Raw genomic sequence first — 461,373 nt, forward strand, 5'->3', positions numbered from 1 at the left:
AGTGACAGCGTCAGTACCGTGCCCCCTTCGTTCAGCATGCTGCCGGGTTCGACCGCACGGGTGAGTAACGTGCCGTCAGACGGCGAGGTCAGCGTGGTGTCATGCAAATTAAGCTCTGCCTGGGCCAGCTCGGCCTGAGCTTGTTCGAGCGTGGCTTTCGCCTGCTCGATGTCCTGCACACGATTACCGCTGCGGTATTGGCTGAGTTTATCCTGTGCGGATTTCAGAGAGGCCAGCGCCTGATCGCGTGATGAACGGGCGTTTTCCAGATCGTTGGCGGAGATAGTGCGGCTTTTCCACAATCCTACCTGCCGATTGTAAAAGTTTTGCGCGTAATCATAGGCTGCCTGCGCCTGTTTGACTGCCGCTGCGGTTTGCGCGATCTCTTCTTCACGATACCCTGCCAGCATCAGATCGTATTGCGCCTGCGCGGCGGCAACATTCGCTTTTGCCTGCATTAATGCGTTTTCATACGGTGCACGGTCCAGTTCGCCCAGCACCTGACCGGCGGTAATGGCATCGCCTTCGTCAACCGCCAGCGAGGCCAGCCTGCCGCCGACGCGAAAACTCAGGTTGACGCTACGGATATCGACATTGCCGTACAGCGTCAGACCGTTATCTTGCCGACTTTGATACCACCACGTTCCACCGGCAATCACGGCAACGAGGGCCGCGATGACCAGCCCGAGAACGACAGGTTTTTTCATGACTCCAGACTCCTTTGCGTTAAACCTTGCAGAATAAGATCGATGTGACAGGTGATCGTTTGGTCAATCAGCGCGGTTTTATCCTCATCAAATTGTGACCAGCCCGTACGCAACAGAATGGTTTCTTTCCCCAGACGAAAGGCCAGTACCTCGCCGAGTAGGGCGTGGGTGTGCAGGATCATTTGGGTATCGTTGGCATCGCCGCCGGTATAGGCAGCAATCAGGCGCGTCAGGTGAGTATGTAGCGGATTGATAACCTGGTCGTGCACCAGTTGATAAGCCGCGGTGGGGGAAAGCTGTTCGCGCGAAATAAATTTGCTCAGGTTAACGGTATCGTCCTGGGTTAACAGCATGATCATATTTTTGCAGGCGCGGAGGATCAGTTCGCGCATCGCGCCACGATCCGGTTCCGGCTGAGCAAACAGACGCTCGGCTTCTTCAGCGTGCGGGCGAAACTGTGAGCCGATAAAATCCGCAATCCACTGGGCGCAGGCGAGATATAAATCCTCTTTTGAGCCAAAATAGTAGGTGATGGCAGCAATATTTTGCCCGGCCTGCGCGGCGATATCGCGAGTAGTGGCGTGCAGACCATACTCGCCAAACTGCGCCAGCGCGGCGGCAATGAGCTGATTTTTCGCCTGTTCACCTTTGGTTGTCATGGTGGGTGTATTCATAGCACGACTCAGATCTTAATCAATCGATTGATTAAGATTATGACTGATGTGTAACCTTGTCCAGTCCGGACCGTTATTTTTCAGCGCAGGGATAATTTATGCGGCACATCACAAAAACTGCTACACTCCGCCCCTTCATGACATTGTGGTTTTTGTCATCTTTATTATATGTATCTCCCTGAAAACGACACCGGTAACGGTCAGGGTGGTTCGGAGTTGTTATGTCTTTTGATTCCCTTGGTTTAAACCCTGATATTTTACGTGCCGTTGCCGAGCAGGGTTACCGTGAACCTACCCCTATTCAGCAGCAGGCGATCCCTGCCGTGCTGGAGGGCCGCGATCTGATGGCCAGCGCCCAGACCGGTACGGGGAAAACGGCAGGTTTTACCCTGCCGCTGTTGCAGCACCTGATTACCCATCAGCCGCATGGCAAAAGCCGTCGTCCGGTGCGTGCGCTGATCCTCACGCCAACCCGCGAACTGGCGGCCCAGATTGGCGAAAACGTACGTGATTACAGTAAGTATCTGAATATTCGCTCGCTGGTGGTCTTCGGCGGCGTGAGCATTAACCCGCAGATGATGAAGCTGCGCGGCGGTGTGGATGTGCTGATCGCCACGCCTGGTCGTTTGCTCGATCTGGAACACCAGAATGCGGTGAAACTGGATCAGGTTGAGATTCTGGTACTGGATGAAGCTGACCGCATGCTGGATATGGGCTTTATTCATGATATCCGTCGCGTTCTGGCGAAACTGCCGGCGAAACGCCAGAACCTGCTGTTCTCAGCAACGTTCTCTGATGATATTAAGTCGCTGGCCGAAAAGCTGCTGCACAATCCGCTGGAAATCGAAGTGGCGCGCCGTAATACCGCGTCAGAGCAGGTGACTCAGCACGTTCATTTTGTTGATAAAAAGCGTAAACGTGAACTGTTGTCGCAGATGATCGGTCAGGGCAACTGGCAGCAGGTGCTGGTGTTTACCCGAACCAAACATGGTGCGAACCATCTGGCGGAACAGCTGAATAAAGACGGCATTCGCAGCGCGGCGATCCACGGTAATAAATCTCAGGGGGCGCGTACGCGTGCGCTGGCTGATTTTAAATCCGGTGATATTCGTGTGCTGGTGGCGACCGATATTGCCGCGCGCGGTCTGGATATTGAAGAGCTGCCGCACGTGGTGAACTACGAGCTGCCAAATGTCCCGGAAGATTACGTGCACCGTATTGGTCGTACCGGTCGTGCGGCCGCTACCGGCGAAGCGTTGTCTCTGGTGTGCGTCGATGAACACAAGCTGCTGCGTGACATCGAGAAGCTGCTGAAAAAAGAGATCCCGCGAATTGCGATGCCAGGCTACGAGCCAGACCCGTCCATCAAAGCCGAGCCGATCCAGAATGGTCGCCAGCAGCGTGGCGGCGGTGGTCGCGGTCAGGGTGGAGCTGGGCGTGGTCAGCAGCCGCGTCGTCAGGATGGCGGTGCGCCAAAAGCGAAACCGCGTAGCGGCGAAGGCAAACCGGCGGGCGATAAGCCTCGTCCACCGCGCCGTCCGCGCAAACCGTCTACAGCGCAGTAATTGCGAGCCCGGCCGAAAGGTCGGGCTTTTCTTTTTGCGACACGTATCAGAAAGTGCCACAATAGTGGCTGTTTATACAGTATTTCAGGTTTTCTCATGGCACTAACGGCTGCGCTAAAAGCGCAAATTGCCGCCTGGTATAAGGCGCTTCAGGAACAGATCCCCGACTTTATTCCCCGTGCGCCGCAGCGGCAGATGATTGCTGACGTCGCGAAAACGCTCACTGGGGAAGAAGGGCGGCATCTGGCAATTGAAGCGCCGACCGGGGTGGGGAAAACGCTGTCGTACCTGATTCCCGGTATTGCCATCGCGCGTGAAGAACAAAAAACGCTGGTGGTCAGTACCGCCAACGTTGCTTTACAGGATCAGATCTACAGCAAAGATTTACCGCTGCTGCGCAAAATTATCCCCGACCTGCGTTTTACCGCCGCGTTTGGTCGCGGGCGTTATGTCTGCCCGCGTAATTTAGCGGCGCTGGCCAGTAGCGAACCCAATCAGCAGGATCTGTTGGCCTTTCTCGACGATGACCTGACGCCCAACAACCAGGAAGAACAAAAGCGCTGCGCCAGGCTAAAAGGCGATCTCGACAGCTACAAGTGGGACGGGCTGCGCGATCACACGGATATCGCTATCGACGACGGACTCTGGCAGCGCCTGAGCACTGATAAAGCCAGCTGTTTGAATCGTAACTGTCACTACTATCGTGAATGCCCCTTTTTTGTCGCCCGCCGTGAGATTCAGGAAGCCGAAGTGGTGGTGGCTAACCACGCGCTGGTGATGGCGGCCATGGAAAGCGAAGCTGTTTTGCCTGAGCCGAAGAACCTGCTGCTGGTCCTTGATGAAGGTCACCATTTGCCGGACGTCGCGCGCGATGCGCTGGAGATGAGCGCAGAAATCAGCGCCCCTTGGTATCGACTGCAGTTGGATCTGTTTTGCAAATTAGTGGCCACCTGCCTGGAACAGTTTCGTCCAAAAACCACGCCGCCGCTGGCGAATGCCGAGCGTCTGAACGGTCACTGTGAGGAACTGTATGAGCTGATTTCATCGCTCAATAACATTCTTAATCTGTATATGCCTGCGACCCAGGAGGCGGAACACCGCTTCGCGATGGGCGAACTGCCTGCGGAAGTGATGGAGATTTGTCAGCGTCTGGCGAAGCTAACAGAAATGCTGCGCGGTCTGGCGGAACTGTTCCTCAACGATCTCAGCGAAAAAACCGGCACCCACGATATTGTGCGTCTGCATAGGGTTATTTTGCAGATGAATCGGGCTTTGGGCATGTTTGAGGCGCAAAGCAAACTGTGGCGGCTGGCTTCGCTCGCGCAGTCGTCAGGCGCGCCGGTGAGTAAATGGGCGACGCGCGAAGTGCGTGACGGGCAGATCCACGTCTGGTTCCACTGTGTGGGGATCCGTGTGAGCGATCAGCTTGAACGACTGCTGTGGCGCAGCGTACCGCATATTATCGTGACCTCCGCCACGCTGCGTTCGCTCAACAGCTTCTCGCGTTTGCAGGAGATGAGCGGGCTGAAAGAAAAAGCAGGGGACCGGTTTATCGCGCTGGATTCACCGTTTAATCACGTTGAGCAAGGCAAAATCGTCATTCCGCAGATGCGCTACGAACCGTCAATTGATAACGAAGAGCAGCATATCGCGGAAATGGCCGCCTATTTCCGCGAACAGCTGGAAAGTAAAAAGCATCAGGGCATGCTGGTACTCTTTGCCAGCGGTCGGGCAATGCAGCGTTTTCTTGAGCACGTTACCGATCTGCGCCTGCTGTTGCTGGTACAGGGCGACCAGCCGCGCTATCGACTGGTGGAGCTGCACCGCAAGCGGGTGACCAACGGCGAGCGTAGCGTACTGATTGGGCTGCAATCTTTTGCCGAAGGTCTGGATTTGAAAGGCGACTTGCTGACCCAGGTGCATATTCACAAAATTGCTTTTCCGCCTATCGACAGCCCGGTGGTGATCACCGAGGGCGAGTGGCTGAAAAGCCTGAACCGCTACCCCTTTGAGGTGCAGAGCTTGCCCGCGGCGTCATTCAATTTGATCCAGCAGGTTGGGCGACTCATTCGTAGCCACGGCTGCTGGGGAGAAGTGGTTATTTATGACAAGCGTTTATTGACCAAAAGCTATGGCAAGCGTTTACTGAACGCATTACCCATATTTCCGATAGAGCAACCTGCTGTGCCAGACGTTATAGTAAAACCAAAAGAAAAAGCGAAACCCACGCGTCGCCGTCGGCGTTAACGATGCGAGCAACAGGCAAGGAGTTATCGATGGATTACCGCAAAATCATCAAAGAGATTGGGCGAGGAAAAAATCACGCGCGTGACCTGGATAAGGATACTGCTCGCGGACTGTATACCCATATGATGAACGGCGAGGTGCCCGATCTTGAGATGGGCGGTGTACTGATTGCGCTGCGCATTAAAGGCGAAGGCGAAGCGGAGATGCTGGGCTTTTACGAAGCGATGCAGAACCACACCATTCGCCTGACTCCGCCAGTGGCCAAACCCATGCCGATTGTCATTCCCAGCTACAATGGCGCGCGCAAGCAGGCAAATTTGACTCCGCTGCTGGCGATTTTACTGCATAAACTTGGCTTCCCGGTGGTGGTGCACGGTGTCAGCGAGGATCCAACCCGCGTGCTGACTGAAACCATTTTCGAACTGATGGGGATTGCGCCGACGCTGCATGCCGGGCAGGCGCAGGCAAAGCTGGATGGTCATGAGCCGGTGTTTATCCCGGTGAGTGCGCTGTGTCCTCCGCTGGAAAAACAGCTGGCGATGCGCTGGCGAATGGGCGTGCGTAACAGTGCGCATACGCTGGCTAAATTAGCCACGCCGTTTGCCGAAGATGCCGCGCTGCGTCTTTCCAGCGTTTCCCACCCGGAATACGTATCGCGCGTGGCGAAATTTTTCGGCGATATCGGTGGGCGTGCCCTGTTGATGCACGGTACCGAGGGTGAAGTGTACGCCAACCCGCAGCGCTGCCCGCAGATAAGCCTGATAGATTCGTCCGGCGTGCGAGTGCTACAGGACCGGCAGAGCGAGATGCCCGATGAGCCGGTCCCACTGCCGGTGGCTAAAGACCCGGAAACTACCGCGCGCTGGATTGAGCGTTGTCTGGCGGGCAGTGAGCCGGTTCCGGCATCGCTGAAAATCCAGATGGCCTGCTGCCTGGTAGCAACCGGTGAATCCGCGACGCTGGCTGAAGGACTTGACCGCGTCGAGCAAAGCTTCTGATTTTTCTTTCTCCCGACGGGTCATTTGCCAGTCCCGTCGGTTCACGCTTTCCGGCAACGTGAAATTTCTGCACGTTTATTGATCTCCTGAGCGCTGTGGCGCAGCATAGTTTGTTGAAAAATAAGAACCACAATCAACACGCGACACAACAGGAGATAACAATGAACACTGGACATCGCTTCCATGTGCCAACGCTGCACGCCTTTATCCAGGCCGTTTTTCACCAGATGGGAAGCAATGAGCTGGAGGCGCGGCTGGTGGCCGATCATCTGATAGCCTCTAACCTCGCCGGCCACGACTCCCACGGTATCGGCATGATCCCAAGCTATATTCGCTCATTTTCGCAGGGACACCTGCAGATCAACCGTCATGCCAAAGTGGTCAACGATGCGGGAGCGGTGATTACGCTTGACGGCGACTGCGCATTTGGTCAGGTGGCGGCCCACGAGGCAATTACGCTTGGGATCGAAAAAGCGCGCCAGTACGGTATCGCTGCCGTGGCATTACATAATTCGCACCATATTGGACGCATTGGCTACTGGGCAGAGCAATGTGCGGCGGCGGGTTTTGTTTCGGTGCACTTTGTGAATGTGGTAGGGATCCCGATGGTCGCACCGTTTCATGGCCGCGATAGTCGATTTGGCACCAACCCCTTCTGCGTGGTGTTCCCGCGTAAAAATACGTTCCCGTTGTTGCTGGACTATGCAACCAGCGCCATCGCGTTTGGCAAAACCCGCGTGGCATGGCACAAGGGCGAGCCGGTGGCTCCGGGATGCCTGATTGATGCTAATGGGGTACCCACAACCGATCCCGCCGTAATGCAGGTCTCTCCGCTGGGGTCGTTGCTGACCTTCGCCCAACACAAGGGTTATGCGCTGGCGGCAATGTGCGAAATTATGGGGGGAGCGCTTTCTGGTGGTAAAACCACACATGAAGAGAGCCTGCAGACCAGCGCGGATGCCATCATTAACTGTATGACGACCATCATTATGAATCCGGAACTGTTTGGCGCGCCGGACTGCGACAACCAGGTCACGGCCTTTGCTAAGTGGGTGAAAGCGTCCCCCCATGCTGAAGATGCCCCGATCCTGTTGCCAGGGGAGTGGGAGGTGAATACTCGTGAAGAACGGCTGGAGCAAGGTATTCCGCTGGATGCCGGAAGCTGGCAGGCGATTTGCGAGGCGGCGTTGCAAATAGGGATGCCAGACGCCGTGTTGCAGGAATTCCGTCAACGACTGGAACACTAAGCAAAAAAAAAGCCCGTCCAGTGGCGGACGGGCAAACAAAGGGTAACAAACAGGGTCAATGAGGGTTGGAGCATTGGGTCGTACAGGTAATCTTTCGGTTATTTATAGATAACCGCGGTGCCGCTCATTTTGTCTTTGCCGATAGCGGAAGTGATGCTGTAACCCGTTGCGCCAGCAGCAGTCGCTTTTTCAGCCAGTTTTGCTTCCAGGCCGTCCAGCGTGGTGGCGCCGTCAGCAGATACCACACCAATTTTGTTCATGTTTTGCGCCTGAGTAGAGGAAACTGGCTCGGCAGCGAAAACGCCAAATGACAGGGTAGACAGAGCGATGGCGGCAACAGCAAATTTGATATTTTTCATGATTAATTTCTCGCAGGTTTGTTCTGTTAGTCAGTGTTCTTTAAGAAGACGTTGTTTCGTCGATGTGAGAAGTATCACGTTTTTTTATGCGAGATAAAATCGAATAGAATTGACGACATCAATCAAAAAAATTGAATGACAAATAACTTATTGAATATTAATAAATTCGAAAGAGGGATTTACAGTTCTTGTCATTGCGCTTTACAGAGAAACCGACAACGGCACATTTTGCTACACAGAGTGCAAAAAAGCGTGCTCGTAAAGGAAATCGTATGCGCTGAAACTTTCGGTAAAGATAAGTCAACGTAGCTGGCTGTCTTTCGAACCTCTGCGATTATATCCTGAAAATCCTGCGATATGTGAATCTTTATCCTGCTGGCATGTGATGCACAAGCGTACGCCGGGCACGGCCTCCCGTCTGGCCTGAGGGATTGGATTACCACATTCTTCGCATTCATACAGACTTTCCCCCGTCGGTAACTCACCGCGGGCGCGGGCAACAGCATCTTCAATAGTATTGTTGATCTGTTCGTTAACAGCGTCGTCATTTGCCCATCCGGATGCCATATCTACCTCCTGCTGATGTCTACAGAATAAGTATAGCGAATGTGATGGCTGAAAAACGACCACGCGTCAGCGGTATCAGATTTCAGACCATTCGCGCAGCAGGTTATGGTAGAGATTGAGAAGCGACAGGATCTCGCTACTCTCCCCATGACGTGTCTTCAGGGACTGGATGTTTTTATCCAGTTCAAAAAGCATGGCGCGATTTTTATCGTCCCGGATCATCGACTGGATCCACATAAAGGATGCCACCCGAACCCCACGGGTCACTGGCGTAACGCAGTGCAGGCTGCTGGAAGGGTAAAGTACCAGATCGCCTGCCGGAAGTTTTACCGCATGCTGGCCGTAGGTGTCATTGACCAGCAGCTCTCCTCCCTCATAATCGTCGGGATTACTCAGGAATAAGGTGGCGGAAAGATCTGTGCGCATCCAGCCGTTTTGCGGATGACTACGCACCGCGCCGTCAACGTGAAAACCGTAGGTCTCGTTGTCCTGGTAGCGATTGAACAGCGGTGTGGAGAGCGTTTTCGGTAATGCAGCGGCGAAGAATAACGCGCTGTTGTTCACCGCGTTTTGTACCGCCTGTTGTAAAACGCCGTAACGCTCACTTTGCGTATTCACCTGCTGGTTGTTTTTAACCTGCGCGCCCTGAGCGCCGGTGGTTGCGCGGCCATCAACCCAGTCGGCAGCGTCCAGTTGTTCGCGAAACCAAGCGACATCCTGCGCCGACAGAATGCCGGGAATGTGATACATCATCAGTGTTTCTCCTGAAAGTGGGGCTTACGCCCCACGTAAAAGATCAGAAATGCATATTTGCCGTGAGCAGGAAGGTTCTTGGCTCACCCGGATGGTAACGGTATCCGCTCTTGTTAATGGAGGATACATAATCGGTGTCGAACAGGTTATAGACGTTCAACTGGAAATCGAGATTGCGATTCACGCGATACCCCAGTTTCGCGTCGGCGACCCAGTAACCTTCGGTGTAGGATGGCGTACCCACGGCCCCGTCGGAACCGCGATGCATACTGCCCACGTAGCGAGCGCCCGCGCCAACAGAGATATCATCGGTAGCCTGATACTGGTTCCACAGCGTGAACGCATGTTCTGGCGTATACGGCAGGGATGAAGAACCATCCTGAGCAACGTTTTTGCCGCTGTGGATCGTCGCGCGCTGCTGGGTGTAACCCCCAATAACCTGCCATGCGGGAGTGATGTTCCCTGCTACCGAGAGTTCGTAACCTTCAACGCGCTTCTCCCCGTACTGGGAATATGTGCCGTCGTCGTTCTGCTCAACTTCGTTCTCAATATCCGTACGGAAAATCGCGGCAGTTAACAGCAGGCGCTTATCCAGCACCTCCCATTTGGTGCCGATCTCGCTGGTTTTCGCTTTCTGCGGTTTGAAATCGGTACGGTTCGCACTGTTACCGCTTCCGCCCTGAGCGAGGGCAAAGTTGCTGCCGCCCGGCGGTTGCTGAGAAACGGCGTAGTTAATGTAAACGTTACCGTTATCGGTCAGGTGATACAGCGCGCCCGCTTTCCAGTTCACCAGATTGCCTGATTTGGCAGTATCCACGGTGGTGACCGGAGAATCTTTCGCCACGCCTGTCGGACACGCGACCGCGCCGCGACCAGAAGCGCCGCAAGCGGTGGCGCTGTCATATTCCGTGCGGTAATTGTCGAGGCGAATACCACCGTTTAGTTCAAACTCACGGGTAATCTGTAGCGTATCAAAGGCGTATACACCGAAGGTATCGGTTTGCCCGTTAGCATTAGCGCCGTTACGAGACAATCCGCCGATATTCACATTGCTGTCGGGATGATAGATATTTACCGGCGGCCGGGGTGATCGAGTTTACACCATAGTTGGTTTGCGTTTCACGCGTTAGCTCCACGCCGGTGCTGATGTCGTGACCGATGGATCCGGTGTAAAATTTTGAGGTCAGGTTGGTCTGGTTGGTCAGGATCTTATTGCTGACATCTTTGGTATTAGCCAGGCGTGACCAGGTCCAGGTGTCGACGCTGCTGGTGGGTTGAGTGATGTTAGTCGCGCCGCCCATCACCGCCGTCATCAGATAATCCTGCTTAATGCGTGACCAGCGGGTGGTGTTGCGAATAGTGGTGCTGTCGTTCAGGTCATGTTCAAAACGCATCGTTGCGGTATCGGTCGTCGAATCGTCGTAATCAGAGTTGGTACCGTAGAAGTTATGCGTATCCACTTTTCCTGACTGATTCAGTGCAGCAGTCCCCGCGGAAGGCGCGGAATATCCCGGCAGACCGATGGTCGGGACACCTCCATCCGGGGTGTTGTGCTGGGTGACATGCAGATAGTTCAGATACAGTCGGTTCTCAGTGCCTAAGCCAAAGGCGAGCGAGGGGGCCACACCATAACGTTCATTCTTAACGTTATCGCGACCGGCATCATGCGTTTTTTCACCCATCAGGTTTAACCGTGCAGCGGTGGTCTCGCCGATGACCTGGTTAATGTCCAGCGTACCACGGCGGAACCAGGCGCTACCGACGCTGGCCGAGGCATCGATCCCTGAGTCAGTGCGCGGCTGTTTGCTGATCATATTGATGGAGCCCGTTGGCGCGCTACGGCCATAGTCGGTGCCGGAGGGGCCTTTGATCACTTCAACCTGTTCGGTATTGAAAGTGTCGCGCGTAACGCTGCCAATATCTCGGATACCGTCGATATAAATACTGTTCGAGGTATCCGCACCACGCATGTACACCGCGTCACCGGTAGTGGAGTTACCGTTCTCACCGGCGAAAAACGCGCCAACACCCGGTACGTTTTTCAGCGCATCGGTCAGATTGGTTGCACCTTGATCCTTAATCACCTGCTCAGAAATCACTGTCATGGTGCGGGTTGTATCCGCTACCGGGCGGGAGAACTTAGGGTCGGCAGACTGCGTTGGGGCGTATAGAGAAGGTTTGGCCGCTTCAACAACCAGCGTATCTTCTTGTTTTTTATCTTGATCGCCCGCGGCGACAGCCTGAGCTACCGGAGACAGGCCAATACACAGACCAGCAAAAAAAGTCAGTGAATGAAAACTACTGGCAGGCAAATTGCGATTTTTATCCATGTTAGTGAGTGACTTATTATTTTTTGAGTAGACGGTTTCACTCGCGCGAAGGGACATCTCTGTGGATGTTATACCCTGCAGGCCTCGCGGGAGTGAATGTGTAATTGATAATGATTTTGATAAGCATTACTAATCAGTGCGACGTTTTAGCATTCATTAATTCAAAAATAAATACATTTATTTACATTGGATTCAAAATTGCTACACGATGATTACAATTTGAGCGGTGAACGACGTGAACAGCAGGTAGCAAACTGCATTCGGGGTGAATGCAGTTGGGCTAAGGTGAGGGACTACTTATAGATAGTTGCGCTGCCGTACATCTGGTTTTTACCGCCCGCAGAATTGACGACAAAGCCTTTTGCGCCTTGCTCTTTCGCTTTCTCTGCCAGCTTGTCTTCGAGATCGCTCAGGTTAGAAGCTCCGGAAGCGAAAACAGTGCCGGAAGCTTGTAGCTGGCTGGTTTGAGGGCTGGTGTAGGGCTGTGCAGCAAAGGACGCAAATGTCATGCCGGTCAGTACGGTAGCGGCAAGGAATGTGAGGCATTTCTTCATGGTGATATCCTCTGAGAAACAACAGGTCGTGCCTGATAAGTTTAGGCCGTCAGCGGATGACATTTACCGCAAAAAACTGGTGATGAGCCGTCTGTTTTTTGAACAATCCGCAAGCCATCAAATAGGTATAAAAAAAGCAAATTTCCTTGCTGTGTGTTTACCGCGTGGCGTTATGCGGGTATCTTACGCCGCTGTTAAAAGGAGAATGCTATGTCCCCCCAGAAACCGGGATTACACCCACGCAACCGCCACAATGGCCGTTATGATCTTGCGACTTTATGCCAGGTTACACCCGAGTTGACGCAATTTCTCACCCTCACGCCGGGCGGCGAGCAGAGTGTTGATTTCGCGAATCCGCAGGCAGTGAAGGCGCTCAATAAAGCACTGCTGGCGCATTTTTATGCGGTGAAAAACTGGGATATTCCAGACGGTTTTCTGTGCCCGCCGGTTCCTGGTCGCGCTGACTACATTCACCATCTGGCCGACCTGTTAGGTGAAACCAGCGGAACCATTCCGGCAAATGCGAGCGTGCTGGACGTGGGAGTAGGGGCAAACTGTATTTATCCGCTGATCGGCGTGCATGAATACGGCTGGCGATTCACCGGTAGTGAGACCAGTAGCGAAGCGTTTAACAGCGCTCAGGCGATCGTAAACGCCAATCCGGGGTTAACCCGTGCTATTCGTCTGCGTCGCCAGAAAGATGCTACGGCAATCTTCAACGGTATCATTCACAAGAATGAGCAATATGAAGCCACATTGTGTAACCCGCCATTCCATGATTCTGCGGCTTCAGCCCGTGCCGGAAGCGAGCGCAAACGTCGTAATCTGGGGCAGGATAAAGATGATGCGCTGAACTTTGGCGGGCAGCAGCAGGAGCTGTGGTGTGAAGGCGGTGAAGTGGCATTCATCAAAAAAATGATCGCCGAAAGCCAGGCCTTTGGCCGTCAGGTGATGTGGTTCACCACGCTGGTTTCGCGCGGTGAGAATTTGCCTCCGCTGTACCACGCGTTAACGGATGCGGGCGCGGTGAAAGTGGTTAAGAAAGAGATGGCCCAGGGGCAAAAGCAGAGTCGCTTTATTGCCTGGACCTTTATGGATAACGATCAGCGTCGCCGTTTTATGGCGCGTAAACGCTAAAGCGTTGGCTCGGTTGGCGGCAGCGGTTCGCTTGCTGCCGACGCAGGGCCATTCACCGGTGCAGGCAAAACCTGATACGTCTGTACCGGCGCGCGTACGTTGGCCAGATCGAAGTATTTCTTCACCTGGCTGTCGAGCGCGAAACGTACCGTCCACTGTTTCAGCGGTAATGTGGTAAATGAGACCCGTAGCGTGAAGGCCGTATTGGTTAACCCCACAATCCCGGCAAACGATGGCTCGCCAATAATCAGCCCGCGAATATCGTCCTGTTCCATCACTGCAGCCACAGCGTCTTTCAACGCCTGATTCGCTTTATCTGCATCCTCATGGCGGTCTACGTCGTAATTGGCGACGACCGATCCAATCCCGCGCACAAAGTTGGCGAAGGTCGTTATCGATGACCAGGGAATGATATGGTACGCCCCGGTGTCCTGACGGACGCCCACAGAGCGGATGGACATCCGTTCAACCGTACCGGTGAGTGGGCCGATAGTCACCAGGTCACCTGTGTTCATGCCATTTTCGAACTGAATAAAGATCCCGGTAATAATATCTTTTACCAGCGTTTGCGAGCCGAAAGAGATAGCCAGCCCCAGCGCCCCGGCCCCGGCCAGTAAGGGCGCGATATTGACGCCAATTTCGGATAGCACAATCATGATGGTGATCGTGCTGATGATCACCGCCAGCGCGTTGCGAAACAGCGTCAGCAGGGTGCGGGTACGGGCGCTGGGGAGCGGGCGGCCGTGAATATCGGAAGCCAGACGATTTTCAATCAGGCTGGCAAGGATCGTCCAGCCGATGGCGGAGAAGAATAAAATCAGCGCGATACGGATCAGGATATCCACCGTTTTTTCTCCTGCGCCGTAATGCAGCCAGTTCCAGAAGTCGAACAATCCCCAGGCATTCAGTAGCAGCATTACCGCGACGCACACCGTCAGGATCCTGGCCACGCTTAACGCCGTCGACAGCCAGCCATTCAACCGTTTTTGTAGTTCCGGATAGCTGCGCTGGGTGTGTGGCGAAAGGGTAATAGTTTTGGCTATCCAGCGGGAAAACATGCCGGAAACAAAGGCGGCAATTCCAATGATTACCAGACTGCGCAGCGTAGCGCCCATCATGAATTTCAGGCTGTTGCCCGGATCAAACAGCGAGAAGAAAAACAGCACAATGAAGTAGGCGCTGGCCAGCCAATGCCATACCAGCGCAAAGGCGCGGATAAACAGGCTGAAAAACGCTAACGATCTTTCCGCCAGATTCAGCAAATGCTGCGTTATCTCTTTCTTGTTTCTGAAAATCAGGTACAGCGCCCATAGCGTGATACAGAGCATGATGATGACGTTTGCCATCGCGCCGACCTGCACGTTGACTTGATTCGAGATAATGGGAACGGCAACGATAAGTCCGTATCCAATCAGGCTGCTCAATGAACTTAAACGGCGATTCCAGTAGCGCGCACCGGCATCCTGAATGTTAAACGGGCGCAGTTCGGCCACCGTCGGGCAAAATATCAGGCGTAGAATGGCTTTGAAGAACTCAATCAGCGCAAAGGCATTGAGAAACAGACTTTGCTGAAAGGCGATAGTGCGGCTACCGGCGTTCATTCTGTCGCTCAGTATCTGCCCGGCAAACAAAGTCAGCGCCAGCAGAAGCAAATCGATAATGAATGCGCCGACGATCATTGCCGGAAGCTGGAGCCAGTTGCTGCGTTCGCGGTTTTTCCGTCGTGCCCATTGCCCCATTTTGCGATACAGCGGCAGCGCGCACAGGCGAAGCAGCCAGAAAAAACCGAACACTGACGCCGCCAGCATTAAAAAATGGGTCAGGGCATTGGTGAACGTTTGCGGGTTAAAGGTTTTGTGTGGTGCATCGGTAATATTGCGGTAAAGCTGAGCAAAGCGGCTGGAGAGCGCCTCACCGTAGTGGCGGGTGACATCCGTGACGTTTTCCAGCACCGTTTTTTCTTCCGTTAACGTGGGCGGAACAATGGTTGGCACCGGCTCGGCAGGGGGCGCTGTCGCCACTTTGCGTAACTGACCGATCAGTTCCTGGCGCGAGGCGTCATTTTCCAGCACATCAGCCAGTGCGCCGTAGGCCGCTTTCTTCTGTTCAACATCCGGCTCTTTCGCCGGCGCGGTTTGCGCGTTGGTTGACGTTGGCGTAGTGACGCCAGGTATCGTCACCGCCTGAGTCGGGAGACTCACCAGACAAACAAAGATGAACAGGATCCAGCGCATGACTCCTCCCATGAGAAAATAAATTCAAAAGGATAAGTATAGATGTCAGGGCGGGGGAGAAATGAAATGAGAGGATTCTGGTGAAAAACCTCCCTTCAGGCGAAGGGAGGGAGAGCTATCAGGAAACGTGCTGCAAGAATTCCTGTAAACGTTGGCTGGGCGGATTTTCAATCAGGGCCTGCGGATTACCGTCTTCGGCAATACGTCCCTTATCAATGAAAATCAGGCGTGAAGCCACTTTTTCGGCAAAGCCGATTTCGTGGGTCACAATCACCATGGTCATCCCTTCCTCCGCCAGATCCTGCATAACTTTCAGAACTTCGTGGCGCAGTTCCGGGTCCAGCGCTGAGGTTGGCTCATCAAACAGCATCATTTTAGGCTTCACCGCCAGCGCACGGGCGATCGCCACACGCTGCTGTTGACCGCCAGACAGTTCAGAAGGGTAGTGATGCGCACGCTCGGCCAGACCTACTTTCGCCAGCAGCTCTTTAGCCAGTTTCTCGGCCTGTTCTTTATTCGCCCCGCGTACACGCTGCGGTCCGAACATGACGTTTTCCAGCGCCGTCAGATGCGGGAACAGGTAGAACTGCTGAAACACCATCCCGGCTTCCTGGCGGATTAACCGCTCGTCTACCTTTGGATCGTTTACCTTCAGACCGTCGACGATCAGATCGCCAGAGGTTATCTCTTCCAGTTTGTTAATGCAGCGCAGCAGGGTTGATTTGCCGGACCCGGATGGCCCGATAATTACCACCACTTCGCCCTGCTGAATGTTCAGGTCAATATTGTGCAGCACCTGGGTTGGGCCAAAGTGCTTAGAAACGTTTTTAAATTCAATCACAGGATTTTCATCCTTCTTTCCAGACGACGCAGAATGAAGCTCAGCACCAGCGTAATGATCAGATAGAACACCGCAACGGCGCTCCAGATTTCCAGTGCGCGGAAGTTACCGGCAATGATTTCCTGGCCCTGACGGGTCAGTTCAGCGACGCCAATGACAATAAACAGCGAGGTATCTTTAATGCTGATGATCCACTGGTTGCCCAGCGGTGGCAGCATACGACGCAGCGCGAGAGGTAAAATAACGTGGCGGATAGTCTCTGTACGTGAAAGCCCAAGCGCCAGTCCGGCTTCGCTGAATCCTTTATGGATTGAGAGCACCGCGCCGCGGGTGATTTCCGCAATATAGGCGCCGGAGTTGATCATGATGGTGACAACGGCGGCGCTAAAGGGATCAATGCGTAAATCGTTAAATGCCATTGGCAGGGCAAAGTAAATAAACATCACCTGCACAACGATTGGCGTACCGCGAATGACTTCGATAAACACCAGCGCTACGTGGTTGGCTATCCAACCGCCGAAAGTACGCGCAAACCCTGCTGCAAGCCCGATTATCAGACCGCCTGCCAGACCGAGGACCGAGATCCACAGGGTCATTTTGGCGCCTTCAATCAAAAGCGGGATGGCGGGCCAGATGGCACTCCAGTCAAACTGCATATTTCGTTCCTGTTACCGTGGTGAGAAAAGTAATGAGCCATAACGTGATGACTCAAAATTGCAGGCCCGGCGGCGCTGGCGCTACCGGGCGTTACAGAACGTTCTTGTTATTTAGGTTCGGTACCGAACCATTTTTTGTAGATTTCGTTGTATGTGCCGTTCTCTTTCAGCGTTTTCAGCGCGCCGTTCACTTTCTCACGCAGTTCATCGCTGCTTTTCGGGAAGGCGATACCGTACTGCTGGGCTTCCAGGGATTCGCCTACTGCTTTGAACTGACCGTTGCCAGCGGTTTTGATGAAGTAAAGAATGTTTGGCGTGTCGTGCAGCACGGCGTCTGCGCGGTTGGTGCCCAGTTCCATATATGCGTTATCGATATTCGGGAACTGACGCAGATCTTTGGTTTTGATGTTAGCTTTCGCGTAATCAACGGAACCCGTGCCGCTCTTCACAGCGACGACTTTACCATCCAGATCTTTCACGCTTTTCACGTCGTTATTATTCGCTTTGACCATCACTAACAGACCGCTTTTGTAGTAGCCGTCAGAGAAGTCGATCGCTTTTTTACGCTCATCAGTGATGGTGATACCCGCCAGCGCCAGGTCGATATTCTTGGTTTGCAGAGCCGGGATGATGCCGCTGAAATCCATTGGTTTCAGTTCATAATCCAGCTTCAGTTCTTTGGCCACGGCAGCCCACAGATCCACATCAAAACCAACGTATTTGTCACCCTGTTTGAATTCGAACGGTACAAATGCGGTGTCGGTTGCGACAACCAGTTTCTTATCTGCGGCATGGGAGGACACCGCAAAAGCCAGGGTAAGTGCAGCCAGTGAGACTTTTAATACAGACTTCATAGGATTTCCTTTTATATCCACGGGGCGATCCCCTGCGAGAACATATGGCTTAATGAAAAAATCGTGCCAGTTTTGCAACTCATTGTTTTAACAAGAGGGTGTCTCGTTTCTCTGCACAATAAGTAGGGCAAAGTGGGCAATCTGCACTGTTTTGGGGCACTCATTTGGTGCGTACCTGACACAGTGCAAACGGTATGACTATTTAGCGTAAAAATTGTTGATAAAACAATCTTTCGTTAACGATTGTGTGAAGTGATTATTACAAATAATTTACTTTGGAGTGACGAACGATCAATGTCATGCACCATAGATGTGCAAAACCCCCGCCAGGGCGAGGGTTATATAGGTAATTCTTATGTCTGCTGTTATTCAATGTTGGCTTCGATAAACCACAGGAATTTGTCGAGGTCGCGTGAAGCGGCGGTGAAGATATCTGCTGTATCTTCGTCTTTTGCTTCGCTAATGGCTTTACGGACGCTGTTAGCGACGACGGCATAACGATCGGCCAGCTCTTTTAAGTGGTCCTGTACGCTATGGATATCCAGCGGATAGCTTTTCAGAGGCGTTTTGCTGTTAATAACCTGGGTGGTACCCAATGCCACACCGCCTAACTGTACGGCGCGCTCAGCCATGGTATCGAGGTGGTCGGTCAGGGCAGTACGGAAGCCATCGAGCATTTCATGCACAGCAATGAAGTTCGCGCCGCGCATGTTCCAGTGAGCCTGTTTGGTGATCAAAGACAGGTCGATGAACTGGATCACTTGCTGATTCAGCAGCTCTACGGTCGCTTTCTTTTCGCTATCTGTTACATCGTTGCGGGTATAAAGGAGGGCAGATGCTTTTGTTTTTACCAGTTTTGCGGTACTCATATTTTCATATCCTCTTGATAATTATGTCCCAGCTCTTCAACGGGAATAAGTATAGCGTGAATTTTGGATTTATTTTTCTGGTGTTACCTATCACTTTAATAGCGAAGAGAGGGGGTGGGTATGAAATAACTAATAAAATCATATGGATATAGTGGTTATTAATGGAGGTGTGTTATTTTTATGTTAATGTAAAAATTTCAAGAAATATGCAGATGAGAAAATTATATTTATTAGAATAATTATCACGCAGATTTACAATTGAATATTCTGCATGATTATGCAAACCATGCAGAATATTAAGTGGTTAATTCACGTCAACTTGCTTAATTTGTGGTTCTTTGCGAATAGTGAGCGTCGAACCCATTGATGCGACAATAATGGCGCCCAGAGCGAGCGTTTGGACAAGCGTCAGCGTTTCACCGAGGAAGATCATTCCTGAAACCGCAGCCAGTGCGGGTTCCATACTCATCAGAGTACCAAAAGTGCGTGTTGGCAGCCGCGTCAACGCAATCATCTCCAGCGAGTAGGGAAGCGCAGTGGAGAGGACCGCAATGGCCAGGCCTAACGGCAGAATGGACCAGTGCCACAAGGCATCCCCAGCCTGGAGCGCGCCGATGGGTACAAAAATCAGCGCCGCAATTAATGACCCTACCGCAACGGTCGCCGGACCATGTTCCGCGCCGGCACGCTGCCCGGTAAGAATATAGATTGCCCAGCAGGCGCCAGCGCCCAGCGCCAGCGCAGCACCGGTTAAATCCACGTGAGAAACGTCCTGACCTAACGGCAGCAGGAACCAAAGCCCGAGTACAGCCAGTGCAACCCAAATGAAATCCACCGGACGTCGGGATGAAAACAGCGCTACCGCGAGTGGGCCGGTGAATTCCAGCGCTACGGCAATTCCCAGCGGGACGGTCTGGATTGACAGGTAGAAGAGATAGTTCATCCCGCCCAGAGACAGACCATAAAACAGCAGCGGCAGGCGTTGTTCTTTGGCGAATCGCAAACGCCAGGGTTTAAAGAAGGCAATAAGGATGAGGGTGCCCAGCGCAAGGCGCAATGCGGTAACGCCCGGCGCACCGACGAGTGGGAATAGCGATTTTGCCAGAGATGCTCCGCTTTGAATGGAGGACATAGCAATAAGCAAAACCAAAATAGGCAACCAGACTGGCGCTTTACGTGACGACCCCGGCATCCTTTCTCCTGTCAAATGATAAGTACACGCCTTCATCTGCGTGACGTTGCAAATTTGCTACGACACGGATGACGTGATGTATAGAAAAGTAAAACAGCGAGTGTAATGGAAATACGCACCGCTGGTTGAGTATTCGTTGAAAAAAAAATTGCTCAGTTCCGTACAATGGCATGAAAGTGATGGATTAATAATCTGTGTGATTAGGAATATTCTGGATGAATGTGCCGTATTGTGCGCGCAATAATGGCATTTTAGGTTAGAAAAGTGATGTTAATTGAAAGAGATAGCGGGTTTCTGAAACGTTCTGTTACATGAAAGACTCCGTTAGACATCGCGAATCGCAAAGAGTTTCCCATCAATTTTTGGTATATTTAAAACTTAGGATTTACTTGAAGCACATTTGAGGTGGTTATGAAAAAAATTGCATGTCTTTCAGCACTGGCCGCTGTTCTGGCTTTCTCCGCAGGTACTGCTGTAGCTGCGACTTCTACCGTTACCGGTGGTTACGCTCAGAGCGATGCTCAGGGCGCAGCGAACAAAATGAACGGTTTTAACCTGAAGTATCGCTACGAGCAGGACAGCAACCCGCTGGGTGTTATCGGTTCCTTCACTTACACTGAAAAAGATCGTACCGATGCGTCTGGCGACTACAACAAAACCCAGTACTACGGCATCACTGCTGGCCCGGCTTACCGTCTGAACGACTGGGCAAGCATCTACGGTGTAGTGGGTGTTGGCTACGGTAAATTCCAGAACGCAGCATCCCCGGCTGATAACCACACCACCAGTGACTACGGTTTCTCTTACGGTGCTGGTCTGCAGTTCAACCCGATCGAAAACGTTGCTCTGGACTTCTCCTACGAGCAGAGCCGTATTCGTAGCGTTGACGTTGGCACCTGGATCGCTGGCGTGGGTTACCGCTTCTAATCACTTCGGTGATACAAAAAATCCGCCTCTCGGGGCGGATTTTTTTTGTGCGCAACTCAGAGATTAACGAGATTTGGTCTCAAAGATGTCGGTACCCAGATGGTTGTAGTCCACCTTCTGCAATTTGAAGTTGGTGATATACACCGGGCCAGCCTTTTTCTCTGAAATAAAGCGATAGCTGTTGGTGATTTCCTTCGCGCTTATCCCCGTCCACTGCGAGAAAAAGCTGAGGAAATCATTGGCGGAGCGACGGGCTTTAATCACCCGGTGCGCTTTATCATCGCTCGACAGCACCATAAATGGTACCTGGAAATTCTGCTGGAACTGATCGTCATGCGCCAGGTACTGCACCTCTTTCCCCCGCTCTTTAAACGCGAGGCCATGATCGGAGAAATAGACCATCGAGAAGCTGTTACCGCTGTTACGTAACTGATCGTAAAGCTGGCGCAGCAGGTCATCCGTCTGCGTCATGGTGTACAGATAGCAAGATGTCTCTTTTGACTGGACGAAAGTCTCGTATTTACCCTGCGTACGGTCGCAGGCCTGCGGATGCGAGCCCATTAAATGCAGCACGATAAGCTGTGGCTGAGTGCGCTCGGTTGCCAGCACCTGGGCGGTCATCTTCAACAACGCTTCGTCACGGGTATTTTTATCCGCTTCGAAATCACCGCTTTTGAGGAACTGAACTTCATCAGCTCGCTTCGCAATGCTGGCGATGGCCGTATCGTATTCACCAATCTGTCCCTGATTGGAGAACCACCACGTCTGGAATCCCGCGCGGTTGGCCAGAGTGACAAAGTTATCCTGGAACTGGGGTTTATTGTCCACCACCCGATTCAGCGTCAGGCCGAGTGATTTTTGTGTCGAACCGCTTGCCGCGATGTAATCCGCGAAGATGTAGCCGTTAACGGAACTGGCAAACGGGGTGTTATCCCAGTGGCCGCCAAAAGCGCCTAACGCATCGCGGCGGGCGCTTTCGCCGATGACCACCACGTAGGTATGATACTTCGGCTTCACGGCGGTTACCGTCCAGCTGTCTTTCACGCTCGCCAGCTTCGCCATACGCTCTTGTTCGTCGAGCACTTCGTTGTTATTAACGATAACGTCCTTGGCAAAGCGGAAAACCGGATAGCCGGTGTCTTTCAGCTTGAACACGCCGCCCCAGGCCAGGTTTTGCACCGGGGTCACAAAGAACGCGACAACGCTGAACAGCAAACAAATGCTGTCGAACTTGTTCCAGCTACGCTGCGGCACCTCTTTTTTACGGCGTACGGCAATAACACCGAGGGCGAAAATAAACACCCCAACCAGATAACTGTACCAGGGGAAGATGGTCAGAATTTCAGTAGACTCTTCCATATTGGTTGAGTGCAGCGCCAGCAAGGTATTGAAGTTCGGCGAACCGTAAGCCTGGCCAAACGGGAAGTACATTGCCGCTATCAGCGAGCAAATGCCAATCAGCACTTTCTGCGCACGCGGCGCGCTGCGCCACAGCAGCATCAATATACAGGTGAAAGCAACGCTATAGAGCAGGCTAAGCGGATAGCCCAGCGCAAGGTTGATCAGCAGAGACTGTAAGAAATAGAGGCCAGTCCACGGACTAATCGCCCGGCTACGAGCAATGATTGAATCTTTGAGGGTTAAATTCATATGCCACTGTTACAAAAACGCCATGTGCTTACCCTGGCGCTAAGGGTCATTGCCTGCCTGAGAGAGCGAGAAGGGGGATAGGGTCCGCATCCGCGAGCCGCAATATATGCAGGGCTGCGAAAAGATAGAGTGTGTGCAAGAGAAGGTCAACTACTACTAAGAAATTGTTTTGCGAGGGGCGTGGCAAAACTGACAAAAAGAAGGGTTATTGGCACGAAAACGATCACCGTATCCGAGTTACGGCAGGAAAATGAAGCGGCGTGCCGCGACGCCGCATTATTTATCTGCAGGTTTATCCTGCTCTGGTTTGCTGTTAATCATGTCGCACAGCATAGAGATCAGCATTAACCGTACTTTAAAGGGAGAGTGGCTAAACACGCGTATACACCTCTTAAATTCATTCATATAAACCTCCTGACTTCACGATCCCATCAGTCCTTGAGGGATGTCTTTATTATATACAGATATAGCACAGGCTATATTATATAGCTATTGCTAAAACGTTAATTTTTTGTGCCCACGCAACTCTGGTTTACAATGAGCGTTCTCTAATCAGATGCCGTTAACGCGTCACAGTAACGAGGAAGCAGAATGAGTCGTCGCGCAGGTATGCCAACAACAAAAAAAGTGACGCAATTGGTGAATGTCGAAGAACACGTTGAAGGATTTCGTCAGGTCCGGGAGGCACATCGCCGTGAGCTGATTGATGACTACGTAGAGCTGATTTCCGATCTCATTATTGAGGTGGGTGAAGCGCGCCAGGTAGATATGGCAGCACGGCTTGGGGTTTCCCAGCCGACGGTTGCTAAAATGCTTAAGCGTCTTGCTTCAGTTGGGTTGATTGAAATGATCCCCTGGCGGGGCGTGTTTTTAACCGCAGAGGGTGAGCGACTGGCTCAGGAGAGTCGGGAGCGTCACCAGATTGTGGAGAATTTCCTGCTGATGTTAGGTATCAGCCCGGAAATTGCCCGTCGCGACGCGGAGGGAATGGAGCATCACGTCAGTAAGGAAACGCTGGAGGCTTTTAGCCGGTTTACGCAACAGCAAGGTGCTGGCTCTGAATGAGTTTTCCTTTACTACGCGCCTTACAGCGCGATCGCTTTTTTCAGCTGTTAATCATTGTCGGGGTTGTACTGAGCCTGTTCGTGCCATTTACGCCACGGTCGTGGCCGGGGGCGATAGACTGGCACACGATTATTACACTTAGCGGCCTGATGTTACTGACCAAAGGCGTGGAGCTAAGCGGTTACTTCGATGTGTTAGGGCGCAAGATGACCCGGCGCTTTAACACCGAACGTCAATTGGCGATATTTATGGTGCTGGCGGCGGCGCTGCTGTCGACGTTTCTGACCAACGATGTTGCGCTGTTTATTGTTGTTCCGCTGACGATCACCCTGAAAAAATTGTGTGCCATTCCTGTAAATCGCCTGATTATCTTTGAGGCGCTGGCGGTAAACGCCGGATCGTTGCTCACGCCAATTGGTAATCCGCAAAACATTCTGATGTGGGGACGCTCCGGCTTATCGTTTACCGCGTTTACCTGGCAGATGGCGCCGCTTGCGGGGACCATGATGCTGACGCTGGTGGTGCTGTGCTGGTTGAGTTTCCCGCATAAAGCATTGCATTATCATACCGGTACGCGCGCGCCTGACTGGCAACCGCGCCTGGTGTGGAGCTGTCTGGGGCTGTATATCATTTTCCTGGCGGCACTGGAGTTAAAACAAGAGCTGTGGGGCCTGGCGATCGTTGCGGCAGGATTCATGGTGCTGGCTCGCCGCGTGATCCTCAGCGTGGATTGGACACTGCTGTTGGTGTTTATGGCGATGTTCATTGATGTGCACTTGCTGACGCAACTCCCGGCCTTGCAGGAGATTACCCACCAGATTGGCACGCTGTCAGCACCGGGGCTTTGGTTGACGGCCATTGGCCTGTCGCAGTTTATCAGTAATGTTCCCAGCACGATTTTGCTGCTGAACTACGTCCCGCCAACGCTGCTGCTGGCCTGGGCGGTCAATGTGGGCGGTTTTGGGTTGTTGCCGGGATCGCTGGCGAATCTTATTGCTTTACGGATGGCAAACGATCGACGGATCTGGTGGCGTTTTCATTGGTATTCGGTGCCGATGCTGATATGGGCGGCGCTGGTAGGGTATGGTTTATTGCAGGTGATGTGAGGATTGTGCCCGATGGGGCTGGCGCTTATCGGGCCTACAGGTTAAGTAGGCCCGATAAGGCGAAGGGACAGTTTTGATGCTTAGTTCAGACGAACCGGCATACCTGAACGGTTCTGTACCGCCTGCTCAACGACGGCCTGATCGACGTCAGACTGACCGGTGATGCTGGTAATGCTCTTGTTCAGCGTAATCGGTACGATTTCCCCGCCTTCGAACTGTGCTTCAGTGGTGGACAGTGGGTTGTGTACCTCGATGTAACGGCTGCCGTCTGGTTCAGTCGTGGCTTTTACCGGCTCATCGATAAACTGTACGCGGGTGCCGACCGGCACATTTTCAAACAGGAATTTGATGTCGTCGTTACGCAGACGCACGCAACCGTGGCTGACGCGTAAGCCGACGCCGAAGTTAGCATTGGTGCCGTGGATGGCGTACAGGCGACCGATATACAGCGCGTACAGGCCCATCGGGTTATCCGGACCTGCCGGAACAACAGCTGGCAGCGGTTCGCCCGCAGCGCGGTATTCCGCATGCATTTTTGCCGTTGGCGTCCAGGTTGGGCCCGCTTTTTTACGTTCTACTTTGGTGGTCCAGTTGATTGGCGTGTCTTTGCCCAACTGGCCAATACCGATCGGCAGAACAATAACGGTGTTGGTGCCTTTCGGGTAGTAGTACAGACGCATTTCAGCGCTGTTAATAACAATACCTTCATGCACGGTATCCGGCAGGATCAATTGCTGAGGTATGTTCAGGACGGTGCCGCCCTTCGGCAGGAAGGTATCCACGCCCGGGTTGGCTTCCAGCATATTAGACAGACCCATCTGATACTCCGCCGCAAAATACTCCAGCGGTTGGGTGTTGCCTTCAGGAATAGTGATGACCTGGTTTTGGCCGATCAAACGGCTGCCATCGGTAGGCAGCGGGTACGTGACGGCAGAAGCGGTGTTACAAAAACCAACTATTGCGAGTGCCGCCGCGAAAAGCGTTGTTAATTTCATATTCATGTTCATGTATGCGAGATTCAGTGCCAGGCAGGCTAGTGGGTTGAGATTTATGTAGTGTTGGGCACGCATTATATGTGCAATCTGAGCAACAAGGAATTCGGATGTGTACTAAATCACATTTTTTTCCTTTTGCTTTCACTTTATCCCTTCAGCATCAAGGCGCGATCTTATTGCAGACTTATGGCATAATAAGCGGTTCGTCACATATTTCTTTCTCTTTCAGGATACGCCAGTGTTAGTTTCCAGCAACGTCACCATGCAGTTCGGCAGTAAGCCGCTGTTTGAAAATATTTCCGTCAAATTTGGCGGCGGCAACCGTTACGGCCTGATTGGCGCGAACGGTAGCGGTAAATCCACTTTTATGAAAATTCTCGGCGGCGACCTCGAACCGACGCTGGGCAACGTTTCCCTCGATCCGAACGAGCGCATTGGTAAGCTGCGTCAGGATCAGTTCGCCTTTGAAGAGTTCACCGTGCTTGACACCGTGATCATGGGTCACGGTGAACTGTGGGAAGTAAAGCAGGAGCGCGATCGCATTTACGCCCTGGCCGAAATGAGCGAAGAAGACGGCTATAAAGTTGCTGACCTTGAAGTTCAGTATGGCGAAATGGACGGCTACTCTGCGGAAGCGCGTGCGGGTGAACTGCTGCTGGGCGTAGGTATTCCGGTAGAACAGCATTATGGCCCGATGAGCGAAGTCGCCCCCGGCTGGAAGCTGCGTGTGCTTCTGGCACAGGCGCTGTTCTCTAACCCGGACATTCTGCTGCTCGACGAACCAACGAACAACCTGGATATCGACACCATCCGCTGGCTGGAGCAGACGCTGAACGAGCGTGACAGCACCATGATCATCATTTCGCACGACCGTCACTTCCTGAACATGGTCTGTACGCACATGGCGGATCTGGACTACGGCGAACTGCGTGTTTATCCGGGTAACTACGACGAATATATGACGGCGGCAACCCAGGCGCGTGAACGTCTGCTGGCCGATAACGCCAAGAAGAAAGCGCAGATTGCCGATCTGCAATCCTTCGTCAGCCGCTTTAGCGCCAACGCATCTAAATCTCGTCAGGCGACTTCTCGTGCGCGTCAGATTGATAAGATCAAGCTTGACGAAGTGAAGGCGTCCAGCCGTCAGAACCCGTTCATCCGCTTCGAACAGGATAAGAAACTGTTCCGAAACGCGCTGGAAGTGGAAGCGCTGACGAAAGGTTTTGATGAAGGTCCGTTGTTTAAAAACTTTAACCTGCTGCTGGAAGTCGGTGAGAAAATTGCCATTCTGGGTGCCAACGGCGTGGGTAAATCAACCATGCTGAAAACGCTGGTCGGCGAATTACAGCCGGATAACGGTACCGTGAAATGGTCTGAAAACGCCCAGGTTGGTTACTACGCGCAGGATCACGAGTACGAATTCGAAAACGATCTGACGGTCTTCGAGTGGATGAGTCAGTGGAAACAGGAAGGCGATGATGAGCAGGTAGTACGTAGCTTCCTTGGTCGCTTGCTGTTCAGCCAGGACGATATCAAGAAACCTGCTAAAGTGCTGTCCGGTGGTGAAAAAGGACGCATGCTGTTCGGTAAGCTGATGATGCAGAAGCCGAATATCCTGGTAATGGATGAACCGACCAACCACCTGGATATGGAATCTATCGAGTCGCTGAATATGGCGCTGGAAATGTACCAGGGCACGCTGATCTTCGTTTCTCACGACCGTGAGTTCGTCAGTTCATTGGCAACCCGCGTGATTGAAATTACGCCGGAACGCGTAATCGACTTCACCGGTAACTACGAAGATTACCTGCGTAGCAAGGGCGTCGAATAATTTTCCCGTCGTCTTTCGTGTTACAGGTGTGTTGGCTGCACCTGTACACCCCGGTCACTTACTTGTGTAAGCTTGCGGGGATTTACAGGCTGGCCGCCTTCCTGTAACGCGAAATACTTAGGGAAACTTGTGTAAGTTACAGATTAAATAATCCCCAGCGCACGCTTGCCATGGATATTCAAATCATCCAGCGTGAAGCGTCCTTCCCAGTGAGTTTCATAATCCTCGCGTGGGAAATCACCCGGCGATACGCCTTTTTCCAGCGCGGCCTTCACTTTATGGGCGTAGGCCAGATTCTTTTCGCACATCGGTGCGGCAGGGATGTACATCACGTTGCCCCAACCCTGCTGATTTTCTACCGGTGCGACGGAGTGGATCACATCACAATGCCACCATACGGAGTCTCCGGCGTCCAGTTGCGGAATGCTGGTTAACGCTTCAATCAGCAGCGGATGCCATTGCGCAGAAATCGGCAGAACTCTGCCGGGTGCTACGCCGCAAAGTTCATCTTCCGGCACATCGTCAAGCAATGGACGTAACAGTACCCAGGCCATCGCTTCAGGGATAGGGACCACGTGCAACAACCCCTGACCTGGCAGCATATCGGAGAGAGCAGTCCAGCCCTGGAAGGTACGGAATACTGAACATTTGGTGGTGTTATCCACCGTGTACTCTTCTACTTCAGTGCGATGCGCGGCCTGCCACGGGTCGTAATCTTCCAGCTTACCATTGAAAACATTAGCAAAGACCTGCTGATATGCCGGCAGAAGCCAGCGTTCCAGCGCGCCGGAATCCGTATGCGCGCCCAGCCCTTTGGACGTCGTTCCCGGTGGACGACGGCGTATGCGGTCGGGGTAGATAACGCTGACATCCGGGTTAAACCATTGCTTACCTTCGCCTGCAAATGTCCAAAGACGGTTGAGAAATGACTGCGCATTTGCCATTTCTTCACTCTGACGGGCCTGCATCTGCGCCTGGGACCAGTAGATGGGGTAGATTTCAGGTCGCGACGCGCTCAGGGTACCAAAGAAATTATCGCCCGGTCCTTGGTAAACGTCGTCAAAATGGTTGCGGTCCAGATAGTCCAGCATTGACCTATCCCAATCGAGGGCTTGTTCGCGAGAGAAATGGCCTTTAATGACCGCGCATCCGCGACGCTTAATTTCTTCACGCTGCTCAGCGCTCACGCGACCCGCCTTGATATCCGCATAGGACAACACAGGCCATACCGGAGAGCCTTGCGCTTTGAGGGCGTTGATTTCCGCCACGCGATTAGCAATGGCCTCGCTCAACTGATTGAAAATCGACTGAACATCTCCAAGCTGTTCACGCAATTGCTTTTTCATCTGCCGGATTGCCGCTTTGTGATCGGTGGGCAACGTGTCGCTGGTAAAAGTAAAAGCCATATCCACCTCGCATTAACTTTCATTCGAAACTTGTTTAACTTACAGGTGATAATATAAGTTAAAATTTAGTTAACGCAAGTTTAAAATTTGATGGTGTGAGAAACATGTTAAAGCGTGGAAACCGGGGCAAGGGGATACCCCGGTTGGGCAGGATTAGCAATTAAAAGGGGAAGTGTTATCCAGCACCGCCTGAATCACGTTCAGCGCGCCCTGATGGTTATTGTCGTCGGTCTGATAGCGGGCAATCGATTTGATACTCTCTGCCGCGTTGGCCATGGCGAAAGAGTAGCGCGCCATTTTCAGCATTTCTGCGTCATTGCCGCTATCGCCAATGGCGACCACGTTTTGCGGGGACAGGTTCCAGCGCTTTAGCAGACGGCTGATTCCGTTGGCTTTATGCAAACCAGGAATGATCAGGTCGATAAACCCAAAGCCGCTGGTGACGGGCTTCATTATACCGTCAAGGGCAGAATGAAGGTGATCGATCACTAATGGGATTTGTTGATCCTGTAAATTCAGCGAGAACTTGAACAGCACATCATCAATGTCCTGATAATCCTTCACGGGTTTCAGGCGATGGTAGTGTTTTGACATCAATGCGACAAAGGACTCGGGGGCATTTTCGCTAACGTAGGCGCTTTGCAGGCCGCAAGCTACAAAGTTGAGATGCGTATCTTTGAGCAGTTCGCCAATGACAATGCGGGATTCGTGGCGGGTCAGCTCACCGTGAAACTGCTGTTTGCCATGTTCAAAGACTAACGCCCCGTTCTCGGCAACAAAAGAGATCTCATTTTTGAGTTCCGGGAAAAAGGAGATCAGTTGATAATACTGATTGCCGCTGGCCACGACAAATTCAATATCTCGTTTTTTCAGTTCCTGATACTGCGCCATAAAATGTGCATGATCGTATTTTTTGGCGTCGTCGAGAAAAGTTCCGTCCATATCAGTGACGATAACTTTGATGGTCATACTTGCTCCTGGCTCATAACTGCGACCAGAAACATTTTAATAACAATGTGAGCTAAAGCACAAATTTATTTCATTCGAAAGAAGAATACCCGGCAAGCGAAATGCCGCCGGGTAAGGGGGATTACAGCATATGTTCAGTACGTGCGATGATATCGTCCTGCGCATCTGGAGACAGCGCGGTGAAGAAGGCCGAATAACCTGCTACACGGACCACCAGGTCACGATACTGATCCGGGTGCTTTTTGGCTTCCAGCAGCGTTTCACGGGAGACAATGTTGTACTGAATATGCCAGCCTTTGTGCTCTTCAAAGAAGGTACGCAGCAGGATCATCAGCTTCTGCTTATCGGATTCATTCTCCAGCGTGGCCGGGTTCAGCTTCTGGTTTAACAACACGCCGCCGAGGATTGAACCGGTCGGCAGTTTACCCACCGAGCCAATTACCGCTGTTGGGCCGAGATGGTCCGTTCCGGAAGCCGGGCTTGCGCCTTCTGCCAGCGGAGTGTGCGCCTTACGACCATCCGGTGTGGCCATCGTTGCCGCGCCAAACGGTACGTTTGCGGAGATCGATGAGGTACCCGCGTAGTAATTGCCGCCAACCGGGCCACGTCCGTAACGCGGATTATGATACTGTTTCAACTCATTGATATAGGTCTGATAAGCGCGGGCCAGCAGCGTATCAACGCTATCGTCATCGTTGCCGTATTTCGGTGCGCCGTTGATCAGCCGCTGGCGTAATTGTTCGTGGGTCAGACCGTCAAAATCGTCGGCCAGCGCGGCGGCCAGCTGTTGCTGACCGATAGCGCCTTGTTCAAAGACCAGTTTCTTCACCGCAGCCAGGCTGTTGCCGAGGTTGGCAATACCCACCTGCAAACCCGATACCCAGTCGTATTTCGCACCGCCTTGCTTAATGCTTTTCGCGCGTTCAATACAGTCATCTACCAGCGCAGAGCACAGAATATCGTGTACGTTCTCTTCCAGCATGGTGTCGACAACATACTCAATTTCGATAGATTTACGCGTGTAGTAGCGAATCTGCGCATCCCAGGCGTCCATCACTTCGTCGAAATTGTTGAAGTTACCAGCCGAGAGTGCTTTTTCCTGTGGCAGAAATACTTTACCGCTGGTGGCATCGCGACCACCTTCCAGCGCTGCCAGCATCACGCGGGCAAAGTTAATAAAGCTCATACCGGTACAGCGGTAGCCCCATTTGCCGCCAACGGCGGTTTCGATGCAACCAATGGCCGCATAGTCATAGGCGTCCTGCGGTTCAATGCCAAGCTTAATGAATTCAGGTATGACGATTTCGTCGTTATTAAAGGCAGGCATCCCGAAGCCGCAGCGGATCACCTGTACACAGGCATCCAGGAAATCATTACTCATCCCTGCATGATAACGCACGCTCAGGTTTGGCTGAGTAGAACGCAGGCGACCGCAGGATTCCAGAATGGCGTAGGAGAGCGGATTGACGGCATCCATTGCCTGACCGTTGACCAGGTTTTGGCCACCAATGGTCACGTTCTGATACAGCGGGCTACCCGCCGAGGCTTTCGAATGGGAGCCGGAGCGGATTTTGTTCACTTCCAACAGTTTCAGCCAGCAGCTGTGCAGCAGCTCAATGGCGTGCTCACGATCGAGGCTCTGGTTCAGTTCTACGTCAAGACGGTAGAACGGATAGAGGTACTGATCCATGCGACCAAACGACACCGAGTGACCATTTGATTCAATTTGCAGGATCAACTGGATGAAATAGCACAACTGTAGCGCCTGCCAGAACGTTTTTGGCGGCTCATGGGCGATAACATCGCAGTTGTCCGCCATGGTCAGCAGTTCATCACGACGACTGGCGCGAGTTTCCGTGGCCGCCATTTTACGTGCCAGCGTGGCAAAGCGCTCAATGTGCAGACTGACGGCCTCCAGCACGATATCAATCGCTTTCAGAAACTGATCGCCATGGAGGTCTTCCAGACATGTCAGATTGATGCGGGAACGACGTTCATCAACTTTGTGGCGCAGGCCGTCGAGACCTTTTTCCAGCAGCAGCGGGAAGTTTACCGCCAGGTGTGCGTCACCGGAGGTCATGTTACCTTCGGCTTTGATAATGCCGGTTTCCAGCAGCCCTTTCTGCTCGTCAGTAAACATCCCGTAGCAGCGATCCTGCACGGTCTGACCACGCCACCATGGACACACCTCGTGCAATACGCGTTTGTTCTCTTCGCTTACCGCAAAGCCCGCGCCCGGCCTGTCGGCGAGGTCATCGATCTCTTTTTCAATCCACGACACGGTGTATTCCGGGAAGATTGGCGCGGCACGCACTTCGCTTGCCTGGTTACCAATGATCAGTTCGTCATGCTTGATCCAGATGGTGCGTTCCGCCAGATGATGGGCCAGCGCCAGCGCGCGGCGAACCGGGATAGGTTTATCCAGATGCTGTTGATACATCTCGGTATAGTGCTGGGCGCGCTCGGTACAAACCGGCGGCTTCACGATGTGGATCAGGGCCGTTTTATGCGCTTTGATACGGTCGCTGAGTGTGTCCAGTTTCAGAGTGGTCATGGCGATTATCCTCGTAGGGTCGCGGTTAAACCTTTCAGGCTGGCGTACTGCTGGGCAAATTCGAGCAGCGCAGGCGCATCAAGCGGTTTATCCGGTGCGTTGTAGGGTTGACTGAGTAAGTGGTATTTGTTGATGCCCAGCGTGTGGTAGGGCAAAAAATGGATCTCATCGACGTGAAGCTCGTCGGCAGCAAAATCGGTAATGGCCTGAATAGCGGCTTCGTCAGCGTTGAACCCCTGAATCAGGGGGACGCGGATAACCATTTTTTTACCGGCGGCGGCCAGTTTTTTCAGATTTTCCAGTACGCGAGAGGCGCTGCCATCGGTCCACTGTTTAAACGGCGCGTCGGCGACATGTTTTAAATCGGCCAGGAACAGGTCGACGTCAGGTAATGACGGTTCAATATACTTCCACGGGACATGCAGACAGGTTTCAACCGCTGTATGAATACCTGCATCGTGGCTGGCTTTGAGTAGTGCTGCCGCCAGTTCTGGCTGCATAAAGGGTTCACCGCCAGACAGGGTGAGGCCCCCGCCGCTGCGATCGTAAAACGGTTTATCACGCACTACGGTCGCCATGATGTCGTCCACGCTTTTTTCCTCTCCGCAGACGGTCAGCGCCTGGGTTGGACAGCAGTGGGTCAGCGCCGTGAGCGCATCATCGGTCAGTTTTTCGCGATGAATCAGCAATCCACTCAGCGCGCGTTCAATCACCTTCGGTGCGGCCTGAGCACAGAGATCGCAACCGTCGAGGCACAAACGCGCGTCATAGAGCAGATCCTGCGTGCGGGCGCGGCTTTCCGGATTCTGGCACCACCGACAGCCCAGGGAGCATCCCTTAAGGAACACCACGGTACGGATACCGGGACCATCATGTGTGGAATAGCGCTGGATATTGAAAATCATAAGCGGCCTCTCATCTTTCGTATAAAGATTAAATTACTTTCGAATGAAAGTTATATTGACGTACGTCAACTAACCGTGAGGTTTCGCCGTGTTACCTTTTATTCATGCTAATTATTCGTTTGAGGAAAGGTTATGGAACTCTATTTAGATACGTCTGACGTTGACGCGGTAAAAGCTCTGGCGCGGGTTTTTCCGCTAGCAGGGGTGACCACTAACCCAAGCATTGTGGCGGCAGGTAAGCAGACGCTGGACGTGTTACTGCCGCAACTGCAGGAAGCGATGGGAGGGCAAGGACGCCTGTTTGCTCAGGTAATGGCAACCACCGCCGAAGGCATGGTCAGCGATGCGCGTAAGCTGCGGGCAATCATTGCGGATATCGTGGTCAAAGTGCCGGTCACGGCAGAAGGTCTGACGGCCATTAAATTGCTGAAAGAAGAAGGGATCCCGACGTTGGGTACCGCGGTATACGGCGCTGCTCAAGGGCTATTAGCTGCGCTTGCGGGGGCCGAATACGTTGCGCCATATGTTAACCGTGTGGATGCGCAGGGGGGGGACGGCATTCAGACGGTGACCGATCTGCAGACCTTACTGAAAATGCATGCCCCGCACGCCAAAGTACTGGCCGCCAGTTTTAAAACGCCGCGTCAGGCGCTGGATTGCCTGCTGGCAGGCTGCGAGTCCATCACGCTGCCGCTGGATGTCGCTCAGCAGATGATTAGCTCTCCGGCCGTTGATGCTGCCGTAGCGAAGTTCGAGCACGACTGGCAGAGCGCATTTGGACGCACTTCTCTGTAAGTCTGTTTTGCCGGATGGCGGCTGACACCTTATCCGGCCTACACAATGCGCTGTTGTAGGCCTGACAGGAGGCGTTAGCATCGCCCTCTGGCAATAGTGTGGTGCCGACGATTTCTCTGCTAACTCCCGCAGACCTCACAGGTGGGATTGCGCATCAGCTTCATTTCGCGAAACTGGCAGGTCATGGCGTCGTACATGACGATTTTTCCTGACGCCGGTTTACCGTAGTTAGCCAGCAGCTTAATGGCTTCCATCGCCTGTAACGAGCCGATCACGCCGATCAGCGGGGCCATCACTCCGGCCTCTACGCAGGTCAGGGCGTTTTCACCGAACAGACGGCTCAGGCAACGGTAGCAGGGCTCTCCTTCCTGGTAGGTAAATACGGTAATTTGTCCTTCCATGCGAATTGCCGCACCGGAAACCAGCGGAACCCTGGCGGCGAAGCATCCGGCATTCAACTGATTGCGGATGCTGACATTATCCGTACAGTCCAGCACCAAATCGTGTTCGGTAATAAGCGTGTGAATCTCGCTCTCGTCCAGCAGCGCATTCACCGGCGTAATGGCGATATAAGGGTTAATCCGCGCCAGTGCGTCGCGGGCGGATAGCACTTTTGGCTGTCCAACGGTCGCATCGCTGTGCAGCGTCTGGCGCTGGAGGTTCGACACGGAGACTGTGTCAAAGTCGAGCAAGGTTAAATGCCCGACGCCAGCGCCTGCAAGGTACTGAGTTGCTGCGCATCCCAGTCCCCCCACACCAACGACCAGTACCCGCGCCTCCTTGAGCGCTTCCTGACCTTCGAAATCGAAGCCGCGCAGAATGATTTGCCGGTTATAGCGCATCATCTCCTGGTCGCTGAGTTCTGCCATTACAGGCCTCCAAACAGTGCGTTAAACGGCTCGACCTCAACCCATTCGCCGGCTTCGACGTTACCACGATCGCGCTCCAGCACGATAAAACAGTTACCCTGGCTAAAAGAGCTAAAAATATGCGAGCCCTGGTGCCCGGTAGTGGTGACTTCCAGTTCGCCTTCAGCGGTACGCTGCAATACACCGCGCTGAAAATCCAGACGGCCAGGTGTTTTCTTCAGGCGTGAAGCGGTGCGCACGCGCTGGCGAGGCGGTAGTCCACAGGCGGTGTTGCCGCTGAGTTTCGCCAGGAGCGGTTGTACCAGTTGATAGAAGGTGAGGGCCGCAGACACTGGATTACCCGGCAGACCGCAAAACCAGCTGTTGCTCAGTTTGCCAAACGCGAACGGTTTGCCCGGTTTGATGGCCAGCTTCCAGAAGGCAATTTCTCCCAGCTCTTCCAGAATAGTTTTAGTGTAATCCGCTTCGCCTACTGAAACGCCGCCGGAGCTGATGACGACATCGGCCTGGCTGTCGGCTTCGATAAACGCGGCACGCAGCGCGTTGGGATCGTCGCGAATAATCCCCAGGTTGATCACTTCGCAGCCTAACTGTTGCAGCATCAGGTGAACGGTCAGACGGTTAGTGTCATAAATCTGCCCGTCTCCCAGCGGCTGACCTGGCAACTGCAGTTCATCACCGGTGGAGAACAGCGCCACGCGGACTTTGCGCACAACGGGAGCATCGGCAACACCGAGCGAAGCCAGAACGGGAAGCTCGCCGGTTGTCAGGCGAGTCCCGGCGGGAAACACCACCGCGCCGTTTGCAATATCTTCACCGCGCAGACGAATATTTTGCCCGCGGCGGACTTCGGCGGTAAAACGCACCCCGTCGTCAGTTTGTTCGGTTTGCTCCTGCATCACCACCGCTTCACAACCAGCAGGCACCGGGGCGCCGGTCATAATACGGATGCAGGTTCCCGCAGGTCACTCGCCATGGAAAGGCTGACCGGCAAAGGCTTTACCCGCCACAGCAAGCGGCTGATCAGATTGTAAATCGGCTAATCGTACCGCATAGCCATCCATTGCCGAGTTATCGAATCCCGGTACATCAATGGGGGAGACAACGTCGGTGGCCAGAATGCGGCCAAAGCATTGAACCAGCGGCAGCGTTTCGACGGCGGTGAGCGGGGTAATACGCGAAAGCATCTGAGAGAAAGCCGTTTCAAGCGGCATCAGTCCGGCGGTAAATTCCATGAGAAGACTCCTGCGGGGCAAAATCGAATCTGCTCATTATGTCAGAAAATGGACGCGGGCAGTATGCTACCTCAGGCTTAGAATCAGATCTGGTAAAGGTTTTGTGCCAGGGATAGCGCTGCAGGAAGAATGCAGTATAGACTCAATATTTCCGCTCATTTTTCCCTGGGGGCTAAATGGCTAATATTATTCCAGACGCAATTCGACGACAGGTGGAGGCCGCCAGTGCGTGCATCCGTCAGATTTTCGAGGGGAATCTCATTGCCCTTCATTTGTATGGCTCTGCGGTTGAAGGCGGCTTAAAACCCCAAAGCGACATTGATTTATTGGTCACCCTGCGTGAACCAATAAATGCCCGACAAAGAAAAAAACTGATGCAGGATTTGCTGACCATTTCAGCGCCTCCCGGCACCTCCGGGCCATATCGTGCGCTGGAAGTGACCGTGGTTCTGCACTCGCAGATCGTGCCGTGGCGATTCCCACCGGCGAGAGAAATGCAGTTTGGCGAATGGCTGCGTGATGATATTCGCGCTGGCGTGTTTGAACCGGCAATGGTGGATCCTGATCTTTCTATTCTGCTGACCCAGGCCCGGCGCGCCAGCGTACCGCTGTTCGGTGAACCGGCTGAGACGTTATTTAACGTCATTCCGTTTAGCGATGTATTGCAAACATTTCGGCATATCCTTGAGATGTGGCAGAAACCGGCTGATTTAGAGGGGGACGAGCGTAATATCATCCTTGCTCTGGCACGTATCTGGTATAGCGTGGTTACGGGTAATATTGTCGCTAAAGATGAGGCCGCATCCTGGCTTCTGCCGCAATTACCCGCTGAGCATGCTGATTTGCTGCAAGCGGCGCGTGCGGAATATCTGGGGTTAACCAAACATAACTGGGCAGCGTGTATGCCGTCTGTAGAACGCTTTGTGTTTTATGCAAAAAAACAGATTACCGATCGGCTTGAATAATTTAGCACCAACGTCGAGAGATCTCCTTTCCGTTAAACACATCTGAATGACCTGATGAGACGGGGTGTGAGGTGCGGGCCTTTACCTTTACATGACGTCTGCATCTTTCTATATTCAAAAATCGAATCAATAAGTCACCGAAATTCTGATATTTATAACCCCCCGGTACCCGCCACCTAATGGACGAATAAAATGGGTAAAGCAGTCATTGCAATTCACGGCGGCGCAGGGGCTATCACCCGCGCGTTACTGAGCCAGGAGCAAGAATTGCGTTATATACAAGCGCTGTCGGATATCGTTGAAACCGGCCAACGGATGCTTGAAGACGGTCGTAGCGCACTGGATGTGGTCACCGAAGCCGTGCGTTTGTTGGAAGAGTGTCCGTTGTTTAATGCCGGAATTGGCGCGGTGTATACCCGTGATGAAACCCATGAACTGGACGCCTGTGTGATGGACGGTAATACGCTAAACGCGGGAGCCGTCGCCGGGGTTAGCCATCTGCGCAATCCAATTCTCGCGGCTCGCCTGGTGATGGAGCACAGCCCCCACGTCATGATGATAGGTGAAGGGGCTGAAAACTTTGCCATTGCGCAGGGTATGGAGCGCGTTTCGGCGGATATTTTCTCGACGCCAGAACGCTACGCTCAACTGCTGGCAGCGCAATCGGCGGGTGAAACGGTGCTGGATCATAGCGCGACCCCGCTGGATGAAAACAACAAAATGGGTACTGTGGGTGCGGTCGCGCTGGATATGTTTGGCAATCTGGCGGCGGCAACATCGACCGGCGGGATGACCAACAAATTACCGGGGCGGGTAGGTGACAGTCCGCTGGTCGGCGCTGGCTGCTATGCCAATAACGCAAGTGTGGCCGTTTCCTGCACCGGAACCGGTGAAGTCTTTATTCGTGCGCTGGCGGCCTATGACATTGCGGCGTTGATGGACTATGGCGGCCTGAGTTTATCGGAGGCGTGCGAACGCGTAGTAATGGAAAAATTACCGGCGCTCGGCGGTAGCGGCGGTTTAATTGCCGTCGATCACGAGGGCAACGTCGCCTTGCCCTTTAACAGCGAAGGCATGTACCGTGCCTGGGGATATGCAGGCGATACGCCAACCACCGGTATTTATCGGGAAAAAGGAGATACCGTTGCCACACAGTGATGAGCTTGACGCCAGCGACGTGCTGGCAGTCAGCAACCTGAACATTGCCTTTGAGCAGGAGCAGCAGCGCATCAGTGCGGTGCGTAATCTGTCATTTCGCCTGAAGCGTGGTGAAACGCTGGCGATAGTGGGCGAATCCGGTTCAGGAAAGTCGGTAACAGCCTTGTCGCTGATGCGTTTGATTGAACAGTCAGGCGGCGAGGTGAGCTGCGATGAAATGCTCCTTCGACGCCGTAACCGACAGGTTATTGAGCTGGGTGAACAGAGCGCGTCGCGGATGCGTCACGTGCGTGGCGCGGATATCGCCATGATCTTCCAGGAGCCCATGACATCGCTTAATCCGGTATTTACCGTGGGTGAGCAGATTGCTGAGTCAATCCGTTTGCATCAGGGGGCCAGCCACGAAGAGGCGATGGTGGAAGCGAAACGGATGCTCGACCAGGTGCGTATTCCTGAGGCGAAGGCTATTTTATCGCGCTATCCGCACCAGCTTTCTGGCGGCATGCGCCAGCGGGTAATGATCGCCATGGCGCTATCGTGTCGCCCTGCGGTTTTAATTGCCGATGAACCGACCACCGCGCTGGATGTCACTATTCAGGCACAGATCCTGCAACTGATAAAAGTGCTGCAGCAGGATATGTCGATGGGAGTGATCTTTATTACCCACGATATGGGCGTCGTGGCGGATATTGCCGATCGCGTGCTGGTGATGTATCAGGGCGAGGCGGTAGAAACCGGCAGCGTTGAGCAGATTTTTCACGCTCCCCAGCATCCTTACACCAAAGCGCTGCTGGCAGCCGTGCCGCAGCTTGGGGCGATGACCGGACAAGCGTACCCGCTCCGGTTTCCACTCATTTCATTACACGATCCCAGCCATGTAGAACCACAGACTGAACAGGATACCGTGGTTGAAGGCGAGCCTATTTTGCAGGTACGTAATCTGGTGACGCGTTTTCCGCTGCGCAGCGGCATTCTTAATCGGGTGACCCGCGAGGTGCATGCGGTGGAAAACGTCAGCTTTGACCTGTGGCCCGGAGAGACGCTCTCGCTGGTGGGGGAGTCAGGCTGCGGGAAATCCACCACCGGTCGGGCGCTGCTACGTCTGGTCGAGTCTCAACGCGGGGAGATTGTTTTCAACGGACAGCGTATCGATACCCTGGCCGCCAGTAAGCTACAGCCGCTGCGTCGGGATATTCAATTTATCTTCCAGGACCCCTATGCTTCGCTCGATCCGCGTCAGACCGTGGGATATTCCATTTTAGAACCGCTGCGGGTGCATGGGCTACTGCAAGGCGATGCGGCGGCAAAACGGGTTGCATGGCTGCTGGAACGCGTAGGATTGCTCCCTGAGCATGCCTGGCGCTATCCGCATGAGTTTTCCGGTGGGCAGCGTCAGCGGATCTGTATTGCCCGGGCGCTGGCGCTCAATCCCAAGGTGATTATTGCCGATGAGTCAGTCTCGGCGCTGGATGTCTCAATTCGCGGGCAAATTATCAACCTGTTGCTCGACCTCCAACGAGAAATGGGGATTGCGTACCTGTTTATTTCCCACGATATGGCGGTGGTGGAGCGGATCAGTCATCGGGTGGCGGTGATGTACCTTGGGCAAATCGTCGAGATCGGCACCCGACGCGCGGTGTTTGAAAATCCGCAGCATCCGTACACCCGCAAACTGATGGCGGCAGTCCCGGTCGCCGATCCCTCACATCACCGGCCCCAGCGCGTGCTGTTGTCGGATGATATCCCCAGTAATATCCGCAAACGCGGTGAAGAGATTTCCCCCGTTTCACTCCAGCAAGTTGGCCCGGGGCATTATGTTGCGCGTCCGCAACCAGAAAATGCGCTTTCGCGTTTATAACAGGCAGGCAGGGTTTAAGGAGAATAACATGACAAAAATTGTTGCTCGAAAATGGCTGGTTGCTGTGGGAGTGGCCTCTGCGCTGGCCGCCACACCTGGCTGGGCTGCCAAAGATGTAGTAGTGGCGGTAGGATCCAATTTCACCACCCTCGATCCCTACGACGCAAACGACACGTTGTCGCAGGCGGTAGCGAAGTCGTTTTACCAGGGGCTGTTTGGCCTTGATAAAGAGATGAAGCTGAAAAATGTACTGGCGGAGAGTTATACGGTTTCTGATGATGGCCTGACTTATACCCTTAAGCTGCGACAGGGCGTGAAGTTTCAGGACGGCACCGACTTCAACGCCGATGCGGTTAAAGCTAACCTCGACCGGGCCAGCAATCCGGAAAACCATCTGAAACGCTACAACCTGTATAAGAATATCGATAAAACCGAGGTCGTCGATCCGTCGACGGTGAAGATAACGCTGAAGCAGCCGTTCTCTGCATTTATCAATATTCTGGCGCACCCGGCTACGGCGATGATCTCTCCCGCCGCGCTGGAGAAATACGGCAAGGAGATCGGTTTCCATCCCGTGGGGACCGGGCCGTATCAGCTTGAGACCTGGAATCAGACGGATTTTGTAAAGGTTAAGAAGTTCGCGGGTTACTGGCAGCAAGGGCTGCCAAAGCTGGATACGATTACCTGGCGTCCGGTGACCGACAACAACACGCGTGCGGCAATGCTGCAGACCGGGGAAGCGCAGTTTGCCTTCCCGATCCCTTACGAGCAGGCGGCGCTACTGGCGAAGAATAAAAACCTGGAACTGGTGGCCAGTCCGTCTATTATGCAGCGTTACATCAGCATGAACGTCACGCAAAAACCGTTCGATAACCCGAAGGTGCGTGAAGCGCTGAATTATGCCATCAACCGTCAGGCGCTGGTGAAAGTGGCGTTTGCCGGTTACGCGACGCCAGCAACCGGCGTTCTCCCACCGTCGATCGCCTATGCGCAAAGCTATACGCCATGGCCATACGACCCGGCAAAAGCGCGCGAACTGCTGAAAGAAGCGGGTTATCCGAACGGTTTTACCACCACGCTATGGTCTTCTCATAACCATAGTACCGCGCAGAAAGTGCTGCAATTTACCCAGCAGCAACTGGCGCAGGTGGGCGTTAAGGCTCAGGTGACGGCGATGGATGCCGGTCAGCGCGCGGCGCAAGTCGAAGGTAAAGCGCAGAAAGAGAGCGGGGTACGCATGTTCTACACCGGCTGGTCTGCCTCTACGGGTGAAGCAGACTGGGCGCTGTCACCGCTGTTTGCATCTCAAAACTGGCCGCCAACGCTGTTTAATACGGCGTTCTACAGCAATAAGCAGGTGGACAGTGATTTAGCAGCAGCGTTGCAAACCAACGATCCGGCCCAGAAAGCGAAGCTGTACAAGGATGCGCAGGATATTATCTGGAAAGAGTCGCCGTGGATCCCACTGGTAGTGGAACAACTGATTTCGGCGCACAACACCAGATTGACCGGGTTCTGGATCATGCCGGATACCGGATTTAGCTTTGATGATGCGGATTTAAAATAAGCTATTCATCCGGCCCCGCCACGCAGGGGCCGGCGAAGGGAGTGTGATGCTTAACTATGTTTTCAAGCGCCTGCTGGGGTTGATTCCAACTCTGTTGATTGTAGCGGTGCTGGTATTTTTATTTGTTCACCTGCTACCCGGCGATCCGGCCCGGCTGATTGCCGGACCGGAGGCTGACGCTGAGGTTATCGAACTGGTGCGTCAGCAGTTGGGTCTGGACCAGCCGCTGCATATTCAGTTCTGGCATTACATTACTAACGTGTTGCAAGGCGATTTTGGAACCTCAATGGTTTCTCGTCGTCCGGTCTCCGAAGAGATAGCCAGTCGTTTTATGCCATCGCTATGGCTGACCATTGCCAGCATGGCGTGGGCGGTGTTATTCGGCATGACGGCAGGGATTATTGCTGCTGTATGGCGCAATCGTTGGCCGGACAGATTGAGTATGACGCTCGCCGTCACCGGGATCTCTTTCCCGGCGTTTGCGCTCGGCATGCTGCTCATGCAGATATTCTCCGTTGAGCTTGGCTGGTTGCCCACCGTTGGCGCTGATACCTGGCGGCACTATATCCTCCCGTCTATTACCCTGGGTGCGGCGGTGGCTGCGGTGTTAGCCCGGTTTACCCGCGCTTCGTTTGTCGATGTGCTCAGTGAAGACTATATGCGTACCGCGCGGGCCAAAGGGGTGAGTGAAACCTGGGTGGTGTTAAAACATGGTTTGCGCAATGCGATGATCCCGGTGGTCACCATGATGGGGCTACAGTTTGGCTTTTTGCTCGGCGGCTCAATTGTGGTTGAGAAGGTGTTTAACTGGCCAGGGCTTGGGCGGCTGTTGGTGGACTCAGTCGAAATGCGCGACTATCCGGTGATTCAGGCCGAGGTGCTGTTGTTTTCTCTGGAGTTTATTCTTATTAACTTAGTGGTGGATGTGCTCTATGCCGCCATTAATCCGGCTATCAGGTACAAGTAAGGATGCGATTTTTTAACTGGCGCCGACAGGCGATTTTAAATGCGATGCCCCTTGTTAAGCCTGAGCAGATACGCACGCCGTGGCATGAATTCTGGCGTCGTTTCCGTCGCCAGCGCATGGCGATGTTAGCGGGGTTATTTGTCGTGCTGCTGATAATGGTGGCGATTTTTGCTCGCTGGTTAACGCCATTTGATGCCGAGAATTACTTCGATTATGACCGTCTGAATGACGGACCGTCGATGCTGCACTGGTTCGGCGTTGACTCGCTGGGGCGGGATATTTTTAGCCGCGTGCTGGTGGGGGCGCAAATCTCGCTGGCGGCGGGGGTCTTTGCCGTATTTATTGGCGCAGCGATTGGCACCGTGCTGGGTCTGCTGGCGGGATACTACGAAGGCTGGTGGGATCGACTGATTATGCGTATCTGCGATGTGCTGTTCGCCTTTCCGGGTATTTTGCTGGCGATAGCCGTGGTCGCTGTGCTGGGCAGCGGCATTGCAAACGTGATTATTGCCGTGGCCATTTTCTCCATTCCGGCCTTCGCGCGGCTGGTGCGCGCAAATACGCTGGTGCTAAAGCAGCAGACCTTTATTGAATCCGCGCGCAGTATTGGCGCCAGCGATGCGACCATCATCTTCAACCATATCTTGCCGGGTACGGTTTCATCGATCGTGGTCTTTTTTACCATGCGTATTGGCACGTCGATTATCTCTGCCGCGAGCCTGTCATTTCTGGGATTGGGTGCGCAGCCGCCGACCCCGGAGTGGGGGGCAATGCTCAATGAAGCCCGCGCTGATATGGTGATCGCGCCGCACGTGGCGATTTTCCCGGCGGTGGCGATATTCCTGACGGTACTGGCGTTTAACTTACTCGGAGATGGTCTGCGCGACGCGCTGGACCCGAAAATTAAAGGATAAATCACAGGCCGGATAAGACGTAACGCTTATCCGGCCTACAGTTGGGTTGCGCTTATTTAAACGCGGGTGCCCCACAGATCGTATTCATCAGCGTTTTCGACCTTCACGCGGATGATATCGCCAGGTTTCACCTTGGTTTCGCCATTCAGGTATACCGCGCCGTCGATTTCCGGGGCGTCAGCCATGCTGCGGCCAATCGCGCCTTCTTCGTCAACTTCATCAACGATAACCAGAATTTCGCGGCCCACTTTTTCCTGCAAACGTTCAGCGGAGATTTGCTGTTGCAATTGCATAAAGCGGTTCCAGCGTTCCTCTTTCACCTCTTCCGGGATTTGGTCCGGCAGGTCATTGGCGCCAGCGCCTTCTACCGGGCTGTATTTAAAGCAGCCCACGCGGTCCAGACGCGCTTCCTTCAGGAAGTCGAGCAGCATCTGGAAGTCTTCTTCCGTTTCACCCGGGAAACCGACAATGAAGGTTGAGCGCAGCGTCAGTTCAGGGCAGATTTCACGCCACTGCTTGATGCGTGCCAGTTGTCTGTCCACGGAGCCTGGGCGTTTCATCAGCTTAAGAATACGCGGGCTGGCATGTTGCAGCGGGATGTCCAGATACGGCAGGATTTTCCCTTCCGCCATCAGTGGGATCACGTCATCAACGTGCGGATAGGGATAGACGTAATGCAGACGAGTCCAGATCCCCAGTTTTGATAACTGCTCGCACAGATCAACCATGCTGGTTTTGACCGGCTCGCCGTTATGGAAACCGGTGCGATGCTTCACATCCACGCCGTACGCGGAGGTATCCTGAGAAATGACCAGTATCTCTTTCACGCCCGCATCCACCAGACGTTTGGCTTCGCTGAGGACGTCGCCAATCGGACGGCTCACCAGATCGCCACGCATCGACGGAATAATGCAGAACGTGCAGCGGTGGTTGCAGCCTTCAGAAATTTTCAGATAGGCATAATGACGCGGAGTGAGCTTGACGCCCTGTTCAGGAACCAGACTCAGGAACGGGTTGTGCTTTGGTTTGGGCACATAGTGGTGAACGTGCTCCAGAACCTGTTCGTAGCTATGCGGCCCGGTGATTTCCAGCACCTTCGGGTGGACTTCACGGATCTGATCGACTTTCGCGCCCAGACAGCCGGTGACGATCACCTTGCCGTTTTCGTTCAGCGCTTCGCCGATTGCTTCCAGCGACTCCTGAACCGCGCTGTCGATAAAGCCACAGGTGTTAACGATAACCATATCCGCGTCGTCGTAGCTTGGCACAACATCATAGCCTTCGGTACGAAGTTCGGTCAGGATGCGTTCAGAATCGACGAGGTTTTTCGGGCAGCCGAGGGAGACAAAGCCGATTTTCGGCTGGTGGGTTACATTGCTCATAGCGTAAAAATTGTTCAGTTATTGGAATATTCAGGGCACGGATTCTACAGAGTTCTGAATAAAAATTGTATCGCAATCTCATACCATCAGTGGCCACGCCCGGCGTGGAATTAAAGATTATTTGTAAATTGTGTTAATTTTCGGTGATGGATTGATCCTGGACACGACTTTGTTCAAAAAATGACCATACTATTAAGTTGCACCATAGTTGGAAAGAGGAGGAACAAAGTATGGTTGTTGACAGACTGAGAACCGATCTTCTCAACAAATTGATAAACGCCCGTGTCGAACTTGCCGCTTATCTGCTGTTGAGAAAAGCGAAAGGCTACATGTCAGTCAGCGAGAGCGATCGTCTGCGTGATAATTTTTTTGCACTGAATCGCGAATTGCACGAGCAATCACAGCCTCACGGTATGCATCTTGATCAGGAAGAGTGGAATGCCCTTCATCGTGCTGAAGGGGCGTTAGCCGCCGCCGCTGTTTGTCTTATGAGTGGACATCACGATTGTCCAACTTTTATCGCCGTTAACGCAGAGAAACTGGAAAACTGCCTGACAACGCTGACGCTAAGTATCCAGTGTTTGCAATCTTATTCAACGCTGGAACACGTCTGAATCAGGGGGAGGGCGCTCCCCCTTTTCGTTAAGATTATGTAAATGTGGCGGGATAATTCCCCTTGCTGGCTACGCTTTATGCAGAGCCATTAAGGAGGTGTTATGCGTCGACTCTTTCTCTGTGCTGTCCCACTCGCGCTATTTTCCTCTTATCCCGCCGCGGTAGAGGTGGAAGTGCTGCAAACGAAACTCGATCATCCGTGGTCGCTGGCGTTTTTACCCGACAATCGCGGTATGCTCATTACGCTCAAAGGCGGCCAGCTTCGCCTTTGGCAGTCAGGGAAGGGGCTTTCCGACCCGCTGACCGGCGTACCCAAAGTCTGGGCGAATGGTCAGGGGGGATTGCTTGATGTGGCATTAGCACCGGATTTTAAACAATCTCGCCGGGTGTGGCTTAGCTTTGCTGAAGCTGACAGTGAAGGTAACGCCGGGACAGCGGTTGGTTACGGACGACTGAGCGACGATCTCAAACATCTGCAAGGGTTCCAGACCATTTTTCGCCAACAGCCGAAGCTCTCCAGCGGAAACCATTTTGGCGGACGTATGGTTTTTGATGGCAACGGTTATCTGTTTATTGGCCTTGGTGAAAACAATCAACGTTCTACCGCACAGGATCTGGATAAGCTGCAGGGCAAGGTCGTACGACTGACCGATGAGGGAAAAATTCCGCCGGATAATCCGTTTGTGAAGAGGGCTGGAGCGCGGGCAGAGATTTGGTCATATGGTATCCGCAACCCGCAGGGGATGGCGATGAATCCCTGGAGCGATACGCTGTGGCTCAATGAACATGGTCCACGCGGGGGCGATGAAATCAATATCCCGGGGAAAGGGAAAAACTACGGCTGGCCGCTTGCGACCTGGGGCGTTAACTACAGTGGTCTTAAAATTCCCGAAGCAAAAGGCCCAATTGTTGCTGGTACAGAGCAACCCATCTTTTACTGGGAAAAGTCACCGGCGGTCAGCGGAATGGCTTTTTATAATAGCGATACCTTCCCACAGTGGCGGCAGAAGTTGTTCATTGGCGCGTTGAAAGATAAAGAAGTGATCGTGCTGAGCGTCAAAGGGAATGCCGTCACCGAAGAGGGGCGTCTGTTGCAGGAAAGAGGGCAACGGATCCGTGATGTGCGCGTCGGACCAGACGGGTACTTATACGTACTAACCGACGAGTCCGACGGGGAATTACTGAAAGTGAGTCCCTGATTTAGTTAGCTGACCGGGATCATCACGACTTTTTGAAACGCCGGACGTTCGGTCAGTTGCTGATACCAGTGCTCCAGATGTGGGCACGGGGTCCAGCTCAGGCCAACGTTGAACAGGTTATAGATAAACGGCGCAACGGCGATATCGGCAGTGCCAAATTCAGCCCCGGAGAACCATGGCTGGTCCGCCAGCGCGTTATCCAGAATGGCAAACAGGTTATCGCACACCTGACTACCCGCCTCGATTGCCGCCATGTCGCGTTTCTCGGCAGGGGTTCTGACCAGGCCAAACAAGATAACCCGATGCGCAGGGCTCAGCGTCTGGTTTGCCCAGTCCATCCATTTTTCACCGACGGCGCGCGCGGCCGGGGCGTCAATCCACAAACGCTTTTGTCCGTACTGAGCTGCCAGATAGCGGACAATGGTATTGGATTCCCACAGAACAACGTCCGTTTCATCATCACGTAGCAGCGGGACCAGTCCGTTCGGGTTGAGTGCCAGATAGTCGGCATCGCGGTTACCGCCATGCTGTCCGCCCGCCAGAATTTGGTTATACGGCAGTTCAAGTTCCTCGAGCGTCCACAATACTTTTTTTACGTTGGTCGAGTTATTGCGACCCCACAGTGTAATCATAGTAACCCCGCAAATTAATTGAGCAGCTTTATGGCTGCAGATGCCATCTGACTAGCCCACATGGTGGGGTAAACCTAATATTTACGCAACAAAGTCTAAAAAAATCGTGCCAGGAGCAGCGCAGCGCGGTGTTATTGCATAAACTTTAAAAACTTTACCAACTTACGGTTTCTTTAAGCTCGTTAGTGCGTTATTACTCACCGCACTTATTTTACACGTCATCCATCAGACCTTTTCTGCATGGGTTGGCCAGGGTCGCCTGGCTGGTTTTGTGTAAACACGGTGTGGTATGACGTGGTTTTTTGGAATGGATACTCGGGTGGCATTTATGACGCAATACTTCTCTTCACTTCGCAGCTTTGCTGCAGGTTCTGCACTCTTAATCCTTTTGGCGCCGAGCGTACAGGCGGCGGAGCAACCAACGGCCCCACCGAGCGTCGACGCGCGCGCGTGGATCCTAATGGATTACGCCAGCGGTAAGGTTCTGGCGGAAGGTAATGCTGATGAGAAACTGGATCCTGCCAGTCTGACCAAGATCATGACCAGCTATGTAGTCGGTCAGGCGCTGAAGGCCGGGAAAATTAACCTCAACGATATGGTCACCGTGGGCAAAGACGCCTGGGCGACAGGTAATCCGGCCCTGCGCGGTTCGTCGGTTATGTTCCTCAAACCTGGCGATCAGGTTGCAGTGTCCGATCTGAACAAAGGCGTTATCATCCAGTCTGGTAACGATGCCTGTATCGCACTGGCTGATTACGTTGCCGGCAGCCAGGAATCCTTCATTGGTCTGATGAACGGCTACGCGAAAAAACTGGGGCTGACCAATACCACTTTCCAGACCGTGCATGGCCTGGATGCGGCAGGACAGTTCAGTACCGCACGTGATATGGCCCTGCTCGGGAAGGCGCTAATCCACGATGTACCGGAAGAGTACGCTATCCACAAAGAGAAAGAATTTACCTTTAATAAAATCCGCCAGCCGAACCGCAACCGTTTGTTGTGGAGCACCAACCTGAACGTGGACGGTATGAAAACCGGTACCACGGCTGGGGCGGGATACAACCTGGTCGCTTCCGCGACCCAGGGGGATATGCGCTTGATCTCCGTGGTGTTGGGGGCGAAAACCGACCGCATTCGTTTTAATGAGTCAGAAAAGCTGCTGACCTGGGGCTTCCGCTTCTTTGAAACCGTTACGCCGATTAAACCGGATGCCACTTTCGTGACGCAGCGCGTCTGGTTTGGCGATAAGAGTGAAGTTAATTTGGGCGCCGGAGAAGCGGGCTCGGTGACTATCCCGCGTGGTCAGCTCAAAAACCTGAAGGCCAGCTTTACCCTGACCGAACCACAGTTAACCGCGCCGCTGAAGAAAGGCCAGGTTGTGGGGACTATCGACTTCCAGTTGAACGGGAAATCCATCGAGCAGCGTCCACTGATGGTGATGGAGGCCGTGGAAGAGGGGGGATTCTTTAGTCGCATGTGGGACTTTGTGATGATGAAATTCCACCAGTGGTTTGGCGGCTGGTTCTCTTAAGCTTAGCGTTTGCCGGATGACGCTATCGCCATCCGGCAGTATCGCTTAATACATCAGTTTGATACGTTGCGCTTTCGCGTACTCAACAAACGCCTCGTCAGGACGGCTATCGCTGACGATGGTATTAAAGCGTTTTACTTCACCCATCCGCGCAGGACGCACCTTACCAAATTTGCTGTGATCGACCACCAGCACGTGATGCTGCGCCATCGACATCGCCCAGTGTTTCACCGGTAGCTCTTCCAGGTTAAAACAGGTCGCGCCTTTCTCAATATGAACGCCAGCTGCGGAATAAAAAGCGATATCCGGGCACAGGTTGTTCAGCGTTTCCTGGAAATCAAGCGGTTTGAAAATTGCGTTGCTGGCATGGAATTCGCCACCACACAGAATGACGCGGCACTGCGGTTTTTCCTGCAGCACCAGAAACGTATTCAGCGAGTAGCAGATTGCGGTGAAAGGCAATTCATTGTCGATAGCCTCAATGATCCACGGCGTGGTGGTACCACAGTCGAAAAAGATAGTCTGATGTGCCTGCACGAGGCTTGCCGCCATCTGGGCGGCACGGCGCTTTTCATCAACCAGTCGGGATTTTTGATCGCTGATTAAATAGTGATTGGCGCTGCGGGGTTCCAGAACAATATAGCCCCCGAGCAAGACGACGGGAGCATCGTGATTATTCAGGTCGCGACGAATGGTCATCTCAGATACGCCCAGCAGCGTCGCGGCTTCTTTGAGGTGTAATTTATCGCTGCGTTTCAGCGCCTGCAGTAATTGACCAATACGCTCGTCGCGTCGAGTTTCCATAGTTCCCCTGGAGAGTAGAATAAGTGCTCAGTATCGCGCTTAATACTACTCTTTTTACCGTGGGTTAGTCACGCACCCAGCCTTTACGGATGGGCAGAGCGAAGCAGGCGCGATAGCCATTTTGCAAGCCGAGGTACAGGGGCGTGCCAAACCGCTGCCAGATCATCTGGGCGCTCAGGCAGCCAATCAGCCCGACGAGTAATCCTCCCAGCATATCCAGCGGCCAGTGTACGCCAAGGTAGACCCGCGACCAGGCAATCGCCACAGCAACGACCATCAGCAGAGCGCCCGTCCACAGGCGATGCCAGAACAGGAAAGCCAGTGCAAAGGTAAAGATAACCGTACCGTGATCGCTCGGGAAAGAGTCATCCGCCGCATGATGCAGGAAGTTGTAACCGATGTGGTTAACAAACGGACGATCGTGAGGGAACAGATGCCCCATCAGCCATGAAATCGTCAGACCGACGATCAGCGCAATCGCCATTTTTATAACTAACTGGCGCTGGAGAGTAACCTGGGCCCGCGGCCCCCAAAGCCAAAGCACAACGGCTAACAGCGGTACGATGTTAATCAGGTCTTTGGCAATAAAAATGGCAAGCGATATCATCCATTGCGCAGAGTCCGGCGTGGCATTGATGAGATAAAAAAGTGAGTTGTTCAGATTTTCCAGCATAACGTCCAGACTCAGTGTAATCGTTAAAAAGGCCCATGAGGGGAGAGCATAAAATTGCTTTCACGGGATAAAAAGCGGTCTTGTCTTATTTGTCTGTTAAATGACTATTTTTCAGACAATTAATGAGACTTATTGAACATGATAGCGGTCTCAACTTAAATTAACCTTAACGCAAAATGTTCCTGAGCAAATGAGTGTAAAAATGTGCGCAATTTGCTTTCAAATCACATAATTCACTATCACCAGTACGGCGCATTTATTACACTTTGCGCGATTTTTCTATAGTTAAGAGACTGCATGCAGAACCGTTTATCTTCAGGCGCCCGTTTGGGGCGTCAGGCATTACTTTTCCCTCTCTGTCTGGTGCTTTACGAATTCTCTACTTATATCGGCAACGATATGATCCAGCCCGGAATGTTGGCGGTGGTGGAGCAATATAATGCCGGATTAGATTGGGTGCCCACATCCATGACCGCCTATCTGGCTGGCGGCATGTTTTTGCAGTGGTTATTAGGACCGCTGTCGGATCGAATTGGACGTCGCCCGGTGATGTTAACCGGCGTGCTCTGGTTCATTGTGACCTGCCTTGCAACCCTGCTTGCGCAGAATATTGAGCAATTTACCTTCCTGCGTTTTTTACAAGGGATAAGCCTGTGCTTTATTGGCGCGGTGGGTTACGCCGCAATTCAGGAATCCTTTGAAGAAGCGGTGTGCATAAAAATTACCGCGCTGATGGCAAACGTAGCGTTGATTGCGCCCCTGCTGGGGCCGTTGGTCGGTGCAGCCTGGGTACATGTTCTGCCGTGGGAAGGGATGTTTATCCTGTTTGCCGCCCTGGCCGCCATCTCTTTTTTTGGTCTGCAACGCGCGATGCCGGAGACGGCAACCCGGCTTGGTGAAAAGCTGTCGATTAAAGAGCTGGGCAAAGATTATAAGCTGGTGCTGAGGAACGTGCGCTTCGTTGCAGGCGCGCTGGCATTGGGTTTTGTCAGCCTGCCGTTACTGGCGTGGATTGCGCAGTCCCCGATTATTATCATCAGCGGTGAACATCTCAGCAGTTACGAATATGGCCTGTTGCAGGTGCCGATTTTTGGCGCGTTGATTGCCGGTAACCTGGTACTGGCGCGCCTGACCTCGCGAAAAACCGTACGTTCGCTGATTATCATGGGCGGCTGGCCAATCGCCGTCGGGCTGGTGATTGCCGCTGCGGCCACGGTGGTGTCATCCCATGCGTATCTATGGATGACGGCGGGTTTAAGCATCTATGCGTTTGGTATTGGCGTGGCGAATGCTGGACTGGTACGTCTCACGCTGTTTGCCAGTGAAATGAGTAAGGGCACGGTTTCTGCCGCAATGGGTATGTTGCAGATGCTGATTTTTACCGTCGGTATTGAGCTGAGTAAACACGCTTATCTGCTCGGAGGAAACGGCTTGTTCAGCCTGTTCAATCTGGCAAGCGGCGTACTGTGGGTGATTCTGATGGTTATCTTCCTGAAAGATAAACGGGTAGGGGATTCACGGGAAGGTTAAAGCCCGGTTGCCCGGGCCAGGCAAAAACTTAGTGGTGATCGTCAATCTGGTGTTCGATGATCATTCCTTCACCGACGCTTGCAACATGTCGCGCATAAGGATGTGCGCGATAGACTGGGGCCGGGGCAGGCGCCGGAGCAACATACACCGTTTGTGGCGCGGTGGTAACGCTGACCGCTTGCGGAACGCTGACGGAAGAGGGCACTACCACCACCTTATAACCGCTTGGTACATCAACGGTAACGCTTTGCGCAAATGTTTTCCCCGCAAAACCCAGTAACAATGTCGCTATCAGTACACTTTTCTTCATAATCCGCTCGTCTGAATATTCACTGGAGGTAATAATCCAGCGGGTTAATTTGAGGCGGATTATGAATAGATCATGCCATCATTTTGTTGCCGTCTGTGCTGAGACGTTATTGCGTAAACGGTGCTTCATTCTTTAACACGCGGTCGATAATATCCAGCACGCCCTCTTCGTTGTTCGACCCTGCGCGATATTTTGCCGCCTGGATAACCGGCTCATGGGCGTTCGCCATTGCAAAACTAAATCCTGCCTGACGCAGCATCTCAATATCATTGCCGCCATCGCCAAACACAACAACCTCATCGTCGGTAATATTCCAGCGTTGTTGCAGCAGACGCAGACCGTTTGCCTTATGCACACCGGGTATAATTAAATCGATGCTGCCGTAGCCGGTATGTACCGGCACCATAATGTCGCCAATCGCCTCATGGAGGTCAGCCTGCACCCGGGGGATACGATCGTCTGAAATATTTAGCCCGAACTTGAAAAAAACGTCATTGAGGTTGTCAAAATTATCCACAAATTCAAGACGATGATAATACATGGCGGAGACCGTCTTATGCTCATCGCTGTACCGCTTCAGGGTATAGGCGCTGTTTTTACCGCAGGCGATAATATCGATGTCCGTACGGGTCAGCAGATGTTCCACGATGGCCTGGAAATCGTCTTTTGCCAGCTCACCGTTAAAGACATCTTCCCCTTCACTGACCACCCATCCGCCGTTTTCGGCGACAAATGAGATTTCACTGGCCAGTTCAGGGAAAAAGGAGATGAGCTGGTAATACTGGTTGCCGCTGGCGACCACAAAGCGGATCCCTTGTTCTTTCATCTGGCGGTATTGCGCCATAAAGCGCTCACGATTATAGGTTTTTTGGTCGCTTAAAAATGTGCCGTCCATGTCGACTGCAATCAGTTTGATACGCATTAGCTGTTCTCCATCACAGTGGTGTTTTTGAGATCCGGTTTTGCCACCGCTTTCGCGACGATGGCGGCGACAAGCACCAGCGCCAGCACCACCAGCATAGCGCTACGCAGGCCGTAGTGTTCACCCAGGTAGCCCAGCAGCGGTGGTCCAACCAGGAACGCCAGATAGCCGGTAGTGGCGACAACGCTGACGCGGGTTGGCGCATCGGGGCCGGTGTCGCTGGCAGCCGAAATGGTCAGTGGGAAGCCCAGTGATGCGCCGAGTCCCCACAGAATAACGGAAACACCCGCCACCCAAGTGCTGTCGACAAAAATAATCAGGCTAATCCCAAGAGCCCCCATAAGCGCACTGGCGCGTACTACCGCGACGCGGCTGTAGCGGTCGATGAACCAGCCGCCAGTAAATCGTCCAACGGTCATACCCAGCGTAAATCCGGCATAAATCAGCGAGCCTGATGTCGGGCTAAATCCATGTCCGTCCACCATCAGCAGCGGAAGCCAGTCGTTGGCGGAACCTTCAGCAAATGCCATTGCGAGCACCACGACGCCAATCAGCAATAGCTGAATATCGCGATAAAAAGGCAGTCCTTTTTCGCTGGAGTGAGACCCGTCAGCGGCATTTTTACCCGTGCCGTCAGGAATGGCTTTGATGGCGATGAAGATAGGGGTGATAGCCACCATCGCCGCCAGCAAGATATGCGCGGTCGCCGGTACGCTGAAGGCGGTAAGCATCATCCCGACTCCGGCACCCGCCAGCGTTCCCAGGCTGTAAAAACCGTGCATCATCGGCAGTACGGTTTTATTCATTTCGCGCTCAACAGCCGCACCTTCGACGTTGATAGCAACTTCTGCTGCGCCAAAGCTGGCGCCGAACACGCCCAGACCAAATGCGAAAAGCCATGCGGAATGCAGCCAGAGCGCCACGCTGAGGAGTGCCATTCCGAGGACTGCGCAAGACATGGTGGTGCGGATCACTTTACGTGTGCCAAATCGTTTCACCAGCTAGGCCGAACAAAGAATGCCACTCATCGAACCAATTGAGAGTCCAAACAGCACCGCGCCCATTTCGGCGGTTGAGATGGAGAGGATATCTCTGATGGCAGGGGTACGCGTTGCCCAGGAGGCCATTAATAATCCTGGTAAAAAGAAGAACGTGAACAGTGCCCAGGTGCGACGTCTTAAGGCTTTGCGTGATGAGATGCCAGTCATGAATTCGAGCCAAAGAAAAGAGGAAAGAAGACAACCTTAACAAGGTTGTGTACATTTGTACACAAATGCAAGAAGAGGTAATGCAGTGCGACGTGCGAACGATCCGCAGCGGCGGGAAAAAATAGTTCAGGCGACTCTGGATGCGGTAATAGCCCATGGTATTCATGCGGTTACACATCGAAAGATTGCGACAATTGCTCAGGTGCCCTTGGGTTCTATGACCTATTACTTTTCGGGAATTGATGAGCTTTTAATGGAGGCGTTTGACCGTTTTACTGACAGGATGATGCTGCAGTATCAGGCTTTTTTTGCCGACGTTGCGGATGCGTCGCAGGCTTGCCATGCGATTACCGATATGATTTACAGCTCCCAGGTCACGACACCCGATAACATGGAACTCATGTATCAGCTGTATGCCTTCGCCAGCCGTAAACCGGCACTAAAAACGGTGATGCAAAACTGGATGTTACGCAGCCAACAAACGCTGGAGCAGTGGTTTGCTCCGGTTACGGCGCGGGCGCTGGATGCGTTTATTGAAGGGATGACGCTGCATTTTGTCACGGACAAAAAGCCGCTGCGGCGAGAAGATATCTTGCTGATGGTGGAGCGTATTGCGGGGTTGCCCGCAACGGTCAGTTGTGCGTAGCGCCGCCGGTAATATTCACCACCGTTGCGGTGATTGCTCCGGCATGGTCTGAAGCCAGAAAGGTCATTACCTCTGCGATTTGTGCAAGCGTAGGCAGACGCCCAAGCATGGTACTTTGCGCCGCACCAGCTAACCATTGTGCGACGGTAATACCCATTGACTGCGCTTTAGTGGTAAAAATTTCCCCGGTATAGGAACCGGCCTGAACGGCATCCACAATCGCATGCGAGCGCACGCCGACGACCCGAATATTCGCCGGCCCCAGTTCGCTGGCAAGCGCTTTAATAAAGGCCTCTGTTCCCGCACAGCCGACGATGTGTCCCAGATGTCCAGGCATCGCCATCGGGGCCGCGGGCGCAACAACGGTGAGAATGACGCCCGCACGATTGCCGCCCATGTGTGGTGTTATGGCTTTTGCGATATTGAACTGCGCCGAGAGGAAAGGGGTGATACCGCTCATAAACTCAGAAAGGGATAACGCCTCGATGCGTTTGCCTTGTTCATGCCTAAAGCCGGTTGCGTTAACCACCACATCTATTCCACCGGTTTGCTGCGCAAGGTGAGTAACTTGTTTTGAGGTACCGTATTCGTCGAGGACATCGGTGACAAAGGTTTCGACGGCACCGCCCGCGGTTCGAATGCTACTGGCCGCCCAATCCAGCTTTTCCTGACTGCGCGCGCCCAGATACACATGAGCGCCTTCACGCGCCATAGCATGCGCAACTGCACTGCCTATAGCGCCGCTGCCACCGAAAATTACCGCGACTTTGCCTGCGAGTAACATAGCAACCACCTATTACCATTTAGCTCTGACTAAAAGTATGTGTCATAACCAGCATGCTGCAAATGTGACAGAGAGTTTCGGGGGGAGGGAGTCAGCGATCGCAAAATTCAGGCAACAAAAAACCCATCAACCTTGAACCAAAACGGCGGGGTTGATGGGCTCCACAAATTGGGGACATCAAAGAAAAGCAGTGGCAATAGTTATGACTGACGTCTTGAAGAAAAGTTCTGCTTACCTGCAAAAAATTTTCGTTTAAGAGTAAATTTCAGCGCTAACCAAGCCCAGGCCAGACAATGACGATGAGTGTCCCCGCTAATGTCAGCAGTACGTTGGCAATTGCGTAGGTCCCGGCATAGCCTAATGCGGGGATGTTGCTGCGTGCCGTATCGCTGATGATTTCCATTGCCGGAGCGCAGGTACGCGCGCCCATCATGGCGCCAAAAAGCAGGGCGCGGTTCATGCGCAATACGTAAGCACCGAATAAGAAACAGATGACAACCGGCACCAGGCTGACAACCAGGCCGGCAATCAGCATTTGCCCACCCACGGCGCCAAGGCCATTGCCAATGCCGCTGCCCGCGCTTAAACCGACGCCTGCCATAAATACCATCAGGCCAAACTCTTTGACCATGTTCAGCGCCCCCTGTGGGATATAGCCAAACGTTGGATGGTTGGCACGCAGGAAGCCCAGCATGATCCCGGCGAACAGCAGTCCAGCCGCATTCCCGATGCCGAAGCTGAAATTACTGAACTGGAAGGTGATCATCCCGATCATCAGACCGATGATAAAGAAGGCGCAGAAGGCCAGCAGATCGGTCACCTGACTGTGAATGGAAATGAAGCCGATACGATCGGCAATGGTTTTGACGCGGCGAGCATCCCCACTGACCTGCAGCACGTCGCCTTTATTAAGCACGACGTTGTCATCGATAGGCATTTCAATCTGGCTACGGATCACGCGGTTGAGAAAACAGCCGTGATCGGTCAGCTTTAACTGGGCCAGGCGGCGGCCAACGGCATTGTGGTTTTTCACCACAATCTCTTCAGTGACGATGCGCATATCGAGCAGATCGCGATCGAACACCTCTTTACCATTACGGAAACTGGGATCGAGGCGGGCATGCGCATCCGGATAACCCACCAGGGCTATCTCATCACCCATTTGCAGTACCGCGTCGCCATCCGGATTGGCCAGAATGCCGTTGCGACGGATGCGTTCAATGTAACAACCGGTCTGGCGATAGATACCCAGCTCGCGCAGATTTTTGCCATCGGCCCATGCCACCAGTTCCGGGCCAACGCGATAGGCACGAATTACCGGCAGATAAACCTTACGGTTGGCATCAGTGTCCAGACCTCGTTCACGTGCGATTTGTTGGGCGCTGGTTTGCAGATCCTGATGCTGAAGTTTCGGCAGGTAGCGCGCGCCAACAATCAGACTGACCAAACCAATCAAATAGGTGAGCGCATAACCGAGGCTCAGGTTATCGAGGGCGGTTGAAAGCGATGTCCCCGACATTCCGGAATGGCGCAAGGTGTCACCCGCGCCGACCAGCACCGGCGTTGAGGTCATCGAGCCGGCCAGCATACCTGCCGTCAGGCCGATGTCCCAGCCAAATAGCTTACCCAGCCCCAGGGCGATCAGCATGGCGCTGCCGACCATCACCAGAGCAAGCATTAGATAATTTTTCCCATCGCGAAAAAAAATCGAAAAAAAGTTGGGACCGGCTTCGACGCCGACACAAAAAATAAACAGCATAAAGCCGAGATTTAATGCATCGGTGTTAATACTAAAGTGCTGTTGACCTAATAATAGGGACACCACTAAAACGCCAATGGAATTACCGAGTTGGACTGAACCCAGACGTAATTTACCCAGACACAGGCCCAGTGCCAGGACCACAAATAATAACAGGATGTAATTCCCATTTAACAAATCTGCGACGTTTATATTCACGGAGACTAACTTCTTGTTTACTAGTAAGCTATTGAAAGAAATGGCAATTTACGCTAATGTTTTTGCCAGAAATTAAGGGGCGACAACTTCGTACACAGCCCCGAATAATGCAGCATAACAATATATGCGGTTAGTTTAATCTCATTACGTATCAACGGCTATAAGAATCGTGTGAGTGTGTTTTTGGCATGGAATGCCTGGTTACTTTATCTGACTGGACGCCTGCGGGCGAAAAGAGTGTTCGATAGAGAATGTGTCAGGAGGAACAATTGAAACATAAGCAAAGTTGGGCGGGTGCGGTCTGCTGCTTTGTGCTCTTTATTGTGGTGTGTCTTTCATTAACGCTGAACGTGAAAGGGGCATTCAGAGCGGCAGGGCATCCTGAGGTCGGATTGTTGTTTTTTATCCTGCCTGGTGCTGCAGCAAGCTTTTTCTCCCATCGTCGGGAGGTGCTCAAACCCCTTCTTGGTGCCATGTTGGCAGCGCCGTGCTGTCTGTTACTGATGCGGTTCGTTTTTATGCCGACGCGTTCATTGTGGCAAGAGCTGGCGTGGTTGTTTAGTGCGGTGTTTTGGTGCGCGCTTGGCGCATTGTGTTTTTTGTTTATCAGCAACTTGTTCAATCAGCATCATCGACGGAAAAAGAACTGAAGACGCCCTCCAGCGGAGGGCGTAGAAACGGCGATCAGGCGAACAGATTCATGTTCTCTTTTGCCCACGCTTCAAAATCCGTGCAGCCGCCGATGTGTTTTTGATCAACAAAAATCTGCGGAACGGTTTCAACTGGCTTACCTACCGTCTTTTCCAGATCGGCTTTCGTAATACCTTCGGCATGGATATCAATGTAGCGGAAGTTAAAATCGTCATGCTCATTGCTTAATTTTTCTGCTAATTCTTTTGCGCGCACGCAATACGGGCACCCTGGACGACCAAAAATAACGGCAAACATCTCTCTCTCCTCGAACTTATCAGGCCGGATGGCAATACTTGTTATGATGCCGCGATTTGTGACAGATGAAAAGCAGGTTCAGCCTGTTGCTTTGATATCCTCAAGCTATAACTGTTAAACACGACAAGCCGGAACGTTTTATAATGAAAGCCATTTCGCCGGGAGGCCGCTTATGCGCACAATTGGTGCATTACCCAAAAGCGTATTGATGCTGGAAATAATCGGGATGGTTTTGTTATCGCTGGCGCTGCTGTCGCTTAGCGATTACCTCACTTTACCCGCACCGCTTGGCAGTCCGTTAGCCTGCGTGGTGATGATATTTCTGGGTGTGCTGCTGATGCTTCCCGCCGCGGTGGTATTAACGTGGCGTATTGCTCAACTGGTTGCGCCGCAGCTGATGTCACGAACCCCCGGTGATTCTTCACGTTCAGACAGAGAAAAAAGAGATGACGCCAACCATTGATTTACTTCGTAGCCACCGTTCCATTCGCCATTTCACCGATGATGCCATTTCGGATGCGCAGCGGGAGGCGATTATTGCCGCCGCTCAGGGGACCTCAAGCTCCAGTTTTTTACAATGCACAACCATCGTTCGCATAACGGATAACGCCCTGCGTGAATCACTGGCTACTTTATCCGGCGGACAAAAACATGTGGTGCAGGCCGCCGAGTTCTGGGTGTTTTGCGCTGACTTTAATCGCCATTTGCAGATTTGCCCTGACGCGCAACTCGGGCTGGCGGAACAGCTGCTACTGGGCGTTGTTGATACCGCGATGATGGCGCAAAATGCGCTGACGGCGGCAGAGTCTTTGGGGCTTGGCGGCGTGTTTATTGACGGTCTGCGAAATAATATTGAGCCGGTCACTGAACTGCTGAAGCTTCCGCAACATGTTCTGCCGTTGTTTGGGCTGTGCCTCGGCTGGCCTGCTGATAACCCGGATATCAAGCCGCGACTGCCAGCGTCGCTTGTGGTGCACGAAAATCAGTATCAGCCACTCAACAAAGACGTTTTGTCGCAATATGATGAGCAGCTCGCGCAGTACTATCTGACCCGCGGGAGCAATACGCGCCGTGACACCTGGAGCGACCATATTCGCCGCACCATCATTAAAGAAAGTCGTCCCTTTATCCTGGAATATTTGCATAAACAGGGATGGGCTACGCGCTAAAGATTTTAACGCAGTGTATGATACGCCAGCTTTTACCAGGTCATTCAGAGAGGTGCAGGGTGAAAATTGCCATTTTGTCCCGGGACGGAACGCTCTATTCTTGTAAGCGCCTGCGTGAAGCGGCGATGCAGCGTGGTCACCTGGTTGAAATTATCGATCCCCTTTCTTGCTATATGAACATCAGCCCGGCGGCGTCCTCTATTCATTACAAGGGCCGCCAGCTTCCTCATTTCGATGCAGTGATCCCAAGGATTGGTTCAGCGATTACCTTTTACGGTACCGCGGCGTTGCGCCAGTTTGAGATGCTGGGTAGCTATCCGCTGAATGAGTCGGTAGCGATTACGCGTGCGCGCGATAAGCTGCGTTCGCTGCAGCTGCTGGCGCGTCAGGGAATCGATTTACCCATCACCGGGATTGCTCACTCTCCGGACGATACCAGCGACATGATTGACATGGTTGGCGGCGCGCCGCTGGTGGTGAAACTGGTTGAAGGTACGCAGGGGATCGGCGTAGTACTGGCGGAAACGCGCCAGGCCGCAGAAAGCGTGGTGGATGCCTTTCGTGGGTTGAATGCCCATATTCTGGTTCAGGAATATATCAAAGAAGCGAAAGGGCGAGATATTCGCTGTTTCGTGGTAGGTGACGAGGTGGTGGCCGCCATTGAGCGCCGGGCCAAAGAAGGTGATTTTCGTTCTAATCTCCATCGCGGTGGGGTTGCCACTATTGCGAATATCACGCCGCGCGAAAGGGAAATTGCGCTCAAAGCCGCTCAGACAATGGGTCTGGACGTTGCTGGCGTTGATATTCTGCGTGCTGAACGTGGGCCGCTGGTCATGGAGGTCAACGCTTCTCCTGGCCTGGAAGGGGTGGAGAAAACTACCGGAATAGACATTGCCGGCAAGATGATCCAGTGGATTGAGCGTCACGCTACGCCTGAATTTTGCCTTAAAATCGGCGGCTAAGCACAATATCGATTGCGATCGTAGTATGACACGCTCTTTTTGCGTAAGCTGTGCCGGTATTTTTTCATCAATAGAGGTCGCACATTATTATGACATCACTGGTCGTTCCCACTCTGGATACGTTGCGTCAATGGCTCGACGACCTGGGCATGAGTTTTTTTGAATGCGATACCTGTCAGGCGCTGCATTTGCCGCACATGCAGAATTTTGACGGCATCTTTGATGCAAAAGTTGATTTGGTCGATAACGTCATTCTGTTTTCCGCGATGGCAGAAGTCAGACCTTCTGCACTACTGCCGCTGGCCGCTGATCTGTCTGCGATTAACGCCAGTTCACTGACGGTGAAAGCCTTTCTGGATATGCAGGATGATAATCTGCCAAAGCTGGTGGTCTGCCAGTCTTTATCCGTTATCCCGGGCGTGACGTTTGAGCAGTTCGAATATTTTGTTCGCCAGAGTGAAGAGCAAATATCGATGGTGATCCTCGAGGCCGGTGCGCATCAGCTGTTATTTAACGCTGAAGAAGAAGCGCAAAACAGCAACGCCGAAGTTCATTTCCTCCATTAATTCTTCCTGAATCTGGACATATATTGCGCAGCCGCTGCCAAAGCGGTTGCGTATTGCCTGTTTTTATTCTGCATTTAACCGTTCATTAAAGAATTATTCACCTCCATTCAGCGCCTTCCGCTGTATGTCATAGACAATTCATGCATAAAAAATTGATAAAAGACGTTTTTTAATCTGGGCTATATCCACAAATCCTGGCTAAAGTTATTCTTGCGAAGCTTATCAACGTCATCATTCAAACAGCCCCTTGTGGCCTGACCTGTGGCCACAATGCATATTGAATGCATGGGGGGATACCAGCGCGCAATAGCGGCGTGAGGAGAGGCCTCTCTTTTCATGGGTGCCGCTTGAAAGAATATGCACGTTTCTTGCATATCATTAGAGTGTGACATTTTTGTTCGTTTGTTAACGAACTTTCAGAAGGAAAGAGATTATGACCGCCTTAAATAAACGATGGTTACCAGGCCTGGTTGCGGGTGCTCTGATGGCCATCTCTGCTGGCACGCTCGCTGCTGAACAAAAAACGCTGCATATTTATAACTGGTCTGATTATATTGCCCCAGATACGGTGGCTAATTTTGAAAAAGAGACCGGAATTAAAGTTATCTATGACGTATTTGATTCCAATGAAGTGCTGGAAGGTAAGCTCATGGCTGGCAGTACCGGCTTTGACCTTGTCGTTCCATCCGCCAGTTTCCTTGAGCGTCAACTGACCGCGGGCGTCTTCCAGCCGCTGGATAAGAGCAAATTGCCTGGCTGGAAAAACCTCGATCCTGAATTGCTGAAGCTGGTGGGTAAACACGATCCGGACAACAAGTTTGCGATGCCGTATATGTGGGCAACAACCGGTATTGGCTATAACGTGGATAAAGTGAAAGCGGTACTGGGGCCGGATGCGCCGGTTAATAGCTGGGATCTGATCCTCAAGCCAGAAAATCTGGAAAAACTCAAAAGCTGCGGCGTCTCTTTCCTCGATGCGCCCGAAGAAGTGTTTGCCACCGTGCTAAATTATTTGGGTAAAGATCCAAACAGTACCAAAGCGGATGATTACACCGGAGCGGCAACCGATCTGCTGTTGAAACTGCGCCCAAATATTCGCTACTTCCACTCCTCGCAGTACATTAACGACCTGGCAAACGGTGATACCTGCGTGGCGATTGGCTGGGCCGGGGATGTATGGCAGGCGGCAAACCGGGCGAAAGAAGCGAAAAATGGCGTCAATATTTCCTTCTCAATTCCTAAGGAAGGTGCGATGGCCTTCTTTGATGTGTTCGCGATGCCTGCCGATGCGAAAAACAAAGACGAAGCCTATCAGTTCCTCAACTACCTGCTGCGCCCTGATGTAATTGCGCATATTTCTGACCACGTGTTCTATGCCAATGCCAACAAAGAAGCGACAGCACTGGTCAGCCAGGACGTTCGCGACAACCCGGGCATTTACCCGCCTGCCGATGTCCGCGCCAAGCTGTTCACGCTGAAAGTACAGGATCCGAAGATCGACCGTGTACGTACTCGCGCCTGGACGAAGGTAAAAAGCGGGAAATAACCCGATGTACGGGACGTGACCCGGCAGGATTTACGCCTGCCGGGCAGTGTTGAACCCGGACACATATAACCCGGCAATACGCACCACCGTGGTGCGTTATTTGCACCGTTTCTTTGTTTTATGCCGGAGAGCGCCTAATTGAATGATGCAACCCCACGCCCACAAGCGAAAATCCGCAAGGCGCTGACCCCGCTGCTTGAAATTCGCAACCTGACCAAGTCCTTTGACGGTCAGCACGCCGTTGATGACGTCAATCTTACTATCTACAAAGGCGAAATATTTGCTCTGCTCGGTGCGTCCGGCTGCGGTAAATCGACCCTGTTGCGGATGCTGGCGGGATTTGAACAGCCAACAACCGGGCAAATTATGCTTGATGGCGTCGATTTAGCGCATGTCCCGCCTTATCTGCGTCCGATTAATATGATGTTTCAGTCCTATGCACTGTTTCCGCACATGACGGTAGAGCAGAATATTGCCTTTGGCCTCAAGCAGGACAAGCTGCCGAAGACTGAAATCGCCAGCCGGGTGAGTGAGATGCTGGGACTCGTGCATATGCAGGAGTTCGCCAAACGTAAGCCGCATCAGCTTTCTGGCGGTCAGCGTCAGCGCGTGGCGTTGGCGCGTAGCCTGGCGAAACGCCCGAAGCTGCTGCTGCTGGATGAGCCGATGGGGGCGCTGGATAAAAAGCTCCGTGACCGCATGCAACTGGAAGTGGTGGATATCCTTGAACGTGTCGGCGTGACCTGCGTTATGGTGACGCACGATCAGGAAGAAGCCATGACGATGGCGGGCCGCATTGCGATCATGAACCGTGGAAAATTTGTCCAGATCGGCGAGCCTGAAGAGATCTACGAGCATCCGACTACGCGTTACAGTGCAGAATTTATCGGTTCGGTTAACGTCTTTGAGGGGCTGCTGAAAGAACGTCAGGAAGATGGTCTGGTTATTGAGTCTCCAGGACTGGTACATCCGCTGAAAGTGGACGCAGACGCTTCCGTTGTCGATAACGTCCCGGTGTATGTTGCGCTGCGCCCGGAAAAAATCATGCTCTGCGAAGCCCCTCCGCCAGAGGGATATAACTTCGCGGTAGGCGAAGTGGTGCATATTGCCTATCTGGGGGATTTGTCGGTGTACCACGTACGTTTGAAAAGCGGCCAGATGCTGAGCGCTCAGCTACAAAATGAACATCGTTATCGCAAGGGATTACCCACCTGGGGTGACGAAGTCCGTTTATGTTGGGATGCGGACAGCTGTGTGGTGTTGACGGTTTAAGGAGCGAAGATGAGTACACTTGAACCTCCGGCGCGCGTGGATAACGTGGGGCGTTTCACGCTGTTTATGTCGCGGCTGCAAATGAAGCACGGGCGCAAGCTGGTCATCGCGCTGCCGTATGTGTGGCTGATGCTCCTGTTTCTGCTGCCGTTTCTGATCGTCTTCAAAATCAGTTTGGCTGAAATGGCGCGGGCTATTCCGCCGTATACCGACCTCATTTCATGGGCTGACGATCAGTTATCCATCACCCTCAATTTAGGCAATTTCCTGCAACTGACGGACGATCCGCTCTATTTTGATGCGTATCTGCAATCTTTGCAGGTAGCGGGGATTTCGACTGTCTGTTGCCTGCTATTGGGATATCCGCTGGCATGGGCGGTCGCGCACAGCAAACCCTCGACACGCAATATTCTGTTGCTGCTGGTGATCCTGCCGTCCTGGACGTCATTTTTGATTCGCGTATACGCCTGGATGGGGATCCTGAAAAATAACGGTGTCCTGAACAACGTTCTGATGTGGCTGGGCGTTATCGACCAACCGTTGACGATTCTGCACACCAATCTGGCGGTCTATATCGGTATTGTTTACGCCTATTTGCCCTTTATGGTGCTGCCGATTTATACCGCGCTGACGCGTATTGATTACTCGCTGGTGGAAGCTGCACTGGATTTAGGCGCCCGACCGTTGAAAACCTTCTTTAGCGTGATCGTGCCGTTGACCAAGGGCGGGATTATTGCCGGGTCAATGCTGGTGTTTATCCCGGCGGTTGGGGAGTTTGTGATCCCGGAACTGCTGGGCGGCCCGGACAGCATCATGATTGGGCGTGTGCTTTGGCAGGAGTTTTTCAATAACCGTGACTGGCCGGTGGCTTCTGCCGTCGCCATTATTATGCTGCTGTTACTGATTGTGCCGATCATGTGGTTCCATAAATATCAGCAAAAAAGCGTGGGGGAACACGGATGAATAACTTACCGGTCGTTCGCTCACCGTGGCGTATTTTTATCCTGGTACTGGGTTTTACCTTCCTGTACGCGCCGATGCTGATGTTGGTTATCTACTCGTTTAACAGCTCAAAGCTGGTGACGGTCTGGGCGGGGTGGTCAACGCGTTGGTATGGTGAGCTTTTCCACGATAGCGCGATGATAAGCGCCGTCGGCATGAGCTTAACGATTGCCGCCTGCGCTGCGACGATGGCGGCAATTCTCGGTACCATCGCCGCCGTGGTGATGGTGCGCTTTGGTCGTTTTCGTGGATCAAATGGTTTCGCCTTTATGATCACCGCACCGCTGGTGATGCCGGATGTCATTACCGGTTTGTCGCTGCTGCTGCTGTTTGTGGCTTTGGCGCACGCCATCGGCTGGCCAGCGGATCGCGGTATGTTGACCATCTGGCTGGCGCACGTCACATTCTGTACAGCGTACGTGGCGGTAGTGATTTCCTCGCGTTTACGCGAACTGGATCACTCCATTGAGGAAGCGGCGATGGATCTTGGCGCCACGCCGCTGAAGGTCTTTTTCGTCATCACGCTGCCGATGATTATGCCGGCGGTGATCTCAGGGTGGTTACTGGCCTTTACGCTGTCGCTCGATGACCTGGTCATTGCCAGTTTTGTCTCTGGTCCTGGCGCCACAACGTTACCCATGCTGGTGTTCTCCAGCGTACGTATGGGGGTCAATCCGGAGATCAACGCGCTGGCGACGTTGATACTTGGCGTGGTAGGAATTATCGGATTTATCGCGTGGTATCTGATGGCGCGAACAGAAAAACAACGGATTCGCGATATCCAACGTGCAAGACGCGGCTGAAAAAACTAAAATCTGCCAACCTGTCTATACGGCGCAGCTGCGGTGGCTGCGCCGTTTTCATGGAAGACGACGCGTTGGGATTTTTTAAGAAATCATCCACATCACATGCCCGTTTAAACGTCCCTACTTTAGTGCAGGTGGCGGCGCTGGCTATTATCATGATCCGCTGTCTCGATCTGTTGATGATTTTTAATACGCTCGGGTTTCGCGGAACCAGCGAGTTTATTCATCGCAGCGTCCAGACCTGGAATTTGACGCTGGTATTTCTGGGTAGCCTGGTGCTGCTGTTTATCGAAATTTACTGCGCATTTTCGCTGGTTAAAGGTCGGAACTGGGCACGCTGGGTCTATCTACTGACCCAGATTATCGCCAGCGTCTATCTGTGGGCGGCCTCATTGGGCTATGGATATCCGGAACTGTTCAGTATTGCGGGAGAGTCCAGACGTGAAATCCTGCATACGCTGGTAATGCAAAAATTACCGGATATGCTGGTGTTGCTACTGCTGTTTGTTCCTGCGTCCAGCAGGCGGTTCTTCCGCTTGCAATAACGTGTATAATCTTCGCCCCCTGTTAATTTTTAGGTTTTTGTATGCAGTGCGCACTTTATGACGCCGAACGCTGCCGCTCTTGTCAGTGGATAACGCAGCCTGTCGCCGATCAACTCTTCGCCAAAACAGCCGATCTGCAGAATCTGCTGGCCGCTTATCCGGTCGGAGAATGGTGCGCGCCGGTCAGCGGCCCGGAGAGCGCTTTTCGTAATAAAGCCAAAATGGTGGTCAGCGGCAGCGTGGAAAAACCGCTGCTGGGGATGTTGCATCGTGACGGTACGCCGGAGGATTTGTGCGAGTGTCCGCTCTATCCTGAGTCTTTTGCGCCGGTGTTTGCCGCACTAAAACCGTTTATCGCCCGTGCGGGGTTGACGCCCTATAACGTGGCGCGCAAACGCGGGGAGCTGAAATATCTGCTGTTAACGGAAAGCCGGTTTGATGGCGGTATGATGCTGCGTTTTGTTCTGCGCTCCGATGCGAAACTGGCACAACTGCGTACGGCGCTGCCATGGTTACAGGCCCAGCTTCCGCAGTTAAAAGTGATCACCGCCAATATTCAACCTGTGCATATGGCGATTATGGAAGGGGAGAGCGAAATCTACCTGACGGAACAACAGGCGCTGGCTGAACGCTTTAACGATGTGCCATTGTGGATACGCCCACAGAGCTTCTTCCAGACCAACCCCGTGGTGGCTGGGTATTTATATGCCACGGCGCGCGACTGGGTGCGACAGCTTCCGGTTAATCACATGTGGGATCTGTTTTGCGGCGTCGGGGGTTTTGGTTTGCACTGCGCCACGCCGCAGATGAAACTGACGGGTATTGAAATTGCGCCAGAGGCCATTACCTGTGCGAAACAGTCGGCGCAGGAGCTTGGGTTGCAGAATCTGCATTTTCAGGCGCTGGATTCAACCCAGTTTGCTACCGCGCAGGGAGAAGTGCCGGACCTGGTGCTGGTGAATCCGCCTCGTCGGGGGATTGGGAAGCCGCTGTGCGATTTTCTCTCCCGCATGGCGCCGCGTTTTATCGTTTACTCCAGCTGTAATGCACAAACCATGGCGAAGGATATCCACGAGTTGCCTGGATATCGCATTGAACGCGTCCAACTTTTTGATATGTTCCCACATACCGCGCATTACGAAGTGTTAACACTGCTCAGCCGACAATAACCGACATGCCTGATGGCGCTACGCTTATCAGGCTACGCAGAGATGTTGAAATGTAGGCCGGATAAGGCGCATGCGCTGCATCCGGCAAATGCAACATGCGAAAAAAAAGCCCGTACTTGCGTACGAGCTCTTTCTCGAATATGGCGGTGAGGGGGGGATTGACTCGCTTCGCTCGCCCTTCGGGCAGCCTGTTCGCTGCGCTCTCAGTCTGTCCAACTGGCTGCGCCAGTGGTCGAACCCCGGTCGGGGCTTCTCATCCCCCCGCAGGCGTGCAACATGCGAAAAAAAAGCCCGTACTTACGTACGAGCTCTTTCTCGAATATGGCGGTGAGGGGGGGATTGACTCGCTTCGCTCGCCCTTCGGGCAGCCTGTTCGCTGCGCTCTCAGTCTGTCCAACTGGCTGCGCCAGTGGTCGAACCCCGGTCGGGGCTTCTCATCCCCCCGCAGGCGTGCAACATGCGAAAAAAAAGCCCGTACTTACGTACGAGCTCTTTCTCGAATATGGCGGTGAGGGGGGGATTCGAACCCCCGATACGTTGCCGTATACACACTTTCCAGGCGTGCTCCTTCAGCCACTCGGACACCTCACCATATTGTATTGCTGCCTGACCGCTTGGGGGGCAACGGGGCGCTACTATAGGGAGTTGCGCTAAAACGGTCAAGCAGAATTTACGTGTTAACTCTCGTTTGGTTACGCAATGTACATATTCCTCCGCCCGGACAGGCGCGGAGAATATGATTAGCGCTGCGAGTCCAGTTTTTCGCCGTTGGTCACGACTTCCTGGGCCTTGCTATAGCTCTCGATCAGCAACTGATAAGCCGGGAAGATTTTGGTATACACTTCCGCCCATTCAGCGGCATCTTCACGGTTCCATGTCCCCTGAATTTCAGAAGCGACGGCGGCGGTATCCATCGGTATCACGCCAGCCTGAACAACACGTGCCAGGGTGATTTCCTGCGCCATTTTGCTGTAAGTACCGGAAGCATCGATCACTGCGAAGACCTTGTAGCCCTCAGCAACCGCGCTGATGGCCGGGAAAGCCATGCACACGCTGGTGATCGTACCGGCGATAATCAGCGTCTTACGACCCGTAGCTTTGACCGCTTTCACGAAGTCTTCGTTATCCCAGGCGTTGATTTCGCCTTTACGTGCTACGTATTGGGCATGTGGCGCATTGGCATGGATCTCTGGGATCAACGGGCCGTTAGGCCCCTGCGGTACCGATGCCGTGGTAATTACCGGCATCTTCGCCAGGGTTGCGATTTTAGCCAGCGCGGCGGCACGCGCACGCAGTTCCGGCATGGGCATATCGCCGACGGTCTGGAACAGCCCACTCTGATGATCGATAAGCAGCATGACGGAATCATTCACATCGATGACCGGACGTGAACCATTAAAGTTTGCAGGACTGGACATATTCTTCTCCTTCGATTCAGATTTGGCCAAAGCGGCCGGAGTTAAAATCGCGGACGGCTTCAGCGATTTCTTGTTTCGTATTCATCACAAACGGACCGTAACCTACAATCGGCTCGTTCAACGGTTCGCCAGACAGCAGCAGCACGCTGGCGTCGCTGGTGGCTTCAATGTGTAGCGTTTTCCCCTGCTGGCTTAGCACTACCAGTTGTGCTTCGCTGGCAGGCGTGGTGCCGTTTACGGTGATATTCCCTTTTAATACCACCAGAGCGGTGCTCCACCCTTCAGACTGGGACAACGTCAGCGGATGATTACGTTGCAGGCGCATATCCCAGACGTTCAGCGGTGAAAAGGTGTGTGCCGGGCCTTTCGTATCCTGATAACTACCCGCGATCACGCGAACGCTGCCTGCATCATCGGGCAAGGCGACGGTGGGAATAACATCGCTGCTGATGCCCTGATAACCCGGTACGGCCATTTTGTCTTTTGCCGGCAGATTGACCCACAGTTGCACCATTTCCAGTTCACCGCCCTGACGGGTAAATTCCGGGGAGTGGAACTCTTCGTGTAATATTCCTGCACCAGCGGTCATCCACTGCACATCGCCAGGGCCGATAATGCCGCCGCGACCGGTTGAATCACGGTGTTCAACTTCGCCGCTGTAAACGATAGTCACCGTCTCAAAACCGCGGTGAGGGTGTTCACCTACGCCGCGTTTTTCGTTACCCGGCGTGAACGTATGCGGACCCGCGTAATCAAGCAGCAGGAACGGGCTTAATTGCTCAGCATGAGACTGGTAAGAGAACATCGAGCGAACCGGAAATCCATCGCCAACCCAGTGTGGGCGAGGTGCGGTGTAGACGCCTGTTACTTGTTTCATATGTGTCTCCTCAGTGGCGTTGTTTTGATGTGAATAAGCTTATATTCATGACAGCGAGCTGGGTAGTAGCTAAAATAGCTCTCACTGTCTCAAAAATAGGACAATGAAATGACAAGGCCGGATCTCAATGATTTTGCATGGTTTGTGCATGTTGTAGAGGAAGGGGGATTCGCGGCGGCGGGTCGGGCGCTTGATGAACCAAAATCAAAACTGAGCCGACGGATAGCGCAACTTGAAGAGAGGCTGGGGGTACGGCTGATTCAGCGAACCACCCGGCAATTTAACGTGACTGAAGTCGGGCAAACCTTTTACGAACACTGTAAGGCGATGCTGGTGGAGGCGCAGGCGGCGCAGGATGCCATTGCCGCGTTACAGGTTGAACCGCGTGGCGTTGTGAAGCTGACTTGTCCTGTTACGTTGCTGCATGTGCATATCGGGCCAATGCTTGCCCGTTTTATGGCACGTTATCCTGACGTATCAGTACAACTGGAGGCCACTAACCGTCGTGTTGACGTCGTTGGAGAAGGTCTGGATGTGGCGATTCGCGTCAGACCTCGGCCATTTGAGGATAGCGACCTGGTGATGCGCGTCCTGGCGGACAGAGGACATCGCTTGTATGCCAGCCCGCAGTTAATTGAGCAGATGGGGGCGCTACACTCTCCGGCAGAGCTGACCCGTTGGCCAGGTTTGAGTCTGGCCTCTGGTAAACATGTGCATCGTTGGGAGTTATTCGGCCCGCAGGGCGCGCGGGCGGAGGTGCATTTCACGCCGCGTATGATCACCACCGATATGCTGGCGTTACGCGAAGCCGCAGTCGCCGGTGTAGGTGTTGTTCAACTTCCACAGTTAATGGTAAAAGATCAATTAGCTGCGGGTGAGTTGGTGGCGTTGCTCGACGGTTGGGAACCTAAGCGAGAAATTATTCACGCAGTCTTTCCATCACGCAGGGGATTATTACCGTCAGTGCGCGCATTAGTGGATTTCTTAACGGAAGAATATGCGCGGATGATTGAGGATTAAATACCAGGCTTCAGCCCACAAAAAAGGCCGGTTAAACCGACCTTTTATTATCTGGACGCCATTCGGGCGTTAAAAACAATCAGCGACTACGGAAGACAATGCGGCCTTTGCTCAGGTCGTACGGGGTCAGCTCAACAGTCACTTTGTCGCCCGTCAGGATGCGGATATAGTTTTTACGCATTTTACCGGAGATGTGTGCAGTAACCACGTGACCGTTTTCTAACTCTACGCGGAACATGGTATTAGGTAACGTATCGAGAACGGTACCCTGCATTTCAATATTGTCTTCTTTGGCCATCTAATCCTCTGGGGTATCACTACCGTAATTTGAACCGGCAAGATAATGCCGAAGTTCTTTTAATAAGTAAAGATTTGTGCGTTTAAAACACAGCAAATCGGGTTTGGCGCATTACTCTATCCACACACGGCAAAGCCGCACTTAAAGCGCAACGTGTAAGGGAACGAGGAGATAAACGATAGGCGTTGCCTGACGCGAACTGTTCCTTAACGGCGGCGGGGTAATGGGCTAAACCAACTCTGCGCGACAATTATAACACCCCGACAAAAAATGTGCCGAAAACATTCACTCCTGAGGTGAAAATAACATCCTGGGAATCCAGAAATGGTTCGGTAGCCGCTGCTGGCGCAGTCTGCTCAGGTGCTCAAGGTACTCCCGACGCGGTGTTTCGACGGCGCCCAGCGAGGCTGTGTGGCTATTTAATACCTGGCAGTCGATTAATTTTCCGCCCTGACGGATAAATTCAGCGCAAAAAACAAGCAGTGCGGTTTTCGACGCATTTTCCTGACGGCTGAACATCGATTCGCCACAAAACAGCGTACCTTGCGCCACGCCATACATACCGCCCACTAATTCATTTTGTCGCCACACCTCAATTGAGTGGGCATGCCCCAGTTCGTGCAGGCGATGGTAAGCATCCACCACATCATGCGTTATCCAGGTGCCTTCTTCCCGGTCATTCGCGCAGCCTTCAATCACCTGACCAAACGCGTAATTGAGCGTCACGCGATAAGGCGAATTTTTATGAAAGCGTTTCATGCTGCGGCTGAGGTGAAATTTCTCGGGCCAAAGAATGGCGCGCGGATCGGGCGACCACCAAAGGATGGGGTCGCCAGGTGAAAACCATGGGAAAATACCGCGCTGATAGGCCATCAGCAGGCGGGCAGGGCTGAGATCGCCGCCAAGCGCCAATAAACCGTTAGGCTCGCGTAAAGCGCCTTCCGGTGACGGGAAGGCTATGGAATGGCGGGACAGTTGCACCAGGCGCATGACAGCGAAACTCCACTACGCGAGTTTGATCGTTCAATAATAGCTTACAGACGTTGCTTAAACTGGTAATAACGCCCCTGCCTGGCTAACAGATCTGCGTGATTACCTTGCTCAATAATTTGTCCGTTGTCCATTACTATTATTTGATCAAAACGTGACAGCCCACGCAGACGATGTGTAACCATTAATACGGTTTTGTTGCGCATGACATCGCTAATTAATTCAAGCATTTGACTTTCCGTTGTGGCATCCAACCCTTCGGTGGGTTCATCCAGCAGCATCAGCGGAGCATCGTGCAATAAGGCGCGGGCGATAGCCAGACGACGGAGCTCGCCGCCAGAAAGCTGACGACCGCCTTCGCCCAGCCATGCGTTGAGTCCATCATCCTCAAGCAGTTTGTCCAGACCGACGCGGCACAACATCGCGGTTAAGGCGTCATCGCTGGCGTGCGGTGCCGCCAGCAACAGGTTATCGCGAAGCGTAGCGCTGAACAGATGCACGCGCTGTGGCACGACGCTGATACTCTGGCGCAGCGTGGCTTCACTAAGGGTCGCAATCGGCTGTTCGTTAATCAGGATCTCGCCACTCTGCGGATCCCATGCGCGGGTTAGCAATTGCAATAATGTTGACTTACCACAGCCGGTGCGACCGAGAATCGCAATGTGTTCACCGGGGTTGGCCTGCAGGGAAAGTGTATCGAGCGCCTTTTGCGCCTGTCCTGGATAGCTGAATGACATATCGCGTAGCGTAAGGGTTACCTGCTCTGAAACCGAGGAACCCGCATCCGGGAAGGTCACTTCTGGCTGCTGTTCGGTCAGTTCGGTGATGCGCAGCGCAGAGGCAATAACCTGGCCGAGATGCTGAAACGCGCCGGTGACAGGCGCTAGCGCTTCGAACGCGGCTAGTGCACAGAAGACAAACAGCGCGATCAGTGCGCCTGGCTGGGTGTTACCGCCCACGCCGCCTGAGGCCATCCATAGCATCATAATTACCGCCAGCGCGCCAACTAACAGCATGACCGCCTGCGACAACGCCGTTAATTCAGACTGGCGCCTCTGGGCTTCGTGCCATTGCAGCTCGGTGGCTTCCATTTGAGCGCGGTAGCGTTCACTGGCGCCAAAAATGGTCAATTCAGCCTGGCCCTGTAGCCAGGAGGTTAACTGCTGACGATATTGCCCACGCAGATGCGTCAGACTTTGTCCGGTGCTTTTGCCTGCCTGATAAAAGAGTGGGGGCAGAATAAATAAGGTCAGCAGCATAATACCGCCGAGGGTGATAGCCAGCGTGAAATCGAGAACGCTTAGCCCCAGCGTGACCACCATGATGACGACAAAAGCCCCCACCAGCGGGGAGATCACGCGCAAGTACAGATGATCGAGCGTGTCGACATCAGCCACCACGCGGTTAAGTAATTCACCCTGTCCATAACGGGACAGGCCCGCAGGGGAGAGCGGCAGCAGTTTGCTGAAGGTATAAACACGCAAATGCTGCAGCACACGGAATGTTGCGTCATGGCTGACCAGTCGTTCGAAATAACGTCCCGCGGTGCGGGTGATCGCTGCGCCGCGTACGCCTGCGGCAGGGAGCATATAGTTAAAGCTGTAAATCCCGGTGACACCAACCACCGCAGAAGCCGACAGGAACCACCCTGAAAGCGTCAGCAAACCAATACTTGCCAGCAGCGTGACGATCGCCAGAACGATCCCCAGCGTTAACATCCATTTGTGGCGTTTATACAGCGTCAGATAAGGTAGCAAAGCGCGCATTTAGATGTCCTCCTGACGATGAGCCAGTAATGTCGCAAAAGCCCCGTTGGCTGAGCTAAGTTCGGTCCAGGTACCTTGTTCAACGATCTGTCCATCCTGCATCACCCAGATAGCGTCCCAGTCGGCAAGATCTTCCAACTGGTGCGTTACCATCAGCGTGGTCTGGCGGCGAGATGCCGCGTTCAACGCCTGCATCACGCGTTGTTCGCTGTGCGCATCAAGGCTGGCGGCGGGTTCGTCCAGCAGCAGTAACTGACAGGGATTGAGTAAGGCACGAGCAACGGCAACGCGCTGCGCTTGCCCGACGGAAAGTCGGGCCGCCTGATCGCCTACTGGCGTATCCACGCCCTGCGGCAGCAGCGGTAAAAACTCGCTGACCCAGGCGCTGTCGAGTGCGGCTTGTAGCTGTTCTTCGCTGGCATCGGGGCGAGCCAGCAGAACGTTTTCGCGTAACGTGGCGGCAGGAAGCTGCGGATTTTGCCCGACCCATGACAGCTGTTTACGCCAGGAATCAGGTGACAGGTCGCGAAGCTCAAAGCCGTTAATTCGCAGCGATCCCCGATAAGAGAGGAAACCGGACAGGACATTAAGCAGCGAACTTTTACCGGAACCGCTACGTCCAACCAGCACCGCGCGTTGACCGGCTGCCAGGGTAAAGTTGAGCGGGCCGGCCAGCACTTTACCTTCCGGCGAAGTGATAATCAGATCGTGTGCCTCAAGTGAAACGGCGTCTTTCGTCGCCAGCTCAATGTCGCCACGCTCTGGATGAGCCAGCGGGGTTTCCATGAAGTTTTTCAGACTATCAGCTGCACCCACGGCTTGCGCTTTGGCGTGATAAAACGTGCCCAGATCGCGCAGGGGCTGGAAAAACTCCGGCGCCAGAATGAGCGCGAGGAAGCCTGCTGCCAGCGTGACGCCTGTCCCGTAGTGGCCGAAATCGAGTTCTCCGAGGTAGGAAAAACCGAAGTAAACCGCCACCAGCGCAATAGACAGAGAGGTAAAGAACTCAAGGACACCGGATGACAGGAACGCCAGGCGCAGGACTTCCATGGTGCGCTGGCGGAAATCTTGCGACGCAGCGCGGATGCTTTCCGTTTCGGCTTCACCGCGACCAAATATTCTTAGCGTTTCCATGCCCCGCAGACGATCGAGGAAATGACCGCTGAGGCGGGCAAGAGCCTGAAAATTGCGGCGGTTAGCATCGGCAGCGCCCATTCCGACCATTGCCATAAATAACGGGATCAGCGGGGCTGTTCCGAGCAGAATAAGGGCGGCTACCCAGTTTGACGGGAATACCGCCGCCACAATCAATAATGGGACGCATACGGCCAGCGCCATTTGCGGCAGATAACGTGCATAGTAATCATGCATATCGTCAATCTGCTCCAGGATCAGCGTGGCCCAGCTCCCGGCCGGTTTGCCCTGTATCCAGGCCGGACCTGCCTGTTGCAGACGGTCAAGCACCTGGCGGCGAATTTCAAAGCGAATATGTTGCCCTGCGTGAAACCCGACCCGTTCGCGTAACCAGACGACCCATGCCCGCAGGATGAAAATCAATACCAGCACGATGAACGGAAGCAGTAGCGCCTCTCGGGGAATGTTGGCCATGATCATATGGTCCAGAATGCGGGCCATGAGCCAGGCCTGAGCGACGATTAACAGACCACTCACGAACCCCAACAGGCGTGAAATGTTCAGCCATCGTTGGGAAATTACACTTTGCTGTTTTAACCAGCGGGTCAGCTCTTTTTGACGGGTTTTATTCATTGCACGCTTAGCAGGTGAGTTATTGGAATATTTGGGCAGGGCAATGTTACAACGAGGCAAAAATAAAGGCGACTTATAGTCGCCTTTTTTACTTTTGTTACTGATTTGTAAAACTTATTTGCAAGCGTCCGCCAGACCGTCGAGATAACGTTCTGCATCAAGCGCGGCCATACAGCCCGTGCCCGCAGAGGTGATCGCCTGGCGATAAATATGATCCATCACGTCACCGGCTGCGAAGACCCCCGGAATGCTGGTTTGTGTGGCATTACCGTGAATACCGGACTGAACTTTGATGTAGCCGTTTTCCAGTTCAAGCTGACCGTCGAAAATGGCGGTATTCGGGCTGTGACCGATAGCGACAAACAATCCGGCAACGTCAAGTGACTCCACATTGTCAGTGTTTTGCGTATCGCGCAGGCGCAGCCCGGTTACGCCCATTTGATCGCCGGTTACTTCTTCCAGCGTTCGGTGGGTGTGCAGCACGATGTTGCCGTTTTCAACTTTATCCATTAAACGCTTGATGAGAATTTTCTCAGCGCGGAAGCTGTCGCGACGGTGAATCAAATGCACTTCAGATGCGATATTCGCCAGATACAGCGCTTCTTCAACCGCAGTGTTGCCACCGCCAATCACCGCAACTTTTTGGTTACGGTAGAAGAAACCGTCGCAGGTTGCGCAGGCGGAAACGCCGCGGCCTTTGAATGCTTCTTCTGAAGGCAGGCCCAGGTAACGTGCTGAAGCGCCGGTAGCGATGATCAGTGCGTCACAGGTGTACTCTCCGCTATCGCCGGTCAGACGGAAAGGGCGGTTTTGCAGATCAACTTTGCTGATGTGATCAAAAATGATTTCTGTATCAAATTTGGTCGCATGTTCGTGCATACGCTCCATCAGCAGCGGGCCAGTGAGATCGTGCGGATCGCCAGGCCAGTTTTCCACTTCTGTTGTTGTGGTCAGTTGACCACCTTTTTCCATACCGGTAATCAGTACCGGTTGCAGGTTAGCGCGTGCAGCGTAGACCGCAGCGGTATATCCCGCAGGGCCTGAGCCCAGAATAAGAAGTTTACTGTGTTTGGTTGCGCCCATGAGATCCCCATAGTTGTTGGCAGGCAATGAGCAGGATTGTAGGGAATTTACAGGCGTAAAAAAAGAGTATGGCGATTTTGTTAACAATATGTGTAATAGCAGAAACCGATGAGCGGGGGAATAAGTCGTAATACTATAACGATTTCTACTAAAAATCGGTCAGTTATAAGGTGATAAAATGACGATTTTCCATCACTGCGAATGAATAACTGGCATGTTGTACTAAAAATCGATGTTTTGCTTTGACAATCACCTGCTGTTTTGCGAAAACAGTCAAGGAAGAAAAAAAATGTGTCATGTATGTGCTGCATAATCATGCATGTAGATACCATGTTTACCGTGTTAGCGAAATCTACGCATGGTGTGGACAGATGCCATTCGTGATGTCGATAGCCGCCGACAGGCAACGGTCTTCTCACCATAAGCCCAGGCATTACAAACCGAAAATCCCTCTGGGTTGCGGTTTATTTTGATGGGTAGCGACTCTGAACAGTGATGTTGGTAGAGTCAGGCAGGAGTAGGGAAGGAATACAGAGAGACAATAATAATGGTAGATAGTAAGAAGCGCCCTGGCAAAGATCTCGACCGTATCGATCGTAACATTCTTAATGAGCTGCAAAAGGATGGGCGTATTTCTAACGTCGAGCTTTCTAAACGTGTGGGACTTTCACCAACGCCCTGCCTTGAGCGTGTGCGTCGGTTGGAAAGACAGGGTTTTATTCAGGGCTATACAGCGCTGTTAAACCCGCATTATCTGGATGCATCACTTCTGGTTTTTGTTGAGATTACTCTGAATCGTGGCGCCCCGGATGTGTTTGAGCAATTTAACTCTGCAGTACAAAAACTTGAAGAAATTCAAGAGTGTCATTTGGTTTCCGGTGATTTCGACTATTTGTTGAAAACACGCGTACCGGATATGTCGGCGTACCGTAAGCTGTTGGGGGAAACCCTGCTGCGTCTGCCTGGCGTGAATGACACACGTACTTATGTCGTAATGGAAGAAGTCAAACAGAGCAATCGTCTGGTAATTAAGACGCGCTAACACGGAACAGGTGCAAAATCGACGCAGTTTGATTACACTCCTGTTAATCCATACAGCAACAGTGCCGGGGTAACCTGGTGCTGTTGTCCGTTTTAGCATCGGGCAGGAAAAGCCTGAAACCTGGAGAGCCGTTTTTGAGCCAGGAATACACTGAAGACAAAGACGTCACATTGACGAAGTTAAGCAGCGGGCGCCGACTCCTGGAAGCGCTACTGATCCTTATTGCCCTTTTTGCCGTCTGGTTGATGGCTGCCTTACTCAGCTTTAACCCTTCGGATCCCAGTTGGTCGCAAACCGCGTGGCACGAACCTATCCATAATCTGGGGGGAATACCCGGAGCATGGCTGGCAGACACACTGTTCTTTATTTTTGGCGTCATGGCCTACACCATTCCCGTCATCATTGTCGGCGGCTGCTGGTTTGCATGGCGACACCAGGCCAGCGACGAATACGTCGATTATTTTGCCGTTTCGCTGCGTATTATTGGCGTTCTGGCGCTGATCCTTACCTCCTGCGGGCTTGCCGCAATCAATGCCGATGACATCTGGTATTTCGCCTCTGGCGGCGTGATCGGCAGCCTGCTCAGCACCACGTTGCAACCATTACTGCACAGTAGCGGCGGTACGCTGACGCTATTGTGCATTTGGGCTGCGGGATTAACGCTGTTTACCGGCTGGTCATGGGTGAGCATTGCGGAAAAACTGGGCGGCTGGTTACTCAATATCCTGACGTTTGCCAGCAACCGTACCCGCCGCGACGATACCTGGGTCGATGACGAAGAATATGAAGATGAAGATGAGTCTTTCGACACCGCTGATGGCAAACCTCATGAATCGCGTCGGGCGCGTATTCTGCGCGGTGCGTTAGCGCGCCGTAAGCGTCTGGCGGAGAAATTTACCAACCCGCTTGGCCGTCATACTGATGCCGCGCTGTTTTCCGGCAAACGCATGGATGATGAAGACGAAATTGAATACAGCGCTCGTGGCGTTGTTGCCGATCCTAACGATGTGCTGTTCTCCGGTAATCGTGCGACGCTGCCTGAATATGACGAACTTGACCCACTGCTGAATGGTCATTCGGTGACAGAGCCAGTTGCCGCCGCAGCGGCAGCGACAACGGCAGCTCAGGCCTGGAGCGCACCGGTTGATCCGCTGCTGCAAACATCGCCAGTGACCAATACCGTTATGGAACAACCGGCCCCAGCCGTAGCCTGGCAAGCCGTGCCTGGTCCGCAAACCGGTGATGCGGTGATTGCGCCAGCGCCTGAGGGTTATCCTCAGCCAGCCCACTACGCTCAGCCACCGGTGCAGCAGCAGTATGAACCATGGCAGCAGCCGGTAGTGGAGGAGAGTCCGCAGCCGCAGGGATTTACCGCGGAGCACAACTGGCAGCCGGAACCTGCTTATCAGCCGGAGCCCGTGCAGCAACCTGTTTATCAGCCGGAATCAACCTTTCAACAAAACGCCGCGTTCCAGCAGCCTGCGGTTGAACAACCGCCTGTAGTGGAACCTGAGCCGGTGGTTGAAGAGGCTAAACCGACTCGTCCGCCACTCTACTATTTTGAAGAAGTTGAAGAGAAACGTGCACGTGAGCGCGAGCAACTGGCTGCCTGGTATCAGCCGATTCCAGAGCCTGCTCAGGAGCCTGAACGTGTTAAGCCGTCTATGCCGACGGCAGCATCCATACCGCCCGTTGAGTCAGTTGCTGCCGTTGCGCCGCTGGCCGCCGGGGTGAAAAACGCCGCTTTAGGGGCGGGTGCGGCTGCCGCAGCACCTGTCTTTAGTCTTGCGGGTAGCGGTGCGCCGCGTCCACAGGTGAAAGAGGGGATTGGTCCGCAGTTACCGCGTCCGAATCGTGTGCGCGTGCCTACTCGTCGGGAGCTGGCGTCGTATGGCATAAAACTGCCGTCACAACGTATGGCTGAAGAGAAAGCGCGCGAAGAGCATCTTGATACAGATGCGTACAGTGACGAAGAAATTGACGCAATGCAGCAAGATGAGCTGGCGCGTCAGTTCGCCCAGTCGCAGCAGCACCGCTATGGCGACGAGTATCAGGATGATGCCAGTCAGACTGATGATGATTCAGCCGCAGAAGCAGAACTGGCACGCCAGTTTGCCTCTTCCCAGCAGCAGCGCTATTCCGGTGAACAGCCTGCCGGAGCGAATCCGTTCTCGCTTGATGACTTTGAATTTTCGCCAATGAAAACGCTGGTGGATGATGGTCCACATGAGCCGCTATTTACTCCAGGCGTAATGCCGGAGCCTGCGCCGCAGTACCAGCAGCCTGTCGCACCGCAGCAGCATTACCAGCAGCCAGCGCAGCCAGTCGCACCGCAGCAGCATTACCAGCAGCCAGCGCAGCCTGTCGCACCACAGCAGCATTATCAGCAGCCGGCGCAGCCAGTCGCACCGCAGCAGCATTATCAGCAGCCGGCGCAGCCTGTTACACCACCGCCGCAGGATAGTCTGATCCATCCGCTCCTGATGCGTAATGGCGACAGTCGTCCGGCGCACCGTCCAAGTACGCCGCTGCCATCGTTGGATCTGCTCACGCCGCCGCCGAGTGAGGTTGAGCCGATAGATACTTTTGCTCTGGAGCAAATGGCTCGTCTGGTGGAGGCTCGTCTGGCGGACTTCCGCATTAAAGCCGATGTGGTGAACTACTCTCCTGGTCCGGTTATTACTCGCTTTGAGCTTAATCTTGCGCCTGGAGTTAAAGCGGCGCGTATTTCCAACCTGTCGCGAGATCTGGCGCGTTCATTGTCGACCGCAGCGGTACGCGTGGTCGAGGTCATTCCGGGCAAACCGTATGTCGGGCTGGAGTTACCCAACAAAAAACGTCAAACCGTTTATCTGCGCGAAGTGTTGGATAACGCCAAATTCCGTGATAACTCATCTCCGCTGACCGTGGTACTGGGTAAAGATATTGCGGGCGAACCCGTGGTTGCCGATCTGGCGAAAATGCCGCACTTGCTGGTGGCAGGGACAACCGGTTCCGGTAAGTCGGTTGGGGTGAACGCCATGATCCTCAGCATGTTATACAAGGCGCAGCCGGAAGACGTTCGCTTTATCATGATTGACCCGAAAATGCTGGAACTGTCGGTTTATGAAGGCATTCCGCATTTGCTGACTGAAGTTGTGACCGACATGAAAGATGCTGCCAACGCCCTGCGCTGGAGCGTCAATGAAATGGAACGTCGCTACAAGCTGATGTCGGCGCTTGGTGTGCGTAACCTTGCCGGTTATAACGAAAAAATTGCTGAAGCCGCCCGTATGGGGCGTCCGATTCCGGACCCGTACTGGAAGCCGGGCGACAGTATGGATGTTCAGCATCCGGTGCTGGAAAAACTGCCGTATATTGTTGTGCTGGTGGATGAATTCGCCGACCTGATGATGACCGTGGGTAAAAAGGTGGAAGAACTGATTGCTCGTCTGGCGCAAAAAGCGCGTGCGGCGGGGATCCACCTGGTGCTGGCGACCCAGCGACCGTCGGTTGACGTTATCACTGGTCTGATTAAAGCGAACATCCCAACGCGTATCGCCTTTACCGTGTCCAGTAAAATTGACTCGCGTACCATCCTTGACCAGGGCGGCGCGGAATCGCTGTTGGGTATGGGTGACATGCTTTATTCCGCACCAAACTCAACGATCCCAGTGCGAGTACACGGCGCCTTTGTACGCGATGAAGAAGTTCACGCTGTGGTTCAGGACTGGAAAGCGCGCGGTCGTCCACAATACGTTGACGGCATAACGTCTGACAGCGAAAGCGAAGGCGGCGGTGGCGGTTTTGATGGTGGCGAAGAGTTGGATCCGCTGTTCGATCAGGCGGTAAACTTTGTCACCCAGAAACGCAAAGCCTCAATCTCCGGCGTCCAGCGTCAGTTCCGTATCGGTTACAACCGAGCGGCGCGTATCATCGAACAGATGGAAGCGCAGGGAATTGTCAGCGAGCAAGGGCATAATGGTAATCGTGAAGTGCTGGCTCCACCGCCCTTCGAATGATTGCAAAGTTAAGTAATTCAGTATTTTCTACTTTCCTCATGCTGATTTTTGGCCTGAAATGGATAGCAGAGGGATCTCCCCGTTGGGAGTGACGTATTTTGAGGAATAACAATGAAAAGAATCGCAATCACCTGTGCATTATTGTCGAGCTTTGTGGTGAGCAGCGTCTGGGCAGATGCTGCCAGCGACCTGAAAAGCCGCCTGGATAAAGTCAGTAGCTTCCATGCCAGCTTTACTCAGAAGGTCACGGACGGTAGCGGTGCGGCGGTGCAGGAAGGTCAGGGTGACTTATGGGTTAAACGTCCCAATCTGTTTAACTGGCATATGACGCAGCCTGACGAGAGCATCCTGGTTTCCGATGGTAAAACGCTGTGGTTCTTTAACCCGTTTGTTGAGCAGGCGACTGCGACATGGCTGAAAGATGCCACGGGCAACACACCGTTCATGCTGATTGCGCGTAACCAGGCCAGCGACTGGCAGCAGTACAATATTAAGCAAAATGGCGATGATTTCGTGCTGACGCCAAAAACCAGCAGCGGTAACCTTAAGCAGTTTACTATCAATGTTGGGCGTGACGGGACGATCCACCAGTTCAGCGCCGTTGAACAAGACGATCAGCGCAGCAGCTATCAGCTGAAATCTCAGCAGAATGGTGCGATTGAACCCTCTAAATTCACCTTTACCCCGCCGCAAGGTGTAACGGTTGACGATCAACGTAAGTAGAGGCGTGTGAGTGAGCAATCTGTCGCTCGACTTTTCTGATAATACTTTTCAGCCGCTGGCCGCGCGTATGCGGCCAGAAAATTTAGCGCAGTATATCGGCCAGCAGCACCTGCTGGCTGCTGGCAAACCCTTGCCGCGCGCTATCGAGGCCGGGCATCTGCACTCCATGATTTTATGGGGACCGCCGGGGACCGGGAAAACGACGCTTGCCGAAGTTATTGCCCGTTACGCCAACGCCGATGTCGAACGAATTTCGGCAGTGACGTCTGGCGTGAAAGAAATTCGTGAAGCGATTGAGCGTGCGCGTCAGAACCGTAACGCGGGGCGACGCACGATCCTGTTCGTGGACGAAGTTCACCGTTTTAATAAAAGCCAACAGGATGCGTTTTTACCGCATATTGAAGACGGTACCATTACGTTTATTGGTGCTACCACTGAAAACCCCTCGTTTGAGCTCAACTCGGCGCTGTTGTCGCGTGCGCGCGTTTATCTACTGAAATCGTTAACTTCCGACGACATTGAACAGGTGCTGGACCAGGCGATGTCAGACAAAGCGCGTGGTTATGGCGACCAGGATATTGTTCTGCCGCCAGAAACGCGTCGGGCTATTGCCGAACTGGTTAATGGTGACGCGCGGCGGGCGCTGAATACGCTGGAAATGATGGCCGATATGGCCGAAGTTGATGATTCCGGCAAGCGCGTATTGAAACCAGAATTGCTCACCGAAATTGCCGGTGAACGTAGTGCGCGTTTCGATAATAAAGGCGATCGTTTTTACGATCTCATCTCCGCATTACACAAGTCGGTACGTGGAAGCGCCCCAGATGCGGCGCTTTATTGGTATGCGCGAATTATTACCGCTGGTGGCGATCCGCTGTACGTTGCCCGTCGCTGTCTGGCGATTGCCTCAGAAGATGTCGGCAATGCCGATCCCCGCGCCATGCAGGTGGCGATTTCCGCATGGGACTGTTTTACCCGCGTGGGACCCGCGGAAGGCGAACGCGCGATTGCTCAGGCGATTGTTTATCTGGCCTGTGCGCCAAAGAGTAATGCGGTTTATACCGCCTTCAAGGCCGCGTTGTCTGATGCCCGCGAACGTCCGGATTACGACGTGCCGGTTCACCTGCGCAATGCGCCGACTAAGCTGATGAAAGAGATGGGCTACGGTCAGGAGTATCGTTATGCCCATGATGAGCCTAATGCCTATGCCGCCGGAGAAGAGTACTTCCCGCAGGAAATGGCACAAACGCGCTATTATCGCCCCACAAACAGAGGTCTTGAAGGCAAGATTGGCGAAAAGCTCGCCTGGCTCGCCGGACAGGATCAAAATAGCCCTATAAAACGCTACCGTTAGTGTTATCGTTGCGGTAATGTTGTCTCTGTATCCCTGTGACCGCAGGCTGTGGTCACTTTCTCCTATTTTAATTCGATAAGCACAGGATAAGCATGCTCGATCCCAATCTGCTGCGTAATGAGCCAGACGCAGTCGCAGAAAAACTGGCAAGCCGGGGCTTTAAGCTGGATGTAGATAAGCTGCGCGCTCTTGAAGAGCGTCGTAAAGTTCTGCAGGTACAAACTGAAAACCTGCAGGCAGAGCGTAACTCGCGATCGAAATCCATCGGCCAGGCAAAAGCGCGAGGGGAAGATATCGAGTCTTTACGTCTGGAAGTGAACAAACTGGGCGAAGAGCTGGATGCCGCGAAAGCTGAACTTGATACCTTACAGGCCGAGATCCGCGACATTGCGCTGACTATTCCTAACCTGCCAGCGGACGACGTTCCGGTGGGTAAAGATGAAAATGACAACGTCGAAGTCAGCCGCTGGGGTACTCCGCGTGAGTTTGATTTCGAAGTGCGCGATCACGTTACCCTGGGTGAAATGCACACGGGTCTTGATTTCGCCGCTGCGGTTAAGCTGACCGGCTCTCGTTTCGTGGTCATGAAAGGGCAGATTGCGCGTATGCACCGTGCGCTGTCTCAGTTCATGCTGGATCTGCATACTGAGCAGCATGGCTATAGCGAAAACTACGTCCCGTATCTGGTTAACCATGACACGCTGTACGGTACAGGCCAACTGCCGAAATTCGCTGGCGATCTGTTCCATACCCGTCCGCTGGATGAAGAAGCTGACAGCAGCAACTATGCGCTGATCCCAACAGCAGAAGTTCCGCTGACCAACCTGGTGCGCGACGAGATCATTGATGAAGATGCGCTGCCGATCAAAATGACTGCGCATACGCCGTGCTTCCGTTCTGAAGCAGGTTCTTACGGTCGTGACACGCGTGGTCTGATCCGTATGCACCAGTTCGATAAAGTTGAGATGGTGCAGATTGTTCGCCCGGAAGATTCGATGGACGCGCTGGAAGAGATGACCGGCCATGCCGAGAAGGTCCTGCAACTGCTGGGTCTGCCGTATCGCAAAATCATCCTGTGCACTGGCGACATGGGCTTCGGCGCATGCAAAACTTACGATCTGGAAGTGTGGATCCCGGCGCAGAATACCTATCGCGAAATCTCCTCTTGCTCCAACGTGTGGGATTTCCAGGCTCGTCGTATGCAGGCGCGTTGCCGCAGCAAATCCGACAAAAAGACCCGTTTAGTGCATACTCTGAACGGTTCCGGTCTGGCGGTTGGGCGTACGCTGGTTGCGGTAATGGAAAACTATCAGCAGGCTGATGGCCGCATTCAGGTTCCGGAAGTATTACGTCCGTACATGAATGGCCTGGAATTCATCGGTTAAGTTACCTTTCTCTGCTAAAAAAGCGCCTCAGGGCGCTTTTTTTATGCCCGTTTGACGTCGGACAATAACGACTACTCCCATAGGGGTAATACTGACTTCGAATGAAAGTCAGTATTTTTCTCTGTCTTTTAGCAAATTCAGTTTCTACCAGCCCGTATATCGATATTAACGTTATATAAAAAACTATACATCGAATATTTGTATTTTGTTTATTGTGAGCAGCAGAGTGAGCCACTATGAAAACTAAGATCCCCGATGCCGTGCTGGCAGCTGAGGTTACTCGCCGCGGTTTGGTGAAAACGACGGCGATAGGCGGACTGGCGGTGGCCAGTAGCGCGTTTACCCTGCCATTTACCCGTATTGCAAATGCTGCAGAAGCCCTTAATCCGACACCGATTAATGAGAAAGTGATCTGGAGCGCGTGTACGGTAAACTGCGGCAGCCGCTGCCCGCTGCGTATGCATGTGGTCGACGGTGAAATAAAGTATGTCGAAACCGACAACACCGGCGATGACAACTATGACGGTCTGCACCAGGTACGCGCCTGTCTGCGTGGTCGATCCATGCGTCGCCGAGTCTATAATCCCGATCGTCTGAAATACCCGATGAAACGCGTTGGTAAGCGTGGCGAAGGAAAATTTGAGCGCATCAGTTGGGATGAAGCCTACGACATTATTGCCAGCAATATGCAGCGTCTTATCAAAGACTACGGCAATGAGTCTATCTACCTGAACTACGGTACCGGTACGCTGGGTGGCACTATGACGCGCTCGTGGCCGCCGGGTAAAACGCTGGTAGCACGGTTGATGAACTGCTGCGGCGGCTATCTTAATCACTACGGTGACTACTCTTCAGCGCAAATCGCTGCCGGGTTGAACTATACCTACGGCGGCTGGGCTGACGGTAACAGCCCGTCCGACATTGAAAACAGCAAGCTGGTGGTTCTGTTCGGTAATAACCCTGGTGAAACCCGTATGAGCGGGGGTGGGGTAACCTATTACCTTGAACAGGCGCGACAGAAATCCAATGCCCGCATGATCATTATCGATCCCCGTTATACGGATACCGGTGCGGGGCGTGAAGATGAATGGATCCCGATCCGTCCTGGTACTGATGCGGCGCTGGTCAATGGTCTGGCGTATGTCCTGATCACCGAAAACATGGTTGACCAACCGTTCCTCGACAAATACTGCGTGGGTTACGACGAGAAAACCTTACCGGCCGACGCACCGAAGAACGGTCACTATAAGGCGTATATTCTTGGGCAGGGTAAGGATGGCATTGCCAAGACCCCGGAGTGGGCGGCGCAGATTACCGGTATTCCCGCTGAACGTATCGTCAAACTGGCGCGTGAATTAGGTAGTGCTAAACCGGCATACATCAGCCAGGGGTGGGGGCCGCAGCGTCATGCTAACGGTGAAATAGCGACCCGCGCCATTTCTATGCTCGCTATCCTGACCGGTAACGTTGGGATCAACGGCGGCAACAGCGGGGCGCGTGAGGGCTCATACAGTTTGCCGTTTGAGCGTATGCCAACGCTGGAAAACCCTGTTGAAACCAGCATCTCGATGTTAATGTGGACGGACGCGATTGAGCGAGGCCCGGAGATGACGGCCCTGCGTGACGGCGTACGCGGCAAAGACAAGCTCGATGTTCCTATTAAGATGATCTGGAACTATGCCGGTAACTGTCTGATTAACCAACACTCTGATATTAACCGCACGCATGAAATCCTCCAGGACGAGAAGAAGTGCGAGATGATTGTCGTCATCGACTGTCATATGACTTCCTCGGCGAAATACGCGGACATTTTGCTGCCGGACTGCACCGCCTCCGAACAGATGGATTTTGCGCTGGATGCCTCATGCGGGAACATGTCCTATGTGATTTTCACCGATCAGGCGATCAAACCACGCTTCGAATGCAAGACTATCTACCAGATGACCAGCGAACTGGCGAAGCGCCTTGGCGTCGAGCAGCAGTTTACAGAAGGTCGTACTCAGGAAGAGTGGATGCGCCATCTGTATGAGCAGTCGCGCAAAGCGATTCCTGAACTGCCTACGTTTGAAGAATTCCGTCAGCAAGGGATCTTTAAACAGCGCGATCCGCAAGGACATCATGTGGCGTACAAGGCATTCCGTGAGGATCCTAAAGCCAATCCGCTGACCACGCCGTCAGGTAAGATCGAAATTTATTCGCAGCAGCTTGCCGAGATCGCGGCAACCTGGGAACTGCCGGAAGGTGATGTAATCGATCCGCTACCGATTTATACCCCAGGCTTTGAAAGCTTAAACGATCCGCTTGTGGAGAAATTCCCTTTGCAGCTGACCGGCTTCCACTATAAGTCTCGCGTTCACTCGACCTATGGCAACGTCGATGTCCTGAAAGCATCCTGCCGCCAGGAAATGTGGATCAACCCGATGGATGCGCAGCGACGCGGTATTAACAACGGCGACAAGGTACGTATCTTTAACGATCGTGGTGAAGTGCATATTGAGGCGAAAGTGACGCCACGTATGATGCCCGGCGTGGTGGCATTGGGCGAAGGGGCCTGGTATGACCCGGATGCAAAACGTGTGGATCAGGGCGGTTGCATTAACGTCCTGACGAGCCAGCGTCCGTCTCCTCTCGCAAAGGGGAATCCGTCACACACGAACCTTGTTCAGGTTGAAAAGGCGTAAGGAGTAACCGATGACAACCCAGTATGGATTTTTTATTGATTCCAGCCGTTGCACCGGTTGCAAAACCTGCGAACTGGCCTGCAAAGATTTCAAAAATTTAACCCCGGAAGTCAGCTTCCGCCGCATTTATGAATACGCAGGCGGCGACTGGCAGGAGGACAACGGCGTCTGGCATCAGAACGTCTTTGCTTATTACCTCTCCATTGCGTGTAACCACTGTGAAGATCCGGCCTGTACCAAGGTTTGTCCGAGCGGCGCGATGCACAAACGTGAAGATGGTTTTGTCGTTGTCGACGAAGATGTTTGCATTGGCTGCCGGTATTGCCACATGGCCTGTCCTTACGGCGCGCCGCAGTACAATGCTGAAAAAGGGCATATGACTAAATGTGATGGCTGCCATGAGCGCGTCGCTGAAGGCAAGAAACCTATCTGCGTGGAGTCCTGCCCACTGCGTGCGCTGGATTTTGGTCCGATTGAAGAGCTGCGCAAAAAACACGGTACTTTGGCTGCGGTGGCGCCACTGCCGGGCGCGCACTTTACCAAACCAAGTATTGTCATCAAACCTAACGCCAATAGCCGCCCGACCGGGGATACTACAGGTTATCTGGCCAATCCGAAGGAGGTGTAAGATGGGAAGTGGATGGCATGAATGGCCGCTGATGATCTTCACTGTCTTCGGACAGTGTGTAGTTGGTGGCTTTATCGTTCTGGCGCTGGCGTTGATGAAAGGGGACTTACGCCCTGAATCGCAGCAGCGCGTGATTGCCTGCATGTTCGGGCTGTGGGTATTAATGGGCATTGGCTTTATTGCTTCTATGCTCCACCTGGGCTCACCGATGCGCGCCTTTAACTCACTCAATCGTGTAGGGTCTTCTGCGTTGAGTAATGAAATTGCCAGCGGCTCAATCTTCTTTGCCGTTGGCGGCATCGGCTGGCTGCTGGCACCGTTAAAAAAAATGTCGCCCGTATTACGCAATCTGTGGTTAGTTGTCACCATGGTACTGGGCGTGGTTTTTGTCTGGATGATGGTGCGCGTGTATAACACCATCGATACCGTACCGACCTGGTACAGCATCTGGACGCCGCTGGGCTTCTTCCTGACGATGTTTATGGGCGGTCCGATGCTGGGATATCTGTTGCTGAGAATTGCTGGCGTGGACGGTTGGGCGATGCGCCTGTTACCGGCTATTTCAGTGCTTGCTCTGGTCGTGAGCGCCATCATGTCTGTAATGCAGGGGGCTGAACTGGCGACGATCCACAGTTCCATTCAACAGGCGTCTGCGCTGGTTCCGGATTACGGCTCGCTGATGGCGTGGCGGATTGTCGCTCTGGCATTAGCGTTGTGCTGCTGGATTGTACCGCAAGTGAAAGGCTACCAGCCTGCAGTTCCGCTGCTTTCCGTCGCGTTTATTCTGCTGTTAGTCGGCGAGTTGATTGGTCGTGGCGTGTTCTACGGGCTGCATATGACCGTCGGTATGGCGGTTGCCAGCTAAATGACAAACCGGGGCATAGCCCCGGTTTTTTACTTCTGTTTAGTTAACGTGTCGTAGCTGGTCATCAGATTGCGATAATCAGGAATGTGATTAGAGAACAGCGTCGCCAGACCTTCGATATCGTTGCGCCAGTCGCGATGCAACTCACATGCGACACCAAACCACGTCATCAGTTGAGCACCGGCCTGGGACATCCGATCCCATGCTGAATGGCGAGTAATTTCATTAAATGTACCCGACGCATCGGTTACGACAAAGACATCAAAACCTTCTTCAATAGCCGAGAGCGCAGGGAAAGCAACGCAAACTTCCGTCACGACACCGGCAATAATCAGCTGTTTTTTACCGGTCGCTTTCACTGCTTTCACGAAATCTTCGTTATCCCACGCGTTAATGTTTCCGGGGCGAGCAATGTAAGGCGCATCGGGAAATTGAGCTTTCAGTTCCGGTACCAGTGGCCCGTTTGGTCCTGTCTCGAAACTGGTTGTCAGAATGGTTGGGAGTTTGAAGTATTTTGCTAAGTCGCCGAGGGCAAGCACGTTGTTTTTAAATTTATCGGGATCGATATCCCGAACCAGAGAGAGCAGGCCAGCCTGATGGTCGACCAGCAGTACTGCCGCATTATCTTTATCAAGTCTTACGTAAGGTTTAGTCATGATATTTCTCCTGTTCAGCATCAGTGGGGGAAATTTGATGAGTTTAAGTCTACAGAAAGAACGATATATGGATTAGATACCTAAATAAGAACTCACTGTTCTATTTTGAAGACAATGCAGATCTGCATCCCGCATAGAGTTTAGTAAGAAATAAAAGTAAGGGGAGTCCATGAAAATTTTCGACTGAACGCAACGCGAGATTTTTGTTTTAGATCAATAAAAACAAGCAGATGTGTTTTTGTGTTTTTTATCTATTCACATTAAGAATCAGTAATGCAAATCGATCGTCCGGAAAGCGCCTCAGCCCTCTGATTGCGCCGATTGACAATGTTTTTGGCAGTGGCATGATGCGCATGAAATTTGAACTTCCTCACGGTTTTTATTCATGTCCATCTATACCCGTCCCGTCATGCTGTTGCTGTGCGGGCTGCTTCTGCTGACCCTGGCGATCGCCGTGTTAAACACGCTCGTCCCGCTTTGGCTCGCCCATGAAAATCTGCCCACCTGGCAGGTAGGTGTGGTGAGTTCTTCCTACTTTACTGGCAATCTGGTAGGGACGTTGCTGACCGGGTATTTAATAAAACACCTTGGTTTTAATCGCAGCTATTACATTGCCTCGCTTATTTTTGCCGCGGGCTGTATCGGTCTGGGGGTTATGGTGGGATTCTGGAGCTGGATGACCTGGCGTTTTATCGCCGGTGTTGGCTGCGCCATGATTTGGGTGGTAGTGGAAAGTGCGCTGATGTGCAGCGGGAATTCGCGTAATCGCGGACGCTTGCTTGCCGCCTATATGATGATCTATTACGTGGGGACGTTTTTAGGCCAGCTACTGGTTAGTAAAGTATCAACAGAATTGATGAACGTCCTGCCGTGGGTGACGGGTACGATCCTGGCTGGTGTTTTGCCATTGCTCTTTACGCGCATTGCCAATCAGCAGGGTGATGAACAGCAGTCTACTCCTATTACCTCTATGCTGAAGCTGCGTCAGGCGCGTCTGGGCGTTAACGGCTGTATTATTTCCGGGATTGTGCTGGGGTCTTTGTATGGCCTGATGCCGCTGTATCTCAACCATCAAGGGGTGAGCAACGCCAGCATTGGTTTCTGGATGGCGGTTCTGGTTAGCGCCGGTATTCTTGGGCAATGGCCGATTGGCCGCCTGGCAGACAAGCTGGGACGCCTGCTGGTTTTACGCGTCCAGGTCTTCGTGGTTATCGTCGGAAGTATTGCCATGCTGAATCAGGCGGCGATGGCGCCTGCGTTATTTATGTTAGGTGCGGCAGGTTTTACCCTCTATCCGGTGGCGATGGCCTGGGCCTGTGAAAAGGTTGAACATCATCAGCTGGTCGCCATGAATCAGGCATTGTTATTAAGCTATACCGTTGGCAGCCTGCTGGGCCCCTCATTTACCGCGATGCTGATGCAGAATTATTCCGATAACCTGTTATTCATTATGATTGCCAGCGTATCGTTTATTTATCTGCTGATGTTGTTGCGTAGCGCCAGACATACACCGACTCCGGTGGCTCACGTATAAAGCGCGCCAGACGGTATGCAGGCAAAATGTTTGCATACCGTGACTCATTTTCCCATTGCGGGTATGCCGGAAGTTGCGAGGTATTCGCATGCTTTCAGCGTGCAGTGAAGCTGCGCCTGACTGGTCATACTCGTCAGCTGTTGTAAATGCTCCCCTTCATCCAGCCAGCAAACCAGTTTTTGAATCATTTCAATATGTCGGGTGCTGCTGGCAGCCGCCAGGACAATAATTAACCGCACATCTGGATGCCCAGGAAAAGGCACCGCCTCTTTCAGACACAAGAGCGACAAATGTGTCTCACTGCTTATCACTCCTTCTTCCGGACGAGCGTGCGGCAGGGCAAACTCAGGGCTTAAGATGTACCACGGACCCAGTTGTTCTGTTTCACGGATGATTGCCTGTGCGTAGGCGGACGTAATCGCGCCCAGTTCTTCCAGAGGCTGGCAAGCCAGCGTCACGGCCTCCTGCCAGGATCGGCATTGTTCACGAAACTGACAGGCAGAAAATAGCGCAGATGTCATTGTGTTCTCCTTATTTCAGAGCAGCAGACCGCATTGCGGTCTGCCAACCCGAACTATCTCAGGGCTTCAAAGAGTGCGGTCGCCGAAATACCGTATTTCTCTTTCAACTGGCGGCTATTGCCTGATTCCGTAAACGTATCTTGTGTCCCCAGTCGGATTAATCTCGTGGTTAATCCTTCCTCCGCCAATACTTCAGCAACCTGTCCGCCAAGCCCACCGATGATCGTGTGATTTTCAATCGTTGCGATCTGCGGGCAGTTGGCAATCAGTTGCAGAAAGCGCTGGCGGTTAAACGGTTTTAGCATGGCGACGTGAATCAGCTTGCCACGTTTTCCCTGGGCGCACAGCTGCACATAACCTGCGCTTGCCTGCTCCAGAACGGTCCCTTCATAGAGAATGGCGAAGTCATTGCCTGAGTCCTCCACGGCGGCGATATCGGTCACTCGCGGAACGGTAGATTTATCGCGCACGGGCATCGGTTCTCGGGCTACGCGAATATAGACCGGACCGGGAATGTTTACTGCCTGTTCAAATGCGGCCTCAACTTCTTCAGCGTCGGCAGGTGTTAGAATTGTGAGCCCCGGCAGTACGCGCGTCAGGGCCAGATCTTCCAGCGCATGATGCGATGCGCCGTCAGGTCCATCATCCATTCCTGGGTGGCTACCAACTAATTTAATGTTAGCTTTGGCGTAGCACGCCTGGCGCAGTTGAGTCCAGGCGGTGCCTGTCACAAACATCGCAAAGTTAACGTAGAACGGAATATTTCCTTCCAACGCCTGGCCAGTGGCAAAGCTCATTGCCGATCCTTCCGCAATACCCATTTCAAAGAAAGCGTCTGGATAGACGGCCTGGAACTGGTCAGTGCGGGTGGAGCTGGCTAAATCACTATCAATGGCGACAATGGGATAGCCCTTTTTTTTCAGGGCAATGAGTGCGTTACCAATTTCATCACGTGGGGCTTTCATCACTGCAACTCCTCCATAGCCTGCTGATATTGTTCGGTGGTTGGGGTTTTTGAATGCCAGTCACCGTTATTTTCCATATAGCTAACGCCACTGCCTTTGGTGGTATGCGCAATAATGGCGACAGGTTTTCCTTTCAGATGGCGTGAAAGCATCAGCGTGTCGGCAACCTGATGCATATCGTTACCGTTATGGAGTTCGAGTACGTGCCAGCCGAAAAGACGCACTTTGTCGGCCAGAGGTTCCAGATTCACCACTTGATTAACGGGGTCGTGGGAGGAAAAACCGTTGTAGTCGATAATCGCCACCAGGTTATCCATCTTCATATGGCCTGCCTGTTGTAGCGTTTCCCAGATTTGCCCTTCGTGCATTTCGCCATCGCCAATGATGGCGAAAACGCGCTGTGATTCCCCCCGCTGTTTTTTGGCCGCCGCCATACCAAAGGCAATGGATAATCCCTGGCCCAGCAGGCCGGTTGTTGCATCGACTTCGGGCAGAGATTTGATGCTAGGGTGCCCCTGTAAACGTGAGTTAATTTGTCGAAAAGTATTAAATTCGCTGCGCTCAATTTTGCCTTTTTGATGCAGCATGGCGTACTGAGCAGCAACCGCATGACCTTTGCTCATGACCACGCGAGCGCGAGGGGCGCAGGAGAAGTCCACCTCTTGATCGTAAATCCAGGTCAGAATGTCGATGATGGACAATGCACCGCCAGGATGGCCAATGCCTGATTCATAAATCATGGTGATAATATCCCGGCGAGCAGCCAGCGCATGGGATTTCAATTCATCAATAATCATGTTCATTCCTTATCAGGGCAACATTTTGCCGATGTAATAAACCACTAAGCCGAGGGCGACAAAATCTGTCTCCGGGAAGCTAGTACCGGACAAACCCACCGATTCCATGATGGGATAGATGAGTGCCGGGCCAATACCAATTAATATGCCAGTGACAAAGCTACCGGCGATGGCCCCTTTCCAGCCTCCTGACGCATTACCGAAGACGGCGGCGGTAGCACCAATGAAGAAGTAGGGGATGGCGACGGGGATAATGACCGTTTGCCCAATTAATGCGAGTACCCCCATAACCACCAATCCACCCACAAAGGAAGAGATGAAACCTAAAACGGTGGCGGTTGGGGCATACGGAAAGACGACTGGGCAATCCAGTGCGGGTTTGGCGTTCGGGATAAATTTTTCAGAGATGCCCAGAAATGCCGGGACTATTTCTGACAACAGCAAGCGAACGCCGGTGATGATGATATAAAGCGATGCGGTAAACGTGAGTGACTGGAATAGCGGATAAACCAGCCAATGCATTCCACCGGCGGCGGCCGTTACCGCTTCTTTGCCTGCGGCAAGCGCCGCGATGTAATAGAAAATACTGACAGAGATGGACACGGAGACGATGTAGTCTTTAAAAATCCCCAACCATCCGGGAAGATTTAGCTTTTCTGTTGACTGCTTAGGATCGCCCACGTTCGAACCGATCCATCCCGATAGCGCGTAGGCCAGAGTAACGTAATGACCCATCGCGATTTCATCATTACCGGTAATCTTACGCATCCACGGCTGAGCGATAGCTGGATAGACACAGGCCGCAAGCCCCAGCAGTATGGAGCCGACGATAATTGTTGTTACATCGCTGTAGCCAAGCGCCTTAAGCGTAACGGTTAAGAGGGCAGACAGATACAGATTATGTTGACCCGTCAGGAAGATGTATTTGAACGGCGTTACGCGGGCAAAAAACAAGTTCCAGCCGAAACCAACGACCATGATGAGTGAAACGCACATGGCAAACTTGGTTTGTGCCAGCCCAGTTAACGCTTCGGCTAACGGCATCACACCTTTCAGACCGAATCCATCGCTGAATAAGGTCTGAAAATTACCTAAGGATGTCACCGCAATCCCTGCTCCGCCGGCAAATACCAGAAATCCGACGATGGTTTTAAAGGTACCAGAAAGCACTTTTTCGATGGGCTTACGCTGGATAAGCAAACCAATTAGCGCAATAAAGCCAACTAAAAGTGGGGTTACACCCAAAATGTCGAATACAATGAACTTTAGGAGATCCATATTTCCCCCGGAGAGGTTAGTTGTTTTGAACAACGCTGGTGAGCGCAGATTCCATTTCTTCGCTGTTCATCAGATCGGTGATACCGATTGCTCTGAACCCGGCGGCTTCTACCTCATCGGTCAGGTCGCTCATGGTGATCACGAAGTCGATGTTTTGCCAGGTTCGTAGCCCTGACAGGACATCGTGTTCAAGATCGATATCCCAGCCATGTTTATCGATGACTTTTTGGGCTTTGATTTTCAGCATTAGCGAACTGCCCATACCGGTACGACAGACGATCAGACCTTTCATTAGACGTTCTCCTGTTTGTAAAAATAATTATTTTTAATTATCATTGGTGCGATAAAAATTATTATCGCAAAGCCGGGCAAAGTATGTGACAGCATTTGCATTTTGTGCAAAAAGGCGAAAAATGAGTCAGATAGATACTAATTTATTGATTAACATAAGAAATGGGGCTTCAGAGCTGAGTCCAATCCTGGAAAAGGTAGGGCGTTTTATCACTGAAAATCCTGATTTTGTGATGCGGCATACGATAACCGAGCTGGCCGATTCTATTGATACCAGCGAGGGGAGCATCACTCGTTTTTGCCGTGCCTTTGGTTTTAAGGGGTTTTCTGATTTCAGAACGGCTCTTGCTCTGGAGCAAGGAGCTGCACGGCCGAATGATGGAGGAAGTGAGGAGACGGCGGCGGTACTGGCAAGCGTTTGTGACAGCAATGCCATCATCGACAGCAAAGAGTTGCAGGCGGTTGCGACATGGTTAAATCAGCTCAGTAATATTGCAATTTATGCGGTAGGTACTGCGGTGCCGGTGGCGTTATTCCTGCAAATCAATCTGGTGCAGATGGGGAAAATAGCCAGTTATATCGACCGATTTTATCCGGCGGCTATCTCTCCGTTGGCGGACAGCCAAAAAACAGGGATTATTGTTATTCATACAGAACAAATCTCTACCGATATGATGCAGTCGCTGACGCTAGCGAAGGAACAAGGCATAAAAATTCTCTCGTTAACTCGCGGATCGTTTGCTCCATTAAATCGGCTTTCTGACTGGAATTTGCAGGCGGCGGTTGCATTACAGGGGGAAGGTGAGTCTGGTTTTGCTGAAATTGCTGGTGCGATGATGGTGGCGGATCGCATACTCAGTGCTCTGGAAGAGCAGGATGAGCGTTACGTACAGTGTCGTAAAGCACACCAGAAACGTATTTTCTCTATTGAAAGCGTGACCAATAAACTTTCAGAATATTTTATGTCGTAGGCATCGAACGTTGGCGTCGCGCTACTCAAGCAGAGCGCTGCGACGCCGTGGTCGTCATTAGTACATCACTTTATGACCATACTGCTCAAGAATGCCTTTCACGCGCTCCATGGTCTCTTTCTTCGGTGGCTTAACACCGTCAAGTTTGTACTCTTCACCCATTGCCACCCATTTGTGTTTGCCCAGCTCATGGTATGGCAGCAGTTCGATTTTCTCTACGTTGCCCATATCGCGGGTAAACTCGCCCAGGCGGTGCGCGGAGTCGTCATCGTCAGACCAGCCAGGCACAACGACGTAGCGGATCCACACCTTGATGTCTTTATTGGACAGGTAACGTGCGAACTCAAGCGTGCGATGGTTAGATACGCCCACCAGATTCTGATGGATTTCATCATTCATCTGTTTGAGATCGAGCATCACCAGGTCGGTGACTTCCAGCAATTCATCAATCACCGGATCGTAGCGGCGAACAAAACCGTTGGTATCCAGACAGGTATGAATACCTTCTTTTTTACAGGCACGAAACCAGTCGCGTACAAATTCAGCTTGCAGGATAGCTTCGCCACCGGACGCTGTCACACCGCCACCGGAGGCGTTCATAAAGTGGCGGTAGGTCACGACCTCTTTCATTAACTCGTCGACGGTGACTTCTTTGCCGCCGTGCGTATCCCATGTGTCACGGTTATGACAATACAGGCAGCGCATCAGGCAGCCCTGGAAGAAGGTAATAAAACGGATGCCCGGGCCATCAACAGTGCCACAGGATTCAAAGGAGTGAATGCGACCAATAACTGACATTGCGGTGTTTCTCCAGGTGTGGCCCATCCGGGGCCAGTGTTAGTGCACAGTTATTAACTGTGTCGAGTCTGTTTTGGCTGCTATCCATAAGTATAGATAGCTGACAAAGCAGGCTATTAAAAAGGCCCCACTTACGTGGAGCCTTTATTGTACGCTTTTTAAAGTACGATTTCAGTCAAAACCAATTACATGGTCTGAGTGAAGGTACGAGTAATAACGTCCTGCTGCTGTTCTTTAGTCAGGGAGTTAAAACGTACTGCGTAGCCAGAAACACGGATGGTCAGCTGCGGATATTTTTCCGGATGTTCCATCGCATCCAGCAGCATTTCACGGTTCATGACGTTCACGTTCAGGTGCTGACCACCTTCGATGGACGCTTCGTGGTGGAAGTAACCATCCATCAGACCAGCCAGGTTGGTCTTACGAACTTCGTCGTCTTTACCCAGTGCGTTCGGAACGATAGAGAAGGTGTAAGAGATACCATCTTTAGCGTAAGCAAACGGCAGTTTAGCAACGGAAGTCAGAGAGGCAACAGCACCTTTCTGGTCACGACCGTGCATTGGGTTAGCACCCGGTCCGAACGGCGCTCCAGCACGACGACCATCTGGGGTGTTACCGGTTTTCTTACCATAAACCACGTTAGAGGTAATGGTCAGAACAGACTGAGTCGGGATAGCGTTACGATAAGTAGTCAGTTTCTGAATTTTCTTCATGAAACGTTCTACCAGGTCAACCGCCATGTCATCAACGCGAGAGTCGTTGTTACCAAACTGCGGGTATTCGCCTTCGATTTCGAAGTCGACAGCCAGACCGTCTTCGTCACGAATCGGTTTAACTTTCGCATATTTGATTGCAGACAGGGAGTCAGCAGCAACGGACAGACCAGCGATACCACACGCCATGGTGCGGATAACGTCACGGTCGTGCAGCGCCATCAGAGAGGCTTCGTAGCTGTACTTGTCGTGCATGTAGTGGATAACGTTCAGTGCAGTGACGTACTGTTTAGCCAGCCAGTCCATGAAGTGATCCATGCGCTCCATAACTTCGTCGAAGTTCAGAACGTCGCCTTTGATCGGTTCAGATTTAGGACCAACCTGCATTTTCAGTTTTTCATCAACGCCGCCGTTGATTGCGTACAGCATGGTTTTCGCCAGGTTTGCACGCGCACCGAAGAACTGCATTTGTTTACCAACAACCATCGGGCTTACGCAGCAAGCGATAGCGTAGTCGTCGTTGTTGAAGTCCGGACGCATCAGGTCATCGTTCTCGTACTGCAGAGAAGAGGTGTCGATGGACACTTTAGCGGCGAATTTCTTGAAGTTCAGAGGCAGTTTTTCAGACCACAGAACGGTGATGTTCGGCTCCGGAGAAGGACCCATGGTGTACAGGGTGTTCAGGAAGCGGAAGCTGTTTTTGGTAACCAGAGTACGGCCATCAACGCCCATACCACCGATAGATTCAGTTGCCCAAATCGGGTCACCGGAGAACAGTTCATCATATTCAGGGGTACGCAGGAAACGAACCATACGCAGTTTCATGACCAGGTGGTCAATCATTTCCTGAGCGTCTTGCTCGGTGATTTTGCCTGCTTTGATATCACGTTCGATGTAGGCATCCAGGAAGGTGGATACGCGACCGAAGGACATTGCTGCGCCGTTCTGAGATTTAACCGCGGCCAGGTAGCCGAAGTAAGTCCACTGGATAGCTTCCTGAGCGTTGGTTGCCGGACCAGAGATATCGCAGCCATATTTAGCAGCCATTTCTTTGATCTGACCCAGTGCGCGGTGCTGTTCAGCAATTTCTTCACGCAGACGGATAGTGGCTTCCAGGTTTACGCCGTTTTCCAGATCGGACTGCAGAGAGACGAACTGAGCGTATTTGTCTTTCATCAGGTAGTCGATACCGTACAGCGCAACGCGACGGTAGTCACCGATGATACGGCCACGGCCATAGGCATCTGGCAGACCAGTCAGAACACCGGATTTACGGCAGTTCAGAATGTCTTTGGTGTAAACATCGAATACGCCCTGGTTGTGGGTTTTGCGGTATTCGGTGAAGATTTTTTTCAGCATCGGGTCCAGTTCGCGATTGTACGCTTTGCAGGAACCTTCAACCATTTTGATGCCGCCAAACGGAATGATCGCACGTTTCAGCGGAGCTTCAGTCTGCAGACCAACAATTTTCTCGAGCGCTTTGTTGATGTAGCCAGCGTCGTGAGAAGTGATGGTAGAAGCAACGGAGGTGTCAAAGTCAACAGGCGCGTGAGTGCGGTTTTCCTGTTTAACGCCTTCCATCACGCTGTCCCACAGTGCAGTGGTCGCATCAGTTGCGCCAGCCAGGAAGGACTCGTCACCCTCATACGGAGTGTAGTTTTTCTGAATGAAGTCACGGACGTTTACTTCATTCTGCCAATCACCTTTGGTAAAACCTTCCCAGGCTGTGGCTAACTTTTCATTAAGCTCGGACATGTAACACCTACCTTCTTAAGTGGATTTTTTATTTACTGCGTGTAATGGGCATCATCAGATTAATGATGATCGTTACCACGCAGATAAATGACCCAGTATGTCAACCCGACCAACAAACCGCCGCCGATAATGTTGCCGATCGTAACCGGAATCAGGTTATCGGTGATGAAATTCATCACGGTCAGGTGAGAAAAATTCTCCGGAGAAGACCCAACAGCGGTCCAGAATTCCGGGGTGGCGAAATCGCGAATTACAATACCCATAGGGATCATAAACATGTTTGCGATACTGTGCTCAAAACCGCTGGCAACAAACATTGCGACCGGTAATACCATGATAAACGCTTTGTCCATCAGGCTGCGACCCGAATAGCTCATCCATACTGCCAGACACACCATCAGGTTCGCCAGGATGCCAAGACTTACCGCCTCAACAAAAGTATGGTGCACTTTGTGGTCGGCTGTTTGCAGGACGTTGAGACCCCACGCGCCGTTAGCGGTCATATACTCGCCAGAAAGCCACATGAGTAACACGAAGATCAGGGCGCCAATCAGGTTGCCGACATAAACGTTAAGCCAGTTTTTCGCCAATTGGCCCCAGGTGATGCGACCACTGGCTTTCGCTACGACAATCAGTACGGTTGAGGTGAAGAGGTCTGCACCGCAGACAACGCAGAGAATCAGCCCCAGGGAAAAGCAGATACCACCTACTAGCTTCGCCATGCCGAAAGGCATTGTGCCGGTACCGGTTGTGGCGGTGATATAGAAAACAAAGGCAATTGAAATGAATACACCGGCAGTAATTGCCAGATAGAACGTCTTAAGCGGATGTTTCGTTGCTTTATAGACGCCTGCTTCTTCGGCAACTTTGGCCATTGCAGCAGGAAGAATAAGATCAAAAGGGTTGTCAGCTTTCACACTAACTCTCTCTTTATTAAGTCGGCGACGAGATACTAACAAAGCATTATAGATGAGAATTTGATATAGATCATATCTCGCCTGGCTTATAGGCCCGTAAGGCGCATGGTTTTTATGCGATTACGGTGTAACTTGTTGATTATCCAAATAAAAATAAATTTTAAAAATTATAAAGTGAGTTGAATTTTTTCTTTCTGTCTCCTCTGGGGCGGTTAATTAAAATGGAGTAATTGAGATAAAAAACCACATTAATAAGCTAATTTTCTTAATATCAACTACTAATATTTAACCTTGTTTTTACATTTATTTTTTGATTTGACCAAAATAAAAAACAGGGCGCATTAAGCGCCCCGTAATATAGCCCAGACAATACCTTTAGCCTACTCAGCGCAGGCTGATTGTCACTATTTTGACCAATGTGCTGCTTTCGCGCGCTGCAGTTTTTCGTAAGCTTTCAGCAGAGACTGATGCGCCGGGAAAGCCTGCAGATCGTTATCAACAGTTTGAAGCCCGTAGAACGGCGCTTCGCCACTTAATGCTGCACTTGCGGCTTCAACCGCCTCGGCACCGTACATGCGCACAAACGCGTTCAGATATTGTAGCGGCTGACGATCTTCTTCCTGAGATAGCAGCAGCAGCGTTTGCAGACAGCGGTAGTAGTTGGCACGTTCAGCGCTAAAGACAGAGGCGTTGAATTCCATCGTCCATTCTGTCCAGACCAGCGCCTGCTCCAGGTCGCCGCCGGCCAGCGCCAGCATCACTTTAAGCTCGCCAATGCGCAGGGTGTACCAACCGTTATCCGCACCGGTTGCCAGACCGAGCAGCTCGCGTACGCGGGTGAAGTCGTCAAAGCCTTCTTCATCCAGTTGTTCGATCAGATTGAGATAGTCTTCTTTATCCCATTCACTGCCCGGGAGCGAGAGAATAGTGTCACGCAGATGGGCGCCCATGGCGTTGTTGGCTAACCACAGATCTTCAGCCGGATAGATGTCAGACATTCCCGGAACAATAATGCGGCACGCATAAACGCTCAGGTGCTCGTAGTCGGCGATATACACTTCTTTATCTTCAGCATTGAAGATGGCCATCAGGGTGGCGAACTCTTCTTCCGTGGTACCGGAGAAATTCCAGTCAACGAACGGATAGTCAGCATCCTGCTTGAACAGATCCCAGGAGATCAGGCCGCTGGAATCGATGAAGTGAGTTTCAAGGTTAGTGTGTTCAGCCACTTCTTCGTCGTCAAAGGTTGGTGGGGTGAAGACATCAAGATCTTTCAGACCACGGCCCTGCAGCAGTTCAGTGACGGTACGCTCCAGCGCAACGCCGAAATCCGGGTGCGCACCGAAGGAGGCAAAGCAGGTACCATTGGCCGGGTTGAACAGGACAACGCAAATCACCGGATACTTGCCGCCCAGCGAGCCATCGTAGGCGAAAATTGGGAAACCTTCCGCTTCCAGTTTGGCGATGGACTCCACCACTGCCGGGTAGCGCGCCATGACTTCGGCCGGGATTTCCGGCAGGCTGATGCTTTCCGCAATAATACGGTTCTTCACATGACGCTCAAAGACTTCAGACAGGCCCTGAACGCGCGCTTCGTTTCGGGTGTTACCCGCAGACATGCCGTTAGAAACGTACAGGTTGCCAATAATGTTCATCGGAATATAGACGGTCTGGTTATCCGACTGACGGGTAAACGGTAGGCCGCAGACCCCACGTTCTTCATTACCGGATTGCAGATCGATAAGCATGCTGCCAGTCAGTTCGTTGTCTGGATCGTAAAACGCACGCAGACGAGCATCCAGTAGACCTTCAGGTACGTCGTCTTCTTCAGTCAACGGGAACCATTTTTCGTTCGGATAATGCACGAATGGGCCGTTGGCGATGGTTTCACCCAGCCAGAAATCCGCAAAGAAATAGTTAGTCGACAGACGCTCAAAATATTCGCCTAGCGCGGAAGCCAGCGCCGCTTTTTTCGTCGCGCCTTTACCGTTGGTGAAGCACAGCGCGCATTCTTTGTCGCGAATATGTACAGACCAGACGTTAGGGACGGGATTCAACCACGAGGCTTCTTCAATTTGAAAACCAAGGTCGAGCAATTTTTGCTGGAAGCGAGCGATGGAGTCTTCCAGAGCGGCATCTTTGCCGGGGATAAATGTTTGCGTCATGAAAATCACTTTTGTCGTACGGAAAGCGCGCAATGATACGGGTTTTAAATGAATGGCGCTATCGTCGCCGGAGTTCAGACGTAAATAAAAGTATTAGCTATGCTTTCCTACAGCCAACCAAGTTTAGAGCATAATAATGAAAGCTTTCGATTTACACCGAATGGTACTGGATAAGGTGCCCATGGATTTTCTGGGAGAAGTTGCTCTGCGCAGCCTCTATACCTTTATATTGGTTTTTCTGTTTTTAAAAATCACCGGACGTCGCGGCGTACGCCAGATGTCGCTTTTTGAAGTGCTGATTATCCTTACGCTGGGTTCCGCGGCGGGAGACGTGGCATTTTATGATGATGTCCCGATGCTGCCGGTGCTGGTGGTCTTTATTACGCTTGCTGTGCTGTATCGGCTGGTTATGTGGCTGATGGCGCATAGCGAGAAAATGGAGGATTTGCTGGAGGGCAAGCCCGTTGTGATCATTGAGGACGGCGAACTGGCATGGTCGAAGCTCAATAGCGCCAATATGACGGAATTCGAATTCTTTATGGAATTGCGTTTGAACGGCGTGGAGCAATTGGGACAGGTGAGACTGGCCATCCTGGAGACTAATGGGCAAATCAGCGTCTATTTCTTTGCTGATGAAGACGTAAAGCCGGGGCTCAGTATTTTGCCTAAACGCTGCACACAGCGATTTAAAGTGATACCTGAAGCTGGGGACTATGCCTGTATACGGTGTAGTGAAGTGGTGCAAATGAACGCCGGAGATCATCAATTATGTCCACGCTGTGCAAATCCAGAATGGTCGAAGGCCAGTCGGGCAAAACGGGTCACCTGACAGCGAAAATCTCGGTTTTTACCCGTCAATCCGATAGATTCTGTTGTGTGACCAATGACACATTTTTACCCTGGTCAGTTTTACCCATTGCGGCGCGTGTCACTGAATGATAAAACCGATATCCACAGGAATAACTTATACCAATGTCTGTCACCGGATTATCGCCAATGACAGGATGTTGATTGGACAACAACACAACGTGGTGAGGGGAAATGGCTCAGGTCTTCAATTTTAGTTCAGGTCCGGCAATGTTACCGGCAGAAGTACTTAAACTGGCTCAACAGGATCTTCGCGACTGGAACGGTCTTGGCACGTCGGTGATGGAAATTAGCCACCGTGGCAAAGAATTCATCCAGGTCGCAGAGGAAGCGGAGCAGGATTTTCGCGATCTTCTCAGCATCCCCTCCAACTATAAAGTGTTGTTCTGCCATGGCGGTGGGCGCGGGCAGTTTGCGGGTATCCCGTTAAATATTCTGGGTGACAAAACCACGGCGGATTACGTTGATGCCGGTTATTGGGCCGCCAGCGCAATTAAAGAAGCGAAAAAATACTGTACGCCAAACGTTATCGACGCCAAAGTCACCGTTGACGGACTGCGTGCTGTTAAGCCAATGAGCGAATGGCAGCTTTCTGACAACGCGGCGTATTTGCACTATTGCCCGAATGAAACCATTGATGGCATTGCGATCGATGAAACGCCGAATTTTGCCAGCAATGTGGTGGTTACGGCGGATCTGTCCTCTACCATTCTTTCCGCACCGCTTGACGTGAGCCGTTATGGCGTAATTTATGCCGGGGCGCAGAAAAACATCGGCCCGGCCGGGCTGACCATTGTCATCGTACGTGAAGATTTGCTGGGTAAGGCTCATGTGTCATGCCCGTCAATCCTCGACTATACCGTGCTGAATGACAACGACTCCATGTTCAACACGCCGCCAACCTTTGCCTGGTATCTGTCTGGCCTGGTCTTTAAATGGCTGAAAGAGCAGGGCGGTGTTAACGCGATGGATAAAATTAACCAGCAAAAAGCGGAACTGCTGTACGGCGTAATCGATAACAGCGATTTCTACCGTAACGACGTGGCAAAATCGAACCGTTCACGCATGAACGTACCGTTCCAGCTTGCTGACAGCGCCCTGGATAAACTCTTCCTGGAAGAGTCTTTCGCTGCGGGTCTGCACGCGTTGAAAGGGCACCGTGTGGTCGGCGGTATGCGCGCGTCCATCTACAATGCAATGCCGCTAGAAGGTGTAAAAGCGCTGACCGATTTCATGGTCGATTTCGAGCGCCGCCGCGGTTAATCTGCTGTATTTTCATCCCCACAGCCAGTCTGTGGGGTTTTTATGTCTGTTTTTGAGAGTCGAGTTTCATGGAATCCCTGACGTTACAACCCATTGCGCGGGTGGATGGCACCATCAATCTGCCTGGATCCAAAAGTGTTTCTAACCGCGCTTTGCTGCTGGCTGCATTAGCAAATGGCACCACTGTCCTGACCAACCTTCTGGACAGCGATGATGTCCGCCATATGCTTAATGCTCTGAATGCGTTAGGAATTAGCTATACCCTTTCTGCCGACCGTACGCGTTGCGAGATTATCGGCAATGGCGGCGCGCTGCATGCCGAAGGCGCAGTAGAACTGTTCCTTGGCAATGCCGGAACCGCAATGCGCCCACTGGCCGCTGCGCTGTGTCTGGGCAGTAATGACATCGTGTTGACAGGCGAACCGCGCATGAAAGAGCGCCCGATTGGCCATCTGGTTGATGCGTTACGCCAGGGCGGAGCCAACATTGAATACCTGGAGCAGGAAAACTATCCGCCTTTACGTCTGCGCGGTGGCTTTACCGGAGGACAGGTTGAGGTAGACGGCAGCGTATCCAGCCAGTTCCTGACTGCGTTGCTGATGACTGCGCCACTGGCGCCGCAGGATACGACGATCGCCATTAAAGGCGAGCTGGTATCCAAACCTTACATTGATATCACACTGAACCTGATGAAAACGTTTGGTGTTGAAATTGAGAATCAGAACTACCAGCGCTTTATTGTGCAGGGTCAGCAGCAGTATCAGTCACCGGGTGCATATCTGGTTGAAGGTGACGCTTCTTCCGCTTCCTATTTTCTCGCAGCAGGAGCCATTAAAGGCGGTACGGTAAAAGTCACCGGGATTGGCCGAAACAGTATGCAGGGTGATATCCGCTTCGCTGATGTGCTGGAAAAAATGGGCGCGACCATTACCTGGGGCGATGACTTTATTGCCTGTACTCACGGTGAGCTGAACGCGGTAGACATGGATATGAACCATATTCCCGATGCCGCGATGACCATCGCCACGGCAGCGCTGTTTGCTAAAGGCACCACGACCTTACGTAACATCTATAACTGGCGCGTCAAAGAGACCGACCGCCTGTTCGCGATGGCGACCGAGTTGCGTAAAGTGGGTGCGATCGTTGAAGAGGGCGAAGACTATATTCGCGTTACACCACCGGCGACGTTACAGTTTGCGGAGATCGCGACCTACAACGATCACCGCATGGCGATGTGTTTCTCGCTGGTGGCGTTGTCTGACACGCCGGTGACCATTCTGGACCCTAAATGTACCGCCAAAACCTTCCCGGATTATTTCGAACAGCTGGCGCGTATTAGTATACCTGCCTGATCCTCACATCTGACGATCGCGCTCCGCATATTCGTGAGCGCATCGCTGCAGATAAAAAGTAAATCAGTGTCATCTTCCGGGCTGGTTTCTCGCCTGCCCGCTATAATTGCGCAATTCTTCCTCACATCGTTACAGACTAATCGGGTTTTTACACTCTGTGTTAACGATTATTAGCGTTGGCGCGTATAATGCGCGGCGTTCACGTTAACGTATGCCCGTTTAAGGAGAAAAAGATGACGGCAATTGCCCCGGTTATTACCATTGATGGCCCAAGTGGTGCAGGAAAAGGCACCTTGTGCAAGGCAATGGCGGAAGCATTGCAATGGCATCTGTTAGATTCAGGCGCGATCTACCGCGTACTGGCGCTCGCAGCGTTGCATCACCATGTTGATGTCACATCTGAAGATGCTCTGGTACCGCTTGCCTCACACCTGGATGTGCGTTTTATCTCAACGGACGGCAACCTGGAAGTCATTCTGGAAGGTGAAGATGTCAGCGGCGAAATCCGCACCCAGGAAGTAGCGAATGCCGCATCTCAGGTCGCTGCGTTTCCTCGCGTACGCGAAGCGCTGTTACGTCGTCAACGCGCGTTTCGTGAAGCGCCCGGCCTGATTGCCGACGGACGAGACATGGGGACCGTGGTGTTCCCGGATGCACCAGTGAAAATTTTCCTGGACGCCTCCTCGCAAGAACGTGCGCATAGACGTATGCTACAGTTGCAGGAAAAGGGCTTTAGTGTTAACTTTGAACGCCTTTTGGCCGAGATCGAAGAACGCGATTTCCGCGATCGTAATCGTGCTGTAGCGCCGCTGGTTCCCGCTGCTGATGCTTTAGTTTTGGATTCAACCCGATTAAGCATTGAGCAAGTGATTGAAAAAGCGTTACAATACGCGCGCCAAAAACTGGCACTCGCTTAAGTGCGACCGAATTTGCAGTACCCCCGTTGCAATGGATTGACAGCGGGTATGTTAAACAACCCCATCCGGCATGGAGCCAGGTGGACGTTAAATATGAAACCTGAAGATTAAACATGACTGAATCTTTTGCTCAACTGTTTGAAGAATCCTTAAAAGAAATCGAAACCCGTCCGGGTTCCATCGTTCGTGGTGTTGTTGTTGCTATCGACAAAGACGTAGTACTGGTTGACGCTGGTCTGAAATCTGAGTCCGCCATTCCGGCAGAGCAGTTCAAAAACGCCCAGGGTGAGTTGGAAATCCAGGTTGGTGACGAAGTTGACGTTGCTCTGGATGCAGTAGAAGACGGCTTCGGTGAAACCCTGCTGTCCCGTGAAAAAGCTAAACGTCACGAAGCTTGGATCACGCTGGAAAAAGCTTACGAAGAAGCTGCAACCGTTACTGGTGTTATCAATGGCAAAGTCAAGGGTGGCTTCACTGTTGAGCTGAATGGTATTCGCGCGTTCCTGCCGGGTTCCCTGGTAGACGTTCGTCCGGTCCGCGACACGCTGCACCTGGAAGGCAAAGAGCTTGAATTCAAAGTAATCAAGCTGGATCAGAAGCGTAACAACGTTGTTGTTTCCCGTCGTGCCGTTATCGAATCCGAAAACAGCGCAGAACGCGATCAGCTGCTGGAAAACCTGCAGGAAGGCATGGAAGTTAAAGGTATCGTTAAGAACCTCACTGACTACGGTGCATTCGTTGATCTGGGTGGCGTTGACGGCCTGCTGCACATCACCGACATGGCATGGAAACGCGTTAAGCATCCGAGCGAAATCGTAAACGTTGGCGACGAAATCACTGTTAAAGTGCTGAAGTTCGACCGCGAGCGTACTCGTGTATCTCTGGGCCTGAAACAGCTGGGCGAAGATCCATGGGTAGCTATCGCTAAGCGTTATCCGGAAGGTACCAAACTGACTGGTCGCGTGACCAACCTGACCGACTACGGCTGCTTCGTTGAAATCGAAGAAGGCGTTGAAGGCCTGGTTCACGTTTCCGAAATGGATTGGACCAACAAAAACATCCACCCGTCCAAAGTTGTTAACGTTGGCGATGTAGTGGAAGTTATGGTTCTGGATATCGACGAAGAACGTCGTCGTATCTCCCTGGGTCTGAAGCAGTGCAAAAACAACCCATGGCAGCAGTTCGCGGAAACCCACAACAAGGGCGACCGTGTTGAAGGTAAAATCAAGTCTATCACTGACTTCGGTATCTTCATCGGCCTGGACGGCGGCATCGACGGCCTGGTTCACCTGTCTGACATCTCCTGGAACGTTGCAGGCGAAGAAGCAGTTCGTGAATACAAAAAAGGCGACGAAATCGCAGCTGTTGTTCTGCAGGTTGACGCAGAGCGTGAGCGTATCTCTCTGGGCGTTAAACAACTCGCAGAAGATCCGTTCAACAACTGGGTTGCACTGAACAAGAAAGGCGCAATCGTAAACGGTAAAGTCACTGCAGTTGATGCTAAAGGCGCAACCGTAGAACTGGCTGACGGCGTTGAAGGTTACCTGCGCGCTTCTGAAGCTTCCCGCGACCGCGTTGAAGATGCAACTCTGGTTCTGAGCGTAGGCGACGACGTTGAAGCTAAATTCACCGGCGTTGATCGTAAGAACCGCGCAATCAGCCTGTCTGTTCGTGCTAAAGACGAAGCTGATGAGAAAGATGCAATCGCAACTGTTAACAAACAGGAAGATGCTAACTTCTCTAACAACGCAATGGCTGAAGCTTTCAAAGCAGCTAAAGGCGAGTAATATCGAGTGCTCCTAAATCCTTTGTGCTGTTAACAGCACAAAGGGTGACGAGTAGCTTGACAGATTACAGGATTCGTCCTGTAATCAATGACAAAGGGCGGCTAAGGCCGCCCTTAATCAATGCAGCAGCTAATTATGCCTTTAAGGAACCGGAGGAATCATGACCAAGTCAGAATTGATTGAAAGACTTGCAACCCAGCAACCTCATATTCCCGCGAAAGCGGTTGAAGATGCAGTTAAAGAGATGCTGGAACATATGGCCTCGACTCTTGCGCAGGGCGAGCGTATTGAAATCCGCGGTTTCGGCAGTTTCTCTTTGCATTACCGCGCACCGCGCACCGGACGTAATCCGAAGACCGGCGATAAAGTGGACCTGGAAGGAAAATACGTTCCGCACTTTAAACCAGGTAAAGAACTGCGCGATCGCGCCAATATTTACGGTTAAGTTTTTAGCGAGACTTAACGCCGAGAAAAGCACCCGCATGGGTGCTTTTTTCATTTCTGCCAGCCCATCCTGGAATCCCGGTCCCAGTTAATTTGCACGTTACAAGCGCCGCTAAATGTTAGCGGAATGCATACCGTATAACGCTAAATTGGCACCAGACAACCGTCGAACATTACTGCACACTTCCTGCTACAGGGAGGTGACTGATGAAAATAACAACGGTTAGTACGAGTGCATTATTCGGCATTCTCCCGCTTATGCTATTACCTGCGTTACCTGACATGCTGTGCATCGGCGTTATATTTGGTCTGGCAATTCTGCTCTGCCTTATTTCTCACAGCCCTGTACGTTTCGCCGGATTAACCCTGCTATTTTTTCTTTGGGGAGTTCAGGCTGCGAAAGATGCGCTGTGGGCCGGTAATACGCTGCCTGCAAAAAGTCAGCAGGCCATCGTGCGGATAACCGGAACCGATAATATGACAACGCACTACGGCCAGATCACGCATCTGCAGGGGAAGCGGGTATTTCCTGCCATCGGAATTACTCTGTATGGGCAGTACTTACCCGGCAACGTTTGTGCGGGCCAGACATGGGCGATGACGTTGAAGGTTCGTGCTATACACGGTCAATTGAACGAGGGCGGGTTTGATAGCCAGCGTTACGCATTGGCGCAGCACCAGCTGCTGACGGGAAGATTTTTGCAGGCTTCGGTTATCACACAACAATGCAGTTTGCGTTCGCGGTATCTCTCCTCGTTGAAAAGCGCGCTCGCCGACTATCCCTGGCAGCAGGTTATACTGGGCCTGGGAATGGGGGAGCGCTTGTCCGTATCACAAGCGGTGAAAACCATTATGCGTGATACCGGTACGACCCATTTGATGGCTATCTCCGGGCTGCATATTGCATTTGCCGCACTTCTGGCAGCAGGATTAATTCGCGCGGGGCAATTTTTTATGCCAACCAGATGGATTTGCTGGCAGGTTCCGTTAGTTGGCGGGATCGTCTGCGCAACATTCTATGCCTGGTTAACGGGGCTACAGCCCCCGGCATTACGTACGGTTGTTGCGCTACTGGTCTGGGGAGGGCTAAAACTCAGCGGCAGGCAGTGGAGTGGATGGTCGGTGTGGATCTGCTGTCTGGCAGCCATTCTGGTGGTGGATCCTGTCGCCGTTCTTTCACAAAGTCTGTGGTTGTCTGCTTTTGCCGTTGCGGCGCTGCTGTTCTGGTATCAATGGGTTCCGATGCCGGATTGGCCGCTGTCGCGCGTTGGACGCCAATTTCTGGCGCTTGCTCATTTGCAATTGGGAATTATGCTCCTGCTTCTGCCTGTGCAAATCGCGATGTTTCACGGTTTTAGCCTGACCTCATTTCTGGCGAATTTGTTTGCTGTACCGCTGGTTACGTTTATTTCCGTACCATTGATATTAGCAGGCATGATCGTGCATTTAACCGGGCTGGCGATGGTTGAGTCGAACCTATGGTATTTAGCGGATCGCTCCCTCGCGCTATTATTTTGGGGGCTCAGGAGCCTGCCTGAAGGGTGGATCAATATTGATGCACGTTGGCAATGGCTTGCATTTGTACCCGGACTCCTGCTCATCGCATATCGGCTGAACGCGTGGCGAACTATACCGGTAGTTTGCGTCACTGTGCTCCTTTTACTGAGCGCCCCGTTCTGGCGAACGCTACGTACTGATGTCTGGCAAGTGCATATGCTGGACGTCGGGCAGGGACTGGCGATGGTTATTTCGCGCAATGGGAAAGCGATTCTTTACGATACCGGTCTGGCATGGCCTGAAGGCGATAGCGCGCAACAGCTGATTATTCCCTGGCTACGCTGGCACAACCTGGAGCCAGAAGGCGTTATTTTAAGCCATGAGCATATGGATCACCGGGGCGGGTTGCGTTCGCTGCAGCAAGCCTGGCCGTCGCTATGGATAAGAAGCCCATTAGGTTGGGAAGGGCATCTCCCGTGTTTACGCGGGGAGCGCTGGCAATGGCAAGGGTTAACCTTTAGTGCGCATTGGCCCGTGCGTGGAAATAAAGATCTGGGGAATAACCACTCCTGCGTGGTTAAGGTCGATGACGGGCATCAGAGTATTCTGCTGACCGGAGATATTGAGTCTCCCGCTGAACAAAAAATGCTCAGTCACTACTGGCAGCATCTGCAGTCTACGGTGATACAGGTTCCACATCATGGTAGCAATAGCTCATCATCGCAGGCGCTGATTCAGCGGGTCGGCGGGCAGGCCGCGTTAGCCTCCGCATCCCGTTACAATGCCTGGCGTCTCCCGTCCAGGAAAGTGAAGCAACGTTATCGGCAACAAAATTATCAATGGCTGGATACACCCCACCAGGGGCAGATTACGCTGGATTTTTATCAAAAAAACTGGCGAATAAACAGCTTGCGGGATCAGATTTTACCTCGTTGGTATCATCAGTGGTTTGGCGTGTCGGAGGATAACGGGTAGAATATGCGGCTATTCTAACAAATGCTGGTTTTTTGAATGCATAACGATAAAGATCTCTCTACGTGGCAGACGTTTCGCCGACTATGGCCAACCATAGCGCCTTTTAAATCGGGTCTGATCGTGGCGGGTATAGCGTTAATCCTGAACGCGGCCAGCGATACCTTCATGCTATCGCTCCTTAAGCCATTACTGGATGATGGTTTTGGTAAAACGGATCGCTCGGTGCTGCTGTGGATGCCGCTGGTGGTCATTGGACTAATGGTTCTTCGCGGATTCACCAGCTATGTCTCCAGCTACTGCATCTCATGGGTATCAGGCAAAGTGGTCATGACCATGCGTCGCCGCCTGTTTGGCCATATGATGGGCATGCCGGTGTCCTTTTTTGATAAACAGTCTACAGGTACGCTGTTGTCACGTATTACCTATGATTCAGAGCAGGTCGCATCATCGTCCTCCGGCGCGCTGATCACCGTGGTACGTGAAGGGGCTTCAATTATTGGCCTGTTTATCATGATGTTCTATTACAGCTGGCAGCTGTCATTGATCCTGATTGTACTGGCGCCAATTGTTTCAGTGGCGATTCGTATAGTTTCCAAGCGTTTTCGTAGCATCAGTAAAAATATGCAAAACACCATGGGGCAGGTTACGACCAGTGCAGAGCAGATGCTGAAAGGCCACAAAGAAGTTCTGATTTTTGGTGGTCAGGAAGTCGAAACTAAGCGCTTTGATAAAGTCAGCAATAAGATGCGTTTGCAGGGCATGAAGATGGTTTCCGCCTCTTCTATCTCCGATCCTATCATCCAGCTGATTGCGTCTCTGGCTCTGGCCTTCGTGTTGTATGCAGCCAGCTTCCCAAGCGTAATGGAAAACCTGACTGCAGGGACAATTACGGTTGTCTTCTCCTCAATGATCGCGCTGATGCGTCCGTTGAAATCGCTGACCAACGTCAACGCACAGTTCCAGCGCGGTATGGCGGCCTGCCAGACCTTATTTACGATTCTGGATAGCGAGCAGGAAAAAGATGAAGGTACGCGCGAAATCGAACGCGCTACCGGCAATCTCGAGTTCCGCAACGTGACATTCACCTATCCGGGACGTGAAGTACCTGCGCTGCGCAACATCAACATGAATATTCCAGCGGGGAAAACCGTTGCCCTGGTTGGCCGTTCGGGTTCAGGGAAATCCACCATCGCCAGCTTGATCACGCGCTTTTATGATATTGATGAAGGGCAGATTCTAATGGACGGACACGATCTACGTGAATATACCCTGGCATCCTTGCGCGATCAGGTCGCGTTGGTTTCGCAGAATGTGCACCTGTTTAACGATACGGTTGCCAACAACATCGCCTACGCGCGTACCGATTTGTACAGCCGTGAGCAGATCGAAAAAGCGGCGAAAATGGCTTACGCCATGGATTTCATCAATAAGATGGACAATGGCCTGGATACGGTGATTGGCGAAAACGGCGTCCTGCTATCTGGTGGTCAGCGCCAGCGTATCGCTATTGCCCGCGCCTTGTTGCGTGACAGTCCGATTCTGATCCTTGATGAAGCAACGTCGGCACTCGATACCGAGTCTGAACGCGCGATTCAGGCTGCTCTGGATGAGCTTCAGAAAAACCGTACCTCCCTGGTGATTGCTCACCGCCTTTCTACCATTGAACAGGCGGATGAAATCATCGTGGTGGAAGACGGTATTATTGTTGAGCGTGGAACCCATAGCGAGCTGATTGAGCAGCGTGGGGTGTATGCACAATTACATAAAATGCAATTCGGTCAATGATCGCTCGAATCTGGTCTGGTGAGTCGCCGCTGTGGCGACTGTTACTCCCGCTCTCCTGGCTGTATGGCCTGGTGAGTGGGGGGATCCGCTTATGTTACAAGCTTGGGATTAAACGCGCGTGGCGTGCACCAGTCCCGGTTGTGGTGGTCGGAAACCTGACCGCGGGCGGCAATGGCAAAACACCAGTGGTGATTTGGCTGGTTGAACAACTGCGTCAACGTGGGATTCGCGTGGGCGTGGTGTCGCGTGGTTATGGCGGGAAAGCGGCTGCTTACCCGCTGTTACTGACCGCAGACACCACTACGGCAGAAGCGGGTGATGAACCTGTGCTGATCGCCCAACGCACCGGCGTGCCCGTAGCGGTATCCCCGGTAAGATCGGATGCGGTCAAAGCCATTTTGGCCCAACACGATGTGCAGATGATTGTGACGGACGATGGGCTACAGCACTACCGTCTGGCGCGAGATGTTGAAATCGTGGTTATTGACGGAGAACGTCGGTTTGGCAATGGCTGGTGGCTTCCCGCGGGTCCCATGCGGGAACGCGCAGGCCGGCTTAAATCGGTGGATGCGACTATCGTTAACGGTGGCGTTGCGCAGCCAGGGGAAATCCCTATGCGACTTGAACCGGGGCTGGCCGTTAATTTACGTACGGGTGAACGCCGCGATGTGTCGCAGCTGTCCAATATTGTCGCCATGGCGGGCATTGGCCATCCACCGCGTTTTTTTGCCACGCTGGAAGCATGCGGTGCCAGCGTGCAAAAAAGTATTGCGCTGGCAGACCATCAGTCTCTGACCTACAGTGACGTCAGTGCGTTTGCAGACGCCGGGCAAACGCTGGTGATGACGGAAAAAGATGCGGTTAAGTGCCGTGCATTTGCCGATGAAAACTGGTGGTATTTACCTGTTGACGCTCATTTGTCAGGCGATCGGCCTGATATGTTGCTGGATAGCTTAATCTCGCTGACTCGCTAACTGATTCACGCTGCGGCAGCGAATCATTTATGAGGCCATAAATGTCGTTGCCGCGTCTTTCTTTGACGGATGCCCGTCATCTTCACCTTGCCGCTCAAGGGCTGCTGAAAAAAACACGCCGTCGGGCAACCCCAGCAGATATTCTTGCTACCATTTCGCGCATGTCGTTATTGCAAATCGATACCATCAATATTGTGTCGCGCAGCCCTTACCTGGTGCTGTTTAGTCGGTTGGGTGATTATTCGCCCCAGTGGCTGGATGACGCATTGCAGCGGGGCGAACTGATGGAATACTGGGCGCACGAGGCCTGCTTTTTGCCGCGTAGCGACTTTATGCTGATACGTCACCGCATGCTGGCCCCGGAGAAAATGGGCTGGAAATATAAAGCGGAGTGGATGAAAGAACATGCGCATGAGATTGAGCAACTGCTCCAGCACATCCAGCATAACGGACCAGTCCGCTCTGCCGATTTTGAGCATCTGCACAAGGGGGCCAGCGGTTGGTGGGCATGGAAACCGCATAAGCGTCATCTTGAAGGCCTGTTCACCGCCGGGAAAGTGATGGTGGTGGAACGGCGTAATTTCCAGCGAGTGTATGATTTAACCCATCGCGTCATGCCGCACTGGGATGATGAACGCGACCGGCTTTCACAGGAAGAAGCAGAAAGCCTCATGCTGGATAACAGTGCCCGCAGTCTGGGGATTTTTCGCGAACAATGGCTGGCAGACTACTATCGCCTGAAGCGTCCGGCGCTAAAAAACTGGTGCAACGTACGTGCACAGCAGCAACAGATTATTCCTGTCGATGTCGAAGGGTTAGGAACCCTGTGGCTGCATAGCCACCTTCAGCCGCTGCTGGAGCAGGCATTGACGGGTAAATTAACGGCGACGCATAGCGCAGTATTATCACCCTTTGATCCGGTGGTCTGGGATCGTAAACGGGCAGAGCAGCTATTCGATTTTAGCTATCGCCTCGAATGCTACACGCCAGCACCGAAACGTCAGTATGGTTATTTTGTCCTGCCGCTGCTGCATCGCGGGCAGTTAGTTGGGCGGATGGATGCCAAAATGCACCGCAAAACGGGCGTACTGGAAGTGATTTCGCTCTGGTTACAGGATGGCGTCAAACCTGGGGTTACTCTGCAAAAAGGATTGTTTCAGGCGATTGATGATTTTGCCCGCTGGCAGCAGGCAACACGTGTGACGCTGGGACGCTATCCTGAAGGTTTATTTGCTGATGCGCGCCATGGTTGGGAAATAGACCCAGCACGGTAAGCGATTATGTTAATATTTACGGATTCACAATCCGGTCCATCTGGAGGAACTATGGATCATCGTCTGCTTGAAATCATTGCCTGCCCGGTATGCAATGGCAAACTCTGGTTTAACCAGGAAAAACAGGAACTGATTTGTAAACTGGATAACCTTGCTTTCCCACTGCGTGATGGCATTCCCGTGTTACTGGAAACCGAAGCTCGCGTTCTGACTGCTGATGAGAGTAAATCATGAGTTTTGTGGTCATTATTCCTGCGCGTTATGCGTCCACACGTTTGCCGGGCAAGCCGCTGCTGGATATCAATGGCAAGCCGATGATCGTGCATGTGCTGGAGCGTGCGCGTGAATCTGGCGCTGAACGTATTATTGTTGCGACTGATCACGAAGATGTCGCTCGCGCGGTAGAAGCGGTAGGGGGTGAAGTATGCATGACCCGAGCCGATCACCAGTCCGGTACGGAGCGTCTGGCGGAAGTCGTCGAGAAATGTGGCTTTAGCGATGATACCGTTATTGTGAACGTACAGGGTGATGAGCCGATGATCCCGGCGGTCATTATTCGCCAGGTCGCTGAGAATCTGGCACAGCGCCAGGTCGGTATGGCGACCCTTGCTGCCCCGATTCACAGTGCGGAAGAGGCATTTAATCCGAATGCGGTGAAAGTCGTTCTGGACGCCGAAGGTTATGCGCTCTATTTTTCACGCGCGACCATTCCGTGGGATCGCGACCGTTTCGCTAAAAGCCTGGAAACGGTGGGTGACACCTTCCTGCGACATCTGGGTATTTACGGCTATCGCGCCGGTTTTATCCGCCGTTATGTTAACTGGCAGCCCAGCCCGCTTGAGCATATTGAAATGCTGGAGCAGCTACGTGTGCTGTGGTACGGCGAAAAAATTCATGTTGCCGTCGCCAAAGAAGTACCCGGTACCGGCGTAGACACTGCCGAAGATCTTGAGCGCGTTCGCGCCGAAATGCGTTAGTTTTTCTCACGACACTCCCCCTGATGACGCGAATTTTTGGGAGGAGTGTCATATCGTTACGCTTTCCCGCCACTTTTCTTTTCATCAATTGATCTCATCCGGGTGACATCTGTCTGCACGACGCTCATTATGAAAGCAGTAGCATTTATGAGGGCAATCCGAAATGGAACAGTTGCGTGCCGAACTCAGTCATCTGTTGGGTGAAAAACTCAGTCGTATAGAATGCGTGAATGAAAAAGTGGATACGGCCCTGTGGTCACTGTACGACAGCCAGGGAAATCCGATGCCACTGATGGCGAGAAGTTTCACCACGCCGGGTATGGCGCAGCAGTTGGCATGGAAAACCTCCATGCTGGCGCGCAGTGGTACGGTGCGTATGCCCGTCATTTATGGGGTCTTAACCCATGAGGAACATCCCGGTCCTGATGTGCTACTGCTTGAGCGTTTACGTGGAGTGCCGGTGGAAGCGCCTGCCCGAACGCCCGAACGTTGGGAACATTTAAAAGATCAGATCGTAGAAGGTCTGCTGTCATGGCATCGGCAGGATAGTGCTGGCTGCGTGGGAATGGTGGATAACACGCAAGAGAATATCTGGCCATCCTGGTATCGTCAGCGGGTTGAGGTGCTGTGGACCACGTTAAATCAGTTCAACAATACCGGGCTAACGATGCAGGACAAGCGGATCCTGTTTCGCACGCGTGAGTGTTTGCCTGCCTTATTTGAAGGATTCAATGATAACTGCGTGCTGATCCACGGTAATTTCAGTTTACGTAGCATGCTCAAAGACGCCCGTAGCGATCAGCTTCTGGCTATGGTGGGACCGGGGTTGATGCTGTGGGCGCCAAGGGAATATGAACTGTTCCGCTTGATGGATAATGCGCTGGCGGAAAGCCTGCTTTGGCAATACCTACAGCGCGCGCCAGTGGCGGAGTCATTCATCTGGCGGCGCTGGTTGTACGTGTTATGGGATGAAGTGGCGCAACTGGTCAACACCGGACGCTTTAATCGTTCCAACTTTGACCTGGCAACGAAATCATTGCTGCCGTGGCTCGCATGATAAACATGTGAACACCTTATCAGGCAACATTCCTGTCAATGTTCCGATCCCTTCAGCCACTGCCAGATGCGTCCCAGGGTTTCGTAACCAACGCGATCGCTGTGCATCAACCAGACGGGTGAAGGTATAGCGCGCTCCCACGGATTAAGCGGTGAATCAATTGCTAACTGATTGGCTGGCGCTGGCAGCGGATGCAAGCCGGCCTGCTGGAAGAAGATCATCGCCCGCGGTAAGTGGGAGGCAGAGGTTACCAGCAGGAACGGCGCATTGCCGATGGCCTTCTTTACCGCTGCGGCTTCTTCTTCGGTATCTTTGGGGTGATCCAGGGTGATGATTTCATTGGCTGGCACCCCCAGCGACTGCGCTACTCGGGCGCCAGCTTCTGCGGTACTGACGTTATTCGTCTTTGCGGCAGCGCCGGTAAAGATGAGCTTCGATCCCGGGTTTGCGCGCCATAGGCGAATACCTTCATTCAGACGTGGAAGGCTGTTGCTGATCAGATTTGAACTCGGCGCCCACTGCGGATTCCAGGTATACCCTCCGCCCAGCACCACAATATATTCCACTTTTTGCGAACCTTGCCACGTTGGATAACTGTCCTCAATCGGTTTCAACAGGCTGTCGGCGACGGGCTGTAAACTAAGGAGTAACAGTGCCAGCCAACTCAGACTAATACACACTTTCCCTGTTTTTTGAAAGCGACTGAACCAGACCAGCGCCAGGCCAATACCCATCATAATTAGCATCAGTGGCAGCGGCAGCATCATACCGCCAATCACTTTCTTCAGCGTAAAAAGCATCCTTTTTGGTTCCTTTTTTAACCATACAGCAGGGGATCTGAAGGGATATTACACCAGGAAGGTTCATTCTCGGCGTGGGTGTGACAAAATAGCGGTTTTACTTAGTCACCCTAAAGCCAGTATGTGGAGAGCCCGATGCGGGACCGCAATTTTGATGACATTGCAGAGAAGTTTTCCCGTAACATTTACGGCACCACCAAAGGTCAATTAAGACAGGCTATCCTTTGGCAGGATCTGGATCGATTACTGGAAACGTTCGATGAGCAAAAACTGCACATTCTGGATGCCGGTGGTGGTGAAGGGCAAACGGCCATCAAAATGGCGGAACGAGGACATTTCGTCACATTATGCGATCTGTCTGGCGAGATGATCGCCCGAGCGCAACAGGCGGCAGAGGCAAAAGGTGTGAGCGGGAACATGCATTTTATACAATGCGCCGCTCAGGATGTTGCTTCGCATTTGGAAAGCCCGGTTGATCTGATATTGTTTCATGCTGTGCTGGAGTGGGTGACAGATCCGGTCAGCGTGTTGCAGACTCTGTGGTCAGTATTGCGTTCAGGCGGCGCGCTGTCGTTAATGTTCTACAATGCTAACGGTCTGTTGATGCATAACATGGTCGCAGGGAACTTTGACTATGTGCAGGTGGGGATGCCGAAACGTAAAAAGCGCACGCTTTCACCGGACTACCCGCGCGATCCGGGGCAGGTCTACCAGTGGCTGGACGAGATCGGTTGGCAGATAACCGGTAAAACGGGCGTCCGCGTGTTTCATGATTATCTGCGAGATAAACATAAACAACATGACGACTTTGAAATGTTACTTGAGTTAGAAACGCGCTATTGCCGCCAGGAACCGTATATCAGCCTTGGGCGCTATATTCATGTCACCGCGATTAAAAGTTCGGCCCGAGCCGCAGATGCAAGGATAATTTATGAGTGAATTTTCCCAGACAGTCCCCGAACTGGTTGCCTGGGCCAGAAAAAATGACTTCTCCATCTCTCTGCCGGTAGACAGACTTTCGTTCCTGCTGGCGGTCGCGACCCTGAACGGTGAGCGACTTGACGGAGAGATGAGTGAAGGTGAGCTGGTGGATGCGTTCCGCCATGTGAGTGATGCGTTTGAGCAAACCAGCGAAACCATCGGCGTACGCGCCAACAACGCGATCAACGATATGGTGCGTCAACGTCTGCTGAACCGCTTTACCAGCGAGCAGGCGGAAGGCAACGCTATATATCGTTTAACGCCATTGGGAATTGGCATCACGGATTACTACATTCGTCAGCGCGAATTCTCTACGCTGCGTCTTTCAATGCAGCTGTCGATTGTTGCAGGTGAACTAAAGCGCGCGGCGGATGCGGCAGCGGAAGGTGGCGATGAGTTCCACTGGCATCGTAACGTCTACGCGCCATTGAAATACTCGGTGGCGGAGATTTTCGACAGTATCGATCTGACTCAGCGCATCATGGATGAGCAGCAACAGCAGGTAAAAGACGACATCGCACAGTTGCTTAATAAAGACTGGCGGGCGGCGATCTCCAGCTGTGAACTGCTGCTCTCTGAAACGTCTGGTACGCTGCGTGAACTGCAGGATACGCTGGAAGCGGCGGGGGATAAGCTACAGGCTCACCTGTTACACATCCAGGACGCCACGATGACGCATGACGATTTGCATTTCGTCGATCGGCTGGTGTTTGACTTACAAAGTAAGCTCGACCGCATTATCAGTTGGGGTCAGCAGTCCATTGATTTATGGATCGGCTACGATCGTCACGTGCATAAGTTTATCCGTACCGCGATCGATATGGATAAAAACCGCGTCTTTGCCCAGCGTCTGCGCCAGTCCGTGCAGACATACTTTGACGATCCGTGGGCGCTAACCTATGCCAACGCCGATCGTCTGCTGGATATGCGTGACGAAGAGATGGTGTTGCGTGACGAAGAGGTCACCGGCGAGCTTCCGGAAGATCTGGAATATGAAGAATTTAACGAGATCCGTGAACAGTTGGCGGCGATCATCGAAGAACAGCTGGCTATCTACAAATCCAGACAAACACCACTGGATCTCGGTTTGGTCGTGCGCGAGTATCTGGCGCAATACCCACGTGCGCGTCATTTCGACGTCGCGCGCATAGTTATCGATCAGGCGGTACGCCTTGGCGTAGCGCAAGCAGATTTCACCGGACTGCCAGCCAAATGGCAGCCGATTAATGATTACGGAGCCAAGGTACAGGCGCATGTCATTGACAAATATTGAACAAGTGATGCCGGTAAAGCTGGCGCAGGCGCTGGCGAATCCGTTATTTCCGGCGCTGGACAGCGCCTTACGTTCGGGCCGCCATATCGGTCTGGATGAACTGGATAATCATGCCTTTCTGATGGATTTTCAGGAATATTTTGAAGAGTTTTACAGCCGCTATAACGTGGAATTGATCCGTGCGCCGGAAGGGTTCTTCTACCTTCGCCCGCGTTCAACGACGCTCATTCCCCGTTCGGTCCTGTCTGAACTGGACATGATGGTCGGTAAAATTCTTTGCTATCTCTATCTCAGCCCGGAACGCCTGGCGAACGAAGGGATTTTTACCCAGCAAGAGTTGTACGACGAGCTGCTAACGCTGGCTGATGAAGCGAAGCTGCTGAAACTGGTGAACAACCGTTCAACCGGTTCGGATGTTGATCGCCAGAAGCTACAGGAAAAAGTTCGTTCTTCGCTAAACCGTCTGCGCCGTTTAGGCATGGTGTGGTTTATGGGTCACGACAGCAGCAAATTCCGTATTACGGAATCAGTCTTCCGCTTTGGCGCGGACGTGCGCAGCGGTGACGATCCGCGCGAAGCGCAGCGTCGCTTAATTCGTGATGGCGAAGCGATGCCGGTCGAGAACCGCCTGCAGCTCAACGATGAGCCCGAAGAGAATCAGCCGGACAGTGGAGAAGAAGAATAATGATTGAACGCGGTAAATTTCGCTCACTTACGCTGATTAACTGGAATGGTTTTTTTGCCCGTACATTCGACCTTGATGAACTGGTTACCACGCTGTCCGGCGGTAACGGTGCGGGTAAGTCCACCACCATGGCGGCATTTGTTACAGCGCTCATCCCGGACTTAACCCTGCTGCATTTCCGTAACACCACCGAAGCCGGTGCAACCAGTGGTTCACGTGATAAGGGCCTGCACGGTAAGTTGAAAGCGGGCGTCTGTTACTCAATGCTCGACGTCCTCAACTCGCGCCATCAGCGCGTGGTCGTGGGGGTGCGTCTGCAACAGGTTGCCGGTCGCGATCGTAAAGTGGATATCAAACCGTTTGCCATTCAGGGGCTGCCGATGTCGGTGCAGCCAACCCAACTGGTGACGGAAACGCTGAATGAACGCCAGGCGCGCGTGCTGTCCCTCTCTGAGCTGAAAGAGAAGCTTGATGAGATGGAAGGTGTGCAGTTTAAACAGTTCAACTCAATCACCGATTATCACTCACTGATGTTCGATCTGGGCATCATCGCCCGTCGTCTGCGTTCCGCGTCTGACCGTAGTAAATTCTATCGTCTGATTGAAGCCTCGCTGTACGGCGGGATCTCCAGTGCCATTACCCGTTCACTGCGTGACTACCTGCTGCCGGAAAACAGCGGCGTACGTAAAGCCTTCCAGGATATGGAAGCTGCGCTGCGTGAAAACCGCATGACGCTGGAAGCGATTCGCGTAACTCAGTCTGACCGCGATCTGTTTAAGCATTTGATCAGCGAAGCGACCAACTATGTGGCCGCGGATTATATGCGTCACGCCAACGAACGTCGTATCCATCTTGATAAAGCGCTGGAATATCGTCGTGAGCTGCATACTTCACGTAAGCAGCTGGCCGCGGAGCAGTATAAGCACGTGGATATGGCGCGCGAACTGGGCGAGCATAACGGCGCGGAAGGCGATCTGGAAGCTGATTACCAGGCCGCGAGCGATCACCTGAATCTGGTGCAAACCGCTCTGCGTCAGCAGGAAAAAATTGAACGCTACGAAGCGGATCTCGAAGAACTGCAGGTCCGTCTCGAAGAACAAAATGAGGTGGTCGCGGAAGCCGTTGACCGCCAGGATGAAAACGAAGCCCGCGCAGAAGCCGCGGAACTGGAAGTGGATGAGCTGAAAAGCCAGCTTGCCGATTATCAGCAAGCGCTGGACGTCCAGCAAACGCGAGCCATCCAATATACCCAGGCGATCCAGGCGCTGAATCGGGCGAAAGAGCTCTGCCACTTACCGGATCTGACCGCCGACAGCGCTGCTGAATGGCTGGAAACCTTCCAGGCTAAAGAGCAGGAAGCCACTGAAAAACTGCTGACGCTGGAACAAAAAATGAGCGTGGCGCAAACCGCGCACAGCCAGTTCGAACAGGCTTATCAGCTGGTGGCGGCTATCAATGGCCCGCTGGCGCGTGGTGAAGCCTGGAGCGTGGCGCGTGAACTGCTGCGGGAAGGCGTTGAACAGCGCCACCTGGCGGAACAGGTTCAGCCGTTGCGTATGCGACTCAGCGAACTGGAGCAGCGTCTGCGCGAACAGCAAGATGCCGAGCGTCTGCTGGCTGAATTCTGCAAGCGTCAGGGTAAACAGTTCGATATCGATGAGCTGGAAGCGCTGCACCAGGAACTGGAAGCACGCATCGCCGCCTTGTCGGACAGCGTCTCTTCTGCCAGCGAACAGCGTATGACGTTGCGTCAGGAGCAGGAACAGCTGCAGTCTCGTATCCAGCATCTGATGAAACGTGCGCCTGTCTGGCTGGCCGCGCAGAATAGCCTGAATCAGCTTAGCGAGCAGTGTGGCGAAGAGTTTACCTCAAGCCAGGACGTGACCGAGTATCTGCAACAACTGCTGGAGCGCGAGCGTGAAGCCATTGTTGAGCGTGATGAAGTCGGTGCGCGCAAAAATGCAGTTGATGAAGAAATTGAACGTTTAAGTCAGCCGGGCGGGGCGGAAGATCAGCGTCTGAACGCGCTGGCGGAGCGCTTCGGCGGCGTTCTGCTGTCAGAAATCTATGACGACGTTAGCCTTGAAGATGCGCCGTACTTCTCTGCGCTGTACGGTCCTTCGCGTCATGCCATCGTGGTGCCGGATCTGTCGCTGATTACCGAGCAGCTTGAAGGGCTGACGGATTGTCCGGAAGATCTCTATTTCATCGAAGGGGATCCGCAGTCGTTTGATGACAGCGTTTTCAGCGTTGATGAGCTGGAAAAAGCGGTAGTGGTGAAAACCGCCGAGCGTCAGTGGCGTTATTCCCGCTTCCCGACGGTGCCGATTTTTGGCCGTGCAGCGCGCGAAAGCCGTATCGAAACCCTGCATGCTGAGCGTGAAGGGCTGTCTGAACGTTTCGCAACGCTCTCCTTTGACGTCCAGAAAACCCAGCGTCTGCATCAGGCGTTCAGTCGTTTCATTGGCAGTCATTTGTCGGTGGCGTTTGAAGCCGATCCGGAAGCGGAAATTCGCCAACTGAATGGCCGTCGCGTTGAACTGGAACGTGCGCTGAGCAATCATGAAAATGATAATCAGCAAAGCCGTATGCAGTTTGAGCAGGCGAAAGAGGGGGTCTCTGCTCTTAACCGCCTTCTCCCGCGTTTGAATCTGCTGGCGGATGACACGCTGGCCGATCGCGTGGACGAAATTCGTGAGCGCCTGGATGAAGCCCAGGAAGCGGCGCGTTTTGTACAGCAACATGGCAACCAGTTAGCCAAACTGGAACCGATTGTTTCGGTCCTGCAAAATGACCCTGAGCAGTTTGAACAACTGAAGGAAGACTACGCGTATTCCCAACAGATGCAGCGCGATGCACGTCAGCAAGCTTTTGCTCTGACCGAAGTGGTGCAGCGCCGGGCGCACTTTAGCTATTCCGACTCTGCTGAAATGCTTAGCGGCAACAGCGATCTGAACGAAAAACTGCGTGAGCGCCTGGAACAGGCGGAAGCTGAACGTACCCGCGCCCGTGAAGCGCTACGCAGTCACGCTGCACAGTTAAGCCAGTACAACCAGGTCATGGCGTCGCTGAAAAGCTCCTATGACACCAAAAAAGAGCTGCTTAACGATTTACAACGTGAACTGCAGGATATTGGCGTTCGTGCGGACAGCGGTGCCGAAGAGCGCGCGCGTATTCGTCGTGATGAACTGCATGCGCAGCTCAGCAATAACCGTGCGCGCCGTAACCAACTGGAAAAAGCGCTGACCTTCTGCGAAGCGGAGATGGAAAACCTGACCCGCAGGCTGCGCAAGCTGGAACGTGATTATTTTGAGATGCGCGAGCAGGTGGTTACCGCGAAAGCCGGATGGTGTGCGGTGATGCGGATGGTGAAAGATAACGGCGTTGAACGCCGCCTGCACCGTCGGGAGCTGGCGTATCTTTCCGGTGATGAACTGCGCTCGATGTCGGATAAGGCGCTCGGTGCGCTGCGCCTGGCGGTTGCGGATAACGAACACCTGCGCGATGTACTGCGCATGTCTGAAGATCCAAAACGCCCAGAGCGTAAAATTCAGTTCTTTGTCGCGGTTTATCAGCATCTGCGTGAACGTATTCGTCAGGATATCATCCGTACCGACGATCCGGTTGAAGCGATCGAACAGATGGAGATTGAGCTGAGCCGTCTGACGGAAGAATTAACGTCCCGCGAACAGAAACTGGCGATCAGCTCTCGCAGCGTGGCGAATATCATTCGTAAGACCATTCAGCGCGAACAGAACCGTATTCGCATGCTGAACCAGGGGCTGCAAAGCGTGTCGTTTGGCCAGGTAAACAGCGTTCGTCTGAACGTCAACGTACGCGAGACGCATGCTACCTTGCTGGACGTACTTTCCGAACAGCATGAGCAGCACCAGGATCTGTTTAACAGCAATCGTCTGACCTTCTCTGAAGCGCTGGCGAAGTTGTATCAGCGTCTGAATCCGCAGATTGATATGGGGCAACGTACGCCGCAAACCATTGGTGAAGAGCTGCTGGATTACCGTAACTATCTGGAAATGGAAGTTGAAGTTAACCGTGGCTCTGACGGCTGGCTGCGTGCTGAATCTGGCGCGCTGTCAACGGGTGAAGCGATCGGGACCGGGATGTCTATTCTGGTGATGGTTGTGCAAAGCTGGGAAGACGAAGGGCGTAGACTGCGTGGGAAAGATATTTCTCCTTGCCGTCTGCTGTTCCTGGATGAAGCTGCGCGACTTGATGCACGCTCTATCGCGACTCTGTTTGAACTGTGCGAGCGTCTGCAAATGCAACTGATTATCGCAGCCCCAGAAAACATTAGCCCGGAGAAAGGGACCACCTACAAACTGGTGCGTAAAGTATTCCAGAACACCGAACACGTTCACGTGGTAGGTCTGCGCGGGTTTGCGCCTCAGTTACCTGAGCCGCTGCCTGGCACCGAAGATGCCTCCTCGCAGGCAAGCTAAATAAAAGGCGGCTAAATGGCCGCCTTCTTTTTTTTCCGGAAACTCTCAATAACTGGTGTAATTTCTTTAAACTTCTTTACATTAGGTTAGGCAAAAATTTTTTCATGTTTATATACTAAAGGTAAGCCTAACGCGTCACAGGCTTGCTCGTCATACTTCAGCTTGTATTGGCGTTTTACAGGTTCGGCCCCGCCAAAATAAGGGGAAGACATACGGCCTGGCTACTCAAAGTATGATAAAAAAACAGGGGGCAAGGGATGTTGCTTAATAAAATGTGTGGTCGTCGGCTGTCGGCAATTAGTTTGTGCCTGGCCGTAACATTCGCTCCACTGTTCAATGCGCAGGCCGATGAGCCTGAAATGATCCCTGGCGATAGCTCAGCGACCGTCAGTGAACAGCCAACAGCGTTATCGCAGCCGCAGGCTCAATCTTCCGCGACGGCTATCATGGCAGGTATTCAACCACTGCCCGAGGGCGTGTCAGTTGATAAAGCCCGCGCCGAATTACAATCTCAACTTCCAGCGGGCTTCACACCGGTTTATATGAGCCAACTGGAACTGCTGTATGCCGCACGCGAAATGAAACCGATGTGGGAAAATCGTGATGCGGTAAAAGCCTTTCAGCAACAGTTAGCTGAAGTGGCGATTGCCGGCTTTCAGCCGCAGTTCACCACCTGGGTTGCTCTACTGACTGACCCGGCAGTAACCGGTCAGGCGCGAGATATCGTGCTCTCAGATGCGATGATGGGGTATCTGCACTTTATTGCCAACATCCCCGTCAAAGGCAATCGCTGGCTCTATAGCGATAAGCCCTATGCGCTGACGACGCCGCCGATTTCCGTGATCAACCAATGGCAAGTCGCGCTGGATAACGGTCAACTGACTTCGTTTGTCGCCAGCCTGGCACCGCAACATCCGCAGTACGCAGCAATGCATGAATCGCTGCTCAAGCTGGTGGGCGATACGCGGCCCTGGCCGCAACTGACCAGTACCGCGACGCTGCGTCCGGGGGAGTGGAGTAACGACATCCCTGCGCTGCGTGAAATTTTGCGCCGTACCGGGATGCTGGAGTCTGTTGTCAGTACGGCTGCCAAAGAAGGCCGTAGCGCTTACGATCGTGAACTTGTTGACGCAGTTAAGCGGTTTCAGACGTGGCAGGGGCTTGGGGCCGATGGCGCGATTGGCCCTGCCACGCGTGACTGGCTGAACGTGACGCCCGCTCAACGTGCGGGCGTGCTGGCGTTAAATATTCAGCGCTTGCGCCTGCTGCCGGGTACGCTGTCTACCGGTATTATGGTGAATATTCCTGCCTACTCGCTGGTGTATTATCAGAACGGCAATCAGGTGCTGGCCTCGCGCGTTATCGTCGGACGTCCCGATCGTAAAACGCCGATGATGAGCAGTGCGCTGAATAACGTGGTCGTTAACCCGCCGTGGAACGTGCCGCCGACGCTGGCCCGGAAGGATATTCTGCCTAAGGTTTGGAATGACCCGGGGTATCTTGAGCGTCACGGCTATACCGTAATGCGCGGCTGGAACAGCAAAGAGACGATAGATCCGTGGCAGGTTGACTGGGCCACCATCACCGCCTCCAATCTGCCGTTCCGCTTCCAGCAGGCTCCGGGAGCGCGTAACTCGCTCGGACGCTATAAATTCAATATGCCGAGTTCGGATGCTATTTATCTGCACGATACGCCGAACCACACTCTGTTCCAGAAGGATTCGCGGGCGTTAAGCTCCGGCTGCGTGCGCGTGAACAAGGCATCTGAGCTGGCGAATATGCTGCTACAGGATGCGGGGTGGAATGATACGCGCATCTCGGATGCCCTGAAGCAAGGGGATACAAGGTACGTGAATATTCGCCAGAATATCCCCGTTAACCTCTACTATCTGACCGCATTTGTTGGCCCGGATGGTCGCACGCAGTATCGTACAGATATTTACAATTACGATCAGACAGCGCGATCCAGTGCACAAATTGTGTCAAAAGCTGAACAATTAATCAGATAAATGAAGCAGTTCGAGGAAAATAATTGTCGTAAGTTATGCTGGAAACGGGGCGAAATGGCTGCAAGCCCCGTATTTCCTGGGGTTGGGAGCCTTGACGTGGACTACTTAGCCAGATAAGGTTTCCCGCGTGCGCTAGAGCATACATACGATAACATTGACCTTGTAGACCTTAAAACCATGGACAAATTTGACGCTAATCGCCGCAAACTGCTGGCGCTTGGTGGCATTGCCCTCGGCGCTGCCATCCTGCCTACGCCTGCGTTTGCTACACTCTCCACCCCACGTCCGCGCATTTTGACTCTGAATAACCTGCATACCGGTGAGTCAATAAAAGCAGAGTTTTTTGATGGCAGGGGCTATATTCAGGACGAATTAGCTAAACTTAATCACTTTTTCCGTGATTTTCGTGCGAATAAAGTGAAATCCATCGATCCGGGATTGTTCGATCAACTCTTCCGTCTGCAGGGCCTGCTGGGCACGCGTAAACCCGTACAGCTTATTTCTGGTTACCGCTCTATTGATACCAATAATGAATTACGTGCGCACAGCCGCGGTGTGGCAAAGAAAAGCTACCACACGAAAGGGCAGGCCATGGATTTCCATATTGAAGGCATCGCATTAAGTAATATTCGCAAAGCTGCGTTATCTATGCGCGCAGGTGGTGTAGGATACTACCCACGCAGTAACTTTGTGCATATTGACACCGGACCGGCGCGTCATTGGTGATCCATAAGCTTAATGAAACAGGAGCCGTATGAACTATCGTATTATTCCGGTCACTGCATTCGCCCAGAACTGCTCGTTAATCTGGTGTGAGCAAACCCGTCTGGCTGCGCTGGTCGATCCCGGCGGCGATGCTGAGAAAATCAAACAGGAAGTCGATGCCAGTGGCCTGACGCTAATGCAGATCCTGCTCACCCATGGTCATCTTGATCACGTAGGTGCGGCGGCTGAACTGGCACAGCATTATGGTGTACCGGTTATTGGTCCGGAAAAAGAAGATGAGTTCTGGTTACAAGGACTTCCTGCTCAGAGTCGCATGTTTGGCCTGGGCGATTGTGAGCCGCTGACGCCCGATCGCTGGTTGAATGAAGGCGACCGGGTAAGCGTGGGTAACGTGACGTTGCAGGTACTGCATTGCCCGGGTCACACGCCGGGACATGTGGTCTTCTTTGATGAACAATCAAAGCTACTGATTTCTGGTGACGTGATTTTCAAAGGCGGCGTAGGGCGCAGCGATTTTCCTCGCGGAGATCATAGTCAATTGATTGATTCGATTAAACGTAAACTGTTGCCGTTGGGCGATGACGTGACGTTTATTCCGGGTCACGGCCCACTTTCGACGTTGGGCAACGAACGGCTACATAATCCGTTCCTGCAGGATGAAATGCCAGTCTGGTAACACCGCAGATAAATGAAAAAGGCCGCTATTGCGGCCTTTTTAGTACGCGATAGATTACAGTACTGCGACAATCGCTTCGCACAGCGGCGCCATGTTATCTGGCGTCATTCCTGCTACGTTCACACGTCCGGAAGCGACGGCATAGACACCAAACTCTTCACGCAGACGCAGAACCTGCTCTTTGGTCAGGCCGCTGAATGAGAACATGCCGTTCTGTTTGATGATAAAGCTGAAGTCTCGGTTCGCACCTTTCTCCTGCAGCGTATTCACAAACAGCAAACGCATGCGTTGGATGCGTTGACGCATATCAGTCAGTTCCTGCTCCCAGATAGCGCGCAGGGCATCGTTGCTCAGGATGGTTGCCACAACCGACGCACCGTGTGCTGGTGGGTTGGAATAGTTGGCACGAATGACGGATTTCATCTGGCTAAATGCGCGGTCGACGGTTTCAGCATCGGCTGCAACCAGAGTACAGGCGCCTACGCGCTCATTGTACAGACCAAAGTTCTTGGAGTAGGAGCTGGCGACGATCAGCTCTTTGTGCAGCGCAGCGAATGCGCGCAGACCTTCTGCATCTTCTTCCAGACCGCGGGCAAAGCCCTGGTATGCGAAGTCAAACAGCGGCAACCAACCTTTTTCGACAGAAAGCTGAGCCAGCGTTTGCCACTGCTCCAGCGTAGGATCGATACCGGTTGGGTTATGGCAGCAGCCGTGGAATAACACCACGTCGCCAGCCTGCGCTTCGCTGAGGCTTGCCAGCAGCGCATCAAAGTCTAATGAGTGATTCGCGGCATCGTAATAGTTGTATTCACGAACTTCCAGACCGGCAGAGTTAAAGACGCTCTTATGGTTTGGCCAGCTTGGATTGCTCACCCATACGCGTTTAGCTGAGGTGTTTTTTGCCAGGAAATCAGCGGCCACACGCAGTGCGCCAGTGCCGCCAGGGGTCTGTGCTGTACGCGCACGTTTGTCGTTGATAAGCGAACTTTCTTTACCAAACAGTAATTCCTGAGTGCAGCGACCAAACTCTGGAATACCGTCGATGCCAAGGTAATTTTTGGTGGTTTCATTTTCCAGAATATATTGCTCGGCTTTTTTAACGCTGGTCAATACCGGCGTTTTGCCTGTCTCATCTTTATATACACCGATCCCAAGGTTTATTTTTCCTGGGCGGTCATCGGCACGAAACAAATCAGCCAGACCCAAAATGGGGTCGGCAGGAGCGGCAGTAATGTTCTCAAACATGACGAGGTTCCATAGTGATTACAGAAGGGAAGTCCGCTATCAGGTTAACGGTAGATTTACAAAATGCCAACCGTTACTGACGAAAAGCCGAGGTGTTTTTTTAAGACGCAAGAATCCGCTAGCAGAGATAAAAAAACAGGACCGAAGTCCTGTTTTTTAGGCATTTAACAAAGAGGTCTGCTATTAGAACTGGTAAACGATACCCACTGCAACGGTGTCGTCAGAGCCTACGCCCAGTTTGTTGTCAGAATCGATCTGGTTGATGATGTAATCAACATAGGTGGACATGTTTTTGTTGAAGTAGTAAGTCGCACCCACTTCGAAGTAGTTCACCAGATCTACGTCGCCGATTCCTTCGATGTCCTTACCTTTAGATTTGGTATAGGCGAGGGACGGACGCAGGCCGAAGTCGAACTGGTACTGAGCAACCAACAGGACGTCTTCAGTTTTGTTAGCATAACCGTTAGCGATACGGGTTGCGTTACGGGTTTCGCTGTAGTTCGCCGCCAGGTAGATGTTGTTAGCATCGTATTTCAAGCCGGTCGCCCACTGCTCAGCTTTGTCGCCGTGGCCGCGCAGAAGTGGGTTTTGCTGGGCATCGGTACGATCAGCTGCACCATACGCACCTACGATACCAAAACCTTCGAATTCGTAGCTAACAGAGCCGCCAACGCCATCACCGTTAGAGCGACGAACGTCATCACGCTCGTTTTTGCCCAGGTACTGAACAGCGAAGTTCAGGCCTTCAACCAAACCGAAGAAGTTAGAGTTACGGTAAGTTGCGAGACCGCCGTTACGCTGGGAGAAGAACTGGTCGGAAGCAGCAGTGTCACCACCGAATTCTGGCAGCATATCGGTGTAACCCAGTGCATCGTAAACGACGCCGTAGTTACGACCGTAATCGAAGGAGCCTGCATCACCGAATTTCAGACCGGCAAACGCCAGACGGGTTTTGTTGCCATTCTAAGCATCATCACCGCCTTCAGAGTTATTGCCGCTGAACTGGTATTCCCACTGGCCGTAACCGGTCAGTTGGTCGTTAATCTGAGTTTCCCCTTTGAAACCAAGACGGGCGTAAGTCTGATCGCCATTAGGTGCGTAGGCATTGTCACCGTTGTGCTTGGAAAAATAGTGCAGACCTACTGCTTTACCGTACAGGTCTACTTTGTTGCCATCTTTGTTATAGATTTCTGCAGCGTTAGCTGCCCCGGCTACCAGCAGAGCAGGGATAACCACTGCCAGAATATTGCGCTTCATCATTATTTATTACCCTCATCGGTTTTTATATGACACCTGCCACTGCCGCCAATAATTTCCGTCAATAAAAATTTACGGAACTATTGATGAGAGTTTGGTGTCTTTATGTGTCTGACAGGCATCTTTCCATTCAAACTATCGTTTCGCTACCGTCAAAGTGCTACAAATATAAAGATTTGGTTTCAAAAAGAAAAAGTGTGTAACAAAGTGTTATTTTTGTGCAACTTTGTGAACAACTTCAAATTTCAGATGTCCGTGCGCTAAAAATCACCACTTCTATTTCTATTTATATGATTTTCTTATATTTAATTTAGATAAACTCCTTTTTTCTCTGTTCTGCCATAAAGTTCATGGTTTACAGATGGCCATTTCTGGACGTCTGGAATGCCGTGCAAATGGTTAGAAAATGTACTATTTAATCAGAAAATGCTAATCCACAATAAAAATGCTGATTATTTTTTGTTCAAATATGTTGCGATGAAATATTACGTAACAGGAAGGGGGAAGGCGAAGGGTTGTGTTAAACGCGGGAGGGGGTTCCCAAAACGTGAAGCGGTGACAAAAAAAGCCAGCAATGCTGGCTTTTGTATCAAAAATGCAGAGTTAGAACGTGGCGTTACGCGGGGTACGCGGGAACGGAATAACGTCACGGACGTTCTGCACGCCGGTAACGTAAGCGATCAAACGCTCAAAGCCCAAACCGAAACCGGAATGTGGAACGGTACCGTAGCGACGCAGGTCGCGATACCACCAGTAATCTTCTTTGTTCAGACCCATTTCCAGCATACGGGCATCCAGTACGTCCAGACGCTCTTCACGCTGAGAACCACCGATGATTTCACCGATTCCTGGAGCCAGTACGTCCATTGCTGCAACGGTTTTACCGTCTTCGTTAAGGCGCATATAAAACGCTTTGATATCTTTCGGGTAGTTTTTAACGACGACCGGCGCTTTAAAGTGCTCTTCAGCAAGGTATCGTTCGTGCTCAGAAGACAGATCCACACCCCAGTAAACCGGGTTTTCGAACTGTTTGCCGCATTTTTCCAGAATGCTTACCGCGTCGGTGTAATCCACCTGCGCGAAGTCAGCCTCAATGAAACGTTCCAGGCGTGAAATCGCGTCTTTGTCGACACGTTCGGCGAAGAATTTCATATCATCCGCACGCTCAGCCAGTACGGCTTTGAACGCGTACTTCAGCATCGCTTCAGCCAGGCCTGCAACATCGTTCAGATCGGCGAAAGCCACTTCCGGTTCCAGCATCCAGAACTCTGCCAGGTGACGACTGGTATTAGAGTTTTCTGCACGGAACGTCGGGCCAAAGGTATAAATTTTGGACAGAGCACAGGCGTAGGTTTCGCCGTTTAGCTGACCGGAAACGGTCAGGAAGGCTTCTTTACCAAAGAAGTCTTTGTCGAAATCGACTTTGCCCTGATCGTTACGCGGCAGGTTTTCCAGATCCAGCGTAGACACGCGGAACATTTCACCGGCACCTTCCGTATCGGAAGCGGTGATCAGCGGAGTCGATACCCAAAAGAAACCCTGCTCGTGGAAGAAGCGATGCAGCGCTTGCGCCAGCGTATGACGTACACGCGCGACGGCACCAATCATGTTGGTACGTGGGCGCATGTGCGCCACTTCACGCAGATACTCAATGCTGTGACGCTTAGCCGCCATTGGATAGGTATCAGGATCTTCAACCCAGCCGGCTACTTCAACCTCAGTGGCCTGAATTTCAAAGCTCTGTCCTTGTCCAGGAGATGCAACGACTTTACCCGTTACGATAACTGAACAACCCGTCGTCAGGCGCAGTACGTCCTGATTGTAATTGGGCAGAGAATTATTGATGACGGCCTGTACAGGATCAAAGCAGGAACCGTCATAAACGGCGAGGAAGGAGATGCCAGCTTTTGAATCTCGGCGGGTACGCACCCATCCGCGCACGGTGACTTCGCTGTCAACGGCTACGCGGCCCTGGAGTACGTCGGCTACAGGCACAACGCTCATAATATTCTCTCTGTTAATAGTCGGATATATAAACACATGTCCACCCGTAATGGGGGGATACCTATGTTACCTGGCATCTGCAATCAGACAAGCAGAATTCGTAGCTGGAGTGAAAGATTTCGGAAATTAGCGTGAAAAGGGAGCCAAACTGGCTCCCTGGAAGGTTTAACTGGCTTTTTTAATATGCGGCAAATCGAAGGCTTTGCGTAGCGCGCGCACGAACGCTTTATCGTGGCAGATGGTTTTACCCGGGCTATCAGATAACTTCGCCACAGGTTTGCCGTTACATTCCACCAGCTTGATCACAATATTGAGCGGCTTAACCTGGGGAATATCACAGGTTAAACGTGTGCCAATACCAAAACTCAACTGCACACGAGAAGAGAAGTGGCGGTAGAGCTCAATCGCTTTTTTCAAATCGAGGTTATCTGAAAACACCAGCGTTTTGCTCAGCGGATCAATGCCCAGTTTTTGATAATGGGCGATGGCTTTTTCACCCCATTCCACCGGGTCGCCTGAGTCATGGCGTAAACCCTGATAGCGGGTTGCAAACTCGACGCCAAAGTCGCGTAAAAACGCATCCATGGTGATGCAATCGGTCAGCGCAATGCCGAGTTGGTCAGGATATTCATTTAACCAGGCGGCCAGGGCAACGCGCTGGCTGGTGGCAAGCTCAGGGCTGATTTGCTGATGAGCCTGGAACCACTCATGCGCCTGCGTGCCCATTGGGGTTAATGACAGGCGGCGGGCCAGATCGTAGTTACTGGTGCCGACAAACCAGGGCTCTCGCTGCAGGCGTTTAACAATAGCCTGCTGTACTTCACGTGAAAAACGACGACGCGTACCGAAATCCATCAGATGGAAGCGGGACATATCGACATCTTTCGTTAAAGCAGAGAATTCTACTAGTTTGCTTTCCAGCTCATCGAGTGCCTGCGGGACGCCTGATTCGGGCGAACGGTAGCGGTGTACCATCTCGCTGATAACCGCTAGCAGCGGGACTTCCCACATGATCACTTCACGCCACGGCCCGGTTAAGCGGATGTTCAGCTTACCGTTATCATTGGTGACGCAAACCTGTTCCGGGTTATAGCGGAAATCACGTAACCAGGTGAGGTAATCAGCTTTAAAGAAAGGCAGGCCGGAGAGCCACTGGTACTCGTCCTCCTGCAGTCGCAGGTGTTGCATAGCATTCACCTGCTCACGAATAGAATCGGCATAAATACCGAGCAGGTCATCGCCACGGCAACGAAATTCAGCCGCTACTTGTACATCATAGTAGTGGTGAAAAACGGCTTGCTGCATATGCAACTTATAAGCGTCTGTATCCAGCAGCGAGTGCAGAACAGGAGAAGCGAATTGTGTCATAGGTGCGCAGTAGCATCCTCTCACGGGAGCGTTTAGTACAATAAACAACTAAGAAAACCGCTGGAGTATACCTTGTTTAGCGATTTATTGAACCCCGATCACACCATAAGCTGTCTTTCTGGTCGAGGGCAATTCGTGCCGCGTGTTATAAAAATGTAGCAAAAAGGGTGTTTGTGCCTGAAAAGATGAACATTCTGCGTAGCGCGATTTACGCAACAGGAATAGACTGAAGCCGAGACTCTACCAAAGATGCTAAAGGTTTTTTATGACACAACAGCCACAAGCCAAATACCGTCACGACTATCGTGCGCCGGATTACCAGATTACTGATATTGACTTGACCTTTGACCTGGATGCTGAAAAAACCGTGGTCACCGCCGTGAGCCAGGCTGTCCGTCATGGAGCGTCCGATGCGCCCCTGCGCCTGAATGGCGAAGATCTGACCCTGGTGTCGATCCACGTGAACGACGAGCCGTGGGCAGAGTATAAAGAAGAAGAGGGCGCTCTGGTCATCAGTCAACTGCCGGAACGTTTTACGCTGCGTATCGTGAATGAAATTAGCCCGGCGGCCAATACCGCGCTGGAAGGACTGTACAAGTCCGGCGACGCGCTGTGCACCCAGTGTGAAGCGGAAGGGTTCCGCCATATTACCTGGTATCTCGACAGGCCGGATGTCCTGGCGCGTTTTACCACCAAAATTATCGCCGATAAAACCCAATATCCGTTCCTGCTCTCCAATGGTAACCGCGTGGCGCAGGGGGAACTGGAAAATGGTCGTCACTGGGTACAGTGGCAGGATCCGTTCCCGAAACCGTGTTATCTGTTTGCGCTGGTAGCCGGTGATTTCGACGTCCTGCGCGACACCTTTACCACCCGTTCCGGGCGTGAAGTGGCGCTGGAACTGTACGTCGATCGCGGCAACCTGGACCGCGCGCCGTGGGCGATGACCTCGCTGAAAAACTCCATGAAATGGGATGAAGAGCGCTTTGGCCTCGAATATGACCTCGACATTTATATGATTGTCGCGGTCGATTTCTTCAACATGGGGGCGATGGAGAATAAAGGTCTGAACATCTTTAACTCCAAATATGTGCTGGCACGTACCGATACCGCCACCGACAAAGACTACCTCGATATTGAGCGCGTCATCGGTCACGAATATTTCCACAACTGGACCGGCAACCGCGTGACCTGTCGCGACTGGTTCCAGTTGAGCCTGAAAGAGGGGCTAACCGTGTTTCGCGATCAGGAGTTCAGTTCCGATCTCGGCTCACGCGCGGTAAACCGGATCAGCAATGTGCGCACCATGCGCGGCCTGCAGTTTGCCGAAGATGCCAGCCCAATGGCGCATCCTATCCGTCCGGATATGGTTATTGAAATGAACAACTTCTATACCCTGACCGTGTACGAAAAGGGCGCTGAAGTTATTCGTATGATCCACACCCTGCTCGGTGAGGCTAACTTCCAGAAAGGGATGCAGTTGTACTTTGAGCGTCATGACGGCAGCGCTGCAACCTGTGATGATTTCGTGCAGGCGATGGAAGATGCGTCCAACGTCGATCTATCGCATTTCCGCCGCTGGTACAGTCAGTCCGGTACGCCGATTCTGACCGTGCGTGATGACTACAATCCATCCACTGAGCAGTACACGCTGACTATCAGCCAGCGCACGCCGGCCACGCCGGATCAGGCCGAAAAACAGCCGCTGCATATTCCTTTCGCCCTCGAGTTGTATGACAACGAAGGGAAAGTGATCCCGCTGCAAAAAGGCGGGCACCCGGTGAATTCCGTACTCAATGTCACCCAGGCTGAGCAGACGTTTGTCTTTGATAATGTCTACTTCCAGCCGGTTCCGGCACTGCTGTGCGAATTCTCCGCACCGGTAAAACTGGAATACAAATGGAGCGATCAGCAGCTGACTTTCCTGATGCGTCATGCGCGTAACGATTTCTCTCGTTGGGATGCGGCGCAAAGCTTGCTGGCGACCTATATTAAGCTCAACGTAGCCCGCCATCAGCAGGGACAGCCGCTGTCGCTGCCGGTACACGTGGCCGATGCATTCCGGGCGATTTTGCTGGATGAGAAAATCGATCCGGCACTGGCGGCAGAGATTCTGACGCTGCCTTCGGTGAATGAAATTGCTGAACTGTTCGACATCATCGATCCGGTGGCGATAACGGAAGTACGTGAAGCGTTAACTCGCACGCTGGCGGCCGAACTGGCGGATGAATTCCTCGCCATCTATAACGCTAACCATCTTGATGAGTACCGCGTTGAACATGCCGATATTGGCAAGCGTACGCTACGTAATGCCTGCCTGCGTTTCCTGGCCTTTGGCGAAACCCATCTGGCCGACACGCTGGTCAGCAAGCAGTACCGTGAAGCAAACAATATGACCGATGCGCTGGCGGCGCTGTCCGCGGCAGTCGCGGCGCAACTGCCTTGCCGCGACACGCTAATGCAGGAGTATGACGATAAGTGGCATCATGACGGTCTGGTGATGGACAAATGGTTTATCCTGCAATCCACCAGCCCGGCGAGAAACGTGCTGGAAACGGTACGTGGCTTACTGAAGCACCGTTCCTTCAGTATGAGTAACCCGAACCGAATCCGATCTCTGATTGGCGCCTTTGCGGGCAGCAACCCGGCGGCATTCCATGCGGAAGATGGCAGCGGCTATCAGTTCCTGGTCGACATGCTGACTGAACTCAATAGCCGTAACCCGCAGGTGGCGTCACGTCTGATTGAGCCGCTGATTCGCTTAAAACGGTATGATGCAAAACGTCAGACGCAGATGCGCGCGGCGCTGGAACAGTTGAAAGGTCTGGAGAATCTCTCCGGCGATCTGTTCGAGAAGGTAACCAAAGCGTTAGCCTGAAACGTTGACCTGTCGTTTTGTAAGCCGGATTAGGCGGTAACGCCGCTATCCGGCAAAAGGCCCGGTGGCGCTTGCGCTTACTGGGCCTGATTTTTCTGAATGCTTATCCATGCCGGCGGATCAGCTGTTCCGTTTCGCTACGCTGCATTACCCGGTTCAACACTTCTGCTTCCAGCTCTGCCAGACGCACCGAACCAATCCGGCGTGGTCGCGCAATATCCACCGTTAAATCCAGTCCGATTATTCCATCTTCAATAAGCAACACGCGATCGGCCATTGCCACCGCTTCACTGACGTCATGGGTGACCAGCAGTACGGTAAAGCCGTGCTCTTGCCATAAAGAGACAATCAGCTCCTGCATTTCAATGCGGGTTAAGGCATCCAGCGCACCGAGGGGTTCATCGAGCAGCAGCAGACCGGGACGATGAATTAATGCCCGCGCCAGGGCCACGCGCTGTTTTTGTCCACCGGACAGGGCAGCAGGCCATTCCTGAGCACGATTCTCCAGCCCAACTGCGGCCAGCGCGTCCCGGGCCGCATCGCGCCAGTGACCTTTCAGACCCAGACCCACATTATCGATAACAGTCTTCCAGGGTAGCAGACGCGCATCCTGAAACATCATTCGCGTATCCTCCTGAATTTCTGCCAGCGGGGTGGTTCCGGCAAGTAATGCACCTGAGGTGGGAGACTCCAGCCCAGCCAGCAGACGCAGCAACGTGCTTTTACCTCCTCCGCTGCGGCCAACCACGGCAACAAACTGTCCGGCCTGAATGTGCAAATCTAACTGATTGAGCACCGTATTGGCGGCGTATTGTTTCGTCACGGCACTCAGTAAAAGCGGCGTGCCTTGGTTCAGGCGAGCGGTATTCATACGGTAGCCTCCTTCACATGGTAAGCCGGGTTCCAGCGCAGCCAGATCCGCTCCAGCCATTGGGCGCTGACGTCGGCAAGTTTGCCGAGCAGGGCGTAGAGAATAATGGCCACCACGACCACATCGGTTTGCAGAAATTCGCGGGCGTTCATTGCCAGGTAACCAATGCCGGCATTGGCTGAAATGGTTTCCGCGACAATAAGCGTCAACCACATCAGCCCGAGAGCAAAACGCACGCCAACCATAATCGAGGGCAGGGCGCCGGGGAGGATCACATGAATAAATAGTGAAAAACCAGACAGCCCATAGCTGCGAGCCATCTCTACCAGACCGCGATCGATATTGCGGATCCCATGCCAGGTGTTGATGTAAATCGGAAAAAGCGTGCCCAGCGCGACGAGAAAGATCTTGGCGGATTCATCAATGCCGAACCACAAAATCACCAGTGGGATCAGCGCCAGATGCGGCACGTTACGCAGCATCTGCACCGAAGTATCCAGCAGGCGTTCTCCCCACCGCGAAAGACCGCTAATCAGTCCCAGCGTCAGGCCAATCGATCCGCCGATGGAGAAGCCTACCAGCGCGCGCCAGGAGCTGATCGCCAGATGCTGCCAAAGCTCGCCGCTGGCGGAAAGCGTCCAGAAGGCTTCGACAACGCCCTCCGGAGAGGGCAGGATGCGGGTGGACAACCAGCCCATTGATGATGCGAGCTGCCAGAGCGCGACCAACCCAACCGGTAAAAACCAGGGTGCGAGGCGCAGTAACCACCTGTTTTTCGGCGTTGCCATCAGCAGGCTCCTTAGCTTTGCGCGATTTTGCGTGGGATAAATTCGTTTGCCACCGCTTCGCCTTGTTGATGCTGGCGCTGCGGCTGCGGAATTTCTGGTATAGCGACATCCAGATGTGGGAACAGCAGCTCGCCAACCTTGTATGCCTCTTCCAGATGTGGATACCCGGACAACACAAAACTGTCGATTCCCAGTGCGGCATACTCGTTGATACGCGCCGCGACCGTCGGACCATCTCCGACCAGCGCGGTACCCGCGCCACCGCGCACCAGTCCTACTCCTGCCCACAGGTTCGGGCTGATTTCCAGTTTGTCGCGTTTACCGTTGTGCAGTGCAGCCATTCGCTGCTGACCAACCGAATCCGTTCTTGAGAAGGCGGCCTGGGCTTTGGCAATGGTGTCGTCATCCAGATGGGCTATCAGACGATCCGCTGCCTGCCACGCCTCTTGCGTTGTCTCCCGGACGATCACATGCAGACGAATACCAAAGCGGATCTTGCGCCCGAGCGCCGCCGCTTTGGCCCGCACCTGTTCAATCTTCTCTTTCACCTGTTCAGGCGGCTCGCCCCAGGTCAGATAGAGATCAACCTGCTCGGCAGCAAGATCTTGTGCAACATCAGACGAACCGCCGAAATAAAGCGGTGGCCGGGGTTGTTGTACAGGAGGGAAAAACAGTTTCGCGCCGCGGACATGAATGTGTTTGCCGTTGAAATCCACGGTTTCACCTTGCAGCAAACGCCGCCAGACCTGAGTGAATTCAGCAGAGGCTTTATAGCGCTCGGTGTGATCAAGGAACACGCCGTCACCCGCCAGCTCTTGTGGATCGCTGCCGGTTACCAGGTTGAACAACGCCCGGCCGTTAGAGAGTCTGTCGAGCGTCGCGGCCTGGCGGGCGGCGACCGTCGGCGAGGTTACGCTTGGACGAAGCGCGACCAGAAACTTTAATCGCTGGGTGACTGGGATCATCGACGCTGCGACCAGCCAGGCATCTTCACAGGAGCGACCGGTTGGGATCAGAACGCCAGTAAATCCCAGACGATCGGCTGTTTGCGCAATTTGTTGCAAATAACCGTGATCGACCGGGCGCGAACCTTCTTCCGTTCCCAGATAATGACCGTCACCGTGGGTGGGTAAAAACCAGAACATGTTCAGACTCATAATTTTTCTCCTGCCTGCTGAGTGGGTTGCCAGATACGCTGGCGAATATCGATTTTTTTCGGCACCAGACGGTTGTCATAAAACAGATCGGCGGTTTGTTGTTGTAGGGCGGCAACAGAGGCGCTGACGGGCGTAATGGTGGTTGGCGGACGGTGATCCAGATAAGACGCAATTACCGGCTCGGGCAGGCCCATGGTTTTAGCCAGCAGAGTAATGCTTTGCTGGCGTTGGCTGAGAGTTAACGCATCCGCCTGGCTAAAGGTATCCAGTACGCCAAGAACAAAAGCGCTATTTTTTTCGGCATAAGGACGTGCAGCGAGATAAAACGAACCGGTCTGCTTGAGGTCTGAGCCGTCTTTCAGCACGCGCACATCACCTTGCAGTAATGCGGCCGAATAGTAGGGATCCCAGATAGCCCACGCATCGACGTTTCCTTGCTGGAAGGCCGCTCGCGCATCGGCGGGGGTCAGATAAGTCGGTTGAATATCGGTAAATTTCAACCCTGCCTGTTGCAGCGCCCGGAGCAGTAAATTGTGGGCGCTGGAACCTTTCTGGAAGGCGACTTTATGCCCTTTGAGCTGCGCAACGCTCTGGATCGGGCTATTTTTCGGCACCAGAATCACTTCGGCTTTCGGTTTGGGCGGTTCGACGCCCACATAAACCAGATCGGCTCCGGCGGCCTGGGCGAAAATTGGCGGAATGTCACCGGTACTGCCGAGATCGATACTGCCGATATTGAGTGCTTCCAACATTTGCGGTCCAGCCGGGAACTCAATCCACGAGATTTTGGTCTGTGGGTAACGTTTCTCCAGTAGCTGATGACTTTTTGCCAGCACCATGCTGACGCTTCCTTTCTGGTAGCCAATGCGCAGGGCATCTGGAGCCGATTCTGCGGCATGCGCCAAGGATGACAGGGACAGCAGCCCGGTTAATGCCAGCCATGGGGTGTGACGCTTGAGCAGATTAAGCATGGGCGGCACCTCGCAGGGCATTCAGTTGCGGGAGTTGGAGATCGCGACGATGCAACGCCAGCCAGAAAGTGTCGAGCGCACTGTCCAGGCGCTGCTGCAGGTTGGGCGTAAACTGCGGTTTATGCTGATAATCGATGACCTGTGAATCATCGGCAAACACGCCGTGCAGGATCTCCTGAGCCTTTAACGCGCTCAGCACCGGTTTCAGCGCGTAATCGACGGCCAGTAAATGCGCCACACTGCCGCCAGTCGCCAGCGGCAAAACCACTTTTCCTTCCAGCGCCCGCTCGGGGAGCAGATCGAGCAGCGTTTTCAGTGCGCCAGAGTAAGCGGCTTTGTAGACCGGCGTTGCGACAATCAGCCCGTCAGCATCCTGCAGTTGTTCGATAAATGTTTTCAGCGCCGGACTGTCAAAACGGGCATAGATCAGGTCTTCCGGGGCAAAGTTGTGCAGGTTCCAGTGAAAGACTTCGACATCCTGGCCGTTCAATTTTTCTCGGGCATATTCCAGCAACGCGCTGGAGCGAGAGGGAAAGCGTGGGCTTCCCGCCAGAGTGATGACGCGCATAATTTTATTCTCCCCTTATAACCAATTGTTTGCTTTTGATTAACATTGATAACAATTTGTGCAGTCTGGCAGAGAGACTTTCTTTATCGAAATGATTTATACGGGATAGAAAAGTTGAAAAATGAATAAAAAGGAGGAAGCAGGAAAACGATTGCTATTTATTGCCGCAGGTCAATTCCCTTTTTGCTCGCGATCGCACATAATACGCCCCCGGTTTGCACACCGGGAATCCAGGAGAGTTCATGTACTACCCCTTCGTTCGTAAAGCCCTTTTCCAGCTCGATCCAGAGCGCGCTCATGAATTGACATTCCAGCAATTACGTCGCATTACCGGCACGCCGCTCGAAGCGCTTGTCCGCCAGAAAGTACCCGCAAAACCGGTTACCTGTATGGGGCTGACGTTTAAAAATCCACTCGGGCTTGCTGCCGGACTGGATAAAGACGGGGAGTGCATTGATGCGCTCGGCGCGATGGGATTTGGTTCCATTGAGATTGGTACCGTGACGCCGCGTCCTCAGCCGGGTAATGATAAACCACGTCTGTTTCGTCTGGTCGATGCAGAAGGTTTGATCAACCGCATGGGGTTTAATAACCTGGGGGTTGATAACCTGGTTGAGAACGTCAAAAAATCGCATTTTGACGGTATTCTGGGGATTAATATTGGTAAGAATAAAGATACTCCGGTAGAGAACGGCAAAGATGACTATCTGATTTGTATGGAAAAAGTCTATGCTTATGCTGGTTATATCGCGATTAATATCTCTTCACCGAATACGCCGGGATTACGTACGCTGCAATATGGTGAGGCGCTGGATGATCTTCTGACGGCAATTAAAAATAAGCAAAATGATCTGCAAGCGATCCACCATAAATATGTTCCAGTGGCGGTTAAGATCGCCCCGGATCTTTCTGTGGAAGAACTGATCCAGGTTGCTGACAGTTTAGTTCGTCATAATATTGATGGCGTAATTGCGACTAACACCACTCTCGATCGTTCTCTCGTTCAGGGAATGAAAAATTGCGATCAAATGGGCGGCCTCAGCGGTCGACCGTTACAATTAAAAAGTACAGAAATTATTCGCCAGTTGTCTCAGGAATTAAAAGGTCAGCTGCCGATTATTGGGGTTGGTGGTATCGACTCAGTAATCGCCGCGCGTGAGAAAATAGCTGCCGGTGCTTCTTTGGTACAGATTTATTCGGGCTTTATTTTTAAAGGCCCACCGTTGATTAAAGAAATCGTCACCAATATCTGAATGCTACCTTAATCACAATCCAGGGCTTTATTTCTGGCCCTGGTTGTTTTATATTCCTTTACTGTTGCTTATTTAAACATTCTGAGCTTTTATTATTAAGGCAATAAACGAAGCGGCAAAAGGATACTGTCGTAATGGTGATGATTAAGGAAAGGAGAGAAACTGATGCGAATTAAACCCGACGATAACTGGCGCTGGTATTATGATGAAGAGCACGATCGTATGATGCTCGATTTAGCCAATGGCATGTTATTCCGTTCGCGTTTTGCTCGTAAAATGCTCACTCCGGATGCATTTTCTCCGTCGGGTTTTTGTGTTGATGACGCCGCGCTTTATTTTTCCTTTGAAGAAAAATGTCGCTACCTGGATTTAGCCAAAGAGCAAAAGGCGGAACTGGTGCTTAATGCGCTGGTAGCGATTCGTTACCTTAAACCGCAAATGCCAAAAAGCTGGCACTTTGTCGCACACGGTATTAACTGGTCGCCAGTCGTGGGGGATGCTGCTTGTGTGGATTTAAGCGATACCGATGAACAGGTAAACCTGTTAGTGGTTGAACCGGGTGAAAATGCCGCGCTTTGTCTGCTTGCGCAACCTGGTGTGGTTATTGCCGGGCGCACAATGCAGCTTGGCGACGCGATTAAAATAATGAATGACCGACTGAAACCGCAGGTTATTGCCGACAGTTTCAGCCTTGAACAGGCGGTTTAACTCTCCAGCCTGATTGTCGTTTTGGGAACACAACTGCAGCACAGAATCGTCCCGTCATCCCCAATCGCTGATTTTTTCAGCGGACTAACTTCGCCTTCCAACAGTCGAATTCGACAGCATCCGCAAATTCCTGCCCGGCATGAATAGGGCACCCTGATACCCTGGTTTTCCAGCTGTTCAAGCAATACCTGCTGATTATTTCCGCGAAAGGTCTGGCCCTGCCAGTCAATAAGTACCGTGGCATCGGGTTGTTGTTCCTGTGCGGTATCGTCTGGCTCCGCCGCACCGTAAGCTCTGGCGGGACCGGTTGCCAAAATCTCTACCTCATCGCCGACGCGAATAACGCCACTGTTGCGTGCGATAAGATTCTGGCCGAAATCAACGTCGCCGTTATCCACCGCTGTCCGGAAGGTTTGCAGCGTGGCGAGCGGCTCGCCAGACGGATGTTTCTGGCCTTTTTCTGGACTAACGGTAGTGAAAATGCAGCGGCTACAGGGTTTTGCCACATCAAAAATGACGTCGCCAATGCGAATCACTTTCCAGGTGTCTTCTGCCCAGGCATCAGCCCCCGAAACCACCAGATTGGGGCGAAACTGTTCCATTTTGACGCTTGCCGGACAGCGATGTTGCACATCGCGCAGAGATGCTTCGTTGGCCAGCAGGTAGGGATAACCATCGGCAAAGGACAAAGGAACATCAGCGTGGCGCTTCACCCGGCGTGTCAGTTGCGGACCCACCCAGCGCAACTGCACGTCACGGGAGAAAAAGCCGCTCAGCCACAGGTTGATAGCCGCTGGCGCAATACGCGCGGTAAAATGGTTTCCCCACACTTCAGTCGGCGCATCCTGGGTGGCGAAGTCTGCGAATCGCACGAGCGCGCTGCTGCCGTCTGGAGCCGTGAGATGAAGTCCATCGTGGAAAGGGGAAGGGGTAAAGCGGACCATTTGCGGGAACTGTCGGGCGGTAATGAACGTCCCGTCGGGTTCGGTAATCATAAATATACGATCCAAGGCGAGACCGCTCACGTCTGCCAGGGCGTGCGTGAGTCCAATTCCACGCATTGATTTAACCGGATGAATAAAAAGTCGGGTCAACGTTACCACTGCACAGCCCCTTGAACGAAAATAAGCCTTCAACTTTATGACATACAGCCCATATTAGCTATAATGCGCAGCAATTTTCTAGGAGTAAAAGTGACATTATGAATTCTCTGTTTGCCAGTACGGCCCGCGGGCTGGAAGAGCTGTTAAAAACTGAACTGGAAAACCTCGGCGCGCTGGAGTGTCAGGTCGTTCAGGGTGGGGTCCATTTTAAGGGCGACACGCGGCTTGTTTACCAGAGCCTGATGTGGAGCCGCCTGGCCTCGCGCATTATCCTGCCGATGGGAGAGTGCAAGGTCTACAGCGATCTTGATCTGTACCTCGGCGTTCAGGCAATCGACTGGACAGAGATATTTAATCCTGGTGCTACGTTTGCCGTCCATTTTAGCGGCCTGAACGAGACCATTCGTAACAGCCAGTATGGCGCGCTGAAGGTCAAGGATGCGATCGTCGATGCCTTTACCCGCAAAAATCTGCCGCGTCCGAATGTGGATCGTGAATCTCCGGATCTGCGTATCAACGTCTGGTTGAACAAAGATACCGCCAGCATTGCACTTGATCTGAGCGGTGACGGTTTGCATCAGCGCGGTTATCGCGATCGCGCGGGTCAGGCGCCGATTAAAGAGACGCTGGCCGCCGCTATTGTTATGCGTTCTGGCTGGCAGCCGGGCACACCGTTACTTGATCCGATGTGCGGCTCCGGCACGCTGCTGATTGAAGCGGCGATGTGGGCAACCGATCGCGCGCCGGGCCTGCACCGCGGGTACTGGGGCTTTAGCGGTTGGGCACAGCACGATGAAGCCGTCTGGCAAGAGGTTAAAGCCGAAGCTCAGGTGCGTGCGCGTAAGGGGCTTGCTGACTATACTTCGCACTTCTATGGCTCCGACAGCGATGCGCGCGTGATTGAAAAAGCGCGTAGTAACGCCCGCCGCGCAGGTATTGCCGATCTGATGACATTTGACGTTAAAGATGTCGCCAAACTGAGTAATCCACTGCCGAAGGGACCGTATGGTACGGTGATCAGTAACCCGCCCTACGGCGAACGTCTGGATAGCGAACCGGCGCTGATTGCCCTGCATAGCTTGCTGGGCCGTACGATGAAAAACCAGTTTGGCGGCTGGAATTTGTCGCTGTTCAGCGCCTCTCCGGATTTGCTCAGCAGCCTGCAATTACGTGCTGACAAGCAGTTCAAAGCGAAAAACGGTCCGCTGGATTGCGTACAGAAAAACTATCACGTTGCAGAGACTACTGCGGACAGCAAGCCAGCCACGGTCGCGGAAGATTATGCCAACCGCCTGCGCAAGAATATCAAGAAGCTGGAAAAATGGGCGCGTCAGGAAGGAATTGAATGCTATCGCCTGTATGATGCTGACCTGCCGGAATACAACGTGGCAGTGGACCGTTACGGTGAGTGGGTCGTGGTTCAGGAATACGCTCCGCCGAAGACGGTCGATGCGCAAAAAGCACGTCAACGTCTGTTCGATATCATTGCCGCAACGCTGTCGGTCCTGGAAATCGCGCCAAATAAACTGGTGCTGAAAACCCGTGAGCGCCAGAAAGGGAAGAACCAGTATCAGAAGATGAATGAGAAGGGTGAATTCATTGAGGTAAGCGAGTACAACGCGCGCCTGTGGGTCAACCTGACAGACTATCTTGATACCGGTTTGTTCCTCGATCACCGTATTGCGCGCCGCATGCTGGGCCAGATGAGTAAAGGTAAGGATTTCCTTAACCTGTTCTCCTACACCGGCAGTGCCAGCGTTCATGCCGGACTGGGCGGTGCGCGTAGCACCACGACAGTTGATATGTCGCGTACCTACCTGGAGTGGGCTGAGCGTAACCTGCGCTTGAACGGCCTGAGTGGTCGCGCTCACCGTTTAATTCAAGCCGATTGCCTGGGCTGGCTGCGCGATGCCAATGAACAGTTTGATCTGATTTTCATCGATCCGCCGACGTTCTCTAACTCAAAACGTATGGAAGACTCTTTTGATGTACAGCGCGATCATCTGGCGCTGATGAAAGATCTGAAACGTCTGCTGCGTAAAGACGGTACGATCATGTTCTCCAACAACAAGCGTGGGTTCCGTATGGATCTCGACGGTCTGGCTGAACTGGGATTAAAAGCACAAGAAATCACCCAAAAAACGCTTTCCCAGGATTTTGCCCGTAACCGTCAGATCCACAATTGCTGGCTGATTACCGCAGCCTGAAAGGATAAATAAATGTCATTGATCAGTATGCATGGTGCATGGCTGTCGTTCAGCGATGCGCCGCTTCTTGATAATGCAGAACTGCATATCGAAGATAACGAACGCGTCTGTCTGGTTGGCCGTAATGGCGCAGGTAAGTCGACGCTGATGAAGATCCTCAACCGTGAACAGGGTCTTGACGACGGGCGTATTATTTATGAGCAGGACCTGGTTGTGGCGCGTCTGCAGCAGGATCCGCCGCGTAATGTTGAGGGCAGCGTCTATGACTTCGTTGCTGAAGGTATTGAGGAACAGGCTGAATATCTGAAGCGTTATCACGATATTTCGCGCCTGGTGATGACCGATCCCAGCGACAGAAACCTGAATGAAATGGCGCGGGTTCAGGAAATGCTCGATCACCATAATCTGTGGCAGCTCGAAAGCCGCATTAATGAAGTGCTGGCGCAACTGGGACTGGATCCTAACGCCGCGCTTTCTTCGCTTTCGGGCGGCTGGCTGCGTAAGGCGGCGCTGGGCCGCGCGTTAGTGAGCAACCCGCGCGTACTGCTGCTGGATGAACCAACTAACCACCTGGATATTGAAACTATCGACTGGCTGGAAGGGTTCCTGAAATCCTTCAATGGGACAATTATTTTCATTTCCCACGACCGTTCATTTATTCGCAATATGGCGACGCGTATTGTCGATCTCGACCGCGGCAAGCTGGTGACCTATCCGGGGAACTACGATCAGTATCTGCTGGATAAAGAAGAAGCGCTGCGGGTGGAAGATCTCCAAAATGCGGAATTTGATCGCAAGCTGGCTCAGGAAGAAGTCTGGATCCGTCAGGGCATCAAAGCGCGTCGTACCCGTAATGAAGGCCGCGTGCGGGCGCTGAAAGCCATGCGTCGCGAGCGTGGCGAACGTCGCGAAGTGATGGGCACGGCGAAGATGCAGGTCGAAGAGGCGAGCCGCTCTGGCAAGATTGTCTTCGAAATGGAGAATGTTGATTACCAGGTTGATGGAAAGCAATTGGTAAAAGATTTCTCCGCGCAGGTGCAACGTAGCGACAAGATTGCGCTAATTGGACCTAACGGCTGCGGTAAAACAACGCTGCTGAAGCTAATGTTAGGTCAGCTTCAGGCTGATAGCGGACGCATTCACGTCGGCACGAAGCTGGAAGTGGCGTATTTCGATCAGCACCGCGCCGAACTGGATCCGGATAAAACCGTGATGGACAACCTTGCTGAGGGTAAGCAAGAGGTGCTGGTTAACGGTAAACCTCGCCATGTGCTGGGCTATCTCCAGGATTTCCTGTTCCATCCGAAACGGGCGATGACGCCAGTACGTGCGCTCTCTGGTGGGGAACGTAATCGCCTACTGCTGGCGCGTCTTTTTCTCAAACCCAGTAATCTTTTGATTCTCGATGAACCAACGAACGATCTGGACGTCGAAACGCTGGAACTGCTTGAAGAGCTGATTGATAGCTACCAGGGCACCGTGCTGCTGGTGAGCCACGACCGTCAGTTTGTGGATAATACCGTAACCGAATGCTGGATCTTCGAAGGCGGTGGTAAAATTGGTCGTTATGTCGGCGGTTATCATGATGCCCGCAGCCAGCAATCGCAGTATGTGGCGTTTAAACAGCCTGTTGCGAAAAAAACAGAGGAAACCGTTGCTCCTAAAGCAGAAATTGTCAAACGCAGCACGAGCAAACTAAGCTATAAACTGCAGCGCGAACTGGAGCTGCTCCCCGCGCTGCTTGAAGAACTGGAAGCTAAACTGGAAGCATTACAAGCTCAGGTAGCTGACGCCGCTTTTTTCAGTCAGCCGCATGAGCAAACGCAACAGGTATTAGCTAATCTGAACGAAGCTGAACAAGAACTTGAGCAAGCCTTTGAGCGCTGGGAGTATCTTGAGTCTTTGAAGAACGGCGCATAATTTAAAGGAGCACATATGTGCGAACATCACCATGCCGCGAAGCATATTCTGTGCTCGCAGTGTGACATGCTGGTGGCGTTACCTCGCCTTGAGCATGGTCAGAAAGCGGCATGTCCACGATGTGGCACTACGTTAACGGTTGAGTGGGACGCGCCACGGCAGCGTCCTACCGCCTATGTGTTAGCAGCATTATTTATGCTGCTTTTGTCAAACCTCTTTCCCTTTGTGAATATGAATGTTGCGGGGGTGAGCAGCGAAGTGACGCTGCTGCAAATCCCCAGCGTTCTCTTTTCGGAAGATTACGCCAGCCTCGGTACCTTCTTTATCTTATTCGTTCAGTTGGTTCCCGCTTTTTGCTTGTTGACCATTTTGCTGTTGGTGAATCGGGTTCATATGCCTGAGCGGCTTAAAACATGGCTGGCGCGTATTTTGTTTCAGTTAAAAAGCTGGGGAATGGCAGAAATTTTCCTCGCGGGCGTGCTGGTGAGCTTTGTTAAGCTGATGGCCTACGGCGATATCGGCGTGGGCAGCAGCTTCATCCCGTGGTGCATGTTTTGTATGCTCCAGTTGCGGGCTTTCCAGTGTGTGGATCGCCGTTGGCTGTGGGATGATATTGCCCCTATGCCAGCCATTAAGCAGGAATTAAAGCCTGGTGTGCCCGGCATCCGACAAGGATTGCGTTCCTGTTCCTGCTGCACCGCTATTCTTCCTGCAGACGAGCTGGTATGCCCACGCTGTCAGACGAAAGGTTATGTGCGACGTAAAAACAGTCTGCAATGGACATTGGCATTACTGTTTACGTCGATCATGCTTTATCTTCCTGCCAATATTCTGCCGATCATGATCACCGATCTGCTCGGGTCAAGGCTGCCTTCAACGATACTCGAGGGCGTGGTTTTAATCTGGAGCGAAGGCTCTTACCCGGTGGCTGCGGTTATCTTTATCGCCAGTATTATGGTGCCGACGTTGAAAATGATCGCCATTGCCTGGCTGTGTTGGGATGCCAAAGGGCACGGCAAACGCGACAGTGAACGAATGCATTTAATTTACGAGGTTGTAGAATTTGTCGGTCGCTGGTCAATGATCGACGTTTTTGTAATTGCCGTACTCTCTGCGCTGGTGCGCATGGGAGGGTTAATGAACATTTATCCTGCAATGGGTGCTTTGATGTTTGCTTTAGTCGTCATTATGACAATGTTTTCTGCGATGACATTTGATCCCCGTCTGTCGTGGGACCGTGAACCAGATCATGAGGAGTCCTGACAGCATGGAATCTAAAAGTGGGGAAGCCAAAGTGCAAAAGGTAAAAAACTGGTCGCCCGTGTGGATATTCCCTATAGTCACTGCCCTCATTGGCGCGTGGGTCCTGTTTTATCACTACAGTCATCAGGGGCCACAAGTCACGCTGATTACCACCAATGCCGAAGGTATTGAAGGGGGCAAAACGACGATTAAGAGCCGCAGCGTGGATGTCGGTATCGTCGAGAGCGCAACCCTGACTGATGATTTGACCCATGTGGAAATTAAAGCTCGTCTTAACTCCGGAATGGAAAAGCTGCTGCATAAAGATTCTGTCTTTTGGGTGGTGAAGCCGCAGGTTGGGCGTGAAGGTATCAGTGGGCTCGGCACGCTATTGTCCGGGGCTTATATTGAACTGCAGCCTGGCAATAAAGGCAGCAAGCTGGAAAATTACCAACTGCTGGATTCACCGCCGCTGGCGCCGCCAGATGCGAAAGGGATCCGTGTGATTCTGGACAGCAAAAAAGCCGGTCAGCTGAGCCCGGGCGACCCGGTTCTGTTCCGTGGTTATCGTGTAGGTTCGGTTGAAACCAGCACATTTGATGCGCAAAAGCGTACGATTAGCTATCAGCTATTTATCAATGCGCCTAACGATCGTCTGGTGACCAGCAATGTGCGTTTCTGGAAGGACAGTGGGATCGCCGTGGATCTTACTTCGGCAGGTATGCGCGTGGAAATGGGCTCTCTCTCCACGCTGTTTGGCGGTGGCGTAAGTTTTGATGTGCCAGAAGGGCTGGAACAAGGCGAACCGGTCGCACAACAGTCTGCGTTTAATCTCTATGACGACCAAAAAAGTATTCAGGATTCACTGTATACCGATCATATTGATTACCTGATGTTCTTTAAAGATTCAATTCGTGGCCTGCAGCCTGGCGCGCCACTGGAATTCCGTGGCATCCGTTTGGGTACGGTAAGCAAAGTACCTTTCTTCTCACCGAATATGCGTCAGGTCTTCAACAATGATTACCGCATTCCGGTGCTGGTACGTATCGAACCAGAACGTCTGAAGGCACAGCTGGGAGAAGATACTGATGTTGGCGCTCATCTGGCAGAATTGCTTAAACGCGGCTTACGGGCATCGCTGAAAACCGGGAACCTGGTGACTGGCGCTCTGTATGTCGATCTCGACTTCTACCCGAAAGAACCGCCGATTACCGGTGTGCGCGAATTTAACGGTTATCAAATTATTCCGACCGTGAGCGGTGGTCTGGCGCAGATCCAGCAGCGACTGATGGAAGCGCTGGATAAGATTAACAATCTGCCGTTGAACCCGATGATTGAGCAGGCGACCAATACGTTGTCGGAAAGCCAGCGTACGATGAAGCATCTGCAAACCACGCTGGACAACATGAATAAGATCACGTCCAGTCAGTCGATGCAGGATCTTCCGGCGGATATGCAGAACACGCTGCGCGAACTGAACCGTAGTATGCAGGGCTTCCAGCCGGGGTCTGCCGCATACAACAAGATGGTGGCGGATATGCAGCGTCTTGATCAGGTGCTGCGAGAACTGCAACCGGTACTGAAAACGTTGAACGATAAGAGCAATGCGCTGGTATTTGAAGCGAAGGACAAAAAAGATCCAGAGCCGAAGAGGGCGAAACAATGAAAAAGTGGCTAGTGGCGATGATGGCGGTCTGGCTGACGTCATGCAGCTCCAGCGGAGAAAATAAAAGCTATTACCAGCTTCCTATCGCGCAAGGGGGCATACAGAGCTCAGCTAACCAGGGTAACCGTCTGCTGTGGGTTGAACAGATTGCGGTCCCGGACTATCTGGCGGGTAATGGGGTGGTTTACCAGACCAGCGATGTGCAATATGTGATAGCGAATAATAATCTCTGGGCCAGCCCCTTAGATCAGCAATTGCGCAATACCCTGGTTACGAACCTCAGTATGCAGTTGCCTGGCTGGGTTGTCGCTTCGCAGCCGCTGGGAAGCACTCAGGACACGTTGAACGTTACCGTGACCGGCTTCCACGGTCGGTACGATGGTAAGGTCATCGTGAGCGGTGAATGGCTGCTGAATCACCAGGGGCAGTTGATCAAGCGTCCATTCCACATCGAAGCTGTACAGACTAAAGACGGCTACGATGAGATGGTGAAGGTTCTGGCCAACGCCTGGAGCCAGGAAGCGACGGCAATGGCTCAGGAGCTGAAACGCATCCCTTAAGCTTAAATAATTGTAAATTATGCCGCCCCTGGTTCATTGCCCGGGGCGGTTTTTTTTATTTTTTTAGCCGTGGAGATAGCTGTTCTGACAGACTATTTTTGTACAAATGATTTTGCGGGTAGCTCACAAATATGACACTGGCGTGAATTTTGCGCATTGACGAGCCTGATGTTTAGGGGTATTCGTTTTAGTGTGATTGCACACTTAGTAATCACTGTTTTCTTTTCCACCAGACCCAAAGATGAGGGAAACGAGGCATGAAGAGACAAAAACGAGATCGCCTGGAACGGGCACATCAACGTGGATATCAGGCCGGCATTGCCGGACGCTCAAAAGAAATGTGTCCCTATCAGACGCTGAATCAGAGGTCATACTGGCTGGGAGGCTGGCGAGAAGCCATGGGGGATAGGGTTTTAATGGCCTGATTCTGTCTCTTTAGATAAAAGAAACCTCCGCAGAGCGGAGGTTTCGCCTTTTTGCCCACCAGACAAGACGAATAAACGTTAATGTCTGGCTGCTAAGCTGACCTTGATTAGAACGCGGAAGTGTCCTGGAAAAGACCCACTTTCAGATCGTTTGCGGTATAGATCAGACGACCATCAACCAGCACTTCACCATCAGCCAGGCCCATGATCAGGCGACGATTAACGATGCGTTTGAAGTGAATGCGGTAAGTCACTTTCTTCGCAGTCGGCAGAACCTGGCCGGTGAATTTAACTTCGCCTACGCCCAGCGCGCGGCCTTTACCTTCGCCGCCCAGCCAGCCGAGATAGAATCCAACCAGCTGCCACATGGCATCCAGACCCAGGCAGCCCGGCATCACCGGATCGCCGATAAAGTGGCATCCGAAGAACCACAGGTCCGGGTTGATATCCAGTTCAGCTTCAACATAACCTTTGTCAAAGTTGCCGCCGGTTTCGGTCATCTTGATGACACGGTCCATCATCAGCATGCTTGGTGCAGGCAGTTGTGGCCCTTTTGCGCCAAACAGCTCACCGCGACCAGAGGCAAGAAGGTCTTCTTTTGTATAGGATTCGCGTTTATCTACCATGTTCTCTGTAAGCCTTATTTTATTGAAGCACGCAGGATAGCTAACACGTGTACGCTGAACAAGTCCGATCAGTTCGGAATAATCCAGTTCAGCCAACGTAGCGGCCAGGGAAAACGGTGACGACCTTCCTGCTGCGTTGCCGTAGCAATACGCTCCTGGATAGTTTGCATCAGCGTTGTCTGGCCTTCACCATCCCACACCAGATTTAATAACAGTGGCAGCGCATCGGTCACGTCGTCCACCGCCCAGATAGTGAATTTTTCTTCTTCTACGGCCTGTAGCAGAGCGGGCTGCAGGCTCAGGTGTCTGACATTCGCTGAAGGAATGATAACGCCCTGTGTGCCTGTCAGCTCACGCTGCTGACAGATGGCGAAGAAGCCTTCAATTTTCTCGTTCAGACCACCAACAGGTTGTGCCCGACCAAACTGATCGACAGAACCGGTAATGGCGATGCTTTGATTAACAGGAACGTCGGCGAGGGCGCTAATCAATGCGCAAAGTTCTGCCATGGACGCGCTGTCGCCGTCCACTTCGCTGTAGGATTGCTCAAAGGTCAGCGAGGCAGAGAAGGGGATTTGCTGCTCAAGCTGGAGTTCCGACATCAGGAACGCCTGCATAATCATCATACCCTTCGCATGAATATTTCCGCCAAGCTCGGCTTTGCGCTCAATATCCGTAAATTCGCCGTCGCCAATATGAACCACACAACTGATACGAGAAGGCTCACCAAACGCGCGGGGGTGGCCAGGAAATTCAATCACTGACAGGGCGTTGATTTGGCCAATACGCTCGCCTTCCGTCTCGATCAGAATCTGTTCCTGCAGGATCTCATCCTGCATTCGTTCGGCGAGGAAACCTTCCCGCCATTCACGCTGGGTCAGCATCAGGCTGAACTGCTCAGCGTTGCAGGTTTCGCCCTCGCATAACGGGGCCACTTCTTTGAACTGTCGGGTGATCCACAGCGGGTTAAGCGGCAATGTATCCTGTTCGCCGGTATAACGAACGGCTTCACGGATCAGCACTTGCCAGGCATCAGGGGCCGGGTAGGGCAAATTGTTGCGCGTAGCGGTATGTGTTACCCACTGACACCACTGCGTCATGGTTTCGGCATCCACTATCTGCAGATTATCTTCAAACTCGCTATAAATAGCCTGCTCAGCCAGCTCCGGCTCCATGTCCTGGAAGTCTGCCAGTGATTCACGTTCACCGACTAATACCACTTTGAGTTTAAGCGGCATAGGTGGAACGGAGACGGGCAGCGGGCGAGACTCATCAAAAGCTACCCAGTCAAAACGCTCGTGGCTGACAATGGCTTTCAGGCGCATCCACAGCAGCGGTTGGGCCAGTAGCGTGCGCAACGAAATAACCAGCACACCACCGTTGGCCTGATGCACAAGGCCTGGCTGTAGGGTAATTTCGCCGTTGAACTGACGCAGACAGCCAAACAGTTGTTCGGCTTCAACCCAGTCAGCGCAGACTACCTGGGTTAATGTCGCAAAATTGTCTTCTGCTGTCTCAGCTGTACGATAGCGGATAGTGTGACCGGAGATATCATAATGACCTCCGGTGAGACTTCCGGCATCCGAGTGCAGAGGCCGCGCGGCCTGTGCAATAAGGTTGATGTACTCAAGCTCTTCCGGCGCTTTTACCAGCATGAACGAAGACGTCGTCCAGTGCTGAAGAAGCTGCTCCAGCGCAAATTGTAAACGTGGCTGAGTATCACTAAGTAAGGTATCGGTGTCGTCAGTGACGTGCGGCTGTGCAAATACTTCCTGATAACTATCGGTGTCAGGAACCAGATCACGCCATGCAAGTTTCGTAATGGTCAAAGTTGATGTTTTTTAGTCTGTTGTAAAAAACGAGATTATACCGTAACCATCATCACTGCACACGTGGAAAGCGCTGTGAAACGAATGCGATGACGCGCGACAGTTCACAGGCTGGATATTCTTTTCTTCAGATGCCGAAAAAGCTGATATTCTGATAAGAGTTACACGGTAACATTGAGATCGCAATGAAATATCAACAACTTGAAAACCTTGAAAGCGGCTGGAAATGGAAGTATCTGGTGAAGAAGCATCGTGAGGGGGAATTAATCACCCGTTACGTAGAGGCCAGCGCTGCCGAAGAAGCCGTTGATTTGTTGCTAACCCTCGAAAATGAACCGGTTCGGGTCAATACCTGGATTGAAGAACACATGAACTCTGCGCTGCTAAATCGTATGAAACAAACCATACGGGCGAGGCGTAAGCGGCACTTTAACGCGGAGCATCAGCATACGCGAAAGAAATCTATCGATCTGGAATTTATGGTCTGGCAGCGCTTAGCGGGGCTTGCGCAGCGGCGCGGCAAAACGCTTTCTGAAACTATTGTGCAACTGATTGAAGACGCAGAGCATAAAGAGAAGTACGCGAATAAAATGTCGACATTGAAGCAGGATTTACAGGCGCTGCTGGGAAAAGAATAACCACAGAATGGCTAAATGTGTTGTGTACAGGCGTGCTTTGATTGATAAAAAGTGAAAAAAAAACCCCGCAAAGCGGGGTTTTTTCATAAGACGATAACTTAAGCCTGAGGCTGAGTTACAACGTCTTTGATACCTTTAACTTCGATCTCAACACGACGATCCGGAGCCAGGCAGTCGATCAGTGCAGCGCGAGCTTTCACGTTGTCACAGGTGTTGCCAGTAACTGGGTTGGATTCGCCCATGCCACGTGCAGAGATTTTGTCAGAAGGAATACCTTTAGAGATCAGGTAATCAACAACGGACTGAGCACGTTTCTCGGACAGACCCTGGTTGTAAGCGTCAGAACCGATGCGGTCAGTGAAGCCCAGAACCACTACGGAACCGTCTTTCGGATCCAGGTTGCTCAGCTGGCTGTACATCTGATCCAGAGCCTGCTGGCCTTCTGGTTTCAGAGTTGCTTTGTTGAAGTTGAACAGAACGTCAGACTTCAGAGTGAAGTGTTTGGTCTGTACTTCCGGAGCCGGAGCCGGTGCAACAACTACTGGAGCTGCTTCTTCCTGCTGACCGAAACGGTAGGAAACACCAACGCTCAACAGACCGTTATCCGGACGACCGCCAACGGTGTTCGCGTCACCGATGTTGTTGGTCCACTGGTATTCCAGACGGGTAGCGATTTCAGGAGTAATTGCATACTCTACGCCACCTGCGAATACTGGGGAAACACCAGTGTCGTGGTCTTTGAAGCCTTCGTTGTTTTTAGCGTCTGCACGCCAAACCATACCACCCAGACGGGTATAAACGTCCAGATCGTCAGTGATTGGGTAACCCAGTTTAGCGGTCAGCTGAACGCCCTGAGCTTTGAAAGCGCCATTATTGTGGGTAGCATCGGTGGCGCCTTTGTACGGCATACGACCTAACCAGTCGTAACCCATTTCGAAACCAACGTACGGGTTAACCTGGTAACCACCGAATGCACCAGCACCCAGTTGGCTTTCGTGGGTAGGACCGGAGTTGTTGATCTGGTTGTTGCCAATATCATGGTACTGAGACCAGCCCAGTTTAGCACCAGTGTACCAGGTGTTATCTTTCGGAGCGGCCTGCGCCACGGTAGCGAAACCAGCCAGTGCCACTGCAATTGCGATAGCTGTCTTTTTCATTTTTTGCGCCTCGTTATCATCCAAAATTCGCCATGAATATCTCCGAAGAGAGATAACACGGTTAAATCCTTCACCCGGGGACCAGTTCAATAGTTACTCTACCGATATCTGCGGCTTATGCCGAGCACCCCTGGCGATGTAAAGTCTACAACGTAGTTGAAAACTTACAAGTGTGAAGTCCGTCAGGCATATGAAAAAAAAAGGCTTGTGTACACAATATTTAACATTTATAGATGAATAAATGTACTGAAGATTTCCTGAAAACCGCTTCAGACAGGCCTTCAGCCGGAAAACGCGTTACAGCTCAATGGCAAATTAAAACATGAAAAAAAATTCCAGGATAAATCCTAATTTTACTCAATGATACAAATTCGAGTGAATTTTTAGCCCGGAATGCTGTCTCCCCGCAAGTGACTGAGCGCGAACAGGACGCATGATAAACCCCATCGCATTACCTTCATCTGCCGCTTTTACCAGTTCGGCATGTTCATCTTCGGTTAATTCTTCCGTCAACCAGCCGATGACGACGCTGTAGTTACCTGTGCGCAGCGCACGAACCATCGATTCCAGCGTATTGCAGGGGGAGAGCTGGCTGATTTGCATGACTTTGGTCAATGGAAGCCCGGCCGACTGCACCCACTCACGGCTTAATTTTTGCTGAGGCGTCAGCCACAACTGCCAGCGTGATTGTTGCCCTAACTGTTGCAGCAGGGGAAGCAGCAGGAGCTGCGTCATCATGGGCTGGTCCTCGCGATAGACCACTTCACTGATAAGCCCAGCGGTAGCGTTCTCTGCTGAAACGCGCGCAATGCTGCTCGATGCGGAAGAGAACGACGAAGAACGATTTGCATAACCTGAAGTGTACATAATCAATCCAGCCCTGTGAGTTACTGTATGGATATACAGTAACCCCGCCATCAATAAAGATCAACCTAATTTTCGGAAACAGGTTCGCAATTTTTAGTCATCATCACGGGAAAAATAAAATTCATCTTGCCCCATACGCATAAGTTGCCTATTTTCGTCATTAACGGATCTGCTACTGCAAATTATTTGCTTACGTTATGATTTAAAAGGATTTTTATGAAAGAAAAGTCTTATGCAAGAATCTATAAATCACAAGAATATCTGGCTTCTCTGGGAACAATTCACTACCGCTCACTGTTTGGCGGCTATAGTCTGACGGTTGGTGATACGGTCTTTGCCATGGTTGCCAGCGGTGAGTTATATCTTCGCGCCTGTGAGCAGAGCGCCCAGTACTGTGTAAAAAATTCTCCTGTCTGGCTAACATTTATCAAGCGCGGGCGTCCGGTTGTACTCAATTATTACCAGGTGAACGATACCCTGTGGCAAAACCAGCAGCAGTTAGTATCGCTATCACAATTTTCACTCGATGCAGCCGTTAAGGAAAAACAGAGTCGCTTTGCACAACATCGCCTGCGGGAATTACCGAATATGACGTTTCATCTGGAGACCTTGCTAAATGAAGCAGGAATTAAGGATGAGGGGACATTGCGATCGCTGGGAGCTCAGATGTGCTGGTTGAAACTTCGGCAAAATAACCCTGCCTTAACGGTAAAAATACTCTATGCCCTTGAAGGGGCGGTTGACGGGGTGCATGAAGCCGCGCTCCCGGCGACGCGTCGCCAGGAGCTGGTGGAGTGGGTAAGTTCTCTTACGCCGGAACCGGGGTATTAGATGGCAGCACGGCAATTTGTTGCTGTAATCGCCGAATCTCCGGGAGCAGGGCAATCAGTAACCCAACTTGCTGTACGACCAGCGGCTCTTTACTGTCCGGACGTGGCTCGAGATGCTGAATTCGCTGCTTCAGATCTTCCAGCGCCTGGTATACGCGCTGCTCATCAGCAGGTTGATGATGAAGCGCATCATCTACATAGCAGACGGCATCATCCAGCAATGCCAGGACGTCAGGATTGGTTAACTGCTCGCGATGTGCGCCGAGGGCGGAAATATAGCTGGTAAACGTATGGTTAAGACACAGCAAGCGGAACGCCGTTTCGCGTGTTTGGGCCGTGACATCCGGTTCACTCGACATGTTCGACACCACCGAAGCAAGTTCCGCATCACGATTGTGCGCGTCACGGCGGGCGATACGGTATGCCAGACGATTATCACGCCCCTGATGATATTGTTCGAGAATAGCATCAAGATAACGACAGTTAGCGTCAGTGGCCCGTTCAATCACTCGCGGCAGATTCCGAAAACGCCAGTCTGGCCAGACAAAACTGACAGCAGCCCAGGCGATGGCACAGCCGATCAACGTATCGATGACGCGCGGAAGTGCAACTTCAAAACCTTCACCGAGCAGGTTAAAGCACAGCAGCACCAGCAGCGTGATAAACATGGTGGCATGCGCGTACTGGACGTTACGAAAGGCAAAAAACAACACGCCGGTAATCACCAGAAGTATCAATTGCCCTTCGAGAGAAGGTACAAACCACAGGATCGGTAACCCAATGGCGATCCCGACTAATGTGCCGATAATCCTTAGTGCCAGACGATGTCGGGTGGCGTTGTAGTTTGGCTGGCAGACAAACAGACTGGTCAACAGGATCCAGTACCCGTGGTTCATTCCGGTTATCTGGATAATGGCATAGCCGACGCAGAGCACCAGCGACATGCGAACAGCATGACGAAACAGGGCGGACTCAGGCGTGAAATTACGGCTCAGACGCAACCAGATATCACTGAACCCATGCGGGCTGTCATCGGCAAGCTGATTTTCAGACTCATTGCGCGAAAGTACCTGAGCCTGTTCGGACTCAATGGTAGCCAACTGAGCATCGATGGCCCGCAGGTTTGACAGTAAAAATCCCAACGTGTTGAGCAGGTCGGCAGGCTCACCACTCGCGCGCATGCGCTCAAGTGCAGCATCAATATGGGTGAAGACGCGCTCAAAGTGCGGATCGTGCTGATAAGGCGTGCGTAATAAAATACAGCGAGACAGTTGCGAACACGCTTGCCCCTGCATCGACATCAGGCGCTGGAAGCGGAACATCACATCGCTGTGGCGGAAATGGTCGCGAAGCGTTTGGTACTGAATATGCGAGGAGCTTGCGCGTTCGTGAATATCCTGCGCTACAAAATAGTAATGTAGCGTGCGACGTGTTCCTCGCTGTCCGCGGTCGCCGCGCAGGCGGGTCAGCAGCGACACCTTTGTCTGGTTTAGGGTCGCCATCAGTTGCCCATTCGCAAGAGCCAAATCATACAACGGAGCCTGGCTTTCATCTTCTATGTCGGGATCAAAAAGACGCGATTTCAGTTCCAGATAGTGCGCTAACTGTTCATAGCTACGCGCCAGATTGTCCTGCAACGGGCGAATAGGGAACAGAAGATGTCCGGTCAGGGTTAACAGGTTGTACCAAATGGCGCCCGCGAGCAGCAGGATTGGCTGCTGATACCACTGATCGTAAAGCGAGGTGCCGAGCATCGTGTAAATGGCGATCAGCAACGCGCCAAAGGCGATGGTTGCATAGCGCTGCCCTAATCCCCCCAGCAGTATAAAGCCGCTGGTGGAGAGCGTTAACCCAAGGGCAAACAGCCATGGCCATGGGAAGAGCAGTTCGACCGAGGCCGAGGCAATGAAAAAGCACACCAGCGTGATGATCAAATTGCGCAGGCGGCCTGCAAGACGATCGTCCAGGTCAGTAAGCGCGGCAGCGACCATACCCAGCGTGAGCGGGATGGTCAGCTTAACGTCACCCAGCCACCAGGGCAGCGCTGTTGTGCCGCAAAGCGCGATAAAAATCCGCACGTAGTACAGCCAGGTGCTGTTCCAGGTATAGCGTTTGAGCAGAGGACTTAACATAAAGGCCATCGGTCCTGATTATTCGAAGCGACGACGCGCGTTGGCTTCACGCGCTGCGCGTGCAACTTCAACTGACACTACCCGGCGACCCACCGGCCACAGTGCAATCGCCGCGATTTTGAAATTCGCAATGCCAACCGGGATACCAATAATCGTAATGCACTGGGCAATACCTGAGACAATGTGCATCAGGCACAACCACCAGCCGAAGAAAATCAGCCAGAAAATATTGAGCACGGTGCCTCCGGTATTCAACAGGACGTTTTTGCCCGCTGGATTAAGCTCATCGACATGAATCGCTTCGTTACCGTAGGGAAACAGCGAGAGTCGGGTAATTTCCCAGCATGAGCGGGTCAGGGGGAGAGTAAAAATCAGCACAATACTGACCAGCGTAGCCAGTAACCAGGCTAAGGTGGTGGCGAATCCCCCGAGCACAAAATTTAAAATATTCAGAACAGTACGCATAAACCCTCGGTTAACTCTGGTTTTCTGTGAATTCGGCAATTGTAACGTTTTTTTGGGCTGGAGCACGTTTTCTCTGGCGGTTACACTGATAAGCAAACCTCTTCGTGTGGATCCGCTTGAGTCTTATGGAACTGAAAGCAACTTCTCTTGGAAAACGTCTGGCACAACACCCTTACGATCGGGCCGTTATTCTCAATGCCGGGATTAAGGTTTCCGGCGATCGTCACGAGTATCTTATTCCCTTCAATCAGTTACTGGCTATTCATTGTAAACGCGGCCTGGTATGGGGAGAGCTGGAGTTTGTGCTCCCGGATGATAAGGTGGTTCGTCTTCACGGCACTGAATGGGCAGAAACCCAGCGCTTCCATCACCATTTGAATTCGCTCTGGCAGCAGTGGAGTCAGGAAATGAGCGACGTCGCTGCGGGAGTTTTACAGCAGCAGTTGGAGGCGATCGCCACCCGCACCAGTGAGAATAAATGGCTGACGCGCGAGCAGACGTCAGGGCTACAGCAGCAGATCCGCCGCGCCTTTGCCGCATTGCCGCTCCCGATCAACCGGCTGGAAGAATTTGAAAATTGCCGTGAGGCGTTACGTCAATGCCAGGCATGGTTGAAGGACATTGAAGCTTGTCGCTTGCAGCACAACCAGGCGTATACCGATGCCATGCTGGAAGAACATGCCGATTTTTTCCAGCAAATTGAGTCCTCGCCGCTGAATCCGGCCCAGGCGCGGGCGGTGGTGAACGGCGAACAATCATTACTGGTTCTTGCGGGGGCCGGAAGCGGCAAAACATCCGTATTGGTCGCCCGTGCGGGCTGGCTACTTGCGCGAGGGGAAGCGGCGGCCGAACAAATCCTGCTGCTGGCGTTTGGACGCAAAGCGGCCCAGGAGATGGACGATCGCATCCGTGAACGTCTGCATACGGAAGAGATCACCGCGAGGACGTTTCATTCACTGGCGTTGCACATTATTTCGCAGGGGAGCAAAAAAGTCCCGACGGTTAGCAAGCTGGAAAATGATGTTGCCGCGCGCAGCAAACTTTTTATCACGACCTGGCGTCAGCAGTGCAGTGAGAAAAAAGCACAGGCCAAAGGCTGGCGGCAATGGTTAGAAGAAGAGATGCAGTGGTCTGTACCCGAAGGTAACTTCTGGGATGACGAAAAATTACAGCGCCGGCTGGCTTCCCGGCTGGATCGTTGGGTTAGCCTGATGCGTATGCATGGCGGAGCGCAGGCGGAGATGATCGCCAATGCTCCGGAGGAGATTCGCGATCTTTTCAGTAAACGCATTAAGCTGATGTCTCCCCTGCTCAAAGCCTGGAAGGGCGCCCTGAAGGATGAGAATGCCGTCGATTTTTCCGGGTTGATTCATCAGGCCATTGTCATTCTGGAAAAAGGGCGGTTTATCAGTCCGTGGAAACACATTCTGGTCGACGAATTTCAGGACATTTCTCCTCAGCGAGCCGCCCTGTTAGCCGCACTGCGCAAGCAAAACTCACACACTACGCTGTTCGCCGTAGGGGATGACTGGCAGGCAATTTACCGGTTCAGCGGAGCACAGCTTTCGTTGACCACCGCATTCCAGCAAAACTTCGGCGAGGGCGACCGTTGTAATCTGGATACGACTTACCGTTTTAATAGCCGCATTGGTGAAGTCGCAAACCAGTTTATCCAGCAAAACCCTCATCAGCTTACGAAACCGCTCAACAGTTTGATGGCAGGCGATAAAAAAGCCGTCACGTTGCTCGATGAAAGCCAGCTGGATCTGCTACTGGATAAGCTGTCGGGATTTGTGAAGGCAGAAGAGAGAATTCTGGTGCTGGCGCGATACCATCACCTGAAACCTGCCAGTCTGGAGAAAGCTGCCACCCGTTGGCCTAAGCTACAGCTGGATTTCATGACTATCCATGCCAGTAAAGGACAGCAGGCAGATTACGTTATTGTTGTGGGGCTTCATGATGGGAATGATGGTTTTCCCGCCCCGGCCCGCGAGTCGATTATGGAAGAGGCGTTGCTTCCGGCGGTGGAGGATTTCCCGGATGCTGAAGAGAGACGCTTGCTGTATGTGGCGCTAACGCGTGCACGGTATCGGGTATGGCTGCTGTTTAATAAAGAAACACCGTCGTGCTTTGTTGATGAGCTTAAACAACTGGATGTTCCGGTAGCAAGAAAACCCTGAATAGCAGGCGGCAATTGCCGCCTGCCCGGCGTTTATTTGAGGCGCTCTGCCAGATAGCGGGCGTAATCTGGGATCAAAATGTCCGTTGCATCGTTGAAGTTTGGCGACTGGATAATAAAATCGGCGGTCGACACGTTGGTGGCAACCGGAATGTTCCATACCGTCGCCAGACGCAGTAGCGCTTTGACATCAGGATCGTGAGGTACGGCGTTCAGCGGGTCCCAGAAGAAAATCAGCACATCAATTTTCCCTTCTGAAATCAGCGCGCCCACCTGCTGGTCGCCCCCCATCGGACCGCTCAGCATGGCGTTGACGTCCATTCCCGTTGCGCGTTGGATTAAGTTTCCCGTCGTTCCTGTGGCGTACAGAACGTGCTTTTCCAGCAACGGCTGGTGGCGTTCCACCCAGCTCATCAACATCTTTTTACAGTGATCGTGTGCAACCAGCGCAATATGCTTACGCGCTGGCAATGTGCGAGTTGTTAATTCCATAGTACAGCTCCCAAGTTAACCTGGTTACAGAGTACTGGAAGCTCTTGATGCTGCAAGAGAAAGACAAAAAAAATGCGTATGCGAACATAAATGTCATGAAGGAGGCTGTTTCTGAGCCCATTGCAAAAAGTTACTTCGCGTTTGCGCGTCGGCCTGCTGGTACCAATATTTTAAACGCTGTTCGGTCAGCGTTTGCGACTGAGGCGGCACGCGATCCAGTTCAGATACCCCGGAAAGCAGCGAGCTGTCATCGGCCATCATCGTAGCAAACTGCGGTAATGACGCATGTTTAGCCGCTTTGTTATAGCGTTCAGTTTCCATTTCATAATTCACGATTTTTGCTGTGGATGTGATTGACAGAATATCCAGCTTGACGGGGATAGGCATGGAGTCCCCATCCAGCAATTCCACGCGTGGAGCGTCATCAAAATGCGCTGTATCCCGCTCATTGTTCAGACGCGGGAGGTGAAAATTAACCTGGCTGACGAGTTGTGTATCAAAGCTGATGACCAGCGGAGCCGAAATATACAGACGTTCTTCGTGGCTGGACAAGCGAATGGTTTTTTCTACGCGAAATACGAGCTGGTGGCGACCATTTTCCAGCTCGATACTGTCGGCGCCACGCAGTAATGAGCTGGAGACTTTTTTTCCGTCCAGCACCAAAAGGTCAATATCATTAGACAGGCGTAATGAGGTAGCAAAAACGGTAACCGGCAAACACAGGGCAATTAAGGCTGTCACAATGCCGGCTTTCATAGGTTTCTCCTGTCCAGAAAATAGCTGCAAACATGTATCTAAATTTTTCGATAATCACGTTTACTAACATATAGACATATTTTTGAGTTTAGCTCTCATACGCCAGTATGGGATGAATGGTTGCGGGGGCAGGTTTGTCGTACACTTTGTTAAACAGCCTGGAGGAAAACGATGAAAGAGACCGATATTGCTGGCATTTTGACATCTACCCGTACGATTGCACTGGTTGGCGCGAGCGATAAACCCGATCGCCCAAGCTATCGCGTGATGAAGTATTTACTCGATCAGGGCTATCACGTTATTCCCGTTTCACCGAAGGTTGCCGGGAAAATGCTGCTGGGGCAGCAGGGCTATGCAACGCTGGCGGATGTGCCAGAGAAAGTGGATATGGTCGATGTCTTCCGTAATTCTGAAGCGGCGTGGGGCGTCGCTCAGGAGGCTATCGCCATTGGCGCGAAGACGCTATGGATGCAGCTTGGCGTAATTAACGAGCAGGCGGCCGTGCTGGCGCGTGATGCGGGGCTGACGGTGGTGATGGATCGTTGCCCGGCGATTGAGATCCCGCGACTGGGACTGGCGAAGTAAAGTTGGATTGTCGCCGGATGAAACGCACAGGCCCGATAAGCGAAGCGCCATCGGGCCTGTGTTAGTATCAATTACGCAGGCGTGGAGCCTGAAGCTGTTTACGGATTGTGCGCGCCAGTTCATCCATTGACGGTTGCTCCGGATGTTCTTCCTGTAGCTCGCTACTCAGTTGCGCTTCGGCCAGATACGTATGCACTGGCAGACCATTATCGTCTTCCATCACCACGTGATACCAGGGAGCGGCGCGAAGTTCGCTGTTAACCGCCAACTCATCGGCTGACGGCTCATCAAGCGAATATTCCGGGTCGATATCCACGACCACTCCGAGGTAACCTAACAGGGAATGGCGGACCTGCTGGCCGATACCGAATTTGCTGGCAATCATAGTCACCTCCCGGGAAATAGATACCCTCTATGTAAGGGTAATATTCCACTTTTCAAGTTACATGATGCGACAGGCAAACCCTTTCAGATACAGCCCTTCCGGGTAGGTAGCGATCACCGGATGATCGGCGGCCTGACGGAACTGCTCTATAAATTGTACATCACGACCAGCATCTATTGCGGCATCAGCGATGATTTTCTGAAATAAATCGGTCGTCATCAGCCCGGAGCAGGAAAATGTCAGCAGTACGCCGCCTGGGTTCAGCAACTGAATAGCCAGCATATTGATGTCCTTATAACCGCGGCAGGCACCCATCAACTGGCTTTTGTTTTCGACAAATTTCGGCGGATCCATCACGATGACATCAAATTTCTCACCGCGATCGCGATAGGCGCGCAGCAGTTTGAACACATCATCTCGCACGAACTCGGCTTTACTCAGATCCAGCTTGTTCAGTTCCACGTTCTGGCGGGCAATATCGAGTGCTTCCTGAGAGGTGTCGACGCTGACCACCTGACGGCATCCGCCCATTAATGCTGAGACCGCAAAGCCGCCGGTATAGGAGAAACAGTTCAGGACACGCTGGTTTTCCACATAACGACGCGTCGCCAGGCGGCTATCGCGTTGATCGAGGTAATAGCCGGTTTTGTGACCGTGCTGAATATCAACCAGCAGCTTCATCCCGTGTTCTTCGATAGGCAGCAGAGCAGGCGGCAGTTCGCCCGTGACGGGCCCTTGGGTCAGCGCCATACCTTCTTTTTTACGCACGGCCACATCGCTACGGTCATAAATAGCGCAGTCCGGGAAAACAATTTGCAGAGCACTAATCAGCGCGGCGCGTTGGTATTCAGCCCCCGCGCTGAGCAACTGCAATACCAGGAAGTTGCCGAAGCGGTCAATAGTGACACCCGGCAGGCCGTCGGATTCTCCGGCGATCAGACGGTAGCTGTCCAGACCGTCCTTTTTCGCCAGCCAGTCACGCCATGTCAGCGCCTTCTGCAGACGACGGGTAAAGAAATCAATGTCGATGGATTCAGACTTATCGAAGCTCCAGACGCGCGCACGGATCTGCGACGCCGGAGAGAACGCACCGCGCGCTAACCATTTCCCCTGGTGGTCAACAATATCAACGGTTTCACCGAGGTTGGCTTTGCCTTCCATACGTGCGACAGCACCGGAAAATACCCATGGATGGCGGCGAAGTAATGATTTTTCGCGCCCCTTGGCTAACACTAAACGAGGATAATGTGGAATTGTAGATTCAGTCATGCGGAGCAACCTCTCACAAACAGTGACGCGGGTTGGATGAAAGTACCAACCTGAAACCATTAAAATAAAATGGCGCGTAGAGTAGCACAGATGATGAGGTCAATCATCAGCGTCTGGCGCTACTGCATGATGGTATGGCGGGACCTCTGCTTATCGAGCGACGGTTTAATCTCACTGAACAGGTGCGACAACTTATTCTGTTATCCCCTGCTAATCTATGGACAGATCAGGAGATTACCGGTCATCTGTCCATCGGTACCTGTTCTTTCATTTATGTTGATAAGGAGAACCGCAATGTCGAAAGTCTGCATCATCGCCTGGGTCTATGGCCGGGTTCAGGGGGTAGGATTTCGCTACACCACCCAGCATGAAGCGCAACGGCTGGGGTTGACCGGCTATGCGAAGAATATGGATGACGGCAGCGTAGAAGTTGTCGCCTGTGGTGAAAGCGAGCGGGTGGAACAACTGATGAAGTGGTTGAAAGCCGGGGGACCGCGCAGCGCCAGGGTTGATCGGGTTCTCAGCGAACCGCACCGCCCTGGCGACGAGCTAAAGGGATTTAGTATCCGCTATTAAATACATTTCACCGGTTTCGGCAGGCCGGCAATTTTAGTTGCCTGCTTAGCTGGGCCTTTCGGAAACAGGCGATAGAGATAACGGCTGTTGCCTTTTTCTTCGCCAAACTTGTTGGCCATCGCTTTTACCAGCATGCGGATTGCGGGGGAGGTATTAAACTCCAGATAAAACTCGCGAACGAAACGCACCACTTCCCAGTGTTCGGGGGAGAGAACGATACCTTCGTTTTCGGCGATTTTCTCCGCCAGCGGCTCGCTCCATTGCGTGGTGTCTTTCAGATAGCCTTCGCTATCGGTCTCAATTTCATGGCCTGCAAAAATGAACATAGTGCTCTGTCGATAAAGTAAAAACCGCCCTTAGTTTAGCAAATAAGGGGCGGCGTGAGAAACCTCGACCTACAGAAGTAGCTGTAGCAGATTGTTGGCATTAAGCTTCTTCAGCGCGTTGCATTTATACGTCGATACCTGTTTTTCGCTAATCTGCGTCATTTGCGCAACATGTTTTACCGATTGACCGTTAACCAGCCTGTCGAGAACATTGAACTCCATGCCAGTCAGGCAGCAATTCAGACTGCGTACCCGACGGGGCTCTTTAGCAAGCAGATACGCCGCATCCACGACGGCAATTCTGTCATCAATGATATGTAAGGTCAGCGTGGCAAAACGCTTTCGTAAATGCGTGGCCAGTGCCCAGCCTTTTTCATTGCACACCAGATAAACCGTTCCCGCCCAGCGCCTGGCCTCCAGTTGAAGCAGAATGTCGACCAGCGCCAGATGCGTCCTCGCGACGGAAAAGCGGCAACGCACAACGAGGGTGTCGCAGGCCAACAGCGAACGGTGCCACTGTAACGCGCCACTCTCAACTTGAGTGTGAGCGTTACGGCGCAGAAGGGCGTAGCGCAACCCTTCGGCATAAAAACGATTATTATCAAGAATGACGTAATTCACGGCGGCCTCTTTATAACGTACTGGGTGTGTAGATGATGCGTAGCGTGCCGGTGTAATCCCCGGCGTTTTTACTGCTGGCTGCAAACGCTGGAGTTTTCAGAACAATAGGGGCAGGTACGCACAGTACGCTCTCACGTCCGCCGGGCAGGACGACCTGACGCAGATGCTGCGGATCGTTGGTGCCTTGCCAGACCAGGGTTTTACCGTTGGCGATGGTTTCGGTTGCGCCCGTGACGGGATTAGTGACGAAAACCTGATAGTCGAGACGATCCCGCGCATCGGTCTGACTTCCGCCGCGTCGCCGGATTGAAAATGCCTCTTCCGCACGGTCCGTTGAGGGGAGTCCGTCGTCCTCAAACCGAAGATAAGTGCGGGTGCTGGTACTGTTTTTGCCGTCGTACAGGCACATATCCAGCGTGTTTTCACCCTGGATTTCACTGCCACCCGGCCGCCCCGGGAAGTTGGTCAGGTTGAGGTTAACGACAGGCGTTGAGTGCGGAAATGCCGGCAGATAAATCTGCTGATTACCCGGATCGACAACCTCAATGCGTATCGTGGCCTGCCAGCTAGCAATGGCGCGATAGCCTGGACATCCGGTATTGACGTCGTTGAAGTTCCCGCCGCAGTTGGCAGTATCCCATTCACGCAGGTTCTGCTTCAGCGTTGCGGTCCAGATACCCGGCAGAGCGAGCTTTTCCAGCTCGCTTTTCACGATATAGAAATCGAAGTAAGGTTCTCTGTTCCAGTTTGCAACAATATTTGTCCCTCCCGTGACAAAACTGGCATAGGTAAAAACTTTATTATTGATAAACATGTAGTGGTCGCCATAAATCTTAAGATCCACCGTTTTGCTGGTAAGGGCATGCGTAAAACGTAAATTGATGGCATAAGGTGTCCCTGGGTTCGCCGTGAACCAGACCGGGGCGGTCATGCAGGCGCCCACTGCGGAGTCGGTACGGGACAGACACGTCAGGGTATTACGTCCCCATTTTTGCGGATCGGCGACATCATAGCCGCTCGGTTCATGAACCCAGATATCAAAGCGCGCGGGGGGGGCCATGCGATCGAAGCTGATATCGACGCTGGTGTTTCTTCCGGCAGGGGCCGCTGCCTGGGTCTGGCCCGCCCACAGACTTAAAAAAAGTAAAATAATTAAGTGCTTGTTCACATCATTTCCCTTTTGTGACGTTGTTTGCATTCATGGCAGTTGGACCCGTTGGTACCGATCGTCCGGCGAGCATCAGCTGAGCCTGTTGCTGGACAGTATCCGGCAGGGCAGAGAAGGTTAATTCCCGGCAAGGGATCGACCCGACGTAACGCACGACGTCGCGCATACTCTTTACGTTCAGCTCGCACTGATAAAACTGCTGCTGACGCACCAGGTAGAGGTTATGCAGCAGAGCGTCGCTTTGAGCGCTAAACCCGCCGTTGCCAAGGTCGCTCCAGCCGTTAACGTTCAGTGGCACGCCGCCGATAAACGGCGAATGTTGCTCGTCAGTTAACTGGCCGAGCCAGGTGTAGCTTGCCGTGGTTTGCACGTCCCGGCGGAGCAGTTTGCCAGGCACCATAAACAACGTTCTGCTGCCTGAACCTTGTGTGATTTCACTGCTGGCACCCCGCGAGACATCCAGCGATTCGTTAATCGTCAACGTAGTCTGCTGATAGCCCGGCACGGCGAAGAGGGCGCGGCTATTGCCTGGAATGTCTGCACTGCCGCCGTTATCCAGCGACACGGCAATGCTCGGATCCTGGGAATCTTCCGGTGTGGCAACGTTAACCGCGATGGCTGAAGCAGGACGTCCGTCGCTCCAGCGGCCCAGCCACAGACCAGAGCGCGACAGCGCAAGCGTGGAGTTGTAATTGCCGCTGCTGCTCAGGGTATGGCGCCGATCCTGACGATCCCAGGCATCGCTGACTGTCAGGCTCCCGTTGCCATATCGTCCGCCCTGGCGCGTGTAGGCAGAGGTATTGAGTGAATCGCTGTTAATACCTGATGCGCTCAGTCCATACTCATTTTCACCACGTGCGTCGGCATACCAGTTGTGCGCCACGTTATAGCTCAGCTGGTTTTTATCATGCTGCTGGTGCTGCCATGTCGCTCCCAGAGAGGTATAGCTTGTCGCATTGCCCTGACGGTTATGCGCCATTGACAGACTCACACTCAGGTAGCCGCCTTTATCCCTGCCTTCGCGCGAGTCATCGTTACGCATGAAAAGGTTAATACTGCTGTTGATGTTCAGACCGCGCGTGCTGAAAGCCGTACTCAAGCCACCCTGCCAGGCCCGCGTGCGTGAGCGGGTTATATAAACCGACTCCCAGGGCAAGCCTGCATCGTGGCGATCGTCACTATCCGGGAGTTCCCGACGAGAAACGTATCGTCCTTCGTTGCGGTTATCCGAATATCCCAGGCTGGCGTACCAGGTGCCGACAGGGACGGAGAACATCACCGACAGGCTTCGGTAACAGCCATTTACGGCGTCATATCCCGCGCTTCGGGTATTGCAGTTTTCCGCTGATAACGCGTTGCGATAGAAGCTCAGTGAAAAACCGTCGTTATAGCTGATTTGCTGAATATTGCCGCGTTGTCCTTCGCTGCCGTAAAGGTAGCTAAACCGGGTCGAGAGTACGCCATCGATCGGACCCGCATTGAAACCACGACTCCAGTCGAATGCATTTTCCAGAAAACGTTGGTTTTTCTTTATCGCTGCGCCACTGGTGAGTGCCAGCGTTGGAGTGATAGGCAGGCGGACACCCGCTTGCGCGACCGCGCTACGTTCATCGTTTTGATTGTTATTGTCGGTTTCGCCCGCCTGCAGGAACCACTCGACGCGGTCAAACGGCGTAATACCGGTGCGGGTAAACGGTATCTGCTCGGTACGTGTCAGCCGGTTATTTTCATTGACGGACAGCGTCACGGTATAGCTCCCGTCTGGGAACGATCGCGTGTCCAGGGTCTGAGCCCCGGCATTGAGATAAAAACTGGCCAGCAGCTGATTGCCCCGGCGGGCGCCAATACGCGCATCATGGGAAAGCAGCACGGTGATGGGGGTACCCTTTGACTGCTGAACCGGATTGATCCATGCCCTTGTCGAGCCTGTGCGCAGGCCGCGAATTTTGCCCAGCGGCAGTTGGCTGAGGTTGATATTCCCACCAGCATTACTGAACAGATCGCGGGTATCCATCTCGCCTAACTGAATATAATACTGACGCCAGATATCCTGGCGAAACCAGGCATTGTTGACGGTTATTTCTTGTTGCTGCTGGTGCCTTGAACGCTGCCCCAGCCAGGTCCAGTCGAGATTAAAGTAGCCGTCCTGCGTCATGGCCAGCGCGCCATTGCCCTGAACGGTGGCTGACTGGTAATCCCTGTCGGCAACAAAATTGATATTCTGTTGATGGATCAACGCATTCTCAGTGCCCTGCGTAGGCTGATACCACTGGTTTTCTGTGGTCTGTTTAGGCAGAAATTTCTTGTCCAAAAACAGACTAATGCGCGCGTTATTCTCATCATAGATAATGGCCGCACGATGGGTATCAATGTAATCACATCCCGTTGCGGAGCCATTGCTGCTGCACGCCAGGTTGCCGTTACGGGCAAGTGGAACGGCGAGAGCTGCGGACACGGTGGCAACGAGGGCAGGAGCGTCATTAAACTGACGTTTGATAGCCGCGACCACGGTTTCGGGTGCGACAAAACTTACCGATTCAAGTGTGATATCCGTTTCAAAAAGGCCAAGCGATTCGCCATAGAGGTTAACCTCTATCCACAGACGCTGCGTTTTCGCCAGATCTTCGAAACCTGCCGGGACGGCCATCTCGGCGCAGGCGAGTTGGATGGATGCGGGTAATAAAGCAACTAAGAGGAGAGTATTTCTGTGAAACGCCATGACCAAGCCTCGACATCATCCTGACGTCAGAGGGTGGGCACCCTCTGACGTTATCCCTTATGTACTGTGGTGTTACGCACCGCCTTCCGTGGTCGTCGCCTGCGTCAGCATCAGGCTGACAACGCCGCTGTACTGACCGGTTTTCAGAATGCCTTTGGTGGTCTGAGAAATGGTCAGTGGCAGTACCGCTGAACCGTTTTCAATGCTGCCTGGGAACAGTTCAGTTCCGGTAAATTCGGCATCGGTGGTAGACAGTGTTTTATCACCCAGAATCACCGTCATCGGTACAGTCTCGTCGCCATCCATATTGGTGAGCTTAGCTGCGCTAACGAGGCGCACTTTGACATTGCTGGTGGCGGAGTTAGACCACACCTTGGTGTTCAGGCGGTAGCTTTCCAGCCCACGACCTGGCAGGTACTGCATGTCGATGCTGGCCGGCAGTGGCGTGTTATCGGCCTGAGTCATATCCAACTGTGAGTCAACGCTGGCGTTGACGGTAATATCTTTTTGAATCGCCAGCGCGCTAAAGGACGAGGCCATCGCGGCAACAATCATCAGAGGTTTAATATAGTTACGCATTGATATCTCCATATTTACAAATGAGCACCTTGGCTCTTTAAACAAACTACGTGGGTTTTTACTGTGCCGTCGTGTTATTGCACGACGGGTAAATCAGCTTCTTCAGCGGTTTTATTCACCCAGTTGAAGTAGCGGAACTTATATTTCTGACCCTGTTTCATAGTGAGCGTTTTTAATTTCCGTTCAGTGTCCGGATAAATCGTCGCGTCTTCTTTTATCCATTTACACGATGAAACAGCATCACAAATACCAATCTCTCTGAGCGGCACACGCAATGTACCGTTGTTTTTTAACGTTCCCCGGCGAGGGTCAATCGACAGTGAAATTACGCTTTCTTCTGGAGCAATGTGGACTAGTGCGCCCCAGATCACATTGACACCTAATGTCGCCATTGCGGCAGGGGTTTCTGCCTTGCCTGGAATAATGCTGTCAGGTTGTTTTACCCCTTCAAAATAGACACGCCAGGTGGTCTCTTTTTTCGGCGGTATAAGCGATACCAGACGAACAACGCGCATCGCGCCTGCAGCCAGAGCAAATTTCTCGGGCGTAACCACCACGCCACCTTCTTTCCACGAAGCGACGTCAATTTCTTTTTCCTGGGCTGTTCCGGGATTAAGAATTTTCTTTTGCCTCACCCGAATGAACTGAATATCATCCGTTTTTGAAGCCACCTTTATTTGCGCCGCACCGGATCTGTCTACATTCAGCTCCATGGGATACACGCTCATATTGGCCATTGTCATTTCTGAGAAAAATGGCAATGACAGCGCGGCGACATAAAAGGCGGTTGTCATGCTCACTCTTTTTTTCTGTTTCACAATCAGTCTGCCTGCTCTGAGTTTAAAGGCGGCGCGTTAACACCAGGACACCGTCTGCTTTCGTATCGCTTCAGGGCAGGGAAACTTTAACCAGAACAGCGGTTTGTGAAAATTTGTATTAGTTAACTCGTTATATACAGTTTTTTATCCTGCTTTTCTGGCTTTAAGGTTGTATAGTTAAGCGAAAATACCGCGGCCAAGGATGGGAGGAAAATTCCTTCTGATGAAAAAATAAGCAGGTCAGGGGGCGGTTTTCATATCGACGTACCAGGGAATAAAAAGCATGCGGTAACAGCCGAGAATAAAAGATGTTTTTTATATGCAATAATTCGTTGTTATTTGATCCTGAAGCACATGCAATAAGTCTTGTTGGACAACCCGAGTCTGTATTAACACTTTCGGCGCCAGCCGTTCGTCTTTTACAGGAATTCATTAAACACCGAGGACGCGACTTAAGCCGGGAGGAATTGATCGCTCGCGTGTGGGAAGAATTTGGCTTTACGCCATCAGGAAATAATCTCAATAAAGCGGTAAGCGAACTGCGTAAAAGCTTCCAGTCTCTGGGAGAGGGGCACGAATTGATCGTCACTGTCCCGCGCTATGGTTTCCGTTTTGATGCTGATGTGATTTTTCAGCCTGGAGAGAAAATTCAAGCCGTTGATCCGCAACTCCCCTCAGCGCAACAAGACGTTCTGCCCCGGCGAGTATCCCTGAAAAAGTGGTTCAGAATAGGGGCATTGATTGCCGTGCCGTTGGGGGCGATCTTTTACGTTAGCCGCCCGCAGGAGATAACTGTTCCGGCGAAATTAAAGCCGGTCCAGGAAAAAATCGCGCGTTGTAGTATCTGGGTTATCGAAGATCATGGACGGCCGTTAGTGCTATCAAAATTAGCTGAGCGACTGGAGGCCAATGACGTGGCTTGCGAGCGCGAGGAGTATGCTATTTATTTTTTCAGCGCCCGTTTTTCGCTTGCAACTGCTGATGAACTGTTTATCGGGGCCTGCCCGGTCAATAAAACACGTCTGTGCAAGACCATTCGCTATAAAAACGGGGCTGGAAAATGAAAATAAGGCTTCTTTTTGGACTGGGCGGAGCCCTGGTCGGCGGCGCGCTGGCGCTGTTTTACTATTGCGGCGCGACGGGAAAAAGCGATGTGCTGGCCTGCAGCACTGAATTTAACTTTACGCGCAATGAAGGGAAAGCAAGTGAAGTGAAGGTAAATGCCCTTGCTCAGTTCTATTTTCATCGGGACGGTACAGGGTTGACCACCTATAAAGGTGCGGCAAGAGCTGGCGGGCAAAATTTTATCGTTGACAGGGATGTAGACTTTACATGGGAGCAGCGGGACGATGACAACGTCATTGTATTGACCTACACCAAAACCTGGCTTCGCCACAATGACAATACGCCGAATGCCCAATGGGGGAGTTTCGCCTATCCGACCTCACGCTACTACCTGACGATCTCTGAACTTTCACCTGCTGTGTGGCTTATTCAGGACCGGCGCTATCCTACCTATATCTGCCGGGGTCAATAAGGTATAAAAAAAGAGAATGCCATTGGCATTCTCTTTTTTCGTATCAGTGATGCTGCTTAATCGCGGCTGGCGAAGCCCAGAATGCTCAGCAGGCTGACGAAGATGTTGTACAGCGAAACGTACAGGCTGACGGTGGCACGGATGTAGTTGGTCTCACCGCCACGGATGATATTACTGGTTTCAAACAGGATTGCGCCTGAAGAAATCAGAATAAACACCGCGCTGATCGCCAGATGTAAAGCCGGCAACTGCAGGAAGATATTCGCAACCATACCAATCAGCACCACCACGATCCCTGCCATCAGCATACCGCCGAGGAAGGACATATCTTTCCGCGTGGTCAGCACGTAGGCTGAGCAGCTGAAGAAGACCAGCGCCGTACCGCCCAGAGCCATGGCGATAACATCACCCATGCCCGCAGACAGGTATGTGTTCAGGATCGGTCCCAGAATGTAGCCCAGGAAGCCGGTGAAAGCGAAAGCTGACAGAATACCAACCGGTTTATCCGCCGTTTTATAGGTCAGGAACATCAGACCATACATACCCACCAGCGTCAGGATAAGCCCCGGAGAGGGCAACATCAGTACGGTACTGGCAGTCGCAGTGAGCGCCGAAAACGCCAGCGTCAGGCTGAGCAGGAAATAGGTATTGCGCAGCACCTTATGCGTGCTGAGTAGCGATGTACGATCGCGTGAAGAACTAATAATACGATCCATGAGTCACTCTCTTATGACAGATGTAATTAATGATGGAGGATAATGAAATCAAGGGGAATGACACAGCGGTTTTACCCATCTTTACGCATTTTAACCCGCCAGGCTTAAGCATATTATTTCAACAAAAGCTCCCGAATCAGATGTTAGCACTATATGTGTAAAAATGCCTGTTAGATATCTGCCAGGTAACTGAAAAATATTGCGTTATTCCTGTTTCTCTCTGACAGTGACAGCGGTGTCTACATAAAACAGAGCAATAAGGTAAAGGGAATGATTCAACATAAATCGAAGATATTGACGTTTACGCTGTTGACTGTCTGTTTGATGTCTATCAACGGCGCGGCGATGGCGGCAAATGTTCCCGCAGGAACAATTCTTGCAGAAAAACAGGAACTGGTCAGAAACAATGGCAGTGAGCCAGCGTCGCTGGATCCGCATAAAGTCGAAAGCAACGTTGAATTTAATTTAATCAGCGATATGTTCGACGGACTGGTGGCGGTTAAGCCGGATGGGTCTATCGAACCCCGGCTTGCCGCGTCCTGGGAGAACAAAGACAACACCGTCTGGACCTTTCATTTACGTCCGGGCATAACCTGGTCAGATGGGTCTGCCATTACCGCACAGGATGTCGTCTGGAGCTGGCAGCGTCTGGTCTCACCGCAAACAGCTTCACCTTATTCCTCGTATCTGGGCAATATGCACGTAGCAAACGCCCTCGATATTGCCCAAGGGAAAAAAGATCCTGCCGATATCGGGGTCAAAGCCCTGGATGATAGCACGCTGGAAATTACCCTGACGCAGCCAACGGCGGCGTTTCTGGCGATGCTGGCGCACCCGTCACTGGTTCCGCTGGATAAAGTGCTGATCGGCCGTTTTGGTGATAAGTGGACCCGGCCAGAACATTTTGTCTGCAGCGGGGCGTACAAGTTATCGCAGTGGGTAGTCAATGAGCGCATCGTTGCCGTGCGTAACCCGCATTATTGGGACGATCGGCACACCGTCATTGATAAGGTCACTTATTTGCCCATCAGTTCAGAGTCCGCAGACGTTAACCGCTATAAGGCCGGCGAAATCGACATTGTGTATAGCGTCCCGGTCAATCAGTTCGCGCAGTTGAAAAAGACGATGGGCGATGAACTCCATGTCTCACCTCAGCTTTCAACCTATTACTATCAGTTCAATACGACTCGAGCACCGTTTAATGACCCGCGCGTGCGCCGGGCGCTGAATATGGCGTTAGATAAAGACATCATCGCACAAAAGGTGATGGGGCAGGGGCAACGCGCGGCGTGGGTTATCAGCCAGCCGGAAATAGGGGGAGTGCAATTGCATGCGCCGGAATATGCGGCGTGGCCGCTCGAAAAACGCATTGCCGAAGCTAAGAAACTGCTGGCTGAAGCCGGTTATGGCCCTGAGCATCCGCTTAGCCTAAATCTGCTCTATAACACTTTCGAAACGCACCAGCGTATTGCCATTGCCGCATCGTCAATGTGGAAGAAAAACCTCGGCGTAGAGGCGAAGCTGCAAAATCAGGAATGGAAAACCATGCTGGATACCATGCACACCGGTAATTTTGACGTCGTGCGTTACGCATGGATCGCCGATTATGATGATGCCTCAAGTTTCCTCAATATTTTCCGTACCGGCGATAGCGAGAATACCACCAGGTACAGCAATCCCGCTTTTGATGACGCGATGCGCAAGGCGGCGAAAGCATCTTCGCTGGAGGAGCGAGGCAAATACTACCAGCAGGCTGAAGACCTTTTAGGAGAGGATGTGCCAGCGATTCCGGTTTACCACTATGTCCGCACGCATCTTGTGAAGCCGTGGGTGGGAGGATTTGCGCCAGATAACCGGGGAAATTACTACACCAAAGATATGTTCATCAAAAAACATTAAGCGCTGTAGCCAGTATTTGTGCTGAATAAACGGTCAATCTGTTGTTATTTCAGTCGATTAACAATATTTTGGCTGTTTTTCAGGCAAACGAACGCATTGGTGCTTTACAGGTCCGTTCGGGATGTTTATAGTGCGCCTCATTGGAAGCGTGGCCGAGCGGTTGAAGGCACCGGTCTTGAAAACCGGCGACCCGAAAGGGTTCTAGAGTTCGAATCTCTACGCTTCCGCCAAACATAAACCCCGAGCTATTTAATAGCTCGGGGTTTTTTCGTTTTGTGCAGTTTATGTCATGCCATCTTTCTCCAGCCTTAGTCGCGCAAGGGCAACTCAGCGCTGCTGCCCGGCGGAAAGCTGACGAACTGAATCATCTTCATATCTGGCAATGCCTACATGAGCGAACGTCTTTTCATTCGTCGTAATATCCATAGCAGCCCCAGCATAAAGGCCAGGTAGCCCATAACGTAATATCCCTGCTGTCTTCGTTCTGCGAGCGTTGGGTCGGCCGCCCATGCCAGAAAGGCGGTAACATCCCTGGCATATTGCTCCTCCGTTTCAGCTTGTAGCGACGCCGGGCGCCATTGAATCTCTCCGCTGGTCAGCGGTTTCGGCATGTTAATCACGCCACCGGGAAAATAGCGATTAGCCTTCAGTTCGGCATCGGCAGGTTGATAACCGGTTAGCAGTGCGTAGACGTAATCTGCTCCCTGGTCCGTGTAGGGCAGAAAAGCATCCAACAGAAATTGCGGGAATCCGCGATCGTATGAGCGGGCACGCACGATATAGCTCAGGTCAACGGGAGAAGCGCCATTGTTAAGGTATCGTGCTTCCTGCTCGTTTAGATACGGCGAGATGAAGCTGTCATTTAGCGTCCCGTCTCGCTCGCCAATCTGGCCGTCATCCTGAAGCTCAGGAAACTGATAGCCGCTGGCGATACTTCTTGCTTCTTCAGCCGTGAGTTCCGGACCGCCGGGCCTGGTCAACGACCGAAAGCTAAGGTGCTTTATGCCGTGACAAGCGCGACACTTCTCTTCATAAACCTGCAGGCCACGTCGAAGCTGCGCTTTATCATACTGGCCATTGATGCCGCTGAAGCTCCATTCCTGCCGTTCAGGCGTGGCTTCCTGCGCATAAGAGGAACCCAGTCCCAACAGAGAAAAGGACAGAATGCTGATTTTCAATAGTTGTTTCATCATCAGTCCTGTTTTTCCAGAAAACGACGGCAAGGTAATACGATTAAAAACCAGGCAAACCAAATGAGAGTCGAAAGCTGCGATGCGGCACGGATCCAGCCCTCTTCGTTACGGAAACCGTCAATAAGATCGGGGCCAACCAGCGCTTTCGACCCTAACCAGCCTAAAAAGCAGGCATTAATGACCCACAGCCAGAATCCGCATTTAACCAGTTTGCTGTAATGGCGAAAACGAGCCCGGGAAGTATCAAGCCAGGGAAGGAAATAGAAAATCAGTACCGAGCTGCACATTGCGGCTAAGCCAACGAATTCATTTGGGAAGCAACGCAAGATGGAGAAGAAGGGGAGAAAATACCATTCCGGCGCAACAATCGCGGGTGTAACTGTTGGGTCCGCAGGAATAAAGTTATCGGCGCTGCTCAGATAGTGCGGCGCGAAGAATAAGAACCAGGCGAAGATCATCAAAAAAAGGATGATTTTGATGGCATCAAGATCGGTAATTTTGTAATCGAACAGCAGGCTCCTGGACTCTTTCTCGCTAAACCTCTTTTTCATCGCCTGCGCAAACGCCGACTGTACGGTGCGAATATGAAAAACCGTTGCTCCAACAATCACAAAGGGAAGAATAAAGTGGAGAACAAAAAAGCGGCCAAGCATCGGCGTTCCCGGAGTATGGCTGCCGACTAAATATGCGTAAAGGGTATCACCCACCAGCGGAATGGCCTGGGCAAAGCGGGTAATTACCGTGGCCGCCCAGTAGCTTTTTTGCCCCCAGATAAGGCTATAACCAAGAAATGCGGTCATCATCAGCAGGATATATAGCGTCACGCTAATCATCCACATTGTCGTCCAGGGCTTGCGGTAAACGCTGTAGTACATGCCACGAAAAATATGCAGATAACAGGCAAAGAAAAAGAGCGACGCGCCAATAGCATGCATGTTGCGTAACAGTTCTCCATGGCGAACCGCACGCATAATATGAATAATGGAGTCAAATGCCAGCTCGGCCGTCGGCACGTAAAACATTGCCAGCACGATACCCGTAAGGATCTGCACACCGAGTATAACCAGCAGGATGGCGCCGATTGCGAATACCCAGAGTCCGGCAATCGAGCGAGGAAACGGGATACGCCAGCGAAGCGAATAGACGCGCTCACTCCTCATTTCAGGCTTCCTTCGTGCCGATACGCACGGCCTGACCATCCGAATGAATAACGTAGTCCGGGATTGCCAGGTTGGTCGTCGCGGGGCCGCGCGTTACGCGCCCGGAGGTATCAAACTCTGAGCCGTGGCACGGACAGATCCAACCCACCCCTCCTGGTCGGGCGTTGGGTACGCACCCGGCATGTGGACAATACCCTTGAACCACCAGCCATTGAGGATGAGCTGCTGAGACCCGCTCGCTGTCCGGTTGTGGGTCGATAAGCGTATGCCAGTCGGCACTTCTGGCAGTAATAATCTCATTCTGGGTGCGATGGTGAATAAGAATCAGCTTTCCCTGCCATACGCGTCTGACGGTTTGTCCAGCAGCAACCCCCGCAAGAGAGACATCAATCGGTTCATGTTCCGCAAGAGTCTTCTCATCCGGGCCCAGGGCCGAAACCAGCGGCCAGACGGCAGCAGCGACGCCTGCCGCGCCGACGAATTTTGTCAGTTTACACAGGCATTCCCGGCGCTGTTCCTGGATTTCGCCATCTGCAAGTTTATTCTCTGTCACCTCGTATTTCTCCCTGAGTATCGCGGATTAACGTTTGTCGATACGCGCGTAAATTTCCTGAAAGCGTTTATCAGCAATACCCGGTGCTTTGAATGCCCGATAGCTTGCTGGTAACTTGGCATCTCCAACCTTTATCAGCATCACCATGCCCTGAGCGTAATGTGGTGTACATTTGATGCCGTAAAATCCGGCATTGTCATAAGTTACTTCGATCTCTTCATCTATTTTTCCCAAAAAACCGGGATAGTTAGCCGGAGACAATTCAGCGATTGAAGCCGCGTTGTGGCTCTTATGTTTACGGATAAACTTCACCGTATCCCCGGGCTGGATCTCCAGATAATCCGGCTCATAGACCATTGGTCCCGCAGACCCACGATTTTTCATCAAAACGTCGTGAGTTTGTGCGAAGGTTGAAGAGGCGAGGGCGAGTAAACATAAAACTTTCAGACTCTGTTTGAGATATTTCATCGATTCTTCCTTAAAATTCATCAGGTCTTTGATAACGGATAAAACAGTTTTCAGCGCCTGTTTCATGTTCAACAATGGCGTCGATACCAAACCAGGCATGGAGGTTTTCGCGGGTAAACACGGCGCAAGGAGTCCCCTGCATCGCCATATGCCCGGATGTCATGACGATGATGCGATCGCAGAACATCGCGGCATGATTGAGGTCGTGCAGAGCGGCAATGACCGTGAGCTTTTCACGTTTAACCAGACTAAGCAGGCCAATCTGATGTTGAATGTCGAGATGGTTGGTGGGTTCATCCATCAGTAACAACTGCGGCTGCTGCGCCAGCGCCCGGGCGATATGCAGGCGCTGTTTTTCTCCCCCGGAAAAGGTATGCCAGCATCGGTGCTGTAATTCACGGAGATCGACCTTCTCCAGCATAGTTTGCACGATATCGTCATCTTTGGCGGACCAGGGCGAGAGCAGGCTAAGCCAGGGCGTGCGCCCCAGAGAAACGGCTTGTAAAGCGGTAAGACGCTCGCTGGTTTCTGCCTGTTGTTCGACCAATGCCACCCGCTGCGCAAGGTGACGCCGCGAATAATGCTGGAGCGCCTTTTGCTGCAGGGTGATACGCCCGGAAGTTGGCTTCAGCAAACCGGCCAGCAGTGAAATCAGTGACGTTTTTCCCGAGCCGTTGGGACCGATGATGCCGACAAACTCGCCGGGCGTTACGCTGAGTGAAATATCTTCAACAATCGTCTTACCTTTTACCTTCCAGTACAAATTACAGGCTTCAATAACGGCTTGCGCAGAGGTAACGAGTGGCTGTACGAGATTCACCGTCATTTGTTCTGGTTTCCTCTAATCAGAATGATTGAAAACGCAGGAGCGCCAACCAGAGCCGTGATCACGCCTATTGGGAGTACCTGACCGGGTAGTAACGTGCGGGAAATAACATCAGCGATAATGAGGAAAATAGCTCCGGTAAGCGCACTAACCGGCAGCAGTCGATGATGCTGGTTGCCGACCAGCAGACGAGCAGCATGAGGGATCACCAGACCGACAAAACCGATCGCACCCACAATGGAGACCATAATCGCCGTCATGCCGGTGACGGCGGCAATCAGCACTGCACGGGTACGTTTTACCGGAATGCCCAGCGATGCCGCAGACTCCGCGCCAAAGGAGAAAGCATCAAGATGGCGGGCATAACAGAAGCACAGCGCGATACCGACCAGAGCGGTAGGAATGGCTAAGACTACATCGGGCCAGCGTACACCGCTCAAATTGCCCAACAGCCAGAACATAATACCGCGTGCTTGCTCGGCGTTTGCTGAGCGGGTGATGATAAGCGATGTAATCGCATTGAAAAGCTGGGAGCTGGCGATCCCGGCAAGGATGATTTGGGTTGTCACACCCCCACCTTGTCTACCGCCAGCGGCCATCGCCAATAGCGCAACGAACAGAAATGCCGTCAGCGCACCAATGAAAGCGCCCAATGACATACTGATGATGCCAGCCCCAAGTCCAGTGAGAGCAATCAGCACCGCTCCGGTGGACGCTCCGGCAGAAATCCCCAGTAGATAGGGTTCGGCGAGCGCATTGCGTAGCAGCGACTGTAACACTACGCCGGAAACAGCCAGGCACGCGCCGCAACTGGCCGAGACCAGCGCTCGGGTCAGGCGGTAGTTCCAGACGATCCCTGCATCCAGCGCATCGACAGGATAGTGTGTATCAAAAAGATGATTTGCCAGCGTGCTGAGAACATGCTGCCAGGGGATAAGCGTTTCGCCGATGGAAATCCCCGCCAGCAGTACGCCACACATTAGCGCACTGACCCAAACGGCATGTCCACTGACTCTCACCGCAAGCTGACCAACAGCGCGACGCATCCTGCGTGAATCACTCATGATTATCTGCGTTCCTGAGTAACGGAGATGCGCTATACCGTGTGAGGATATAGCGCAAAACGTAGATTAATGAGCAGCCTGCGGATGTGCTAAGCCATATTCAACAAGGGCATCAGCCAGTTTTTCCACACCATCAATAGTTCTGATCCCGGCATTCATGGTCTGTACGTCAATGACCGGTAGATGGTTTTCCTTGACGGCAGGAACCAGTTTGGCGACAGGATCGGACTTGAGGTATTCCATCTTGACCTTCCAGTCATCCGCCGGGAAGCGGCGACGGCTCATTTCACCGAGCACAATGAGTGAAGGATTCGCTTTTGCGATGGTTTCCCAACCCACCGTTGGCCACTCTTCAGCAGAATCAATCACATTCTTCACTCCCAGCGTTTGGGCGATCCATGCCGCCGGACCAAACTTCCCGGCAACGTAAGGGTCAAGCTGGAGGTCGGCGCTTGAGAACCAGAACACGGCGGAAACATTCTCATTCATTCCGGTAATTTTGTTTTTCGCTGCGGCTTCACGTGCTTTAAGGCTGGCAATCAACGCCTCGCCTTTATCCTGAACATCGAAGATTTTCGCCAGATCGGCGACTTCCTGATACACCATGGCAATATCAAACATGCCCTTACGGACACCATCACCACCATCTTCGTTATCTTTCGCACAGTCAGCTGGCGCGGTGTAAACGGGAATTTTAAGTTCACTAAACTGTTCGTAAGAGGCAACCGTGCCAGCAGGGCCGATTTGCCACTCAAACTGACTGGCGATCAGATCCGGTTTTTTCGCCACGATCCCTTCAAAGCTTGGAATATTTTGCGCGATAACGGGGACTTTTTCATTTGCTGTTTTATAAGCCTCCAGTACTGGGCCAAACCACAGCGAAGTACCCACGACGCGATCGGCCAGCCCCAGTGAATAGAGAATCTCGGTACTGTTCTGACCCACCGTCGCCACGCGAGTTGGTGCCTGATTGAAGGTAATATCGCGGCCACAGTTTTTAATCGTCAGAGGATATTCGGTTTTTGCTGCCTCGGAAAAACCGGAAGTAAGCAGGAGAGCAGTCGTGCCAAAAATAGCCAGAAGCGTTTTTTTAGAGAAGTAAAAGGTAGAATTAGCGTGCATTATCATCGTCCCGTTGATGCCAGAATCTAAAGGTCTGGTCATGGCTTATTTCATTCCATATATCGGGAGGAGACATGAAGATAGATGACATTGAATCGTGAAATTTAAGAATGAAGATATGCAAAAAATGCAAATAAGCTTTACTCAGCCAAAATCTTATTCATAAATACACTACCGCTTGCGTCAAATAATTCATCCCATGGACCATCCCGTCCACTCAATGGCATACACCTTTGACAGCAGGTCTCCTGACTCACGGTAATCAGAATATCGGCCTTCCCATAAAGATGAACTTTACAGTGACCTGTGGTTTATGAGCCACACAGGGATATTCTGCATCCGCCTACAGTTGCGGGGGCAGTTATGGAATTGAATTGAATAATTCTCACCATATTCCTATTCATATACAAAAATGTAATGAAATGCTGTCGAAAGCGACTCTAACGGCAATTGTTAACAAGGTCAACCATAGAGGGTAAGAGATAAAAGGTAGTGGTGTAGAAAGAAATGCCCATTTAATACAGTGAGTTATGATTTTGTTGGTTACTGCGGTGTTGTAAATGAAAATAACAACAGGAAGCTAAATGAGAATTGGTTGATATTGATCAAATTACACGCATACTGAAATTTCTGTGTATGAAACATATTGATCACCATCAAAAGTTCCGCATATCAGCGCTTGACTCTTTTTTTTGTGTACTCTCCATATGTACCAATTGCCACTCATCCTGCATATCCATAATCACGTTAAAATTGTTACGCAACCAGAAATAATACCCTCCGGGTAAAAAATGATGTGTATGGAGATACAAAGTCTTATATTGATGTCGCTGACAGAATACCTCAGCTAAAGCAAACAATTGACTTCCGATCCCCTGTCTGCGGTAGCGCTCATCCACGTAGCAACGACAAATTTCCGCCGTTTCAGACAAGTTATAGCGACCACGTAGTTCAGTAATACGATCATCATATTGACATACCGCCAGTGTGGCGATTAATTCCTGGTTTTCACTCCACGCGCAAAGCAATGAATTCCTTTCCTGCAAGATATACTGTTGTTCGAGATCAAAGAGATCTTCTTCGGCAGAAGGCATGGCTCTGCCGGCATTGAAGTATAAATTAAGATGCTCAACAAGAAACGACTGAACAGCAGGAATATCGGCGGGAGTCATCTCACTAAACCTAAATGGGATCATGGCAGCATAACTCAAATTTAGAACGGAAAATGATAATAACAATAAGACCACTTTAAAAACAATATTGAGCAGTAAGAGACAGACTCGCAATTGCATACGGAGCTATTCTCATTACGGGTTATAAATGGGTGTTTGGGCGGCCACCACAGAGTGCAATCAGGCAGAAACACTTAACAAAACTCTTCGCGCAGAAGGTCAGGCTGTCGCGAGAACTAAGGTTTTCAGCGTCTTCTTGGGACAGAAAAAAGAATTGCATCCTATTGGGCTGCCAGGTATTTGCAACTGAGGCTGCATTTTTTTCTTCATTACCTGGATTGCCCTAATAGAAAAGCATCTGACATTTTGTTTTTGAAAACGACGTCTCAAAACATATCTGTATTCATTCTCTAAGCAGAATATTATAGAAACTAAATTATGAGTGGTAAGAGTAAATGTCACAACAAGGTGATTTACAATATGGATTATTTCATACTGTAATAGTTGATTAAGGTTAGGGTTTAGAGTATCTTTAATCTAATCGTAGATTTTCAAATAAAAGCAGACAATAACAGTATGAAAACCAGACTCTATAATTTTTCAGAAGACACAAATGAAATTTTTGTTTTTAGATGGACTCGGAAGCACTATGAATTTTGCATGGATAACGATATCTTTTTGAATCATAGAGGTAAGAAAGTTTATAAAGAAAGAAATTTGTTACTGTTCGCGAAAGGTGACAAAATTAGAATTGAAGCTGATGTTATTGCTGAACAATATTCCACAATGCCAGTAAAAAGTTTTTCTAGCGTTGGTGCGTTTTCATTTCCAACCTGTTATTTTCCGGGTAATGTAAATATCGGAAGATTTTGTAGTATTGCATCAAACGTAAAAATCATGGGAGGAAACCATCCTATGAATCGTTTTACAACTCATATGCTTACTTATAATGGCGAGTTTGATAAATACGCTGCCAACGAGTTCGGACAAAACTGGGTATTGAAACCATTTATTACAAAGCCTAAAAATACAACGATTGGCAATGATGTCTGGATTGGCAATGATGTCGTTTTAAAAGGTGGTATTTCAATTGGTGATGGTGCTGTTGTTGCAGCAAATTCCGTTGTTACTAAAGATGTGCCTCCATATGCTATTGTCGCAGGGGTTCCTGCGAAAATTATCAAATACAGATTTGAGTCAGATATTATTGAACAGTTGTTAAAAATAAAATGGTGGAACTATAATTACACCGATTTACCCGATAATAGCAAGTGTGATGATATTATAAATTTTGTCACTGAAATGAGCACGTTGATATCGAATGGCACTATAAAAGAAAAAGCATATAAAAAATTTAATCTTACCGAAATATTTACAACTCTTTAGTTTAATATGTCATTGTTGGGACTGTTATCCGGCGAAAGCAAAATGAGATAAGGACAACACGATGACAAAAGTTAGCATCTTGCTAGCGATGAGCGTTTTGCCATTGTCAGCATACGCAGCAACGACCGGACTAACCAGACTGGCACCGAGCGTCTGTGTAGAAACGATCGCTATTTCGGGCCAGATGGTAAGCGTAGCGGGAAAGTGAATACTCGTTACACCGCTCTATTGTTCAGACAGAACGATAAATCCTGATAGTCCTGCGCGTTTTCCCTGCCTGCGCGGCGGGGACGCCGTTTTCTGCTTTTCCATCTGCCCGCAACACTAACTCTCAGAAATGAGAGGCCGATCCTCTGAGCAGGACTTTTGTCCTCAATCCTCTGCAATCCTCTGGTTACAATCCCTGCATATCTTCAATACCCATAATTCAGGAATTGTTATGACTGCACATATTAATGCCAAAGCGGGTGATTTTGCGCCAACCGTTATTATGCCGGGCGATCCGCTTCGCGCTAAGTTTATTGCCGAAAATTATCTAATGGATTACCGCGAAGTCACCAATGTACGCAATATGCTGGGCTATACCGGTCTTTATTTTGGGCAACCTGTTTCGGTGATGGGACATGGCATGGGTATTCCGTCAATGACGCTTTATGCTCATGAACTGGTACATGACTTCGGTGTACAGAGAATTATTCGTGTCGGCAGTCTGGGGGCAACACAACATCATGTCAAAATGCGAGATATTATTCTTGCCATCGCCGCCGGAACGGATTCCGTCACTAATTTAAAACGTAGCGCGGGCTACGCGATGGCGACATCTGCCCATTTCTCATTATTGCAGCAGGCGTGGGCATTGGCGCAGAAGGCCGGTATTGACGTTAAAGTCGGCAATGTCTTCAGTGGCGATCTTTATTACGATCCTGACGAAAATTTAATACCTGCACTGGAAAAGTTTGGTGTGCTGGGTGTGGATATGGAAGTGGCAGGGTTATACGCTTTAGCGCATCAGTTTAATATTGAAGCGTTGGCTATATTAACCGTATCCGATCATTGCCTGACAGGAGAAGAAACAACGGCGGAAGAACGGCAGTTAACCTTTAAAAATATGATAGAGCTGGCGCTAAATACAGCTGTTACGGCTTAGCATCAGCATTTAAATGAACCAATCAGAGATGGCATTATATGAAGAATAAAATAGCACTTACGCTGATTAGTTTTCTGGCAAATTTTATTATGGCAGGATTTGCCAGTCAGTTTGGCATGCTGATTGAACCGATTGCAGTACGCTACAGTGCCGATGTGAATACCGTCGCCTCGATATTTTCGTTGCTTAACGGTGGGGCTTTAGCCGGGACCATCGCCGCCTTTTTCCTGATTGAGAAAATCGGCGTTAAGCGTATGACGCTCATTATCTATTCGATAGTGTTCCTCTGCGCTCTCGCAATGCACTTAAGCCCTGGCTTATGGCCGGTGATGGTCGCCATGACCCTGGTGGGTTTCTGCGGCGGGATTGGTCTGTGCGTGGCGGGAACGATCGTGGTTTCGGTTTGGCAGGATCGCATTCAAAGTACGATGCTGGTGGTGCAGGACGCCACCTTTAACGTCGCGGGCGTAGTTTTCCCGCTGATTACCACCTTCGCCCTGACGCACAATATGTCGTGGAGTTACAGCTATCTGAGCGTAGGCATAGTGGCCTTACTCACGCTGGGCGTTGTGGCTCTCACCCGCTTTACCGCCTGTGAAACGGCTCGTGCAGCGGATAGCGCAGACCCGGTGAAATCCGAGTGGAATCCAGGGATTATCAGCGGAGGCATCGGCCTGTTCTTAGGTATGTTGGCGCTGTATACCTTCCTGACCAGGGCACCATTATTTGTGAAGAACAAATTTGGTATTCCCTTCGAAGAAGCAGGTAATATTATTACGCAATACTGGGGTGCTGCGCTGGTCGGCGCGTTAGTCTCAACCGTTATTGTTTCCCGCGTAAAGATACATTATTTCTTGCTTAGCATTATTTTGTTAGCTTGCGTTATTACCACCATCATTGTCACGAAGGAAAATATCTCCGGGCTTGATTATCTGGCCTATAGTTACGGGTTTGTCTGTGCAGCGCTGTATAACTCCTTTATTGCCTACGGGGTTTCTTTCGTGAAGCGCGCGAGTAGCCAGAACGTTTCTTATATTTTAATTAGCGGTAGTGCTGGCGCCATGTTTAGTCCGGCGATCAGTGCGCTAATGGAAAAAACTATGGGGTTGCAGAAAATTATGTACGCAATACCGGTGTTGTATTTAATTATCTTTATTATGTTGATGGGTACATTAAAACTCAAACGTAATTAAACACAGTAATAACGCTTACCTCTTTAATTAGATAGCCCGCCGTCACGCCATTTATCTGGTGGGGCGACACTCAACCTTGCTCAAAGGAATTGAAAATGCTGAAGAAAAATAAATCAATGATGAAAAAAACAGTTCTGGGTGCGGTAATTGCGATGTGCTGTACGCAAGCGCTTGCGGCTGATTATGCTGATGGCAACATCCGCAAAAATGATTTTAACTGGATGCAGATGAACTTAATGCAAAGTGTGGATGCGAAAGTGCCTTATGGTATTCGTAATGACACCTATCTTGAGCTGGAATTTGGCGCACGATCCGGGATTATCGATCTGTATGGCTATGTGGATTTCTTTGATATTTTGGATCGCGAGCAGGACGATCGTCACGGGGGAGATAACTTCTTTGCCAAGATATCTCCACGTTTTTCCCTCGACGCCATTTTTAATAAAGATTTATCCGTAGGGCCATTTAACGAATTCTATATCGCAACGGTAAATAACATTGGTGACCGGGAATTATTTGAGCATTACGTTGGTCTCGGCACGGATGTTAAAGTGCCGTGGTTTGGTCTGGTGGGAATGAACATTTATGCGCACTATGTACGTGAAAATTACGGTGCGGATAACGAAGGCAAGTGGGATGGTTACATGTTCTCGACCAACTGGTCGACGCCGTTCTATACGTTCGCCAACGGCAGTTATTTGAACTATCAGGGTTACTTTGACTACCAGTTCGCCGCGAACAAGATTGCTAACCAGCCGTTATATAGCAATAACGCGATTGAATGGTATAACGGCATCTACTGGCATTCAGAGCATTATGCAGTAGGTTATGGCTTAAAATATTTCCGCAACATGGCATTGATGGAAAAACACGGTGGAGCAGGGCGTACCACCGGGCTGGGTCACTATTTCAACCTCACCTATAAGTTCTGATTGCGCTGAAATGACACACCAATGCTCTGTTTGTCAGGGTTGGTGTGTCAGTCAATGATGTCATTGCCGAGAAATTTACGCAGCCCATCCAGATCCTTAATCTCCAGTCCTTGCTTCGTGCGCGTTACCAGCCCGGCATCCGTCAGCGCTTTCACCGCCCGCCGATAGACCCGGTCGGTGGTGCCAAATCGCTCAGCTTCCTGGTATTTTTTATGAAAACCATCCATTGGCTGCTTGTCCTGATGCTGGCGATACAGGTCATACGCCACGTTATGTACGATAGGGTAGAGCATCCGGTGCAGGAAGATTTCCAGCATATCCTGATAATCAACGGCCATTGCGCTGGCGAAAAATATCGCCAGTCTGGGGTGCTGGTTCAGCGCTTCCTCCAGACGGTCACAGTTGCATACCTCCACGGTCAGCGGTTCTTCGGCTACGATATCAAGCTGGCAACGATACCCGGTAAAAAACTCCATTTCGCCAAACAGTTGCTCATCACATTCCATTGCACCCAGTTGAAAACGGCGACCATTCTCCGCGCTATAACGCAGAGAAATTCTTCCTGACTGCACCATGATCAGTCGATCGACTACCTGTCCCTGGCGGTAAAGATAGTCATCTTCCTGGATAATCTGTGTTTCAGAGAGCAACTCCTGGAATATCTTCTCAATTAAGGCATCATCTTGCTGCCAGATATTGTGAAAACGTCCTTTTGTGAGGGGTTTAAGCTGCATGGCTCAACGTCTTATTGTTTGAGATAATTCTTATCGCTGACTGTATGCCATCTGCTGCGCAATGTCATTAAGAGCGGGTTGCGGATAATAAAAGGGCCAGCACCATGCTGGCCTTGACACATTAAGGATGGCTGATAAAGCGAGACAATCGCTGGCGCAGCAGGCGGTTTTCCTGCCGCAGTTGAGCGTTCTCTTCCAGCAACGTCAGCGCAACGGCAATTCCCGGCCAGTCAAGTTCCAGCTCCTGACGCAGGCGTATCGCGCGACGCATGACGTTCAGCGCATGATCGTCAAAAGTCTCGTCTTCATGAGGTTCTATCACCCCTAAGCCGACAATCTCATGTAGCTCTTCTTCTGACACACCGGTGTACAGACAAAACTCGGTAATGGTAAAGGTGACGGTGACGTTAGCCATTATGCTTTCCCCCACTCTTTGCGCGGATCAAAGGTCTTTTGTGCATCCGCCAACTGCTGCCACAGGGCGGCGCTGGCGTCGTCAGGTTTCGGCGGCATGACGATTTTGATCACCGCATACAAATCGCCGGTATGTTTTTTACTTACCAGACCTTTGCCTTTAATGCGTAACCGCTGCCCGGCCTGGCTGCCCGCAGGAATGGTCAGCAGGATGCTCTCTTTTAACGTCGGAACGGTTACTTTCGCGCCCAGCGCGGCTTCCCACGGCGCCAGGGGAACGACCACTTCCAGATCCTGATTAACGATATCGAACAGCGGATGTGGCGCGATATGAATCACCAGCCACAAATCACCGTTTGGCCCACCGTTTTCACCGGGGGTGCCCTGGCCTTTCAGACGAATACGCTGACCGTTACCGACGCCAGCCGGAATTTTCACATTCAACGTTTTAGGAATTTCACGTTCGACCATGCCGAACGCATTGTAAACTGGCAGGGTGTAACTGATCGTGCGGCTATGCTCAGTAAGCGTTTCTTCGAGGAATACGGCGACTTCAATTTCAATATCGTGCCCGCGGCTGGCATGACGCTGGCGAGACTGTTGCGCATGCTGACCAAAAATGGAGGAGAAGATATCGTCGAAATCTTCGGCGTTATAGCGTTGATTCTCTCCTTGTTGGAATTGACGGTTGAACTGTGGGTCGTTGCGGTGCTGCCACAACTGGTCGTACTCGGCGCGTCGCTGTTCATCACTCAGGACTTCCCAGGCTTCAGCAACCTCTTTAAACCGGGCCTCCGCGTCAGTCTCTTTGCTGACATCAGGATGATATTTACGGGCGAGTCGACGATAGGCGGTCTTGATTGTCTTGAGATCGTCTGTCGGTTTCACGCCCATAATGGCGTAATAATCCTTTAATTCCATAGCGTTCTCTCGTGTAAATCAACACTTGCAGAAGGTGAACCCTGACAACAGGTATCACCGCTAAGTTTAGGGTAATCCTGATAACGGAGAATGCCAACCGGGAAGGGAGGATATTGCTATAAACGATGCGGGCGTTGCACCACCAACAGCGCTTTTTAACGTTATGACGTCTGTTGTGTGGTGCGAATAGTGAGATTAGCTAAACATCAGGATTTAGTGATCAGGAAGCGGACCGTATCAGCATAGTTTTGTACGAACGCGTTAAGGTCATCAGATTTCAGTCCTTTCGGATTGATCATATATTTACCGTTGATAAAAAAGGCGGGCACACCGGTTAAATCTACAGCTTTAGCCATTTCTTGCTGTTTGGCGGTTAGTGATTTCACGGTAAAACTATTCCATGCAGCATCATAATCACTGGCACTGACGCCCGCGCTGATAAATACGTTACGAATATCGTCCGCCGATTTAATGGTTTGTTTTTTCTGCACGGCATCAAAAAGCAACGGTTTAACTTTATCTTGCACGTTCAACAGTATGGCGACGGACCAGGCTTGCGTCATGTCTTGCCCCAGAGGGCCTAAAAAGTCGACGTGGTATTCGGTGAGTTTGACGTCAGCAGGCAAAACTTTTTTCACGTTATCAGTGATTTCAAAAACTTCATCGTACTGATAGCAGGAAGGACAATAGAATGAGAAAAACTTCAGCGCTGCCGGGGCTGAAGCGACGGGTTTTTCCAGTGAGATAAACTCTTTGCCGTCGGTAAATGGTGCTGCCTGAGCGCTAACGGTAAAAAGTAACCCAATCAGGGGTAATAAATATTTTTTCATTTCCATATACTCTAAATAACATTCAATAAACAAATTTTCTGCGAATGAATACGCTCTTCATTGCGTCGGGCTATAATACGATAATCACCTAAAAATGCGCTGCCCCTTACTTTCATTTACGCATCAATACGTAGCGGGACAGTATTTATGTACTGTTCTGCGAATATCCTTTGGTACTCTTCGTAAATAGTGAATGATCACTTCCGTGATATTTTCGTAATTACTTTGGCAATGTTATATTGTAATAAATAAAAACGGAAATATGATTAATTATCATTTGATTTATAAAACGTGAGCCGCAACGCGTTGCGCTATGTTCTGTCAACGCAGCCGTAAGATTTTCTTTTTCTTGTAGCGTTTGAATGAATAGGGTAAGTGTCTGAGATGAGCAACCAAAATGGATATCGCTATGATTGACCACCTGGATCATCTGGTATTGACCTCCAATAATGAAGAGGCATGCGTTCGTTTTTATGTCGAACTTTTAGGGATGAGGCTGGAAACCTTCGCGCAAGGGCGGAAAGCCTTCGTCTTTGGCAATCAGAAAATTAACCTCCACATTCGGGGAAAAGAGTTTGAACCCAAAGCTTACGCGCCAACGCCGGGGGCGCTGGATTTGTGTTTTATCACCACGCGTGCGCTGGAAGAGGTGATAGCCACGTTTCAAACGCACGGGGTCGATATTGTTGAGGGACCGGTTGCACGAACCGGTGCGATGGGACCGATTCGCTCGGTTTATGTCAGAGATCCCGATCTCAATCTGATTGAAATCGCGGTATATCCTGCTGATGACAGGACATAACTTTACAGCGCAAAGGTTGCCAAAACCTGGTGAGTGGTTAAGATAACTCGCATCAATCAGTGAGGGTATAATGGCGAAACGTCAACGGATGGGATGGTGGTTCCTCTGTCTGGCATGTGTTGTGGTGATGGTTTGCACCGCACAACGCATGGCGGGCCTGCACGCGTTGCAGATGGACACCGTTGCCACAAGCGTGGTCGTAAGCGCACAAGCGCAGACCGATGAGGCCTCGTCCGTTACCCCTTGTGAACTGAGCGCGAAGTCATTACTGGCGGCGCCCCCGGTACTGTTCGAAGGCGCTATTCTGGTGCTGTGTCTGCTACTGTCGCTGCTGGCGCCAGTGCGGGCGTTTCGTCTGCCTTTTTTCCCACCGCGAGCCATCTCGCCGCCCACACTAAGGGTACATCTGCGATTTTGCGTCTTCCGTGAATGACAGAACAGCCGTTGCTGACTGTTAGATAATTATTCACGGAGAAAATATATGATGACTGTTTTCAGGCAGGCGCTGCTCTGTCTGTTATTGCTATGGCTGCCCGTATCCTGGGCGGCTGAACCCGGCTGGCTGCGTTCACCCGATAACGATCACGCCAGCGTACGGTTACGCGCTGATACGTCCTCAGGCGGCGAAACTCGTCTGTTGCTGGATGTTAAACTGGAGGACGGCTGGAAAACCTACTGGCGTTCGCCGGGCGAGGGAGGCGTCGCGCCATCTATCGCCTGGCAAGGGGAAATACCTGCGGTCGACTGGTTCTGGCCAACCCCTGCACGCTTTGAGGTCGCTAATATCACGACCCAGGGCTATCACGATAATGTGACGTTCCCGATGGTTGTGCGCGGCAGATCGCCCGCCACGCTTAGCGGTGTTTTGACGCTATCCACCTGTAGCAACGTTTGCCTGTTGACGGATTTTCCTTTTTCCGTGACCTCCACGACCCAGGACCCGACTTTTGCGCATGACTATGCGCAGGCAATGGGGCAGATCCCGCTTGCCAGCGGCCTGACCGATACTTTGCGCGCTGGCGTACGGGCCGGCGAGTTGGTCGTCGAGGCTCACCGCGCGGGAGGCTGGACTGCGCCTGGGCTGTATCTGGACGCCGTTGATGATGCTGATTTTGGCATGCCGCAAATTCACGTCGCAGGTGAGACGTTACGCGCCACGGTGCCCGTTCATGATGGTTGGGGGGAAGGCGCGCCGGATTTACGCGGTAAGTCGGTCACGCTGGTGCTGTCAGATAACGGTGTTGCCCAGGAAAGTCGTCTTGCGATTGGCGAAGCCCCGGTTATTGAGAACGCCTCACTCCCATTGTGGCAGGTGGTGCTAATGGCGCTGCTGGGCGGTTTGATCCTCAACCTGATGCCCTGTGTGTTACCGGTTCTCGGCATGAAACTGGGCTCTATTTTGCTGGTTGAGGAAAAAAGCCGTCGCCAGATCCGCCGTCAGTTCCTCGCATCGGTAGCCGGGATCCTGGTCTCCTTTATGGCCCTGGCGCTATTGATGACGGTGCTACGTTTAACCAATCAGGCGCTGGGCTGGGGGATCCAGTTTCAGAACCCGTGGTTCATTGGAGTCATGGTCGTGGTGATGCTGACGTTCAGCGCCAGCCTGTTCGGGTGGTTTGAATTCCGCCTGCCTTCGGCGATGACCACCACGCTAGCGACTCACGGTGGCAACGGCTTGTCGGGACATTTCTGGCAAGGCGCATTTGCGACCCTGCTCGCCACGCCGTGCAGCGCCCCGTTTCTGGGAACAGCGGTAGCGGTGGCATTGACCGCTTCGTTACCAACGTTGTGGGGACTGTTTATCGCACTTGGCCTGGGGATGAGCTTGCCGTGGCTGCTGGTGGCTCTGCGTCCCGGTCTGGCGCTGCGTTTGCCGCGTCCGGGACGCTGGATGAATATTTTGCGGCGTCTTCTCGGTGTCATGATGCTGGGGTCGGCTATCTGGCTTGCGACGTTGCTGCTCCCACATTTAGGGCTGGCCGGACACGCTAGCGCTAAAGAAAGCGTGAACTGGCAACCGCTTAGCGAGCAGGCGATTGAGGATGCGCTGGCGCAAAATAAGCGAGTGTTCATTGACGTCACTGCCGACTGGTGCATCACTTGTAAGGTCAACAAATACAACGTATTGCATAAAGATGACGTACAGGCCGCTTTGCAACAGCCGGATGTAGTGGCGCTGCGCGGCGACTGGACGCTCCCTTCTGAAGCCATCACCGAATTTCTGAAAAAACGCGGCCAGGTTGCTGTGCCGTATAACCAAATTTATGGCCCCGGTCTGCCGGAAGGCCAGGCGTTACCAACGTTGTTGACCCGCGATGCGGTATTGCAAACGTTGACCGACGCCAAAGGAGTAACCCCATGAAAATAATGATTGTTCTGCTGTTAACCCTGTTTTCTGCCGTCAGCGTAGCGAAAGAGCCTGCACCGTTTACACCGGAACAGGAAAAGCAAATTGAAGCGTTAATCCAGGATGCCCTGTTTAACGATCCCAACAGCCCGCGGATTGGCGCTAAGCAGGCGAAACTGACCCTGATAAACTTCACCGATTACAACTGCCCGTACTGCAAGCAACTGGATCCCATGCTGGAAAAAATTGTGCAGAAATATCCTGACGTGGCGGTAGTGATTAAACCGCTGCCGTTTAAAGGGGAAAGTTCGGAACTGGCGGCGCGGACCGTGCTGACTACCTGGCTTGAGCATCCGCAGCAGTTTCTGGCGCTACATGAAAAACTGATGCAGAAAAAGGGTTACCATACCGACGTCAGTATCAAACAGGCGCAGGAAAAATCGGGAGCCAGTCCGGTGACGTTGGATGCCCAAAGTGCTGAAACGCTAAGCACTAACCTGCAATTGGCGCGACTGGTGGGCGTGCAGGGCACCCCCGCAACGATTATTGGTGATGAGCTTATTCCCGGTGCGGTGCCGTGGGAAACCCTTGAGGAAGTGGTCAAAGAAAAGCTGGCGGCGGCCAATGCTCAGTAAACTGCGCCGCTGGCTGCGCGAAGGACTGATCTTACTGGCGCTGTTGGCAGGGGCGATGCTGCTGATGGATGCCTGGCGTGCGCCGCAGCTCCCTGGCTCTTTTGACAGCACGCCTTTGCAAACGCTGGATGGTGAAACCGTCACGCTGGCGGCGCTCAGCAAAGACGAGCCGGTGCTGCTTTATTTCTGGGCGAGCTGGTGCGGCGTTTGCCGCTTCACGACGCCGGAAGTCGCCAGGCTGCGTTCGGAAGGGGAAAACGTGATGACCATTGCGTTACGCTCCGGCAGTGAAGCTGAGGTGTCTCGTTGGCTGTCGCGTAAAGGCGTGGACTTTCCGGTCATCAATGATGCGAACGGGGCAATCTCCCGCAGTTGGGCGATTAGCGTCACGCCCACGCTGGTGGTAGTGTCACAAGGTCGGGTGGTGTCAACAACCAGCGGCTGGACCAGCTACTGGGGCATGAAGCTTCGGCTGTGGTGGGCAAAAACGTTCTGATAATGTGCCGGGGAAACCCGGCATTTTTATATTATGACCCGTAAGCGGGAAGACATATTTCGTTGCCTGGCGAAGCGAGCATTGCGATTAACGTCCAGAATGGGTCATCTTCTCTTTTTCAGGAAAGTGCAGCATGACGAGTTCGTTAGCGTTTGGGCCCGCTCTGGTGATGATGATTGCCGCCACGTTTGTCCTCGCCGGGATGGTAAAAGGCGTCACTGGTATGGGATTGCCCACCGTGGCTATGGGGATCCTCGGATCGCTTATTTCGCCGGTTGCGGCGGCGGCCATGCTGTTGTTGCCTTCGCTGATTAGCAATCTGTTTCAGTTTGGCGGTGGCGGAAATACGCGTCAATTAGTCAAACGACTGTGGCCAATGTTATTGACGGTGGTGGTGGCGACACTGCTTGCCAGCGCCTGGATTACCGGCGGCGATACCACCCGTACCCAGTTTGCGCTCGGCGTGGCGCTGGTGGCTTACGCTATCTGGACGCTGGCCGGAAAGAAAATTGCAGTGGCTCCGCAGCATGAAAAACCGTACTCCCTCGTCATAGGATTTGTTACTGGCTTATTGACTGGCGGAACCGGTGTATTTGTGATGCCCGCCGTGCCCTGGATCCAGTCATTGGGTTTTGAGAAAGATGAACTGGTTCAGGCGCTCGGGATCTCTTTTACGTTTTCGACATTGGCTTTGGCGCTTGGTCTGTGGTGGCACAACGCGCTGCCCGTACAGTCGTTGAGCTTATCGGCTTTGGCCATTGTTCCTGCGCTGATTGGTCAGTGGTTAGGAACCCGTGTACGACGGGTTATTTCTCCGCTCGTGTTTAAACGCTGTTTTCTGTTTTGTTTGGTCGGGTTGGGTATTGAGATGATGCTGCGTGCGGTGTGACCTGTGCGGTGACTTTAGAACGCATTCATGGCATCGTTAATTCAGACATTCAGTGTCAAAGAGGTCGCTATGGCATCAGTGATGTTAAGTGAGGAAGAGGGCGCTCTGGAGTCACGAATGGCGCTCACCGCGGCGGCGATGGCCGATAAATCGCGCTCGCGAATGTTGTGCGCCCTGATGGATGGCCGCGCCTGGACCGCGACCGAACTCAGCGCAGTGGCGGATGTGTCAGCGTCGACCGCCAGTGCGCATCTGGCGCGTCTGTGCGAACAACGTTTTGTTGTGGCGCTCGCGCAGGGCAGGCATCGTTATTTTCGCCTTGCAGGCTCCGATATCGCTGAACTGCTGGAGCGCCTGATGGGCGTGGCGTGGGCTACATCTACGCCACGAAAAATCACGACGCCGCCAGGCTTACGACATGCCCGAACCTGCTACGATCATCTCGCTGGCGAGGTGGCGGTGAGGCTGTTCGATACGCTGGTTTCCCGTCAATGGTTAACGCCGGATGGTGAAACGCTGACCTCTCTTGGGCAGGAAAAACTGGCACAAATGGGGATTGTCCTTGCTGCGAGCGCATCGCGGCGGAAATTAACCTGCGGTTGTCTGGACTGGAGTGAACGACGTTACCATCCCGGCGGCGTGCTTGGCGCATCGCTGCTACGCTGGCTGATTGAAAAACGATGGATAAAAACGGAGCTGAGTGGTCGCCGCGTCACCTTCACCCCGCTTGGCATTCGCAAATTAGAAACCGAGTTCGGTATTAAAACGACACCGTAGATGGTTCGTTTTGCGAAAGCGTTCCGGGAAATATGTCATATTTCTGTCACACTCTGTTGTGATTGATAACAACAAGAGGTCGTAGGGATGAATAAATCGTTAATCGCCGCAGCCGTGGCAGGGGCTGTATTAATGTCAACCGCCGCGCAGGCGCAGACCGCGCCGGAAGGCTATCAGCTTCAGCAAGTATTGATGATGAGTCGGCATAACTTACGCGCACCTTTAGCCAATAATGGCAGTGTTCTTGAGCAGTCCACCCCCAAACAATGGCCAGAATGGGATGTCCCCGGCGGACAACTCACCACCAAAGGCGGCGTACTGGAAATCTATATGGGCCACTATATGCGAGAGTGGCTGGCAGAGCAGGGGATGGTGAAATCGGGCGAATGTCCGGCGCCGGGTACGGTCTATACCTATGCTAACAGCCTGCAGCGTACGGTCGCGACGGCGCAGTTCTTTGTCACCGGTGCTTTCCCGGGTTGCGACGTCCCGGTCCATCATCAGGAAAAAATGGGCACCATGGATCCCACCTTTAACCCGGTGATCACCGATGATTCCGCCGCCTTCAGCCAGCAGGCGGTTCAGGCAATGGAGAAAGAGCGTAGCCAAATGCAGCTCAACGACAGCTATCAGTTGCTTGAGCAAATGACCGACTACAAAGACTCACCGTCCTGCAAAGAAAAACAGCAGTGTTCCCTGACCGATGCTAAAGATACGTTTAGCGCGAAATACCAGCAGGAGCCTGGGGTTTCGGGGCCGCTGAAGGTCGGGAATTCGCTGGTTGATGCCTTCACGCTGCAATATTACGAAGGCTTCCCGATGGACAAGGTCGCCTGGGGCGAGATTAAATCCGATCAACAGTGGAAGGTTCTGTCGAAGCTGAAAAATGGCTATCAGGACAGCCTGTTCACCTCCCCGGAAGTGGCGCAGAATGTCGCCAAACCGCTGGTGAAGTATATTGATAATGCGCTGGTTACTGAACGCGTAAAAGCGCCAAAAATAACCGTGCTGGTGGGGCATGACTCAAACATCGCATCGCTGCTCACCGCGCTGGATTTCAAACCGTACCAGCTTCACGATCAGAACGAGCGTACGCCGATTGGCGGGAAGATTGTCTTCCAGCGCTGGCATGACAGCAACGCGAATCGTGATCTGATGAAAATCGAGTACGTGTATCAGAGCTCGCAGCAGTTGCGTAATGCTGACGTTCTGACCCTGAAATCCCCGGCGCAGCGTGTAACGCTGGAGCTGAAAGGGTGTCCGATAGATGCGGATGGCTTTTGCCCGATAGATAAGTTCGACAGCGTGTTGAATGAGGCGGCTAAGTAAAAGAAAAACTCCCCCGTGTTCGCGGGGGAGTCTGAGCGCTAGACGTTTTTGCGTTCGATAGTCTGTTCACCCCAAAAGAGCGAATCTTTGTCTGTTTTCTTAAAGGCTTTGATGAGCACCTCGTCGCTACCTTCTTCCCAAATTTTTTCCGCCAGTTTCTCGTCATAATGCGCGACTTCAAAAATGGCTTCGGCTATTTCCGGCGATGTATTGCGCAGACTTGCCCATTCGCCGACGCGATGGGCTTTCGCTTCTTGAGTTGGCATTCGAATCCTCCTGTTGAAGATTAGCCGTTGAGTTTTACTGCCAGACCTGCGACATATTCACCCTGATAGCGGGCGATAGATAATTCTTCCTGACTTGGCTGGCGTGAGCCGTCGCCTCCGGCGATGGTGGTTGCGCCGTAAGGGGTACCGCCGCGAACTTGAGAAACATCAAACAGCTCTTGCGCCGCGTAACCGATAGGCACAATCACCATCCCATGGTGAGCAAGCGTAGTCCAGGTTGATGTAATGGTTTGTTCCTGACCGCCGCCGGTTCCTGTCGAGCTGAATACGCTGGCGAGTTTGCCGTACAGGCCGCCTGAAGCCCACAGCCCGCCAGTCTGGTCGAGGAAGGTGCGCATCTGACCGGACATATTGCCAAAGCGTGTGGGGGTACCAAAAATAATGGCATCGTAATCTGCCAGTTCTTGCGGGGTTGCGACTGGTGCGTTTTGTGTTTTGCCGCCAGCTTTGAGGAAAATCTCCGGCTGCATGGTCTCTGGTACGCGTTTAATAATCACTTCCGCGCCATCAACCTTATTTGCGCCTTCTGCGACTGCATGGGCCATAGTTTCAATGTGTCCGTACATGGAATAATAAAGCACCAGAACTTTTGCCATTTTACACTACTCCTCGAGTTAACCGTGTCCGTAGCGACTCGCTACCTACCTTTAAAGATATGACGTACTGTCAGGAGTGCAAATTTCACAATCACTTCTTTGATTTATAACAATTTTTATAACAACTTCTCTTGTTGCAAAATGATACATATTTAACCGGGTGGAATTTGGTAGTCATAAGAAAGACTTATTGATTTCTCGCTGTGATTATTTCTCTATCACCGCCAATCCTGTTGCAGGATATTACAGTTAGCGGCTGCTCAGGCCACGCTTCACTATGCTTAATCCCACGCAGTTATTTTCAGGGTATCGCCCGTAACGCTGCGTGAGGTATCACTCCTCAGTACCTATGCAATATGATGTCTAATCAATGACGGAGGTCAGTAATGGCAAACCATCGAGGCGGTTCCGGCAACTTTGCGGAAGATCGCGAAAGAGCATCAGAAGCAGGTCGAAAAGGTGGCCAGCACAGCGGGGGCAATTTTAAGAATGACCCGCAACGCGCTTCAGAGGCAGGCAAAAAAGGGGGCAAAAATAGCCACGGCAACAACAAATCGTAATTGCCGGGCTAGCTGTCAGATATGCCGTGACGGCTGAGGATCAGAGTCAGACGTTACGTAGCCACCCACCGCCGCCGGTTTCTTCCGGCGGTTTTTTTTGTCTGCAAGGTTGAACTGTAACAAAACGCAACGCAGACTAACGACATTCAGTTAATCGGGTGTCTCATGTCATTACTTTCTCGTTATTCCTTCTCTGTTAAACCTCAGGAAGCGATCCTTATTGTGATCACTATGTTCTGGGGTGGCACGTTTTTGGCAGTGCAATATGCCGTTACCCTGAGTGGACCTTTTTTCTTTGTCGGCGTGCGTTTTGCCACCGCTGCGCTGGCGGTCGCGCTTTTGTCACTACGCACATTGCATAAACTGACGTGGCTGGAAGTCAAAGCAGGCGTTGCGATCGGTATCGCAATTGCGTTGGGCTATAGTCTGCAAACCTGGGGGCTACAGTTTATTCCCAGCAGTAAATCGGCGTTTATTACCGCGATGTACGTACCGTTGGTCCCGCTTTTACAATGGCTGTGTCTGGGGCGTATGCCCGCCCTGATGCCGTGTGTCGGCATTGTGCTGGCCTTTATCGGGTTGATTTTTCTCGCCGGACCAGGAGGCAATTTGCTGGCTTTAGGCGAAGGCGAGTGGATCACACTCGCCGGCGCGGTGGCGATTGCGGCAGAAATTATCCTGATTAGCGCGTGGGCGGGAAAAGTGGATGTGCGGCGGGTAACGGTGGTACAACTGGCAACCGCTTCGATAGTGGCGTTTATTGCGATGGGACCGGCCGGAGAGACCGTACCACCGATGTCTACGGGATTGCTGGTGGTGGCGCTGGGATTGGGGATTTTCAGTGCGATTATTCAGGTCACCATGAACTGGGCACAGCGCAGCGTTTCGCCGACGCGCGCGACGGTCATTTATACCGGGGAGCCGGTGTGGGCGGGGATCTTTGGTCGCCTGGCGGGGGAACGCTTACCGCTACTGGCTTTGCTCGGCGCAGCATTCATTATTGTTGGCGTGCTGGTCAGCGAACTGAAGTTCAAAAAGAAAAAAGGGGTAGTGCAAGAGGCACCGCCGGAGTCGCTTTAATTTAACCATTCACCGCGTGATTTGGTATGCTGACGCCCTCACAAGAAGGAGAGGGCGCATGGTCCAACGCGCAGAGAAAAAAACAGGTAAGCGCTCGCAGGCCGTCAGTGCAAAACGCCAGGCCATATTAACCGCGGCATTAAATATCTTCTCCCAATATGGGATCCACGGCACGCGTCTCGAACAGGTCGCTGAGCAGGCGGGTGTGTCAAAAACGAATCTGCTTTATTACTTCCCGTCAAAAGAGGTGCTCTATATTGCCGTTTTGCGGCAAATCCTCGACGTCTGGCTGGCTCCGTTGAAGGCTTTTCGCGAAGACTTTGCGCCGCTGGTGGCCATTAAAGAATACATTCGCCTTAAGCTGGAAGTGTCGCGCGATTACCCTCAGGCTTCACGACTGTTTTGTATGGAGATGCTGGCAGGTGCGCCTTTATTGATGGCTGAATTAACGGGCGATCTCAAAACGCTAATTGATGAGAAATCGGCGCTGATTGCCGGTTGGATCAAAAGTGGGAAACTGGCTCCGGTCGATCCGCATCATCTGATTTTTATGATTTGGGCTTCAACCCAGCACTACGCCGACTTTGCCCCACAGGTAGAGGCGGTAACGGGCGCAACGCTGCGTGATGAAGCCTTTTTTAACCAAACGGTGGAGAGCGTGCAGCGGATGATTATTGAAGGGATCCGCGTGCGTTAACTGGCTGGCGGTAACGGACAGCTTAAATCGCCCTCTTCGCACTGTAAGAGCGAGGCGAGAAACGCTTCACGCTCGTTGGTTTTATCCGTCAGACACTGGCTGGAAATCATCGCCTGGACGCTACCGCCTTCGGTGCCGGAACTGATTAACGCGCAGTCCGCATCGCGCAGGGTTATCCATGAGATTTGCGCTTTTTTCAGTAAATCGCGCTGGGTCGGGGCGGCGCGCTTAAGCGCATTCTGATAAGTGTCATTAAGTTTGGTGTCGGCCGCCTTAAACTGCTCTGCCGCACAGGTGTTCATCTCAATCTGAGTGTTCGCGTTGGCGCAGTCATCCGCCAGCGCCTGGCCGCTCAACAGCAGCGCTGCACATGTCAGTACGATTCGTTTCATGCTTCCCTCTGGCTCCATAAAAAAGGCCCCGTTACCGGAGCCTTAATTAACCACAACCTTAGCCGATTGTCATCAGGCTGGCGTTCCCCCCGGCAGCGGCGGTATTGACGCTCAGGGAGCGTTCAATGTACAGCCTCTCCAGCAGAATATTGCTTTCGCCACGGGCAAAGCCCTGGACTGATACAATCGCCCCTTCGCGGGCAGCTACCGCTTCGCACAGTGAACGCAGTTGATCGGAATCGCCGTGGAAAATAACGGCATCAAACGGCTGCGTGGTGATGTTGTCCGCTTTGGCAAACTGGATGCGCCCGGAGACGGCGGCTGGCAGACGTTTTGCCAGTTCACGATGGAACGCATCATCTGGCCACAGGATTAAGCTACCAACGGAAGCCACAGCGGCAACCTGTACCAGCGCGTCCTGTTCATCATCGGCGATACACAGTACGCGTTCACGCGGCAACAGCGTCCAGGTATTGCGCTCGCCAGTGGGTCCTGGCAGCAGACGCTGAGTACCGGCCTGCGCCAGTTCGCCAAACTGCTGGCAGAGCGCATGCAGCGAGGGTCGATCGGTTGCCCATTCGCTGAGTGCTTCCAGCGGCTGAACGAGTGCAGCTTTAAGCTGCGCATCGACCGGGTAGTCTGCATCCTGACGGGCAAGCGTAATGCCTAACGCATTTTCCGGGCGGTTAGCCAGCAGGCGATACAGATACAGCGGTCCACCTGCTTTTGGCCCGGTACCAGACAAGCCTTCGCCACCGAATGGCTGCACGCCGACGACGGCGCCGACCATATTGCGGTTAACGTACAGGTTCCCAACGTGTGCCGATCCTGTGACCTGGGCGATGGTTTCATCGATACGGGTGTGTACGCCCAGCGTCAGGCCGTAGCCGGAGGCATTAATTTGCTCAATCAGGTTGCCCAGATTGTTACGGGTGTAGCGCACGACGTGCAGTACCGGACCAAACACCTCTTTTTGTAATTCGTCGAAGCTTTCCAGCTCGATCAGCGTCGGAGCAATAAAGGTACCGGTTTGCCATTCACGCGCATCGTCGCTGTTTTCGCGCACGGCCTGAAACACCGGGCGTCCTTTGGCGCGCATGGCCTGAATATGGCGCTCAATATTGGTTTTGGCTTCTTCATCAATTACCGGCCCAATATCGGTGGTCAGGCGACCTGGATTACCCATGCGACATTCCGCCATCGCGCCGCGCAGCATTTTCAGCGTATGGTCGGCTACATCATCCTGCAGACACAGGACGCGCAGCGCGGAGCAGCGCTGTCCGGCGCTGTCAAACGCTGAAGCCAGAACGTCGACCACGACCTGTTCCGTCAACGCGGAGGAGTCGACAATCATTGCGTTCATCCCACCGGTTTCGGCGATAAGCGGGATTGGACGCCCCTGAGCATCAAGGCGGGTGGCAATATTGCGTTGTAACAGCGTGGCGACTTCCGTTGAGCCGGTAAACATGACGCCGCGTACGCGCTCATCGGAAGTGAGCTGCGCCCCGACGGTTTCACCCTGACCAGGCAACAGTTGCACCACGCCCGGCGGTACACCCGCTTCGAGCAAAATAGCGATGCCCTGGGCGGCAATTAACGGGGTTTGTTCCGCCGGTTTCGCCAGCACGCTGTTACCCGCCGCCAGCGCGGCGGCAATCTGCCCGGTGAAAATGGCCAGCGGGAAGTTCCATGGGCTGATACAAACCACGGGTCCTAACGGTCGATGGGTTTCATTATCGAAATCATCGCGAACCTGACCGGCATAATAATGCAGGAAGTCTACCGCTTCGCGCACTTCCGCAATGGCGTTGCTGAAGGTTTTACCCGCTTCGCGTACCAGGATGCCAATCAACTGCTGCATCTGACCTTCCATCAGAACGGCGGCACGATGCAAAATGGCGGCGCGCTCTTGCGGCGGTGTGGCGAACCAGATTGGCGCGTTATTCGCTGCGTTCTGTAACGCCTGTTCTACTTCAGCGTGAGTCGCCTCACGCACGTAACCGACAATGTCTTTCGGCTCGGCTGGGTTAACGACTGGCGTCATTTCGCCGTCAGCAACCGGGTGCTCCAGAATGGGTTTAGCGTGCCATTTTTGTAGCGCGCTGTTGAGCAGGGCAGAGGACAGCGAGGCCAGACGATGTTCGTTAGCTAAATCCAGCCCGCCTGAGTTTTCGCGGCCTTTACCGTACAGGTCACGCGGCAGGGCAATCTTCGGATGCGGCAGACCGGCCTGACCTTCTTGCTGCGCCAGTTTTTCAACAGCCTCGACCGGATCGGCAACCAGTTCATCCAGCGGCAGGGTCGTGTCGGCAATGCGGTTGACGAACGAGGTGTTGGCGCCGTTTTCCAGCAGACGACGCACCAGGTACGCCAGCAGCGTTTCGTGCGTGCCGACCGGTGCATAAATGCGGCATGGACGATTCAGTTTGCCATCCGCAACTTTGCCGGTGACCTGCTCATACAGCGGTTCGCCCATGCCGTGCAGGCACTGGAACTCGTACTGGCCCGGATAGTAGTTTTGACCGGCTAACTGATAAATCGCCGCCAGCGTATGGGCGTTGTGGGTGGCGAACTGCGGGTAGATCAGATTCGGTACGGCAAGCAGTTTTTTCGCACAGGCCAGGTAAGAAACGTCGGTGTACACCTTACGGGTGTAGACCGGATAACCTTCCAGACCGTCCATCTGGGCACGTTTAATTTCGCTATCCCAGTAGGCGCCCTTAACCAGACGGATCATCAGGCGGCGACGGCTGCGCGTGGCGAGGTCAATCAGATAGTCGATAACATACGGGCAGCGCTTCTGGTAGGCCTGGATAACAAAACCGATCCCGTTCCAGCCTGCCAGTTCGGGTTCAAAGCACAGTTTTTCCAGCAGATCGAGGGAGATCTCCAGTCGGTCAGCCTCTTCGGCGTCGATATTAATGCCGATGTCGTACTGACGTGCCAGCAGAGTAAGCGATTTCAGACGAGGATAGAGTTCATCCATCACGCGATCGTACTGCGCACGGCTGTAACGCGGATGCAGTGCCGACAGCTTGATAGAAATGCCTGGCCCTTCGTAGATACCGCGCCCGTTAGAGGCCTTACCAATGGCGTGGATCGCCTGCTGGTATGAAACCATATAAGCCTGTGCATCGGCGGCGGTCAGGGCCGCTTCGCCCAGCATGTCATAGGAGTAACGGAAGCCTTTTTCTTCCAGTTTACGCGCGTTAGCCAGCGCTTCAGCGATGGTCTCCCCGGTGACAAACTGCTCGCCCATCAAGCGCATGGCCATATCGACGCCTTTACGCACTAGCGGCTCACCGCTCTTGCCGATAATACGGTTGAGTGAGCGTGAGAGGCTGGCTTCGTTATGCGTTGAAACCAGACGACCGGTAAACAACAGCCCCCAGGTCGCCGCGTTGACGAACAGAGACGGGCTGCGGCCAATGTGCGACTGCCAGTTACCGTTGCTGATCTTGTCGCGGATTAACGCATCGCGGGTCGCTTTATCTGGAATACGCAGCAAGGCTTCGGCCAGACACATCAGCGCGACGCCTTCCTGTGAAGAAAGGGAGAATTCCTGCAATAAACCTTGTACCATCCCGGCGCGACCGCTGGCGGTCTTCTGGTTACGTAGTTTGTCTGCCAGATCGTATGCCAGCTTATGCGCCTGCTCGGCGATAGGCTGCGGCAGACGAGCCTGCTCCATCAGCATCGGTACGGCGTCAGTTTCGGCGCGGCGGTAAGCAGCGGTGATTGCCGCGCGGGAAACTGACTGCGGCAGGATCTGTTCAGCAAATTCCAGGAAAGGCTGATGCGCTTCATTTTGCAGCGTGGTCGACTCATCGCCCTCATTCGCAGCACCCGCCAGCAGGGCCGGTAGTTCAGGAAGCGCGTCGTCATTTTCCAGTCTTTCGAGATAATTAAAAATGGCTTGTTTGATCAGCCAATGTGGCGTGCGATCGATTCGTGATGCTGCTGTTTTAATACGCTCGCGAGTGGCGTCATCCAGCTTAACCCCCATCGTGGTGGTTCCCATGCCGTTTACTCCTGTTGTACTGAAATACGGGTCTGATAGTTACCGAGAAATATCCACTATGTTGCAACTTTGTGCAACCGTGTTAAATGTGACTTGGTTTGCAAGCTTGGAAATGAATGAAATGTTAATAAACGTGAGTGTTTTGACGGGGGCTATAAAAGTTGCCGAATCTTTTTCTCTGCGGTAGTTAACACTTTTAAAAGGTGCAACCGAAAAAAGTGTGAGAGAGTGCAACCTACAGAAAAATGCTATCTACTCTGGATCAAATTTGATGTAAATGGTGTGTTAAATCGATTGTGAATGACCATCGCTTCCGGCAGGATACGGTCGCCCTGGTAAACATAGATATCTTTGCCACGTTCCGGCAGGGTAATAAAACGGCAAGCCACGGCATTGCTGATACATAATTTTGGAGAGTTTTGATGGCTATTAGCACACCGATGTTAGTGACATTCTGTGTCTATATTTTCGGCATGATATTGATAGGGTTTATTGCATGGCGTTCAACCAAAAACTTTGACGATTACATTCTGGGTGGACGCAGTCTGGGTCCATTCGTGACCGCGTTATCCGCCGGGGCATCTGACATGAGCGGCTGGTTGCTGATGGGTCTGCCTGGCGCGATTTTCCTGTCGGGGATTTCAGAAAGCTGGATCGCAATTGGCCTTATTTTGGGTGCGTGGATCAACTGGAAACTGGTGGCCGGACGTTTACGCGTGCATACCGAATACAATAACAATGCGCTGACGTTACCGGATTACTTTACCGGTCGCTTTGAAGATAAAAGCCGTATTCTGCGTATTATCTCCGCGCTGGTTATTCTGCTGTTTTTCACCATCTATTGTGCTTCCGGTATTGTGGCAGGGGCGCGTCTGTTTGAAAGCACCTTTGGCATGAGCTACGAAACAGCGCTGTGGGCGGGGGCGGCCGCGACGATTATTTATACCTTTATCGGTGGTTTCCTGGCGGTAAGCTGGACCGATACCGTCCAGGCCAGCCTGATGATCTTCGCCCTGATCCTGACGCCGGTGATGGTAGTCATTGGCGTGGGTGGGTTTGACGATTCGCTGGAAGTGATTAAACAAAAGAGCATTGAGAACGTGGACATGTTCAAAGGGCTGAATTTTGTTGCCATTATTTCCCTGATGGGCTGGGGTCTGGGCTATTTCGGTCAGCCGCATATTCTGGCGCGCTTTATGGCGGCTGATTCTCACCATAGCATTGTTCATGCCCGCCGCATCAGTATGACCTGGATGATCCTGTGTCTGGCAGGTGCAGTTGCCGTTGGCTTCTTTGGTATCGCTTACTTTAACAACAACCCACAGCTTGCCGGTGCCGTTAACCAGAACGCCGAACGCGTGTTTATTGAACTGGCGCAAATCCTGTTCAACCCGTGGATTGCCGGTATTCTGCTGTCTGCGATCCTCGCTGCGGTAATGTCGACTCTGAGCTGCCAGCTGCTGGTGTGTTCCAGCGCAATCACCGAAGACTTGTATAAAGCGTTCCTGCGTAAAAATGCCAGCCAGAAAGAGCTGGTATGGATTGGTCGCATCATGGTGCTGGTTGTGGCGCTGGTGTCTATCGCGCTGGCGGCGAACCCGGAGAACCGTGTGCTTGGTCTGGTAAGCTACGCCTGGGCCGGCTTTGGCGCGGCGTTTGGTCCGGTGGTTCTGTTCTCCGTAATGTGGTCGCGTATGACGCGTAACGGCGCGCTGGCCGGGATGCTCATCGGTGCGGTGACGGTAATCGTCTGGAAGCAGTTTGCCTGGTTGGGTCTGTATGAAATCATCCCGGGCTTTATTTTCGGCAGCATCGGTATTGTGGTCTTCAGCCTGTTGGGTAAAGCGCCTTCAGCCGCTATGCAGCAACGTTTTGCCGAGGCTGATGCGCATTATCACACAGCTCCGCCATCACGTTTACAGGCAGAGTAATCCGCCTCGCTCCTTAAGCCCGCCGCGTGCGGGCTTTTTTATTTGTCCCCGCTGCAAAACCGCCCTAATCGTTACCCGCCTAACTGTTTACATTAAGTCATCATTCTCAAAACATTCTGCTTGAGTTTTTCTTTACTGTAATGATAATCACTATCACTGTAATTTACTTTTCTTTTCATCAATTGACTGAGAATAACGTTTAAGGGTTCTTCGCATGTTTGTTCCATTTCTTATTATGTTGCGCGAAGGGTTAGAGGCCGCGCTGATAGTCAGCCTGATTGCCAGCTACCTGAAACGGACTCAGCGTGGTCGATGGATTGGTGTGATGTGGATTGGTGTTCTGCTGGCGGCGGCGTTATGTCTGGCGTTAGGCGTTTTCATCAATGAAACCACCGGTGAATTTCCGCAAAAGGAACAGGAGCTGTTTGAAGGCATCGTGGCGGTCATTGCCGTGGTGATCCTCACCTGGATGGTGTTCTGGATGCGTAAAGTTTCGCGCAACGTCAAAGTCCAGCTTGAACAGGCTGTCGATAACGCGTTGCAACGCGGCAATCATCACGGCTGGGCGCTGGTGATGATGGTCTTTTTTGCCGTTGCCCGTGAAGGCCTGGAATCGGTGTTCTTCCTGCTGGCGGCATTCCAGCAGGATGTAGGCATTTGGCCACCGTTAGGTGCGATGCTGGGGCTGGCCACCGCAGTGGTACTGGGTTACCTGATTTACCTCGGCGGCATTCGCCTCAACCTCGGGGCATTCTTCAAATGGACCAGCCTGTTCATTTTGCTGGTGGCCGCTGGTCTTGCCGCTGGGGCCATCCGCGCGTTCCACGAAGCCGGGTTATGGAATCATTTTCAGGATGTGGCGTTTGACATGAGCAGCGTGCTTTCAACGCATTCGCTGTTTGGCACATTGATGGAAGGTATTTTCGGCTATCAGGAAGCGCCGAGCGTCAGTGAAGTCGCCATTTGGTTTATCTACCTGATTCCGGCATTGATTATGTTTGCACTGCCGCCGCGTTCAGGCACTACGGCATCGCGTACCGCACCCAGATAAAAACGCGATGCAGAACACTACTTAGTTACAACATACTTATTTATAGGGATAGGTTATGACGTTTAATTTTCGCCGTAGTGCGCTGCAGTTGGGTATTGCCGCGCTGTTTACCTCCGCTTTTTCTGCACAAGCCGCCGATATTCCGCAGGTGAAAGTCACGGTTAACGACAAACAGTGTGAGCCGATGACGATCACGGTTAACGCTGGGAAAACGCAGTTCATCATCCAGAACCACAGCCAGAAAGCGCTGGAGTGGGAGATCCTTAAAGGGGTTATGGTGGTTGAAGAACGTGAAAACATTGCGCCGGGCTTTAGCCAGAAAATGACAGCTAACCTGCAGCCTGGTGAATATGATATGACCTGCGGTCTGTTGACCAACCCGAAAGGCAAACTAATTGTAAAAGGTAGCGCAACGGCGGATGCCGCGCAGGGCGATGCTCTGCTGAGCCTAAGTGGCGCGATTACTGAATACAAAGCCTATGTGACAGCTGAAACTGCACAACTGGTTGCGGGCACCAAAGCATTCACCGATGCGATTAAAGCTGGCGATCTGGAAAAAGCGAAATCGCTGTATGCACCAACCCGTCAGCATTATGAGCGTATTGAACCGATTGCTGAACTGTTCTCTGATCTCGACGGCAGCATCGATGCACGTGAAGATGATTATGAGCAAAAAGCCGCCGATCCTAAATTCACCGGCTTCCACCGTCTGGAGAAAGCGTTGTTCGGCGACAACACCACCAAAGGCATGGACAAGTATGCCGACCAATTAAACAGCGATGTTCTTGACCTGCAAACGCGTATTAGCGAGCTGGCCTTCCCACCGTCAAAAGTGGTTGGCGGGGCAGCAGGACTGATTGAAGAAGTCGCTGCCAGCAAAATCAGCGGAGAAGAGGATCGCTACAGCCATACCGATCTGTGGGATTTCCAGGCCAATATCGATGGCGCGCAGAAAATCGTCGATCTCCTGCGCCCTCAGTTACAAAAATCCAATGCTGAGCTGTTGGCGAAGGTGGATGCGAACTTCAAAAAAGTCGATACCATTCTGATCAAGTACCGTACCAAAGACGGTTTTGAAACCTATGACAAACTGACCGACGCCGATCGCAATGCGCTGAAAGGGCCAATCACGACGCTGGCGGAAGACTTGTCGCAATTACGCGGTGTTCTGGGTCTGGATTAAGCAAAATGCAGCAAGATAATGAAAACGGCGTGAGCGAACCTTCACGCCGACGTTTACTGAAAGGGATGGGCGCCCTGGGTGGGGCGCTGGCGCTGGCGGGTGGATGTCCGGTTGCCCACGCGCAAAAACCACAAAGCGCGCCGGGAACGCTGTCCCCTGATGCGCGTAGTGAAGCGCAGCCGTTTTATGGTCAGCATCAGGCAGGGATCCTGACGCCACAGCAGGCATCGATGATGCTGGTGGCGTTCGATGTTCTCGCCAGCGATAAGGCTGATCTGGAACGCTTGTTCCGCTTGCTGACCGCCCGATTTGCGTTTCTGACCACGGGCGGGCCGGCACCGGATACGCCGAACCCGCGTTTACCCCCTATGGATTCCGGTATCCTCGGCGCATACATTGCGCCAGACAACCTGACGATGACGTTGTCAGTCGGCGCCTCGCTATTCGATGAACGTTATGGCCTGAAATCGCAGATGCCGAAAAAGCTGCAAAAAATGACCCGCTTCCCGAATGATTCGCTGGATGCGGCGTTGTGCCATGGTGATTTGCTGCTGCAGATTTGTGCCAACACGCAGGACACCGTTATCCATGCGCTGCGCGATATCATTAAACATACGCCCGATCTCCTTAGCGTGCGCTGGAAACGTGAAGGGTTTATTTCCGACCATGCCGCGCGCAGCAAAGGCAAAGAGACCCCGGTCAACTTGCTTGGCTTTAAGGACGGCACCGCGAATCCGGACGCGACGGATGCGAAGTTGATGCAAGACGTGGTGTGGGTTACGGACGGGCAGGGCGAACCTGTCTGGGCGCAAGGTGGTAGCTATCAGGCCGTCAGGCTCATTCAGTTTCGCGTCGAGTTCTGGGATCGTACGCCGCTGAAAGAGCAGCAAACGATATTTGGTCGAGATAAACACACCGGCGCGCCGCTGGGTATGCAGCACGAGCACGATGTGCCTGACTATGCCAGCGATCCCGAAGGTGAGGTGATTGCGCTCGACAGTCATATCCGCCTGGCGAATCCGCGCACGAAAGAGACCGAGTCCAGCCTGATGATGCGCCGTGGCTACAGCTATTCGCTCGGTGTGACCCCATCCGGTCAACTGGATATGGGACTGTTGTTTGTCTGCTATCAACACGATCTGGAAAAAGGCTTTTTGACTGTGCAGAAACGCCTCAACGGTGAAGCGCTGGAAGAGTATGTCAAACCAATTGGTGGGGGCTACTTCTTTGCTTTGCCGGGTGTCAAAACCGCAGATCAATATCTGGGACAGTCTCTACTCAAAGCCTGATGATCACGCCCCGTTGTACAGCGGGGCTTTTCCTGACATCTGTATGAATGAACAAATTATTTTTTATGATCGGTACGAGACTGAAATAATTTTGTCATCTCTCTGCAAGAGACTGTCTCTGGTGATTAGATAGAATTTAAGTTAACGACAAGTAAAAATATTGTTGCATTAACGAAAGATTATGATGTAATTATAAGAAACAGCGGTAGTTCCCGGCGGTGATAGTCGTTCACTATGGAGATCGCGATGGAAAAGTCCTGTATTGGACACATTTTTCACAGTAGCTGCAGTACGTTACGCGGACGTTTCTCTTCCGGTAGCCACCTCGTCATCGCTAAATCTCTCACCCTTTCACTTCTTATCTTCGTAACTGACACCTTGTACGGTGCGCGTAGCCGTGTGTGGCGTCTTATCCGAAAGCAAGCAATGGCTTACAAGGAAGCCAACCCTCAGATGTTCGTGCGCATAATCGTGCCGCCAACGGCGCGTGTGATGTATACCTACAACTCAAGGTGCTATCCATGGGAAGACAAAAAGCAGTGATCAAAGCTCGTCGTGAAGCAAAACGTGTGCTGAGGCGGGATTCGCGTAGCCATAAACAACGTGAAGATGAATCGGTCACCTCGCTTGTGCAGATGGGCGGCGTAGAAGCGATTGGTATGGCGCGTGATAGTCGCGACGCCACGCCAATCACGGCGCGGAATGAAGCTCAGGCCCAGTACCTGAATGCTATTGAGAGTAAACAGCTGATCTTCGCTACCGGTGAAGCCGGGTGTGGGAAAACCTGGATCAGCGCGGCAAAAGCAGCAGAGGCCCTGATCCACAAAGACGTGGACAGGATCATTGTAACCCGTCCAGTTCTGCAAGCTGATGAAGACCTCGGCTTCTTACCTGGAGATGTTTCCGAGAAGTTTGCGCCTTATTTTCGTCCAGTGTATGACGTGCTGGTGAAACGTCTGGGCGCCTCCTTCATGCAATATTGCCTGCGGCCTGAGATTGGTAAGGTGGAAATCGCGCCATTCGCCTATATGCGTGGACGCACATTTGAAAATGCAGTGGTCATTCTTGACGAGGCTCAGAATGTTACTGCAGCACAGATGAAGATGTTTTTGACTCGCCTCGGGGAGAATGTGACGGTGATTGTGAACGGGGATGTGACCCAGTGCGATCTACCCGCCCACGTTCGCTCAGGGCTAAGCGATGCGCTGGCCCGTTTCGAAGAAGATGATATGGTTGGGATTGTTCGTTTCAATAAAGACGATTGCGTCCGTTCGGCACTCTGTCAGCGGACGCTCAATGCTTACAACTGATAAGTACTCCGTCTTCAAGGCCCGGGAAACCGGGCTTTGTTATTTGACGTCAGCAGATTACTTTCTTTTGCTGCTCCAGTAGTTGGCGCAGGCCTGGTCAAACAGCTGGTTATTTTCGTCTATTTTCTTTAGCGCTTGTGCCAGAAAGGTCAGTAGGTCATCCTTATAAATCCCACCTTCCGTAGTTTCTTTTCGTAAGATCCGATTGCTGGTGTAGGTTTTTTTAATGGTGACGTTATGCCTGACGTTGCAAATAACCGTTCGCTGATACTCTTCGTAGAATCGGCTGTCAGGATCGAAAAACGTATTTATTTCATTCGGTGTACGTTTGAGGATTTTTCGCGAGAAAACCTTCAACGGAATAAATCCTGCTTCGTCTGCCTGCGACATGATCTCATCAAGCAAAGTTCCTTCTATGTTTAACATGCCGTTATTTTCCTGATTGCTTGAGAAAGCGGTAGTTACAGCATAAGAGTGGTTTAGATAATGTGCAACGGGGCAGGGGATGATGCCTGATAGCACGTTGCTTATCAGACCTACAGGTTAACGCTATTCAGGACGGCTCACATGCGAAAAAGAGCCCGTACTTGCGTACGAGCTCTTTCTCGAATATGTCGGTGAGGGGGGGATTGACTCGCTTCGCTCGCCCTTCGGGCAGCCTGTTCGCTGCGCTCTCAGTCTGTCCAACTGGCTGCGCCAGTTGTCGACCCCCGGTCGGGGCTTCTCATCCCCCCGCAGGCGTGCAACATGCGAAAAAAAAGCCCGTACTTGCGTACGAGCTCTTTCTCGAATATGGCGGTGAGGGGGGGATTCGAACCCCCGATACGTTGCCGTATACACACTTTCCAGGCGTGCTCCTTCAGCCACTCGGACACCTCACCATATTGTTGTCCCTGTGCTACCGGAACGGGCGCTAATTTAGGGAAATACCGCTCCGGCGTCAATCAACTTTTTGAAAAAAACGTGCATTTACACAAACTTCAATCAATATGCAGCTTAAATAAGCGGGAATTGTTTTTTTTGCCAGCACCCTAAAATTTGCTACTCTGATGTTCCCTCGAAAAATGATGATTATAAGTGCGAGTACGTTCCGCATAACAATGTTCAGGAGACGCTATGGATATAATTTTCTATCACCCAACATTCGATACAACCTGGTGGCTTAATGCGCTGACAAAGGCCATACCTGGCGCGCGGGTCCGTGAGTGGAAGGCAGGTGATAATGCGCATGCTGACTACGCGCTGGTCTGGCATCCTCCGGTTGAAATGCTCGCCGGACGAAAATTAAAAGCCGTATTTGCGCTGGGTGCGGGCGTCGATTCTATTCTCAGTAAACTAAACGCTCATCCGGAAATGTTGGATGCGTCGATCCCGCTTTTCCGTCTGGAAGATACGGGGATGGGCCTGCAAATGCAGGAATATGCGGTTAGTCAGGTATTGCACTGGTTCCGTCGCTTTGATGACTACCAGGCATTAAAAAACCAGGCGAAATGGCAACCGTTGCCAGAATATACTCGCGATGAGTTTAGCGTCGGGATCATGGGCGCTGGTGTTTTAGGCGCAAAAGTTGCAGAAAGTCTGCAAGCATGGGGGTTCTCGCTACGTTGCTGGAGTCGTACGCGTAAATCCTGGTCTGGTGTGGAAAGCTTCGCCGGTACCGAGGAACTGAGCGCGTTTTTGAGTCAAACTCGCGTGCTGATCAACCTCCTGCCTAATACGGCAGAAACCGTAGGCATTATTAACGCTGATTTACTCAGCCAATTGCAGGATGGCGCTTACGTGCTCAACCTGGCGCGCGGCGTTCATCTCAATGAAGACGATCTTCTGGCATCGCTGGACAGCGGCAAAGTGAAAGGTGCCATGCTGGATGTCTATAGCCGTGAACCGCTGCCGGAAACCAGCCCGCTATGGAAACATCCGCGTGTGGCAATGACGCCGCATATCGCCGCGGTAACACGCCCGGCAGAGGCGGTGGACTACATCTCCCTTACGATTTTGGGCCTGGAAAGTGGGAAATCCGTAACGGGTCAGGTCGATCGCGTTCGGGGATATTGATGGTAACCCGGCAAGTGCCGGGTTTCAGCTAATAAATGGCGACGATACCTGCTATCCTTGACGGAAAATGACTACAGGAGAGAGTTATGTATCCCGTTGACCTGCATATGCATACCGTCGCCAGTACCCACGCCTACAGCACCTTAAGTGATTACATCGCCGAAGCCCATCGCAAAGGCATCAAGCTGTTTGCCATAACCGATCATGGACCGGACATGGCGGATGCGCCTCATCACTGGCACTTTATTAATATGCGCATTTGGCCTCGTATCGTCGATGGCGTAGGGATCCTGCGCGGTATCGAGGCGAATATTAAGAATATTGAAGGCGAAATCGACTGTTCAGGTCCGATGTTTACCTCCCTGGATCTCATCATTGCGGGCTTCCATGAGCCGGTTTTTGCACCTCACGATAAAGACACCAATACCCAGGCAATGATAGCCACGATGGCCAGTGGTCACGTGCACATCATCAGCCATCCGGGGAATCCTAAATATCCCGTTGATATCACAGCGATTGCGCAGGCGGCGGCAAAATACCAGGTCGCGCTGGAAATCAATAACTCCTCGTTTTTGCATTCGCGTAAGGGGAGTGAGGACAATTGTCGCGCGGTCGCTGCGGCAGTGCGTGATGCCGGAGGCTGGGTGGCGTTAGGATCGGATTCACATACCGCTTTCACACTGGGTGAATTTGGTGAATGCCGTAAAATTCTGGATGATGTAAATTTCCCGGAAGACAGAATTTTAAACGTCACCCCTAAACGCCTGCTGGCGTTTCTGGAATCGCGAGGCATGGAGCCGATCGCGGAATTTGCTGAACTGTAATTGTTACTAACTGGAATATATCAATGAACGAGTTTTCTATCCTGTGTCGTGTACTGGGCTCGCTGTTTTACCGCCAACCGCAGGACCCTTTACTGGTTCCTCTGTTTACCCTGATTAGTGAAGGTAAACTGTCCGCCAACTGGCCGCTGGAACAGGACGAACTGCTCACTCGTCTGCAGAAAAGCTGCGATATGCCTCAGTTGGCTGCGGATTACAACGCGCTGTTTGTCGGCGACGAGTGTGCGGTGCCGCCTTATCGTAGCGCCTGGGTAGAAGGGGCGAAAGAATCCGATGTTCGTGCTTTTCTTTCTGCCCGCGGAATGCCGCTGGCAGGTACACCTGCAGATCATATTGGCACGCTGTTGCTGGCGGCTTCATGGCTTGAAGATCAGTCTGCGGAAGATGAAAGTGAAGCACTCGAAACCTTGTTTGTGGAATACCTGTTGCCCTGGTGTGGCACGTTCCTTGGCAAAGTTGAAGCGCACGCAAACACACAGTTCTGGCGTACCATGGCACCGTTAACGCGTGATGCCATTGGCGCGATGTGGGACGAATTGCAGGAAGATACTGAAGAATAAATGTGATTTAGATCTCATTAAACTGCAACTCAAATTACATCATTGCATGAATTGTGTGCACGATCTCATTCCCATGCCGTTTTTCTGCTAAGATACGCGGCATGAACATACTTCTCTCAATTGCAATCACAACGGGCATTCTCTCTGGGATTTGGGGATGGGTGGCCGTATCTCTTGGTTTACTCAGTTGGGCGGGCTTTCTGGGCTGCACGGCCTATTTTGCCTGTCCGCAGGGTGGGCTGAAAGGGTTGTGGATCTCGGCGTGTACGCTGCTAAGCGGTGTGGTGTGGGCGTTGGTGATTATTAACGGTAGCGCGCTTGCCCCGCATATGGACATTATTGGTTATGTCATGACGGGAATTGTCGCGTTTCTCATGTGTATTCAGGCAAAGCAATGGTTGCTTTCATTTGTGCCGGGTACCTTTATTGGCGCATGCGCAACGTTTGCAGGGCAGGGTGACTGGCAGTTGGTCGTGCCTTCTCTGGCGCTGGGGCTGGTATTCGGCTATGCGATGAAAAACAGCGGATTGTGGCTGGCATCTCGTCGTGAGAATCGGCTATCGTCGACGCTGACCAGTAAATAAAAAAAACGTGAGGGTTTTCCTCACGCTTTTTATGCTGTATCGACCACTCAGGATTCCGGAGGTACCGACAAATGGCGGTATTTAACCAGGATGTCATTATCAACTTGTTTCTTATCCTGCAAATCCCACAATCCGCGATCAATCCCGTCATTAATCAGGAAGATAACGCCGGTTTCAATTGCTGACATCAGACAAAGCATAACCGGTTCGTTAGAGGTGTAGCCAATTTCACCTTCCAACAGTCGCTGGTAGTCAATGAAGCGGAATACCCCAGCCTGCACTTCATAAGACAAGATAGTTTTGCTGGTATTCACCGATGAGAGGATTTCACCGGTACTGACGTTAACCACACGCAGGTTGACCGCTATCTGGTCGAGCTGGTACTGCGTATCGGCGCCAATACCGAAATAGCGCGCACCAACGCCACCCGATTTAACGTTGCTTTCATAACCAATAATTGACCCTTCTACCATGATGTTTGCCGCGGTCAGAGACTGCAGAGGGATCCGGTTATTAATGGCAACTGTGCCGTTTTCCTGAGCTGCACGAATGATTTTTCGTTCGTTAAGCAAGTTCTGCAATCCCTGACGTTCCAGCGGAACGAACCAACGAGAATCCTTCAATGCGGTGACAAGCATCGCCGTGGCGCTTTGCGGGACGGCGGTTGAGAAGTTACTTGCCGGATAAGGTTTAAACTGGCCAGTCTCATCCTGAATATTGTATACCGAGACAAAAATCTTACCTGTAGGCATGGGCAGGTGCGTCAAGTCTTTATAGCTTTGGGCTCGGGGCATTAATGTCGGCTTAGCGGCTTCTTGCGGCGGGGCTGTTAAACATCCGCTGAGTAAAATTACTGCCACCATGATAAGTAAGCGCTGCATGATTTTTTCCTTTCGTGGCTATAATTTAGAAATCGGTCGACTGATTTTGTAAACCCGACACTTCAATAGTCGACGTTCTCCCCGTTTTCCTGTCCGTGACATTCAGTTGCAGTTGTCCATCCCGGTTGGCGATATCAACGATAAAATCGCTGGTTACCATCCTTCCCGGCTTACCGGTATTGATATTGGTAAGTAAGCCACCGAGTATTTGTGACTGGATCGCCTGGGTAAAGTTATCCAGCGCTGTTGGGGTTTCAATGCCGTAGTCGCCGGCACTCGGATCTTTATACGAGTTTTGCGCCTGGGCGCTGTTCAGTAAAAAAGAGCCGTTATTTGGGTTACCACCAAAGTTAGGGTTGCGGAACTGGAACGTCATATTTCCGGCCCAACTTAATGGTGAAATCAGCATGAGCAAAACCACTGCATGTTTGACACGCATGAAAGCCTCCGGACAAAATCATGTTTTAGAATTCATCGCGCGCTAAATCGCTCGTGCTTAATAGTGTTTGATCTATTTGCCGACGATTTAATGCTTCCTCTGTTTCTGCCAATGCAAAGACCACAATTTTGTCGAAGTCTCTTTTCGTCGGGAATAAAAAAGTCTGGAAGATAACGTCCTGATTGACCGTTATGGTGATCCAACTTCCCCAACGTGCACTGGGTCTTTCATTAATGGTTAAGTTTCCTGTGTACTTACTTTCCCACTTGTCACTAAAGGCCCGGTAAAAATCATGGCCAATGGAAGAGACAGTGTGGTCGGTTAACAGTCCGGGAACCTCCACCTCTACAGCCGCGTGTAGATTCCCGGCAGCAAGGAACAAATTTGCTGCCACAATCCAGGTCAAATAGCGTTTCATGGCTTTATCGCCTGAGGTTATCATTGGCCCACGAGACCGCCTGCGTACGATTTTTGACAGCTATCTTTTTGAAAAGATTATAAAGATGTGTTTTCACCGTATTTTCACTAATAAATAGTGAACGCGCGATTTCAATATTTGAGGCGCCGATACGCAGTTTATTAAGGATCTCTTTTTCACGGTGCGTAAGTAATGCCGACTCCGTGCTGTTATAGCGGTAGTTCCCGGAATGCGTGATCAGGTAGCTGGCGAGCTTTTGCGAAAAGTAACATTCGCCCCGCAACACACCCTGCAAACCGCTGACTACACGCTGCTCATCTTCAGTTGCGTAAAATACGCCATTGATATGCGGCCAGTTTTCAATATCCCGGTAAGGATAATCATCTGGGGTATTCAACAATAAAGTTTTTATATTGTTGTTTTTTCTGCTCAAATTATCTTGCCAGTAATGGATCAGTTTTTTATCTGCCTCCATCATATCCAGTAAAACAATGCAGCTGGAGGATATATCATCCAGAGAACGTTGAATATTATGTAGTTTTCCGGTTAACGCCAGCGATTGCTTTAAATGCTGTAATAACGCAGTTGCCTGCAGGGATGGTTTAGTGATCAACAATAATGTATGACCATGAATACTATGGACTTCATTAAACATGATGAAACTCCACTTTTTAGTCGCACACCTGACAGTTGCCTCTACTAAAATAGAGGCACCAGAAGTACTGACAGATGTTGCACTGCTGTGTAGAAATAAAACTTCGACCCAACGGGGTGAAAATATTAAAACAAATGGACTTCAACTGATTTCAATCTAGCTATTACAAATCTTAAAGCAAGTGTTAAACATGTTACATAATGTAAATTTATATATTAAAATGTGATTTTTGCGTTTTTGTGGAGTTTAGATTTGATAGTAAAGTTGTACATTTTAGCGTTATTGCATAGATTTAAAAAATCATACAAATTATAATATCTTATTGAATTTTAAGAAATAAAATTATAATTAGATGGTTTTAGATTTCTAATGAATTTTGATTTTTTTGTCTCACTTTAAGTTGAACAATTTTAGATAGAAAAAAATGACACTTGTCACGACTTGTACCGAGGACAATCCCACTACCGTCTGCAAGGCCCAGAAAACGCGGGAAACGCGTTTTTTTGTTACTGCATAGAAATTCACTCATCGGGTTACAAAAGAAATAAAATCCAGAGCTATAACGGTGTTAATTGCGGTTAATTAGTACTTTGGGGTGAATCTGGATATAAAAATACAACTGGTGGGTGAGTTATTTAAAATGTTTCAACGGACATACTCTTCATCGTAACGTGGCGTTAACAAATGTAAGTCACGTTAACAATAATTTGAGTGGTAAATAATTTAACCTTATGTACGACCAGGTCCAGGGTGACAACATGAAAAACAAGTTGTTATTTATGATGTTTACAATGCTGGGTGTGCCTGGGATTGCATCCGCTACAAGTTATGATTTAGCTAACTCAGAATATAACTTTGCGGTAAATGAATTAAGTAAGTCTTCATTTAATCAGGCAGCCATTATTGGTCAGGTTGGCACTGCGAACAGTGCAAATACTCGACAGGGGGGCTCGAAGTTATTGTCGGTTATTTCGCAAGAAGGTTCTGGTAACCGAGCGAAAACAGACCAGACGGGGTCATATAACTTTGCATATATTGATCAAACGGGTAGTTCCAATGACGCGAGTATTAAACAAGGTTCATACGGTAATACGGCGGTAATTATCCAGAAAGGTTCTGGTAATAAAGCCAATATTACTCAGTACGGTACACAAAAAACAGCAGTTGTGGTGCAGAGACAGTCGCAAATGGCAATTCGCGTTACTCAACGCTAATCCATTAACGACGATTAAATCAATCCGATGGGGGTTTACCATGAAACTTTTAAAAGTGGCAGCATTCGCAGCAATCGTAGTTTCTGGCAGTGCTCTGGCTGGTGTTGTTCCGCAATGGGGCGGCAATCATCATGGTGGCGGTAGTAATTATGGCCCAGACTCTTCACTGAGTATCTACCAATATGGGTCAAACAACGCTGCGAATGCTCTGCAAAGTGATGCGCGTAAATCAGATGTCACTATCACACAACAGGGGCGTGGTAACGGGGCTGTAGTTGGTCAGGGCGCTGATGACAGTACCATTAGCCTGAAACAGACTGGCTTCCAGAACAATGCCACTATCGATCAGTGGAATGCTAAAAATGCTGATATTAGTGTAACCCAGTTCGGTGGCCGTAACGGTGCGTTGGTTAATCAGACCGCTTCTGACTCCAATGTGCTGATTCAGCAAGTTGGCTTTGGCAACAACGCTACAGCTAACCAACACTAATTCAGTTTTCTGACTGATAATAAACAGGGCGTGAGCCCTGTTTTTTTTTCGGGAGAATATGATGCATACGCTATTACTCATTGCCGCGCTGGCAAATCAAATAACATTCAATACAACTCAGCAAGGTGATATGTACACCATTATTCCTCAGGTGACGTTAACCCAACCGTGCGTATGTGAGGTACAAGTCCTTGCCATACGTAAAGGGCAGGGGGGACAAAGCCAGTCGCAGCAGAAAATAAGCCTTTCGGTCCCTGCTAATCGACCGATTGAATTAACCAAACTGAGCTTTAATATTTCATCTGAGGATTCGGTCAAAATTATCGTTACCGTTTCAGATGGGCAGTCTCTGCATCTGTCGCAACAATGGCCTGACTCAAACAGTCACCCATAATTTTTTGCTGTATTTGCATTAAGGGTGTGGCTGGGAATGCGCTGCTGTTCTATGAATATAGAAGCGTGTGAGCGTTTGTATTTGATCGTTAATCGTAGCGGTGAAGGATCATTTCGATCCCTCAAAGATGGCTAATCATTGAGGAACCCTTATGTGTACATTATTAAAGCGTATTTTAAGTACCAGTTTATGTGCTTTTTCTCTTTTAACCCTCCCTGCAATTGCGCAGCAAATCACAACCGGCGGGGTTATTCATTTTCGCGGAGCGATAGTTGAATCACCTTGCGACGTTAACAGACAGCAGCAGCAAATTGAATTGTCATGTATCCGCAACGGCACCAACCAGAATAGTCTTTACAACCCGCAACAGCTCGCGACAGCCCCTCAGAATGTGCAGGAAATTGCCACAGTCAAAATGCACTACCTCAATGAACAGAAAAACATGGCGATTCTTAATATTGAATATAAATGACTCGCTGTGGCGTAGATATGCACACTTACGGTTAAAAAGAGAGATTTAAGGGAAAACCCTGCTGTACACTTAACGAATGGTGTTTTGTCAGGGGGAACTTATGCAATCCCGTGTTCATGTGTTACATGGCGATATTACGACTGTCGCTGTTGATGTGATTGTCAATGCGGCGAATTCATCGCTACTGGGAGGCGGTGGCGTCGATGGCGCAATCCATCGCGCTGCCGGACCAGCATTGCTGGAGGCCTGCAAACAGGTTATCCAGCAACAAGGAGAATGCCCGACAGGGCATGCGGTGATCACTCTGGCGGGGGCGCTTGCGGCAAAAGCGGTCATTCATACCGTAGGACCCGTCTGGCAAGGGGGAGGTCATCATGAGGCCGAACGCCTCGAAGAAGCTTACTTAAACACCCTGCAACTGGCCCTGGCCAATGGTTATCACTCCATTGCTTTTCCGGCGATTAGCACCGGGGCTTATGGCTATCCACGCGCCGCAGCGGCAGAAATAGCGGTGAAAACGGTGCTGAAATTTATTACCCGCCGCGCACTTCCTGATCAGATATACTTCGTGTGCTTTGATGACGAAAACGCTCAACTTTATAAGAGATTGCTAACACAACAAGGTGATGATCACACGGACTGATATGACGCGACTTGAGCGTGCCATCACGCCCCTTTGCGAAGACCACCCGGGAGAATGCGGCATTCTTGCGTTGGATGACAGCCTGGATGCGTTTGCTGCTCGCTATCGGTTAACGGAAATGGCGGAACGTACCCTGGATGTGCAGTATTACATCTGGGAAAACGACATGTCTGGGCTATTGTTATTTTCCGTTCTGCTGGCCGCAGCGAAGCGAGGCGTACGGGTGCGTTTGCTGCTGGATGATAACAACACGCCGGGTCTGGACGACACGCTGCGTCTGCTGGATAAGCACCCCAATATAGAAGTTCGCCTCTTCAATCCGTTTTCCTTTCGCATCCTGCGCGCGCTGGGCTATTTAACCGATTTTGCCCGGCTTAATCGGCGCATGCACAATAAAAGTTATACCGCTGACGGCGTGGTGACCCTCGTTGGTGGGCGTAATATTGGCGATGCCTATTTTGGCGCGGGTGAGCAACCGCTGTTTTCCGACCTGGACGTCATGGCTATCGGGCCGGTTGTCAAAGATGTGGCAGATGATTTTGAGCGTTACTGGCACTGTCGCTCGGTTTCAACGTTACAAAATGTGCTTGAGATGTCTGAGCCAGATTCTGTGCAGCGTATTGAGCTACCCGAATCCTGGTATAACGATGATATTACCCGCCGCTATCTGCATAAACTGGAAACCAGCCAGTTTATGTCCAGTCTCGATCAAAGGTCGCTGCCGCTGATTTGGGCCAAAACGCGTTTGCTGAGCGATGATCCTGCAAAAGGGGAAGGGAAAGCGCCGCGCCACTCGCTATTACCGCAGCGTTTGTTTGATGTAATGGGCTCGCCGACCGAACGTATTGATATTATTTCTGCCTACTTTGTGCCGACGCGTGCCGGTGTGGCGCAGCTCCTGAGACTGGTAAGAAAAGGCGTCAAGATTGCCATTTTAACCAATTCACTGGCGGCGAATGATGTGGCGATCGTCCATGCGGGCTATGCGCGATGGCGAAAAAAACTACTGCGCTACGGTGTAGAATTATACGAACTTAAACCGACCCGCGATCGCGTCTCGGTCGTTCACGATCGTGGATTAACCGGGAATTCAGGGTCCAGCCTGCATGCGAAAACGTTCAGTATTGATGATCGCAAAGTGTTTATCGGCTCGCTTAATTTTGATCCTCGTTCGACGCTGCTCAATACAGAAATGGGATTTGTGATTGAGAGTGAAGTGCTGGCCGAATTGATTCATAAACGGTTTATGCAAAGCCAGCGTGATATGGCCTGGCAGCTACGCCTTGACCGTTGGGGGAGAATTAATTGGGTCGACCGACTTTCTGGCAGTGAACAGGTCCTGAAAAAAGAACCCGCCACAGGATTCTGGAAGCGGATTCTGGTAAAGCTGGCGTCCGTGTTACCCATTGAATGGCTGCTTTGAACCACACAATGATTGAGGGAAAAACTAGCCGGCTACGGCCTTGTTTTTATCCTGCTTAACGGGCGGTTTACCCGAAAAGAGAAACTTCAGCACCGGTATGCGTAAATGGATTTCGTACAGTATTACCGCAATCCCAACCACAAATAGCAGACCGCAGAGAAAACCCAGCAGATTCGACGTGATATGCGGTGTGATGTAAGCGCCAAAAAACAGCGTTAACGGGTGGTGCACCAGATAGATAAACAGCGACGCGTTGACAAAATAGGTCACGCGGGCAGACTGGAAATTAAGCAAACGGTGACCCAACGAAAAGACGACGTTCACCATCCACAGTCCCATGACCATGGTAATGACATATTCGGTTTCATACATCCAGGCATCGCCGTTGCCATAACGCTGATTGAGCAGGTATGCCACAAATGCGAATGCAGCACCGAGCGTGCAACCGCGTGACGGCGTGGTAAACAGCGCTTTCAGATTCGGGTTGATAAACGCCAGTGCGCCGAGCATAAAGAAAGGCGCATAGAACAGCGTTTGCATAACGATAAAATTGAACATGCCATCGCTGAGAATCGAAGGGTAGAGGATGAAAATTGTCCTTCTGACGGCAGCGTAACCGACACCTAACAATATGAAAATCAGCGATAATTTAGTCATCGACACCGCCGGGGCGCTGGCGGCGTCACTACGCGTCAGTCTGTTTTTCATCTGGGTGAACACCCACATGCTCACGGTCGTTAATACGACCAGAACCAGTAAAAACCACAGATGGGAAATCAGCTCCCAGGCCAGCGCATTGTATTTATCGTAGCCGCTGAGAGTATGCCAACTGTCTGCTTTTCCTTTTACGTATTGCAACATGATAAATTGCGGCAGCGTAAGTAATGGAATCGCGGTCAGCATTGGGATCCCAACGCGTTCTACACGCACCTTCCACCAGCGCTTTAGCGGATAGCGCAAAAATAGCATGTAGGAAAAATAACCCGAAATGACAAAGAAGACTTGCATGCGAAAAGCATGGATAAAGTCGTTAAACAGGGTTAACCACCACGACGGTTCCGCGCTGTTCACGTGCCAGGTGTGGGTCGAGTAAATCAATGAAATATGGAATGGGATCCCTAACAACATTAGCCAGGCACGGATGGAGTCAAGAAAATATTCGCGTGGTGGTGATACAGAGCTCATAGACAGTTATGTATTCTCAGACTTTTCGTCTTATCCCTAAGACGAATAATGGTTACATTCGAGGGCAACCCTACACGAAGTCCAACAACCTGTCTCCAGGATAAGCACGCAAAGTGAAAACAGGTAGTTGAACCTGATTAAACCATGAGCCAGCGCGCGAACAATACAGGGATTCAGTTGTCGGAATACCCGATTATCCATTAAAATGGATCGGATCAATATAAGCACACAAAGGGGGAAGTGCTTACTAATTATGAAACATAAACTACAAATGATGAAAATGCGTTGGTTGGGTGCAGCAGTTATGTTAACGCTGTACACATCATCGAGCTGGGCGTTCAGCATCGATGATGTTGCAAAACAAGCTCAATCCTTAGCCGGTAAAGGCTATGAGGCGCCAAAAAGTAACTTGCCCTCCGTTTTCCGCGACATGAAATATGCGGATTATCAGCAGATCCAGTTTAACCGCGATAAAGCCTACTGGAGCAATCTCAAGACCCCATTTAAGCTCGAGTTCTACCACCAAGGTATGTACTTCGACACGCCGGTCAAAATCAACGAAGTTACCGCTACAGCGGTGAAAAGAATCAAATACAGCCCGGATTATTTTAATTTTGGCGATGTTCAGCATGATAAAGACACGGTAAAAGATCTCGGTTTCGCCGGGTTCAAAGTGCTGTATCCGATCAACAGCAAAGATAAAAACGACGAAATCGTCAGCATGCTCGGTGCCAGCTATTTCCGTGTTCTGGGGGCAGGGCAGGTCTACGGTCTGTCTGCGCGCGGTCTCGCGATTGATACCGCTCTGCCTTCTGGCGAAGAATTTCCCCGCTTCCGTGAGTTTTGGATCGAGCGTCCGAAACCGACTGACAAACGTTTGACCATTTATGCCTTGCTGGATTCTCCGCGCGCAACCGGAGCGTATCGCTTTGTCATCATTCCGGGTCGTGACACGGTCGTCGATGTTCAATCCAAAGTTTATCTGCGCGACAAAGTGGGCAAGCTGGGCGTGGCACCGTTAACCAGTATGTTCCTGTACGGACCAAACCAGCCTTCTCCGGCGACCAACTATCGTCCGGAACTGCATGACTCTAACGGTTTGTCGATCCACGCTGGCAACGGCGAGTGGATTTGGCGTCCGCTGAATAACCCGAAACATCTGGCGGTGAGCAGCTTTGCGATGGAAAATCCGCAAGGTTTCGGCCTGCTGCAGCGTGGCCGTCAGTTCTCGCGTTTTGAAGATATCGACGATCGTTACGATCTGCGCCCAAGCGCCTGGATCACGCCAAAAGGTGATTGGGGTAAAGGTAAGATTGAGTTAGTTGAAATCCCAACTAACGATGAAACGAACGATAACATCGTTGCGTACTGGACGCCGGATCAACTGCCTGAAGCCGGCAAAGAGATGAACTTCAAGTACACCCTGACGTTCACGCGTGACGAAGACAAGCTTCATGCCCCTGATAGCGCCTGGGTCCAGCAGACTCGTCGTTCTACCGGTGATGTAAAACAGTCTAACCTCATTCGTCAGCCTGATGGCACTATCGCGTTTGTGGTGGACTTTACCGGCACGGATATGAAAAAGCTGCCGCAGGATACCCCGGTTACCGCACAAACCAGTATTGGCGACAACGGCGAGATCGTTGAAAGTACTGTGCGCTACAACCCGGTAACTAAAGGTTGGCGTTTGGTATTGCGCGTGAAAGTGAAAGATGTGAAGAAAACCACTGAAATGCGTGCTGCCTTGGTCAATGCCGATCAGACGCTGAGTGAAACCTGGAGCTACCAGTTACCTGCCAATGAATAAGACAACTGAGTATATTGACGCAATGCCGCTTTCGGATATCGAAAAAGCGGCACTGCCGAAAACTGACATCCGCGCCGTTCATCAGGCGCTGGATGCCGAGCATCGTACGTACTCGCGCGAAGATGATTCACCGCAGGGTTCGGTGAAAGCTCGCCTGGAGCAGGCGTGGCCTGATTCTCTGGCCAAAGAGCAGTTGGTTAAGGACGATGAGGGGCGCGATCAGCTGCAGGCGATGCCAAAAGCAACGCGTACCTCTATGTTCCCCGATCCCTGGCGTACCAACCCGGTTGGCCGCTTTTGGGATCGCCTGCGCGGGCGCGATGTGACTCCGCGTTATCTTTCGCGTTTGACGAAAGAAGAACAGGAGAGCGAGCAAAAATGGCGTACGGTTGGCACCATCCGCCGCTATACGTTGTTGATCTTAACGCTGGCGCAAACGGTCGTCGCAACCTGGTATATGAAGACGATCCTTCCGTATCAGGGTTGGGCATTCATTAATCCTGTTGACATGATGGGGCAGGATTTATGGGTCTCCTTTATGCAACTGCTGCCCTACATGCTCCAGACCGGCATTCTCATTTTGTTTGCCGTGCTTTTCTGTTGGGTTTCAGCAGGATTCTGGACCGCGCTGATGGGTTTCCTGCAACTGTTGATTGGGCGAGATAAGTACAGTATCTCCGCCTCAACGGTTGGGGACGAGCCGTTAAATCCCGAGCACCGGACCGCGTTGATTATGCCGATCTGTAACGAGGACGTTGACCGCGTATTCGCGGGACTTCGCGCCACGTGGGAGTCGGTCAAAGCGACGGGCAACGCCGAGCATTTTGATGTTTACATCCTGAGCGACAGTTACAACCCCGATATCTGCGTAGCAGAACAAAAAGCGTGGATGGAGCTGATTGCCGAAGTGCAAGGCGAAGGGCAGATTTTCTACCGTCGTCGTCGTCGTCGCGTGAAGCGTAAAAGCGGCAACATTGATGACTTCTGCCGTCGCTGGGGAAATCAGTACAGCTACATGGTGGTGCTGGACGCTGACTCCGTGATGAGCGGTGACTGTCTGAGCGGACTGGTGCGCCTGATGGAAGCGAATCCAAATGCCGGGATTATCCAGTCTTCACCGAAGGCTTCCGGTATGGATACGCTGTATGCACGCTGTCAGCAGTTTGCGACCCGTGTTTATGGTCCGTTGTTTACCGCTGGACTTCACTTCTGGCAATTGGGGGAATCGCACTACTGGGGCCATAACGCGATTATTCGCGTGAAGCCGTTTATCGAACACTGTGCGCTTGCGCCGTTACCGGGCGAAGGCTCGTTTGCGGGTTCGATTCTCTCCCACGACTTCGTCGAAGCGGCGTTGATGCGTCGTGCCGGCTGGGGCGTGTGGATTGCTTACGATCTGCCGGGCTCTTATGAAGAGCTACCGCCGAACCTGCTGGATGAACTCAAGCGTGACCGTCGCTGGTGTCATGGCAACCTGATGAACTTCCGTCTGTTCCTGGTGAAGGGGATGCACCCGGTTCACCGTGCGGTGTTCCTGACCGGCGTTATGTCCTATCTGTCCGCGCCGCTGTGGTTTATGTTCCTCGCGTTATCGACCGCATTGCAGGTGGTGCATGCGTTGACGGAACCACAGTACTTCCTGCAACCGCGCCAGCTGTTCCCGGTATGGCCGCAGTGGCGTCCTGAACTGGCGATCGCGCTGTTTGCTTCTACGATGGTGCTGCTGTTCCTGCCGAAGCTGCTGAGTATTTTGCTCATCTGGTGTAAAGGGACGAAAGAGTACGGCGGGTTTATCCGCGTCACGCTGTCGCTGCTGCTGGAGGTTCTGTTCTCCGTGCTGCTGGCGCCGGTACGTATGCTGTTCCATACCGTCTTCGTCGTGAGCGCCTTCCTCGGTTGGGAAGTGGTGTGGAATTCACCGCAGCGTGATGACGATTCCACCCCGTGGGGTGAAGCATTTATGCGTCACGGTTCTCAGTTACTGCTGGGGCTGGTGTGGGCGGTAGGTATGGCCTGGCTGGATCTGCGTTTCCTGTTCTGGCTGGCGCCGATTGTCTTCTCGCTGATCCTGTCGCCGTTTGTTTCCGTGATTTCCAGCCGTTCCACGGTTGGGTTACGTACCAAGCGCTGGAAGCTGTTCCTGATCCCGGAAGAGTATTCTCCGCCGCAGGTGCTGGTTGATACGGATACCTATCTGGTGATGAACCGCAATCGTACGCTGGACGACGGCTTTATGCATGCGGTGTTTAACCCGTCATTTAACGCACTGGCAACGGCAATGGCGACTGCACGTCACCGCGCGAGTAACGTGCTTGAGATTGCCCGTGACCGCCATGTGGAGCAGGCGCTGAACGAAACGCCGGAGAAACTAAACCGTGACCGCCGTCTGGTGCTGTTGAGCGATCCGGTGACGATGGCGCGTTTGCACTATCGCGTCTGGAATTCACCTGATAAGTATTCTTCGTGGGTGAATTACTACCAGGGACTGACCCTGAATCCGCTGGCGCTCAGGAAAAAGTAAGCGTTATGTAACGTGAAAATACCGGCCTGGTGCCGGTATTTTTTTATACTAAATAAAAGAGCCGTGAGGTATCAGGTGCGAATATTGGCAGTGGCAATCATGGTGTGCTTGCTGAGCGGATGCGGCAGTATTATTAGCCGAACTATCCCAGGGCAAGGGCACGGAAACCAATACTATCCTGGCGTGCAATGGGATGTCCGGGACTCCGCGTGGCGCTACGTCACCATCCTCGACCTGCCATTTTCGCTGGTGTTTGATACCTTGCTGCTCCCGCTCGACATTCACCACGGACCTTACGAGTAAGCTATCGCTCATCCCATTCATCGGCCGCGGTCTGACCCTCTTCGGTATCCAGGGGAGGTTCCAGCTGGAATTCACCTTCATCCCATTCGTGAAGCGTGTTTTCTTCCTGCCACTCCTGACGGATCTCAATTTCATCATAGTCGCCATCAAAAACGCTTTGGGCCGCTTCACCACTCAGCATTGGCAGGCATTCACCCTCGCCCTCATCCTCATCAGCAAAGAATTCCGCCTGCCACATAATGTCACCATCCTGTAGCACGTATTTTTGTACGCTTAGCTGTTGAACGCTGGCTTCGTCGGGCTCAAGGTCAGGGTTATCAGCCAGAAATTCTTCACGAGCGGCATCAATGGCTTCTTCCAGCGTGGCATACATGGTCATCAGAGTCTCCCTTTGATTTAATGAAGTATTCAGGAAAATAATAGTTGATTCTCCGGTATTGCAAGTATGAATGCACAAAAATCATCCCGTAGCCTCAGTGCTCCGGCGACGGCGCAGACTATTCCACGAGTAGAAAGCGTTAAACAGTACGACGCCCGCGGTCACGCAGAAGACGGCGCGAAAACCGTAGTTGGCGGATATTGCCGCCCCCATTAATGGTCCCGTTACGTTACCGATATCGCGAAATGACTGGTTATAACTGAAAATACGCCCGGCGATCTGATTGGTTGAGTTATAGACCAGCAGCGTTTGTACTGCCGGGAGCAGAGCCCCATCAGCGGCCCCCAATAAAAAGCGCAGAACGGCAAGTTGCCAGGGCGATTGTACAAACGACATTGGAATAAGCAGCAGCACGGAGATGACCAGAGCAACAATCAGGATCTTCTCCGGGCCAATTCGGTCACCTAATTTGCCGAGCCGCGGGGCGCTAATTAACGCAGCCACGCCTGGTACGGAAGCAATCATCCCGCTGATAAAGGCGATGTTACTGACGTTGCCAGCCAACTCTCGAACGTACAGCGTCAGAATTGGCGCGATGGACCCGGTTGCCACCTGGATTATCAGCGTTGTGACAAACAGGCTCAGCACCAGTTTGGGATTTTTTAACGAGGCCACGACTTCGCGAATGTGCAGCATCTCTTTCTTGCTCACCGGTTGGAAACGTTCGCGAATAAAAAATAGCGTCAGGATAAAACAGACCAGCAGTACGCTGGCGGTGATGAAAAATACCGGGCGTAGTCCGTACTGATCCGCGAGCAGCCCCCCAGCTAACGGTCCGAGCAGTGCGCCGCTGACGCCGCCGGTGGAAAGCGTTCCCAGCGCCCAGCCGCTTTTATTGCGCGGAACCTGGGTGGCGATGAGTGCATTGGCGTTGGGAATGAAACCGCCGAGCAGACCCAACAGGGCACGCAGGACCAGGAACTGCCAGATATTTTGCGCCAGCCCCATCAGCAGCATCACAATCGCCATACCCAATGCGGAACGCAGCAGCATGATTTTTCGCCCTTTGCGATCGGCAAGGCCACCCCAGAAAGGAGAGGCGATGGCGGAAAAGAGAAAAGTGATGCTGAAGACCAGACCTGACCACATATTCAGGGCGCTATGACCCGTAACGCCGAGGCTCTCGACATAGAGGGGCAAAAAGGGCATAACCAGGCTAAATGCTGCACCGGTTAAAAAACAACCCAACCAGGCAACGGTGAGGTTACGTTTCCAGTTTATGGGAGCATCTGAGGGTGACATAGCGTTCCGCAGTGTGGCGCGCTGTTTGCGCTATCGATTGAATATAAGCAAGCAGGCTAATTATGCGCCTGGTAGATAGTTGCTGCAATGCGGATAGCAGTTAAACCTAAAGCGGGCAGGGAAGGTGTTGCAGTCCACAGGACTGCAACCGTGCTTTAGTACAGGGAAGGTGAACCTTCAGGACGCGTCTTGAAACGACGGTGTAGCCACATGTACTGATCTGGGGCCATCATGATGCATTGCTCAACAATCTTATTCATCCACGCAGCCGTAGTCTCCGCGTTGTCTAACGGCGGTGAACACTCCGGAGGCAGCATAATCAATTGATAACCTTTACCGTCAGGTTTGCGGCGGGGAACAAACGGTACCAGGCAGGCATTCGACATGCGTGAAAGCATCCAGGTCCCGGAGGTTGTTGCGGCCTGTTCAACAGCAAAAAGCGGGACAAATACGCTGGCGCGGGGACCGTAGTCATGATCCGGCGCATACCAGACCACTTCGCCTTTTTTCAACGCTTTAATCATTCCTTTCAGGTCTTTACGATCGAGCATTGATTTATTAGAGCGCATACGGCCCCAGGTTTGTAGCCAGTCGAGCAGTGGGTTGTCGTTAGGGCGATATACGCCTATCCCCGGCTCCTGCAAACCAAACTGACGCGCACCCAGTTCAAGGGTCAGAAAGTGCAGACCCACTAACAAAATTCCCCGTTTTTGCGCCTGAACGTCGCGGATATGTTCCATCCCGATAACTTCCGTCCAGCGTGAAATGCGCTTGTCAGACCAAAACCAGGCCATTCCGGTTTCCATCACGCCCATGCCCACGGACTCGAAGTTCTTGACTACCATCTGCTGGCGTTCCTGCTCGCTCATTTGCGGGAAGCACAGTTCCAGATTACGGGAAACAATTTTTGCCCGACGTTTCATCAAACGTAATGCCAGACGACCTAATGCGCAGCCCAACTTGTAAAGAACCGGGTAGGGTAACTGCACGATTAACCAAAGGATGCCAATGCCCAGCCAGGTTAACCAATAACGTGGATGCAGTAACGCAGCCGAAAACTTGGGTAAATTCGTCATGTCTATCCTGTCTTCAAACGACCAATTGCCTGTATTGTCGCATTTTTTCGCGCATATCAAAAATTTGTGACGGGAGAACGGTGATTAAACCAGCAATTGTTGTTGCACTTTTATATTGGAGTAAGAAATGTAGCGTAAAATGTGTGGATGTAAATTGGCGGTGTTTGCTTTATTATGCCGCCGATTTTCATTTTCTCCCTATTTGCAGGATACGTACACCATGCCAGTGTTACACAACCGCATTTCGAACGATGCGCTCAAAGCCAAAATGTTGGCTGAGACCGAGCCGCGCACGACGATCTCATTCTATAAATATTTCACCATCGCCAATCCTCAGCACACGCGTGATGCGCTGTACCAGATGTTCACTGCATTGAACGTCTTCGGGCGCGTTTATCTTGCCCATGAAGGAATCAATGCGCAAATCAGCGTACCGCAAAGCAACGTCGAGGCATTCCGCCAGCAGCTTTATGCGTTTGATCCCGCATTCGCCGGGTTACGTCTGAATATCGCGCTGGATGATGATGGTAAATCGTTCTGGGTGCTGCGTATGAAAGTGCGTGAACGCATCGTGGCGGATGGTATTGACGATCCGCAATTTGACGCCAGCAACGTAGGTGATTACCTGAAGGCGGCGGAAGTAAACGCCATGCTGGACGATCCTGACGCGGTATTCATTGATATGCGCAACCACTATGAATATGAAGTGGGCCATTTCGAGAATGCGCTAGAAATCCCGGCAGACACGTTCCGCGACCAGTTACCGAAAGCCGTTGAAATGATGCAGGCGCATAAAGATAAAAAAATCGTTATGTATTGCACGGGCGGGATCCGTTGTGAGAAAGCCAGCGCCTGGATGAAACACAACGGATTTAGCAAAGTCTGGCACATTGAGGGCGGTATTATTGAATATGCCCGCAAGGCACGTGAACAGGGGCTTCCTGTACGTTTTGTCGGTAAAAACTTCGTTTTTGATGAGCGTATGGGCGAAAGGATTTCTGAAGATGTTATTGCGCATTGCCATCAGTGCGGAACGGCGTGCGACAGCCATACTAATTGCAAAAATGATGGCTGCCATCTGTTGTTTATCCAGTGTCCGGCCTGCGCGCAGAAGTATAACGGCTGCTGTAGCGAGTTGTGTAGCGAAGAGAGTAAGTTGCCGGAAGAAGAGCAACGTCGTCTTCGAGCAGGACGTGAAAATGGCAACAAAATATTTAATAAGTCACGCGGTCGTCTGAATACCAAACTGGGTATTCCGGACCCTGCGCAATAGTCATCATGCCGGATGGCGGCTTTAGCCCCATCCGGCAACTCATACGTTACTTCTGTTGGACACCTTCCACTGAGATGAGCAGATCGACTTCCTGAGACGCCGGGCCGAGATCGGTGGTGATGTTGAAGTCCTTCAGCTTAATTTTACCTTGTGCTTCAAAACCTGCACGCGTGCCACCCCACGGATCGCCGCCCTGACCAATCAGCTTCGCATCCAGCGTAACCGGTTTAGTGACGCCGTTCAGGGTGAGATTACCGGTGATATCCAGGTCATTCCCCTCTTTCTTCACGCTGGTAGAGCTAAAGGTCGCCTGCGGGAATTTGGCCACGTTAAGGAAATCTGCGCTGCGCAGGTGCTTGTCGCGTTCGGCGTGATTGGTGTCAACGCTGTTGGTGTTGATGGTGACGTTAACCTTATCGGCTGCGGGATTTTTCTCATCAAAGGTAAAAGTCCCGTCGAAATCTTTAAATGTGCCGTACAGCCAACTGTAACCCAGGTGCTGAATACGGAAATTAACAAAGGCATGCTGTCCTTCTTTGTCAATTTTGTAATCTGCCGCCAAGGCTGACCCGGTGGTGAATAATAGAGAGGCGAGTGTAAGTCCCAGCAGGTTTTTTTTCATTTTAAGCTCCATAGTCAGATGACGATTTTCCCAACATGCGATTCAGGGTATCGTCGTTATCGATAAAGTGATGTTTCAGGGCCATCAGTCCGTGCAGAAGCGATAAAACCACCACAGTCCACGCAAGCCACAGGTGCAGACTACCGGCGAGGTCGGCCTGAGCGCCCGCATTGGCAAGGGTGGCAGGAATGTCGAACCAACCAAATACGCTTATCGCTTTGCCATCAGCGGTGGAAATCAAATACCCGCTGATGACAATTGAAAAGAGCAATGTGTATAGCGCGAGGTGACCCAGTGCCGCCGCGATGCGGGTGAAACGGGAATAACTTGCCAGCGCAGGAGGAGGAGGGGAGATCAACCGCCAGACGACGCGGATAACCAGCCCCATCATGAGCACAACGCCGATGCTTTTATGCAGTTCAGGGGCCTGGTGATACCAGCCGTCGTAATAGCTGAGCGTGACCATCCACAATCCCAGCGCAAACATGCCATATACAGCAATCGCAATCAGCCAGTGTAAAGCGGCAGACACCACGCCATAGCGTTGTGGAGTATTATTGAATTGCATAAGTACACCGTTAGATATTTCAGAAGTGAATGAAAATGGCGCGTAAAAGACATTAATGCAACTAATAAATAACAATAATGGTGATATTTGTTTTTGATTCAATAAAATTGATTGAATTGTGAAGTAATCATCAAGGAATTAGTAGGGGTGGATGACATTAAGGCTTGGTTTCTGGGTGTTTAAGGTATTTTTCTTGTTCAGTTAATTGCAATGGAAATTAAGTTAATATCAGTTTATGTCAATTAGTGTCAGCGTTGTGGGTTCAGAAAAACATAATATATATCACATCCATAATTGCCAGCAGCGACCATAAAATAATGTAGAGCATAAGATGCTCGCGAATATTATTAACCAGATAGTGAAAGATGCGGCGCATCAACGTTATTCCTGTCATTAAAAATGGCCTCACCAACGAGGCCATTCATTTATTATCGCTTAAAACGACTTAGCCTGAAGGGCGTCAGGTCAAAGTCAGACGATTTGTCCTGGGCGAAGTCTGCCGCAATCTCTCCGAGGACGGAGGCAAACTTAAAGCCATGTCCGCTCAGCCCGGTGATGATCAGCGTGTTGTCATGCTCCGGTAGAGTATCAATAATAAAGTCTTCATCTGGTGAGTTATCATAGGTGCAGGACGCACCGTGCAGACAGCAACCCACGCCTGGCAGTATTGTGCGCAGGAATGGGAAGGCTTCAGAACCATCGCTGGCTACAGCGGCAAACGGCTTGCGCTCTTCTGCCGAATGAATTACCTGTCCGCCATTGTGCTTACCAATTTTTAGCTCGTCGTTTTCTGCCGGGAAACCATAGAATTGATCGCCATTTGGTAGCTCTCCGGTGAAGGCAGGGAAGTTATTCTTAACGCTGTAACGCCCATCGGCTTGATACCAGGCGAACACTTTGCGTACCGGTTGTATCGGTAGTTCAGGGACTAATGCCTGTACCCAGGTTCCGGCGCTGATCACCGCTTTTTGCGCGTGATAGTCACCATCGGCGGTTTCTACCGTGACGCCATCATCACTATGACGAATTGCGCTGACCGGGCATTTAAATAGCTGCGCACAGCCTGCTTCTTCCGCCAGACGGATCCAGGTTTTAATCGCTAACTCACTACGTAAAAAACCAGACTCCGCTTCAAACAGACCGATATAGTTTTCAGGTACGCGAATCTCTGGCCAGCGCGCCATAATGGCTGCTGCATCCAGTTGTTCAACATTGAGTTGCCACTGTTTTGCGCTTTGCGCCGCGGTCGCTAAGAAGGTTGAATCTGCCGGACCAAGGTTGATGACACCAGAGCGCACAAAAATCGGTTCTTCATTTTGGGTGGATAATTCATCCCATAATGTTTGCGCACGCAGCACCAGCGGAACATATTTTTCACCTTCGCCATAGGCATGACGAATTAATCGAGTGTCGCCGTGGTGGCTGCCCTGCTGATGCGGTGGCATATGCGCATCGATCATCAGAACCTTCAGACCGGCGCGAGTGGCATAGTATCCGGCTGCGGCGCCCACGGAACCGCTGCCAATTATGATTAAGTCGTATTTCATCCGCTTCTCTCTGCAATCGCGATAGTAGCAGGGTAAATAAGTGACCCGGAATATTCAACCTGGAAATAAGAAAGGCACCGGAAAGGTGCCTTTTGATGGTTGGATGTATCAGATTTAATGTCGCTGATACTCATTTACCTGGTAATCGCCGGATTCAATTTTAGCGATTCCTGCTTCTAATATCGAAATAAATTGCCTGGCAACATCAGTGGTTAACCAGAGCGTTTGACCAACTTCAGTCCCATCCGGGTCTGGACGATTCGGGGTCTGGTAGTGCAAACGCAGCATCAGCGCATCGTAGCTATCAACAGTGCTGATGTCCCATCCTACTAACGGATGAGTCTGAATGACTTCATTATTCTTTTCCATCATGCCCCCTAATTCGTGTTACTAGACAACGGTTTTCGAGGTTCAATGCGTTTTTTCTGAAGCAACTTCAGTATATCAATAAATAAGGGTATTCATTGAAAATTTAAAGAGGTAAGCACATAAAATTTTCGTTTTCAGCGTTATCTGACTAACAAACCGACATGTTATTCATTTTTTTTAAGCATGTTGCACAATTATTTTGGTGTTGTGGTTAAAAGATAGCCAGGAATTTATTATTAAAATATCAGTTTGCCAGAAGGAATGAACTATTGATTAAAAGATGGTGTGTATAAAAAAGCCGGGGCGACCCGGCAAACAAACATCACTGCATATCATTATTTATTCATTGATGAACCAGTCATCCGCGCTTTCCCAGGTCTCCTGGAGGATCTCGCTGATGCGTTCTTTATCCTCTTTGGTGGCACCAATAACCGACAGATTGTTTGCGCCGGCATAACGGACGGTAACGTTACCTTCGTTATCCGGAAAATGGTGCTGAATACGGCGGGAGAGTTCACCTGCCAGCGCGTCAATTGCACCAGCAGGTAAAGGTGAAGTTTTGGCAATAGTGACTTCAATACGCATAGTAGCCCCCTGTGGAATATACTGTTTATTTATACAGTTATTCTCGCCAGTTGGCTACACTTTTTTTAGCTTTTCACGGACCAGTGTACCGTTTCGCCACCCAGGAAAGGCACCAGCGTATCATCTTGCAGCGCAATGCTCTCTGGGACCTGGTGCTGCACGCGTTCCAGCTCAATAAAGGTTTCATTCACCGGCAAACCGTAGAACTGTGGGCCATTGAGTGAGCAGAAGGCTTCAAAATGGTCCAGTGCATTCATCTCTTCAAACACGGTGGCATAACTGCCCAGTGCGGTCGGCGCATTAAAGCAGCCCGCACAGCCACAGCTTGACTCTTTACGATGACGCGCATGCGGCGCTGAGTCGGTACCGAGGAAGGCGCGGTTAAACCCGCTGGCGACCAGCTCACGCAACGCCTGTTGATGGACGTTACGTTTGAGGATCGGCAGGCAGTACAGATGAGGGCGAATCCCGCCGACCAGCATGTGGTTGCGGTTAAACATCAGGTGCTGCGGCGTAATGGTCGCCGCCAGAAGGTCATTGCCGTCGCGCACGTATTCGGCAGCATCTTTAGTCGTGATATGTTCGAACACCACTTTCAGCGCAGTTAAACGCTGACGCAGTGGTTCCATTACCGTCTCAATAAAGCGCGCCTCGCGATCGAAAATATCGATATCCGCATGCGTCACTTCGCCGTGCACCAGCAGAGGCATACCCAATTTTTCCATCCGTTCCAGCACTGGCATGATGGCATCAATAGAGGTTACGCCATGCGTCGAGTTGGTGGTGGCATTGGCCGGATAGAGTTTTGCGGCGGTGAACACGCCTTCGTTGAATCCACGTTCCAGCTCATTGGGATCCAGCGTATCCGTTAAGTAGCAGGTCATTAATGGCGTGAAGTCGTGTCCGGCAGGTACCGCGTCAAGAATTCGCTGGCGGTAAGCGATAGCCGCGTCCACCGTGGTGACGGGCGGAGCCAGGTTCGGCATGACAATGGCGCGGCCATAAACTTCGCTGGTATAGGGCACGACAGTTTTTAACATGTCGCCATCGCGAAAGTGAAGATGCCAGTCGTCTGGGCGGCGGATCTTTAAAACCTGGGATGGTGCAGTCATCAATATGCTCCGGCTGAGGATAGTCTTTTTTGCCGGAAACAAAGGATAAGCGGAAACGTTTTCGTTTGCACGAAAAAAAAGGGCGCATCGGCGCCCTCTGTCATATTAGTCGGTGAACGGGATAATGATTTCTCCCGGTTTCACCTCAATGCCTTTCGCCAGTTTTTTCGCCAGCGCTTCCCCCTGGCTGCTGTCATCCCGCAGAATGTACGCTGGCTGCTGGTTGAAATAGTTGCGCAGCGACTGATTTAAATAAGGCATCAGCGTTTGCAGTACCGACTGCATTTTTTCCGGCGTGACGGTAGCGTCCACGACTTCCATTTCTTGCAGATAAATCGCGCCTTTTTCTTTATTGAAAACCGGTAAGGCTTTTAGCTTCAGCTTCATGGTCGCTTTCTGACTGCCAAACAGGGAGTTCATGTCCAGGTTGGCGTCTCCGGTCAGCGTCACTTTATTGGGTTCTTCACGGCCTATCTGGCTGGCGAGATTGTTCAGTACGATATGTGCTTCAGCGACACCAGGCAGACCGATATCTTTTGAAAAGTTATTATTCTTCGCCAGGGCCTGATTAATCTCTTGCTCGCTAACCGTGTATTGCGTGAGTTGATTACAACCAACCAACAGGCCGCTGACAATTAGTGCAGCGGCAAAAAAAAACTTTTTCATGGGGTTCCTCAACATGATGCTTGTGGTGTAATCGTGACACAAAGCATCATCGAGCACCAGCGCTGCGGGTAACAGCAGAAAAAACTGAAAAATGCGCGTACACCAGATTGGCTATCAGGCGTCAGGCTCCAGCATACCACGCGTTGGGCGTTTGAGACTGAATTGCCAGCCCAGCGCCAGGAAAGTGATGAAGCCGATAATACCGAGCATCATCCAGGGCAGCTCCGGTTGTGCCAGGGCTTTACCCATGTCAAACAGCCAGCCGCCGCCGATATAACCAATGGCGCCGCCGATGGCGAGTCCCAGTCGACTGAAACCCATATAGCTTCCCCGGGCACGTGCATTCGCCAGCGAGGCGCTCAGGGTTTCACGCGCCGGTTCGGCGATGATTGAGCCAATATAGAACGTGCAAATCAGGGTGAACAACTGCTGCAAATTCCCGACCAGGCCGATGGGCATCATGCTTAAAGACATCACCAGCAGACCGGCCATCAGGCGATGCTCAAGGCGAAAGCGTTTTTCACTCCAGCGGGCAATCGGGTAGAGCAACGTTAAAGAGAGGCACGCCTCGATGGCATACATCCATTTCACAGCGGCCGGTGAGCCAGCGATGTCGTTTACCATTATTGGCAGCATCAGCATCACTTGTACCGCCAGCATGTAATAGCCCGCCAGCGTCAGCACATAAGTGACAAAGCGCTTGTCATGCATCACGTGGCTCATTCCTTCGCGCACCGGAATTTTCACCGTTGACAGCTTCCATGCCGGAAGTAGCCAGGCGTTAAACGCCGCGCACAGAACGAACAAAATTGCGCCGGTGGCACACACCAGACGGAAATCGTATTGCAATAACCAACTGCCGAGCAACGCGCCAACCACTGCCCCGGCGCTATCCTGCATCATCAGAATAGAGAAAAAACGCCCGCGCTTTTCCGGACGGATCAGTTTGACCACCAGCGCCGAGCGGGGAGGGTCGAACAACGTGCCGCCCAGCCCGGAAAGAAAGCAGGAAAACCATAGCAACCACGGTTCATGGGCAATGCCCATGGTGGCGAATCCGGCAGCGCGCATCAGCATGCCGGTGACGATCATCGGTTTTGCCCCGAAACGGTCAGCAATAGCACCGCCGAAGATACCTAAACCTTGCTGGATAAATTGACGTAATCCAAGCGCGATACCGACCATCACGGCGGCCCAGCCCATTTGATCGACGAAACGAATTGAGATCAGCGGGAAAACGACGAAGAAACCCAGCACGACCAGCATGTTATCGATAAGAAGGAAGTATTTACCCAGGTTCCTTGCCTGCGAGACTTGCGACATTTCCCCTCCAGGGAAAAACTCGTCACTCTGGATAGAGTTTAAAAGATAAGCACCTCCTATTCTGCGGTGTCGTCATCGCTTTTCCCACCCTTCGCGGGACAATATTTTTTTATCAAAAGTCCGTCTTGATAGAGAGTTTTCATCAAAATGTGTGAATAATTCAAAAAATGGCATTTTGCTCTTTTCACAGGGCGTATTTGCGCAGGTATAGTAATGCGAATAGCGTATTGAAGACGTTACGGGAAGGAGTAGGTATAGAATGTTTGGCTATCGCAGTAACGTGCCAAAAGTGCGCTTAACCACGGACCGCCTGGTCGTGCGTTTAGTGCATGAGCGTGATGCCTGGCGTCTGGCAGATTATTACGCAGAAAATCGTCATTTCTTAAAACCCTGGGAGCCTATTCGCGATGAAAGCCACTGTTATCCGTCAGGCTGGCAGGCGCGTCTGAGCATGATCTCTGAGTTTCATAAACAGGGCACCGCTTATTACTTTGCGCTGCTCGATCCGGAAGAAAAAGAGATTATTGGCGTCGCGAACTTCTCGAACGTCGTGCGGGGATCTTTCCACGCCTGTTATCTCGGTTACTCCATTGCGCAGAAGTGGCAGGGGCAGGGGCTGATGTATGAAGCCTTAACCTCGGCCATCCGCTATATGCAGCGCACGCAGCATATTCACCGCATTATGGCTAACTACATGCCACATAATAAACGCAGCGGTGACCTGCTGGCGCGACTGGGTTTTGAAAAAGAAGGGTATGCCAAAGACTACCTGCTGATTGACGGGCAGTGGCGCGATCACGTGCTGACGGCGTTGACCACATCAGAATGGACCCCCGGCCGCTAAGTTTCAGATGCAGCCATGATTAATGGAGAAGACGATGAAATACGAATTAACCGCCACTGAAGCACGGGTGATTGGCTGTTTATTAGAAAAACAAGTGACTACGCCTGAACAGTATCCGCTCTCCGTTAACGGAGTCGTAACCGCCTGCAATCAAAAAACGAATCGTGAACCCGTGATGAACCTGTCGGAATCCGACGTGCAGGATCAGCTTGATAACCTGGTGAAACGGCATTTCCTGCGTACGGTGAGTGGCTTTGGTAATCGCGTCACGAAATATGAGCAGCGTTTCTGCAACTCTGAGTTTGGTAATCTTAAGCTCAGCGCGGGGGAAGTCGCGCTCATTACCACGCTGTTGCTGCGCGGCGCTCAAACACCAGGTGAGCTACGTAGCCGCGCTTCCCGGATGTACGAATTCAGCGACATGGCCGAAGTAGAGTCGACACTGGAGAAACTGGCAACCCGGGAAGATGGTCCTTATGTCGTTCGCCTGGCGCGTGAGCCGGGCAAACGTGAAAGCCGTTATATGCACCTGTTTTGCGGTGACGTTGATGAAGCGATGACAACGGTAGATGAACTTCCGGCAGCTTCGGGCGATCTACAGGCGCGCGTTGAAGCGCTGGAAACAGACGTCGCGGAGCTTAAGCAACGGCTTGATTCCTTGCTGGCGCACCTGGGAGACTGATGTGAATAAATTACGTATCGGCGTTGTCGGGCTCGGCGGGATTGCGCAAAAGGCCTGGCTGCCCGTGCTGGGCGCTAGTGCAGACTGGACGCTGGAAGGGGCATTTTCACCTTCGCGGGAAAAAGCGCAGCGTATCTGTGATACCTGGCGGATACCCTACGTTGATTCACTGGTTAATCTGGCGCAAACCTGCGATGCGGTTTTCGTCCATTCCAGTACCGCAACGCACTATGCGGTGGTCAGCGAACTGCTGAATGCCGGGGTTCACGTGTGCGTGGATAAACCGCTGGCGGAAAGCCTGCGCGAGGCTGAACAATTGGTGGAGCTGGCCGAGCGGAAAAAGCTGACGCTGATGGTGGGGTTTAACCGTCGATTTGCGCCGCTGTATCAGGATCTCAAATCCCAGTTGGGCAATGCGGCGTCCGTACGCATGGATAAGCACCGGACGGACAGCGTCGGGCCGCACGATCTGCGCTTCACTTTGCTGGACGACTATCTGCACGTTGTCGATACCGCATTGTGGCTGGCGGGAGAGAAAGCGCAGTTAAATAACGGTACGCTGTTAACCAATGACTCCGGCGCGATGCTCTATGCGGAGCACCATTTTTCTGCCGGGCAAATGCAGGTAACGACCAGTATGCATCGCCGCGCCGGTAGCCAGCGCGAGAGCGTGCAGGCGGTGACGGATGGTGGCCTGATTGACGTTACGGATATGCGGGAATGGCGGGAAGAGCGCGGGCAAGGTGTGGTGCACAAGCCGGTAGCAGGCTGGCAAACTACCCTGGAGCAGCGTGGTTTTGCCGGATGCGCACGTCATTTCATTGAGTGCGTGCAAAATCAGACGGTTCCCCAGACGGCAGGTGAGCAGGCGCTCCTGGCCCAGCGCGTTGTCGAAAAGCTGTGGCGGGAGGCAATGGCTGAATAACCCCCTGTAACATCTGGCGGTAGTAATTCATTGTAATCCAGGTACTATATGCCAACTCAAAAATAACACCTCTTTTCAACCATAGGCTGGTTTGTCGGCCTGATAAGACGCTACGGCGTCGCCATCAGGCACAGCAAAAGTGCCGGATGGCGGCGATCATGCCTTATCCGACCTACGGGCAGGTTTGTCGGGGTTTTGCCTCAGAGTCTGGAATACAACATAGATGAATTTATTAAAGTCGCTGGCAGCCGTCAGCTCGATGACGATGTTTTCACGTGTGCTGGGTTTTGCGCGTGATGCGATTGTCGCCAGAATCTTTGGCGCAGGGATGGCGACTGATGCCTTTTTTGTGGCATTCAAACTTCCTAACCTGCTGCGCCGAATCTTTGCTGAGGGCGCTTTTTCGCAGGCGTTTGTGCCTATTCTTGCCGAATATAAAAGTAAGCAGGGGGAGGATGCGACCCGCGTCTTTGTCTCTTACGTTTCCGGGCTGTTGACTCTGGCGCTGGCCGTGGTGACGGTCGCCGGAATGCTGGCTGCCCCGTGGGTGATTTTAGTCACCGCGCCAGGGTTTGCCGACACCGCGGACAAATTTGCGCTGACCACTCAACTGCTACGGATCACCTTTCCGTATATTCTGCTGATCTCACTGGCTTCGCTGGTGGGTGCGATCCTGAATACCTGGAATCGCTTTTCCATTCCGGCGTTTGCGCCGACCTTTCTGAATATCAGCATGATCGGTTTCGCGCTGTTTGCTGCTCCTTATTTTCACCCTCCGGTGCTGGCGCTGGCGTGGGCCGTTACCGTTGGCGGCGTGCTGCAGCTGATTTACCAGCTTCCGCACCTGAAGAAAATTGGCATGCTGGTGCTGCCGCGCGTGAACTTCCGTGATGCGGGGGCGATGCGCGTCGTCAAGCAAATGGGCCCGGCGATCCTTGGGGTATCTGTCAGCCAGATTTCACTGATCATCAATACGATTTTCGCTTCATTTCTGGCCTCTGGCTCAGTGTCATGGATGTATTATGCTGACCGTCTGATGGAGTTTCCGTCTGGCGTACTTGGCGTCGCGTTGGGGACTATTCTGCTGCCCTCGCTATCCAAAAGTTTTTCCAGCGGTAATCATGATGAGTATTGCCGTCTGATGGACTGGGGCCTGCGTTTGTGTTTTCTGTTGGCATTACCGAGCGCCGTGGCGTTGGGGATTCTGGCCAAACCGCTGACGGTTTCTCTGTTCCAGTACGGTAAATTTACCGCCTTTGACGCAGCGATGACGCAGCGCGCGCTGGTGGCATATTCGGTAGGTTTGATTGGCTTGATCGTGGTGAAAGTGTTGGCCCCTGGTTTTTATTCGCGCCAGGATATTAAAACGCCAGTCAAGATTGCCATTGTCACGCTGATTATGACCCAGGTAATGAACCTGGCGTTTATTGGGCCGCTGAAACATGCCGGGCTGTCGCTGTCGATTGGTCTGGCGGCGTGTCTGAACGCTTCACTGCTGTACTGGCAACTGCGGAAACAGAAAATTTTTACCCCACAACCGGGTTGGGCCTGGTTCCTGGCGCGACTGGTGATTTCTGTGCTGGTGATGTCGGCGGCGCTGGTTGGGATGCTATACATCATGCCGGACTGGTCGCAGGGAACGATGTTATGGCGTCTGCTGCGTCTGATGGCCGTTGTGGTGGCAGGTATTGCTGCTTACTTCGCTGCGCTCGCGGTGCTGGGCTTTAAAGTGAAAGAGTTTGTGCGCCGGATGGCGTAACAGATTAATGCCGGATGGCGGCATGACGCCGTATCCGGCCTACAAAACGCGTAGGCCTGATAAGCAAAACGTTATCAGGCTAGCATCAGATAGAGAATTTTTTCCCGCCGCGGTGCGCAGCAGAGGTTTGACCGTTTGCGCCATATAGCGCCGGTTCCTGGTACGGTTTCAGCACTTGAATCGCTTGTTGATTACGCTCGATCTGCCCTTCCAGCAGCCAACCGTTGTGCTGGTTGAGTTCGCGTAGGTCCTGTGTTTTCCGGGTAATGGTCTGCCAACGCTCGGCAATTTCATCATTGGCGCTGCGCGTGGCGTCATGCTCCAGACGGCGCTGCTGCTCCAGGTAATCAAGGGTTGCCAGCAAAGAGCTTTTTTCTTCTGTAATACGCTGTAGCTGGCTGCCGTTAATATATCCTGCGGAAAGCTGCTGCTGTTCAGCATCCATTACCGTTTTCAGGTCATTGAGGACGGTCGTCATCTGGTCAAGTATTTCTGACAAACGAGTCATACTTTATTTACTCTGTAGGTAGCTCTGCGCCTCGCGGATCAGCGAGTCGGCAATTTTTCCGGTGTCCATTTTCAGCTCGCCATTACGGATTGCGGTTTTGAGTGCTTCCACGCGTTCCATATTGATGTCATTGGAGCCGGGCTGCATCAGTTTGGCCTGGGCGTCGCTCAGCATGACGCTGGTGCTGGTGGTGGCGGTGGTTTTTTCCTTCCGCGTTTTTTGTACCGGCGCATCGCTGGTTTCACGTGGCTGAACGGTACTTACTGGCTTCAATGGTGAGGTACGATCAATGCTCATTTTGTTTATCCTCATCGAGGGGTTACGCTATAGCGGCCCGCTGTAATCATTGGTTGTTTATCTATCGGCACACGCTAAAAAATCTTTAACCTATTATAGGTTAATAAGAATATTCCCATCAGAATCGACGACACCGCTCACCACCTGGCCTGAAATCATCCGTACTCGGGCATTCTGGGCGACGGCGGCATTGTTCAGCGCCTTACCTTCGGCATTCACCCGAAAGCCATCTCCGTTGGCGATAACCAGGACGCGTTGACCGGCCTTGATTCGCCATGCCTGACGCAACATGGAAAGCTGTATCGGCTGACCGGGCACCAGATCGCGCAGGCTTACGGCATCCTGCACCTGATTCATATCCAGCACGGCGCGCGGAGGGAGTTGGTCCAGTCGACCTCGTTTTAGCGTTACGCTGGCCGAAGTCAGGGCGCTACCCCGAGCGACGGGCGCGGCGGCAACAACGTAGTTTCCCGTGGCCTGCACGTTCACCTGCAGATAACGTTTCTCGTTGGCGCAGCGCGCCAGCACGTTCACATTACCCCACAATTTTGCACTCCCGGACACGCTTAATGCTGGTTGTTCGCAGCTCGGCAATAAGTTTGGCGACGTTCGGATAGTAACGACGACCTCATCGCTAAATCCGGCCAGTCGCTGGGAAAACCATGCCGTCAGCTGTGAATTCAGGTCTTGCGCCAGCGTCATAGGACTGAACAGCAGTGCTGCCACGACGACTCCACGTTTAAACGTTTGCATCAAAACCTCGCGCTTTTTCAGGTAGTGACAGGATTCTACCTGTGTGACGCAGTCATCAACGCAACAAATAGCGACGCATTTTGCGTTTATTCCGGCGATAACGCGCGCGTAATGGGATTTAAGCTGTCGGCTGAATTTTGTCATTTGCGGAGGAGATATGCTCGATAAGCTCGACGCCGCCTTACGTTTTCAACAGGAAGCGCTGAATTTGCGCGCCCAACGCCAGGAAGTATTGGCGGCCAACATAGCCAATGCCGACACGCCGGGGTATCAGGCGCGCGACCTGGATTTCGCCAGTGAATTAAAAAAAGTCATGGTGCGGGGACGGGAAGAAACCGGCGGTGTCTCGTTGACGCTGACCTCTGCACAACACATTCCGGCCCAGACCGTTTCCGCTCCTTCTACGGAACTGCTCTACCGCATTCCTGATCAGCCGTCTCTCGATGGCAACACGGTAGATATGGACCGGGAGCGTACGCAATTTGCAGACAACAGCCTCAAGTATCAAATGGGGCTGACCGCGTTGGGTGGACAAATCAAAGGCATGATGAACGTGCTGCAAGGAGGGAACTAATTCGTGGCGCTGTTAAATATTTTTGATATCGCAGGCTCTGCGCTGACGGCTCAGTCTAAGCGCCTGAACGTGGCAGCCAGCAACATGGCGAATGCGGATAGCGTCACCGGACCTGACGGTCAGCCCTATCGCGCGAAGCAGGTTGTTTTTCAGGTTGATGCCGCGCCAGGTGCGGCAACCGGTGGCGTAAAAGTCGCTGACGTCATTGAAAGCCAGGCGCCGGATAAGCTGGTTTATGAACCCGGTAATCCGCTGGCCGATGCGAACGGTTACGTAAAAATGCCGAATGTGGACGTCGTCGGCGAAATGGTCAACACCATGTCAGCCTCGCGTAGCTACCAGGCAAACGTTGAAGTGCTCAATACGGTGAAAAGCTTGATGCTCAAAACGCTGACGCTAGGCCAGTAAAAGGAGGCGCACATGTCTATTGCTGTAAAAATGAATGACCCGAGCACGACGGGTGTGAATGACGCAACGGGGAAGAGTTCGCTGACGGGCAGCAACGCCGCGGACCTGCAAAGCAGCTTCCTTACGCTGCTGGTGGCACAGCTGAAAAACCAGGATCCAACCAACCCGCTGCAAAACAACGAACTGACCACCCAGTTGGCGCAAATCAGTACCGTGAGTGGAATTGAGAAACTGAACACCACGCTGGGATCGATCTCCGGGCAGATCGACAACAGTCAGTCGCTGCAGGCCAGTACGCTGATTGGCCACGGTGTCATGATCCCAGGTACCACCATCCTGACCGGTAAAGGTACGGAAGAGGGCGCAAAAACCACCACTACGCCGTTTGGCGTTGAACTGCAGCAACCGGCAGATAAGGTTACCGCAACCATTACCGATAAAGACGGCAAGGTGGTACGCACCATTGATATTGGTGGGTTGAAAGCGGGCGTTCATACCTTTACCTGGGACGGCACCATGACCGATGGCACGGATGCGCCAAGCGGTTCTTACAACGTGTCAATTGCTGCCAGTAATGGCGGAACACAACTGGTGGCTCAGCCGCTTCAGTTTGCGCTGGTGCAGGGCGTTATTCGCAGTAACGGCGGTAATACGCTGGATCTGGGCACCTATGGAACCACCACCCTCGACGAAGTACGGCAGATCATTTAAGCCTTCACACTTATCAGGAGTAAGTCATGGCCTTTTCACAAGCGGTCAGCGGTCTGAACGCTGCAGCGACCAACCTCGATGTCATTGGTAACAACATCGCCAACTCCGCCACCTACGGTTTTAAATCCGGTACGGCCTCTTTTGCCGATATGTTCGCCGGTTCTAAAGTGGGTCTGGGCGTTAAAGTTGCGGGCATTACCCAGGACTTTACCGACGGTACCACGACCAACACCGGTCGCGGGCTGGATGTCGCTATCAGCCAGAACGGTTTTTTCCGCATGGTAGACAGCAACGGTTCCGTTTTCTACAGCCGTAACGGTCAGTTCAAGCTCGATGAAAACCGCAATATCGTCAACATGCAGGGGCTACAGCTGACGGGCTATCCGGCTACTGGTACACCGCCAACGATACAGCAAGGTGCTAACCCGGCGCCGATCACTATCCCGAATACGCTGATGGCGGCTAAAACCACCACGACTGCGTCAATGCAGATCAACCTGAACTCCACTGACAAGGTGCCAACGAAGACCCCGTTTAATCCCAGCGATGCGGATTCCTACAACAAGAAAGGCACCGTTACCGTTTTCGATAGCCAGGGTAACGCCCATGACATGAATATTTTTTATGTCAAAAATGCGCAGAGCAACACCTGGGAAGTTCACACACAGGATGCTTCAACCGGAGCCGCTGCAAAATCAGCAGGGTTTATGCGCTTTAATGAAAATGGTGTGTTCTTAGGGATTAGCGCCACAGCCGCCGAGGCGGTACCAACGCCTCCTACCGTCTGGCCAAAGGAAATCAACATCACAACCGGGCAGATTAACGGTGCTGATGCGGCAAATTTCTCCCTGAGCTTCCTGAACTCCATGCAGCAGAACACTGGCGCCAACAACATCGTTGCCACGAATCAGAATGGCTATAAGCCGGGCGACCTGGTGAGCTACCAGATTAACAATGACGGTACTGTGGTCGGTAACTACTCCAACGAACAGCAACAGGTTCTGGGGCAGATCGTGCTGGCAAACTTTGCCAACAACGAAGGTCTGGCTTCTCAGGGTGACAACGTCTGGGCAGCTACTCAGTCTTCCGGCGTGGCGCTGCTGGGTACCGCAGGCGAGGGTAACTTCGGCAAGCTGACCAACGGCGCGCTGGAAGCATCAAACGTGGATTTGAGTAAAGAACTGGTGAATATGATCGTCGCCCAGCGTAACTATCAGTCGAACGCGCAGACCATCAAAACCCAGGACCAGATCCTCAACACGCTGGTCAACCTGCGCTAAGCGCCTGACGGGATGGCTTAATGGATCACGCAATTTATACCGCCATGGGCGCGGCCAGTCAGACGCTGAATCAACAAGCGGTGACGGCCAGCAACCTGGCAAACGCCTCAACGCCGGGTTTTCGTGCGCAGCTCAATGCGCTGCGCGCGGTTCCCGTTGAAGGATTGTCTTTACCGACGCGTACGCTGGTGGTGGCCTCCACGCCGGGGGCCGATATGACGCCGGGTCAGATGGACTATACCTCACGTCCGCTGGACGTGGCGCTGCAACAGGATGGCTGGTTGGCTGTGCAGACCGCGGACGGTAGCGAAGGATATACCCGAAATGGCGCCATTCAGGTAAGCCCTACGGGGGAACTGACCATTCAGGGACACCCGGTGATTGGCGAAGCCGGACCAATAGCCGTACCGGAAGGTTCAGAAGTCACCATTGCGGCAGACGGCACGATCTCGGCGCTCAACCCTGGCGATCCGGCTAACACCGTTGCGCCAGTTGGGCGACTGAAACTGGTGAAGGCCACGGGGAGTGAAGTGCAACGTGGCGATGACGGTATGTTCCGTCTGACTCAGGCCGCGCAGGCTACCCGTGGCGCTACGTTACAGGCCGACCCCAGCATTCGCGTTATGTCGGGTGTGCTGGAAGGCAGTAACGTTAAGCCGGTAGCCGCGATGAGTGACATGATTGCCAACGCCCGTCGTTTCGAAATGCAAATGAAGATTATCAGTAGCGTGGATGATAACGCGGGTCGCGCCAACCAACTGCTGTCGATGAGTTAATACAGGACATTTTATGATCAGTTCATTATGGATCGCCAAAACCGGCCTGGATGCGCAGCAAACCAACATGGATGTGATTGCCAACAACCTGGCAAACGTCAGCACCAACGGATTTAAGCGTCAACGTGCCGTGTTTGAAGATCTGTTGTACCAGACGATTCGCCAGCCTGGCGCACAGTCTTCTGAACAAACCACACTGCCGTCTGGTTTGCAGATTGGTACCGGTGTGCGCCCGGTCGCGACCGAGCGTTTACACAGCCAGGGGAACCTGTCGCAGACCAACAACAGTAAAGATGTGGCGATTAAAGGGCAGGGATTTTTCCAGGTCATGCTGCCTGATGGCACGTCCGCCTACACCCGTGACGGTTCTTTCCAGGTGGATCAGAACGGTCAACTGGTGACTGCGGGTGGTTTTCAGGTTCAGCCGGCTATCACCATCCCGGCTAACTCGCTCAGTATCACCATTGGACGCGACGGTATCGTCAGCGTAACCCAGCAGGGCCAGGCAGCACCGGTTCAGGTTGGGCAGCTTAACCTGACTACTTTTATGAACGATACCGGTCTGGAAAGCATTGGTGAGAATCTGTACACCGAAACGCAGTCATCCGGTGCGCCGAATGAGAGCACTCCGGGGCTGAACGGCGCGGGTCTGCTGTACCAGGGTTATGTTGAAACCTCTAACGTCAACGTGGCGGAAGAGCTGGTAAACATGATCCAGGTTCAGCGCGCTTACGAAATCAACAGTAAAGCGGTATCGACCACCGATCAGATGCTGCAAAAACTGACGCAACTCTAAAGTGTGGCCCGGTGGGGTGAAAGCCTCACCGGCACACTGATTTTGAAGATGACCGCAATGCGAAAATACGCGCTTCACCCATACCCAATTTTAGCCCTGTTGGTGGTTTCACTGACAGGATGCGCCTGGATCCCGGCCACGCCCCTCGTGCAGGGCGCAACGTCTGCCCAGCCTGTTCCTGGCCCGACGCCGGTGGCGAATGGATCAATCTTCCAGTCGGCCCAACCGATTAACTACGGTTATCAGCCGCTATTCGAAGACCGCCGTCCGCGCAATATTGGCGATACGTTGACCATCGTATTGCAGGAAAACGTCAGCGCGAGCAAAAGTTCCTCGGCTAATGCCAGCCGCGACGGCAAAACCAACTTTGGCTTTGATACCGTACCGCGTTATTTGCAAGGACTGTTTGGCAACGAGCGTGCTGACGTAGAAGCTTCAGGCGGTAACACCTTTAACGGTAAAGGCGGCGCGAACGCCAGCAATACCTTCAGCGGTACGCTGACCGTAACGGTCGATCAGGTACTGGTGAATGGTAACTTACATGTTGTGGGTGAAAAACAGATCGCCATTAATCAGGGCACTGAATTCATTCGCTTCTCCGGGGTCGTTAACCCGCGCACCATCAGTGGCAGCAACTCCGTACCGTCAACTCAGGTTGCGGACGCACGTATTGAGTATGTCGGCAACGGCTACATCAATGAAGCGCAGAATATGGGCTGGTTGCAGCGTTTCTTCCTTAACTTGTCGCCGATGTAAGCGAGGTAGCCAGTGTTTAAATCTTTAGTTGGAATGGTACTGGTGCTGATAACCACCTTTGCGCATGCCGACCGTATTCGTGACCTGACCAGCGTTCAGGGCGTGCGGGAAAACTCGTTGATCGGTTATGGGCTGGTGGTCGGTTTGGATGGCACGGGTGACCAGACCACCCAGACGCCGTTTACTACGCAAACGCTCAACAACATGCTTTCGCAGTTGGGAATTACCGTGCCAACCGGCACCAATATGCAACTGAAAAACGTGGCGGCGGTGATGGTGACCGCGCAATTCCCGGCCTTTGGTCGTCAGGGGCAAACCATTGACGTGGTGGTCTCTTCCATGGGGAACGCCAAAAGCCTGCGCGGCGGAACGTTGCTGATGACCCCGCTGAAAGGGGTCGATAGCCAGGTATATGCGCTGGCGCAGGGGAATATTCTGGTAGGCGGTGCAGGCGCGGCTGCGGGTGGCAGCAGCGTGCAGGTAAACCAGCTCAATGGCGGACGTATTACCAACGGCGCGACCATCGAACGTGAATTACCCAGCCAGTTCGGCGGCGGTAACACCATTAATCTGCAGCTCAATAATGAAGATTTCACTATGGCGCAGCAGATAACCGACACCATTAACCGTTCGCGCGGCTTTGGTAGCGCCACTGCGCTGGACGCTCGGACGATTCAGGTACGCGTGCCAAGCGGCAACAGTTCGCAGGTGCGTTTCCTTGCTGACATCCAGAATATGGAGGTGAACGTCACGCCGCAGGATGCGAAAGTGATTATCAACTCGCGCACCGGATCCGTCGTTATGAACCGTGAAGTCACACTGGATAGCTGTGCCGTCGCGCAAGGCAACTTGTCGATTACGGTAAACCGCCAGGCGAACGTCAGCCAGCCGGATACACCGTTTGGCGGTGGACAGACCGTGGTGACACCTCAAACCCAGATCGATCTGCGCCAGAGCGGCGGTTCGCTGCAAAGCGTGCGTTCCAGCGCCAACCTGAACAATGTTGTGCGTGCGCTTAATGCGCTAGGGGCAACGCCGATGGATCTGATGTCCATTCTGCAATCGATGCAGAGCGCGGGATGCTTACGCGCCAAACTGGAAATCATCTAATGATTGGTGACAGCAAACTGCTGACCAGTGCCGCCTGGGATGCGCAATCACTGAACGAACTGAAAGCGAAAGCGGGTCAGGACCCGGCGGCGAATATCCGCCCGGTTGCCCGTCAGGTTGAAGGGATGTTCGTACAAATGATGCTGAAAAGCATGCGTGAAGCGCTGCCGAAAGATGGCGTTTTTAGCAGTGATTCAACACGTTTGTATACCAGCATGTATGACCAACAAATTGCGCAGCAGATGACCGCAGGTAAAGGTCTGGGACTGGCTGAAATGATGGTTAAGCAGATGACTGAAGGGCAGGCGCAACCCGCAGACGATGCGCCGCAGGTGCCAATGAAGTTCTCCCTGGAAACGGTGACCAGCTATCAAAACCAGGCGCTGACGCAACTGGTCCGTAAAGCCATTCCCCGCGCGACGGAAAGCAATGATGAGCCGCTGTCAGGTGACAGTAAAGACTTCCTCGCCCAGCTATCGCTGCCGGCTAAGCTGGCAAGTCAGCAAAGCGGGGTTCCACATCATCTGATTCTGGCGCAGGCGGCGCTGGAGTCCGGATGGGGCCAGCGACAAATCCGCCGTGAGAACGGTGAACCGAGCTTTAACATTTTTGGCGTGAAGGCTTCGGGAAGCTGGAAAGGCCCAACCACCGAAATCACCACCACCGAATATGAAAACGGCGAGGCGAAAAAGGTGAAAGCCCGATTCCGCGTCTATAGCTCTTACCTTGAGGCACTGTCGGATTATGTCGGTCTGATATCACGTAACCCGCGCTATGCGGCGGTAACCGCCGCTGCTACCGCCGAGCAAGGGGCACAGGCTTTGCAGAATGCCGGTTACGCGACTGACCCTAACTATGCGCGTAAATTAACCAGCATGATCCAGCAGTTGAAATCGATGAGCGAAAAAGTGAGCAAAACCTACAGTACGAATATCGATAATCTCTTTTAAATAGCTCAAGTCTACCAACCTGCTGCCGATAATAACGAGTATTGAAGGATTACAAGGAACCTCCATGTCCAGCTTGATTAATAACGCGATGAGTGGACTCGCCGCAGCGCAGGCCGCGTTGAATTCTGCCAGTAATAACATCTCCAGCTATAACGTTGCCGGATACACCCGTCAAACGACAATTATGGCGCAAGCGAACAGCACGCTGGGTGCGGGGGGCTGGGTTGGCAATGGCGTCTATGTTTCTGGCGTACAGCGCGAGTATGACTCCTTTATCACGAATCAGTTACGTGCCGCGCAGAACCAAAGCAGCGGCCTGACAACGCGCTATGAACAAATGTCGAAAATCGACAATCTGCTCTCCAGCAAAACCAGTTCCATTTCGACCTCAATGCAGGACTTTTTTACCAGCCTGCAAACGCTTGTCAGTAACGCGGAAGACCCGGCGGCGCGCCAGGCGCTGATCGGTAAAGCTGATGGTTTAGTCAACCAGTTCAGAACAACTGACCAGTATCTGCGCGATCAAGACAAGCAGGTTAATACTGCGATCAAGGCCAGCGTTGACCAGATCAACAACTATTCAAAACAGATTGCCAGCCTCAACGATCAGATTTCCCGTCTGACCGGCGTCGGCGCGGGCGCATCGCCTAACGATTTACTCGACCAGCGCGACCAACTGGTCAGTGAACTGAACCAGATTGTCGGTGTTGAAGTCAGCGTTCAGGACGGCGGGACTTACAACATAACCATGGCGAACGGCTATTCACTGGTGCAGGGCAGCAATGCACGCCAGCTGGCGGCTGTGCCCTCCAGTGACGATCCCAATCGAACCACAGTGGCCTACGTCGACGGGGTTGCCGGCGAGGTTGAAATTCCCGAAAAACTGTTGAATACCGGTTCACTGGGCGGGCTGTTGACCTTCCGTTCTCAAGAGCTTGACCAGACGCGTAATACGCTGGGCCAACTGGCGTTGGCGTTTGCCGATGCGTTTAACACCCAGCATAAAGAGGGTTTTGACGCGAACGGCGATCAGGGTAAGGATTTCTTTGCTATCGGTAGCCCGGCAGTATTCAACAACGCTAAAAATACAGGAACAGGATCGTTAAGCGCGAAGATTACCGACAGCTCTGCTGTACAGGCGACCGATTATAAAATCGTTTATGACGGGACGGACTGGCAGGTTACTCGCCTGGCGGATAATACCAGCTTCAAAGCTACCGTTACCGGTGGGAAGATGTCCTTTGACGGGATGGAAATCACCGTAAATACTGGCGCAAAAGCAAATGACAGCTTCACAGTGAAACCTGTCAGTAACGCCGTTGTTGATATGAAAGTCATGGTGACCGATGAGTCGAAAATCGCCATGGCCCAGGTCTCAAAAAATGATCCGGACCCGGATATTGATAAGGGAAAAAGCGATAACCGTAACGGTCAGAAACTGCTGGATCTGCAGACCAAAGCTACCGTGGGTAATAAGACCTTCAACGATGCATATGCCACGCTGGTAAGCGATGTCGGGAACAAAACCGCGACGCTGAAAACCAGCGCCATTACCCAGAACAACGTGGTAACGCAGCTTTATAAGCAGCAGCAGTCTATTTCCGGCGTCAACCTCGACGAAGAATACGGTAACTTACAGCGCTACCAACAGTATTACCTGGCTAACGCGCAAGTGCTGCAAACTGCAAATGCGCTGTTTGATGCACTGATTAATATTCGCTAAGGGAGAGGGACACAATGCGTATCAGCACCCAGATGATGTACCAGCAGAATATGCGTGGCATCACTAACTCTCAGGCTGAATGGATGAAGTTCGGCGAGCAGATGTCAACGGGAAAACGTGTGATCAACCCATCTGACGATCCGATCGCCGCCTCGCAGGCCGTGGTGCTTTCTCAAGCACAGGCGCAGAACAGCCAATATACGCTGGCGCGTTCATTTGCGACGCAAAAAGTATCGCTGGAAGAGAACGTACTGAGTCAGGTAACGACGGCAATTCAGACCGCGCAGGAAAAAATTGTCTATGCCGCGAACGGCACGTTAAGCGATGACGACCGTGCATCGCTGGCCACCGACCTGCAGGGGATCCGCGATCAACTGATGAACCTGGCGAACAGCACCGACGGTAATGGGCGCTATATTTTTGGCGGATATAAAACAGAATCTGCACCATTTGCTCAGGCAGATGGCGCTTACAGCGGCGGTACAACAAATGTGACCCAGCAGGTCGATGCCTCCCGTACCATGGTGATTGGTCATACTGGCGATAAAGTATTTGTTAATCTGACCAGTAATGCCGTACCGGAACCAGGCGGCGGTACTCAGGAAAAGAACCTGTTCAAAATGCTGGATACCGCTATTGATGCGCTCAAAACCCCTATTGAGGGCAATGACGCGGCAAAAGCTACCGCCGCTGCAGCCATTGATAAAACCAGTCGTGGCCTGAAAAATTCATTGAATAACGTGCTTTCTGTTCGTGCAGAATTAGGGACTCAGCTCAGCGAGTTAAGTTCACTGGATTCACTGGGCGCCGATCGCGCATTGGGCCAGACTCAGCAGATGAGCAATCTGGTGGATGTTGACTGGAACGCAGCGATTTCGTCCTACGTGATGCAGCAGGCCGCACTGCAGGCATCGTACAAAACGTTTACCGATATGCAGGGAATGTCGCTATTTCAACTGAACCGGTAACACCTTTTTGAACATATCATGAAACTGGATATGTTTGTCTGCCCGCTCCTTTAACACCCCGGAGCGGGCATTTTTTTAGGCCACTGTTATTTTCTCAGCGACAGATTCCCCGTTAATCTTATTTCCCACGCAATCGCACCGCTAAAGATTGCCAGCGTAACCACGCCTTCTCAGTTTGCCAGTGCGTAGAGCAGAGATAAAAAAAAGCCGACCCGAAGGTCGGCTTTGATGTTGATTATGACTTACTCAATGGGCTGCGGGCGCGTTGCTGGCGCAGTCGCCTGGTGCGTGGCGCTGTGTCCACCTGCGGCACCTTTACCTTCAAAGGCGAATTCCGGGCGTTGCCAGTCACTATGACGCGGCGCTTCAGGCACATACTCTGGTGCCGGAGCACGGGTCATCGGGGCGGCCGCGTGGCTGTGAAGATGTTCTGCGTCAATGCGGGTTGCGACAACTTCAGCCTTAGCGACTGTGTCTTCGACGACAGGTGCGGCAACAACCTCTTGCGGCGCGGCAACTTCTTCAGCCACTGGCGCTGTTTCCACAACCTCGGCAATCTCTTCAGCCACTTCAGGCTGAGAAATAACAACCTCCGCAGATTCTTCGACAACCGGCGCAGCCACAATTTCAGCGACAGGTTCGGCTTTCGCCGCGGTATCCTCAGCAACAGGCGCGTCAGATTCAGCGATAATTTGCGGTTGTTCCTCGACCGGAGTAGCGATGACTTCCGGATGCGTGGTTTCAACGACGGTAGCCTGAGGTTCAGCAATGACCACCTCTGGCTGTACGGTTTCAACCGACGCAGGGGCGTTCACAATATGCTCAACGGCAGCTGCAGCAACCTGAGGCTCTACGGCGACTGGCGTTTCCTGCTCGCGCTGCTCTGCAACCTGCTGATCCTGAGGACGAGCAACAGGGTAGCGGATCCAGACTTTACCGGACGCTAATTCTGGAGATGCGCAGGCAACCATTAACGGCATCGGCGACTGAACCGGGTAACGCTCGTCACGATAGCGACGACGGCGTTGTCCACTGACGCGCAGATGGCGAGGTGAGCGACGGGAACGACGCGGCATACCATTAGAGTCACGCGCTTCGCTGTTGTCTTCCTGCTCAGTCGCAACGACGGCAGGCAGATCAACTTTCGCCAGTTCAGTACGCTGTGCCGGTACGGGCTGTTCAGTTGGTTGAGCGACAGCCGTTTCAGTGACCACCTCGGCAGTAGCGACTTCGGCTTCAACAGCCGGGCTGTCTGTGTAACGAACTTTCTGAGTCAGCTGACGCTGTTTACGGCGAGTCTGAGGCTGACGAACGCGCTCTTCCTGCTCGGTATCCTGCGCAGGTTGTTCTGCCAGGTTCAGCTCTTTAACTTCCTGCTGCGCCTGACGCTTATCATCGTTGCGACGGCGGTTGCGCTCGCGACGCGGAGCCTGCTGGTCATCACCGGATTTCGCTTTGTCGGCGACCTCAGTAGACTGCTGGCGGTTATCGCGCGCTTCCGCATTTTGCTGCTGCGACTGACGGCGGTTACGGCGGTTATCTTCACGGTTTTCGCCGCTTTCTGAACGCTCGTTACGGTTATCACGCTCGCCACGGTTGTCGCGATTATCACGACGATCGTTACGGTCGCGACGATTGTTCTGACGCGGTTTACGACGATCCTGCTGGCGATCGGTTTTCTCTTCAGCTTTCGGCGCAGGTTGTTCAACCGGTTTCACTTCTTCGCTACCGCTGAAGATGGACTTGAGTGCGCCGAAGAAACGGCTAATCAAACCTGGCTGCGCGGCGACGGCCGCGGTCGCTGCTGCGGCTTTAGGCGCGGCGGCCTTCGCAGTAGGTTCCTGCAAAGCAGGGGCTGGCGGCACCTCTGGCATAGCAAAGGTGGCCAATGCCGGCTGCTCTGGCTGTTTACGCTCGACGAACTCTTCTTCCGTCGGCAATGCCATCGCTTCTTCATGCAGTTTCGGCAGCAGGTAGCTCAGGGTTGGTGTTTCTTCCCCTTTGCGTACGCGCAGCACGGAGTAATGCGGAGTTTCCATCTGATCGTTTGGCACAATCACACAGCGCACGCCATTCTGACGCGTCTCGATGGCATTTACCGCGGTACGTTTTTCGTTGAGCAGGTAGGATGCGATCGGCACAGGAACAATAGCGTGAACTTCCTGCGTATTTTCTTTCAGCGCTTCTTCTTCGATCAGACGCAGAATAGACAGCGACAGTGATTCGTTATCACGTACGGTACCCGTGCCGGAGCAGCGTGGGCATACGTGATGGCTGGATTCACCCAGCGACGGGCTCAGACGCTGGCGGGACATCTCCAGCAGGCCGAAGCGAGAAATATGGCTGATCTGAATACGCGCTCTGTCCTGACGCACGGCTTCACGCAGACGGTTTTCAACCGCACGCTGGTGACGAACCGGCGTCATATCAATGAAGTCGATTACGATCAGGCCGCCGAGGTCACGCAGACGCAACTGACGAGCAATTTCATCGGCTGCTTCAAGGTTGGTGTTGAACGCAGTTTCTTCGATGTCGCCGCCGCGGGTCGCGCGTGCGGAGTTGATATCGATGGCGGTCAGCGCTTCTGTGCTGTCGATAACGATTGAGCCGCCGGACGGCAGACGCACTTCGCGCTGGAACGCGGACTCAATTTGAGATTCGATTTGATAGTGGCTGAACAGCGGGATTTCACCGGTGTACAGTTTGATTTTGCTGCTGAAATCCGGACGACCCAGCGCGGCGATGTGCTGACGCGCCATCTCCATAACTTTCGGGTTGTCGATGAGGATTTCGCCGATGTCCTGACGTAAATAGTCACGGAATGCGCGAACGATAACGTTGCTTTCCTGATGGATCAGGAACGGAGCAGGGCGGCTGTCAGCGGCTTTTTGAATCGCTTCCCAGTGCTTCAGGCGGAAACTCAGGTCCCACTGCAGCGCTTCGGCAGATTTGCCGACACCTGCGGTACGCACGATAAGCCCCATGCCATCAGGCAGTTCCAGGCTTGCCAGCGCTTCTTTTAATTCGGTACGGTCGTCGCCTTCAATGCGACGGGAGATGCCGCCCGCGCGCGGGTTGTTCGGCATCAGAACCAGATAACTACCTGCCAGGCTGATAAAGGTGGTCAGCGCAGCACCTTTATTGCCGCGTTCTTCTTTATCGATCTGAACAATGACTTCCTGACCTTCGCGCAACACGTCTTTAATGTTGGGACGACCATGGGAGTTGTAGCTAGCGGGGAAGTATTCGCGGGCAATTTCTTTTAACGGGAGGAAACCGTGACGTTCAGCGCCGTAATCAACAAAAGCAGCTTCCAGACTCGGTTCAATACGGGTAATTTTGCCTTTATAGATGTTGGCTTTTTTCTGTTCGTGTCCAGGACTTTCGATATCCAGATCGTACAGACGCTGCCCATCTACAAGGGCGACACGCAACTCTTCCTGCTGAGTCGCGTTAATTAACATTCTTTTCATCGTAACTTACTCATTATTCTTACATTGACGACTAAGCTGCGGGCAGAGTAATGCCTTTCCGGGTGTGAACCGATGGCCTCGTGTCTATTCGCGTCGCCAACCTCACGGTTATCGTCAGCTCAAAGAGGCGCAGAGTGTCGGTTGCCTGTATTTCATACGGAAACACAGCGCAATTATCAGGGGAACAGTCTGGGTGTTACTCTCCAGAGAAGCTTCCATTGTGCTTATCGTCTTTCACGCTGTGGGTGCGTTGGCTTCATCTTCTTACCCCAACCACTTACAGGAGTAAGCACCTGGGGTTCCCAGACTTGCCGCCTTCCTACAACGCGAAATCTATAGAGCACTTACCGGTAAGGACTGCAACCCGCAGCCCGCTAACTGCCTGAAAGATCAATACGTCTTACGCCATTGCTGCGTTGATGATCGGTCGGGCAAAATTGGGTCATTCCGGAAAAGTTCTTGTTTTAACAAGATTCAACACGGAAACAACCTCATTATTCCACTGCTAACCTTGTTATAGCAAGATGACTTTTGCCATTTATCACCCGGTTACTCACAGTTTTTTCACTTCCGCGTAGTGATTGCTTTAATAACCACCAAATCGGCTATGTCAAACTTAAGTAATAAGGTATAGCAGTTAATATAAGCATAGAAAAATGTGTGGCGCGAATCTTGATGGCTATTTAAAATCGGCCCCCATGAAAACAGAGACTCCAGCCGTAAAAACAGTTGCCATTACTGCCGACGAAGCAGGGCAACGCATCGACAACTTTTTGCGCACCCAGCTCAAGGGCGTGCCGAAAAGTATGATTTATCGCATTTTGCGTAAAGGCGAAGTGCGGGTGAACAAAAAACGCATTAAACCCGAGTACAAACTCGAAGACGGGGACATTGTGCGTATTCCACCTGTACGTGTCGCTGAACGTGAAGAAGAGGCCATTTCACCGAATTTGCAGAAGGTCGCGGCGCTGACCGATGTCATTTTATATGAAGATGACCACATTCTGGTGCTTAACAAGCCTTCAGGTACGGCCGTGCATGGTGGAAGCGGATTAAGCTTTGGCGTCATTGAAGGCTTACGTGCGCTGCGCCCGGAAGCGCGTTTCCTTGAACTGGTGCATCGCCTCGACCGGGATACCTCCGGCGTGCTGCTGGTGGCCAAAAAACGATCTGCCTTGCGTTCGTTGCATGAACAACTGCGTGAAAAAGGCATGCAGAAAGACTACCTCGCGTTGGTACGCGGCCAGTGGCAGTCCCATGTCAAAACCGTGCAGGCCCCGCTGTTAAAGAACATTCTGCAAAGCGGCGAGCGCATTGTGCGGGTGAATCAGGAAGGCAAACCATCGGAAACACGCTTTAAAGTGGAAGAGCGTTATGCGTTCGCTACGCTTGTGCGCTGCAGTCCCGTGACTGGACGAACGCACCAGATTCGCGTGCATACACAATATGCCGGACATCCGATTGCCTTTGACGACCGCTATGGCGATCGTGAGTTCGATAAGCAACTGGCGGATACCGGACTGAGCAGGCTCTTTTTGCACGCCGCAGCGTTGAAATTTACTCATCCGGGGACGGGTGAAGTAATGCGTATTGAAGCGCCAATGGATAAGCAGTTGAAGCGCTGCCTCGAGGTGTTACGTAGTAAAGGCTGATGCGCATTGATATTATCGCGCATTACCTGTAGACCTGATGGCGCTGTGCCTATCAGGCCTACAGGATTAGGCCTAAACAGCCGTCAACCCGTCAGGCTTTTAACGGGTTCATATCTTCTCGTCGCAGCATTTGACACAGTGCGATTAGCGGCAAACCGATTAAGGTATTTGGGTCGCGACCTTCCAGGCGCTCAAAAAGTGCAATGCCCAATCCTTCGCTTTTAAAACTACCGGCACAATGCAGCGGGCGCTCTTTGCGCACGTAATCTTCAATTTCCGTTTCGCTTAAATGACGAAAATGCACGTCGAACGGTTCAACTTCAGTTTGTAAATGTCCGGTCGCAGAATTATACAGCGCCAGTCCGGTATAAAACGTCACAATATTGCCACGGGCTTTGAGTAACTGCTGGCGTGCATTTTCTTCTGTTAACGGTTTGCCGGTTATTTCACCATCGAGAACACAAATTTGATCGGAACCAATAATAAGGTGCGATGGATATCGGTGGGCGAGAGATTGCGCTTTTTTCTGCGCCAGTCGCAAGACTAAGTGCCGGGGGGCTTCGCCCGGTAACGGCGTTTCATCAACCTCTGGTGCTGCGCATTCGAACGGGATTGCCAGTTTTTCTAGTAAAGCGCGACGCCAGGGAGAGGTAGAAGCAAGAATAAGTTGAGGCATATTTTTTCCCTCGCATATAGCGTATTGATGAGAGCCATTTTAAACTATGGACTTCGTCCTACAAGCTGGCTGTAATGGCTTGTGTTGAGCGATTTTAAGTCGATGACCCGCAATGTGTGCGAATTATTGGCAAAAGGCAACCACAGGCTGCCTTTTTCTTTGACTATATGACGTTACAAAGTTAATATGCGCGCCCTATGCAAAAGGTAAAATTACCCCTGACTCTTGATCCGGTTCGTACGGCTCAGAAACGCCTCGATTATGAAGGTATCTATACTTCTGATCTGGTTGAGCGTGTCGCCGATTCTGTAGTCAGTGTGGACAGTGATGTGGAATGCTCCATGTCGTTCGCTATCGATAACCAGCGCCTTGCCGTTATAACCGGTGATGTAAAGGTGTCGGTTACGCTCGAATGTCAGCGTTGCGGGAAACCGTTCCCACTTCATGTTCACACAACATATTGTTTTAGTCCTGTCCGTTCTGACGAGCAGGCTGAAGCACTCCCGGAAGCGTATGAGCCGATTGAGGTTAACGAATTCGGTGAAATCGATCTGCTTGCAATGGTTGAAGATGAGATTATCCTCTCCTTGCCGGTAGTTCCGGTGCATGATTCTGAACACTGTGAAGTGTCCGAGGCGGACATGGTCTTTGGCGAATTGCCTGATGAAGCGCAAAAACCAAACCCATTTGCCGTATTAGCCAGCTTAAAGCGTAAGTAATTGAGGAGTAAGGTCCATGGCCGTACAACAGAATAAACCAACCCGTTCCAAACGTGGCATGCGTCGTTCTCATGACGCTCTGACCGCAGTCACCAGCCTGTCTGTAGACAAAACTTCTGGTGAACAACACCTGCGTCACCACATCACTGCCGACGGTTTTTACCGTGGCCGTAAGGTAATCGCTAAGTAATCACGCATGACTCAATGGCTTTCCCGCTACGGTGAGAAAGACAAAGAGCACACGCGTGATGAAGCTTAGTGAGGCTTTCCCCGGGTAACTGGGGAAACACCTAACCGGGCAGCGACGATACCTTGACACGTCTAACCCTGGCGTTAGATGTCATGGGGGGTGATTTTGGCCCTACCGTGACAGTGCCTGCAGCATTGCAGGCACTGAATTCTAATTCGCAACTCACACTTCTTTTAGTCGGGGATCCCGATACAATCACGCCATTACTTGCCAAAGCTGACTTCGAACAACGTTCACGTCTGCAGATTATCCCTGCTCAGTCAGTTATTGCCAGTGATGCCCGGCCCTCGCAAGCTATTCGCGCCAGTCGTGGAAGCTCAATGCGCGTTGCCCTGGAGCTCGTGAAAGAAGGACGAGCGGAAGCCTGTGTGAGCGCCGGTAATACAGGCGCGCTAATGGGACTTGCGAAGTTATTGCTCAAACCCCTTGAGGGGATTGAGCGTCCTGCGCTGGTGACGGTTTTACCCCATCAGCAAAAGGGCAAAACGGTGGTGCTGGATTTGGGCGCCAACGTGGATTGTGATAGCACGATGTTGGTGCAATTTGCCGTCATGGGTTCCGTGCTGGCAGAAGAGGTGGTTGGAATTGCCAATCCCCGTGTTGCGTTGCTCAATATCGGTGAAGAAGAAACCAAGGGTCTCGACAGTATTCGGGATGCTTCTGCAGTGCTAAAAACAATCCCTTCTATCAATTATATCGGCTATCTTGAAGCCAATGAGTTACTGACTGGCAAAACTGATGTGTTGGTCTGTGACGGCTTTACAGGTAATGTCACATTAAAGACGATGGAAGGTGTTGTCAGAATGTTCCTTTCACTGCTGAAGTCTCAGGGTGAGGGCAAAAAACGGTCGTGGTGGCTGCTGTTATTAAAACGTTGGTTACAAAAAAGCCTGACAAGGCGATTTAGTCACCTCAACCCCGACCAGTATAATGGCGCCTGTCTGTTAGGATTGCGCGGCACGGTGATTAAGAGTCATGGTGCGGCCAATCAGCGAGCATTTGAAGTCGCGATTGAACAGGCAGTGCAGGCGGTGCAGCGACAAGTTCCTCAGCGAATTGCCGCTCGCCTGGAATCTGTATACCCAGCTGGATTCGAACTGCTGGACGGTGGCGAAAACGCAAACTCGCGAGCACACAGATAACCGTGCGTTTGTGAATGCTGCCAACGTATCAGCGATTTGCTCGTGGCGGTATATAACCAAAAAGTGACTGAGCGTACATGTATACGAAGATTATTGGTACTGGCAGCTATCTGCCTGAACAAGTGCGTACTAACGCCGATTTGGAAAAAATGGTTGAGACATCTGATGAGTGGATCGTCACTCGCACAGGTATCCGTGAACGCCATATTGCAGCGCCAAATGAAACAGTTGCGACGATGGGCTTTGCCGCCGCAAACCGTGCAATTGAAATGGCGGGCATCGACAAAGAACAAATTGGTCTGATTGTGGTTGCCACCACATCATCCACACACGCATTTCCAAGTGCGGCATGCCAGATCCAAAGTATGCTGGGGATCAAAGGCTGTCCGGCGTTTGACGTTGCAGCCGCTTGTGCCGGTTTCACCTACGCCCTGAGCGTTGCTGACCAGTACGTTAAGTCTGGCGCAGTGAAGCATGCTCTGGTGGTTGGCTCAGATGTCCTCGCTCGTACCTGTGATCCAACCGATCGCGGGACGATCATTATTTTCGGTGATGGCGCAGGTGCCGTTGTACTGAGCGCATCAGAAGAGCCCGGCATTCTTTCTACGCATCTGCACGCTGATGGTCGCTATGGCGAACTGTTGACGCTGCCTAATGCCGATCGCGTGAACCCGGAAAACCCGATCCACCTGACGATGGCGGGTAACGAAGTATTTAAAGTCGCGGTGACCGAGCTTGCACACATCGTTGATGAAACGCTGGAAGCAAATAATCTCGATCGTTCTGCACTGGACTGGCTGGTGCCGCATCAGGCAAACCTCCGCATTATTAGCGCAACCGCGAAAAAGCTGGGTATGTCGATGGATAATGTTGTCGTGACGCTCGACAGACATGGCAATACCTCCGCGGCCTCCGTACCGTGCGCGCTGGACGAAGCCGTCCGCGACGGGCGTATTAAAGCTGGGCAGTTGATATTGCTTGAAGCCTTTGGGGGTGGATTCACCTGGGGCTCTGCGCTGATTCGTTTCTAGTATAAGGATTTAAACATGACGCAATTTGCATTTGTGTTCCCGGGGCAGGGTTCCCAGACCGTTGGGATGTTGTCTGAAATGGCAGCAAACTACCCAATTGTTGAAGAAACTTTTGCTGAAGCATCAGCTGCGCTGGGCTATGATCTGTGGGCGTTGACTCAGCAGGGACCGGCCGAAGAGCTGAATAAAACCTGGCAGACGCAGCCAGCACTGTTGACTGCCTCTGTTGCGCTTTATCGCGTATGGCAGCAGCTGGGTGGTAAAACACCTGCGCTGATGGCTGGTCACAGCCTGGGCGAATACTCTGCGCTGGTGTGTGCGGGTGTTATCGGTTTTGCCGATGCCGTACGTCTGGTTGAACTGCGTGGCAAATTCATGCAGGAAGCGGTACCGGAAGGCACTGGCGGCATGTCTGCTATTATCGGTCTGGACGACGCTGCTATCGCTAAAGCGTGTGAAGAGTCTGCCGAAGGTCAGGTGGTTTCACCGGTAAACTTTAACTCACCGGGTCAGGTGGTTATTGCCGGGCATAAAGAAGCCGTAGAACGTGCCGGCGCAGCCTGTAAAGCGGCTGGCGCTAAGCGTGCTCTGCCACTGCCGGTCAGCGTTCCTTCTCACTGCGCGCTGATGAAGCCAGCTGCTGAGAAACTGGCCGTTGAACTGCAAAAAATTACTTTTAACGCGCCGACTGTTCCGGTTGTGAACAACGTCGACGTGAAGTGCGAAACAGACGCAGACGCTATTCGCGATGCGCTGGTTCGCCAGCTGTACAGCCCGGTTCAATGGACTAAAACCGTTGAATTCATGGCGTCCCAGGGCGTAGAGCACCTGTATGAAGTTGGTCCGGGCAAAGTTCTGACCGGTTTGACGAAACGTATTGTTGACACCCTGACTGCTTCGGCAATGAATGAGCCGGCGGCATTATCTGCGGCGCTAGAGCAATAAAAGAGGAAGACCATGAGTTTTGAAGGAAAAGTCGCGCTGGTTACCGGTGCAAGCCGTGGCATTGGCCGCGCAATTGCTGAAACACTCGTTGCCCGTGGCGCGAAAGTTATCGGTACTGCAACCAGCGAAAGCGGTGCGCAGGCCATTAGCGATTACTTGGGTGCAAATGGTAAAGGTCTGATGTTGAATGTGACCGATCCGGCATCTATCGAATCTGTTCTGGGAAATATTCGCGCAGAATTTGGTGAAGTCGATATCCTGGTCAATAATGCCGGGATTACTCGTGATAACCTGTTAATGCGCATGAAAGATGACGAGTGGAACGATATCATCGAAACCAACCTGTCATCTGTTTTCCGTCTGTCAAAAGCGGTAATGCGAGCTATGATGAAAAAGCGTCATGGGCGTATTATCACTATCGGTTCTGTGGTTGGTACCATGGGAAATGCGGGTCAGGCAAACTACGCTGCGGCGAAAGCGGGTCTGATCGGCTTCAGTAAATCACTGGCGCGCGAAGTTGCGTCTCGTGGCATTACTGTAAACGTTGTTGCTCCGGGCTTTATTGAAACGGACATGACGCGTGCGCTGTCTGATGATCAGCGTGCGGGTATTCTGGCGCAGGTTCCTGCGGGTCGCCTTGGCGGCGCTCAGGAAATCGCCAGTGCGGTTGCATTTTTAGCTTCTGACGAAGCAAGTTACATCACAGGTGAGACTTTGCACGTCAACGGCGGGATGTACATGGTTTAACCACGAGATAAAAAAATTTGCGTTATTAGGGTGAATGCCCTCAAAATAACGTAAAATCGTGGTAAGACCTGCCGGGATTTAGTTGCAAATTTTTCAACATTTTATACACTACGAAAACCATCGCGAAAGCGAGTTTTGATAGGAAATTTAAGAGTATGAGCACTATCGAAGAACGCGTTAAGAAAATTATCGGCGAACAGCTGGGCGTTAAGCAGGAAGAAGTAACCAACAATGCTTCCTTCGTCGAAGACCTGGGCGCAGATTCTCTTGACACCGTTGAGCTGGTAATGGCTCTGGAAGAAGAGTTTGATACTGAGATTCCGGACGAAGAAGCTGAGAAAATCACTACCGTTCAGGCTGCCATTGATTACATCAACGGCCACCAGGCGTAAGTGAACATCTCCAGGCGGTCATTCGACCGCCTGAGTTTTATCTTTTTATCCCACTTGAATTATTTTCCCTCCCTGGAGGACAACCGTGTCTAAGCGTCGTGTAGTTGTGACCGGACTGGGCATGTTGTCTCCTGTCGGCAATACCGTAGAGTCTACCTGGAAAGCTCTCCTTGCCGGTCAGAGTGGCATCAGCCTGATCGACCATTTCGATACTAGCGCCTATGCAACGAAATTTGCTGGCTTAGTAAAGGATTTTAACTGTGAAGACATTATCTCGCGCAAAGAACAGCGCAAGATGGATGCTTTCATTCAATATGGAATTGTCGCTGGCGTTCAGGCCATGCAGGATTCTGGTCTCGAAATTACGGAAGAGAACGCTCACCGTATTGGCGCCGCTATCGGCTCTGGTATTGGCGGTCTCGGATTGATCGAAGAAAACCACACCTCTTTGGTGAATGGCGGTCCACGTAAGATCAGCCCGTTCTTCGTTCCGTCAACGATTGTTAACATGGTGGCAGGTCACCTGACCATCATGTACGGCCTGCAAGGGCCAAGCATCTCCATTGCGACCGCCTGTACTTCAGGTGTGCATAACATTGGTCATGCAGCACGTATCATTGCATACGGCGATGCAGACGCGATGGTTGCGGGTGGTGCAGAAAAAGCCAGTACCCCGCTGGGTGTGGGTGGTTTTGGCGCGGCACGTGCGCTGTCTACACGTAATGATAACCCGCAAGCGGCAAGCCGTCCGTGGGATAAAGAACGTGATGGCTTTGTGCTGGGCGACGGTGCAGGCATGGTGGTACTGGAAGAGTACGAGCATGCGAAAGCGCGCGGTGCAAAAATCTATGCTGAAGTCGTTGGTTTTGGCATGAGCAGCGATGCTTACCACATGACGTCACCACCTGAAAACGGTGCGGGCGCTGCGCTGGCAATGGTCAACGCACTACGCGATGCGGCTATCGAAGCGGGTCAGATTGGCTATGTCAACGCGCATGGCACGTCTACTCCTGCTGGCGATAAAGCCGAAACCCAGGCAGTGAAATCTGTCTTTGGCGATGCGGCAAGCCGTGTGATGGTAAGCTCCACTAAATCCATGACCGGACACCTGTTGGGTGCGGCGGGCGCGGTAGAGTCTATTTTCTCTATCCTGGCGCTGCGCGATCAGGCTATTCCGCCAACCATCAACCTGGATAACCCGGATGAAGGTTGTGACCTGGACTTCGTACCTCACGAAGCGCGTCAGGTTAGTGGTCTGGAGTACGCACTGTGTAACTCCTTCGGCTTTGGCGGGACTAACGGTTCGTTGATCTTTAAAAAGATTTAAGTCTGCCAGGTGGTGCGTTAGCATCGATAGCAATTTAAAAAGGTCCGCTTGTCGGGCCTTTTTTTATTCGGTTTTCCACCCTTGTCCTGTGTTGTTCATCCTGCCAAACTAGCGGACCAGAAATAAGGAGCCACCATGTTCTTAATTAATGGCTGCGAGCAGAATATGCTGGCCGCAAGCGATCGAGCGACCCAATTCGGTGATGGCTGTTTTACCACTGCGCGTATTATTGACGGCGAAATTTGCCTCTTTGCAGCGCATCTTGCGCGTTTACAAGACGCCTGCCAAAAATTGCTGATCTCTTTCGAAGATTGGTCAGAGCTGCAAAGTGAAATGAAAATGCTGGCGCAAGGGCATGCGCGGGGCGTGTTAAAAGTGATTATCAGCCGTGGTAGCGGTGGCCGTGGTTACAGCGGCGCAAACTGTCGCAGTGCCACACGTATTCTCTCTGTTTCAGCCTGGCCCGATCATTACGATCGTTGGCGACTGGAGGGGATAACGCTGGCGTTAAGTCCAGTGCGTCTGGGGCGTAATCCGTTGCTTGCCGGACTTAAGCACCTGAATAGACTGGAACAGGTGTTGATTCGCTCTCATCTTGAGCAGACGGCAGCTGATGAAGCACTGGTTCTTGACAGTGAGGGATGGGTTACGGAATGCTGTGCGGCTAATTTGTTCTGGCGTAAGGGGGATGTGGTTTACACTCCCCGGCTGGATCAGGCCGGAGTGAACGGCATTATGCGACAATTCTGTATCCGGATGCTGGCACAATCGTCGTTCAGCATTGTCGAAGTGTATGCCGGGTTGGAAGAGGTTATGCAGGCCGATGAAATCGTCGTCTGTAATGCGTTAATGCCTGTTATTCCCGTACGCACCTGTGGCGACACGCTGCTGTCTGCACGTATGTTGTTCGATTTTTTAGCCCCACTTTGTGAGCACCCGAATTAGTCATGAAAAAACTGTTACTTGTTGTCCTGTTATTGCTGGTTGTGCTAGGCATAGCTGCGGGAGTGGGAATGTGGAAAGTTCGCCATCTGGCGGACAGTAAGTTATTGATTAAAGAAGAGACGATTTTTACGCTGAAAGCGGGTACGGGCCGTCTGGCTCTCGGTGAACAGTTGTATGCGGACAACGTTATCAATCGTCCGCGTGTGTTCCAGTGGCTGCTGCGTGTGGAACCCGAACTGTCGCATTTTAAAGCCGGAACCTACCTTTTTACGCCCGACATGACGGTACGGGACATGTTGCAGCTGCTGGAAAGCGGTAAAGAGGCGCAGTTCCCGTTACGTCTGGTTGAAGGGATGCGTCTGAGCGACTACCTCAAACAACTGCGTGACGCCCCGTACATAAAACATACGCTGAGCGATGATAATTACGAGACCGTTGCTCAGGCGCTGAAGCTGGAGAACCCGCAATGGGTGGAAGGCTGGTTCTGGCCAGATACCTGGATGTATACCGCCAATACAACCGACGTGGCGTTGCTAAAACGCGCGCATCAGAAAATGGTTAAAGCGGTAGACTCCGTCTGGGAAGGGCGCGCTGAAGGCCTGCCTTATCAGGACAAAAATCAGCTGGTAACCATGGCCTCTATTATCGAAAAAGAGACTGCGGTTGCCAGCGAGCGTGACCAGGTGGCTTCCGTCTTTATTAACCGCTTACGGATTGGCATGCGTTTACAGACCGATCCGACGGTGATTTACGGGATGGGGTCACGGTATAATGGCAAGTTGTCGCGTGTGGATTTAGATACCCCGACCGCCTATAACACCTATACCATTACGGGGTTGCCGCCTGGCCCGATTGCCATGCCGGGAGAGGCCTCATTGCAGGCCGCGGCGCATCCGGCAAAAACGCCGTACCTCTATTTCGTGGCTGACGGTAAAGGCGGTCACACGTTTAACACCAATCTTGCCAGCCACAACCGGTCCGTGCAGGATTACCTGAAAGTGCTTAAGGAAAAAAATGGGCAGTAACTATATCGTCATCGAGGGCCTGGAAGGCGCCGGAAAAACCACTGCGCGTAACGTGGTGGTAGAGACACTTGAGCAACTCGGTATTCGTGACATGGTTTTTACCCGCGAACCGGGGGGAACTCAGCTCGCGGAGAAACTAAGAAGTCTGGTGCTGGACATTAAGTCGGTGGGTGACGAGGTCATCACTGACAAAGCTGAAGTTCTGATGTTTTACGCCGCGCGCGTACAGCTGGTCGAAACCGTTATTAAACCTGCGCTGGCAAAAGGCGCATGGGTAATTGGCGACCGTCACGATTTGTCGACCCAGGCGTATCAGGGGGGCGGACGCGGCATCGATCAAAACATGCTGGCAACCCTGCGCGATGCTGTGCTCGGTGATTTTCGCCCGGACCTGACGCTCTATCTGGACGTGACTCCAGAAGTCGGATTGAAGCGTGCCCGTGCGCGCGGCGAGCTGGATCGTATTGAGCAGGAATCTTTCGATTTCTTTAATCGCACCCGCGCGCGCTATCTTGAACTGGCTGCCAAAGATGCCAGCATTCGTACCATCGACGCTACGCAGCCGCTGGAAGCTGTGATGGCTGATATCCGCAATACCATCACCCAGTGGGTGCAGGAGCAGGGCGCATGAAATGGTACCCATGGTTACGGCCAGATTTTGAAAAACTGGTAGCCAGCTACCAGGCGGGTCGTGGTCACCATGCGTTACTGATTCAGGCATTACCCGGAATGGGTGACGACGCGCTGATTTACGCGCTCAGTCGCTATTTAATGTGCCAGCAGCCGGAAGGGCATAAAAGCTGCGGACACTGCCGGGGCTGTCAGCTGATGCAGGCGGGGACGCATCCTGACTACTATTCGCTGCTGCCGGAAAAAGGCAAAAGCACGCTGGGGGTTGATGCGGTACGTGAAGTGAGTGAAAAACTGTACGAGCATTCACGCCTTGGCGGTGCGAAAGTGGTGTGGATCCCTGATGCCGCCCAGTTAACTGATGCTGCTGCCAATGCCCTGCTAAAAACGCTGGAAGAACCGCCGGCACAAACCTGGTTTTTCCTCGCCAGCACAGAGCCTGCGCGATTGCTGGCGACATTGCGCAGCCGCTGCCGGTTACACCATCTTGCGCCGCCGGCTGAGTCGTACGCAATCTCCTGGCTCGCCCGCGAAGTGACCGCATCTCCAGAAGCTCTGTTGAGCGCATTACGCCTGAGCGCGGGTTCGCCTGGTGCGGCACTCTCGTTGTTACAGGCTGAAAGCTGGGCGCATCGCACAGATTTTTGTGCGGCACTGGCAAACACATTAAACGCAGGTGACTGGTATATCCTGCTCGCGGCGTTAAACCACGATCAGGCCGCCGCCCGTTTACACTGGCTGGCAACGTTGTTGACGGATGCCTTGAAGCGTCCGTATGGGGTTTCCCATTTAACCAATCCTGATGCGCTGGACCTGATATCTTCTATCGCAGAACGGTTATCCGTCGCCCGGATACAGGCGATACTCGGTGACGTTTGTCATTGCCGTCAGCAGTTGCTGAACGTAACAGGCGTAAACCGTGAACTGGTGTTAACCGATCTTATCCTGCGTATTGAGCATTACCTGCAACCAGGCACCGTACTGCCTGTTCCCCATCTTTGAGAGAGACATTATGTTTTTAGTCGACTCACACTGCCATCTTGATGGCCTGGATTATCAATCTCTGCATAAGGACGTGGATGACGTGCTGGCGAAAGCAGCCGCACGCGATGTGAAATTCTGTCTTGCCGTCGCGACCACTCTGCCAGGATACCGCAGTATGCGCGAACTGGTCGGTGAACGTGACAATGTGGTGTTCTCCTGCGGCGTGCATCCGTTAAATCAGGATGAAGCCTATGATGTTGAAGACCTGCGCCGTTTTGCCGCCGAAGAGGGCGTTGTGGCGATGGGGGAAACCGGGCTGGACTATTTCTATACGCCGGAAACAAAGGTGCGCCAGCAGGAATCTTTTATCCATCATATTCAGATTGGCCGTGAGTTACAAAAGCCAGTTATCGTGCATACCCGCGATGCGCGAGCCGATACGCTGTCTATTCTGCGCGAAGAAAAAGTGACGGATTGTGGTGGCGTACTACACTGTTTTACAGAAGACAGAGAAACGGCGGGCAAATTGCTGGACCTCGGATTTTATATCTCGTTTTCCGGCATCGTCACGTTCCGTAACGCAGATCAGCTCCGTGATGCCGCCCGCTATGTTCCTCTGGATCGGTTGCTGGTTGAGACGGATTCTCCCTACCTTGCGCCTGTACCGCATCGTGGAAAAGAGAACCAGCCCGCCATGACCCGTGACGTTGCGGAGTATATGGCCGTAGTGAAAGGTGTTGCCGTTGAAGAACTGGCGCAGGCAACCACTGATAACTTTGCCCGCCTGTTTCACATCGACGCTTCTCGCCTGCAATCCGTTCGTTAACTGACTTTTTTTAAAGCTCGTAATTAATAAGCAAAGCGAGTAAAGTTCACCGCCTCAAAATGGGCGGTGAATAACCGGTTTGACACATTCAGAAACGCATTTTATCGGAATGTGCGGATTTTACGGCCATCCACGACTGAATTGTGATAGCCGTCAAACAAAAATAAACTGAATTATTTTACTCTGTGTAATAAATAAAGGGTACTTAGATGCCCTGTACACGGCGAGGTTCTCCCCCCTCGCTAATGCGTGAGAACGTAGAAAAGCACAAATACTCAGGAGCACTCTCAATTATGTTTAAGAATGCATTTGCTAACCTGCAAAAGGTCGGTAAATCGCTGATGCTGCCGGTATCCGTACTCCCGATTGCAGGTATCCTGCTGGGTGTCGGTTCCGCTAACTTCAGCTGGCTGCCAGCCGTTGTATCGCACGTAATGGCAGAAGCAGGCGGTTCTGTTTTTGCAAACATGCCGCTGATTTTTGCCATCGGTGTCGCGTTAGGCTTCACCAATAACGACGGCGTATCTGCACTGGCATCCGTTGTTGCCTACGGCATTATGGTTAAGACCATGGCTGTTGTTGCGCCGCTGGTTCTGCATTTACCTGCTGAAGAGATCGCAGCTAAACACCTTGCTGATACGGGTGTTCTCGGGGGGATTATCTCCGGTGCGATTGCAGCGTATATGTTCAACCGTTTCTACCGTATCAAATTGCCTGAGTATCTTGGCTTCTTTGCGGGTAAGCGCTTCGTTCCTATCATTTCTGGTCTGGCCGCTATCTTCACCGGTGTGGTTCTGTCCTTCATTTGGCCGCCGATCGGGACTGCTATTCAGACGTTTTCCCAGTGGGCTGCATACCAGAACCCGGTCGTAGCGTTCGGTATCTATGGCTTCATTGAACGCTGCCTGGTGCCGTTTGGTCTGCACCATATCTGGAACGTTCCATTCCAGATGCAGATCGGTGAATACACCAATGCTGCGGGCCAGGTATTCCACGGCGATATCCCTCGCTATATGGCGGGTGACCCGACTGCGGGCAAACTGTCTGGCGGCTTCCTGTTCAAAATGTACGGTCTGCCGGCTGCCGCTATCGCTATCTGGCACTCTGCTAAACCAGAAAACCGCGCGAAAGTGGGCGGTATCATGATCTCCGCGGCGCTGACCTCGTTCCTGACCGGTATTACCGAACCGATCGAGTTCTCGTTCATGTTCGTGGCACCGATCCTGTACATCATCCACGCAATTCTGGCTGGTCTGGCATTCCCGATCTGTATCCTGCTGGGTATGCGTGACGGTACGTCGTTCTCCCACGGTCTGATCGACTTTATCGTTCTGTCCGGTAACAGCAGCAAACTGTGGCTGTTCCCGATTGTTGGTATCGGTTATGCGATTGTTTACTACACCATCTTCCGTGTGCTGATCAAAGCGCTGGACCTGAAAACTCCGGGCCGTGAAGATGCTACCGAAGACACCAAAGCGGGTGCGTCCGGCGAAATGGCTCCGGCCCTGGTTGCGGCATTCGGCGGTAAAGAAAACATCACTAACCTCGATGCGTGCATCACTCGTCTGCGTGTCAGCGTCGCTGACGTTGCCAAAGTGGATCAGGCTGGCCTGAAGAAACTGGGTGCGGCGGGCGTTGTAGTGGCGGGTTCCGGTGTTCAGGCTATCTTCGGTACTAAGTCCGATAACCTGAAAACTGAAATGGATGAGTACATCCGTCACAGCTAAGCAGTAAAAAGTTGGGGAGAATTAAGGCAGCCTGCGGGCTGCCTTTTTTAATGCATTAATTGGCCTGAACGCGAATCGGCGCAGTGGCGGCGAACAACCACGGACGAGCCTCTGCGTTCACGCGTGGGGATAACGTCTCTCTGACCTGCTGGTGATAATCATCAATCCACTGCTTTTCAGCCTCACTTAGCAGATGCAGTTCAACCAGACTTAAATCAATCGGCACCAGCGTCAGCGTTGAGAAGCGACAGAAGCCAGGACGACTGTTGATAATCTCCACCTGATTCTCAATACGGATCCCATATTCTCCGGCCAGATAATAACCCGGCTCGATGGTAATGATATTGCCCGCAACCAGAGGCCAGGGGTTTACTTTTTTGGCAATGCGATGGGGCTGCTCATGGATCAGGAGCTGATGGCCTACGCCGTGTCCCGTACCGTGATCAAAATCCAGACCCAGATCCCACAGCGCCCGACGGCTAAAGGCATCCAGTTGATGACCCTGAGTGCCGCTGGGAAATTGCAGCGAGATAAGCGACAAAAAGCCTTTCAACACAGCGGTGTAATGCAGACGACGCTGCGGATCCTGTGGACCAAACGCGAGGGTGCGCGTTGTATCCGTCGTACCATTATGGTACTGGCCGCCGGAATCATTCAGATACATGGCCTGAGAGGTAATGGGCGTATTGGTTTTTTCGCTGGAATGGTAATGGCACATTGCGGCATTGCTGGCTGAGGCCGAAATCGTGTTGAAGCTTTGCTCGATAAATCCCGGCTGCTGCTGGCGAAATTCCAGTTGCCTGGCCTGCGCTTCCAGCTCAGTGACCGGATTGCCTGCCGCTTCGCGCAAGGGAACTTCATGCGTAAGCCATGCCAGAAAGTTAACCCAGGCCGCGCCATCTTGTTCATGGCATTCCCGATAGCCCGCCAGTTCAACGTCATTCTTGTGCGCTTTCATCAAGGTGATGGGATCGGGTGCCCATAAGACTTCGCCACCGTGTTCTACAATGGCAAAACGCAGCGCGACCGGGGCGTAGTCTTTATCGACCAAAAAGCGTTTCCCTTTGGCCAACTGCTGGCAGCGGGCAAGAAAACTCTCTTGTGGGGCCAGCGTGAGCGTATTCAGCAGTGCAGCAGGGAGCTGCTGGGCTTTGTTGCTATCAACAAACCATTCCAGCTCGCCGCTGCGATGGAGCAGGGCGAACGAAAACGGCACTGGCACCATTGGCAGATCGGAACCGCGCACATTCAGCAGCCAGGCAATGTTATCCGGCAGCGTGATCGCCAGAACGTCGGCCTGTTGTTGCGTGAGCAGATCCACGACGCGGGCACGTTTTTGTGTGCTGCTTTCCCCGCTGATTTCAATGGGCATTTCACGAATGATGCCGCAGGGTGCAGCCGGGCGGTCAAGCCATACCTGGTCGAAAGGGTCTTGCTCAAGAGGCACCAGCTCGCAATGGGTCGCCGACAGTGCTTCAAACTGGCTGTTGACCATCAGCAACGGTTCAAAACCGATACGCGCGCCCGCAGCAACGTGAGACTGCAAATAGTCGGCCAGCGGTTCGTCATGTAAATGGTGAATTTCAAAATCATCCAGCGAGACTTCATTGCGCACCTGGACCTGATAGCGTCCATCGACAAACATTAATGCGCGGTCGCGCAGGACCAACGCGAGACCAGCGGAGCCGCTAAAACCGGTCAGCCAGGCCAGCTTATTGTCATGCGGTGTACAATCTTCGCTTTGGTGAGCGTCGGCGCGCGGAACAATCATGCCATCCAGCCCTTGCGCTAACAGCAGGTTGCGCAGAGCGGAAAGAGGAGTTGAGTTGTGCATAGTTACCTTCAGGCCTTAACGGAACGGCGGTTCGTTGAACGTACGTAATTTACGGGAGTGCAGTCGATCGCCTTCAGCACGCAGACGATCGATTGCCCGGATACCTATTTGCAGGTGCTCGGAAATGGCACCTTCATAAAAACGGTTGGCCTGACCAGGCAGTTTGATCTCGCCGTGCAGCGGTTTATCGGAAACGCACAGCAGTGTGCCGTAAGGGACGCGGAAGCGGTAACCCTGGGCGGCGATGGTGGCGCTTTCCATATCAATAGCCACCGCGCGACTGAGGTTAAAACGCAGCGCAGAAGCGGAATAGCGTAACTCCCAGTTGCGATCGTCGGTGGTGACGACGGTACCGGTACGCAGGCGCTGTTTAACCTCTTCGCCGGGCATGCCGCTGACTTCTTTGGTGGCGTCATACAGTGCGCGTTGTACTTCCGCAATGCTCGGAATCGGAATATCCGGTGGTAGCACGGCATCCAGCACATGGTCGTCACGCAGATAAGCGTGGGCCAGAACATAGTCGCCAATCGCCTGACTTTCGCGCAGGCCGCCACAGTGTCCAATCATCAGCCAGACGTCAGGGCGTAGGACGGCCAAATGATCACAAATGGTTTTAGCGTTAGACGGGCCAACGCCGATATTGACCAGCGTGATCCCCTGACCGTCGGCGGTGATTAGATGCCAGGCGGGCATCTGATGTTTCTTCCAGGCGAGATCGGAGATGGCCTCTTCCGGAGCTTCCGTTTCAGCGGTGATCCAGATCCCGCCCGCGCATGACAGCGCGATATAAGGGCTGTTCGGATCGAGGATCTGGCTGCAGCCCCAGCGCACGAACTCATCGACATAGCGGGTGTAGTTGGTGAACAGCACAAATGGCTGGAAATGTTCAACCGGCGTTCCCGTGTAGTGACGCAGTCGTGCGAGCGAAAAATCTACTCGTCGGGCGTCGAAGTGCGACAGCGGGGAGAATTCCGCCGGATGATAGGTACCATCGGCTGTTTCATCGCCAATTTGTGACAACTCGGTAGTGGGGAAATGGCGCGTTAATCCGGCGCTCATCGAGCGGTCGAGCGTCAGTTCAGAACCATCAATCACATAGGGATAAGGGATTTCATGCTGCGACGGTTCGACGGAGATATGCGCATCATAATCCTGATACAGCAGCGTGAGTTGTTCTTCAAGATAGGGACGAAAAAGCGACGGACGGGTGATCGTAGTGGTATAGCTGCCCGCATGGGTAAAACGGCCATAGGCGCGGGTTTTCGGAGGATTGGTGGCGCTGCCATCCCAGGTGACACAAAGCGATGGGTAAACAAAAAGACCATTATGGCGGGCGATTATGTCAGGGAGCGTCCCTGTTTCAATGTACTTACCAATGGCGCTACGCAGTGCTTTAACCGACTGCTCGTACAGTGCGTCCAGTTTATCCAGAGCCTGAGTTGGGGTCAGGCTGGAGCCCTTATTGTTCATGTCTGTCTCCTTGTTCCACAGATGTACTGCTCTCCCGATAGTATGTCACAGGAATATGAAACAAAAGTCAGACGTTGAGGAAGATTGTGCGAAGGCCGAATGACCTTCGCATCAGGGCTTAACTGTGCTGCTTATCCCGCATCAGCAATGCAGTGGCGGCGGAAATAAGACACCCGGCCATCAGATAAATGGCCACGCTGTGCCAGTCTCCTCCAGAGAATGTCACCAGTGCTGCAGCAATGAAAGGGGTAAAACCACCGCCAACCACGCTTGCCACCTGATAGCCAACGCCTGCGCCGCTGTAGCGATAACTTGCGCCAAACAAACCGGTAAACATAGGCTGCTGTACGCAGACCACCATATCGTGCGCAATATTGGCCAACATAATCGCGAAGAACACGATCCAGAAAATAGACTGTGCTTCCAGCGCCATAAAGAACGGGAAGGCGCTCAGTGTACCGACCAGTGCACCGGTAATGTACACGCGCCGTCGACCAAAGCGGTCGGCAAACCAGGCAAAGCAGGGGATGGTCAGACAGCTCAGTCCTCCCACTAACAAACCGATATTCAGAAACAGCTCGCGGGGTAGGCCCAGGTTCTGCGTAGAGTAATTAAGGGCAAACGCGGTGACGATATACATCGTCAGCAGTTCACATAAGCGCAAGCCGATAATTTTTAAGAATGCGCCCGGATGACGGATTAACGCCTCGATCACCGGTAACCGCTTTTTCTCTGGTTGCGCTGCCTGTTGCTGCTGTTCGAATTCGGCTGATTCATCCATTCTGTTACGCATCCACAACGCGCCCAAAACCAGTACGATGCTGAACAGGAACGGAATACGCCAGCCCCAGCTCAGGAACTGCTCATCGGTAGTTTGCGAGCTAATCAGTGATACCAGACCGGTAGAAAGCAGCAGTCCGACGCCGTAACCGACCTGAACGCCACTGCTGTAGAAGGCTTTTTTATTTTTTGGCGCGCTTTCGACCGAGAGCAACGCCGCGCCGCCCCATTCACCACCAACGGCGAATCCCTGAATGGCGCGTAGCGTCACCAGCAGCACAGGGGCCCACCAGCCAATAGTGTCAAAAGAAGGAATAATCCCTATCAGCGCAGTGGCAATCCCCATCATCCAGACGGTGAGCATCAGCATGCGTTTACGGCCAAGGCGATCGCCAAAGTGGCCGAAGATAACCCCGCCTAACGGACGGAACAAAAATCCGACGCCAAAGGTGGCAAATGCGGCAAGTGTTCCCATTGCCGGGCTAACCTGCGGGAAGAACTCGCGATTAAAGACCAGTGCGGCGGTGATGCCATAAAGCAGAAAATCATACCAGTCGACCACGGCGCCAGCGAAGCTACCAAGCGCAGCGCGTCGGGCACGGTGAAGCGAAGAGACGTCCTCTTGGGGACCCGCGGAGGTGAGAGTGGAATCCATAGTTATCCTGTCTGTACTGTCTTTTAGTTATTAGTATTTGAATTGGGCTACACACATTGCAGTCGATATATTAACGACCGTTATGAGATTACCGCGACAGACGGGAAGAGAAAACGATTATCTCCCTCACCAGAGGGCTACATGAAAAATAAGACGAATGAAAAACAGAAAAGCAAAAAGCCCGCTTAAAAGCGGGCTTCTCTAAATTTGGCTCCTCTGACTGGACTCGAACTTCATCTACATCTCCTGTTATTACTGACTTTGTTAAATATAGCCATATTTTTACCAACATATTTACCATCATTATTGTTTTCTTGTGGTAAAAATGTCAATTAAAAACAATTGGTTGTTGTCATAATCATCTGACTATACGTATCTAAATTTGCTTTCATTATCAACATGATGTTGTCGTTATTTTTGTTAAAATAAATGATGAAAAACAATTGGTTATTATTTATTAAATAAATCATTTTTAGTCAAGGTGAAAGCACTGACCTCCAAGGTCACTTACTGTGCTCACACCATTTTGAAAACCCGCTCCTCTTTTCCACTTTCTCTATCATGTTGAATGGGCTAACGTTTAGGAAACACAAAAGCAATCGGTAGAACAATGACTACACAAAAGGAAATGGAAGAAATCAGGGCAGCGTTATCTTGGTTTGATGTACGCCGATATGATGGCCTGAAAGACCTCACCTTAGAACAAATCTATGCAGAGCTTGAAAGACGGATGTTGGCTTACAAAACAAGACAACAATGGGAAACAGCAGGCAAAGATAATCAAATGCAAGCGATATACCATGATGCCACAATCCGATGTGGTGATGTGATACTTAAATCAGACTGGATTTCAGACAATCACAGACTGTCGCATAGCTATGCTGTAAGACCAATGACCAGAGTTCAATTGTTCAACTATGGGCGGGCTATGTATCGGCTGGAGACTTCAGAGCAAACAGACCCTGTTGCAGTGAGTTCCGACTACATCTCTGAGTATCTGAAACAAGGAGGCATGAATCCTGCTAACAAGATGCTGATTGAAATTGACTTGGAAGAAGCCAGCAGTGACGATCTCGCAGAACATCTGAAAGTACTGATTGCTCTATGGCAAAAGCACCTGAAAACGCCTAAACCCCCCGAAACGAAAATTTAGGTTTGGTCATAAGACCTTTGAAAGAATACTTGATTACAAAGTCATCCCTTTGATGGATTTGATCTCATGGGAACAGCTCTACAACGAAGGTAAGAACATACCTTTCACCATTTTAGCTGACATCCTGCATGGTAATAATGGGGTCAGAAGTAGTGAGAACATCAAAGATACTGATTATGATTACGCGAAAAGTTATCTTGATAACGATGAGTACTTCAAGGTTTTAAATGATTTCTATATTAAAAACAATATGTTGAAGGATTGGGGTATCGTTGATGTGATAACACTTAACGATAAATCCTCGGATAAAAACAAAAAGTAAACACAAGGGATGTTCACAACCTGCGAACATCCCTAAAAAGCGTATCCCTCCAAAAATTTCCGCGAAACTCACGGTTGGTGAACATCCCTAGTTTAGAACTAGCCAAAATCCTAGAATTATCTCCATCGAACAACATACTAAAAAACGAAATATCCAAGATATTACGTAAAAAAAACAGGAGATAATATGGTTCAAAACACAACAGATAAACATCCGAAACTGATTCGTTTGCCAGAAGTAAAAAGAAGAACAGGGTTTGGTAAAACGTGGATATATACCTTAATAAGAGCGGGTAAATTTCCTAAGCAAGTAAAAACCGGATTGCGCTCTATAGCATTTATTGAAAGTGAGATTGATGAATGGATTTACAAAATCATTTCTGATTCTCGCAATCATATCTAAAAAAGTTTATTAAATAATGAGAGGTTAAGATGAAAAGTAAAAACGTACTGCCTTGTGTGGTGACTGTTACGAATGATGAGACAGAAGTATTTATGGAAATGGCAATAAATAACTTTAGAAAACATCTTCAGGTCATGATTGATTGTATGGGAAATGATTATGAGCGTCATTTTAAAGACCGACTTTATATTGAAGAAGTGATTGGAAAAGTGATCGAACGAACAAAACAAGAGTTTGCTGAATCAATGAAAGATAATAAAGGGAAAGAATATTATCTGTTCTTGGATGAGGTGAGAAGGAATCTGAGAGTTATTTATTCTGCGTATCGTACTAACTATTAATGAGAGAGGTGAATATGAACGAAAAATGTTTAGGCTGGAATGAAATACCCGTTAAAATATCCGCAAGTAATGCTGAGACAGCAAACTTTGCTACTGATGTTGTAAATGTCTACAATGAGTTTATACATTACTTATATTACAATCTAAGGGAGGATGCATTTCTGAAAAAAATGAAGGATGGATTTTACAGGGAGATATTCATAATGGATATTATTAATCTCACGTTACAGGAATGGTTTGAAAGTCCTGAAGAGATAAAGATTAAACACATATCAGTCCCGGAGGTTAAAACTATACTAAGTAGCTATCATGAGTTTTTGATTAAATGTTTTAGTGGGGATGATTATGTTCTTTATTACAAAAGAATAGAAATCAGCGCAAATAAACAGACTGTAATATAAAATAAGAGGTAATGAAATGAGTGAAAAACTGATGAAAGAATCTCAAAAAGTATTTATGCATATGGCAGGTTTGTTTTATGAAATGAAAATGAATACGCTTAAGGAAGTCCGACCCGATGAAGCAGAGATGTTAATGGAGGATGATGCATTCATGGATAGTATTTATAAGGATTGTATCAAAAATGCAAGCGCATCTTTTAAAAAGGTAGTCAGATGGGAGTACTTTGAACAAGGGCATTCAGTAAAAATGGTTGATAAGGAGGTGGTGTTGATAACATTACGTGTTAATCACAATCGAAGATAAAAAGGTTATTTAATAAATCATTTTTAGCCTCATTCATGGGGCGAAAAAATAAAAAAGAAAACAAATATCATTTAATAGTGAGGCGTAACCATGAGTAAAATTTTTGAAATTAAAAGTGTATCTACAGAAACGTTTTATAATATTGCAGAGCGTTCGTTTGAGGCTAGTTGGAAGGTTATGCAGGATATGGCCTCTGATAATGTCTCATACTTGGTATATGATGCGGATTTTATGTGTGTTTTCATCGGCAATGTTATTGAGCATATCAGTAAAAATTTTTACATCATTATCCAATGTGAATGTCTGGAAGGAAAGCTTGAAGAAGTAAACTTTGAAGAGGTAGCGGAACGTCTGGTCCGGCATTCATGGGAGTTTTGTAAATAATATCAAAATAAAAATAGATTAAGAAATCATGGGCAGAGTTGTTATCTACTCACTGATTTAGATTATGTGGCCCCGTAATGGGGCTGTACATCGATTACAAGAGGAATATGATATGAATGATGTGGTATTATACGAAAAAAATGAATCAATGTCTTTTGCCATTTGCACGGTCTTATCATTATATTGCGATTTCATATACGAAATAGCATATGGATTTCATAATGAAGCGGTAATGATCATTGAAAATGAAAAGTGTGTGGGACAGGCACTTAAAATACAAATAAACAATCTATTCGATGATTTCGATTACTACAAAAAAGTGAATGGAACAGAAAAAGTAAAACGGGAAGATATAGATGAAAAAGAACTCTTTAACAAAGTAATGGCAGCACATAACCAAGGAGTAAAAGCGCTAATCATAAAGAATCTTGAGGCCAATCTTCGAGAGAAAGAGGAAGGTTCTGAATATTGGAAGTTAAAAATATTTAATAGGTTTAATGGGATATAGAAGTCAATGTAGGCTTCTATATATTCAGATAAAGAAAGTAGTCATGATCTTTATCTCATCGGAGAAAGTGTTTTTCATGGCTGGATATTTAAAAAATTATTTTATTTTGTTTTTCATTATTTTTTCGACTTCTTTTTTTTGTGATGTAGATAAATTCCTTTTAATCTCTTTCATTTTCTTTTTAAAATTAAGATTATCTCTTTCATCATGCAAGGACTTCATTTTATTATATGCTTCGTCACTGAAAGGATGTAAGTTATCATCTATTTTTTCATCTAAGTAAGAAGAAAGGAAGCATCTATCAAAATAATTTTTTCTAAGCGCATCGTAAATTTTAGCACTATCAATAATTGTTTCATCTTCCGGTTCTTTTTTTATATGGTCTGTCATGTTGACTCCTCTTATTTTTAGTGGATTGTGTATATATTTTATTTTAAGGGATTGGTTCAAAGTGTCAAATTTAAATGTTCTTTCAAAATAACGTTCAATGGTATTTTGAAGCTTTCAATGCTGAATTATATAAGAATGTTTTTACATGTTTATTTGAAAAATAGCTATCAACTTAAGTACCGGGATTCGGGACTTTAACTCCCGGAAGTCGGTGCTTTTTTTAGCTATAACTGGCCTGAGAGCATTTTTTTTCTTCATTATTCAGTTAGTGAAGATGAGAACAACTAATCATAGATGCTTTAGGAGGCAGTTTTACCTTTTATTGCATTAGTTTCCTCTCTTGCATTTATATCTAAGCTTAGTGATTGTTTGGAATAATCACTAAGCGCTGCTGCTGAAAATATAGTTTTATTATACGTTTAAGATCAAATATCATAGGTTGTAAATAACATGCTATATTTCAAGATGTGATCATTATCAATTATCATAAGGAAATGATCTATAACGAAACTAGATAATTTAAATTTACCATTTAAGTTATACGCTAAAACGAAATAATTGATTCAGTATTAGGGCATAGCCGTGTGTAAGTAGTAGATGGAATTTTCAGGAAGAATGTTTTAAAAATACATGCTCATATTATTTTAGCAGTATAAATGAATGTGATTATTGTAACCATGATGAAATAAAAAATAATAACCCTATTATAAACAGAGGTTGACTTTCTACAAATCGAATAATACCATGATAACTATTTATGTTATTATGATATTAGTTAAAAATGGAAAGAATATGAATAAAAGACTTAATATGCTATATGTCAACAACATTAACGCATTAAATAATTACCGTGAGAAACATTCAGATAATAACTTACATGGCCCCCTCCTTTTAAAGCTAAAAAATTATTTTCATCAGCATAATAAATTGATGGTTATTGGACAGGAAACCTATGGATGGTGCAACTCTCCCGATATTAATGAACAGCTTGAAACATATGAGGAGTTCGATTTTGGCGTATCATATTATAGCAGTCCATTCTGGAATATCATAAGGAAAGTAGAGCGAGCGCTTAGTATTGAACCATATGCAATTGCATGGTCAAATCTGAATCGGTTTGATGTTGATTGCGGATCACCAGATTATACCGAGCTAGCTAGAGATATATCATCGTTTGATTATATATTAAAGGAGGAAATTAATATTCTTACTCCTGATATATGTGTTTTCTTCACAAATCATAAATATGATCATCGACTAACGTCTTTATATGAAGATTTAATGTTTGAAAACATAAATGGATTGCCAGAAAAACATTTCGTAAGATTATACCATCCAGACCTCCCAGAACATACGATTAGAGCGCCTCACCCTAAAACAATCAGAATAAAAGGATGGGAAAATGATTTCATAAAATATATAGAGGCTATTAAATGATTATGCAGATGCGATCTTATTAATATGAATAAACAAAATTGTGTTACTAATTGCATAACAGCAATATAAGTTATTCTATAGTTTATCTAGGCCACGGCGTGTAGGTGGCCTTAAACGAGGAGTATGATTTTTATCATTTATTGTTGAAACAGTCGGTATAAAATCCATGTTATTATCTGCATTGACTCGTTCGTGCTTAGGACGGCTTGGGAAACGTCGAATCTCATCAGGTGTTGGTTTGTAAGTATCACTGTTAAACTTAGCTTGTTTCTCATATTCAGCACGAGAAACATGATGACCTAATACTTCATCAAAGACAAAGTTTTCAGTAATACGTTTATCATGTTCTGTACTGACAGGATCATGCTTAACTCTGCTTGATCTAGCCCATACAAATTTTTCTTTGAAGAAATCTATGACAAGAGTTGTGAAACGTTTGAAAATATTATCCTGACGTGGAGTAGTCTTATCCTTTCTTTCATGGTCAGGGGCGCGGTTTTAATTTAATTATCTATTTTCCTTGTCATATCTCTATAATTTAGCCTTGCTGAATAACCTCGTTCAATAAACTGTGTTTTATCGTAGCTATAAAGATAATCTGCATCGATTCTTCCACAAGACTTACAAAAAGAGTATTCCCATCTCAAGTTGCATTTCTTAGAAACAGAAAACCTCTCTGTCATTTCTCTACCACATGAACATTGCATGTTATTTCCTCCACTAGAATTATTTCGACGTGTATATCAGATATATTATTTGCGATAATTACCGAATTCATTAAATTAACATTCTGAATTCAGCCGTTTTGCATTTACATTTTCAATTCTTTTATAACAATCAGCTACTGCCTCGGCAGCCCATTTTCTTTCCTCAATAGAAAATGGATGATTATTACCTTTTATGCCTTTTAAATCAGCACCATTTTTATCACAAGAACATTGCATATCATAACTCTCTTAATTGTTTTTATAGCTTTCAAAAATTAGTGTTCCAGAAAGATCATAAAGTTCAACCTTGCCGACTTTACCTTCATCATTTTTAATGGACATTCGTATTATTCTGGAGTCATGATATTTTTCTAACAAATCAGGTTTATTGGCTAGGTATTTTGCTATTACAGAACGGCTCTTTATATAGTCAAAGCTTGAACATATTGTTCTTTTGAACTCTAAATCAGTTAGGCCGCTTTCCATGATCTTTTTTGTAATGAGTGATTTCAATGGACGCTCAAATTCCTCACGCTCTTTACGCCTTTGTTCCTCTTCTTGTTTACGTCTCAGTTGGTTGAGGAAGTAAAGTTTATCTCTTTCTAATTGTAGTTGGCTTTCTTTATCTTGAATGATGTTCTTGACTACTGATGATGGAATGACTTGAATATTGTTAGGCCAATATCGGTACGGATTATGCTTCTGAATATTTTCAACTGTTAAACGTATTCTATCTACATCGATATTTTTATCAAAAGAGACGATTCTTTTATTACCATCTTTTGAAATTATTTTTGCTGTGTTCTCAAGTTTCTCATTACCTTGTAAGTCAAATGAATTCACAACAGTATTATGTTCTTCATGATAAAAGGACTGTTTTTTACTATCAATATAACATTCAAGAAAAGAATAGAGTTTGAACTCTTCAATGCCAAATGTTTCCTCAAGCATCGTCATATGTTCTGCTAAGACATTCAGAATGTCGTTTTTTGATAGTTTTTCATGAAGTTTTATTTCAAGTGAACCGGGTAGTTTTTTCATTTTCATTCCTTGTTATTATTTAGGAAACAGCTTTTAAGTGGTTAGTGATATTAACTAAATCTTGTCTATTTGCTTCATTTTCTTTTGTTCGTTTATATACCTTGCGGGGTTTATCTATCTTGATACTGTTTTTAGCATTAGGAACTGCATTGTTCTTTTTCTTCTTGCTAAAAATAAAAGCATCTGTATAAATATTTTGAATTACTGTTTCGAGGGCTAATCCTCGTCTTTCCTGTTGAGAAAGATTTTGATAACCATCAGGGTATTGTTCAATCTCAGCCTGAACATTTCTTGCATTGCTTAAATGCTCTTTACGCTTTTCATCAAGTTGATGACTCATACCTTTGGCAAAGATGTTTGAGTTAATATAAAGATGTCCATGATGATCAACGAGAATGCCTTTCTGTTTTAGTTTTTTGAATATGGTTGACATATTACTAGATGCGATGTTCAACGCTTTACAGAGTGATGCCTGAGAAAGGTTAATAAGGTTTCCAAACTCCATGTATTCCAAGATGTAAGTTAATACACGGAATTCATTCTTAGATATGTCCAGATCAGAAAAAACACGAAAGTTAGATGTGAAAGCAAAAACATAAGGCTGGGAAAATGAGATCGCTTTATCTTCTTCTTTGGCGATAACTGTAGTTGATTTAATATCTTTGTTTTGCAGTAAGTGTCTGGCGATATCAATCTTTTGTTCTGTAGTTAATGTATCAAATAAGCGAAGTAGTTCAGTGTCATTAGTATTCATATTTTCTCTCTTATTGTTTTTATTATATATTTTAAATACTATGCACAAAATGGAAAGTCAATAGTAAAACTATAAATAAAATAAGTATTTTATTATTATGATCTTATCATATGTTAAAAAACCTATGTTTAAACATAAGTCTTGCTATGTTTAAACATAGGACGGATCTATGTTTAAACATAGGTATATGCTATGTTTAAACATAGCAAAAAAAGGTGTGAAGCCTTGATTTTATTGGGCTGGGAGGGTGCTTATAATTAAATAATAGTAAGAAGTTAAGAGAGTCCAGTTTTTCTTTTGTGTTATATATGAGGATTTTTTCGCAGGGATATGTATTTTTCTTGACACTTATTTCAGCGAAGTGATTGTTTCGTACAATCACTTAGTGCTGCTATTGGGGATATAGTTTTACTATGTGTTAAAGAGCAAATGCTATATTGATTTAGTGCGTTACTATTTCTAGGTGAAAGTAAGGTTATTAGATTTGATAACTCTAGTTTGTAAAATCAATAACCTTTGATATTCAATAGTTCTTATTTTTAATAACCTTTCACTTTATAATCATATGATAATAAAGTTAAAAACAGCTCGTAATATCTAGTACTAATATAGTAAAAGGGAAACTTGTGCCAAATAAATGGCACCATGTTATTTTGCAGCGTTTTCTTTGTATTTTATTTGCAGCAAAGTGATTGTTTCATACAATCACGAAGTGCTGCCGATGACACGGAAGTATTGTTTTCCTCCTATTTACTGGCGGCTACTGCCGCAATTCTTCATGGATAAATCCATCATTAACAGGGGCAAGCCCTGTTTCAGCAATGTGATTGTTTAGGACAATCACTCAGTGCTGCTATGGGGATATAGTTTTACTATGCGTTTAAGAGCGAATGCTATAACCTTGATTGATTCCTCGTTAATATATAGATAAGGGGCGGAGCCATGAGCGAAAGATCATAAGAAAAGATCTGTTTTCAATATGAGGTTTTAATTAATTTCAAGGTAAAGCTAGCGTATATAAAATCTTAAGAACTAAATCGAATATGAATTGATAAGATTAATTATACTATTATTAGGTCAGCGGCTACTGCCGCAGTTCTTTATGGATAAATCCATCATTAACAGGGGCCAGCCCTGTTCCAGCAATGTGATTGTTTTGGACAATCACTCAGTGCTGCTATTGAGGATATAGTTTTCCTATGCGTTTAACAGCAAATGCTATAGCCTTGATGCACTTCTAGTTAATATGATGAGTAAGGGCGAAGCCTATGAGCTTTAGCTCATAAGATGAGAAAGTTTTCAAAAATAATTTATTAAATCAAAAGTAAAGGCAAAATTAAAAAGAACAAAAAAAGCCAGAAGTCAAGGTTGGCTTTAGTAATGCAATCAATATAAAGAAAGAAATTATCAAGAGAAATGATCACAATAAATATATTACTATCTTAGAAGTTCAAACTTGTTAAACTAACAGATTATAAAATTAAAAGGAAAGAAGCCAGATAAACTGGCCTCTTCAGAGTATTGTAATAAATTTTTGGAGTAGTCATTTATTTACTTTTAAACAATAATCAAAAATAAAGTCATTGTCAAATAAAATTATCATTATCTTGATTAATTCTATTTTATTTAATATATATTAATAAGGCATTGTATTTTTGTTTAATCACAAGAAGAAAATATGGTGAATTAAATGTAATAAATCAAAGGAGTATCAAATGAATAAACTTAAGAAAAATAAATGGCGAACAAATGTCTGTAACTGCATTTTCAAAATAATCCTTCCCGCAACAATATTAATTTCAGCAACTACAGCTAACGCAGCAGTCTGTAGCCCGGATGTCAGCTCATCATTAAAACAAGCGCAATACAACGCCATGAAGCAGGATGCGGCTCAGTTAGAGCCGGTAGCGAAGAATTTCATGGATAACATCAATCAGTCGCTTGAGACTATTGGCTGCACGGACGCATGGCCCGCCGGAAACCTCGGCATTAATCTTCCCTCTGTGGATTCAATAATTAAAAAAACTAAGGAAGCGGCAATAAGTAAAGCCTGTTCGATTGCGAGAGAAAAAGTCAGTCAACTGACCGGAAATATATCCGAAAGCATTTCCATTGATATGCCCGTCCTTGGGAATGTCGCAAGTGGAAGTGTGTCTACAGGAACAGGCTCTTCATCAGGATCGGGAGCAACTGTCAACGGAACCGATGTCTGGAACAGCATCAGTAACTCAATGAAGTAAACAACAAAGGAATGTGATAATGATAAATATAAAGAAAAAAGAAGTGTTGATATTATTAGCAATATTAGTTTGTTTGTTCTTAACTCAGTCAGCTCATGCTGCAGATTTATTTACTGTCCCCGATACTGATAAGTCAAAGTTGTGGTTTCTGGATATCTTATTCCCTGAAAATTTAGCCCAGAGTCCATTAGCGAGCACAATGACAATCCTCAACAGCGCTGTTTTACTGGTTGGTGGTATTTTAGCTGCCTACACGCTGATTGCCGGAACCATGTCAACGGCACATGACGGAGAAATGCTGGGTAAGAAATGGTCTTCCATGTGGTTGCCCGTAAGAACTGCATTAGGCACGGCAATGATACTCCCGGCAGCAGGTGGTTTCTGTGCCGCTCAGGTTATGGTGCTGTGGATGATTAATCAGGGAGTCGGTCTGGCAGATACCGTCTGGAATACCTATGCATCCAACCCCTCAGATGGGGCTGTTATCACAACATCGGCGTCTTATCAGGAACTTGACCGTATAGCGAAAACTGCCTTTATCAATAACGTCTGTATGTTGAAGGCGGGTGAATTATGGAAGAAATCAGCAGCAGCCGATCCTTTCCCGCACGTCACGCCTGCGTTTGAAATGACGCCGGAGAAAGGTCCCTATTTATACACATACAGTTATGGGGCCAGAAATGCCGGTAATGATATGAATAAAAATTTACTGGTATCAAAGGCTGCCTGTGGAAGCATCACGCTTACAGACCCCAAGGCCAAAGCTTCTTATGACGAACAGGCGAAAGCTCAGGCTACCATTGCAGGGGGCGGAATGTATATGGCCTATATGCCACAGGATATAAAGACGAATATTTCAGATGTTATTGAGGCACACAATGCCGCATTCATCGACCTCAATAACAGTATGAAAACGCTGGCTGAACAGTATGTGGCCGATAATAATATTGATATTCAGACCGGAATAAACAGCGCAACGGCCTCATATGTATCCATTATTGATACTGCAGTACGAACAGTTTTCTCCACTGGCAACCAGTGGGATGATTTCAAAGAGAATGTCCAGAAAGACGGATGGTTTATGGCTGGCGCATGGAGTATGAAACTTATCCGTGTTCAGGACGCGATTAACGGTGCCGCTCATAATCTTCCTGTCGCTGGGCAAGCGACAATGGAATACGGCGATATATTCGATAACAGCATGAACGCGATTATGGCAAAAGTGGCTCAGGATATGGCGAAATCAACGACAGCTTCAAGATACGCGAATGGGATTGATGCGCAAAACCGGACAGAAGCCAATACCAGCGGTAAAAGTGGCGCTGGCCCTAAAACAGATGATGCCGGAAAAATTGTTTCTTCTCTTCAGAGTGAAGCCAATAAGAGCATTTCTGGTGCAATGGCGGGTTTTCTCAGTTCCAGCGTTATCAATGGCAGAAAACAAGGGAAAATTGTTTCATTTTCAACCGACACAACCGCTGCCAATTTACAGGCGATAAACCCGTTATTAGCCGTTAAAGGGCTTGGGGATACAATCAGTGCTGCTGGCTGGACGTTATTAGGGAGTTCTGCGGTTGTTGGCGCAGGTCTTGGTGCATGGACTTCATGGACTGCAAGCTGGGTATCAGGTGCATTTGGCGCTATGGGCATTGTGATGCCACTGGTTATCCCTTTATGGATAGCTGGTGATACCTTAGCCGTCGTTATTCCTATGTTGCCTTACGTGATGTGGTTTGGTGTTTGCGTAGGCTGGATGATCCTGTGCCTTGAAGCAATGGTCGCAGCACCATTATGGGTAATAACACATTTGCATCCAGATGGTGATGGCGTAGTGGGTCGTGGAGGCGCTGGTTATGGTCTGGTTTTATCGTTAACCATGCGACCAGCACTGATGATAACAGGCTTGATAGCAGCCTATACGATGCTCCCTATCCTTGGTGGGATCGTCAATGAAACATTCTCCGGCGCGTTTGGCATGATGTCAGCCAATGCCGGGATAGGTATCATCGAGTCACTGGCTCTCATTGCTGTTTATATTGCGATGATGTTTACGGTAGTGAAAAAATCACTTTCACTGATTCACATCATCCCTGATGAAATTATGAAGTGGCTTGGTGTTCATGGTGGTCAGAGCATGTCGGGTTACGCACAGTCGGCATCAAAAGGTGTTGAAGGTGCTATGTTTACCAAAACCGTGTTGGATCAGGTTTCTCATACCTCAAATGCGATGGGTAATCAGATCAGGAATGCGCAAATCAACAAAGACCGTGAACAGCAACGTGAGCTTCAACAACAGCAACAGGCCCAACAGGGGAAAGCACAGGCGACTAATAGAGCCAATGATACGGGATCTGCATTCAGAACTCATATGAGTAATGCTGGCCCACTTGATCAGCAGGATGAATATCAGTCTCTTGAAAGTGCTAACTCGGCTTACAATGCAGCTGAGGCAGCAGATGCTATTGGTGACACAGCAGGCGCAGCGGGTTATATGAATGTAGCTCAAAAGGCTGCTAACAGAGCAGTATCATTTGGTGAACATAACAGACCGTTGCTGCCTGTAAGTTTACAGGCCCAAGCTTCACCAATTGAAAGCTTTAAGGCTCCAGATAAAGGGAATGGTAGTGGATCTTCCGGTGGTAGTTCATCATCAAAAGAAGGTAATGATGGAATGTGATATTAAGAGGGCTTAGGCCCTCTTTGATTACAATGGATGTATGATATCCTTTAGTTAGTGTACTATTGTAATTATTTCTGAGTAAATAGTTTTATTGGCAACTATATGCGTGAGGTTGGGAGAATTCAAAAGTAAAGTTTGATGTAGAGCACAATTGAAAGGATGAATAGAAATGTAAAACCCTTAACTTATTGATATGTAGATATTTAATTAGTTTCAATTTTATGCAGTAGTGGTTTAATCTTATCAATAGAATAGATAAAGATGTAGGTTATAAAATTCTTTCTTAATACCTAAATGGGATTATTCATGACTACCACAACTCCAGCTAATAAAATGGTCGGCTTAGAATTAAACAACGAATGGCTTGTTGAAAGAATTATACCAGTAGGAACAAAAACGGGCATCGGAACGGGGGGGAACTTTTCGGTGTCTTATGAAGTGAAAAATAAAAATACAGGAAAGATGGCATTTCTCAAAGCCTTTGATTTTGAAAAGACAATGCAGGAAGCTTTGTCTAAAGGCCACGATTTTATGAAGATAATGTCAGTGCTTACGTCTGATTATCAGTTTGAGGATAAACTAAATGAAATTTGCATTGAAAAAAGAATGCGAAATGTTATTAAAGTTCTTAACAAAGGACAATCGGTAATTGATGGTAGAATAGTACCATATTTAATTATGGAGCTGGCCGAATCCGGAGATATAAGGATGTATGTCGAAAGAACAAAGGATGTCAGCCTTGCAATGAAATTAGGATACCTGAAAGATGTTACAATGGGTATTAGACAATTACACTCTGCAAATATTTCACATCAAGATTTGAAACCTTCAAATGTAATGGTGTTCGATTCTTTAAATGCTAAAGTTGGTGATTTAGGCAGAGCAAGTTTACAAGGTGTACCACATCGTTTTGATAACTTTCCGATTACTGGAGATCAAAATTATGCGCCTCCTGAACAACTCTATGGGCTGATAGCCCCTGAATGGATAAATAGAAGGCAGCGTTGTGATATTTATCAGTTAGGTTCAATAGTTGCTTTTTTATTTACTGGCAGAACCGTTAATAGTTTGATGAGAGAGTTTGTTCCTACAGAAATAGCACCGCCACGTTGGGGGGGGAGTGGGAATCAATACGATCTCGCTTTACCTTATTTAGAGAAGGCTTTTTTTCAAAGCTTAGAGGTATTTGATGGGGTTCATCCAGATTGGTTAGGTTTAGGTTTGAAAAACATAGTGTTGCAGTGTAGTCATCCAAGTTATGAAAACAGAGGAATGCTTAAAGGAGGCGGGATAGCAAAGATAGAATTAGGTTTGGATCGACTTATAACTCAATTCGACCTTTTAATTCAAAAATTGAAGGTTTTTGGTCTCAGCAATAAAATATAAGGAAGCAAAATGAGCCTGTTTGATAAAGAAGAAAGACTATTGCTTCCTGAATGGACGAAGTCAATCGACTCCCTAAAGTCTCCTGAAATTAAACCTTTTAATGGTGGAGATTTTTCCTCATTGTCTGATAATACAGATGACTTATATGAAAATTTTGTTCTTAATAAAAATTTAGGCTCAGCAATAGAGTTGTTAAATGTTGCTTATATAGAAAACCGAGAAGCAGAATCGAGAGTTGCGGCAAGATTTATTGTGCAGGGATTTGATTTACCACCACAAATCCTACAATTTGCTAAATTCATTTTAAGAGGTGGTAAGCATGATAGTGAACCAACTGAAACTCAAAAACCAATCATCTCAATATTAAGAGGATGGTTGCATAATAATCCCAAAGATGCATTAGCATGGCTTGATTTAGCAAGGGCTTACGTATCAATTGGTAAGCTGGATTCAGCTGAGAAAGCTGTTACAGTCGGTACAAATCTATTACCTAATCATCGTTGGATCATTAGAGTTGCTTCAAGATTTTATGTTAATAATAATCAAAGTGATAAAGCCCATTATCTATTGTCTAAGCATCCAATGTTAAAAGAAGATCCATGGTTACTATCAGCCGAGATCGCGGTGGCGGAAAGTTATAATCGCCCTTTGAAAATGGTATCTCAAGCGAGAAAACTTATTGAGTCTGAAAGATTTTCTCCTTTGCATCTTACGGAATTGGAGAGTTCAATAGCGACAATAGAATTGTCTAATGGAGCATTAAAGAAAGCAAAAAAATTATATGTAAGTTCATTACGAAAACCTAATGACAATTCCTTGGCACAAGCAAAGTGGGCAGAAAGGAATGCGAATCTTTCGAATTTAGTTAATAGTGAACTTTTGTTTAGTCAACAAGGTGCATACGAAGCGAAAATGTGGGAGAAATACTATAATTATGATCTTTCTTCTGCTATAGATTTTGGAATTAAATGGTTTGAAGATGAGTCCTATTCTGTTCAACCTGCAATAATGGTTACCTATTTGTCGTCAGTTTTAGACAACTATGCATTATGCTATGAATATGCTGTCAAAGGTTTGGGAATAGACAAGCACGATGAAACGTTAATTTTAAACAAACTATTTTCTGAGATATGTCTCTTGGATAGAGTGGAGCAATGTATTAACTGGGAAAGGGTAAAAGAATGGGAGGGGGCTCTCAAAAGTCTTGCTGCTGTTGATAACGAGAATACGGCTGCCCATGCTAATGCTAACTTGGGCCTTTTGCATTATAAAACAAACAGATTTGAATTAGGTAAAGAGTATTATGCAATTGCCTGTGATCTTTTCTCAAAAAGTAAAAATGCGTCAGGCATTGTAGCAAATATGAATCACTATCGTGAGTGCGTTCTTGCTGATGTTTCATGGAAAGACGAAGTGTTCTATGAAATGGAACAGGCTTATAAAAACAGTCTAGCCAGAAAAGAACCTGCTTTAGTTTATTATTTCATAAAAATGAATATGTTAAAAGAGAATCCACTGAAATGGGATGAAATAAAATCGACGAGTTTAGATTTAAGCAATCTTATTGCGAAAGAAGAAAAAAAAGATAAGATTGTAACTTTCGATTTCGATCCTAAATCACCGAAGATAATAATATCCAAATAACAAATAAGCCTAATGAAATCATTAGGCTTCGTTTTTCATTATCTAATTGCGTAAGCGAAATAATAAATTATCCTTTATTAATAATATGCGGTGTTCAATTGTATCGAACTTCATACTACATTTTTATTGCATGAAATAAATCAGTATTTTTAATGCAAGCATTAGTGCATTATGGGGGGATGTGTGTGGGTAATAAATGTTTGAGAAAACTACTGCGTGATGTGAAAATTGTAAAATTAATTACACGAGGTTGGGTTGGTCACATAAAAAATGGTTGTTTTCCAAGTCTTTAATCTATTCTATTATAATTTTTAATAAAATTGACAAACTGCTTTTAATGGATTAATTAAATAATAGGTAGTGAATAAAGAGGAGTGGGCTGTGAGAGGGGGATTTAAAAAAAAAAATTAAACATAGCGAGCGTAATATGTTTGACAATATTGTATTCAAGTCATGCAGAGGCTGTTTATCCGGTCACAAACTATACTCTGGATCCTTATTTGATGGGGCGATCACCTCAATCTATGGGAAATGGAATAATCGAAACATTAGTTTCAATGAACGACAAACTGGCACAAGCAACCATAACAGCAAATGAGAATCAGAAGAATGCTGTTGTCAGTAATGCAAGTCAGGCAATCCAAGAACAGCGTATGAAAAATATCTTAAACAGAATACCTGATGCCAACGCCTGTGAAGAAGTCACAAGCGCAGGTGGTCGTGGTGCAGCAGGATCGAATACAAGCTCAGCGAAAGAGGCTTTATCTGAAAACAGCGTTAAGATGTTTACGCAAGCAAATACCGGAATAAATGAGGCCAAGAAAAACATCATGGGCAGAGTATCAATAAATGTTTGCTCTGAAGATGATGTGAAATATAACAGAGGTGGGTGCAATGCTATAGGTCAGTATCCTGATAAAGATAAATCGGCATCAAGCCTAATTACACCACCATTATCTACATCAGATGCATTGTCTAATAAGGTTTCGAATCAGTCTTATTCTGTGGAGCAGATTGAAGTTGCTGAAGCGGCAAAAAGAAATCTTATAGGTAACTTGCCTGTTGAACCATTGAAGAACAAAGGGTTAGAAGACACAAATGAAGGTCGAGAATATTTATCCGCCTTTTCGAGCTTTGTCTCCAGAAGCACTGCTGGAACAAACGCCATTGATTCCGTACTGGCAATGAAAAAAGCAAGTAATGTATCAGTGAACTCCAGAGGGGCCAAAATAGGATCCACATTAGGTTCTACGCAGGGAGCAAACCTTGCTTGGTCAGATGCTTCCGTAAAAAACAAGTATGCGACCTTATTTCCCGGCACAACATTCCCGGATAATCCTTCAGAGTGGGAAATGTTAAGATATGAGATCTATTCACGCTATGCAGATACAACAGGTGCTGACGCTTGGCAGGTAAAAATCAGTAGTGCTGATGAAAAAGAAACTGCGCATGAGCAGGCAAGAATGCAGGCACTTGATTTAAGATTACAAATGCTTCAAATCGAAAGAACAGAAGACACAAATATTTTGCTTGCGGCTCTGTTAGGACAACAACTACAACCGGTTGATAAGCAAATGCTGAATAATTTAAAAACTAATGCTACAAGAGCGACTCAGGCAACAAGATAATTGAAGTCATGAATAAAACCGCCAGCGACGGGCCAGCGGATTTGGTAGACTTGGTATGAAGATTATTTGATCTCGAAATCTTCCAGCGTCTTACCGGCTTCGAGGGCAGCAGCGATAGCACGAGGAGTTCGGCCCTGACCTGTCCATGTTTTTTCAGAACCATCGGTATCGATGTATTTATACTTAGCTGGACGTGGGGCGCGCTTCGCTCCGGTCTTGGAAGAAAATGGGCTAACAGTTGAAAGTAATTCTGCCGGGTCTATGCCATCTTCCAACAGCTTCTGACGGAATGCTTCCAGCTTGGCCTGTTTCTCTTCCTGCTGTTTGAGAAATGAGGCTTCTTCTTCACGACGTTCTTCTACAACGATAGTGAGTTTTTCTAACATCTCTTCCAAAGTCTCAAGTGTTAGTTCACGAGCCTGAGCACGGAGAGTACGAACATTGTTGATGATCTTTAAAGCATCAGACATGCGATTTCCCTAATGTTTGTGGTAAAGAATATAAGCAATAACATCATAGTTTTAATCGTTCCTGTGCACAAAATCAATACATTATATGGTATAGACCTCAGATCCATCCTGAGTTCAAATTTTTATTTGGGTTTGGGATTATTTTTAGCTGGGCGGGTTTCTTCAGATGATATATTATCAATGCGATTTTTAAACTTCCTTGAAAATCTATTTTTCTCAATGCATTTTTTCTCGGCCTCTTCCTGATTATTAATGTAGTGTTCGATTGTAATGCCGTTATCCAAGTCATAAATGACAGAAATCAAGATGTTGATATTTTCATCTCTACTGTCATGTGTAATGTCAAACTTAGATATTAGCTTTGATACAACAACGTAATTTGGATGCAAAATAGTTGTCATGATGGTATTCCATAAAATGGATGGTTGATGTATAGGCGTGTTTTTAGGAGACACAGCAGGTTAGTGTCTTATTAAAATAAATATAATGTTATGATCGAATAGTTAATTACTTATTATGGTTTGTTTTTTACCTCTCTATTAGGAAATGGAAACTCAAGATAATCGTCAGCAAGATTATTATCTTTTATGGCATTCCACCATCTTTCTCTATAATCCTGTTGATTACACAAAATTCTTTGTCTTTGCATTTCATCAAGGATGAATTCCTTTTTATCCGGCCATTCCTCCTGAAGTCTGCGAACCGTTCTGAAGAGAATGTTTTTATGTAAAGCTACACGAAAGAAATTTTGTTTATATTCTTCAAGACGTTGCTCATAATCAGCGACAACCTTCTTATGGCTATTGATTGTGTTATTCAACTGCATCTGTATTCTACTAACCCTGTCATTAGCCATAGATGCTTCAAACTGCGACTGTTGAGAATCCAGCCTTGCCTCATTTGCCTGTTGGTAAGAGTCTACAATTTCTCTATTACGTTGCGCCGCATTATAATCATAATTCCAAAACGGATTTTTTCCAGACATAAATATACCTCGATATCAATTATTCTATGTGTATATAATTAAACATTAACTTTATAAAAAGCAAATAATTCTATTAATTAATATCATTAGTCAGATATTTAATTTCCTTTTGTTTAATACTTCGTTTATGGGCCAAAGAAAATATGGTTATTAAATACTTCCACCCATTGCTCGCAAATATAATATGCATGAGATGGAACCCTGAACGTCCAGACTGGATTTAATACATCACCAGTCATAATACAGATCTCGGCATCATCGGATCTGCAATCAGGCAGCGTGTAGTTGATTTCCCTGATGTTGCTATATGGGTATATAAATGTGCTGTTCATATTTTTACGCAATGTCGAAGACATTACGTTTTTCTTTATATTATTTTTACGCAACTGCTTGGCAGTTACGTTTTTCTTTATATTATTTTTACGCAACTGCTTGGCAGTTACGTTTTTCTTTATATTATGGTTAAAGAGAAGAACCGAGCGTTGCATTAAATTAATGGTGAAGCCCGCCTGTTCGTATTCGTAAGACAAAGCAGCATCGCTGAACGAGTCAACAAAAGCGATTTTTTGATCTTTTTCGAAGATTTCCATAAAGCTTTGCTCGTTGTTGTTTTCCATGCTCATCCCTCGCTGTTTTACTGCTTTATCTCAGCCCAGCATAGTCGCCAGTGCCAGCATACTCAAGCAAATGATCTGTAAAATCGATCGATAAGCTTATATTGATAGATTCTAACGATTAGAAAGGATTTATCGATCGGTTTTTTAATTGCTTTAATCGATCGATATGTTATTTATGATAGCCTGTGACTATCATATGTTTTGTATCGATCGATTTAAACGATGTGACGAACACTAAAAATAATTCAATTCTATCAATTGATTAGACGATAACTCCTGATCTATAGGTCAGTGCGCCGGGATTGGGGTATACGAATCTGACTAAATCCTTGAGGAATAAATGAAAGGACATAACTTCTTACCACTGGCGGTCTCTCTGGTGTTTCTTTCTGGCTGCCAGCAGCTCAACGATGGCGTGAATACAGTTAATGGAGCAATCAGTTCTTCGTTGTCTTCAGTAGGTAAAGCGCTGGGGGGAACTGCCACACCTCAAAGCCTTGGCCCGGTATCGTCTGTATCTGGCCTTGGTGCTGTCTGCAAAGACTATGAAGAAAACGCAATGGCAGCAGAGAAACAGTGGACTGGCAAAAGGATCTCTATCACCAATGCCACTGTTCTGGAAGTTACGAAGGGCAGAAGTGCCAGCGATATGATGACGGGAATGCCCAAAACAGCCCCTAACTATTACCTGCTCTTTAAAACAGCCGATACAAGCTACTGCGGTGGCATGGTATGGCTGGATTACTACTCTGGTATTGATGATACCGTTCTTACTTATAAGAAAGGCCAGAAAGTCAGCGTCACCGGAACTGTAAACAATTTCGAAGTCCGTGGATTCGCTACCGTCAACAATGCCGATATGCCAGTTCGTCTGGTTGTTCTGAAAAACGGCACTATCAGTCACAAAAAGGGATAAGAACCATGCGTAAATTTTTAGCCATTGCGGGCCTTACCGTGTTGTTATCAGGCTGCGGTGAAAAAGGTGATTTTGAGAAAGCTATCAATGCGAAGATTTCACATTCAAAGCTGTGCTACTCCTTGCAGGATAATGACATTGTGTTCAATAAGGGCTTCCCCATCCGGGTCAACCATGGCTACCGTTCAGCGGGGTATAGTGCCAGTGATGAAATATTGAAAGGTCTGGCTAATCAGGGGCTGCTTGATGTTTCTCAACAAGCTAATGGTTTCAGTAGTGTCGATGTTCTGGAAGTAACAGACAAAGGCCAAGCGGTTGAGTTTTGGGATCGTAAAGATGGTGCCTGTGTTGGTCATCGTGCGGTTGCTGAGATAAAGGAATGGACTGAACCGGGAAACGGTAATCAGAAAATTGTTCGCGTGTCTTATAAATGGAAGTTGGCGGATGTTCCTGCATGGGTGGACAAAAAAGCGTTCTCCAGCGTCAAGGGTATGAATGAACCTGAAGACGGCATGATTAATCTTGTTAAAACCAGCAATGGCTGGAAAGCGATCTAAGGGGCTATCATGGAAAACAATACCATCAAGTGTCCATTTTGCCTGAAAGAAAGCCAAAGGGGTGTCCATGTCTGCACCGGCTGCATGGCGACGGTTCTGTATGGAACCTACCCCGGCTGGTATGCTTTCGTGGTTATATTATTGACCTTCGGCCTGTCTATACTGATCGGAATGTCTACAGGTATGGCGGGAGCTACTATCAGCCTACCAATAATTGCGGCTGTTGGGTTTGTCGCAGGTAAGGCAATTTTCTCTGATAATGTTGTGTTTAGGCGAAAGATGTAAAACCCTTACCGTAAATGCAAAGAAACCATATCTGTTGAACTAAGTGTGGTTTTTTTGCATAACAAAGTATTTTATATTCCAAAAAAACATATAAAACATGTTGCCTGTCAGGCAACAACTATCTATTATCAAATCATGGACGAACGAACTCGTTTGTCTTTGCTCTTTAAAAACCTCTAGGATCGGTAAAGGACTGAGTGAAACTTTCAGTCAACCATTTCTCCAATACGAGACGTGGCCCATGTCCCTCTTCATTGTGATCGTAACTTAATGCGAAATGTATATTGCAATCGTCTATCTACGATACGGCATTGTTTAATGCTGAAATGGCGGGGTATCCAATCAGTTGTGTTGGATGGGTGTTGGCTGGCTTTGTCTACGGTGTGCAACACGATCCACAAGACATTTTGGCGGGGATGCAAGTTGCATCGTGTTGTTAAAATGAGAGGTTTTTATGAAAGATGTTTTAGACACTTTGCGCCAAGTGCGTGAAAAGAGCAAACACACTGTAGACAATAGCTCTTTGAAAAAACTGGATGATGCGATTCTGACCCTTGAAAAGAGAATCGAGGAGAATTCTAAAGGCCACACAGCCTTAGATTATCTTTCTTATATCGCGAAGATCTTTGCTTTAATTAAACTTCTGAGCGGTGATTCTGATTTTCATTGATATCTACCTACTAAGGGGATTTGTTATGTATCCATCTTCATTTTTTGAACGAGCAGCCAGCCATGTCAATCCCATTATCTGAGGTGCACTATGTTAGATATTGGTTCAACCATTAAACTATGCCGTGAAGCACGTAAGCTCACCTTACAAGAACTTTCAGATAGAACGGATTTAACGAAATCTTATCTATCTCGTATAGAGAACAATCAAAGAGATCCTACTATTACAGCGTTAGAAAGAATATCATTAGCGCTACATATCCCTCTAAATATAATCATCCTTCTTTCTGAAAGTGAAGAGACAAATGATGAGTTTTCTGACATCAATAATATGCTCAAAAAAACTATAATGGATACATTAGTTAATGCATAAAAATTGGAATTATTCAAATAAACCACTTGCTAATTTAGAGTCTCTATTCAAAATGCTGGAAACAAATGAAGAGAGGCTCACTTATCTTTTAAAAAACAAAAGAAAATATTTCAAAACGGTGCCGGTAATAAGAAAAGGTAAAAAAAGAACGACGTATAAAGTGGTTGGTGAATTATTAAAGGTACATGAGCTTATTAAACAGCGTATTTTTTCTAAGATATCACTCCCAGAGTATATTACTGGAGGTAGGAAAGGAGTCAGCTATATTGATGATTGTAAATCCCATCTTAATAAGTCAATTATTATTCAAGAAGATATGAAGGATTTCTTTCCTTCTATAAAAGAAGATCTGATAGCTAAAGCTTTTCAATATTACATGAACTTCTCTCCTGAAGTTTCGTTATTAATAGCGAATCTGTCAACACTTGAAGGCTCACTTGTTCAAGGGACTAAGTTAAGTACTGACATTGCCAACTTAATATTTTTAGAAGAAGAGGCTCTCCTCAGTGAGGAAGTTAGAAAATTAGGTGGAATTTACACGAGATATGTCGATGACATAACTATTAGTTTCGAATCTGAAGTTAATAATGATGATATTTCAAAAATAAAATTAATGATATTGTCAATGGCGCTCAAAAGTGGGGTTAGATTAAATAGGAAGAAATCAAGGGTTTTGAGGAATGGTCAGTCTAAAATTGTACATGGTGTAAAAGTAATCAAAGAGCTTAGACCAACACAAAAAAGAAAAGATAATATAAGGGTGTGTCTTTTTAATTTGAAGAAAAAAGTGATTGAAAAAGAAAGTGTTATGGATGTCCTTACGTTGTATTTTAAAATTAGAGGATTAATAAATACATTAAAGCAGCAAGGTGATAAGAATCATGCAGAGTATATAAAACAAGCTAATCAGTTAGTAGCTGGTGTTGATAAAAAGGAGGCAATAAAATCAATCAGGAAAATGAGAAAGGTTAAAGATATCAGGAAATTAAGATCGTTATATTCAAAGTTAAAACCATTAGGCTATACATCTAAAAGTGTTTCTGCCATTTTGGATGCTGAATATAAAACCTGTAAATGTAAAATTAATAACTAACTGATTGAGAAGTTACGGGTAAATCATACTGGATTGTCATCGATTTATTACGGATTACGATTAATGTGTAATAAAATTATTTATTAACACGATAACTGGATGGTCTCAGTTGTGGTGAATTGTTTTTTTTGTTTTCATGTATCGACGGATTGAGAACCATGTCCCTATTGGCATTGTTGTGCTCGCTATTCTGACGACTTGGGAAACGGTTGATCTCATCCGGTGTTGGTTTATAGTCATCTTGGTTAAACTTGGATTTTTTCTCATATTCAGCGCGAGAGATATGACGGCCTAATACCTCGTCAAAGACGTAGTTTTCAGCAATACGTTTATCATGTTCTTCACTGATAAGATCAATTTGGGATTTGTTTGCTTTAGCCCATACAAACTTCTGCTTGAAAAAATCAATTACAAGAGTTGTGAAGCGTTTAAAAATATTATCCTGACGTGGGATAGCCTGTTTTCTCTTAACACGTTCAGGGGCGCTTCTGGATGCCCTGTTTAGGGCTTGAGAGGAGGATGTTTTCAGAATAGTATTTTTTCCAGAATCAGAAATACTGACTGATGGTTTCTTACCAGCAACAACCTTACTGACTTTGGATTTATCACGATAGGATTTAACACCTCGCATACGAGTATGAGGAGGTGGTGCTACAAGTACAGGTCTTTGCATTTCATTGGCAGAAGAACTGGAGCTTGTTTTTGGTAATACAATTTCTTCTGGTTCAGCAAGATGTGTAATCGTAAAGCTTCTGACATCAACGACGATTTCAAGATCAAGTTCGCTGAATGTTTTGTAGACTTCAACGGGCTTCTTGCTTGGCAGCATCACGAACAGCCTGTTCTGCTGCTCTTTGCTCTTGTGCTGCTTTACTACGCCATTTGGCACTATGGATACGCTTCATTGGAGGACGGTTTGTTTCAGCGGCTTTAGCAAGCCATAGCGCTTTTTCTTCATTATCTAAAGCTACCGCCGCTTTTTCTAATGCCTCTTCATGCTGGTCCTGAAGAGAACGATGGTCAATACGTTCTGACGAGCCAGCGGCAGCGAGGTAGCTGTTAGCCATCGATGCCCATGATTCACGCCATAAAAACAGACATTTTTCTGTCGTTCCAGCTTCTTTCTTTTTTACCAAAACCTTCCGGGCCTATGGTTTTTAAGGTTAACATAACGTGAGCATGAGGGTTATCACTATCAAGATCATGGAAAGCGATGTCAGCAATCATGCCTTTATCAACGAAATTTTTCTGACAATACTCAAGGACAAGTCTTTTCTTGTCGTCATTGTTTAACTCGGCAGGAATAGCAACATCGAAATAACGGGATGTTTGACCATTGTTCTGGCGCTCAACTCTTTCAACTTCATTCCACAATGCTGTAGAGTCTTTTACGATGTGTTCTGGTGCATTAGCTGGAGCTAATATGAAGTGCCCATATAAATCAGTACGGCGACTGTAATCATACGTATCACCTGTTCTTTCATCTGTTATACGTGTACGAGCATGATAGGCAGCCTTCGCAACGGAAGACCTGCCTTCTGAACGTTTCACAATTTTAAAATCAAGATGAAAAATAGCCATACAATGAAAACAACCTCAATATAAATATCAAACCAAAATATAAATCTCCAATGCGACTATGCTGGTTTTAGTTTTTCGCAAGAAAAACTCTGGTGTTGACGTTGACCTTGTTTCCGAAGGAAACGGTGTTAGCCTGCGGCAGGCAACCGTCGGTAGACCCCACACACTGCGTAGCAGTGTATAGGTGGGCATTGCTTTATTTTTATATCTCCTAAAGGAGCTAAAAATAACGACAATGTTTAAAGTTTTTCTATACTTAAATAATAACTCTAGTTTTACTGTCTGTGAAATTTACAAGGCTAGAATCGGATGAACGGCTGAGGTATTACACGAATATTAATGATTATGGTTTTAGAGAGCGCCCGTAAGGGCAAAAGTAGTTTAATTAGTCTCCCGCCGTAGGCGGGAACGTGAATTTTATTAAAATTGAGTTGAAAATCTTTAGTTGATAACTGAAATTCCTAAAATAACAGACTCTTTTATGTGCTGCACAAATCACAGCTTAGTTATGAGAAATAGAATGGATATTAACAGGTTAAATGAAAAGCACTAATATGTAAAAATAAGTAACGCGGAGAGGTCTGGTTTTGAAAGCTAGGTGGATTTTACATATCATGTTTTTAAATTTCATTATTTCCAATATTCCATCACTTTTAGTTTAAGTGGTCTAACCTGTTTTATGTGAGTGAGCGCTAGCAAGGTATGAGAATAAAACCCATGATTGGAACAAACCATCATTAATAGGGCAAGCCCTATTCAGCATAGTGATTGTTTATGACAATCACGAAGTGCTGTTTTTGACAAAAGCAAATAAATATAAGAAGAGTATTATCTATTTAGCTGAGGGTGGATAAGATGAGTGAATATAATTCAAATAATAATGAGAAGAAAAACAAAAAACAACTTGAACATATTAATCTATGCATTACACGAGATTTTTATTTTTATGGTAAGTTTTACGATGAGCTAAAAGGTATCATCAAATCATATAATGATGAGATAATGGAAATCAAAAGCGATATAGGCGAAAAAATATCTTTAAGTCTTTTGTGTGATCATGGTGATAAAATTAATAGCGAAATAAAAGAGGTGATGGATGATGCTGATATATCATTTAAAACTGTGACTGAACGTTTCAGAGAGAGTGTTTTGGAAAAAATGATTAATTGGCTAGATAGTGGGAGGATTGTGCATTCTGACGTTCCGATGATTATTACAATTTTTCAACAGGAAGTTTATGGGTTCAATTTTAGAAAATTAAAAATAAGATCATATATAAATGACGGGTTAATTAAGAAGTTCGGTAAAAGTATTGATCATGGGATGGTTAAATGGTAGAAGGCTCAGGCTGCGAAAAAGAGAATATGATTGGCTATAGCTCAATACATAATAATTTGAAAGCTATGTGTGGAAAATATTTTATTGATTATTATTTGACAAATAAAAAATGTCGATGTAAATAAAATGAAGATACAAAAAAAGCCAACTTCATAAAGTTGACTTTTTAAGGACTAAAAAAGTTTTGCCGACTTTTGAAGTCTTGTAATCAGTTCAACGACAACGTGATTACAAATATAATAAAGTATTAAATAATCTTTTCATATTTGTCAAATCTAAATCGAAACTTTTTACAAGCCTGTCAAATACCATTTCCAAAAACATTTTAGTTCTCGAAAGCAATAACGTTAAACCTGATTGTACGGGTCTGAGAAGGTAGGAGCGACAGTGTTTGATTCATTCTCAAGGTTATTGTTGATGCCAAAGCGGGGAGTCTGCGTAACATCAACTTGAAGCGCACATCTAAGGCTTTTAGAAACAGCAGTATAATTTCTTTAGTAAAACGAGAAATGTTTTTAAAGTTATGATGTTGTCTATGGAAGTGCAGAAGGGTGTCGCAATATGGAAACGTATTGTAGCTCTAAGCCATAGCATGAGAAGCGCCTTTTCCTATTACGTATTATAAAAAAAATTAAACCAGTTTCAACAATCAGTTTTAATACTGGTATGTTTTGATTTTTGTTTTTTATATGCGGATTAGGAGAGGCGAAGCTCTAAGCAAAACCAAGTTTTCCTGACGGAAAACTACTACGACTGAAAGTCGCTATCTAAAACCCCAGATCCTAAATTAATTAAATTAAAGTACTACTAGTACGAATTTTTTGAAATAAAATAAAAAAGTTAAATTTCAGAGAATAAATAAGTAAGGTGCCATTTTATAAAGGCACTAACGACAAATAATTAGAATTATAAGATAAATAAATTACATAGATTAATTTGAGTTTCTTTTGTTTTAGTTGTATTAATTAGTAAATTATGAAAAATAAGGAGAATATAGTGATTAATAAAATACAAGCGGCTGAAAATGTAACTGATAACACTTCAAAAAAATTAAAAAAAGAAAAGCAACATAGTGCTGGAAGGTTGCAGCGAGTGTCATTAACGGAAAAGCGATTTCTTGATGACGCTGTTCATGCAGCGGCTAGAGTTAAAGGGAAAAAATTAACAGCAGAGGAGCGAAGGAAAGTATTATGTGTTGCAAGAGAACAAATACGTTCTCAACGTAAGGCTGAGCAGATTAAAAATGAAAGAAATAAAGAAAGGTTTGAAGCAGAGTTTGAATGGAAAAAACCAGTGTCATTTCGTCGTTAAAGCATCCATTCATTAATGATGATATTATTATTTTTTATAAGAGGGAATACATGGGGAAATTGAAAACAAAAAATCTTAAGGAAAGTGAGTTTATAAGATATATAGAAACTCATCCAGTTTTTTCAGAGTCTTTATGTAAGAAGCATGGGGTTTCTGTTGTATCACTAGGTTATTCCCTTTATGTCCATAGTAATCATTTTTTTCTGGAGAATGGTTATGTGTCAGATGATATTCATTATGACATGGTTAAAAATAACTTAATCATCATGAAACCAACTCTTAAACGATTTTATAAAAGAACAAGGCAGGTAGATTATAATGATTATACTTTCATATCGGGGATTAAAGAGCATCAAGACTATTGTATGTTATTAACGCTTTGTTGCTATCATTGGATTGCCGATGTGTTCACTGTCTATAATCATAATAAAGGGAGTGATATAGTCGTTGACGTTGCCAATGAGCTTTTACAAAGAAGCATTGACTACTTTTCAATTGAACATCAAAACGTAGTTGAATGTTTTAATGAGTTAAAACATAAGTTCCCACATTATAGAAAGCGATAAGAATAATTACTTGAATGTCGGATCTTTTGTAAAAGTCGATTTGACGATAAAGTTCTATTGTTGTATATGATCCATATATAACCGATAAGAGGAACGATTATGGATGACATATCAGAAAAGCAAAAAAACAGAACTAAGCCACGTATTAAAAAGACATTAGAACAGCAGTTGGCTTCAGCTCAGATGCGTTTGAATCGCTTACAACATAAATCCAAGCAAGAAACTAAACAGATTGAAACTCGTCAGAAGATCATTCTAGGTGCAGAAGTTGCTAAAGCATTAGATTGTGATGTTTTCACGGTTGATAAGGAACTAGTTTTAGGAATGCTGTTGGAGATCCCAAATCTACATCCTGACGATAAGGTGAGATTTAGAAAAAATGGACTGTTATTTCTGGCTAGCATTAAAGGTAGGAAAACTTAATATAATCTTCAATTTTTAATTTGACATACAAACAATAATATTTTAATTAACATCATATGTTGATTTCTAAATTAACACATTCAATCCTTATATAATAAAATACATTTTTTCACGTCCTGACAACAAGCCGCCCTATTTAACCCTTATAGGGCGGTTGTTGTTTTTTTAATTTCTTAATTAACTGCATATTTCTTAAAAAAGATTTGACAAACAATCTTATTTATTATATTTTTTAAGTACTACTACAGATGAATAACTCCATATTCAATCTTGTAAATCTGCGGTGGTTTTAATAAAGTCAGGAAGTTATCTTCCAGTTAAAGGGTTGGGTTTATCCCAGCCCTTTTTCTTTTAAAATAATCATCAATTATCTAAGTATCCATTAAATTGAAAGTATTATTTATCATCCAATAGAAAAAATCTTGTTTTTCCTCTGTGTTTTTTTGTGCTTTAAAGGTCGTCCGTTTATCGGTTAAATTGCGATAAAGATTTTATTTGGTATTGTTTTATATTATGTTTCCGCTATCTATTTTATATCTTTCCAGTTAACCAAGGAGATATAAAGGAAATGAAAAAAACAGTATTAATTAAAAACAAAAAAAGTAAAAAAGGTTTCTCTCTTTTAGAACTATTACTTGTTTTGGGTATTATAGCAGCCTTAGTTGTAGCCGCTTTTATAGTATATCCTAAAGTACAGGCATCACAGAGAGCACAGGCTGAAAGTAATAACATCGCAACGATACAGGCTGGTGTGAAAGCACTCTTCACTTCTGCCTCCAGTTTTACTGGATTAACTAACTCTGTTGCTGTTCGGGCGAAGATATTCCCGGATAATATGTTAAGTGGTTCTGGTTCAGCCGCTAAGCCCATCAATGCTTTCAAAGGAAATGTTACATTGGCTGCGGATAAAACTGGTCCGTCAGGGGCGGATGGTTCTTCATTTACCATCACTTATGAAAATGTTCCGGCATCTGAATGCACGAAGATCATCACGGCAGCAGCAGGAAACTTCTATACTGCAGGTGTTGGCACAGCAGGTAATGTTAAAGCTGCAGGTGGAGTTTTAAATGTGGCGTCTACTGCTACAGAGTGTGATAAAGGTGGAAACAGTAATAAGTTGATTTTCACGTCCATATAAATTGTTTTTCTCTCTCGTGTAATAATCTCACCATCACAGTGAGATTATTATTTTAATAATAAGTATCATTTTCTTAGAATACATCCAGTAGCCCGTCCGTCTAATTTTCATACATGCTTTCTATATTTGTGTTTTTGCGGCCTTGATTTATTTTACACCTCTGTTAATTGTAGAGTTATATATTTTATTATGTGAGGTGGGAAATGAAAATGTTTGGTATAAAAAAGGGATTTTCACTATTGGAGCTGATCCTTGCTCTAGGCATCGGCAGTGCAATAGCTTTAATAAAATTCCAAGATATGAAAGTTGAACAAGAGGATTTAGTTGCTAAAACAGCAGGGGAACAAATTAAACAATTAGGTGAGGCAGTTAATGGTTATATCAGTATGAGATATGATAAGTTATCTACACTGACATCAAGCAGTAATCAAAGTAGCGATCCGGGACCAAGAACCTGTAATTCTACAGGCTGTGAAATTGATTACCATACTCTTGTTAATGAGGGGTTACTACCTGCATCATATAACGGGAATAACATATATAAGTCTCCCTATAAAATTATACTTAAACGTGAAGGTTAAACGTGAAGGAACCGCACCTAACTATGTTATTAACGGTTTGATTACAACATCATCAGCATGGATCGAAGGCGGACACATCCGTTATGATCTTCTTGGTAAAGCAATGCAAGTTGCTGGTGTTGACAGTGGTATGACAAAGGATGCGACCTCTGTTGCTGGATTCCAAAGCCAGTGGAAGGAACAAAACACCGCATTCAACAATATTACAAGAGATGGATTACTTGCCTTCAGAGTCGGGTATAACAGCTCGTTATATGCTATCTATCTTCGTCGTGATGGAACACTACCTATGACCGGCAACCTGAATATGGGTGGTAATAGCATCACTAATGTAAAAGACATTACAGCGGCAGGGGCAGGGAGTTTTGGTGGTAATATTACATCGAATGGAAATATAAATGCAGCACATGAAGTTATCGCACATAATGGATATGGGGATACAATTACATTAGGGGGTGATGCATCAGGGGAGGATTATGAAATAAGATTAAGTAATGGGGTAAGGCCATTAAGCATTTATTCTCCTAATGCTGCGAATTATACAACAGTATTACAAGTGTGGAAAAACGCAAAAATACAGCAACGCCTTGCGACTAATGGTCTTGATCCTAATGAATTGCCTTCAGGCTGGAGTGGTGGTCTAAGAACTAATGATGTTTATGCTGCCGGAACAGTTGGTGCAGGCTCTGGAGGTGCTGTTAATGCTTATTTAAATAGTAGTGGTAATATTTATGCATCAAATGACATTAATGTAGGGCATCAGGTCAATACTCAATATGTCTGGGCATCAGGAAACTTAAACTCAAACTATGTTCATTCTAATGGAAATATTGATGCTGATGGTAGACTTAATGCCGGGGAGTTTTTATACATAAATGGAAAAGCAAATGTAGGGTCGGGTTGCTCTCCAAATGGTTTACAGGCAACTGCATCAAATGGATTACTATTATCATGTGTTAGTGGTAAATGGGTTAAAGCCTCTGGAACTTCAGGATTTTTTACAAAAAACCAAGGTTCTTGCTTGGTTAATAACCCGGAAACAAATGCCTGCTCATGTCAGTCAGGAACTATAGCGAAAGAATTGTTTTATACAACATCAACTGAACAGTTAGGTGGTGGTAGTCATGGTGGCGGCACAACAGTGGTTAAAGATAGAATATTATATCAATGTAGATAAGGATGATTGTCTTATTATACTTGATTTTATCTTAATTTATGCAAGATAAATTTGATTTCCATCGGGATGTAATTATATATTTAATGCATCCCGATTTTCTAACAGTTTTTTATGTTTTACATTTCAGGGGAACTTAAACCAAAAAATAACAGGAGTGATTTATGAATAAGAGAATATTAGTATTGTCAGCTTTATTTTGTTTTTCAACTATGTCCCATGCTAGTGAACCAAAGTATGCTTTTCCACAGTCAGATAAACAGGTAGTTTCAAAGATTAAAATAAAAAATGCACCGTTAAATCATGATAAATATGGTCATGGTGAGGTTCTTGCTAATGGGGAGTGGGTTAAAGGAAATTCTGGTAGTCAAAATAAAAATTGATAGACTTACTTATTTTTAATAAATAGTTCGATGGGGATATAGGTAAAGCGAGATGATTAGATAAAACTTAAATAGTAACTTGACTTAAGAATAAAGAGTGCTATATCTATTTATAGCTAACATGTTTTTATTTTGGCTGCCAGATGTTTTAATTTTTCTCTCTCATTGATGTTAGGTTGTTATATACCTTGTCCTGATATTCTAAAATATAACTATCCTTTTGTATGATATTACAAGGCGTCAGAGACTTGATTTGATCCTCCAGACAGACTGTTGTGGAGGATTAAATTTATTCAGGGTGAGTAACTATGATGATATTTTATTTAAATGGATAAATATATTTGATAATCAATGTTTAATATTATATCCAGTAAAATATACTTTCGAATATTTACTTCATAAATTGTCTGATATGCTTCATATATGGGATATGTACCCTACCCAATGTGTAGTTCCCTTGACGGTAAAAGAAAGGGCCAAAAGGCCCTTTTCTCTTTTATTTGCCACTTAAAACTTCATTTATATTTGTAGCACGCATATATCTCGCAGGATTACTCATCTGATCTTTGAGCGAGCTAAAATGAGCATTACCGCAAGTAATTTTCGCATCTTCTTCATTACCAAGACCAATGTGTTTGTTTTTTGTCTCTACAACAAAGTAAATATGTTCTTCACCATTGTCTTCTATAACTAAGGCCCAGTCAGGATTGTAGGTTCCCAGTGGCGTCGGGATTTTAAACCAACCGGGAAGCTTCACATAAAGCTTCACCTCATCCTGTTCTTCGAGTTCCTGAGCGAAATGGCTTTCGACTTCAGAATCTTTAGGAACGTATTCATAAACTGATTTAGACGAGGTTTCAAAAAGATTACGGGCATATCCTGTTAGCTCTTTATCCATAAAGAGACTTTGCGCATACACCTCTCCTTTTAGTGGATAATATTTAATACCATCAACAATTGACAGGCGTTTGCAGTAGTTGATTCGGCCTATAGCTTCACTGATAAACTGCTGTGGATTTTTAGCAAAATCAGCGAGTCTTCCACTCTCTTTCAGGATGGTGCTTAAACTGCGTCTTGTCAGTCCGGTTTTTTCCTGTAGAACACCAAGAATATCTGGCAATGGCTGCTCTGCAACATCAATTACAGTGCTTGTTGTCCCATTAGACAGAGCTTTAACATCAAGGCCAGATTGACTTTGTTTGATTGTTGCTTTGCTGAAACTGACCATTGCTTTTGCTACAGGCTGCATTTCAGAAAGTGATTTCGTACAGGATTTAATCAATTCTTCTTCATCAAATGCCAGTCGGTACAGCGTTTTTTGACAAATGCGCTGCCATAACGCTTCAAATTCCGGGCTGTTTAAGACCTCTTTCCGGTATTTGATTACTTTACGCTCATCAGCATTATTTATATTGAGTCGTCCTGCTGATTTACGCAGGATAGATTCAATTTGCTCCTGAAGGGTAAGGAACTTTTCGCTAACAGTAAAAGTGCCATCGAAAAGAGTCTCTTTCAGTGTTTTGGTGATTTTCCCGGTTTTTTCCAGATAACCTTCAGCATGTAGTTCAGACCATATCTCCTGTGAAGCGATGATACCTACAACTTGTGAGGAATCAGAGCATATCAGATGGGCAAACGCATCTTTTTCGACGATGCCAAAACGGATGCCTGTTTCGTTCTCAATTTCAGACTGTAAGCGCTCGGCGTAGGCTTGATAATTTTCACTGGCAACTACAGTCAGAATGTTAATGCTGTCATCCCGGACACGCTCACCATCTTGGTTAACACACAGGCGAAGCCCACGGCCTAATGTCTGACGGCGTTCGCGTTCACTCCCCATCTCACGAAGGCTACAGATCTGGAATACATTTGGATTATCCCAGCCTTCTTTCAAAGCAGAGTGTGAAAAAATAAACCTCACTGGATTCGAGAAACTCAAAAGCTTCTCTTTATTTTTCATGATGAGGTTATAACCGCGTTCCGCATTTTCGCGGCCTGCATTATTGCTTTCGGTTGTTTCAGCCCATCCACCTTTTTTATCAATGGAGAAATAACCATCATGAACGTCTTTAGCATGTTCTGGATGAGAAGGGAGCAAATCTTTATATGCGGGGCTTTTGATCGCTTTTAGATATTCTTCTTCAAAGATACGAGCATATTCACCCGGTTCACGAAGTCCTTCTTCATTAGTCTGGCGATAGAAATCAACCTTATCAATGAAGAACAGGGTGAGAACCTTGATTTGCTGGGAATTCAGGCGAAGTTCTTTATCAAGATGTTCACGAATTGTACGCCTAATCATATGACGCTGGATGAGCATCGGGTCAATATCACCCACGACATCACCCACTTGCATATAGTAGGTATTAGAAGGCGTCTCCAGTGTCAGATAGCCTTCTTTGCCCGTGCGGATCTCACTTATCCTGTATCCCTGATAAATATCACGCCCCGTTTCGTCATCAAGTGTCATACCGTCATGCACGGTAATTTCAGAACGAGTTACATTCCCTTTTTTATCGGCTATATCAACAATAACAGTCGCGCTAATGCTATTCTTCTTACTGTTAATACTGACCAGTTTTACATAGGGGCTATTGCTTGCATTCTGGACTTCAAGCCCGGCAACTTCAATTTGTTTGACCAGTTTCTGATTGTAAGCATCAATGGCATCGAGGCGATACACCATATGATGTTTATGCACATGTGTCGCTGAATAGCGTAAGGTGAACATAGGGTGCATAGCATCAAGTGCGGTTTTACCCGCACCGTTCAAGCCACCATCAACACTTTGCGGTTCATCGACAATAATAATTGGACGTGTAGCACGGATTAAATCAATGGGCTTATCCAGATCATCCACAGTTGTTTTTTCACTGGACTGATAGAGCTTGTTAACATCTTTTTTGTTAATCGCACCCACCGTCATTACCATGATCTGCATAACTGAACTGGTTGCAAAATTTCGAACATCCGCAGGTTTTGCCGAATCATAAAGATAGTATTCGTATGGGATACCCGCATACAGGCTTTTGAAATGCTCTTCCGTGATCTGTAGTGTTTTATAAACGCCTTCCTTGATAGCAACTGAAGGAACCACAATAATAAATTTACTCATGCCATAGCGTTTATTCAGCTCCAGCATGGTGCGAAGATAAACATACGTTTTACCTGTCCCTGTTTCCATTTCGACAGTAAAATCATGGCTGTCGAGCACAGGTGAGGGAGGAAGCTGATTTTTCAACTGAACATTGTTCAGATTTTTAAGCAGTACATCATCTTCGGGTATTTGTGGGTTAACAGGCATTGAACCCGTAGAACCTTCAAATGAGAGAGCACCCTGAGCTGGGGCCAGCACAGTCATTTCGCTTTCCCATTTCTCTTGCCCTTCAAACAAATCACAGACCGAAGTTATGGCGTTTTGCTGATAGGTAAGGTCAGATTCAAAATGTAGTTTCATCTCATTCCCTTACAGGCTGTGCAGGTTAGTTAGGCCATGTTGTTCCAGAATGGCGCAAAGATTTGTTTTAGCAACGTTATTTTCAAATGCGTCATCAAGGAAATAGCAGACAGTATCTTTGCCAGCCTTCAAACTCTTATGCCAGTCGATGATCCCCTTGGTCAGTTCTTCTACTGAAGATGCAGGGATTTGACGGGTAAAGCAGGTAAACAATTTGCCACCATCAACACAAGAAACAGTTAATTCATCAAACTGACGGGTTTCAATGTTTACACTCAAGTCAATGCCACGCTTTAGCATTAACTCTGTGAGCAAATCTTCTTCACTACGGCCTTCAAGGATTGGGCTTACATAGGCATCTATCTGTTCTGAAAGGGTTTCTGCTGTGGCTTCCCACGGACGGATATTAGATGTATCGAGTTTGAAAACACGAAAACCAATATCACCATTCCAGTCTGGATTATCTTCACGAACCTTTTTACCTGCTCGGCGCAGACGTTCTTTAGTTATTTCAGTGATATTTACTTTTTTTCCATTTTTATTACAGAATTCGTAAGCGATTTTTTGTTCTTTCACACTTGTATGTAAACGCTCTGGCAACTGAACAAGGATAAAGCGTCTGTTGGCACTCTTTTGCGCATTAATGTCATAAACAGAATGTCCCGTGGTTCCAGAACCAGCAAAAAAGTCCAAGATAAGATCGTCTTCTTTTGTAAAGTAATTAATCAAGCGTGCTATATCTTTTCTGCTTTTGGGGTTATCGAAAACTTTCTCACCCATTAATGATAAAAAATCCTGAGTAGAAGTTTGTGCATAACTATAAAAAACACTAGGTAAAACTTGTCCTTCACTCTCAAAAAGATATGATGCAATTCTAGCTGATGTTGTATGATCAGGCCCAAATACGACTTTCCCTTTATTGTACTCCTCCCAGAATCTCAATTCATTTGGATAAACCCATCCTCTTGAAGGAACTGGAACTGGTTTTTTTGTTATAGGATGCAAAACTTCGTATCTTGGTCCATTTCCGCCGGGCCAGCTTATATTTCCATCGTCTCGATATGGTCCCCGAGAACCAACTTTTACAAAACGCATCATGCGTCTCTTGGGATCTGATAATGGAATGTTATCAAACCATTTAATCCATCCGGATTTTATTTTATCCCAATCGTCGCCATATTCCTTAACTAATCTTTTATATATTACCTTGGCTTCTTCTAATCCTTCTCTCTCTTCTCTTAAGACTATGTTGTTATTTATTAATGACTGAATATCTTTAGCGTAAACCAACATATACTCATGGCCTACAGAAATAAACTTGGCATCATTTTTTCTATTTCTATCCCAAACCAGAGTGCCGAGGTGGTTTTCTTCTCCGAAAATTTCATTTAGCACGATTTTAAAATTGCTCAGTTCCGCATCATCGATACTGGCAATAAATATACCATCATTCCTAAGTAAATTTTTAGCAAGTTTTAATCTGGGGTAAATCATATTTAACCAGTCAGTATGATAACGCCCACTGGTTTCTGCGTTTGTGGTGATTCGTACCCCATCTTCTGTTTGTCCTGTCATTTCAAGATAATTTTTCATGTTATCTTGGAAGTTATCAGAATAAACAAAATCTTTCCCGGTGTTGTAAGGAGGATCAATATATATAAGCTTAACTTTTCCAGCGTAGCTTTTTTGAAGAAGCTTTAACACTTCAAGGTTATCACCCTCGATCATAAGGTTCTTGGTGTTATCCCAATCAACGCTTTCATCTTTACATGGGCGTAAGGTGCCACGGGAAGGCGTCAGAGCAAGCTGACGAGCCTGACGCTTACCATGCCAGTTCAGGCCATAGCGTTCTTCTTTGTCGTCTACATTCTCACCCAAAAGCTGCTTTAAAACCTCAAAATCAACACTGTCTTCATTAAAAGCTTCAGGAAACAATGATTTAAGCTTGGTGATGTTATCAGCAGTGATATTCATTGATTGCAGTTCGGGCATTTCAGGCGAAAGTTTGTTCATTGACCATTCCACGTATCTGTATCAGGTTACTGTGTGATGGGGGATATTTTACGGTAAATAGTGCATTTCATCAATGAACAGCGTGCTACAGATTTCTTTTTAAATCATTATGTTAATGCTTTTATTGAATGTTCTGTCCTCGTGTTAGTACAATTAGCTTTTCTGCGTCTACCAAACATTATCAGGATGTGATGATGGCTAAACTGAACAAGAAACAACTTGCTTTACTCAAAGAAATACCTGCCGATCAACTCATGCAAATAATTTGTGATATTGCAGAGGATAATGGTCAGGCAAAATCCTTTCTTATTAATAAATATCTGTTAACTCCAGAAGAATCACTGAAAAAGGCTGAGGCTGAATACAAAAGGGTAATTAAAACAAAACGCTTTTATGATTATTATGAAGCAGCGATTTTTTTTGAGGGGCTATACAGGAATGTCATATTTCCACTTGAAAAGACGGTATCAACGCTGCCTGAAAAAACCGAGGCGTTTTGCCATGATTTACTGCTCTCATTTGATAAAATCAGCGAAATTGCTGATACATCAGATGGATCATGGATGGACTATTATAATGGTGCTGTCGAAACATGGTTAAAATCCCTGTCCCTACAAAAAGACAAAAGCATTGATGTTATAGCGGATAAAATACTTTCCGTGCTTAAAGGTGATGTATATTTTAACTTTGATATTTTTGATAAGTATAAAAAAGATCTGGGATACAATGTTATTCGTGCTTTAAGGGAAAGTCTTCTTAAGACAGGTGATGTTAATTATGCTGTTGAGTTAAGTCTGTATATCAGGGATGTTGATTTCATCAGGCAATGCTTTGAGAAAAGAAAACTGAACCAGCCAGAATACATCATTAAGTTTGCTGAGTTGCTGGTTGATGAACTGTGCACTGAGGAAGCCATTCAGGTTCTCAATAAAATCAAAGAAGATAAATCAGTTGATCAGGCAGGGCTTCGTGATAAATGGACTGAGGTGTTGGCTCTGGCGTTGATTGAAGAAGGCGAGATTCAGCAGGCAAAAACAATTTGTATAGACGGATTTAAGAACAGGTGTGATGTTATTTTTTATAATATCTATAATCGGGTAGAGAAAAATAATGACTCACTGGATTTGTTCTCTGGCATAGCAAAGAAAAAAGGCTTTCCGTTTGTTATTCTTTTCTTGTCCGGGACAGATAGTTATGGAAAACTTGATTCTGAAGTCATGAATGCGAGTGAAAATGAAATCGCAGAGATGATGTCTTTATTACGCGGTTCTTTAGTTCGTACCTTATCGAGTGAACTTTACAGGCATGGTTATGCATGTTCTGCAACTTTGCTCCGTAGAGTGCTGGCAGAGGACAGTATCAGTCGTTCTCAGAGTAAATACTACACCTATGCGGCATCTGATATGAAAAAAAGCATTGATTACAGTAAAGATATTGCATGGACTGAAAAAATCCCTTCAACAGAAGAGTATTTAAAATCTCTGTTTATTGAGCACAAAAGAAAATACGCACTCTGGGAAATAATGCTGGAAAAAATCGCTGGTTTAGTGATAGAGAAAGATTCAGTATCATATTCAGCATAGAGTGTAATTAAGCATGAAGTTGAAAGGCCGCGAACGGCCTTTCCCTTTATTTATTTGAAGCAAACTCAAACGGCCTGACCATATCGTTGCTGTTAGCATCAAGGAAATCAGCCCACCACTGAAGCATCAGGCGGCGCTGTTCAAGGTGTTTAGCCTTGTGGGTATAAGCTGCCCGGACACTGTTGCTTTCCTTATGGCTCATCTGAAGCTCTACAGCGTCTTCTGACCATAAACCGGACTCAATCAAGGCACTACAGGCCAGAGTGCGGAAACCGTGTCCACAGATGTCCTGCTTCGTGTTATATCCCATATTACGCAGGGCTTTGTTGATGGTGTTTTCACTCATGGGTTTAAACGAGTCATAACAGCCAGTGAAGATTAATCCATCATCATGGCCTTCTTCATAAGTCAGTTGTCGGATCTCTTTGAGTATCTTCATGGCCTGCTTACAAAGGGGAACGAAGTGCTTACGCTTCATTTTAGCCCACGAGTCGAATGTTTGACGTTTTCAATTGCTTCACGCTGTTCGGGTATCACCCATAACTTACTTTTGAAATCAATTTCAGACCAGCGAGCGAAACGAAGCTCACTGGAACGAATGAAAATCATCAGATTGAGCTGTATTGCCAGTATGGTTAACCTGCGGCCTTTGTATTCGGCAATTTTGTTCAGTAGCTGGGGTATTTCTTCCAGCTCAAGTGCAGGGCGGTGTTCAGTTTGTGGTTTCTGAACTGCACCTTCCATATCATAGGCTGGGTTATGGCGTATCAGCTTTTGCTGGACGGCATGACGCAGGATTGCCGTAATGTATTGTTGAATGCGCATGGCAACTTCAAGATAACCAAGTGCCTCAACCTTTTTCACCGGAACCAGCAGATCACCCGTATCCAGTTCGGCAACATCTTTGTCACCGATTACCGGGAAGACATAAGTTTCAAGGCGCTTCCATACGGCATCACCATAATCATCAGACCATTTTGTTTTCGTAGAGAACCACGCTTTGGCTACTGTTCTGAAGGAGCGTGTATTATCACGTTTGGCTTTAAGCTCTTTAACCTCTGCCTGTTTCTTTGCATTAGGGTCAATACCCTGAGCCAGAAGCCTTCTGGCCTCGTCACGGCGTTGTCTTGCGTCAGAAAGAGAAACTGCAGGGTAAACACCAATAGAGAAGAGTTTTTGTTTCCCTTCGAAGCGGTAAGCCATTTGCCAGTATTTCGAACCTTTAGGGGTAACACGAAGGAACATACCAAAGCCATCAGTAAGCTTGTATTCCTTCTCAAGGGGTTTTGCATTTTTTGCTTTAATATCAGTCAGTGACATGAAAACACCCCCTCATTTGTTGGTAAAAGGGAAATCGAACCAGCATTACCAGCATTTTTACCATCAAAATGATATGGCTTCGAGTGGTTTTTAGTGAACGAGGGTGAACGACTGAGAGGGGATAACCAATTGATAGAAATGCAGAAAGCAGACGTTAGTGAACGTCTGCTTCCCTTAAATTGGCTCCTCTGACTGGACTCGAACCAGTGACATACGGATTAACAGTCCGCCGTTCTACCGACTGAACTACAGAGGAATCGTGTGAACGAGGCGAATATTAGCGATGCCACTCAGCGTTGTCAAAGCCTGAATAGATAAATGCGATCGTTTGCTGAAATATTCCCCATTTCGCCGCTTATTCAGACGCAACCGGTTGTTTTATGCACTTTTCACGCTCGGGGCGAGGATATTTCCATAACCAGCGGCCTGTAACCATACGCCAGTAAAATAACGCGGCGCGCACGGCCCAGTCGAAGAACATCCCTAACCAAACGCCGACTACGCCCCATCCTAATACAATTCCCAAGGTGTAACCCGCCACAACGCGACAGCCCCACATGCCCAACATCGATACCCACATCGCAAAACGCACATCACGTGCGCCCTTAAACCCTGATGGTAGCACCCAGGATGCTGCCCATATCGGCATAAACGCTGCGTTGAGCCAAATTAGGATGACTATGACCTCTTTTACATCCTGATCGTGGGTATAAAATGAGGCCATAACGCCGGCAAAGGGGGCGGTTAGCCAGGCGATGGCGGTTAAGCCGATTGTTGAGAGCCAGAATATATGGCGTAACTGGATTTCCGCTTGGGCAATCTGACCATTTCCCAGACGCCTGCCGGTAATGATTGTCGACGCGGAGCCTAAAGCATTCCCCGGCAGGTTGATGAGCGCGGCGATGGAAAATGCAATGAAGTTTCCGGCAATTACGCTGGTTCCCATGCCGGAGACAAACATCTGTGTTAACAGTTTACCGCCATTAAATAGCACTGACTCAATACTTGCCGGAATACCGATCCCCATAACTTCCCAGATAATGGCGAGATTGAGCGGTTTAAAATAGCTTTTGAAAGGAATACGCAGCGCCGGATTAAAACCAATCATCAGCACCCAGATAATGGCGAACGCACCGATGTAGCGTGAAATGGTCAGCCCGAGTCCTGCCCCCACAAATCCCAGCCCTTGCCAGGAAAAGACCCCGTAGATCAGGATGCTACTGATGATGATATTTAGGATATTCATACCGCCATTAATCAACAGCGGAATTTTGGTATTACCGGCTCCGCGGAGTGCGCCGCTACCGATCAAAGCAATAGCCGCCGCCGGGTAGCTGAGCACCGTTAGCTCCAGATAGGTGAGTGCCAAAGCCTTAACATCGGGGGTTGCTTCACCGGCGACAACGTCAATAATCTGTTCACCAAAATAGTGAATGACCGCTGCCAGCACGGTAGCAAAAATCGTCATGATCACCAGCGATTGTCTGGCTGCTGCCCTTGCCCGTCGACGATCTCGTTTTCCCAGGCTAAATGCTACCACCACCGTGGTTCCCAGATCGATGGCGGCAAAAAACGCCATGATGACCATGTTGAAACTGTCAGCGAGACCAACGCCAGCCATTGCTTCTTTTCCCAACCAGCTAACAAGGAAGGTACTCAGTACGCCCATCAACAGCACACAGGTGTTTTCCAGAAAAATGGGGACAGCAAGCGGAGTGATTTCGCGCCAAAAGAGAACCTTATAACTCTTGCGTTTGGCATACCAGGGCGTGCGGGAAGCGACCTGGCGTAAGGCAGCGGAGACGTTCAAAGTGGACCTTAAAGAAGAAAGTTGAAACCTCATTTCAAATGATGAGGGAGAAACCAAAAAGCTGCAAAGTTTTTTCCATTTAAAATGTCTGGAAATGCAACAAACTGTCGAGAGAAGCATCAATTGAAACTTATTCGGGGAAATGGGGTTTGACAAAATTTTTTTCGCCGCTAAGATAAGCCTCCACAACGATTCCTCTGTAGTTCAGTCGGTAGAACGGCGGACTGTTAATCCGTATGTCACTGGTTCGAGTCCAGTCAGAGGAGCCATTTTCAAGAAAGCAGACGTTCACTAACGTCTGCTTTCTGCATTTCTATCAATTGGTTATCCCCTCTCAGTCGTTCACCCTCGTTCACTAAAAACCACTCGAAGCCATATCATTTTGATGGTAAAAATGCTGGTAATGCTGGTTCGATTTCCCTTTTACCAACAAATGAGGGGGTGTTTTCATGTCACTGACTGATATTAAAGCAAAAAATGCAAAACCCCTTGAGAAGGAATACAAGCTTACTGATGGCTTTGGTATGTTCCTTCGTGTTACCCCTAAAGGTTCGAAATACTGGCAAATGGCTTACCGCTTCGAAGGGAAACAAAAACTCTTCTCTATTGGTGTTTACCCTGCAGTTTCTCTTTCTGACGCAAGACAACGCCGTGACGAGGCCAGAAGGCTTCTGGCTCAGGGTATTGACCCTAATGCAAAGAAACAGGCAGAGGTTAAAGAGCTTAAAGCCAAACGTGATAATACACGCTCCTTCAGAACAGTAGCCAAAGCGTGGTTCTCTACGAAAACAAAATGGTCTGATGATTATGGTGATGCCGTATGGAAGCGCCTTGAAACTTATGTCTTCCCGGTAATCGGTGACAAAGATGTTGCCGAACTGGATACGGGTGATCTGCTGGTTCCGGTGAAAAAGGTTGAGGCACTTGGTTATCTTGAAGTTGCCATGCGCATTCAACAATACATTACGGCAATCCTGCGTCATGCCGTCCAGCAAAAGCTGATACGCCATAACCCAGCCTATGATATGGAAGGTGCAGTTCAGAAACCACAAACTGAACACCGCCCTGCACTTGAGCTGGAAGAAATACCCCAGCTACTGAACAAAATTGCCGAATACAAAGGCCGCAGGTTAACCATACTGGCAATACAGCTCAATCTGATGATTTTCATTCGTTCCAGTGAGTTGCGTTTCGCTCGCTGGTCAGAAATTGATTTCAAAAGTAAGTTATGGGTGATACCCGAACAGCGTGAAGCAATTGAAAACGTCAAACATTCGACTCGTGGGGCTAAAATGAAGCGTAAGCACTTCGTTCCCCTTTGTAAGCAGGCCATGAAGATACTCAAAGAGATCCGACAACTGACTTATGAAGAAGGTCAAGATGATGGGTTAATCTTTACTGGCTGTTATGACTCGTTTAAGCCCATGAGTGAAAACACCATCAACAAAGCCCTCCGCAATATGGGCTATGACACGAAGCAGGACATCTGTGGACACGGTTTCCGCACTCTGGCCTGTAGTGCCTTAATTGAGTCCGGGCTATGGTCAGAAGACGCTGTAGAGCTTCAAATGAGCCATAAGGAAAGCAACAGCGTCCGTGCTGCTTATACCCACAAGGCAAAACATCTTGAGCAGCGTCGCCTGATGCTTCAGTGGTGGGCTGATTTCCTTGATGCTAACAGCAACGATATGGTCAGGCCGTTTGAGTTTGCTTCAAATAAATAAAGGGAAAGGCCGTTCGCGGCCTTTCAACTTCATGCTTAATTACAATCTATGCTGAATATGATACTGAATCTTTCTCTATCGCTAAACCAGCGATTTTTTCCAGCATTATTTCCCAGAGTGCGTATTTTCTTTTGTGCTCAATAAACAGGGATTTTAAATACTCTTCTGTTGAAGGGATTTTTTCAGTCCATGTAATATCTTTACTGTAATCAATGCTTTTTTTCATATCAGATGCCGCATAGCTGTAGTATTTACTCTGAGAACGGCTGATACTGTCCTCTGCCAGCACTCTACGGAGCAGAGTTGCAGAACATGCATAGCCATGCCTGTAAAGCTCACTCGATAAGGTACGAACAAAAGAACCGCGTAATAAAGACATCATCTCTGCGATTTCATTTTCACTCGCATTCATGACTTCAGAATCAAGTTTTCCATAACTATCTGTCCCGGACAAGAAAAGAATAACAAACGGAAAGCCTTTTTTCTTTGCTATGCCAGAGAACAAATCCAGTGAGTCATTATTTTTCTCTACCCGATTATAGATATTATAAAAAATAACATCACACCTGTTCTTAAATCCGTCTATACAAATTGTTTTTGCCTGCTGAATCTCGCCTTCTTCAATCAACGCCAGAGCCAACACCTCAGTCCATTTATCACGAAGCCCTGCCTGATCAACTGATTTATCTTCTTTGATTTTATTGAGAACCTGAATGGCCTCCTCAGTACACAGTTCATCAACCAGCAACTCAGCAAACTTAATGATATATTCTGGCTGATTCAGTTTTCTTTTCTCAAAGCATTGCCTGATGAAATCAACATCCCTGATATACAGACTTAACTCAACAGCACCATTGACATCACCTGTCTTAAGAAGACTTTCCCTTAAAACACGAATAACATTGTATCCCAGTTCTTTTTTATACTTATCAAAAATATCAAAGTTAAAATACACATCACCTTTAAGTACGGAAATTATTTTATCTGCTATAACATCAATGCTTTTGTCTTTTTGTAGGGACAGGGATTTTAACCATATTTCGACAGCACCATTATAATAGTCCATCCATGATCCATCTGATGTATCAGCAATTTCGCTGACTTTATCAAATGAGAGCAGTAAATCATGGCAAAACGCCTCGGTTTTTTCAGGCAGCGTTGATACCGTCTTTTCAAGTGGAAATATGACATTCCTGTATAGCCCCTCAAAAAAAATCGCTGCTTCATAATAATCATAAAAGCGTTTTGTTTTAATTACCCTTTTGTATTCAGCCTCAGCCTTTTTCAGTGATTCTTCTGGAGTTAACAGATATTTATTAATAAGAAAGGATTTTGCCTGACCATTATCCTCTGCAATATCACAAATTATTTGCATGAGTTGATCGGCAGGTATTTCTTTGAGTAAAGCAAGTTGTTTCTTGTTCAGTTTAGCCATCATCACATCCTGATAATGTTTGGTAGACGCAGAAAAACTAATTGTACTAACACGAGGACAGAACATTCAATAAAAGCATTAACATAATGATTTAAAAAGAAATCTGTAGCACGCTGTTCATTGATGAAATGCACTATTTACCGTAAAATATCCCCCATCACACAGTAACCTGATACAGAAACGTGGAATGGTCAATGAACAAACTTTCGCCTGAAATGCCCGAACTGCAATCAATGAATATCACTGCTGATAACATCACCAAGCTTAAATCATTGTTTCCTGAAGTTTTTAATGAAGGCAGTGTTGATTTTGAGGTTTTAAAGCAGCTTTTGGGTGAGAATGTAGACGACAAAGAAGAACGCTATGGCCTGAACTGGCATGGTAAGCGTCAGGCTCGTCAGCTTGCGCTTACCCCTTCTCGTGGCACCTTACGCCCATGTAAAGATGAAAGTGTTGATTGGGATAACACCAAAAATCTCATGATCGAAGGTGATAACCTTGAAGTGTTAAAACTTCTTCAAAAAAGTTATGTAAATAGAGTAAAGCTAATATTTATTGACCCTCCGTATAATACAGGAAAAGATTTTGTTTATCCTGATAACTTTCAAGATAATATAAAAAATTATCTTGAAATAACAGGCCAAACAGAAGAAGGAATATACGTAGGTTCGAATGTAGAAACTAGTGGACGTTATCATACTGATTGGTTGAACATGATGTATCCACGCCTTATTTTAGCAAAAAACTTATTGACTCAAGATGGAGTTATTTTTCTATCGATAGATGGAACAGAGGTTTCGAATCTAGAACACTTGTTAAATAATGTATTCGGAGAAGAAAACAAAATCACTTCTATCTGTTGGCAAAAAAAAGTGTCTCCTGCAAATGATGCTAAATGGTTCAGTTCGGATCATGATTTCATCTTGGTTTATGCGAAGAATAAAGATATTTGGAGACCCAAAAAGCTTAAACGTACTGGCGAACAGCTATCTTATTATAAGAACCCTGATCATGATCCTAAAGGAGAATGGAATTCTGCAACATACACATGTAATAAAAGCATGCATGAGAGGCCAAACCTTTATTACCCAATAGTAAACCCAAATACTATGGAAGAGGTATGGCCTAAAGAAACAGCAGTATGGAAATACTCAAAAGACATAACTGAAAAATATATAAATGAAAAACGTTTATATTGGGGAATTGATGGGCTTGCAAAATTCCCGCGTGTAAAATTATATCTTTCAGAAATGGATGATGTTGTTCCAAGATCCATCTGGAATTATGGCGATGTAGGTCATACTCAACAAGCGACGAATGAAATAAAGGAACTATTTTCTGGTGAACAAGTATTTGATACACCAAAACCACTAAAATTGTTAAGAAGAATAGTTCAACTATCATCAAATAAAAACGATGATATCATTTTGGATTTTTTTGCGGGTTCAGGAACAACAGCTCATGCTATTTTTGAACAAAACAAGGAAGATGGCATTTCTCGCAAAAGTATTATCGTGCAACTTCCTGAAGTTTTATTAGAAAGCAATCGTGAACAGAAAGCCGCGTACTCTTTTTGTATGAAAAACAATCTCCAGCCAACAATAAGTGAACTTACTAAAGAGCGCCTACGCCGCGCGGGTAAAAAGGTTCGTGAAGACAATCCAGAGTGGAAAGGTGACGTTGGTTTTCGTGTTTTCAAACTCGATACATCTAATATCCGTCCGTGGGAAGCCACAGCAGAAACCCTTTCAGAACAGATAGATGCCTATGTAAGCCCAATCCTTGAAGGCCGTAGTGAAGAAGATTTGCTCACAGAGTTAATGCTAAAGCGTGGCATTGACTTGAGTGTAAACATTGAAATCCGTCAGTTTGATGGATTAACCGTTTCTTGCGTTGACGGTGGCAAATTGTTTACCTGCTTTGCTAAACAAATCCCTGCATCTTCAGTAGAAGAACTGACCAAGGGGATCATCGACTGGCATAAGAGTTTGAAAGCTGGCAAAGATACTGTCTGCTATTTCCTTGATGACGCATTTGAAAATAATATTGCTAAAACTAATCTTTGCGCCATTCTGGAACAACACGGCCTGACTAACCTGCACAGCCTGTAAGGGAATGAGATGAAACTACATTTTGAATCTGACCTTACCTATCAGCAAAACGCCATAACATCGGTCTGTGATTTGTTTGAAGGGCAAGAGAAATGGGAAAGCGAAATGACTGTGCTGGCCCCAGCTCAGGGTGCACTCTCATTTGAAGGCGCAACAGGTTCAATGCCTGTTAACCCACAAATACCCGAAGATGATGTACTGCTTAAAAATCTGAACAATGTTCAGTTAAAAAACCAGCTTCCACCTTCACCTGTGCTCGACAGCCATGATTTTACTGTCGAAATGGAAACAGGGACAGGTAAAACGTATGTTTATCTTCGCACCATGCTGGAGCTGAATAAACGCTATGGCATGAGTAAATTTATTATTGTGGTTCCTTCAGTTGCTATCAAGGAAGGCGTTTATAAAACACTACAAATCACTGAAGAACATTTCAAAAGCCTGTATGCGGGAGTTCCATACGAATACTATCTGTATGATTCGGCAAAACCTGCGGATGTTCGAAATTTTGCAACCAGTTCTGTTATGCAGATCATGGTAATGACTGTGGGTGCGATTAACAAAAAAGATGTTAACAAGCTCTATCAGTCCAGTGAAAAAACAACTGTGGACGATCTGGATAAGCCCATTGATTTAATCCGTGCTACACGTCCAATTATTATTGTCGATGAACCGCAAAGTGTTGATGGTGGCTTGAACGGTGCGGGTAAAACCGCACTTGATGCTATGCACCCCATGTTCACCTTACGCTATTCAGCAACACATATTCATAAACATCATATGGTGTACCGCCTTGATGCCATTGATGCTTACAACCAAAAACTGGTCAAACAGATCGAGGTTGCCGGGCTTGAAGTCCAGAATGCAAGCAACAGTCCTTATGTGAAACTGGTCAGTATTAATAGTAAGAAAAATGTTATCAGCGGTACTGTTCTTGTTGATATAGCCGATAAAAAAGGGAACGTAAATCGTTCAGAGATTACCGTATATGACGGTATGACACTCGATGACGAAACAGGACGTGATATTTATCAGGGTTACCGGATAAGCGAGATCCGAACGGGCAAAGAGGGTTATCTTACACTGGAAACACCTTCTGATACCTACTATATGAAAGTCGGTGATGTCGTGGGGGATATTGACCCTATGCTCATCCAGCGTCATATGATCAGACGTACAATCCGTGAACATCTGGATAAAGAACTTCGCCTGAATACTCAGCAAATCAAGGTTCTTACCCTGTTTTTCATCGATAAGGTTGATTTCTACCGTCAGTTCACTGAAGAAGGACAACGTGAGCCGGGTGAATATGCCCGTATCTTTGAGGAAGAATACCTTAAAGCCATCAAAAGTCCTGCCTATAAAGATTTACTCCCTTCTCATCCAGAACATGCTAAAGACGTTCATGATGGTTATTTCTCCATTGATAAAAAAGGTGCATGGGCTGAAACAAGCGAAAGCAATAATGCAGGCCGCGAAAATGCTGAACGTGGTTATAACCTCATCATGAAAAATAAAGAGAAGCTTTTGAGTTTCTCGAATCCAGTGAGGTTTATTTTTTCACACTCTGCTTTGAAAGAAGGCTGGGATAATCCAAATGTATTCCAGATCTGTAGCCTTCGTGAGATGGGGAGTGAACGCGAACGCCGTCAGACATTAGGCCGTGGGCTTCGCCTGTGTGTTAACCAAGATGGTGAGCGTGTCCGGGATGACAGCATTAACATTCTGACTGTAGTTGCCAGTGAAAATTATCAAGCCTACGCCGAGCGCTTACAGTCTGAAATTGAGAACGAAACAGGCATCCGTTTTGGCATCGTCGAAAAAGATGCGTTTGCCCATCTGATATGCTCTGATTCCTCACAAGTTGTAGGTATCATCGCTTCACAGGAGATATGGTCTGAACTACATGCTGAAGGTTATCTGGAAAAAACCGGGAAAATCACCAAAACACTGAAAGAGACTCTTTTCGATGGCACTTTTACTGTTAGCGAAAAGTTCCTTACCCTTCAGGAGCAAATTGAATCTATCCTGCGTAAATCAGCAGGACGACTCAATATAAATAATGCTGATGAGCGTAAAGTAATCAAATACCGGAAAGAGGTCTTAAACAGCCCGGAATTTGAAGCGTTATGGCAGCGCATTAGTCAAAAAACATTGTATCGTCTGGCATTTGATGAAGATTTATTGATTAAATCCTGTACGAAATCACTTTCTGAAATGCAGCCTGTAGCAAAAGCAATGGTCAGTTTCAGTAAAGCCACAATAAAACAAAGTCAGTCAGGTCTTGGTGTTGAAGCTCAGTCAAATGGAACGACAAGCTCTGTTATTGATGTTGAAGAACAGCCACTGCCAGATGTTCTTGGTGTTCTACAGGAAAAAACGGGCCTGACAAGACGCAGTTTATGCACCATCCTTAAAGAGAGTGAAAAACTTGCTGATTTTGCTAAAAATCCACAGCAGTTCATCAGTGAAGCTATAGGCCGAATCAACTACTGTAAACGCCTGTCAATTGTTGATGGTATTAAATATTATCCACTAAAAGGAGAGGTGTATGCGCAAAGTCTCTTTATGGATAAGGAGCTAACAGGATATGCCCGCAATCTTTTCGAAACCTCGTCTAAGTCAGTTTACGAATATGTTCCTAAAGATTCTGAAGTCGAAAGCCGTTTCGCTCAAGAACTCGAAGAACAGGATGAAGTTAAGCTTTATGTGAAGCTGCCGGGATGGTTTAAAATCCCGACACCATTAGGGACTTATAATCCTGACTGGGCCTTAGTCATTGAGGATAATGGTGAAGAACATATCTATTTTGTTGTCGAAACTAAAAGTAAACACATTGGTCTTGGTCATGAAGAAGATGCGAAGATAGCCTGTGGAACTGCGCATTTTAGTGCCCTAAAAGAAGAACAGAGTAATGCAGCAAAATATGTTAGAGCTACAGATCTTACAGAAATAATGGGTAGCCTCTAAACTATATAAAATGGCCTTTCAGGAGGCCATTTAAAAAATCATAAGAATATCCGTGCTTAATAGATTCAGTGAGTTAATAGAAATCTTGTTTATTTAATTTTTATTACATTTGTTTAGTTTTTAATATTATTGGCATATAGCATAAACAGTTATAGTAGCTGTAATATTTTTAGTTGTATCACATCCTGCATACCAACTGTTATCACCATTAGGTCTGGAGACCGTTAACCAAACATATCCTTCTGCTGTATTACATTGACCGCCTCCACCTACAACTTTTTCTGAACCAGCGCAATAAGCAACAGCTCCGGGGAAACGATAAGCAGAGGCATATGCTGTTCTTATTACTGGACTTCCTGTTGATCCGCTCCATACTCCATTAACACAAGAAATAACTTTACCTTCTGGTGTTCTTCCTACAACACCATTTGGAGAACATCCCCACCCTATATTGGCTTGTCCATTTATATAAACAAATTCACCAGCGTTTATTCGACCATTAGCATCAATATTTCCATTAGAATGAACATAGTTTGAGTTTAAGTTTCCTGATGCCCAGACATATTGAGTATTGACCTGATGCCCTACATTAATGTCATTTGATGCATAAATATTACCACTACTATTTAAATAAGCATTAACAGCACCTCCAGAGCCTGCACCAACTGTTCCGGCAGCATAAACATCATTAGTTCTTAGACCACCACTCCAGCCTGAAGGCAATTCATTAGGATCAAGACCATTAGTCGCAAGGCGTTGCTGTATTTTTGCGTTTTTCCACACTTGTAATACTGTTGTATAATTCGCAGCATTAGGAGAATAAATGCTTAATGGCCTTACCCCATTACTTAATCTTATTTCATAATCCTCCCCTGATGCATCACCCCCTAATGTAATTGTATCCCCATATCCATTATGTGCGATAACTTCATGTGCTGCATTTATATTTCCATTCGATGTAATATTACCACCAAAACTCCCTGCCCCTGCCGCTTAATGTCTTTTACATTAGTGATGCTATTACCACCCATATTCAGGTTGCCGGTCATAGGTAGTGTTCCATCACGACGAAGATAGATAGCATATAACGAGCTGTTATACCCGACTCTGAAGGCAAGTAATCCATCTCTTGTAATATTGTTGAATGCGGTGTTTTGTTCCTTCCACTGGCTTTGGAATCCAGCAACAGAGGTCGCATCCTTTGTCATACCACTGTCAACACCAGCAACTTGCATTGCTTTACCAAGAAGATCATAACGGATGTGTCCGCCTTCGATCCATGCTGATGATGTTGTAATCAAACCGTTAATAACATAGTTAGGTGCGGTTCCTTCACGTTTAAGTATAATTTTATAGGGAGACTTATATATGTTATTCCCGTTATATGATGCAGGTAGTAACCCCTCATTAACAAGAGTATGGTAATCAATTTCACAGCCTGTAGAATTACAGGTTCTTGGTCCCGGATCGCTACTTTGATTACTGCTTGATGTCAGTGTAGATAACTTATCATATCTCATACTGATATAACCATTAACTGCCTCACCTAATTGTTTAATTTGTTCCCCTGCTGTTTTAGCAACTAAATCCTCTTGTTCAACTTTCATATCTTGGAATTTTATTAAAGCTATTGCACTGCCGATGCCTAGAGCAAGGATCAGCTCCAATAGTGAAAATCCCTTTTTTATACCAAACATTTTCATTTCCCACCTCACATAATAAAATATATAACTCTACAATTAACAGAGGTGTAAAATAAATCAAGGCCGCAAAAACACAAATATAGAAAGCATGTATGAAAATTAGACGGACGGGCTACTGGATGTATTCTAAGAAAATGATACTTATTATTAAAATAATAATCTCACTGTGATGGTGAGATTATTACACGAGAGAGAAAAACAATTTATATGGACGTGAAAATCAACTTATTACTGTTTCCACCTTTATCACACTCTGTAGCAGTAGACGCCACATTTAAAACTCCACCTGCAGCTTTAACATTACCTGCTGTGCCAACACCTGCAGTATAGAAGTTTCCTGCTGCTGCCGTGATGATCTTCGTGCATTCAGATGCCGGAACATTTTCATAAGTGATGGTAAATGAAGAACCATCCGCCCCTGACGGACCAGTTTTATCCGCAGCCAATGTAACATTTCCTTTGAAAGCATTGATGGGCTTAGCGGCTGAACCAGAACCACTTAACATATTATCCGGGAATATCTTCGCCCGAACAGCAACAGAGTTAGTTAATCCAGTAAAACTGGAGGCAGAAGTGAAGAGTGCTTTCACACCAGCCTGTATCGTTGCGATGTTATTACTTTCAGCCTGTGCTCTCTGTGATGCCTGTACTTTAGGATATACTATAAAAGCGGCTACAACTAAGGCTGCTATAATACCCAAAACAAGTAATAGTTCTAAAAGAGAGAAACCTTTTTTACTTTTTTTGTTTTTAATTAATACTGTTTTTTTCATTTCCTTTATATCTCCTTGGTTAACTGGAAAGATATAAAATAGATAGCGGAAACATAATATAAAACAATACCAAATAAAATCTTTATCGCAATTTAACCGATAAACGGACGACCTTTAAAGCACAAAAAAACACAGAGGAAAAACAAGATTTTTTCTATTGGATGATAAATAATACTTTCAATTTAATGGATACTTAGATAATTGATGATTATTTTAAAAGAAAAAGGGCTGGGATAAACCCAACCCTTTAACTGGAAGATAACTTCCTGACTTTATTAAAACCACCGCAGATTTACAAGATTGAATATGGAGTTATTCATCTGTAGTAGTACTTAAAAAATATAATAAATAAGATTGTTTGTCAAATCTTTTTTAAGAAATATGCAGTTAATTAAGAAATTAAAAAAACAACAACCGCCCTATAAGGGTTAAATAGGGCGGCTTGTTGTCAGGACGTGAAAAAATGTATTTTATTATATAAGGATTGAATGTGTTAATTTAGAAATCAACATATGATGTTAATTAAAATATTATTGTTTGTATGTCAAATTAAAAATTGAAGATTATATTAAGTTTTCCTACCTTTAATGCTAGCCAGAAATAACAGTCCATTTTTTCTAAATCTCACCTTATCGTCAGGATGTAGATTTGGGATCTCCAACAGCATTCCTAAAACTAGTTCCTTATCAACCGTGAAAACATCACAATCTAATGCTTTAGCAACTTCTGCACCTAGAATGATCTTCTGACGAGTTTCAATCTGTTTAGTTTCTTGCTTGGATTTATGTTGTAAGCGATTCAAACGCATCTGAGCTGAAGCCAACTGCTGTTCTAATGTCTTTTTAATACGTGGCTTAGTTCTGTTTTTTTGCTTTTCTGATATGTCATCCATAATCGTTCCTCTTATCGGTTATATATGGATCATATACAACAATAGAACTTTATCGTCAAATCGACTTTTACAAAAGATCCGACATTCAAGTAATTATTCTTATCGCTTTCTATAATGTGGGAACTTATGTTTTAACTCATTAAAACATTCAACTACGTTTTGATGTTCAATTGAAAAGTAGTCAATGCTTCTTTGTAAAAGCTCATTGGCAACGTCAACGACTATATCACTCCCTTTATTATGATTATAGACAGTGAACACATCGGCAATCCAATGATAGCAACAAAGCGTTAATAACATACAATAGTCTTGATGCTCTTTAATCCCCGATATGAAAGTATAATCATTATAATCTACCTGCCTTGTTCTTTTATAAAATCGTTTAAGAGTTGGTTTCATGATGATTAAGTTATTTTTAACCATGTCATAATGAATATCATCTGACACATAACCATTCTCCAGAAAAAAATGATTACTATGGACATAAAGGGAATAACCTAGTGATACAACAGAAACCCCATGCTTCTTACATAAAGACTCTGAAAAAACTGGATGAGTTTCTATATATCTTATAAACTCACTTTCCTTAAGATTTTTTGTTTTCAATTTCCCCATGTATTCCCTCTTATAAAAAATAATAATATCATCATTAATGAATGGATGCTTTAACGACGAAATGACACTGGTTTTTTCCATTCAAACTCTGCTTCAAACCTTTCTTTATTTCTTTCATTTTTAATCTGCTCAGCCTTACGTTGAGAACGTATTTGTTCTCTTGCAACACATAATACTTTCCTTCGCTCCTCTGCTGTTAATTTTTTCCCTTTAACTCTAGCCGCTGCATGAACAGCGTCATCAAGAAATCGCTTTTCCGTTAATGACACTCGCTGCAACCTTCCAGCACTATGTTGCTTTTCTTTTTTTAATTTTTTTGAAGTGTTATCAGTTACATTTTCAGCCGCTTGTATTTTATTAATCACTATCTTCTCTCCTTATTTTTCATAATTTACTAATTAATACAACTAAAACAAAAGAAACTCAAATTAATCTATGTAATTTATTTATCTTATAATTCTAATTATTTGTCGTTAGTGCCTTTATAAAATGGCACCTTACTTATTTATTCTCTGAAATTTAACTTTTTTATTTTATTTCAAAAAATTCGTACTAGTAGTACTTTAATTTAATTAATTTAGGATCTGGGGTTTTAGATAGCGACTTTCAGTCGTAGTAGTTTTCCGTCAGGAAAACTTGGTTTTGCTTAGAGCTTCGCCTCTCCTAATCCGCATATAAAAAACAAAAATCAAAACATACCAGTATTAAAACTGATTGTTGAAACTGGTTTAATTTTTTTTATAATACGTAATAGGAAAAGGCGCTTCTCATGCTATGGCTTAGAGCTACAATACGTTTCCATATTGCGACACCCTTCTGCACTTCCATAGACAACATCATAACTTTAAAAACATTTCTCGTTTTACTAAAGAAATTATACTGCTGTTTCTAAAAGCCTTAGATGTGCGCTTCAAGTTGATGTTACGCAGACTCCCCGCTTTGGCATCAACAATAACCTTGAGAATGAATCAAACACTGTCGCTCCTACCTTCTCAGACCCGTACAATCAGGTTTAACGTTATTGCTTTCGAGAACTAAAATGTTTTTGGAAATGGTATTTGACAGGCTTGTAAAAAGTTTCGATTTAGATTTGACAAATATGAAAAGATTATTTAATACTTTATTATATTTGTAATCACGTTGTCGTTGAACTGATTACAAGACTTCAAAAGTCGGCAAAACTTTTTTAGTCCTTAAAAAGTCAACTTTATGAAGTTGGCTTTTTTTGTATCTTCATTTTATTTACATCGACATTTTTTATTTGTCAAATAATAATCAATAAAATATTTTCCACACATAGCTTTCAAATTATTATGTATTGAGCTATAGCCAATCATATTCTCTTTTTCGCAGCCTGAGCCTTCTACCATTTAACCATCCCATGATCAATACTTTTACCGAACTTCTTAATTAACCCGTCATTTATATATGATCTTATTTTTAATTTTCTAAAATTGAACCCATAAACTTCCTGTTGAAAAATTGTAATAATCATCGGAACGTCAGAATGCACAATCCTCCCACTATCTAGCCAATTAATCATTTTTTCCAAAACACTCTCTCTGAAACGTTCAGTCACAGTTTTAAATGATATATCAGCATCATCCATCACCTCTTTTATTTCGCTATTAATTTTATCACCATGATCACACAAAAGACTTAAAGATATTTTTTCGCCTATATCGCTTTTGATTTCCATTATCTCATCATTATATGATTTGATGATACCTTTTAGCTCATCGTAAAACTTACCATAAAAATAAAAATCTCGTGTAATGCATAGATTAATATGTTCAAGTTGTTTTTTGTTTTTCTTCTCATTATTATTTGAATTATATTCACTCATCTTATCCACCCTCAGCTAAATAGATAATACTCTTCTTATATTTATTTGCTTTTGTCAAAAACAGCACTTCGTGATTGTCATAAACAATCACTATGCTGAATAGGGCTTGCCCTATTAATGATGGTTTGTTCCAATCATGGGTTTTATTCTCATACCTTGCTAGCGCTCACTCACATAAAACAGGTTAGACCACTTAAACTAAAAGTGATGGAATATTGGAAATAATGAAATTTAAAAACATGATATGTAAAATCCACCTAGCTTTCAAAACCAGACCTCTCCGCGTTACTTATTTTTACATATTAGTGCTTTTCATTTAACCTGTTAATATCCATTCTATTTCTCATAACTAAGCTGTGATTTGTGCAGCACATAAAAGAGTCTGTTATTTTAGGAATTTCAGTTATCAACTAAAGATTTTCAACTCAATTTTAATAAAATTCACGTTCCCGCCTACGGCGGGAGACTAATTAAACTACTTTTGCCCTTACGGGCGCTCTCTAAAACCATAATCATTAATATTCGTGTAATACCTCAGCCGTTCATCCGATTCTAGCCTTGTAAATTTCACAGACAGTAAAACTAGAGTTATTATTTAAGTATAGAAAAACTTTAAACATTGTCGTTATTTTTAGCTCCTTTAGGAGATATAAAAATAAAGCAATGCCCACCTATACACTGCTACGCAGTGTGTGGGGTCTACCGACGGTTGCCTGCCGCAGGCTAACACCGTTTCCTTCGGAAACAAGGTCAACGTCAACACCAGAGTTTTTCTTGCGAAAAACTAAAACCAGCATAGTCGCATTGGAGATTTATATTTTGGTTTGATATTTATATTGAGGTTGTTTTCATTGTATGGCTATTTTTCATCTTGATTTTAAAATTGTGAAACGTTCAGAAGGCAGGTCTTCCGTTGCGAAGGCTGCCTATCATGCTCGTACACGTATAACAGATGAAAGAACAGGTGATACGTATGATTACAGTCGCCGTACTGATTTATATGGGCACTTCATATTAGCTCCAGCTAATGCACCAGAACACATCGTAAAAGACTCTACAGCATTGTGGAATGAAGTTGAAAGAGTTGAGCGCCAGAACAATGGTCAAACATCCCGTTATTTCGATGTTGCTATTCCTGCCGAGTTAAACAATGACGACAAGAAAAGACTTGTCCTTGAGTATTGTCAGAAAAATTTCGTTGATAAAGGCATGATTGCTGACATCGCTTTCCATGATCTTGATAGTGATAACCCTCATGCTCACGTTATGTTAACCTTAAAAACCATAGGCCCGGAAGGTTTTGGTAAAAAAGAAAGAAGCTGGAATGACAGAAAAATGTCTGTGTTGTGGCGTGAATCATGGGCATCTATGGCGAACAGCTACCTCGCTGCTGCTGGTTCGCCAGAACGTATTGATCATCGTTCCCTTCAAGCCCAGCACGAAGAGGCATTAGAAAAAGCGGCGGCTGCTCTGGATAATGAAGAAAAAGCACTATGGCTTGCCAAAGCCGCTGAAACAAATCGCCCTGCGATGAAACGTATCCACAGTGCCAAATGGCGTAGTAAGGCTGCTCAGGAGCAAAGAGCCGCAGAACAGGCTGTTCGTGATGTAGCGAAGCAGGAAGCAGTTGAAGTCTACAAAACATTCAGCGAACTTGATCTTGAAATCGTCGTTGATGTCAGAAGCTTTACGATTACACATCTTGCTGAACCAGAAGAAATTGTTTTACCAGAAACGCGATCCAGCTCTTCTACCAATGAAGAACAAAACCAAGAAAAACGTAATCTCTCCGAGATTTCGTCAGAAAAACATAGACCTTTACTGGTAGCACCAGCTCCTCATACTCGTATGCGTGGAGTCAAATCTTACCGTGATAAAACAAAAGTCAGTAAGGTTGTTGCTGGTATTCCGCCATCAATCAGTATTTCTGATTCTGGTACAAATACTATTCTGAAAACATCCACCTCTCAAAACCCAAACAGGGCATCCAGAAGCGCCCCTGACCGTGCAAGAAAGCATAAGACTACTCCACGTCAGGATAATATTTTTAAACGCTTCACTGCCCTCTTAGTTGATTTTATCAGGGATAAATTCATATGGGCTAAAACAGACAAAATTAAAGTTGATATTATCAGTGAGGAACATGATAAACGTATTGCTGAAAACTACGTCTTTGACGAGGTATTAGGCCGTCATATCTCTCGCACTGAATATGAGAAAAAAGCCAAGTTTAACCAAGATGACTATAAACCAACACCTGATGAGATTCGACGTTTCCCAAGCCGTCTTAAGCAGGATCAGGCAGAACACAATCAAAGTGAGAATCTCACCCCGTCTGTACCACTTGAGCAGATGGGAAAGGATAGCTATCCAAAGTTCAGGCCACCGGGATTACGAAGTAGAGATTCGTAGAGCTATAACAGAATGAAACTATAATATCATTTATCAGTTATAGCTTTGATTAGTTTACCAAAGCTGATAAGCCCACCCCGAGAAGTCAAATGATTAGGCAACTCTCTGGTTTTGGGAAATTTACGGTGTTTCGGACCAAAAGATAGTATTATTAGCTTTTTCTTAGTTGTAGGGTCATACCATCTGTAATGAATAACTGCTGCAGATGTTGCCCCAGATATATTTAAATCACGGATCTTGGCTTGGGTAGATGTTGAGTTAGGATCATATGGTCCAATATGATAATGCCAATGACCGCCTGCTTTATATCCTATAAGGATTGATATTTCATCACCATTAGTATCAGTCCAAGACGGCTTATTTTTCCCTCGAAGAAGTTTTCCATCTTCTACATCAAGAACAAATAGTGTTAAAAGACCAGCTTCGCAATTAGAAGTAAGATCATTAGTCAAGAGTGAGAAATCACAAAATTTCTCTCCTCTATAATTACCACTAATAAAATCAGGATGATAATAAACGATAGCAGGCATAGTAAATTAACGTATAATAGATTATTTATAAAAAAGGTGAGGGGTAGCCTCTTGCTCTTCACCAAGAACTGTTTTTGCAACCTGACGTTGCCACTCTAGAAGAGACTGTAAACGCTCTTCTCTTGTGCCATCACAAACAGGTGCTTTGATCAGGTCCGATTCGTCAATGTGCTCACCACGCTTGAGAAGCATTTCATGTTCTTTAGGCTTTAAACTCAACATAATAACCTCCTATCACTCTTAAATAAATTTAAGCCAAAAATCTCTTTTTGTCAATTATTTATACAGTTTCCTACTAAGAGCCTATCCATTAGGCTAGGCGTAATTGTTGCAGGCAGTTTAAGCACAAACAACGCTTCAATCCCGGAGCGTACAGGTAGTACGTAAGGATTTTAAGCACCACCTCGCTTCAAAATGACCAATTAAATAGGCTAATAGGATAGGCTCTTAGTCTTTACACATAGATACTGTAAAAATCATCAGTTCACTTCTTGATTTACCCCCTAATTTTAGGTATAAAATCAGGAAGTGACGAGTGATGCGAGAACCGTATGAACAATCAAATGCAGCGTAAGGTAGTTTTTGGTGATGAGGCAATTGCCAATGTTTCTAAATATGGGATTAGCGAGTATGCACTTCAAGCAGCTATAGAAGATGGTCTTCTGGAGATCAGACAAAGTACTGATCTAGATGCTAAAACAGATCCGGGGTCTCGTGCTTGGGGAGCGGTTATTCGTGGCTTGCGCCGTGAATTGCTTACTGATAGTGAAGAATGGAGCTTTTCATTTGTTAGCGGGTTAAACCTGACTCATAACAAGGATAAAGGGTTAAATATTCTCGTTATGAGTGGCGACAAGTACACTGGTCTTTTAGATGGGAATCCCAAGAGCAAAAACCCTAAAGGGGCTGCTACTGAAGTTCTGGTCGGTGAAAACTTTGAATTGTTTAATCCTGAAAAAGGGATTTCTCCCATTGTCGCATCAGAACCTGTTGATTCGATGATCAACTTTGTTCTCCTTTACTTTTTCGATTATGGTAATAAAGAAGTGCGCTATGAATTATCCATTCCCGATGGAATGAGCAATTCTGCTGGTAAAACGCGAATAGCTTCATGGAAGGAACGATACATTTTCGAAGCGATTCCGTTTGTTAATAAAGTTATCCCTCTTAAAGAAGAGTTTAACGAAACCCCTGCGTTCACAGTTATTAGAAACGAGTAGTTCGGATATCACATGGCAAAATTTAACCCTTCGCGCCTTAAACTTGCAAGGACAAGAAGAGGATTAACAATGACAGCCTTAGCAAAAAAAGCAGGGCTTTCTTTGAGAATGATCGTTGATTATGAGAAAGATTATTGCCTATATGAGCCATCTGAGCAAACTATAGCTTCATTTGTAGATGTTTTAAAATATCCTGCCGATTTTTTCTTCGGTGAAGATATTGAATCAATTGATCCTTCTACAGTATCTTTTCGTTCTCTGAAGAAAATGACATCTGCACAGGAAGGTGCAGCAATTGGTGCAGGTCAACTCGGATTGATTGTTAGTGACTATTTTGAACAGTATTTTAAATTACCAGAACTCAACCTAATTGATTTAAGAGGCGAAACACCTGAATCAGCTGCACGAGCACTTCGTGATTACTGGAAACTTGGCAGTAAAAGCATTTCTAACATGGTTCATTTGTTAGAAATGAATGGGATTAAAGTATTTTCATTATCAGAAAATACAGCGGATGTTGATGCTTATTCGTTTTGGAAAGCAGGAAAGGCATATGTATTTCTGAACAACCAAAAAACTGCTGAACGAAGTAGATTTGATGCAGCTCATGAACTGGGGCATTTGGTTCTGCATAAACATGGAACACCTCAAGGCAAGGATATTGAAATTGAGGCTAATGAATTTGCTTCAGCGTTTTTAATGCCAAAAGAGAATATTCTAGCTGCAAAAATGCGCAATCCATCTTTAGATGCCGTGCTTCAACTTCGTCATAACTGGAAAGTATCTACCTTTGCTCTTATTTACCGTATGAGGCAAGCGGGAGCATTAACTACTTGGCAATATAATAATCTTGTAAGAGAAGCTTCTGCACGTGGGTTTAGATTGAGAGAGGATCAAGTAATGGAGCGAGAAAGATCTATGATCATTGACTCATTACTCGACGCCCTAGCTGATGATGGTATAACCTTACCGGTGATTTCTCGCCAGCTAAATATCCCTGTAGGGGAGCTTTCTAATCTGTTGTTCAGATTTGGTTTGATTCAAAGTATCTGAATGTTCAAATGAAGTGAGGCTAACAGATTAGCATTTCAAGATGTTAGCATTGTCCACTTATGGCACAGATCAGTCTGTCTGTAATTGTTTGTTGTATCAGTTTCAACTTTTTACATACAAAAAAACCATACCTAGATAAGTCAATGGTATGGTTTCCTGTATTAAGTCTGATTACATCCTTCTTCTAAACACAACATTATCAGAGAAAATTGCCTTACCTGCGACAAACCCAACAGCCGCAATGATTGGTAGGCTGATAGTAGCTCCCGCCATACCTGTAGACATTCCGATCAGTATAGACAGGCCGAAGGTCAATAATATAACCACGAAAGCATACCAGCCGGGGTAGGTTCCATACAGAACCGTCGCCATGCAGCCGGTGCAGACATGGACACCCCTTTGGCTTTCTTTCAGGCAAAATGGACACTTGATGGTATTGTTTTCCATGATAGCCCCTTAGATCGCTTTCCAGCCATTGCTGGTTTTAACAAGATTAATCATGCCGTCTTCAGGTTCATTCATACCCTTGACGCTGGAGAACGCTTTTTTGTCCACCCATGCAGGAACATCCGCCAACTTCCATGTTATGACACGCGAACAATTTTGATTACCGTTTCCCGGTTCGGTCCATTCCTTTATCTCAGCAACCCCGATGACCACACAGGCACCATCTCGATCCAAAACTCAACCGCTTGGCCTTTGTCTGTTACTTCCAGAACATCGACACTACTGAAACCATTTGCTTGTTGAGAAACATCAAGCAGCCCTGATTAGCCAGACCTTTCAATATTTCATCACTGGCACTATACCCCGCTGAACGGTAGCCATGGTTGACCCGGATGGGGAAGCCCTTATTGAACACAATGTCATTATCCTGTAAGGAGTAGCACAGCTTTGAATGTGAAATCTTCGCATTGATAGCTTTCTCAAAATCACCTTTTTCACCGCAGCCTGATAACAACACGGTAAGGCCCGCAATGGCTATAAATTTACGCATGGTTCTTATCCCTTTTTGTGACTGATAGTGCCGTTTTTCAGAACAACCAGACGAACTGGCATATCGGCATTGTTGACGGTAGCGAATCCACGGACTTCGAAGTTGTTGACTGTTCCAGTGACACTGACTTTCTGGCCTTTCTTGTAAGTCAGAACGGCATCATCAAGGCCGGAGTAGTAATCCAGCCAGACCATCCCGCCGCAGTAGCTTGTATCGGCTGTTTTAAAGAGCAGATAATAGTTAGGGGCTGATTTAGGCATCCCCGTCATCATATCGCTGGCACTTCTGCCTTTCGTAACTTCAAGAACAGTCGCATTTGCGATTGAGATCCGTTTTCCCGTCCATTTTTTCTCTGCTGCCATTGCGTTTTCTTCATAGTCTTTGCAGACAGCACCAAGGCCAGATACAGACGATACCGGGCCAAGGCTTTGAGTGGTGGCAGTTCCCCCCAGCGCTTTACCTACTGAAGACAACGAAGAACTGATTGCTCCATTAACTGTATTCACGCCATCGTTGAGCTGCTGGCAGCCAGAAAGAAACACCAGAGAGACCGCCAGTGGTAAGAAGTTATGTCCTTTCATTTATTCCTCAAGGATTTAGTCAGATTCGTATACCCCAATCCCGGCGCACTGACCTATAGATCAGGAGTTATCGTCTAATCAATTGATAGAATTGAATTATTTTTAGTGTTCGTCACATCGTTTAAATCGATCGATACAAAACATATGATAGTCACAGGCTATCATAAATAACATATCGATCGATTAAAGCAATTAAAAAACCGATCGATAAATCCTTTCTAATCGTTAGAATCTATCAATATAAGCTTATCGATCGATTTTACAGATCATTTGCTTGAGTATGCTGGCACTGGCGACTATGCTGGGCTGAGATAAAGCAGTAAAACAGCGAGGGATGAGCATGGAAAACAACAACGAGCAAAGCTTTATGGAAATCTTCGAAAAAGATCAAAAAATCGCTTTTGTTGACTCGTTCAGCGATGCTGCTTTGTCTTACGAATACGAACAGGCGGGCTTCACCATTAATTTAATGCAACGCTCGGTTCTTCTCTTTAACCATAATATAAAGAAAAACGTAACTGCCAAGCAGTTGCGTAAAAATAATATAAAGAAAAACGTAACTGCCAAGCAGTTGCGTAAAAATAATATAAAGAAAAACGTAATGTCTTCGACATTGCGTAAAAATATGAACAGCACATTTATATACCCATATAGCAACATCAGGGAAATCAACTACACGCTGCCTGATTGCAGATCCGATGATGCCGAGATCTGTATTATGACTGGTGATGTATTAAATCCAGTCTGGACGTTCAGGGTTCCATCTCATGCATATTATATTTGCGAGCAATGGGTGGAAGTATTTAATAACCATATTTTCTTTGGCCCATAAACGAAGTATTAAACAAAAGGAAATTAAATATCTGACTAATGATATTAATTAATAGAATTATTTGCTTTTTATAAAGTTAATGTTTAATTATATACACATAGAATAATTGATATCGAGGTATATTTATGTCTGGAAAAAATCCGTTTTGGAATTATGATTATAATGCGGCGCAACGTAATAGAGAAATTGTAGACTCTTACCAACAGGCAAATGAGGCAAGGCTGGATTCTCAACAGTCGCAGTTTGAAGCATCTATGGCTAATGACAGGGTTAGTAGAATACAGATGCAGTTGAATAACACAATCAATAGCCATAAGAAGGTTGTCGCTGATTATGAGCAACGTCTTGAAGAATATAAACAAAATTTCTTTCGTGTAGCTTTACATAAAAACATTCTCTTCAGAACGGTTCGCAGACTTCAGGAGGAATGGCCGGATAAAAAGGAATTCATCCTTGATGAAATGCAAAGACAAAGAATTTTGTGTAATCAACAGGATTATAGAGAAAGATGGTGGAATGCCATAAAAGATAATAATCTTGCTGACGATTATCTTGAGTTTCCATTTCCTAATAGAGAGGTAAAAAACAAACCATAATAAGTAATTAACTATTCGATCATAACATTATATTTATTTTAATAAGACACTAACCTGCTGTGTCTCCTAAAAACACGCCTATACATCAACCATCCATTTTATGGAATACCATCATGACAACTATTTTGCATCCAAATTACGTTGTTGTATCAAAGCTAATATCTAAGTTTGACATTACACATGACAGTAGAGATGAAAATATCAACATCTTGATTTCTGTCATTTATGACTTGGATAACGGCATTACAATCGAACACTACATTAATAATCAGGAAGAGGCCGAGAAAAAATGCATTGAGAAAAATAGATTTTCAAGGAAGTTTAAAAATCGCATTGATAATATATCATCTGAAGAAACCCGCCCAGCTAAAAATAATCCCAAACCCAAATAAAAATTTGAACTCAGGATGGATCTGAGGTCTATACCATATAATGTATTGATTTTGTGCACAGGAACGATTAAAACTATGATGTTATTGCTTATATTCTTTACCACAAACATTAGGGAAATCGCATGTCTGATGCTTTAAAGATCATCAACAATGTTCGTACTCTCCGTGCTCAGGCTCGTGAACTAACACTTGAGACTTTGGAAGAGATGTTAGAAAAACTCACTATCGTTGTAGAAGAACGTCGTGAAGAAGAAGCCTCATTTCTCAAACAGCAGGAAGAGAAACAGGCCAAGCTGGAAGCATTCCGTCAGAAGCTGTTGGAAGATGGCATAGACCCGGCAGAATTACTTTCAACTGTTAGCCCATTTTCTTCCAAGACCGGAGCGAAGCGCGCCCCACGTCCAGCTAAGTATAAATACATCGATACCGATGGTTCTGAAAAAACATGGACAGGTCAGGGCCGAACTCCTCGTGCTATCGCTGCTGCCCTCGAAGCCGGTAAGACGCTGGAAGATTTCGAGATCAAATAATCTTCATACCAAGTCTACCAAATCCGCTGGCCCGTCGCTGGCGGTTTTATTCATGACTTCAATTATCTTGTTGCCTGAGTCGCTCTTGTAGCATTAGTTTTTAAATTATTCAGCATTTGCTTATCAACCGGTTGTAGTTGTTGTCCTAACAGAGCCGCAAGCAAAATATTTGTGTCTTCTGTTCTTTCGATTTGAAGCATTTGTAATCTTAAATCAAGTGCCTGCATTCTTGCCTGCTCATGCGCAGTTTCTTTTTCATCAGCACTACTGATTTTTACCTGCCAAGCGTCAGCACCTGTTGTATCTGCATAGCGTGAATAGATCTCATATCTTAACATTTCCCACTCTGAAGGATTATCCGGGAATGTTGTGCCGGGAAATAAGGTCGCATACTTGTTTTTTACGGAAGCATCTGACCAAGCAAGGTTTGCTCCCTGCGTAGAACCTAATGTGGATCCTATTTTGGCCCCTCTGGAGTTCACTGATACATTACTTGCTTTTTTCATTGCCAGTACGGAATCAATGGCGTTTGTTCCAGCAGTGCTTCTGGAGACAAAGCTCGAAAAGGCGGATAAATATTCTCGACCTTCATTTGTGTCTTCTAACCCTTTGTTCTTCAATGGTTCAACAGGCAAGTTACCTATAAGATTTCTTTTTGCCGCTTCAGCAACTTCAATCTGCTCCACAGAATAAGACTGATTCGAAACCTTATTAGACAATGCATCTGATGTAGATAATGGTGGTGTAATTAGGCTTGATGCCGATTTATCTTTATCAGGATACTGACCTATAGCATTGCACCCACCTCTGTTATATTTCACATCATCTTCAGAGCAAACATTTATTGATACTCTGCCCATGATGTTTTTCTTGGCCTCATTTATTCCGGTATTTGCTTGCGTAAACATCTTAACGCTGTTTTCAGATAAAGCCTCTTTCGCTGAGCTTGTATTCGATCCTGCTGCACCACGACCACCTGCGCTTGTGACTTCTTCACAGGCGTTGGCATCAGGTATTCTGTTTAAGATATTTTTCATACGCTGTTCTTGGATTGCCTGACTTGCATTACTGACAACAGCATTCTTCTGATTCTCATTTGCTGTTATGGTTGCTTGTGCCAGTTTGTCGTTCATTGAAACTAATGTTTCGATTATTCCATTTCCCATAGATTGAGGTGATCGCCCCATCAAATAAGGATCCAGAGTATAGTTTGTGACCGGATAAACAGCCTCTGCATGACTTGAATACAATATTGTCAAACATATTACGCTCGCTATGTTTAATTTTTTTATTTTAAATCCCCCTCTCACAGCCCACTCCTCTTTATTCACTACCTATTATTTAATTAATCCATTAAAAGCAGTTTGTCAATTTTATTAAAAATTATAATAGAATAGATTAAAGACTTGGAAAACAACCATTTTTTATGTGACCAACCCAACCTCGTGTAATTAATTTTACAATTTTCACATCACGCAGTAGTTTTCTCAAACATTTATTACCCACACACATCCCCCCATAATGCACTAATGCTTGCATTAAAAATACTGATTTATTTCATGCAATAAAAATGTAGTATGAAGTTCGATACAATTGAACACCGCATATTATTAATAAAGGATAATTTATTATTTCGCTTACGCAATTAGATAATGAAAAACGAAGCCTAATGATTTCATTAGGCTTATTTGTTATTTGGATATTATTATCTTCGGTGATTTAGGATCGAAATCGAAAGTTACAATCTTATCTTTTTTTTCTTCTTTCGCAATAAGATTGCTTAAATCTAAACTCGTCGATTTTATTTCATCCCATTTCAGTGGATTCTCTTTTAACATATTCATTTTTATGAAATAATAAACTAAAGCAGGTTCTTTTCTGGCTAGACTGTTTTTATAAGCCTGTTCCATTTCATAGAACACTTCGTCTTTCCATGAAACATCAGCAAGAACGCACTCACGATAGTGATTCATATTTGCTACAATGCCTGACGCATTTTTACTTTTTGAGAAAAGATCACAGGCAATTGCATAATACTCTTTACCTAATTCAAATCTGTTTGTTTTATAATGCAAAAGGCCCAAGTTAGCATTAGCATGGGCAGCCGTATTCTCGTTATCAACAGCAGCAAGACTTTTGAGAGCCCCCTCCCATTCTTTTACCCTTTCCCAGTTAATACATTGCTCCACTCTATCCAAGAGACATATCTCAGAAAATAGTTTGTTTAAAATTAACGTTTCATCGTGCTTGTCTATTCCCAAACCTTTGACAGCATATTCATAGCATAATGCATAGTTGTCTAAAACTGACGACAAATAGGTAACCATTATTGCAGGTTGAACAGAATAGGACTCATCTTCAAACCATTTAATTCCAAAATCTATAGCAGAAGAAAGATCATAATTATAGTATTTCTCCCACATTTTCGCTTCGTATGCACCTTGTTGACTAAACAAAAGTTCACTATTAACTAAATTCGAAAGATTCGCATTCCTTTCTGCCCACTTTGCTTGTGCCAAGGAATTGTCATTAGGTTTTCGTAATGAACTTACATATAATTTTTTTGCTTTCTTTAATGCTCCATTAGACAATTCTATTGTCGCTATTGAACTCTCCAATTCCGTAAGATGCAAAGGAGAAAATCTTTCAGACTCAATAAGTTTTCTCGCTTGAGATACCATTTTCAAAGGGCGATTATAACTTTCCGCCACCGCGATCTCGGCTGATAGTAACCATGGATCTTCTTTTAACATTGGATGCTTAGACAATAGATAATGGGCTTTATCACTTTGATTATTATTAACATAAAATCTTGAAGCAACTCTAATGATCCAACGATGATTAGGTAATAGATTTGTACCGACTGTAACAGCTTTCTCAGCTGAATCCAGCTTACCAATTGATACGTAAGCCCTTGCTAAATCAAGCCATGCTAATGCATCTTTGGGATTATTATGCAACCATCCTCTTAATATTGAGATGATTGGTTTTTGAGTTTCAGTTGGTTCACTATCATGCTTACCACCTCTTAAAATGAATTTAGCAAATTGTAGGATTTGTGGTGGTAAATCAAATCCCTGCACAATAAATCTTGCCGCAACTCTCGATTCTGCTTCTCGGTTTTCTATATAAGCAACATTTAACAACTCTATTGCTGAGCCTAAATTTTTATTAAGAACAAAATTTTCATATAAGTCATCTGTATTATCAGACAATGAGGAAAAATCTCCACCATTAAAAGGTTTAATTTCAGGAGACTTTAGGGAGTCGATTGACTTCGTCCATTCAGGAAGCAATAGTCTTTCTTCTTTATCAAACAGGCTCATTTTGCTTCCTTATATTTTATTGCTGAGACCAAAAACCTTCAATTTTTGAATTAAAAGGTCGAATTGAGTTATAAGTCGATCCAAACCTAATTCTATCTTTGCTATCCCGCCTCCTTTAAGCATTCCTCTGTTTTCATAACTTGGATGACTACACTGCAACACTATGTTTTTCAAACCTAAACCTAACCAATCTGGATGAACCCCATCAAATACCTCTAAGCTTTGAAAAAAAGCCTTCTCTAAATAAGGTAAAGCGAGATCGTATTGATTCCCACTCCCCCCCCAACGTGGCGGTGCTATTTCTGTAGGAACAAACTCTCTCATCAAACTATTAACGGTTCTGCCAGTAAATAAAAAAGCAACTATTGAACCTAACTGATAAATATCACAACGCTGCCTTCTATTTATCCATTCAGGGGCTATCAGCCCATAGAGTTGTTCAGGAGGCGCATAATTTTGATCTCCAGTAATCGGAAAGTTATCAAAACGATGTGGTACACCTTGTAAACTTGCTCTGCCTAAATCACCAACTTTAGCATTTAAAGAATCGAACACCATTACATTTGAAGGTTTCAAATCTTGATGTGAAATATTTGCAGAGTGTAATTGTCTAATACCCATTGTAACATCTTTCAGGTATCCTAATTTCATTGCAAGGCTGACATCCTTTGTTCTTTCGACATACATCCTTATATCTCCGGATTCGGCCAGCTCCATAATTAAATATGGTACTATTCTACCATCAATTACCGATTGTCCTTTGTTAAGAACTTTAATAACATTTCGCATTCTTTTTTCAATGCAAATTTCATTTAGTTTATCCTCAAACTGATAATCAGACGTAAGCACTGACATTATCTTCATAAAATCGTGGCCTTTAGACAAAGCTTCCTGCATTGTCTTTTCAAAATCAAAGGCTTTGAGAAATGCCATCTTTCCTGTATTTTTATTTTTCACTTCATAAGACACCGAAAAGTTCCCCCCCGTTCCGATGCCCGTTTTTGTTCCTACTGGTATAATTCTTTCAACAAGCCATTCGTTGTTTAATTCTAAGCCGACCATTTTATTAGCTGGAGTTGTGGTAGTCATGAATAATCCCATTTAGGTATTAAGAAAGAATTTTATAACCTACATCTTTATCTACTCTATTGATAAGATTAAACCACTACTGCATAAAATTGAAACTAATTAAATATCTACATATCAATAAGTTAAGGGTTTTACATTTCTATTCATCCTTTCAATTGTGCTCTACATCAAACTTTACTTTTGAATTCTCCCAACCTCACGCATATAGTTGCCAATAAAACTATTTACTCAGAAATAATTACAATAGTACACTAACTAAAGGATATCATACATCCATTGTAATCAAAGAGGGCCTAAGCCCTCTTAATATCACATTCCATCATTACCTTCTTTTGATGATGAACTACCACCGGAAGATCCACTACCATTCCCTTTATCTGGAGCCTTAAAGCTTTCAATTGGTGAAGCTTGGGCCTGTAAACTTACAGGCAGCAACGGTCTGTTATGTTCACCAAATGATACTGCTCTGTTAGCAGCCTTTTGAGCTACATTCATATAACCCGCTGCGCCTGCTGTGTCACCAATAGCATCTGCTGCCTCAGCTGCATTGTAAGCCGAGTTAGCACTTTCAAGAGACTGATATTCATCCTGCTGATCAAGTGGGCCAGCATTACTCATATGAGTTCTGAATGCAGATCCCGTATCATTGGCTCTATTAGTCGCCTGTGCTTTCCCCTGTTGGGCCTGTTGCTGTTGTTGAAGCTCACGTTGCTGTTCACGGTCTTTGTTGATTTGCGCATTCCTGATCTGATTACCCATCGCATTTGAGGTATGAGAAACCTGATCCAACACGGTTTTGGTAAACATAGCACCTTCAACACCTTTTGATGCCGACTGTGCGTAACCCGACATGCTCTGACCACCATGAACACCAAGCCACTTCATAATTTCATCAGGGATGATGTGAATCAGTGAAAGTGATTTTTTCACTACCGTAAACATCATCGCAATATAAACAGCAATGAGAGCCAGTGACTCGATGATACCTATCCCGGCATTGGCTGACATCATGCCAAACGCGCCGGAGAATGTTTCATTGACGATCCCACCAAGGATAGGGAGCATCGTATAGGCTGCTATCAAGCCTGTTATCATCAGTGCTGGTCGCATGGTTAACGATAAAACCAGACCATAACCAGCGCCTCCACGACCCACTACGCCATCACCATCTGGATGCAAATGTGTTATTACCCATAATGGTGCTGCGACCATTGCTTCAAGGCACAGGATCATCCAGCCTACGCAAACACCAAACCACATCACGTAAGGCAACATAGGAATAACGACGGCTAAGGTATCACCAGCTATCCATAAAGGGATAACCAGTGGCATCACAATGCCCATAGCGCCAAATGCACCTGATACCCAGCTTGCAGTCCATGAAGTCCATGCACCAAGACCTGCGCCAACAACCGCAGAACTCCCTAATAACGTCCAGCCAGCAGCACTGATTGTATCCCCAAGCCCTTTAACGGCTAATAACGGGTTTATCGCCTGTAAATTGGCAGCGGTTGTGTCGGTTGAAAATGAAACAATTTTCCCTTGTTTTCTGCCATTGATAACGCTGGAACTGAGAAAACCCGCCATTGCACCAGAAATGCTCTTATTGGCTTCACTCTGAAGAGAAGAAACAATTTTTCCGGCATCATCTGTTTTAGGGCCAGCGCCACTTTTACCGCTGGTATTGGCTTCTGTCCGGTTTTGCGCATCAATCCCATTCGCGTATCTTGAAGCTGTCGTTGATTTCGCCATATCCTGAGCCACTTTTGCCATAATCGCGTTCATGCTGTTATCGAATATATCGCCGTATTCCATTGTCGCTTGCCCAGCGACAGGAAGATTATGAGCGGCACCGTTAATCGCGTCCTGAACACGGATAAGTTTCATACTCCATGCGCCAGCCATAAACCATCCGTCTTTCTGGACATTCTCTTTGAAATCATCCCACTGGTTGCCAGTGGAGAAAACTGTTCGTACTGCAGTATCAATAATGGATACATATGAGGCCGTTGCGCTGTTTATTCCGGTCTGAATATCAATATTATTATCGGCCACATACTGTTCAGCCAGCGTTTTCATACTGTTATTGAGGTCGATGAATGCGGCATTGTGTGCCTCAATAACATCTGAAATATTCGTCTTTATATCCTGTGGCATATAGGCCATATACATTCCGCCCCCTGCAATGGTAGCCTGAGCTTTCGCCTGTTCGTCATAAGAAGCTTTGGCCTTGGGGTCTGTAAGCGTGATGCTTCCACAGGCAGCCTTTGATACCAGTAAATTTTTATTCATATCATTACCGGCATTTCTGGCCCCATAACTGTATGTGTATAAATAGGGACCTTTCTCCGGCGTCATTTCAAACGCAGGCGTGACGTGCGGGAAAGGATCGGCTGCTGCTGATTTCTTCCATAATTCACCCGCCTTCAACATACAGACGTTATTGATAAAGGCAGTTTTCGCTATACGGTCAAGTTCCTGATAAGACGCCGATGTTGTGATAACAGCCCCATCTGAGGGGTTGGATGCATAGGTATTCCAGACGGTATCTGCCAGACCGACTCCCTGATTAATCATCCACAGCACCATAACCTGAGCGGCACAGAAACCACCTGCTGCCGGGAGTATCATTGCCGTGCCTAATGCAGTTCTTACGGGCAACCACATGGAAGACCATTTCTTACCCAGCATTTCTCCGTCATGTGCCGTTGACATGGTTCCGGCAATCAGCGTGTAGGCAGCTAAAATACCACCAACCAGTAAAACAGCGCTGTTGAGGATTGTCATTGTGCTCGCTAATGGACTCTGGGCTAAATTTTCAGGGAATAAGATATCCAGAAACCACAACTTTGACTTATCAGTATCGGGGACAGTAAATAAATCTGCAGCATGAGCTGACTGAGTTAAGAACAAACAAACTAATATTGCTAATAATATCAACACTTCTTTTTTCTTTATATTTATCATTATCACATTCCTTTGTTGTTTACTTCATTGAGTTACTGATGCTGTTCCAGACATCGGTTCCGTTGACAGTTGCTCCCGATCCTGATGAAGAGCCTGTTCCTGTAGACACACTTCCACTTGCGACATTCCCAAGGACGGGCATATCAATGGAAATGCTTTCGGATATATTTCCGGTCAGTTGACTGACTTTTTCTCTCGCAATCGAACAGGCTTTACTTATTGCCGCTTCCTTAGTTTTTTTAATTATTGAATCCACAGAGGGAAGATTAATGCCGAGGTTTCCGGCGGGCCATGCGTCCGTGCAGCCAATAGTCTCAAGCGACTGATTGATGTTATCCATGAAATTCTTCGCTACCGGCTCTAACTGAGCCGCATCCTGCTTCATGGCGTTGTATTGCGCTTGTTTTAATGATGAGCTGACATCCGGGCTACAGACTGCTGCGTTAGCTGTAGTTGCTGAAATTAATATTGTTGCGGGAAGGATTATTTTGAAAATGCAGTTACAGACATTTGTTCGCCATTTATTTTTCTTAAGTTTATTCATTTGATACTCCTTTGATTTATTACATTTAATTCACCATATTTTCTTCTTGTGATTAAACAAAAATACAATGCCTTATTAATATATATTAAATAAAATAGAATTAATCAAGATAATGATAATTTTATTTGACAATGACTTTATTTTTGATTATTGTTTAAAAGTAAATAAATGACTACTCCAAAAATTTATTACAATACTCTGAAGAGGCCAGTTTATCTGGCTTCTTTCCTTTTAATTTTATAATCTGTTAGTTTAACAAGTTTGAACTTCTAAGATAGTAATATATTTATTGTGATCATTTCTCTTGATAATTTCTTTCTTTATATTGATTGCATTACTAAAGCCAACCTTGACTTCTGGCTTTTTTTGTTCTTTTTAATTTTGCCTTTACTTTTGATTTAATAAATTATTTTTGAAAACTTTCTCATCTTATGAGCTAAAGCTCATAGGCTTCGCCCTTACTCATCATATTAACTAGAAGTGCATCAAGGCTATAGCATTTGCTGTTAAACGCATAGGAAAACTATATCCTCAATAGCAGCACTGAGTGATTGTCCAAAACAATCACATTGCTGGAACAGGGCTGGCCCCTGTTAATGATGGATTTATCCATAAAGAACTGCGGCAGTAGCCGCTGACCTAATAATAGTATAATTAATCTTATCAATTCATATTCGATTTAGTTCTTAAGATTTTATATACGCTAGCTTTACCTTGAAATTAATTAAAACCTCATATTGAAAACAGATCTTTTCTTATGATCTTTCGCTCATGGCTCCGCCCCTTATCTATATATTAACGAGGAATCAATCAAGGTTATAGCATTCGCTCTTAAACGCATAGTAAAACTATATCCCCATAGCAGCACTGAGTGATTGTCCTAAACAATCACATTGCTGAAACAGGGCTTGCCCCTGTTAATGATGGATTTATCCATGAAGAATTGCGGCAGTAGCCGCCAGTAAATAGGAGGAAAACAATACTTCCGTGTCATCGGCAGCACTTCGTGATTGTATGAAACAATCACTTTGCTGCAAATAAAATACAAAGAAAACGCTGCAAAATAACATGGTGCCATTTATTTGGCACAAGTTTCCCTTTTACTATATTAGTACTAGATATTACGAGCTGTTTTTAACTTTATTATCATATGATTATAAAGTGAAAGGTTATTAAAAATAAGAACTATTGAATATCAAAGGTTATTGATTTTACAAACTAGAGTTATCAAATCTAATAACCTTACTTTCACCTAGAAATAGTAACGCACTAAATCAATATAGCATTTGCTCTTTAACACATAGTAAAACTATATCCCCAATAGCAGCACTAAGTGATTGTACGAAACAATCACTTCGCTGAAATAAGTGTCAAGAAAAATACATATCCCTGCGAAAAAATCCTCATATATAACACAAAAGAAAAACTGGACTCTCTTAACTTCTTACTAATTATTTAATTATAAGCACCCTCCCAGCCCAATAAAATCAAGGCTTCACACCTTTTTTTGCTATGTTTAAACATAGCATATACCTATGTTTAAACATAGATCCGTCCTATGTTTAAACATAGCAAGACTTATGTTTAAACATAGGTTTTTTAACATATGATAAGATCATAATAATAAAATACTTATTTTATTTATAGTTTTACTATTGACTTTCCATTTTGTGCATAGTATTTAAAATATATAATAAAAACAATAAGAGAGAAAATATGAATACTAATGACACTGAACTACTTCGCTTATTTGATACATTAACTACAGAACAAAAGATTGATATCGCCAGACACTTACTGCAAAACAAAGATATTAAATCAACTACAGTTATCGCCAAAGAAGAAGATAAAGCGATCTCATTTTCCCAGCCTTATGTTTTTGCTTTCACATCTAACTTTCGTGTTTTTTCTGATCTGGACATATCTAAGAATGAATTCCGTGTATTAACTTACATCTTGGAATACATGGAGTTTGGAAACCTAATCAACCTCTCACAGTCATCACTCTGTAAAGCGTTGAATATCGCATCCGGTAATATGTCAAACATATTCAAAAAGCTAAAACAAAAAGGTATTCTCGTTGAACATCATGGACACCTGTATATCAACTCTAATATTTTTGCCAAGGGTATGAGTCATCAACTTGATGAAAAACGTAAAGAGCATTTGAGCAATGCAAGAAATGTTCAGGCTGAGATTGAACAATACCCTGATGGTTATCAAAATCTTTCTCAACAGGAAAGACGAGGATTAGCCCTCGAAACAGTAAATCAAAATGTTTATACAGATGCTTTTATTTTTAGCAAGAAGAAAAAGAACAATGCAGTTCCTAATGCTAAAAACAGTATCAAGATAGATAAACCCCGCAAGGTATATAAACGAACAAAAGAAAATGAAGCAAATAGACAAGATTTAGTTAATATCACTAACCACTTAAAAGCTGTTTCCTAAATAATAACAAGGAATGAAAATGAAAAAGCTACCCGGTTCACTTGAAATAAAACTTCATGAAAAACTATCAAAAAACGACATTCTGAATGTCTTAGCAGAACATATGACGATGCTTGAGGAAACATTTGGCATTGAAGAGTTCAAACTCTATTCTTTTCTTGAATGTTATATTGATAGTAAAAAACAGTCCTTTTATCATGAAGAACATAATACTGTTGTAAATTCATTTGACTTACAAGGTAATGAGAAACTTGAGAACACAGCAAAAATAATTTCAAAAGATGGTAATAAAAGAATCGTCTCTTTTGATAAAAATATCGATGTAGATAGAATACGTTTAACAGTTGGAAGTATTCAGAAAACATAATCCGTATCGATATTGGTCTAACAATATTCAAGTCATTCCATCATCAGTAGTCAGCAACATCATTCAAGATAAAGAAAGCCAACTACAATTAGAAAGAGATAAACTTTACTTCCTCAACCAACTGAGACGTAAACAAGAAGAGGAACAAAGGCGTAAAGAGCGTGAGGAATTTGAGCGTCCATTGAAATCACTCATTACAAAAAAGATCATGGAAAGCGGCCTAACTGATTTAGAGTTCAAAAGAACAATATGTTCAAGCTTTGACTATATAAAGAGCCGTTCTGTAATAGCAAAATACCTAGCCAATAAACCTGATTTGTTAGAAAAATATCATGACTCCAGAATAATACGAATGTCCATTAAAAATGATGAAGGTAAAGTCGGCAAGGTTGAACTTTATGATCTTTCTGGAACACTAATTTTTGAAAGCTATAAAAACAAATAAGAGAGGTATGATATGCAATGTTCATGTGGTAGAGAAATGACAGAGAGGTTTTCTGTTTCTAAGAAATGCAACTTGAGATGGGAATACTCTTTTTGTAAGTCTTGTGGAAGAATCGATGCAGATTATCTTTATAGCTACGATAAAACACAGTTTATTGAACGAGGTTATTCAGCAAGGCTAAATTATAGAGACATGACAAGAAAAATAGATAATTAAATCCATGCCTCTCCATTAAATTTGACACTTATCCCTTATATATTAATATATAATATATACCCGATTAACTAAAATTAGAGAATATAACATGAAAGACTATATAAAAAAAGCACAGGAAAATGAAACAATTATTGATGGTGGTAAAGTTTACGATGAGCTTAGGCGCGATTATCTTAACAGAAGTTTCCTTTTTCCTTGCTCAGATGAAAAAACAGATGATGATTTTAATCCTTTCAGTGAGGAAGCATATAATAAAATGAAGTCCTTGCATGATGAAAGAGATAATCTTAATTTTAAAAACAAAATGAAAGAGATTAAAAGGAATTTATCTACATCACAAAAAAAAGAAGTCGAAAAAATAATGAGAAACAAAATAAAATAATTTTTTAAATATCCAGCCATGAAAAACACTTTCTCCGATGAGATAAAGATCATGACTACTTTCTTTATCTGAATATATAGAAGCCTACATTGACTTCTATATCCCATTAAACCTATTAAATATTTTTAACTTCCAATATTCAGAACCTTCCTCTTTCTCTCGAAGATTGGCCTCAAGATTCTTCATGATTAGCGCTTTTACTCCTTGGTTATGTGCTGCCATTACTTTGTTAAAAAGTTCTTTTTCATCTATATCTTCCCGTTTTTCTTTTCCTGTTCCATTCACTTTTTTGTAGTAATCGAAATCATCGAATAGATTGTTTATTTGTATTTTAAGTGCCTGTCCCACACACTTTTCATTTTCAATGATCATTACCGCTTCATTATGAAATCCAGATGCTATTTCGTATATGAAATCGCAATATAATGATAAGACCGTGCAAATGGCAAAAAACATTGATTCATTTTTTTCGTATAATACCACATCATTCATATCATATTCCTCTTGTAATCGATGTACAGCCCCATTACGGGGCCACATAATCTAAATCAGTGAGTAGATAACAACTCTGCCCATGATTTCTTAATCTATTTTTATTTTGATATTATTTACAAAACTCCCATGAATGCCGGACCAGACGTTCCGCTACCTCTTCAAAGTTTACTTCTTCAAGCTTTCCTTCCAGACATTCACATTGGATAATGATGTAAAAATTTTTACTGATATGCTCAATAACATTGCCGATGAAAACACACATAAAATCCGCATCATATACCAAGTATGAGACATTATCAGAGGCCATATCCTGCATAACCTTCCAACTAGCCTCAAACGAACGCTCTGCAATATTATAAAACGTTTCTGTAGATACACTTTTAATTTCAAAAATTTTACTCATGGTTACGCCTCACTATTAAATGATATTTGTTTGCTTTTTTATTTTTTCGCCCCATGAATGAGGCTAAAAATGATTTATTAAATAACCTTTTTATCTTCGTTTGTGATTAACACGTAATGTTATCAACACCACCTCCTTATCAACCATTTTTACTGAATGCCCTTGTTCAAAGTACTCCCATCTGACTACCTTTTTAAAAGATGCGCTTGCATTTTTGATACAATCCTTATAAATACTATCCATGAATGCATCATCCTCCATTAACATCTCTGCTTCATCGGGTCGGACTTCCTTAAGCGTATTTATTTTCATTTCATAAAACAAACCTGCCATATGCATAAATACTTTTTGAGATTCTTTTATCAGTTTTTCACTCATGTCTCTACCTTTTGATTTATATTACAGACTGTTTATTTGCGCTGATTTCTATTCTTTTGTAATAAAGAACATAATCATCACCATTAAAGCATTTAATCAAAAACTCATGATAACTACTTAGTATAGTTTTAACCTCTGGAACTGATATGTATTTAATCTTTATCTCTTCAGCACTTTCAAACCATTCCTGTAGCGTGAGATTAATAATATCCATTATGAATATCTCCCTGTAAAATCCATCCTTCATTTTTTTCAGAAATGCATCATCCTTTAGATTAAAGTATAAGTAATGTATTAACTCGTTATAGGTATTTACAACATCAGTAGCAAAGTTTGCTGTCTCAGCATTACTTGCGGATATTTTAACGGGTATTTCATTCCAGCCTAAACATTTTTCGTTCATATTTTCCTCTCTCATTAATAGTTAGTACGATACGCAGAGTAAATAACTCTCAGATTCCTTCTCACCTCATCCAAGAACAGATAATATTCTTTCCCTTTATTATCTTTCATTGATTCAGCAAACTCTTGTTTTGTTCGTTCGATCACTTTTCCAATCACTTCTTCAATATAAAGCCGGTCTTTAAAATGACGCTCATAATCATTTCCCATACAATCAATCATGACCTGAAGATGTTTTCTAAAGTTATTTATTGCCATTTCCATAAATACTTCTGTCTCATCATTCGTAACAGTCACCACACAAGGCAGTACGTTTTTACTTTTCATCTTAACCTCTCATTATTTAATAAACTTTTTTAGATATGATTGCGAGAATCAGAAATGATTTTGTAAATCCATTCATCAATCTCACTTTCAATAAATGCTATAGAGCGCAATCCGGTTTTTACTTGCTTAGGAAATTTACCCGCTCTTATTAAGGTATATATCCACGTTTTACCAAACCCTGTTCTTCTTTTTACTTCTGGTAAACGAATCAGTTTCGGATGTTTATCTGTTTTGTTTTGAACCATATTATCTCCTTTTTTTTTACGTAATATCTTGGATATTTCGTTTTTTAGTATGTTGTTCGATGGAGATAATTCTAGGATTTTGGCTAGTTCTAAACTAGGGATGTTCACCAACCGTGAGTTTCGCGGAAATTTTTGGAGGGATACGCTTTTTAGGGATGTTCGCAGGTTGTGAACATCCCTTGTGTTTACTTTTTGTTTTTATCCGTGGCTTTATCGTTAAATGTTATCACGTCAGTGATCTTCCAGTCCTTTAACATATTGTTTTTAATATAGAAATCATTTAAAACCTTGAAGTACTCATCCTTTTCGAGATAACTTTTCGCGTAGTCATAATCAGTATCTTTGATGTTATCACGGCTCCGAATCCCACCAGTACCATGTAGAATGTCAGCTAAGATGTTGAAAGGTATGTTCTTACCTTCGTTGTAGAGCTGTTCCCATGAGATCAAATCCATCAAAGGGATGACTTTGTAATCAAGTATTCTTTCAAAGGTCTTATGACCAAACCGAAACATTCGTTTAGGTGGCTTAGGCGTTTTTAGGTGCTTTTGCCATAGAGCAATCAGTACTTTCAGGTGTTCTGCGAGATCGTCGCTGCTGGCTTCTTCCAAGTCAATTTCAACCAGTATTTTGTTGGCAGGATTCATGCCACCTTGTTTCAGATACTCAGAGATGTAGTCAGAACTCACAGCAACAGGGTCTGTTTGCTCAGAATTCTCCAGCCGATACATAGCCCGCCCATAGTTGAACAATTGAACTCTGCTCATTGGTCTTACAGCATAGCTATGTGACAGTCTGTGATTGCCTGAAATCCAGTCCGATTGAAGTATCACATCACCACATCGGATTTTGGCATCATGGTATATAGCTTGCATTTGATTATCTTTGCCTGCTGTTTCCCATTGTTGCCTTGTTTTGTAAGCCAACATCCGTCTTTCAAGCTCTGCATAGATTTGTTCTAGGGTCAGGTCTTTCAGGCCATCGTATCGGCGTACATCAAACCAAGATAATGCAGTCCTGATTTCTTCCATTTCCTTTTGTGTAGTCATTATTCTACCGATTGCTTTTAAGTTTCATAAAAGTTAACCCATTCATCATGATAGAGAAAGTGGAAAAGAGGGGCGGGTTTTCAAAATGGTGTGAGAGCAGATAAGTGATCTTGGATGTAAGTGCTTTAATCTTGACTAAACATGATTTATTTAATAAAAAATAACCAATTGTTTTTCATCATTTATTTTAACAAAAATAACGACAACATCATGTTGATAATGAAAGCAAATTTAGATACGTATAGTCAGATGATTATGACAACAACCAATTGGTTTTAATTGACATTCTTACCACAAGAAAACAATAATGATGGTAAATATGTTGGTAAAAATATGGCTATATTTAACAAAGTCAGTAATAACAGGAGATGTAGATGAAGTTCGAGTCCAGTCAGAGGAGCCAAATTTAGAGAAGCCCGCTTAAGGAAACTTAAGTGGGCTTTTTGTGTTCTCAGTCCAATGCATCCACCTGACGAGCAGGTGGAGCGTGATGTGTTTCGAATCAGAACTGATAGCTGGCGGTGACGCTGACGTTGCGCGGCTCGCCATAGACGATAGAACCGTCGACATTGGTGTCGTAGGTTTTATCGAACAGATTATTGAGGTTACCCTGCACAGAGAAGTTTTTCGTCACCTGATAGCGGGTGAATAAATCGACCAGGGCGTAGCTTCCCTGTTCCGCGCGGAATGTGCCATACGGCGTGACCGTATCGCTATAAACACGATTCTGCCAGTTAACCCCACCGCCCACGGTCAGTTCCGGCATGGCTGGCAGGCGATAACGGGTAAACAGTTTTACTGTGGTACGCGGTAGGTTCGGGTTTACCGCATTGCCTTCGTTGTCTTCAGCAACATAGCGTGTCGCGCCGAACGTCATCTGCCAGTTATCGGTGATCGCACCGTTAACTTCGAATTCGACCCCTTTGCTGACCGTTCCATCCATCGCTCTATAGGCCGTGTCGCCATTGCTACCGGCAATTGGTACGCCGGTTGATTGGCCCACGTTATCCTGTTCAATGCGGAACACCGCGAGGGTGGTGGTTAAACGGCTGTTCATCCAGTCGGACTTCAGGCCAAGTTCATAGTTATTGCCGGTAATTGGGGAAAGATATTTACCGGAACTGTCGCGCTTGTTCTGCGGCTGAAAGATTGAGGTATAGCTGGCGTACGTAGACCAGTTATCGTCAATGTCATACACCAGGCCCGCATACGGCGTGGTGTGGTTTTGTTCCATGCTGTAGGCGAGGGTGTCGATACGCCAGTTGGTATAACGCGCGCCGACAATCAAATGCAGTGGGTCGGCCAGCGAAATACGTGTTGCGGCGTAGAGCGATTTCATGTGCGTGGTATCGTCCTGGGCCAATGACTGCGGGTTCCAGTTGGTTTCCGGGAAGTTACCATCGAAGGTATAGAAGCTGCCGATTTCGTTGGGGAATACGTTCGACCACGCACTTTCGTAACGGTTATTCTGTTTGCTGTAGCTGCCGCCCAGCATCAGATTATGCTGACGACCAAACAGGTCGTAACCGCCGTCGGCGAACAGATCGACGGCATCCACCTTACGCTTGCCGCTGTTCCAGCCGGTACCTCCGACGTAGTCATAGCCCGGACCATAGCTGCCATACGGGCCAATCAGCGTACCATCGGCTTTATTGACATAGGCATCGACGTACATCATTTTACTGTCAAACTTGACCTCGGAGTGGGTGGCATTCATGGTCGCCTGCCAGGTATCGGCAAAACGTTGCTTGATGGTGACAAACACTTTGTTGAAGTCTTTATCGTTGTACGCCCAGTCCGGCGCAGTGCTGCGCGAGCGGTCATAGCTGTTTTTACTGCCGTCGGTATTCCAGCGCGGCAATCCACCCCAGGTTGGGCTGTTGATATCAATGCGCTGGTATTCATAACCCGCAGACAGGCTGGTGGTGTCGCCCAGATCGGCATCGACAATCCCGGAGAAGAACATTTTTTCGCTATTGTAGCGATCAAGCCAGGCGTCGTTATTCTGGTAGCCCGCCACGATGCGCCCGCGCACGTTGCCGTCTGCCGTGAGCGGGCTTTGCAGATCGGTCACATATCGTTGTTTATTCCAACTGCCATATTCCGCAGAAACATTACCGGTGAACTCGCGGCTGGTGGCATGCTTACGGATCATATTAATCGACGCTGAGGGGTTACCCGTCCCGGTCATTAGCCCGTTTGCGCCACGGACAACTTCGACACGCTCAAAAAGGGCCGTGTCGGAAAGGGCATCACCGAGATTCCAGCGGGATTCAAAATAGGTCGGAATCCCATCGACCATATAGTTATCAATCTGAAATCCGCGAGAGTAATAGCTACTGCGATCTGAATCCGCCTGACTTCTGCTTATCCCCAACGTGTTGTCCATCACATCGCCCAGCGTTTGCAGTTGCTGATCTTCCATGCGCTGCTGACTGATAATGCTGACCGATTGCGGAATATCGCGCTGCGTCATCTGCATTTTGGTGCCAGCAGTCGTTGATTTAACGCTGTAATCCTGCTCCTCGCTGGATGTGGCTGGAGCAGAGCCCTCAACGATAACCGTCTCTTCAGCAGGGGCTGCGAGGCTGGTGGAAGGCAATAGTGCTAACGTGATGCAGGCTGCCAGTACAGAAGGGGCAAGCCTCGGTTGGCGTTGGTCATCCCCGTTGTGTGTTGTGAAAGACATCGAAAAGTCCTTGATAATTATTAATATTAAGTTCGAATCACTGAGGTTGTGATGAACCTTTTGGTTGTAAATTATTAAGTTCGCACGCGAATACAAATGCGAAATATACGCATTCACATTCAGTGTGTAAACAGATGCTACGGCATAAGTGAAATGTTGTTTCAGTACTATGCTTAAGCAATAGCGACGGGAAATGGTTATAAGAACAGCAGTGGCAGGGCTTTTTGCTTAAAAAATCGAGGGTTAAAGTTGAAAGAGCGTGAGTAACTCGCTCATACTCTATACTCGCAGAGTGACCCGGCGTAGCATGGCATAACGCTTGGGCTGTTAATGAAAAAGGAAAACGTCGTGGCAGAAGAAACTATATTCAGCAAAATTATCCGTCGTGAAATTCCGTCAGATATCGTGTACCAGGATGAACTGGTCACTGCGTTTCGTGATATTTCCCCTCAGGCACCTACGCACATTCTGATCATTCCTAACGTCCTGATCCCGACCGTCAACGATGTGACAGCGGAACACGAGCAGGCGCTGGGTCGCATGATCACCGTAGCGGCGAAAATCGCCGAGCAGGAAGGCATTGCTGCGGATGGGTATCGTTTAATTATGAATACCAATCGTCACGGCGGTCAGGAGGTGTATCACATTCATATGCACCTGCTGGGTGGACGTGCGCTGGGTCCAATGCTTGCGCATAAAGGTCTGTAAGCATGACCAGAGGATGCATTGCACTTTCACTGAGCTTGCTGCTACTGGCTGGCTGTCGGGCACATCCTGAAATTCCGGTAAGTGATGAACAGTCGCTGGTGATGGAATCAACGATTCTGGCGTCGGGCATTACAGCAGAACAGCCGACGTTAACCACGTCTGATATTCAGGCCTCAGCATCCTCGCGACTTTATAACGAAAGACAAGAACCCGTTACCGTTCATTATCGGTTTTACTGGTATGACGCCAGAGGACTGGAAATGCATCCTCTGGAAGCGCCACGCAGCGTGACTATCCCGGCTCATTCGTCGGTGACGCTGTACGGCAGCGCCAATTTTCTGGGGGCGCACAAGGTTAGACTTTATCTTTATTTGTAAGGGGTGAATCTTGATGATCAAAATGAATCGCTACGCACTGATTGCCGCGCTGGCGATGTTTCTCTCTGGCTGTGTGGCGCAACGTGAGCCCGCACCAGTAGAGGAAGTGAAGCCAGTGCCGGAACAGCCCGCGCAGCCGCAACAGCCGGTGCCGGTTGTACCAACGGTGCCAAGCATACCGCAGCAGCCGGGTCCGATTGAGCACGAGGACCAAACGGCGCAGCCGACGCCACGTCAACGTCACTATGACTGGAACGGAGCTATGCAACCGATGGTCGGTAAAATGCTGCAGGCTGACGGCGTCAAAGCGGGAGGCGTTCTGCTGGTTGATAGCGTGAATAACCGGACCAACGGCTCGTTGAACGCCGGTGAAGCCACCGAGACCTTGAGGAACGCGCTGGCGAATAACGGCAAGTTTACCCTGGTTTCCGCCCAGCAGTTGGCTGTCGCCAAACAGCAGTTAGGTCTGTCACCGAACGACAGTCTGGGAACGCGCAGCAAAGCGATTGGTATCGCCCGTAACGTTGGCGCACAGTATGTGCTCTATTCCAGCGCCTCCGGCAACGTCAATTCGCCGGCGCTGCAAATGCAATTAATGCTGGTACAAACTGGCGAGATAATCTGGTCAGGTAAAGGTGCCGTACAGCAACAATAACCGACTGACGCGCGACGAGGTGTTGTCGCGCTATTTCCCGCAGTATTATCCCGTCGTAGCCAACCAGAGCGGCCTGAGCGGCGGGAGCTGCATCATCGAACACGATACCCACCGCTTAGTGTTGCGCTGTCATCACGACCCTGACGCGCCGGAATCGCATTTCTTACGCCACTATCACGCGTTAAAGCATCTGCCTGAAAGCCTTGCGCCGCGCCCCCGCTTTTATATACGTGGGTGGATGGCGGTCGACTTTTTTCACGGTAAGGTTGAATCCAGATTACCGGACGCCGACGAACTCGCTGGCTTATTGTATCATCTGCACCAACAACCCCAATTGGGCTGGCGAATCAGTCTGCTGCCGCTACTCGAACAGTACTGGCAGTTTGGCGATCCGGCGCGTCGCACGCCATGCTGGTTGCGAGCGTTGAAGCGACTCAGGAAAAGCGGTGAGCCTCGACCTTTGCGTCTGGGACCTCTGCATATGGATGTCCACGGTGACAACATCGTACGTACAGCATCAGGGCTGCGGCTGATTGACTGGGAATATGCCGGAGACGGTGATATCGCTCTGGAGCTGGCGGCGGTTTGGGTCAACGACGAATCTCAGCACCAACGGCTGGTTCGCGCCTACGCCCAACGAGCGCACATTGAACAAAACGCGCTGTGGCGGCAGGTCAGACGATGGCGGCCCTGGGTCATAATGCTGAAAGCGGGGTGGTTTGAGTATCGCTGGCGACAAACCGGCGATCGACAATTTATCAGGCTGGCCGATGAAACCTGGCGGCAGCTAATAATGAAAGGATAAGGAGAGCAGTGTGGGCCCAGTAATGTTGGATGTCGAAGGGTATGAGCTGGACGCTGAAGAGCGTGAGATTCTGGCGCATCCGCTGGTAGGTGGGTTGATCCTCTTTACCCGAAATTATCATGACCCGGAACAGTTGCGTGAATTAGTGCGCCAGATTCGCGCGGCATCACGCAATCATCTGGTGGTGGCGGTAGATCAGGAAGGCGGCAGGGTACAGCGTTTTCGCGAAGGATTTACGCGTCTGCCCGCGGCCCAATCCTTTGCTGCGCTGCACGGTCTGGAAGACGGCGGCAATCTGGCTCAGGACGCCGGATGGCTAATGGCCAGCGAAATGATCGCAATGGATATAGATATCAGTTTTGCGCCGGTGCTGGATGTGGGGCATATCAGCGCGGCGATTGGGGAACGCTCTTACCATGCCGATCCGCAGAAAGCGCTGGCTATGGCGACCCGCTTCATTGACGGTATGCATGCTGCTGGCATGAAAACTACCGGTAAACATTTCCCCGGGCATGGGGCTGTGACGGCGGATTCGCATAAAGAAACCCCAACCGATCCACGTTCAGAAGCCGAAATTCGTGCAAAAGATATGTCCGTGTTCCAGACATTGATTACGGAAAACAAACTCGATGCCATTATGCCTGCGCATGTCATCTACAGTGACGTGGACCCGCGTCCGGCGAGCGGTTCGCCACACTGGCTGAAAACGGTGCTGCGTCAGGAGCTTGGTTTCGATGGCGTCATTTTCTCCGATGATTTGTCGATGGAAGGGGCGGCGATTATGGGAAGCTATGCGGAGCGTGGTCAGGCATCGCTGGATGCGGGTTGCGATATGATCCTGGTCTGCAATAATCGTAAAGGCGCGGTCAGTGTGTTAGATAATCTGTCGCCGATCAATGCAGAACGTGTTACACGTTTGTATCATAAAGGTTCATTTTCACGTCAGGAACTGATGGACTCGGCACGCTGGAAGACGGTAAGCGCCCAGCTCAACCAGCTTCATGAGCGCTGGCAGGAAGAGAAAGCAGGTCATTAACGCAAGTTTGGCGAGGATGCGATGATTATCTATTTACACGGTTTTGACTCTAACAGCCCGGGCAACCACGAAAAGGTGTTGCAGCTGCAGTTCATCGACCCGGATGTCAGGCTGATTAGCTACAGTACGCGGCATCCTAAACATGACATGCAGCATCTACTGAAAGAAGTGGACAAAATGCTGCAGCTTAATGTGGACGACCGTCCGCTGATTTGTGGCGTGGGGCTCGGGGGATATTGGGCTGAACGGATTGGTTTCCTGTGTGATATTCGTCAGGTAGTGTTTAATCCCAACCTGTTCCCGTATGAGAACATGGAAGGAAAAATCGACAGGCCTGAAGAGTATGCCGATATCGCGACAAAATGCGTGACCAATTTCCGCGAAAAGAATCGCGATCGCTGCCTGGTGATCCTGTCACGTCATGATGAAGCGCTCAATAGTCAGCGTTCGTCAGAAGAGCTGCATCATTTTTACGAGATAGTCTGGGACGAAGAGCAGACGCACAAGTTTAAGAATATCTCCCCGCATTTGCAGCGCATCAAAGCGTTCAAGACGTTAGGTTAATCCTCAATGAACGTGTAAAAAACCAGCCTTCGGGCTGGTTTTTTTGTTCTTAGAGTTCGTGTTGTCTATCTTTTCAGCATCAAAACTTGATACACATCAATTTTGGTATGACCAATGCACCGTTCGTGTTATTCTCACTCTCGAAGAACATTTTCATTATCGTAACTTGTTGTTAATTAAAGGCTATGCCTATAACTTTTAATTAACAATTGGTTAATAAATTTAAGGGGGTCACGTTGACTACACCATTAAAAAGAATCGTGATTGTCGGCGGCGGTGCTGGCGGACTGGAAATGGCGACGCAGCTGGGTAAAAAGCTGGGGCGCAAGAAAAAGGCCAAAATCACGCTGGTGGACAGAAACCACAGCCATTTATGGAAACCGTTACTGCATGAAGTCGCGACGGGTTCCCTGGACGAAGGCGTGGATGCGCTGAGCTATCTGGCGCATGCCCGTAACCACGGTTTCCAGTTTCAGTTGGGTTCGGTGGTGGATATCGATCGCGAAGCGAAAACCATTACTCTTGCCGAGCTGCGCGATGAGAAGGGCGAGCTGCTGGTTCCTGAGCGCAAAGTCCCGTATGACACGTTGGTGATGGCGTTGGGTAGTACCTCCAACGATTTCAATACGCCGGGTGTCAAAGAAAACTGCATTTTCCTGGATAACCCGCATCAGGCGCGTCGTTTCCACCAGGAGATGCTGAATCTGTTCCTGAAGTATTCCGCGAATCTGGGCGCTAACGGCAAAGTAAATATCGCCATTGTCGGCGGCGGTGCGACGGGGGTTGAACTCTCAGCCGAGCTGCACAATGCGGTAAAACAGCTGCACAGCTATGGTTACAAAGGGCTGACCAACGAAGCGCTGAACGTTACGCTGGTAGAAGCCGGTGAGCGTATTCTGCCTGCGTTGCCGCCGCGTATTTCCAGTGCTGCGCATAATGAGTTAACCAAACTGGGCGTACGCGTACTGACCCAGACGATGGTAACCAGCGCTGATGAAGGCGGACTGCATACCAAGGATGGCGAGTACATTGAAGCCGATCTGATGGTGTGGGCTGCGGGGATCAAAGCGCCAGACTTTATGAAGGACATTGGCGGTCTGGAAACCAATCGTATTAACCAACTGGTGGTTGAGCCGACTCTACAGACCACGCGCGATCCCGACGTGTACGCGATTGGCGACTGCGCTTCCTGCGCTCGCCCGGAAGGTGGTTTTGTGCCGCCGCGCGCTCAGGCTGCGCACCAGATGGCAAGCTGCGCAATGAACAACATTTTGGCGCAGATGAACGGCAAGCCGCTGAAAGCGTATCAGTACAAAGACCACGGCTCTCTGGTTTCACTTTCTAACTTCTCTACCGTGGGTAGCCTGATGGGTAACTTGACCCGTGGTTCGATGATGGTAGAAGGGCGTATTGCGCGCTTTGTGTACATCTCACTGTACCGCATGCACCAGATTGCTCTGCACGGTTACTTTAAAACCGGTCTGATGATGCTGGTTGGCAGCATTAACCGGGTGATCCGCCCGCGTCTGAAACTGCATTAATACGGCTTATGGCGTCGGATGATTGTACTTATCCGGCGCCTTCCTTCAGAGTTCTCCGAATCATCCTGCCTTCGCTCCTCCTAGTGCTATTTTCATCCGTAATCTGATTGGCATTCCTTACCTTCTGTTGCAAAGTTGTTGCTAATAGCAAAAAAGGAGGAAGTCCCGTGAATAAATCTATGTTGGCGGGTATAGGGATTGGCGTAGCTGCTGCGCTGGGTGTTGCAGCGGTGGCCAGTCTTAACGTTTTCGAGCGTGGCCCACAGTATGCACAAGTTGTCTCTGCAACACCGATTAAAGAGTCGGTAAAAACACCGCGCCAGGAGTGTCGGAACGTGACGGTCACGCACCGTAAGCCGGTACAAGATGAAAACCGTATCGCGGGTTCCGTGCTGGGTGCGGTTGCTGGTGGCGTTATCGGCCATCAGTTTGGCGGCGGACGCGGTAAAGATATTGCTACCGTGGCCGGCGCTTTAGGCGGCGGTTATGCAGGTAACCAGATCCAGGGTTCGATGCAAGAAAATGATACGTACACTACTACGCAGCAGCGTTGTAAAACGGTGTATGACAAATCTGAAAAAATGCTGGGCTACGACGTGACGTACAAAATTGGCGATCAGCAGGGGAAAATCCGTATGGATAAGGACCCCGGCGCGCAAATTCCGTTGGATAACAACGGACAGTTGGTACTAAATAACAAAGCGTAAAATAGCATTATCCTGAACATTAGCCCCCCATTCGCTCAGGCTGGGGGGCTTTTTTTATCAGAAGGTTAAGGCGTAGTTCAGACCAAACGTGCGGCCCCGGCCCTTGTATTCATACAGTGACGGGCTACCGTAGGTGGGGCTGTACAGCAGTGGCGCACGTTGTCCCCACAGCGTGGTGTATTCTTCATTCAGCAGGTTTTCCACGCTAAAGGTCAGTTTACCCAACGGGAGCTGATAGCTGCCGATAAAGTCCATCGTGTTATAGCCGTCCAGCTTATTGCCGCTGGCGTCCGTCAGATCAAATGTTTGCTGGCTCTGTACGCGCAATGTCCACGGTTCAGGTGCCCAGCCGACCCACGCGGTGGCTTTGGACGGGGAAGCCAGGTTGACATCCCATTTCTGCCACTTACCGTTTTGCTTCACTTCCGATTTAATGACGTTGAAGTTGCCGCCCAGACTCCAGTCCGTATCCGCAATGAAATAATCCACCGCACCTTCAAGGCCATAAATACGGCGATCATCGGGCTGGACGTTAATGGTCATATCGCTACGGTTGATAACGATCGATTTATCCGAAGTAGAGTAGTAAGCGGCCAGCTGCGTGCGCAGACTGTCGCCAGTGTAGCGCCATCCCAGTTCGTAGGAGTTAACTTTAATCCCCTCCAGGCGTGAGTCCGCCACGTTGACGCTGCGCTGGAGCTGGTAATGATCGCCAACCAGGGAATAGGTGCCGTTACCGTAATATTTCCCCGGGTCCGGAAGCTCCACGCCCTGAGAGAAGTTAAACCATGTCTGCTGACGGTCGGTCAGGTGGGCGAGGATACCGGCGTTAAACAGGAAATTATCGTAATCGGTTTTACCGCCAGGAATGGTATCGGCGGAGTTTGCCAGACCGGTGGCAATTCCCTGTTGTTGGGCATAGCCCACGAAATCATCCACCCTGTTTTCGGTCCATTGATAGCGCACACCGCCGCTGAGGGTAAAGATGTCGTTAATGTCATAGCTGTTCTGCAGGAAAGGCGCGAAGTTGGTGATGCTGTAACCGGGGTAACGCCCGGTGGTATAAGCGGTTCGGTTGTCCATACCGCCGGAGGGCAGGGACCAGGCCAGATCGAAGAATTTCTGATTGGAATCGAAGGTTTCGTGATCGGCATCGACTCCCCACGTCAGCTCCCAGTTATCCATCAGCTGGCTGTTGAGGGTGATTTTGGCACCAAACTGGTCTGTGTCCTGCTGGGATGCGGAGAAACTGGTGACCTTGCCTTTGCTCAGCGTAGGGAAGGGGTAGAATTTCAGCGATTCGTCACGGTAATAGATTTGGCTGACCAGGTTCTGGCCGAAGAAATCCGCGTCTGAATACTGCAGGCTGATCAGATGACGCTCAGTGCCGGGAATACGATCGGAATTCAGTCCGCTGCTGGTATAAGCCTTACCGTTTCCCGTCACGGCGGACATGTTCTCGCCAAGATCCAGTCCGTAATCATCGTCCCCCTGGCTCTTATAATACTGCGTAACCAGTTGTAACTGACGGTTGTCGTCAAGCTCAATCGTTCCGGTGCCCATCACGTCCAGACGATCGGAGTGCTGCAGGCCGGTTTGGGTGTTATCCAGCAGCAGGGCATCGTGATTGCCGTCATACCAGCCGCCAAACCGTTGATACGCGACGGACATGCGCCCGGAAGCGCGATCGGTTCCTCCGCTCACCGCCGCGGCAACGCGTTCATCATGATCGTTACTGTTATTGAAGCCGCTTTTACTCCCCAGTTCGAGTTCTACTTCACGCTCCGGCTGGCCTTTTTTGGTGACAATGTTGATTAACCCACCGGTACTGCCGCCGCCATACAGTGAGGTTGCACCTGAGATGACTTCAATGTGTGCGATGTTAAACGGGTCAATAGAATCCAGTTGGCGACTGTCAGTACGCGAGGAGTTCAGACGGACACCGTCTATCAGTACTACGATGGCACGACCGCGCATATTCATGCCGTAGTTTGTGCGCCCCTGGCTGCTGACATCGATTCCTGGGATTAACTGAGCAAGAACATCTTTGAACTCTTTCCCCCCCTGAACCTGCTGTTCAATCTCGCTTCCTTCAATAACCCAGGTCGTTTGTGCCATTTCTGCCACGGTGCGTTGACTACGGTTGGCACTGACGATGAGGTTATCTTCCTCAGCCGCGATGGCTGGGAGAGTTAAAGACAACAAGAGAGGATTGAGCACCCAGAGACGCTTATGCATTTGTATTCCTTTTAAAAAAGAGTCGATCTGTTTTTGTTATGGCGGTAGAGAAACCGATAGTTACATTGTGAAACAGGCGTTAAAACAAATGCGAATATTGCTGATAATAATTGTTGTTATCAATACATTTTACAAAAAATGATCGGATAAGATGATGAAAACACTGAATAATGTAGGGGTAATCCGCGGGAATCTAACCGGGGGCTTAATCAGCTCCCGGTGGTGTCAGTACTGCGGGGAAATAGCGGGAAAGGGTTAAACTTTGATAAGTTCAGGCCACAGTCGCAGAGTCGTGTGTGCGATCTGCATCAGTTTTTCAAACGTTGCGCCTTCACGGGCGCTGATCGACATACCCTGTAAAATACAGTTCAGGTATTCGGCCAGTTTTTGCACGTCGCAATGGGCCGGAATTTCGCCTCGTTGCTGGCGCTGGTGAAGGAACTGGGTAAGCGTCTGTTCCTGCATGGCATGGCGGGATTTCACCGTGTGCGCAATATCCCGGGAAGAGGCCGCCAGTGTCGCGGATGTGTTAATCATGAAACATCCCGCCGGGGTGTCTTTACTGGTAAAGCAGGTCGCTATTGCGGTGAAATAGTCTTCCAGCGCGCACTCAAGACTTTTTTCTTCACAAAATAACTGGGCTTCATGTTTCGCCGCGAAGCGGGTGATGTAGCGGTCCAGTACGGCACGAAACAACCCCTCTTTATTGGTGAACTCCGCATACAGCGTGGGCGCTTTTGCGCCGGTTGCTTCTACGAGATCGGCGAGCGATGTCGCTTCATACCCGTGCTGCCAGAAGAGTGTCATGGCCTTATCAAGCGCGGCTTCCCTGTCGAACACTTTTGGTCGGCCACGGCTTTTTTTAGCACAACCTGTCATTTCAGTTGTCATGGCGCCGATGTACCTTTGTTGGGTTTATTGAATAACCATTATAAAAATATTCGACTGCACACTCCAGCGGATTAGCGATAAAAATAATTTAACGCTATTGATATGAAAAATAAGGTCTTTGTGTTTTATATAACGATCATTATAAAAAAATGTTGACGTGTGACCTGGATCGCATCTATGATTTACCTATCGATCGTTAAGTTAATCTTTGCGACACACATTCATCTGCTAAAGGTCACTATCATGAAAAACGTAAAAACTCTGTTTGTTGCTGCTGTTCTTAGCTCACTCTCATTTGCAAGCTTTGCTGCCGTTGAAGTTCAGGCCACACCTGCGGGCCAACAGAAAGTTGGTACTATTTCTGCGAATGCGGGGACTAACTTAGGTTCTCTGGAAGATCAACTGGCGCAGAAAGCGGATGAGATGGGGGCGAAGTCTTTCCGTATTACTTCCGTTACCGGTCCTAACACCCTCCACGGGACTGCAGTTATCTACAAATAAGATTTAACCCATCGCAATGCCACTGCGAGTTAAATAAAAACCCCCGCGGAATAGAATCCAGCGGGGGTTTTTTTATGCGCTGAGTTTACAGCGGTTGTTGAGTAACGTCGTGATGACGGGTGACATCGACCGGCATGCCTGAGCGAATCTCCATCGCATGTTCCATGACGGCAGAGTCCGTTTGCGCCGCATTCTTAAACGTCTGCATGGATGCGTTCAGCACGATCGGCAGCAATTGCGGGTCGTCATTGATTTTTTCGGACAACGGCTGGTGCACTTCAACCAGGCGCACGCCGTTAGGTTCAACAGATGCTTTGATTGGCGTATTGATAATATTGACCTTGGTTCCTGGCTTCACCTGACGGAACAGAGTTTCGATATCACCGTCGCGTAGACGAATACAGCCGGAACTGACGCGCATTCCGATGCCAAAATCAGCATTAGTTCCGTGCAGCAGATACACGCCGCCGTATGCCGCTAAGCGAATGGCATGATGGCCCATCGGGTTATCCGGCCCGGCAGGCACTACGGCAGGAAGGTCGATCCCGTTCGCTTTGTATCGCGCGCGGATATTTGCCGTAGGCGTCCAGGTCGGGTTGGCACGTTTATCAGAGATGGTGGTTACCATTGTGGGCGTCAGCGTGTCACCGCCTAACTGGCCAATACCAATAGGATACACGGTCACCGAATTTGTCCCTGGCTGGTAATAATAAAGACGCAGTTCGGCGAGGTTGATAACAATGCCTTCGCGCGGCGCGTCCGGCAGCAGGGTTTGCAACGGAATAGTCAACACGCTGCCAGGTCGTGGTACGTAAGGGTCAACGCCGGGGTTGGCCTGTAGCAGCGCCAGAAAGCCGACATTGTATTTTTTCGCAATCGCTTCCAGAGAACCGCCATTGTCTTCGACAACATGAACGGCATTCTGACCCACCACGCGGCTTCCCGGTGGCGGTAGCGGCCAGGTGTTTGCCTGGGCCGGAAGTGCTAACGCGAAGGTCGCGGCAAGCGTAAAAAATGTTAACCAGCGAGAGAGTCGTTTATTGTTTAACATCACCATAAATCCATTGTTTTTACGTGGTTTTTATTATGTAAAAGTAAACAAGAATTATGGCGGTTTGCAGTGTCGGGAAGTGCAGGGAAGTGCAAAGAGTTTGTAAATTCATCAGGCCGGGTGAGTGGAGGACTCACCCGGCTTGACGCTAGGCTACGGCGTTCTCTTCAAGCTGGCGCATAAACTGGCGAACCCAGTCGATCCGTGCTTTACGCTCGCCCAACTCCTGCATGAATTTCAGGCGTGTTGGACCATCCAGACGGAAGTGCTGCGGTTGTTTTTGCAGTAAACCAATTAGCCAGACCGGGTTAACGTGGTTTTTCTCGGCAAACTCAATAGTACCGCCTTTTTCATTGCCTTCGAGCTTTCTGATCCCCAGTTTCTGCGCCTGCTGGCGTAAACGGGCAATATCCAGCAACGTCCGGGCCGGGTCGGGCAGCAGGCCAAAACGGTCTATCAGCTCGACCTTAATTTCTTCCAGCTCGGTTTCGCCTTTCGCACTGGCAATGCGCTTGTAGAACGACAGTCGCGTGTTGACATCCGGGATATAGTTATCCGGCAGAAGCGATGGCATGCGCAGCTCGACTTCGGTTTGCTGGCTGGTGAGATCTTCCAGCGACGGTTCACGCCCTTCTTTGAGCGCATCGACAGCGTTTTCCAGCAGCTCCATATACAGTGAGAAACCGATACTTTCCATGGAGCCACTTTGATCTTCGCCCAGCAGTTCCCCTGCGCCACGAATTTCGAGGTCGTGGGTCGCCAGCGCAAAACCTGCACCTAAATCTTCCAGCGAGGCGATGGCTTCCAGGCGTTTTTGTGCGTCGGTGGTCATCGCTTTTGGATGCGGCGTTAGCAGCCAGGCGTATGCCTGATGGTGTGAGCGTCCCACACGACCCCGTAGCTGATGCAATTGCGCTAAACCGAAGTGGTCAGCTCGTTCAATGATGATGGTGTTGGCAGTGGGAATGTCGATCCCGGTTTCGATAATGGTGGTACATACCAGCACGTTAAAACGCTGATGGTGGAAATCGTTCATCACGCGTTCCAGTTCGCGCTCGCGCATTTGCCCGTGGCCGATACCAATGCGCGCTTCCGGCACCAGTTCCGCTAATCGGTCAGCGGTTTTCTGGATATTTTCGACGTCGTTAAAGAGATAATAAACTTGTCCCCCGCGCATAACTTCACGCAGGATAGCCTCGCGTACCACCCGGTTGTCATATTCGCGCACGAAGGTTTTGACCGCCAGACGACGAGCGGGTGGTGTGGCGATGATCGACAGGTCGCGCATGCCGCTCATCGCCATGTTGAGCGTGCGTGGAATTGGCGTTGCTGTCAGAGTCAGAATATCCACATCCGCGCGCATTGCCTTGATACGCTCTTTGTGGCGAACGCCGAAACGGTGCTCTTCATCGACAATCAGCAGCCCCAGATCTTTTAGCTTCACATCCGCTTGCAGCAGTTTGTGAGTGCCGATGAGAATATCGATTTTACCTTCGGCAACCTGCTCCAGAATCTGCGCTTGCTCTTTGGCGCTACGGAAACGGGACAGCATCTCAATGCGTACCGGCCAGTTGGCAAAGCGGTCGCGGAAGTTGTCGAAGTGCTGCTGAGCGAGCAGAGTGGTCGGTACCAACACGGCAACCTGCTTGTGATTCTCTACGGCGAGGAAGGCGGCACGCATTGCGACTTCGGTTTTACCAAAGCCGACATCGCCACACACCAGGCGGTCCATGGCCAGCGGTTGACACATATCGCTGAGTACCGCGTTGATCGCCTGCGCCTGGTCGGGCGTGGTTTCAAACGGGAAGCTGTCGCAAAACAGCTGGTACTGTTCACGGTCATGCTTAAAGGCAAAGCCTTCTTTCGCTGCGCGCTGGGCATAAATATCCAGCAGCTCAGCCGCGACATCGCGGACTTTCTCAGCGGCTTTCTGTCGGGCGCGTGACCAGGCATCGCCGCCCAGTTTATGCAGCGGCGCATTCTCTTCCGCGCCGCCGGCGTAGCGGCTGATCAGATGCAGCGACGACACCGGCACATACAGTTTGGCGTCGTTGGCATAGGTGAGCATCAGGTATTCACCGGTAATGCCGCCTGCTTCCAGCGTGGTCATACCGGCATAGCGACCGACGCCGTGCTCCAGATGCACCACTGGCTGACCGGGATGTAGCTCCGCGAGGTTACGAATTAACGTATCCGGGTTGATGGTGCGACGAGAATCCTGGCGGCGACGCGCCACGCGTTCACCGAGCAGATCGCTTTCACAAATCAGCGCCAGATTGCGTTTGCTATCGATGAAGCCGTGCTCGGCTGAGCCAATCATCAGATAACGACCGTTGTCTACGGCTTCGTCGAGTCGCAATATCCGCTTCGGCGCGACTTTGATGCGGGCGAGCAGTTCGCCTAGCGCTTCCCGGCGTCCTTCACTTTCCACCGAGAAAATTACCGGACCGGTAAAGCCCTCCAGGAATTTACGTAATGCATCTAACGGTGCTTTTTGCTGTGCCTGAACGGCGATATCTGGCAGCTTCTGGAACCCGAGGTTGGTATTCGCCGCTTTCTTCGGCAGACTCTCGGTTTTCAGCTGAACACGCGGCCAGCGTTTAAGTTCAGAAAACAGCTCATCAACCCGCAGCCACAGCGATTCCGGTGGCAGAAGCGGGCGCATCGGATCAACGCCGCGATTCTCAAAGCGTGACAGGGTATCGGCCTGGAAGCGTGCAGCGCTGGTCTCGATATCGCCAGTATTTACTAATAACGTATTGGCGGGGAAGTAGCTGAACAGCGGCGGCAGAGGCTCGCTGAAAAACAGCGGTTGCCAGTATTCAATCCCCGTAGGTAACGTGCCTTTGCTGACCTGTTGATAAATATGCTCGGCGTCGCGTTTTACCTCAAACGTATCACGCCACTGACTACGGAACAGCTCGATGGCCGTTTTGTCAGTCGGGAATTCGTGTGCGGGCAGCAAATTAATCGCATCGACTTCTTCCAGCGTGCGCTGAGTGTCAGTATCAAACAGACGCAGGCTGTCGATTTCGTCATCAAAGAAATCCAGACGATAAGGCAATTCGCTGCCCATCGGGAACAGATCTAACAATGCGCCACGCGTGGCGTATTCGCCGTGTTCCATGACCTGATCAACATGGCGATAGCCAGCGCTGTCCAGTTGTTCGCGCAGGGCGTCGCGCGAAAGCCGCTGGCCTTTTTTCATGACCAGCGCATGACCGTGCAGATAGCTGTGCGGACAGACACGCTGCATCAGCGTATTTACCGGAACGATCAGCACACCGCGCTGCATGGCGGGCAGTTGATACAGCGTGGAGAGCCGTGAGGAGATAATCTCCTGATGGGGAGAAAAGCTGTCATAGGGAAGCGTTTCCCAGTCAGGCAGGTTCATCACCATCTGGTCAGTAAATTGACGAATTTCATCATGCAGACGCAAAGCATTTTGCATGTCCGGCGCGATCAGCACCACTGGACCCGCGTGACGTTCGGCGATTTCGGCGACCAGCGTTGCGCAGGCGGCACCCGTAAGCTCACCCAACTGGCGCTGATCGGAAGCGCCCGTTGGGAGCGTGTAACGATGTTGTTCAGGCATTCGGTTGTCAGGATCTCGTTTAGATATACATCTGATAAGCAATGTTCTTTATTATCCGTGATCGTTTCTCATAAGCAAATTGATTCGCCCCCGAATGGGGGCAAAAAGCGCGAAGGGGTTAGCGCGAGGCGAGCGATAAAGAGGGCGGGGAAAAGAGCAGATCGGCCACGGTTTTTTGTGAAATCTTACGCACCAGCAGGCCAAACAGGGTGCACAGCAGCAGACAGGCGAACGGATACACCAGTAGCAGGGCCAGCTCCGCGTATGCAGGCCAGGCGGCATGATTGATTTTGGGGATAAGCGTTAAGCTGAACAGCTCAACCAGAATACGGTGTGTGGTGTAGATGGCGATGGTATTGGCGCCAATCATGCTTAACGGACTGGACGCGCGCATGCCAAAGTGGAGCTCGAACTGATAAAACAGCTTCATGATCAACACAATGGAAAGGAGAGAAAGCAATAGCGAGACATGTGCCAGCCACGCGATGATGGCGACGATTGTGCAACCTAGGACAATGACCGCATGGCGGCGCAGGGGCACCTCCTTGATCCACGCCATCAGCGTTGCGCCAAACCATGCGCCGAGGCTATACCAGGGCAAATTGCGAATCACGCTGTTCATTCCCCACCACGGGGTCGGGAAAAAATTGATCGCCACGCTCAGCGCCACAAATAACGCTAACAGCGGCATCGCCCAACGGCTGAAAATTTTACACAGAACAAAATAGACAATCAGTGCGTACAGATACCACAGGCTGGTGCTGGCGGTCAGCATCCCGTGGGTAAAACCCGCAATCGAATCCGCATAAGCGGCGTTGGCGGCATGGGTCAGATCGCGCTGCGGGGCGAGCCAGTTATTGAGCGCCACCAACGCCAGCCATTGCACCACTCCCCAAAGCACCAGCACCCAGGCGATACTCCAGATCCGTTTATCCACGCAGGTTGTCCACGGGACGTTATCGATGTAGCGACGGATCAGATACCCCGAAATAAAGAAAAACACCGGCATGCGAAACGGTGCCAGGTACAAATTGAGGTAAATCCAGCATTTGCTCAACACCTCTGACAGTGGATGCTGAAAAGTGGTGAGGTGCGGGTAAAATGTGATCACCGAGTGGTAAATCACCACCAGACAAATGCATAACCCCTTGATTTGATTAATCCATAGTTCTTTTTTATTCATTGAGACGGCGCATCCATATTGATTGCAATAGCCTGCCATCCTGCGCAACCCGCTGTGCGCTGTAATGCGTAACTGTCTGCATTTTGTTTTTTTAGGATAAAGGTCAGGGATCAGGGTTGTAGGGAAGAGGGACAACTTTAGCGGTTTGATTTATTTATACTTTTAAGAATAGTGCTGACGAACACTTACGGTTCAGTCATTTACCCATTCCGCTTTCGCTTATATACTCGTGACTTTGCTAACAGCAACCAGACGGATTTCATGTACCAACCTGTCGCTCTATTCATCGGCCTGCGTTATATGCGTGGGCGTGCAGCAGATCGCTTCGGTCGCTTCGTTTCCTGGCTCTCCACCATTGGCATTACTCTCGGGGTAATGGCGCTGGTTACGGTGTTGTCGGTGATGAACGGTTTCGAGCGCGAGCTGCAAAACAATATTCTTGGCCTGATGCCTCAGGCCGTCCTCTCGTCTGAACAGGGTTCCCTAAACCCGCAACAACTGCCGGAAAAAGCGGTGGTGTTGAACGGTGTCAACCGCGTCGCACCGATAACCACGGGGGATGTGGTACTGCAAAGTGCGCGTAGCGTGGCAGTCGGCGTGATGCTGGGTATTGACCCGGCGCAAAAAGATCCATTAACGCCATATCTGGTCAATGTGAAGCAAACAGATCTGCAGCCGGGTAAGTATAATGTCATCCTCGGAGAGCAGCTTGCCGGGCAACTGGGTGTTAATCGTGGCGATCAAATTCGCGTGATGGTGCCCTCAGCCAGCCAGTTTACCCCCATGGGGCGTCTGCCGAGCCAGCGTCTGTTTACGGTAATTGGCACCTTCGCCGCCAACAGCGAAGTCGACGGCTACCAGATGCTGACCAACATCCAGGATGCGTCACGTCTGATGCGTTACCCGGTGGGCAATATTACCGGCTGGCGTCTGTGGCTCAACGAACCGTTAAAGGTTGATACGCTGAGCCAGCAAACGCTGCCGCAAGGCACCAAATGGCAGGACTGGCGCGAGCGCAAAGGGGAATTGTTCCAGGCCGTGCGTATGGAGAAAAACATGATGGGGCTGCTGCTTAGCCTGATCGTGGCGGTGGCGGCATTTAATATTATTACCTCGCTGGGTCTGATGGTAATGGAGAAGCAAGGGGAAGTGGCGATTCTACAAACGCAGGGGCTGACGCCGCGGCAGATAATGATGGTGTTTATGGTGCAGGGGGCCAGTGCCGGGATTATCGGCGCGCTGCTGGGTGCGGTGCTGGGCGCATTACTCGCCAGTCAACTGAACAACCTGATGCCAATTATCGGTGTGCTTCTGGATGGGGCTGCGCTGCCGGTCGCCATTGAGCCGCTGCAGGTTATCGTCATTGCGCTGGTGGCGATGGCCATCGCGCTGCTGTCTACGCTTTATCCTTCCTGGCGCGCTGCCGCCACTCAACCCGCTGAGGCTTTACGTTATGAATAAGATCCTGTTGCAATGCGACAACCTGTGCAAACGCTATCAGGAAGGCACAGTGCAGACCGATGTACTGCACGATGTCAGTTTTTGCGTCGGTGAAGGTGAGATGATGGCGATTGTCGGCAGCTCCGGTTCCGGTAAGAGTACGTTGCTGCATCTGTTAGGCGGTCTGGATACGCCAACTTCCGGCGATGTCATTTTTAGCGGTCAGCCGATGAGCAAACTCTCGTCGGCGGCGAAAGCGGAACTGCGTAATCAGAAGCTGGGCTTCATTTATCAGTTCCACCATCTGCTGCCGGACTTTACCGCGCTGGAAAACGTGGCGATGCCGTTGCTGATCGGCAAGAAAAAACCGGCTGAAATCACCGAACGCGCACGAGATATGCTGAAAGCAGTAGGGCTGGACCATCGTGCCAGCCATCGCCCGTCTGAACTGTCAGGCGGTGAACGCCAGCGCGTGGCCATTGCTCGTGCGCTGGTGAATAACCCGCGCCTGGTACTGGCGGATGAGCCAACGGGTAACCTTGATGCGCGTAACGCGGACAGCATTTTCGAGCTTCTGGGTGAGCTGAACCGCTCTCAGGGCACGGCATTTTTGGTGGTGACACACGATCTGCAACTGGCGAAGCGCATGAGCCGCCAGCTTGAAATGCGCGATGGTCGCCTGACGGCTGAACTGAGCCTGATGGGAGCTGAGTAATGGCTTCGCCTTTATCGTTATTGATTGGTCTGCGTTTTAGCCGTGGTCGGCGGCGCGGCGGCATGGTCTCGCTGATTTCCGTGATTTCCACCGTTGGCATTGCGTTGGGCGTCGCGGTGTTGATCGTAGGCTTAAGCGCCATGAACGGATTTGAGCGTGAGCTTAACAACCGTATTCTGGCCGTGGTGCCGCACGGTGAGATTGAAGCCGTGAATCAGCCGTGGAATAACTGGCAGGAAGCGCTCGACAAGGTACAGAAGGTACCAGGCATTGCCGCTGCGGCGCCTTATATTAACTTTACCGGGCTGGTGGAGAGTGGGGCGAACCTACGCGCAGTGCAGGTGAAGGGCGTTGATCCGCAGCAGGAGCAGCGTTTAAGCGCGCTACCCTCGTTTGTGCAAAACCACGCATGGGATAATTTTGAAGCTGGTGAGCAACAAATCATTATTGGTAAGGGAATTGCCGATGCGCTGAAGGTGAAGCAGGGCGACTGGGTATCGATTATGATCCCTAACGCCAGTGCGGATCATAAGTTACAGCAGCCTAAACGCGTGCGTTTGCACGTCACGGGGATCCTGCAACTGAGCGGTCAGCTCGATCACAGCTTTGCCATGATCCCAATGGAAGATGCGCAGCAATACCTGGATATGGGATCCAGCGTTTCCGGGATCGCGCTGAAAGTGAACGACGTGTTTAACGCCAATAAGCTGGTGCGAGACGCGGGTGAAGTCACCAATAACTATGTGTACATTAAGAGCTGGATCGGTACTTATGGTTATATGTATCGCGATATCCAGATGATCCGCGCCATTATGTATCTGGCGATGGTGCTGGTGATTGGCGTGGCCTGTTTTAATATCGTTTCCACGTTAGTGATGGCGGTAAAAGACAAAAGCGGCGATATTGCGGTATTAAGAACCCTGGGGGCTAAAGATGGCCTTATCCGTGCCATTTTTGTCTGGTACGGCCTGCTGGCGGGGCTGTTCGGTAGCCTGATAGGCGTCGTCATTGGGGTGGTTGTCTCGCTGCAACTGACGCCGATCATTAACGGGATTGAGGCGCTTATCGGCCATCAGTTCCTGTCCGGCGATATCTATTTCATTGACTTCCTGCCATCGGAATTACACTGGCTGGATGTGATTTACGTGCTGGTGACAGCACTCGTGCTGAGTCTTTTGGCAAGTTGGTATCCGGCGCGTCGCGCCAGCAATATTGATCCTGCGAGAGTACTTAGCGGCCAATAACAATATATACACGAAAGCATTCATGCGGCGGTAAGGCGGCAAACCGAAATCTCCACGAGCATAGATAACGATGTGACTGGAGGGTGAGGGCGCAGCCGACCCCAAGGCATCTTGAAGGATGACGTGTATCAAGGAGCGGTGATGTATTACGGATTTGACATCGGCGGGACCAAAATTGCGCTTGGCGTGTTTGATAAGCAACGTCGTTTGCAATGGGAAACTCGCGTCCCTACGCCTCGCGACAGCTATGACGCTTTCCTTGATGCGGTCTGCAATCTGGTGACGGAAGCGGACCAGCGGTTCGGCGTTAAAGGTTCGGTAGGTATCGGCATTCCTGGCATGCCGGAAACGGAAGACGGCACGCTGTATGCGGCCAACGTTCCTGCTGCCAGTGGTAAGCCGCTCCGCGCCGATCTCAGCGCTCGCCTTGACCGCGATGTGCGTCTGGATAACGATGCTAACTGTTTTGCCCTCTCCGAAGCCTGGGATGACGAGTTCACCCAATATCCGCTCGTGATGGGGTTGATCCTCGGCACCGGTGTTGGCGGCGGTCTGGTGCTTAACGGGAAATCCATCACCGGACGCAGCTATATCACCGGCGAGTTTGGTCATATCCGTTTGCCAGTCGATGCGCTGACGTTGATGGGCTTTGATTTCCCATTGCGCCGCTGCGGGTGCGGTCAACTGGGATGCATCGAAAGCTATCTTTCCGGCGGTGGATTTGCATGGTTGTATCAGCATTACTACCATCAATCGCTGGATGCCCGGGAAATTATCGCGCTGTGGGAGCAGGGTGATGAACAAGCACGTGCCCATGTTGAACGCTATCTGGATTTGCTGGCGGTGTGCCTTGGGAATATCCTGACTATCGTCGATCCTGATTTGGTGGTGATTGGCGGAGGCTTGTCGAATTTTACCGCTATTACGACGCAACTGGCGGACCGACTGCCACGTCATCTGCTGCCGGTTGCCCGGGTGCCGCGTATTGAGCAGGCGCGGCACGGTGATGCGGGCGGGATGCGCGGAGCCGCTTTCCTACATCTTACCGATTAATACAAAGAGGTTGTTATGCTGTCGCGCCGGGGTCATCGGTTAAGCCGCTTTCGTAAAAATAAACGCCATATGCGCGATCGCCTGCGTCAACGAATCTTTTTCAGAGACAGAGTGGTGCCTGAATTGATGGAAAAACCAAGAGTGCTGGTACTGACGGGAGCGGGAATCTCCGCTGAGTCAGGAATTCGAACCTTTCGCGCGGCGGATGGTCTCTGGGAAGAACATCGGGTAGAGGACGTTGCGACTCCGGAAGGATTTAGTCGTAATCCGCAACTGGTCCAGTCGTTTTATAACGCCCGTCGTCATCAGTTGCAACAATCAGAAATCCAGCCTAACGCGGCGCATATCGCGCTGGCAAAACTCGAAGCCGAGCTGGGCGACCGTTTTTTACTGGTGACGCAGAACATTGATAACCTGCATGAACGTGCGGGCAGCCAGAACGTAATCCATATGCACGGCGAACTGCTCAAGGTTCGCTGTTCGCAAAGCGGGCAGATTCTGGAGTGGACTGGCGATGTGACTGCGGAAGATAAATGCCATTGTTGCCAGTTTCCGGCGCCGCTGCGCCCGCACGTGGTGTGGTTTGGTGAAATGCCGCTGGGCATGGATGAAATTTATATGGCACTGGCAATGGCCGATGTGTTCATTGCGATTGGTACATCGGGCCATGTATACCCGGCAGCGGGGTTTGTGCATGAAGCTAGACTACACGGGGCGCATACGGTAGAGCTAAATCTCGAACCGAGCCAGGTAGGAAGCGAGTTTGAAGAGAAGTATTACGGTCCGGCAAGCCAGGTGGTGCCTGAGTTTGTTGAGAAATTATTGAAAGGACTGTGATTTTTATGCCCGATACGCGCAGCGCCATCGGGCATTCCTTACAACGCTGAATTAACGTCCTGCTTTCAGCTTCTGATAATACTCTTCATAGATAGCGCTGGCGGAACCGACATCATTCTGCCATTCCCCTTTGTTGATGGTTTCTGCATCAGGGTAGAGGGTTTTATCGTTCGCGACTTCAGGGCTTAACAGCTTACGTGCTGCCAGGTTTGGCGTCGGATAACCGATGGTTTCCGCGACTTCTTTCGCCACGTCCGGGCGCAGCAGGAAGTTAATCAGCTTCAGCGCACCTTCTTTATTTTTTGCGTTTGCTGGAATAGACAGGCTATCCATCCAGAAAATCCCACCTTCTTTCGGCCATACCACTTCCAGCGGTGTACCTGCCTGACGCGCCACATACGCGGAGCCGTTCCACACCATCCCCAGATTGACTTCGCCTTCCATATACGGGTTGGCCGGGTTGTCAGAGTTAAATGCCGCGACGTTAGGCATCAGCTTCTTCAATTCGTTATAGGCGGCTTCAATCTCTTTAGGATCGGTGGTATTGCCGGAGTATCCCAGCTTGCGCAGCGCCATCTGGAACACTTCACGCGCATCATCCGTTAACAGCAGGCTACCTTTGTACTCCGGTTTCCACAGATCGGCCCAGCTGGTTACTGTTTTCGGGTCGATGGCATCGCTATTGATGCCAATGGCCGTCGCACCCCAGATATACGGGATAGAGTAGTCATTGTTGGGGTCGAATGGCTTGTTGAGCATTTCCGGATCGAGGTTGTGGAAGTTGGTCAACGTCGACTTGTCGATCTTCTGGATCATGCCTTCTTTGCGCATTTTATCGACGTAATAGGTGGACGGAACCACCAGATCGTATGCGCCGTCTTTATAGGTTTTGAGCTTGGCGTACATGGTTTCGTTCGACTCGTAGGTCGAATAGATAACCTTAATGCCGGTCTCTTTGGTGAACTGCTCCAGCAGTCCAGGCGGGACATATTCGGTCCAGTTATAGAAATAGAGCGTGTTGTTGTCATTAGCGTGAGCGGCGCTCATGCCCAGTGCCAGAGCACCCGCCGCGAGCAGGTGGCGTGACCATTTTTTCATCATTTAACGTCCCCTGAATTAAGGGCCTTAGCGGCCCTTGGTTTTATCACGTGCAATAAGCTGGCTGGCAATCACCATAACCAGCGACAGAACCAACAAAATGGTCGCCAGCGCGTTCACCTCTGGTGATACGCCGACTTTTACCATTGAGTAGATTTTTAACGGCAAAATTTCATAACCAGGCCCGGTAACGAAGGACGACACGACGACATCATCCATCGACAACGTAAAGCTCAGCAACCAGCCGGCAGCCACTGCAGGCATTGCCAGAGGCAGTATAATCTTGCGCAGAATAGTCACTTCACTGGCGCCGAGATCTTTGGCGGCTTCAAGCATTCGTACATCAAAACCTTTCAGACGTGAGTAAACCGTCACCACCACAAAAGGTAGACAAAAAGTGATATGCGAGAACAGCAGTGACCAGAAACCCAGTTGAATGCCGATCAGCATAAACAGCACCAGCAAAGAAATCGCCATTACGATATCCGGCGACATCATCACCACGAACAGCATGCCGCTGACAAACGGTTTACCGCGAAAACGGTAGCGGTACAGTGCAACCGCTGTGAGTGAGCCGATCAGCGTGGCAAACGTGGCGGATAGCACCGCCATCGTCAGCGAGTGTTGCGCTGCCTGTAGCAGGCTGTCGTTGTTCATCAGCAGGCCGTACCATTTGGTGGTAAAACCCTGCCAGTTGATGCCAAAGCGCGAGCTGTTAAAGGAGTTCACAATCAAAATAATGATTGGAATATACAGATACGCGTAGATGGCGGTCATAAAACCGCCTCTGAGCAGCCGACCGATCATTCGCGTTTCACCTTCTTGTTCAGAAGGCGCGATGTTTTCAGAGTATTGAAAATAATCAACTTTTTCTCTTCTCCAAAATCTCTCCAAAACTTCCCGCCAAAACAGATAGCCAAAAAAGAAGCAGCTATCACTAAGGCCGCGAATTTTACAACAATTTTTAGGATGATCGGGAAAAAAAGGCCATTTAAATGACCCGCTTTACCCATTCCTGACTGCGAGTGGCGGTATAGCAATCGGTTCAGGGAACAATTAGCGCACGCTACCGCTGTGGTGGTAAAGGGGAGGTACTTGACTGCAAAGCCACGAAAGAGCATGGCGTCCCAGTGTTTGAAACCTGTGAACGCTGCAGGGAGCATGCTTAACGAAGGGTAACAAAATTGACGGGAATAGTGGTTTTTGGGATATCAATTTCCTGGCCCGGTGCTAACAAAAACAGAAAACACCAGAACGGCGTTTTACGCTATCTACAGCGTAAATTTCTTGAATCACCCTGTTTTACGACACAAGAATTTACCTTTAATGACACCGTCAAAGAAACGGCCTTTAGATTGCACCGTGAGAAAAGAGTTATAGATGCTTTCAGGAACGCCCACATACTGGAAAGTTGAAGAATTTACGAAACCAATCTCCAGTATCTTTTCTAATGGGTAGTAACCAATAAATTTTATTTTTGATGAAATCATTGCCTGTCGTTGCATTTTTTCTCCTTCAATTTTTTTAATTTTCCTTCTCTGATAATACACTGATATGAAACAAAAGGAGCATAGTTTTGTAAATGTTATGGCTGTTTCAGAATTTACTGGTTGGAAGAAATGATTTTCTTTGTTGCTATTAATTTCCTCAGATGCGAAAAATAGCACGAAAATTCGTTGCTGGATTTTTACGGATTGAAACGGGGTTTCCTTTAAGTTGCTGATAAATATATTCTATTTTATTTTTCGTTATCCAGGGGACGACCGGCAGTATGTTATTGCTAGTGAACAGAACTCATTGATTATGCTGTCTCAGTTTCTATTTCTAAGATTTTGCGAAAAATTAAATGAAAAAATAACTTGCTATTGTTTGTGGGGTGTGTGATTAATGAGGGGTTGGTTAGGTACACAGACCCATTAAAGCGGTTTAGTAAAGCAGTTCTCATCTCAAGCGTTATCCACAGATAATCCTTTCTTTTGAGCCTTCTTATCGTTACTAATTAGATTGTGTGCGAAGCCCTTTTCGCCGTAAGGCTACATAGAATTTAAGGAATTACCTGTGTCTAATAAAATGATTGGTTTAGTAAAATGGTTTAACGAGTCTAAAGGTTTTGGTTTTATTACCCCTGACAATGGTAGTAAAGATGTGTTTGTACACTTCTCTGCTATTCAGAGTGGTGGCTTTAAAACGCTGAATGAAGGCCAAAAAGTTGAGTTCAGCATTACTGCTGGTGCAAAAGGGCCGTCAGCTGAAAACGTAGTTGCTGCCTGATATTTTTCCTGATGTAAACCAATATACGATAGCGAAGACGGTGAATGCCTGAGTAGATATATTGGTTTTTCAGAAACTCAACATCTGCCAACATAAAGCTGAACAGATGTCTGAGTCTAATCATTGGGTAGAACAGTTGAAATGATTATTTTATGAATGTCATTTGTTGTTTTACCTCTGTAGTTTTTCTTGCACGCTTAAGTGCATTCGTAAAAGCTAACAACATCCCAAAAATCGCTGGTGCTATAATATAAAGAAAATTATATTATTTTAGATTCCTCATGTGAACTGATAAGAAATATTTATTTTTTATTGCTTTTAATAGTGAGTTGTAACCTGGTACTGAAAACCAAGAGAAATTATTAGTTAAATAGATCTTTTGGATATCACTGCGGTAGTGAGTGTTGTAGCAAATAAAGGCTAACATCATGACCGACCATATTTATTTTAAGTGCCCTTGTTGTCATGGGTCACAGTACAGAACTTCCCATTTTGATGTGACTGAGAAAAATCCCTTTGGTGCAAAGTGTATTTTTTGTAAATCATCAATGATCACACCTGATAACTATGCGCCATATACTTCCAGTAAATCAAATGAACAGGTGTTGCGAAAGTAACATTTGGCTCTGACCTTCCAGTTAAGGCGGCAAGATTCATTATCATTGCCAGGCACTGGTTTAAGTCCAACAAGGGCCGTCAGTCTGCTACTACCTCATCGAATTGAGCGGGCGACTTTTGAACTTGCAGGAGACGAGGGTTTGATCCTCTATGGTTACACCATGAATAAAAACCTCGTTCTAACGGGGTTTCGTCATTTCAGGGTTATCCGTGCAACATACAAGTAAGTTGGGCAAAGAATTGTATTTTTTGTTTTGCTTTTAACATCATGTCTGATGTGTAACGGTATTACTAATAACCATATAAAGGGCAACGCATTGAGAATCATACAAAACCATATTATGGCCCAGGAAATTGGTGAAACAGTTATCCAGCTACTTGAAAATGGCAAAAGGGTTACGACAGAGAATATCATTGATTTGCTCGAACGGAAAAGTCATGCCTTGCACGGTCAAAAGGCCGATGAGATAAGAGAAATATTGATATTTATCAGGAAAAAATCTGTTCTGTAAGCGCTTTTGTGATTAAGGTTGATAGTGCTTCAAGTTGGATAGCAAGCTGAATGCTCAACCAAACATATCCGTGAACGGCGCTTTCAATGATTTCCTCGCCCTCATTGGCGAGTAAAAGACAATGCAACTCTTTAGTAATTTCGAGAAGATGCTCGCTATTTGATGCTATCGGCGTTGGGTTTCCTTCATGCAAGGCATGTGCGAGGGTGTTGAGGGTGCTACGGGTCATTTGTTCCATATCTGACAGCGTGTGAGTATTCAATATGAGAAATCGACTGCCACGGGATGCCCAGTGGGCATTTATCTGAAATTTTTGCGCCGCTATCATATCGCGGGTTATCGATTGAATATCTTCAAGTAGACTCTTCGCAATCTTTGTTTCTTTATTTACTGGTGTAATAAGGCTGCGCATTTTTACTACATTATTCAGCGCTCGCGTTTGAAGTTTGGCCATTCTCGGGGGCGCAAGAACGTTTCGGGAGACTCCCGCAGTTGTTATTTTTAGATAATCAGAAAGAAAGTCAGCAAGTTGTATACGCCAGTTAATGAATGCTCTTTGGGGAAAAATGCTGGTAAACAACATCGCCAGAATGCATCCTATAATAATGTTGGTGCTTCGCCACAATGCTGTTTGTAAGTCTCCTGCAGGAGCGCTGCTGACAACCGCTAGCGTGATACCAATCAATAATGCGGCATAGGGACGTTTACTCATGGCCAGAAAACCACAAAGGAAAGCTGCGCATCCACACCACAGCATCATCATAGTGAGAGAGTACATTTCAATGTGTAATGCGATGATCCCCAAAATCGCACCCCCTACAGTTCCCGCCATACGTTCAAGTGCCCTGGGTATCACATTGCCCATGTAACTAATTGGTCCCATGACCACAACCAGTGTAATCAGGGGCCAGGAGTGGTCTGGTAAATTCAACATTCTTATCAGTAAGAAAGTTATAACAAATGCTAAAGCAATACGGATCCCATGAACTACGCGATAGTTGCGGTAAATCTTAAGTTCTAAAGGACTTATCGGTTTATTCCGTTCAATGGAAAAAATATTGTTTTTCATTGGTTAAAATCTTTAACATAGACAGAATTATAAAGGATGTTCAGATATACACTGAAAAAATAATCTCGTCTTACTTTTTTAACTTATAAAAAAGGAGGGCGATGCCTGACATAGGTTATTGTTAATCAATTGCTAATGCAGTAGCGAAAGAAGAGGTGATTTTTAATGCCCACATTATCTGTGGATTTGCCATTATGGTGGTAAGCGGTTCTACACATATTGAGTGGCCCCCTGACTTAAATTCAATATGTTGACTTTGACAGATATTAAAAAGTTGTGGACTTCCAAAATACTGGTTAGCATGTTTAAAACGTTTTCTTTTTCAGGTTGTTATAAGGCTAAGCAAAACAGGTCAGATGGTTTCTGTGCACGGCTTTATATCAGCAACGGTATCATTATATTTATAACATATGCACTTTGATGAGCTAAGGCCCGGACCAAAGCTCATGAGATATAAGTTCTGGTTACATTAGATGGAAGCAGTACACAACCTATTCATGTGTTATCGAAAAGCAACTACGTAAACAGAAAGTGCAAGTGCGAGAAATATCCAGTATTGAGAATGGTAATGGAAAAGTTTGAGCATAAATATCCTCCACAGATTCGGTTCCTAATTAATGGCAGATTTAAATGTCAACAACAAACAAAAAAGCATGGGTATTGATTGTTTGATTGTTTCATATTGTTTCAGTGGTGCTCTATGACAGTGCGTTTGCACCAACAATAAGATTCTTGCATTGTTATGGTGAGCTTAGTGTCAGTCAGCCGGGCATTAAGACACGATCAATCTACTGATAAATATAACCCAGGCAGCCATATGCGGCTTTTTCTATCCTGTCTGTCACTCTTTGCCAGCTGCACACCGATGCAACAAAGCTTGCCCGCCGCCTGAATGCCGCAAAGCACACTGGAAATCTTGCCGTTCCTGCCAAAAGCAAAACAGCCGGAGCTGACGTTGTAATCCTCTCTGACATGCTCGGAAATTTCGTGGTAGACGCTAAATATTATGCTGAGATGGAGGAAATACGACTCTTCCGTGAGTCAAAATCCCTGAAAACTTAGGGTGATAGATAAAGGTCTTAAGCAGCATGACATAATTTTCGATTTAAGCTATTTAAATTCATTTTTATGATAAGAATCATGTGCGATTTCCCTATAAAACTAAATCTTGCTATGTTTGGTTAATCATGCGTTAATGAATTCTTGGTTTGTAACGAATTTATCTAAAGCAAGTGCTGTAATAATTTTATTTCTTGTTCCTGTTGAGACTTCCTTGCTGGCTTTTCTCTCTGATGATTTTTTCGGACCATTCTGCCCAAGGGCTTACTCAAGAAAGGTAATAATTATGTCTAATAAAATGACTGGCTTAGTTAAATGGTTCAATCCTGAAAAAGGTTTTGGGTTTATCACCCCTAAAGATGGCAGTAAAGATGTGTTTGTACACTTTTCTGCTATCCAGAGTAACGATTTCAAGACGCTGAATGAGAATCAGGAAGTTGAGTTTAGTGTTGAACAGGGACCTAAAGGCCCCTCAGCAGTTGATGTCGTGGTTGTATAAGGTAACTGTTATTACACATCATATTCACTTCAGATGCCCGTGTTGCCACGGATCTCAGTACAGAACGTCGAGCTTTGATGTTACTGAAAAAAATCCTTTCGGAGCAAAATGTATTTTTTGCAAATCGGTAATGATTACATTTGACAATGTTGCGCTATACATTCGGTCTGGTCAGACTTTGTTAGATTTTAGAAAATAAAGTTCAGGTTCCTTATGGAGCCTTTTTTGTATGCTAAACCGTTCATCTCTGTACGAACCATCACGGTATCATTATGAAAAAAGTAATCGTTTTTTTTAACTCAGAACCGGCAGTTGTTGTATCCGTAATGAAGGGAATTACTTCGATAATGCGTGAGTTTCCCAATGGGGAAAAAGCACACCTGTCCGTGATGTCAGCAGGATTTCCATCTCTGACAGGAGACCATAAAATAGTTTATGTTGCCTCTGATCGCGATGTCAGTTCCGAAGAGATTCTCGAGGCAGCATCGAAGCTTTTGAAGTGACATCTGATTGTTTCTTTACCGACCGAGATAGTAGTCCAGTGGTTTGCAGATGTTTTGCGCTTTTCTTGTATGAAGATTGTACTGCAACCTCTTGATTATTGAGTCTTTCCATTCTATCTTTTAAACATGTCAGCGCTGTTATAAGTGCTCCACGGGGAATGTTACATACTTGGCGTTGATACGTTAGAGATCAAGAGAGGTAAATAATGAACGTCGAAGAGTTAAAAACAAAAACTGAAGCGGATATTTCTGAATTCATTACAAAAAAAATTGTTGAACTCAAAAAAAAGACAGGAAAAGAAGTTTCCGACATCCAGTTTACTGCTCGTGAAAAAATGACTGGGCTTGAAAGCTATGATATTAAAATTACATTGATCTAATCGTTAAAAACCCAGGTCGAATGAAAAGCATTATCTTAAAAGGTAATGCTTTTTTATTGCTGTCAAAAAATTTGGATGTTGTCAAAACCTTCATTTTTAATCATAGAGACAAGTCCTGACTTTTTAATGGGGTCTTTCCGATGCCAGCCCGCGCTATCGGGCTACTGCTGGCTCAGGGCAGGGATGCACTTGTCGGAAATTTCGTGGTCAGTGTGTATCACATTGAGGGGAGTGGGATGACGTAGTAGCCTGCGAATGGGTTAATTATCATTTCGGTCGGGATTGTTAGATAACCCAACTCCTACTTTTACCGCAGCAAACAACATAATGCACAGAGCGGTAATGACGGTAAATACCAATGAAAGGCTGGTAATCATAAATTTTCTTCATTTCAGATGGATTTGATTATTAGACTAAGACATAAAGGAAAAGTTCAGGGTAAATATCATAGTATTTCCCGGAAAAAATATCGGAGCGGCTCATTGTATACCAGGGCGGACTGCAGGGAGCCGTATCGAAGAGTGGCGGATCAACGGTCTCAACGGCCCCTGTGGCTGCAAATATCTATCTTGGCAAACGTCGTCATCTACACTGTGATATCCCCCTTTTGGATAAAAAATAGGAAGATAAATTAAATGGTTAAATTTTATCCAAACGTGGTACAGTGAATCTCATTCATCGAAAGGGTAATCATCATGTCTCTCATCGATTACGCAATGAAGTACCTCGGCGGCGTATCGACGACTACTGTCATCTGCCCGGCCTGCGGCTTACGTTCATCCCAATCTATTTCTAAAATTCGCCTTAAGCAGACAATGCTGTGCCCTGGCTGTAAAACACTGTTTGTTTCACCACGATAATCCTGACACTTAGTTGCACCTAAACCCGGTGTTCTATACTTAAGTCAAATCCCGGCAGCTGTTAAATCCCTGATGCCTTACGCCCATCCTGAGAGAACGTTTCTGAACTGATTTCGCAACTGCTCCTGCATGCTAACTCTGCATCAGAGCAATGCTATGAAAATGAACCCCAGGGCGTGGTTTAACCGCTCCCATATTCCGATGAATGCTCCCGAAAGCGTAACGTTTTCGGCGAACGATCCTGCCGGTGAAAGCACGCTGCAGTCAGAACTCTTTTCGACCGCCCAGATGGAACGCTACGGTCAGAAGCTCGCACGGACCCATAAATTATCGCCGGATAAACATCCTTATTATCTTCTAAAAAGACTCGGCGAGAATGAGGCCATCATTACCCAAAGTTGTTATGAGCTTAACGCGGGTAAAAAGACCAGTATCATGCCTGCCGGGGAGTGGTTACTGGACAATTATTATCTGATTGAGGAACAAATCCGCACTGTCCGCCAGCACTTGCCGAAAAGCTTTGGTAAAGGTCTCCCGTCGCTGATGTCGCCGCTGAATTGCCCACGAATTTACAATATTGCATCAGAGGCCATTGCTCACGGTGACGGGCGCTGGGATGCCGCCAGCCTGACCAGCTATCTCACCGCCTATCAACAGGTGACCCCGCTGACATTAGGTGAAGTCTGGGCGTTACCGGGAATGCTGCGCCTGGCGCTGATAGAAAATCTTCGTCGTATCAGTATCGAAGTGATCAAAGCGCAGCAGGACAGAACGCTGGCTGATATGTGGATAACAAAGATTTTCGGATGTGCAGAGAATGCCCCTGGCGATTTAATCATGGTGGTTGCCGATATGGCACGCTCCCGACCTACGTTAACCAGTGCGTTTGTCGCAGAGCTGGTGCGGCGCCTGCAGGGGCATGGCAATGCGCTGTCGTTACCTCTGACCTGGGTTGATCAGTGCCTTCGGGAACAGGGGATCACCACCGACGTTCTCATACATAATTTCAATCAACAGCTTGCCGCCAGCCAGCTATCTGTCAGTAACAGTATCGCGGGTCTGCGATTACTGAGTGAAACGGATTGGGCTGATTTCGCCGAAACGATAAGTGTCGTCGAACAGGCATTACGCAATGATCCTGCCGGTATCTATCCTCGGATGCACTTTAATACCCGGGATCATTACCGGCACGTTGTTGAGGTCCTGGCCAGAGACAGTGGTCTCAGCGAGCCTGACGTTGCTGACAGGGTGCTGACGCTTTCAGGAAACAGTGCTCCCGATACACTGGAACATCATGTTGGTTATTATCTCGCAGGCGAAGGTCGGCAGGCGCTGGAAATTCATCTGTTAGCAGACACCTCAAGGCTCATGCGCTTGCGGCACAGTTTCAACAGAATAACCCTGCTGTCATGGCTTGGAAGCCTGGCGTTGTTGACAACCGCAACGACCGCAGCGATTTTGCACGAAACAGCCATGCAAGGCGCAGACTGGCTGTTAATCGCGGTGATATTCCCTCTGATTATCGCTGTAACTCAGTTGATGAGCGATTTACTCAGTGACGCCACCACCCGTTTTCGCGTTCCTCGCCCCTTGCCGCGGATGGATTTCTCAACCGGCATTCCCCCTGACAGCGCCACTCTGTTAGTCATCCCCTGCATGCTGACCAGCCACGCAAGTTTCAGCCAACTCCTCACCAGTCTTGAAGTCTGCTGGTTGGGGAATGAAAACGAAAATCTCAGGTTTGCGCTGCTCACTGATTTCGCTGATTCTGCAAATGAACCCTCGCCGGAAAGCCAGAAGCTGCTCAGACAGGCGATCGCCGATACGCAGGCGCTGAATCGCCGCTATCCCTCCAGTCGCCCACGTTTTTACCTGCTACACCGCCAACCTGAATGGAACCCCGCGGAAGGAACGTGGATGGGCTATGAACGCAAGCGGGGAAAACTGGCGTTACTGAACAGCTGGTTGCGCCATCCGGGGACACAATTCGTCAGCGTTGCAGACATGCCTGCTAACCTTTTACCGGGCCATATTAAATACGTCATTACCCTGGACAGTGATACGGTGCTGCCGCGAGATACGGCGCACAAACTGGTCGCGACGATGGCGCATCCGCTGAATACGCCAGAGTATGATCCGGTACGCCAGAGGGTTGTCAAAGGATTTGGCATTTTACAACCCGGCCTTGCGGAGGAGATACCACGCAACGGTCAGGGACGTTACGCCGCCATGCGCAGCAGCATACCGGGCAATAATCCCTATTCGATGATGTCTTCGGATATCTATCAGGATCTTTTTGGGGAAGGATCGTTCGTGGGGAAAGGGATTTACGATGTTGACATTTTTATGCAGGCCACGGCCAACACCTGCCCGGAAAACCTGGTTCTCAGCCATGATCTACTCGAAGGATGCTATGCACGTTCGGGTCTGCTCAGTGAGGTGTTACTCTATGAACAGTACCCGAATAATTATCTGTCGGATGTTGCACGCCGTTCACGCTGGATCCGGGGTGACTGGCAACTGCTTAACTGGCTGAAACCACGTGTCAGAAGAGCCGATGGAACCCGGGCCAGGAATCCGCTGACCGCGCTTTCTTACTGGAAATTACTCGATAATCTGCGTCGCAGTCTGGTCGCCCCCTCATTACTGGTATTGCTGTTCTTCACCCTGCTTGGGGTACCTAATCCGGTTTACTGGCTGGGCGTACTGTCGCTGATATGGCTGTTGCCAACCATCCTCTGCATCACCCATGACCTGCTGCATAAACCTCTGCGTCGCCGCCTGAAGCCGCATCTGTTACTGGTAGGGGCGGGCGCGCTGAAGCGTTTGTCAGGTATCGGCCTTAATTTTGCGATACTGCCGCACGAAGCCGGATATTCGCTAAAAGCGATCGCCGTGACGTTATGGCGATTGGGGATCAGCAGGCGTCACCTCAGCCAGTGGGTCAGCCACAGCCAGGACAGCAATCAGGCCGGACCCACTGTCGCGCGTTTTTATCAGGCGATGTGGCTGAATGTTGCATGTGGTGTGATGCTGATAATACTGACCGGACAATTTGCTCCACAACTGCTGGGGATTGCGTTGCCGATCGGTTTGTTATGGTGTGTGGCACCGCTGCTGATGAGCTGGCTGAGTCGTCAGCCTGCGCGTAAGGTGTTTTCGCCCAATCCGGAACAAAAACAGCTGTTGCGCCAGACAAGCCGTGAAATCTGGGCGTTTTTTGAAACCTTTGCCACAGAAAAAGAGAACTGGCTTCCGCCTGATAATTACCAGGAAATACCGCAGCCGACGGTGGCCCATCGAACTTCTCCTACCAATATTGGCCTTTCCCTCATGGCTAACCTGACGGCATGGGACTTTGGCTACCTGCCCGGCGGGGAAGTGCTCCGGCGCGTGTCGCTCACGCTCGACACAATGGATAAAATGGAGCACTACCGGGGCCATCTCTACAACTGGTATGACACTCGTACGCTGGCCCCCCTCAGCCCACGCTATATCTCAAGCGTCGACAGCGGCAACATGGCAGGGCATTTGTTGACGCTGCGTGCAGGGCTGTCCGCCATGCGTCATCAGCCAGTTTTAAATCGCCAACAGATACTGGCAGGACTGAACGATACGCTGGATATTCTGGAAAAACAGTGGGGTCAGAACCCGCCTGACAGCTTGCGGTTGCTGCGAAAACACTGCCTGAGCGCGGTGTCGCTCTCTCCGCAGACATTTTTCAGCGAGCTGAAAAATATGCGCACCCAGTGCAATCACCTGAACACGCTATGCCATCAGGGATCTCCTCTTCAGATGCGTTGGGCAGGACATCTGGAGCATCAACTGGTTCAGCTTTGCCATGAGTGGTCGCTGCTGCTTGGCTGGTTACCTGCATCCTGGAACGAACAGACGCTGCCGACTTTGTGCGAGCTTGCCCGCGCAACATTTACTGGTGTAGGAACCCCCCCGGCGTCAGCGACGGAGCAGGCCCGGATGCGACTCAATATTATCACTGAACTTGAACAACGGCTGGATGAGCATGCCCGGATGGATTTCGCCTTTCTGTACAGCGAAGCAACCAGTCTGCTCAGTGTTGGCTATAACTGTGACACGAATATGCCTGACAAGAGCCACTACGATCTTCTGCCGTCTGAAATCCGCCTGACCAGCTTTCTTGCCATTGCCACTAATCAACTGCCTCTTAAAAGCTGGTACGCGCTGGGGCGACTGTTCACCACCATTGACAATGAAACCGCCCTGATGTCTTGGAGCGGGTCAATGTTTGAATACCTGATGCCGAATCTGGTAATGCCCACCTGGCCTGGCAGCCTGCTCGATGAAATGAGTCAGTCGGCGGTAATGCGCCAGATTCATTGGGGGAAAGAACGCGGAGTACCGTGGGGCGTTTCAGAGTCTGGTTATCATGCTTTTGATGTTCAGCATAATTATCAATATCAGGCATTTGGTGTGCCGGGTCTCGGCCTGCGCAGGGGGCTTGCTGATGACATGGTTGTCGCCCCTTACGCCACACTGCTGGCGTTGATGGTCTCGCCACAGAAAGCCTGTGAGAACCTGATCAGGCTGCAAAAAAATGGCGCACATGGTGAATACGGTTTTTATGAAGCGCTGGACTATACTCCCTCACGCCTCGCAACCGGTCAGCTCTATGCGGTGGTTCAGTCCTGGATGGCGCATCACCAGGGCATGGCGTTTCAGGCGCTGGCTCATGTGCTACTTGACGCCCCGATGACTGAACGCTTCATGTCCAGTACGGTCTTCCGATCAGCGAGCCTGCTGTTACAGGAACGCGTGCCGGATGCAGTCGATCTGTACAGTCCGCGCCGTCATTTTGAATCTCATGAGGGCAGGGTCAAACCCGTTCGCTATGAACCCCGTATTTTCTATGGCGTGGACACGCCGGCCCCGGATATTCAACTGCTGTCCAACAACCATTATCATCTGATGTTGACCACGGGCGGCGGCGGCTATAGTCGCTGGAATAATATTGCGCTCACGCGCTGGCGCAGTGATACCACCCGCGATAACTGGGGAGCATTCTGCTATATCCGCGATATACAGACGGGGAATGTGTCGAGCAATACCTGGCAACCGACAGCCCACACCAGCGGGCATGACGAGGAAGTGATATTCACCGATGCGAGTGCTGAATTCAGACGCACTTTCGATGGGCTCAGCGTCAAAACTCAGGTTGTGATCTCCCCGGAGGATGATATTGAGTTGCGACGGCTCACACTGATTCATCGTGGTCGCCAGCCTCGCTCTCTGGAACTGACAACCTATGCCGAAGTAGTACTGGCGCCTGAAGCCAGCGATCTGGCACACCCGGCATTTAGCAATCTGTTTATTCAGACGGAACTGGATCCTGAGCGTGACGCTATTCTTTGCCACCGGCGCCCGCGTTCACCGGGTGAAGCGAGTCCCTGCCTGTTTCACATGATGGTGGTGCATGGCGATAACCGTCATAACGTTTCGTTTGAAACAGACAGGGCAAAATTTCTTGGCCGTGGCAGAAACCCTGCGGATGCCCAGGCAATAAAGGCAGGCGGGGCGCTCAGCAACACGTCGGGGTCAGTGCTGGATCCGATCCTGGCAATACGCCACACCATCACTCTGCAGCCGGGGCAGCCGGTCACGATTGATATCATTTATGGCATCAGCGAGACCCGCCAGCAGAGCCTGGCGTTGCTGGAAAAATACCGCGATTACCCTATCGCTGATCGCGTCTTTGAACTGGCCTGGTCTCACAGTCTGGTGGTATTACGCCAGATGAACGCCAGTGAAGATGATGCCACTTTGTTTAATCGTCTTGCCAGCGCGGTGCTTTACCCTGTCCAGGAGCTGCGCGCCGAAGGCCAGGCGATCAGCCGCAACCGGCGTGGTCAGTCCGGTCTGTGGGGCTGGGCAATTTCAGGCGATCTGCCGATAGTGCTTCTCAGTATTACCAGCGAGGAAAGTATTGCCTCAGTGACCACACTGATTCAGGCGCACCGTTACTGGAGACAGAAAGGGCTGGATGTTGATTTGGTTATCCTGAATAACAGTCCCGGCGGCTACCAGCAGGGCTTACAAAATCAGATTATGGACTTAATTTATGCCGGGTCTGAAGCCAGTCTGCTGGACAAAACGGGCGGTATTTTTGTTCGTAATGGCGAGCATCTCTCTGCTGAGGATAAGTTGCTTTTGATGAGCGTGGCCTGTCTTTATCTTGATGACCGCACAGGCAGTATTAATGAGCAGCTTAATCAGCGTACTCACACCCTTAAACCTCAGGCCAGAGCACTCATTCCACGGGCTGTACGCGAGCGTAATCAACATACGGACTGGAGTCCCGATATCAGTCAGTTATGCCATTTCAATGGGTACGGTGGATTTTCTCAGGATGGTCGGGAATATCAGATTGTCCTGCGCGAAGATGCGCAGACACCGGCTCCCTGGTCAAACGTACTGGCAAATGCCCGTTTTGGCACTGTGATTTCAGAGGCGGGACAGGCCTACTCCTGGTATGAGAATGCACATGAATACCGGTTGACACCGTGGGAGAACGATCCGGTGAGCGATCGCAGCGGCGAGGCGTTTTATCTGCGCGATGAAGAGAGCGGTGAGTGTTGGTCACCGACGGCTTTACCTGTTCGCGGACATGGTGATTACCTGACCCGCCATGGTTTTGGTTACAGCGTGTTTGCCCATCGAGAGAATGGTATAGACAGCGAGCTGACGGTTCTGGTTGCCGAAGAGGCGCCGGTTAAACGTAAGCGTCGTCTCAGCACCGTCTGGCAGATCCTGAAATTCCTGAGAGGATAATGGACACCAAATATGGTGGACGCTATCCATGAAATCATTAACCGCAGTGCGTAAAAAAAGCCCTAATTATCCCGTTGAGTTCAAAATCAAAATGGTTGAACTCTCGCATCGACCAGAGATCTCCGTAGCGCAACTCGCTCGTGAGCATGGGATCAACGATAATTTGCTGTTCAAGTGGCGCCAGTACTGGCGCGAAGGAAAACTACGTCCTCCTTCAACAACAGAAAACAACGTGCCTGAGCTGCTCCCGATAACACTTGATGCCGAAGATGTTGTCCCTGCAACCTCCCCCCGGTCACAACCTGTAGCTGCTGCGGCACCTGAATCACTCAATATCAGCTGTGAAGTGACGTTCCGGCACGGATCACTCCGTCTGAATGGTGCCATCAGCGAAAATATCCTGAACCTGCTGATACGGGAGCTCAAACGTTGATCCCATTACCATCAGGGACAAAGATCTGGCTGGTCGCTGGCATCACCGATATGAGAAACGGCTTCAACGGCCTGGCGGCAAAGGTGCAGACGATGCTGAAAGACGATCCGATGTCAGGTCACGTTTTTATCTTCCGTGGGCGTAATGGCAGTCAGGTAAAGCTCCTCTGGTCTACCGGCGATGGACTGTGTCTGCTGACCAAACGGCTGGAGCGCGGCCGCTTCGCCTGGCCGTCAGCCCGGGATGGCAAAGTGTTCCTCACACCGGCACAGCTGGCGATGCTCCTTGAAGGTATCGACTGGCGGCAGCCTAAAAGACTGCTTACGTCACTGACTATGTTGTAGGCCTCTTTATCCTGGTCGACGCTGAATGAGCCTGGTAATATACCCGGTATGAACAGCTTACTTCCTGACGATATCGATGAACTGAAACGTCTCCTTGCCGAACAGGAGGCGCTGAACCGTGCCCTTCTGGAAAAGCTGAACGAGCGTGAACGCGAAATAGATCACCTGCAGGCGCAACTGGATAAGCTGCGCCGGATGAACTTCGGCAGCCGCTCCGAAAAAGTCTCCCGCCGTATCGCGAAGATGGAAGCCGACCTTAAGCAGTTGCAGAAAGAAAGCGATACCCTTACCGGCCGGGTGGATGACCCGGCCGTGCAGCGCCCGCTGCGGCAGACCCGTACCCGCAAACCGTTCCCTGAATCACTTCCCCGTGACGAAAAACGGCTGCTGCCGGCAGCGTCATGCTGCCCGGAATGTGGTGGTGCGCTGAGTTACCTGGGTGAAGATGCCGCCGAACAGCTGGAGCTGATGCGCAGCGCCTTCCGGGTTATCCGGACAGTACGTGAAAAGCATGCCTGTACTCAGTGCGATGCCATCGTGCAGGCCCCCGCGCCTTCACGGCCCATCGAGCGGGGTATCGCAGGACCGGGGCTGCTGGCCCGCGTGCTGAGTTCAAAGTATGCAGAGCACACCCCGCTGTACCGCCAGTCTGAAATATACGGCCGCCAGGGTGTGGAGCTGAGCCGCTCACTGCTGTCGGGCTGGGTGGATGCGTGTTGCCGGCTACTGTCACCGCTGGAAGGGGCGCTTCAGGACTATGTGCTGACTGACGGTAAGCTCCATGCTGATGACACGCCTGTCCCGGTGCTGTTGCCAGGTAATAAGAAAACGAAGACCGGGCGGTTGTGGACGTACGTTCGTGACGACCGTAACGCCGGGTCAGAGCTGGCGCCGGCAGTGTGGTTCGCTTACAGCCCGGACAGAAAAGGTATCCACCCGCAGAGCCATCTCGCTGGCTTCAGCGGTGTTCTGCAGGCGGATGCGTACGCCGGGTTCAACGAACTGTACCGCAATGGACAGATAACGGAAGCTGCCTGCTGGGCTCATGCCCGCCGCAAGATCCACGATGTGCACGTTCGCACCCCGTCAGCGCTGACGGAGGAAGCCCTGAAACGGATCGGTGAGTTATATGCCATCGAGGCGGAAATAAGGGGGATGCCGGCGAAGCGACGCCTTGCAGAACGTCAGCAAAAAGCTAAACCGCGGCTGAAATCCCTGGAAAGCTGGCTGCGTGAAAAGGTGAAAACGCTGTCGCGACACTCAGAACTGGCGAAAGCGTTCACGTACGTACTGAACCAGTGGCCGGCGCTGGCTTACTATACTGACGACGGCTGGGCCGAGGCAGATAACAACATAGCTGAGAATGCGCTACGGATGGTCAGCCTGGGCCGCAAAAACTACCTGTTCTTCGGTTCGGATCATGGAGGAGAGCGGGGAGCGCTGCTGTACAGCCTGATCGGGACATGCAAACTGAACGGAGTGGAGCCAGAAAGCTACCTTCGCCATGTGCTTGATGTTATAGCTGACTGGCCGATAAACCGGGTCAGCGAACTACTCCCCTGGCGCGTAGCACTGCCAACTGAATAACACATCCCCGTCAATACGGTTCTCGCTGCACGCTTACGGTTAAACTGGCGCTCCTGACGCTCAGTAACTCTTCGGGGCGGACACGAAAACTTTCCGTCACCGGCTATGTGGAGTGGACGCTCGGAGGAACACGAACTCGCTCAGCCCCTCACATTGTGACTCATGCGACCAGACCGCCTGGCGGCTGCGGAGTGCTGGCGAACAACTTTTATGGTGATAACGGTAGCGGTCGTACTGCCTTTTTTGCCGTCAGCGGTAATGACTGTTCGTTGACCGGGGACCGCCGGGAGTTTATCGGTCGTAATGGTTCTCTGCACGCCCCGTCGGTTATGAAGCTACGCAGGCTTTCAGGTAAAACGGGCGCCGGTCTGGATCCCTGCGGGGCAGTAGAATCGGCGGTAACATTAATTGATGGGGATCAGAGGACGTTTATTTTTATCCTCGGCGCAGAGGAGAATCATATTCGAGCCCAGGAGACGCTTGCCCGTTATATGAATGAGGAGACGGTCCGCGAGGAGCTGAACCGGGTTCACAACCACTGGCACAATGTGCTCGATAAAATCGTGGTTAACACCCCCGACACATCGGTAAATTTACTGGTGAATGGCTGGCTATTGTACCAGACGGTAGCCTGTCGCCTGATGGCTCGCAGCGGTTACTACCAGTCCGGCGGCGCATTTGGTTTTCGCGATCAACTGCAGGATACGCTGGCGCTGAGTCATGCTGATCCGAACCGGATGAGAGAACAGATAATCCTGTGTGCATCACGGCAATTTATTGAGGGTGATGTACAGCACTGGTGGCACCCGCCACACGGCAACGGGGTGCGCACCCGCTGTTCCGATGACTATCTGTGGCTTCCGCTTGCCGTTTGCCACTATGTTGAAACGACGGGGGATATGGATGTACTGGAAACACGTATTCCTTATCTGGAGGGACGTCCGCTTCAGCCTGGTGAAGAGTCTGCCTATGATACGCCGGTGATCAGCGGTACCGAAGAGACACTCTGGTTACACTGCGTCAAAGCCATTAAGTATGGACAACAGTTCGGGGAGCATGGTCTGCCGCTGATGGGGGCGGGTGACTGGAATGACGGCATGAACCGGGTGGGGATCGACGGCAAGGGTGAAAGCGTCTGGCTGGGCTTCTTTCTGTTCGACATTTTGCAGCGGTTTGCGGCGCTGGCTGATCGCAGGCTGGATGAAAGTGTCGCCTCAATGTGCCGTTCACAGGCTGTGCGCTTGCAAAGCAATCTCGAAGCCCACGCCTGGGATGGCGAATGGTACCGGCGTGGATATTTTGACGATGGTACTCCCTTGGGGTCGAAAGCCTCACAGGACTGCCGGATTGATGCGATTGCCCAGAGCTGGTCAGTATTGTCCGGGGCCGCTAGCCCGGGACGGTGCGCAAAGGCCATGCAGGCGCTGGATAAGCATCTTGTGGATAGCGAGGGGGGACTGATAAAACTATTAACACCGCCTTTCGATGGGCACGGTCCAAATCCGGGTTACATACAGGGCTACCTGCCTGGTGTGCGGGAAAACGGAGGGCAGTATACACATGGCGCTATCTGGGCTGTAATGGCATTTGCCCGAATGGGGAATGCCGAACGTGCCTGGCAACTCTGGTCGATGCTCAGCCCGATAAATCATACTCTGAATGCGAACTCAGTCGGGATCTATAAAGCCGAGCCTTATGTCATGAGCGCTGATGTCTACAGCGTCGCTCCCCATATCGGACGTGCCGGATGGAGCTGGTATACCGGTTCATCAGGCTGGGCCTGGCGTTTACTTACCGAGGAATTACTGGGGATAAAACGTTCCGGTGCTGACCTTACGGTTCATGCCCGGTTGCCGGATGGGTGGCCGTCTTTTTCTATGACTTATCAATATGGCGAAAGCCATTATCAGATTAGTGTCTCACACGGCGATGCAGAATATCGCGTTACATTGGATGGTGTTCTCCTCCCTGATGACAGAATACCGCTGCGGAATGATGGACAAAACCATACGGTTGAGATTATTCAGAACTGACACTGAGTCCGGACGCGCATTAACGTCTGCCGTTAATGCGCTGATTATCCCTGAGAACCTCAATCGCTGTCTGCATGGCGATTTTGTCATCTCGTTTTTTTTGCTTGTCCTGCATGACCTGAAGGTATTCCAGCAAAGTTCGGGTATTAATAGGTCGGCCCTGTTTTCCCACTGCCAGCACGGCTTCGCCAAGAATAATTTTCACTGGTGGCAATTGGGCCGGGTACCAGTCAAGGGTGTCTTCTGATTTCATGATAAATTTCTCACGGAAGGGTATTATATCATAAATCAGACGTTTAATTTTCAATATCTGATATCCTGATTTAATCATAAATTAACATAACTTAAGCCAGTTATTTTTATATTAAGGCGTATAATAATTACTGTGTTCCTCAGAGAATTATTTATGTCTTATACAAAAGGACTCAGGCACTTTAAAGAAAGACCGGTGCATGTTGCCTGCCCGGTATGCGCATACAGAGCCGATCAGAAAGCAGGTAAACTAAGAAAAGATGCGGTTCTGGAGTGCCCTGCCTGCGGGCTGTTGTTCAGACCATCAGAATGCTGGTGTATCGGCGGCTGATCGGCTTCTGCCACCTAACGTGAGTGATGTTGGGAAATGACAATATTGCTCCTGTACTGCAGTTTGAGAGGATATGATGATGAAATCTAAAAAATCTATTTTTATTGAAGGACATATCCTTTCGAACAGCTGTCATGGGCAGGTTGGTCAATCTTTCTGTATCCACAGGGCCAGGTTTAATAATGGTAAATATGCGATTATCCGGGAAGCATCAGGAATATGTTTCAAGCCTGGCGAAATTATTCAACGAAACGATTGCGAGTGGTTTTATAACCTTACCAAAATTCGCCTTCTCTCATTTGAGTACCTTGAAGATGATGAATCCAGAAGACAATTTCTTGAATATCGATAATAAATTCATGCGTATCATGACGGCATAATTTTGCGCGTTTACAATTCCTTTCTGATTTTACAAATCTTATCCCCGTCCGTGACCTGGCATGCAGTTTACTTGAGGGTAAAAAACATGCCATGATCATTTTAACTTATTGAGTAATAGCGGTTAACTATCAATGTCGCTAACCTTCTTGTTCAGCAAGCGGGAGGCGCGCCAGTAGATCAGCAGCATCAGACCCATGACGATGGTCAGCGTAATGCTGGTGGCAGCACCGAACGGCCAGTCGCGGATGTTCAGGAACTGAACTTTAATCACGTTGCCAATCAGCAGGTTTTTCGCCCCGCCCATTAAGTCGGAAACGTAAAACAGCCCCATTGCGGGCAGCATAACCAGCAGGCATCCGGCGATAATTCCCGGCATCGTTAACGGAATAATGATGCGGGTGAAGGTCTGAAGTTTACTGGCGCCCAAATCGCGCGCGGCTTCCAGCAGCGGTTTATCGAGCTTTTCAATGCTGGAATAGAGCGGCATCACCATAAACGGCAGAAGGATGTACACCAGGCCGATAATCACCGCGCTGGGGGTAAACATGATGCGAATGGGGGTATCGATAACGCCGAGCCACAACAGAAATTCGTTGAGGTAGCCCTTGGTGCTGAGGAATATTTTGAGTCCGTAGATGCGAATAAGCGAGTTGGTCCAGAACGGAACAATCAGCAGGAACAGCAGCAATGGACGCACTTTTTCCGGCAGTTTCACCAAAAACCAGGCAAACGGATAGCCGAGCACCAGACAGGCGAGCGTGGCAATCAGCGCCATATTGAGGGAGTGAACCAGTACCTCAAAATAGAGCGGATCGAGCAGGCGTGTATAGTTTTCCAGCGTAAAGACCATTTTGACGAAATTGGCGTCGTCGCGGGTCAAAAAGCTGGTGCCGATGATCATCAGGTTGGGCAGAAAGACAAATAACACAAGCCAACCGACAATGGTGACGATCACCACACTCTGGAATTTACTTGTGTTCTTCATCAGCCAGTACGACCTCCCAGCTTTCTACCCAGTTAATCGCCATTTTCTGGTCGAGAGAGTGGTCAAAGTCAGGATCGTCTTCGTTGAAGAATTCACTGACCATCACCATCTTGCCATTTTCCAGTTCCACAACCGACTCCAGCGTCATGCCCTTGTAGTTGCGTTCACGCACGTAGCCGATCAGTCCTTCGATATGATTGTCGTCGTTGATTTCATCAACGCGCAGATCTTCAGGGCGTAACAGGACGTGCAGCTTCTGCCCGGGAATCACCGCGAAGTTGACATAAATATTGCACTCGCGACCTTCAACGTTAGCACGAACGCGCTGTTCGTCCAGACGTTCTATCACCGTCGCGTTAAACATATTGATCTCACCGATAAACCCGGCGACAAACAGATTTTTCGGCTCTTCGTAGATTTCACGCGGCGTACCGTCCTGCTCAATCTTGCCATCGCGCATCACCACGATACGGTCTGACATGGTCAGCGCCTCTTCCTGATCGTGAGTGACAAAGACAAAGGTGATACCAAGCTTACGTTGCAGCGCTTTCAGTTCGTTCTGCATCTGCTTGCGCAGTTTGTAGTCCAGCGCAGAGAGAGATTCGTCTAACAGGAGTAAACGGGGTTTATTGACCACCGCTCGGGCAATCGCTACGCGCTGCTGCTGTCCACCGGAGAGTTGATGCGGTTTTCGCTGGGCGAACTCTTCCAGCTGCACCATGCGCAGAGCTTCGGTAACGCGGGGAGGAATGTCGGCTGCGGGCGTTTTTTGCATGCGTAAGCCAAAGGCCACATTCTCAAAAACGGTCATGTGGGGAAATAACGCATAGCTTTGGAAGACGGTGTTCACGTAGCGGTTTTCCGCAGGAACGTGAGTGATGTCCTGGTTGTCCAACATGATATGACCGGAATCAACCGTTTCCAGACCGGCAATCAGGCGAAGAACGGTTGTTTTACCGCAGCCAGAGGGGCCAAGCAGCGTGAGAAACTCGCCATTATTGATGGTCAAATCCAGGCTGGAAATCACCTCTTTGCCATCGAAACTTTTGCGAATTCCCGCTAATTGCACCAGTGGAGAAAGCGAACGCGGTTGTTTATTCAATTTTTTACTCTGTCCCATGTAAACGCAACGGATGGCTGACCGCTGCGGGGTTCGTGGTTAACCACCTTGATGACTCTTAATGAGGGCCGTTATTCTACGGCAAACCATGGTAATCGCCAATCCTTGTTGCGAATTACTGACTTAGCCCTATAGTCAGAGGGGATGTCAGGGCGAAATATTCTCACTTGCGGGGATAAAAGTGACCTGACGCAATATTTGTCTTTTGTTGCTTATTGATAATGTTGTCACAAAAAGTGAGGGTGACTGCATGGATAAACTACTTGAGCGTTTTTTACACTACGTGTCGCTGGACACCCAATCAAAATCGGGCGTGCGGCAGGTACCCAGCACCGAAGGACAGTGGAAGTTATTACAACTGCTCAAACAACAGCTCGAAGAGATGGGGCTGATTAACATTTCACTGAGCGAAAAGGGGACGCTGATGGCCACGTTGCCCGCTAACGTTGCTGGCAATATTCCCGCGATCGGCTTTATTTCCCATGTGGATACCTCACCGGATTTCAGCGGTAAAAACGTTAATCCGCAAATCGTTGAAAACTATCGCGGCGGCGATATTGCGTTAGGCATTGGTGATGAAGTTCTGTCGCCGGTGATGTTCCCGGTGCTGCATCAACTTCTGGGTCAGACGCTGATCACCACAGACGGTAAAACGCTGCTGGGCGCGGATGATAAAGCAGGCGTGGCGGAAATCATGACCGCGCTGGCGGTGCTCATCCAAAAAGATATTCCGCACGGTGATATCCGCGTGGCCTTTACGCCGGACGAAGAGGTAGGTAAAGGGGCGAAGCATTTTGACGTTGCGGCATTTGATGCGCAGTGGGCCTATACCGTTGACGGCGGTGGCGTGGGAGAGCTGGAATTTGAAAACTTCAACGCTGCGTCGGTTAATATCAAAATTGTCGGCAACAATGTCCATCCCGGTACCGCAAAAGGGGTGATGGTGAATGCGCTGTCGCTGGCTGCTCGTATTCATGCTGAGGTTCCGGCAGACGAAAGCCCGGAAACGACGGAAGGCTACGAAGGCTTTTATCATCTGGCGAGCATGAAAGGGACGGTCGATCGGGCGGATATGCACTACATCATCCGTGATTTTGACCGCAAGCAGTTTGAAGCGCGCAAACGCAAGATCATGGAGATCGCCAAAAAGGTCGGCAAAGGGTTACACCCGGATTGCTATATCGAACTGGTGATTGAAGACAGCTACTACAATATGCGCGAAAAAGTGATTGAGCATCCGCATGTGCTGGATATCGCCCAGAAGGCGATGCGCGATTGCGATATTGAGCCGGTGCTGAAACCTATTCGTGGCGGCACCGACGGCGCGCAGCTGTCGTTTATGGGATTACCGTGTCCGAATCTGTTCACCGGAGGCTACAACTATCATGGTAAACATGAGTTTGTAACCCTGGAAGGAATGGAAAAAGCGGTGCGGGTGATTGTACGTATTGCGGAGTTAACCGCAAAGCAGCAGTAAATTTATCGATAGATGCCGGATAGCGCTTTGCTTATCCGGCCTACAATATTTCACTCCAAAAGGCCTGATAGGACGCGCTAGCGTCGCATCAGGCAACGTTCGTATTATCCTTCGAAGAACCAGTATCCGCTGTTAACCAGTGCGGCAAGCATGGCAAGGAAAGACGGATCTTCCAGCGCATCCTCAAAGTTCTCGGCCGTCAGAACAATATGGCTGGCAAGCGCTTCCAGGGCAGGGCGATGCGGGGAATCAATTTTCTCACCGTTGGCGTAGACGTCATCGCCGATGCGCAATACGCGCAATCCGCCCAGACGCACTAACACATCCCCTTGCTTCAGGGCATCGTAAATTTCGTCTGGCTGATACGGCGGCTCCGGTGGAGCAATATCCAGCTCATGACGAGACTGAGATATAAACTCGCCAAACCACTGCTGGAAATGTTCCGGCTGATTAATCAGTCCGAGCATCATTTCACGCAGCTTGTCCATTTCCTGCGGCAGAACGTCAGCCGGATGATCGCGCGGCGGCAGGTCAGGATCGCTGTAATACGTGCTGCCCAGCTCACGTTGCAAAACGTAATCGGCGAACCCGCTGATCAGTTCGCGAGTATTCGGCGCGCGGAAACCGACCGAATAGTTCATGGCGTTTTCCAGCGCATAGCCTTCGTGCGGGAATCCTGGTGGAATGTACAGGATATCGCCGGGTTCCAGCTCTTCATCGATGATGGCTTCAAACGGGGCGACCTGCAGCAGGTCCGGGTGAGGGCAGTGCTGCTTCAACTGCAGTTTTTCGCCCACGCGCCAGCGACGTCGCCCGGTTCCCTGAATGATAAACACATCGTACTGATCAAGATGTGGGCCAACGCCGCCGCCGGGGACAGAGAAGGAGATCATCAGATCGTCAATCCGCCAGTCCGGCAGTTCGCGAAACGGACGCATCAGCGCGGCGGTGGGTTCATGCCAGTGATTGACCGCCTGTACCAGCAGCGACCAGTTGTTCTCGCCGAGATGATCATAGCTTTCGAACGGACCGTGGCTAACCTGCCATTTACCATCCTGATGGCTGACGAGTCGGCTGTCGACTTCGCTTTCCATTGCCAGTCCAGCCAGTTCGTCAGGAGAGAGTGGATCAATAAAGTTGTTAAACCCGCGTTTTAAGACCACCGGGCGTTTCTGCCAGTGGCGTTCAAGAAAATCGGGCCAGTTAAGTGTGAGTTGGTATTCCATAATGAGCATCCCGCAGGCTGGTATCTGCAACCGATTATAACGGATACTTAACCGCAAGCGGGAAATCAGTACATATTTATTACATGCGGCGATTACTCGTCTATCTGCCCCGGCTGCTGGCGGCCAAAAATAACTTCCATGCGCGCGCCACCCAGCAGGCTATCGCCTGCAATAATCTGCCCGTCATACTGTTCGGTGATTTCTCGCGCCACCGCCAGTCCAACGCCTTGCCCTGGTCGTAGCGTATCGACACGCTGTCCACGGTCAAACACCACTTCCCGTTTGCTTTGCGGAATACCAGGACCATCATCTTCAACCAGAATGTGTAGCTGATCCTCGGACAGATGCGCTGAAATCTCGACAAACTCCAGACAATATTTACATGCGTTATCCAGCACGTTGCCCATCACTTCGACAAAATCGTTCTGTTCGCCCACAAAACTGATTTCTGGTGAGATATCGAGATTTATGTTCACGCCTTTACGCTGATACACCTTATTTAGCGCCGAGGTGAGTTTATCCAGCAACGGCGCGACCGGATGCAGTTCGCGGCTAAGCAGCACGCTGCTACCACGCATGCTGGCGCGATGCAGGTAATAGCCAATCTGCTGGGAAATACGGCTGATTTGTTCCAGCATGATGGGTTCCGCGTCGCTTACGTTCATTTTTTCATTACGCATCGAGCGGAGCGTACTCTGTAATACCGCCAGCGGTGTTTTCAGGCTATGGGTGAGGTCTGTTAACGTCGTACGGTATTTGTCGTAGCGCTCGCGTTCGCTTTTTAAAAGTCGATTAAGATTGCGGACCAGGCTGGTCAGTTCGCGCGTGGTGGCGGGGTTTAGCATCTCTCGATGATGTTCCTCAAGCTCACGGACTTCACGCGCCAGCGATTCGATAGGCCGCAGACTCCACCAGGCGGCTACCCATAACAGCGGAATGACCAGCAACAGATTGGCGACCAGCACATAAATAAACCAACTCCAGACCATATACGAGCGCTTTAGCTCAATAGGAATGGTATCGACAACCACAATGGTCAACTGTGGCATTCTGGCAGTGGCGGGGTAGACGTTCACGGCGACCGAGTGGGTCATTTCGGCATCGTCGTCATCTTCTCTGACTTCTTTTAGCTGCTGCTGAGCGGAGTGATCTTCGCCCAGTAAGGTGCTGGTGGCATCTACATTGGCTTCAATCTCATGAAAACCGTTCGCTTTTAGCCATTCCGGTTGGATACTGTGCGTCAGCCAGGGAACATTGCGCTGCGCCCACAACAACTCACCGTCTTCGTTATAGATCAGCGACATTGTTGGGCTTTGCATATCGAGATTCTCAGGCAGCTCGACGTTTATCTTACCGTTCTCCCATTTTGCCAGGGTATAGAACAGGTTACTTTCACCCCGCAGCAGGCGGAACGTTGTTTTATCAAAGCTGACGCTGTAGCCCACCAGGGCAACCATGCCGTAGGCCAGCGAAAGCACCAATACCACGCCCGCGGTTGCCAGTAAAAAGCGCAACCGCAGTGATAACGGGAAAAAATGACGCAATAATTTATTCATTAGCGCAGTTCAAAAAGATATCCCTGGCCACGCACGGTGGTGATGACATCATCCGGGTATTGCGCCTGTATTTTTTTACGCAGACGCCCCATCAGAACATCAATGGTGTGGCTTTCACGCAGCTCGGCATCCGGGTAAAGCTGTAACATGAGCGAATCTTTACTGACCACTTTGCCGTTATTACGGATAAGTGTTTCCATAATGGTGTATTCGAACGCCGTGAGCTTGATAACTTCATCATTGACGGATAACTCGCGCCGAGAGAGGTCCACCTGGAAAGGAGGAAGAGAGATAATCTGCGATGCCAGACCGCTGTTGCGACGCATAAGTGCCTGCATGCGCGCAGCCACCTCTTCGATATGAAACGGTTTGGTGACGTAATCGTCGGCTCCGGCGCTGAGTACTTCCACCTTGTCCTGCCAGCCTTCACGCGCGGTTAACACCAGAATCGGCAACGAAACCTCATTGCTACGCCAACGGCGGATCAATGACAAACCGTCTTCATCGGGGAGTCCTAAATCAACGATCGCGATATCCGGCAGATGTTCATTCAGATAATAGTCCGCTTCCTTCGCATCTTCTGCATCATCCACCTGATGCCCTAAATCCTGTAACTGAACCTTGAGGTGGTGGCGTAATAAAGCATTATCCTCGACAACCAGTACGCGCATCATCGTTTCTCCCTAAAATAACGGTATAAATAGTTTAACGCTGATTATGTGGCTGTGGGGATAAACATTTAATAAACCGCGGGAAGGGAGTCATTTCGTTCATGAAATAAAAAGCCGGATAAGGCGATAGCCTCCATCCGGCTAAAATACGCATTAGCTCGCCTGTTTTTTCATCATGCTGAAGATAAACAGCAGTGCAGCACACAGCACCACGGAAGGACCTGCCGGGGTGTCATAGAAGGCCGAGAAGGTCAGCCCGCCTGTAACCGCTACCATTCCCACACCAACGGCAACGCCTGCCATCTGTTCTGGCGTACGGGCAAAGCGACGGGCGGTTGCCGCAGGGATAATAAGCAGCGAGGTGATAATTAACGCCCCGACAAATTTCATCGCCACGCCAATAGTTAATGCTGTGACCAGCATCAGCAGTAGCTTAACGCGTTGCAGCTTCACGCCATCCACAAATGCCAGATCCGGACTGATGGTCATCGACAGCAGGTTGCGCCACTGCCAGAACAAAATCGCCAGAACGATAACCACCCCAATGGCGATGGAGATAAGATCTTCTGGCGTCACGGCGAGCAAATCACCAAACAGATAGGCCATCAGATCCACACGGATGTTGGACATCAGGCTGACGACAACCAGCCCTAATGACAGTGCACTGTGGGCCATAATGCCCAATAAAGTATCGATTGCGAGGTGGGGGCGTTTTTCCAGCCATACCAGACCGCCTGCCAGCAACAAGGTGACGACGATGACCGCATAGAAAGGGTTTACATCCAGCAGCAGGCCAAAGGCGACCCCCAGCAGCGAAGCGTGGGCCAGCGTATCACCGAAATAAGACATTCGACGCCAGACCACAAACGAGCCTAGTGGGCCAGCGGCACAGGCCAGCATGATCCCGGCTAACCAACCGGGTAATAACAATTCAATCATGAGTGACCATTTCCTCGGCGTAAGACGATACGACCCTGTAAATCGTGGCGGTGATTATGATTATGACGGTAAATTCCGAGTTGTTCGGCACCGCGTTGTCCGAACATTGAGATGAATTCCGGGTGCATGGAAACCACTTCCGGCGCACCAGAACAACAAATATGATGGTTCAGGCACAGTACCTCATCGGTTTTTGCCATCACCAGATGCAGGTCATGAGAAACCATCAGTACGGCGCAATCCAGTTCACGTCGCAACTGGTCGATAAGATCGTACAGCGCGACTTGCCCATTGACATCCACGCCCTGGGTTGGCTCATCAAGCACTAGTAGCTGAGGTTTATTCAATAAAGCACGGGCCAACAGGACGCGTTGTGTCTCCCCGCCAGAGAGTTTTTGCATCGGCGCATTCATCAGATGTCCGGCCTGAACACGCTTCAGTGCCGGAAGGATATCTTCTTTTTTGGTGCCGGGACGCAGGCGCATAAACCGACTTACCGTCAGCGGAAGCGTAGTATCTAGGTACAGTTTTTGCGGCACATAGCCAATCCGCAATCGACCATTACGCTTGATAACTCCCTCATCAGCCTCTACCAGCCCTAATACAACGCGCACCAGCGTAGATTTCCCGGCACCATTTGGGCCGAGAAGCGTCAATATTTTACCGGGTCGAAGTTCAAGCGATACGTCAGAGAGGACGCGGCGTTGACCATAAGAGACCGAGACATTTTCCAGTGAAACCAAAGTCGTCATATCAATTTTAGTCTTGCAGAAGTTATGGAATGTTATAATATCACAATTCTCACATTCATTACGATGATTGGTCGCATTATGTTACATAAAAATACGCTTCTTTTCGCAGCATTATCCGCTGCTCTTTGGGGTAGTGCAACACAGTCGGCAAATGCCGCTGTCGTGGCTTCTCTTAAGCCACTGGGGTTTATCGCTTCAGCCATTGCTGACGGGGTTACTGACACCCAGGTTCTGCTGCCTGACGGGGCTTCCGAACACGATTACTCATTGCGTCCTTCAGACGTAAAACGCTTACAGGGCGCGGACTTAGTCGTTTGGATTGGACCTGAGATGGAAGCGTTTATGGAAAAATCAGTCAAGAATATTCCTAACGCAAAACAGGTAACGATTGCGCAGCTCAATGACGTGAAGCCGTTACTCATGAAAGGTGCTGACGACGATGATGACGATCATGGACATAATGATGCCGGCAGTGAAAAAAGTGACGAGCATCACCATCACGGCGATTACAACATGCATCTTTGGCTTTCCCCAGAGATAGCACGGGCCTCAGCGGTTGCAATCCATGAAAAATTAGTGGAACTTATGCCGCAAAGTCGAGCCAAACTTGACGCCAACCTGAAGGATTTTGAGGCACAATTAGCCGCAACCGATAAGCAGGTAGGTAACGAGCTCGCGCCGCTCAAGGGAAAAGGTTACTTCGTTTTTCATGACGCCTATGGCTACTACGAAAAACACTACGGACTAACACCGCTTGGTCACTTTACCGTGAACCCTGAGATTCAACCTGGTGCGCAGCGTTTACATGAAATAAGAACACAGTTGGTTGAGCAAAAAGCAACCTGCGTTTTTGCTGAGCCACAGTTCAGGCCAGCGGTCGTTGAAGCCGTCGCGAGAGGGACATCCGTTCGAATGGGAACGTTGGATCCGCTCGGAACGAATATCAAACTGGGTAAAACAAGCTATTCAGCGTTTTTGAACCAATTAGCCAACCAGTATGCGAGCTGCCTGAAAGGAGATTAATGAGGAAGTGATTACGTGCAACAGATAGCCCGCTCTGTCGCTCTGGCATTTAATAATCTGCCGCGGCCCCATCGCGTTATGCTGGGGTCGCTTACCGTACTGACATTGGCCGTCGCTGTCTGGCGGCCCTATGTTTACCATCCTGATTCTGCACCTATCGTCAAAACTATCGAGCTGGAAAAAAGCGAGATTCGTTCACTATTGCCTGAGGCCAGCGAACCTATCGATCAGGCCGCTCAGGAAGACGAAGCCATCCCACAGGATGAACTGGATGACAAAACGTCTGGTGAAGCCGGCGTGCATGAGTATGTCGTCTCCACGGGCGATACGCTGAGCAGTATTCTGAATCAGTACGGCATTGATATGGGTGACATCAGCCAACTCGCGGCTTCCGACAAACAACTGCGTAACCTGAAAATTGGTCAGCAACTTTCCTGGACGTTAGGCGCGGAAGGTGACTTGCAGCGCCTGACCTGGGAAGTCTCCCGTCGTGAAACCCGTACTTACGATCGCACCGCGACGGGTTTCAAAATGAGCAGCGAAATGCAGCAGGGCGATTGGGTTAACAGCCGAATCAAAGGCACCGTGGGCGGAAGTTTCGTCGCCAGTGCCAAAGATGCCGGACTGACCAGCTCTGAAATCAGCGCAGTGATTAAGGCCATGCAGTGGCAGATGGATTTCCGCAAACTGAAAAAAGGCGATGAGTTCTCGGTACTGATGTCTCGCGAAATGCTGGACGGTAAACGTGAGCAAAGCCAACTGCTGGGCGTACGCTTGCGTTCTGAAGGCAAAGATTATTACGCAATCCGTGCTGAAGACGGTAAGTTCTATGACCGCAACGGTACCGGACTGGCGAAAGGCTTTATGCGTTTCCCGACGGCTAAGCAGTTCCGCATCTCTTCCAACTTTAACCCGCGTCGTCTGAACCCGGTGACCGGACGCGTTGCGCCGCACAAAGGTGTCGACTTTGCGATGCCGCAGGGGACGCCGGTGCTGTCGGTGGGTGATGGCGAAGTGGTTGTAGCGAAGCGCAGCGGCGCAGCCGGATACTATGTTGCGGTTCGTCATGGTCGCACCTATACCACGCGTTATATGCACCTGCGTAAGTTGTTGGTCAAACCAGGACAAAAAGTGAAACGTGGCGATCGTATCGCGCTGTCTGGCAATACCGGGCGTTCAACGGGTCCGCATCTGCACTACGAAGTCTGGATCAACCAGCAGGCAGTGAATCCTCTGACGGCGAAACTGCCGCGCACAGAAGGTCTGACCGGGTCGGATCGCACCGATTACCTGGCACAGGTGAAAGAGGTTGTTCCTCAGTTGCGTTTCGATTAATTAACACGCTGACAGAGCCGGTACGCTATGCGTGCCGGCTTTTTTATTTTGTACGGCGCATCGCGCGCCGCTACACTATCAGCAGATCTACTTTTCGCCGCACCAGACACTGGAAGAGCATGGAAACGAAAAAAAAGAATATTGAATATATCCCAGAGTTTCACAAATCATTTCGCCATCCGCGCTACTGGGGTGCATGGCTTGGTGTGGCGGCGATAGCAGGTATTTCGTTAACGCCGGCATCATTTCGCGATCCAATTCTGGCAAAGCTCGGAAGAATGGCCGGGCGGCTGGGAAAAAGCTCGCGTCGCAGAGCACTGATCAATTTATCCCTCTGCTTTCCTGAGCGCAGCGAAGCTGAGCGTGAAGCTATTGTCGATGAGATGTTTGCGACTGCACCTCAGGCGATGGTCATGATGTCGGAACTCGCCATACGCGGCCCGGAAAAAATTCAGCATCGGGTTGACTGGCAGGGGCTGGAAATCATCGAAGAGATGCGTCGCAACGATGAAAAAGTGATTTTTCTGGTTCCTCATGGTTGGGGCGTAGATATCCCAGCGATGCTGATGGCTTCCCAGGGACAGAAAATGGCTGCGATGTTCCACAATCAGGGAAACCCGGTATTCGATTTTGTCTGGAACACGGTACGTCGTCGTTTCGGTGGTCGTTTGCATGCGCGTAATGATGGCATCAAACCGTTTATTCAGTCTGTACGTCAGGGATATTGGGGATACTACCTGCCGGATCAGGACCATGGCCCTGAGCACAGCGAGTTTGTGGATTTTTTTGCTACCTATAAAGCCACGTTACCGGCGATTGGCCGCCTGATGAAGGTGTGTCACGCCCGTGTGGTGCCGCTGTTCCCGGTATACAATGGGAAAACGCATCGCTTAACGATTCAGGTTCGTCCTCCGATGGATGACATCCTGACGGCGGATGACCACACCATTGCCAGACGAATGAACGAAGAAGTGGAAATCTTTGTGACGCCGCATCTCGAGCAATACACCTGGATTCTAAAACTGCTTAAGACGCGCAAACCCGGTGAAATTGAGCCTTATAAGCGCAAAGATCTTTATCCGAAGAAATAAAAAAAGCCTCTCAAACGAGAGGCTTTTTTACATCAAACGGGGCGTTACTCGACGGTCAGAATACGCGTGGTATTCGTTGAGCCAATGGTGCTCATGACATCGCCTTGCGTCACAATGACCAGGTCGCCGGAAACCAGATAGCCTTTATCGCGCAGCAGGTTCACTGCTTCACTGGCGGCAACGACGCCGTCTGTTTCGCTGTCAAAGTGAACCGGGGTGACGCCGCGATACAGGGAAGTCAGATTCAGCGTACGTTCATGACGAGACATCGCGAAAATCGGCAGACCAGAACTGATACGTGAAGTCATCAGCGCAGTACGACCGGATTCCGTCATTGTGATGATAGCGGTGACCCCTTTCAGGTGGTTAGCGGCATACATCGCTGACATGGCAATCGCTTCTTCAACGTTATCAAACTGCACGTCAAGGCGGTGTTTAGAGACGTTGATGCTCGGGATCTTCTCAGCACCCAAACAGACGCGTGCCATAGCCGCGACGGTTTCAGCCGGGTACTGACCTGCTGCAGTTTCTGCAGAGAGCATAACGGCATCGGTACCGTCGAGGACGGCGTTAGCCACGTCCATCACTTCCGCACGGGTCGGCATTGGGTTGGTGATCATCGACTCCATCATCTGCGTGGCGGTAATGACCGCACGGTTCAGCTGACGTGCGCGGCGAATCAACGCTTTCTGAATACCTACCAGCTCAGGATCGCCAATTTCAACGCCCAGGTCGCCACGCGCCACCATCACCACGTCGGAGGCAAGGATGATGTCATCCATCGCATTCTGGTCGCAGACGGCTTCTGCACGTTCTACCTTGGCGACAATTTTCGCATCGCAGCCAGCGTCGCGCGCCAGACGGCGGGCATAGTTCAGATCTTCGCCGCAGCGCGGGAAGGAGACGGCCAGATAGTCAACGCTGATTTGCGCGGCGGTGACGATGTCGGCTTTGTCTTTTTCGGTCAGGGCTTCAGCAGAGAGACCGCCGCCCAGTTTGTTAATGCCCTTGTTGTTGGACAGCGGGCCACCGACGGTAACTTCGGTGAAGACTTTCATGCCCTGAACTTCCAGCACTTTAAGCTGCACGCGACCGTCGTCGAGCAGCAGGATATCGCCCGGGACGACGTCAGCAGGTAGTCCTTTATAATCAATACCGACTTTTTCTTTGTCGCCTTCGCCTTTGCCGAGGTTGGCGTCTAACAGGAACTTGTCGCCAACGTTAAGAAATACTTTACCTTCTTTAAAGGTTGATACGCGGATTTTAGGTCCCTGCAGGTCACCCAAAATAGCTACATGACGTCCCAGTTTTGCGGCAATTTCACGGACCTTATCCGCCCGCAGTTTGTGATCTTCTGGAGAGCCGTGAGAAAAGTTCATACGTACAACGTTCGCACCCGCGGCGATAATCTTTTCAAGGTTATTATCGCGGTCAGTTGCCGGGCCTAACGTGGTAACGATTTTGGTTCTGCGAAGCCTTCTGGACATGTAATACTCCGTTGACTGAAACAACTTGGTGTTGCGTGAACATTAATCCGGTCGTTCTCAAATATTAACGGTAAATGAACGACCCGGATGATAAAAGGGTAGAACATTGTTATTGCTTTTAGCGGTCATCACTCTTGATGAGTAATTCTTTATCAAAACGCGATTCCTTGAGCGCTTCCTTGACACGCTTCAAGTTATCTCTAAATTTTGCCCCACGGCGCAAAGTAAATCCTGTAGCCAGCACATCTATCACGGTCAGTTGAGCAAGTCGAGAGACCATGGGCATATAAATGTCAGTATCTTCCGGTACATCGAGAGTAATTGCCAGCGTTGCTTCACGCGCCAGTGGCGTGCCGGGAGAGGTGAGGGCGATAACCATGGCGTCATTTTCCCGCGCCAACTGCGCCAGTTCAACCAGACTTTTGGTTCTTCCGGTATGAGAAATAAGCACAATGACGTCATCGTCGCTACAATTCATGCAACTCATGCGTTGCAGAACAATATCGTCGGAATAGATTACCGGTACGTTAAACCGGAAAAATTTATTCATTGCGTCATGCGCCACTGCGGCAGAAGAACCGAGGCCAAAGAAGGCAATTTTTTTCGCCTGAGTTAATAAATCTACTGCCCGGTTTACCGCTGCGTTATCCAGAGACTGGCGGACGTGGTCGAGGCTTGCCATCGCTGACTCGAAGATTTTCCCCGTGTAAGATTCTACGCTGTCATCCTCATCCACATTGCGATTAACATATGGGGTGCCATTTGCCAGACTTTGCGCCAGATGCAGTTTAAAATCAGGGAAGCCGCGGGTATCCATGCTGCGACAGAAACGGTTCACCGTCGGTTCGCTGACATTGGCTTCCACAGCAAGTGTGGCGATGCTTGAATGGATTGCCCGCTCGGGAGAGGCAAGAATAATGTCGGCGACTTTACGCTCTGACTTGCTCAACTGTTCCAGTTTTAACTGGATTTTTTCCAGCATATTCATGATGTAGGTAGACTCATGGGTCATGGGCAAAAACGATTTCAATGATACGGAGAAATCGGGGCATAATTTCGTGTATAGATATTACCCCTGCTAATGCAGCAACGGGGCAAAATGGACAGAATAGTTGTTGTTTTTTTTCATTACATGATCGGAGTCGGGTTTTCTTACGTCTTCAGGGGTACGAAAAAAGACGACTTTTTTGTCCAATTTGCGACGGCAAACGCCCATAAAGCGACTGTTCGCGGTAACAGCACGGCTGGATAAGCGTTTACGGTTTCCGGATTCACGTAAAAGCAGTACAGTGCACTGTAATAAAATTACAACCAGTGTCTGGCAAAAGCACCAGGCACTTAATTGAGGAGAATGACATGGCGGTAACGCAAACAGCCCAGGCATGTGATCTGGTCATTTTCGGCGCGAAGGGCGACCTGGCGCGGCGGAAATTGCTGCCTTCCCTGTATCAACTGGAAAAGGCCGGCCAGATTAACCCGGAAACCCGTATCATTGGGGTAGGGCGTGCCGACTGGGACAAAGCAGCCTATACCAAGGTTGTGCGTGAAGCGCTCGAAACCTTCATGAAAGAAAAAATCGACGAAGGTTTGTGGGAGACTCTCAGCGGTCGTCTGGAGTTTTGTAATCTGGACGTCAATGACACCGCCGCGTTTAGCCGTCTGGGCGAAATGCTGGATCAAAAATCACGTACCACCATTAACTATTTCGCGATGCCGCCGAGCACCTTTGGCGCGATCTGCAAAGGCCTGGGTGAAGCAAAGCTGAATGCTAAACCAGCCCGTGTTGTGATGGAAAAACCGCTGGGTACGTCGCTGGCAACATCCCGTGAAATCAACGATCAGGTCGGCGAGTATTTCGAAGAGTGTCAGGTTTATCGTATCGACCACTATCTTGGCAAAGAGACGGTCCTGAATCTGCTGGCACTGCGTTTTGCCAACTCCCTGTTTGTGAACAACTGGGATAACCGCACTATCGATCACGTAGAAATTACCGTGGCGGAAGAAGTGGGTATTGAAGGCCGCTGGGGCTATTTTGACCAGGCAGGTCAAATGCGCGACATGATTCAGAACCACCTGCTGCAGATCCTGTGCATGATTGCGATGTCTCCGCCGTCCGATCTGAGCGCCGACAGCATTCGTGATGAAAAAGTGAAGGTACTGAAATCGCTGCGTCGTATCGATCGTTCGAACGTACGTGAAAAAACGGTTCGCGGTCAGTACACCGCGGGTTTTGCCCAGGGCAAAAAAGTGCCGGGGTATCTGGAAGAAGAAGGCGCAAACAAGAGCAGCAACACGGAAACGTTTGTGGCGATCCGTGTGGATATCGATAACTGGCGCTGGGCGGGAGTTCCGTTCTACCTGCGTACCGGTAAACGTTTACCGACGAAGTGCTCTGAAGTGGTGGTTTACTTCAAAACGCCTGAGCTGAATCTGTTCAGAGAATCCTGGCAGGATCTGCCGCAGAACAAGTTGACCATCCGTTTGCAGCCTGATGAAGGTGTCGATATCCAGGTACTGAACAAAGTGCCGGGTCTGGATCACAAGCATAATCTGCAAATTACCAAGCTTGATCTGAGCTATTCCGAAACCTTCAACCAGACGCACCTTGCCGACGCCTATGAGCGCCTGCTGCTCGAAACAATGCGTGGAATTCAGGCGCTGTTTGTGCGTCGTGATGAAGTTGAGGAAGCATGGAAGTGGGTCGACTCAATTACCGAAGCCTGGGCGATGGACAACGACGCGCCGAAGCCGTATCAGGCAGGGACCTGGGGCCCGGTTGCTTCTGTGGCGATGATTACCCGAGATGGTCGTTCCTGGAACGAATTCGAGTAAAATATCATCTAGCCCATAGGTGTTATTTTACCGGTAACATGATCTAACACAGATTGTAGAATAATTTTTGCACTTTTAAGCTCCGCGTGGATTCACCCGCGGGGCTTTTTTTATTACACTGCCTGAAACGATTTTGCCCCTGAGCTACGGCCAACAAGCGATTCAGCTATTTTTACCCAACTGAAACACATTGTTGATCCAACGCTCTGACAGATAAATTTTAGGAGCCTCTATGAATCCGAATTTGTTACGCGTAACACAACGTATCGTCGAACGTTCTCGTGACACACGTTCCGCCTACCTCGCCCGTATTGAACAAGCGAAATCAACTACCGTTCATCGCTCGCAACTGGCATGCGGTAACCTGGCGCATGGTTTTGCTGCGTGTCAGCCGGACGATAAGGCCTCGCTGAAAAGCATGCTGCGTAACAATATCGCGATCATTACCTCCTATAACGACATGCTTTCCGCGCATCAGCCGTATGAACACTATCCGGCCATCATTCGTAAAGCACTGCATGAAGCCAATGCAGTAGGCCAGGTTGCTGGCGGTGTACCTGCAATGTGCGACGGTGTGACCCAGGGACAGGATGGGATGGAGCTTTCGCTGCTCAGTCGTGAAGTGATTGCGATGTCTGCTGCAGTGGGCCTTTCCCACAACATGTTCGACGGCGCGTTGTTCCTCGGCGTGTGCGACAAAATTGTCCCGGGCCTGGTAATGGCTGCGCTGTCATTTGGTCATCTGCCGTCAATCTTTATTCCTTCCGGTCCGATGGCGAGCGGTCTGGCGAACAAAGAAAAAGTGCGTATCCGTCAGCTGTATGCTGAAGGTAAAGTCGATCGCATGGCGCTTCTTGAATCCGAGGCGGCGTCTTATCACGCTCCGGGTACCTGTACGTTCTACGGCACGGCGAACACTAACCAGATGGTAGTGGAGTTTATGGGTATGCAACTGCCTGGCTCCTCATTTGTACATCCTGATGCGCCGCTGCGTGAAGCGCTGACCGCGGCTGCAGCCCGTCAGGTAACACGCCTGACCGGCAATGGCAATGAATGGATGCCGATCGGTAAAATGATCGATGAAAAAGTGGTAGTGAACGGTATTGTGGCGCTGCTGGCGACCGGGGGCTCTACCAACCATACGATGCACCTGGTGGCTATGGCGCGTGCGGCCGGGATTCTGATTAACTGGGATGATTTCTCCGATCTGTCCGATATCGTGCCGCTGATGGCGCGTCTGTACCCGAATGGTCCGGCAGATATTAACCACTTCCAGGCGGCGGGTGGCGTGCCGGTGTTAATGCGTGAACTGCTCAATGCGGGTCTGCTACATGAAGATGTGAACACCGTTGCCGGATTCGGTTTATCCCGCTACACCATGGAACCGTGGCTTAACGAGGGTGAACTGGACTGGCGCGAAGGGGCAGCGAAGTCTCTGGACAGCAACGTGATCGCCACCTTTGACCAACCATTCTCCCACCACGGCGGCACCAAAGTGCTGAGCGGTAACCTCGGCCGTGCGGTGATGAAAACGTCGGCGGTACCGGTAGAAAACCAGATTATTGAAGCGCCGGCAGTTGTCTTTGAAAGTCAGCATGATGTCTTACCCGCGTTCGATGCGGGTCTGCTTGACCGGGATTGCGTGGTGGTTGTGCGCCATCAGGGACCAAAAGCGAACGGAATGCCAGAATTACATAAACTCATGCCGCCACTTGGTGTATTATTGGACCGTTGTTTCAAAATTGCGTTAGTTACCGATGGACGACTTTCAGGTGCTTCAGGTAAAGTGCCTTCAGCCATCCATGTAACCCCGGAAGCCTATGATGGCGGGCTGCTGGCAAAAGTACGCGATGGCGACATCATTCGTGTGAATGGACAGACAGGTGAATTGACGCTGCTGGTGGATGAAGAGGAACTTGCCTCCCGTCAGCCACACATTCCTGATCTCAGCGCATCGCGCGTGGGTACGGGACGTGAAATGTTCAGCGCGTTGCGTGAAAAGCTGTCCGGTGCGGAGCAGGGCGCAACCTGTATCACTTTTTAAGACTTATTTTGTAATCAGGCGAGAGAAAACTCTGATGAAAAACTGGAAGACAAGTGCAGAAGCAATCCTGACCACTGGCCCGGTTGTACCGGTTATCGTGGTTAATAAACTGGAACACGCGGTGCCAATGGCAAAAGCGCTGGTTGCAGGGGGCGTGCGCGTTCTGGAAGTGACCTTACGTACCGCATGTGCGATGGATGCCATTCGCGCGATCGCAAAAGAAGTTCCCGACGCTATCGTGGGTGCAGGTACCGTACTGAATCCACAGCAACTGGCTGAAGTCACTGAAGCGGGTGCGCAGTTTGCTATCAGCCCGGGCCTGACCGAGCCGCTGCTGAAAGCTGCAACTGAAGGCACTATTCCGCTGATCCCAGGCATCAGCACCGTTTCTGAACTGATGCTGGGTATGGACTACGGTTTGAAAGAGTTCAAATTCTTCCCGGCAGAAGCAAACGGCGGTACTAAAGCGCTGCAGGCAATTGCGGGTCCGTTCTCTCAGGTCCGTTTCTGCCCAACCGGCGGTATCTCTCCAGCGAACTACCGTGATTACCTGGCACTGAAAAGTGTGCTGTGCATCGGTGGTTCCTGGCTGGTTCCGGCAGATGCCCTGGAAGCTGGTGATTACGCACGCATTACCAAGCTGGCTCGTGAAGCAGTCGAAGGCGCGAAGCTGTAATAACGCAAAATGCCCGGTAATCATTACCGGGCCTGCGAGTCTGAAACGGGCCATCTGGCCCGTTTTTTATCCTGCGACTTTCACCTGTGCCGCCGCGTCTTTCGCGCGTGTCACCGCGTCTTCAATACTCTGCGCTGTTGCCAGCACAACGCCCATACGACGGCTCCCGTCGATGTCTGGCTTGCCGAAGAATCTGACTTGCATACCTGTGCCCACAGCGGCCTGTACGTTATCGAACGTGACATTCTGGCTGGTAAGCTGCGGCAGAATAACGGCGGAAGCAGAAGGTCCATACTGACGGATTGCGCCAACCGGCAGACCGAGAAATGCGCGTACATGCAGGGCAAACTCAGACAGATCCTGCGAAATCAAGGTCACCATACCCGTGTCGTGAGGGCGAGGGGAAACTTCGCTGAAAATGACCTCATCACCGCAGACAAATAGCTCTACCCCAAACAGACCGTGGCCGCCCAGCGCCAGCACCACCTTACGGGCAATCTCCTGCGCTCGAGCCAGCGCCAGGTCACTCATCTGCTGCGGCTGCCAGGATTCGCGATAATCGCCATCTTCCTGACGATGTCCTACCGGTGCGCAGAAATGTACGCCATCAACGGCGCTGACGGTAAGCAGGGTGATTTCAAAATCAAAATTCACTACGCCTTCGACGATAACGCGTCCGGCACCTGCTCGGCCGCCTTGTTGAGCATAATTCCAGGCTTCAGTGAGTCGATCGGCGGAACGAATAAAGCTCTGTCCCTTACCGGAGGAACTCATTACCGGCTTCACGATGCAGGGATAGCCGATTTCGGCGACGGCCTCGCGAAAGCGGGCTTCGCTGTCAGCAAAGCGGTAAGAAGAGGTCGGTAGAGATAATTCTTCGGCGGCGAGACGACGGATTCCTTCGCGGTTCATGGTCAACTGCGTCGCTCGGGCGCACGGCACGATGTTGTGACCGTCTTGTTCCAGTTTTACCAGCATATCCGTGGCAATCGCCTCTATTTCCGGCACGATATAATGTGGTTTTTCACGCTCGACGAGCTGGCGTAAAGCATCGCCATCCAGCATGTTGATTACGTATGAGCGATGGGCAACGTGCATGGCTGGCGCGTCGGGGTAACGATCCACGGCAATGACTTCCACACCCAGGCGTTGGCATTCAATCGCTACCTCTTTACCCAGTTCACCTGAACCTAATAACATCACTCGCGTTGCTGCGGGACGCAGCGCTGTGCCTAATAACGTCATAAATTAATCCCCTGTTTTATCTGGGCGCAGTATATACGAAAACGTTTGCGTCTGTCTTTATTACCAGGTTGATTTCAAGGCGCAAAAAGAATATACTGTACATAAATACAGGTAATTTAAGAGGCTGCAAAAATGGCGGTTGAAGTTAAATACGTAGTCATTCGGGAAGGTGAGGAAAAAATGTCGTTTACCAGCAAAAAGGAAGCCGATGCGTATGACAAAATGCTTGATACAGCAGATTTGCTCGACACATGGCTGGAGCAATCGCCGGTAGCGCTCGAAGACGAGCAGCGCGAAGCGCTTTCCCTGTGGCTGGCTGAGCAGAAAGATGTGCTGAGCGCCATTCTGAAAAACGGCAAGCTGCCCTCTCCGCAGGCGGTCGAAAACGATGCGCACGCTGAGGATGATACTCAGGCTGCCTGAAACGACTTGCGCTCCTGACGTTTTGTACCATGCTTTTCCCTGAATCATTGTGCAATCCCTGACGTCTTTTCACGTTGCAACAGGCAGCCTGAAGGACGAAGGGGAGATTAAGGAGAAAAGAATGTATAAAAAAAGAGCGTTGCTGAGCCTGCTGTTGTTATCTGCCAGCGTATCTGTATTTGCGGCAAATATGGAAAGCAAGAATGTTCAGTTCCCCAAGTGCGAAGGACTGAATGCTGACGGTATCGCGGCGAGCGTGAAACGTGATTATCAGCAAAATCGCATCGCGCGCTGGGCTGACGATCAAAAACGCGTCGGGCAAGCCGATCCTGTCGCCTGGGTCAACACGCCCGATATTACGGGCAAAGATGGGAAATGGTCAGTTCCCCTCACGGTTCGCGGTAAAAGCGCGGATATTCACTACCAGGTAAAAGTCGACTGCAAAGCCGGAACGGCGGAGTATCAGTCGCAGTAACGAAGGTAGAAGGTATTTGCACTTCTTTTGATGACCTGAACACTTCCTGACATCCCCTCGGGTACGCTTTGATGATTATTCGTCTGTACTTGAGGGGCAACATGGCTAACTGGCTGAATCAACTTCAATCTCTTCTTGGGCAAAAAGGATCTTCCGCGTCATCTTCTGGTGAGCAAGGGCTGAGTAAACTTCTGGTTCCCGGCGCGTTAGGCGGTCTGGCAGGATTACTGGTTGCCAACAAATCTTCACGGAAATTACTGAGTAAATACGGCACCAGCGCGCTTCTGGTGGGCGGCGGTGCGGTTGCCGGTACCGTATTATGGAACAAATACAAGGATAAGGTTCGCGCGGCGCATCAGGGTGAACCGCAGTTCGGTGCACAAAGCTCACCGCTGGATGAGCGAACCGAACGACTGATCCTGGCGCTGGTTTTTGCGGCGAAAAGCGATGGTCATATTGATGCCAAAGAACGTACCGCCATTGAGCAGCAGCTCCGTGAAGCAGGCGTGGAAGAGCAGGGCCGCATTCTGATCGAACGTGCGATTGAACAACCGTTAGATCCTCAGCGCCTGGCACAAGGGATCCGCAACGAAGAAGAGGCGCTGGAAATTTACTTCCTGAGCTGTGCAGCGATTGATATCGACCACTTTATGGAGCGTAGCTATCTGAACGCGCTGGGCGATGCGTTGAAGATCCCGCAGGATGTTCGTGAAGGCATTGAACAGGATCTCAAGGAACAAAAACAGGCTTTACCGGGTTAATTACTTACCGTTAAGGCGCATGTTTCGCTTGCATCATTGCTGTCTTTTGCCACCCTTATAGGATGTTTAAGCAAAAGAACAATGACATGCTACCAAAAGCTTCTCGTATCCCCCACGCCATGACGAATCATGGCGATACCCGCGTTGATAATTTTTACTGGCTGCGAGATGACACCCGCTCGCAGCCAGAAGTGCTGGATTATCTGCAACAAGAAAATGCGTATGGCCGCCAGATTATGGCCTCGCAGCAGGCATTGCAGGATCGCGTCCTGAAAGAGATTATCGACCGTATCCCGCCTCAGGATGCTTCCGCCCCCTATGTGAAGAATGGTTATCGCTACCGGCATATTTATGAACCGGGGTGCGAATATGCCATTTATCAGCGTCAGTCTGCCTTCAGTGAAGAGTGGGATGAATGGGACACCTTGCTGGATGGTAACCAGCGCGCGGCCCACAGTGAGTTTTATACGCTGGGGGGACTGGCGATATCTCCGGATAACACCATCATGGCGTTGGCCGAAGATTATCTCTCTCGTCGGCAATATGGCGTGCGTTTTCGCAATCTGCAAAGCGGCAACTGGTATCCGGAAGTGCTGGAAAACGTTGAAGCGGATCTGGTCTGGGCGAATGACTCGCAAACCTTCTATTACGTGCGCAAACACGCAACGACGCTGCTCCCGTATCAAGTGTGGCGGCATACCGTCGGCTCGCCGTCATCACTGGATGAGCTAGTGTATGAAGAAGCCGATGACATGTTTTATGTCAGTCTGCATAAAACCACCTCGTTACATTATGTGGTTATTCATATCGCCAGCGCGACCACCAGTGAGGTTTTGCTGCTTGACGCAGAACTGGCGGATGCCGAGCCGTTAGTCTTTTTAGCGCGACGCAAAGATCACGAGTACAGCCTCGATCACTATCAGCATACGTTTTATCTGCGTTCCAACCGGCAGGGTAAAAATTTCGGCCTGTACCGTACCCGTGTGCGTGATGAACAAGCCTGGGAGACGCTGATCCCGCCGCGCGACAGCGTCATGTTGGAGGGCTTTACGCTGTTCACAGACTGGCTGGTGGTGGAAGAGCGTCAGCGGGGCTTAACCAGCCTGCGACAGATTAATCGTAAAACGCGCGAAGTGGTCGGTATCGCTTTTGATGATCCGGCGTATGTGACATGGCTTGCCTATAATCCAGAACCTGAGACATCGCGCCTGCGTTATGGCTATTCCTCCATGACCACACCGGACACGCTGTTTGAACTGGATATGGACACCGGAGAGCGTCGCGTACTCAAACAGACGGAGGTCCCAGGGTTTGATGCGGCGAACTACCGTAGCGAACACGTCTGGATCACCGCGCGTGATGGCACCGAGGTTCCGGTTTCGCTGGTTTACCATCAAAAGTATTTCCTGAAAGGGAAAAACCCGTTACTGGTCTACGGCTATGGCTCGTATGGTGCCAGCATGGACGCCGATTTCAGCAGCAGCCGCTTGAGCTTACTGGATCGCGGCTTTGTTTATGCCATTGCTCATGTGCGTGGCGGCGGCGAGTTAGGACAGCAGTGGTACGAAGACGGTAAGTTTCTGCTCAAGAAAAATACCTTCAATGACTACCTCGACGTCTGCGACGCGCTGCTAAAAATGGGTTATGGCGCGCCTTCGCTGTGTTATGGCATGGGGGGGAGCGCCGGAGGAATGTTAATGGGTGTTGCCATTAATGAGCGCCCGGAACTCTTCCATGGCGTCATTGCGCAGGTGCCTTTTATCGATGTGGTGACCACGATGCTGGATGTGTCCATTCCCCTGACGACCGGTGAGTTTGAAGAGTGGGGGAATCCGCAGGATGAAGAGTATTACACCTACATGAAAAGCTACAGCCCGTATGACAATGTTACAGCGCAGGATTATCCTCATCTGCTGGTTACGACGGGATTACACGACTCCCAGGTGCAATACTGGGAACCGGCAAAATGGGTGGCAAAACTGCGCGAGCTGAAAACGGACGATCGTCTGCTGTTACTCTGCACGGATATGGATTCCGGGCATGGCGGAAAATCAGGGCGTTTTAAATCATACGAAGGCGTGGCCCTGGAATACGCGTTTTTGATCGGACTGGCGCAGGGGACACTGCCTGGGCAGGCGTCTGCTCAGGCGTTATCCAGATAGTGCTTTAGCGTTAAGCGCAGCTCCGGGCTCATACTGTCGAGGTTATTAAATAACCAGCGCAGATAGCCCGGATCGCGTTCAGCCACTTCGGATACAGGTTTTCCGCGGTACTTGCCGAAAGTGAAAGTAGTAAGTAACGCAGGACGGCCGGTAATATCGACCATCTGTTCTGCTGACCAGCCTGACGTCTGTATGATGTCGATCAGCAGTGCCGCGGTGATGTAGCAGTCGTATAGGGCACGGTGATGATGCAGGCCAGCTGGCGTCTGCACGCTCAGCTTGCGGGATTTATACAGCGCCATGTTGCTGTATTTGATTCCTGGCCACAAACGACGGGAGAGTTTCATGGTGCAAATCCACTCCCCGGGCATGTCGGGTAATACGCGGCGATCAAAACTTGCATTGTGCGCCACGTACCATTCGCTGCCGTAATATTGGGGGATGACATCTTCAATCCACGGCTTATCGGCCACCATCGCTTCCGTAATGCGATGAATTGCCATCGCCTGAGGGCTGATGGGGCGGTCAGGACGCACCAGGTGGCTCATAGGATTGACTATTTTTCCGTCAACCACATCGACAGAAGCAATCTCAACAATGCCTCCCTGCAGACCACAGGTTTCTGTATCTATTATGCGCAACATGCCATGCTCCTGACCCAAAACGATTAGCGTAAAGGAATGATATCACCTTGCCAACCCCGTGGCGTGCGTTGACCGGTTAAGAGTAAGGAACCGCTGTCTGCGCGAACAATCAATCGACCTTGCTCATCCCATAACGCGCTGCTGCCACGCGCATTGGCCATTAATACCGCGATGGCAAATTTATGCGAGAAACTCTGTAGACGAGATGTGGAGGAGAGCAATTCGGGCTCACTGACAGACTGACTGCTGGTGAATAGCGAGTACGCCGGGTCGATATCGATACCTTCCGGCTGGCTATCCACAACGCTGATGGCATTTTGCTGTCTGGCGATACAGGCCCCGTGGCTCTGGTGAAACGTTAAGGGGGAGGTCATCCAGGGAGAGAAAAGCGCGATACCTTTTACGAACCGATTGTTATGTTCTACCGATAGCCCCGCAATAATCGTCATGCGATAAGTCACGGCAGCATGCGCGAGAGGTTCTAACAACGCTTCATCGGGTGGGGCAGGGAGCGCGTCATTCTCATCAACACAACCCAACAGGGAAAGGGAGGGGAAAACCAGCAATTCACATTGGCATTGAGCGGCTGCCTGAATGAATTGCAGGTGATGCGCGACATGTTCGGTAACTGAGGTTTGAAGAGGTTCGTACTGTGCTGCTGCGATTTTCCAGTGTGACATAATGATTTCCTTTTCATAGTGTCTACAACCATCTTTAAAGTATAGATTAAGAATATACTTATACTGTAGCAGGCATCATGTAAGGAATCGTAACGTAATATAAGTTTTATTTAACTTTAGGCTCGTAGGGTAAACGTGAAAGGGAAACGGATGCCAGACGGTGCGCGATCAGTCTTTCCCGAAACCAGTCGCGTAAATGTTCGGGCTGTTCACGCTCAACGACTTCGGCAACAACCGGCATGTTGTATCGCTCCTTAAATGCGACACCCGCCGCGGCCAGGTCAACATTGACCTTATCCATTTCAGCTTGCTCAAGTTTGGCCAGATTGATGTTCATGGGCTTCTCCTTTTCTCTGTCTTTCGGCGCGCAAAGTTACTAAGAGTGTGCATTAATGGCAAGACCGAAATGATGATTCTCGACTCGATCATTGTAGAAGGTTATTCTCTATAGATTAGACATAACAAAAAGGAATAGTTGAAATGGCTTCATCTGCATCTATGCTTCGTAACGCTCTCATCGTACTCGCCAGCGTTCTGGCAACTCCCGCCGCCCTGGCTCATGCTCACCTGACGAAACAAAGCCCGGCGGCTAATGCCGATGTTGCGGTATCTCCTCAGGCGTTGACGCTGAATTTCTCAGAAGGTGTCGAGCCGGGATTCAGCGGCGCAACGCTAACAGGCCCAAACAAAGAACAGATCAAAACGGGCAAGGCAACACGCAGTGAACAGGACAAAACACAACTGATTATTCCACTTGCTCAAACGCTTGAGGCCGGAAAATATACTGTCGACTGGCACGTCGTCTCCGTGGATGGCCATAAGACAAAGGGGCAATATACCTTTAGCGTGAAATAACCAATGCTGGAATTTACCTGGGTTGCACTACGGTTTATCCATTTTACCACGTTGATGCTGGTGTTTGGCTGTGCGCTCTACGGCGCATGGCTGGCTCCCATTTCGGTTCGTCGTTTAATGATGCGTCGTTTTTTGCGTCTACAACGACATGCCGCAGCGTGGAGCTTTATTAGCGCGACGCTGATGCTGGCGATCCAGGGTGGTTTAATGGGCTCAGGCTGGCGGGATGTTATTTCTAGTGACATATGGGGCGCCGTGTTGCAAACGCAGTTTGGCGGCGTGTGGTTATGGCAGATTATCCTCGCACTGGTCACGCTGGTGGTGGTAATTATAGTACCGCGCAGCATGCCGCGACGGCTGTTAATGCTGACGATTGCGCAGTTTATTTTGCTGGCTGGCGTCGGACACGCGACGCTGCATAGCGGTATCGCAGGGGCAATCCAGCAGGTTAACCACGCCTTGCATTTGGTATGCGCTGCCGCCTGGTTCGGTGGTTTGCTGCCCGTACTTTACTGTATGCAAATGGCGCAAGGCCGCTGGCGGGAACAGGCCATCAATACTATGATGCGTTTCTCCCGCTACGGGCATCTTTTCGTTATCGGAGTTTTACTTACCGGTATCATGAATGCGCTGTTTATTGTTGGTTTTTCTGTTCCCTGGCACATGGCTTACGGGCAACTGCTTTTGTTAAAAGGTGCTCTGGTGATGCTAATGGTGGCGATTGCGCTGGTGAATCGGTATGTTCTGGTACCACGCATGCGGCAGGATAACCGCAGTATGACACTCTATTTTGTTTGGATGACTAAGCTGGAATGGGGAATTGGGGCCGTTGTGCTGGCGATTGTCAGCCTGTTTGCAACCCTCGAACCTTTCTGATTGATGGATTGGCGAAACGCATGAAAAAAATCATTATCTCGTTATTACTACTGGCAAGTTCAGGGGCCGCGCTGGCTGCGCCACAGGTCATCACCGTCAGCCGTTTTGAGGTTGGCAAGGATAAGTGGGCGTTTAATCGGGAAGAGGTGATGCTGACCTGCCGTCCAGGTAACGCGCTGTATGTCATCAATCCCAGTACGCTGGTGCAATACCCATTGAATGATGTTGCCAGACAGCAGGTAGAGAGTGGGAAAACTACGGCGAAGCCAATCGAGATTATCCAGATTGACGACCCGGCGAAACCGGGCGAAAAAATGAGCCTCGCACCGTTTGTGGAGCGTGCAGAAAAGCTCTGCTAATTGTCAGATGTAGCGTTCTGATTTCCAATAAAAAACCGCAAGGCTCTCTCAGGAGAACTTGCGGTTTTTACGTTTGGATGTGTGACAATCGTCCTTTTTTTCAGGCCACTTTAGTCGCGGACTGGAAAACCTGGCGCTGTCATCTATTCTTAAATGGCAGGGTAACTTAGCCTGCATTAATGCCAACTTTTAGCGCACGGCTCTCTCCCAAGAGCCATTTCCCTGGACCGAATACAGGAATCGTATTCGGTCTCTTTTTATCTATCTGTTTTCATTGGGTTTTTTCGGTGCTTTCACGAAATCCCACGAAAATTACTCGAAATTTCCATATCCTGTCTAAACCATGACATATTCTGCACCGCGTGCGTCCAGGTATTTTTTGGTCATTGTTAAATTTTTATGCCCCAACAGTCTCTGTGCGAAATCCTCTCCGCGCTCTCTTTCATAGAGTCTGCTCGACAAGCTCCTGATCTCATGGAACGGGGGAGGGTTGGGGCCAAACTTTAACTCTGTGGAATCCCTGATATCAGAAAATGCTTGGGTGATTCCGTCCGGGGTTAACGGACCTGGCTTCCTGCCGCCACGCCTTACCGCAGAATAAAGCATGAAGTCTGACGGGTTGTTTTTACGACAACGGTCGATAATATCCTGCAGCACCAAATCAGCAGAGTCCAGTCGCAAATCAAGTGACAACGCCAATTTGTGACCTGTCTTTTCCTGCGTGACAAACAACCTTCCATCCCTGATATCGCTGAATCTGAACAACGATACGTCCTCTCTTCTTTGCCCGGTGACAAGTGCCAGATCACATGCGTTTGCAGCCCATTCGGAATGGGCGGTTGCGGCATCCCTTATTATCTCGAACTGCTCGAGTAAAAGACGCTCACGCTTAACTTTTGGCGTCGGCGTTCTTGTCGGCTCTGCCGGGTTCCTTTCAATATGTCCCTCGACGATCGCCTCCCTGAAAATATCCAACAATACCGATCGCAGGCCTGAGGCCATGCTCTTCTTATCGCAGAGTATGTAACTCTCCAGGAAAGTAGATACGTCCTTTGTGCTGACCGCCGATAGCGGCATACGTCCGAATTCATCACTGATAGTGGCGATCTGATTGCGCCTGACCTTCATCGTGTTGGGCTTCAATTCTCTTCGCTCAAGAATTACTTCGTAGCGCTCGAGCCACGCTTTCACCGTAAATGTAGGTGTTTCCTTTATGCGGTCCAGCAGCGCTGACGGAAGGTAATTTTGGTCGATGTAGTTGTTGGCCTCGATGGCCTGAGAAATGGCGTCCTTTCTGTCGATCCGGCCAAGAGATAATTCTTGACCGGTAATCGGGTTTCGCCAGCTATAAAGCCTGTCTCTTTTACGATAGGTCAGGTTACGGGGCAGGTTAGCGTCGTAACGTACTGGCCTTTTCGCCATGAGTCAGTCTCTCCAGTAGAGTGCCGCCAGTTGGCAGCGCTAAGCGTTTTGATTTGGGGCGAAGGTTCTTCTTGCTCGGATCCACATAGATGGCGTCAGGCTGAACCTTATATTCTTTGCCGTGAAGTTCCGGAGCAGGGTAAATGCGCCCCTCCCGCGCCCAGCGGCGAAGTGTTGAAAGAGACGGCGGGGTTGAGTAAGTTGAATTCGCCCATTCCTGCAGATTAAGAAGCTTGGCCATACTACCTCCGGATCCGGCAACTCATTATAGAGCTGCCGGAAAACTGTTAATGAAATATCGTTATCAAGAAACCTGACCCGGCAGCGCACGCAGTCGGCGCATACCTGTCATCGCCGTGGCCACGTAGCTGGCTTTACGGTTAACCACTTCCACCCAGACCTTCACACCTTCAACTCTCACCGTGTACGTCTCCTTCATCTTGCTGCGGCCATAGTCGCCGTAGCGTTGCTGGTGGGTAGCCAGTGCGATGTCGCATGCCTGGCGTGCTAATGGGGATTGCTGATTTCCGCGGTTAATTAGTCGCATGGTCACCGCCTTCTGGGTTGGATGGTTGACGGAAAACCGCTCGGGATGGCGACCAGTCGCAATATGCATCGGTTTCGGTATGCCCGAAAATTGCCTTACAGCGACGGATATGGGCGCAGTCGCCGCAGGTCTTACCCTTCGGGAGTTGCATTTTGTCGGGGGCTGCCGGGTTATAATTCAGCTCAGTCATTCCAGGCCTCCAGCTCGTTCTGAATCTCTTCGTCGATCTCGTCGTTGCTGGCATCTTCATTGAGGTAGCTCAACGCTTCTTTTCGGTACTGCTTACGACGTTGGTCATACCAGGCAGAGAACGCAGGTGACCAACCGCGACCATTACCTTGAAAATCAACCAGAGCGTTGTCCTCAGCCATGCACTCAACCATGCAGTCGGCAGTTGTCAGGGCGCATTCCCGGATGTAACCGCGGAGGTGGTGTTTGCGCCACCAAGGACTTACTTTCGAGTCGCAACGGCCTTTGAACTCAATTTCCCAGCGACGGATGCAGCGCGCGTTTAAAGATTTACTCATATCGTTACCGGGAGGGCGAACCCTCCCGCCTCCCTTAGCCCACGTATTCCGGTTTCATATCAGCCAGGGTGATGCTGAACTGATCGTGCAGCTCGTCGCCCATGTGACGCTTATTGGTTGCCAGCACTCGCTCAACTTCGGCGAATCGTTCTGCTGCGCCCGGTTCGTCCGGAGACGGCAGAGAGTTGATCGCGGCTTCAACCTTGTTACGTGAATCAACCAGGTAGTAGCGCTTCACCGCTTTGTTCTTCAGTTCGGTGAACAGGGCAGAACCGAGCGTGACCTTCGCGCTTTCGATATCAGCACGCAGCGCTTTGGCGCTATCAACATCCTGTGCAGCATCGATGCGTTCGCGGAAATCATCGGCCAGTGAGCCGATATTTACCGATGATTCCTGTGCGCTCTGTGTGGTTGTGACGGTGTCACCTGAGATATCCGCCAGGCTAACGCGTTGCGGCGCCGGGTTAATCTCCTTTTCTGTGCGCTGCTCGACTTCATCCGGGGTATACACGCCGAGAACGACCGCAGGGCAGTACAGCCTCGCCCAGTATTTAAGGGCCAGATATGCGATCTGCTGTTTCGGGTTCGAAATCCACAGTGGAGAGTTACGTGTAATCACGCTGGAGAGGAATACCGGTTCGCCCCAGGTAATCTCACTTTCGCCGCGAATGACGGCGCCCACACGAACCGACAAACCTTGCTCATCGGCGCTGTTCCAGCCCCGTACCATTTCTTTCTTGTCGTACGTCCCACCGCCTTTTGCAGGCTTCTTGACTATCTCTTCACGGCTGCTGGCGCATTTTGACCAGTCGCCATCGTACTCATAGTGGAAGCGGCCCACGATTGCGTTTGAGCTCGAAATCACCGCGTTAACCAGTTGCGCTTCGTAACCCAACACGCCGTTGACCAGGTGCGTTTTCTGCGCCACTGCGTAAGGGTTCATGCCCCATTGCATGGCCTGCATGATGATTGCCATGCAGTCGGCAGGATTCCCGCGAAGATGCTCGGGAACCGTAACGGCAGCCTGTGCCATCAATCCCGCCACAGACTGAAGCTGCGTTAATGCTTGAACATTAAAAATGGCGTTGCTGGCGGAAATAGTGTTCGGAGCCTGTTGCTCTGCAGTTACGATATTCATGTTTTCCATCATCGTTCCCCTTATGCCTGAGTACGCAGCGCTTCAAGGCGGCGCAGGTCGAAGTCGTTCAGTTCGTCGGTGTAATCAGCGGTTATCGGCGCTGGCCATTCGCCAGTGTCAAAGCCGGTAGCGATAGCGCGCATCGCCTTGCGGTACTCGAGCATGCCCAGCTCCAGCAGTTCAGCGGATGCCTCGATGATGGCGATCCAGTGGTAGTTCTCGTCTTTGTTGACGAAAATCCAGAAGAACTGGTCCAGTGCCGCGGTCTCGCAATACATGGCGGCGCTCAGGTGGTAGTCACGGTCGATGATTTCCCGGTGCAGTTTGGCGCGCAAACCTTCCTGTTTAATGTTCCACATGCTGATGGTTTTCAGGTCGGCGCCGATGCGCACGCCGTCCAGGTCGATCTCAAGATCTGGACGAACGCGGACTTCCAGACCGGTTTCGTCGTCAAAGCCAAAGTAGCTCACCTCAACAGCGCGACTCGGATGCTGAAGCAGCATCCCGGCGGTTGGGTGTGCCAGTAATGCCGACTGAATAGCCAGCGCGGTGCTCAATTGCTGACGGGTGACCAGCACTTTCCCTTGCGGATTCTCGCGCCACGCATCCAGCAGTTCGTCGGCAAAGACGGCGTCTGGATTAACAGACTTAACGACCTGAATCAGATCCGATTTGGTACCGGACACTTTCAGCGGTTGCGGCTTCTGAGCTTCCTGCGCCACCAGGTTGGGATTGATGATTGCCAGTTGCTCGAGTAACGCATCACGGCTACCGCTGGTTTTCACCTGTGCGGGCAGAGTGGCGTTGTATTCCTTGATGCAGGCTTTCATCGCCGCTGCGGTTTGTTTCTGGCCATCTTCAATTCGCTGGAACTCCGCGGGCAGCGCCATGTAACTCTGTCCGGTTTCTTCAAGCGAAGCGCCGAGCGGCACCTGCGGCGGCAGGGTGGCGTTGTATTCTTCCAGCAGCGCTTTGATGTCGTCGGCAGACAGCAGCGCCGGCAGGCTGGCGTTGTGCTCATCGATAAAAGCGCGGATCGTTGCCGTCGTGGTGAACGCACCTTCCGGGATTACAGGTTCAACGCTGAATTCGGCGTCCAGTTGTTCTGGTTGCAGCGCCAGCGCATGCACCAGGTTGCCCATGTCCAGCACCGGAGAGCGCTCTTTGACGATGGTCTTTTCTACGTGGCGGGCATTGAAGTACATCAGGGACACACGTGCGTCTTTCACCTGGGTTGAGCTGATACCGTTCGCTGCGTGATAAACCTCGTTCGGCAATCCTTCATAGCGGCCTGGCTCAAAGTAAGCAGGGTACACAACAGCCGGTTCGTCAGATTGCGCTTCTGGCTCGGTTTGCGTAGCAACTGGTTCGGTTTGGTTTACAGAATCGCTATTTTGGGCGACAGAATCCGTATTCTGGTTTACATCGGCTTGCTGGCCGGTATGTGACTCTTCACCAGTTTCCAGACTGCTTTCGCCTGACAGCACTTCATCACCAGCCTGTTCTTCATCACTGATAGTTTCTTCCATCTGCACATCGCTGGTGGTTTCCTCATTAAGTGGTGAACGGTCATCTATTTGTTGGGCGGTGAATGCGAGGTCTTCTGTGATCCATTTCGGGTCTGTAGGGTCACTAATCCCCTCGACATATTCGCCGCGGGAAGCTGCAAGAATTTTGTTTACCTCTTCGGCCGTTACTTTTTCCTGTTTCATAGGTACAGGCATAGACGAACGACCGCAGGCTATATCAACGAGCAATGGATCAGGGTTGGCGTGGTCGGTTTCCGTAAGTACTCTATTCAAATATTCTTGGTGTTTTACAGGATCAGCATAAAGCCCCTCTGGTGTGGTTTTTACTGTTGCGATGATGCAGGCACGTGAGTAGTCCAGGCCACCAGGAATTGAAACGAATCTCTCTCGAGTCGCCAGCCATTCGGGATCGTCCATCTTATTCATGATGGAGTTTGCCTGCAGTTCTATATCCAGAGGGACGTTGTAAATATCAAATTCGCGGTCACGTGCACGTAAAGCCAGAGCAATCTCATGCTCCAGACCGAGAATGGTTTGCGGGAATTTACGGTCAGAGACAATGCCGCCGCCGGCGCTCGCACCTGAAGGTGTGCGATTAATGGTTGTTACACGATTGCCTTTCTGCCATTCCTTGACCAGCAGGCCGCGATCGATGTATTCAGTTTTGAACCACACCGTCAGGAACTGGATAACTGTTGCCAGCTCCGGTTTTTTACCGTCGACAGGGAAGACTTTCTTAACGGCATTCACGACCTTATGAATATCGTGCTCAATGGCTTTTTTGAATGCTTCCACATTCTCTGCAGCCAGCAACAGGTTCTGGATGTACGTGTCATCAGTGTCCATCTCAAGGCGGACAATCTCGTTTTTCTGCCCAGCGTCGATGTGATAGAGATATTCACCATCACCGATGAACTGAGCCAGTACACGCTGACGGAATGGCAGGGTGGCAACGACGATCAGGTTCGGCTGCTCTGACTGCTGAGATTCTTCTGCGGTGCTGTCTTCAGTATCGGCGTCGTCGACAGACTCATCTTCAGCCTGTTGCTTAACATTCCAGGTGCGCTGGTCTTCGGCCAGTTCGTAACGATCACACCAAGTGAAATCAACTTCACCTTCTTCCGGAAGGTCATCAACAACCGGGAAATCAGTGCGAATCGGTTTGGCGTAGTCCTTGCCACGACCTGTTTCGATGCCTGCATCTTCCAGTGCGACATCCAGCATTAGGTTGGCGCGAGCCTCAGTTTTTGCAGTGAACCAGACCACTGCATCTTGCTTTCCGGATTTCTGAGTGGCTTTAACCACATTAAAGAATTCCATGTGAGATCCTCATTTTTGGGTGTTAGAATCCCCGGACCATTGATAGCGCCCATTGGGTTAACTTTGGTTTTAATGTTGTTTCCGGTGTAACTTTGGTCGGTGGCACCGGACGTAGATCCCGCCTTGCGCGGGTTTTACGTTAGCCTTCGTGAGCCATCTGGTCGTGCGAAGCGCAACGTCTGGAGCAATACTCTTTCTCTTTACGCGCCAGCTGTGAGCCGTTGCGATAGAGAAGGGTGCTTTTGATTACTTCTTCCGGTTTAACCGGCTTGCCGCAATATCCGCATTTCTTGTCTAACATGACATCCTCCGCTAGTGGCTGAGTCCATGCCCCAGACCGTTCAGATAAACTTCAACCAGCAAATCCTTGGTGTAGGTCATTTCTACGCCGCGATGCAGATACAAACGTCCGCGAGCGTTAGCTGATGCCGTCCAGGTTGAGTCTTTGTGTTTGACGAGCATTCCCGGCTGAACTGCGCCGCGGTTTACTGTCTGTGTACCGTAGTGCTGATGAACCATGATGTTCTCCACTATTACTGAGTGAACTTCGCTGGTGGTGCCGTGATGCTGATCTTCACAGTTGAGCGTTTTAACTCTGCAGTTCACCACCGCGAAACCCACTCTTATGTGCCTGTTTGTTATCCCTGTTAGGCTTCAGGGTTCCTTGCTTTCCACAGTCGAAGGAAACTGATAATTTGGTCATTCCACAGTCAAAATAAGGAAGTGAAATGTCAGAGACTTTCGAGGTTAAATTCACCTGCCCTGATTGCGGCAGTAAATCGTTCATATTTAGCGCCGAGCCGTGCACGATGGATAATCTCGAATCGTGCGCCGCATGCGGAAAGGTTATTACTCAGGATGATGTCATCGAGCACAGCAGGAAGATTGCTAAGAAGCGAGCGGATGAGATCCTCAGGAACGCCTTCAAGCGCTGAATTTAATAAGTTCTGCAATTCAGATATTTGAAAATCAATATCGGTGGTGTCTAAACTCACGGACACTGCCACCCCACCTGTTTTTTTCGTATTACCTTTCATCTCAATCCCCTCGTTTGCCCTTGTCGCCAGGCTGGCGGAACGTTTCAAACCTACTGCGCGTTAATATCACCACCTCATTCCGGTTTTCGTATGCCCCGGACGGCTACTTCGTGGGCGTCCTGCTTTGGTGGTTGTGTTGATGGAGTAATTAAACACAATGTTTATTTGCGTGTCAACATAATGAGTGCTTTTGTATAAACAAAAAGTTTAGTAGGTTGCGTTCGTTGGCACGAGTAGTATGTTTTGTGGTCTATTTTGTGGTTATAAAAACATCGATGAGGGCGGGCTATGGAAAAGTTCTACGTGGGTTACAACGATGTATGTCAGGCGGTAGGTAGAGCGACGCTGAATCTGATATCACATGGAGACGCGCCAACTACTGAGGCGATCATTTCAATGCTTGAGTCGCTGGGGGATATTGAGCAGAACGATTTTTGGCGACAGGTGTTCAGGTTTGCAGCTGAGGAAGTGCGAAAAGGGTAGGCAAAAGAAACCCGGCGCGGTGGCCGGGTCGATTCTACCCAAATGGTAGCTCAATATTCTTGATAGTTGTTGGCTTAAGTATTTGTTCACATTGTGTTTTAAAGAATATTTTTACATTATATTCAAAGAACCATCGGTTTTCATCAAGTAATTCTGGTGTTAAATCGATACTGTCTGGATAAGTGAATACTAAACGTAAACCAAATTGCAGGTTAAACGTTTCATGGATTGCCCCATCACTGGTCGTGCTGAGACCTACAACCTTTGGGGAAGCAGTTATCTCAATTATACTTAGTGCTTCATCGGATTTTAATTTTTTACCGGCTTCGACAGTAATCTCACCGATCTCAGCTTCAAAATTGCCCCTATTAGTACCACTTTTCAAAGGGGTATGCTTGAAATGTATGTTGCTAGTGCTGACCTCAATGAGCCTTATCTCTGATAACATAAAATACCCACATCATTGTTGTCGTTGCTAGAGCCAAACTTACTTCCTATCACAAAGCGCACAATTTTTGTTTCACTAGTATCTTTCAGTTCGGGTTCACTAGTCTCATATTGCCTTAATGGTGGAATGATGTGATGTGAGACATCAACCCCATTTCTGAAAACAGAGACCCTTGCTTCAGCACCCAGTGCGTATGATATGTCGGATAATGTTCTCAGGGTCATGTTTCTGGTTCCATCAAGCAGCTGCGAAACATGGGAAGGTGATTTACCAAGTTTCCTGGCAAGCTCACCTTTGGTGATGCCTGCATCTTGCATGGCTAGTAGGAGATCCTCCGTGGTGTTGAACACCAATCGTTCGGAAGCCATCTCCCTTTCACTGACATAGGGAAGTTCGAAAACTTCGCCTGCAGAATTGTTGTCAACAGTCATCTAATCCTCTCTCGATTCGTTCCCAGTTGTTACGGACCTTCTGGGTATCAGAATCACTTAGGTCATCAAAATCCTTGTAGATGTAATGACTTATGAAATAAGTCATGAATACTCTTTCTGACTCCCAGTAATAACCTCTGATGGGTATCTTCTTTATAGCCCAAAAATTTTTGCTGGGTTTTCCATTGTAAGAAGGTAAAACCCCCTCCTTTCTAACACTTAGGTCGGGAGTCCTCTTACCAGAGGCTAATCGCTCTATTTGTAGTCTAAGATTGACTACCATAGTTTTTTGCTTTTTGGCTGGAGTCACGCTCCGGATGACATCAGATAGCGTTTTAAGAGCCCCATTACAATGAGTTACTGTGAAGCAGTTACCTTTAAATGTATGTTGAACCATCTACTAATCCATAGTTAACATATATATTAACTCACAAAATGCACGCGAGCCACCATCATCGTACACAGATAATCCAAAATCGTTGTTAGCAACTTAGCTACCCCACTATGGTAGCGGCTGCGATTGTTGACAGACGAAGCTCACCTTTATTTCCAAGATTCATGTGCTTAGAATAAAAAAACATCTAGGACTTCAGGAAAAGCACATAGATGCGGTACATATTTTGTTGCTCTTCTTCTGGTTGTTAGCGATAAAACTCACAAAACTTACTTTTCCGCTTCACAATAACACCATTACTGTAACCACTACGAATGCTATCAATAGCACTGCCATAACGATGACCGCAAAAGTTGTTGAGTCCTTAAAGTAAGTCTTTTCATGCCCATTCACAGGACCAATGAGCATGATCCAGATGAAAATGAAGGTAAAGCAAAGAACAGCGATGGAAATTAAAAACAGGCCAGTTTTCAATAATGTCCCTCGCCATTTTCATCAGATGCTACTTACTCAGAATCACCCTTAATCCGCCGCCCCATATACTTGGCGTACAGTTCATCGAGTTCTTTCAATCGTAGAGATACGATCCGCAACATGTTCTGTTGTTCTTCTTCGTTTGGGAGTTGATTATAGAGTTCCAACAGTCTCCGTTCGTCGTGTCTCAAACCGTCCTTAGCATCCACGTCCTGACCTAGAACCCACTCAAGACTTACGCCTAGCGCATCGGCAAGTTTTATTGCTGAGCTTTTTCCTATCGCTCCTCTGACAAACCAGTTGTTGACTGATTGTGCGCTCACACCACAGATTCTCGCTATATCCGCTTTGGATATGCGCTTCTTCTCGATGATTTCATTTAACCGCCGAACCTGCGGGTTATCTGTTTGGTGTGTGTTTTTTCTCATATATCAAGATTCTAAACTAAAAGTTTATCGCCTCAACATTCATAATGTTGACTTGAACATAAACATAATGTTTAATTTGGTTCGTTATTACTTGGAGCCAAATATGAAAGCACTTGATAAAGCAATATGCATCGTAGGGGGTGCAACCCGTTTAGCAGAAAAGCTCAATGTATCCCCAATGACGGTCAGTCACTGGCGTCACCGTGACAATGGATTCGTACCGGCTAACCGTGTCATTCCTATTTTCAATGCTACAGGTGTAACTCCACATGAGTTACGCCCTGATTTGTACCTCAACCCTACGGATGGGTTACCAGCTCAGGAAGCGGGGGCATAACCATGCAGTCACTGTCACTTCATCAAAATAGCGGATATCAACCGGCTGCGATGATAAATCGCAATCAACCTGTCTCGGTAGATAAACATGACCAGATCCGCGATGCCGTTCGTGCGTGGGCGGGTGTAGATGGTCAGGATGTCGTTTCTGCTCTGATCGTCGAAGAGTACCAGGCGCAAGGGGGAGACGAGATCACTTTCCCTGATGACCTCAGCCGACAGCGTCAGAAGCTTTTCCGCTTTCTGGATAACCATTTCAACAGTGAAAGATACCGCGAGAACGTCCTCCAGCTGACTCCGGCAATCCTCGCGGTTCTGCCGATTGAGTTCCGCAACCGCCTGCTACCAGAAGACAACGTTATGGCCCGTCTGGCGCGGCTGGAGAAAGAAACCAGCGAAGCGAAGATAGCCGTCGCGATGGATGCTCCACGTCATCAGAAGCTGAAAGAGTTGAGCGAGGGGATCGTGGAAATGTACCGCGTTGACCCTGGGTTAACCGGGCCGCTGATGGAGATGGTGCAGATGATGCTGGGGGCTATATGACCGGTTCAAAAATGGCGAAAGCCGCGGTGCGCGAACACCAACGGCTTTCTGGTGCAATTCATTGCGAAATCATTGCGGGGTAAGTATGCCTAACAACAAATTGTTTTGCCAGCGTGTCGGACCGCGACTGGATAAATCTTCCCTTAATTATTCTTCAGGAGGACTTAATGGCCGGAGACTGGATAAAGATGCGTACATCACTGGTCACCAGCCCGAAGGTGAACGGAATTGCGCGAATACTGGAGCGTTCACCGGAGGTGGGAAAAATGTTCACACTTTCGCATAACACCACGTTATCAGACGTTGTAACGCGTAACGTAACCCGTAACGTTACGGTGTCGTTACTAGTAACGTTTTGGTCTGCGGCAAATGAACACTCGCGTAACGGTGTATTTGAAAATGCAGACCTGTCTGATATCGATGATATTGTCGGAGTACCCGGTTTTGGGGCTGCATTATCAACCGTAGGCTGGGCCATTTATGATGCGGAGAATAACTGCGTCATTCTTCCAAACTTCAATGAATACAATACGTCAGGTGATATGCGCTCAGCTACGGCCAAGACAAATGCGCAGCGCCAGAAGGAGTTTCGTGAACGGAAAAAACTCCAGGAAAGTAACGTAACGAGTAACGTTACTAATAACGTAACGCGTAACCACAGAGAAGAGAAGAGAAGAGAAGATCTAAACCCAGAGAGAGAACGCGCGGGCGGAAGTCATTCTGGGGATGATATTTCTGGAAATCACCCACCTCTGCCAGCTATCCCTCCCAAACCTCAGAACGAGGATTTTGGGCCCGGTCTGGATTTTGGCCCATTGGGTAAATTTCCGATCACTGACTCATGGACCCCGTCTCCAGACTTCGTGCGTCAGGCTGCGCTCTGGGGTAAGAACGTCGGCACTGAGCCGGGTTACACCGCTGAAGAACTTCAGCAATTCCGTGATTACTGGATACCTGACGGCAAGGTTAAACACCAGTTGGCTTGGGAGCAGACCTTTGCCAACAGTCTGTTGCAATCGCGTGGTCACGGCCAAAGGACCGTCCATGTTGGACAGCGAGATCCCAACCGAATTTCTGAGCCAGATAAAACCATCCCGACCGGGTTTAGGGGGTAACGGTGAAAAACATTGTTAATTCTGGCAGCGCTCTTGAGCGCCTGAAGAAACTCATTCCGCCAGGCGTTCAGCCGAAGTTCACCAGCGCAGCAGAGCTGCTGGCGTGGCAGCGGGAAGAAGGCCTGAAACATTGCGAAGAGTTGGACAAGCTGAATCAGAAAGCGCGCACAGAGAAAATCTTCGGCCGCTCAGGAATTCAAAGCCTGCACCGCAGCTGCACGTTCGCCAACTACGAAGTATCCGGAGAGCAACAGCGAAAGGCCTACACCATGGCGAAAAGCTACGCGCAGAACTTTGGGGCTGGCTTTGCGAGCTTCGTGTTCAGTGGCGGTCCTGGTACCGGGAAAAACCATCTGGCGGCAGCGATCGGAAATCATCTCCTGTCCGGTGGACAATCAGTGCTGGTGGTGACAATCCCTGACCTGATGCTGCGTGTTCGCGAGTGCTACGACGGTGGCCAGTCAGAGGCTTCACTTCTGGATGACCTCTGCAAAGTCGATCTGCTGGTACTGGATGAAGTCGGTATTCAGCGCGGAAGCAACGGCGAGAAAGTCATTCTGAATCAGGTTATCGACCGTCGCCTGTCGTCGATGCGTCCGGTGGGGATCCTGACGAACCTGAACCACGAAGAACTTCTCGGAGCGTTGGGCGCGCGGGTTATCGACCGTCTCCAGATGGATGGCGGAATGTGGGTGAACTTTGACTGGGGCAGCTATCGCAAGAACGTTAGCCATCTCCGGATCGTTAAATAACTTGGAGGGCAAATCACTATGGCAAGCAAATCACTATGGGCAATTGTCGATTTCCTTCGGGTTAACCAGACCATAACCCCGCGTCAGGTTCAGAACTTGCTGGGATGCGACTGCAAGAAAGCACACAACCTGCTGCTTCACCTGACACGCAAAGCGGTAGTAATCCGCACTGGCGAACCACATCGCCCGGTCTATTCACTTCAGCCCGGCGGGGAGTTGAACATTAAGCAGCTCAAATCGAACATGAGCAAAAACATGGTCACATCAGTTTGCCGCACAAGTCCGGCTATGCAGCGGGTTCTGGCGTTTTACGGGAGGGTATCAGCATGAGCAGCAGAGAAAAATTTGAGCAAGCCATTAAGGCTCGTTTCGGCGACTTGATTGATTACCGGGTATGCAAAAACTCTGATGGCGAGTACATGGCCTGGGATATGCAGGTTGCATGGTGGGCATGGCAAGCATCAGAAGCATCCACGGCAGTACAGCTCGCTAACGCCGAGAGCAAGTGCAGGGAGCTGGCTGCTGAGAATGGGGTTAAACAGGAGTTCATCAAAACCTGCTTCCGCGCAGCTGCTGATGGGGGCTCTATGGATGGCGATGATATTCAGAAACTTGGTGAGCGTCTTGGTTTGTTCGGACGTGAAATCTACCAGCCAGTACTGCACGGATATATCTGCGGGCATGAGGCTGGAGAGGATACCGTTTACGTCATGAAGAAAACCCCAGCCACCGACGCTTTCCTGGCTGAAGTGCGGGCCTGCACACTCGACGAATTTGCCAAAGCTCAGGATGAGCAAGCCAAAAAATATTATGAGATTTCCCCTGGTTGCTCAGGCCAAAACGAATGCCAATTCGCGGCTGGTCAGGCGTTGTATTACGCAGAATGCCTTCGCAAAGGAGCCGCGCAATGAGCAACCGATTCTACATGCTGTGCACACGCGAAACCGTTGGGAGCAACGCGTCATTCCATTGCCATAACGGCAACGGATATAGCTCAAACATCGACCGCGCTCACGTGTATACCCGCGAAGAGGCACAACACAGCTGGGATTTAGGCAGAGAGATTGATCAGCCAGTTTGCGCAGACAGCGTTGATTCCTTGGCTACCTGGCATGTCGACTGCCAGTACATTCCTGCTGAAAGTGTTATTGAGCCCGGATGCGAGGCCTACGTGGCCTACAAAAAAGGAAGCTGGAACGGCAACGATGTGTACTGGCTGCAACATGGCGGACTTCCAACAGATGACTTCAGTAAGGCATTCATTTTTGTTTCCGCTAACACAGCGGAGCCTGGAATTGTCTGGATTCCTTTTGCCTTGGCTGACAAGGCTAAGCGCCGCACATTCAGCATCAATGAATTTAATCGCCGCACCATGGTACAGGCGGCAGGGCTGGTTATGCCTGAATGGTTGAAAAAACAAAACCGCAGGAAAAAGGCGCGAAGCGGAAAGGTTCTCTGGAATTGCCCGCACTGCGGAAAAATCAGTTGGCAGTACAACCCATATGATTTTGAAGGTTGCCGCGACTACTCATGCGAAGGATGGAGACCCCAATGACAGCACTCAACAAACAGGCGTTGCGTGAAGCGGCCAATGCCGCAAACATAGCTTCATGGGGTAAATGGGAGTCGTATAAGCCACACAAAGGCGCGAGAGGATATGAAGTAAAAGTTGGTGCAAAAGCGGTTGCCCAACACTGCCTTAAAGTTGATTCGGCATTCATCGCTGCCGCTAACCCGTCCACCGTTCTGGCGCTGCTGGATGAACTGGAAGCCGCAGAGAAGCGCATAGCAGAACTGTCTGCGAGCCATAGCAAATTGCGCGACGCAATGGCGGCAATCCACAACACAATCCGAATGGATGGCGGCTATACGCCACTGGCAGCAATACTGAACGCCGCTAAGCGCGCACATGAAGAATCTGCCACCGCCGCTGGCATTGGCGTGAAGGGGGAGTGAGAGATGAGCAAATTTACAGACGTACATGACCTGTTAACCGCGTACCAGAAACAAGCTCGGAAGATACCAGCTAAGGGTGTTTATGCCTCAAGGCATCGTCAGGTTGAAGTGAATTCGGCGCACGTGCGCAAGATAATGCGCAAGCGTCGGCGGTCAGTCGGCAAGTCAAATAAACTCGGATGTCGCTTTACGGCGGAAATGCGCGTAGCACTGATTTGCGATATGAATTTTTGGGCTCTGGTATGTCGCTCTAACCGTAATCAGGAGCATGCATCATGACAACTAACCACCCGGCGCACGGTCCTGTATCACTCGATCGCCTGCACCAGATAAGCGAAATACTCAGCAAGGCAGCAGCACAAAGTGACGGCGGTAATCTCGGCTACGCAATGGCTGATGCTGTGAAGGTGATTGATGGGGCTATTGCAGCGTTTGGTGCTGAGCCTGTGGCGTGGCGATGGTTCCACCTAAATCAATGGCATGTTACCAATGATGAGGAGCGAGCAAGGGATTTGGCTTGGGATGGCGTCAAAGTGATACCGCTCTACACTGCCCCGCCAGCGCAGGTAGTGCCGGAGAATTGCGTAACAGCAGAACACCGTCGCGTTATTGAAATGCTGCTCAATATTTGCGGGGCCGCATTCGAACTCGCAGATGATAGCTGTCAGCAAGATGTTGATGGCGAAGAGTGCCACGTTGTTCCAGACGACGCATTTCAGAAGCTAAGTGATGCGCTGGGCGAAATCGAAAACACTCTCCCGACAGAAGATGTCGACAGGCCAGACGTATTTCTTGCCTGGTCGGCAATGCCAAGGGCAGCGCTGAAATCTATTCTCCAGGCTGGCAACTCTCCGGTAACTCCGGATGGTTGGCAGTTGGTTCCAAAAGAGCCAACGGAGGCTATGAATAAAGCAGGATGGGCAGCAATGAACGAACATGATGCCATTAACCCGACATACAGGGCTATGCTCGCAGCAGCACCTCAGCAGGACGTGAGGTTAGCATTGGAAATCGGCATGTCCCGTTACGCAGGGGCTATGCAAAAACTCGCAGATGCTGGTGATTGATATAACCTGCCATACAAGCGATATGTGAATTCCCATATCGACAATATAACCCGCTACGGCGGGTTTTCTTTTTCGCTTCATCGATCCCTGCTACGATTCACTTACTTTTACTGATGGGAATAGGGATATGAAGAAAGTTCTTGTTGTTTTATTGGTGTCACTTTTTTCACTGACAGCAACGGCAGCAAACAAGCCATGCTCAGGTAAGAAAGGCGGAATATCGCATTGTTCGGGTGAAAAATTTGTTTGTAATGATGGCTCTATCAGCAAGTCCAAGAAGGTTTGCCAGAAATAGTTATCAATAAATAGCACTCACCATCAAAATTAAACCCGCTACGGCGGGTTTTTTCTTTCTGGTAGCGGGCTGTGGTAACGCTGTGCCTCCAGCGCTCGCTGAGGCGCTGGTGCGTGCTAATTTGCCGGAGCTTTGTCAGCAGAAACAAATAGCGGCTTAATAAAACATTGCTAATTCAACCCGCTACGGCGGGTTTTCTTTTTTTACTACTGACAGAAAATTAACAATTTGTGCTCTTAAAACGTTGATCATTTCCGTGCATAGGTATACTGTATAAAAACACAGTACATGCAATGGAGGCCATTATGAAAGTTGAATTAACCATTGATCGCATGAAAGAACTTCCTAAAGGCGCAGTACCAGCACTGGAGAAAGAACTGCTTAAGCGCCTGAATGATCACTATGACAATTGCAGGCTCACAATCCGCCGTGCCGGGTCCGATGGGTTAAGTGTTTTTGGTGGCGACAAGGACGATAAAAAGAAAATTGAATCAATCCTCCAGGATACCTGGGAAAGCGCTGACGACTGGTTTTATTAGAATTGCGCTTAAGGCTGGCGCGCATTTTTCAGAATACCGCAATTTGCGTAACCCTCTGATGCTGCTGCCGACAATCTTTAATCGCGTCTGTTAGTCGCTCGAAGGGAGAACATAAATGTGAGTGATTCAGCTTTGCAAACGTCAGAAGACAACTGGTATGACATTGTAAGAAGGTCTGACGGCTGCGTGGTGTTTAGCTTTCCTTCATCGGGCAGGCATCTAATTTATCGCGTCAATGGCATGGTTTCTATGCGGCCTTTGCTGGATGATGAAGAGGTCTTTACTCCTAATGGTTTTATGCAGTTTATTCACCGTCTCGGCTACCGGGTAATCCCACCTTCTGATAATATGAAATCAACGGTCTGAACAACCGTAACCTACTGCGCCACGGAGAGAAACCATGGCGCACGAACTACAACTCATCAAGCAATCTTCAGGAATCCTGATCCCGGCCACTCCCGAGACCAGCGATATTCTGCAATCAAAAATCAAACTCGGTGCCGTACTGGTAGCCGAATTTCGTCAGGTGAGGAATCCCGCTTTCCATCGCCGTTTCTTTGCGCTCCTGAATCTCGGGTTTGAATACTGGGAACCTACTGGCGGGGCGATCTCCTCCAACGAACGCAAGCTGGTAACCGGGTACGCTAAATTCCTTGCCTCATTCGCGGGAAGCGAAGCAGCACTCCTGGATGCTGCCGAGCAGTATCTGGACCGCATCGCCGATAAGCGCGCCGGTAGCATCAGCATCTGCAAATCCTATGATGCTTATCGCGCCTGGGTGATCGTCGAGTCTGGTCACTATGACGCTATTCAGCTTCCTGACGGAACACTTCGCAAACATCCCCGCAGTATTGCCTTCGCTAACATGGACGAAACCGAGTTCCAGCAACTGTACAAAGCCGCGCTCGATGTTCTGTGGCGCTGGGTATTGTCCCGGGCATTCAAGACTCAGCGAGAAGCGGAAAACGCCGCATCGCAGCTCATGAGCTTTGCGGGGTGATGACGATGAAAAAAAATGAAAAGCAACTAACCGTAGGGCAACTGAAAGAGTTGCTTCACTACAACCCTGAAACTGGTGTTTTCACATGGGCTAGGAGTGTGGGGCAGCGAGCTCGGATTGGTCGTGTCGCTGGCTCTAAAGTTCCTTCTGGCTACATCAAAATAAGTGTGTCCAAGAGGGTTTACTCTGCGCATCGCTTGGCATGGTTATACATGACAGGTAGTTGGCCTGAAAATGAAATTGACCATGTTGATAATAACCCTTCAAACAACGCTTTCAGCAATCTGCGTGCTGCAACGAAATCTCAAAATGCGCAGAACAGAGGTAATAGGAAAGGAACGGTTAGTCGCTTCAAGGGCGTTATCTTTGATACCCAACGCCAAAAATGGGTTGCATGCATATGGCTGAAGGAACTTAAAAAGAACAAGCGAATTGGTTCTTTTTCTTCAGAGGAAGAGGCTGCAAAAGCCTATCGTTCTGAGGCTGAAGTTTTGCATGGCGAATTTTTCAAAGTACCGGAGTATCAGCGATGAAATACTCCTTTTTCCACCATCACGAATGCACAACCGAGCAGGCCGACGAGCTGGTGGCCAGTTACCGCCGTCGTGGCGCCACGGTAGAACGCAGCCTTAATCGCGACAACATCACCTGGACTGTCAGCGTGCAGTTGCCGGAAAGCGAGAAAGCGCCGCGCCCGAGTAAGGTCTGGCAAAACAGGGCGTGGGGTTGAGCATGGCTAAGCTACCGCGCCGTAAGTGCGCCAACAAAGAATGCCGCCAGTGGTTTCACCCGGTGCGTGATACGCAGACTGTCTGCGGTTATGAGTGCGCCAGCGCTGTCGGCAAAGAGCAGACCAGAAAAGCCCGTGAAGACGCTAAGCGCAAAGAGTCCGCCAAACAGCGCGCTACTGAGAAGAAAGAGCGAGCCGCCTGGCGCCAGCGTAAAGCTGCGGTTAAGCCGCTGAAGCACTGGGAAGATTTAACGCAGCGTGTAGTCAATGACTATATTCGCGAGCGTGACCATGATTTGCCATGCATCAGTTGTGGGACGTTCGACACCGTCCAGTGGGAAGCCGGGCATTACCGCTCACGTGGGAAAGCGTCACATCTCCGCTATCACGAAGACAATATCCGTAAACAGTGCCACCACTGTAACGTTCAGCTGTCGGGCAATCAGCAGCAGTACCGCCTTGGCCTTATAGAGAAAATTGGAGCTGAACGCGTTGAGGCGCTCGAAAACAATAACACCCCGCACCGATACACCATCGAAGAACTCGAAGCCATCAGAAAGCATTACAGCGCGCTGAGGCGACAACTCGTCAAAGCAAGGGAGGCAGCGTGACATTTGAAACCTATTTTGCCGATCACCTCCGCGTTCGTTGGCAACGATTGCGCTTATATCACTTTCCCGGCTCTGTGCTGTCGGACTACCGAATACTGAAGAATTACGTGAAAACTTATGCTGGAGAAGCGCTATGAACCTTGAAAACACAGTGAAATACCACTTCGCAAAATCCACGCTGATTAGCGATTCTCCGCGCGCTACCGCCTCCGATTCACTGACCGGTACCGACATCATGGCGGCAATAGGCATGACTCAGGAACGCGCTGCTATGGGGTACAGTGCTTTCCTCGGCAAGATGGGCATAAGCAATAACGACCGGGATCGGGCTATCGGACTGCTGGCTGAGTACGCGATGACCAAATGTGACAAGGTTGCCGCGCTGCGTAAGTTGGATTTCGGGGTTAAGCCTCAGGTGATGCACCAGTTGGCCACCTTCGCATTTGAGGATTATTCCCGCAGCGCAGCCAGTGTGAAGCAGTGCGATTGTTGTGACGGTCAGGGCTTCATTGAGGCTGACGTGTTTACCAATAAATTCCGTAAGCCAGAAGGGAAAATGACCGTGTCCGGGATGGTGAAGGTCAAAGAATCCATCAAAGTGCTATGCAAAAAGTGTAATGGCTCTGGTGTGGTTAGTGCTTCGTGCAGTGATTGCCATGGGCGCGGCAAGGCAGTGAACCAGGCTCTTACTGAGAAACAGGGCGTTCCTGTTCTGGCTGACTGTAAGCGCTGCGGAGGGCGTGGGTATGAACGACTTCCGTCGACTGAAGCCTATGCTGCTGTATGCCAGATTACTGACGCCATTAGCCTGGACACCTGGAAAAAGTCTGTTAAGCCATTCTACGACCTGCTGATCACGAAATTTGATATCGAAGAGGCCTGGGCCGAAAAACAGCTTAAGCAGATAACGCGGTAACGCCTATAGCGATAGCCTATGATTTTGTCTTGGGCTATTTACTTTTCCCGAATCTGTGTTAGTTTTGTCCCAACGATGGGTTAATGCCTTCGTTTCAAGCCCTGCGGATAACACCGTGGGGCTTTTTGCGTTTCTGGAGACAGCAATACCAAGGTTCGAGACATTCAGGTAAAATTGATGCATTACAGGATGTGAGGTTGGGGAATGAATAATCTACCCGATGATTACTTTTTGGATGCGGACGACGAACTCGTTGCTTTTCTGGAGAAGCAGGGCGAGGATTGTATACGCGAAATTCACCAGTCCAACGCACTAAACAAAGAAAATGGCCAGAAGTTATTGAGTATACTCATTGCTGGCGTGGGCTCGTCATTTTTGTTATTAACGCAACGCACAGGTTTTGATTACCTCACCGCTGGAATGTCTGTTTTTTTAGTCTACTGGGCAATGTGTGCGGCTTATCTTGTTCGCTGCGTCCTCGTTGTAAGGTCACGAGCTCTCGTGTCATCGACACCCTTTGCGCTTTACCATGATGGCTATAAAGGGTTTACTGAAGATGATTACACTGGTTTTGAGTCGAAAGGATTTTCAGCAAAGCGTTCAACATTGAACGTCTTGCGGCGCTACCGGCTTGCGGATTTAACCAGAATGGCTGAAATGAGTAAAAAAGAGAATGCCAGAATAGGCCGAGAACTAGAAAGGGTAAGGATCGCTACAATCCTCACCCCTGTTTGTGCACTTGTTATCTCAGTACTTACTTACCTTTTTTTCTGATGTTTTCAGCAGAGTCGGCAACAAAGGTATAACCTGTCCTCAGATTTCTTTCGGCTGGCTGTGGAGCCGGTTTAGGCTGTGGTGCGGGTTGAGGCTTATTTTCTCCAGATGGTTTGTTTGATTCACTCATATAATTCTCCATGTTTGATAGGGTTATTTTTGGCGATTTAACGATATCAAATACAGTGATTTGCTGCTAGAGCATGCACTTATCTATAACTCGCCCCGGCACCCGCTGGGGCTTTTTTATTTCAGGCTCACGGGAATCATCCGCTACGTGCTTTGTTGATAAATCCAGCCCGTGAAGCCTGACCCTTTTCAAACACACAGCGCCATCCGAACTATCGGAGGTGAGAGACTATGAAAATGAACGAAAAAACTCCTGACTTCTGGGCAGAGGTACTGAACGGCCTGAAAAACTCCTGGCCCCAGATATCGGGGGCGTTGTTTGCTGGCCTCATTGCCTACGGTCGCCTGATATATGGCGGTGCCACCCGTAAGAATAAATGGCTTGAGGGCGTCCTTTGTGGCGCTCTTTCTTTATGTATCACCAGTGCGCTTGATGTGGTCGGACTCCCGGTATCGATATCACCGTTTGTTGGCGGTGTGATTGGATTCGTTGGCGTGGACAAACTGCGCGAGATCGCTATCAGCGCACTCAGAAAAAGGGCAGGGGTGAACGATGACAATCAGCAATGAACCGCGCTGGCTGGTGGAAGCCCGTAAATACATGGGGCAGATGGAAATTAAAGGCCCGCGACACAATCCGTTAATCCTCCAGTTCTGGAAGGACATTAAACGAGGTGGAATTAAAGATGATGAAACGCCCTGGTGTGCCGCTTACGTCGGGTCGATGCTTGAGCGCGTCGGAATCAAATCCACCCGTTTCGAGTCTGCAAAATCCTATCTCAACTGGGGCGTCGAACTTCGCGAGCCAGCCTATGGATGTGTGGTGGTATTCAGTCGCGACGGCGGCGGCCATGTCGGATTTGTGGTCGGGCAGCACCAGAATGGTGACCTGATGGTCCTCGGTGGTAATCAGTCCGACGCTATCAATATTCGTGCATTCTCACGTTCCCGCGTGACGGGTTATCGTTGGCCGGTTAACGAGCCGAGGGATAGCCGCATGTTACCGTTGATGAATGGCACCAGTTCGGTGAAAGAATCATGATTGAAGCTCTACTCGCATCACTGAAAACGTCATGGCGCTGGTGGCTGGTAATTATCGCGGTGGTTATTGTCGTTGGCGCTGTCGCTATTCTCGGTGTTCTGCTGGCACACAGCCAGGCTGACCTGAGCACAGCGCAAAGCGATAAGCGAGTTCTGGAGCATGATAACGCGCTACAGGGACGGGTTATCGCGGTGCAGGCTTTCAACTTCAACCGCTTCAATCAGGTGGCTGAGAATGCCAGCCGCCTTAATTCGTTGATCGATGCAGGTACCGAAAAGACTGTCATCGAATACCGGGAGATTCTTCGACGTGAAAAAACTTGTGACCTGCCTGTTCCTGCTGATGTCGCTGGTGGGTTGCTCGACTACGCGAACCGTTTACGTACCGGGGCAATGCACACCGATTCCGGGAGCGCTGACGCAGCCAGTGATAACGCCACTACCGCCAGCACCCTGACATATTGCCAGGCTGTTCTATGGATTAAGCCGTTGCTGGCTGCTATTGAAAAAGCGAATAACCAACTGGCAGGAATACGCCGGATCGAACAGGAACGGCAATAGCATTACAGCAGGCATTCACTGAGTGCCTGCGACAAAGCTAAATGGCATCAAGCATGCGATGATGATTGATTAATAATTGAGCTATGCATGGTATAATAAGCCCCATTCATTAAAAGGTCAGCCATCATGTCATTCTTCGATTACGCAATGCAGCGTGTTGGGCTTGTAGCCAATATGACTGTCACGTGTCCGATATGTGGACATAAATCTACTCAGTCGACCACGAAAGTACGTCAGCAACAGGTATTACTTTGCCCAAAGTGTAAATCGCTTTTTATCATTCACAGGTAGTCGGTCGCGATACAAATAACCCCAGGCCTCGCAATTGCGGGGCTTTTTAACAACTGAGGTATGCGCATGACAGTAGTTCTTACAGCTACGCAGATTGAAGACCTGGCAGCATTCGCGAAAGAAGATGGCCAGCCACAATACACTATCACTACCGGGACAATCCCTGAGTTCGAAGCTGATGATGGTGAGGTTATCCCCGAATATAAAGGACTACTCGCTTACTCAGATTCACTGGATCACGGTGTATTGCAGCTTGACGACTAACGGCATTACAGCAGGCATTCCATGAGTGTCTGCGATAATGACAAACAGGCAGGTGATCAGATATGGCAAAACCGGACTGGGGAGCACTGCAACACCAGTTCCTCGCCGAGCATGCTAAATCCGGTATTTCCCCCAAAGACTGGTGTGAAGCGCAGGGACTGAATTACACATCTGCGCGGCGCTATATCAAAAAGCCAACTGCGCAAAAAATTGCGCAGAAGAAAGTGCGCAATGCGCAGACTGAACAAGCCCCTACCACTGCGCAGTATGAGCAATCCTCAACTGATGCGCAGACCGATATACAGGAAAGTGCGCAACCCTTCAACCTGCGCAATTACGGCCTTAACGATATGCAGATCAGGTTTGTCGAAGAGTATCTTCTCGATCTGAACAGGACCGCTGCATACACACGGGCTGGCTACAAAGGCGAAGGCAATACGGCTTACGTTAACGCCTCTCGATTGCTAAGAAATGCTAAGGTCAGCCAGGCAATCCGCGACGCGCTGGATGAACGTTCGCGAAGAGTGAAGGTAACGCAGGACGAAGTGTTGAAATGGTGGTGGGACATTGCGACGGCAGACGCCACGCAGCTGACTGAACACCACCGCGGCTGTTGCCGTTACTGCTGGGGGCTCGGTCATAACTACCAATGGCGCGACGCCGTCGAATTCAAGGAAGCCGAGGAAAAGGTTGCCGGGAAGGAAGGAGCCAAGCTACCGCAGGACACTGGCGGCTATGGTTACGACGGCACCGTAGACCCGAACCCGGATTGCCCGCGCTGCAATGGCGTCGGCATCGGTCGCTCTGTATTTCACGACACGCGTGATTTAACTGGTGCGGAGCGGCGATTATTCGCTGGGATTAAAGAGGGCAAATCTGGCCTTGAGGTCATCACCCGTAATCAGGATGAAGCAATGAAGATGGTGGCCCAACACCTCGGCATGCTGAAAACAAAAACCGAACTGAGCGGGCCGAATGGTGAGCCCATACAGCATAATCACACAGTAAGCGCGGAGGATCTGACTGATGAGCAGCTCGCCGCAATTATCGCTGGTAAGTAAGCAGGAAGCAGCGGCAGAGTTACTCAAGCGGCGCAACGCCAGGGCCAGCCTTCACGACTTTATTCAGTACATCAACCCCGAATATATAACCAGCAAGTTCTCGCAAACGGTTTGCGAAGCTCTGGATCAGTTCCTGCTGGATATGATGAATGGAGTGCGCCCGATACTGATTCTCGGTGCGCCGCCGCAGCATGGTAAATCGGATATCGTTTCGCGTTACCTGCCAGCGTATTTCTTCGGAAAGTACCCGGAAATGCGTGTGGGCGCGCTGTCGTACTCTGCTGACCTGGCTGGAGACATGAACGCCGATGTTCAGCGCATTATGTCCACGCAGGAATACCGCAACATATTCCCGGGCGCATGGCTGGGTAATAAGCCCGACGATGGTGTCGCCGTAAAGCGTAACACCGACGAATTCGGCATAGCCAACCATAAGGGGACGTATGTTTGTGCCGGTGTAGGCGGCCCGTTAACGGGTAAGAAAATCGATCTCGGTATCATTGATGACCCGATAAAAAACGCCAAAGAGGCGCTGTCCCCGACTACCAAAAAATCGATCTGGAACTGGTACGTATCCACGTTCAAAACGCGTCTGTCCAAAAACAGTGGCGAAATCATCATGGCGACCCGCTGGGCGACAGATGACCTGTCCGGTCGAGTGGTGGAGAAAACCCCGAAAGCTAAAGTGCTGGCGTTCCCCGCCATCAACGAACGGGGCGAAGCGCTGGTGCCAGACCTGCACCCGATCGACAAGCTGTTAGAGACAAAAGCTATCCTGGGGGATTACTTCTGGTCCGCGATGTATCAGCAGTCACCGAAGCAGGCTGGCGGCTCAATCTTCAAAGATGAGTGGATCAAGTATTACCTCCCGAAAGACTTGCCGACCAACTTCGACATCGTCATCCACAGCTGGGATATGACGTTTAAAGACAGCGAAGGTACTGACTACGTTGTCGGTCAGGTATGGGGTAAAAAGGGCGCCAATGCTTATCTGCTTCATCAGGTACGAGCCCGCATGAGTTTCACCGCAACGCTTAAAGCCGTTAAACGCATGGCTGACGAATTCCCCAAAGGTTTGCGCAAGCTGGTGGAGGATAAGGCCAACGGCCCGGCAGTTATTGATTCACTGAAAAACACAGTGGCAGGTCTCGTACCTGTCGAACCGGACGGCAGTAAAGTTGCGAGGGCGCATGCGATCACCGCTGTATGGGAAGCGGGTAACGTTTTCCTTCCCCATAAAGACATCGCTCCGTGGATCACCGAGACGGTTGAGGAAATTACCACGTTCCCTGTTGGCGCGAACGATGACGTTGTCGATGCAATGACGCAGGGGTTACGCGATTTGTATCAGA

436 protein-coding genes, 5 tRNA genes, 2 other RNA genes, 19 pseudogenes and 1 riboswitch (2 of these 463 cut by a window edge) are annotated in these 461,373 nt (G+C 49.5%); of the genes and pseudogenes, 260 read left to right on the forward strand and 202 right to left on the reverse strand.

Going from position 1 to position 461,373, the window contains the following annotated elements:
• Together hlyD and cecR are read right to left on the reverse strand one after the other, a co-directional pair.
• On the reverse strand, positions 1–707 hold the 5' portion of the coding sequence (hlyD, locus tag GPJ68_RS07885; RefSeq protein WP_016156061.1) for a secretion protein HlyD. It extends 289 nt beyond the left edge of the window; the window shows 707 of its 996 coding nt (coding positions 1–707); it begins with the start codon at positions 705–707; the stop codon falls past the left edge of the window.
• Positions 704–1,381 carry a transcriptional regulator CecR gene (gene cecR, locus GPJ68_RS07890; RefSeq protein WP_016152358.1) on the reverse strand — a complete coding sequence of 226 codons (678 nt, stop codon included), beginning with the start codon at positions 1,379–1,381 and terminating at the stop codon, positions 704–706. The genes hlyD and cecR overlap by 4 nt, the downstream gene beginning before the upstream one ends.
• A gap of 221 nt (positions 1,382–1,602) precedes the next feature.
• Between cecR and rhlE the strand changes: the two genes are divergently transcribed.
• From rhlE to GPJ68_RS07910, 4 genes are all read left to right on the forward strand, one after another.
• Positions 1,603–2,946 carry an ATP-dependent RNA helicase RhlE gene (gene rhlE, locus GPJ68_RS07895; RefSeq protein ID WP_047415258.1) on the forward strand — a complete coding sequence of 448 codons (1,344 nt, stop codon included), beginning with the start codon at positions 1,603–1,605 and terminating at the stop codon, positions 2,944–2,946.
• A gap of 96 nt (positions 2,947–3,042) precedes the next feature.
• A complete protein-coding gene (gene dinG / locus GPJ68_RS07900) occupies positions 3,043–5,193 on the forward strand; it encodes an ATP-dependent DNA helicase DinG (RefSeq protein WP_046274637.1) in 2,151 nt (716 codons plus the stop codon).
• Positions 5,194–5,222: 29 nt separating this feature from the next.
• Positions 5,223–6,191, forward strand: coding sequence for a DNA-binding protein YbiB (gene ybiB / locus GPJ68_RS07905; RefSeq protein ID WP_046274638.1), 969 nt, complete (start codon positions 5,223–5,225; stop codon positions 6,189–6,191).
• Between the two features lie 161 nt (positions 6,192–6,352).
• A complete protein-coding gene (locus GPJ68_RS07910; protein WP_104651554.1) occupies positions 6,353–7,438 on the forward strand; it encodes a malate/lactate/ureidoglycolate dehydrogenase in 1,086 nt (361 codons plus the stop codon).
• Positions 7,439–7,536: 98 nt separating this feature from the next.
• Here the strand turns inward: GPJ68_RS07910 and ybiJ are convergent, their stop codons facing one another.
• The 5 genes and pseudogenes from ybiJ to mcbA form a co-directional block, all read right to left on the reverse strand.
• The gene (gene ybiJ, locus GPJ68_RS07915; RefSeq protein WP_016152363.1) at positions 7,537–7,797 is read right to left on the reverse strand and encodes a DUF1471 family protein YbiJ; all 261 of its coding nucleotides are present in this window, start codon (positions 7,795–7,797) and stop codon (positions 7,537–7,539) included.
• A 300-nt stretch (positions 7,798–8,097) separates the two neighbouring features.
• Complete coding sequence (locus GPJ68_RS07920; RefSeq protein ID WP_104651555.1) at positions 8,098–8,364, reverse strand: DksA/TraR family C4-type zinc finger protein; 267 nt, start codon at positions 8,362–8,364, stop codon at positions 8,098–8,100.
• 75 nt (positions 8,365–8,439) lie between these two features.
• Positions 8,440–9,117: a PKHD-type hydroxylase YbiX gene (ybiX, locus tag GPJ68_RS07925; protein ID WP_047415262.1), complete on the reverse strand. Its 678-nt coding sequence runs from the start codon at positions 9,115–9,117 to the stop codon at positions 8,440–8,442.
• Between the two features lie 43 nt (positions 9,118–9,160).
• Positions 9,161–11,447 (reverse strand): annotated as a pseudogene (locus GPJ68_RS07930) (catecholate siderophore receptor Fiu).
• A gap of 293 nt (positions 11,448–11,740) precedes the next feature.
• The gene (mcbA, locus tag GPJ68_RS07935; protein WP_104651556.1) at positions 11,741–12,001 is read right to left on the reverse strand and encodes a DUF1471 family periplasmic protein McbA; all 261 of its coding nucleotides are present in this window, start codon (positions 11,999–12,001) and stop codon (positions 11,741–11,743) included.
• A gap of 210 nt (positions 12,002–12,211) precedes the next feature.
• Between mcbA and rlmF the strand changes: the two genes are divergently transcribed.
• Positions 12,212–13,138 carry a 23S rRNA (adenine(1618)-N(6))-methyltransferase RlmF gene (rlmF, locus tag GPJ68_RS07940; protein WP_016152368.1) on the forward strand — a complete coding sequence of 309 codons (927 nt, stop codon included), beginning with the start codon at positions 12,212–12,214 and terminating at the stop codon, positions 13,136–13,138.
• On the opposite strand, the gene ybiO is transcribed toward rlmF, so the two are convergent.
• The 6 genes from ybiO to rhtA form a co-directional block, all read right to left on the reverse strand.
• Positions 13,135–15,372, reverse strand: a complete 2,238-nt coding sequence (ybiO, locus tag GPJ68_RS07945) for a mechanosensitive channel protein (protein ID WP_104651557.1) — start codon at positions 15,370–15,372, stop codon at positions 13,135–13,137. The two genes, rlmF and ybiO, sit on opposite strands and share 4 nt — an antisense overlap.
• Before the next feature lie 118 nt (positions 15,373–15,490).
• Positions 15,491–16,213, reverse strand: coding sequence for a glutamine ABC transporter ATP-binding protein GlnQ (gene glnQ, locus GPJ68_RS07950; protein WP_003035246.1), 723 nt, complete (start codon positions 16,211–16,213; stop codon positions 15,491–15,493).
• Positions 16,210–16,869 (reverse strand): glutamine ABC transporter permease GlnP, encoded by a 660-nt coding sequence (gene glnP / locus GPJ68_RS07955; RefSeq protein ID WP_003035248.1) that lies wholly within the window; start codon positions 16,867–16,869, stop codon positions 16,210–16,212. Before glnP ends, glnQ begins: the two co-directional genes overlap by 4 nt.
• Positions 16,870–16,976: 107 nt before the next feature.
• On the reverse strand, positions 16,977–17,723 hold the full coding sequence (glnH, locus tag GPJ68_RS07960) for a glutamine ABC transporter substrate-binding protein GlnH (protein WP_172860549.1): 747 nt from the start codon (positions 17,721–17,723) through the stop codon (positions 16,977–16,979).
• A 365-nt stretch (positions 17,724–18,088) separates the two neighbouring features.
• Positions 18,089–18,592, reverse strand: coding sequence for a DNA starvation/stationary phase protection protein Dps (gene dps, locus GPJ68_RS07965; protein ID WP_006685362.1), 504 nt, complete (start codon positions 18,590–18,592; stop codon positions 18,089–18,091).
• 304 nt (positions 18,593–18,896) lie between these two features.
• Positions 18,897–19,784 carry a threonine/homoserine exporter RhtA gene (gene rhtA, locus GPJ68_RS07970; protein WP_016156069.1) on the reverse strand — a complete coding sequence of 296 codons (888 nt, stop codon included), beginning with the start codon at positions 19,782–19,784 and terminating at the stop codon, positions 18,897–18,899.
• A 411-nt stretch (positions 19,785–20,195) separates the two neighbouring features.
• On the opposite strand from rhtA, the gene ompX reads away from it, so the two are divergent.
• Positions 20,196–20,711: an outer membrane protein OmpX gene (gene ompX / locus GPJ68_RS07975; protein WP_016152372.1), complete on the forward strand. Its 516-nt coding sequence runs from the start codon at positions 20,196–20,198 to the stop codon at positions 20,709–20,711.
• 63 nt (positions 20,712–20,774) lie between these two features.
• On the opposite strand, the gene GPJ68_RS07980 is transcribed toward ompX, so the two are convergent.
• Positions 20,775–22,361 carry a phosphoethanolamine transferase gene (locus tag GPJ68_RS07980; protein WP_104651559.1) on the reverse strand — a complete coding sequence of 529 codons (1,587 nt, stop codon included), beginning with the start codon at positions 22,359–22,361 and terminating at the stop codon, positions 20,775–20,777.
• A 276-nt stretch (positions 22,362–22,637) separates the two neighbouring features.
• A complete protein-coding gene (mntS, locus tag GPJ68_RS07985; RefSeq protein WP_016152374.1) occupies positions 22,638–22,766 on the reverse strand; it encodes a manganase accumulation protein MntS in 129 nt (42 codons plus the stop codon).
• 186 nt (positions 22,767–22,952) lie between these two features.
• On the opposite strand from mntS, the gene mntR reads away from it, so the two are divergent.
• Positions 22,953–23,426 carry a manganese-binding transcriptional regulator MntR gene (gene mntR, locus GPJ68_RS07990; RefSeq protein WP_016156071.1) on the forward strand — a complete coding sequence of 158 codons (474 nt, stop codon included), beginning with the start codon at positions 22,953–22,955 and terminating at the stop codon, positions 23,424–23,426.
• Entirely contained in the window at positions 23,423–24,532 is a 1,110-nt protein-coding gene (locus tag GPJ68_RS07995) for an anion transporter (RefSeq protein WP_016156072.1), read from the forward strand. Before mntR ends, GPJ68_RS07995 begins: the two co-directional genes overlap by 4 nt.
• Positions 24,533–24,612: 80 nt before the next feature.
• On the opposite strand, the gene ldtB is transcribed toward GPJ68_RS07995, so the two are convergent.
• Positions 24,613–25,533: a L,D-transpeptidase gene (gene ldtB, locus GPJ68_RS08000; RefSeq protein ID WP_003035268.1), complete on the reverse strand. Its 921-nt coding sequence runs from the start codon at positions 25,531–25,533 to the stop codon at positions 24,613–24,615.
• Positions 25,534–25,765: 232 nt separating this feature from the next.
• Between ldtB and GPJ68_RS08005 the strand changes: the two genes are divergently transcribed.
• Positions 25,766–27,358: an ABC-F family ATPase gene (locus GPJ68_RS08005; protein WP_016156073.1), complete on the forward strand. Its 1,593-nt coding sequence runs from the start codon at positions 25,766–25,768 to the stop codon at positions 27,356–27,358.
• Positions 27,359–27,501: 143 nt separating this feature from the next.
• Here GPJ68_RS08005 and GPJ68_RS08010 read toward each other — a convergent pair whose 3' ends face one another.
• The 4 genes from GPJ68_RS08010 to GPJ68_RS08025 form a co-directional block, all read right to left on the reverse strand.
• A complete protein-coding gene (locus GPJ68_RS08010) occupies positions 27,502–28,764 on the reverse strand; it encodes a DUF1479 domain-containing protein (protein ID WP_019076358.1) in 1,263 nt (420 codons plus the stop codon).
• A 153-nt stretch (positions 28,765–28,917) separates the two neighbouring features.
• On the reverse strand, positions 28,918–29,733 hold the full coding sequence (locus GPJ68_RS08015) for a Cof-type HAD-IIB family hydrolase (RefSeq protein WP_180837225.1): 816 nt from the start codon (positions 29,731–29,733) through the stop codon (positions 28,918–28,920).
• Positions 29,734–29,854: 121 nt separating this feature from the next.
• Positions 29,855–32,287: a glycyl radical protein gene (locus GPJ68_RS08020; RefSeq protein WP_019076359.1), complete on the reverse strand. Its 2,433-nt coding sequence runs from the start codon at positions 32,285–32,287 to the stop codon at positions 29,855–29,857.
• 5 nt (positions 32,288–32,292) lie between these two features.
• The gene (locus GPJ68_RS08025; RefSeq protein WP_016152383.1) at positions 32,293–33,192 is read right to left on the reverse strand and encodes a glycyl-radical enzyme activating protein; all 900 of its coding nucleotides are present in this window, start codon (positions 33,190–33,192) and stop codon (positions 32,293–32,295) included.
• Positions 33,193–33,324: 132 nt separating this feature from the next.
• On the opposite strand from GPJ68_RS08025, the gene fsa reads away from it, so the two are divergent.
• Complete coding sequence (gene fsa / locus GPJ68_RS08030; protein WP_019076360.1) at positions 33,325–33,987, forward strand: fructose-6-phosphate aldolase; 663 nt, start codon at positions 33,325–33,327, stop codon at positions 33,985–33,987.
• A 119-nt stretch (positions 33,988–34,106) separates the two neighbouring features.
• Here the strand turns inward: fsa and moeB are convergent, their stop codons facing one another.
• Together moeB and moeA are read right to left on the reverse strand one after the other, a co-directional pair.
• A complete protein-coding gene (gene moeB / locus GPJ68_RS08035) occupies positions 34,107–34,856 on the reverse strand; it encodes a molybdopterin-synthase adenylyltransferase MoeB (protein WP_049282695.1) in 750 nt (249 codons plus the stop codon).
• A pseudogene (gene moeA, locus GPJ68_RS08040) lies at positions 34,856–36,091 on the reverse strand (molybdopterin molybdotransferase MoeA). Before moeA ends, moeB begins: the two are co-directional and overlap by 1 nt.
• A gap of 176 nt (positions 36,092–36,267) precedes the next feature.
• On the opposite strand from moeA, the gene GPJ68_RS08045 reads away from it, so the two are divergent.
• The 6 genes from GPJ68_RS08045 to gsiD all read left to right on the forward strand — a co-directional run bounded on the left by GPJ68_RS08045 (position 36,268) and on the right by gsiD (position 43,520).
• Positions 36,268–37,056, forward strand: coding sequence for an aminoglycoside adenylyltransferase family protein (locus tag GPJ68_RS08045; protein ID WP_094168569.1), 789 nt, complete (start codon positions 36,268–36,270; stop codon positions 37,054–37,056).
• A gap of 192 nt (positions 37,057–37,248) precedes the next feature.
• Positions 37,249–38,214: a beta-aspartyl-peptidase gene (iaaA, locus tag GPJ68_RS08050; RefSeq protein ID WP_016156081.1), complete on the forward strand. Its 966-nt coding sequence runs from the start codon at positions 37,249–37,251 to the stop codon at positions 38,212–38,214.
• Positions 38,201–40,072 carry a glutathione ABC transporter ATP-binding protein GsiA gene (gsiA, locus tag GPJ68_RS08055; RefSeq protein ID WP_180837227.1) on the forward strand — a complete coding sequence of 624 codons (1,872 nt, stop codon included), beginning with the start codon at positions 38,201–38,203 and terminating at the stop codon, positions 40,070–40,072. The genes iaaA and gsiA overlap by 14 nt, the downstream gene beginning before the upstream one ends.
• A gap of 28 nt (positions 40,073–40,100) precedes the next feature.
• A complete protein-coding gene (gene gsiB, locus GPJ68_RS08060; RefSeq protein ID WP_046274653.1) occupies positions 40,101–41,639 on the forward strand; it encodes a glutathione ABC transporter substrate-binding protein GsiB in 1,539 nt (512 codons plus the stop codon).
• 46 nt (positions 41,640–41,685) lie between these two features.
• Positions 41,686–42,606: a glutathione ABC transporter permease GsiC gene (gsiC, locus tag GPJ68_RS08065; protein ID WP_016152391.1), complete on the forward strand. Its 921-nt coding sequence runs from the start codon at positions 41,686–41,688 to the stop codon at positions 42,604–42,606.
• A gap of 2 nt (positions 42,607–42,608) precedes the next feature.
• Positions 42,609–43,520 (forward strand): glutathione ABC transporter permease GsiD, encoded by a 912-nt coding sequence (gsiD, locus tag GPJ68_RS08070; protein ID WP_016156084.1) that lies wholly within the window; start codon positions 42,609–42,611, stop codon positions 43,518–43,520.
• Positions 43,521–43,576: 56 nt separating this feature from the next.
• On the opposite strand, the gene rimO is transcribed toward gsiD, so the two are convergent.
• Positions 43,577–44,902, reverse strand: a complete 1,326-nt coding sequence (gene rimO, locus GPJ68_RS08075) for a 30S ribosomal protein S12 methylthiotransferase RimO (RefSeq protein ID WP_016152393.1) — start codon at positions 44,900–44,902, stop codon at positions 43,577–43,579.
• Between the two features lie 230 nt (positions 44,903–45,132).
• Here rimO and bssR point away from each other — a divergent pair, with 230 nt between their 5' ends.
• Both bssR and GPJ68_RS08085 read left to right on the forward strand, forming a co-directional pair.
• Positions 45,133–45,516 carry a biofilm formation regulator BssR gene (bssR, locus tag GPJ68_RS08080; protein ID WP_046274655.1) on the forward strand — a complete coding sequence of 128 codons (384 nt, stop codon included), beginning with the start codon at positions 45,133–45,135 and terminating at the stop codon, positions 45,514–45,516.
• Between the two features lie 102 nt (positions 45,517–45,618).
• Positions 45,619–46,716, forward strand: a complete 1,098-nt coding sequence (locus GPJ68_RS08085) for a PQQ-dependent sugar dehydrogenase (RefSeq protein ID WP_104651564.1) — start codon at positions 45,619–45,621, stop codon at positions 46,714–46,716.
• A 5-nt stretch (positions 46,717–46,721) separates the two neighbouring features.
• Here GPJ68_RS08085 and GPJ68_RS08090 read toward each other — a convergent pair whose 3' ends face one another.
• The gene (locus GPJ68_RS08090) at positions 46,722–47,348 is read right to left on the reverse strand and encodes a glutathione S-transferase family protein (protein ID WP_104651565.1); all 627 of its coding nucleotides are present in this window, start codon (positions 47,346–47,348) and stop codon (positions 46,722–46,724) included.
• Positions 47,349–47,676: 328 nt separating this feature from the next.
• On the opposite strand from GPJ68_RS08090, the gene dacC reads away from it, so the two are divergent.
• Entirely contained in the window at positions 47,677–48,879 is a 1,203-nt protein-coding gene (gene dacC / locus GPJ68_RS08095; protein WP_016156089.1) for a serine-type D-Ala-D-Ala carboxypeptidase, read from the forward strand.
• Between the two features lie 45 nt (positions 48,880–48,924).
• Here dacC and deoR read toward each other — a convergent pair whose 3' ends face one another.
• Both deoR and ybjG read right to left on the reverse strand, forming a co-directional pair.
• Positions 48,925–49,683, reverse strand: coding sequence for a DNA-binding transcriptional repressor DeoR (gene deoR, locus GPJ68_RS08100; RefSeq protein WP_019076372.1), 759 nt, complete (start codon positions 49,681–49,683; stop codon positions 48,925–48,927).
• Between the two features lie 64 nt (positions 49,684–49,747).
• Positions 49,748–50,356, reverse strand: coding sequence for an undecaprenyl-diphosphate phosphatase (gene ybjG, locus GPJ68_RS08105; protein WP_094168573.1), 609 nt, complete (start codon positions 50,354–50,356; stop codon positions 49,748–49,750).
• Between the two features lie 297 nt (positions 50,357–50,653).
• Here ybjG and GPJ68_RS08110 point away from each other — a divergent pair, with 297 nt between their 5' ends.
• Positions 50,654–51,886 carry an MFS transporter gene (locus tag GPJ68_RS08110; protein WP_047501216.1) on the forward strand — a complete coding sequence of 411 codons (1,233 nt, stop codon included), beginning with the start codon at positions 50,654–50,656 and terminating at the stop codon, positions 51,884–51,886.
• Between the two features lie 28 nt (positions 51,887–51,914).
• On the opposite strand, the gene GPJ68_RS08115 is transcribed toward GPJ68_RS08110, so the two are convergent.
• The 3 genes and pseudogenes from GPJ68_RS08115 to GPJ68_RS08125 form a co-directional block, all read right to left on the reverse strand.
• Positions 51,915–52,196 (reverse strand): hypothetical protein, encoded by a 282-nt coding sequence (locus tag GPJ68_RS08115; RefSeq protein WP_104651566.1) that lies wholly within the window; start codon positions 52,194–52,196, stop codon positions 51,915–51,917.
• A 106-nt stretch (positions 52,197–52,302) separates the two neighbouring features.
• A complete protein-coding gene (locus GPJ68_RS08120; protein ID WP_075847015.1) occupies positions 52,303–53,118 on the reverse strand; it encodes a Cof-type HAD-IIB family hydrolase in 816 nt (271 codons plus the stop codon).
• Positions 53,118–54,326, reverse strand: a pseudogene (locus GPJ68_RS08125) (MFS transporter). Before GPJ68_RS08125 ends, GPJ68_RS08120 begins: the two are co-directional and overlap by 1 nt.
• 85 nt (positions 54,327–54,411) lie before the next feature.
• Between GPJ68_RS08125 and GPJ68_RS08130 the strand changes: the two are divergent.
• On the forward strand, positions 54,412–54,972 hold the full coding sequence (locus GPJ68_RS08130; RefSeq protein WP_029139468.1) for a TetR/AcrR family transcriptional regulator: 561 nt from the start codon (positions 54,412–54,414) through the stop codon (positions 54,970–54,972).
• Here GPJ68_RS08130 and GPJ68_RS08135 read toward each other — a convergent pair.
• Together GPJ68_RS08135 and GPJ68_RS08140 are read right to left on the reverse strand one after the other, a co-directional pair.
• Positions 54,959–55,756, reverse strand: a complete 798-nt coding sequence (locus GPJ68_RS08135; protein WP_104651568.1) for an SDR family NAD(P)-dependent oxidoreductase — start codon at positions 55,754–55,756, stop codon at positions 54,959–54,961. The genes GPJ68_RS08130 and GPJ68_RS08135 overlap by 14 nt on opposite strands.
• A 271-nt stretch (positions 55,757–56,027) precedes the next feature.
• Positions 56,028–57,713, reverse strand: a complete 1,686-nt coding sequence (locus GPJ68_RS08140) for an aspartate:alanine antiporter (protein WP_016152406.1) — start codon at positions 57,711–57,713, stop codon at positions 56,028–56,030.
• Between the two features lie 269 nt (positions 57,714–57,982).
• Here GPJ68_RS08140 and GPJ68_RS08145 point away from each other — a divergent pair, with 269 nt between their 5' ends.
• Positions 57,983–58,363, forward strand: a complete 381-nt coding sequence (locus tag GPJ68_RS08145) for an inner membrane protein YbjM (protein WP_016152407.1) — start codon at positions 57,983–57,985, stop codon at positions 58,361–58,363.
• Positions 58,364–58,397: 34 nt separating this feature from the next.
• Here the strand turns inward: GPJ68_RS08145 and GPJ68_RS08150 are convergent, their stop codons facing one another.
• Positions 58,398–58,661: a GrxA family glutaredoxin gene (locus tag GPJ68_RS08150; RefSeq protein ID WP_016152408.1), complete on the reverse strand. Its 264-nt coding sequence runs from the start codon at positions 58,659–58,661 to the stop codon at positions 58,398–58,400.
• A 172-nt stretch (positions 58,662–58,833) separates the two neighbouring features.
• On the opposite strand from GPJ68_RS08150, the gene GPJ68_RS08155 reads away from it, so the two are divergent.
• The 10 genes from GPJ68_RS08155 (at position 58,834) to rlmC (ending at position 67,698) form a co-directional block, all read left to right on the forward strand.
• Positions 58,834–59,124: a YbjC family protein gene (locus GPJ68_RS08155; protein WP_104651569.1), complete on the forward strand. Its 291-nt coding sequence runs from the start codon at positions 58,834–58,836 to the stop codon at positions 59,122–59,124.
• Entirely contained in the window at positions 59,108–59,830 is a 723-nt protein-coding gene (gene nfsA, locus GPJ68_RS08160; RefSeq protein ID WP_180837229.1) for a nitroreductase NfsA, read from the forward strand. Before GPJ68_RS08155 ends, nfsA begins: the two co-directional genes overlap by 17 nt.
• A 59-nt stretch (positions 59,831–59,889) precedes the next feature.
• The gene (gene rimK, locus GPJ68_RS08165) at positions 59,890–60,792 is read left to right on the forward strand and encodes a 30S ribosomal protein S6--L-glutamate ligase (RefSeq protein ID WP_016152412.1); all 903 of its coding nucleotides are present in this window, start codon (positions 59,890–59,892) and stop codon (positions 60,790–60,792) included.
• A gap of 89 nt (positions 60,793–60,881) precedes the next feature.
• Positions 60,882–61,358, forward strand: coding sequence for a YbjN domain-containing protein (locus GPJ68_RS08170; RefSeq protein WP_029139469.1), 477 nt, complete (start codon positions 60,882–60,884; stop codon positions 61,356–61,358).
• A gap of 433 nt (positions 61,359–61,791) precedes the next feature.
• Positions 61,792–62,904: a spermidine/putrescine ABC transporter substrate-binding protein PotF gene (gene potF / locus GPJ68_RS08175; protein WP_104651571.1), complete on the forward strand. Its 1,113-nt coding sequence runs from the start codon at positions 61,792–61,794 to the stop codon at positions 62,902–62,904.
• Between the two features lie 138 nt (positions 62,905–63,042).
• The gene (gene potG / locus GPJ68_RS08180) at positions 63,043–64,176 is read left to right on the forward strand and encodes a putrescine ABC transporter ATP-binding subunit PotG (protein WP_049040678.1); all 1,134 of its coding nucleotides are present in this window, start codon (positions 63,043–63,045) and stop codon (positions 64,174–64,176) included.
• A 9-nt stretch (positions 64,177–64,185) separates the two neighbouring features.
• Positions 64,186–65,139, forward strand: a complete 954-nt coding sequence (potH, locus tag GPJ68_RS08185; protein ID WP_016152416.1) for a putrescine ABC transporter permease PotH — start codon at positions 64,186–64,188, stop codon at positions 65,137–65,139.
• The gene (gene potI / locus GPJ68_RS08190) at positions 65,136–65,981 is read left to right on the forward strand and encodes a putrescine ABC transporter permease PotI (RefSeq protein WP_016152417.1); all 846 of its coding nucleotides are present in this window, start codon (positions 65,136–65,138) and stop codon (positions 65,979–65,981) included. Before potH ends, potI begins: the two co-directional genes overlap by 4 nt.
• A gap of 59 nt (positions 65,982–66,040) precedes the next feature.
• Positions 66,041–66,529 (forward strand): YbjO family protein, encoded by a 489-nt coding sequence (locus GPJ68_RS08195; protein WP_016152418.1) that lies wholly within the window; start codon positions 66,041–66,043, stop codon positions 66,527–66,529.
• A 41-nt stretch (positions 66,530–66,570) separates the two neighbouring features.
• A complete protein-coding gene (gene rlmC, locus GPJ68_RS08200) occupies positions 66,571–67,698 on the forward strand; it encodes a 23S rRNA (uracil(747)-C(5))-methyltransferase RlmC (protein WP_104651572.1) in 1,128 nt (375 codons plus the stop codon).
• 141 nt (positions 67,699–67,839) lie between these two features.
• Here rlmC and GPJ68_RS08205 read toward each other — a convergent pair.
• The 5 genes from GPJ68_RS08205 to GPJ68_RS08225 all read right to left on the reverse strand — a co-directional run bounded on the left by GPJ68_RS08205 (position 67,840) and on the right by GPJ68_RS08225 (position 69,993).
• Positions 67,840–67,976: non-coding RNA, RtT sRNA (locus GPJ68_RS08205), on the reverse strand.
• Positions 67,977–68,020: 44 nt separating this feature from the next.
• A non-coding RNA gene (locus GPJ68_RS08210) (RtT sRNA) lies at positions 68,021–68,157 on the reverse strand.
• 44 nt (positions 68,158–68,201) lie between these two features.
• Positions 68,202–68,289 (reverse strand) — tRNA-Ser (locus GPJ68_RS08215).
• Positions 68,290–68,438: 149 nt separating this feature from the next.
• Positions 68,439–69,116 (reverse strand): isochorismatase family protein, encoded by a 678-nt coding sequence (locus tag GPJ68_RS08220; RefSeq protein ID WP_016156101.1) that lies wholly within the window; start codon positions 69,114–69,116, stop codon positions 68,439–68,441.
• 16 nt (positions 69,117–69,132) lie between these two features.
• A complete protein-coding gene (locus GPJ68_RS08225; RefSeq protein WP_016156102.1) occupies positions 69,133–69,993 on the reverse strand; it encodes a pirin family protein in 861 nt (286 codons plus the stop codon).
• 108 nt (positions 69,994–70,101) lie between these two features.
• Here GPJ68_RS08225 and GPJ68_RS08230 point away from each other — a divergent pair, with 108 nt between their 5' ends.
• Positions 70,102–71,013, forward strand: coding sequence for a LysR family transcriptional regulator (locus tag GPJ68_RS08230; RefSeq protein ID WP_016152423.1), 912 nt, complete (start codon positions 70,102–70,104; stop codon positions 71,011–71,013).
• A gap of 79 nt (positions 71,014–71,092) precedes the next feature.
• On the opposite strand, the gene infA is transcribed toward GPJ68_RS08230, so the two are convergent.
• The 6 genes and pseudogenes from infA to trxB form a co-directional block, all read right to left on the reverse strand.
• Positions 71,093–71,311: a translation initiation factor IF-1 gene (gene infA, locus GPJ68_RS08235; RefSeq protein ID WP_002211347.1), complete on the reverse strand. Its 219-nt coding sequence runs from the start codon at positions 71,309–71,311 to the stop codon at positions 71,093–71,095.
• A pseudogene (locus tag GPJ68_RS08240) lies at positions 71,239–71,596 on the reverse strand (hypothetical protein). Before GPJ68_RS08240 ends, infA begins: the two are co-directional and overlap by 73 nt.
• A complete protein-coding gene (gene aat, locus GPJ68_RS08245) occupies positions 71,597–72,301 on the reverse strand; it encodes a leucyl/phenylalanyl-tRNA--protein transferase (RefSeq protein ID WP_180837231.1) in 705 nt (234 codons plus the stop codon).
• Between the two features lie 44 nt (positions 72,302–72,345).
• Complete coding sequence (gene cydC / locus GPJ68_RS08250; RefSeq protein ID WP_104651574.1) at positions 72,346–74,067, reverse strand: cysteine/glutathione ABC transporter ATP-binding protein/permease CydC; 1,722 nt, start codon at positions 74,065–74,067, stop codon at positions 72,346–72,348.
• On the reverse strand, positions 74,068–75,834 hold the full coding sequence (gene cydD / locus GPJ68_RS08255) for a cysteine/glutathione ABC transporter permease/ATP-binding protein CydD (protein WP_104651575.1): 1,767 nt from the start codon (positions 75,832–75,834) through the stop codon (positions 74,068–74,070). It lies immediately after the preceding gene.
• A 114-nt stretch (positions 75,835–75,948) separates the two neighbouring features.
• Complete coding sequence (gene trxB, locus GPJ68_RS08260) at positions 75,949–76,917, reverse strand: thioredoxin-disulfide reductase (protein WP_016152427.1); 969 nt, start codon at positions 76,915–76,917, stop codon at positions 75,949–75,951.
• 547 nt (positions 76,918–77,464) lie between these two features.
• On the opposite strand from trxB, the gene lrp reads away from it, so the two are divergent.
• From lrp to GPJ68_RS08300, 8 genes are all read left to right on the forward strand, one after another.
• On the forward strand, positions 77,465–77,959 hold the full coding sequence (lrp, locus tag GPJ68_RS08265) for a leucine-responsive transcriptional regulator Lrp (protein ID WP_002439523.1): 495 nt from the start codon (positions 77,465–77,467) through the stop codon (positions 77,957–77,959).
• Positions 77,960–78,093: 134 nt separating this feature from the next.
• Positions 78,094–81,960, forward strand: coding sequence for a DNA translocase FtsK (gene ftsK / locus GPJ68_RS08270; protein ID WP_104651576.1), 3,867 nt, complete (start codon positions 78,094–78,096; stop codon positions 81,958–81,960).
• Between the two features lie 111 nt (positions 81,961–82,071).
• A complete protein-coding gene (gene lolA / locus GPJ68_RS08275) occupies positions 82,072–82,683 on the forward strand; it encodes an outer membrane lipoprotein chaperone LolA (protein ID WP_003831898.1) in 612 nt (203 codons plus the stop codon).
• A 10-nt stretch (positions 82,684–82,693) separates the two neighbouring features.
• On the forward strand, positions 82,694–84,037 hold the full coding sequence (rarA, locus tag GPJ68_RS08280) for a replication-associated recombination protein RarA (RefSeq protein ID WP_101699874.1): 1,344 nt from the start codon (positions 82,694–82,696) through the stop codon (positions 84,035–84,037).
• Between the two features lie 92 nt (positions 84,038–84,129).
• The gene (gene serS / locus GPJ68_RS08285; protein ID WP_003831902.1) at positions 84,130–85,422 is read left to right on the forward strand and encodes a serine--tRNA ligase; all 1,293 of its coding nucleotides are present in this window, start codon (positions 84,130–84,132) and stop codon (positions 85,420–85,422) included.
• Between the two features lie 236 nt (positions 85,423–85,658).
• Complete coding sequence (dmsA, locus tag GPJ68_RS08290; protein ID WP_180837233.1) at positions 85,659–88,103, forward strand: dimethylsulfoxide reductase subunit A; 2,445 nt, start codon at positions 85,659–85,661, stop codon at positions 88,101–88,103.
• 10 nt (positions 88,104–88,113) lie between these two features.
• On the forward strand, positions 88,114–88,731 hold the full coding sequence (locus GPJ68_RS08295) for a DMSO/selenate family reductase complex B subunit (RefSeq protein WP_003035741.1): 618 nt from the start codon (positions 88,114–88,116) through the stop codon (positions 88,729–88,731).
• Position 88,732: 1 nt separating this feature from the next.
• Positions 88,733–89,596, forward strand: coding sequence for a dimethyl sulfoxide reductase anchor subunit family protein (locus GPJ68_RS08300; RefSeq protein WP_104651579.1), 864 nt, complete (start codon positions 88,733–88,735; stop codon positions 89,594–89,596).
• A gap of 29 nt (positions 89,597–89,625) precedes the next feature.
• On the opposite strand, the gene ycaC is transcribed toward GPJ68_RS08300, so the two are convergent.
• On the reverse strand, positions 89,626–90,252 hold the full coding sequence (gene ycaC, locus GPJ68_RS08305; RefSeq protein WP_016152433.1) for an isochorismate family cysteine hydrolase YcaC: 627 nt from the start codon (positions 90,250–90,252) through the stop codon (positions 89,626–89,628).
• 385 nt (positions 90,253–90,637) lie between these two features.
• Between ycaC and GPJ68_RS08310 the strand changes: the two genes are divergently transcribed.
• Positions 90,638–91,786, forward strand: coding sequence for an MFS transporter (locus tag GPJ68_RS08310; RefSeq protein WP_046274695.1), 1,149 nt, complete (start codon positions 90,638–90,640; stop codon positions 91,784–91,786).
• 44 nt (positions 91,787–91,830) lie between these two features.
• Here GPJ68_RS08310 and GPJ68_RS08315 read toward each other — a convergent pair whose 3' ends face one another.
• Genes GPJ68_RS08315 through GPJ68_RS08335 form a run of 5 tightly spaced genes read right to left on the reverse strand, consistent with a single transcriptional unit; the run spans position 91,831 to position 95,639 of the window.
• Positions 91,831–92,307, reverse strand: a complete 477-nt coding sequence (locus tag GPJ68_RS08315; RefSeq protein ID WP_046274696.1) for a PTS sugar transporter subunit IIA — start codon at positions 92,305–92,307, stop codon at positions 91,831–91,833.
• Between the two features lie 53 nt (positions 92,308–92,360).
• Positions 92,361–93,272 carry a transketolase family protein gene (locus GPJ68_RS08320; RefSeq protein WP_103283675.1) on the reverse strand — a complete coding sequence of 304 codons (912 nt, stop codon included), beginning with the start codon at positions 93,270–93,272 and terminating at the stop codon, positions 92,361–92,363.
• Positions 93,272–94,069, reverse strand: coding sequence for a transketolase (locus GPJ68_RS08325; RefSeq protein WP_104651580.1), 798 nt, complete (start codon positions 94,067–94,069; stop codon positions 93,272–93,274). Before GPJ68_RS08325 ends, GPJ68_RS08320 begins: the two co-directional genes overlap by 1 nt.
• A gap of 12 nt (positions 94,070–94,081) precedes the next feature.
• On the reverse strand, positions 94,082–95,347 hold the full coding sequence (locus GPJ68_RS08330; RefSeq protein WP_180837235.1) for a PTS ascorbate transporter subunit IIC: 1,266 nt from the start codon (positions 95,345–95,347) through the stop codon (positions 94,082–94,084).
• Between the two features lie 16 nt (positions 95,348–95,363).
• Entirely contained in the window at positions 95,364–95,639 is a 276-nt protein-coding gene (locus GPJ68_RS08335) for a PTS sugar transporter subunit IIB (protein WP_016152439.1), read from the reverse strand.
• Between the two features lie 121 nt (positions 95,640–95,760).
• Between GPJ68_RS08335 and GPJ68_RS08340 the strand changes: the two genes are divergently transcribed.
• Positions 95,761–96,609, forward strand: a complete 849-nt coding sequence (locus GPJ68_RS08340; protein ID WP_047359385.1) for a MurR/RpiR family transcriptional regulator — start codon at positions 95,761–95,763, stop codon at positions 96,607–96,609.
• A gap of 57 nt (positions 96,610–96,666) precedes the next feature.
• Here GPJ68_RS08340 and pflA read toward each other — a convergent pair whose 3' ends face one another.
• The 4 genes from pflA to ycaO all read right to left on the reverse strand — a co-directional run bounded on the left by pflA (position 96,667) and on the right by ycaO (position 102,957).
• Entirely contained in the window at positions 96,667–97,407 is a 741-nt protein-coding gene (gene pflA / locus GPJ68_RS08345; RefSeq protein ID WP_003035751.1) for a pyruvate formate lyase 1-activating protein, read from the reverse strand.
• A 185-nt stretch (positions 97,408–97,592) separates the two neighbouring features.
• Positions 97,593–99,875, reverse strand: a complete 2,283-nt coding sequence (pflB, locus tag GPJ68_RS08350) for a formate C-acetyltransferase (protein ID WP_016152441.1) — start codon at positions 99,873–99,875, stop codon at positions 97,593–97,595.
• A 59-nt stretch (positions 99,876–99,934) separates the two neighbouring features.
• Positions 99,935–100,792: a formate transporter FocA gene (focA, locus tag GPJ68_RS08355; protein ID WP_003831909.1), complete on the reverse strand. Its 858-nt coding sequence runs from the start codon at positions 100,790–100,792 to the stop codon at positions 99,935–99,937.
• A 404-nt stretch (positions 100,793–101,196) separates the two neighbouring features.
• The gene (gene ycaO, locus GPJ68_RS08360) at positions 101,197–102,957 is read right to left on the reverse strand and encodes a 30S ribosomal protein S12 methylthiotransferase accessory factor YcaO (protein ID WP_016152442.1); all 1,761 of its coding nucleotides are present in this window, start codon (positions 102,955–102,957) and stop codon (positions 101,197–101,199) included.
• 136 nt (positions 102,958–103,093) lie between these two features.
• On the opposite strand from ycaO, the gene GPJ68_RS08365 reads away from it, so the two are divergent.
• The 13 genes from GPJ68_RS08365 (at position 103,094) to GPJ68_RS08425 (ending at position 118,126) form a co-directional block, all read left to right on the forward strand.
• On the forward strand, positions 103,094–103,786 hold the full coding sequence (locus GPJ68_RS08365; RefSeq protein WP_016156114.1) for a DUF421 domain-containing protein: 693 nt from the start codon (positions 103,094–103,096) through the stop codon (positions 103,784–103,786).
• 212 nt (positions 103,787–103,998) lie between these two features.
• On the forward strand, positions 103,999–105,087 hold the full coding sequence (gene serC, locus GPJ68_RS08370) for a 3-phosphoserine/phosphohydroxythreonine transaminase (protein WP_016152445.1): 1,089 nt from the start codon (positions 103,999–104,001) through the stop codon (positions 105,085–105,087).
• 68 nt (positions 105,088–105,155) lie between these two features.
• Positions 105,156–106,439 carry a 3-phosphoshikimate 1-carboxyvinyltransferase gene (gene aroA, locus GPJ68_RS08375; RefSeq protein ID WP_049042999.1) on the forward strand — a complete coding sequence of 428 codons (1,284 nt, stop codon included), beginning with the start codon at positions 105,156–105,158 and terminating at the stop codon, positions 106,437–106,439.
• Positions 106,440–106,672: 233 nt separating this feature from the next.
• Entirely contained in the window at positions 106,673–107,356 is a 684-nt protein-coding gene (cmk, locus tag GPJ68_RS08380) for a (d)CMP kinase (RefSeq protein WP_016152447.1), read from the forward strand.
• Between the two features lie 113 nt (positions 107,357–107,469).
• On the forward strand, positions 107,470–109,143 hold the full coding sequence (rpsA, locus tag GPJ68_RS08385) for a 30S ribosomal protein S1 (protein WP_003035776.1): 1,674 nt from the start codon (positions 107,470–107,472) through the stop codon (positions 109,141–109,143).
• Between the two features lie 160 nt (positions 109,144–109,303).
• Positions 109,304–109,588, forward strand: coding sequence for an integration host factor subunit beta (gene ihfB / locus GPJ68_RS08390; RefSeq protein ID WP_003035780.1), 285 nt, complete (start codon positions 109,304–109,306; stop codon positions 109,586–109,588).
• A 206-nt stretch (positions 109,589–109,794) separates the two neighbouring features.
• Positions 109,795–112,059, forward strand: coding sequence for a ComEC family protein (locus GPJ68_RS08395; RefSeq protein ID WP_104651582.1), 2,265 nt, complete (start codon positions 109,795–109,797; stop codon positions 112,057–112,059).
• 36 nt (positions 112,060–112,095) lie between these two features.
• Entirely contained in the window at positions 112,096–113,844 is a 1,749-nt protein-coding gene (msbA, locus tag GPJ68_RS08400) for a lipid A ABC transporter ATP-binding protein/permease MsbA (protein WP_101699877.1), read from the forward strand.
• Positions 113,841–114,818 (forward strand): tetraacyldisaccharide 4'-kinase, encoded by a 978-nt coding sequence (gene lpxK / locus GPJ68_RS08405; protein WP_016152450.1) that lies wholly within the window; start codon positions 113,841–113,843, stop codon positions 114,816–114,818. Before msbA ends, lpxK begins: the two co-directional genes overlap by 4 nt.
• A 41-nt stretch (positions 114,819–114,859) precedes the next feature.
• A complete protein-coding gene (locus GPJ68_RS08410; RefSeq protein ID WP_049283217.1) occupies positions 114,860–116,092 on the forward strand; it encodes a winged helix-turn-helix domain-containing protein in 1,233 nt (410 codons plus the stop codon).
• A 51-nt stretch (positions 116,093–116,143) separates the two neighbouring features.
• Positions 116,144–116,326, forward strand: a complete 183-nt coding sequence (gene ycaR / locus GPJ68_RS08415) for a protein YcaR (protein ID WP_003035793.1) — start codon at positions 116,144–116,146, stop codon at positions 116,324–116,326.
• Positions 116,323–117,069, forward strand: a complete 747-nt coding sequence (gene kdsB / locus GPJ68_RS08420; protein ID WP_016152452.1) for a 3-deoxy-manno-octulosonate cytidylyltransferase — start codon at positions 116,323–116,325, stop codon at positions 117,067–117,069. Before ycaR ends, kdsB begins: the two co-directional genes overlap by 4 nt.
• A gap of 163 nt (positions 117,070–117,232) precedes the next feature.
• A complete protein-coding gene (locus GPJ68_RS08425) occupies positions 117,233–118,126 on the forward strand; it encodes a YcbJ family phosphotransferase (RefSeq protein ID WP_049042123.1) in 894 nt (297 codons plus the stop codon).
• 35 nt (positions 118,127–118,161) lie between these two features.
• On the opposite strand, the gene elyC is transcribed toward GPJ68_RS08425, so the two are convergent.
• A complete protein-coding gene (gene elyC / locus GPJ68_RS08430; RefSeq protein ID WP_019076401.1) occupies positions 118,162–118,926 on the reverse strand; it encodes an envelope biogenesis factor ElyC in 765 nt (254 codons plus the stop codon).
• Between the two features lie 135 nt (positions 118,927–119,061).
• Here elyC and cmoM point away from each other — a divergent pair, with 135 nt between their 5' ends.
• From cmoM to GPJ68_RS08465, 7 genes are all read left to right on the forward strand, one after another.
• Positions 119,062–119,865 carry a tRNA uridine 5-oxyacetic acid(34) methyltransferase CmoM gene (gene cmoM, locus GPJ68_RS08435; RefSeq protein ID WP_049042122.1) on the forward strand — a complete coding sequence of 268 codons (804 nt, stop codon included), beginning with the start codon at positions 119,062–119,064 and terminating at the stop codon, positions 119,863–119,865.
• Entirely contained in the window at positions 119,858–121,180 is a 1,323-nt protein-coding gene (mukF, locus tag GPJ68_RS08440) for a chromosome partition protein MukF (RefSeq protein WP_016156123.1), read from the forward strand. The genes cmoM and mukF overlap by 8 nt, the downstream gene beginning before the upstream one ends.
• Positions 121,161–121,865: a chromosome partition protein MukE gene (gene mukE / locus GPJ68_RS08445; RefSeq protein WP_016152457.1), complete on the forward strand. Its 705-nt coding sequence runs from the start codon at positions 121,161–121,163 to the stop codon at positions 121,863–121,865. The genes mukF and mukE overlap by 20 nt, the downstream gene beginning before the upstream one ends.
• On the forward strand, positions 121,865–126,325 hold the full coding sequence (gene mukB / locus GPJ68_RS08450) for a chromosome partition protein MukB (RefSeq protein WP_016152458.1): 4,461 nt from the start codon (positions 121,865–121,867) through the stop codon (positions 126,323–126,325). The genes mukE and mukB overlap by 1 nt, the downstream gene beginning before the upstream one ends.
• Before the next feature lie 257 nt (positions 126,326–126,582).
• Complete coding sequence (ldtD, locus tag GPJ68_RS08455) at positions 126,583–128,334, forward strand: L,D-transpeptidase (protein WP_016156125.1); 1,752 nt, start codon at positions 126,583–126,585, stop codon at positions 128,332–128,334.
• 177 nt (positions 128,335–128,511) lie between these two features.
• Entirely contained in the window at positions 128,512–129,060 is a 549-nt protein-coding gene (locus tag GPJ68_RS08460) for a YcbK family protein (RefSeq protein WP_016152461.1), read from the forward strand.
• Positions 129,061–129,088: 28 nt separating this feature from the next.
• Positions 129,089–129,736 carry an MBL fold metallo-hydrolase gene (locus GPJ68_RS08465; RefSeq protein ID WP_003035823.1) on the forward strand — a complete coding sequence of 216 codons (648 nt, stop codon included), beginning with the start codon at positions 129,089–129,091 and terminating at the stop codon, positions 129,734–129,736.
• A gap of 54 nt (positions 129,737–129,790) precedes the next feature.
• Here GPJ68_RS08465 and aspC read toward each other — a convergent pair whose 3' ends face one another.
• The 4 genes and pseudogenes from aspC to pncB all read right to left on the reverse strand — a co-directional run bounded on the left by aspC (position 129,791) and on the right by pncB (position 135,610).
• The gene (gene aspC / locus GPJ68_RS08470; protein WP_016152462.1) at positions 129,791–130,981 is read right to left on the reverse strand and encodes an aspartate transaminase; all 1,191 of its coding nucleotides are present in this window, start codon (positions 130,979–130,981) and stop codon (positions 129,791–129,793) included.
• 183 nt (positions 130,982–131,164) lie between these two features.
• Positions 131,165–132,241: pseudogene (ompF, locus tag GPJ68_RS08475) on the reverse strand (porin OmpF).
• 600 nt (positions 132,242–132,841) lie between these two features.
• Positions 132,842–134,242, reverse strand: coding sequence for an asparagine--tRNA ligase (asnS, locus tag GPJ68_RS08480; RefSeq protein ID WP_016152464.1), 1,401 nt, complete (start codon positions 134,240–134,242; stop codon positions 132,842–132,844).
• Between the two features lie 165 nt (positions 134,243–134,407).
• Positions 134,408–135,610 (reverse strand): nicotinate phosphoribosyltransferase, encoded by a 1,203-nt coding sequence (gene pncB, locus GPJ68_RS08485; RefSeq protein ID WP_047414144.1) that lies wholly within the window; start codon positions 135,608–135,610, stop codon positions 134,408–134,410.
• A gap of 265 nt (positions 135,611–135,875) precedes the next feature.
• On the opposite strand from pncB, the gene pepN reads away from it, so the two are divergent.
• Complete coding sequence (pepN, locus tag GPJ68_RS08490; RefSeq protein ID WP_016152466.1) at positions 135,876–138,488, forward strand: aminopeptidase N; 2,613 nt, start codon at positions 135,876–135,878, stop codon at positions 138,486–138,488.
• A gap of 103 nt (positions 138,489–138,591) precedes the next feature.
• Here the strand turns inward: pepN and ssuB are convergent, their stop codons facing one another.
• Genes ssuB through ssuE form a run of 5 tightly spaced genes read right to left on the reverse strand, consistent with a single transcriptional unit; the run spans position 138,592 to position 142,843 of the window.
• Entirely contained in the window at positions 138,592–139,359 is a 768-nt protein-coding gene (gene ssuB, locus GPJ68_RS08495) for an aliphatic sulfonates ABC transporter ATP-binding protein (RefSeq protein WP_104651583.1), read from the reverse strand.
• Positions 139,356–140,147 carry an aliphatic sulfonate ABC transporter permease SsuC gene (ssuC, locus tag GPJ68_RS08500; RefSeq protein WP_016156130.1) on the reverse strand — a complete coding sequence of 264 codons (792 nt, stop codon included), beginning with the start codon at positions 140,145–140,147 and terminating at the stop codon, positions 139,356–139,358. The genes ssuB and ssuC overlap by 4 nt, the downstream gene beginning before the upstream one ends.
• An 11-nt stretch (positions 140,148–140,158) precedes the next feature.
• Complete coding sequence (ssuD, locus tag GPJ68_RS08505; protein WP_104651584.1) at positions 140,159–141,304, reverse strand: FMNH2-dependent alkanesulfonate monooxygenase; 1,146 nt, start codon at positions 141,302–141,304, stop codon at positions 140,159–140,161.
• Positions 141,301–142,275 carry a sulfonate ABC transporter substrate-binding protein gene (locus GPJ68_RS08510; RefSeq protein ID WP_016156132.1) on the reverse strand — a complete coding sequence of 325 codons (975 nt, stop codon included), beginning with the start codon at positions 142,273–142,275 and terminating at the stop codon, positions 141,301–141,303. Before GPJ68_RS08510 ends, ssuD begins: the two co-directional genes overlap by 4 nt.
• Positions 142,268–142,843, reverse strand: coding sequence for an NADPH-dependent FMN reductase (gene ssuE / locus GPJ68_RS08515; RefSeq protein ID WP_016152471.1), 576 nt, complete (start codon positions 142,841–142,843; stop codon positions 142,268–142,270). The genes GPJ68_RS08510 and ssuE overlap by 8 nt, the downstream gene beginning before the upstream one ends.
• A gap of 242 nt (positions 142,844–143,085) precedes the next feature.
• On the opposite strand from ssuE, the gene pyrD reads away from it, so the two are divergent.
• Complete coding sequence (gene pyrD, locus GPJ68_RS08520) at positions 143,086–144,096, forward strand: quinone-dependent dihydroorotate dehydrogenase (protein ID WP_016152472.1); 1,011 nt, start codon at positions 143,086–143,088, stop codon at positions 144,094–144,096.
• Positions 144,097–144,261: 165 nt separating this feature from the next.
• On the forward strand, positions 144,262–144,804 hold the full coding sequence (zapC, locus tag GPJ68_RS08525; RefSeq protein ID WP_016152473.1) for a cell division protein ZapC: 543 nt from the start codon (positions 144,262–144,264) through the stop codon (positions 144,802–144,804).
• On the opposite strand, the gene GPJ68_RS08530 is transcribed toward zapC, so the two are convergent.
• Positions 144,801–145,907, reverse strand: a complete 1,107-nt coding sequence (locus GPJ68_RS08530; protein ID WP_104651586.1) for a YcbX family protein — start codon at positions 145,905–145,907, stop codon at positions 144,801–144,803. The genes zapC and GPJ68_RS08530 overlap by 4 nt on opposite strands.
• A gap of 98 nt (positions 145,908–146,005) precedes the next feature.
• On the opposite strand from GPJ68_RS08530, the gene rlmKL reads away from it, so the two are divergent.
• The 6 genes from rlmKL (at position 146,006) to rmf (ending at position 153,927) form a co-directional block, all read left to right on the forward strand.
• Positions 146,006–148,114, forward strand: a complete 2,109-nt coding sequence (rlmKL, locus tag GPJ68_RS08535) for a bifunctional 23S rRNA (guanine(2069)-N(7))-methyltransferase RlmK/23S rRNA (guanine(2445)-N(2))-methyltransferase RlmL (RefSeq protein WP_016152475.1) — start codon at positions 146,006–146,008, stop codon at positions 148,112–148,114.
• Between the two features lie 12 nt (positions 148,115–148,126).
• A complete protein-coding gene (locus GPJ68_RS08540) occupies positions 148,127–150,034 on the forward strand; it encodes an ABC transporter ATP-binding protein (protein WP_016152476.1) in 1,908 nt (635 codons plus the stop codon).
• Between the two features lie 15 nt (positions 150,035–150,049).
• Positions 150,050–151,297, forward strand: a complete 1,248-nt coding sequence (pqiA, locus tag GPJ68_RS08545) for a membrane integrity-associated transporter subunit PqiA (protein WP_180837237.1) — start codon at positions 150,050–150,052, stop codon at positions 151,295–151,297.
• Between the two features lie 4 nt (positions 151,298–151,301).
• Positions 151,302–152,942, forward strand: coding sequence for an intermembrane transport protein PqiB (gene pqiB, locus GPJ68_RS08550; protein ID WP_003836843.1), 1,641 nt, complete (start codon positions 151,302–151,304; stop codon positions 152,940–152,942).
• Positions 152,939–153,502 carry a membrane integrity-associated transporter subunit PqiC gene (pqiC, locus tag GPJ68_RS08555; protein ID WP_180837239.1) on the forward strand — a complete coding sequence of 188 codons (564 nt, stop codon included), beginning with the start codon at positions 152,939–152,941 and terminating at the stop codon, positions 153,500–153,502. Before pqiB ends, pqiC begins: the two co-directional genes overlap by 4 nt.
• Positions 153,503–153,759: 257 nt before the next feature.
• Positions 153,760–153,927 carry a ribosome modulation factor gene (rmf, locus tag GPJ68_RS08560; RefSeq protein WP_003035871.1) on the forward strand — a complete coding sequence of 56 codons (168 nt, stop codon included), beginning with the start codon at positions 153,760–153,762 and terminating at the stop codon, positions 153,925–153,927.
• A gap of 107 nt (positions 153,928–154,034) precedes the next feature.
• On the opposite strand, the gene fabA is transcribed toward rmf, so the two are convergent.
• On the reverse strand, positions 154,035–154,553 hold the full coding sequence (fabA, locus tag GPJ68_RS08565; RefSeq protein ID WP_003035875.1) for a bifunctional 3-hydroxydecanoyl-ACP dehydratase/trans-2-decenoyl-ACP isomerase: 519 nt from the start codon (positions 154,551–154,553) through the stop codon (positions 154,035–154,037).
• Between the two features lie 68 nt (positions 154,554–154,621).
• Positions 154,622–156,382, reverse strand: a complete 1,761-nt coding sequence (locus tag GPJ68_RS08570) for a Lon protease family protein (protein ID WP_016156136.1) — start codon at positions 156,380–156,382, stop codon at positions 154,622–154,624.
• 185 nt (positions 156,383–156,567) lie between these two features.
• On the opposite strand from GPJ68_RS08570, the gene matP reads away from it, so the two are divergent.
• Positions 156,568–157,020 (forward strand): macrodomain Ter protein MatP, encoded by a 453-nt coding sequence (gene matP, locus GPJ68_RS08575; protein ID WP_016152480.1) that lies wholly within the window; start codon positions 156,568–156,570, stop codon positions 157,018–157,020.
• Positions 157,021–157,118: 98 nt separating this feature from the next.
• Here the strand turns inward: matP and ompA are convergent, their stop codons facing one another.
• A complete protein-coding gene (gene ompA, locus GPJ68_RS08580) occupies positions 157,119–158,177 on the reverse strand; it encodes a porin OmpA (protein ID WP_016156137.1) in 1,059 nt (352 codons plus the stop codon).
• A 357-nt stretch (positions 158,178–158,534) separates the two neighbouring features.
• A complete protein-coding gene (sulA, locus tag GPJ68_RS08585) occupies positions 158,535–159,044 on the reverse strand; it encodes an SOS-induced cell division inhibitor SulA (protein ID WP_019076414.1) in 510 nt (169 codons plus the stop codon).
• A gap of 216 nt (positions 159,045–159,260) precedes the next feature.
• On the opposite strand from sulA, the gene GPJ68_RS08590 reads away from it, so the two are divergent.
• Positions 159,261–159,875: a TfoX/Sxy family DNA transformation protein gene (locus GPJ68_RS08590; protein WP_016152483.1), complete on the forward strand. Its 615-nt coding sequence runs from the start codon at positions 159,261–159,263 to the stop codon at positions 159,873–159,875.
• On the opposite strand, the gene yccS is transcribed toward GPJ68_RS08590, so the two are convergent.
• Both yccS and GPJ68_RS08600 read right to left on the reverse strand, forming a co-directional pair.
• Complete coding sequence (gene yccS / locus GPJ68_RS08595; RefSeq protein ID WP_049283246.1) at positions 159,853–162,006, reverse strand: YccS family putative transporter; 2,154 nt, start codon at positions 162,004–162,006, stop codon at positions 159,853–159,855. The genes GPJ68_RS08590 and yccS overlap by 23 nt on opposite strands.
• 18 nt (positions 162,007–162,024) lie before the next feature.
• Positions 162,025–162,471: a YccF domain-containing protein gene (locus GPJ68_RS08600; RefSeq protein ID WP_016152485.1), complete on the reverse strand. Its 447-nt coding sequence runs from the start codon at positions 162,469–162,471 to the stop codon at positions 162,025–162,027.
• Between the two features lie 125 nt (positions 162,472–162,596).
• Between GPJ68_RS08600 and helD the strand changes: the two genes are divergently transcribed.
• A complete protein-coding gene (gene helD, locus GPJ68_RS08605) occupies positions 162,597–164,651 on the forward strand; it encodes a DNA helicase IV (protein WP_180837241.1) in 2,055 nt (684 codons plus the stop codon).
• A 32-nt stretch (positions 164,652–164,683) separates the two neighbouring features.
• On the opposite strand, the gene mgsA is transcribed toward helD, so the two are convergent.
• The gene (gene mgsA / locus GPJ68_RS08610; RefSeq protein WP_016152487.1) at positions 164,684–165,142 is read right to left on the reverse strand and encodes a methylglyoxal synthase; all 459 of its coding nucleotides are present in this window, start codon (positions 165,140–165,142) and stop codon (positions 164,684–164,686) included.
• A gap of 93 nt (positions 165,143–165,235) precedes the next feature.
• Positions 165,236–165,898, reverse strand: a complete 663-nt coding sequence (locus tag GPJ68_RS08615) for a DUF2057 family protein (protein ID WP_049042103.1) — start codon at positions 165,896–165,898, stop codon at positions 165,236–165,238.
• 171 nt (positions 165,899–166,069) lie between these two features.
• On the opposite strand from GPJ68_RS08615, the gene GPJ68_RS08620 reads away from it, so the two are divergent.
• Positions 166,070–166,483, forward strand: coding sequence for a CoA-binding protein (locus GPJ68_RS08620; RefSeq protein ID WP_016152489.1), 414 nt, complete (start codon positions 166,070–166,072; stop codon positions 166,481–166,483).
• A gap of 67 nt (positions 166,484–166,550) precedes the next feature.
• Here the strand turns inward: GPJ68_RS08620 and hspQ are convergent, their stop codons facing one another.
• Both hspQ and rlmI read right to left on the reverse strand, forming a co-directional pair.
• Positions 166,551–166,868, reverse strand: coding sequence for a heat shock protein HspQ (gene hspQ / locus GPJ68_RS08625; protein ID WP_016152490.1), 318 nt, complete (start codon positions 166,866–166,868; stop codon positions 166,551–166,553).
• 57 nt (positions 166,869–166,925) lie between these two features.
• Positions 166,926–168,137, reverse strand: coding sequence for a 23S rRNA (cytosine(1962)-C(5))-methyltransferase RlmI (rlmI, locus tag GPJ68_RS08630; protein WP_047414158.1), 1,212 nt, complete (start codon positions 168,135–168,137; stop codon positions 166,926–166,928).
• A 113-nt stretch (positions 168,138–168,250) separates the two neighbouring features.
• On the opposite strand from rlmI, the pseudogene GPJ68_RS25105 reads away from it, so the two are divergent.
• Positions 168,251–168,397, forward strand: a pseudogene (locus GPJ68_RS25105) (AraC family transcriptional regulator); the annotation flags it as partial.
• A 34-nt stretch (positions 168,398–168,431) separates the two neighbouring features.
• Complete coding sequence (yccX, locus tag GPJ68_RS08635; protein ID WP_016152492.1) at positions 168,432–168,713, forward strand: acylphosphatase; 282 nt, start codon at positions 168,432–168,434, stop codon at positions 168,711–168,713.
• On the opposite strand, the gene tusE is transcribed toward yccX, so the two are convergent.
• The 6 genes from tusE to GPJ68_RS08665 all read right to left on the reverse strand — a co-directional run bounded on the left by tusE (position 168,710) and on the right by GPJ68_RS08665 (position 174,944).
• Positions 168,710–169,039, reverse strand: coding sequence for a sulfurtransferase TusE (tusE, locus tag GPJ68_RS08640; RefSeq protein WP_016152493.1), 330 nt, complete (start codon positions 169,037–169,039; stop codon positions 168,710–168,712). The genes yccX and tusE overlap by 4 nt on opposite strands.
• Positions 169,040–169,108: 69 nt before the next feature.
• On the reverse strand, positions 169,109–169,660 hold the full coding sequence (locus GPJ68_RS08645) for a LuxR C-terminal-related transcriptional regulator (RefSeq protein WP_104651587.1): 552 nt from the start codon (positions 169,658–169,660) through the stop codon (positions 169,109–169,111).
• Positions 169,661–169,670: 10 nt separating this feature from the next.
• The gene (locus GPJ68_RS08650) at positions 169,671–170,828 is read right to left on the reverse strand and encodes a CfaE/CblD family pilus tip adhesin (protein WP_016156141.1); all 1,158 of its coding nucleotides are present in this window, start codon (positions 170,826–170,828) and stop codon (positions 169,671–169,673) included.
• 1 nt (position 170,829) lies between these two features.
• Positions 170,830–173,547 carry a TcfC E-set like domain-containing protein gene (locus GPJ68_RS08655; RefSeq protein ID WP_180837243.1) on the reverse strand — a complete coding sequence of 906 codons (2,718 nt, stop codon included), beginning with the start codon at positions 173,545–173,547 and terminating at the stop codon, positions 170,830–170,832.
• 72 nt (positions 173,548–173,619) lie between these two features.
• Positions 173,620–174,126, reverse strand: coding sequence for a CS1 type fimbrial major subunit (locus GPJ68_RS08660; protein ID WP_016152497.1), 507 nt, complete (start codon positions 174,124–174,126; stop codon positions 173,620–173,622).
• A 74-nt stretch (positions 174,127–174,200) separates the two neighbouring features.
• A complete protein-coding gene (locus tag GPJ68_RS08665) occupies positions 174,201–174,944 on the reverse strand; it encodes a fimbrial protein (RefSeq protein WP_047414162.1) in 744 nt (247 codons plus the stop codon).
• 308 nt (positions 174,945–175,252) lie between these two features.
• Here GPJ68_RS08665 and GPJ68_RS08670 point away from each other — a divergent pair, with 308 nt between their 5' ends.
• Both GPJ68_RS08670 and GPJ68_RS08675 read left to right on the forward strand, forming a co-directional pair.
• Positions 175,253–176,008, forward strand: a complete 756-nt coding sequence (locus GPJ68_RS08670; protein ID WP_047414165.1) for a winged helix-turn-helix domain-containing protein — start codon at positions 175,253–175,255, stop codon at positions 176,006–176,008.
• Entirely contained in the window at positions 176,005–176,481 is a 477-nt protein-coding gene (locus GPJ68_RS08675) for a hypothetical protein (RefSeq protein WP_019076424.1), read from the forward strand. The genes GPJ68_RS08670 and GPJ68_RS08675 overlap by 4 nt, the downstream gene beginning before the upstream one ends.
• A gap of 56 nt (positions 176,482–176,537) precedes the next feature.
• Here GPJ68_RS08675 and yccA read toward each other — a convergent pair whose 3' ends face one another.
• Positions 176,538–177,197: an FtsH protease modulator YccA gene (gene yccA / locus GPJ68_RS08680; RefSeq protein WP_016152501.1), complete on the reverse strand. Its 660-nt coding sequence runs from the start codon at positions 177,195–177,197 to the stop codon at positions 176,538–176,540.
• A 270-nt stretch (positions 177,198–177,467) separates the two neighbouring features.
• On the opposite strand from yccA, the gene GPJ68_RS08685 reads away from it, so the two are divergent.
• Positions 177,468–179,096, forward strand: coding sequence for an ABC transporter substrate-binding protein (locus GPJ68_RS08685; RefSeq protein WP_104651589.1), 1,629 nt, complete (start codon positions 177,468–177,470; stop codon positions 179,094–179,096).
• 142 nt (positions 179,097–179,238) lie between these two features.
• A tRNA-Ser gene (locus GPJ68_RS08690) sits at positions 179,239–179,326 on the forward strand.
• A gap of 156 nt (positions 179,327–179,482) precedes the next feature.
• Here the strand turns inward: GPJ68_RS08690 and GPJ68_RS08695 are convergent.
• From GPJ68_RS08695 to GPJ68_RS08730, 8 genes are all read right to left on the reverse strand, one after another.
• On the reverse strand, positions 179,483–180,286 hold the full coding sequence (locus tag GPJ68_RS08695) for a cytochrome c1 (RefSeq protein ID WP_104651590.1): 804 nt from the start codon (positions 180,284–180,286) through the stop codon (positions 179,483–179,485).
• A gap of 2 nt (positions 180,287–180,288) precedes the next feature.
• Complete coding sequence (locus GPJ68_RS08700; protein ID WP_047501122.1) at positions 180,289–181,449, reverse strand: cytochrome b N-terminal domain-containing protein; 1,161 nt, start codon at positions 181,447–181,449, stop codon at positions 180,289–180,291.
• Between the two features lies 1 nt (position 181,450).
• Entirely contained in the window at positions 181,451–182,002 is a 552-nt protein-coding gene (petA, locus tag GPJ68_RS08705; RefSeq protein WP_075847069.1) for a ubiquinol-cytochrome c reductase iron-sulfur subunit, read from the reverse strand.
• 27 nt (positions 182,003–182,029) lie between these two features.
• Complete coding sequence (locus tag GPJ68_RS08710) at positions 182,030–182,470, reverse strand: pseudoazurin (protein ID WP_104651592.1); 441 nt, start codon at positions 182,468–182,470, stop codon at positions 182,030–182,032.
• A gap of 10 nt (positions 182,471–182,480) precedes the next feature.
• The gene (locus GPJ68_RS08715) at positions 182,481–183,296 is read right to left on the reverse strand and encodes an ABC transporter ATP-binding protein (protein ID WP_016156149.1); all 816 of its coding nucleotides are present in this window, start codon (positions 183,294–183,296) and stop codon (positions 182,481–182,483) included.
• Positions 183,293–184,360: an iron ABC transporter permease gene (locus GPJ68_RS08720; protein ID WP_016156150.1), complete on the reverse strand. Its 1,068-nt coding sequence runs from the start codon at positions 184,358–184,360 to the stop codon at positions 183,293–183,295. The genes GPJ68_RS08715 and GPJ68_RS08720 overlap by 4 nt, the downstream gene beginning before the upstream one ends.
• 66 nt (positions 184,361–184,426) lie before the next feature.
• Positions 184,427–185,482 (reverse strand): ABC transporter substrate-binding protein, encoded by a 1,056-nt coding sequence (locus tag GPJ68_RS08725; protein ID WP_103929108.1) that lies wholly within the window; start codon positions 185,480–185,482, stop codon positions 184,427–184,429.
• A gap of 220 nt (positions 185,483–185,702) precedes the next feature.
• Positions 185,703–185,927: riboswitch (cobalamin riboswitch) on the reverse strand.
• Between the two features lie 211 nt (positions 185,928–186,138).
• On the reverse strand, positions 186,139–186,678 hold the full coding sequence (locus GPJ68_RS08730; RefSeq protein WP_172452816.1) for a GNAT family N-acetyltransferase: 540 nt from the start codon (positions 186,676–186,678) through the stop codon (positions 186,139–186,141).
• Between the two features lie 552 nt (positions 186,679–187,230).
• Here GPJ68_RS08730 and GPJ68_RS08735 point away from each other — a divergent pair.
• From GPJ68_RS08735 to GPJ68_RS08750, 5 genes and pseudogenes are all read left to right on the forward strand, one after another.
• Positions 187,231–188,040, forward strand: a complete 810-nt coding sequence (locus GPJ68_RS08735) for a CatB-related O-acetyltransferase (RefSeq protein WP_101699901.1) — start codon at positions 187,231–187,233, stop codon at positions 188,038–188,040.
• A gap of 147 nt (positions 188,041–188,187) precedes the next feature.
• Positions 188,188–188,295 (forward strand): annotated as a pseudogene (locus tag GPJ68_RS25110) (hypothetical protein); the annotation flags it as partial.
• A gap of 184 nt (positions 188,296–188,479) precedes the next feature.
• On the forward strand, positions 188,480–189,187 hold the full coding sequence (gene deoD / locus GPJ68_RS08740) for a purine-nucleoside phosphorylase (protein WP_046274454.1): 708 nt from the start codon (positions 188,480–188,482) through the stop codon (positions 189,185–189,187).
• 38 nt (positions 189,188–189,225) lie between these two features.
• Positions 189,226–190,380, forward strand: coding sequence for an MFS transporter TsgA (gene tsgA, locus GPJ68_RS08745; protein WP_104652243.1), 1,155 nt, complete (start codon positions 189,226–189,228; stop codon positions 190,378–190,380).
• Positions 190,381–190,475: 95 nt separating this feature from the next.
• On the forward strand, positions 190,476–191,312 hold the full coding sequence (locus tag GPJ68_RS08750) for an outer membrane protein OmpK (protein ID WP_104652244.1): 837 nt from the start codon (positions 190,476–190,478) through the stop codon (positions 191,310–191,312).
• A gap of 47 nt (positions 191,313–191,359) precedes the next feature.
• On the opposite strand, the gene GPJ68_RS08755 is transcribed toward GPJ68_RS08750, so the two are convergent.
• From GPJ68_RS08755 to dsbA, 4 genes are all read right to left on the reverse strand, one after another.
• The gene (locus tag GPJ68_RS08755; protein ID WP_104652245.1) at positions 191,360–192,046 is read right to left on the reverse strand and encodes a Crp/Fnr family transcriptional regulator; all 687 of its coding nucleotides are present in this window, start codon (positions 192,044–192,046) and stop codon (positions 191,360–191,362) included.
• A gap of 121 nt (positions 192,047–192,167) precedes the next feature.
• Positions 192,168–192,461: a chaperone modulator CbpM gene (gene cbpM, locus GPJ68_RS08760; protein ID WP_016156156.1), complete on the reverse strand. Its 294-nt coding sequence runs from the start codon at positions 192,459–192,461 to the stop codon at positions 192,168–192,170.
• Complete coding sequence (gene cbpA, locus GPJ68_RS08765) at positions 192,461–193,381, reverse strand: curved DNA-binding protein (protein WP_016152571.1); 921 nt, start codon at positions 193,379–193,381, stop codon at positions 192,461–192,463. The genes cbpM and cbpA overlap by 1 nt, the downstream gene beginning before the upstream one ends.
• Positions 193,382–193,587: 206 nt before the next feature.
• Complete coding sequence (gene dsbA, locus GPJ68_RS08770) at positions 193,588–194,211, reverse strand: thiol:disulfide interchange protein DsbA (RefSeq protein ID WP_104652256.1); 624 nt, start codon at positions 194,209–194,211, stop codon at positions 193,588–193,590.
• Positions 194,212–194,608: 397 nt separating this feature from the next.
• Between dsbA and GPJ68_RS08775 the strand changes: the two genes are divergently transcribed.
• The 8 genes from GPJ68_RS08775 (at position 194,609) to agp (ending at position 201,486) form a co-directional block, all read left to right on the forward strand.
• Entirely contained in the window at positions 194,609–195,013 is a 405-nt protein-coding gene (locus GPJ68_RS08775) for a VOC family protein (protein WP_016156158.1), read from the forward strand.
• A 70-nt stretch (positions 195,014–195,083) separates the two neighbouring features.
• Positions 195,084–195,446 carry a hypothetical protein gene (locus GPJ68_RS08780; RefSeq protein WP_016152574.1) on the forward strand — a complete coding sequence of 121 codons (363 nt, stop codon included), beginning with the start codon at positions 195,084–195,086 and terminating at the stop codon, positions 195,444–195,446.
• 48 nt (positions 195,447–195,494) lie between these two features.
• On the forward strand, positions 195,495–197,375 hold the full coding sequence (locus tag GPJ68_RS08785) for a protein-disulfide reductase DsbD (RefSeq protein ID WP_172860400.1): 1,881 nt from the start codon (positions 195,495–195,497) through the stop codon (positions 197,373–197,375).
• The gene (locus GPJ68_RS08790) at positions 197,372–197,995 is read left to right on the forward strand and encodes a DsbA family protein (protein ID WP_104652247.1); all 624 of its coding nucleotides are present in this window, start codon (positions 197,372–197,374) and stop codon (positions 197,993–197,995) included. Before GPJ68_RS08785 ends, GPJ68_RS08790 begins: the two co-directional genes overlap by 4 nt.
• Positions 197,985–198,491: a protein disulfide oxidoreductase gene (locus GPJ68_RS08795; protein WP_094169062.1), complete on the forward strand. Its 507-nt coding sequence runs from the start codon at positions 197,985–197,987 to the stop codon at positions 198,489–198,491. Before GPJ68_RS08790 ends, GPJ68_RS08795 begins: the two co-directional genes overlap by 11 nt.
• Before the next feature lie 133 nt (positions 198,492–198,624).
• The gene (locus GPJ68_RS08800) at positions 198,625–199,380 is read left to right on the forward strand and encodes a sulfite exporter TauE/SafE family protein (RefSeq protein ID WP_016156161.1); all 756 of its coding nucleotides are present in this window, start codon (positions 198,625–198,627) and stop codon (positions 199,378–199,380) included.
• Positions 199,381–199,449: 69 nt separating this feature from the next.
• A complete protein-coding gene (locus GPJ68_RS08805; protein ID WP_016152579.1) occupies positions 199,450–200,157 on the forward strand; it encodes a helix-turn-helix transcriptional regulator in 708 nt (235 codons plus the stop codon).
• An 87-nt stretch (positions 200,158–200,244) separates the two neighbouring features.
• Positions 200,245–201,486: a bifunctional glucose-1-phosphatase/inositol phosphatase gene (agp, locus tag GPJ68_RS08810; protein ID WP_016156163.1), complete on the forward strand. Its 1,242-nt coding sequence runs from the start codon at positions 200,245–200,247 to the stop codon at positions 201,484–201,486.
• A gap of 38 nt (positions 201,487–201,524) precedes the next feature.
• On the opposite strand, the gene GPJ68_RS08815 is transcribed toward agp, so the two are convergent.
• Positions 201,525–201,752 (reverse strand): YccJ family protein, encoded by a 228-nt coding sequence (locus GPJ68_RS08815; protein WP_016152581.1) that lies wholly within the window; start codon positions 201,750–201,752, stop codon positions 201,525–201,527.
• 20 nt (positions 201,753–201,772) lie between these two features.
• Positions 201,773–202,369 (reverse strand): NAD(P)H:quinone oxidoreductase, encoded by a 597-nt coding sequence (wrbA, locus tag GPJ68_RS08820; protein ID WP_003832057.1) that lies wholly within the window; start codon positions 202,367–202,369, stop codon positions 201,773–201,775.
• Positions 202,370–202,755: 386 nt separating this feature from the next.
• On the opposite strand from wrbA, the gene GPJ68_RS08825 reads away from it, so the two are divergent.
• The 3 genes from GPJ68_RS08825 to rutR all read left to right on the forward strand — a co-directional run bounded on the left by GPJ68_RS08825 (position 202,756) and on the right by rutR (position 204,706).
• Complete coding sequence (locus GPJ68_RS08825) at positions 202,756–202,929, forward strand: general stress protein (RefSeq protein WP_003036022.1); 174 nt, start codon at positions 202,756–202,758, stop codon at positions 202,927–202,929.
• Positions 202,930–203,094: 165 nt separating this feature from the next.
• A complete protein-coding gene (locus GPJ68_RS08830; protein WP_104652248.1) occupies positions 203,095–204,009 on the forward strand; it encodes a DMT family transporter in 915 nt (304 codons plus the stop codon).
• 58 nt (positions 204,010–204,067) lie between these two features.
• A complete protein-coding gene (rutR, locus tag GPJ68_RS08835) occupies positions 204,068–204,706 on the forward strand; it encodes an HTH-type transcriptional regulator RutR (RefSeq protein WP_016156165.1) in 639 nt (212 codons plus the stop codon).
• Here the strand turns inward: rutR and GPJ68_RS08840 are convergent.
• Positions 204,703–205,098: a lysozyme inhibitor LprI family protein gene (locus tag GPJ68_RS08840; RefSeq protein ID WP_016152584.1), complete on the reverse strand. Its 396-nt coding sequence runs from the start codon at positions 205,096–205,098 to the stop codon at positions 204,703–204,705. The genes rutR and GPJ68_RS08840 overlap by 4 nt on opposite strands.
• Before the next feature lie 58 nt (positions 205,099–205,156).
• Complete coding sequence (putA, locus tag GPJ68_RS08845; RefSeq protein ID WP_019076440.1) at positions 205,157–209,119, reverse strand: trifunctional transcriptional regulator/proline dehydrogenase/L-glutamate gamma-semialdehyde dehydrogenase; 3,963 nt, start codon at positions 209,117–209,119, stop codon at positions 205,157–205,159.
• A 422-nt stretch (positions 209,120–209,541) separates the two neighbouring features.
• Here putA and putP point away from each other — a divergent pair, with 422 nt between their 5' ends.
• From putP to phoH, 5 genes are all read left to right on the forward strand, one after another.
• Positions 209,542–211,050, forward strand: a complete 1,509-nt coding sequence (gene putP, locus GPJ68_RS08850) for a sodium/proline symporter PutP (RefSeq protein WP_016152586.1) — start codon at positions 209,542–209,544, stop codon at positions 211,048–211,050.
• Positions 211,051–211,264: 214 nt separating this feature from the next.
• The gene (efeU, locus tag GPJ68_RS08855) at positions 211,265–212,101 is read left to right on the forward strand and encodes an iron uptake transporter permease EfeU (RefSeq protein WP_104652250.1); all 837 of its coding nucleotides are present in this window, start codon (positions 211,265–211,267) and stop codon (positions 212,099–212,101) included.
• Positions 212,102–212,156: 55 nt separating this feature from the next.
• A complete protein-coding gene (gene efeO, locus GPJ68_RS08860; RefSeq protein WP_180837246.1) occupies positions 212,157–213,284 on the forward strand; it encodes an iron uptake system protein EfeO in 1,128 nt (375 codons plus the stop codon).
• Positions 213,285–213,289: 5 nt separating this feature from the next.
• Positions 213,290–214,573, forward strand: a complete 1,284-nt coding sequence (gene efeB / locus GPJ68_RS08865; RefSeq protein ID WP_104652252.1) for an iron uptake transporter deferrochelatase/peroxidase subunit — start codon at positions 213,290–213,292, stop codon at positions 214,571–214,573.
• A 521-nt stretch (positions 214,574–215,094) separates the two neighbouring features.
• Positions 215,095–215,883, forward strand: coding sequence for a phosphate starvation-inducible protein PhoH (gene phoH / locus GPJ68_RS08870; RefSeq protein ID WP_016152592.1), 789 nt, complete (start codon positions 215,095–215,097; stop codon positions 215,881–215,883).
• A gap of 57 nt (positions 215,884–215,940) precedes the next feature.
• On the opposite strand, the gene GPJ68_RS08875 is transcribed toward phoH, so the two are convergent.
• Positions 215,941–216,309, reverse strand: coding sequence for a hypothetical protein (locus tag GPJ68_RS08875; protein WP_172860402.1), 369 nt, complete (start codon positions 216,307–216,309; stop codon positions 215,941–215,943).
• A 367-nt stretch (positions 216,310–216,676) separates the two neighbouring features.
• Positions 216,677–216,764, reverse strand: a tRNA-Ser gene (locus GPJ68_RS08880).
• A 235-nt stretch (positions 216,765–216,999) separates the two neighbouring features.
• Here GPJ68_RS08880 and ghrA point away from each other — a divergent pair.
• From ghrA to GPJ68_RS08900, 4 genes are all read left to right on the forward strand, one after another.
• On the forward strand, positions 217,000–217,938 hold the full coding sequence (gene ghrA / locus GPJ68_RS08885; RefSeq protein ID WP_104652254.1) for a glyoxylate/hydroxypyruvate reductase GhrA: 939 nt from the start codon (positions 217,000–217,002) through the stop codon (positions 217,936–217,938).
• Positions 217,939–218,024: 86 nt separating this feature from the next.
• A complete protein-coding gene (locus tag GPJ68_RS08890; RefSeq protein ID WP_016156173.1) occupies positions 218,025–218,762 on the forward strand; it encodes a phosphatase in 738 nt (245 codons plus the stop codon).
• A gap of 23 nt (positions 218,763–218,785) precedes the next feature.
• On the forward strand, positions 218,786–219,340 hold the full coding sequence (locus GPJ68_RS08895) for a molecular chaperone (protein WP_104652255.1): 555 nt from the start codon (positions 218,786–218,788) through the stop codon (positions 219,338–219,340).
• A gap of 101 nt (positions 219,341–219,441) precedes the next feature.
• Positions 219,442–219,924 carry a DUF1097 domain-containing protein gene (locus tag GPJ68_RS08900; protein WP_016156175.1) on the forward strand — a complete coding sequence of 161 codons (483 nt, stop codon included), beginning with the start codon at positions 219,442–219,444 and terminating at the stop codon, positions 219,922–219,924.
• 47 nt (positions 219,925–219,971) lie between these two features.
• Here GPJ68_RS08900 and csgG read toward each other — a convergent pair whose 3' ends face one another.
• The 4 genes from csgG to csgD are packed head-to-tail and all read right to left on the reverse strand — an operon-like array spanning position 219,972 to position 222,317.
• Positions 219,972–220,805, reverse strand: a complete 834-nt coding sequence (gene csgG / locus GPJ68_RS08905; RefSeq protein WP_016152598.1) for a curli production assembly/transport protein CsgG — start codon at positions 220,803–220,805, stop codon at positions 219,972–219,974.
• 25 nt (positions 220,806–220,830) lie between these two features.
• Positions 220,831–221,244 carry a curli production assembly/transport protein CsgF gene (gene csgF, locus GPJ68_RS08910; RefSeq protein ID WP_016152599.1) on the reverse strand — a complete coding sequence of 138 codons (414 nt, stop codon included), beginning with the start codon at positions 221,242–221,244 and terminating at the stop codon, positions 220,831–220,833.
• A 25-nt stretch (positions 221,245–221,269) separates the two neighbouring features.
• Positions 221,270–221,662, reverse strand: a complete 393-nt coding sequence (gene csgE / locus GPJ68_RS08915) for a curli production assembly/transport protein CsgE (RefSeq protein ID WP_016152600.1) — start codon at positions 221,660–221,662, stop codon at positions 221,270–221,272.
• 4 nt (positions 221,663–221,666) lie between these two features.
• Entirely contained in the window at positions 221,667–222,317 is a 651-nt protein-coding gene (csgD, locus tag GPJ68_RS08920; RefSeq protein WP_003036091.1) for a biofilm master transcriptional regulator CsgD, read from the reverse strand.
• A 758-nt stretch (positions 222,318–223,075) separates the two neighbouring features.
• Here csgD and csgB point away from each other — a divergent pair.
• From csgB to GPJ68_RS08950, 6 genes are all read left to right on the forward strand, one after another.
• Positions 223,076–223,531 (forward strand): curli minor subunit CsgB, encoded by a 456-nt coding sequence (gene csgB / locus GPJ68_RS08925; protein ID WP_019076446.1) that lies wholly within the window; start codon positions 223,076–223,078, stop codon positions 223,529–223,531.
• Positions 223,532–223,571: 40 nt separating this feature from the next.
• Positions 223,572–224,021: a curli major subunit CsgA gene (csgA, locus tag GPJ68_RS08930; RefSeq protein ID WP_016156176.1), complete on the forward strand. Its 450-nt coding sequence runs from the start codon at positions 223,572–223,574 to the stop codon at positions 224,019–224,021.
• 61 nt (positions 224,022–224,082) lie between these two features.
• A complete protein-coding gene (gene csgC / locus GPJ68_RS08935) occupies positions 224,083–224,415 on the forward strand; it encodes a curli assembly chaperone CsgC (protein ID WP_016152602.1) in 333 nt (110 codons plus the stop codon).
• A 151-nt stretch (positions 224,416–224,566) separates the two neighbouring features.
• Entirely contained in the window at positions 224,567–224,887 is a 321-nt protein-coding gene (locus GPJ68_RS08940) for a type 1 fimbrial protein (RefSeq protein ID WP_016152603.1), read from the forward strand.
• A 100-nt stretch (positions 224,888–224,987) separates the two neighbouring features.
• Entirely contained in the window at positions 224,988–225,530 is a 543-nt protein-coding gene (ymdB, locus tag GPJ68_RS08945; protein ID WP_016156177.1) for an O-acetyl-ADP-ribose deacetylase, read from the forward strand.
• A complete protein-coding gene (locus GPJ68_RS08950) occupies positions 225,514–226,953 on the forward strand; it encodes a phospholipase D family protein (RefSeq protein ID WP_087121833.1) in 1,440 nt (479 codons plus the stop codon). The genes ymdB and GPJ68_RS08950 overlap by 17 nt, the downstream gene beginning before the upstream one ends.
• A 24-nt stretch (positions 226,954–226,977) precedes the next feature.
• Here GPJ68_RS08950 and mdoC read toward each other — a convergent pair whose 3' ends face one another.
• Complete coding sequence (mdoC, locus tag GPJ68_RS08955; RefSeq protein ID WP_104651944.1) at positions 226,978–228,138, reverse strand: glucans biosynthesis protein MdoC; 1,161 nt, start codon at positions 228,136–228,138, stop codon at positions 226,978–226,980.
• A gap of 271 nt (positions 228,139–228,409) precedes the next feature.
• Between mdoC and mdoG the strand changes: the two genes are divergently transcribed.
• From mdoG to GPJ68_RS08970, 3 genes are all read left to right on the forward strand, one after another.
• The gene (gene mdoG, locus GPJ68_RS08960; RefSeq protein ID WP_085951042.1) at positions 228,410–229,945 is read left to right on the forward strand and encodes a glucans biosynthesis protein MdoG; all 1,536 of its coding nucleotides are present in this window, start codon (positions 228,410–228,412) and stop codon (positions 229,943–229,945) included.
• Complete coding sequence (mdoH, locus tag GPJ68_RS08965) at positions 229,938–232,466, forward strand: glucans biosynthesis glucosyltransferase MdoH (RefSeq protein WP_019076449.1); 2,529 nt, start codon at positions 229,938–229,940, stop codon at positions 232,464–232,466. Before mdoG ends, mdoH begins: the two co-directional genes overlap by 8 nt.
• 75 nt (positions 232,467–232,541) lie before the next feature.
• Positions 232,542–232,769 carry a YceK/YidQ family lipoprotein gene (locus tag GPJ68_RS08970; protein WP_016152609.1) on the forward strand — a complete coding sequence of 76 codons (228 nt, stop codon included), beginning with the start codon at positions 232,542–232,544 and terminating at the stop codon, positions 232,767–232,769.
• Between the two features lies 1 nt (position 232,770).
• Here the strand turns inward: GPJ68_RS08970 and GPJ68_RS08975 are convergent, their stop codons facing one another.
• The 3 genes from GPJ68_RS08975 to GPJ68_RS08985 form a co-directional block, all read right to left on the reverse strand.
• Positions 232,771–233,148, reverse strand: coding sequence for a MysB family protein (locus GPJ68_RS08975; RefSeq protein WP_016152610.1), 378 nt, complete (start codon positions 233,146–233,148; stop codon positions 232,771–232,773).
• Between the two features lie 81 nt (positions 233,149–233,229).
• A complete protein-coding gene (gene mdtG / locus GPJ68_RS08980) occupies positions 233,230–234,450 on the reverse strand; it encodes a multidrug efflux MFS transporter MdtG (protein WP_046274768.1) in 1,221 nt (406 codons plus the stop codon).
• A 155-nt stretch (positions 234,451–234,605) separates the two neighbouring features.
• The gene (locus GPJ68_RS08985; protein ID WP_104651943.1) at positions 234,606–235,526 is read right to left on the reverse strand and encodes a Kdo(2)-lipid IV(A) acyltransferase; all 921 of its coding nucleotides are present in this window, start codon (positions 235,524–235,526) and stop codon (positions 234,606–234,608) included.
• Positions 235,527–235,746: 220 nt separating this feature from the next.
• Between GPJ68_RS08985 and GPJ68_RS08990 the strand changes: the two genes are divergently transcribed.
• Positions 235,747–236,799 (forward strand): rhodanese-related sulfurtransferase, encoded by a 1,053-nt coding sequence (locus tag GPJ68_RS08990; RefSeq protein ID WP_016152613.1) that lies wholly within the window; start codon positions 235,747–235,749, stop codon positions 236,797–236,799.
• Between the two features lie 46 nt (positions 236,800–236,845).
• Here GPJ68_RS08990 and GPJ68_RS08995 read toward each other — a convergent pair whose 3' ends face one another.
• The 9 genes from GPJ68_RS08995 to mdtH form a co-directional block, all read right to left on the reverse strand.
• Positions 236,846–237,421, reverse strand: coding sequence for a YceI family protein (locus GPJ68_RS08995; RefSeq protein ID WP_103283706.1), 576 nt, complete (start codon positions 237,419–237,421; stop codon positions 236,846–236,848).
• A 1-nt stretch (position 237,422) separates the two neighbouring features.
• Positions 237,423–237,989 carry a cytochrome b gene (locus GPJ68_RS09000; RefSeq protein ID WP_016152615.1) on the reverse strand — a complete coding sequence of 189 codons (567 nt, stop codon included), beginning with the start codon at positions 237,987–237,989 and terminating at the stop codon, positions 237,423–237,425.
• A gap of 262 nt (positions 237,990–238,251) precedes the next feature.
• Entirely contained in the window at positions 238,252–238,365 is a 114-nt protein-coding gene (locus GPJ68_RS09005) for a YceO family protein (protein ID WP_003036148.1), read from the reverse strand.
• Positions 238,366–238,417: 52 nt separating this feature from the next.
• Entirely contained in the window at positions 238,418–239,536 is a 1,119-nt protein-coding gene (solA, locus tag GPJ68_RS09010; RefSeq protein ID WP_047501073.1) for an N-methyl-L-tryptophan oxidase, read from the reverse strand.
• Positions 239,537–239,650: 114 nt separating this feature from the next.
• Positions 239,651–239,905 carry a biofilm formation regulator BssS gene (bssS, locus tag GPJ68_RS09015; protein WP_003036154.1) on the reverse strand — a complete coding sequence of 85 codons (255 nt, stop codon included), beginning with the start codon at positions 239,903–239,905 and terminating at the stop codon, positions 239,651–239,653.
• Positions 239,906–240,244: 339 nt separating this feature from the next.
• Positions 240,245–240,490, reverse strand: a complete 246-nt coding sequence (gene dinI / locus GPJ68_RS09020) for a DNA damage-inducible protein I (RefSeq protein WP_003036157.1) — start codon at positions 240,488–240,490, stop codon at positions 240,245–240,247.
• A gap of 65 nt (positions 240,491–240,555) precedes the next feature.
• Positions 240,556–241,602 (reverse strand): dihydroorotase, encoded by a 1,047-nt coding sequence (gene pyrC / locus GPJ68_RS09025; RefSeq protein WP_103283707.1) that lies wholly within the window; start codon positions 241,600–241,602, stop codon positions 240,556–240,558.
• Positions 241,603–241,707: 105 nt separating this feature from the next.
• Entirely contained in the window at positions 241,708–242,268 is a 561-nt protein-coding gene (locus GPJ68_RS09030; protein ID WP_016152618.1) for a lipoprotein, read from the reverse strand.
• 114 nt (positions 242,269–242,382) lie between these two features.
• On the reverse strand, positions 242,383–243,591 hold the full coding sequence (gene mdtH / locus GPJ68_RS09035) for a multidrug efflux MFS transporter MdtH (protein WP_016156184.1): 1,209 nt from the start codon (positions 243,589–243,591) through the stop codon (positions 242,383–242,385).
• 259 nt (positions 243,592–243,850) lie between these two features.
• Here mdtH and rimJ point away from each other — a divergent pair, with 259 nt between their 5' ends.
• The 4 genes from rimJ (at position 243,851) to murJ (ending at position 247,801) form a co-directional block, all read left to right on the forward strand.
• The gene (gene rimJ, locus GPJ68_RS09040) at positions 243,851–244,435 is read left to right on the forward strand and encodes a ribosomal protein S5-alanine N-acetyltransferase (RefSeq protein ID WP_006685101.1); all 585 of its coding nucleotides are present in this window, start codon (positions 243,851–243,853) and stop codon (positions 244,433–244,435) included.
• 34 nt (positions 244,436–244,469) lie between these two features.
• Entirely contained in the window at positions 244,470–245,117 is a 648-nt protein-coding gene (locus tag GPJ68_RS09045) for a YceH family protein (RefSeq protein ID WP_049040969.1), read from the forward strand.
• 1 nt (position 245,118) lies between these two features.
• A complete protein-coding gene (locus tag GPJ68_RS09050; protein WP_104651942.1) occupies positions 245,119–246,042 on the forward strand; it encodes a Gfo/Idh/MocA family protein in 924 nt (307 codons plus the stop codon).
• Between the two features lie 223 nt (positions 246,043–246,265).
• Positions 246,266–247,801 (forward strand): murein biosynthesis integral membrane protein MurJ, encoded by a 1,536-nt coding sequence (gene murJ, locus GPJ68_RS09055; protein ID WP_180837248.1) that lies wholly within the window; start codon positions 246,266–246,268, stop codon positions 247,799–247,801.
• A gap of 85 nt (positions 247,802–247,886) precedes the next feature.
• Here the strand turns inward: murJ and flgN are convergent, their stop codons facing one another.
• The 3 genes from flgN to flgA all read right to left on the reverse strand — a co-directional run bounded on the left by flgN (position 247,887) and on the right by flgA (position 249,359).
• Positions 247,887–248,309, reverse strand: coding sequence for a flagella biosynthesis chaperone FlgN (gene flgN / locus GPJ68_RS09060; protein ID WP_049269893.1), 423 nt, complete (start codon positions 248,307–248,309; stop codon positions 247,887–247,889).
• A 3-nt stretch (positions 248,310–248,312) separates the two neighbouring features.
• Positions 248,313–248,606 carry a flagellar biosynthesis anti-sigma factor FlgM gene (gene flgM, locus GPJ68_RS09065; RefSeq protein ID WP_049269896.1) on the reverse strand — a complete coding sequence of 98 codons (294 nt, stop codon included), beginning with the start codon at positions 248,604–248,606 and terminating at the stop codon, positions 248,313–248,315.
• Between the two features lie 93 nt (positions 248,607–248,699).
• On the reverse strand, positions 248,700–249,359 hold the full coding sequence (gene flgA / locus GPJ68_RS09070; protein ID WP_016156187.1) for a flagellar basal body P-ring formation chaperone FlgA: 660 nt from the start codon (positions 249,357–249,359) through the stop codon (positions 248,700–248,702).
• Between the two features lie 157 nt (positions 249,360–249,516).
• On the opposite strand from flgA, the gene flgB reads away from it, so the two are divergent.
• The 11 genes from flgB to flgL all read left to right on the forward strand — a co-directional run bounded on the left by flgB (position 249,517) and on the right by flgL (position 259,411).
• Entirely contained in the window at positions 249,517–249,933 is a 417-nt protein-coding gene (gene flgB, locus GPJ68_RS09075) for a flagellar basal body rod protein FlgB (RefSeq protein WP_016152626.1), read from the forward strand.
• A 3-nt stretch (positions 249,934–249,936) separates the two neighbouring features.
• Positions 249,937–250,341 carry a flagellar basal body rod protein FlgC gene (gene flgC / locus GPJ68_RS09080; protein WP_006685091.1) on the forward strand — a complete coding sequence of 135 codons (405 nt, stop codon included), beginning with the start codon at positions 249,937–249,939 and terminating at the stop codon, positions 250,339–250,341.
• 12 nt (positions 250,342–250,353) lie between these two features.
• The gene (gene flgD, locus GPJ68_RS09085) at positions 250,354–251,052 is read left to right on the forward strand and encodes a flagellar hook assembly protein FlgD (protein WP_016152627.1); all 699 of its coding nucleotides are present in this window, start codon (positions 250,354–250,356) and stop codon (positions 251,050–251,052) included.
• A 26-nt stretch (positions 251,053–251,078) separates the two neighbouring features.
• Positions 251,079–252,332 (forward strand): flagellar hook protein FlgE, encoded by a 1,254-nt coding sequence (gene flgE, locus GPJ68_RS09090; protein WP_016152628.1) that lies wholly within the window; start codon positions 251,079–251,081, stop codon positions 252,330–252,332.
• A gap of 20 nt (positions 252,333–252,352) precedes the next feature.
• Positions 252,353–253,108 carry a flagellar basal body rod protein FlgF gene (locus GPJ68_RS09095; RefSeq protein WP_016156188.1) on the forward strand — a complete coding sequence of 252 codons (756 nt, stop codon included), beginning with the start codon at positions 252,353–252,355 and terminating at the stop codon, positions 253,106–253,108.
• A gap of 13 nt (positions 253,109–253,121) precedes the next feature.
• Positions 253,122–253,904, forward strand: a complete 783-nt coding sequence (flgG, locus tag GPJ68_RS09100; protein ID WP_003036202.1) for a flagellar basal-body rod protein FlgG — start codon at positions 253,122–253,124, stop codon at positions 253,902–253,904.
• Between the two features lie 57 nt (positions 253,905–253,961).
• Positions 253,962–254,660, forward strand: coding sequence for a flagellar basal body L-ring protein FlgH (flgH, locus tag GPJ68_RS09105; RefSeq protein ID WP_016152630.1), 699 nt, complete (start codon positions 253,962–253,964; stop codon positions 254,658–254,660).
• 33 nt (positions 254,661–254,693) lie between these two features.
• A complete protein-coding gene (locus GPJ68_RS09110) occupies positions 254,694–255,770 on the forward strand; it encodes a flagellar basal body P-ring protein FlgI (protein ID WP_019076467.1) in 1,077 nt (358 codons plus the stop codon).
• On the forward strand, positions 255,770–256,720 hold the full coding sequence (gene flgJ, locus GPJ68_RS09115; RefSeq protein ID WP_016152632.1) for a flagellar assembly peptidoglycan hydrolase FlgJ: 951 nt from the start codon (positions 255,770–255,772) through the stop codon (positions 256,718–256,720). Before GPJ68_RS09110 ends, flgJ begins: the two co-directional genes overlap by 1 nt.
• 64 nt (positions 256,721–256,784) lie before the next feature.
• Positions 256,785–258,443, forward strand: a complete 1,659-nt coding sequence (flgK, locus tag GPJ68_RS09120) for a flagellar hook-associated protein FlgK (protein ID WP_016152633.1) — start codon at positions 256,785–256,787, stop codon at positions 258,441–258,443.
• 14 nt (positions 258,444–258,457) lie between these two features.
• Positions 258,458–259,411 (forward strand): flagellar hook-associated protein FlgL, encoded by a 954-nt coding sequence (flgL, locus tag GPJ68_RS09125; protein WP_094761485.1) that lies wholly within the window; start codon positions 258,458–258,460, stop codon positions 259,409–259,411.
• Between the two features lie 242 nt (positions 259,412–259,653).
• On the opposite strand, the gene rne is transcribed toward flgL, so the two are convergent.
• Positions 259,654–262,884 carry a ribonuclease E gene (gene rne, locus GPJ68_RS09130; RefSeq protein WP_104651941.1) on the reverse strand — a complete coding sequence of 1,077 codons (3,231 nt, stop codon included), beginning with the start codon at positions 262,882–262,884 and terminating at the stop codon, positions 259,654–259,656.
• Positions 262,885–263,582: 698 nt separating this feature from the next.
• Between rne and rluC the strand changes: the two genes are divergently transcribed.
• Positions 263,583–264,536, forward strand: a complete 954-nt coding sequence (rluC, locus tag GPJ68_RS09135) for a 23S rRNA pseudouridine(955/2504/2580) synthase RluC (protein ID WP_049259723.1) — start codon at positions 263,583–263,585, stop codon at positions 264,534–264,536.
• 91 nt (positions 264,537–264,627) lie between these two features.
• On the opposite strand, the gene GPJ68_RS09140 is transcribed toward rluC, so the two are convergent.
• Positions 264,628–265,212 carry a nucleoside triphosphate pyrophosphatase gene (locus GPJ68_RS09140; protein ID WP_016152637.1) on the reverse strand — a complete coding sequence of 195 codons (585 nt, stop codon included), beginning with the start codon at positions 265,210–265,212 and terminating at the stop codon, positions 264,628–264,630.
• Between the two features lie 197 nt (positions 265,213–265,409).
• On the opposite strand from GPJ68_RS09140, the gene yceD reads away from it, so the two are divergent.
• The 14 genes from yceD to ptsG all read left to right on the forward strand — a co-directional run bounded on the left by yceD (position 265,410) and on the right by ptsG (position 277,902).
• A complete protein-coding gene (gene yceD, locus GPJ68_RS09145) occupies positions 265,410–265,931 on the forward strand; it encodes a 23S rRNA accumulation protein YceD (protein WP_104651940.1) in 522 nt (173 codons plus the stop codon).
• A gap of 16 nt (positions 265,932–265,947) precedes the next feature.
• A complete protein-coding gene (gene rpmF, locus GPJ68_RS09150; RefSeq protein ID WP_003036242.1) occupies positions 265,948–266,121 on the forward strand; it encodes a 50S ribosomal protein L32 in 174 nt (57 codons plus the stop codon).
• 122 nt (positions 266,122–266,243) lie between these two features.
• Positions 266,244–267,323 (forward strand): phosphate acyltransferase PlsX, encoded by a 1,080-nt coding sequence (gene plsX / locus GPJ68_RS09155; RefSeq protein ID WP_071601761.1) that lies wholly within the window; start codon positions 266,244–266,246, stop codon positions 267,321–267,323.
• Between the two features lie 77 nt (positions 267,324–267,400).
• On the forward strand, positions 267,401–268,354 hold the full coding sequence (fabH, locus tag GPJ68_RS09160; RefSeq protein ID WP_016152639.1) for a beta-ketoacyl-ACP synthase III: 954 nt from the start codon (positions 267,401–267,403) through the stop codon (positions 268,352–268,354).
• Between the two features lie 15 nt (positions 268,355–268,369).
• Complete coding sequence (fabD, locus tag GPJ68_RS09165; RefSeq protein ID WP_016156192.1) at positions 268,370–269,299, forward strand: ACP S-malonyltransferase; 930 nt, start codon at positions 268,370–268,372, stop codon at positions 269,297–269,299.
• A 12-nt stretch (positions 269,300–269,311) separates the two neighbouring features.
• Complete coding sequence (gene fabG / locus GPJ68_RS09170; RefSeq protein ID WP_016152641.1) at positions 269,312–270,046, forward strand: 3-oxoacyl-ACP reductase FabG; 735 nt, start codon at positions 269,312–269,314, stop codon at positions 270,044–270,046.
• 155 nt (positions 270,047–270,201) lie between these two features.
• The gene (gene acpP / locus GPJ68_RS09175; RefSeq protein WP_000103754.1) at positions 270,202–270,438 is read left to right on the forward strand and encodes an acyl carrier protein; all 237 of its coding nucleotides are present in this window, start codon (positions 270,202–270,204) and stop codon (positions 270,436–270,438) included.
• Positions 270,439–270,523: 85 nt separating this feature from the next.
• The gene (gene fabF / locus GPJ68_RS09180; protein ID WP_003036260.1) at positions 270,524–271,765 is read left to right on the forward strand and encodes a beta-ketoacyl-ACP synthase II; all 1,242 of its coding nucleotides are present in this window, start codon (positions 270,524–270,526) and stop codon (positions 271,763–271,765) included.
• A 135-nt stretch (positions 271,766–271,900) separates the two neighbouring features.
• On the forward strand, positions 271,901–272,710 hold the full coding sequence (pabC, locus tag GPJ68_RS09185) for an aminodeoxychorismate lyase (RefSeq protein ID WP_016156193.1): 810 nt from the start codon (positions 271,901–271,903) through the stop codon (positions 272,708–272,710).
• 2 nt (positions 272,711–272,712) lie between these two features.
• Positions 272,713–273,735: a cell division protein YceG gene (yceG, locus tag GPJ68_RS09190; protein ID WP_104651939.1), complete on the forward strand. Its 1,023-nt coding sequence runs from the start codon at positions 272,713–272,715 to the stop codon at positions 273,733–273,735.
• Positions 273,725–274,366: a dTMP kinase gene (tmk, locus tag GPJ68_RS09195; protein WP_016156195.1), complete on the forward strand. Its 642-nt coding sequence runs from the start codon at positions 273,725–273,727 to the stop codon at positions 274,364–274,366. The genes yceG and tmk overlap by 11 nt, the downstream gene beginning before the upstream one ends.
• Positions 274,363–275,367: a DNA polymerase III subunit delta' gene (holB, locus tag GPJ68_RS09200; RefSeq protein ID WP_016152653.1), complete on the forward strand. Its 1,005-nt coding sequence runs from the start codon at positions 274,363–274,365 to the stop codon at positions 275,365–275,367. The genes tmk and holB overlap by 4 nt, the downstream gene beginning before the upstream one ends.
• A 10-nt stretch (positions 275,368–275,377) precedes the next feature.
• On the forward strand, positions 275,378–276,175 hold the full coding sequence (locus GPJ68_RS09205) for a metal-dependent hydrolase (RefSeq protein ID WP_016156196.1): 798 nt from the start codon (positions 275,378–275,380) through the stop codon (positions 276,173–276,175).
• 293 nt (positions 276,176–276,468) lie between these two features.
• Positions 276,469–277,902 (forward strand): PTS glucose transporter subunit IIBC, encoded by a 1,434-nt coding sequence (gene ptsG / locus GPJ68_RS09210; RefSeq protein ID WP_016152655.1) that lies wholly within the window; start codon positions 276,469–276,471, stop codon positions 277,900–277,902.
• A 55-nt stretch (positions 277,903–277,957) separates the two neighbouring features.
• On the opposite strand, the gene GPJ68_RS09215 is transcribed toward ptsG, so the two are convergent.
• The 3 genes from GPJ68_RS09215 to shiA all read right to left on the reverse strand — a co-directional run bounded on the left by GPJ68_RS09215 (position 277,958) and on the right by shiA (position 282,641).
• A complete protein-coding gene (locus tag GPJ68_RS09215) occupies positions 277,958–279,736 on the reverse strand; it encodes an aminopeptidase P family protein (protein ID WP_104651938.1) in 1,779 nt (592 codons plus the stop codon).
• A gap of 15 nt (positions 279,737–279,751) precedes the next feature.
• Positions 279,752–281,206 carry an AMP nucleosidase gene (locus GPJ68_RS09220; protein WP_016152657.1) on the reverse strand — a complete coding sequence of 485 codons (1,455 nt, stop codon included), beginning with the start codon at positions 281,204–281,206 and terminating at the stop codon, positions 279,752–279,754.
• A gap of 118 nt (positions 281,207–281,324) precedes the next feature.
• Entirely contained in the window at positions 281,325–282,641 is a 1,317-nt protein-coding gene (shiA, locus tag GPJ68_RS09225) for a shikimate transporter (protein ID WP_104651937.1), read from the reverse strand.
• 610 nt (positions 282,642–283,251) lie between these two features.
• Here shiA and GPJ68_RS09230 point away from each other — a divergent pair.
• From GPJ68_RS09230 to GPJ68_RS09260, 7 genes and pseudogenes are all read left to right on the forward strand, one after another.
• Positions 283,252–284,116, forward strand: a pseudogene (locus GPJ68_RS09230) (DUF6387 family protein).
• A gap of 186 nt (positions 284,117–284,302) precedes the next feature.
• Positions 284,303–284,518, forward strand: coding sequence for an AlpA family transcriptional regulator (locus GPJ68_RS09235; RefSeq protein ID WP_001515480.1), 216 nt, complete (start codon positions 284,303–284,305; stop codon positions 284,516–284,518).
• Positions 284,519–284,547: 29 nt separating this feature from the next.
• Positions 284,548–284,859 (forward strand): hypothetical protein, encoded by a 312-nt coding sequence (locus GPJ68_RS09240; RefSeq protein ID WP_001515481.1) that lies wholly within the window; start codon positions 284,548–284,550, stop codon positions 284,857–284,859.
• 14 nt (positions 284,860–284,873) lie between these two features.
• The gene (locus tag GPJ68_RS09245; RefSeq protein WP_180837250.1) at positions 284,874–285,260 is read left to right on the forward strand and encodes a hypothetical protein; all 387 of its coding nucleotides are present in this window, start codon (positions 284,874–284,876) and stop codon (positions 285,258–285,260) included.
• Positions 285,261–285,276: 16 nt separating this feature from the next.
• A complete protein-coding gene (locus tag GPJ68_RS09250; RefSeq protein WP_001515483.1) occupies positions 285,277–285,564 on the forward strand; it encodes a hypothetical protein in 288 nt (95 codons plus the stop codon).
• Between the two features lie 90 nt (positions 285,565–285,654).
• Positions 285,655–285,948: a hypothetical protein gene (locus tag GPJ68_RS09255; RefSeq protein ID WP_000034418.1), complete on the forward strand. Its 294-nt coding sequence runs from the start codon at positions 285,655–285,657 to the stop codon at positions 285,946–285,948.
• A 112-nt stretch (positions 285,949–286,060) separates the two neighbouring features.
• Positions 286,061–286,456, forward strand: coding sequence for a hypothetical protein (locus GPJ68_RS09260; protein ID WP_097360069.1), 396 nt, complete (start codon positions 286,061–286,063; stop codon positions 286,454–286,456).
• A gap of 96 nt (positions 286,457–286,552) precedes the next feature.
• Here GPJ68_RS09260 and GPJ68_RS09265 read toward each other — a convergent pair whose 3' ends face one another.
• Positions 286,553–286,846, reverse strand: a complete 294-nt coding sequence (locus tag GPJ68_RS09265; RefSeq protein ID WP_180837252.1) for a hypothetical protein — start codon at positions 286,844–286,846, stop codon at positions 286,553–286,555.
• Between the two features lie 792 nt (positions 286,847–287,638).
• On the opposite strand from GPJ68_RS09265, the gene GPJ68_RS09270 reads away from it, so the two are divergent.
• Positions 287,639–288,283, forward strand: coding sequence for a hypothetical protein (locus tag GPJ68_RS09270; protein WP_097360068.1), 645 nt, complete (start codon positions 287,639–287,641; stop codon positions 288,281–288,283).
• A gap of 75 nt (positions 288,284–288,358) precedes the next feature.
• On the opposite strand, the pseudogene GPJ68_RS25115 reads toward GPJ68_RS09270, so the two are convergent.
• The 4 genes and pseudogenes from GPJ68_RS25115 to GPJ68_RS09285 all read right to left on the reverse strand — a co-directional run.
• A pseudogene (locus GPJ68_RS25115) lies at positions 288,359–288,775 on the reverse strand (molybdopterin-guanine dinucleotide biosynthesis protein MobA); the annotation flags it as partial.
• A 290-nt stretch (positions 288,776–289,065) separates the two neighbouring features.
• On the reverse strand, positions 289,066–289,227 hold the full coding sequence (locus GPJ68_RS09275; RefSeq protein ID WP_001515487.1) for a hypothetical protein: 162 nt from the start codon (positions 289,225–289,227) through the stop codon (positions 289,066–289,068).
• A gap of 12 nt (positions 289,228–289,239) precedes the next feature.
• Positions 289,240–290,031, reverse strand: a complete 792-nt coding sequence (locus GPJ68_RS09280; RefSeq protein WP_129940002.1) for a hypothetical protein — start codon at positions 290,029–290,031, stop codon at positions 289,240–289,242.
• A gap of 19 nt (positions 290,032–290,050) precedes the next feature.
• A complete protein-coding gene (locus GPJ68_RS09285) occupies positions 290,051–290,785 on the reverse strand; it encodes a replication/maintenance protein RepL (RefSeq protein WP_048703555.1) in 735 nt (244 codons plus the stop codon).
• Positions 290,786–292,500: 1,715 nt separating this feature from the next.
• Between GPJ68_RS09285 and GPJ68_RS09290 the strand changes: the two genes are divergently transcribed.
• The 5 genes from GPJ68_RS09290 to GPJ68_RS09310 all read left to right on the forward strand — a co-directional run bounded on the left by GPJ68_RS09290 (position 292,501) and on the right by GPJ68_RS09310 (position 300,363).
• The gene (locus GPJ68_RS09290; protein WP_049121194.1) at positions 292,501–293,025 is read left to right on the forward strand and encodes a hypothetical protein; all 525 of its coding nucleotides are present in this window, start codon (positions 292,501–292,503) and stop codon (positions 293,023–293,025) included.
• Between the two features lie 19 nt (positions 293,026–293,044).
• Positions 293,045–295,702: a DotA/TraY family protein gene (locus tag GPJ68_RS09295; protein WP_255489635.1), complete on the forward strand. Its 2,658-nt coding sequence runs from the start codon at positions 293,045–293,047 to the stop codon at positions 295,700–295,702.
• A gap of 309 nt (positions 295,703–296,011) precedes the next feature.
• On the forward strand, positions 296,012–297,091 hold the full coding sequence (locus GPJ68_RS09300; protein ID WP_048264298.1) for a protein kinase: 1,080 nt from the start codon (positions 296,012–296,014) through the stop codon (positions 297,089–297,091).
• Positions 297,092–297,100: 9 nt separating this feature from the next.
• On the forward strand, positions 297,101–298,735 hold the full coding sequence (locus GPJ68_RS09305) for a hypothetical protein (RefSeq protein ID WP_049121198.1): 1,635 nt from the start codon (positions 297,101–297,103) through the stop codon (positions 298,733–298,735).
• Between the two features lie 413 nt (positions 298,736–299,148).
• The gene (locus GPJ68_RS09310) at positions 299,149–300,363 is read left to right on the forward strand and encodes a hypothetical protein (RefSeq protein WP_180837415.1); all 1,215 of its coding nucleotides are present in this window, start codon (positions 299,149–299,151) and stop codon (positions 300,361–300,363) included.
• Between the two features lie 62 nt (positions 300,364–300,425).
• Here GPJ68_RS09310 and GPJ68_RS09315 read toward each other — a convergent pair whose 3' ends face one another.
• The 4 genes from GPJ68_RS09315 to GPJ68_RS09330 all read right to left on the reverse strand — a co-directional run bounded on the left by GPJ68_RS09315 (position 300,426) and on the right by GPJ68_RS09330 (position 302,435).
• Positions 300,426–300,833 (reverse strand): H-NS family nucleoid-associated regulatory protein, encoded by a 408-nt coding sequence (locus tag GPJ68_RS09315; protein ID WP_048703573.1) that lies wholly within the window; start codon positions 300,831–300,833, stop codon positions 300,426–300,428.
• Positions 300,834–300,955: 122 nt separating this feature from the next.
• A complete protein-coding gene (locus GPJ68_RS25120) occupies positions 300,956–301,234 on the reverse strand; it encodes a hypothetical protein (protein ID WP_223584468.1) in 279 nt (92 codons plus the stop codon).
• Positions 301,235–301,347: 113 nt separating this feature from the next.
• Positions 301,348–301,818, reverse strand: a complete 471-nt coding sequence (locus GPJ68_RS09325; protein ID WP_048703575.1) for a hypothetical protein — start codon at positions 301,816–301,818, stop codon at positions 301,348–301,350.
• A 125-nt stretch (positions 301,819–301,943) separates the two neighbouring features.
• Complete coding sequence (locus GPJ68_RS09330; protein WP_180837254.1) at positions 301,944–302,435, reverse strand: hypothetical protein; 492 nt, start codon at positions 302,433–302,435, stop codon at positions 301,944–301,946.
• A 340-nt stretch (positions 302,436–302,775) separates the two neighbouring features.
• On the opposite strand from GPJ68_RS09330, the gene GPJ68_RS09335 reads away from it, so the two are divergent.
• The 6 genes from GPJ68_RS09335 to GPJ68_RS09360 all read left to right on the forward strand — a co-directional run bounded on the left by GPJ68_RS09335 (position 302,776) and on the right by GPJ68_RS09360 (position 306,328).
• Positions 302,776–303,351: a hypothetical protein gene (locus tag GPJ68_RS09335; RefSeq protein WP_180837256.1), complete on the forward strand. Its 576-nt coding sequence runs from the start codon at positions 302,776–302,778 to the stop codon at positions 303,349–303,351.
• 5 nt (positions 303,352–303,356) lie between these two features.
• Entirely contained in the window at positions 303,357–303,908 is a 552-nt protein-coding gene (locus GPJ68_RS09340; protein ID WP_180837257.1) for a DNA-directed RNA polymerase subunit beta, read from the forward strand.
• Between the two features lie 9 nt (positions 303,909–303,917).
• Positions 303,918–304,193, forward strand: coding sequence for a hypothetical protein (locus GPJ68_RS09345; protein ID WP_001515492.1), 276 nt, complete (start codon positions 303,918–303,920; stop codon positions 304,191–304,193).
• A gap of 454 nt (positions 304,194–304,647) precedes the next feature.
• On the forward strand, positions 304,648–304,863 hold the full coding sequence (locus tag GPJ68_RS09350) for a hypothetical protein (RefSeq protein ID WP_000655891.1): 216 nt from the start codon (positions 304,648–304,650) through the stop codon (positions 304,861–304,863).
• A gap of 90 nt (positions 304,864–304,953) precedes the next feature.
• Complete coding sequence (locus GPJ68_RS09355) at positions 304,954–305,235, forward strand: helix-turn-helix domain-containing protein (RefSeq protein WP_000884144.1); 282 nt, start codon at positions 304,954–304,956, stop codon at positions 305,233–305,235.
• Positions 305,228–306,328: a reverse transcriptase family protein gene (locus GPJ68_RS09360; RefSeq protein ID WP_001515493.1), complete on the forward strand. Its 1,101-nt coding sequence runs from the start codon at positions 305,228–305,230 to the stop codon at positions 306,326–306,328. The genes GPJ68_RS09355 and GPJ68_RS09360 overlap by 8 nt, the downstream gene beginning before the upstream one ends.
• Before the next feature lie 76 nt (positions 306,329–306,404).
• On the opposite strand, the pseudogene mobQ (GPJ68_RS09365) reads toward GPJ68_RS09360, so the two are convergent.
• Positions 306,405–307,909 (reverse strand): annotated as a pseudogene (gene mobQ / locus GPJ68_RS09365) (MobQ family relaxase).
• 855 nt (positions 307,910–308,764) lie between these two features.
• Between mobQ (GPJ68_RS09365) and GPJ68_RS09370 the strand changes: the two are divergent.
• From GPJ68_RS09370 to GPJ68_RS09400, 7 genes and pseudogenes are all read left to right on the forward strand, one after another.
• Positions 308,765–309,247 carry a hypothetical protein gene (locus GPJ68_RS09370; protein ID WP_004151478.1) on the forward strand — a complete coding sequence of 161 codons (483 nt, stop codon included), beginning with the start codon at positions 308,765–308,767 and terminating at the stop codon, positions 309,245–309,247.
• A 996-nt stretch (positions 309,248–310,243) separates the two neighbouring features.
• On the forward strand, positions 310,244–310,558 hold the full coding sequence (locus GPJ68_RS09375) for a hypothetical protein (RefSeq protein WP_074172242.1): 315 nt from the start codon (positions 310,244–310,246) through the stop codon (positions 310,556–310,558).
• Positions 310,528–311,124 (forward strand): hypothetical protein, encoded by a 597-nt coding sequence (locus GPJ68_RS09380; RefSeq protein WP_004151477.1) that lies wholly within the window; start codon positions 310,528–310,530, stop codon positions 311,122–311,124. Before GPJ68_RS09375 ends, GPJ68_RS09380 begins: the two co-directional genes overlap by 31 nt.
• Positions 311,125–311,223: 99 nt before the next feature.
• Positions 311,224–311,547: a conjugal transfer protein TraD gene (locus tag GPJ68_RS09385; RefSeq protein WP_063924608.1), complete on the forward strand. Its 324-nt coding sequence runs from the start codon at positions 311,224–311,226 to the stop codon at positions 311,545–311,547.
• A gap of 568 nt (positions 311,548–312,115) precedes the next feature.
• Complete coding sequence (locus tag GPJ68_RS09390; protein WP_180836779.1) at positions 312,116–312,685, forward strand: type 4 pilus major pilin; 570 nt, start codon at positions 312,116–312,118, stop codon at positions 312,683–312,685.
• A gap of 203 nt (positions 312,686–312,888) precedes the next feature.
• Positions 312,889–314,443 (forward strand): annotated as a pseudogene (locus tag GPJ68_RS09395) (prepilin-type N-terminal cleavage/methylation domain-containing protein).
• A 161-nt stretch (positions 314,444–314,604) separates the two neighbouring features.
• A complete protein-coding gene (locus GPJ68_RS09400) occupies positions 314,605–314,823 on the forward strand; it encodes a hypothetical protein (RefSeq protein WP_048240822.1) in 219 nt (72 codons plus the stop codon).
• A 496-nt stretch (positions 314,824–315,319) separates the two neighbouring features.
• On the opposite strand, the gene GPJ68_RS09405 is transcribed toward GPJ68_RS09400, so the two are convergent.
• Both GPJ68_RS09405 and GPJ68_RS09410 read right to left on the reverse strand, forming a co-directional pair.
• Entirely contained in the window at positions 315,320–318,280 is a 2,961-nt protein-coding gene (locus tag GPJ68_RS09405; RefSeq protein ID WP_180837259.1) for a type III restriction-modification system endonuclease, read from the reverse strand.
• A gap of 9 nt (positions 318,281–318,289) precedes the next feature.
• Positions 318,290–320,293 carry a site-specific DNA-methyltransferase gene (locus tag GPJ68_RS09410; protein ID WP_180837261.1) on the reverse strand — a complete coding sequence of 668 codons (2,004 nt, stop codon included), beginning with the start codon at positions 320,291–320,293 and terminating at the stop codon, positions 318,290–318,292.
• 194 nt (positions 320,294–320,487) lie between these two features.
• On the opposite strand from GPJ68_RS09410, the gene GPJ68_RS09415 reads away from it, so the two are divergent.
• A complete protein-coding gene (locus GPJ68_RS09415; protein ID WP_180837264.1) occupies positions 320,488–321,876 on the forward strand; it encodes a SpnT protein in 1,389 nt (462 codons plus the stop codon).
• A 46-nt stretch (positions 321,877–321,922) separates the two neighbouring features.
• Here the strand turns inward: GPJ68_RS09415 and GPJ68_RS09420 are convergent.
• The 3 genes and pseudogenes from GPJ68_RS09420 to GPJ68_RS09430 all read right to left on the reverse strand — a co-directional run bounded on the left by GPJ68_RS09420 (position 321,923) and on the right by GPJ68_RS09430 (position 325,039).
• A pseudogene (locus GPJ68_RS09420) lies at positions 321,923–323,196 on the reverse strand (tyrosine-type recombinase/integrase).
• Between the two features lie 180 nt (positions 323,197–323,376).
• A tRNA-Asn gene (locus tag GPJ68_RS09425) sits at positions 323,377–323,452 on the reverse strand.
• Positions 323,453–323,551: 99 nt separating this feature from the next.
• Entirely contained in the window at positions 323,552–325,039 is a 1,488-nt protein-coding gene (locus GPJ68_RS09430; protein ID WP_049040618.1) for an EmmdR/YeeO family multidrug/toxin efflux MATE transporter, read from the reverse strand.
• 160 nt (positions 325,040–325,199) lie between these two features.
• On the opposite strand from GPJ68_RS09430, the gene GPJ68_RS09435 reads away from it, so the two are divergent.
• Positions 325,200–325,275, forward strand: a tRNA-Asn gene (locus tag GPJ68_RS09435).
• Positions 325,276–325,455: 180 nt separating this feature from the next.
• Positions 325,456–326,730 carry an integrase arm-type DNA-binding domain-containing protein gene (locus GPJ68_RS09440; RefSeq protein WP_023063283.1) on the forward strand — a complete coding sequence of 425 codons (1,275 nt, stop codon included), beginning with the start codon at positions 325,456–325,458 and terminating at the stop codon, positions 326,728–326,730.
• Positions 326,731–326,776: 46 nt separating this feature from the next.
• Here GPJ68_RS09440 and GPJ68_RS09445 read toward each other — a convergent pair whose 3' ends face one another.
• A complete protein-coding gene (locus GPJ68_RS09445) occupies positions 326,777–328,165 on the reverse strand; it encodes a hypothetical protein (RefSeq protein WP_001515502.1) in 1,389 nt (462 codons plus the stop codon).
• Between the two features lie 194 nt (positions 328,166–328,359).
• Here GPJ68_RS09445 and GPJ68_RS09450 point away from each other — a divergent pair, with 194 nt between their 5' ends.
• Positions 328,360–330,276 (forward strand): site-specific DNA-methyltransferase, encoded by a 1,917-nt coding sequence (locus GPJ68_RS09450; protein ID WP_121584504.1) that lies wholly within the window; start codon positions 328,360–328,362, stop codon positions 330,274–330,276.
• Positions 330,277–330,285: 9 nt separating this feature from the next.
• Entirely contained in the window at positions 330,286–333,246 is a 2,961-nt protein-coding gene (locus GPJ68_RS09455; protein ID WP_121584505.1) for a type III restriction-modification system endonuclease, read from the forward strand.
• 126 nt (positions 333,247–333,372) lie between these two features.
• Here GPJ68_RS09455 and GPJ68_RS09460 read toward each other — a convergent pair.
• The 6 genes and pseudogenes from GPJ68_RS09460 to GPJ68_RS09485 all read right to left on the reverse strand — a co-directional run bounded on the left by GPJ68_RS09460 (position 333,373) and on the right by GPJ68_RS09485 (position 339,075).
• Positions 333,373–334,949 (reverse strand): annotated as a pseudogene (locus GPJ68_RS09460) (prepilin-type N-terminal cleavage/methylation domain-containing protein).
• A gap of 203 nt (positions 334,950–335,152) precedes the next feature.
• Positions 335,153–335,722 (reverse strand): type 4 pilus major pilin, encoded by a 570-nt coding sequence (locus GPJ68_RS09465; protein ID WP_180836779.1) that lies wholly within the window; start codon positions 335,720–335,722, stop codon positions 335,153–335,155.
• Positions 335,723–336,290: 568 nt separating this feature from the next.
• A complete protein-coding gene (locus GPJ68_RS09470; protein WP_063924608.1) occupies positions 336,291–336,614 on the reverse strand; it encodes a conjugal transfer protein TraD in 324 nt (107 codons plus the stop codon).
• A gap of 99 nt (positions 336,615–336,713) precedes the next feature.
• Positions 336,714–337,310 carry a hypothetical protein gene (locus GPJ68_RS09475; protein WP_004151477.1) on the reverse strand — a complete coding sequence of 199 codons (597 nt, stop codon included), beginning with the start codon at positions 337,308–337,310 and terminating at the stop codon, positions 336,714–336,716.
• Positions 337,280–337,594: a hypothetical protein gene (locus tag GPJ68_RS09480; protein ID WP_074172242.1), complete on the reverse strand. Its 315-nt coding sequence runs from the start codon at positions 337,592–337,594 to the stop codon at positions 337,280–337,282. Before GPJ68_RS09480 ends, GPJ68_RS09475 begins: the two co-directional genes overlap by 31 nt.
• A 998-nt stretch (positions 337,595–338,592) precedes the next feature.
• On the reverse strand, positions 338,593–339,075 hold the full coding sequence (locus GPJ68_RS09485; protein ID WP_004151478.1) for a hypothetical protein: 483 nt from the start codon (positions 339,073–339,075) through the stop codon (positions 338,593–338,595).
• Positions 339,076–339,930: 855 nt separating this feature from the next.
• Here GPJ68_RS09485 and mobQ (GPJ68_RS09490) point away from each other — a divergent pair.
• Positions 339,931–341,487, forward strand: a complete 1,557-nt coding sequence (mobQ, locus tag GPJ68_RS09490) for a MobQ family relaxase (protein ID WP_180836781.1) — start codon at positions 339,931–339,933, stop codon at positions 341,485–341,487.
• A 26-nt stretch (positions 341,488–341,513) separates the two neighbouring features.
• Here the strand turns inward: mobQ (GPJ68_RS09490) and GPJ68_RS09495 are convergent, their stop codons facing one another.
• Together GPJ68_RS09495 and GPJ68_RS09500 are read right to left on the reverse strand one after the other, a co-directional pair.
• Complete coding sequence (locus tag GPJ68_RS09495; RefSeq protein WP_016240051.1) at positions 341,514–342,017, reverse strand: hypothetical protein; 504 nt, start codon at positions 342,015–342,017, stop codon at positions 341,514–341,516.
• A 21-nt stretch (positions 342,018–342,038) separates the two neighbouring features.
• Positions 342,039–342,239 carry a hypothetical protein gene (locus tag GPJ68_RS09500; protein ID WP_016240050.1) on the reverse strand — a complete coding sequence of 67 codons (201 nt, stop codon included), beginning with the start codon at positions 342,237–342,239 and terminating at the stop codon, positions 342,039–342,041.
• A gap of 329 nt (positions 342,240–342,568) precedes the next feature.
• Between GPJ68_RS09500 and GPJ68_RS09505 the strand changes: the two genes are divergently transcribed.
• The gene (locus GPJ68_RS09505; RefSeq protein ID WP_016240049.1) at positions 342,569–343,237 is read left to right on the forward strand and encodes a hypothetical protein; all 669 of its coding nucleotides are present in this window, start codon (positions 342,569–342,571) and stop codon (positions 343,235–343,237) included.
• Between the two features lie 12 nt (positions 343,238–343,249).
• Positions 343,250–344,290, forward strand: coding sequence for an ImmA/IrrE family metallo-endopeptidase (locus GPJ68_RS09510; RefSeq protein WP_063615966.1), 1,041 nt, complete (start codon positions 343,250–343,252; stop codon positions 344,288–344,290).
• 171 nt (positions 344,291–344,461) lie between these two features.
• On the opposite strand, the gene GPJ68_RS09515 is transcribed toward GPJ68_RS09510, so the two are convergent.
• The 3 genes and pseudogenes from GPJ68_RS09515 to GPJ68_RS09525 form a co-directional block, all read right to left on the reverse strand.
• The gene (locus GPJ68_RS09515; protein ID WP_000430099.1) at positions 344,462–344,737 is read right to left on the reverse strand and encodes a hypothetical protein; all 276 of its coding nucleotides are present in this window, start codon (positions 344,735–344,737) and stop codon (positions 344,462–344,464) included.
• A 9-nt stretch (positions 344,738–344,746) separates the two neighbouring features.
• Positions 344,747–345,287: pseudogene (locus GPJ68_RS09520) on the reverse strand (DNA-directed RNA polymerase subunit beta).
• Positions 345,288–345,292: 5 nt separating this feature from the next.
• Entirely contained in the window at positions 345,293–345,868 is a 576-nt protein-coding gene (locus GPJ68_RS09525; protein ID WP_057057372.1) for a hypothetical protein, read from the reverse strand.
• Between the two features lie 340 nt (positions 345,869–346,208).
• Between GPJ68_RS09525 and GPJ68_RS09530 the strand changes: the two genes are divergently transcribed.
• The 4 genes from GPJ68_RS09530 to GPJ68_RS09545 all read left to right on the forward strand — a co-directional run bounded on the left by GPJ68_RS09530 (position 346,209) and on the right by GPJ68_RS09545 (position 348,218).
• On the forward strand, positions 346,209–346,700 hold the full coding sequence (locus GPJ68_RS09530; protein ID WP_180837254.1) for a hypothetical protein: 492 nt from the start codon (positions 346,209–346,211) through the stop codon (positions 346,698–346,700).
• Positions 346,701–346,825: 125 nt separating this feature from the next.
• Positions 346,826–347,296 (forward strand): hypothetical protein, encoded by a 471-nt coding sequence (locus GPJ68_RS09535; RefSeq protein ID WP_048703575.1) that lies wholly within the window; start codon positions 346,826–346,828, stop codon positions 347,294–347,296.
• Between the two features lie 113 nt (positions 347,297–347,409).
• A complete protein-coding gene (locus tag GPJ68_RS25125; protein ID WP_223584468.1) occupies positions 347,410–347,688 on the forward strand; it encodes a hypothetical protein in 279 nt (92 codons plus the stop codon).
• A 122-nt stretch (positions 347,689–347,810) separates the two neighbouring features.
• The gene (locus tag GPJ68_RS09545) at positions 347,811–348,218 is read left to right on the forward strand and encodes an H-NS family nucleoid-associated regulatory protein (RefSeq protein ID WP_048703573.1); all 408 of its coding nucleotides are present in this window, start codon (positions 347,811–347,813) and stop codon (positions 348,216–348,218) included.
• A 62-nt stretch (positions 348,219–348,280) separates the two neighbouring features.
• On the opposite strand, the gene GPJ68_RS09550 is transcribed toward GPJ68_RS09545, so the two are convergent.
• The 5 genes from GPJ68_RS09550 to GPJ68_RS09570 all read right to left on the reverse strand — a co-directional run bounded on the left by GPJ68_RS09550 (position 348,281) and on the right by GPJ68_RS09570 (position 356,144).
• Entirely contained in the window at positions 348,281–349,528 is a 1,248-nt protein-coding gene (locus GPJ68_RS09550; RefSeq protein WP_048264296.1) for a hypothetical protein, read from the reverse strand.
• Positions 349,529–349,909: 381 nt separating this feature from the next.
• Positions 349,910–351,544: a hypothetical protein gene (locus tag GPJ68_RS09555; RefSeq protein ID WP_049121198.1), complete on the reverse strand. Its 1,635-nt coding sequence runs from the start codon at positions 351,542–351,544 to the stop codon at positions 349,910–349,912.
• Between the two features lie 9 nt (positions 351,545–351,553).
• On the reverse strand, positions 351,554–352,633 hold the full coding sequence (locus GPJ68_RS09560) for a protein kinase (protein ID WP_048264298.1): 1,080 nt from the start codon (positions 352,631–352,633) through the stop codon (positions 351,554–351,556).
• A 309-nt stretch (positions 352,634–352,942) separates the two neighbouring features.
• Complete coding sequence (locus tag GPJ68_RS09565; RefSeq protein ID WP_255489635.1) at positions 352,943–355,600, reverse strand: DotA/TraY family protein; 2,658 nt, start codon at positions 355,598–355,600, stop codon at positions 352,943–352,945.
• A gap of 19 nt (positions 355,601–355,619) precedes the next feature.
• Complete coding sequence (locus GPJ68_RS09570) at positions 355,620–356,144, reverse strand: hypothetical protein (protein WP_049121194.1); 525 nt, start codon at positions 356,142–356,144, stop codon at positions 355,620–355,622.
• Between the two features lie 1,716 nt (positions 356,145–357,860).
• Here GPJ68_RS09570 and GPJ68_RS09575 point away from each other — a divergent pair.
• The 3 genes and pseudogenes from GPJ68_RS09575 (at position 357,861) to GPJ68_RS09585 (ending at position 360,005) form a co-directional block, all read left to right on the forward strand.
• Positions 357,861–358,595 (forward strand): replication/maintenance protein RepL, encoded by a 735-nt coding sequence (locus GPJ68_RS09575; protein ID WP_180837266.1) that lies wholly within the window; start codon positions 357,861–357,863, stop codon positions 358,593–358,595.
• Between the two features lie 19 nt (positions 358,596–358,614).
• Positions 358,615–359,407, forward strand: a pseudogene (locus GPJ68_RS09580) (hypothetical protein).
• A 304-nt stretch (positions 359,408–359,711) separates the two neighbouring features.
• On the forward strand, positions 359,712–360,005 hold the full coding sequence (locus GPJ68_RS09585; protein ID WP_088903329.1) for a hypothetical protein: 294 nt from the start codon (positions 359,712–359,714) through the stop codon (positions 360,003–360,005).
• A gap of 96 nt (positions 360,006–360,101) precedes the next feature.
• On the opposite strand, the gene GPJ68_RS09590 is transcribed toward GPJ68_RS09585, so the two are convergent.
• The 8 genes from GPJ68_RS09590 to fhuE all read right to left on the reverse strand — a co-directional run bounded on the left by GPJ68_RS09590 (position 360,102) and on the right by fhuE (position 365,993).
• Positions 360,102–360,497 carry a hypothetical protein gene (locus GPJ68_RS09590; RefSeq protein ID WP_088903328.1) on the reverse strand — a complete coding sequence of 132 codons (396 nt, stop codon included), beginning with the start codon at positions 360,495–360,497 and terminating at the stop codon, positions 360,102–360,104.
• A 112-nt stretch (positions 360,498–360,609) separates the two neighbouring features.
• On the reverse strand, positions 360,610–360,903 hold the full coding sequence (locus GPJ68_RS09595; RefSeq protein ID WP_000034418.1) for a hypothetical protein: 294 nt from the start codon (positions 360,901–360,903) through the stop codon (positions 360,610–360,612).
• A gap of 90 nt (positions 360,904–360,993) precedes the next feature.
• The gene (locus GPJ68_RS09600; protein WP_045910841.1) at positions 360,994–361,281 is read right to left on the reverse strand and encodes a hypothetical protein; all 288 of its coding nucleotides are present in this window, start codon (positions 361,279–361,281) and stop codon (positions 360,994–360,996) included.
• 16 nt (positions 361,282–361,297) lie between these two features.
• Positions 361,298–361,684 carry a hypothetical protein gene (locus GPJ68_RS09605; protein ID WP_059443598.1) on the reverse strand — a complete coding sequence of 129 codons (387 nt, stop codon included), beginning with the start codon at positions 361,682–361,684 and terminating at the stop codon, positions 361,298–361,300.
• Positions 361,685–361,698: 14 nt separating this feature from the next.
• Positions 361,699–362,010, reverse strand: a complete 312-nt coding sequence (locus tag GPJ68_RS09610) for a hypothetical protein (protein ID WP_001515481.1) — start codon at positions 362,008–362,010, stop codon at positions 361,699–361,701.
• Positions 362,011–362,039: 29 nt separating this feature from the next.
• Positions 362,040–362,255: an AlpA family transcriptional regulator gene (locus tag GPJ68_RS09615; protein ID WP_000250489.1), complete on the reverse strand. Its 216-nt coding sequence runs from the start codon at positions 362,253–362,255 to the stop codon at positions 362,040–362,042.
• Between the two features lie 185 nt (positions 362,256–362,440).
• Positions 362,441–363,304, reverse strand: coding sequence for a DUF6387 family protein (locus tag GPJ68_RS09620; protein WP_041035857.1), 864 nt, complete (start codon positions 363,302–363,304; stop codon positions 362,441–362,443).
• Positions 363,305–363,806: 502 nt separating this feature from the next.
• Complete coding sequence (fhuE, locus tag GPJ68_RS09625; RefSeq protein WP_180837268.1) at positions 363,807–365,993, reverse strand: ferric-rhodotorulic acid/ferric-coprogen receptor FhuE; 2,187 nt, start codon at positions 365,991–365,993, stop codon at positions 363,807–363,809.
• Positions 365,994–366,341: 348 nt separating this feature from the next.
• Between fhuE and hinT the strand changes: the two genes are divergently transcribed.
• The 8 genes from hinT (at position 366,342) to GPJ68_RS09665 (ending at position 372,386) form a co-directional block, all read left to right on the forward strand.
• Positions 366,342–366,701 carry a purine nucleoside phosphoramidase gene (gene hinT / locus GPJ68_RS09630; RefSeq protein WP_016156204.1) on the forward strand — a complete coding sequence of 120 codons (360 nt, stop codon included), beginning with the start codon at positions 366,342–366,344 and terminating at the stop codon, positions 366,699–366,701.
• A 2-nt stretch (positions 366,702–366,703) separates the two neighbouring features.
• Positions 366,704–367,078: a YcfL family protein gene (locus tag GPJ68_RS09635; protein ID WP_019076489.1), complete on the forward strand. Its 375-nt coding sequence runs from the start codon at positions 366,704–366,706 to the stop codon at positions 367,076–367,078.
• A 13-nt stretch (positions 367,079–367,091) separates the two neighbouring features.
• The gene (gene lpoB / locus GPJ68_RS09640; RefSeq protein ID WP_016152673.1) at positions 367,092–367,733 is read left to right on the forward strand and encodes a penicillin-binding protein activator LpoB; all 642 of its coding nucleotides are present in this window, start codon (positions 367,092–367,094) and stop codon (positions 367,731–367,733) included.
• The gene (gene thiK, locus GPJ68_RS09645; protein WP_104651933.1) at positions 367,714–368,538 is read left to right on the forward strand and encodes a thiamine kinase; all 825 of its coding nucleotides are present in this window, start codon (positions 367,714–367,716) and stop codon (positions 368,536–368,538) included. Before lpoB ends, thiK begins: the two co-directional genes overlap by 20 nt.
• A gap of 10 nt (positions 368,539–368,548) precedes the next feature.
• Positions 368,549–369,574 (forward strand): beta-N-acetylhexosaminidase, encoded by a 1,026-nt coding sequence (gene nagZ, locus GPJ68_RS09650; protein ID WP_104651932.1) that lies wholly within the window; start codon positions 368,549–368,551, stop codon positions 369,572–369,574.
• A 21-nt stretch (positions 369,575–369,595) separates the two neighbouring features.
• Positions 369,596–370,138 carry an alpha/beta hydrolase YcfP gene (ycfP, locus tag GPJ68_RS09655; RefSeq protein WP_003030817.1) on the forward strand — a complete coding sequence of 181 codons (543 nt, stop codon included), beginning with the start codon at positions 369,596–369,598 and terminating at the stop codon, positions 370,136–370,138.
• Positions 370,139–370,374: 236 nt separating this feature from the next.
• Positions 370,375–371,679, forward strand: a complete 1,305-nt coding sequence (gene ndh, locus GPJ68_RS09660) for an NADH-quinone dehydrogenase (protein WP_016152676.1) — start codon at positions 370,375–370,377, stop codon at positions 371,677–371,679.
• A gap of 167 nt (positions 371,680–371,846) precedes the next feature.
• Positions 371,847–372,386, forward strand: a complete 540-nt coding sequence (locus GPJ68_RS09665) for a glycine zipper 2TM domain-containing protein (RefSeq protein ID WP_003030814.1) — start codon at positions 371,847–371,849, stop codon at positions 372,384–372,386.
• Positions 372,387–372,443: 57 nt separating this feature from the next.
• Here GPJ68_RS09665 and GPJ68_RS09670 read toward each other — a convergent pair whose 3' ends face one another.
• On the reverse strand, positions 372,444–374,624 hold the full coding sequence (locus tag GPJ68_RS09670; protein WP_104651931.1) for a TonB-dependent siderophore receptor: 2,181 nt from the start codon (positions 374,622–374,624) through the stop codon (positions 372,444–372,446).
• 255 nt (positions 374,625–374,879) lie between these two features.
• The gene (comR, locus tag GPJ68_RS09675) at positions 374,880–375,515 is read right to left on the reverse strand and encodes a TetR family copper-responsive transcriptional repressor ComR (protein WP_016156207.1); all 636 of its coding nucleotides are present in this window, start codon (positions 375,513–375,515) and stop codon (positions 374,880–374,882) included.
• A gap of 243 nt (positions 375,516–375,758) precedes the next feature.
• On the opposite strand from comR, the gene bhsA reads away from it, so the two are divergent.
• A complete protein-coding gene (bhsA, locus tag GPJ68_RS09680) occupies positions 375,759–376,016 on the forward strand; it encodes a multiple stress resistance protein BhsA (protein WP_029139491.1) in 258 nt (85 codons plus the stop codon).
• Positions 376,017–376,101: 85 nt separating this feature from the next.
• Here bhsA and GPJ68_RS09685 read toward each other — a convergent pair whose 3' ends face one another.
• The 3 genes from GPJ68_RS09685 to GPJ68_RS09695 all read right to left on the reverse strand — a co-directional run bounded on the left by GPJ68_RS09685 (position 376,102) and on the right by GPJ68_RS09695 (position 381,845).
• Positions 376,102–377,067, reverse strand: coding sequence for a L,D-transpeptidase family protein (locus GPJ68_RS09685; protein WP_104651930.1), 966 nt, complete (start codon positions 377,065–377,067; stop codon positions 376,102–376,104).
• Positions 377,068–377,215: 148 nt separating this feature from the next.
• Entirely contained in the window at positions 377,216–380,662 is a 3,447-nt protein-coding gene (mfd, locus tag GPJ68_RS09690; protein ID WP_180837269.1) for a transcription-repair coupling factor, read from the reverse strand.
• Positions 380,663–380,780: 118 nt separating this feature from the next.
• The gene (locus tag GPJ68_RS09695) at positions 380,781–381,845 is read right to left on the reverse strand and encodes an acyltransferase family protein (protein WP_104651929.1); all 1,065 of its coding nucleotides are present in this window, start codon (positions 381,843–381,845) and stop codon (positions 380,781–380,783) included.
• 261 nt (positions 381,846–382,106) lie between these two features.
• Here GPJ68_RS09695 and lolC point away from each other — a divergent pair, with 261 nt between their 5' ends.
• The 5 genes from lolC (at position 382,107) to cobB (ending at position 387,134) form a co-directional block, all read left to right on the forward strand.
• Positions 382,107–383,306, forward strand: a complete 1,200-nt coding sequence (lolC, locus tag GPJ68_RS09700) for a lipoprotein-releasing ABC transporter permease subunit LolC (protein ID WP_003030806.1) — start codon at positions 382,107–382,109, stop codon at positions 383,304–383,306.
• A complete protein-coding gene (gene lolD, locus GPJ68_RS09705) occupies positions 383,299–384,000 on the forward strand; it encodes a lipoprotein-releasing ABC transporter ATP-binding protein LolD (protein WP_003832278.1) in 702 nt (233 codons plus the stop codon). The genes lolC and lolD overlap by 8 nt, the downstream gene beginning before the upstream one ends.
• The gene (gene lolE / locus GPJ68_RS09710) at positions 384,000–385,244 is read left to right on the forward strand and encodes a lipoprotein-releasing ABC transporter permease subunit LolE (protein ID WP_104651928.1); all 1,245 of its coding nucleotides are present in this window, start codon (positions 384,000–384,002) and stop codon (positions 385,242–385,244) included. The genes lolD and lolE overlap by 1 nt, the downstream gene beginning before the upstream one ends.
• 141 nt (positions 385,245–385,385) lie before the next feature.
• Positions 385,386–386,297, forward strand: a complete 912-nt coding sequence (gene nagK / locus GPJ68_RS09715) for an N-acetylglucosamine kinase (RefSeq protein WP_016152684.1) — start codon at positions 385,386–385,388, stop codon at positions 386,295–386,297.
• 15 nt (positions 386,298–386,312) lie between these two features.
• Entirely contained in the window at positions 386,313–387,134 is an 822-nt protein-coding gene (cobB, locus tag GPJ68_RS09720) for a Sir2 family NAD+-dependent deacetylase (RefSeq protein ID WP_016152685.1), read from the forward strand.
• A gap of 51 nt (positions 387,135–387,185) precedes the next feature.
• Here the strand turns inward: cobB and potD are convergent, their stop codons facing one another.
• Complete coding sequence (gene potD / locus GPJ68_RS09725; protein ID WP_029139492.1) at positions 387,186–388,232, reverse strand: spermidine/putrescine ABC transporter substrate-binding protein PotD; 1,047 nt, start codon at positions 388,230–388,232, stop codon at positions 387,186–387,188.
• A 27-nt stretch (positions 388,233–388,259) separates the two neighbouring features.
• Positions 388,260–389,039, reverse strand: coding sequence for a spermidine/putrescine ABC transporter permease PotC (gene potC, locus GPJ68_RS09730; protein WP_003030794.1), 780 nt, complete (start codon positions 389,037–389,039; stop codon positions 388,260–388,262).
• A 239-nt stretch (positions 389,040–389,278) separates the two neighbouring features.
• Between potC and GPJ68_RS09735 the strand changes: the two are divergent.
• A pseudogene (locus GPJ68_RS09735) lies at positions 389,279–389,386 on the forward strand (antitermination protein); the annotation flags it as partial.
• A gap of 138 nt (positions 389,387–389,524) precedes the next feature.
• Here the strand turns inward: GPJ68_RS09735 and GPJ68_RS09740 are convergent.
• Positions 389,525–389,737, reverse strand: coding sequence for a KTSC domain-containing protein (locus GPJ68_RS09740; protein ID WP_016152687.1), 213 nt, complete (start codon positions 389,735–389,737; stop codon positions 389,525–389,527).
• Positions 389,738–390,290: 553 nt separating this feature from the next.
• Between GPJ68_RS09740 and cspE the strand changes: the two genes are divergently transcribed.
• Both cspE and GPJ68_RS09750 read left to right on the forward strand, forming a co-directional pair.
• Positions 390,291–390,503 carry a transcription antiterminator/RNA stability regulator CspE gene (cspE, locus tag GPJ68_RS09745; RefSeq protein ID WP_304653859.1) on the forward strand — a complete coding sequence of 71 codons (213 nt, stop codon included), beginning with the start codon at positions 390,291–390,293 and terminating at the stop codon, positions 390,501–390,503.
• Positions 390,504–390,931: 428 nt separating this feature from the next.
• Positions 390,932–391,120, forward strand: a complete 189-nt coding sequence (locus tag GPJ68_RS09750) for a cold-shock protein (protein ID WP_071600303.1) — start codon at positions 390,932–390,934, stop codon at positions 391,118–391,120.
• A 490-nt stretch (positions 391,121–391,610) separates the two neighbouring features.
• On the opposite strand, the gene GPJ68_RS09755 is transcribed toward GPJ68_RS09750, so the two are convergent.
• Positions 391,611–392,702 (reverse strand): FUSC family protein, encoded by a 1,092-nt coding sequence (locus GPJ68_RS09755; RefSeq protein ID WP_104651926.1) that lies wholly within the window; start codon positions 392,700–392,702, stop codon positions 391,611–391,613.
• A gap of 855 nt (positions 392,703–393,557) precedes the next feature.
• Here GPJ68_RS09755 and GPJ68_RS09760 point away from each other — a divergent pair.
• The 5 genes from GPJ68_RS09760 (at position 393,558) to GPJ68_RS09780 (ending at position 395,143) form a co-directional block, all read left to right on the forward strand.
• The gene (locus tag GPJ68_RS09760; protein ID WP_260490246.1) at positions 393,558–393,764 is read left to right on the forward strand and encodes a DUF2514 family protein; all 207 of its coding nucleotides are present in this window, start codon (positions 393,558–393,560) and stop codon (positions 393,762–393,764) included.
• A gap of 283 nt (positions 393,765–394,047) precedes the next feature.
• Positions 394,048–394,260, forward strand: coding sequence for a cold shock domain-containing protein (locus GPJ68_RS09765; RefSeq protein WP_047415357.1), 213 nt, complete (start codon positions 394,048–394,050; stop codon positions 394,258–394,260).
• Between the two features lie 10 nt (positions 394,261–394,270).
• Positions 394,271–394,459, forward strand: a complete 189-nt coding sequence (locus GPJ68_RS09770) for a cold-shock protein (protein ID WP_104651946.1) — start codon at positions 394,271–394,273, stop codon at positions 394,457–394,459.
• 73 nt (positions 394,460–394,532) lie between these two features.
• A complete protein-coding gene (locus GPJ68_RS09775; protein WP_019076503.1) occupies positions 394,533–394,763 on the forward strand; it encodes a hypothetical protein in 231 nt (76 codons plus the stop codon).
• Between the two features lie 206 nt (positions 394,764–394,969).
• Entirely contained in the window at positions 394,970–395,143 is a 174-nt protein-coding gene (locus GPJ68_RS09780) for a GnsA/GnsB family addiction module toxin (protein WP_016152691.1), read from the forward strand.
• A gap of 260 nt (positions 395,144–395,403) precedes the next feature.
• Here the strand turns inward: GPJ68_RS09780 and GPJ68_RS25340 are convergent, their stop codons facing one another.
• The gene (locus tag GPJ68_RS25340; RefSeq protein WP_350185928.1) at positions 395,404–395,520 is read right to left on the reverse strand and encodes a YnaM/YnfT family protein; all 117 of its coding nucleotides are present in this window, start codon (positions 395,518–395,520) and stop codon (positions 395,404–395,406) included.
• A gap of 318 nt (positions 395,521–395,838) precedes the next feature.
• Between GPJ68_RS25340 and GPJ68_RS24960 the strand changes: the two genes are divergently transcribed.
• The 6 genes and pseudogenes from GPJ68_RS24960 to GPJ68_RS09805 all read left to right on the forward strand — a co-directional run.
• Positions 395,839–396,003, forward strand: coding sequence for a YnfU family zinc-binding protein (locus GPJ68_RS24960; RefSeq protein WP_175299807.1), 165 nt, complete (start codon positions 395,839–395,841; stop codon positions 396,001–396,003).
• Positions 396,004–396,159: 156 nt separating this feature from the next.
• Positions 396,160–402,753, forward strand: a pseudogene (locus GPJ68_RS09785) (glucoamylase family protein); the annotation flags it as partial.
• Positions 402,754–402,835: 82 nt separating this feature from the next.
• Positions 402,836–403,240, forward strand: a complete 405-nt coding sequence (locus GPJ68_RS09790; RefSeq protein ID WP_003031976.1) for a transposase — start codon at positions 402,836–402,838, stop codon at positions 403,238–403,240.
• Positions 403,237–403,584 (forward strand): IS66 family insertion sequence element accessory protein TnpB, encoded by a 348-nt coding sequence (gene tnpB, locus GPJ68_RS09795; protein WP_021563201.1) that lies wholly within the window; start codon positions 403,237–403,239, stop codon positions 403,582–403,584. The genes GPJ68_RS09790 and tnpB overlap by 4 nt, the downstream gene beginning before the upstream one ends.
• Positions 403,585–403,632: 48 nt before the next feature.
• Positions 403,633–405,171, forward strand: coding sequence for an IS66-like element ISKpn24 family transposase (locus tag GPJ68_RS09800; protein WP_004201219.1), 1,539 nt, complete (start codon positions 403,633–403,635; stop codon positions 405,169–405,171).
• 38 nt (positions 405,172–405,209) lie between these two features.
• Positions 405,210–407,204, forward strand: a pseudogene (locus tag GPJ68_RS09805) (GH36-type glycosyl hydrolase domain-containing protein); the annotation flags it as partial.
• Between the two features lie 19 nt (positions 407,205–407,223).
• Here the strand turns inward: GPJ68_RS09805 and GPJ68_RS09810 are convergent.
• Positions 407,224–407,457: a hypothetical protein gene (locus tag GPJ68_RS09810; RefSeq protein WP_029139493.1), complete on the reverse strand. Its 234-nt coding sequence runs from the start codon at positions 407,455–407,457 to the stop codon at positions 407,224–407,226.
• A 153-nt stretch (positions 407,458–407,610) separates the two neighbouring features.
• Between GPJ68_RS09810 and GPJ68_RS24965 the strand changes: the two genes are divergently transcribed.
• Both GPJ68_RS24965 and GPJ68_RS09815 read left to right on the forward strand, forming a co-directional pair.
• Entirely contained in the window at positions 407,611–407,787 is a 177-nt protein-coding gene (locus GPJ68_RS24965; RefSeq protein ID WP_213083733.1) for a YnfU family zinc-binding protein, read from the forward strand.
• A gap of 79 nt (positions 407,788–407,866) precedes the next feature.
• Positions 407,867–408,139 carry a hypothetical protein gene (locus tag GPJ68_RS09815; RefSeq protein WP_223870086.1) on the forward strand — a complete coding sequence of 91 codons (273 nt, stop codon included), beginning with the start codon at positions 407,867–407,869 and terminating at the stop codon, positions 408,137–408,139.
• 150 nt (positions 408,140–408,289) lie between these two features.
• On the opposite strand, the gene potB is transcribed toward GPJ68_RS09815, so the two are convergent.
• Together potB and potA are read right to left on the reverse strand one after the other, a co-directional pair.
• Positions 408,290–409,153, reverse strand: a complete 864-nt coding sequence (potB, locus tag GPJ68_RS09820; protein WP_016150058.1) for a spermidine/putrescine ABC transporter permease PotB — start codon at positions 409,151–409,153, stop codon at positions 408,290–408,292.
• Positions 409,137–410,273, reverse strand: a complete 1,137-nt coding sequence (gene potA, locus GPJ68_RS09825; RefSeq protein ID WP_016152695.1) for a spermidine/putrescine ABC transporter ATP-binding protein PotA — start codon at positions 410,271–410,273, stop codon at positions 409,137–409,139. The genes potB and potA overlap by 17 nt, the downstream gene beginning before the upstream one ends.
• A gap of 250 nt (positions 410,274–410,523) precedes the next feature.
• Here potA and pepT point away from each other — a divergent pair, with 250 nt between their 5' ends.
• Complete coding sequence (gene pepT / locus GPJ68_RS09830; RefSeq protein ID WP_047415361.1) at positions 410,524–411,750, forward strand: peptidase T; 1,227 nt, start codon at positions 410,524–410,526, stop codon at positions 411,748–411,750.
• Positions 411,751–411,854: 104 nt separating this feature from the next.
• Here pepT and roxA read toward each other — a convergent pair whose 3' ends face one another.
• The 5 genes from roxA to znuC all read right to left on the reverse strand — a co-directional run bounded on the left by roxA (position 411,855) and on the right by znuC (position 416,894).
• Positions 411,855–412,976, reverse strand: coding sequence for a [50S ribosomal protein L16]-arginine 3-hydroxylase (gene roxA / locus GPJ68_RS09835; protein ID WP_016152697.1), 1,122 nt, complete (start codon positions 412,974–412,976; stop codon positions 411,855–411,857).
• Between the two features lie 92 nt (positions 412,977–413,068).
• Positions 413,069–414,532 carry a two-component system sensor histidine kinase PhoQ gene (phoQ, locus tag GPJ68_RS09840; RefSeq protein ID WP_016152698.1) on the reverse strand — a complete coding sequence of 488 codons (1,464 nt, stop codon included), beginning with the start codon at positions 414,530–414,532 and terminating at the stop codon, positions 413,069–413,071.
• Positions 414,532–415,203 (reverse strand): two-component system response regulator PhoP, encoded by a 672-nt coding sequence (phoP, locus tag GPJ68_RS09845; RefSeq protein ID WP_003846709.1) that lies wholly within the window; start codon positions 415,201–415,203, stop codon positions 414,532–414,534. Before phoP ends, phoQ begins: the two co-directional genes overlap by 1 nt.
• A gap of 153 nt (positions 415,204–415,356) precedes the next feature.
• On the reverse strand, positions 415,357–416,142 hold the full coding sequence (gene znuB, locus GPJ68_RS09850; protein WP_019076520.1) for a zinc ABC transporter permease subunit ZnuB: 786 nt from the start codon (positions 416,140–416,142) through the stop codon (positions 415,357–415,359).
• Positions 416,139–416,894 (reverse strand): zinc ABC transporter ATP-binding protein ZnuC, encoded by a 756-nt coding sequence (gene znuC, locus GPJ68_RS09855; RefSeq protein WP_016152761.1) that lies wholly within the window; start codon positions 416,892–416,894, stop codon positions 416,139–416,141. The genes znuB and znuC overlap by 4 nt, the downstream gene beginning before the upstream one ends.
• Positions 416,895–416,972: 78 nt before the next feature.
• Between znuC and znuA the strand changes: the two genes are divergently transcribed.
• From znuA to lpxM, 3 genes are all read left to right on the forward strand, one after another.
• Positions 416,973–417,917, forward strand: a complete 945-nt coding sequence (gene znuA, locus GPJ68_RS09860; protein WP_019076521.1) for a zinc ABC transporter substrate-binding protein ZnuA — start codon at positions 416,973–416,975, stop codon at positions 417,915–417,917.
• A 15-nt stretch (positions 417,918–417,932) separates the two neighbouring features.
• Entirely contained in the window at positions 417,933–419,252 is a 1,320-nt protein-coding gene (gene mepM, locus GPJ68_RS09865; protein WP_016152763.1) for a murein DD-endopeptidase MepM, read from the forward strand.
• 119 nt (positions 419,253–419,371) lie between these two features.
• Positions 419,372–420,343 carry a lauroyl-Kdo(2)-lipid IV(A) myristoyltransferase gene (lpxM, locus tag GPJ68_RS09870; protein ID WP_016152764.1) on the forward strand — a complete coding sequence of 324 codons (972 nt, stop codon included), beginning with the start codon at positions 419,372–419,374 and terminating at the stop codon, positions 420,341–420,343.
• A gap of 44 nt (positions 420,344–420,387) precedes the next feature.
• On the opposite strand, the gene pyk is transcribed toward lpxM, so the two are convergent.
• Complete coding sequence (pyk, locus tag GPJ68_RS09875) at positions 420,388–421,830, reverse strand: pyruvate kinase (protein ID WP_016152765.1); 1,443 nt, start codon at positions 421,828–421,830, stop codon at positions 420,388–420,390.
• 118 nt (positions 421,831–421,948) lie between these two features.
• The gene (locus tag GPJ68_RS09880) at positions 421,949–422,818 is read right to left on the reverse strand and encodes a MurR/RpiR family transcriptional regulator (RefSeq protein WP_019076523.1); all 870 of its coding nucleotides are present in this window, start codon (positions 422,816–422,818) and stop codon (positions 421,949–421,951) included.
• 368 nt (positions 422,819–423,186) lie between these two features.
• Between GPJ68_RS09880 and zwf the strand changes: the two genes are divergently transcribed.
• From zwf to kdgA, 3 genes are all read left to right on the forward strand, one after another.
• The gene (gene zwf / locus GPJ68_RS09885; protein WP_003034896.1) at positions 423,187–424,662 is read left to right on the forward strand and encodes a glucose-6-phosphate dehydrogenase; all 1,476 of its coding nucleotides are present in this window, start codon (positions 423,187–423,189) and stop codon (positions 424,660–424,662) included.
• Between the two features lie 232 nt (positions 424,663–424,894).
• Positions 424,895–426,706: a phosphogluconate dehydratase gene (gene edd / locus GPJ68_RS09890; RefSeq protein ID WP_049271196.1), complete on the forward strand. Its 1,812-nt coding sequence runs from the start codon at positions 424,895–424,897 to the stop codon at positions 426,704–426,706.
• 34 nt (positions 426,707–426,740) lie between these two features.
• Positions 426,741–427,382 (forward strand): bifunctional 4-hydroxy-2-oxoglutarate aldolase/2-dehydro-3-deoxy-phosphogluconate aldolase, encoded by a 642-nt coding sequence (gene kdgA, locus GPJ68_RS09895; RefSeq protein WP_016152768.1) that lies wholly within the window; start codon positions 426,741–426,743, stop codon positions 427,380–427,382.
• Positions 427,383–427,448: 66 nt separating this feature from the next.
• Here kdgA and purT read toward each other — a convergent pair whose 3' ends face one another.
• Positions 427,449–428,627 (reverse strand): formate-dependent phosphoribosylglycinamide formyltransferase, encoded by a 1,179-nt coding sequence (purT, locus tag GPJ68_RS09900; protein WP_016156219.1) that lies wholly within the window; start codon positions 428,625–428,627, stop codon positions 427,449–427,451.
• A gap of 132 nt (positions 428,628–428,759) precedes the next feature.
• Here purT and yebG point away from each other — a divergent pair, with 132 nt between their 5' ends.
• From yebG to ptrB, 4 genes are all read left to right on the forward strand, one after another.
• Positions 428,760–429,050: a DNA damage-inducible protein YebG gene (yebG, locus tag GPJ68_RS09905; protein WP_003833810.1), complete on the forward strand. Its 291-nt coding sequence runs from the start codon at positions 428,760–428,762 to the stop codon at positions 429,048–429,050.
• Between the two features lie 121 nt (positions 429,051–429,171).
• A complete protein-coding gene (yebF, locus tag GPJ68_RS09910; RefSeq protein ID WP_094761903.1) occupies positions 429,172–429,525 on the forward strand; it encodes a protein YebF in 354 nt (117 codons plus the stop codon).
• Positions 429,526–429,626: 101 nt separating this feature from the next.
• On the forward strand, positions 429,627–430,286 hold the full coding sequence (locus tag GPJ68_RS09915; protein ID WP_104652107.1) for a tellurite resistance TerB family protein: 660 nt from the start codon (positions 429,627–429,629) through the stop codon (positions 430,284–430,286).
• An 86-nt stretch (positions 430,287–430,372) separates the two neighbouring features.
• Positions 430,373–432,448: an oligopeptidase B gene (ptrB, locus tag GPJ68_RS09920; RefSeq protein ID WP_180837271.1), complete on the forward strand. Its 2,076-nt coding sequence runs from the start codon at positions 430,373–430,375 to the stop codon at positions 432,446–432,448.
• Here ptrB and exoX read toward each other — a convergent pair.
• The 3 genes from exoX to GPJ68_RS09935 all read right to left on the reverse strand — a co-directional run bounded on the left by exoX (position 432,430) and on the right by GPJ68_RS09935 (position 434,109).
• Entirely contained in the window at positions 432,430–433,092 is a 663-nt protein-coding gene (exoX, locus tag GPJ68_RS09925; protein WP_016152773.1) for an exodeoxyribonuclease X, read from the reverse strand. The genes ptrB and exoX overlap by 19 nt on opposite strands.
• Before the next feature lie 23 nt (positions 433,093–433,115).
• Positions 433,116–433,772, reverse strand: coding sequence for a carbon-nitrogen hydrolase family protein (locus GPJ68_RS09930; RefSeq protein ID WP_016156222.1), 657 nt, complete (start codon positions 433,770–433,772; stop codon positions 433,116–433,118).
• 106 nt (positions 433,773–433,878) lie between these two features.
• Positions 433,879–434,109, reverse strand: coding sequence for a DNA polymerase III subunit theta (locus GPJ68_RS09935; RefSeq protein ID WP_003034925.1), 231 nt, complete (start codon positions 434,107–434,109; stop codon positions 433,879–433,881).
• Between the two features lie 143 nt (positions 434,110–434,252).
• Here GPJ68_RS09935 and yobA point away from each other — a divergent pair, with 143 nt between their 5' ends.
• From yobA to GPJ68_RS09950, 3 genes are read left to right on the forward strand one after another with little or no spacing between them, the layout of a single operon-like run.
• Complete coding sequence (gene yobA, locus GPJ68_RS09940; protein WP_016156223.1) at positions 434,253–434,627, forward strand: CopC domain-containing protein YobA; 375 nt, start codon at positions 434,253–434,255, stop codon at positions 434,625–434,627.
• A gap of 3 nt (positions 434,628–434,630) precedes the next feature.
• Complete coding sequence (copD, locus tag GPJ68_RS09945) at positions 434,631–435,503, forward strand: copper homeostasis membrane protein CopD (protein WP_016156224.1); 873 nt, start codon at positions 434,631–434,633, stop codon at positions 435,501–435,503.
• A 20-nt stretch (positions 435,504–435,523) separates the two neighbouring features.
• On the forward strand, positions 435,524–435,862 hold the full coding sequence (locus GPJ68_RS09950) for a YebY family protein (protein WP_003833793.1): 339 nt from the start codon (positions 435,524–435,526) through the stop codon (positions 435,860–435,862).
• A gap of 336 nt (positions 435,863–436,198) precedes the next feature.
• On the opposite strand, the gene GPJ68_RS09955 is transcribed toward GPJ68_RS09950, so the two are convergent.
• The 10 genes from GPJ68_RS09955 to GPJ68_RS10000 all read right to left on the reverse strand — a co-directional run bounded on the left by GPJ68_RS09955 (position 436,199) and on the right by GPJ68_RS10000 (position 443,382).
• Positions 436,199–437,284, reverse strand: coding sequence for a tyrosine-type recombinase/integrase (locus tag GPJ68_RS09955; protein ID WP_180837272.1), 1,086 nt, complete (start codon positions 437,282–437,284; stop codon positions 436,199–436,201).
• Positions 437,253–437,525, reverse strand: a complete 273-nt coding sequence (locus GPJ68_RS09960; RefSeq protein ID WP_032170291.1) for an excisionase — start codon at positions 437,523–437,525, stop codon at positions 437,253–437,255. The genes GPJ68_RS09955 and GPJ68_RS09960 overlap by 32 nt, the downstream gene beginning before the upstream one ends.
• A gap of 63 nt (positions 437,526–437,588) precedes the next feature.
• Positions 437,589–437,831 (reverse strand): DUF4060 family protein, encoded by a 243-nt coding sequence (locus GPJ68_RS09965; RefSeq protein WP_001237028.1) that lies wholly within the window; start codon positions 437,829–437,831, stop codon positions 437,589–437,591.
• Positions 437,818–438,021 carry a hypothetical protein gene (locus GPJ68_RS09970; RefSeq protein WP_180837273.1) on the reverse strand — a complete coding sequence of 68 codons (204 nt, stop codon included), beginning with the start codon at positions 438,019–438,021 and terminating at the stop codon, positions 437,818–437,820. Before GPJ68_RS09970 ends, GPJ68_RS09965 begins: the two co-directional genes overlap by 14 nt.
• A complete protein-coding gene (locus tag GPJ68_RS09975) occupies positions 438,014–438,358 on the reverse strand; it encodes a hypothetical protein (protein ID WP_180837274.1) in 345 nt (114 codons plus the stop codon). The genes GPJ68_RS09970 and GPJ68_RS09975 overlap by 8 nt, the downstream gene beginning before the upstream one ends.
• A 34-nt stretch (positions 438,359–438,392) precedes the next feature.
• Positions 438,393–439,505 carry a RecT family recombinase gene (locus tag GPJ68_RS09980; RefSeq protein ID WP_180837275.1) on the reverse strand — a complete coding sequence of 371 codons (1,113 nt, stop codon included), beginning with the start codon at positions 439,503–439,505 and terminating at the stop codon, positions 438,393–438,395.
• A gap of 11 nt (positions 439,506–439,516) precedes the next feature.
• The gene (locus GPJ68_RS09985; RefSeq protein ID WP_180837276.1) at positions 439,517–442,345 is read right to left on the reverse strand and encodes a RecE family exodeoxyribonuclease; all 2,829 of its coding nucleotides are present in this window, start codon (positions 442,343–442,345) and stop codon (positions 439,517–439,519) included.
• Positions 442,346–442,484: 139 nt separating this feature from the next.
• Positions 442,485–442,646, reverse strand: a complete 162-nt coding sequence (locus tag GPJ68_RS09990; protein ID WP_061360104.1) for a YdaE family protein — start codon at positions 442,644–442,646, stop codon at positions 442,485–442,487.
• Between the two features lie 11 nt (positions 442,647–442,657).
• Positions 442,658–442,864 carry a hypothetical protein gene (locus GPJ68_RS09995; protein WP_001568763.1) on the reverse strand — a complete coding sequence of 69 codons (207 nt, stop codon included), beginning with the start codon at positions 442,862–442,864 and terminating at the stop codon, positions 442,658–442,660.
• Positions 442,865–443,076: 212 nt separating this feature from the next.
• Positions 443,077–443,382, reverse strand: coding sequence for a hypothetical protein (locus GPJ68_RS10000; RefSeq protein WP_180837278.1), 306 nt, complete (start codon positions 443,380–443,382; stop codon positions 443,077–443,079).
• Positions 443,383–443,670: 288 nt separating this feature from the next.
• Here GPJ68_RS10000 and GPJ68_RS10005 point away from each other — a divergent pair, with 288 nt between their 5' ends.
• A complete protein-coding gene (locus GPJ68_RS10005) occupies positions 443,671–443,865 on the forward strand; it encodes a hypothetical protein (RefSeq protein WP_032238386.1) in 195 nt (64 codons plus the stop codon).
• Positions 443,866–443,899: 34 nt separating this feature from the next.
• Here GPJ68_RS10005 and GPJ68_RS10010 read toward each other — a convergent pair whose 3' ends face one another.
• The 3 genes from GPJ68_RS10010 to GPJ68_RS10020 form a co-directional block, all read right to left on the reverse strand.
• The gene (locus GPJ68_RS10010) at positions 443,900–444,250 is read right to left on the reverse strand and encodes a hypothetical protein (RefSeq protein WP_129694981.1); all 351 of its coding nucleotides are present in this window, start codon (positions 444,248–444,250) and stop codon (positions 443,900–443,902) included.
• 47 nt (positions 444,251–444,297) lie between these two features.
• Entirely contained in the window at positions 444,298–444,744 is a 447-nt protein-coding gene (locus GPJ68_RS10015) for a helix-turn-helix transcriptional regulator (RefSeq protein ID WP_016066196.1), read from the reverse strand.
• 900 nt (positions 444,745–445,644) lie between these two features.
• Positions 445,645–446,040, reverse strand: a complete 396-nt coding sequence (locus GPJ68_RS10020) for a helix-turn-helix domain-containing protein (RefSeq protein ID WP_109548066.1) — start codon at positions 446,038–446,040, stop codon at positions 445,645–445,647.
• Between the two features lie 103 nt (positions 446,041–446,143).
• On the opposite strand from GPJ68_RS10020, the gene GPJ68_RS10025 reads away from it, so the two are divergent.
• From GPJ68_RS10025 to GPJ68_RS10110, 20 genes and pseudogenes are all read left to right on the forward strand, one after another.
• Positions 446,144–446,377, forward strand: coding sequence for a YdaS family helix-turn-helix protein (locus GPJ68_RS10025; RefSeq protein WP_032169934.1), 234 nt, complete (start codon positions 446,144–446,146; stop codon positions 446,375–446,377).
• Positions 446,378–446,379: 2 nt separating this feature from the next.
• On the forward strand, positions 446,380–446,919 hold the full coding sequence (locus tag GPJ68_RS10030) for a toxin YdaT domain-containing protein (RefSeq protein WP_180837280.1): 540 nt from the start codon (positions 446,380–446,382) through the stop codon (positions 446,917–446,919).
• A 167-nt stretch (positions 446,920–447,086) separates the two neighbouring features.
• The gene (locus GPJ68_RS10035) at positions 447,087–448,034 is read left to right on the forward strand and encodes a DnaT-like ssDNA-binding domain-containing protein (RefSeq protein ID WP_016156235.1); all 948 of its coding nucleotides are present in this window, start codon (positions 447,087–447,089) and stop codon (positions 448,032–448,034) included.
• A 2-nt stretch (positions 448,035–448,036) separates the two neighbouring features.
• The gene (locus tag GPJ68_RS10040) at positions 448,037–448,786 is read left to right on the forward strand and encodes an ATP-binding protein (RefSeq protein ID WP_180837282.1); all 750 of its coding nucleotides are present in this window, start codon (positions 448,037–448,039) and stop codon (positions 448,784–448,786) included.
• 18 nt (positions 448,787–448,804) lie between these two features.
• Positions 448,805–449,116, forward strand: a complete 312-nt coding sequence (locus GPJ68_RS10045) for a hypothetical protein (RefSeq protein WP_180837284.1) — start codon at positions 448,805–448,807, stop codon at positions 449,114–449,116.
• Positions 449,113–449,697, forward strand: a complete 585-nt coding sequence (locus GPJ68_RS10050) for a hypothetical protein (protein ID WP_180837438.1) — start codon at positions 449,113–449,115, stop codon at positions 449,695–449,697. The genes GPJ68_RS10045 and GPJ68_RS10050 overlap by 4 nt, the downstream gene beginning before the upstream one ends.
• Positions 449,694–450,341, forward strand: coding sequence for a hypothetical protein (locus tag GPJ68_RS10055; protein ID WP_180837286.1), 648 nt, complete (start codon positions 449,694–449,696; stop codon positions 450,339–450,341). The genes GPJ68_RS10050 and GPJ68_RS10055 overlap by 4 nt, the downstream gene beginning before the upstream one ends.
• Positions 450,338–450,742, forward strand: a complete 405-nt coding sequence (locus GPJ68_RS10060; protein WP_126957843.1) for an ead/Ea22-like family protein — start codon at positions 450,338–450,340, stop codon at positions 450,740–450,742. The genes GPJ68_RS10055 and GPJ68_RS10060 overlap by 4 nt, the downstream gene beginning before the upstream one ends.
• 275 nt (positions 450,743–451,017) lie before the next feature.
• Entirely contained in the window at positions 451,018–451,809 is a 792-nt protein-coding gene (locus tag GPJ68_RS10065) for a hypothetical protein (RefSeq protein ID WP_176350147.1), read from the forward strand.
• Between the two features lie 127 nt (positions 451,810–451,936).
• Positions 451,937–452,104 (forward strand): hypothetical protein, encoded by a 168-nt coding sequence (locus tag GPJ68_RS25130; RefSeq protein WP_071524449.1) that lies wholly within the window; start codon positions 451,937–451,939, stop codon positions 452,102–452,104.
• A gap of 61 nt (positions 452,105–452,165) precedes the next feature.
• Positions 452,166–452,264, forward strand: a pseudogene (locus GPJ68_RS25345) (DNA methyltransferase); the annotation flags it as partial.
• Between the two features lie 145 nt (positions 452,265–452,409).
• Complete coding sequence (locus GPJ68_RS10070; RefSeq protein ID WP_016236996.1) at positions 452,410–452,643, forward strand: DinI family protein; 234 nt, start codon at positions 452,410–452,412, stop codon at positions 452,641–452,643.
• A 117-nt stretch (positions 452,644–452,760) separates the two neighbouring features.
• Positions 452,761–453,009 (forward strand): hypothetical protein, encoded by a 249-nt coding sequence (locus tag GPJ68_RS10075; RefSeq protein WP_097463818.1) that lies wholly within the window; start codon positions 452,761–452,763, stop codon positions 453,007–453,009.
• 34 nt (positions 453,010–453,043) lie between these two features.
• Positions 453,044–453,643: a DUF1367 family protein gene (locus GPJ68_RS10080; RefSeq protein WP_064545070.1), complete on the forward strand. Its 600-nt coding sequence runs from the start codon at positions 453,044–453,046 to the stop codon at positions 453,641–453,643.
• A 5-nt stretch (positions 453,644–453,648) separates the two neighbouring features.
• Positions 453,649–454,176, forward strand: a complete 528-nt coding sequence (locus tag GPJ68_RS10085) for an HNH endonuclease (RefSeq protein ID WP_180837288.1) — start codon at positions 453,649–453,651, stop codon at positions 454,174–454,176.
• Positions 454,173–454,373, forward strand: a complete 201-nt coding sequence (locus tag GPJ68_RS10090; RefSeq protein ID WP_180837291.1) for a hypothetical protein — start codon at positions 454,173–454,175, stop codon at positions 454,371–454,373. Before GPJ68_RS10085 ends, GPJ68_RS10090 begins: the two co-directional genes overlap by 4 nt.
• A gap of 2 nt (positions 454,374–454,375) precedes the next feature.
• Positions 454,376–454,984 carry a recombination protein NinG gene (locus GPJ68_RS10095; protein WP_060683712.1) on the forward strand — a complete coding sequence of 203 codons (609 nt, stop codon included), beginning with the start codon at positions 454,376–454,378 and terminating at the stop codon, positions 454,982–454,984.
• On the forward strand, positions 454,981–455,121 hold the full coding sequence (locus GPJ68_RS10100) for a YlcG family protein (protein WP_180837293.1): 141 nt from the start codon (positions 454,981–454,983) through the stop codon (positions 455,119–455,121). The genes GPJ68_RS10095 and GPJ68_RS10100 overlap by 4 nt, the downstream gene beginning before the upstream one ends.
• Positions 455,118–455,900, forward strand: a complete 783-nt coding sequence (locus tag GPJ68_RS10105) for an antitermination protein (protein WP_180837295.1) — start codon at positions 455,118–455,120, stop codon at positions 455,898–455,900. The genes GPJ68_RS10100 and GPJ68_RS10105 overlap by 4 nt, the downstream gene beginning before the upstream one ends.
• 204 nt (positions 455,901–456,104) lie before the next feature.
• The gene (locus tag GPJ68_RS10110; RefSeq protein ID WP_016156697.1) at positions 456,105–456,674 is read left to right on the forward strand and encodes a hypothetical protein; all 570 of its coding nucleotides are present in this window, start codon (positions 456,105–456,107) and stop codon (positions 456,672–456,674) included.
• On the opposite strand, the gene GPJ68_RS10115 is transcribed toward GPJ68_RS10110, so the two are convergent.
• A complete protein-coding gene (locus GPJ68_RS10115) occupies positions 456,655–456,804 on the reverse strand; it encodes a hypothetical protein (RefSeq protein ID WP_162842358.1) in 150 nt (49 codons plus the stop codon). The two genes, GPJ68_RS10110 and GPJ68_RS10115, sit on opposite strands and share 20 nt — an antisense overlap.
• Positions 456,805–457,040: 236 nt before the next feature.
• Between GPJ68_RS10115 and GPJ68_RS10120 the strand changes: the two genes are divergently transcribed.
• The 7 genes from GPJ68_RS10120 to terL form a co-directional block, all read left to right on the forward strand.
• Entirely contained in the window at positions 457,041–457,373 is a 333-nt protein-coding gene (locus GPJ68_RS10120) for a phage holin, lambda family (protein ID WP_110498816.1), read from the forward strand.
• Positions 457,357–457,845, forward strand: a complete 489-nt coding sequence (locus GPJ68_RS10125; RefSeq protein ID WP_048240885.1) for a TIGR02594 family protein — start codon at positions 457,357–457,359, stop codon at positions 457,843–457,845. The genes GPJ68_RS10120 and GPJ68_RS10125 overlap by 17 nt, the downstream gene beginning before the upstream one ends.
• Positions 457,842–458,405 (forward strand): hypothetical protein, encoded by a 564-nt coding sequence (locus tag GPJ68_RS10130; protein WP_080398151.1) that lies wholly within the window; start codon positions 457,842–457,844, stop codon positions 458,403–458,405. Before GPJ68_RS10125 ends, GPJ68_RS10130 begins: the two co-directional genes overlap by 4 nt.
• 126 nt (positions 458,406–458,531) lie before the next feature.
• Entirely contained in the window at positions 458,532–458,696 is a 165-nt protein-coding gene (locus GPJ68_RS24970; RefSeq protein ID WP_215532526.1) for a YnfU family zinc-binding protein, read from the forward strand.
• A 66-nt stretch (positions 458,697–458,762) separates the two neighbouring features.
• Complete coding sequence (locus GPJ68_RS10135) at positions 458,763–458,960, forward strand: hypothetical protein (RefSeq protein ID WP_072667363.1); 198 nt, start codon at positions 458,763–458,765, stop codon at positions 458,958–458,960.
• Between the two features lie 62 nt (positions 458,961–459,022).
• Entirely contained in the window at positions 459,023–460,021 is a 999-nt protein-coding gene (locus GPJ68_RS10140) for a terminase small subunit (protein ID WP_180837296.1), read from the forward strand.
• Positions 459,987–461,373, forward strand: the 5' portion of a protein-coding gene (terL, locus tag GPJ68_RS10145; protein ID WP_180837298.1) for a phage terminase large subunit. 32 nt of this gene lie beyond the right edge of the window; only the first 1,387 of its 1,419 coding nucleotides appear in the window; its start codon is at positions 459,987–459,989; its stop codon lies beyond the right edge, outside the window. The genes GPJ68_RS10140 and terL overlap by 35 nt, the downstream gene beginning before the upstream one ends.

This window comes from Citrobacter sp. 172116965 (genome assembly GCF_013458095.1).
Lineage (GTDB): Bacteria > Pseudomonadota > Gammaproteobacteria > Enterobacterales > Enterobacteriaceae > Citrobacter > Citrobacter braakii.

Excerpts from the sequence above, each read along its gene's own strand:
- cecR (WP_016152358.1), bottom strand. The coding sequence starts at position 1,381 with ATGAATACACCCACCATGACAACCAAAGGTGAACAGGCGAAAAATCAG.
- rhlE (WP_047415258.1), top strand. The coding sequence starts at position 1,603 with ATGTCTTTTGATTCCCTTGGTTTAAACCCTGATATTTTACGTGCCGTT.
- dinG (WP_046274637.1), top strand. The coding sequence starts at position 3,043 with ATGGCACTAACGGCTGCGCTAAAAGCGCAAATTGCCGCCTGGTATAAG.
- ybiB (WP_046274638.1), top strand. The coding sequence starts at position 5,223 with ATGGATTACCGCAAAATCATCAAAGAGATTGGGCGAGGAAAAAATCAC.
- GPJ68_RS07910 (WP_104651554.1), top strand. The coding sequence starts at position 6,353 with ATGAACACTGGACATCGCTTCCATGTGCCAACGCTGCACGCCTTTATC.
- ybiJ (WP_016152363.1), bottom strand. The coding sequence starts at position 7,797 with ATGAAAAATATCAAATTTGCTGTTGCCGCCATCGCTCTGTCTACCCTG.
- GPJ68_RS07920 (WP_104651555.1), bottom strand. The coding sequence starts at position 8,364 with ATGGCATCCGGATGGGCAAATGACGACGCTGTTAACGAACAGATCAAC.
- ybiX (WP_047415262.1), bottom strand. The coding sequence starts at position 9,117 with ATGATGTATCACATTCCCGGCATTCTGTCGGCGCAGGATGTCGCTTGG.
- mcbA (WP_104651556.1), bottom strand. The coding sequence starts at position 12,001 with ATGAAGAAATGCCTCACATTCCTTGCCGCTACCGTACTGACCGGCATG.
- rlmF (WP_016152368.1), top strand. The coding sequence starts at position 12,212 with ATGTCCCCCCAGAAACCGGGATTACACCCACGCAACCGCCACAATGGC.
- ybiO (WP_104651557.1), bottom strand. The coding sequence starts at position 15,372 with ATGCGCTGGATCCTGTTCATCTTTGTTTGTCTGGTGAGTCTCCCGACT.
- glnP (WP_003035248.1), bottom strand. The coding sequence starts at position 16,869 with ATGCAGTTTGACTGGAGTGCCATCTGGCCCGCCATCCCGCTTTTGATT.
- glnH (WP_172860549.1), bottom strand. The coding sequence starts at position 17,723 with ATGAAGTCTGTATTAAAAGTCTCACTGGCTGCACTTACCCTGGCTTTT.
- dps (WP_006685362.1), bottom strand. The coding sequence starts at position 18,592 with ATGAGTACCGCAAAACTGGTAAAAACAAAAGCATCTGCCCTCCTTTAT.
- rhtA (WP_016156069.1), bottom strand. The coding sequence starts at position 19,784 with ATGCCGGGGTCGTCACGTAAAGCGCCAGTCTGGTTGCCTATTTTGGTT.
- ompX (WP_016152372.1), top strand. The coding sequence starts at position 20,196 with ATGAAAAAAATTGCATGTCTTTCAGCACTGGCCGCTGTTCTGGCTTTC.
- GPJ68_RS07980 (WP_104651559.1), bottom strand. The coding sequence starts at position 22,361 with ATGAATTTAACCCTCAAAGATTCAATCATTGCTCGTAGCCGGGCGATT.
- mntS (WP_016152374.1), bottom strand. The coding sequence starts at position 22,766 with ATGAATGAATTTAAGAGGTGTATACGCGTGTTTAGCCACTCTCCCTTT.
- mntR (WP_016156071.1), top strand. The coding sequence starts at position 22,953 with ATGAGTCGTCGCGCAGGTATGCCAACAACAAAAAAAGTGACGCAATTG.
- GPJ68_RS07995 (WP_016156072.1), top strand. The coding sequence starts at position 23,423 with ATGAGTTTTCCTTTACTACGCGCCTTACAGCGCGATCGCTTTTTTCAG.
- ldtB (WP_003035268.1), bottom strand. The coding sequence starts at position 25,533 with ATGAATATGAAATTAACAACGCTTTTCGCGGCGGCACTCGCAATAGTT.
- GPJ68_RS08010 (WP_019076358.1), bottom strand. The coding sequence starts at position 28,764 with ATGGCTTTTACTTTTACCAGCGACACGTTGCCCACCGATCACAAAGCG.
- GPJ68_RS08015 (WP_180837225.1), bottom strand. The coding sequence starts at position 29,733 with ATGACCATCAAAGTTATCGTCACTGATATGGACGGAACTTTTCTCGAC.
- GPJ68_RS08020 (WP_019076359.1), bottom strand. The coding sequence starts at position 32,287 with ATGACCACTCTGAAACTGGACACACTCAGCGACCGTATCAAAGCGCAT.
- GPJ68_RS08025 (WP_016152383.1), bottom strand. The coding sequence starts at position 33,192 with ATGATTTTCAATATCCAGCGCTATTCCACACATGATGGTCCCGGTATC.
- fsa (WP_019076360.1), top strand. The coding sequence starts at position 33,325 with ATGGAACTCTATTTAGATACGTCTGACGTTGACGCGGTAAAAGCTCTG.
- moeB (WP_049282695.1), bottom strand. The coding sequence starts at position 34,856 with ATGGCAGAACTCAGCGACCAGGAGATGATGCGCTATAACCGGCAAATC.
- GPJ68_RS08045 (WP_094168569.1), top strand. The coding sequence starts at position 36,268 with ATGGCTAATATTATTCCAGACGCAATTCGACGACAGGTGGAGGCCGCC.
- iaaA (WP_016156081.1), top strand. The coding sequence starts at position 37,249 with ATGGGTAAAGCAGTCATTGCAATTCACGGCGGCGCAGGGGCTATCACC.
- gsiB (WP_046274653.1), top strand. The coding sequence starts at position 40,101 with ATGACAAAAATTGTTGCTCGAAAATGGCTGGTTGCTGTGGGAGTGGCC.
- gsiC (WP_016152391.1), top strand. The coding sequence starts at position 41,686 with ATGCTTAACTATGTTTTCAAGCGCCTGCTGGGGTTGATTCCAACTCTG.
- gsiD (WP_016156084.1), top strand. The coding sequence starts at position 42,609 with ATGCGATTTTTTAACTGGCGCCGACAGGCGATTTTAAATGCGATGCCC.
- rimO (WP_016152393.1), bottom strand. The coding sequence starts at position 44,902 with ATGAGCAATGTAACCCACCAGCCGAAAATCGGCTTTGTCTCCCTCGGC.
- bssR (WP_046274655.1), top strand. The coding sequence starts at position 45,133 with ATGGTTGTTGACAGACTGAGAACCGATCTTCTCAACAAATTGATAAAC.
- GPJ68_RS08085 (WP_104651564.1), top strand. The coding sequence starts at position 45,619 with ATGCGTCGACTCTTTCTCTGTGCTGTCCCACTCGCGCTATTTTCCTCT.
- GPJ68_RS08090 (WP_104651565.1), bottom strand. The coding sequence starts at position 47,348 with ATGATTACACTGTGGGGTCGCAATAACTCGACCAACGTAAAAAAAGTA.
- dacC (WP_016156089.1), top strand. The coding sequence starts at position 47,677 with ATGACGCAATACTTCTCTTCACTTCGCAGCTTTGCTGCAGGTTCTGCA.
- deoR (WP_019076372.1), bottom strand. The coding sequence starts at position 49,683 with ATGGAAACTCGACGCGACGAGCGTATTGGTCAATTACTGCAGGCGCTG.
- ybjG (WP_094168573.1), bottom strand. The coding sequence starts at position 50,356 with ATGCTGGAAAATCTGAACAACTCACTTTTTTATCTCATCAATGCCACG.
- GPJ68_RS08110 (WP_047501216.1), top strand. The coding sequence starts at position 50,654 with ATGCAGAACCGTTTATCTTCAGGCGCCCGTTTGGGGCGTCAGGCATTA.
- GPJ68_RS08115 (WP_104651566.1), bottom strand. The coding sequence starts at position 52,196 with ATGAAGAAAAGTGTACTGATAGCGACATTGTTACTGGGTTTTGCGGGG.
- GPJ68_RS08120 (WP_075847015.1), bottom strand. The coding sequence starts at position 53,118 with ATGCGTATCAAACTGATTGCAGTCGACATGGACGGCACATTTTTAAGC.
- GPJ68_RS08135 (WP_104651568.1), bottom strand. The coding sequence starts at position 55,756 with ATGTTACTCGCAGGCAAAGTCGCGGTAATTTTCGGTGGCAGCGGCGCT.
- GPJ68_RS08150 (WP_016152408.1), bottom strand. The coding sequence starts at position 58,661 with ATGTTTGCCGTTATTTTTGGTCGTCCAGGGTGCCCGTATTGCGTGCGC.
- GPJ68_RS08155 (WP_104651569.1), top strand. The coding sequence starts at position 58,834 with ATGCGCACAATTGGTGCATTACCCAAAAGCGTATTGATGCTGGAAATA.
- nfsA (WP_180837229.1), top strand. The coding sequence starts at position 59,108 with ATGACGCCAACCATTGATTTACTTCGTAGCCACCGTTCCATTCGCCAT.
- GPJ68_RS08170 (WP_029139469.1), top strand. The coding sequence starts at position 60,882 with ATGACATCACTGGTCGTTCCCACTCTGGATACGTTGCGTCAATGGCTC.
- potF (WP_104651571.1), top strand. The coding sequence starts at position 61,792 with ATGACCGCCTTAAATAAACGATGGTTACCAGGCCTGGTTGCGGGTGCT.
- potH (WP_016152416.1), top strand. The coding sequence starts at position 64,186 with ATGAGTACACTTGAACCTCCGGCGCGCGTGGATAACGTGGGGCGTTTC.
- potI (WP_016152417.1), top strand. The coding sequence starts at position 65,136 with ATGAATAACTTACCGGTCGTTCGCTCACCGTGGCGTATTTTTATCCTG.
- GPJ68_RS08195 (WP_016152418.1), top strand. The coding sequence starts at position 66,041 with ATGGAAGACGACGCGTTGGGATTTTTTAAGAAATCATCCACATCACAT.
- rlmC (WP_104651572.1), top strand. The coding sequence starts at position 66,571 with ATGCAGTGCGCACTTTATGACGCCGAACGCTGCCGCTCTTGTCAGTGG.
- GPJ68_RS08220 (WP_016156101.1), bottom strand. The coding sequence starts at position 69,116 with ATGTCCAGTCCTGCAAACTTTAATGGTTCACGTCCGGTCATCGATGTG.
- GPJ68_RS08225 (WP_016156102.1), bottom strand. The coding sequence starts at position 69,993 with ATGAAACAAGTAACAGGCGTCTACACCGCACCTCGCCCACACTGGGTT.
- GPJ68_RS08230 (WP_016152423.1), top strand. The coding sequence starts at position 70,102 with ATGACAAGGCCGGATCTCAATGATTTTGCATGGTTTGTGCATGTTGTA.
- infA (WP_002211347.1), bottom strand. The coding sequence starts at position 71,311 with ATGGCCAAAGAAGACAATATTGAAATGCAGGGTACCGTTCTCGATACG.
- aat (WP_180837231.1), bottom strand. The coding sequence starts at position 72,301 with ATGCGCCTGGTGCAACTGTCCCGCCATTCCATAGCCTTCCCGTCACCG.
- cydC (WP_104651574.1), bottom strand. The coding sequence starts at position 74,067 with ATGCGCGCTTTGCTACCTTATCTGACGCTGTATAAACGCCACAAATGG.
- cydD (WP_104651575.1), bottom strand. The coding sequence starts at position 75,834 with ATGAATAAAACCCGTCAAAAAGAGCTGACCCGCTGGTTAAAACAGCAA.
- trxB (WP_016152427.1), bottom strand. The coding sequence starts at position 76,917 with ATGGGCGCAACCAAACACAGTAAACTTCTTATTCTGGGCTCAGGCCCT.
- lrp (WP_002439523.1), top strand. The coding sequence starts at position 77,465 with ATGGTAGATAGTAAGAAGCGCCCTGGCAAAGATCTCGACCGTATCGAT.
- lolA (WP_003831898.1), top strand. The coding sequence starts at position 82,072 with ATGAAAAGAATCGCAATCACCTGTGCATTATTGTCGAGCTTTGTGGTG.
- serS (WP_003831902.1), top strand. The coding sequence starts at position 84,130 with ATGCTCGATCCCAATCTGCTGCGTAATGAGCCAGACGCAGTCGCAGAA.
- dmsA (WP_180837233.1), top strand. The coding sequence starts at position 85,659 with ATGAAAACTAAGATCCCCGATGCCGTGCTGGCAGCTGAGGTTACTCGC.
- GPJ68_RS08295 (WP_003035741.1), top strand. The coding sequence starts at position 88,114 with ATGACAACCCAGTATGGATTTTTTATTGATTCCAGCCGTTGCACCGGT.
- GPJ68_RS08300 (WP_104651579.1), top strand. The coding sequence starts at position 88,733 with ATGGGAAGTGGATGGCATGAATGGCCGCTGATGATCTTCACTGTCTTC.
- ycaC (WP_016152433.1), bottom strand. The coding sequence starts at position 90,252 with ATGACTAAACCTTACGTAAGACTTGATAAAGATAATGCGGCAGTACTG.
- GPJ68_RS08310 (WP_046274695.1), top strand. The coding sequence starts at position 90,638 with ATGTCCATCTATACCCGTCCCGTCATGCTGTTGCTGTGCGGGCTGCTT.
- GPJ68_RS08315 (WP_046274696.1), bottom strand. The coding sequence starts at position 92,307 with ATGACATCTGCGCTATTTTCTGCCTGTCAGTTTCGTGAACAATGCCGA.
- GPJ68_RS08320 (WP_103283675.1), bottom strand. The coding sequence starts at position 93,272 with ATGAAAGCCCCACGTGATGAAATTGGTAACGCACTCATTGCCCTGAAA.
- GPJ68_RS08325 (WP_104651580.1), bottom strand. The coding sequence starts at position 94,069 with ATGATTATTGATGAATTGAAATCCCATGCGCTGGCTGCTCGCCGGGAT.
- GPJ68_RS08330 (WP_180837235.1), bottom strand. The coding sequence starts at position 95,347 with ATGGATCTCCTAAAGTTCATTGTATTCGACATTTTGGGTGTAACCCCA.
- GPJ68_RS08335 (WP_016152439.1), bottom strand. The coding sequence starts at position 95,639 with ATGAAAGGTCTGATCGTCTGTCGTACCGGTATGGGCAGTTCGCTAATG.
- GPJ68_RS08340 (WP_047359385.1), top strand. The coding sequence starts at position 95,761 with ATGAGTCAGATAGATACTAATTTATTGATTAACATAAGAAATGGGGCT.
- pflA (WP_003035751.1), bottom strand. The coding sequence starts at position 97,407 with ATGTCAGTTATTGGTCGCATTCACTCCTTTGAATCCTGTGGCACTGTT.
- pflB (WP_016152441.1), bottom strand. The coding sequence starts at position 99,875 with ATGTCCGAGCTTAATGAAAAGTTAGCCACAGCCTGGGAAGGTTTTACC.
- ycaO (WP_016152442.1), bottom strand. The coding sequence starts at position 102,957 with ATGACGCAAACATTTATCCCCGGCAAAGATGCCGCTCTGGAAGACTCC.
- GPJ68_RS08365 (WP_016156114.1), top strand. The coding sequence starts at position 103,094 with ATGAAAGCTTTCGATTTACACCGAATGGTACTGGATAAGGTGCCCATG.
- serC (WP_016152445.1), top strand. The coding sequence starts at position 103,999 with ATGGCTCAGGTCTTCAATTTTAGTTCAGGTCCGGCAATGTTACCGGCA.
- aroA (WP_049042999.1), top strand. The coding sequence starts at position 105,156 with ATGGAATCCCTGACGTTACAACCCATTGCGCGGGTGGATGGCACCATC.
- cmk (WP_016152447.1), top strand. The coding sequence starts at position 106,673 with ATGACGGCAATTGCCCCGGTTATTACCATTGATGGCCCAAGTGGTGCA.
- rpsA (WP_003035776.1), top strand. The coding sequence starts at position 107,470 with ATGACTGAATCTTTTGCTCAACTGTTTGAAGAATCCTTAAAAGAAATC.
- ihfB (WP_003035780.1), top strand. The coding sequence starts at position 109,304 with ATGACCAAGTCAGAATTGATTGAAAGACTTGCAACCCAGCAACCTCAT.
- GPJ68_RS08395 (WP_104651582.1), top strand. The coding sequence starts at position 109,795 with ATGAAAATAACAACGGTTAGTACGAGTGCATTATTCGGCATTCTCCCG.
- msbA (WP_101699877.1), top strand. The coding sequence starts at position 112,096 with ATGCATAACGATAAAGATCTCTCTACGTGGCAGACGTTTCGCCGACTA.
- lpxK (WP_016152450.1), top strand. The coding sequence starts at position 113,841 with ATGATCGCTCGAATCTGGTCTGGTGAGTCGCCGCTGTGGCGACTGTTA.
- GPJ68_RS08410 (WP_049283217.1), top strand. The coding sequence starts at position 114,860 with ATGTCGTTGCCGCGTCTTTCTTTGACGGATGCCCGTCATCTTCACCTT.
- ycaR (WP_003035793.1), top strand. The coding sequence starts at position 116,144 with ATGGATCATCGTCTGCTTGAAATCATTGCCTGCCCGGTATGCAATGGC.
- kdsB (WP_016152452.1), top strand. The coding sequence starts at position 116,323 with ATGAGTTTTGTGGTCATTATTCCTGCGCGTTATGCGTCCACACGTTTG.
- GPJ68_RS08425 (WP_049042123.1), top strand. The coding sequence starts at position 117,233 with ATGGAACAGTTGCGTGCCGAACTCAGTCATCTGTTGGGTGAAAAACTC.
- elyC (WP_019076401.1), bottom strand. The coding sequence starts at position 118,926 with ATGCTTTTTACGCTGAAGAAAGTGATTGGCGGTATGATGCTGCCGCTG.
- cmoM (WP_049042122.1), top strand. The coding sequence starts at position 119,062 with ATGCGGGACCGCAATTTTGATGACATTGCAGAGAAGTTTTCCCGTAAC.
- mukF (WP_016156123.1), top strand. The coding sequence starts at position 119,858 with ATGAGTGAATTTTCCCAGACAGTCCCCGAACTGGTTGCCTGGGCCAGA.
- mukE (WP_016152457.1), top strand. The coding sequence starts at position 121,161 with ATGTCATTGACAAATATTGAACAAGTGATGCCGGTAAAGCTGGCGCAG.
- mukB (WP_016152458.1), top strand. The coding sequence starts at position 121,865 with ATGATTGAACGCGGTAAATTTCGCTCACTTACGCTGATTAACTGGAAT.
- ldtD (WP_016156125.1), top strand. The coding sequence starts at position 126,583 with ATGTTGCTTAATAAAATGTGTGGTCGTCGGCTGTCGGCAATTAGTTTG.
- GPJ68_RS08460 (WP_016152461.1), top strand. The coding sequence starts at position 128,512 with ATGGACAAATTTGACGCTAATCGCCGCAAACTGCTGGCGCTTGGTGGC.
- GPJ68_RS08465 (WP_003035823.1), top strand. The coding sequence starts at position 129,089 with ATGAACTATCGTATTATTCCGGTCACTGCATTCGCCCAGAACTGCTCG.
- aspC (WP_016152462.1), bottom strand. The coding sequence starts at position 130,981 with ATGTTTGAGAACATTACTGCCGCTCCTGCCGACCCCATTTTGGGTCTG.
- asnS (WP_016152464.1), bottom strand. The coding sequence starts at position 134,242 with ATGAGCGTTGTGCCTGTAGCCGACGTACTCCAGGGCCGCGTAGCCGTT.
- pncB (WP_047414144.1), bottom strand. The coding sequence starts at position 135,610 with ATGACACAATTCGCTTCTCCTGTTCTGCACTCGCTGCTGGATACAGAC.
- pepN (WP_016152466.1), top strand. The coding sequence starts at position 135,876 with ATGACACAACAGCCACAAGCCAAATACCGTCACGACTATCGTGCGCCG.
- ssuB (WP_104651583.1), bottom strand. The coding sequence starts at position 139,359 with ATGAATACCGCTCGCCTGAACCAAGGCACGCCGCTTTTACTGAGTGCC.
- ssuC (WP_016156130.1), bottom strand. The coding sequence starts at position 140,147 with ATGGCAACGCCGAAAAACAGGTGGTTACTGCGCCTCGCACCCTGGTTT.
- ssuD (WP_104651584.1), bottom strand. The coding sequence starts at position 141,304 with ATGAGTCTGAACATGTTCTGGTTTTTACCCACCCACGGTGACGGTCAT.
- GPJ68_RS08510 (WP_016156132.1), bottom strand. The coding sequence starts at position 142,275 with ATGCTTAATCTGCTCAAGCGTCACACCCCATGGCTGGCATTAACCGGG.
- ssuE (WP_016152471.1), bottom strand. The coding sequence starts at position 142,843 with ATGCGCGTCATCACTCTGGCGGGAAGCCCACGCTTTCCCTCTCGCTCC.
- pyrD (WP_016152472.1), top strand. The coding sequence starts at position 143,086 with ATGTACTACCCCTTCGTTCGTAAAGCCCTTTTCCAGCTCGATCCAGAG.
- zapC (WP_016152473.1), top strand. The coding sequence starts at position 144,262 with ATGCGAATTAAACCCGACGATAACTGGCGCTGGTATTATGATGAAGAG.
- rlmKL (WP_016152475.1), top strand. The coding sequence starts at position 146,006 with ATGAATTCTCTGTTTGCCAGTACGGCCCGCGGGCTGGAAGAGCTGTTA.
- GPJ68_RS08540 (WP_016152476.1), top strand. The coding sequence starts at position 148,127 with ATGTCATTGATCAGTATGCATGGTGCATGGCTGTCGTTCAGCGATGCG.
- pqiA (WP_180837237.1), top strand. The coding sequence starts at position 150,050 with ATGTGCGAACATCACCATGCCGCGAAGCATATTCTGTGCTCGCAGTGT.
- pqiB (WP_003836843.1), top strand. The coding sequence starts at position 151,302 with ATGGAATCTAAAAGTGGGGAAGCCAAAGTGCAAAAGGTAAAAAACTGG.
- pqiC (WP_180837239.1), top strand. The coding sequence starts at position 152,939 with ATGAAAAAGTGGCTAGTGGCGATGATGGCGGTCTGGCTGACGTCATGC.
- rmf (WP_003035871.1), top strand. The coding sequence starts at position 153,760 with ATGAAGAGACAAAAACGAGATCGCCTGGAACGGGCACATCAACGTGGA.
- fabA (WP_003035875.1), bottom strand. The coding sequence starts at position 154,553 with ATGGTAGATAAACGCGAATCCTATACAAAAGAAGACCTTCTTGCCTCT.
- matP (WP_016152480.1), top strand. The coding sequence starts at position 156,568 with ATGAAATATCAACAACTTGAAAACCTTGAAAGCGGCTGGAAATGGAAG.
- ompA (WP_016156137.1), bottom strand. The coding sequence starts at position 158,177 with ATGAAAAAGACAGCTATCGCAATTGCAGTGGCACTGGCTGGTTTCGCT.
- sulA (WP_019076414.1), bottom strand. The coding sequence starts at position 159,044 with ATGTACACTTCAGGTTATGCAAATCGTTCTTCGTCGTTCTCTTCCGCA.
- GPJ68_RS08590 (WP_016152483.1), top strand. The coding sequence starts at position 159,261 with ATGAAAGAAAAGTCTTATGCAAGAATCTATAAATCACAAGAATATCTG.
- yccS (WP_049283246.1), bottom strand. The coding sequence starts at position 162,006 with ATGTTAAGTCCTCTGCTCAAACGCTATACCTGGAACAGCACCTGGCTG.
- GPJ68_RS08600 (WP_016152485.1), bottom strand. The coding sequence starts at position 162,471 with ATGCGTACTGTTCTGAATATTTTAAATTTTGTGCTCGGGGGATTCGCC.
- helD (WP_180837241.1), top strand. The coding sequence starts at position 162,597 with ATGGAACTGAAAGCAACTTCTCTTGGAAAACGTCTGGCACAACACCCT.
- mgsA (WP_016152487.1), bottom strand. The coding sequence starts at position 165,142 with ATGGAATTAACAACTCGCACATTGCCAGCGCGTAAGCATATTGCGCTG.
- GPJ68_RS08615 (WP_049042103.1), bottom strand. The coding sequence starts at position 165,898 with ATGAAAGCCGGCATTGTGACAGCCTTAATTGCCCTGTGTTTGCCGGTT.
- GPJ68_RS08620 (WP_016152489.1), top strand. The coding sequence starts at position 166,070 with ATGAAAGAGACCGATATTGCTGGCATTTTGACATCTACCCGTACGATT.
- hspQ (WP_016152490.1), bottom strand. The coding sequence starts at position 166,868 with ATGATTGCCAGCAAATTCGGTATCGGCCAGCAGGTCCGCCATTCCCTG.
- rlmI (WP_047414158.1), bottom strand. The coding sequence starts at position 168,137 with ATGACTGAATCTACAATTCCACATTATCCTCGTTTAGTGTTAGCCAAG.
- yccX (WP_016152492.1), top strand. The coding sequence starts at position 168,432 with ATGTCGAAAGTCTGCATCATCGCCTGGGTCTATGGCCGGGTTCAGGGG.
- tusE (WP_016152493.1), bottom strand. The coding sequence starts at position 169,039 with ATGTTCATTTTTGCAGGCCATGAAATTGAGACCGATAGCGAAGGCTAT.
- GPJ68_RS08655 (WP_180837243.1), bottom strand. The coding sequence starts at position 173,547 with ATGGCGTTTCACAGAAATACTCTCCTCTTAGTTGCTTTATTACCCGCA.
- GPJ68_RS08660 (WP_016152497.1), bottom strand. The coding sequence starts at position 174,126 with ATGCGTAACTATATTAAACCTCTGATGATTGTTGCCGCGATGGCCTCG.
- GPJ68_RS08670 (WP_047414165.1), top strand. The coding sequence starts at position 175,253 with ATGTTTTTTATATGCAATAATTCGTTGTTATTTGATCCTGAAGCACAT.
- GPJ68_RS08675 (WP_019076424.1), top strand. The coding sequence starts at position 176,005 with ATGAAAATAAGGCTTCTTTTTGGACTGGGCGGAGCCCTGGTCGGCGGC.
- yccA (WP_016152501.1), bottom strand. The coding sequence starts at position 177,197 with ATGGATCGTATTATTAGTTCTTCACGCGATCGTACATCGCTACTCAGC.
- GPJ68_RS08685 (WP_104651589.1), top strand. The coding sequence starts at position 177,468 with ATGATTCAACATAAATCGAAGATATTGACGTTTACGCTGTTGACTGTC.
- GPJ68_RS08695 (WP_104651590.1), bottom strand. The coding sequence starts at position 180,286 with ATGAAACAACTATTGAAAATCAGCATTCTGTCCTTTTCTCTGTTGGGA.
- GPJ68_RS08700 (WP_047501122.1), bottom strand. The coding sequence starts at position 181,449 with ATGAGGAGTGAGCGCGTCTATTCGCTTCGCTGGCGTATCCCGTTTCCT.
- GPJ68_RS08710 (WP_104651592.1), bottom strand. The coding sequence starts at position 182,470 with ATGAAATATCTCAAACAGAGTCTGAAAGTTTTATGTTTACTCGCCCTC.
- GPJ68_RS08715 (WP_016156149.1), bottom strand. The coding sequence starts at position 183,296 with ATGACGGTGAATCTCGTACAGCCACTCGTTACCTCTGCGCAAGCCGTT.
- GPJ68_RS08720 (WP_016156150.1), bottom strand. The coding sequence starts at position 184,360 with ATGAGTGATTCACGCAGGATGCGTCGCGCTGTTGGTCAGCTTGCGGTG.
- GPJ68_RS08725 (WP_103929108.1), bottom strand. The coding sequence starts at position 185,482 with ATGCACGCTAATTCTACCTTTTACTTCTCTAAAAAAACGCTTCTGGCT.
- GPJ68_RS08730 (WP_172452816.1), bottom strand. The coding sequence starts at position 186,678 with ATGATCCCATTTAGGTTTAGTGAGATGACTCCCGCCGATATTCCTGCT.
- GPJ68_RS08735 (WP_101699901.1), top strand. The coding sequence starts at position 187,231 with ATGAAAACCAGACTCTATAATTTTTCAGAAGACACAAATGAAATTTTT.
- deoD (WP_046274454.1), top strand. The coding sequence starts at position 188,480 with ATGACTGCACATATTAATGCCAAAGCGGGTGATTTTGCGCCAACCGTT.
- tsgA (WP_104652243.1), top strand. The coding sequence starts at position 189,226 with ATGAAGAATAAAATAGCACTTACGCTGATTAGTTTTCTGGCAAATTTT.
- GPJ68_RS08750 (WP_104652244.1), top strand. The coding sequence starts at position 190,476 with ATGCTGAAGAAAAATAAATCAATGATGAAAAAAACAGTTCTGGGTGCG.
- GPJ68_RS08755 (WP_104652245.1), bottom strand. The coding sequence starts at position 192,046 with ATGCAGCTTAAACCCCTCACAAAAGGACGTTTTCACAATATCTGGCAG.
- cbpM (WP_016156156.1), bottom strand. The coding sequence starts at position 192,461 with ATGGCTAACGTCACCGTCACCTTTACCATTACCGAGTTTTGTCTGTAC.
- cbpA (WP_016152571.1), bottom strand. The coding sequence starts at position 193,381 with ATGGAATTAAAGGATTATTACGCCATTATGGGCGTGAAACCGACAGAC.
- dsbA (WP_104652256.1), bottom strand. The coding sequence starts at position 194,211 with ATGAAAAAATATTTATTACCCCTGATTGGGTTACTTTTTACCGTTAGC.
- GPJ68_RS08775 (WP_016156158.1), top strand. The coding sequence starts at position 194,609 with ATGGATATCGCTATGATTGACCACCTGGATCATCTGGTATTGACCTCC.
- GPJ68_RS08780 (WP_016152574.1), top strand. The coding sequence starts at position 195,084 with ATGGCGAAACGTCAACGGATGGGATGGTGGTTCCTCTGTCTGGCATGT.
- GPJ68_RS08785 (WP_172860400.1), top strand. The coding sequence starts at position 195,495 with ATGATGACTGTTTTCAGGCAGGCGCTGCTCTGTCTGTTATTGCTATGG.
- GPJ68_RS08790 (WP_104652247.1), top strand. The coding sequence starts at position 197,372 with ATGAAAATAATGATTGTTCTGCTGTTAACCCTGTTTTCTGCCGTCAGC.
- GPJ68_RS08795 (WP_094169062.1), top strand. The coding sequence starts at position 197,985 with ATGCTCAGTAAACTGCGCCGCTGGCTGCGCGAAGGACTGATCTTACTG.
- GPJ68_RS08800 (WP_016156161.1), top strand. The coding sequence starts at position 198,625 with ATGACGAGTTCGTTAGCGTTTGGGCCCGCTCTGGTGATGATGATTGCC.
- GPJ68_RS08805 (WP_016152579.1), top strand. The coding sequence starts at position 199,450 with ATGGCATCAGTGATGTTAAGTGAGGAAGAGGGCGCTCTGGAGTCACGA.
- agp (WP_016156163.1), top strand. The coding sequence starts at position 200,245 with ATGAATAAATCGTTAATCGCCGCAGCCGTGGCAGGGGCTGTATTAATG.
- GPJ68_RS08815 (WP_016152581.1), bottom strand. The coding sequence starts at position 201,752 with ATGCCAACTCAAGAAGCGAAAGCCCATCGCGTCGGCGAATGGGCAAGT.
- wrbA (WP_003832057.1), bottom strand. The coding sequence starts at position 202,369 with ATGGCAAAAGTTCTGGTGCTTTATTATTCCATGTACGGACACATTGAA.
- GPJ68_RS08825 (WP_003036022.1), top strand. The coding sequence starts at position 202,756 with ATGGCAAACCATCGAGGCGGTTCCGGCAACTTTGCGGAAGATCGCGAA.
- GPJ68_RS08830 (WP_104652248.1), top strand. The coding sequence starts at position 203,095 with ATGTCATTACTTTCTCGTTATTCCTTCTCTGTTAAACCTCAGGAAGCG.
- rutR (WP_016156165.1), top strand. The coding sequence starts at position 204,068 with ATGGTCCAACGCGCAGAGAAAAAAACAGGTAAGCGCTCGCAGGCCGTC.
- GPJ68_RS08840 (WP_016152584.1), bottom strand. The coding sequence starts at position 205,098 with ATGAAACGAATCGTACTGACATGTGCAGCGCTGCTGTTGAGCGGCCAG.
- putA (WP_019076440.1), bottom strand. The coding sequence starts at position 209,119 with ATGGGAACCACCACGATGGGGGTTAAGCTGGATGACGCCACTCGCGAG.
- putP (WP_016152586.1), top strand. The coding sequence starts at position 209,542 with ATGGCTATTAGCACACCGATGTTAGTGACATTCTGTGTCTATATTTTC.
- efeU (WP_104652250.1), top strand. The coding sequence starts at position 211,265 with ATGTTTGTTCCATTTCTTATTATGTTGCGCGAAGGGTTAGAGGCCGCG.
- efeO (WP_180837246.1), top strand. The coding sequence starts at position 212,157 with ATGACGTTTAATTTTCGCCGTAGTGCGCTGCAGTTGGGTATTGCCGCG.
- efeB (WP_104652252.1), top strand. The coding sequence starts at position 213,290 with ATGCAGCAAGATAATGAAAACGGCGTGAGCGAACCTTCACGCCGACGT.
- phoH (WP_016152592.1), top strand. The coding sequence starts at position 215,095 with ATGGGAAGACAAAAAGCAGTGATCAAAGCTCGTCGTGAAGCAAAACGT.
- GPJ68_RS08875 (WP_172860402.1), bottom strand. The coding sequence starts at position 216,309 with ATGTTAAACATAGAAGGAACTTTGCTTGATGAGATCATGTCGCAGGCA.
- ghrA (WP_104652254.1), top strand. The coding sequence starts at position 217,000 with ATGGATATAATTTTCTATCACCCAACATTCGATACAACCTGGTGGCTT.
- GPJ68_RS08890 (WP_016156173.1), top strand. The coding sequence starts at position 218,025 with ATGTATCCCGTTGACCTGCATATGCATACCGTCGCCAGTACCCACGCC.
- GPJ68_RS08895 (WP_104652255.1), top strand. The coding sequence starts at position 218,786 with ATGAACGAGTTTTCTATCCTGTGTCGTGTACTGGGCTCGCTGTTTTAC.
- GPJ68_RS08900 (WP_016156175.1), top strand. The coding sequence starts at position 219,442 with ATGAACATACTTCTCTCAATTGCAATCACAACGGGCATTCTCTCTGGG.
- csgG (WP_016152598.1), bottom strand. The coding sequence starts at position 220,805 with ATGCAGCGCTTACTTATCATGGTGGCAGTAATTTTACTCAGCGGATGT.
- csgF (WP_016152599.1), bottom strand. The coding sequence starts at position 221,244 with ATGCGTGTCAAACATGCAGTGGTTTTGCTCATGCTGATTTCACCATTA.
- csgE (WP_016152600.1), bottom strand. The coding sequence starts at position 221,662 with ATGAAACGCTATTTGACCTGGATTGTGGCAGCAAATTTGTTCCTTGCT.
- csgD (WP_003036091.1), bottom strand. The coding sequence starts at position 222,317 with ATGTTTAATGAAGTCCATAGTATTCATGGTCATACATTATTGTTGATC.
- csgB (WP_019076446.1), top strand. The coding sequence starts at position 223,076 with ATGAAAAACAAGTTGTTATTTATGATGTTTACAATGCTGGGTGTGCCT.
- csgA (WP_016156176.1), top strand. The coding sequence starts at position 223,572 with ATGAAACTTTTAAAAGTGGCAGCATTCGCAGCAATCGTAGTTTCTGGC.
- csgC (WP_016152602.1), top strand. The coding sequence starts at position 224,083 with ATGCATACGCTATTACTCATTGCCGCGCTGGCAAATCAAATAACATTC.
- GPJ68_RS08940 (WP_016152603.1), top strand. The coding sequence starts at position 224,567 with ATGTGTACATTATTAAAGCGTATTTTAAGTACCAGTTTATGTGCTTTT.
- ymdB (WP_016156177.1), top strand. The coding sequence starts at position 224,988 with ATGCAATCCCGTGTTCATGTGTTACATGGCGATATTACGACTGTCGCT.
- GPJ68_RS08950 (WP_087121833.1), top strand. The coding sequence starts at position 225,514 with ATGATCACACGGACTGATATGACGCGACTTGAGCGTGCCATCACGCCC.
- mdoC (WP_104651944.1), bottom strand. The coding sequence starts at position 228,138 with ATGAGCTCTGTATCACCACCACGCGAATATTTTCTTGACTCCATCCGT.
- mdoG (WP_085951042.1), top strand. The coding sequence starts at position 228,410 with ATGATGAAAATGCGTTGGTTGGGTGCAGCAGTTATGTTAACGCTGTAC.
- mdoH (WP_019076449.1), top strand. The coding sequence starts at position 229,938 with ATGAATAAGACAACTGAGTATATTGACGCAATGCCGCTTTCGGATATC.
- GPJ68_RS08975 (WP_016152610.1), bottom strand. The coding sequence starts at position 233,148 with ATGACCATGTATGCCACGCTGGAAGAAGCCATTGATGCCGCTCGTGAA.
- mdtG (WP_046274768.1), bottom strand. The coding sequence starts at position 234,450 with ATGTCACCCTCAGATGCTCCCATAAACTGGAAACGTAACCTCACCGTT.
- GPJ68_RS08985 (WP_104651943.1), bottom strand. The coding sequence starts at position 235,526 with ATGACGAATTTACCCAAGTTTTCGGCTGCGTTACTGCATCCACGTTAT.
- GPJ68_RS08990 (WP_016152613.1), top strand. The coding sequence starts at position 235,747 with ATGCCAGTGTTACACAACCGCATTTCGAACGATGCGCTCAAAGCCAAA.
- GPJ68_RS08995 (WP_103283706.1), bottom strand. The coding sequence starts at position 237,421 with ATGAAAAAAAACCTGCTGGGACTTACACTCGCCTCTCTATTATTCACC.
- GPJ68_RS09000 (WP_016152615.1), bottom strand. The coding sequence starts at position 237,989 with ATGCAATTCAATAATACTCCACAACGCTATGGCGTGGTGTCTGCCGCT.
- GPJ68_RS09005 (WP_003036148.1), bottom strand. The coding sequence starts at position 238,365 with ATGCGCCGCATCTTTCACTATCTGGTTAATAATATTCGCGAGCATCTT.
- solA (WP_047501073.1), bottom strand. The coding sequence starts at position 239,536 with ATGAAATACGACTTAATCATAATTGGCAGCGGTTCCGTGGGCGCCGCA.
- bssS (WP_003036154.1), bottom strand. The coding sequence starts at position 239,905 with ATGGAAAAGAATAATGAAGTCATTCAGACTCATCCGTTAGTAGGATGG.
- dinI (WP_003036157.1), bottom strand. The coding sequence starts at position 240,490 with ATGCGTATTGAAGTCACTATTGCCAAAACTTCACCTTTACCTGCTGGT.
- pyrC (WP_103283707.1), bottom strand. The coding sequence starts at position 241,602 with ATGACTGCACCATCCCAGGTTTTAAAGATCCGCCGCCCAGACGACTGG.
- GPJ68_RS09030 (WP_016152618.1), bottom strand. The coding sequence starts at position 242,268 with ATGAAAAAGTTTTTTTTTGCCGCTGCACTAATTGTCAGCGGCCTGTTG.
- mdtH (WP_016156184.1), bottom strand. The coding sequence starts at position 243,591 with ATGTCGCAAGTCTCGCAGGCAAGGAACCTGGGTAAATACTTCCTTCTT.
- rimJ (WP_006685101.1), top strand. The coding sequence starts at position 243,851 with ATGTTTGGCTATCGCAGTAACGTGCCAAAAGTGCGCTTAACCACGGAC.
- GPJ68_RS09045 (WP_049040969.1), top strand. The coding sequence starts at position 244,470 with ATGAAATACGAATTAACCGCCACTGAAGCACGGGTGATTGGCTGTTTA.
- murJ (WP_180837248.1), top strand. The coding sequence starts at position 246,266 with ATGAATTTATTAAAGTCGCTGGCAGCCGTCAGCTCGATGACGATGTTT.
- flgN (WP_049269893.1), bottom strand. The coding sequence starts at position 248,309 with ATGACTCGTTTGTCAGAAATACTTGACCAGATGACGACCGTCCTCAAT.
- flgM (WP_049269896.1), bottom strand. The coding sequence starts at position 248,606 with ATGAGCATTGATCGTACCTCACCATTGAAGCCAGTAAGTACCGTTCAG.
- flgA (WP_016156187.1), bottom strand. The coding sequence starts at position 249,359 with ATGCAAACGTTTAAACGTGGAGTCGTCGTGGCAGCACTGCTGTTCAGT.
- flgB (WP_016152626.1), top strand. The coding sequence starts at position 249,517 with ATGCTCGATAAGCTCGACGCCGCCTTACGTTTTCAACAGGAAGCGCTG.
- flgD (WP_016152627.1), top strand. The coding sequence starts at position 250,354 with ATGTCTATTGCTGTAAAAATGAATGACCCGAGCACGACGGGTGTGAAT.
- flgE (WP_016152628.1), top strand. The coding sequence starts at position 251,079 with ATGGCCTTTTCACAAGCGGTCAGCGGTCTGAACGCTGCAGCGACCAAC.
- GPJ68_RS09095 (WP_016156188.1), top strand. The coding sequence starts at position 252,353 with ATGGATCACGCAATTTATACCGCCATGGGCGCGGCCAGTCAGACGCTG.
- flgG (WP_003036202.1), top strand. The coding sequence starts at position 253,122 with ATGATCAGTTCATTATGGATCGCCAAAACCGGCCTGGATGCGCAGCAA.
- flgH (WP_016152630.1), top strand. The coding sequence starts at position 253,962 with ATGCGAAAATACGCGCTTCACCCATACCCAATTTTAGCCCTGTTGGTG.
- GPJ68_RS09110 (WP_019076467.1), top strand. The coding sequence starts at position 254,694 with ATGGTACTGGTGCTGATAACCACCTTTGCGCATGCCGACCGTATTCGT.
- flgJ (WP_016152632.1), top strand. The coding sequence starts at position 255,770 with ATGATTGGTGACAGCAAACTGCTGACCAGTGCCGCCTGGGATGCGCAA.
- flgK (WP_016152633.1), top strand. The coding sequence starts at position 256,785 with ATGTCCAGCTTGATTAATAACGCGATGAGTGGACTCGCCGCAGCGCAG.
- flgL (WP_094761485.1), top strand. The coding sequence starts at position 258,458 with ATGCGTATCAGCACCCAGATGATGTACCAGCAGAATATGCGTGGCATC.
- rne (WP_104651941.1), bottom strand. The coding sequence starts at position 262,884 with ATGAAAAGAATGTTAATTAACGCGACTCAGCAGGAAGAGTTGCGTGTC.
- rluC (WP_049259723.1), top strand. The coding sequence starts at position 263,583 with ATGAAAACAGAGACTCCAGCCGTAAAAACAGTTGCCATTACTGCCGAC.
- GPJ68_RS09140 (WP_016152637.1), bottom strand. The coding sequence starts at position 265,212 with ATGCCTCAACTTATTCTTGCTTCTACCTCTCCCTGGCGTCGCGCTTTA.
- yceD (WP_104651940.1), top strand. The coding sequence starts at position 265,410 with ATGCAAAAGGTAAAATTACCCCTGACTCTTGATCCGGTTCGTACGGCT.
- rpmF (WP_003036242.1), top strand. The coding sequence starts at position 265,948 with ATGGCCGTACAACAGAATAAACCAACCCGTTCCAAACGTGGCATGCGT.
- fabH (WP_016152639.1), top strand. The coding sequence starts at position 267,401 with ATGTATACGAAGATTATTGGTACTGGCAGCTATCTGCCTGAACAAGTG.
- fabD (WP_016156192.1), top strand. The coding sequence starts at position 268,370 with ATGACGCAATTTGCATTTGTGTTCCCGGGGCAGGGTTCCCAGACCGTT.
- fabG (WP_016152641.1), top strand. The coding sequence starts at position 269,312 with ATGAGTTTTGAAGGAAAAGTCGCGCTGGTTACCGGTGCAAGCCGTGGC.
- acpP (WP_000103754.1), top strand. The coding sequence starts at position 270,202 with ATGAGCACTATCGAAGAACGCGTTAAGAAAATTATCGGCGAACAGCTG.
- pabC (WP_016156193.1), top strand. The coding sequence starts at position 271,901 with ATGTTCTTAATTAATGGCTGCGAGCAGAATATGCTGGCCGCAAGCGAT.
- yceG (WP_104651939.1), top strand. The coding sequence starts at position 272,713 with ATGAAAAAACTGTTACTTGTTGTCCTGTTATTGCTGGTTGTGCTAGGC.
- tmk (WP_016156195.1), top strand. The coding sequence starts at position 273,725 with ATGGGCAGTAACTATATCGTCATCGAGGGCCTGGAAGGCGCCGGAAAA.
- holB (WP_016152653.1), top strand. The coding sequence starts at position 274,363 with ATGAAATGGTACCCATGGTTACGGCCAGATTTTGAAAAACTGGTAGCC.
- GPJ68_RS09205 (WP_016156196.1), top strand. The coding sequence starts at position 275,378 with ATGTTTTTAGTCGACTCACACTGCCATCTTGATGGCCTGGATTATCAA.
- ptsG (WP_016152655.1), top strand. The coding sequence starts at position 276,469 with ATGTTTAAGAATGCATTTGCTAACCTGCAAAAGGTCGGTAAATCGCTG.
- GPJ68_RS09215 (WP_104651938.1), bottom strand. The coding sequence starts at position 279,736 with ATGCACAACTCAACTCCTCTTTCCGCTCTGCGCAACCTGCTGTTAGCG.
- GPJ68_RS09220 (WP_016152657.1), bottom strand. The coding sequence starts at position 281,206 with ATGAACAATAAGGGCTCCAGCCTGACCCCAACTCAGGCTCTGGATAAA.
- shiA (WP_104651937.1), bottom strand. The coding sequence starts at position 282,641 with ATGGATTCCACTCTCACCTCCGCGGGTCCCCAAGAGGACGTCTCTTCG.
- GPJ68_RS09235 (WP_001515480.1), top strand. The coding sequence starts at position 284,303 with ATGGTTCAAAACACAACAGATAAACATCCGAAACTGATTCGTTTGCCA.
- GPJ68_RS09240 (WP_001515481.1), top strand. The coding sequence starts at position 284,548 with ATGAAAAGTAAAAACGTACTGCCTTGTGTGGTGACTGTTACGAATGAT.
- GPJ68_RS09245 (WP_180837250.1), top strand. The coding sequence starts at position 284,874 with ATGAACGAAAAATGTTTAGGCTGGAATGAAATACCCGTTAAAATATCC.
- GPJ68_RS09250 (WP_001515483.1), top strand. The coding sequence starts at position 285,277 with ATGAGTGAAAAACTGATGAAAGAATCTCAAAAAGTATTTATGCATATG.
- GPJ68_RS09255 (WP_000034418.1), top strand. The coding sequence starts at position 285,655 with ATGAGTAAAATTTTTGAAATTAAAAGTGTATCTACAGAAACGTTTTAT.
- GPJ68_RS09260 (WP_097360069.1), top strand. The coding sequence starts at position 286,061 with ATGAATGATGTGGTATTATACGAAAAAAATGAATCAATGTCTTTTGCC.
- GPJ68_RS09265 (WP_180837252.1), bottom strand. The coding sequence starts at position 286,846 with ATGACAGACCATATAAAAAAAGAACCGGAAGATGAAACAATTATTGAT.
- GPJ68_RS09270 (WP_097360068.1), top strand. The coding sequence starts at position 287,639 with ATGAATAAAAGACTTAATATGCTATATGTCAACAACATTAACGCATTA.
- GPJ68_RS09275 (WP_001515487.1), bottom strand. The coding sequence starts at position 289,227 with ATGCAATGTTCTTGTGATAAAAATGGTGCTGATTTAAAAGGCATAAAA.
- GPJ68_RS09280 (WP_129940002.1), bottom strand. The coding sequence starts at position 290,031 with ATGAAAAAACTACCCGGTTCACTTGAAATAAAACTTCATGAAAAACTA.
- GPJ68_RS09285 (WP_048703555.1), bottom strand. The coding sequence starts at position 290,785 with ATGAATACTAATGACACTGAACTACTTCGCTTATTTGATACATTAACT.
- GPJ68_RS09290 (WP_049121194.1), top strand. The coding sequence starts at position 292,501 with ATGAATAAACTTAAGAAAAATAAATGGCGAACAAATGTCTGTAACTGC.
- GPJ68_RS09295 (WP_255489635.1), top strand. The coding sequence starts at position 293,045 with ATGATAAATATAAAGAAAAAAGAAGTGTTGATATTATTAGCAATATTA.
- GPJ68_RS09300 (WP_048264298.1), top strand. The coding sequence starts at position 296,012 with ATGACTACCACAACTCCAGCTAATAAAATGGTCGGCTTAGAATTAAAC.
- GPJ68_RS09305 (WP_049121198.1), top strand. The coding sequence starts at position 297,101 with ATGAGCCTGTTTGATAAAGAAGAAAGACTATTGCTTCCTGAATGGACG.
- GPJ68_RS09315 (WP_048703573.1), bottom strand. The coding sequence starts at position 300,833 with ATGTCTGATGCTTTAAAGATCATCAACAATGTTCGTACTCTCCGTGCT.
- GPJ68_RS25120 (WP_223584468.1), bottom strand. The coding sequence starts at position 301,234 with ATGACAACTATTTTGCATCCAAATTACGTTGTTGTATCAAAGCTAATA.
- GPJ68_RS09325 (WP_048703575.1), bottom strand. The coding sequence starts at position 301,818 with ATGTCTGGAAAAAATCCGTTTTGGAATTATGATTATAATGCGGCGCAA.
- GPJ68_RS09330 (WP_180837254.1), bottom strand. The coding sequence starts at position 302,435 with ATGGAAAACAACAACGAGCAAAGCTTTATGGAAATCTTCGAAAAAGAT.
- GPJ68_RS09335 (WP_180837256.1), top strand. The coding sequence starts at position 302,776 with ATGAAAGGACATAACTTCTTACCACTGGCGGTCTCTCTGGTGTTTCTT.
- GPJ68_RS09340 (WP_180837257.1), top strand. The coding sequence starts at position 303,357 with ATGCGTAAATTTTTAGCCATTGCGGGCCTTACCGTGTTGTTATCAGGC.
- GPJ68_RS09345 (WP_001515492.1), top strand. The coding sequence starts at position 303,918 with ATGGAAAACAATACCATCAAGTGTCCATTTTGCCTGAAAGAAAGCCAA.
- GPJ68_RS09350 (WP_000655891.1), top strand. The coding sequence starts at position 304,648 with ATGAAAGATGTTTTAGACACTTTGCGCCAAGTGCGTGAAAAGAGCAAA.
- GPJ68_RS09355 (WP_000884144.1), top strand. The coding sequence starts at position 304,954 with ATGTTAGATATTGGTTCAACCATTAAACTATGCCGTGAAGCACGTAAG.
- GPJ68_RS09360 (WP_001515493.1), top strand. The coding sequence starts at position 305,228 with ATGCATAAAAATTGGAATTATTCAAATAAACCACTTGCTAATTTAGAG.
- GPJ68_RS09370 (WP_004151478.1), top strand. The coding sequence starts at position 308,765 with ATGAGTGAATATAATTCAAATAATAATGAGAAGAAAAACAAAAAACAA.
- GPJ68_RS09380 (WP_004151477.1), top strand. The coding sequence starts at position 310,528 with ATGGAAAAAACCAGTGTCATTTCGTCGTTAAAGCATCCATTCATTAAT.
- GPJ68_RS09385 (WP_063924608.1), top strand. The coding sequence starts at position 311,224 with ATGGATGACATATCAGAAAAGCAAAAAAACAGAACTAAGCCACGTATT.
- GPJ68_RS09390 (WP_180836779.1), top strand. The coding sequence starts at position 312,116 with ATGAAAAAAACAGTATTAATTAAAAACAAAAAAAGTAAAAAAGGTTTC.
- GPJ68_RS09400 (WP_048240822.1), top strand. The coding sequence starts at position 314,605 with ATGAATAAGAGAATATTAGTATTGTCAGCTTTATTTTGTTTTTCAACT.
- GPJ68_RS09405 (WP_180837259.1), bottom strand. The coding sequence starts at position 318,280 with ATGAAACTACATTTTGAATCTGACCTTACCTATCAGCAAAACGCCATA.
- GPJ68_RS09410 (WP_180837261.1), bottom strand. The coding sequence starts at position 320,293 with ATGAACAAACTTTCGCCTGAAATGCCCGAACTGCAATCAATGAATATC.
- GPJ68_RS09415 (WP_180837264.1), top strand. The coding sequence starts at position 320,488 with ATGGCTAAACTGAACAAGAAACAACTTGCTTTACTCAAAGAAATACCT.
- GPJ68_RS09430 (WP_049040618.1), bottom strand. The coding sequence starts at position 325,039 with ATGAGGTTTCAACTTTCTTCTTTAAGGTCCACTTTGAACGTCTCCGCT.
- GPJ68_RS09440 (WP_023063283.1), top strand. The coding sequence starts at position 325,456 with ATGTCACTGACTGATATTAAAGCAAAAAATGCAAAACCCCTTGAGAAG.
- GPJ68_RS09445 (WP_001515502.1), bottom strand. The coding sequence starts at position 328,165 with ATGGCTAAACTGAACAAGAAACAACTTGCTTTACTCAAAGAAATACCT.
- GPJ68_RS09450 (WP_121584504.1), top strand. The coding sequence starts at position 328,360 with ATGAACAAACTTTCGCCTGAAATGCCCGAACTGCAATCAATGAATATC.
- GPJ68_RS09455 (WP_121584505.1), top strand. The coding sequence starts at position 330,286 with ATGAAACTACATTTTGAATCTGACCTTACCTATCAGCAAAACGCCATA.
- GPJ68_RS09465 (WP_180836779.1), bottom strand. The coding sequence starts at position 335,722 with ATGAAAAAAACAGTATTAATTAAAAACAAAAAAAGTAAAAAAGGTTTC.
- GPJ68_RS09470 (WP_063924608.1), bottom strand. The coding sequence starts at position 336,614 with ATGGATGACATATCAGAAAAGCAAAAAAACAGAACTAAGCCACGTATT.
- GPJ68_RS09475 (WP_004151477.1), bottom strand. The coding sequence starts at position 337,310 with ATGGAAAAAACCAGTGTCATTTCGTCGTTAAAGCATCCATTCATTAAT.
- GPJ68_RS09485 (WP_004151478.1), bottom strand. The coding sequence starts at position 339,075 with ATGAGTGAATATAATTCAAATAATAATGAGAAGAAAAACAAAAAACAA.
- mobQ (WP_180836781.1), top strand. The coding sequence starts at position 339,931 with ATGGCTATTTTTCATCTTGATTTTAAAATTGTGAAACGTTCAGAAGGC.
- GPJ68_RS09495 (WP_016240051.1), bottom strand. The coding sequence starts at position 342,017 with ATGCCTGCTATCGTTTATTATCATCCTGATTTTATTAGTGGTAATTAT.
- GPJ68_RS09500 (WP_016240050.1), bottom strand. The coding sequence starts at position 342,239 with ATGTTGAGTTTAAAGCCTAAAGAACATGAAATGCTTCTCAAGCGTGGT.
- GPJ68_RS09505 (WP_016240049.1), top strand. The coding sequence starts at position 342,569 with ATGAACAATCAAATGCAGCGTAAGGTAGTTTTTGGTGATGAGGCAATT.
- GPJ68_RS09510 (WP_063615966.1), top strand. The coding sequence starts at position 343,250 with ATGGCAAAATTTAACCCTTCGCGCCTTAAACTTGCAAGGACAAGAAGA.
- GPJ68_RS09515 (WP_000430099.1), bottom strand. The coding sequence starts at position 344,737 with ATGGAAAACAATACCATCAAGTGTCCATTTTGCCTGAAAGAAAGCCAA.
- GPJ68_RS09525 (WP_057057372.1), bottom strand. The coding sequence starts at position 345,868 with ATGAAAGGACATAACTTCTTACCACTGGCGGTCTCTCTGGTGTTTCTT.
- GPJ68_RS09530 (WP_180837254.1), top strand. The coding sequence starts at position 346,209 with ATGGAAAACAACAACGAGCAAAGCTTTATGGAAATCTTCGAAAAAGAT.
- GPJ68_RS09535 (WP_048703575.1), top strand. The coding sequence starts at position 346,826 with ATGTCTGGAAAAAATCCGTTTTGGAATTATGATTATAATGCGGCGCAA.
- GPJ68_RS25125 (WP_223584468.1), top strand. The coding sequence starts at position 347,410 with ATGACAACTATTTTGCATCCAAATTACGTTGTTGTATCAAAGCTAATA.
- GPJ68_RS09545 (WP_048703573.1), top strand. The coding sequence starts at position 347,811 with ATGTCTGATGCTTTAAAGATCATCAACAATGTTCGTACTCTCCGTGCT.
- GPJ68_RS09555 (WP_049121198.1), bottom strand. The coding sequence starts at position 351,544 with ATGAGCCTGTTTGATAAAGAAGAAAGACTATTGCTTCCTGAATGGACG.
- GPJ68_RS09560 (WP_048264298.1), bottom strand. The coding sequence starts at position 352,633 with ATGACTACCACAACTCCAGCTAATAAAATGGTCGGCTTAGAATTAAAC.
- GPJ68_RS09565 (WP_255489635.1), bottom strand. The coding sequence starts at position 355,600 with ATGATAAATATAAAGAAAAAAGAAGTGTTGATATTATTAGCAATATTA.
- GPJ68_RS09570 (WP_049121194.1), bottom strand. The coding sequence starts at position 356,144 with ATGAATAAACTTAAGAAAAATAAATGGCGAACAAATGTCTGTAACTGC.
- GPJ68_RS09575 (WP_180837266.1), top strand. The coding sequence starts at position 357,861 with ATGAATACTAATGACACTGAACTACTTCGCTTATTTGATACATTAACT.
- GPJ68_RS09585 (WP_088903329.1), top strand. The coding sequence starts at position 359,712 with ATGAAAGACTATATAAAAAAAGCACAGGAAAATGAAACAATTATTGAT.
- GPJ68_RS09590 (WP_088903328.1), bottom strand. The coding sequence starts at position 360,497 with ATGAATGATGTGGTATTATACGAAAAAAATGAATCAATGTTTTTTGCC.
- GPJ68_RS09595 (WP_000034418.1), bottom strand. The coding sequence starts at position 360,903 with ATGAGTAAAATTTTTGAAATTAAAAGTGTATCTACAGAAACGTTTTAT.
- GPJ68_RS09600 (WP_045910841.1), bottom strand. The coding sequence starts at position 361,281 with ATGAGTGAAAAACTGATAAAAGAATCTCAAAAAGTATTTATGCATATG.
- GPJ68_RS09605 (WP_059443598.1), bottom strand. The coding sequence starts at position 361,684 with ATGAACGAAAAATGTTTAGGCTGGAATGAAATACCCGTTAAAATATCC.
- GPJ68_RS09610 (WP_001515481.1), bottom strand. The coding sequence starts at position 362,010 with ATGAAAAGTAAAAACGTACTGCCTTGTGTGGTGACTGTTACGAATGAT.
- GPJ68_RS09615 (WP_000250489.1), bottom strand. The coding sequence starts at position 362,255 with ATGGTTCAAAACAAAACAGATAAACATCCGAAACTGATTCGTTTACCA.
- GPJ68_RS09620 (WP_041035857.1), bottom strand. The coding sequence starts at position 363,304 with ATGACTACACAAAAGGAAATGGAAGAAATCAGGACTGCATTATCTTGG.
- fhuE (WP_180837268.1), bottom strand. The coding sequence starts at position 365,993 with ATGTCTTTCACAACACACAACGGGGATGACCAACGCCAACCGAGGCTT.
- GPJ68_RS09635 (WP_019076489.1), top strand. The coding sequence starts at position 366,704 with ATGACCAGAGGATGCATTGCACTTTCACTGAGCTTGCTGCTACTGGCT.
- lpoB (WP_016152673.1), top strand. The coding sequence starts at position 367,092 with ATGATCAAAATGAATCGCTACGCACTGATTGCCGCGCTGGCGATGTTT.
- ycfP (WP_003030817.1), top strand. The coding sequence starts at position 369,596 with ATGATTATCTATTTACACGGTTTTGACTCTAACAGCCCGGGCAACCAC.
- GPJ68_RS09670 (WP_104651931.1), bottom strand. The coding sequence starts at position 374,624 with ATGCATAAGCGTCTCTGGGTGCTCAATCCTCTCTTGTTGTCTTTAACT.
- comR (WP_016156207.1), bottom strand. The coding sequence starts at position 375,515 with ATGACAACTGAAATGACAGGTTGTGCTAAAAAAAGCCGTGGCCGACCA.
- bhsA (WP_029139491.1), top strand. The coding sequence starts at position 375,759 with ATGAAAAACGTAAAAACTCTGTTTGTTGCTGCTGTTCTTAGCTCACTC.
- GPJ68_RS09685 (WP_104651930.1), bottom strand. The coding sequence starts at position 377,067 with ATGTTAAACAATAAACGACTCTCTCGCTGGTTAACATTTTTTACGCTT.
- mfd (WP_180837269.1), bottom strand. The coding sequence starts at position 380,662 with ATGCCTGAACAACATCGTTACACGCTCCCAACGGGCGCTTCCGATCAG.
- GPJ68_RS09695 (WP_104651929.1), bottom strand. The coding sequence starts at position 381,845 with ATGAATAAAAAAGAACTATGGATTAATCAAATCAAGGGGTTATGCATT.
- lolC (WP_003030806.1), top strand. The coding sequence starts at position 382,107 with ATGTACCAACCTGTCGCTCTATTCATCGGCCTGCGTTATATGCGTGGG.
- lolD (WP_003832278.1), top strand. The coding sequence starts at position 383,299 with ATGAATAAGATCCTGTTGCAATGCGACAACCTGTGCAAACGCTATCAG.
- lolE (WP_104651928.1), top strand. The coding sequence starts at position 384,000 with ATGGCTTCGCCTTTATCGTTATTGATTGGTCTGCGTTTTAGCCGTGGT.
- nagK (WP_016152684.1), top strand. The coding sequence starts at position 385,386 with ATGTATTACGGATTTGACATCGGCGGGACCAAAATTGCGCTTGGCGTG.
- cobB (WP_016152685.1), top strand. The coding sequence starts at position 386,313 with ATGCTGTCGCGCCGGGGTCATCGGTTAAGCCGCTTTCGTAAAAATAAA.
- potD (WP_029139492.1), bottom strand. The coding sequence starts at position 388,232 with ATGAAAAAATGGTCACGCCACCTGCTCGCGGCGGGTGCTCTGGCACTG.
- potC (WP_003030794.1), bottom strand. The coding sequence starts at position 389,039 with ATGATCGGTCGGCTGCTCAGAGGCGGTTTTATGACCGCCATCTACGCG.
- GPJ68_RS09740 (WP_016152687.1), bottom strand. The coding sequence starts at position 389,737 with ATGCAACGACAGGCAATGATTTCATCAAAAATAAAATTTATTGGTTAC.
- GPJ68_RS09750 (WP_071600303.1), top strand. The coding sequence starts at position 390,932 with ATGACCGACCATATTTATTTTAAGTGCCCTTGTTGTCATGGGTCACAG.
- GPJ68_RS09755 (WP_104651926.1), bottom strand. The coding sequence starts at position 392,702 with ATGAAAAACAATATTTTTTCCATTGAACGGAATAAACCGATAAGTCCT.
- GPJ68_RS09765 (WP_047415357.1), top strand. The coding sequence starts at position 394,048 with ATGTCTAATAAAATGACTGGCTTAGTTAAATGGTTCAATCCTGAAAAA.
- GPJ68_RS09775 (WP_019076503.1), top strand. The coding sequence starts at position 394,533 with ATGAAAAAAGTAATCGTTTTTTTTAACTCAGAACCGGCAGTTGTTGTA.
- GPJ68_RS09780 (WP_016152691.1), top strand. The coding sequence starts at position 394,970 with ATGAACGTCGAAGAGTTAAAAACAAAAACTGAAGCGGATATTTCTGAA.
- GPJ68_RS25340 (WP_350185928.1), bottom strand. The coding sequence starts at position 395,520 with ATGATTACCAGCCTTTCATTGGTATTTACCGTCATTACCGCTCTGTGC.
- GPJ68_RS24960 (WP_175299807.1), top strand. The coding sequence starts at position 395,839 with ATGTCTCTCATCGATTACGCAATGAAGTACCTCGGCGGCGTATCGACG.
- GPJ68_RS09790 (WP_003031976.1), top strand. The coding sequence starts at position 402,836 with ATGAAATCATTAACCGCAGTGCGTAAAAAAAGCCCTAATTATCCCGTT.
- GPJ68_RS09800 (WP_004201219.1), top strand. The coding sequence starts at position 403,633 with ATGAACAGCTTACTTCCTGACGATATCGATGAACTGAAACGTCTCCTT.
- GPJ68_RS09810 (WP_029139493.1), bottom strand. The coding sequence starts at position 407,457 with ATGAAATCAGAAGACACCCTTGACTGGTACCCGGCCCAATTGCCACCA.
- GPJ68_RS24965 (WP_213083733.1), top strand. The coding sequence starts at position 407,611 with ATGTCTTATACAAAAGGACTCAGGCACTTTAAAGAAAGACCGGTGCAT.
- GPJ68_RS09815 (WP_223870086.1), top strand. The coding sequence starts at position 407,867 with ATGAAATCTAAAAAATCTATTTTTATTGAAGGACATATCCTTTCGAAC.
- potB (WP_016150058.1), bottom strand. The coding sequence starts at position 409,153 with ATGAAGAACACAAGTAAATTCCAGAGTGTGGTGATCGTCACCATTGTC.
- potA (WP_016152695.1), bottom strand. The coding sequence starts at position 410,273 with ATGGGACAGAGTAAAAAATTGAATAAACAACCGCGTTCGCTTTCTCCA.
- pepT (WP_047415361.1), top strand. The coding sequence starts at position 410,524 with ATGGATAAACTACTTGAGCGTTTTTTACACTACGTGTCGCTGGACACC.
- roxA (WP_016152697.1), bottom strand. The coding sequence starts at position 412,976 with ATGGAATACCAACTCACACTTAACTGGCCCGATTTTCTTGAACGCCAC.
- phoQ (WP_016152698.1), bottom strand. The coding sequence starts at position 414,532 with ATGAATAAATTATTGCGTCATTTTTTCCCGTTATCACTGCGGTTGCGC.
- phoP (WP_003846709.1), bottom strand. The coding sequence starts at position 415,203 with ATGCGCGTACTGGTTGTCGAGGATAATGCTTTATTACGCCACCACCTC.
- znuB (WP_019076520.1), bottom strand. The coding sequence starts at position 416,142 with ATGATTGAATTGTTATTACCCGGTTGGTTAGCCGGGATCATGCTGGCC.
- znuC (WP_016152761.1), bottom strand. The coding sequence starts at position 416,894 with ATGACGACTTTGGTTTCACTGGAAAATGTCTCGGTCTCTTATGGTCAA.
- znuA (WP_019076521.1), top strand. The coding sequence starts at position 416,973 with ATGTTACATAAAAATACGCTTCTTTTCGCAGCATTATCCGCTGCTCTT.
- lpxM (WP_016152764.1), top strand. The coding sequence starts at position 419,372 with ATGGAAACGAAAAAAAAGAATATTGAATATATCCCAGAGTTTCACAAA.
- pyk (WP_016152765.1), bottom strand. The coding sequence starts at position 421,830 with ATGTCCAGAAGGCTTCGCAGAACCAAAATCGTTACCACGTTAGGCCCG.
- GPJ68_RS09880 (WP_019076523.1), bottom strand. The coding sequence starts at position 422,818 with ATGAATATGCTGGAAAAAATCCAGTTAAAACTGGAACAGTTGAGCAAG.
- zwf (WP_003034896.1), top strand. The coding sequence starts at position 423,187 with ATGGCGGTAACGCAAACAGCCCAGGCATGTGATCTGGTCATTTTCGGC.
- edd (WP_049271196.1), top strand. The coding sequence starts at position 424,895 with ATGAATCCGAATTTGTTACGCGTAACACAACGTATCGTCGAACGTTCT.
- kdgA (WP_016152768.1), top strand. The coding sequence starts at position 426,741 with ATGAAAAACTGGAAGACAAGTGCAGAAGCAATCCTGACCACTGGCCCG.
- purT (WP_016156219.1), bottom strand. The coding sequence starts at position 428,627 with ATGACGTTATTAGGCACAGCGCTGCGTCCCGCAGCAACGCGAGTGATG.
- yebG (WP_003833810.1), top strand. The coding sequence starts at position 428,760 with ATGGCGGTTGAAGTTAAATACGTAGTCATTCGGGAAGGTGAGGAAAAA.
- yebF (WP_094761903.1), top strand. The coding sequence starts at position 429,172 with ATGTATAAAAAAAGAGCGTTGCTGAGCCTGCTGTTGTTATCTGCCAGC.
- GPJ68_RS09915 (WP_104652107.1), top strand. The coding sequence starts at position 429,627 with ATGGCTAACTGGCTGAATCAACTTCAATCTCTTCTTGGGCAAAAAGGA.
- ptrB (WP_180837271.1), top strand. The coding sequence starts at position 430,373 with ATGCTACCAAAAGCTTCTCGTATCCCCCACGCCATGACGAATCATGGC.
- exoX (WP_016152773.1), bottom strand. The coding sequence starts at position 433,092 with ATGTTGCGCATAATAGATACAGAAACCTGTGGTCTGCAGGGAGGCATT.
- GPJ68_RS09930 (WP_016156222.1), bottom strand. The coding sequence starts at position 433,772 with ATGTCACACTGGAAAATCGCAGCAGCACAGTACGAACCTCTTCAAACC.
- GPJ68_RS09935 (WP_003034925.1), bottom strand. The coding sequence starts at position 434,109 with ATGAACATCAATCTGGCCAAACTTGAGCAAGCTGAAATGGATAAGGTC.
- yobA (WP_016156223.1), top strand. The coding sequence starts at position 434,253 with ATGGCTTCATCTGCATCTATGCTTCGTAACGCTCTCATCGTACTCGCC.
- copD (WP_016156224.1), top strand. The coding sequence starts at position 434,631 with ATGCTGGAATTTACCTGGGTTGCACTACGGTTTATCCATTTTACCACG.
- GPJ68_RS09950 (WP_003833793.1), top strand. The coding sequence starts at position 435,524 with ATGAAAAAAATCATTATCTCGTTATTACTACTGGCAAGTTCAGGGGCC.
- GPJ68_RS09955 (WP_180837272.1), bottom strand. The coding sequence starts at position 437,284 with ATGGCGAAAAGGCCAGTACGTTACGACGCTAACCTGCCCCGTAACCTG.
- GPJ68_RS09960 (WP_032170291.1), bottom strand. The coding sequence starts at position 437,525 with ATGGCCAAGCTTCTTAATCTGCAGGAATGGGCGAATTCAACTTACTCA.
- GPJ68_RS09965 (WP_001237028.1), bottom strand. The coding sequence starts at position 437,831 with ATGCGACTAATTAACCGCGGAAATCAGCAATCCCCATTAGCACGCCAG.
- GPJ68_RS09970 (WP_180837273.1), bottom strand. The coding sequence starts at position 438,021 with ATGACTGAGCTGAATTATAACCCGGCAGCCCCCGACAAAATGCAACTC.
- GPJ68_RS09975 (WP_180837274.1), bottom strand. The coding sequence starts at position 438,358 with ATGAGTAAATCTTTAAACGCGCGCTGCATCCGTCGCTGGGAAATTGAG.
- GPJ68_RS09980 (WP_180837275.1), bottom strand. The coding sequence starts at position 439,505 with ATGGAAAACATGAATATCGTAACTGCAGAGCAACAGGCTCCGAACACT.
- GPJ68_RS09985 (WP_180837276.1), bottom strand. The coding sequence starts at position 442,345 with ATGGAATTCTTTAATGTGGTTAAAGCCACTCAGAAATCCGGAAAGCAA.
- GPJ68_RS09990 (WP_061360104.1), bottom strand. The coding sequence starts at position 442,646 with ATGTTAGACAAGAAATGCGGATATTGCGGCAAGCCGGTTAAACCGGAA.
- GPJ68_RS09995 (WP_001568763.1), bottom strand. The coding sequence starts at position 442,864 with ATGGTTCATCAGCACTACGGTACACAGACAGTAAACCGCGGCGCAGTT.
- GPJ68_RS10000 (WP_180837278.1), bottom strand. The coding sequence starts at position 443,382 with ATGAAAGGTAATACGAAAAAAACAGGTGGGGTGGCAGTGTCCGTGAGT.
- GPJ68_RS10005 (WP_032238386.1), top strand. The coding sequence starts at position 443,671 with ATGGAAAAGTTCTACGTGGGTTACAACGATGTATGTCAGGCGGTAGGT.
- GPJ68_RS10015 (WP_016066196.1), bottom strand. The coding sequence starts at position 444,744 with ATGACTGTTGACAACAATTCTGCAGGCGAAGTTTTCGAACTTCCCTAT.
- GPJ68_RS10020 (WP_109548066.1), bottom strand. The coding sequence starts at position 446,040 with ATGAGAAAAAACACACACCAAACAGATAACCCGCAGGTTCGGCGGTTA.
- GPJ68_RS10025 (WP_032169934.1), top strand. The coding sequence starts at position 446,144 with ATGAAAGCACTTGATAAAGCAATATGCATCGTAGGGGGTGCAACCCGT.
- GPJ68_RS10030 (WP_180837280.1), top strand. The coding sequence starts at position 446,380 with ATGCAGTCACTGTCACTTCATCAAAATAGCGGATATCAACCGGCTGCG.
- GPJ68_RS10035 (WP_016156235.1), top strand. The coding sequence starts at position 447,087 with ATGGCCGGAGACTGGATAAAGATGCGTACATCACTGGTCACCAGCCCG.
- GPJ68_RS10045 (WP_180837284.1), top strand. The coding sequence starts at position 448,805 with ATGGCAAGCAAATCACTATGGGCAATTGTCGATTTCCTTCGGGTTAAC.
- GPJ68_RS10050 (WP_180837438.1), top strand. The coding sequence starts at position 449,113 with ATGAGCAGCAGAGAAAAATTTGAGCAAGCCATTAAGGCTCGTTTCGGC.
- GPJ68_RS10055 (WP_180837286.1), top strand. The coding sequence starts at position 449,694 with ATGAGCAACCGATTCTACATGCTGTGCACACGCGAAACCGTTGGGAGC.
- GPJ68_RS10060 (WP_126957843.1), top strand. The coding sequence starts at position 450,338 with ATGACAGCACTCAACAAACAGGCGTTGCGTGAAGCGGCCAATGCCGCA.
- GPJ68_RS10065 (WP_176350147.1), top strand. The coding sequence starts at position 451,018 with ATGACAACTAACCACCCGGCGCACGGTCCTGTATCACTCGATCGCCTG.
- GPJ68_RS25130 (WP_071524449.1), top strand. The coding sequence starts at position 451,937 with ATGAAGAAAGTTCTTGTTGTTTTATTGGTGTCACTTTTTTCACTGACA.
- GPJ68_RS10070 (WP_016236996.1), top strand. The coding sequence starts at position 452,410 with ATGAAAGTTGAATTAACCATTGATCGCATGAAAGAACTTCCTAAAGGC.
- GPJ68_RS10080 (WP_064545070.1), top strand. The coding sequence starts at position 453,044 with ATGGCGCACGAACTACAACTCATCAAGCAATCTTCAGGAATCCTGATC.
- GPJ68_RS10085 (WP_180837288.1), top strand. The coding sequence starts at position 453,649 with ATGAAAAAAAATGAAAAGCAACTAACCGTAGGGCAACTGAAAGAGTTG.
- GPJ68_RS10090 (WP_180837291.1), top strand. The coding sequence starts at position 454,173 with ATGAAATACTCCTTTTTCCACCATCACGAATGCACAACCGAGCAGGCC.
- GPJ68_RS10095 (WP_060683712.1), top strand. The coding sequence starts at position 454,376 with ATGGCTAAGCTACCGCGCCGTAAGTGCGCCAACAAAGAATGCCGCCAG.
- GPJ68_RS10105 (WP_180837295.1), top strand. The coding sequence starts at position 455,118 with ATGAACCTTGAAAACACAGTGAAATACCACTTCGCAAAATCCACGCTG.
- GPJ68_RS10110 (WP_016156697.1), top strand. The coding sequence starts at position 456,105 with ATGAATAATCTACCCGATGATTACTTTTTGGATGCGGACGACGAACTC.
- GPJ68_RS10115 (WP_162842358.1), bottom strand. The coding sequence starts at position 456,804 with ATGAGTGAATCAAACAAACCATCTGGAGAAAATAAGCCTCAACCCGCA.
- GPJ68_RS10120 (WP_110498816.1), top strand. The coding sequence starts at position 457,041 with ATGAACGAAAAAACTCCTGACTTCTGGGCAGAGGTACTGAACGGCCTG.
- GPJ68_RS10125 (WP_048240885.1), top strand. The coding sequence starts at position 457,357 with ATGACAATCAGCAATGAACCGCGCTGGCTGGTGGAAGCCCGTAAATAC.
- GPJ68_RS10130 (WP_080398151.1), top strand. The coding sequence starts at position 457,842 with ATGATTGAAGCTCTACTCGCATCACTGAAAACGTCATGGCGCTGGTGG.
- GPJ68_RS24970 (WP_215532526.1), top strand. The coding sequence starts at position 458,532 with ATGTCATTCTTCGATTACGCAATGCAGCGTGTTGGGCTTGTAGCCAAT.
- GPJ68_RS10135 (WP_072667363.1), top strand. The coding sequence starts at position 458,763 with ATGACAGTAGTTCTTACAGCTACGCAGATTGAAGACCTGGCAGCATTC.
- GPJ68_RS10140 (WP_180837296.1), top strand. The coding sequence starts at position 459,023 with ATGGCAAAACCGGACTGGGGAGCACTGCAACACCAGTTCCTCGCCGAG.